The following is a 453,391-nucleotide window of genomic DNA, read 5'->3' on the forward strand; positions in this document are numbered from 1 at the left end:
TCGTACACTCGATGGCATGGCTCGTGACGTGCTCTCCATCGCCCGCGTGCTCGGCGGCGAGCTCGTCGGCGACGGCGTCGGCGCCTCGACGCCGGTCGACGCCGCCCTTCGGCTCGAGGAGTTCAGCGTCGTCGGCCACCCCGGCTTCGCGACTCTCGTCGTCGCCGGTGCCGACCGCCTCGCGACGGCGCTGACCGCCGGCGGTCCCCGCTCCGACGCGCTGCGCGGCACCGTGCTCGTCAGCCACGGCGCGACCCGCGCGCTTCGCCGGGCGGTCGAGTCGACGGGCGCCACGGCGATCGTCGGCGCCGAGGCATCCGACGCCGTGCTGCATCCGCTGCTCGTCGCCCTGCTCGCGACCGACCAGGCCGCGGAGGACCGGCTCGTGACGACGGGGACGAAGGTGCTCACCCAGGTCGCGCGGCGCGGCGGCGTCGGCGCGGTCGTCGCCGAACTCGCCCGGCGCATCGACGGCTGGGCTGTGCTGCTCGACCCGCACGGCCAGGTGATCTCGACCGCGGGCGCTGGCGGGCTGCACGTGCAGGACGCCGTCGCCGTCGCGTTCAACCGGCCGGTGCGGGTGCGGCATCCGGGCCTGCAGGTCCACCCCGTCGGCACGGGCGAAGACCTCAGCGCCTACCTCGTCATCTCATCGCGGGAGTCCTCGATGAGCCGCGGGCGCGACCTCGCGTCGCAGGCGGCGGCCCTCCTCGACCTCATCCTCCGCACGCACGACCGCACCACGACCGAGCGGCTCGGACGCGAGGTGATGATCGACACGCTCCTCGACGGCGGCCCGGCCGCCGCCGCACTGCTCCGCCGCTGGGGCGTGCACGAGAGCTCGCTGACCGGGTTCGCGATCACGGCCAGGTCGAAGTCGGTCGACCTCGAGCGCCTCGTGACCCGCTGGCTCGACGAGCTCGGCAGCGTGCACCTCATCACGGCGGAGCCGGGCCACCTGCTCGGCTTCCTCCGCGACGACCGCGTCGACGACCTCGTGCGCCGCGTCGAAGACGTCACGGCCGACGCCCGCACTCCGCTCCGCCTCGGGCTCGGCTCCCCCGCGGCATCCGACGCCCTCGCCCGCACCGCCGCCGAGGCCAGGCAGGCGCTCGACGTCGCCGTCACCGACGGACGAACGGTGTCGCGCTATCGCGCGCTGCCCACGGTCGCCCTCGTGCTCGACCGGCTCGACGCCGGCGACAACACCCGACTCGCTGAGGTGCTCGACCCGCTGCGCGGCGACAAGGGCCTGCACGGCGAGCTCACCCGCACCCTGCGCGTCTACCTCGCCGAGCACGGCTCGTGGGGCGTGGCCGCCGAGCAGCTCGGCGTGCACCGGCAGACGCTCACGAACCGCATCCACCGCGTCGAGGAGCTCACCGGCCTCTCGATGGGCAACCCCGACGATCGCACCGCCGCGTGGCTCGCGATCCGCGCGCTCGAACGCTGAGCCCGGAGGCCCGCCGGAATGACCCGGCCCGGCGCGGGGTTATCGTCGAGGAGACATCGAGGAGGATCCATGCCGTTGGAAGGCGAGTACGAGCCGGGCACGTCGGACTGGGCGCGCAAGCAGGCCGAGGCGTTCGAGGCATCGAACGGCGAGACGTCGAACACGCTCAGAGGCATGCCGATCATCGTGCTCACCACGGTCGGGGCGAAGTCGGGCAAGCTCCGCAAGACCGCCCTCATGCGCGTCGAGTACGGCGGCGAGTACGCGGTCGTCGCTTCGCTCGGCGGGGCGCCGAAGCATCCGGTCTGGTACTGGAACGTGAAGAAGCATCCGCACGTCGAGCTGCAGGACGGCGGCGAGAAGCACGACTACGAGGCGCACGAGCTCGAGGGCGAGGAGCGCGACGTCTGGTGGGCGCGGGCCGTCGAGGCCTACCCGCCCTACGCCGACTACCAGGTGAAGACCGAGCGGCTGATCCCGGTCTTCCGGCTCACCCGCGTCGTGCTCTGAGCGTCGGAGGACGCGAATCGGTTCGGAGGCAACGGATTCGCGTCCTCCGACGCGACACCCGTCCTCCGACGCGCGCGACGGCTACAGCCAGCGCATCGTGAACGCCCGGGCGAGCACCGCCCGCAGTGGCGGCACCGCGAGCGTGCGCACTGCCGCATTGCGCAGGCGCAATCGCGCACCCGCGGCCGGCGCGCCCATGCGCATGTTGAACGCCGCCTGCCGGATCGCCCGCGCGGCCGATGACCGCCGCTCGCGTTCGTAACGTTCGAACGCCTCGTACGGCGCACCCGTCTCGACGGCATGCGCGAGCTCCCGATCGAGGAGCACGGCGTCGAGCCATCCGAGGTTCATGCCCTGACCGCCGATGGGGCTGATCTCGTGCGCTGCGTCGCCGACGAGCGCGACGCGGCCCCGGTGCATCCGCTCGGCCAGGTGCTGACGGGCCTCGAACACGCTGGGTTCGGCGGCGGCCTCGACGTCGAACCGGCCGTCGACGCGCGAGGCGATGATCGTGGCGAGCTGCGCCGGCCCCGGATCCTGCAGCGGCCGACGCACCCACGCGACCCAGCGCCGCAGGCCGCCCGGCAGTGGGAACGACTCGACGACGCCCGCCGGTTCGAAGTGCAGCAGCGCCGTCGACGGCTCGCCCGTGTCGTCGCGGGTGTCGCCCATCACGTAGTGCGCGCGGCCCGGCATGGCGGCCCAGCCGATGCCGGCGAGCTCGCGGATGCCGCTGCGCACCCCGTCGGCCCCGACCACGTAGCGGGCGAGCACCGTGACGACCTCACCGCCGCGGTCGCCCGCGACCTCGACGTGCGTGCCGCGGTCGCGGAGCGCGCGCACCTCGACGCCGCGCTCGAGCGCGTCCGGCGCGAGCTCGCCGAGCCGCCGCTCGAGCATCGCCTCGGTCTCGAGCTGCGGCAGCGACCACACCGAGCCGGCCCGGACGAACGACATGGACCCGAGCACGCTGCCCTGGCAGGTGACCCGGCCGTCGCGGATCTCGACACCGCTCGCACGCACCTCGCCGTCGAGCCCGACCCGGCCGAGCGCGCGCAGGCCCGGCGGGTGGATGCCGATCGCCCGCGATCGACCCGACCGCTCCGTGCGACGCTCGAGCACGACGACGTCCAGTCCGCGCTGGGCGGCGAGGCACGCGAGCAGGAGCCCGACGGGCCCGCCGCCCACGATCGCGACGTCGTGCATCGGGCGAGCGGATGCCTCAGGCATCCGCTCCCCAGACCACCTCGAGTCGCGACGGGAACGCCCGCCGCACGGCCCAGCCCTCCGGCAGCACGCGGACGAGTTCGGCCGCAGTGTGGCTGCGCCGGATCGAGGTGAGTCCGTCGGGCCGGATGTAGGAGCCGGCGAGCAGGTTGCCCGCGAACGGCAGCGTGCCGAGCCAGAAGCCCGCGTAGCCGAGGCGGGTGCGCTCGATGTCGCCGTGCACGGAGAGTCCGCCGGGGCCGAGCAGCAGCTCGCTGTCGCGCAGCAGCGACCCGAACTCGCGGCCGTCGAGGTGGTGCAGCACGTGGTTCGAGATGACGAGGTCGAACTGCTCGCCCTCGTCGACGAGCTCGCCGCTCATGGCGCGGCGGAGGGTGAGCCCCGGCGTCGGCGGCCGGGCCGCCGCCCAGGCCATCGCCCGCGCGTCGGGGTCGATCGCGGTGATCTCGAGCCGCAGGCCGTCCTCGTCGGCCCATCGCAGCAGTCGCCGCGGCAGGTCGGCGCTGCCCGCGCCGACATCGAGCAGGCGCGTGCCCCACACCGGCGAGAGCCTCGGCCGGATCCAGCGCAGGTACACGGCGCGCTCCCCCGACACGACGGCGTTCACGAGGCGGAACCGCTCGTAGGTCTTCGCGAGCATGACGGGGTCGGCGTCGGGGCTGTCCATGAGCTCCCGCGCATCCGCATCGCGCGCACCCGTCCACCTCACCCCGGGCACCCGCCCTCACCCCTGCCCGTGCCGCGCTCCCGTCCGGTGCCCCGCACAGAACTGCGGATATACGATCCGGCGCGCCGCAGATCGCGCGACGCGGCCGGCGCGCCGGATCGTATATCCGCAGTTGTGCACGGCGACAACGAGGTACGGGCGAGCGGCCGACCTCGGGACGCCACCGGGCTCACACCCGGACGGTCAGGAGCGCCGACTCGACCGTCAGTCCCGGCCCGAACGCCATCGCTGCGACCCGGTCGCCGTCGGCGGCGGCATCCGAGTACAGGATGTTGCGCAGCACGAACAGCACCGTCGCGCTCGACATGTTGCCGTAGTCGCGCAGGGTCTCGCGCGCCGGCACGAGCTGCTCCTCGGTGAGCACGAGCCGCGACTCGACCTTGTCGAGGATGCTCCGGCCACCCGGATGGATCGCCCAGTGCTCGACGGCGTCGGAGACCCCGTCGCTCGCGAGCGCCGACGCGAGCGCGTCGTCGTGCGCGAAGAGCGGCTCGAGCGCGCCCGTGATGTGGTCGTCGATGATCGCCGGGATCGCGTTGGAGAGCACCATCTCGAAACCGTGGTCGCCGATCTTCCACGCCATGTCGCCCTCGCCGACCGGCGTGATGCGGGTCGCGAAGCGATCGAGGTCGAAGGCCCGCTCCCCGGGCGAGAGCGGCCGAGCCGTGACGATGCCCGAGCCCGCGCCGTCGGCGAAGAGCGACGACGCCACGATCGTGTCGGGGTCGTTCGACGACCGCAGGTGCAGCGTGCAGAGCTCGACGGAGACGACGAGCACGACCGCCGCCGCATCCGCCTTCGCCAGTTGCGTCGCGATGCGCAGCGCCGGGATCGACGCGTAGCAGCCCATGAATCCGAGGTGGTAGCGCTCCACCCCCGGATTCAGTCCCAGGTCGCGGGCGATCATGAAGTCGGGGCCGGGCGCGTAGAACCCGGTGCACGAGACGGTGATGACGTGCGTGACATCGGATGCCTCGATGCCCGGCGTCGCCTCGATGGCCGCGCGGCCCGCCTCGACGTAGAGGCGCGTGGCGTGCTCGGCGTAGAGCTCGTTGCGCACCTTCGTGCTCGGGAGCAGCAGCTCACCCGACTCGATGTCGAAGAACACCGGGTCGTCGGGGTGCGCGTCCCAGCGCAGCTCGTCGAGCACCGAGTGGCGCCGCTCGATGCCGGAGACGTTGAACGAGGTGGCGACGATCCGCTGGCCCAGCCGGCCGAGGCCGGGCTGGGCCGCGAACACGTCGCGCACCTCGTCCTGCACGAGCACCGTCGCCGGCACCGCGGTGGACAATCCCCTCAGGGTGACGGTCATGACTCAGCGCCGGCAACCGAGCGGATGCCGTGACAGGACTCGCATGAGGCTCGCAGTACCGGGCCGGTCAGGCGAGCAGCTTCGCCTTGGCGGCGGCGAACTCTTCAGGCGTGAGGATGCCCTGCTGCTGCAGCGCGGCGAGCTTCTGCAGCTCGGCGACGACATCGACTCCCCCGGCCGGCGCCGCGGGGGCCGCCTGAGCGGCCGCGGCCTGCTGCTGCGCGAGGGCCTGCTGGGCCGCGGCATCCATCTGCGCCTGCTGCTGCTGCGCCTCGTACTGCTGCTGCTCGTACTGGTCTTGGGCCTTCTGCTGCTGGTGTCGCTGCACCCCGCCGCTGACTGCGGTGGCGGTGCCGGCGACGACGGCGGTGCGGGCGGCCATGCCGATCAGTCCCGGGCGTCCCATTCTTCTGAGCGGCATCTTCCTACTCCTCTTCTGCTTCGGCGAGCGCGGCGTTCACGACGGGCGCTGGGATGCGTTCGGTCTGCAGCACGATGCCGCCCGACTGGGCGAACTTCGACGCGAGCCGCTTCGCCCACACGAGCTCGATCGCGAGCAGTGCGCCCGAGGTGCCCGGCGGAATGCCCTGGGCGAGCTCGTGGGCGTCTTCTTCGGCCACGAGGCCGATCGCTTCGAGCTCGACCGTGCCGAAGCCGTATTCGTCGCTCACCTCTTCGAACTCGGTGATCAGCACCGAGCCGTCGAGCTCCCGTGAGATCACCAGGAAGTCGAGCAGCCGGATCTCACCGCCCTCGACCAGTTCCCCGATCGCTTCGAGGGTGCCGGGGTCTGGGCGGTCGCCCTCGAACCCCACCAGATACAGCTCCACCGGGCCGTATTCGAACTCCGCCATGATCTCCCCAATCTCACGTGGTTGCAGACTACGCGCGCACTGCCCTCGTGCGCCAGAGTCCGACATGAATCACCGGCGAACGTCAGGTTCGCTCGGCTTGCGGGTCGCCCGACAGTCGTCGGAGCGGCACCGCCCCTCGGTCGGGCTCGAGCAGCAGCGCCCGCACGAGCAGCGTCAACGGGATGCAGAGGATCGCCCCGATCGGGCCGATCACGAGCGTCCAGAAGACGACCGAGAAGAATGTCAGCGTGAGGCTCAGGCCCACAGCATCGCTCACGAACTTCGGCTGCACGAGCACCTGCAGCACGACGTTGATGACGCAGTACGCGAGCACCACGGCGAGGGCGAGCGGCCAGCCGCCGACCACGAGCGCGAGCACCGCCGGCGGGATGAGGCCGATCACGAAGCCGATGTTCGGGATGAAGTTCGTGACGAACGCGAGGATCGCCCACACGATCGGGATCGGCACCCCGATCCACCAGAGGAACAGGCCGTCGAGCACGGCGACGACGAGGCCGAAGCTCGCGTTCACGACGTAGTAGCGGCGCACGCCCGAGAAGTACCGGGCGCCGATCACGTCGGCCGCTGCGCTGGCGAAGACGCGGCCGCTCCGGCTGAGGCCCGAGGCATCCGCCGCCATGAAGATGACGTAGGCCAGCACGAAGAAGAAAGCGGTCGCTGCACCGAGCACGGCGTCGGCGACGCCGGCGGCGAAGGCGAGCAGCGTCTTCGGGTCGATGGACTCGGCCGCCGAGGCGGCCGCTTCGCTCGTCATGCCGAGCGAGGTGAGCCAGTCGTACACGGCCTGCACGGTCGCCGCCAGCTCGTCGGCGTAGTCGGGCAGCATGCCGATGAACTGAGCGGATGCCACGACGAGCAGCGTGCCGAGGATCGCGAGGATCAGGTAGGCGACCACGATCACCGCGGTCGTCGCGAGCCAGCTCGGCCAGCCGCGACGCTCGAGCGGGCGGCGCACCGGGTGCGCGATGATCACCACGACCGCGGCGACCGCGGCGGGGGCGAGGATGTCGCGGGCGAACCATACCCCGGCGAAGACGACGGCGGCCGCGGCGAGGGTGATCAGCACTCGCGTGCCGTAGGCGAGGCCGCCCGTGGCGGGTGCCGTCTGCGTTGCCGACGGCGTCGAGACCTCCGTCATCAGAAACTCCCGATGCCCTTGCCGATCATGACCACGCCGATCACGAGGAGGAGCACGGCCATGACGGTCGCGTTGTTCTGCACGAGCCAGCCGCGGAGCGCCTCGAGCGGCGCCGCCATCTTCGTGGAGGCGAGGAGGTAGGCGATCACGGGCACCGCGACCGAGCACGCGGCGATGATCACGAAGATCACGATCACGAGCGCGATCTCGCCGCCGTTCAGGCCGCCGGTGCCGATGAGCACGCCGGCGCCGGCCGCCATCAGGAGGTTCTTCGGGTTCACCGCGGAGAGCAGGAAGCCGAGCACCGCTCCGCGCATCGTGGTCATCGAGTCGATCGCCGACATCCACTTCGGCAGCGCCGCCGCCTCGCCGTCCTTCGGTCGGCCGCGCCACTGCTTCAGCGCGAGGAACAGCAGTCCGGCGCCGAGGAGGATCTTGATGACGCCGGCGATGGGCTTCGACGCATCCGGGTCCTGCTCGGGGATGATCGAGGCGAGCAGCGTGAACACGACGACCGCGACGACGATGCCGAGCACCCAGCCGATGAGGAATCCGACGCTCGTGCCCTTCGCCTTCGGCGAGAGCAGCATGAGGATCGCGGCGATGATCGGGATCGGGCTGATCGCGATGCCGAGTGCGAGCGGCAGGATGCCGCCGATGACCTCGCCCATGTGTGTACTCCTGTCTGGCGGCATCGCCGCCGTCCTCTACCGCTGCTGCGGCGTGCTCGTGAGGGCCGCGATCGCGGCCCGGTTGGTGTCGAAGATGCGGCGGTCGCCGAGCAGCCCGAGGTCGGTGAGACGGTCCCGCGCGTCGGGGCGCACCCGGCTGAACTCGAGCTCGATGCTCCTCGCGTCGAGCCAGGCGACGAGCGCGGTGAAGCTCTCGGCACCCGTCACGTCGACGTCGGTGACGGCCTCCATGTCGATGACGACGTGCTGCACGGAGCCCTCGGGCACCGCCTTGACCGCCTTCTTCACGGCGTCGTCGAACACCGAGCCGTTGGCGAAGAAGAGCGGCGCGGCGAGGCGGACGACGATCACGCCGGGAGCCGTCATGGTGCCGATGGGCGCTTCGCCGAGGAGGCTCTCCGCCGGGGAGTCGCCGACCGCGAGCACGTCGATCGGCGGGTTCGCGGCGCGCTTGGCGAGGTTGATGAGCGCGAGCACGAAGGCGACGACGATGCCCGGGATCGAGCCGACGAACAGCGTCACGAGGAAGCAGACGGCGGCGATCCCGAACTCGAACCGGTCGACCTTCCAGAGCATGCGGAAGTCCGTGATGCCGAGGAGCGGCAGGATCGCGACGCCCACGATCGCACCGATCGCGGGCGACGGGATGTCGGCGAGCAGCGCGGTGCCGAACAGCAGGAGCAGGAGCGTGCCGACCGCGAGCACGAGCGACGGCAGCTGCGTGCGGGAGCCGGCCTGGTCCATGGCCGCGGTGCGCGAGGTGGACGAGCCCATGGCGAAGCTGCCGCTCGCTCCCGCCGCGACGTTCGCGACGCCGAACGCGAAGAGGTCGCGGTTCGGCCGCGTCGAGTAGTTGCGCTTCTCGCCGTAGGCGCGGGAGACGAGCAGGCCCTCGGCGGTCGTCACCATCGTGAGGGCGATCGCCGACGGCACGAGCATGAGCCACATCGACCAGTCGATGACCGGCCAGGTGAACGCGGGCGGCCCGGCCGGCACCTCGCCGAGCACGTCGACGCCGGCGTCGTCGAGGTCGGCGAGCACGACCGCCACCGTCGCGACCACGAGCACGATGAGCGCCCACGGCACGAGCCGCAGGAACCGCTGCCCGACGATGAGCACCGCGACCGAGAGCGCCGCGATAAGCAGCGACCACGGGTTGACGGTGTCGAGTCCGGTCACGAGCCCGACCACCTTGTCGACGAACTCGCCGCCCGAGTCGATCTTCACGCCGAGCATCTTCGCGATCTGGCTCACGAGGATGTCGAGCGCGAGCCCGCCGACGAAGCCCACGAGGATCGGCTTGGACAGGAAGTTCGCGATGAAGCCGAGCTTGAACACCGACATCAGCACGAAGAGGATGCCGCAGATGATCGCCTGCGCGAGCGCGAGCGTCGCATAGTCGGCGCTGCCGGCGGCCGCGAGCCCGCCGATGGATGAGGCGACGAGGGCGGCGGCCGCGGCATCCGGCGACACGATGAGCTGGCGCGAGGAGACGACGAGCGCGTAGACGACGGTGGGAACGATGAGCGCGTAGAGGCCCGCCGTCGGAGGCAGCCCGGCGATCTGGGCGTAGCCGATGTTCAGCGGGATCGCGATCGCCAGCAGGGTGACGCCCGCGGTCAGTTCGCGAGCGACGTTCTTCCTGCTGAGTCCTGCCAGCGGCTTCTGCACCGGTTCCCCCTCCGTTCGCCCAGCTCCGAGACTAGCGAGCGGATGCCGCGTGGCATCGCTCGTCGAGCACCGCGTCGCTTCGGGCCCTCAGTCGACGCCGGGCGGCGGCGCGGTCGTCGATGCCGAGGCCGACTCCTTCGGCGCCATGATCCGGAACTCCGGCGCACCGGTCACGAGGAGCCAGGCCGGCAGCACGATCACGCAGAGCATGGGCAGGATGGTGATGTCGCCGGCCACGGCGACGGCGACGAAGATCGCGATCCACCCGTCGCGGGTGACGACGAGCAGGACGCCGACGATGGCGCAGCCGACCGCGAGTCCGAGCGGCAGCGACGGGATGAGCGCATGGCCGAGCATGCCGAGTGCGACGCCGATGAACGTTGCCGGGAAGACGCGACCGCCGCGGAACAGCGAGCTCGCCGCGATGAGCAGCGCGAGGATCTTGATGCCCGCGATGGCGGCGAGCTGCGGCGCATCGTAGGCGGTCGGGTCCTCGAGGAGGTCGCCGATCTCCTCGAGGCCCTTGAACATCGTGATCGGACCGCCGAGCAGGCCGAGGAGCCCGAGCAGGAGCCCGCCGGCGGTCGCGATGAGCACGGGATGCCGCAACGAGTGCATGGCGCGGTAGATGATCGGGAACGCGGTGAGCATCGCGAGCCCGATGGCCGCCGCTGCGGTCGCGACGATCGCCCCGGTGAGGAGGTCGAGCGCCTGCGGCGTGCCATACGGCGGCAGGGTGAACGAGAAGATCGGGGCGCCGACGAGACGCATCGTGAACGCGCCGGCGCCGGCCGCGACGAGCGGCAGGAACAGGCGGTCCCACAGCGCGCCGCCCGATTTCAGCGCCGCGACGATGCCGGTGAAGACGAGCGCCGCGGCGACCGGGGTGCCGAAGAGCGCGCCGATCGTGGCGGAGGCCGCGAGCAGCACCGTGAGCTGCTTCGGCACTGCTGGCATGAGCCGGGCGACGGCCGCCACCATGAGCGCCGTGTTGACGGCGATGATCGGGTTCTCGGGGCCGAGGCTCACGCCGCCCGCGAGCGCCAGCACGGTGACGATGAGCACGCCGGGCAGGTTCTTGAGCGGCTGCGGTTCCTCGACGAGCTCGGTGGTCGCCGAGTCGGGGCCGCCGTGGCCGGGGACGAACCGCAGCACGAGTCCCACCGCGAGGCCCGTGAGGGTGAGCACGAGCACGATCCACCAACCCGACGGGTCGACGCCGAGCGCGTCGGGCAGGGCGTCCCAGATCGCCGACTGCATCACCGCCGCGAGCCGGTCGAGCGCGAAGAGCACGAGCGCTGAGATCACGCCGATGGCGAGCGCGGGGATCGCGAGGAGCAGCAGTCGTTTCGGCGTGACCTCCGGGTCGCGCGGGGGTATGGCGAGGCTCACGGTCAGATCCTGTCTGCAGAGGTGAGGGGCGTCGGCGGCACGTCGCTCGTCACGACGGCGTCGATCGATCGGGCCGCGAGCGCGTCGGCGACGGCGTCGACGACCGCGGATCGCACGGCGACGCCGTGCAGGGGGTGGTGCCAGAACTGGAGGTGGAGCACGGCGCGCGTCGGGCTCCGCACGATGGTCCGCAGGGCGAGTGTCTCGTGACGGTGCACCCCCATCGCGGCGGTGGCGGCGCCGATGACGACGGCGCCGAGCTCGTCAACGGCGGGTCCTCCGGTCGCGACGCGCACTTCGACGGTGCTGCGGCGGGCGCCATGCGCCGAGTTGTTCACGAGGGGGTTCTGCAGCACATCGGCGTTCGGCAGGTGCACGATCCGCCCGTCGACGGTGCGCACGATGACGGATCGGCCGTTCAGCTCCTGCACGATCCCGACGGTGCCGTCGCTCTCGATCTCATCGCCGATCCCGATCGGCCGACGGGTCTGCAGCACCACGCCGGCGGCGAAGTTGTCGGCGATGCCGCGCAGCACCAGCACGAGCACGACGCCGACGATGATGGCGACGGCGATGAGCGGCTGGATCGAGGCGCCGAAGAAGCTGAGGGCGACGCCGACGCCGAGCAGGATGATCGCGTAGTTCACGGCCCGCACGATGAGGGTCTGCAGGGCAGGAGTGAGTGCGGGAACCTTGGCGAGGAGGCTGCGGGTGCCCTTGCGGGCGAGCACGGCGAGCACCCAGGTCGCGATCGCCGTGAGCAGCGCGAGCCCGAGACTCCACCCGTCGATGTCGAGCGATGCCACCCAGTCCGCCACGTTCCCCTCCCGATGCCGAGGGTACCGGCGGGAGGGCCTCGACGTGGGAAGCTCGCCGCCGCGTGGCCCCGTCACAAGCCGCGCGGCATATGGACGCGCGACCGCGCCACGCGATAGGTTCGCCTCAGCGGCGCTCTATGGGGGGCGTTCATTCACAGTGAAAGGCTGCACACATGAGTTTTTGGGACAGTTTCTGGGACCTGATCTGGTGGTTCCTCTGGGCGTTCGCGTTCATCGCCTACCTGTTCGCTCTGTTCGCCATCATCGGCGACCTGTTCCGCGACCAGAAGCTCAACGGCTGGTGGAAGGCGGTGTGGATCATCTTCCTGATCTTCGTGCCGTTCATCACCGCCCTGGTGTACCTGATCGCGCGCGGCAACAGCATGGCCCAGCGCTCGCAGAAGGACTACCAGCAGGCGCAGGCCGCGACCGACGCGTACATCCGTCAGACCGCCGGCACCGCTGCGAGCCCCTCCGATGAGATCGCGAAGGCCAAGGGCCTCCTCGACTCCGGCAGCATCACCCAGCAGGAGTTCGACCTCCTGAAGGCCAAGGCGCTCGCGCACCCCACGCAGTCCGTCTGATCCAAGACCTGCAGCTGAGAGGGTCGGATGCTTCGCATCCGACCCTTTCAGCGTCTCCGGATGCATCGACGCGACCTCTTCGTCGATGGCGGCTCATCCGGACGAGAACTGTCCGGATCGATGCGTAGCGTCGTGGACATGACTGACGACAGCCCCCTGATCCGGCCGTTCCGCATCGATGTCCCGCAAGCCGACCTCGACGAACTGAATCGTCGTCTCGCCGAGACGCGCTGGCCCGACGAGCTGCCGGGCGTCGGCTGGTCCTACGGCACCCCCAGCGGCTACCTGCGGCGGATCACCGACTACTGGCGGACCTCGTTCGACTGGCGCGCGCAGGAGGCGAAGCTCAACGCCTTCCCCCAGTTCACGACCACGATCGACGGCCAGAACATCCATTTCCTGCACGTCCGCTCGCCCGAGCCGAACGCCCTGCCGCTGCTGCTCACGCACGGGTGGCCGGGATCCGTCGTCGAGTTCATGGACGTCATCGGCCCGCTCACCGACCCGGGCGCCCATGGCGGCGACCCCGCCGACGCCTTCCACGTCATCGCCCCGTCGATGCCCGGCTTCGGCTTCTCGGGCCCGACCCACGAGACCGGTTGGGACATGGCGCGGATCGCTCGCGCATGGGCGGAGCTCATGAACCGGCTGGGATACGAGCGATACGGCGCGCAGGGCGGCGACACGGGTGCCGTGATCTCTCCGATGCTCGGCGGCATCGCCCCCGAGCACGTCGTCGGCGTGCACGTGAACGGCAGTCTCGGCTTCCCCTCAGGCGATCCGGCCGAGTTCGCGAGCCTGACCGAAGCCGAACAGGCGAGGCTCGCCGCACTGCAACGACAGATGCAGGAGGGCACCGGCTACGCGGTCATCCAGTCGACCCGACCCCAGACGATCGGCGTCGGCCTCGCGGACTCGCCAGCCGGCCAACTCGCCTGGATCATGGATCGGTTCGAGGAGTGGACCGACCCCGCCGCCCGACTTCCGGAGGACGCCGTCGACCTCGATCACCTGCTCGCCAACGTCAGCGTGTACTGGTTCACCGGCACGGCGACGTCATCCGCGAGGCTCTATCGCGAGGGTCGCGCGAACTGGGGCCGACCGACGAAGCCGAGCGAGGTGCCGTCGGGCGTCGCGGTGTTCCCCGGCGACTTCGGGATCCGGACGATCTCCGAGCGCGAGCACAATGTCGTGCACTGGTCCGAGTTCGATCGCGGTGGCCACTTCCCGGCCATGGAGGTGCCCGACCTCCTCGTCGGCGACGTGCGCGACTTCTTCCGCGAACTCCGCTGACGTCGGGTCAGATCACGACTGGGCCGACGCGACCCGGGTCCCTTCCGCGACGCGTGCGGCCGCGGCATCCGTCGACGGCTGCGCGTGCATCGCGCCCGAGTTGCGGAGGAAGACGATGATCCAGCTGAAGATCAGCACGGCCGCGACCAGCTCGACGGCCGTGAGGTTGTAGTACCCGGTCGCGAAGAACACGGCGAGCACGACGACCACGCCGACGTAGACGTAGCCGAGCATGATGAACACCTTCGGCATCGTCGGGATGAACCAGCGCAGGCCGATGACGAGCACCGTGTAAGCGACCGCCATGCCGGTGGCGACCGTGTTGTGCAGGACGAAGAACTGGTCGACCGGGAAGACGCCGACGCAGGCGAGGAAGATCCCGATGAGGATCAGGCCGACGCGCACGACGTTGCGGCCGCGCAGCTCGGCGTGGGTCGTGGTCGGCACGGCCGCGGTCGCGTACCGGGCGATGGTCGTGACGATCACGCCCGCGATGATGAGGGTCAGGTTGAAGGCGAGCGCCGAGATGTCGTTCGTCATGCCGAGCGCGCTCAGGTTCATCTGCCACCAGAGCGGATCGCTCGAGCTCAGCATGCTCGCGAGCGCCCCCACCACGAGGAACAGTGCGAGCACGAACGAGAGCAGCATCGGCGTGAGGTGCACCGAGGAGAGGAACACCGCGTAGCCGGTGACCGCCATGCCCACGCCCGCGAGCACGGCCCCGGGGACCGTGAAGACGACCGCGCCCTGGAAGCTCTGCTCGAGCAGGTCGGCGAGGCCGATCCAGCCGAGCAGCGCGATGAAGGCGTGCGCCAGCGCGATCGCGGTGAGGTCGAACCAGTGGATGCGCGCACCGGAGGCGTCGAGCCCCGGCAGCGCGGCGTCGGCGAAGCCGGCTGCGCTGCGAGTGCGCAATGAGAGACGGCCGAGCAGGAACGCGATGAGCGTGACGATCGCCGCCCCGACTGCGACGAACTCGCCGAGCGACCCCGGCCCGGCGATCGGCAGGTCCTCGCCCATGAACACGAACCACGCGACGAGTCCGCCGACGACGAAGGTCGCCGCCCCGATGAGCAGTGCGATCGACTCGAGCGACTCGGCGTTGGCCGCCGGATGCCGCAGCACCCGCCCGATCGAGGTCGGGGCGATCGCGATCGACGCGGTCGGCGGCGATGCGATGGTCGCGGTGTTTCGGCTCACTGGCGCTCCTCGAGGTGTGCACCCCGCCCCGGTCCCGGCGTGTGCCGGCGGCGACGGTGATTCGGCATCAGCATGCCAGCGCCTCGACCCCGTGTCCAAGCGGCGGGCCGCAGCGCACGAGCCTTCGTCGGTGCGAGCTCCCGGTGCGCTCAGCCCTTGATCGGGTCGAGCACCTCGAGCATCGACCCCTGCACGAACCCGGCCCACTCGTAAGCGGCGCGCAGGTAGTCGTCGCGCGTCTCGTCGGACTCCGCTTCGTCTTCGTCGACGATGCCCACCCGCTCGGCGAGGATGAGCCGAAGATCGGTGAGGAAGGTCAGCCACCCCCAGGCCTCGGCCTGGTCGAGTTCGATCTGCACCACTCCGCCGTGCTCGTCGACCGCGGTCGCATCGCGTACGCGCTGGGCGGCCTGGCGCTTGCCGTCGACGAGGCTGTCACGGGTGTAGCGGGTGTAGTCGTGGGCGGCATCGTGGTCGTCGGGGTACGCGTTCGGCAGCAGCCGGCCGAGCGCCGGGTCGTCGGCCTCGCCGAGCAGCAGCACCGAGTCGACCTGGTCGGCGAGCTCCGAGAGCAGCATCGCCTCTTCGGTCTCGAGCACGATGCGCACGCCGTCGCCGCCGCCGAGCCCCGCGACGATCACGGCTCGACCCGCTCGACGGTGGCCTGGAGGCCGTAGCCGTGCATCGCCTGCGCGTGCCGCTCCATGGCCTCGCGGTTGCCGGTCGCCACGACGGCGCGGCCCTCGGTGTGCACGAGCAGCATGAGCCGCTCGGCCTCTGCGCGCGGGATGCCGAAGTAGCTGCGGAAGACGTAGCTCACGTAGGTCATGAGATTCACCGGATCGTCCCACACGACCGTGCGCCACGGCAGCTCGACGGCGGCGCGCACGGCGGCGTCGGTGTCGAGTTGCTCGAGCGTCAGCGTCATTCCCCAAGCCTGACACGATGTGTGCGCGCCCGCACCCCGGAGGTCGCAGCTCGTCCGCGGCACGCGGGCCGCCATCTCCGGGCACGCAGTGGTAGCTTGTGAACGCTCCGCAATATGCGCACAGCCGTTGCAACATATGCAACGGCATCGGAGGAGAAGATGCGAGACGACATCGACGTGTTCTGCGTCGGCGAGACGATGGTGATGGTGACCGCTTCCGACGGCGGTCCGCTCTCCGCCGACGGCCGGTACCTCCTCCGCCCGGGCGGCGCGGAGTCCAACGTGGCGAGCGCCCTGGCGTCGCTCGGCCACGCCACCCGGTGGGCGAGTGCGCTCGGGGACGACCCGCTCGGCGACATCGTGCTGTCGGACCTCGCGCGGAACGGAGTGGACCTCGGTCTCGTCGTCCGCGACCCGCTCCATCGCACCGGAGTGTTCTTCAAGAACCCCTCCCCCGAGGGCACGAAGGTGCACTACTACCGGGACGGGAGTGCCGCCTCGATGATGTCGGTCGAACTCCTGAAGCAGTGGTCGCCGGCGAGAGCCGGGATCGTGCACGTGAGCGGCATCACGGCGGCCCTCTCCGACGACTGCCGCGAACTGTTGCAGGCGATCGTCATCGACCGCGCGTTGGGGGACGCGGTCGTCAGCTTCGACGTGAACTACCGCCCGGCGCTCTGGCCGACGACTCGGGCGGCGCCGGAGCTCCTTCGGCTCGCCCGCGCCAGCGACATCGTGTTCGTCGGTCGCGACGAGGCGGAGACGCTGTGGGGCACCTCCACGGCGGCATCGGTCGACCGGCTCCTGCAGGGCCCCGCCCACCTGGTGGTCAAGGACGGCGCGCTCGACGCCACCGAGTTCCACGATGGCGGGGCGACGGTGTGCGCCGCCCCGGTCGTCGAGGTCGTCGAACCCGTCGGCGCCGGTGACGCATTCGCCTCCGGATGGCTCGCGGGCCGCCTCCGCGCAGCCGACGCGGATGAGCGGCTCCGGTTCGGTCATCTCATGGCCTCGCGGGTGCTCCGCAGCTCGACCGATGCCGCCCCCGCCCCTTCGCAGGCCGAGATCGCGCACGCACTCGCGCATGACCCGCGAGACTGGCGGCGATCGACGACCCTCGTGGAGGGATGACGATGTCGCAGACCGTGTCACGCGCCATGGAGATCATTCGGTTCATCGGCCCCTCGCCGCGGAGCCTCGGCGAGATCGCCGAACACATCGGGGTGCACAAGAGCACGGCGCTGCGCCTGCTCCAGACGCTCGAGCAGGACGGCTTCGCCCGGCACCTGCCGGATGGCCGGCACACCGTCGGCTTCGCCATCATCCCCCTGGCCCAGTACGCGATCGATCAGATCGACATCCGGACGCTCGCGCACCCGTTCCTCCAGCGCCTCGCCGCCCAGCAGGGGCACACGGTCCATCTGGCACAACTGATGGACGACGACGTGATCTACGTCGACAAGGTCGACGGCTCGGGCACGGTCGCGATGGGGTCGCGGATCGGCCTTCCCGCCGAGGGCCACACCGCCGGGGTCGCGAAGGTCGTCCTCGCGCACCTCCCCGAGTCCGTGCGCGAGGAGGCGATCGAGCGCCTGGGCTTCCAGCGCCACACGCCGACGACCATCGTGACGCCGGGCGCCTTCCGGCGCGAACTCGACCTCGTCCGGCAGCGCGGCTGGGCCGAGGACGACGGCGAGAAGGAGGACTACATCAACTGCGTGGCCCTCCCCGTCTTCGACGCTTCGGGGCGCGTCACGATCGGGATGTCGGTGACCGCGCTCCGAGCAGTCGCCCCGCTCGCCGAACTGCGAGAACAGATGCCCGAGTACCGACGGGTCGCACAGGCGATCTCCCGGGAACTCGGCTGGAATGGAGACGAGCATGAACGCCGCTGACTACTTCGCCGAGCACCTCACGGGAAACCCGGTGATGGCGATCTTCCGCGGGAGCGCGCCCGAGCGCACGGTCGAGCTCTGCGAATCGGCATGGAACGCCGGGGTCGGGCTCGTCGAGGTTCCCGTGCAGAGCCCCGATGCGCTCGCGTCGTTCGCGGCGGCCGTCGCCGCCGGGCGGGACCGCGGCAAGCACGTCGGCGCCGGGACCGTCCTCTCCGTGGAGCAGCTCGAGCGCGTCGTCGCCATGGGAGCGACGTTCACCGTGGCGCCGGGCTTCGATGCGGACGTCGCGCAGCGAGCAGCCGAGCTCGGGGTGGCGCACCTCCCGGGGGTCGCCACCTCGTCCGAGATCGGCTGGGCCCTGCGCAGCGGATGCAGCTGGGTCAAGGCGTTCCCGGCCGCCGAACTCGGCACCTCATGGCTGCGCGCCCAGAAGGGGCCGTTCCCGAACGTCTCCTTCGTCGCCACCGGAGGCATCACCGCGGCCAACGCCGCCGAGTACCTGGCGGCCGGTTTCAGCGCCGTCGCGGTCGGCGCCGCCTTCTCATCGCCCGAGTCCGTCGAGCTCCTCACCCGTTCCATCGCCGAGGTGGCACGCGCCTGATCATCGAGCCCGGCTGGCGGTGACGGTGAACTTCGCGTTGCGGGCGATCTGCCGGGTCGGCCCCACGACGCGTTCGAGGAGCGGCCGGTAGCGCAGGTGCGAGTTCCACACGCACCAGAGCTCGCCACCAGGGCCGAGCACCCGGGCGGCGTCGGCGAAGAGGTGCGCGGCGATGCCGGTCGAGATCGCCGCATCGCTGTGGAACGGCGGATTCAGCACGATCAACGGTTCGCTCGCGTCGACGAGCCCTTCGAGACCGTCGGCGCGAGTGACGTGCACGCGATCGGCGACGCCGTTGGCCGCGGCCGTCAGGCGAGCGGATGCCGCGGCAGCCGCCGATCGATCGGTCGCCGTCACCCGCAACCCGGGGCGCTCACGCGCGAGCCGGGCGGCCACGATGCCAGAGCCGCACGCGAGATCGACGGCGGTCGCGGCATCCGGAACCGCATCGCCCAGCTGCTCGAGCAGGAACCTGGTGCCGATGTCGACACCCGTGCCGGCGAAGACGCCGCCGTGGGCGACGACCTCGAGGCCGAGATCGTCGTGGCGGGCGCTGCGCGGCCAGTCGGCGGGGCTCGCGGCCGTCGTGGCCGGGCCGCCCGGCTCGCGCGCGATGAGCACACGGGACTTCTGCCGCGCGTGGCTCACGTCGACGCGGCCGAACCGACGACGGAGCACGTCGTTCATCGCGAGCGACATGTGCTTGATGCGGCCGCCGCCGACGATGACCACCTCGGGACGCGCGTGCGCGGCGATGAGCCCGGCCACCTCGTCGAGCCGGTCGAGCGAGCGAGGCAGGCGCAGCAGCACGAGTCGCGCACCTCCGAAGAGCTCCGGCCCGAGCGGTCGCGCGTCCACCGTGTCCGACAGCTCGATTCGGGCCGCGTTCTCGGCGAGCGCGCGTTCACCCGTCACGAGGTCCTGGTGCACGCGGATGCCCCGAGCCCCCGCGTCCGCCGCGGCGAGCGCGAGCGCCCCGTAGGAGTCGTCGACGACGACGACCTCTCCCGGCCCGGCCTCTCGGATCAGCACCGCGGCCTCGTCGAGGATCAGCCGGTCCGCGGCATCCGATGCCTCGAGCCCCGGGCCTTCGACATCGGGGTGGCGCCGCAGAGAGCCGAAGTCGAAGGGCATCCCCCAAGGGTACGGCGCAAGAACCGATGTCGGCGCCCTCTCCCGCTCGCGGCATCCGTCGGGCTAGCCTGTCGAGTGTCGACACGACGTCCGGGGGTTCGCAATGACCATCGAAACTCAGCACAGCGCACCGCAGGAGCACGCCGTCGAATGGTGGGCGCTCGCCCCCGACGACGTGATCGCGCAGGCGAAGACCGATCCGTCACGCGGGCTCGCCGCTGCCGAGGCCGGGAAGCGCCTCGCCGAGGCCGGGCCCAACGCCCTGCAGAGCGCGCCGCCGCCGAGCGTCTGGCGCATCGCGCTCAGCCAGGTGCTCGAGCTCATGACGCTGATGCTCATCGCGGTGACGATCGTGTCGCTCCTCATCGGGCAGGTCTCGACGGCGATCATCGTGGCGATCCTCGTGCTCTTCAACGTGATCACGGGCACCCAGCAGGAGGTGAAGGCCCGCCGCAGCGTCGACGCGCTCGCGAAGCTGCAGACGCCGAAGGCGCGGGTCATCCGCGATGGCGTCCTGCTCCAGATCGACGCCACGGGACTCGTCCCTGGCGACATCGTCGAGCTGGAATCCGGCGATCTCGTGCCGGCCGACGGCCGCATCCTCCGGTCGGCGAACCTCGAGACGCAGGAGTCGTCGCTCACCGGCGAGTCGCTGCCCATCCCGAAGGGCCCGGCGGAGAACACCGCAGGCACCGCACTCGCCGACCGCACGTCGATGGTGTTCCAGAACACCTCGGTCACCCGCGGCACGGCTCGCATCGTGGTGGTCGAGACCGGCATGCGCACGCAGATGGGCCGCATCGCGTCGCTGCTCACGCAGGTCGGCGACAAGAAGTCCCCGCTGCAGCTCGAGCTCGACGGGCTCACGAAGGTGCTCGGCATCATCGCCTGGAGCGCCGTACTCGTCATCGTCATCATCGGCTTCGTGCGCGGTCAGAGCCTCGACGAGCTGCTGTTCCTCGCCACGGCCGTCGCGATCTCGGCGATCCCGACCGGCCTGCCGGTGTTCGTGCAGAGCCTGCTCGCCTGGGGCGCATCGCGGCTCGCGAAGGAGCGCGCGATCGTGACGTCGCTGAACGACGTCGAGACGCTCGGCGCCACGAGCGCGATCTGCTCAGACAAGACGGGCACCCTCACCCTCAACAAGATGACCGTGCGCACGGCCTGGTTCGGCGGCAACACCTACCGGGTCACCGGTGAGGGCTACTCGTTCGACGGCACGGTGCTCGGCACCTCCGACGAACCGCTCGACGCTCCGACGCTCGGACTCGCGATCAGCCTGCCGAACGACGCGACGGTGTCCTCGGAGGGCGAGGTCGTCGGCGACCCGACGGAGGCCGCGCTCGTGGTGCTCGCCGCGAGGCTCGGCATCGACGCCGACCAGGCCCGGAAGGACTACCCGCGCCTCGCCGAGGTGCCGTTCGACTCGGACTACAAGTTCATGGCCACCCTGCAGCGCATCCCCGTGCGGGGCGAGCGGCGGCTCGTGCTCATCGTGAAGGGCGCACCCGACGTGGTGCTCGGCCGATGCACGACGATGCTCAGCGACACGCGGGAGATCGTGCCCGTGGCCTCCGACTCGGCGACGGCCGAGCTCGAGCGCATGTCGTCCACCGGACTGCGCACGCTCGCCTTCGCGGCTCGCTTCCTCGACGACGCCGACGAGGGCAAGGTCGCGGCCGACCCGATGTCGTGGGTGTCCGACCTCGCACTCCTCGGCATCGTCGGCATCGTCGACCCGCTGCGCGCCGAGGCGAAGGCGGCCGTCGAGGTGGCCCACCGCGCCGGCATCGAGGTGCGCATGATCACGGGCGACCACGCCGTCACCGCAGGGGCGATCGGCGCCGAGCTGGGGCTCGGCACGGGAGCCGTGAGCGGCGCCGACCTCAAGGAGATGAGCGACGAGGAGCTCCTGCGCCGCCTTCCCGACCTGCACGTGTTCGGCCGGGTCACCCCCGACGACAAGCTGCGACTGGTCGGGCTCCTGCAGGCCGAGGGCGCCATCGTCGCGATGACCGGCGACGCCGTGAACGACGCCGCGGCCATCAAGCAGGCGAACATCGGCGTCGCGATGGGCTCGGGATCCGAGGTGACGAAGCAGGCCGCGAAGCTCGTGCTCACCGACGACAACTTCGCGACCCTGGTGCACGCCGTCGAGCTCGGCCGCATCGTCTACTCGAAGATCACCGCGTACCTGCGATTCCAGATGACGCAGCTGCTCAGCCTGATCATGCTGTTCCTCGCCGCGAGCGCGTTCTCGATCGCCGAGGGCGTCGCGCTGTTCCCCGCCCAGGTGCTGTTCATCAACTTCTTCGTGGCCCTGTTCGCGGTGATCGCGATCGCCGCGGATGCGAACCCGCCCGGCATCATGAACCATCCGCCGCGCGATCCGAAGATCGGCGTCGTGAACCCCGTCTCGCTCGTGGAGTGGCTCGTCTACGGCGCGGTCATCTTCCTCATCGCCCTGGTGCCGCTCGTGTGGGGACCCGACGTGCCGAGTCCGTCCGAGCCGACCGCGTCGATGACGATGGCCTACGTGGTGCTCGGCCTCGCCACCGTGCTGAGCGCCCTGCTCATGCGTCGCACCCCCGAGTCGGGCCTCCTGCCGCCGATCGCGGCGGTCGCGAAGATCCTGATCTGGCCGGTCGTGCTCATCGTCGCGTCGACCGAGCTGGGACTGTTCCAGCGGATGCTCGGCACCGTGTCGCTGACGGGCTGGCAGTGGCTCACGTGCATCGGCCTGACGCTCATCCTGCTCGTGGTCGTCGAGGGCGACAAGTGGCTCAGGCGGCGCCGGCTCGCGCGCCGTCAGGCGGGCTCCCCCGTCGCCGCGACCACCGGCATCCGCTGAGTTCCGCGCCGCCGCGCTCAGTCGGCTGAGGGCACCTGCAGTGCTCGAGCCGCGATCTCGACCCAGCTCGACACGTAGGCCGAGGAGACGAGGTCTCCCGGCGTCCTCCGGATGAGCGCGTGGAGGATCGGCAGCTGGGTGAGGGCGCCCATGAGCACGGCGGCCGTCGCCTCCGGATCGGACACCGTGACCAGGCCGCGGCTCGCTTGGGCGCTGATCCAGTCCGACATCTCCACGTACACGTTCGCCAGGACGCCGTCCCAGACGCGTTCGAGAAGCGCCGGGTGCTGGTCGAGGTCTCGCAGGAGCACCCGGAGGACTGCCTCGTCTGCCGTCATCGACGCGATGAGACCCTGGGCGATGGCCTGCAGCGCGTCTCGAGGCTGCTCGGGCAGGTCGCGCACGGTGGTCCTGCTGCGCTCCGCGAGTGATTCGAGGTATGCCGCCACTCCGGCTTCGAGGACGGCGTCCTTGCTGACGAAGTGCTTGTAGAGGGCGCCCGATCCACCGGTCAGACCGGCGGCGATCTGGATGTCGGCAACCGACGTCGCGTGGAATCCACGCTCGGCGAAGAGGTCCATCGCGGCAGTCACTAGCGCGTCGCTTCTCATTCCCATATGGTGAGAGAGTAATCACTCTCAAGCCGATCGGCAACACGTGAGGACGATGCACATGCAGCAACGAGCACTCTCCGCCGTTCTGGTGGTACTCGGGTCGGTGGCAGTCGCTTCGGGGCTGTCCGGAATCATCCTCGGCCCCGCCTTCGTGCCAGGAGGAGCGCCGACGACCGCGAGTGTCGACAGCGAGTACCGATTCACCAACGTGTTCTGGCTCGCTGCGGGCTTGGCGCTCTGGTGGTCGGTGCTCCGGCTCCGCGCGAGGAGGACGGTGACGCGCATCGTCCTCGCCATCGCCTTCTTCGGCGGATTCGCCCGATTGGTGTCGGTCATCGCGGCGGGCTGGCCCCACCCGGTCTTCATCGGCGCACTCGTGCTGGAGCTCGTCGTCGTTCCGCTCGTCATCTGGTGGCACGGTCACGTCATCGACGTCCCCGAGGCGAGCGAGCCGGAGCGGATGCCGCAGCGCTGACGGGTGCATCGCCCGCAGGGCGATCGCGCCAGATCCTTCGCTGAGTGCGGCTCCCGGCGGGGTTTGCTACCCTCGGTGCCGCATGCAGGACGCACGAACCGGGGGACGGCGGGCGGCGCGACGGAAGGTCGCGACGCCCGTGACGCATCCCCGGCGCGAGACGCCCCCGAGGTCGCGCTCACCCCGCCGATCGCTCGCCGCGGCCGCCGTGCTCTCGGTCCTCGGCCTCCTCGCCGGCCTCGCCGTCGCGCCGTTGCCGCAGCCCGGTGGCACGCTCCCCCTCGCCGCGGCGGATGCCCCGCACCACGGCGACGTGCAGGAGCTCGACGTCGCGTCGGATGTCGCGGCTCCGGTCGTCTCGCACGAGTCCTATGTCGCGACGACCGGCGAGCAGACCCTCGTCGCGGGCGGCACGAACGTCGACTGGGCCAAGCTCGTACTCGTCGAGGGCGACTGGCCGATCACCGAGGAGAACATCACCTTCATGATGCGCTGGATGCGTCAGGAGAACGGTGCCGACAACTGGTGGAACCGCAACAACCCGCTGAACAACGGCCAGGGTTCGGGCGGCGGATCGGGCCTCGGCAGCTACCCGACGCTCGTCGAGGCGGCCTACTACGCGGCCGAGAACCTGCAGTCGGGCCGCTACCCGGAGGTCGACGCGGCGCTCGCGCGCGGCGATTCGGCCGATGCCACCGCCCAAGCGATCTGGGCCTCGATGTGGGCGGCGAGCCACTACGGCTACGGCACCCACTGGAGCTCACGGCCCTACGAGGTCATCGAGGCGCCGCCCTCCGCCTGGGGTCGCTGAACGCCGGAGTCGATCACTCCCGCTCCAGGGGTCGCCAGACGACGACCGCGTTCTCACGTCGCACGCGGGTGCCTGCCTTGAGCGAGATGACCTCCCCAGCCGACCCCGCCGCGAAGACGCGCCGGCCCGGTCGGTTCAGCATCTCGTCCGCGAGCGCGCCCTCGAGTTCGCGCACCCGCGCGCGCAGGGTCGCCACCTCGTCTTCGAGACCGAGCACCCGGCGGATGCCCTCGAGGCTCACGCCTTCGCTCGAGAGCTGGGCGATCTCGCGCAGCTGCACGACGTCGTGCATCGAGTAGCGACGCGACTTGCCCGCGGTGCGAGTCGGCGAGACGAGCCCGAGTCGGTCGTACTGGCGCAGCGTCTGCGGGTGCATGCCCGCGAGCTCGGCGGCGACGGAGATGACGAAGAGCGGGCTCCTCTCGTTCATCTCCACCACCTAGCCCTTCGCCTTCGCGAGCAGGTCGTCTCGGGGGTTCTCGTCGGGCAGCAAGGCGGCGAACTCCTCGAGCTTCGCCTCCGCCTCCTTCGAGAGATGCGACGGCACGGCGACCTGCACGACCGCGAGCAGGTCTCCGGTGCCTTTCGACGTCTCGACGCCGCGACCCTTCACACGCAGCACTCGGCCGCTCGGCGTGCCGGGGGCGACGCGCAGCTTCACCGGGTCGCCGCCGAGGGTCGGCACCTGGATGGTCGCACCGAGCGCGGCCTCGGTGAACGTGACGGGCACGGTGACCCGGAGGTTCAGGCCGTCACGCTCGAACACCGGGTGCTTGCGCACGGTCACCGTCAGGACGATGTCGCCCGGTTCGCCGCCGTCGGGCGAGGGCTGGCCCTTACCGCGTAGGCGGATCTTCTGCCCGTCGGCCACACCCGCAGGGATGCGCACCGTGATCGGCTTGCCCTCGGCGGTCTGCAGCGTGATCTGGTCGCCCTTGGTGGCCGTGACGAAGTCGAGCGTCGTCGATGCCGTGACATCCCGGCCCTTCGTCGGGCCGCCGGGGCCTCGATACCCGCCGGTCGGCTGGCCGAAGCGGCCGCCGCCGAAGAGGCCGCCGAGCAGGTCGTCGTAGTCGCCGCCCTGCTGGAACGTGTAGGACTGGCTGCGGCCTCCGCCGCCCTGGCCGAACATGCCGCCGAAGACGTCTTCGAAGCCGCCGGCGCCGCCGGCGCTGCCGGGCGCGGTGAAGCGGGCGCCGGAGCCCATGGCTCGCACGGCGTCGTACTCCTTGCGCTGCTCGGGATCGGCGAGCACGGAATGCGCCTCGCTGATCTCCTTGAACTTCGCCTCGGCGGCAGCGTCACCGGGGTTGGAGTCGGGGTGGTACTTGCGGGCGAGCTTGCGGTACGTCTTCTTGAGGTCCGCGTCGCTCACGTCTTTGGAGACGCCGAGCACCTTGTAGAAGTCCTTGTCGAACCAATCCTGACTGGCCACCGGCACCTCCTCTCTCGTATCTGTCTGAAGTCTGTCTCGAGTCTGTCTCGAGTCTGTCTGAAAACCGTGTCGGCCGGCCGGCGACATCCGCGAACGGATGCCGCGGGCCGGCCGAGTCGGGTTACTGCGGGGTCTTCACGACGACCTTCGCTGCGCGGAGCAGCGTGCCGCCGAGGGTGTACCCGGTCTCGACGACGTCGGCGACCGTGTCGATCTCGACGTCGGCCGAGGGCTGCTGGAAGATCGCCTCGTGCCGCTGCGGGTCGAACGGCTCGCCGACCTCGCCGAATGCGGTGAGGCCGAGCTTCCCGACCGAGCCGCGCAGCTTCGCCGCGATGGTCGCGAACGGCGCGTCGCCCTCGAGGTCGCCGTGCTTCTCGGCACGGTCGAGGTCGTCGAGCACTGGCAGCAGCACGGCCACGGCCGCGCCGACGGCGCGCTCGCGCTCGACCTCGCGGTTCGCCTCGGTGCGCTTGCGGTAGTTGGCGTACTCCGCGGTGATGCGCTTGAGGTCGGCGAGATGCTCGGCGCTCGGGTCCTGCACCTCGGCGTTCGCCGCGTTCAGGATGTCGTCGACCGTGAGCACCTCGTCGTCTTCGATCTCGACGTCGATTTCCTCAGGGGTGACGGATGCCGCGGCATCCGTCACCTCATCGGTGGAGTCGGGATCGGGGACCTCGGGGGTCTCCTTCTCGTCTGCCATGCTCAGGCCTTCTTCTCTTCCTCGTCGTCGATGACCTCGGCGTCGACCACGTCTTCGTCGGAGGACTGGTCGCCCTCGGCGCCCGACGCGTTCGCGTCTTCGCCGGCCGCGGCTGAAGCATCGGCCTGCTGGCTCTGGGCGTAGATCGCCTCGCCGAGCTTGCCCTGCGATGCGTTGAGCTTCTCGAAGGCCGACTTCACGGCCTCGTCGTCGTCGCCCGCGAGCGCGCTCTTCAGCCCGTCGACGTCGCCCTGCACCTCGGACTTGACGTCAGCGGGGAGCTTGTCGTCGTTCTCCTTGATGAGCTTCTCGATCGAGTAGACGAGCTGCTCGGCCTGGTTGCGGGTCTCGGCCGACTCGCGACGCGCCTTGTCTTCGGCGGCGTGCTCCTCGGCCTCGCGCACCATGCGCTCGATGTCGTCCTTCGGGAGGCTCGAGCCGCCCGAGATCGTCATGCGCTGCTCCTTGCCGGTGCCCTTGTCCTTCGCGGACACGTGCACGATGCCGTTGGCGTCGATGTCGAACGTGACCTCGATCTGCGGGATGCCCCGCGGCGCCGGCGCGATGCCGGTGAGCTCGAAGGTGCCGAGCGGCTTGTTGTCGCGGGTGAACTCGCGCTCGCCCTGGAAGACCTGGATCGCGACCGACGGCTGGTTGTCGTCGGCGGTCGTGAAGGTCTCGCTGCGCTTGGTCGGGATGGCCGTGTTGCGCTCGATGAGCTTCGTCATGATGCCGCCCTTGGTCTCGATGCCGAGGCTGAGGGGAGTGACGTCGATGAGGAGCACATCCTTGCGCTCGCCCTTCAGGACGCCCGCCTGGAGGGCGGCGCCGACGGCGACGACCTCATCGGGGTTGACGCCCTTGTTGGGCTCCTGGCCGGTCTCCTTCTTCACGAGCTCGCTGACCGCGGGCATGCGCGTCGATCCGCCGACGAGCACGACGTGCGCGATGTCGGAGAGCTTGACGCCCGCCTCGCGGATGACGTCTTCGAACGGCTTCTTGGTGCGGTCGAGCAGGTCGCTCGTCATGTTCTCGAACTCGGCGCGCGTGAGCGTCTCGTCGAGGTTCGCGGGGCCGTTCTCGGTGAGCGAGAGGTAGGGCAGCTGGATGGACGCCTTCAGGTTCGAGGACAGTTCCTTCTTGGCCTGCTCCGCGGCCTCCTTCAGGCGCTGCTTGGCGATCTTGTCGTTCGAGACGTCGACGCCGGTCGACTCCTTGAACTTCTTGATGAGCCAGTCGACGACGCGCTGGTCCCAGTCGTCGCCGCCGAGGCGGTTGTCGCCGGCGGTGGCGCGCACCTGGATGGTCGAGAAGTCGTCGTCCTTGCCCACCTCGAGGAGGGACACGTCGAACGTGCCGCCACCGAGGTCGAAGACCAGGATGAGCTCGTCTTCCTTGCCCTTGTCGAGGCCGTACGCGAGTGCGGCCGCGGTGGGCTCGTTGATGATGCGCAGCACGTTGAGGCCCGCGATCTCGCCGGCCTCCTTCGTGGCCTGGCGCTCTGCGTCGTTGAAGTACGCGGGAACCGTGATGACGGCGTCCGTGACGGTGTCGCCCAGGTACTGCTCCGCGTCTCGCTTCAGCTTCTGCAGGATGCGCGCCGAGATCTCCTGCGGCGTGTACTGCTTGCCATCGATCTCGTCCGTCTTCCAGTCGGTGCCGACGTGGCGCTTGACCGACGCGATGGTGCGGTCGACGTTGGTGACGGCCTGGCGCTTCGCGGTCTCGCCGACGAGCACCTCGCCGTCCTTGGTGAACGCGACGACCGACGGCGTGGTGCGCAGACCCTCCGCGTTCGCGATGACCGTGGGCTCGCCGCCCTCGAGGACCGAGACGACCGAGTTGGTGGTGCCGAGGTCGATTCCTACTGCTCGTGACATGTGTGTTTCTCCTTCTCCCCGCCCGTGGCCCCGGCCGCACGGATGCACCGCGCGGCTCGTGGGCGACGGGCCGGATACCGGTTCGACCCTTCCTGGCCCGCAACCGAAGTACCTGAGGCAAGACTTGAGCCTTACCGACTCAAGCTTCTCAACACCCCGTGAACGTGTCAAGTCGAGGTGGGGAAACTTGAGTGTACTCGACTCAACTCACAGCCGGTGCCCAGTATTCCCATGGGGGCTACCGGCGGCGTCCGGCCGCCCCTAGAGTTTCGCCCAACGCGTGAGGTGCAACGCGTGAGGCGCAACGATGAGGGGAGCAGTCGTGAACGGGAGACGCATGAAGCTGGTGGGCGGCCTCGCGGTCGCACTCGCGGTGGTCGGAGGGCTCGGGGCGACCGGAGCGGCCGCCGCACCAGGATCGCCGAACGGACCGCGGTACACGGCGGGCTCGCCAGGGGCCGGCGACACGTACTTCCCGAACGCCGGCAACGGCGGCTACGACGTGCAGCACTACGACCTCGACCTCACCTACGCGCCGCCCGAGGCCGACCCCGCGCCGCTCGTGGGGCAGCTCGACGGCACGGCCACGATCGACCTCGTCGCCACTCAAGACCTCGACCGGTTCAACCTCGACCTCCGCGGCATGGAGGTCGGTTCCCTGACCGTGAACGGCAAGCCCGCCACCGCCGTCGCGCCGCCGGCACCCGGGGCCGAGGTCGACGGGGCCGCGTACTGGCACGTGCAGAACGACGCCGACCGGATCTGGGAGCTCACCGTGCAGCCGCGTCCGAAGCTCAAGGCCGGCGAGAGCGTGCAGCTCGTCATCGAGTACGGCGGCCAGACCGCGCGGCCGCTCGACATCGAGGAGGCGCTCTACGGCTGGGTGACCACGCGCGACGGCGCCATGGTGGTCAGTGAGCCGGATGGCTCGATGACCTGGTATCCCGTCAGCGACCACCAGACCGACAAGGCGAGCTACAGCTTCGCGATCACCGTGCCCGAGGGCAAGGTCGCCGTGGCGAACGGCATGCAGCCGAAGCCCGAGGAGACGGCAGGCGGCTGGACCACCTGGTACTGGGATGCCCCCGACCAGCAGGCGAGCTACCTCACGACCGCGTCGGTCGGCGACTTCGACCTGCGCGACACGTACTACTCGGCGAGCGGCGTGCCGATCATCGACGCGGTCGACGCTGATGTGACTCCGGCGCGGCTTCTGGTGACGAACGCCAGCCTGGCGCGCCAGGTCGAGATGATCGACTTCTACGAGCAGTACTTCGGGGGATACCCGTTCGTCGCGTACGGCTCGATCGTCGACGACGACACGGTCTTCTACGCACTCGAGACGCAGACCCGCCCGGTCTACTCGCGACAGGCGAGCGAGGGCACCGTGGCGCACGAGCTCGCCCACCAGTGGTTCGGCGACGCGGTCAGCCCCGAACGCTGGCAGGACATCTGGCTCAACGAGGGCTGGGCATCGTACGCGTCCTGGATGTGGGACGAACACGACGGCGGCGCGACGGTCCAGGAGTCGTACAACGAGTGGTACGCCTCCGAGGAGCCCGACAGCGAGTACTGGGACCTCCAGATCGGCGACCCGGGTCCGCTCGGACTGTTCCAGGACCCGGTCTACGACCGCGGCGCCGGCGCGCTCCACGCCCTCCGCCTCGAGCTCGGCGACGAGACGTTCTTCGCCGGCACTCAGCTCTGGCTCGAGCGGTACAACGACTCGGCCGGCACGGCCGAGGACTTCCAGGCGGTGTTCGAGGAGGTATCGGGCGAAGACCTCGACGGCTTCTTCCAGACCTGGCTGTACGAGCAGGCGAAGCCGCCGGCCACCTGGACCACGCCGTAGGCGACCACCTCGATGACCCGCTCGTCGGAGGTCGGCGGAAGCGCGCAGGTGTTCAGCTGCGAGACGAGGAGATGCGTTCGAGTAGATTCGCATCGTGACCCGCCGCTCCCCGACGATCTTCGCCTACACGGTCGCAATGCCATGCGTCCTCACCCTCACTATCGCCCTCAGCGGATGCAGTCAGCCCGACGCTCAACCGAACGAGATCGATGCAGCACGCCTCGTCGCGCTCGAGGCGAACGAACCGTTCGATGTCGGCGCGTACGGCGCCGAGTGGATATCCCGACCCGCGCGAGCAGCACCGGCATCCGTCAATGCCCTCGCCTCGCGTGGCCGGATCGGCATGGAGTTCGAGCTGGACGATATCCAGCCCGCGGCCGAAATGGATGAGCCGTGGGCACGCACCTTTCCCCTCGGCCGCGCACTTTTCGCCGAAGTTCGTGCGAATGGATGGGAGCCCATCGCCGTCTCCTGCACGGCACCCGACCACCCCGGAGCCCGTGGCGAACTCGGCACCATCGAGATCTCGGCCACCAAACGCATCGATGACCACGACGCGATTTCAACCATCTGGGTCGGCGCCGGCGACCACGCCGGTGAGATCGTCGCGGCCCGCGGCGAGGCCGCAGTGCCGTTCCACACCGAGAGTCCCGACCCCTGGGGGGCAGTCCCTCTCGATGGGCCAACCTGCCTCGACACCGATGCACCACCTGCGAAGACCGTGAGTTCCGGAGCAGCGCCGCAGGACCTGTCCACTGTGCGCGCCGACTGAATCAGTCCGCCGGCACCGCCGCTCCGTAGATCGACTTCCACCACCCGTACGCACCCTGCGGAGCACCGCTCGCGGCCTCGTCGATCGGTACCGTCCGTACCTCGCCCTCCCACGGCTCGTAGAACTGTAGTTCGTCGCCGTTGTGGCCGACGAGCAGCACGTAGTGCCGCGGAACACCGGTGTCATCGCCCACCAGGAACGGCACCGGCGTTCCCGAGTCGACCGCCGTGATCGCCCGGCCGATGAGGGCCTGCGCGTCACTGTCCGGACCGATCAGGCTGTACTCCAAATCGACATCGGCATCGAGGATCCTGGAAACCTCATCCCCGTATCCCCACGGTGCCGAGCCGAGCCAGGTCCCGGGCCAAAGGGTGAACTTGTTCGTCTGGATCCGGATCTCCTCCTGCAAGAACCGAAGCCGCTCGGCCGAGGTCAGTCCCGCCTCGGGAAGCCGATCGATCAGTGTGACGTCCGACACATAGTCAGGAACGTACCCATCAACGAACTCGCCCTCGGCGATGAGCAGGGCGAGGAATGGGTCGCGCTGGGCGGCGAGCATCAGGAGCGACGACGACCCGCACGTCGTGTTCGTCATCTGCGTGACGACCGTGCCGTCAGGCGTCGTCAGCGAGCTCCACTCGGCGGCGTCCTCGTTCGTGATCTCGGGAAGCCCGAGCCCCGCGACTGCCTGGATCTGCTTCTGCGTCATGGTCCGCAGCTTCAGCGCCAGCGCAAGTGTGAGCGCGAGCCCCGCGCCGGTCGCGAGCGCGGCGATGATGATCTGACGCTCATCGGGCGCCTCTGCCGTGTCGAGCGCAGCATCCAGGCGCTTCCGCTCCGCCTCGCTCAGCTCGTCTCGAGCGGCGAGGTAGGCCACCCACTCGTCGTGGGAGACGACGGCTCGATCGGGGTCGCCGATGCCATCGGCCAAGGCGAGTATTCCGTCGACGATGTTCACCGTGCGCGAGGTGGGAAGCCCACACAGCCTCGCATACCCGGACGCATCCGTGAATGCGAAGCGGAGCCGCCGCTCGGCCTCGATTACCGTGCCGAGTGCATCTCGGCACGCGATCAGCGCCGCCCTCGCTTCGTCGTAGACGTTGTGAAGCGCGATCATCGTGGCGGCGCAGTGCGAATCGTCCCAGTCGGCTGGCGGCGCTGACACCGTGAACGCGTCACCGCGCGCCGACCTCATTCCCGCCGCGTGGCGATCGAAACGCGACTGACCGTCGTCGAGCTCGTCCGCGTAGGCTTTGAGCGCGTCGGCGATGACGCGGATGCCGCGGGCCTCAAGCCCGGCAAGACCGATGAACGCGCGCACGCGTGTGGCAGCAGTGCGGCCGGCCGCGGCGTCCAGCCCCGCTTCGACGTCGCTGGCACGCCCCTCGAGCGCGGTCGCCTGCGCATCGAGCTCTTCGGCGACGTCCTCGTAGGATTCGGCGCTCCGCTGCACGCTATCCGGTGAACCGCCTGGCCGCAGTAGGTGGTCGCCGGTCCACGTGCGCGCCAGGTCTTCGAGCGTGCCCAGGGCGGTCAGCACGCCGACCGCCGACGGAGATCTTGGCAGCAGACTCAAGACGTTGTCGATCGCTGCGACGCGATCGGTGCACTCGTCATATCGATCCTGCAGGTTCATGCCGCGCCTTCGGACCCCGCAGGGACGCTGATCTGTCGGAGGGTGCTGGCCACCCGCTGCAGGACTGCGGCGGGGTCCGCAACGGTGCCGAGCTCGCTGAGTACTCGGCGCACGGCCTCCCGCCCGTCGTCGGGCCCCTCGACGGCCGCGGAACCAAGGTCGATCACGGCAACGAGCCCCGCGAGTCGAACGCCGACACCGAGGCGATGTACGGTCGGCCAGGCAACCCCAGCACGCGCGAATTCCACGGCCCACCGGGCAATGTCCGCCGGTGCCGCCGGCGTCGCCATCACAAGACCGCCGCCCGACGCCCGCCGCCGGGTTCGCGGCCCGAGGACGCGAGGTCGATGTCGAGGTTCTGGAACGCCGTGAGGTCGTCCTCGATCTCCTGCGCCATCTGCATGAGGCCGTCTCCGACTGTGCGGAACTCCTCGACCCAGACGGCGGTCGCCGCCGTCGCCTCGTCCTTCAGTTCGGGACCGAGTCCGCCGATAGCGAGCACTGTTCCGTGCAACGCCCACGCCGATGCGGTGAGGCGGAGTTGTTCCACGGCGACGTCGACCTGCGACTCGTCGATCCTCACCGAATCCGTCATTTCGCCCTCCACTCGGCACGGTCAGTGCACACCCTCTCACATCGGACCACGCCACGACATGGGGACCGCTGCCCGTCCGACGAGCGGACATGGTGGGGCGGGTGACAGCTGCCCGATGTGCCGCAGCGCCCTCAGCCGAGCATCGTCCCCTCGGCGGACGCCGAGGACTTCGGATCGGGCAGCCGGCGCATCCTGAACGCATTCGCGATGCCGAGGAGACCCGCGAGGATCGGCACGAGCAGGGCCACCTGCAGCGCGATGAATCGCGAGTCGGTGTTGATGCGCAGGATCTCCTCCTGCACGGCGGGCGTCTGATCGACGAGCAGCTCCTCGAGCCCGGTGTTGGTCATGATCTCGGCGTCCTCCTCGAGCACGGTGGAGACCTGCTGCTGCTCGTCGGGGCTGAGCACCGCGCTCGCCTCCGCACTCGCGGTGAACGTGAAGGCGAGCGTCGCAAGCATGATCGCACCGGCGAAGGCGAGACCGAACGAGAGGCCGAACGAGCCGGCAGCGGAGTTCACGCCGGCCGCCTCGCTGACCCGTTCGTCGGAGATCGGCGAGAGCGTGTAGTTGTTCAGCTGCGAGACGAGCAGGCCGAGCCCGCAACCCGCGATGATGAGCGGGATCGTGAGATACCAGCCCGAGTCGGCGATCGGCACGATCGGCACGAGGATCGCGATGCCGATCACGACGAGGGCGAATCCCCACAGGATGATGCTCGCCGGGCGCCGCTTGAGGCCGCGACCGGCCAGCAGCGCGACGACGAACATGCTGAGCGACAGCGGCGCGATCGAGAGTCCCGCCTGCAGCGCGTTGTACTCGAACACCATCTGCAGGTAGATCGGAAGCACGATCATCGTGCCGCCGAGCGCGATCTGCTGCAGCAGCTGCCCACTCGCGCCGGATCTGAACATCTTCGACTCGAAGAGCGTCGGATCGAGCAGCGTCGGCTTGCCGCGACGCTTGCGGCTGCGCAGCCAGAACACGAGGAGCCCGAGCCCGAGCACCCCGATGCCGATGATCAGGCCGACGTAGCCGCCGCCCTCCTGCCAGACCAGGATGCCGGTGACGACGCCGCCCATGCCGACGATCGAGAGCAGTGCGCCGACGAGGTCGATCGATCGATCGCCGTGGTACGGCACGTCCTTCACGAGGCCGATGCCGGCGAGCACCACCGCGATGATCACCGCCTCGAGCGCGAACCCGACCCGCCAGGAGAGGAAGGTCGTGATGAACCCTCCGAGGAGCGGTCCGACGGCGGCGGCGATGGCGGCGGATGCCCCGACCAGCGCGTAGACCCGCTTCTGCTGGGCTCCCTCGAAGTTGCCGTGGATGAGCGACTGCATGGCGGGCAGCAGCAGCGAGGCGCCGATGCCGCCGATGATCGCCCAGAAGATGATGATCGCCGGGAGATCCTGCGCGAAGACCATCGCGATCGCCCCGACCGCGTAGCCGAGCAGGCCGAGGATGTAGGCGAGCTTGCGTCCGATGAGGTCGCCGGTCTTGCCGCCGATGAGGATGAATGCGGCGGAGACGAGCGCCTCCAGGGCGATCGCCCCCTGCACGCCGCTCACCGTGGTGTCGAGATCGCGCACCACCGCCGAGATCGACACGTTCATGAGCGAGGTGTCGACGACCAGCACGAACATGGCCATCGCGAGCAGGAAGGCGAGTCGTCCGTTGAACCGCCCCCCGGCGGCCGAAGTCGGGTCCATGGCTCACTGAATCACATCGCGGCCCCCACCGGAAGAGCCTGTTCACGAGCCGTTCTCCTGCAGCAGCTACCGTGCGGGCCATGTTGAAGCCGCCCTCCGACGACACCTCCGGCCGCGTCGTGCACCTGCTCGAGCGTTTCGACGCCTCCGAGAGTGCGCCGGAGTCGCTCCTGCTCCCGGTGCGGCTGGGTCCGGTCGGTCGGTCGCTGTTCGTCGTCGCGAACGTGGTCGCGACCATCGGCGCCGTCGCGGCCCTCGTGCTGCTCTGGTCCGGCCCGACGCCGGGATGGTGGTACGACGCGATCTTCACCGTCCTGGTCGGCTTCATCCCCGTCGTCCTCTGGGCGCTCCTGATCGGATCGGTCGCCGAGACGAGGAAGGACCGGGCGATGCAGGAGACCTGGTCGGAACTCCGCGACCGGGCACGTGCAGAGCACGGCGATGTGCTCGCCCGGGACATCCGCCTCGCAGAGGACGGCTCGGTCTCGTCGTTCGAACTCACGGTGTCGGGGGCTGAATCGTCGACGTTCCGCGCTCAGTGGCGACCGCGCTCGGCGACGGGCCGCGGCCTGCTGCAGCCGCAGGTGCCGGGGATCGGCGCCCCGGTTCGGATCTGGCGCGCACCGGGGAATACGGGCGGTGTCGACCTGCCGGTCGTCGTCGAGGCGGCCGACCAGAGCGTCGTCACTTCGTCGGGCCACTCCTAGCGAATCGCGAATATTAGCAGCCTCCTGAATCAAGAGACGACACCCGAACAGGGGTGAGAATCACTCATTCTTTCATTTCGGAGGCTCAAGTCGCATTTTCTTCCGATATGTGATGTGATCTCGAAGCTGGCTCATTGCTGAGGGGAAGACGCGGACCTTGATCAAATACTTGGTGCGCCGCGCCATCGGCTGGGTGATGATGATCTTCGTCGCCACGAACCTCGCGTACTTCCTCTCGTGGGCGTACCTCGATCCGAAGAGCAACTACGTCGGCCGCCGCCCCCCGCTGTCGAACGATCAGATCGAGGCGATGCTCGAGCCGCGCAACCTCAGCGACTCGGTTCCGCTCATCGAGCGGTGGTGGACCTGGCTGACCGACATCCTGCTCCACTGGAACTGGGGCGTGAGTCCCGTCGGCGACCCCGTGAACGACCAGATCGCCTACCGGATGTGGGTGAGCGCCGAACTCGTGCTCGGCGCGACGATCATCACGACCCTGCTCGGCATCGCCCTCGGCGTCTACACCGCCTCGCGGCAGTACAAGCTCGCCGACCGCATCGCCACCGGAACCTCGATCATCACACTGAACATCCCGATCGTCGTCGCGGCCCTCGGAATCGTGCTGCTCGCCATCCAGTTCAACGACGCCGTCGGCACCCGCGTCTTCTACGTCACGGGGTCATCGAGTCCGGGCGTGACCGGCTTCTTCCCGACACTCGTCGACGTCGCGCAGCACCTGATCCTGCCGACCTTCGCCCTCGTGCTCGTCGGGTACGCGGGCATCCACTTCCTGCAGCGCTCGCTCCTGCTCGACAACATCAACGCCGACTACGTGCGCACCGCCCGTGCGAAGGGCCTCACGAAGTCGCAGGCGATCCGCCGCCACGCGCTGCGGACCTCGCTCATCCCCGTGACGACGCAGGTGGCGTTCTCGATTCCCGCGATCTTCACCGGCGCGATCCTGACCGAGACGATCTTCGGCTGGAACGGCATGGGCCGTTACTTCTCCGAGACGATCAGCACCAACGACATCCACGGCGCGGTGGCCATCGCCGCGTTCGGTGCCTTGATGACCGCGATCGGCGCGATGCTGGCCGACGTCGCGGTCGTCATCCTCGATCCTCGAGTGCGGGTGAGCTGACATGACCACTGACATGACCTCCGACCAGATCGCCGAACAGATCGCCGACCCTGAGCTGGTCGACCCGATGCTGCACGACGACGAGGACTTCCGAGCGCCCGTCGGGCCGACCCCGAAGCGCACCCCGCGCAAGCGGATGTCGAAGTTCGAGTTGTACGGCCGCCGCTTCATGCGCAACAAGCCCGCCGTCGGCGGTGCGGTCATCTTCGTGTTGATCGTGCTCTTCGCGATCTGCGGAGGGTGGTTCGCCCAGTACGACTACCAGGAACTCGACTTCCTGGCGATCTCCGATCCGCCGTCGGCCGCCCACTGGTTCGGCACCAACGACGCCGGCAACGACAACTACGCCCAGGTCGTGCACGGCCTGCAGCGCTCGCTGCTCATCGCGCTGGTCGTGTCGATCGGCACGACGGTCATCTCGGCCGTCATCGGGGCATCCGCTGCCTACTTCGGCGGTCTCTACGAGCGCATCGCACTGCTCGTCATCCACTTCCTGATGGTCGTCCCGACCTTCCTCCTGCTCGCCATGGTCTCGAGCGACGCCGGTGGCGACTGGATCGTGATCGCGATCGTGCTGATCGCCGTCAACTGGTTCTTCCCGGCGCGCACCATCTGGACGCTCTCGCTCTCGCTGCGCGAGCGCGACTACATCGCGGCTGCTCGCTACATCGGGATCTCCGGCCCGAAGATCGTGCTGCGACACATGCTGCCGAACATCGGCTCGCTCCTGATCATCCAGTTCACGCTCGGCGTCGTCGGCGCGGTGCAGATGGAGACGGGCCTGTCGTTCCTCGGCTTCGGCGTCAAGGCTCCGGATGTCTCGCTCGGTTCGCTCATCGGCACGGGCGCGAGCTCGATCACGAGCTCGCCCTGGCTGTTCTTCTTCCCGGCGGCCGCCCTGACCCTGCTCACCGTCTCGATGGCACTCATCGCCGACGGCCTGCGCGATGCGCTCGATCCCACCTCTGCCGCGGGAGGACGCGCATGAACCACCCGGTGCTCTCCGTTCGCGACCTCCGGGTCAGCTTCCCCTCCGAGGCGGGCCGCGTCGATGCCGTGCGCGGTGTCTCGTTCGACCTCGAGGCGGGCCGCACGCTCGGCATCGTCGGCGAATCGGGATCCGGCAAGTCGGTCACGTCGCTCGCCATCATGGGGCTGCTCGCCGACTCGGCCAAGGTCTCCGGATCGATCAAGTTCGACGGACAGGAACTCCTCGGGCTGTCGGATGCGCAGCTCTCGACGTTCCGCGGCAACGGCATCTCGATGATCTTCCAGGACCCGCTCACGTCGCTGACCCCGGTGTACTCGGTGGGCGACCAGCTCGTCGAGGCGCTCACGACCCACAACCGCATGTCGAAGCGGGCCGCATGGGATCGCGCGGTCGAACTGCTCCGGCTCGTCGGGATCCCCAACGCCGAACGCCGCGTGAAGTCGTTCCCCCACGAGTTCTCGGGCGGCATGCGGCAACGAGTCGTGATCGCGATCGCGATGGCGAACAAGCCGAAGCTCATCATCGCCGACGAGCCGACGACCGCCCTCGACGTCACGATCCAGGCGCAGATCCTCGACCTCATCGGCACGGCGAAGGCCGAGACCGGTGCCGCCGTCGTCATGATCACCCACGACATGGGCGTGGTGGCGAGCACGGCCGACGACGTGCTCGTGATGTACGCGGGCAAGCCCGTCGAGCAGGCACCCGTCGACGAGCTCTTCGCCAGCACCCGCATGCCGTACTCGATCGGGCTCCTCGCCGCGATCCCGCGTGTCGACCAGGCGGGCGAGCAGCCGCTCGTGCCGATCACGGGCAACCCGCCGATCCTCATCGATCTGCCGAAGGGATGCCCCTTCGCCCCGCGCTGCCCGATCGCGATCGACGCCTGCCGCACTGAGGAGCCGCAGCTGCTGCCGGTGCCGGCGCTCCGCGATGGCGCACCGGACGCAGATGCGCACCTGGCGGCCTGCATCCGCGTGCCCGAGATCCGCGACGGCATGATCGACGGGCGCCCGGTCTACCCCACGCCGAAGCGGCCCGAGAACGCCCTGACGCGCCTCCCCAGGGAGGAGCGCCCGGTCACCCTCGACGTCCGCAATCTCCGCAAGGAGTTCCCGCTGCTGAAGGGCGCGTTCCTCAAGCGCCGCATCGGCACGGTGCACGCGGTCAACGGACTCACCTTCGACATCCGCCAGGGCGAGACGATGGCGATCGTCGGCGAGTCCGGCTGCGGCAAGACGACCACGCTCCTCCAGATCATGGATCTCGCCAAGCAGGAGGACGGCGACATCGTGGTCGGCGGCGTCAGCGTCGCGACGCTGTCGGGCCGCGCCGCCGAGCGGGCCGTTCGCCGCGACCTGCAGATCGTCTTCCAGGACCCGATGGGCGCGCTCGACCCGCGCATGACCGTCGCCGACGTCATCTCCGAGCCGCTCGAGGCGATCGGCATGCCGAGGGCCGAACGCGACGAGCGGGTCGACGAGCTGATGGAGCTCGTGGGGCTCGACCCCGCGCACAGCGACCGGTTCCCCGCCGCCTTCTCGGGCGGACAGCGGCAGCGCATCGGCATCGCAAGGGCGCTGTCGACGAACCCCAAGATCGTGGTGCTCGACGAGCCGGTCTCCGCGCTCGACGTGTCGATCCAGGCCGGCGTGATCAACCTGCTCGACGAGCTGAAGGTCAAGCTCGGCCTCTCGTACCTCTTCGTCGCCCACGACCTCTCGGTCGTCCGCCACATCGCCGATCGCGTCGCCGTGATGTACCTCGGTTCGTTCGTCGAGCACGGCGACGTCGATGCGGTGTTCGACGACCCGCAGCATCCGTACACGCAGGCGCTCCTGTCGGCGATCCCGGTGCCCGACCCGGTCGCGGAGCGGACCCGTGAGCGCATCGTGCTGAGCGGCGACCTCCCCAGCCCCACCGAGGCGACGAGCGGATGCAGCTTCGTGAGCCGTTGCCCGCTGTACCAGACGCTCGGCGCCGCCGAGCAGGCACGCTGCGAGGGCGAGAAGCCCGCACTGACCGGCGCCGAAGGGGTGCACACCAATGCGTGCCACCACCGGTGAGCCGGGCCGACGCTCCGAACCTCCGGCATTTTCTTCCTGACCCTTGCAACAGACCGAACCGCCCTCGAAAAGGGCGTCTGAAAGGAGCACCATGAAGTTCAAGTTCACCGGCGCGCTCGCGGCGGGCGCGATCGCCGCGCTCGCCCTGAGCGCCTGCACGGCCGGCGGCGGGGATTCGGCATCGCCCGAGCCCAGTGCCGAGATCAAGGTGGCCGACTACAACCCGCAGCCCCGCGAGAACCTCAAGGACGGCGGCACCGCCACCTTCCGGATCAACGAGATCACGCCGCAGCTGAACCCGTTCAACGGCGACGCCTCGGCGGACACGACGACGCTCTGGACCTGGTCGAACCCGCAGATCATGCTCATGAGCCCCGACGGTGTCGCGGCGAAGAACGACGCCTACCTCACCGATTGGACCACCGAGGTGAAGGACGGCAAGACCGTCGTCACCTTCACGATCAACCCCGAGGCCCACTTCAACGACGGCACGCCGTTGACGTGGAAGTCGTGGGAGACCACGTGGGTCGCCAACAACGGCACCAACGAGGAGTACGCGGCGAGCTCGACCGACGGGTACAGCCTCATCGAGTCGGTCACCCAGGGCGTCGACGAGCGCCAGGCGGTCGTCACGTTCTCGCAGGAGTACGCGTGGAGCGACGGCCTGTTCTGGAACGTGCTGCACCCCGCTGTCGACTCCGCCCAGGTGTACAACGAGGCGTACATGAACAACCCGCACCCCGAGTGGGGCGCAGGGCCGTTCGCGATCAAGGACTTCGACACGAACGGCGGCACCGTCACGTACGAGCGCAACCCCGAGTGGTGGGGCGAGACGGCGAAGCTCGAGACCGTGACCTTCCGCCAGCTCGATGACACGGCTTCGATCAACGCCTTCAAGAACGGCGAGATCGACATGGCCGAGACGCGCACGAAGGACACGCTCGCCCAGGTCGCCGACATGGAGGGCGTCGTCACCTACCGCGCCCAGCGTGCCGCGAACAACCTGTTCCAGCTCGACTCGGAGAAGCCGCAGCTGTCGGACCCGAAGGTGCGCCAGGCCATCATGATGGGCATCAACCGCGAGGCCATCACGAACGTGGTCTGGGACGGACTCGGCTACACGGAGGAGCCCGTCGGCTCGTTCACGCTGTTCCCGTTCCAGGACGGCTACGAGGACGCGCTCGGCGAGGCCGGCTGGAAGTACGACCCCGAGGCGGCCGGCAAGCTGCTCGACGAGGCCGGCTGGGCCGTCGGCGAAGACGGCATCCGTGAGAAGGACGGCGAGAAGCTCTCGCTCACCCTTCCGCTCTTCGGCGACGACCCGGTCACCGAGGCGCGCGGAAAGGTCATCAACGCGCTGATGAAGGACATCGGCGTCGAGATGAAGATCGACGTGCGCCCGTCGTCGGACTTCTCCAGCGACTACACGTCGAAGAACTGGGACGCCGTGATGCTCGCCTTCACGTCGTCCGACCCGTTCGGCTTCGCGTACTTCTGCCAGCTGTACTGCTCGGACAGCTCGCTGAACCTGTCGGCCACGGGCACGCCCGAGATCGACGAGCAGATCCACGAGCTCGAGAAGATCTCGAACCCCGACGAGCAGATCGAGGCGGGCATGAAGCTCGAATCCGAGATCCTCGGCGAGACCTGGGGCGTGTTCCCGCTGTACGCCGGACCGTGGATCGTCACGGCCAAGGAGGGGCTCGCGAACCTGACCCCCGAGACGTACACGGGCCTCGACCTCTTCGGTGTGCACCCCGTCGAGAACGTCGGCTGGGAGAAGTAACCCGATCGCAAAGTGATCGAACGGCTCGGGGCCGGCGGATTCTTCCGCCGGCCCCGTTGCCGTTCACGAACGGTTCCACCGCAGCCGCTACCATGCGGCCATGTCGAAGCCGTCTTCCGAGGTCACCGTGGGCCATGTCGTGCACCTGATCGAGCGATTCGATGCGGCAGACCGCGCGCCGGAGTCACTCCTCCTTCCGAAGCGAATGCGCACACTCGGCCGGGTGATGTTCGCACTTGCCGGTCTGGTCGCGACCGCCGGCGCCGTCGCCGCCCTCGTGATGCTCTGGACCGATGAGACGCCGGGCTGGTGGTTCAACGTGATCTTCACCGTCATGATCGGCGGCATCCCCGTCGTCCTGTGGGCGATCCTGATCGGCTCGATCCAGGACGCCGGCGCCGAGCGTGCGATGCAGGAGGTCTGGCAGGAGCACCGGCACCACGCCCGAGCCGAACGCGGCAGCGTGGCTGATCGCCGCATCGCACTCTCCGACGACGGCTCCGTCTCCTCCTTCGACCTCGTCGTGACCCTCGGCACCGGGGGCACGCTGGAGGGGAGCTGGCGGCCGCGCACCTCCTCGAGTCGCCCGTTGCTGCAGACGCAGGTGCCGGGTGTCGGCACGGCAGTGCGAGTCTGGCGCATCGCCGATGCCGGCGTCGATCCGAGTGCGAGCCCGGTCGTCATCGAGGTGACCGACCCGACGGTCGTCGTCCAGCAGCGAGGCTGACTCCCGCAGCATCGAGGTGACCGACCCGACGGTCGTCGTCCAGCAGCGAGGCTGACTCCCGGTCGACCGCGGTCCCGACGAGCTCCCGCATCGCCGCGGGGATGCGGGACTCCTCGAGGGCGTCGACCATGAGCGGCGCGAACTGCGCCTTGCGCCCGCTGTGCGTGCCGAGGAACCGGCGGAGCTGCGCATCCGTCGGCCGTTCCCGCTGTACCGGCTGGTGCTGGAACCTGCGGAACCGGGCGAGCTCGCCGTGCTCGGCGAGCAGCTCCTGCATGCGGTCGACGCCGAGGGCCCGGATCAGCTCGCCCTCGAGGTCGGGCCGGCAGGCGAAGAAGCCGAGCCGGGCGAGTCCGGCGATCGTGTCGGCCGAGCCGTATCCGCCGTCCTCCACCGCACGACGCACAGCAGGGTGACGGATGCCTCGTGCCCGGGGTCGCCTCGCATGGGCCGACCCTACTCCGCTCACGCACGCGTCGAGCAGGCCCGGGGGTCTAGACGCGATCGTCGAAACGCCCTAAGCTGCCTGAGCTGCGTCATTCGCGCGGCATCAGGCCCGGTGCATCCGGTGAGGAGAGGAGTCGATCATGGCTGTCGTTGTCGTGAACCTCCACGTTCCCTTCACTTGCGAGGCCTCCTTCCGCTAGCAGCACTGCTGCACGGCCCGGTGGCCTCCGCGATCCTCGGAGATCCACCTTGCACATCACCTCGTCTCTCGACGAATCCGCCGTCGTGCGTGCGCACGCGGCATCCCACGCGTTCACGACCCCGCGCTTCGACGCGGGCGACCTCGCCTTCCAGACCACGGAACCGGGCGAGGGCCAACGCTGGTCGACCTGGCCGGCCACCACACCGCTCGAACGCGGCCCGCAGCCGCGGCCCGATTGGCTCGTCACGGATGCCGCGGCGATCGACACCGAACTCGGCGTCGTGAAGACCGGCAAGGAGGCCGACCTGTGCCTCATCGAACGCGCCGTGCCCGATGCCGAGCCCGGCACCCCCGGCAAGCACGTGCTGCTCGCAGCCAAGCGGTACCGCGGCAGCGAGCACAGCGACTTCCACCGCTCCACGGTCTACACCGAGGGGCGCGGCACCCGGCGCAGTCGCGACGCCCGCGCCCTGGCGAAGGGCACGACGTTCGGCCGCGAGGTCGCGCGCGTGCAATGGGCCTACGCCGAGTTCGAGGCGCTGAAGCGGCTCACCGAGCTCGGGGCATCCGTGCCGTACCCGGTGCAGGTGGGCGGCACCGAAGTGCTCATGGAGTTCATCGGCGACGGCCGTGTGGCGGCGCCTCGCCTCGCGCAGGTGCGCGCGACGCCCGACGAGCTGCGCGAGCTGTTCCACCAGATCGTCGAGTTCATGCGAACGCTCGCGCACTCGGGTCTCGCCCACGGCGACCTCTCGCCGTACAACCTGCTCGTGCACGACGGCCGAATGGTCGCGATCGACCTGCCGCAGGTCGTCGATGTCGTGTCGAACCCGCAGGGCTTCGACCTGCTGCACCGCGACTGCAGGAACGTCTGCGACTGGTTCACCCGTCAGCGCCTCGAGTGCGACGCCGAGCAGCTGTTCGGCGAGCTGATCGCCGAGGTCTACAGTTGAGCGGCCGGGGTCTCGACGGGCCGGGACACTCAGGGCTACCCCTGAACGCGGGTCACGTTTCGCGAACATCCATTGCGAATAGGAAGATATCTTCCTACTCTCGATCCATGGCATTTCGAACCCAGTCCCTCGCGGCGATCGCCGCCGGTGCCCTGGTCCTCATCCTGAGCGGATGCGGCGCCGGCGCACTCGACCCGTCCGCCTCCGATTCAGTGACCAGCGCCCCGACGCCCGTCGAGACGACGGCCGGCTCGACCGACGCACCCGTCGATCCCGCGGCGGCCCCGGCGAGCTGCGACACCGTGCTCACCGAGGCGGAGAACCAGCGACTCGCCGCAGAAGGCCACGCTCTCGAAGACGACCCGTTCCTGCTCGGCCCGGTCATGGAGCGCATGGCCGCCGAGGGTGCGCTCGTCTGCGTCTGGAGCAAGCCGAACAGCGACGTCTCGGTCTGGTACGCCCGACTCGACGTGGGCGACCAGGGTGAGACCTGGCTCGCCGAGCTCCAGGCCGACGGATGGCTCGAAGACACCCACCAGGGTGACGGCAGCTACCAGGCACCGGCGGACTACGACGCGAACTACCAGCCCTCCGTGATGCTCGACTCCGGCGTGCTGCACTTCGCGAGCTACAACGCGCTGTTGCGGGAGGTGGCCGAACTGCAGTAGGCGACCCGGCTCGCGGCCGCGCAGGCCGCGAGCCGCGAGCGGTCGAGTGCACAGCAGCGGGTTTCGAACGGGGCAAGACGCGCCCGGCGCGATACAGTGCACGAGATCGCCGCGGATCGGCCATGGCCGGGCGGCGGCGTCACTCACCGTTCACCCGAAACCGGAAGACTCCCGCACATGACCGTTCCCCCCGGCCCGCCCACTGAGGCCTCCAGCTCCGGCACGCCCATTCCCCCTGCCGCTGCGAACAGCGGCGCGATCGGCGCAATGGGGCTCGACCTGCAGGAGGGGCGAGTCATCCCGCGCCGCCAGGTGATCTCGTGGGCGCTGTGGGACTGGGCGACGCAGCCGTTCAACTCGGTCATCCTCACGTTCGTCTTCACGGCCCTCTACCTCACGAGCGACACCTTCCTCGACCCCGCGGTCGCCGCGCTCGGCAAAGACGACCCCGCGTACGAACACGCCATCGCCCAGCTGGCAAGCGGGCTCGGCTGGGCGATCACCATCGCCGGCATCCTCATCGCCCTCCTCGCCCCCGTCCTCGGTCAGCGAGCGGATGTCGCGGGCCGCCGCAAGGTCTGGCTGGGTGGCGCGACCGCGGCGCTCGTGCTCTGCATGCTCGCGCTCTTCTTCGTGCAGGGCTCGCCGGCCTACTTCGTGCTCGGCGTGTCGCTCATCGCCGCCGGCACGGTGTTCAGCGAGATCGCCGGGGTGAACTACAACGCGATGCTCGTGCAGGTCTCGACCCGGCGCACGGTCGGAAAGGTCTCGGGTCTCGGGTGGGGTCTCGGCTACATCGGCGGCATCGTCGCACTCGTGCTCGTCGTGGTCGCTACCTCGTTCGACTGGTGGGGCATGCCGACCGACAACGGGCTCGCCTTCCGGGTGATCGCGGTCGGATGCGCGATCTGGACGCTGATCTTCGCCTGGCCGGTGCTCGTGTACGTGCCGGAGGCACCGCCGGCTCCCGGCCGCGAACGGGTCTCGTTCTGGCGGAGCTACGTCGTGCTCTACCAGGACATCGTCGCCTTGTGGCGCAACACCCGGCCGACGTTCTGGTTCCTGCTCGCGAGCGCCGTCTTCCGCGACGGGCTCGCCGGGGTGTTCGCATTCGGTGCGGTGATCGCGGCCGTCGCCTTCCACTTCAGCTCGAACGACGTCATGATCTTCGGCATCGCCGCGAACCTGCTCGCGGGCGTCTCGACCATCGTCGCCGGGAGGTTCGATGATCGCTTCGGCCCGCGCGCGGTGATTCTCACCGCGCTCGGGGGCCTGGTCGCTGCCGGCCTCCTGGTCTTCTTCCTCCACGACTCCGGCAAGCTCGTGTTCTGGGTGTTCGGCCTCGTGCTCACCCTCTTCGTCGGCCCCGCGCAGGCGGCCTCGCGGTCGTTCCTGGCCCGCGTCACCCCCGCCGGTCGGGAGAGCGAGATCTTCGGCCTCTATGCGACCACCGGGCGCGCCGCGAGCTTCCTCTCGCCGATGCTGTGGTCGGCGTTCATCCTGGTGTTCGGCGCTACGTACTGGGGCATCCTCGGCATCGTGATCGTCGTCGCCGCGGGGCTTGTGCTCATGCTGTTCGTGAAGGAGCCGGCAAGACAATGATGGCGGCCGCGGCCGGGCGCCGAGTCGCAGGATGATTCGGCGACACGCGGCACGACACGCCCTGCCAGGGCCGGATCGTCCTGCGACTCAGCGGACGTGTCGCTTCGAGATCGCGGCTTCTCGTCCGGATGTCCTCGTCGTCAGTCGCGAGGCCAGTCGGCGATGAAGCGGGAGAGCAGGCGGGCGAACTCGGCGGTCTCCTCGGGTGTGAATGCGGCGAGCGCCGTCTCGACGGCGCCGCGGCGCGTGTCGCGGGCGCTCTCGAGCAGCTTGCGGCCGGACGCAGTGAGCACCAGCGCGCTGCGCCGGGCATCCGAGGGATCCGCCTCGCGGCGGACGTGGCCCGCCTCGACGGCGGCCTGCACGAGCCGGCTCGCGCGCGGCTGATCGACGCCGATCGCGTCGGCGAGCTCACTGACCGAGGGCGGACGCTCGGCGCCCTCGAGGGCATCGAGCAACCGGAACCGCGCCGCGTGGGCGAGGGCGTGGCGCCCCGGACCGCCGCCCTGGCCTCGCCCGCGGCCGCGACCTCCCCAACCCTCGGGGCCGCCGCGCCCACGCCGATGATCACCGTGATCGTCGTGGTCATCATGCTCGGGATGGTCTCCGGGGACGTGCCCGCCATGGCCGTGCCCGTGCGCACGCGAGTGGCCGCCGCCGTGCCCGTCGTGGCCCTCCTCGCCGAAGTGCTCGGCCCGGCGTTGCAGCCGCCGCCGCTCCTGGTCGCGCCGCATCGTGACGAGGGCCTGCTCGATGAGCGTGATCGGGTCGTTCGAAGCGTGAGCCGCGGCATCCGACCCTGAGTGTTCTCCGGGAGGCACTTGACTCGATGCGTTCATGTATGTCATTGTACATATACATGCTACAGTGCATGCAATTGATCGGGTGCCCCACCCGGGTTCGAGCGAACGCCGACTGAGCGAACGCCGCCCGAGCGCACCCGCCCTCAGCGGGCGAGCCTCCAGCGCCGCCCGCGACACCGACGCGCACCGCGTCACGAAAGGAACACCCATGACCACCCACGACAACCACACCAACGACGACCGCGACACGACGAGCCCGCGACCCTTCGGCTTCTGGCTCCGGGTCATCGACCGCCGTCTCGACGAGGCGATGCGCGAACTCTTCGCCGAAGAGGGCATCACCCGCCGCGACTGGCGCCGACTCAACCTCGTCGCCGGCACCGTCACCGACCCCCGCATGAGCGAGAAGCTCGCAGCTCGCCCCGAGCGCGTCGAGCCCCTCGTCGAGCGCGGCTGGGTCGAAGGCGAGCCCGGCGCTTGGCGCCTGACCGAGGCCGGCAAGGCCGCGCGTGCATCACTGCACGAGCGCGTCGCAACGCTCCGCGCCACGGTCGCCGGGGCCGTCAGCCCCGAGGACTTCGCGACGACCCTGGCCTCGCTCGAGGCGATCGCCCGCGAGCTCGGCTGGGTCGAAGGCGAGCGGATGCCGCGTCGCCACGGCCGCGGCTTCGGCCGCCGTCACGGCGCGGGCTTCGGCCACCGTCATGACGGCGAGGGCGGCTTCGGCCACCGTCACGGCGGAGGCTTCGCACACGGCGACGGTCACGGCCGCGGCGGCCCGGGCCTCACCGACGTGCACGTCCACGTGCACGTGCACGGCGACGCCGGCCAGCACGGCCACCCGCATGACCACGGCGCCCACGGCCGCGGCAGCGACTGCGGCGAGCGCGGCCACCACGGCGAGCGCCACCCCGACGCTTCCTGACCGCACCGAGCAGAGGGGCCCGCACACGCAGATCCCTCTGCTCGGCTCACCGCTTGTTCGGGCAGTCGAACGAGCCGGGCTGCTCGCCCTTCACACACCCCTGATCGTCGTGGCGCCCGTTCGGCGTGCCGCCCTCGGGCGCCGCGTCGACGACGCTCGTCGTCACGGCCGTCCACGATGTGGTGGTGCCTGCTGGGAAGCCGAATCCGTCGTCGCGCGTCTGCACGCGCCGCTCGCCGATCAACTGCCCGGTGGCCGGGTCGATGATCAGGTCCTGGCGGGCGCCGTCGGCCTCCTCGAGCCGGCCGATCGCGATGCCGACGCGGCCGTCGAGGTTCGCCTGCTCCTCGGTCACCGTGACCCCGGGAATCATCGCCGCCGCCTCGTACATCGCCGCGCGCAGGTCGGCGGGCACCGCGCCCGTTCGCAGTGTGTCGGCGATCCACACGAGCGCCTCGCCGTCAGGCGACTGCCCGGCACCGGCCGTCTCCGTGTAGATCTGGTTGAGCAGTCGATGCGGATCGCGCGGGAGCGAGTCGAGTCGCGCCGGGTCGTGCAGAGCCGGGCTGCCGTAGAACTCGCCGCGCGGCGCGCGCAGGCGCTCGACGTAGTCCGCGCCCATCCCGGCGGTGACCGCTTCCATGCTCAGGCGCGCCGCCTCCTCCGACTCCGGTCCGAAGGTCTCGTACACGCTCGACAGGGGCCTGATCCAGACCCACTCGTCGTCGCGGTCGGCCGGGATGTAGAGCTCCTCCTCCACGATCGTGAGGAAGCTCGCCGACGCCCCGCCCGCGCTGCCGCCGACGGTCGTCCCGTAGACCGCGCTCGAGTCGATGCGCAGGTACTGGCCCGGGCCGACCACGGGGTCGGAGTTCGCGATCGCGGCGACGGATGCCTCGTGCAGCACCGCCGCCGCCGCGGCATCCGCCCCGCCCCGCCACCCGGCGAACCCGAGCACGTTGGTCGCAACGAGCGCGACGATGACCCCGCCCGCCGCCACGGTGCCGAGTCCGGCGAAGCCGACGCGGCGACGCCACGGGTGTTCGCGGGGCGGACGGCCGGCCGCGGACCGACCGGCGGTCGGCGCCCCTGCGCCGACGACCGACTCGGCCTCGATCCGCTCGATGAGCGCCGCCTTCGCCGCAGCCATCGCCGCATCGCTGGGCGGCTCGATCTCGTCATGCGCGTTGCGCAGCAGCGTCAACTCGTCCATGGTCTCTCTCCAAGTCGCTGGTCGGGTCTGCGCCGACGGCGCCGCGCAGGCGACGTCGGGCGCGATTGAGTCGTGAGCGCACGGTGCCGACGGGGATGCCGAGCGCCGCGGCGACCCCCTCGTAATCGAGATCGCCCCAGGCGTAGAGCAGCAGGGCGTCACGGTCTCGTGCGTGCAGCGCCCGCAGTGCCGAGGCGAGTCGCCGCGACATCCGCTCGGCGTCGATCTGCTCGTCTGAACGCTCGAGCGCGTCGGGGGTGATCTCGGCGGCGAGCGCCGCGACCATGCCCTTCCACGCCTTCGCCTCCAGCCGCGCGCGTTGCTTCATGAGCGTCGTCGCGATGCCGAAGAGCCACGGCCGCGCGTCGGCGACGCCGACGTCGAACGCCGCCCTCCGCTCGAACGCCACGAGGAAGGTCTCGGCCATGACGTCGTCGGCGGCCTGTTGCCCGAGTCGTCGCGCGGCGTAGCGATGGATGCTCGTCGCGTGACGGTCGAACAACACTCCGAAGACGGCCGGCTCGTCCGCCGACCGCCTGATCACCTCGTTGTCGTCGCTCACACCTGGTATTGCACCATCGGGGGCATCGAGTTCACGTTTGCCGCCGATGGCGTCAGGCGACGAGGTCGTCGACCTCGGCCAGCCGGGCGAGCAGCGCGTCGTCCGCCCCCGCTGAGCGCAGGCGCGTGACGAGCGCGCGACGCGCGAAGACATACGGCTGGTTCGAGCCGTCGAGCAACGAGCGCGTGTTCGCGGCGTCGAGCAGCGCGGTCGCCTCGAAGGCGAACTGCGCCGGGTCCTCATCGGGGCCGACCTCGCCCTGCGCGATGGCGAAGCCGAACGAGGCGGCGATGTAGCCGTTCCACTCGGCGAGGGCTACGGCGAGCGCGTCACGCACCGGCCCCGGCTTCGTGTCGAACTCGGAGGTGACTCCGGCGAAGAAGCATCCGCCGGCGAAGACGCGGTCTCTCGAGTACGCGATCCAACCGTCGAGCAGGGCGACGATCCGAACGATGCCTCGTGGCTCGACCCGCGCCGGCTCGATGACGCTCGCGACGAAGCGCAGGCGGGCCGCTTCGACGGCGGCGAGCTGCAGGCGCTCCTTCGTGCCGAAGAGGGTCGCGACGCCGCTCTTGCTGACGTGCGCGGCCTCGGCGAGGCGCCCGATCGACAGGCCGTCGAGCCCTTCGACGGAGGCGAGGTCGACGGCGTGGTCGAGCACGTGGCGCCGCGACGCGTCGCCCTTCAGTCGTCGCCCGTCGGTCTCGATCATGTCTTGATTGTACGCACGATCGTTCGTATAGTATGCGTACGACCGTTCGTATTGTCAGGTGACACGTTCAAGGAGTACCGATGTCAGCAGCATCCGCCATCGCCACCGGGGTACGCGCCGCTGCGCGTCTCTCCCCCGAGGCCGGCGCCGCCCTCGCCCTGCCGCTCTTCATGCGCGTCGGCCGCCGCACTCCGGTCGCCGCAAGCGATCTGGCGACGCACCGCTCGGCCCGCCGGGGCAGCGTGCGGATTCCGGGCATCGGCGGCACGGGCGTCGACATCGTCACCTACGAGTGGGGCGCCGGTGAGCGCACGGTGCTGCTCGCGCACGGGTGGCAATCGCGCGCGAGCGTGTTCGGCCCGCTCATCCGCGAGCTTCGCAGCGAGGGATTCCGCGTGCTCGCCTTCGATGCGCCCGCCAACGGCGACTCCCCCGGGCGCGGCACCTACCTCGTCGACCACCTCGACGTCATCGCCGAGCTCACCCGACGCGAGGGGCCGTGGCACGCGCTCGTCGGCCACTCGTTCGGATCGCTCGCCGCGCTCGTGTCGGTGCACGACGGCACCCCGACGACCCGGGTCGTCGGCATCGCCGGCGCGGCCGATCCCCGGGTCTTCGTCGAGGGGTTCGGCGAAATGCTCGGCCTCGACGGGGGCACCCGCGACGCCCTCGCGGCACGGTTCGCCGGCCGCGTCTTCACCGGAGAGCCCGACCCGTTCGAGCGCTACTCGGCGGTGCGGCATCCGCTGCCCGGCGGCACGCCGCTGCTGCTCGTGCACGACCGCGGCGACCGGCGGGTGCCGTTCACCGAGTCCGAGCGACTGCTCGAGGCGAACGGCGACCGGGCTCAGCTGCTCGCGACCGAGGGGCTCGGGCACAACCGCGTGCTTCGCGCCGACGTCACGCTCGACGCCGTGATGGCATTCCTGGTCGCCCCCGAGGCGACGCTCGTCGAGCCCGAGGCGACACGCCCGGGCCGCACGACACTCGACGAGCACTCCCCGGCGGCCTCCCGTTGACGGGTGCCCGCTGAGGCGAGTCAGCTCGCGATGAGGGCGAGCAGCACCGCCAGGCGGTCCTCGCCATCGCCCGGAACCCGGCGGGAGCGCTGCAGCAGCGTCAGGCCATGGAGGCTCGCCCACAGCACCTCGGCGAGCGTGTCGGGATGCTCGGTGAACGGCTGCACCACCGCGCGGATCTCGGAGAACCCCGCGACCAGTTGCGGCAGAGTGCGCGCTTCGGCGAAGGCGAGCCCCGTGCCGCGCACGAACATCGCGTCGTACATGGCGGGATGCGCCGCGGCGTAGCCCAGGTAGGCGCGACTGAGCGCCTCGAGCGCCTGCTCGGGGTCGGACGCGCTCGCGCGAGCCTGCGCGAGGGCATCGGCGATCTCACCGAAGCCCTCGACGGCGACCGCATCGATCACCGCATCCATCGACTCGAAGTGCGAGTAGATGACCGGCTGCGTGTAGTCGATCGCATCGGCCAGTCGTCGCGAGGTGACGGCCGGCCAGCCCTCGGCCTCGGCGAACTCGCGGGCGGCCGCGAGGATCGCGCCCCGCCGCTGCTCACGTCGCCGCGCCATGCGTTCGCTCGTTGCCACGAACCGAGACTATCGCTCGAACGAAAGGGATGCTAGCGTCACTATAAATCTTTCAGCGAAAGGAATCACATGGACCTCGCACAGTTCACCCCGGCGACCTGGATCGGCGCCTCGCTCGCGCTCGTGCTCGCCCTGGGCATCATCTTCGTCGGCGTCTCGTACCTCGTCGCGCCGACCTCCACAGGGCGGGGCTTCGGCTTCACCAGCGCGATCACGCCCGAAGTGACCCCGTGGCAGCACATCAAGGGTCCGCGCGACATCGTCTCGGGGCTCGTCGTCATCGCGATGCTCGTCTTCTTCGGGCCGGCGGCAGCCGCGGTCATCCTGCTCGTCGAAGCGCTCACGCCGATCGGCGACGCGCTCATGATCGTCCGCAATCACGGCCGGCTGGCGGTCGCGGTCGGCGTCCACGCCTCGACGGCGGCGGTGATGATCGTCGCTGCGGTGCTGCTCTTTCTCTGAGAGCCCGACGAGGGGTCAGTCGCCCCGCGAGCCGGCGTCGGTGACACCGACATCCGTGCGGTGGAACTGGTGGAACGAGCGCGAGGCCGTCGGCCCACGCTGGCCCTGGTAGCGGTTCGCGTACTCGGCGGAGCCGTAGGGCCGCTCGCTCGGCGACGACAGGCGGAAGAAGCACATCTGGCCGATCTTCATGCCCGGCCAGAGCTTGATCGGCAGCGTCGCGACGTTCGAGAGCTCGAGCGTGACGTGCCCGGTGAAGCCCGGGTCGATGAAGCCCGCGGTCGAGTGCGTCAGCAGACCCAGCCGGCCGAGCGAGCTCTTGCCCTCGAGTCGGGCGGCGACGTCGTCGGGCAGGGTCACGGCCTCGTAGGTCGAGGCGAGCACGAACTCGCCCGGGTGCAGGATGAACGCCTCATCGGGCCGCACCTCGATGAGGTGGGTCAGCTCGGGCTGGTCTTCGGCCGGGTCGATGAACGGGTACTTGTGGTTGTCGAAGAGACGGAAGTACCGGTCGAGGCGCACGTCGATCGACGAGGGCTGGATCATGCCCGGCTCGTACGGGTCGAGCCCGATGCGGTTCGCGTCGAGTTCGGCCCGGATGTCACGATCTGAGAGCAGCACGCTGCCAGCGTAGCAACGCGGTCCGACGCCGGTGGTCGGGCAGCGAAGCATCGCGAGCACCTCAGTGCGGCGAGGCGAACGCCTCGTCCGGCATCAGGGCCGTCTCGGCGGTGCATCCGAGCTCGCCGGGCTGCAGCAGGATGTCCGGAACGTACAGGCGCTCGGCGACCCCGTTCGCGCTGCGCACCAGCAGGCAGTCGTGGGCGTCCCGCATCGCGAGACCGACGCGGTCGCCGTCGCGCGTCACCTGCACCTCGGCGATCGGCGGGCCGTCGGCCGCCTGCGGCAGTTGGGCCGCGATGGCCGCGGCGATCTCATCGGCCGGCGCGTCGGCGGATGCCGCGAGCACGGCGATCGCGACCGACTCCGCCTGCTCGGGGATCACCGCGCGGGCGTCCGCAGGCGGGGCGACCGCGACGAGCGGTCCCGGGCAGTCGACGGTGGTCGCGCCGCCGTCGACGAACCCCCAGCGATCGAACTCGAGGCGGACGCAGTAGTCGCGCTGGGGTGCACCCTCGACGGATGCCTCGGTGAGGCGGCTGCCCAACACGAGCGCCCCCACCGGCTCCTGCCAGGACGAATCGTCGTACGGTTCGATGCCCACGAGCACGAAGGGATCGGCGTGGTCGGGCGAGCCCGGCATCCACCCGGAGCCCTGCTCAGGCTCCACGCCAGTGCCCGAGAGGTGGGATCCGATGCGGCGCGCGTACTCGGCGATGCCGTCGGCTGGCGCCTCGAGGCCAGTGGACTGCGAGATGAACCCCGCATCGCCGGCCGCGGAGACGGCCTGCTCGTCGAGTTGTTGTTCGAGGCGGCCGCGCTCCGCGGGCGGCGACGAGCACGCCGCGAACGCGACGACGGCCGCGATCGCGCCGGCCACGACGATGAGACGACTCCGATGCTCCCTCATGGGGTCGAGCCTGCCGCATGGATGATGCCGCTCACGGCACATGATCTGGGCGATTCCGACGGCCGGGTAGCGGAGTGCATCACGTCCATTGATACGATGGGGATCGCTGCACCCACGGGATGCCGCATGCGGATGTAGTTCAATGGTAGAACTTCAGCTTCCCAAGCTGATAGCGCGGGTTCGATTCCCGTCATCCGCTCCACAGCTGGAAACCACGCCTCCCGGGCCCTCGACCATTCGAGCGACTCGAGGGGCGTTTCGCTCTTTCCTCGCTGTTTTCAGCACCGAACTGCTCCAGAACGGCCGACTGATCAGCCCGGTCGATGCGCGCAGCAAGGTAGTGCTTCCGGGTCACCGCCGCTGATCCATGGCCGAGCTGTTCCTTCACCGCGGGGCGCTTTCGTCGTTCTACGGCTGCGGCTCGCCGAAATAGATGATGTCGCCGGATACCTCGTTCTGCACCGCGAACTGACCCCCAGCGAGGGCAACGGTCGGTACCTGAATCGCGAATCGACCAGTCGACTTCACTCCGGGCTTCATGGCCACCGTAGGGGTTCCGATCCAATCCTCCGTGAGGACTGCGGGGCTGTTGTCGTCATTCCAGATGTCGTAGATCTGCCCGTCGGAGCCGACGAAGACGGGCTGCACAGACGTGGGCATCCCAGCCCGTCCTTCATCGGCATCGGTGATGTTCTCGTTCATCTCGGTGTTCATCCGGCCCATCACGTACTGCCACCCGTCTTTGACCGGGTTGTATGAGTTCTCGGCGATCACGGTTTCGGTGGCGTCAGCCTGAGGTTCTGTGATGGTGGCATCCCAGTAACTTTCGGGGGTGGTCCGCGCGTAGGTGCCGAAGGCGTAGGGTCTGCTCGCTGTCCCATCGGGCGCCCTGTCTTCGACAATCTCGGGCGTGGGCGTGGGCTCCGCCGTGACTGCCGGTGTCTGCGCTTGCGGTTCAGGGCTGGCTTGGCAGCCTGTGAGTGCGAGGGCAAGTACAAGCGGCAGAAGGAGGAGACGACGGTTCATGCTGGGGAGCATATCGGCGACGCGCCGGGGCGACGGGCGGTCCGTCGGGCCGATCCCGCGCGCGACTACGCCGACGATCTCGCTGATCAGTTATCCTCGTCGGCCGCCGAGGCCGCGGGGACGGTGACGGTGACGGTGACGGCCATCATCCCGAGGCACATGCTTGCAGCGATCGTTGCAGCACCGATGCGGCGCCGAACGCTCGCTCGTGTTTCTCATTCGAATCCTCCGTGATTCGTAGCGGCGGGTTCACTGCGGCGAGAAATTCGTCCCGGCGCTCTGGACTCCTTCTACTCACTGCCGAGGCGCGAGCAGCTTCGCCTCAAGGTCGAATCCAACGGCTCGCACGTTGCGCAGCGTCCCGAACTCGTTCTCGGTCTCTCCGCTGCCCGACTCGGCGAAACCGGCACGGATGCCGAAGAGCCCGGCGAGCACCGACTCGGTCACTGCCGAGGCGGCGTTGCTGTCCCGATTCGAGACTCCGCGTTCCGCCACCCAGAATGCACCGCCGCCGCGCGCCTCGACTGCCTGGCCCCACAGCGCACCCGATCGAGCTCTGTGCACGCGGCTGAGGAACTCCGCTGCGAGATCAGGTCGACCGAGACATGCCAGCGCGTAGGAGGTCGCGCCGGGCCAAGCGGCGAATGCCCCAGCGGCGCCGTGGTCCGGTCGATCCGAGAACGGAGCGACCGGATCGCTCGGTGCGAGTGCTCGCATCCAGTCGCCGTCGATCAGCTCGCGCTCGACGAACGCCACGAGGCCGGCCCGCTGGGCTTCACTGAGTCGGTCGGCGAGATGCGCAGCCACGAGCTCGGTGTCGAGGCAGTGAGCGATGCTGTCAGAGCCGTCAGGGTGTTCGATGGACCAGCGCCCATCTCCGAGGTACTGCCCGATCACCGCGTCCGCCAGCTCCTCGGCCACCGCTGCCGCGGCCTCCGCCTCGGCGTCCAGGCCGAGCCTATGCAACAGCGCCGCGATCGATCGCGACATGCCCGCGTATCCGGCATTGAAGGAGACCACCACGTCGCGGTAGTTCGGCACACACTCGAGCAGCTCCCACGCGTCGCTGCCGAGGTCGACCAGGCGACCATCGCCGTATGCGGCACGTCCCGTGACCGCGCGGCCGGCCATCTCCCTGAGATGGTCGAGCACGCTGCGTCCAGCGGCCTCCTCGAAGAGAACGCTCTCATCACCGGTGGTCCCGACATAATGCTCGACGATGGTGAAGAGCGCGTGGTCGTTCGCAGCGTAGTGGTTGCCCACCGGTTGCAGGCCTCGCGTGTCGAACGAGTGCGAGCGGTCGTACGGTTGCGCGAGAGCGGCGACGATCCAAGCGCGGATGCCGGCGGGTTCGAGCATCGCACCCGCCCTCGCCCACTCCGACTGGTCCCAGTAGAACGTGGTGGTCGCCCCGAGTCGTGGCCCACCGGTCAGGAACACTGGTCCGATCGGGCTGACGATCGTGTTGCGCATGTAGAGCATGAGCAGCGCACCCAGGTAGTACGTCTTCGCCAGCCCGGGCGAGGTGGATTCGAACGCCGGCAGGTGGCCGGAATGCGTCGTGTTGCCCGGCGTGAACGCATGCCGCCACAACGTGCGCCAGGCTTCGGCCACCGCGGCGAACTGCTCGTCGAAGCTTCGGGCGGTCATCACCGCACGCTCCTCGACCTCATCGCCGTTTTCACCGATGGCGAGCGCGACCCCGAGCTCGACAGTCTCGCCGGGCGCGAGGTCGAGACGCCACGACGCCAGCGCACGCTGCCCTTCGACGCGCAGCTCGTGGGGGGCGACGCTGAACGCAACGGCGCTGCGAGCAGTCGACGAGGCATCCGTGACGACGACGGTCGCTTCACGACCCTCGGCACTCCAGCGCTGTCCGCCCCACCATGGGGCGGTGCGACCGACCTCGATACCGTCGAGGTTGAAAACGAGGTGGTCCTCGCCGAACGAAGCTTCGAGTTCGTAGGCGCTCAGCAGTTCGACGGACTGATCCGCCACGATGCGCTCGCCGGCGATGCGGCACACGAACCGCCCGCCCTCCACGGCGAACTGGAGCGAGTCGGGGTGGTTGCCGTGCGTGAGCAGCACACCGTCGTCGAGCGAGTCGACGACAACGCGCATCGACACCGACGTGAGCGGTTCGAACGCGACGACCGCGTCGAGGACGACTTCGTCATCCGGCTGCCGGAGTTCCCACGGCCCCGCGATCCACTCGCCCGATACCCGCACGGCTTGGACGGTCCCGCGCGCGGCAGGGGGTCGAGTGCGCGAGGGCGAGTCGGGTGTGATGTGCGCCGGCAGTGCCGTGTCGAGCAGCATGGGGGCTGCGTCCTCGTCGCGCTGGATTCCTGGAATCCGTGGTCGCCCGAGGCGGATCTGGCGCGCGCCCTCCGCAACGAGGTGCGGCTGGCCCGGTCGGTCGGACAGCACGTCGGCGCGAACGCGCTCGGTCGCATAGAAGTCGTGGTGATGCCCGGCGCTCCAGGGTGTGCCGTACAACCATCCCCAGTCCACATCCGAGTAGGCGATCGGCGCGAGCACCTCCTGCTCGAGGTCGACCCGCCGGTCCATATCGGAGGTATTGGTCACCAGGATCCGCCACAGCACCTGGGCGCCCTCGTACTCGAGGCGCGTCTCAGTCTCAACATCGACGCCATCCATGGCACTCGACCTTGCGACGCCCCACGGTGCCCAGCGGAATCGGTCCGAAGCCCGTACCCGTCCGTCCACCTTGAGGATCCCGGTTCGGTAGCCACCGCTGAACGGCGGCAGGGCCAGCCAAGAGAGTGAGGTGAGGTCGGCGTTCACATGCGCCTGACCCCATTGATTGCGCAGGGAAGGCAAGTGCGGGAGTTCCTCCGCCTCCACCCAATCGCCTGCCAACTCATCGAGTACCGGAACACCCGGTGCGAGCATTGTCATCCCTTCGAAGCTCCCGACATCAGACCGTGAATGAATTCGCGTTGCGTGACCAAGTACCCGACCACCGGGATGATCGCCGCGAGGAACATGACCCCGAACAATTGCGCGTAGTCGGTGGAGATCGTGCCCACCGACTGGTAGATGCCGGTGGTGATCGTCTGCCCTTGCAACGGGCCCAGGATGATGAGCGGATTCAGGAAGTCGTTCCAGACCCAGAGGCCGAGGAAGATCCCCACGGTCGCTGTCGCCGGACGCACGAGCGGCATGACGATCGTCCACCAGATCCGAAGCTCGCCGGCCCCGTCGACGCGTGCGGCCTCGACGACCTCTCTCGGCACTGTCCTCAGGAAGCCGACGTAGAGGAAGACGGCGAAGGACAGGTACCCGCCGCCGACATTCGACAGGATCAGGCCCGGGTAGCTGTTGGCGAGTCCGATCGACTGCAGCAGCGACACGATGGGCTGGAGCACGACCTGCGGGGGCACCATGAGCCCGAGCGCGAACGCAGCCAGGAGGACGCCACGGATGACCGGTCGCTGCTCCGAGATCCAGAAACTCGTCGCCGAGGCGAGCGGGATGATCAGCACGAGCGTTGCCACGGTCACCAGGATCGAGTTCAGCAGGCCGCTCTGGATGAGGTGATCCGGCCGCTGGAGTGCACCCACGATGTTGTCGAGCGTGAACGGCGAGGGCAGGGCGAGCGGCTCTGTGAGGATCTGCTCCTGCGTCTTGAACGCGCCGGAGACCGCGAGATAGATCGGGATGACGAAGATGAGCGTGACCACCCAGGCCGCGATGAGATGCGCCGAACGGCGGGCAATGCCTGCCCGAGCACGAGATCTGCGCGCAGCGGAGCGATTCGGGTCATCCACGGGATGAGCCCGGACGGCCTTTTCGGGTTGTGTGATGGTGCTCACAGGTGAGCCTCCCGTCGACGAAGCAGTCCTGTCGAGGAGTACGCGACCACCGCGGTCAACAGGAGCAGGAACATGGCGATCGCGGACGAGTATCCGAATCGGTTCTCGGTGAATGCGACCTCCACCAGGAAGAACGCGAGCGACTGGGTGGAATTCGCCGGGCCACCACCCGTAAGCACGGCGATGATGTCGTAGAGCTTCAACGTCGTGATGAGGCACAGCGTGACGCTGATCGTGACGCCCGGCGCGATCATCGGGAAGGTGACGTTGCGGAATCGGGACAGCGCCCCGGCGCCGTCGACGCGTGCCGCCTCGTAGAGCTCGCTCGGTACCGACTGCAGCGACGCGGTGTAGACGACCGTCGAGAAGGCGATCGTCATCCAGCTCACGACAACGCAGATCGAGAAGGTCGCGAGTTCCGGGGTCCCCAGCCAGGAGACGGCCTCATCGGTGAGGCCCATGCTCTGGAGTGTGGAGTTGAGGAGTCCGTTCTGGTTGAGCACCGATCGCCAGATGAAGGCGACGATGACCCCCGAGAGCACCTGCGGGATGAACACCAGTGTGCGCATGACGCGGTAATTCCTGCTCGGACTGTTCAGCAGCAGCGCGAACAGCAGGCCCAGTGCATTTGAGACCACGGTGACGAAGACGACGACGACGAGCGTGAAGCCCAGCGTGCGGTAGAGGCGCGGGTCCTGGAACAGCTCGACGTAGTTGTCAGCACCGACGAACGAACTCGTCGCCTTCAGCGGGCTGCTGTTCGTGAAGCTCGTGACGAAGCTGGAGACCAGCGGCCAGAGGAGGAACGCCGCGTAGAGGATGATCGCGATGCCCGCGATGGGAGCGAGTCCCCACCGTGATCTTTGACGGGTGGACATGGGGTGCCTTTCCGGGTGGATGTCGAGCGTGGTCGAGGCCGGGCGGCGACACCGCCCGGCCTCAGCGGCTACTTGCCGACGGCCGCGTCCCACTCCTTGTCGAGCTGGGCGGCCTGCGCTGCAACGTCACCGTCGGAGAAGAGAGCCTGCGACAGGGCGTAGAGCGCGTCGTTCATACCCGGCGCGAGACTGTCGTTGTTGTTCACCCAACCGAACGACGAGACCTTCGAGTTCTCATCGGTGACGTACGCGTACGTGTCGAGGTAGAGTCCGGAGACCGAGACGTCGAAGTCCTCGATCGAGCGGTCCTTGAACATCGGGTACGCCCCGTCGGTCTCGATCAGCACCGTCAGGTTCGCGGGATCGAGTGACCACGCCTTCGCGAATGACGTTGCTTCGTCCACGTGCTCCGACTGCGAACTCACCGCAGTGGTGCCCCCCACATTGAAGGGGACGACGATGGAGCCGTCGTCGGTGGGCCACGGGAACGCGCCGATGTTCTCTGCCTGCTCGGGGGTGATGTAGCTCGACCCCGTGAACCAGCTGCCCATCGGGTACATTGCGCTCTTGCCGTCGAGGAAGTTCCGGTTCGCCGTCGCGTAGTCGACGCTCAGCGCTGCCGGGTCGTAGGCCTCCATCTCGACGAGGTCGCGCGCCTTCTCGAGAGCGCCGACGTAGAGCGGGTCGGAGAAGGACACCTCACCGGCGTAGCGCTTCTGGATCCACTCCGGGTCCTGCCCGAGCACGTCCGCGCTGCTCAGGCCGACGAGGGGCATGCTCGCCGCCCACGGCTCGGATCCGGCGAGCTCGAGCGGGGTCACGTCTGCCGCGCGGAACTTCTCGATCGCCGCGACGAACTCGGCCCACGTCTCCGGAACCTCGACGCCGTGCTCGGCGAACAGGGCCTTGTTGTAGAACACCAGGGGGAGCACCTGCGAGTTCGTCGGCGGGATGTACGTGCCCCCGTCGATGTCGTTGGCCTCGGGAAGGATGAAGTTCTCGTCCAGCCAGTCCTGGTCGAAGGGCTCGAGAAGCCCTGCCTCCAGGAAGTCGCGCGGCGTGATCGACGCGAGAACGTCGGGGAACTGATCGCTCGCCTGCAGCTGCTTGGCGTATGCCGTCCGGTCCCCACCAGGGCTGACGATCTTGTTGACCGTGACGTCCGGCAGATCGGTCAGGGCGTTCTCGATCGACTGATCCCAGAACTCCGGTCCGAGTGCGGGCGTCTCGAAAACCATGAACGTCAGATCGGCATCGCCCGATCCGGTCGACGCTGTCGTCGAACATCCTGCCAGTGCGGCCGTCATGCCGAGAGCGGCGAGTGCCAGGCCAACAGTGCGGCGTGTTCGCGTCATCTCATCCTCCTTGATGATGGATCTGATGATCCAGGTGCGTTGCGGGTTGATTGCTGGGAGCGAATAAGCCAAACGTTTTGCCCTATTCGCGGCCGATGTTACGCGGGCAAAGGTCGGATGTCAAGAACGGTAGAGCCGTCTCCGGATCCGTCCGGGATCGCCGAACTGGCCACCATCACGGGCAGCACCAATGAGCATTCGTCGTCGAATTCCGACTGCGGCGATCAGGCCGGGATACCGACGATCGAGTTCAGGATTCGGCGATCATGAGCGCAGAGGGGCGCGGGGAGAGCACCGAATCCAGCACGAGCGCTGCCGCCCCGATCGCCACGACATCGTCACCGAGGCTCGAGGTCTCGACCCTGATTCGTAGGTGCGTCATCCGGTGCGGCGAGGTGTTGAGGCGCTCGCCGATCTCCTCGAGCGCCAACGGTGCGAAGCTCGTCCAGAACGGCCCGCCGAAGACGAACACGTCGAGATCGAGGAGGTTGATGACGACGACGAGCGCCTCCGCGATGTTCTCTGCGGCGCGGGCGATGATGCGCGTGGCCCCCTCGTCACGTGCAGTAGCGAGAGCCACGAGCTCGTCGAACGACGCGTCGATGTCCGCCTCCGCGCCAGCGGCGAGGACGCCCTCTTCGACCGCCTGGGTGACCAGGAACGCAGGACTGGCGATGTGACCGAGCATGTCGCTGCGACTCCGGTTCGGAATGCCCGCGGCAGGCACAACGACCGCCCCGGCATTGCCGGCGTTGCCCGAGGAGCCGCTGCGCACCTCACCGTCGATCGCCAGCCCCAGGCCGAGACCCGAGCCGTAGTAGAAGAACCCGAAGTTGTTCCTCGCCGCCCCGCCGGCCGCCCAGATCTCCGCCACGGCGGCGACGTTGACGTCCTTCTCCAACAACACGGGCAGCTTCGTGAGCGTGGCGAGCTCGTCGCGGAGCGCGACATCCCGCCACCCCTCCAGCAGGGGCGGATCGAGGATGATCCCCCGCTCCCGGTCGACGGGACCCGGCGCAGCGATGCCGATGCCGACGAGTCGCGATCGGTCGAGCCCGGATGCGTCGACGAGTGCGCGAACCTCGTCGGCCATGGCCGCCACGACCGTCGAAGGATCCATCACCGACGGTGTGCGGGTGCGACGGTGCTCGACGACGTCGCCGGCGATGTTGAGCAGCACGTAGGTGACATACGCCGGGTCCAGATGGACGCCGACGGCGAAGCGGCTGTCCGGAATCAGCTTCATGATCACGGGGGGCTTGCCCCTGCCGTTGATATGCGTGCCCGCCTCTTCGATGAGGCCATCGTCGAGCAGGCGACGCGCGACATTCGACGCCGTCTGACCCGACAAGCCCACTCGCTGTGCCAGCTCCGCCCGGCTGATCCCGTTCGGGGATCTGCGGATGAGATCGAGAATCACGGTCTGGTTGAACTGGCTCACGGCCGGCATGTTCGTTCCGCGACGCATCCTCATCCTCTCCGCAGCCCGGAATTAGCATCCACGGACATACCCATCATGACTCATCCGGCCATCTGTATCGCGGATTCTGGAGGACATATCAGCAGGGCTGCTAGCTTATTCATCCGATGAATCACTACGTCTATGATCCCTCCTCCGGCGCAGGACTCCGCCGACCCGCCCGATCCTGGGTGCAGACAGACGCGCCGACGCGCTCACTGAACGGCGAGTGGGACTTCCGCCTCCTCGCCGGCGCACCAGGCCTGCCCGGCACCTCCGAGGTCCTGGCGCTGCATGAGTCTCCCGAGAGTTTCGCTGCTCCCGACTACGACGCCTCGGAGTGGCAGCGACTCATTGTCCCAGGGCACTGGGTGCTCACCGAAGACCTGCGCCACGGACACCCGATCTACACGAACGCGCAATTCCCCTTCCCCATCGAACCTCCGTTCGTCCCCGATGCGAATCCCACCGGCGACTACCGCCGCGAGTTCGACATCCCGCGCGAGTGGGCGACGATGGCCGGCATCGTCCTCCGCTTCGACGGGGTCGAGTCCCGGTACCGCGTCTGGGTGAACGGCTCTGAGGTCGGCATCGCATCGGGCAGCAGGCTCATGCAGGAGTTCGACGTGACCGCATTGGTGCGGCCGGGGCTGAACACCATCGCCGTGCGGGTCCACCAGTGGTCCGCTGCAACGTATCTCGAAGATCAGGACCAGTGGTGGCTCCCCGGGATCTTCCGTGACGTCACGCTCATCGCACGACCCCCCGGTGCCATCGAAGACGTCTGGCTCCGCACGGGATTCGATCGCGGCGTCGGGACGATCGATCCCGAAATCGTCGCCCCTGCCGACGCGTTCCCGATGACGTTCGAGATCTCCGAGCTCGGGGTCCGTGCGACCTGGCTCGCTCCGGCCGACGTCGGACCGATCGAGGTGGATGCCGTCGAGCCGTGGAGCGCCGAATGCCCCCGCCTCTACAATGCCGTCATCCAGGCCGTTGGTGAACGAGCCGAACTGCGCATCGGATTCCGGACGATCCGCATCGACGGCGATCAGCTGCTCGTCAACGGCGAGCGCGTCGTGTTCCACGGCGTCAATCGCCACGAGACCCATCCCGACCGCGGCCGCGTCTTCGACGAGGAGTGGGTGCGGGCCGACCTGCTGATGATGAAGGCGTTCAACGTGAACGCCTTCCGCACGAGCCACTATCCCCCGCATCCTCGAGTGCTGGACCTCGCCGATGAGCTCGGGTTCTGGGTCATGCTCGAGAACGACTTCGAGACCCACGGCTTCGCCACCGGCGAATGGGCCGAGAACCCGGCCGAGCACCACCTGTGGCGCGACGCCTGCCTCGACCGCATCGTGCGCACCGTCGAGCGTGACAAGAACCACCCGTCGATCATCATGTGGTCACTCGGAAACGAGTCCGGTACCGGCCAGAATCTCGCCGAGATGTCGGCATGGGTCCATGATCGCGACCCGGAGCGACCGGTCCACTACGAAGGCGACCATGTCGGGGCGTACACCGATGTGTACTCGCTGATGTACAGCTCGCTCGTGGAGACAGAGGCCGTGGTGCGCCACGACGCCACCTCCCTGCTGATGGACTGCTCGCCGGCGGAATCCGCTCGACAGCGCAGCAAGCCCTTCCTGCTCTGCGAGTATGCGCACGCGATGGGCAACGGCCCCGGTGGTCTCGATCAGTACGAGGAGCTCGCGTGGTCCCACCCCCGGTACCACGGCGGCTTCATCTGGGAATGGCGCGATCACGGGCTGCGCCGGCGCGACGCCGACGGGCGGGAGTTCTTCGCATACGGCGGGGACTTCGGCGAGATCTATCACGATGGCAACTTCGTGCTCGACGGACTCGTGCGATCGGACGATGTGCCCTCGCCAGCGCTCCACGAGTTCGCGCAGGTGTCGGCTCCCGTGCGGGTCGAGCTCAGCAGGCACGACGACGGAGTCGCGGTATCCGTGGTGAACCGGCGTCACTCGACCGACACGTCCGATCTCGTCTTCGTCTGGCGCCTCGAACGCGATGGTGAGCTGGTCGCGGAGGGCGTCCTGGATCTTCCCGCCGTCGGTCCCGGGGAACGAACCGAAGGACGCCTGGATCTCGAAGCGGCTCGATTCTCCGGCACGGCTGGCGAGCTCTGGCTGACCGTCGAGGCGGTCACGGCGGACGACCGGGAGTGGGCACCGGCGGGACACGTCGTGATGTTCGCGCAGGTCGATGTCACGGTCACAGCCCCGCCCCTCCGCGCTCCGCGGGCTCAAGCCCCGGCCGCGATCGAACGCGGGGAGGTGCCGGCGACGACCGTCCTGGGCGACGCCGAGTTCCACTATGGGCGCCTCGTATCGATCGCCGGCCGCCGCATCGACGGCCCCACTCTTCAACTCTGGCGCGCACCCACCGACAACGACCGACGTGAGATGTTCGGCAGCTACGACATCGACGCCCCGACGTTCGGCGATCGGATGGGGGTCATGGCCGCGCCGCATGCCGATGACTGGGCCGGGGCGCGCCTGGACCATCTCTCGATGCGGGTGATCGACGCGGCGGGTATTGCGGACGGCCTCTCGGTGCTTCGACGCTGGGGTGGGCCGGATCGCCGAACCGGAGGAACGATCCGTGAGACGTGGCGGCTCCTCGACGCGGAACTGTGGCTCCGGATCGACATCGCACCGAGCGCCGGGTGGAAGATCCTCTGGCCTCGCATCGGCGTCCGTTTCGATCTCGAGCGAGACGTCGATCGAGCGACCTGGTTCGGCACGGGCCCTCGCGAGTCTTACCCCGACAGCCGCCAGGCCGCACGGGTGGGCCGATTCTCGGCCGGCATCGACGAGCTCGGCTTCGAGTACTCGCGCCCGCAGGAGAACGGACACCGCTCCGAGCTGCGCACCCTCGAACTCGGCGCCGGCGAACGACCGTGGCTGCGACTCGATGCAGCCGCTGATTCGTCGGGACGACTGCCCGGGTTCACGCTCTCGCGATACACCGCCGAGGTACTCGCTGGGGCCGCGCACCCTCACGAACTCCCGCCGAGCACTGCGAACCATCTCTACATCGATGCAGCGCAGAACGGGCTCGGCTCGCGAGCGTGCGGTCCGGATGTCTGGCCGGACGCGATGCTCCGACCCGAAGCGCGTTCGCTCGCGCTGAGGCTCTCGGCGCCCTGACGCCGAACCCGACTCGGCGTCCAACCGCCGAACACCAGTGCGGCGCGAACGAGCGGGTACGTTCATCCTGATCAGGATGAACGTACCCGCTCGTCGTGTCAGACCGGCATCGCGATCACTTCGGCAGGTTCAGGCGATGCTCCTCGCTGGAATTCCCGACACTGTCGACGGCGCGATAGGCGACCACCCGCGCAGGACCCCGCAGCTTCACGGGACCGTCGTAGACCTTCCAGTTGCCTCCGTTGACGGAGTACTCGATGTGATCGACCCCCGATCCGTCGTCGGAGGCCGAGATGGTGAGCTTGCGCCCCGGGGCGAGCTTCGCCGACACCGCGGGGGCAGTGAGGTCGACACGCACCGACTCCGTGTGCTCTGCCAGCCCGCCGTCAGAGGAAGCGCGGACCTTCACCTCATGCTCGCCTTCGCCCAGCACCAGCGGCTCGGTGTAGTCCGCCCACTCGGCATCCTCCACCGCCGTCTGGATGAAGGAGACAGTGCTCTCATCGTCTGCGGCTGTCACCGTGACCGTGGCTTCAGCCCCGACCCACCCGTCTTCGTTCTCGGTCGGTGCGACCTGCACGTCGATGACGGGCGCCGTGTCATCCGTGACGATGCGGACCTCGTAGTAGGAGCCTGCCTCGGTGGGCACGGTGAGTACGTCGCCCAACGAATTCTGCGCAATGGTGGCTTTCATCTCCTTGCCGTCCTCGAAGATCGCAGCCTTCTGCCCCGGCCAGGGATTCAGGATCGAGAGTTCCTCGCCCTGCTCGCTCAGCACGCCGACGAAGGTGGCCGTGCCCGTGGCGTCCTGCGTGGCGTCCACGAGGAAGGCGCCGTTGGCGCGGAGGCGGCTGAAGCTCGCCTCCTGGTCGTCGTACCAGTTCGCGAAGACGTTCAGGAAGCCTTCGTTGCTCTGCAGGAGCGAGTCCTGCACGACACCGAGCAGATTGGCCGCACCGATGTCGCCGATCGTGTTGTTGCCGCGCATGCCGGTCCAGTCGCTGGGCGCGGGATCGATCGACCCGATCTTGAGTTGATCCATGATCTCGTGGATGTCGTATCCGAGTCGCGTCGCACTGGTGAGGCGTCGAGCGTTGCCGATGGCGTTCTTCACGTCGAGGTAGTTGAGATATTTCTCCTTCATCTCGGGCGAAGCGCTCATGCCGACGGCGTCGTAGTAGTACACGCTCTGGATCGTCACCGGATTGCCGTCGAACGTCGGGCCCGGGTCGCCCTGGGTGCGCCCCTCGACATCACTGATCGTGGTCTTGCCGTTGTAGAGGAACGTCGGTTGGGGACTCATGTTGTCGAGGATGTGCTGCCATGCGGCGACTCGATCGGCGTCCACGCCGAGCTCGTTCGCCGCCTCGATGGCGTTGCGGAGGATGTAGTTCGCAGCGTCGATGTCGAAGATCGGATTCCGACCGGTGACGCCCTCGTGCGTGGCTCCGTAGACGACGTACTTGCCGTTCTCCAGGGTCACATAGCCCTCCCAGAACACGGCGACCGAGCGCAGCATCGGGTAGAGGTGCTCCTGCAGGAACTCATCGTCGCGGTTGTACTGCCAGAGCTTCACGAGCGGCATCAGCACCGAGCTCGCATCAGCGGGAGAGTTCCAGTAGTCCTTCCAGCCGTTGTACTGCTCGGTCGAGGCGCCCCATGGCCCGATGTGGGTCGGGAACAGCGCTCCGCCTTCGATCCCAGCAGTGAAGGGCGCCGGACGGCCAGTGCCCTGGATCACCCAGTTGAGGTCCTGCACCGATTCCGCACGCCGCTCCGCCTCAGGCCAGTAGTCCTCGAGCACATCGACGTAGTTCTGGATGCCGTCGAGCCGGTTCGCCGTGACCAGCGGGTGCACCTGCCGCTGCATGTCGGTGTTGGTCGTGTAGTCGCCCTGCCAGGCGGAATTGTCGTTCGCCGTCCATGGGAACAGGCCGGCGGACAATCCGGCGTTGTGTTCGCTGGAGACCGACGTCGCGCACCCGAGCTGGTACAGCAGGCCGTAGTACATCCGCTCCACCTTCTGGTCCTGGATGTCGATGAACGACTTCAGCCAGTACTGCTTCCAGTACTCGCGATGCGCCTGCTTCGACTCGGCGATGGCGTCGGCATCCGTCCGTGAAACCGCCTTCTCGACCGCCTCGTCCTTCGCCTGCGCCAGGCTATTGGCACTCCCGCTCTCCTTGCCGCCCTCGACGGCGGAGACGACCGTGACCGACTGGCCCGCGTCGAGGGAGAAGCTGGTCCTGTTGGTGCGAGCGTCGACGTTCGTGACGACCGTCTCGACGTCGCCGACCACGGTCGACGCCATCGCGACGTTCACGGTCCAGCCGGGCCAGGTACCGTCGGCACTCACCCGTGACGACGGCTTGCTGACGCCGGTCTTGCTCGCGACCATCACATCGTCGCGCACCTCGGCGGACGTGGTGTCGTTCGCGGTCCAATTCGAAACGTCGATCGAGAGCGGGGCGGTGGTCGTGTTCTCGATGCGCGTGACGACGAGGTTCTCCCTGGCTGAGAGCCAAGTGGAGGTGGCGAAACCGCGTTCGGATTGCGCGAACACCTCAGCGTTCTTCATGTCCTGCTCGTACCGGAACTCCGACGGCGCCGGTGCCGGGTCTGCGTAGAGCTCGAGGCCGTAGATCCGCGCGACCGACCCGGTACCCTGCTCGGCCTTGGTGATCAACAGCCGTAGGTACCGTGCGGTGAGCGGAGTCGTCAGGTTCCGGTCGGTGACATTGGCCGTGTTGCTGGCCACCGTGTCCGCATCGGTCCAATCGGCGTCCACTCCGCCTTGCGGCGCCTCAACGGTCGAGTACTGAAGGCGGAAGTCGCGGGTGATCCGGTCCGCCCCTTCCGATCCACCATGCTTCACGACCCAGCGCGAGATGTCCTGTTCCTCGCCCAGATCGATGACAGCCCAGAAGGTCGTCGATCCGCCGTTGGTCGCCACGGTGGAACACCACTTGGTGTTGTCCTTCCCGTCGACGAGATTGGCCGGCCCCTCGTTCGGAGCGCAGGAGCCGGCGACGCTGACGGGCTTCCCCCTGGCGAGGTCGACGCCCTTGGAAGTGCCGATGGTCAGCCCGCCGAAGGCCGTATGCTGCTGGCCGTCGTTGCTCGCACGGTCGCGCCACATGTCGCTCCGCGAGAGGTAGATGTTCTGGGTCTGGCGATCTCCGGCCATGAAGGCGTAGACGGTGCCGTTACCCATGAGCGGGCCATCGGGGCTGAACTTCGTGTTCCAGGGCGTGCCGAGCGGCGTGTCCTTCGTATAGACGCCCTTGTAGGCGTCGAGGAGGCCGGAGACCCGTTCCCACGCGGCATCCGTGGCCGATGCGTCGGCGGCTTCCGCGTGGGTCGGAGCGATCGCTCCTCCGAGCACGGCCACCGATAGGGCGCACACACCCGCGACGAGCCGCGCTGTCGCCCTTCTTGTGCTCATCATCGTTCGTTCGTTCCTCTCTGAATGAACCGGACGCAATATCACAAACCTTTTGCGTTAACGTCGGAGGGTATCGCCACGAACAATCCGATGTCAATGCGGAGACCTGCGTCAGGATTCGTCAATTCCGGCGGCATAACCGCCCGGCAGCGGCCGACCGGTGTGATGAATTCCGCGAGCGGCGTGGCGCTACGACTTTCACCCCCGCGCGTCTCCCCCCTAATGGGGGTGGTCTTAGTGGTAGCCTCGAGCCACCACCACGAGCGGCGGCGACTGCGATTCGGGTTCGCAGCCTCCTCACTACCGATCGTGATGGCCGGACGAAGAGCAGGAGGGGGCCAACCGCTCTTCGCCCCTGAGTGACGCGCTCGCTCAATGCGTGCGCCATTGATGGAACCGCGACCCTACCCGCGTAGGTCATCGATGGCCGGGCTGGTGAGACCCCTTCACCGGCCCGGCGGCCCCACCTCGTCCCGCCCGGATCACTCCGTCGTGCCCTGAACTGGGGCGTGACGAACGCGCATCGCCGCGAGGACAATCGATCGTGGTGGCGCGCTGCGAACCCGACACGCCGATCCTCGATGCACTGGCCCTGTCCGATGACCCGGCAGGCAGCCCCACCCGGATCGCGCCCTCCCTCGGCCGGCCAGAGGCCCGCCGAGGGAGGGCCATTCCCTGGCGTCGTGTCGGCGGCCGGGTGCAGACTGGGCGCATGTGCGGACGATTCGCGAACGACGCCAAGATCGACGAGCTGATCCAGGAGTTCGTCGCCGAGGGCGGCGACTACCGCGACTGGCGACCCCAGTTCTCCATCGCGCCGACCGAGGTCGTGCCGATCGTGCGGGAGCGCAAGAACAGCGAGACCGGCGAGGTCAGGCGTTCGGTCGACCCGGCGGTGTGGAACTTCCGGCCTTCGTTCATGAAGGAGTCGAAGCGCCCGCAGTTCAACACGCGCATCGAGACGGTCGCCACCAACGGGCTGTGGAAGGGCGCCTTCGCGTCATCCCGATGCCTCGTGCCGATGCGCGGCTACTACGAGTGGACCGGCGAGCCCGGCAGCAAGCAGGCCTGGTTCCTGCACAGCGATCAGCCGCTCCTCGCCGCCGCCGGCATCTACACGGCGCGCAAGGTCGGCGAGGAGTGGGAGGTCTCGACCTCGATCATCACGCGCGAGGCTCGGGATGCCTCGGGCGAGGTGCACGACCGCATGCCCGTCTTCCTCGACCGCGCCGCTTGGAACGACTATCTCGCGCCGGTGAAGCTCGACGACCCCGGCAAGGCCGAGATGATCGCCCTCATGACCGCCGAGTCCGAGCGCGTTGCCGCGTCGATCTCGAACTACGAGGTCGACCGGCGGGTCAACAACTCGCGCGCCGTCGACCCGGCCGATCCGACGCTGATCGACCCGCTCGGCTGACGCCGGCGACCCTCCGGGTCAGAACTTGCCGCCGAGTGCCTTGTTCTTCAACGCCTCGAACTCGCCGTCGCTGATGATGCCCTGATCGCGCAGCGACTGCGCCTTCGTGATCTCCTCCGCCGGGCTCGCGAACGACGTCGCCCGGATCTCGTCCTCGGAGTACTCCTGATACTCGACCTGCTTGCGGGAGGAGCGCTCGGCCATGCCGTTGCCGCGGGCGATCAGGTAGACCAGGGCCGTGATGAACGGCACGAAGACGAGGAAGACGACCCAGACGGCCTTCAGCCACCCGTTGAGCGAGTGGTCTCGGAAGATGTCGATCAGGATGTAGACGAGGGCGAACAGGTACGCCACGTAGGCGAAGATCCAGAAGCAGAACCAGAACCAGTCCCAGACGGAGTTGAGGAAGTACATGGCGAACGCCTTTCGACCGAGCCGGGATCACCGGCGAGCGACATCGGCGCCCTGGCAGCGCCGTGGGTCTTGCTGACGTCAACCTAGCGCAGGCCCGGTCTCATGGTGCAGAGGCACGCGAGGCCTGCGGATCACACCGTCGAGACGGGCTGGCGCGACGACATCGGCAGCGCGTACGACGGAAGCCCGCAGCGACGGATCAACCACTCCGCGACGATCAGGTTCGGGATCCAGCAGAGGAACGGCACCGCCGCATAGGCGTTCTCGAACGCGGCCCCGAAGTCGAAGTCGCCGCCGGGCATCGCCTGGACTCCGAGGAGCACGCCGATCCAGAGTCGCAGCGTGACCGCCGCGTAGGTCAGGGCGAAGTTGCGCATCATCCAGGCACGGTGGCTCGCGACATCCCCCGCCCTGATGGAGCGGTAGGCGCGCAGGCCGGTCACGATCCACAGCACGGCGAGCGCGCCGAACCCGAAGAATCCCACGAGGCCGGCCGAGTTGAACGGGGCCATCACGAGCCCGGCGACACCGGCGATCAGGACTGCGGAGAGGTACCCGCGGCCGGTCCAGCGATGCACCCGCGGATGCCTCGTGCGAAGCCCGCGCCAGAACTGCAGTGGTCCGGCGACGAGGGCGATGCCGCCGGCGACGATGTGCACGTAGAACGCGAGCTGCACGAACCAGGGCCGACCGTCGTAGTTCGGGGCGAGTCCCACGCCGTCTTCGGAGAGCGCGGCGAGCGACGCGGTGAGATAGGGCACGACGGCGTAGACGGCGATCGCCAACGACGACAGCAGCACCCACGTCCACCCGGCTCGCGTTGCGATCGAGCCGCCGGCGCCGGGGGACATCCCTCCTCCCTTCGCTCGCGACGAGTCGGGAACGGATGCTGCTGGGGTCCTGGTTCCGGTGCTCATGCGGCTCAGCATGGCGAACAGCGAGACGTGCCGGCATTGGGCCCTCCCCCGGATCCGGAGGGGTGCAAACCCCCGGGTGCGGCGCCGGAGGGATGACGCGCGGCACTCAGCCCTCGGGCGCCGCCTCGAGCCGACCCGACTCCACCGCCGCGACGAACGCCCGGTAGTCGCGTTCGTTCTGGTCGGCGTACGCCGCCGCGAAGTCGGCGATGGCCTCGTCGAACCGGTCGCTCTCGCCGAGGTAGCCGGCGATCGCGATCCGGTCGCCCGAGCGGGCGTGAGCACGAGCGAGCGTCTCGCCGCAGACCTGCGCGTACAGCCGGGCGCCGGCCGGCACCATGACCTCGGCGTCGAGGGCGCCCTTCCAGTCGTGCAGCTGGCGCAGGTAGAAGTCCCGCGCGATCCCGTCGTGCCCGATCACGCGCTGCCAGCCGAGGAAGATGTCGCTGGCCGCCTGCATCATCCGTTGGCCGCGCACGACGCGCTCGCCGTGCTCCTCGTACACGCTCGGCGCGAGGGAGCGCGCGAGCACCGACGCCTGCGCCTCCTTCGCCTGCAGCAGCAGCGGGTCCTCGCTGTCGCGGCCCCCGAGCAGCACGATCCACGCCCTGGTGCCGACGCTGCCGACGCCCACGACCTTGCGCGCCATGTGCAGGTAGGTGAACTCCTGCAGTGGATGCCGCGCGATCGGCAGCGTGGTCTGGTACGTGTGGAGCAGGTGACGCATCTCCTGCTCGTCCTCCTCGCGCGTGCGCCCGAGGGGCCTGAGGTCCTCGATCGGCACGATCAACGGCGGATCGGCGGTGATGCGCAGTTCGCCGTCGACGAGCCGCACGAGCTTCGAGAACGCGCGCATGCTGTCACGGGTCTTCGCCTTCGCGAACGTCGACTCGGCCCGCTCGACCTGCTGCTTGCCGGCATGCCCGGCGCGTCGCTCCGAGCGCACCCATTCCGCGATCTCGTCGGCGTCGAGCCGGTCGTACCAGGCTTCGAGCACACGGGAATCGGCGGCCCGCTTCATCCGCTCCCGGTAGCCGCGCACCGCCGCGACCGTGACCGCGCGCCGCTCCGAGGCATCGAAGCCCCGGTGCCTGCACGCGACCTCGAAGCTCGCCGCGAGCCGCTTGAGGTCCCACTCCCACGGTCCAGGCAGCGTCTCGTCGAAGTCGTTGATGTCGAAGACGAGCTTGCGCTCTGGGGTGCCGAAGACGCCGAAGTTCGAGAGGTGCGCGTCACCGCATATCTGCGCCGTGATACCCGAGTCGGCCGTGTGCGCGAGGTCCGCGGCCATGATCAGTGCCGCCCCGCGGTAGAACGTGAAGGGCGACACCATCATGCGCGCGTGGCGGATCGGGATGAGCTCGGAGACCCGGTTCGCCGCCTGCTCCTCGAGCAGCGCCACCGGATCGGGCCGGTCGGCGGCCGGAGCCCAGTCGGCGTGGTCGGCGCGCGGCGAGCGCCGGCGCGCGGCGCGCCCCCACTCGGCGCGGGCGGCGAAGTCGGTGGGATCGGGGAGCGGTTCGGGCGGCGCGGCGGCCCTCCGGCCCGATCCGGCGGCATCGGATGCCTCGTGGTGCGCGTTCATGGTGCTCCCCCGTTCCTCGTCGTCCCCGCCGGGCTCACGTCACCGGCGGGGCATCCGCTTTCTCTGGCTTGCGGCCCATGACCTCGGTCGGGATGCCCCGCGAGAAGAAGAGCGCGAAGAACGCGATCACGATGAGCGCGAAGAACGCGGTGTGCAGCGACGAGATCTGCGAATCGGTGTAGATGCGCGTGAGCTCGGCGCTCTCGGCCTCGTCGAGGCCGGCCTCCTGCGCGATGCCGGCGACATCTGCGGCCGGGAGGATCGCGACCCCGGACTCGGTCTGCTCGCTCACGAGCGCCTTCGTCTCGGCCGAGAGCTCGCTCGACGCGACGCCGAGCGCGAAGGTCGAGGCGAGCGCGCCGATCAGCACCGAGCCGATGAGGGCGGTGCCGAGCGAGGAGCCGAGGTTCTGGAAGACGCCCTGCAGGCCGCCGACCTCGCTCGTCTGCGACTCGGAGACGCTCGACATGTTGACGTTGCCGAGCTGCGAGGCGAGGAGGCCGAGCGCTGCGCCCGCGACGAACATGCCGAAGCCGAAGGCGAAGTTCTGCAGTTCGAGGTCGACCGAGGCGAGCAGCAGGATCGAGCTCAGCACGAGGGCGATCTGGCCGATGCGCACGATGCGGCGCGGCGACCAGAGCCGCGACAGTCGAGTGCCGACGATCGAGAAGAGGATGAGCGAGATCGAGAGGGGGAAGATCTTGAGGCCCGTCTCGAGCGCATCGAGGCCGAGCGTCATCTGCAGGTAGACCGGCACCATGAAGAACAGGCCCGCCGTGATCGCGTACTGCGCGCCGAGCACCGAGAGGCCGCTGCGGAGCCGCGCGATCCCGAACAGCGCGACGTCGACGAGCGGCTGCCGCCCGGCGGCGGAGAGATGGCGTTGGCGCCGCACGAACAGTGCCAGGAGCCCGGCGCCCGCGACGATCAGCCACGCGCACAGCGAGATGCCGAGCGGCGCGATCTCGACGCCGCCGATCTCGGGCGAGTGCAGCGGCGTGATCCAGCCCCACGTCTTGCTCTGCAGCATGCCGAGCACCACGAAGACGAGCCCGACGGCCGAGAGCAGCACGCTCCAGACGTCGATGTGCGCGGCCTGCCGCGCGGTGCGGTCGCTGATCACCCGGGTGAACAGCACGACGAAGAACATGATGACGACCTCGCCGACGAACACGTAGCGCCAGCTCGCGTAGGTCGTGAGGAAGCCGCCGATGAGCGGCCCGGCCGCGACCGCGGCGCCCGAGACCGCGCCGATGACCGCGAACGCGGTGATGCGGTCGGTGCCCTCGTAGTTGTCGGCGATGAGCGCGGCGACCGCGGGGATCACGAGCACCGCGCCGATGCCCTCGATGATCGACCAGCCGAGGAAGAGCACCTGCACGTTCGGGCTGAGCGCGGTCATGAGCGAGCCCAGCGCGTAGATGCAGGAACCGATGACGAACGCACGGCGCCGCCCCCAGACGTCGCCGAGCTTGGCACCGAGCAGCATGAGCGCCGCCATCGTGAGCGTGTAGAACGTGATCGCCGCCTGCATCGCGGTGACCGTGGTGTCGAGGTCCTCGACGACGGTCGAGATCGACACGTTCATGACGGTTCCGTCGAGCACCATCACGAACTGCGCGGCCCCGAGGATCGCGACCACCGACCACTTCTTCATCTGATCCCCGCTTCCGACGACGTGCCGTGGAACGTGCGGTCGGGCGGGCCTCGCGACCCGGCGACCTCCGGCAAGGTGCAGCCGAGGTCAGTATGGCACCGGATGCCCCGGCGCGGGCGTGTTTGCTGCTGCACGCGACGGTGCGTCGTGGTCGCCCGCCGGTCGCCCCTCAGTCGCGCGGTGTCCACTCCCCGATCGAGACCGCATCGAGGCCGGCGAGCGCCTCGCGGACCGCGGGCTTCGTCTTCATGCAGCCGTCGACGGGCGAGCGCACTGAGACGACGCTCCCGTCCGCGCCCTCGAGCCAGAGCGGTGGCACGATCTCCATCGACAGTGCGCACGCCATGTCGGGCGGCGCCACCTCATCCGGGGCGCCGAGCGCGGCGAGCAGTGGGCCGAAGTCGCCCTCGTAGCGGGTCACGAGCGCGACGACATGGAGGGCGCCGTCGCGGCTTCCGGTCTCGCGCACCTCGACGCCGCAGGCGTGGGCCGCGACGACGACGAACCCCTCGGGCACGGCGCCGGGCGGCGGGATCGGCTCGGCACCCGCCGTCGGCGAGAGCGGGCCCGAGGGTGAGCGGCAGTCGAGGGCGTCGGCCACGGCGGCCGGGGTGTCCGGCTGCGGCTCGACGACCGGGGCCGGCGAAGCCGGATCTGTGCGCAACGGGCCGGTGCGAAGATCGGGGGTGCACCCAGACATCAGCGCCACAGCGGCGATCATCGCCAGCCCGGCCGAGCCGGCCCGCAGACGAGTCATCCGTGCCTCCCGAGCACGAGCGTAGCCGGAGGGTCGGGCGCGAGCGGGACCGGTGGGGTCGAGCGTGACCGCGGCCGGTGGTCAGGCCGGCACGGCACTCGCCATGAACGGTTCGTAGTGGTACCCCTCGGCGCCGAGGATCGCGACCGTCGACTCCGGCACCTCGAGGAAGGCGCCGGGCAGGTCGTTGAGCGGCTCGGAGACCACCACGCGCGCGTTCTGGCCGAAGAGCTTCAGGCGCGGGACATCCGGGTACATCTCCTGCAGCGTCGGGATGTCGACGGAGTGGAAGAGCGTGCGCGACCGCCCCGCCGACGAATACCGGAAGGCCCAGATCGAGGCGCCGTCGGCGAGGGCGATGGTGCCCTGCATCGGGAAGTCGATGCCGTACTTGCGACCGGTCTCCTCGACGAACTGCACGGCCTTCGTCATGCCGGCGACCGGGTCGTCCTGGAGGCCGAAGGTGAGGGCGAGATGGAACAGCACCTCGGAGTCGGTCGTGCCCATGATGTGCGGATACAGCGCCGGGTCGACCGCGAAGGTGAGGTCGCGCTTCATCTCATGGAAGCCGTGGATCACCCCGTTGTGCATGAAGAGCCAGTTCTCGTACCGGTACGGATGGCAGTTGGTGCGCTGGATCGGCGGCCCGGCGGCGGCGCGGACGTGGCTGAAGAACAGCGGGCTCTCGACCGCGTCGGTGATCTCGCGCAGGTTCTCGTCGTTCCACGCCGGTTCGACGCTGTGGAAGATCGACGGCAGGCTCCCCGCCGTCGAACCGACGGGATACCAGCCGAACCCGAAGCCGTCGCCGTTCACCGTCTCGGCACCGAGCGGCGAATCGAGCGATTGCGCGACGAGCGAATGCTGCGCGTCGAGGATCACGAGCGATGGTTGGAGCGGTTCCCCCGCGTACGCAAGCCAACGGCACATACGGCTCAACTCCTTCGTCCGACATCGGAATGAGGACGCCGCCAGCCTAGTGGTGTCGCGAAGATTCCTCACCTGCCGAGTGGGAATCGCCCCGCGCGGATGCCGCGGGCCCCTGCCCGCCCGCGGCCTGCTACCGCGTGCGGTACCTGAGGAAGACGACGCCGCTCGCGAAGCGGCGCTCATCGACGAGCTCGAGATCGAGCCGCACTCCATCCGGAAGGAGCCGGGTGCCGCCTCCGACGATCACCGGGGTGACGAACAGCCCGATCTCGTCGACGAGCCCGGCCCTGATCGCCTCGGCGGCGAGCGTCGGACCCGCGATCGACAGGTCGCGAGACGCCTCGGACTTCATGCGGCGCACGGCATCGACGTCGAAGGTCCGCTCGAGTCGGGTGCGCGGCGTCGACACCTCGGCGAGCGTCGTCGAGTACACGATCTTGTCGGCCCCGCGCCAGATGGCCGCGTAGTCGCGCTCGATGGGCGAGGTCGACGGATCGTCGCCCAGCTCCTCCCAGACCCGCATCACCTCGTACATGCGCCGGCCGAACAGGTACGTGCCGATCTCGCGTTCCAGGTCGTTGATGAACGCGTGCACCTCGGCATCGGGCGCGCTCCAGTCGAACCCGCCCGAGGCATCGTTGACGTAACCGTCGAGTGAGGTGATCCCCGTGCAGCTCAGCTCCGCCATCAGCGCCTCCGTCGTCGTCAGCCCGCGGGAGCAGGCTCCGCCTCGGTCGCAGGTGCGGCGGCGGCATCCGGTTTCGGGCACTTCGCCAGTTCATGCATCCTGGTCGTCGCCTGCTCGTACGACCACGGCAGCTCGATGGCCGGCTGCTCGTGCTCGGGTGCCGCGGCCGACTTCGATGCGAGCGAGGCGAGGGCGAAGGCCGTCTCGCGAGCGAAGTCCCCGCCCGAGGTGGAGTTGTTGAGCGCGACGACGACCGTGAGCCCGCTCTTCGGGTCGGTGAAGGCCGCCGTCAGCACGCCGGTGGACTCGCCGGCGAGGCCGCGCATCGGGCCGTACTCGGCTCCGCCGAGCCCCCAGCCCTGCCAGGCCGGGGCGTCGCCGCCCGGCGGGATCGTGGTCCACTGCGTGCGGGTCGTGCCCTCGTCGAGCAGGGCGCCGGTCGCGAACGCCTCGCTGAGCCTGCGCGTGTCCTCGAGGCTCGACACGGCGCCGGCTGCTGCGCCGCCGATCGAACTCGACTGCGAGCTGTCGTCGCGGACCACGGCGCAGTCGGCCGTGCCGTCCGCCGCGAGCGCCGCGGAGTACGCACCCAGGCCGCCGTCGAGCCCGGTATCGGTCGGCGAGGGCAGGAAGGTGTGCTCGAGACCGAGCGGCCCGAAGACGTACTGCTCGGCGAGGTCGTTCCACGAGCGGCCGGTGCTGCGCTCGAGCGCCATCGACAGCAGCAGCAGCCCGGTGCGCGAGTACGCCCAGTGCTCACCGGGTTCGCCGGTGCGGGGCATCGCGAGGCCGCTCGAGAGGAGTTCGTTGGGCGGCCACACGCGCTCCGGGTTGGCGACGAAGTGCGGCCGGAGTCCCGGGTAGTAGTCGGCGATGCCCGAGGTGTGCGCGCAGAGCTGGCCGAGTGTGATGCCGTCGAGCCCCGGCACCCAGTCGACGATGGCGTCGACCTCGTCGTCGAGCCCCACCTGCCCCTCGTCGACGAGGCGCAGCAGCACGGTGCACGTCACCTCTGTGGTGAGCGTGCCCATCCGGAACTCGGAGTCCACGGTGACCCGTGCGGGCTCCTCGCCGAAATCGGCCACGCCCGTCGCGCCGGTCCACTCCCCCGACCACGGCGCCCAGGCCCCGGCGACGCCGCCGCTCGAACCGCTGAGCGCCACCGCCTCGTCGAGCACCGCCTGCAGCTGGCCGGAGAGCTCGTCGCCGAATGCCGTGTCGACGGGATCGAGCGCCGCCAGAGGGTCGACTGCTCCGCCGGTGCACCCCGACAGTCCGAGCGCTCCGACAAGTAGGACGGCGAGGAACCCCCGCCGCCGTGCGACCCTGTTCTGGCCAGCCACCTAGCTCCCCTCAGCCGTGTGTCCGGTGAAATTGTAACCCGCCGAGGAGGCAGTGCCCGTTTCCGGCGGGCCGGTGCCGTCGGATGCACGGCTGATCCACATCCGCCAGTGCGCGGAACCGGCGCGCGCTCAGCGCTTCGGAGCCGTGATCTCGCGATCGGCGCCCGACATGAAACGCTCGACGTTCCGGTCGACGATGATGTCGCTCGGGCGGAGCGGCCGGGCGAGGTAGAGCCCTTCGAGCGAGGTGAGCCTGCTCAGGGCGACGTAGGTCTGGCCTGGGCTGAAGACGCGCTGGCCGAGGTCGACGATGGCGGTGTCGTAGCTCGCGCCCTGCGACTTGTGGATCGTAACCGCCCATGCGAGTTTCAGCGGGAACTGGGTGAACTCCGCGACGATCTGCTTCTCGAGCTTCTTGCGATTCGGGTCCCACGTGTACTTGTACTTCTCCCACGTGACCTGCTCGACCTCGTGCTCCTCGCCGTCGACGTCGACCCGCACCGCCCGGTCGAGCGAGGTCACCGTGCCGATCGTGCCGTTCACCCATCGCTGGCCCTCAGGGCCGATCGCGGTGTCGTTGCGAAGGAACATCACCTGGGCGCCGATCTTCAGCTCGAGGTTCTCGTCGGCGGGGAACGCCCGGCCGCCGAAGTCGCCGTTCACCTCGGCCTCGTTGCCCTGCGACTGGCCCGGCAGTCGGTGCAACTGCGTGCGGTTGATGCGGTTGACGGTGTCGTTGCGGGTCGCGAGCGTGATCGCGCCCTGCTCGGGCAGCGGCCGTCGGGCACCGACGCTGTTGAGCACGCCCGCGATCTCGGCGGTCACCATGCCGTGCCGCACGGCGTTCAGCATGTGCTTGAACTCGTCGTCGTGCTGACGGTGGATCTCGCCGAGCTCGAAGATGCGCAGGTCTGTCTCGCGCCACACCTTGGCGTCGAAGAACCACATCGAGTCGTAGGTGTCGGCGAAGTAGGCGCGCTCGTCGGCGTCCCCCGGCACTGGCGCGAGCTGGTACGGGTCCCCGAAGAGCACGACCTGCGCGCCGCCGAACGGCTCGAGCGGGCGTTGCCTGGCCTGACGGAGCGCGCGGTCCATCGCGTCCATGAGGTCGGCGTTGACCATCGACACCTCGTCGATGACGAGGGTGTCCATCGCGTTCAGGATCTTGCGCACCGTGTCGTTCTGGTCGATGACGTGGTCGGCGATGACCCCGATCGGCAGCCGGAACAGCGAGTGGATGGTCTGGCCGCCGACGTTCAGCGCAGCCACGCCAGTGGGGGCGCAGATCACGATCTGCTTCTGCGTGTTCCAGTTCAGGTGGTTCAGCAGGGTCGACTTGCCGGTACCGGCGCGGCCGGTGACGAAGACGTGCTCACGGGTGCCTTCGATCGCCTGGAACACCGCCGCCTGTTCACGGCTGAGGGTCACGTTCTGCACTGTGGCGCTTTCGATTCGACGAGCGGATGCCGCGGGCGGGCGTCGCACGGCGCTCCCACTGTAACCGGCTCGCCGCCGCGCCCGAACGGCACTGGGGATATCCTCAGTCGCCCCGGCCGCGGGCATCGTACACTTGTGCGGGTGGGGAGCTCCGGGGTGCGCGGCAGTCGAGTTTCGCCGTTGTTCGTCGCTGGTTGGGCCGGACTCGCGGTGCTGCTCGCGGGCGCCTTCCTCGCCGCCCTCGGCGCGCTGAACCTGACGATCTACGGCTCGTCGAGCTTCATCGAGCGCTACCTCACCGCCATCGCGAACGACGACATCGCCGAGGCATCCACGACCCCGGGCGTCGCCCTCGACGAGGCCGAGCTCGCAGCGCTCGGCCTGCCCGCGAACGTCTCGACCGCCATGCTCCGCACCGGCGTCGTCGAGTCGGGCCCCGAAGACGTGCGCATCACGAACGACGTCGCGCACGACGACGGCACGCACACCGTCACCGCCACGTACCGCCTCGAAGACGCGATCATCGAGTCGTCCTTCGACGTGCGCCCCATCGAACCGCTGTACGGTGTGCTCAACCGCTGGGAGTTCGCGGTCAGCCCGCTCGCCGTCATCGACGTGACCGCCGCGCACAATCCGACATTCACGGTGGGCACGCTCACCCTCGACGCCCGTGCGACCAAGTCGGGCGAGGAGCTGACGGCGTTCACCCAGGTCACCCCGTACATCGCGATCGCACCCGCGGTCTACGAGTTCTCGTACACCTCGCCGCTGCTCGAGGCCGTGCCCGTCACGCTGCAGGCCGACGTCTCGGCGCGCGCAGGCGTCACCGTCGACGCCCAGCCGACCGCCGCGTTCGTCGAGCGCGTGCAGGTGAAGGTCGACGAGTTCCTCAACGAGTGCGCAGCGCAGCCCGTGCTGCAGCCGGCCGAGTGCCCGTTCGGCATCGAGATCGACGATCGCGTCGTCGGCGACCCGGTGTGGAGCATCGTGAGCATGCCGCTGGTCACGCTCACGCCGGGCGAGTCGTCGTTCGACATGCCGCCGACCGAGGGCGTCGCCCACATCTCCGTCGAGGTGCAGTCGCTCTTCGACGGGCACCGCTACACGCTCGAGGAGGACCGCACCTTCTCGCTCGCGCTCTCGGCAACGATCGCGCCCGACGGCAACATCGCCATCCAGCTGAGGTAGCGCTCGCTACTGCGGGCGGTCGTGCTCGGCGATCGCCGCGAGCTGCGCGTTGTACGCGTCGAGCTCGGCATCACCGGTGCGGTCGGCGTGCCGGTCGCGGCGCTTCGACTCCTTCTCGTCGCTGCGCGCCCACTGCACGGCGACGGTGATCGCGAGCGCCACCGTCGGGATCTCGCCGATCGACCACGCGATGCCGCCACCGAGCTGCTGGTCGATGAGCGCATCGGCGCCCCAGCCCATCGCTCCGTACCAGTCGGCGAGCAGCAGGCCCGTGCTCGACATGATCGCGAGGCCGAAGAACGCGTGGAACGCCATGGTGCCGAGCAACAGGAGCAGGCGGAACGGGTACGGCAGGCGATACGGCACGGGGTCGATGCCGATGAGCGACTGCACGAACAAGTACCCCGTGATGAGGAAGTGCACGATCATCCACTCGTGCCCGATGTGATCGAGCATCGTCCAGCGGAAGAGCGGCGAGTAGTAGAAGACCCAGAGCGAACCGACGAAGAGCACGGCGGCGACGATCGGGTTCGCGATGAACCCGGCGAACCTCGAGTGCACGCCGAGCAGGATCCACTCCCGGCCGCCGCGGCTGCCATCCTTGCGGGCACGGATGGCGCGGGCCGCGAGCGTCACCGGCGCGCCCGGAACGAGCAGCACCGGCACGGCCATCGTGAGCACCATGTGGGCGAGCATGTGCGCCGAGAAGAGGTACTGCTCGTAGACGTTCACGCCGCCGCTGGTGATGTAGACGAGCAGCAGCAGGCCGGAGACCCAGAGCACCGTGCGGTAGATCGGCCAGCGGTCTCCGCGCTTGCGAAGGCGCCGGACGCCGGCGATGTAGAAGAAGATGCCGAAGCCGCACACCAGCAGCCAGATGAGGTCGGGGTTCCACTCGGTGAAGAACCGGGTCCACTCGGGCCACGGCGGCAGGGGTTCCCCGGTGAGGATCTCAGCGGGCGTGCGGGCGAGCGAGCCCGCCTCCTCCTCGGAGACCGGCGTCGCCGTGCGCGCGAGCGCGGCCGCGGCACCCGAGGCGAGCCCCATGAACGCGAGCTCGGCGACGACGAGCCACCAGAACGATCCGTTGCGCGAACCGTCGCCCCGCGACATCCGCCCGATCAGGAACCGGCGCTGCGCCGCACCGAAGAGTCCGAGCGCGATGAGGGCGACCACCTTGACGACGACGAGCATGCCGTAGGGCGTGAACAGCTGGTCCCAGTCGCCGATGCGGAGCGCGGCACTCGCGTAGCCAGAGAGCGCCACGACGATGAAGCTGATGAGCGCCACGGTCGAGTACCGCGCGAGCACGACGGGCAGTCGCTTCTCGCCGAGCTCGCCCTTCAGCAGCACGATCGTGACGAGTCCGCCGAGCCACGCCGAGGCGAAGACGAGGTGCAGGCCGAGCCCGGTGACGGCGGCGGCGTGACCGGCGGCGCCGGCGGCGTGGCCCTGCTGGGCGAGCGGCACGAGCGAGGCGACCGCGAGCACGGTCACGAAGACGAGGGCGGTGTGGTTGCGCACGGCGAAGCACAGCACGGTGACGGCCGCGGCCACGAGCGTCGTCGTGAGCCAGGCCTGGCCGAGCGGGATCGTCGTCACGAACTGGCCGAGCTTCTGCCCGAACGAGTCGCTCAGGTCGAAGGGCACGCCCGTCACGAGCAGGAAGGTGAAGAGGCCGGTCGCGGCGCTCGCGACGGTCATGACGGCAGCGGATGCCGCGGCGACGTCGAGCGCCAGGTCGAACTCGCGTCGCTTCGGACTGAGCGCCCAGACCGCGAGCACGAGGGCGCCGATCATGCCGGCAGCGCCGAGGTTCACGAAGAGCTTCGCGACCGGCACGCCATAGCGGGCGACGGGCCCGGGATCCTGGATCAGCTGTTCAGCCGCTCCCCCGCCGTAGGCGAGGCCGGCGAACGTCGCGACGAGGGCGACGGCGATGAGTGCGGCAGGGCCGAGCACTCGCACGGAGCGGGGCACCGAACCAGCCTAGACGTCGCTGCCCGTGTACCCGCTCAGAGCGGACTCAGGATGCACGGGAACCAGCCGAGACGTCGCTGCCCGTGTACCCGCTCAGAGCGGACTCAGGATGCACGGGAACCAGCCGAGACGGCGCTGCCCGTGCGTCAGCCCAGAGCCGGTGCCGGGAACGACGAAGGGGCGCACGGCTCTCGCCGTACGCCCCTTCGGGAAGTCGCAGTTACTTCGCAGCAGCCTTGAGCTTCGAGCCGGCCGAGACCTTGACCGAGTAGCCGGCCGGGATCTGGATCTCGGCACCGGTCTGCGGGTTGCGGCCGGTGCGCGCAGCGCGGTGCGTGCGCTCGACGGCGAGCCAGCCCGGGATGGAGACCTTGGTGCCCGAGCCCACGGACTCGGCGAGCGCCTCGAAGAGGCCGCCGAGAACGGCGTCGACGGTGGCCTGGCTCTGTCCGGTCGACGCAGCGACCTTCGCGACGAGCTCGGTCTTGTTGAGCGACTTGTCAGCCATTGAATGTCCTCCTCGGACCTTCGCTGTTCGGTACAGCATTTGTGAGTTCTCGGGAACGATCGTTCAACCGCCCCCGTGGCCGATCGGGCCGCCTTGAATGTAGCAGAGTTCCCCGGAATCTCGCGGATTTCCGGCCGTTTCGAGCACCTTCGCCTCGGCGTGTCGCGCCATCCTCGATCGATTTCGGTCACGCCCGACGGTGCCGGGTACGCGAAAGGGGCGCCGGGGAAACCCCGGACGCCCCTCTCGGTGAAGCGTGAAGCTACTGCTGTTACCAGCTCGACTTGGTGATGCCGGGCAGCTCGCCACGGTGCGCCATGTCGCGGAAGCGAACACGCGAGACACCGAACTTGGTGAGCACGCCACGGGGGCGGCCGTCGATGGCGTCACGCGAACGCAGGCGGACCGGCGACGCGTTGCGGGGAAGCTTCTGCAGGCCCTTGCGAGCGGCCTCGCGGCTCTCGTCGGTGCCGTTGGGGTCGACGAGCGCCTTCTTCAGCTCGAGGCGCTTCGCGGCGTACCGCTCGACGATCACCTTGCGCTGCTCGTTGCGCGCGATCTTGCTCTTCTTCGCCATTCTTAGCGCTCCTCTCGGAAGTCGACGTGCTTGCGCACTACAGGGTCGTACTTCTTGAGCACGAGGCGGTCGGGGTTGTTGCGGCGGTTCTTGCGGGTCACGTAGGTGTACCCGGTGCCGGCGGTCGACCGAAGCTTGATGATCGGCCGGATGTCCTGTGCCTTCGCCATTAGAGCTTCACCCCACGTGCCTGCATGTCCTTGACCACTGCCTCAATACCACGAGCGTCGATCACCTTGATGCCCTTGGCGGACACGTTGATGGTGATGCTGCGACGCAGCGACGGCACGAAATAGGTCTTCTTCTGCACGTTCGGGTCGAAGCGGCGCTTCGTCCGGCGGTGCGAGTGCGAGATGTTGTGCCCGAAGCCGGGAACGGCTCCAGTCACCTGGCACACTGCTGCCATTGGTTTCCTCCAATACCGAGGGGCGGATGCCCCTCCCAAGGTCTCTTGTCTGCTGACCTTCCCCATGCGAAGATCCGCGATCTCTCGCGTAGTTTCGATGGACGCTGCCGATGGGGAGTGTCGCGGCATGGGCAGTGGAAGTGCCCAGCCAACGAGCCAGCTTACCAGACCGGGCGCGAGCGACCGAACCGAGCGGATGCCGCCGCCCGCCGCCGATGGGCAGTCCTCCCCATTCTCGCGGTCGCGTGGGCCGTCATAGGCTCGTGAACGATGTCCGATCGCCGCGTGGCGAGGGGGGAGGAGCAGACGTGCCCGACGTGTACCTGAACATGCAGGCGCTCGACGAGGTGCTCAGCGGCCTGTCGAGCGCGATCACCGAATTCGACGAGGCGAGCGAGGTCTCATCCGGCCTGCAGGACGCGGTCGGTCGCCCCGACGAGCGAGGGTCCCTGCGCTCCCGCGTCGACGACTTCGAGTCGGACTGGAACAACACGAGGAACGAGCTCTCGAGCAGCCTCGACGAGATCCGCACCCATCTGCAGGACGTCATCGACGGCTGGAGGGACTGGGACTCCGAGGCGGCTGCCGCCATGCAGTCGAACGGTCCCGACAACGATCCCGCCGCGCACGAGCCCGCCTAAGGAGCAGCAGCACATGAGCCTCGTCTCCCCCGAGCGCAACCTCTTGCGCCGCCTCGACGGTCACGCCGACGACATCCAGCAGCGCGGCCGCGACCTGGTCTCGGCCGCGACGATCATGAGCCGCACGGCATCGCAGCTGAAGAAGATCAGCGAGGGGACGCGCGACATCGCCATCGCGGTCTCGGTCGACAAGATCCGCGAGAAGGCCGCCGACACCTACCCCGACCTCGAGAAGGCCGCGATCCGCTACGACGAGACCGGTGCCGTGCTGAAGACCTACGGGGTCGCACTCGGGGCGGCGCAGCGCACGATACATCCGCTGATCGAGGAGATCGAGACCGCACACCAGGACCTCGCCGAGGCCCGGGAGGCGGAGTCCGATGCACGTCGCACGGTGCGCGACCACGGCACGCAGATGCCATGGGAGGCCGACGTCTCCGACGCGCAGAAGCTCGAGGCGCGAAGCGAGCTCGACGCCGCCGAAGGCGCGGCCGGACGGGCCGAGTCGTCACTCGACGGCCTCTGGGGTCGCTTCGACCGCGCGTTCTCCACGTGGTCCGACGCCTACGACGATGCCGTCGACGGCATCGAGGACGCATTCGACGCTGCCGACAACAGCGACGCATGGGGTGAGGACCTCCTTCCGATCCTGGGCTGGATCGCCGTCGGACTCGCGGTGGTCGCGCTCTTCGTGACCGGCCCGATCGCTCTCGCGATCGCCGCGATCGGCGCCGTCGTGGCCGCGGTCATGCTCACGATCAACCTGCTCAAGTTCGCGAAGGGCCGGGGCAACTGGCTCGATCTCACGATGTCGATCATCGGGCTCATCCCGTTCGCGAGGCCGTTGATCCAGGGGGCTCGCGGCGGTCTCGCCGGGCTCCGAGGCACCTCCGCCCTGTTCTCGACCGGGCGCGGCATCCTGCGCACCTCGCTCCGCACGGGCATGCCGCGATGGGCGTACACACCGCTGTCGGGCGGCCCCCTCCGCATGCTGGCGACCGGCACCGGCAACGTGTTCAAGTCCATCGGCAACGGTGCCATGAACGTCGCCGCGAACCTGAAGTACGGTGGCCTGATGACCGAGTTCCGCCTGAAGGACCTGTTCCTCGCCCGGCCGAGGATGAACCTGCTGCGCGGGGGGCACAACAGCGTGTCGAGCTTCGCGGAGTTCATCCTCGGCGGTGGCGGCCGAGGCACCGCAGCGGCTCAGGCGTGGGCAGCGTCCGACAACGTCGCCGCTGAGGCGCCGTCAGCGTTCTCGGCGATCGCGAACAAGTTCGAGTCCGGCATGACGTGGGCAGCGAACCTCGACTTCATGGGCTCGGCCAAGCTCCCGGACTACGCCGACCTCCGCGGGGTCTTCGCCCAGTGAAACCACGCTCAGGCTGGGTCACCGACTACGACGTCGGGGACAAGGCCGACCAACGCCGCGAGGGCCGGGTGACGCGCGCATGGCTGCCCGTCAGCCTCGGGCTGATCGCATCGGGCGTGTTCATCGCGATCACCATCGTCAACATGCTCGCGTCTGGGATTCCCAACGAGGTCACCGGCACCTCGGCGTGGGACTCGGACCAACCGTTCCCCATGATCCCGCTGCCGTCATGGATCACGATCCTCGTCGGGTGCCTGCCGCTCCTCACGACGGTGCTGATCTGGCGCAACGTCGATGAACGGCACGGCCCCCTCCTCTCGAACACGCTCACCCACTTCTGCACCGTGTTCCTCCTGCTGCCGCTCGTGTTCGCCGGCACCTACCCCGAGCCGAGCCCGTTCGCGAACGGCGACCGCACATGGGGCTGGCACTGGATCGGCTCGGTCATCGTGCTCGTCGCGATCCTCGCCATGATCATCCGAAGAGTCACCCTCCGCCGCACGGACGTGCCGCAACGCGAACCCGATCCGTTCACCGTCGAGCGCGTCGACCTCATTCGCAAGGCGAAGACCAACCGCAAGATCCGCGAGACCCTCGACGAACGCCTCCTCGAGGTCCATGCCCGCGAGGCCGCGAGCAAGGCCCGAACGACCAACGCCACAGAGACCGATGCCTGACACGACGGCTCCCGCCCAGCGCGGCATCGCCTTCTCGATGCTCTTCCCGCCCGGCTGGCGCGAATTCCGAGCGGATGCCTCGGGCGAGGCCGAACTCACCGAACTCGCCACGGCGGGTGCCCGCCAGGCCGGGCGTGCCGACGTCGTGCTCGTCATCCGCCAGCACGTGCATCGTATGTTCGACGGACTGCGCCGACGCCGCGCGATCGGTGTGCACCTGCCCGTCGAGACGCTCGCCGGGGGCGCGCTTCCCGTTTCGCTCACCGTCGTGCCGGTGCGGGTCGCGACCGGTTCGACGCTCGCGCGCACCGTGCACACGATCGCCGGCGTCGCCGGCGTCGAGGAACTCCCGGTCGATGGGGCGACGTGGTACCGGTGGGAGGAGCACGCCGACGAGCTCGACGGCGACCGTTCCGGCGCGTCCACGTCACTGCACTACGTGGTCCCCCGCCCCGGTGGCGACGGCGAGGCCGGGCTGCAGCTGATCTACGCGCTCGTCGCTCTCGCCGAGGACCGTGGCGGCGAAGAGGCCCGGGCGCTCGAACGCCTCGGGCACGGCATCATCGGCACGTTCCAATGGGGGCCTCCGCAGTGATCGACTACGTGATCGACCTCGACGACGACCTCTGGATCGGCGTTCCGCCCGGCTTCCCGTACCTCGCATGGGAGGACGCAGCCGGCTGGGCCGCCGAGATCTCGGTGGCTGCCGTTCCCGACGACCTCGAACGTCGGGGGCGCTTCGAGGAGGCGGCGATGGGGGTCGCGAGCGTGCACCCGCCCGGCGTCGATCACGTGCTCTGGTACGCCCCCGCCGACGGCAGCACCATGGGAGTCGCCTTCCTCACCGTCGTCGATGCCGCGGGCGAGACCGTCGACCTCGCCGCGGTCGCGGAGTCGGGCATCGATTCGGCGACGCCGGTGCAGACGGCTTCGCACCCCTCGGCGCGTTTCGGCACAGTGGTGCAGTCGGCCGCGACCATCAGGCTCGCCGATGTCGGGGATGAGGGGGGTGCGGCGGCCGGCGTCGCCGGAAGCATCCGTACCGTCGCGGCTGCCGATGAGACCGTCTTCATGCTCAACTCGGTCGATGAGGACCTCGCGACCCTCGCGCTCATGCAACCGGCGATGCTCGAGCTGTTCGAACGCATCGAGCTGCTGCCGACCAGGGCGGACGTCGAGCGGGCCGTCACAGCGCTCGGTTCACCCGTCGACTGATCGACCGACTGCCTCCTCGTCGATCACGCGTCGCGAGAGCAGCGCCGCGACGAGGAAGCAGAGCGCGCCGAGCAGCGTGCCGAGGTTCGCCCAGAACATGCTCACGAGCGTGCCGGTCTCGGGGTCGACGTACGCGCCGACCGCCGAGACGGCGAACGCGATCGAACCGAGCATGTTGAGCCACGTGCCGTGCCACGTGCGGGCGTCGCGGTCCCAGAGCTCTCCGCGATCCTTCGTGGCGACGATGGCGAAGGCGCTCGCGGCGAGGAAGGCGACCGAGCCGAACGCGTCGGGGCGCCAGCCCGCGCCGAGCTTCGTCGGGTCGGCGACGGCGGCAGCCAGCGCGACCGCGGTGCTCACGTTGAAGCAGAGCGTGCCCACGAACTGCACTGACGCCGCCCACCAGTCCCAGAAATCGGCGTGGCTGGTGCCCCGTCTCGGAACACGGCGACCGCTGAGGCTCAACTGGACGAACGCGGCGAGCGTGAAGAAGATGGAGCCGACGAAGAACGTGATGCCGACGCCGACGGCACCCGCCCATCCCGCGTAGAACGGGATGGCGCCGACGAGGAAGCAGAGCGAGCCCACCGCGAAGCCCCAGGCCTCCCGGCGGAGCCGCCGGCGCCGGGGTACCCGGGCGCCGATGCGATGCTCGGGAGCGGCCATGCTGCAACTCTAGCCATCCGTCGGGCCCGGCTGGGGCGGGCGCGGCGTGCGCCGGTCCGGGGGGCTCGCACCGTCCCGGTCTCACACGATCTGCACTATTGACGGCCCCCGTCGACGGGGCCACACTCGGAGCTTGGGCCGTCTTCTGGGGGTCGACACCCACCCTGCCGTCTCAGACGCGCCCATGTTCATGCACGACGAAGCAGAACGCGGGGGGACAACCATGACCGATCTCAAGCCACGATCCCATTCAGGCAGCGGCAGCAACGACCCGATCACTCCGGATCGTTCGCGGCACGCGTTCGCCGGCATCGGGGATCGCAACCAGCTGAACCCGATCTTCGCGCGAGAGGGCGAGGCGACGGACTTCCCGCTGGACCGGATTCCCGACGGCGAGTCCCTGCCCGAGACCGCGTACCAGATCGTCCACGACGAGGCCATGCTCGACGGGAACGCCCGCCTGAACCTCGCGACGTTCGTCGGCACGTGGATGGATCCGTTCGCGACGAAGCTGTACGCCGAGTCCGCCGACAAGAACATGGTCGACAAGGACGAGTACCCCCAGACCGCCGCGATCGAGACGCGCTGCTGGAAGATGATCGCCAGCCTCTGGAATGCACCGAGCGCGGAAGGCGCCATCGGAACCTCCACCATCGGCTCGTCCGAGGCGTGCATGCTCGGCGGCCTCGCGCTGAAGCGACGCTGGCAGCTCGCGCGACGCGCCGAGGGCAAGTCGACCGAGAAGCCGAACCTCATCCTCTCGAGCGCGGTGCAGGTGTGCTGGGAGAAGTTCTGCAACTACTTCGACGTCGAAGCGCGGTACGTCCCGATCAGCGATGAGCACAAGGTGCTCGACGGGCACGACCTCGAGAAGTACGTCGACGAGAACACGATCGGCGTCGTCGCGATCATGGGCGTGACCTACACCGGCATGTACGAGCCGGTCGCGAAGATCGCGGCTGCCCTCGACCGGATCCAGCAGGAGACCGGCCTCGACGTGAAGATCCACGTCGACGGCGCATCCGGCGGCATGATCGCCCCCTTCCTGCAGCCCGACCTCGAGTGGGACTTCCGCGTCGATCGCGTCGTGTCGATCAGCACCTCGGCCCACAAGTACGGGCTCGTCTACCCGGGGCTCGGCTGGGTGGTCTGGCGCACGATCGACGACCTGCCGGCGGAACTCGTCTTCGACGTCACCTACCTCGGCGGCCACATGCCGAGCTTCGCCCTGAACTTCTCGCGGCCGGGCGCGCAGGTGCTGCTGCAGTACTACCTCTTCCTCCGCCTCGGATGGGACGGCTTCCGCAAGGTGCAGCAGGCATCGCAGGACGTCGCGGTGTACCTCTCGGGCGAGATCGCGAAGATGGACGCGTTCGAACTCTGGAACGACGGCACCGACATCCCGGTCTTCGCGTGGCAGCTCAAGAAGGGCCACACCGAGAACTGGAACCTGTACCACCTCTCGGAGCGCCTGCGCCTGAAGGGCTGGCTCATCCCCGCGTACCCGATGCCCGATGACATCTCCGACCTCATCGTGCAGCGCATCGTGGTGCGGAACGGCTTGAGCCGGAACCTCGCCGAGTCGCTGCTCCTCGACATCCAGGAGGCCACCGAGTTCCTCGACGCCCTCGAGTCGCCCATGCCGATCGAGGGCCAGGTGTCCTCCTTCACGCACTGAGAGGTGAGCCATGACGGACATCAGGGAGCCGTCGAACACGGCGGCGGCGTCGGCGCCCAGACGCGCTGACGCGCTGACGGCACCGTCGCGCCGTCTCCAGAGCATGTGAAGGCGCATCCGTTCGACACGGTCCCGCACAAACCGGCGATCGGCGCACCAGGCGTGACCTCGCAGAAGTTCATGTCGCTCATGCAGCTCGCGATCCTCACCGTCGTCGCGGTCGCCTCCCTGCGGAGTCTGCCGGCCATGGCCGGTTACGGCCTCGGGTCGATCACGCTGTTCATCATCCCCGCGATCTTCTTCCTCGTCCCGACGGCGCTCGTCGCCGCCGAACTCGCGACCGGATGGAAGGGCGGCGTGTTCACGTTCATCCTGCTCGTCGACATGGCGGCGGCGCTCTACCTCATCATGTACATGATGATGTTCGCCGCGGCCATGCGGCTGCGGACGAAGCAGCCGCACGTCGTGCGCAGCTACCGGGCCGCTCATCTTCTACGCGGTGCGGAAGCCGTCATGGGACCAGCGCACCGCCGACCCCAGAGGCCGCGGGCGGTGGGGCACCGCCGCCTGCGGGCTAGCTCCACGGTCACCGACGACGAAGGCGGGTGAAAGAAGGGCGGATGCTGCGGCATCCGCCCCACGTTTCACCCGCCTGTTCGCGTTGCGCCGTGAGCTACTTCGTCAGGGTGTCGACGTAGTCGCGGTTGTCGGCGATCCACTGCTCGACGATGGGCGCGTAGTCGTCGGAACCGTCCGCGTTGAACATCGCGTTCTCGAGCGAGAAGAGCAGCTCGGAGTCCATCGTGAAGTCCTGCAGCCACCCCGCGAAGGTGGGGTGGGTCTGCTCGAAGCTCGTGCCGCCGAAGGAGTGGATGCCCTCGGCGTCGCCGAGCGCGCCCTCGGGGTCCTCGAGGTCCTTGAGGGGGAACGCGTCGTAGGCCCAGTGCGGGCGCCAGAGCGTCACGGCCACGTTCTCGCCCTGGTCCGTGGCGGCCGTCAGTTCGGCGAGCATGGCCGGCGTCGAGCTCGTCAGGTAGTCCATCTTCTCGAGCCCGTACGTCGGGATGACCTCGTCGGTCGTGACCCGGTTCAGGCCCGAGCCCGGCTCGATGCCGACGAGGCGGTTGTCGAACAACTCGGCGTTCGCTGCGAGGTCGGCCAGCGAGTCGACCGGGGCGTCCTCGTTCACGGCGATCGTGAGCTTGGCGTCCTCGTTCCAGGCGCCGAGGTCGACGAGGTCGTCGCCGTACTGCTCGATGTAGTCGGCGTGCGTGATCGGCAGCCACGTGTCGAGGGTGACGTCGTAGTCGTCGGTCGTGAGCCCGGAGTAGACCGGGGCGGGGTCGGCGTACTCGAGGGTGACGTCGTAGCCCTGCTCGGTGAGCACGGCCTTCCAGAGCTCGCTCGCGGCGATCCCCTCGTCCCAGCCGTTGAACACGGCGATCGTGACGTTCTTCTGGTCGCCGTTCTCGAGCGTCTCGGCCTCAGCGCCGGCGGCGCAGCCGCCGAGTGCCAGGGCGGAGACCGCTCCGAGTGCGAGTGCTCCGGTGAGCGTGCGCTTCTTCATGTGTTCCTTTCCTCCCGCGTGCTGTGTCACGGGTGTTGGGGATGGCCGCTTCAGCGACCTTCGGGCGAGCGGATGTCGCGCGCCCATGATTCGGGATGGGCGGACGTCAGGCGACGGGAACGCGGGCAGGGCTCGCGATTCGGGTTCCGATCTCATCGATGGCGTCGGCCGGCACCGAGGCATCCGTCGACGATGCCTGCTCGCGCCGCCTGCCGGGCTTCCGCGGGGTGCCGAGCGCCCCGGTGACCCGGTCGAGGATGATCGCGAGGATCACGACGGAGAGTCCGGCCTCGAAGCCGAGCCCGACGTCGATCCGGGTGAGCGACTGCACGACCTCGCCGCCGAGTCCGCCCGCGCCGACCATGCCGGCGATGACGACCATCGAGAGCGAGAGCATGATGACCTGGTTGACGCCGGCCATGATGCTCGGCATCGCGAGCGGCAGCTGGATCTGGCGGAGGATGCGCCACGGCGACGAGCCGAAGGCCTGGCCGGCCTCGACGACCTCTTTGTCGACTCCGCGGATGCCGAGCTCGGTGAGCCGGACGCCAGGGGCCATCGCGAAGATGATCGTCGCGACGATGCCCGGAACCACGCCGACGCGGAAGAGGATGAGTGCGGGGATCAGGTAGACCATGGCCGGCATCGTCTGCATGAAGTCGAGGATCGGGCGGATGATCTTCGACGCCGTGTCGGAGCTGGCGGCGAGCACGCCGAGCGGCACCGAGATGGCGACGGCGATGAGCGAGGCGACGAGCACGAGGGCGAGGGTCGACATGGCGTTGTCCCACTGGTCGACGCCGACGATCACGACCAGGCCGACGGCGGTGCCGACGGCGAGCTTCCAACCCTTCGCAAGCCAGGCGATGGCCGCGAACGCGACGATGACGACCCAGAAGGGCGGGGTCTGCAGGGCGAAGTCGACGAGGTCGTAGAAGCCCGCGAAGATGCCGCGGACGACGGCGAAGAATCCGCCGAAGACCTCGGTGATGAAGTCGATGAAGGAGTCGGCCCAGTCGCCGAGCGGGAGTCGGAAGTCGTTCATGCCGGGCTCCTCTCCCCCGCGGCATCCGCTTCGGCGCGGATCACGGCGGCCTCCGCGGCTGCTGCCGCAACGGCACTGGCGTCGGCCGCGTCGGCGATCGCCGTGTCGGGTCGGGCCGTGCGGTGCAGCGTCGCGGTGATCACGTCGATGGGGATGGTCGCCGGGGTCTCGATGACAGCGTGCTCGCCGGTGTTCGACGAGACGTTGCCGAGCGCGGCGAGCAGCGTCACCCTCGGCACGGCGCCGAGCAGCCGCCCCTGCTCGTCGACGACGGCGAGCGGGAGCTGGCTCTCGACGGCGCTCTCGAAGAGCTCGGAGAGGTGCTCGTCGACGCCGACGACAGGATGGTCGTCGCTGATCGCGGGTTCGAGGGATCGCTCGCCGCGCTGCACGAGCCGGAGCACGTCGCGGTCGTGCACGACGCCGAGCAGCCGCCGGCCGCCGCCCACCACGAAGACCATGGAGGTCTGCAGGTCGCGCATCGAGCGCAGGGCGGCTCGCGGGCCTGCCGAGGCGGTGACGACGGCGCGCGGCGCCTCCATCACGTTGCCGGCGGTGAGCACGCGCGAACGGTCGACGTCCTGCACGAACTGGGCGACGTAGTCGTCGGCGGGGTCGGTGAGGATCTCCTCCGCGGTGCCGAGCTGCACGATGCGGCCGTCGCGCATGACCGCGATGCGGTCGCCGAGGAACATCGCCTCGTTGAGGTCGTGGGTGATGAAGACGATCGTCTTGCCGAGCTCCTGCTGCAGCTCGACGAGCTGCTCCTGCATCTCCTTGCGGATCAGCGGATCGAGCGCCGAGAAGGCCTCGTCCATGAGCAGGATGTCGGTGTCGGACGCGAGCGCCCTCGCCAGACCGACCCGCTGCTGCATGCCGCCTGAGAGCTCCGCGGGCATCTTGTCGCCCCAGCCGCCGAGGCCGACGCGCTCGAGGATGTGCTCGGCGCGCTCGCGCCGTTCGGCGGCGGGCACGCCCTGGATCTCGAGGCCGTAGGCCGCGTTCTCGAGCACGCTGCGGTGCGGGAGCAGTGCGAAGTGCTGGAAGACCATGGAGACGTGACGGCGGCGCACCTCGCGGAGTCGCTTCGGCGACATCCCCGTGATCGTCTCCCCCATCACCGTGACGGTGCCGTCGGTCGGCTCGAGCAGGCCGTTCAGGGTGCGGATGAGCGTCGACTTGCCGGAGCCCGACAATCCCATGACGACGAAGATCTCGCCGCGCCGCACGTCGAAGTCGGCGTCGATCACCGCGGCGGTGCCGAGTGGCGCGAGCTCGGCTCGGCCGGCGCCGGAGCGGAGTCGCTCGAGCGCCTCTCGCGGCTTCCTGCCGAAGAACTTCGTGAGGCGACGAACCTCGAGTGCTGGTGTTTCGGACATGGACGGGCTCCCGGAGCGCACGCCGATCACCGCGCACGTCAGACGGGCGCGGTCGCGAATCGGGTAGGGCTGACTCGTGGGTCACGGCCGGGTTGACGGCGATTCGGATGCCTGGACTCAAGCCCCGGTCTCGGTGCTGCGACCTCGGGCGAAACAGGACTTCCACGCATCCGGCCATCGGGGCCGGATGCCACGCCGCCGAACCATACGATCTTCCATTCCTGTTTCGGAATGGAGGAGCGCGGACTGGGCGATTCGGTCTTGCAGGACCGTGTCCACCGTATCGAGGTGTTCGAGGCAACCCAAATCGATTCGAGTGAATGCCCATACGATCAGGGAATTCGATCGTGACGGCGGAGCGCTACTCCCCCGCCGCCTGCAGGCGGGTGCAGTTCGCGCAGAGCCCGAACACGTCGACGACGTGGGCCGCGCCGGTGAACCCGTGCTCGGCCGCGACTGCCTTCGCCCACGCCTCGACCTCGTCGGCGGCGATCTCGACGGTCAGCCCGCAATTGCGGCAGATGAGGTGGTGGTGGTGGCCGGTCGTGCTGCAGGCGCGGTACAGCGCCTCGCCGTCGGGTGACTGCAGCGAATCGGCCTCACCGCTCGAGGCGAGGTCGCCGAGCGCGCGGTACACCGTCGCAAGTCCGATCGGCGAGCCCGTCGAATGGAGGGTCGAATGCAGCGCCTGTGCGCTGATGAAGCCCTCGGTGCCGTCGAGAGCTTCCCGAACGGCCTCTCGCTGCCAGGTGTTGCGCTTCATGCGATCCGTGCGTCCTCCGCGGTCTCCACCGGTATGGAGACTCGGTTCAACGGTAGCGCGCGCAGCTTGGAGATACCCAGTGCGAGGAGGAAGAAGGCCGTGGCGGCGAGAGCGATGGCCGGACCGGCCGCGACCTCGAACATCCGCGAGGAGGTCACGCCCAGCACGCCCGCCGCGGCACCGATCACCGGAGCTGCGAACAGCAGGCCGCGGAACGAGCGGACCATGAGCCTGGCGGCCGCTGCAGGAGCCGCGATGAGGGCGATCGCGAGGATCGCGCCGACCGCCGGCAGCGAGCTGACGACCGAGGCCGCGGTGAGGCCGAGCACGAGCAGCTCGAGCGGCCATTCGCGGTAGCCCGCTGCTCGGAATCCGTGGGGATCGAAGGTCGAGAACGCGATCTCCTTGCCGAACAGCGCGATGCAGACGACCGCGACCAGGCCGACGCATGCCGCGAGCAGTATGTCTCCGTCGCTCACCGTGAGGATGGACCCCATGAGCAGGGATTCGGCGTGCACCGGCAACCCGGGGATGAGTGCCTGGAGCAGCGCGCCGGCGGCGAAGCCGCCCGTCAGCACGATGCCGGCCGCGACCTGCGCACCCTGGCGACGCACGCGCGCGATGCCGGCCATGACCGCGACGAGCACGACGGATGCCACGGCCGCACCGGCCGGCACGCTCACGCCGAGTGCGGCCGCCGCCACCGCGCCGGGGTAGGTACCGTGGGTGAGCGCCTGCGCGAAGAAGGTGCGGCGCCGCACGACGACGAGGCTGCCGACGAGGCCGGCACCGGCGCCGATGATGATCGCGGCGATGAGCGCCCGCTCGAAGTACCCCATCAGCGCCCCTCCCCCGTGGATCGAGCCTCGGCCGCCCCGACCGCTGGTCGAGTGGCGACCGACGAAGGAGGCCGGGTATCGAGGCCCGCCGCCCGTCTCGCCGGGCCGCGCCGACCGAACACCGAGCTCACGAGCAGCACGAGCGCGTAGCCGATGACGAAGACGGCCACGACCGTGCTGCCTGCCGGCACGTCGACGCCCGCGCCGACGGAGATCGCGAAGCCGAGCGCCAGTCCGAGCCACGCGGCGACGGCCGCGAAGCCGGCCGCTGCGGGGAAGAGCCACCACAGGCGCGCGGTCGTCAGCCGCGCCACCGCCCCAGGGACGATGAGCAGCGCGAGCACGAGCAGCGTGCCGATCGTGCTCGCGGCCGCCACGACGACCAGCGCGATCGCCGAGTTCAGCACGAGGTCGAGCACGAGCGCCGAGTCACCTGCAGCGCGGCTCCCCTTCGCGTCGAACGCCCGGTACAGCTGCTGCTTCAGTGCGACCAGCACCATGACGAGCGCGATCAGGCTCACCACGACGAGCGGCAGGACCTCGTCGGGCGGGATCGTCAGCACGCGGCCGAAGAGCAGCGCCTCGAGCTCGCCCGCGTAGTCGTCGCTGCGGGAGACCACGATGACGCCGACGCTGAAGGTCGCCGTCAGCACGATCGCGATGGCCGCGTCGGAGGTGACGCCGGCGCGGTCGAGCCAGGTCAGCGCGAGTGCGCCGGCGAGGGCGGCGATCGCCGCGCCGGGCAGGAGTCCGGCGCTGCCCCCGATCGCGAGGCCGATCGCGAGGCCTGGGAAGACGGCGTGGGTCAGTCCGTCGCTGATGAACTCGAGCCCCCTGAGGTTCACGAGCACGCCGACGAACCCCGCGACGACCGCGAGCACGAGCATGACGAGGAGGGCCCGCCCCATGAACGGGATGGCGAAGGCGCCGAAGAGCGCATCGGTCAGCGACATCCGTCACCGCCCGCCCGACTCGATCTCGTATATGTCGATTTCGGCATTCAGTGACCCTCGTGCCCGGGTACGACGAGCGTGTGCTCGTCGATCTCGACCTCGACGCCTTCGAAGCACTCCTGCACGTTGCTGAGCGTGAGCACCTCGTCGACCGGACCGCTCGCGAGCTGCGTGCCGTTCACGAGCACGACCGAATCGCACACTCGACGCGCGAGATCGAGGTCGTGCGTCGAGACCAGCACGGCGACACCACGCGTCTTGAGGGTGCGGACCGTCTCGACGAGTGCGTCGCGATTGGGCTGGTCGAGGCCGTTGAACGGCTCGTCGAGCAGCAGCAGTCGGGGATCGGAGGCCAGTGCCCGGGCGAGGAGCCCGCGCTGCCGCTGGCCGCCGGAGAGCTCGCCGAACGGGCGTTTCGCGAGTTCCGCGAGGCCGACCGTCTCGAGCGCACCGCGCACGGCGGCGCGATCGGCCCGGCCCGGCCAGCGGAGGAGCCCGAGTCCGCGATAGCGGCCCTGCATGACGACCTGCTCCACGCTGATCGGGAAGTCGGGGTCGAGGTCGGCGGATTGCGGGAGGAATCCGACCATGCCGGTAGCGGCATGCGTTGCGTTCGACGCGCCACCGGTGTCACGAACCCCGAACTCGAGCGTGCCGGCCGTGCGCGGCACGAGACCGAGGATGCCCTTCAGCAGCGTCGACTTGCCCGCCCCGTTCGGCCCGATGAGCGCGACGGCCTCGCCCGGCATGATGTCGAGCTCGAGGCCGCTGACTCCCGTGCCGCCGGGGTGGGTGAACGCGGCGCCGCGGAGGCGCAGCACGGGAGAGTCGTCCATGGGTGTCATCCTTGCAGTGCCTCGGGCAGGGCGGTAGGCGTGACGCCCCACGACTCGAGGATCAGTCGCGCGTTGTGCAGCTGGCTGCCGAGGTACGTGGCGCCGTCGCTGCCCTCGACGCCGAGCGAGTCGCCGTAGAGCGCATCGGGACCGGAGGAGACCGTGACGCCGGCCTCGGCGGCGATCGTCTCGGCGGCCTTCGGCGAGATGGACGCCTCGGAGAACACCGCCGTCGCGCCGGTCGCGCGGATGCGCTCGACGAGCGCGTCGATCTCGGCGGCGCTCGGCTCGGCGTTGTCGTCGAAGCTCGGGATGACGCTGCCGACGAAGGTGACGTCGTAGGCGTCGATGAAGTAGGTGAATGCGTCGTGGTTCGTCACGAGCAGGCGCTCGACCACCGGCACCGTCTCGACGTTCTCGGTGATCCACTGGTCGAGGGCGTCGAGCTTCGCCAGGTAGTCGGCCTCGTTCGTCGCGATGACGGCGGCGTCGACGCCCGGCACTTCGGCCAGCCCATCGGCGATGTTCTCGACCATGTGCTCGGCGAGCTCGGGGTCGGTCCAGATGTGGGGGTTGCCTGCGCCGTGGTCGTGACCCTCGTGCGAGTCCTCCGCGTGGTCGTCTGCCGCATCGGTCTCGGTGTCGTCGGCTTCGTCGTGCTCGTGCTCGTGCTCGGCGTCGGGAGCGTCGGCATCCGTGTCCGCGTCGTCCTCGTGTTCGTGGTCGTCCGTGCCGAAGAGCTCGATGCCGGTGCTCGCGTCGATCAGCACGCCGTCGAAGCCGGAGGCCTGCACGGCGTCGTCGAGCCAGCTCTCGAGCCCGCCGCCGTTGACGACGAGCGCGTCGGCCTGCGAGAGCGCGAGCAGCTGTGCGGCCGAGGGGTCGAAGCTGTGGGCGCTCTGGCCGGGGGAGAGGAGCTGCGTGACCGCGGCGCCGTCGCCGACGAGCTCGCGCGTGAAGTCGCCGACCTGGGTCGTCGTCGCGACGATCTTCGGGCCGTCGCTCGAGGCATCGGATGCCGCGGGGGCCGAGCACCCCGCGAGCGCCAGCGCCGCCGTGGCGAGCACCGCACCGCCGGCGAGGGTCGCGGGCAGTCGACGGATGGCGCGGGTTCGAGCAGTCATGACTCCACCGTATGTCTTATTGATAATGATTGTCAAAACCATCAAGCGTCCGATTCGGACGCACTGCGTGAACATCGATGGGCGTTTCCGGCATTCCCGCAAATCCTGTGGACAGCTCTGGCGAGTGTCGCACCGACGTGCGAGAGTGAAGCACGTGGATACGACGACAGCTCCTCTCACGTTGCATCCGTTCACCGTCGCCGATGCCGAGCGAGTGCTCTCCGGCGAGGTGGACCCGCATGACGGATGGGAAGGCGCCTACGCCTTCACCGACGAGCCCGAGCTGCTCGCCGAGTACCTCCGCACGGTGCAGCAGAACGGCGATCCGACTCCTTTCGGCCCCTATCTCGTTCGTCGAGGTGAAGACGGCCCGGCCATCGGGGGAGTGAACCTCTTCGGTCCGCCCGGCGACGACGGAGCCGTCGAGTTCGCATTCGGGCTCGTGCCGGCGGTTCGCGGCCAGGGGCTCTCCGTGCACGCCGTCTCGGCCGTCGTCGAGCTCGCTCGCAGCGCGGGCGTGGTCATCCTCCGCGCCGAGGCCGAGGTGCCGAACCTGCCCGCTCGACGGGCGCTCGAGAGCGTCGGCTTCGCCCAGTCGTCGCGTACGGCCGAGGCGATCGTCTACGACCTGCACCTGTAGAGGCTTCCCGTCCGCGCCAGTTCGGCGCCCTGCGCGCCATCGCTACTGGCGCAAAGGGCGCGGAAGTGGCGCCGAGCAGGTGCGCGCGACAGGAAACCCGTACCGGCGACTACTCGAGCAGCAGCGCGGGCTCTTCGATGATCGACGCGACGTCGGCGAGGAACCGCGACGCCACGTCGCCGTCCACCACGCGGTGGTCGAACGAGGCGCCGATCGTCGTGACGAAGCGCGGCCGCACCTCGCCGTCGACGACCCACGGCTTCTGCTTGATCGTGCCGAGCGCGACGATCGCGACCTCGCCGGGGTTCAGGATCGGCGTACCGGTGTCCATGCCGAAGACGCCGATGTTCGTGATCGTGATCGTGCCGCCCTGCATCTCGGCCGGCTGCGTCTTGCCCTCGCGGGCCGTGAGCGTGAGCTGCTCGAGCGCCGTCGCGAGCTCGACCATCGTCATCGCCTGCGCCTCCTTGACGTTCGGCACGATGAGACCGCGCGGGGTCGCCGCGGCGATGCCGAGGTTCACGTAGTGCTTGACGACGATCTCGGAGTCGGTCCACTGGGCGTTCACGGTCGGGTTGCGACGCACTGCCCAGATCATCGCCTTGGCCATGATCAGGAGCGGCGAGATGCGCACGCCCGCGTAGTCGGGGGAGGCCTTCAGCCGCTTCAGGTACTCCATCGTGCGGCTGGCATCGACGTCGACGAAGACGCTGACGTGCGGGGCCTGGAAAGCGCTCTGCACCATGGCGCTCGCGATCGCCTTGCGCACGCCCTTGACGGGGATGCGCTCTTCACGGCCTTCGGGCCACTCGGGCGTCTGGATGTTGCGGAAGACGCTGGCCTGGCTCGCCTCGCGGATCACGTCGTCGCGCGTGATGTCGCCCATCGGGCCCGTGGGCGACACGCGCGACAGGTCGACGCCGAGGTCCTTCGCGAGCTTGCGGATCGGCGGCTTCGCGATGACGGGCACGCGCGGCGCAGGGCGCGTCGAGGCAGTGGATGCCGCGGCGCCCGTCGTCGCCCCGGCGCCGGGTGCCGCCGTGGCTGGCGGGGCCGGGGGAGCAGTGACCGGGGGAGCGAGGTGTCCGTGCGCACCGTCGGGCGTGTGGTGGCGGCGACGACGCGTCGCTGCCGGGCCCGAGCTGCCGTGCCCGACGAGCACGGCTCCGCTCTCTTCAGGGGCCTCGGATGCAGGTGCCGCCGGGGCGGCAGCGGGTGCAGCCGACGTCGCAACGGGCGCGGCCGCCGCGGTGGTCGGAGCACCCGGCGCGTCGGAGGCGAGCCCCGAGGCATCCGTCTGGATGACCAGGATCGGCGTGCCGACGTCGACGGTGCTGCCCTCTTCGACGAGCAGCTCGGAGACGACGCCCTCGAACGCGCTCGGCAGCTCGACGAGCGACTTCGCCGTCTCGATCTCGACGAAGACCTGGTCGAGGCTGATGCGATCGCCGGGCGCGACCCGCCACTGCACGATCTCGGCCTCGGTGAGGCCCTCGCCGACATCGGGGAGGGGGAATCGGATCTCGCTCATGCTCTTTACCCTCGCAGTCGATCTATGCCGTCATCGTCATGTCAGCGCGGCGCGCCGCCGCGTCAGTACGCCAGGGCGCGATCGACGGCCTCGAGCACCCGGTCGGGGCTCGGCAGGTATTCGGTCTCGAGCGCGGCCGGCGGGAAGGGCGTGTCGAAGCCCGACACGCGCAGCACGGGCGCCTCGAGGGAGTAGAACGCGCGTTCGGCCACCGTCGCCGCGATCTCGGAGCCGACGGAGACGTTGCCGTACGCCTCTTGGGCCACGACGAGCCGCCCGGTGCGGTGCACCGACTCGAGCAGGGGCCCGTAGTCGATGGGGGAGAGCGAGCGGAGGTCGACGACCTCGATGCTCCGGCCCTCGGTGGCCGCGATGTCGGCGGCCTGCAGCAGCGTCGCGATCATGGCGCCGTGACCGACGACCGTGACATCGGTGCCCTGGCGCATGACGCGGCTCGCGTGCAACGGCAGGCCGGCGTGGTCGAGATCGACCGGGCCCTTCGGCCAGTAGCGGCTCTTCGGCTCGAAGAACAGCACTGGATCGTCGGAGCTGATCGCCTCCTGGATCATCCAGTACGCGTCGTGCGGGTTCGACGGGCTCACCACGCGCAGGCCCGGGGTGTGCGCGAAGTACGCCTCGGGGCTCTCCTGGTGGTGCTCGATCGAGCCGATGTGGCCGCCGTAGGGCACGCGGATCACGACGGGCATCGAGAGCGTGCCGTCGTGGCGCACGGTCTGGCGCGCGAGCTGCGTCGTGATCTGGTCGAACGCGGGGAAGATGAAGCCGTCGAACTGGATCTCGATGACCGGGCGGTAGCCGCGCATCGCGAGGCCGATCGCGGTGCCGACGATGGCCGACTCCGCGAGGGGCGTGTCGAGGATGCGCCGCTCGCCGAACTCCGCCGTGAGGCCCTCGGTCACGCGGAAGACGCCGCCGAGCGGGCCGATGTCCTCGCCCATGAGCAGCACCTTCTCGTCGGCGCGGAGCGCCTCGCGAAGGCCGGCGTTGATGGCCTTCGCCATCGACAGCGTCTGCACGCCGCGCACGGCGGGGGCAGCGCCCGTCGAGTTCGTGTCGCTCGCGACATCCGTCACGTGGTTCTCCTCTTCGGTGCGCGCGCTCATGCCGCGCCTCCGGCCGGGTTCTCGAACGAGGTCTCGAAGTTCTCGAGCCACGCGGCCTGCTCGACCATGAGCGGGTGCGGCTCGCTGTAGACGTGCTCGAAGATCGCCTCGCGCGTCGGCGCCGGCAGCTCGAGCGCGCGTCGGCGCAGGTCGGCGGCGATGTCGTTCGCCTCGGCCTCGACGTCGGTGAAGAACGAAGCGGATGCCCCGCGCCCCTCGAGCCACGTGCGGTACCGCGTGATCGGGTCGCGCGCCTCCCAGTACGCCACCTCGTCGTCGGTGCGGTACTTCGTGGGGTCGTCGGCGGTGGTGTGGGCGCCCATGCGGTAGGTCACGGCCTCGATGAGGCTGGGGCCGTCGCCGGCGCGAGCCTCCTCGAGCGACTGACGGGTCACCGCGTAGCTCGCGAGCACGTCGTTGCCGTCGACGCGCACGCCCGGCATGCCGAAGCCGCCTCCGCGGAGCGACAACGGGCTCCGCGACTGCCGCGCGACCGGCACCGAGATCGCCCACTGGTTGTTCTGGATGAAGAAGACCTGCGGCGTCTGGTAGCTCGACGCGAAGACGAGCGCCTCGCTGGCGTCGCCCTGCGACGTGGAGCCGTCGCCGTAGTACACGAGCACCGCGGCATCCGTCTCGGGGTCGCCCGTCGCGGTCGCGCCGTCGAACTGGAGGCCCATCGCGTAGCCGGTCGCGTGCAGCGTCTGCGACGCGAGCACGAGCGTGTAGAGGTGGAAGTTGCCGTTCTCCTCGGGGTTCCAGCCGCCGAGGGTGGCGCCGCGGAGCAGTGCCATGACGCGCACGAGGTCGAGCCCGCGGATCATGCCGACGATGTGCTCGCGGTACGACGGGAACAGGTGGTCCTGCGGGCGGGCGGCGTGCGCCGAGCCGACCTGCGCGGCCTCCTGGCCGTGGCTCGGCACCCAGAGGGCGAGCTGGCCCTGCCGCTGCAGGTTCGCACCGGCGACGTCGATGCGGCGCGAGACCGCCATGTCGCGGTAGAAACGCTGCAACTCGACGTCGGTCAACGCCTCGACGAGCGGAAGGTAGGCCTCAGCCTCGGGGGAGGGACGAAGATCGCCCTCGGGGGTCAGGAGCTGGACCGTCGGCGCGGTGAACTCTCTTTCGCGGGCTGCCACCGTTCCACGCTACCCGCTACTGCGGGTGCCCTTCTTGTGAGCTCGGTACAAGCTCACCCAGAATCGTGAGGAGGATCTCCACAGATTCCTCCTCGCCGATCGAGATGCGGATTCCGTCGGGCGCGAAGGCGCGCGTCACGAGTCCGGCGTCGAACAGGCGCTCGGCGACAGCGGTCGTCGCCTCGCCGGCCGGCAGCCAGACGAAGTTGCTGCGCGCGGGCGGCACCGGCCAGCCCTGCTCCACGAGCGCCGCGCGCACGCGGTCGCGTCGCTCGGCGATCACCGCGACGCGCTCGAGCAGCTCGGCCTCGGCCGCCGGCTCGAGCGAGGCGACGGCAGCGGATGCCGCGGCCGCCGTGACCCCGAGCGGGATCGCCGTGGCGCGCGCCGCGTCGAGCAGCTCGACGGGACCGATCGCGTAGCCCACGCGGAGGCCGGCGAGGCCGTAGGCCTTCGAGAAGGTGCGGAGCACCACGAGGTTCGGGTGGCGGCCGATGAGCGTACGGCCGTCGACGGCGTCGTCGGCGGCGCCGGTGCCCTGCACGAACTCGATGTACGCCTCGTCGAGCAGCACCAGGCGGTCGGCGGGGACCTTCGCCATGAACGCTTCGAACTCGGCGGCGGTCACGACCACGCCCGTGGGGTTGTTCGGCGAGCAGACGATGACGACGCGGGTGCGATCGGTGATCGCGGCGGCCATCGCGTCGAGGTCGTGACCGTGGTCCGCGCGGTTGGGCACCGCCACGCTCGTGGCGCCTGCCACCGTGACGAGGCCGGGGTAGGCCTCGAACGAACGCCAGGAGTAGACGACCTCGTCGCCGGGGGCCGCGGCCGCGAGGATGAACTGGGCGAGGAGGGCGACCGACCCCGCCCCGATGAGGACCTCGTCGGCGGTCACGCCGAAGCGCTCGGCGAGCCGCTCACGAAGGACGAGCGCCGTGGCATCCGGATACCGGTTGATGTCGTGTGCGGCCGCCGCGACGGTCTCCACGACCGAGGGCAGCGGCGCGAACGGATTCTCGTTGCTCGAGAGCTTGAAGCCGTCGGCGGGCGCGGGGCGACCCTGTCGGTACGGCGGAAGGGCGGCGATCTCGGGGCGCAGGCGTACGCGCGCCCCCGTGGGCTCCGGTGCGGTCACGAATTCCACCGTACCCCTTCGCCAGTCAGGCACCGTCTGCCAGAGTGGTGGGATGCGCTTCATCGTCAAGGTCATCGTCATCGCGCTCGCCCTCTGGCTCACGACGCTCATCGTTTCGGGCGTCAGCGTGGTGCCCTACGAGGACACCCAGCTCGCGACGGTGCTCACCTACCTGCTCGTCGCACTGATCTTCGGGCTCGTGAACGCGTTCATCGGCACCTTCATCAGGATCGTCGCGTTCCCGCTGTACGTGCTGACCCTCGGCCTCATCTCGTTCATCGTCAACGGCCTCCTGCTGCTGCTCGTCGACTGGATCAGCGATCTCATGGGCTTCGGACTCGTCGTCGAGAGCTTCTGGTGGGGCGTGCTCGGCGCCCTGGTGCTCGGCCTCATCAGCTGGCTCATCGGCCTGGTGCTGCGTCCGGTGTCGAAGGACTGAGCTCCCGCCTCGCGACCCACTGGGTCATCTCTCCCGTGCCTCCGCCGGTGAACTCCGCGAGCTGCTCGCGGAACTCGACGAGTCGCTGCTCCTCGGAGGCGTCGATGAGCTCCGCGGTCTCGCGGTAGCGCACGAGCTGGTGAGCGGGCAGCACATCGTCGTACTCGACCCCCGGCTCGAGCACGCTCCGCGAGACGGTGAGCCGGTCGGGCGACGGATGCCCCCACCCGCCGGTCGCCGGGACGAGATCCTCCTCGTGCTCGACCGAGAGCAGGGGCACTCCCTCGCGGAGCTCCGCTGAGGCCACCGGGCCGCCGGCGCTCACCGCGGCGACGACGTTCAGTTCGGGGTCGCCCGCGAGCGTCGCCGCCACGGTGCCTCCGCCCGAGTGCCCGATGGGGATGAGCGGGTCGCCCGGCTTCGCCCCGGCCTCGGTGAGCGCCAGACGGACCGCGCGCTCGACCGCCCCCGAGTCCGCACCGGCGACGCGCAGCGCATCGAGCGCCGAATCGTCGGCGATGCCGTGCAGGTTGTTCGTCATGTCGTTGGTCTGGGCCCCGGCCGTCGTGGTGAAGTCGACGGTGCCGCCGATGTAGACGACCCACCTCGGATCGTCCGCCGCCCCGTATCGCTCCACCCTGATCTGCGCGGCGGCGTCGGAGGTCGGAATGCGGTCGAGGAGATCGGCGATGCCGGCGGGGGCGGTGACCGACCCGTCGAACGGCCGCGCTTCGGCGCGAGCCGTCTGGTGGCCCGCCCTCCGATCGGCACGCCCGTCGGGGAGCAGGGGGCTCACTCGCACGGGCCCGTCGACGAGCACACGACTGCCGTAGGCGACGCCGAGCAGCCCCGCGACGCCGAGGAGGAGCGACGCGGACTCCGGCGCGCGGATCTCCGAACCGATCGCCATCGCGCCGGGCAGACGGAACACGCCGCCGATGAACTCGTCGGCCGAGTCCATGGCGGTGCGGACGGCGCGAACGAAGTCCGGGTCGGAGAGCACGTGCCTCTGCCCGGCGAGCCAGGTCTCGAGCGGTGTGCGCCACCCGAGCGCATGCGCGCCGATGGCCGCGCCGCCGCCGATCACGATCGCTGGAACCGCAGTCACGGCCGCGCTGCCCACGAGCCACGCGAGCGGGCCGCCGCTCATGCGCCAGAGCGCCTCGATGACCCCTTCGGCCGCGCCGTACCGCTCGGCGCTCTCGACCAGCGCCTTGCGAAGACGCCCGGCGTACTCCATCGCCTCGTAGAGGTGCGTCCGCGCCATCGCGATTCCCCACGTCGGCGAGGTCGTGTCCCACGGCCCTGCCGCCGGTTCCGACAGATCGAGTTCGGCGAGGCCGACGTGGATGACCCGGGCTCGTTCGCGCCAGTCGGACGCCACCGACACGGTGCCGCCCAGCCTGACGGCGTCCGCGAACAGCTCGTCGGTCGCGACGGCGGTCGAGCCGCCGCCGCTGAGGGTCAGCGAATCGTCCATGACGCCTCGCCTCGCGTGATCGGCGCGGACTGCTCGCCTGCCGCCGCGCGTTGCAGTTCGAGATGGTCCTCCATGCGGCGGATGCGGTCGACGAGTGCCGCCTCGGCGTCGACGAGCCCGTCGCGCGCCGCGAACACTCGTGCGCGGAGGTTCACGAGACCCTGTGCGTATCCGTCGGCCGCCGCCGAGCGCCAGACGCCGTTCGACGCCGGGACGAGCCGGTGCACGGACTCGTCCACCTCGGCAAGCAGCGACCGGAGCATGAGGAGATGTGCAGCGGCATCGTCGATGCGCTGCTGCGTGATGACGCCGCCCTTCAGGGGAGGCGCGAACGGATCGGAGTCGAGCATGCTCCGAGTGTCGCGGCCGAGCCGGGCGGAGCGGGCCGACGACGGCTCCGCCGTGCGCCGACGACGCATGACGCGCCTGTGGAGGGGGAGTGACGCCTCAGTCGGCGAGCACCTCGTCGAGCGCGTGCACCCCGACTCGGCCGAGACGCCCTCCGGTGCCGATCGTGTCGACGATCGCGCTGCCGAGCACGAGCGCCCAGCCACGGGCGCGATCCCACATCGCGTCATCCGTCTCTCGTCGCCGCTCGACCTCTGCGCGGAACGCGGCGCGCGCCGGCGCGCCGAAGGTGAGCCAGGCCGTCGCGAGGTCGCACGCCGGGTCGCCGGCGCAGACGTCGCCGAAGTCGACGACGGCGGCGAGGTCGCCGGATGCCGCGAGCACGAGGTTCGCCGGGTGCAGGTCGCCGTGCTGCCAAATCGGCGGCCCCGACCATGGATTCGCGGCCAGAGACCGGTCCCAGACGGCGCGGAGCGCCTCGATTTTTTCGGATTCCGGCGCGACCGCGAGGCCGGCCCCGAACCCTCGCTCGAGCCGGCCGCGGACGACCTCGTCGCGCTCGGCGAGTGGCACGCCGCGGTACGCGTTGACCGGTGCGTCGGCCGGCGCGGGCACCCCGAGCTCGGCGACGAACGCCGCGAGCGACGCCGCAGCAGCCGCTCGGGCGGAGGGCTCCACGTCGGCCGCGCTCGCGCCGTCGAACCACGGCAGGATGCTCCACGGGAAGTCGAACCCGAGCTCGGGCGCCGGCCGGCCGATCCGCACGGGAGCAGGCACCGGCACCGAGACGCGGCGGGCGATCCCGGGCAGCCAGCGCTGCTCGTGCAGCACGAGGCCGGCCGCGATCGTGCGGCGCGGCAACCGCACGAGGTGGTGTTCGCCGAGTCGGAACATCGCGTTGTCCCAGCCGTTCGCGAGTCGCACGATCGGGCCGGCGAGGTCGGGGTGCTGCGCCGCGACGAGCGCCGCCGCGAGCCCCGCGTCGACGGGGATGTCGGGCTCGGGGGCATCCGTCATCGTCATCGCCCCCGTCCGCCGCGTCGTTCGACCGCCCAGCGTATCGCCCCCGAATTGGTGCTGTGCGATCGGCCGAGGTCGGCCACAATGGAACCCATGACGCGAGCGGAACCCGCGGGGGACGTCGCGCAGCCCTTCCGGGTGTCATTCGTGTGCACGGGCAACATCTGCCGCTCGCCGATGGCCGAGGTCGTGTTGCGCGCCCACGCCGAACGGGCCGGGCTCAGCGGTCGGCTGGCCATCGAGTCGGCCGCGACCGGGGACTGGCACGTCGGCGAGCCCGCCGACCAGCGCACCATCGACGCGCTGGACCGCGCCGGGTACGACGGCCGGCATCATCGCGCGCGCCAGTTCGATGCCGCCGACTTCCCTCGTCTCGACCTCGTCGTCGCCTTCGACCGCGGTCAGGCCAGGATCCTGCGCAACTGGGCGCCCGCGCCGGTCGAGCAGGAGAAGGTCCGGATGCTGCTCGAATTCGAGCCCGATGCGACCGCCCTGTACGACGTACCCGACCCCTACTACTCCGACGAGGCGATGTTCGACCGAGTCCTTGAGATGATTGAACGGTCGACGTCGGCGCTCTTCCGGCAACTCGCACCAGCACTCAGACAAGGAACCCGATGACTTCGCTGCCTCCCCAGCCGCTCAGCCCCCTCGACGGTCGGTACCGCTCAGCGGTCGGCGAGCTCGGGGAGCACCTCTCGGAGGCCGGCCTCAACCGGGCGCGCGTGCACGTCGAGGTCGAGTGGCTGATCGCCCAGACCGACCGCGGCTTCTTCGGCTCCACGCCGCTCACCGACCACGAGAAGGCGAGCCTGCGCCAGGTCGTCGCCGACTTCGGCCAGCCCGACATCGACGAGCTCGCGGGCCTCGAGGCCACCACTCGGCACGACGTCAAGGCCGTCGAGTACTACGTGCGCCGCCGCCTCTCCGACCTCGGGCTCGACGCCATCTCCGAGCTCACGCACTTCGCCTGCACCAGTGAAGACATCAACAACCTCTCCTACGCGATCACCGTGCGCGACGCCGTGCGCGACGTCTGGCTGCCGAAGTACCGCGGCGTGATCGAGACGCTCGAGTCGCTCGCCCGCGAGCACCGCGACGCCTCGATGCTCTCTCGCACCCATGGCCAGCCGGCGACGCCGTCGACCATGGGCAAGGAACTCGCGGTCTTCGCGTACCGCCTGCGGCGCATCGAGCGCCAGATCGAGGCGACCGAGTACCTCGGCAAGTTCTCGGGCGCGACCGGCACGTTCTCGGCGCACGTCGTCGCTGCGCCGGATGTCGCGTGGCCCGAGGTCTCCCGCGAGTTCGTCGAGTCGCTCGGCCTCACCTGGAACCCGCTGACCACCCAGATCGAGTCGCACGACTGGCAGGCCGAGCTCTACGGCAAGGTCTCGCACGCCAACCGCGTGCTGCACAACCTCGCGACCGACATCTGGACCTACATCTCGCTCGGCATCTTCCGCCAGATCCCCGCGCCCGGCGCGACCGGCTCGTCGACGATGCCGCACAAGGTCAACCCGATCCGCTTCGAGAACGCCGAGGCGAACCTCGAGCTCTCGAGCGCGGTGCTCGACTCGCTCGCGGCGACCCTCGTGACGAGCCGCATGCAGCGCGACCTCACCGACTCGAGCGCGCAGCGCAACATCGGCCTCGGCTTCGGGCACTCGATGCTCGCCCTCGACAACATCACGCGCGGCCTCGGCGAGATCGACCTCGACCTGGCCGTGCTCGCCGCCGATCTCGACGGCAACTGGGAGGTGCTCGGCGAGGCCATCCAGACGGTGATCCGCGCCGAAGTCGTCGCCGGCCGCTCGACGATCGCCGACCCCTACGCCATGCTCAAGGAGCTCACCCGCGGCAAGCGGGTCGGCGCCGCCGAGCTCGCCGCCTTCGTCGAGGGCCTCGAGATCGGCGATGCCGCGAAGCAGCGCCTGCTGGCCCTCACGCCCCAGACGTACACGGGCATCGCCTCGGAGCTCGTCGACCGCCTCGGCTGAGTCGAAGCCTTCGCTTGGTCCTGCATGACGGGACGCGCAGTCGGGACGGCCATGCGCTTGAACCCGCGCGCGAGCATGCCCGAAGCCTGGTGGCGAATGTCCGGATGGCTCGGTGAGCATCGCAACTGACATCGGAGGTTTCTCGGGGTTTCATCGCCGAAAGGTTGACTCTGACCCGGATCGTTCATAGCGTGGCCGCTAGAGATCGGATGTTTCCACCCGATTCTGAGCTCGGCACACCATGAACAAGGGAGTTCCCGTGTCTGATCATCCTGCCCTCGAGGCGAACGCCGCACCGTTACGACGTGACCTTCGTCGGACGATCGCCGGCGCCGGCCTCGCGGCACTCGTCCTCTCCGCGCTCCCCGCCCTCCCGGCGTACGGCGCCGAAGCGGCCACGATCTTCGTCGCGACGACCGGCGACGACGCCAATGCCGGAGCGTCAGCTGCGGCCCCGGTGCAGTCGCTGGCCAGAGCACAGGAGCTCGTCCGCGAAGTCCTCCCCGACGGCGCTCCGGTCACGGTCGAGCTCGCCGAAGGCGACTACTACCTCGATTCGACCCTCGCCCTCACCAACGCCGACTCGGGCACTGCTGCAGCACCCGTGCGCTGGGTCGGCGCCGGCGCCGGCGCGACACTCAACGGCGGCCGGCAACTGATCGGCGGCTGGACCCCGACCGAGGGCGACCCGAGTGTCATGATGACCGATGTCCCCGCTGGGATCGACTTCGACGAGCTCTTCGTCGACGACGTGCGGCAGGTCATGGCCCGGTACCCGAACTGGGACGACGACGCTCCGCGCCTCGAAGGCACGACGACGCTGGCCACGCTGAACTCGCGCTCCGCCGACTGGGCCGAGCCGACGACGGGCTACGTCCGCGCGATGCACTGCCACGACTGGGGCAGTGTCTCCTTCACGATCGCCGGACGGACGAGCGACGCGCTCGACCTGAGCTTCGTCGGCGACAACAACCGCCCGCAGGACTGCAACGCGACCCTGCCGTTGAAGTCCGATGCGGTCATGGTCGAGAACATCCGCGAAGAGCTCGATGCCACGAACGAGTGGTTCCTCGACCGCGCGGCCAACAAGCTCTACCTCAAGCCCGCCGAGGGCATGGACCTCTCCACTGCGACCGTCGAGGTCGGCGAACTCGACGAACTCGTCACGCTGACGGGCGCCTCCCCGGCCGACCCGATCCACGACATCGCGTTCGAGAACCTGAAGTTCGAACGGACCCACCGGACGCTGTTCGACAACGAGTTCGTGAACCTCTCGCGCGGCGACTGGTCCGTGGTGCGCAAGGGTGCGGCCACGGTGAGGAACAGCCGGGGCGTGACGTTCACGGGGTCGTCCTTCACCGGCCTCGGCGGCAACGGCATCTTCCTCGACGGCTACAACAGCGGCACGGCGATCACCGCGAACCGGTTCGAGAACAATGGAGCGACCGACGTCCACGTCGTCGGCTCACCGGATGCCGTGCGCGACTACGCCGACAACTACTTCACGACCCCGCGGATCAGCGACCTCGAAAGCGGCCCGAAGACCGACGACTACCCGCGCGACGTCCTCATCGAAGGCAACGTCATGCGCAACAACGGCCGCTACGAGAAGCAGACCTCCTCCGTCAACATCGCGATGGCCCTCGACATCACCGTCCGGGGCAACTCGCTGTCCGACAGCCCTCGTGCGTGCCTGAACTTCTCCGACAACACGTGGGGCGGGCACCTCATCCAGGACAACGACATCTTCGACTGCGTCCGCGAGACCGGCGACAACGGCTCGATCAACTCCTGGGGCCGCAGCCGATTCTGGAAGACCGGAGCCGCGAACAACGCCTTCGCGAGCCTCGCCGACGGCGTGACCTTCATGGGCAACACCGGTGGACCCCTGACTGCCGAGCAGGCCCGGGCCATGATGAAGCTCGACGTCGTCGAGCCGATCACGATCGACCACAACCGGTTCTGGCACGACGGCGACTGGGCGATCGACCTCGACGACGGATCGTCCAACTTCATCATGACGAACAACGTCCTCCTCAAGGGCGGCGTCAAGCTCCGCGACGGATTCGACCGGACGCTGCGCAACAACCTCATCCTCGACGGGTCGACCTTCGAGCAGGTGAGCTACATGCCCGGCGGCGACGTCATCGAGCAGAACGTCACGCTCGGCGCCCTCCCCTACAACAACGTCCTGAACGACCCAGCCAGCGCGAAGTACACGATCGGCAAGAACCTCTTCTGGAACGCCGGCGCGGCGATCGACATCAGGCCGAAGGGCGGTGCCACCGAGAAGCTGTCCACCGACGGGGCGACGATCAACACCGCCTCGACGTGGCACGCAGCGGGGATGGATCGCGATTCGGCCGTCGGCGACCCGGGGTTCGTCGACGCCAACCCGACCGGGAACTACGACTTCACCGTCGCAGACACCTCGCCGGCGCTGTCCCTCGGATACCAGAACATCCCGATGACGGGCTTCGGCGCCGCCGGTGGCGCGCTGCCGCCGGAGGCCGTGCTTCCGACCGGAACGAACGGCCCGGATCCGATCGAACTCGCCCGACGCAAGTACGTCGAGAAGATCTGGGGCTCCGACATCGCCAACATCACGACCAAGGCGGAGCAGTCGTCGTACGCGATCAGTGACTACAAGGGCGTGAAGTTCACCTCCATTCCGGCCGACAGCCTCGCCGCGGCGGCCGGCCTGCAGACGGACGACCTCGTCCGAACGATCAACGGCATTGAGGTCACCGAGGAGCGCAACTCGTTCTGGCAGGCGTACAACGCCCTGCCCGCCGGCGCATCGATCGAGCTCGACGTGCGCCGTGCGTCGACGAACGTCAGCGTCGAACTGACCAAGCCCGTCGAACCCGAGATCCTCAACAACAGCTCGGGCGTCGTCTACCGGAGCGCGGCGGCACCGACCCGGGAATCGTGGATCTGGCGCGACGCGTCGCGCGGCGGTGCGAGCGCATGGCTCGACGACATCGACGCGACGCAGAACCTCGGCGACTCATGGGAGCTGACGTTCAACGGAACGGGAATCGACATCATCTCCCAGGTCAACACCGACCTCGGCGATGTCGACATCGCGATCGACGGGAAGCACTTCACCACGCAGTCCTTCCACAACGCCAGCCGACTGCACCAGCAGACCGTGCTCTCGATCGGCGACCTCGCTCCCGGCATCCACACGATCACGGGAACGATGACGTCGGGCGACTACATGATCGTCGATGCGTTCAAGACCCACCCTGCGGCCGAGCCGACCGACACCGAGCTCGAGACCTTCGTGCTCGGCCTACCGAGCAAGCTCGCCGTGAAGTCCGGCTCCACGGTGAAGTACACGGGTCAGGTGTTCGCGCCCGACGGCTCCGTCCCGGTGGGCACCCTGACCATCACCGACGGTTCCGCCGTCGTCGCCACGGTCGAGATCGCCGCCACGGACGAGGGCAGGTTCAGTGCCAAGCTGCCGAAGCTCGAGCGTGGCGTGCACGTGATCGGTGCGACGTTCACCGGCACGGCACCATTCGCCGACTCGTCAGCGGCTCCGGTACCGATCCTGGTCTGGTAGGCCAGGGAGATGCGGCAAGGGCCCGGATCCGGTATCGCACCGGGTCCGGGCCCTCGCTCGGTCGTGGGGCCGGGAGCGAGCCGCGTCAGCGGCCGGGCGTGCCCGGCTCGGCGGGGCCGTCGGCCTCATCGGGCTTCGAGGCATCCGGCGCAGTCGGGGCGTCGGGGGCAGAGGCATCCGGCGCCCCGCCCTCGATCTCGGCCGACTCCTCGGCGTTGGGCTTCATCGCCATCGAGAGCAGTGCGAGCGTCATGAGCACGGCGATGAACGCGATGCCGGCGACGATCAGGCCGAGCATGAGGTCGCGGGTCGTGACGAGCACGACGACCCCCGTGAAGATCGCGGCGATGGCGGCGCCGCCGACGTACTCGATGGGGCGGAGCATGTCGCGCCGGCTCGGCTTGTACTCACCGGGGGTGTTGGTCACGAGTGCTGCTCCGTTCCAGGGGCGTCGGGCGCGGCATCCGCTGGGCTGGTGGCCCACTTCAGCGAGAACCCGCCGATCACGAGGTACACGCCGAGGATGACGAGGTAGCCGCCGAGCAGGCCGACCGCGGTGACGGCGTCGAGCGGGAGGACGAGGAAGACGATCGCGAGGATCGCGGTGAACGCGCCGACGGCGATCCAGTCGCGGGCGGCGGGCGTACGACCGCGGGCGCGGAGGCCGGCGAAGAGCTCGAGGATGCCGGTGATGGCCGCCCAGACGCTCACGAGGTAGAGCAGGAACGGCAGTCCGCCGGGCACGGTGAGCGCGAGGAGGCCCGCCGCGACGGTCACGACGGCGGCGATCACGAAGAACGAGCGGATGCCGCGCTCCTCCGTGAATCGCAGCGACAGCGCCCCGGTGATGAGCCCCGACGCGACGGCCCACCCGCCGAAGACGAGCAGCCCGAACTCGGGGGAGTGGTTCTGCGAGAACGTGATGACGGCGGCGGGCACGAGTGCCAGGATTCCGCGGACGACCGGGACGACCCAGTACCGGGCGCGCTCGGGAGCGGCGGCGATGGCCACGACGACCTCTTTCACATCGATTGGGGTACCGATCCATCCTACGTTGGAGGCGCGGGTGCCGAGTCCGGGGCCGCTGCCGCATCGACGACGGGTGCGTTCCGGGCGACGAGGGCGGCCCCGATGCGGTGCAACTCGCGGCGGAGCGACTCCGGCTCGACCACCTCGAGGTACTCGGCCCACCCGGCGAGGCCGCGCGCGATGATGACCTCGGTCGGGGCGGTGACGACGACGCGGGAGCGCCCGGGGTCGAGTTCGGTCGCGTCGACGGCCCGCTGCCCGAAGTGCGTGTGCAGCAGCGGCACGATGCCCGAATCGACGACGATCGTCGCGGTCGCCGCTGCGCGCTGCTCGTCGACCGCGGCGGTGACGCGCTCCCAGACCTCGGCCAGGTCGAGGCCCTCCGGCCGCACGGCCGCTTCTTCGGTGGGCACGGCATCGAGCATGCGGTCGACGCGGTAGGTGCGCTCGGCGCCGTCGACCGCCCCGAGCAGGTACCAGTGCTCCTGCTTCTGCACGAGGCCCCACGGGTCGACGACGCGATCGGCGGGCTCGCGGTTCCACGCGGCATAGCGGATGCGGAGTCGCACCCGGTCGACGATCGCCGCTTCGAGCACGGGCAGCAGCGCGGGTCGCTCGCGCGGCGGCCGACCCCACTCGCCCGGGTCGATGACGACGGCTTCGGCCGCCGCCTCGGCGTCGGTGCGGAAGGTCTCCGGCAACGCGCGCACGAGCTTGCGCAGGGCGGCCTTCGCTTCGGGAGCGAGGGATGCCGCGGGGCCGACCAGGAGGAAGAGCGCCCGGGCCTCACCGGCGGAGAGTCCGCTGAGGTCGGTTCGGGCGCCTCCGAGGAGCTGCCAACCGCCGCCTCGACCGGCCTGCGGGTACACCGGAATGCCCGCGGCGGACAGCGCCTCGAGGTCTCGCCGGGCCGTCGCGACCGACACCTCGAGCTCGTCGGCGAGCTGGGCCGCGGTCACGCGACCGCGTGCCTGCATGGTCAGGAGGACAGCGACGAGGCGGTCTGCGCGCATGTCTTCATTCTCGCCGCAAAAGTAGTCAGAGGATGAGCACTTCTGTGTTCGAGACTGGTCTCACCAGTTCGAATCCGGATGTCGCACCCGAAAGGAACCGCTCATGCTCAGGGGATTCTCCACCGTCAGCTACTACGCCGCAGACCTCGAGGCGGCCACCGCCTGGTACACCGAGGTGCTCGGCATGGAGCCCTACTTTCGGCGGCCGGGCTACGTCGAGTTCCGCGTCGGCGACTACCGGCACGAACTCGGCATCATCGACGCCCGGTACCGCCCGACCTCGTCCGACGTGCCGGCGGGAGAGATCATCTACTGGGCCGTCGACGACGTCGCGGCCGCGCACGACCGCCTCATCGCACTCGGCGCGACGGGCTACCAGCCGCCGATGGAGCGCGGCCCGGGCTTCACCACCGCGTCGGTCGTCGACCCGTTCGGCAACATCCTCGGCGTGATGTTCAACCAGCACTACCTCGACGTGCTCGCCGGGCGGTGAGCCGTCGTGCGCCGGGCGGTGAGCGCAGGCTCACCGCCCGGCGAGGCTAGAGCGTCCGCAGGATGTCCTCCACGCGCTGCTTGGCGTCGCCGAAGAGCATCTGCGCGTTCTCGCGGTGGAAGAGCGGGTTCGCCACTCCGGCGTAGCCGGCCGACATCGAGCGCTTGAACACGATGACGTTCGACGCCTCCCACACCCGCAGCACCGGCATGCCGGCGATCGGGCTGCCCGGGTCCTCCGCGGCAGACGGGTTGACCGTGTCGTTCGCGCCGATCACGAGCACGACCGACGTCGCGGCGAAGTCGTCGTTGATCTCGTCCATCTCCTCGACGATGTCGTAGGGCACCTTCGCCTCGGCGAGCAGCACGTTCATGTGCCCCGGCAGCCGGCCCGCGACGGGGTGGATGCCGAAGCGCACCTCGACGCCGCGTTCGCGCAGTCGGCTCGTGAGCTCGGCCACGGGATACTGCGCCTGTGCGACGGCCATGCCGTAGCCCGGCGTGATGATGACGGACGCGGCCTCGCGCAGCATGTCCGCGGCATCCTCTGCGTTGACCTCGCGGATCTCGCCCTCGGCCTCGCCGTCGCCCGACGACGTCGGCGCCGCGATGCCGAACCCGCCCGCGATCACCGAGATGAACGACCGGTTCATGGCCTTGCACATGATGTACGAGAGGTAGGCACCCGAGGAGCCGACGAGGGCGCCGGTGACGATGAGCAGGTCGTTGTTCAGCAGGAAGCCCGCCGCGGCCGCCGCCCAGCCCGAGTAGCTGTTGAGCATCGAGATGACGACCGGCATGTCGCCGCCGCCGATGGATGCCACGAGGTGCCAGCCGAGCGCGAGGGCGAGGGCCGTCACGACCACGAGGAGCCACAGCTCGGGGGTGATGACGTACCAGACGGTGAGCACGACGAAGGCGACGAGCGCCCCGAGGTTGAGCACGTTCTTGCCGGGCAGCATGAGCGGCGCCGACGACATGCGGGCGGAGAGCTTCAGGAACGCGACGATCGAGCCCGTGAAGGTGACACCGCCGATGAAGACGCCGATGAAGACCTCCGCATGGTGGATGTCGAGCAGGGCTCCACTCATGCCCGTGACCTCGAGGGCGCCGTTCCAGCCGACGAGGACCGCGGCGAGGCCGACGAAGCTGTGCAGCAGGGCGATGAGCTCTGGCATGCCCGTCATCGCGACGATGCGAGCCCGCCAGAGGCCGATCGCTCCGCCGACGAGCACCGCGACGACGAGCAGGATGAGCCCGGTCGTCGCCTGCGGCGAGCCCCAGGCGCCGGCGAACGTCGCGTACACGGTCGCGACGAGGGCGATCGTCATTCCGGCGATGCCGTAGTTGACACCGGCTCTGGCGGTGTCGTGCCGACTGAGCCCCGCGAGGCTCATGATGAACAGCAGCGCCGCGACGATGTAGGCGGCTCCGGCGATCGATGCCGGGGTCAGCAGGGTCGTCGCCTCTGCGGCGTTCACGAGATCAGCCACGGTCGGCTCCAGTCCTGCCTGCCGCGAACATCGCGAGCATGCGTCGGGTCACGGCGAAACCGCCGAAGACGTTGATGCTGGCCAGCAGCACGGCGACGGCCGAGATGATCTGCACGACGAGCACGTCGCTCGTGATCTGCACCATCGCGCCGACCACGATGATGCCCGAGATCGCGTTCGTCACGCTCATGAGCGGCGTGTGCAGCGCGTGCGCCACCTTGCCGATCACGTAGAAGCCGACGACGATCGCGAGCACGAGCACCGTGAAGTGCTGCGGCAACGGCGGCGGGGCGATCGCGTTCACGGCGAAGAGCGCCGCGATGCCGATCGCGACGAGCACGACCTTCTTCACGGGCGACATCGGCTGCTGGGGTTCCGGCCGCGCCGCGACATCCTTGGCACCGACAGCCGAAGCGGATGTCGCGGCTCCCGGTGCCGCTGAAACCTGCACAGGTGGTGGCGGCCAGGTGACGGCGCCGTCTCTCGCGACGGTCACCGATCGCTGCACGACGTCGTCGAAATCGAGCACGGGCTCGCCGTCCTTGCCCGGGGTGAGGAGCTTGACGAGGTTCACGACGTTGGTGCCGTAGAGCTGCGAGGCCTGCGTGGGCAGGCGCGAGGCGAGGTCGGTGTAGCCGAGGATCACGACGCCGTTCGGCGTGACGATGCGTTCGCCCGCGACGGAACCCTCGACGTTGCCGCCCATGCCGGCGGCCATGTCGACGATGACGCTGCCCGACTTCATGCTCGCGACGTCGGCCGCGGTGAAGAGCCGCGGCGCCGCACGGCCCGGGATGAGCGCGGTCGTGATGACGATGTCGACGTCGGCGGCCTGCTCGGAGTAGATCTCGGCCGCGCGCCGGTCGTAGTCCTCGCTCGTCGCCTTGGCGTAGCCGTCGGTCGACTGCTCGACCTCGACCTCGACCTTCAGGTACTCGCCGCCGATCGACTTCACCTGGTCGGCGACCTCCGGCCGCGGATCGGTGGCCCGCACGATGGCACCGAGGCTCGACGCAGCGCCGATGGCCGCGAGACCCGCGACGCCGGCACCGGCGACGAGCACCTTGGCCGGCGGTACCTTGCCGGCCGCGGTCACCTGGCCCGTGAAGAACCGGCCGAACTCATGCGCCGCCTCGACGACTGCGCGGTATCCCGCGATGTTCGCCATCGAGCTGAGCACGTCCATCGACTGCGCGCGCGAGATGCGCGGAACCGCGTCCATCGCGAGCGCGGTGACCCCGCGGGCCGCGAGCGCCGAGAGCAGCTCGGGCTTGAAGGCGGGAGCCAGCAGGGCGATGAGGGTGGCGCCGGGAGCCAGCAGCCCGATCTCGGCCTCGGTCGGCGCGTTCACCTTCAGCACGAGATCGCTCGCGAACGCGGCGACGCCGTCGACGAGGTCGGCGCCCGCCGCGATGTACGCGTCGTCGGGGAAGGCCGACCGCGCTCCGGCCCCGGCCTCGACCACGACCTCGTAGCCGAGGGCGATCAACTGCTTCACGGTCGCCGGCGTGGCGGCGACGCGGGTCTCGGGTCTCTGCTCGGTGACGACCCCGATGCGCGTCATGCGGTACTCCTCATTCGTCTTCTCCATCGAAGCGCTCTGCTTCACCATCGAAGCGGCCGCCCGGTCGCGACGCGCTCGCTCAGCGTAGAACGCCCACAACGAGATCTGGTCGGATTTCTCCGGAATCCGATACGAAGGAACTGCGGTTCTTTCGCGTGGCGGAACTCCGCACTGTCCGATGATCGATCGAGGCGTTCTAGTATCGGACGAGCACCGAGGGTGCCGAACACATCAGGAGGGCGGGCCGATGGTCGCAGACGACGCCACCCGGGCCGGGTCGCAGACGCTCAGTCGCGGCATCCGGATTCTCGAGATCCTGGCCGATGCCGACAGCGCCCTCTCCATCGACGAGGTCGCTGCAGCGCTCGGCGTGCACCGTTCGGTCGCCTACCGCCTCGTGCGCACGCTCGAGCACCACGGCCTCGTCACCCGCGACGCGGCCGGGCGCCTCACGCTCGGCACGGGGCTCGCGGCCCTCGCCTCGGGGGTCGCCCGCGACCTGCAGCACCTCGCGCTGCCCGAACTCAACGCGGTCGCGAACGAGCTCGGCATGACCTGCCTGCTCGCCGTGCTCGTCGACGCCGAAGAGGCGGTGACGCTCGTGAGCGCCTCGCCGCGCCAGTCCGTGGCCGTGGTGTCGTACCGGCCGGGCCACCGGCATCCGATCACGCGCGGCGGGCCGGGCAAGGCGATCCTGCTGAGCCTGCCCGAGAGCGCGTGGCCGGCCGAGGTGCCGGGCGGCCTGAGCGACGAGATCGCCGAGAGCCGCCGCCGCGGCTACGCCCTCAGCCACGACGAGGTCGTGCCGTCGCTCGGGTCGGTCGCGGTCCCGCTCATGCTGCCCGGGCAGCCGCCGGCGTCGATCGCGGTGATCCACGTCTCGTTCTCGCGGCCTGAGGCCGAGATCGCCGAGCGGCTGCAGGTCGCCGCGGAAGCGGTCGCGCGCGCCTACGGAGCCTGACCGCTCGTCGCGCGCGACCCGCTGCCGTCGCTCAGCGGGGGAGCATGGCTCCCGCGAAGAACTCGCCGAGTTCGGCGGTCGCCGACAGCGGCAGCACATGCGCGACGTACCCGTCGGGTCTCACCACGACGACCGCGCCGTCGCGCGAGATGCCGCGCTCCTCGAAGATGTCGGTCGGGCACCAGAAACTCGGTCCGGCGGCGAAGACCTTCTCCCAGTCCATCAGGCCGAGCGGCCCGGTGTTCGGACGGAACATCTCGGGGGCGCGGGTGATGTCGATCGCCTCATGCGGCTGCTGGTAGATCACCTTGACGTCGAACACGGCGTCGACGTCGGCGCCCTCCGGGGTGAACCGCGCGAGCGGCGCGTCGGGCGACGACATCCATTCAGCCCATTCGTTCAGAGCGGATGCCTCGCCCGCACCGGGCGCGTCGGCGAAGGCGTACACGCGCCAGCGGCCGTCGGCCTTCGCGTGGTGCCCGAGATGCACGACGTTGCCGTCGCAGACGAACGACACCTGCGACGACTTGAATCGCTTGCCGATCGGGAACCCGGTCGCGAGCTCCTGGTGGTCGGCGTCGCCCGTGATCATCGACGGCCCGTACTGCGTCATGAAGCCCGACGGGAACTCGGCGGTGCCGAGATAGAAGGTCGCGAGCTCCTGCGGGTCGGAGATCTCCTCGGGCTTGCGCGCCATGAGCGATGACCACTCGCGGTCGAAGTCGATGAGCTGCTGGGCGACGGGCTGCCGCTCGGCCGAGTAGGTCGAGAGCAGCGACTCGGGCGCGAGCCCCGACACCACCGAGCCGAGCTTCCAGCCGAGGTTGAAGCCGTCCTGCATCGACACGTTCATGCCCTGACCGGCTTTGGCGCTGTGCGTGTGGCACGCGTCACCAGTGAGGAACACACGGGGCGAGGCATCCGCCTCATCGCTCGAACGATCGTCGAAGTGGTCGGTGACCCGGTGCCCGACCTCGTACACGCTGAACCAGGCGACGTCGCGCACGTCGAGCGTGTACGGGTGCAGGATGTCGTTGGCCTTCGCGATGATCGCCTCGATGGGGGTCTTCCGCACCTCGTGGTTGTCGTCTTGAGCGACCTCGCCGAGGTCGATGTACATCCGGCTGAGGTACCCGCCTTCGCGGGGGATGTGCAGGATGTTGCCCGCGACCGAGTTGATCGCGCACTTGGTGCGCCAGTCCGGGAAGTCGGTGTTGACCACCACGTCCATCACGCCCCAGGCGTGCGCCGAGATGCCGCCGAGGTGCTTGCGCCCGATGGCCTCGCGCACGCCGCTGCGGGCGCCGTCGCACCCGGCGACGTACTTGGCGCGCACGGTGCGCTCTTCGCCGGCGCGCTCGCCCGCGACGTAGCGGAGCCGCACCTCGACGGGGTAGTCGCCCGCCTCGGGCGTGCCGGACTCGTGCACGGTGAGCCCCGTGAACTCGACGCCGTAGTCGGGTGCGATGCGCCCGGGGCCGTGGACGGCGGCTTCGGCGAAGTAGTCGAGCACGCGCGCCTGGTTCACGATCAGGTGCGGGAACTCGCTGATCTTGTAGCCGTAGTCTTCAGTGCGCGACGTGCGGATGATGTTCTGCGGCGCCTCGGGGTCGGGCCCCCAGAAGTTCATGTAGCCGATGTTGTAGGCCTCGGCGATGATGCGCTCGGCGAAGCCGAACGCCTGGAACGTCTCGACGCTGCGCGGCTGGATGCCGTCGGCCTGGCCGAGCACGAGTCGGCCGTCTCGGCGCTCGATCACGCGGGTGACGACGTCGGGGTACTGCGAGAGCTGTGCCGACAGCAGCATGCCCGCCGGACCCGAGCCGACGATGAGCACGTCGACCTCGTCGGGAAGCGCTTCGGGTCGATCGATGCCGACGCCGGCCGCGGGCTGCACCCGCGGGTCACCGGACACGTAGCCGTAGTGGTGGAACTGCACAGCTTCTCCTCACTGCTCTGTGGGCACGTCTCGGTGAGCGGGATGCCTTCACCACCGTGTTCGATAATAGAATGTTGCATTCTCATATCGCGCACTCATCATAAGCCTGCCGTCGAGGGCAGGCAAACGCCGTGATCAGCGCGCCCGTGGGCGACCGGTTGCAGCACCGTGGGCGATGTTGCATGCTGGCCGGAGGGGGCCGACGTGGACTCCAGCGAGGACCGCATCCGTGCATTGCAGCGCGTCGCGTTCGGTGTGGACGCGACGGCGGACCAACGCGCGCAGGCCCTCGCCGAGCTCGCTGCGCTTGACTCCGACCCGGAGCGTCAGGGCAGTGCTGAGACGGATGCCGCGGCTGCAGCGGGTGCCACGGCCGCACCGGCGCCGCCGGGCTCTGGATCGACCGGCGCGGAATCGACCGGCGCGGGATCGACCGGCGCAGACGATGCCGGGCGCAGACGCCTCATCCGCTGGACGGTCGCCGCAGCTGCCGCCGGCATCGCCCTCGGAGGCCTCCTCGGATGGATCGTCGCAAGCGTCCTGGCCGAATCCGAGGCCCCGTCGGCGGGTCCGCCCGCCGCAACGGCGGATCCTGGGCTGCCACTCGAGGACACCGAGCTCCTCGCCATGTTCGACCGACTCCCGCCGGCCGCCGAGTCGGCGCGGGTCGCCGCCGTCGAGGATGCGATCGATCCCGAATCCGTTCGACTGCTCGCCACACGGGTCGACGGGCCGACCGCGTTCCTGGCGAGAACCGCCGAGGGCGGCGATGTGTGCCTGGTGATCCTGCTGCCGAACGGCACCGCCCGCAGCGAGTGCACCGTCGAGGGTCGCCTCCCCTCCGACGGATTGACGATCTCGTACGGCGCCTACGGCTACGGGTTGGCGGCGGCGCAGCTCGACCCGACCGGAAGCGTCTCGCTCGGGCTCGTCATCTCATACTGAGCCGCGACTCAACTCGCGCCGACGGAGCCGGCCGGGGAGACCCCGGTGACGCGCGGCCACCAGCACCGCACGGTCAGGCGATAGCGCCGGAACTCGTCGCCGAAACGCGCCTCCAGGTCGGATTCCTCGTGCGGCCGCACCGCGTAGTTCCACACGAGCGATCCGAGGATCGCGTAGACGACGACCATCCATGAGGAGAGGATGAGGCCGACAGCCACCCCTTGAACGATGCCTGAGACCGCCATCGGATTGCGGACGTAGAGGTACGGGCCCGCGATGACGAGACGATTCGGCATCGCGGCCGGCAGCGGCGTCCCGTCGCCCCTCGTCGACATCGCGGCGGCCGACCAGATTCCCAGCGCACTCGCGAGCAGGAGCATCACGAGCCCGACGACCCAGATGAACGAGGGGAACACGATCGCGAGCCCCCAACGCTGCTCGAGGACGTCGATGACGAGCGGGAGCACCCCGAGGAACAGACCCCAGAAGACGAGTATCTGAGCCGCGGTGCGGGTCGCGTGCACCGACACCGCGGCCCGGGCATCGGCGGGAGCGAAGGCGAAGGGCCACACGAGGATCCACTCGGTCGGCACCCGCCCGAGGATCAGGAGGCACAGGGCGAACACCGACCCGGCGGCGGCAGCGGCCATCAGCAGCACGCCCCAGCCTGCTTCGGACGTCATGGTCGCGTACACCGCGAGGGCGACCGTGACGGCGACCGTCCATCCGGTGGCCACGACGGCAGCCGGCCGCAGGGCCGAACGCGGCGCCCGCCGAGGCGCCGACGAACAGCGGCACATCGAGGACGGCGATGAGAACGGGGTCGAGGCCGCCGAGCGTCGCCTCGCGCACGGCGGGCGACAGGAACACTGCGACCCACCATGCGGCGCCGGCGATCGCCTGCACGGCGAAGTACCTCGGACCCCAGCGCATGGGCATACGGTAACACCGTCCGATCGGCTCGGGATCGAGCCGGAATCGGCACGGTGTGTGAACAGCCGAAGCTAGGCTTCGAGCGTGACTCCGCCGAATGAACGACCGAAGATCGTCATCACCAGCGTCGACTCGGCCCCGGCCGATCTCGTGGCGCAACTGCCCGTGCACGCCGAGCTGGTGCGGATCCTGCCGGGTTCGGACCGACCCGACTACAGCCTGGCCGTCGCCAAGAAGCCGATCCACTTCCGCACCACCGTGGTGGCCCTCGAGCAGGCCGGCGTCGACCCGAGCTCGGCGGATCCGCAGATGATCAGGGTGCATGAGGACGGCTCGGTCGACCTCCTCGTGTTCGGGCTCGTGCTGTGCGCCCGGATCGCCGGCGAGACGATCCACCTCGGCATGCAGGACTTCCCGGTCAACATCGCCTACATCATCGACAACACGCAGCTGGGCGACGCTGCGGTGGACTTCTCCAAGAGCTACTTCGCCGCGATCGGGTTGATCAGCATGGATGCATCCGACTCGCCGGTGTCACACGCGTAGAGCCGAGGCTCGGCTTCCCGTCGCCAGCACATCCGTGGAATCGCCCCCAGCCGCCTCGCCGCGTCGCCGCCGGGCCGCGGCGACTCGGTCGATCACCAGTCCGATCATGAGGGCGAAGGCGACGCCGATCACAGCACTGAGCAGCGGCCGGCCCTCGAGCCATCGGCCGGCCACGATTCCGATGCCCGCACTGTACATCGCCCACGTGACGCCGGCGACGGCGCTGACGGGCACGAAGCGACGGAGCGGATAGCGCACTGCACCGGCGGTCATGTTGACGACCACACGGCCGACCGGGATGTAGCGGGCGCCGAGGAGGACCGTCGTCCCTCGGTACGCAAGGGTGCGCTGCGCGCGAGCGAACGCCGCGGAGACCCGCTGGCCTCGCATCCAGCGGAACCGCGTCGTGCCGACGGCGCGTCCGATCGCGTACGCGATGTTGTCGCCGATCATCGCGCCGATCGCCGCGACGAGGCACAGCAGCAGCACGGTGGGGAAGTCCCCGGCTGACGCCGCCACGGCTGCGGCGGCGACCAGCACCGTCTCACTGGGTATGGGCGGGAAGAAGCCGTCGATGACGGCCGTTGAGAACATGACGAGGAGCAGCCACGGCGAAGCCGTGGCCTGCAGGATGAAGTCGTTGAGAACGTCCACCTCTCGACGCTACGAACGGCACTGTCGGCGGCGCATCACTCCGAGGTACCGCCCGCGTGATACCAGGGAGTGATCTCACGGCACGCGAGTCGGACGCCGGTACCCGCGGATCTGCTGCGCCGGCTGACGCTCAGCCCAGCGGGATCGCGGTGAGCGGTGATCCCGTATCCACGTAGAGCGTGCCGTTCGGAACGAGTGCCGCGCGGATGCAGGCCAGAGCCGGGGCGTACAGCTGCGGGTGGCGGCCATCGAGAGCACCGACGCGGCACGCGACCGCGAGGTCGAACAGCGGAGTGCCGGATTCCAACTCGAACTCCTCCACTGATGCGCACATCGTCGAGAGCCGGCCGGAGTCGACCTCCTCCCTGCAGTTCGCACGGGTGCGCCTGATGCCGGTCTCGGAGCGGTCCAGCACGAGCACATGCCCGTGCGGCCCGACACGCGCCGCGATCTCGCGCGCGGCGGCCCCCGGCGCGCCTCCGATCTCCAGGACGCGCAGACCCGGTTCGAGAGGCAATGCGTCGACCACGCGGCGCAACCTGGTGGAAAGCTCGCTCGTCATCAGATCCTCCGTCCACGCCTGCGGGCCCTCACGAGCGCGAGCACGCCGAGCGCGATGAGCACACCGAGGAGGGCGAGGGCGAGCGGCCGGAACGTCTCCGCCCACGGCCAGGCTGGGCCTTCGAGCGTCAGGTCGTCCACGGGGTATTCGAGCACTTTCGCCGTCCATTGCGCGGTGGCCACGTCGGTCGTTCGCGCGAGGTCCTGCAGCACGGCGTCGAAGGCGAAGCCCGCCCGGTGGTGGGGGTACTGCACCGGATCCATCCCCGGGACGGCCTCGTGTTCGGTCGTACCGGGGATGATGAGGCGATCGAGTCCGGCCCCAGTCTCGGTGCGCGGCACGAAGGTGAGACCGTGGCGGGACTGCACGGGCCCGACGCCCACGGCGACAGTGCCCACGGCGAGCGACTGCCCGTAGGTGTCGAAGACCGAGGCGAGCTCGATCTCCCCGACCCCGTCGGTGAGTTGGACGCCGATCCGCGGCCGGTCCCAGCCGAACGCGGTGTTGAGCGCCACGACGGCATCGGATGGCGCGAGACGCGCCTGCTTCATCGGCGCGGCGCCGTCGGGGTCGTAGTGCGGCCACTCGATCTCGCGTGCCGCTTCGGCCGCGGCATCCGCACCGATGAGTCGGTCGACGACGTGCAGGGTTCCGTCGATGCCCGACAGGATGCCGGCTGTGCTGATCACGTCGCCGTCGTCCACGTACCTCGTGCCACGCACCCAGTCGACGGCCGGGTACGTGTCGTCCCATTCATCGAGGCGCAGCCAGTGCGCGGTCGCCCGGTGGCCGTCGAGGAGCCCGGCCGAGGCGACGACGGCCGACCCGTTGCAGACGCTGAGTATCAGCGCTCCGCCGTCCGCCTGCGCCTCGAGCCAGTCGATGACGGGCTTCGTCGTGGGGCGGCCGACATCGGGCATGGCGGGGACCACGACGAGGTCCGCCGATCCGCCCAGAAGATCGTCGAGTCCCGCGAAGGTCAGGTCGGGCACGAGGTCGAGCCCGCCGGTCAGCGGCACCGGGTGCTCCCCGCTTGCCACGGTGTAGACGTTGAACCCTCCCGTGGCGGCGAGGATCTCGTAGGGCGCGAGCGTGTCGGACACGACGGCGCCCTTGTCACCGACGACGACGACCGCCGTGGGTCTGGTCGGGTCGTATTCGACCGGTGCGGGCGACGGGGAGGCGCCGTCGGTTCGCGGTTCGTTCAACGCGAGGGCACCGATGACGGCCGGGGCGCCGAGCGCTGCGGGAAGCGCCACGGCGGCGAGCACGAGCACGATGACTCGGAGCAATGCACGCATGGAGGTCACCACCCGTACTCGCTGCGGCGACGCAGCATCGCGACCAGCATGGCGGGCAGCATCAGCACGTGGCCGGCGGTCATGAGCGCCATGGCCGGCAGCACCCCCGCCCAGTGGAACGGCAGCAGCACCAGGAACGGCACGTACATCGCGGCCGACATCTCGGCGATGGCCGGCAGGCCGTGGCCACGGATCCGCATCCACACGGCCATCCCGATCGACATGTCGGTGGCCATCACCAGCACCTGCGCGGTCGTGTTCTCGCCGAGCCCCGGCCAGGCCCAAGCCCAGACCGGACCCAGCACGACCATGCCCAGCACCATGGCGATCACCATCTCGACTCCGTGCAGCACGAACCGCAACACCGACGGTCGTCGTAGGTTCGTCTCTTCGTGGTTCATCTCGACTCCTCTCGGATTTCCAGCGTTCGGATACCGGAATTCTCCGAGAGGCGGAGGCGTGCGTCAGGTGCAGAAGGTCATGCCCCGGGTCACGTTCGAAGTGTGACCCCGCTGACGCCCGTGGATGGGAAGCGTCAGAGGATGCCGAAGTCTCGCGCGCGGAGGGCCGCCTGCGTACGGTCGCGCACCTCGAGTTTCGCCAGCACGCTCGTGACGAGGTTCTTCACCGTGCCCTCGGCGAGGAACAGGGCGCCCGCGATCTCGCGGTTGCTGCGCCCCTCCGCGAGCAGCCGAACCACGTCGACCTCTCGCTCGGTGAGCGGATGCTCCGGCGGCGGCGCATCCTGCGGCATCCGTGCCACCCGTGCGACGACCTTCGCGGCCACCGACGGCTGGAGCACGGATTCGCCCCGATCTGCCGCGCCGAGCGCTTCGACGAGCTTCGCCGAGGTGACGTCCTTGAGGAGGTATCCGACTGCGCCGGCGCGCAGCGCCGCGAACACGTCCTCGTCGTCGTCGAAGGTCGTCAGGGCGAGCACCCGCACGTCCGGTTGCTCCGTGCGGAGACGTGCGGTGGCGGCGATGCCGTCGAGCACCGGCATCCGCAGGTCCATGAGCACGACGTCGGGATGCAGCCGGCTGCTGCGCAGCACCGCCTCCTCGCCGTTGCCGGCCTCGCCGACGACCTCGATCCCCTGCTGCACCTCGAGCAGCGTCGTGAGCGCCTCGCGGAAGAGCGCCTGGTCGTCGGCGACGAGCACGCGGATCGTCATCCCGGCACCTCCACAGTGAGCGTGAGTCCGGTGGCGCCGGCCGGGTCCAGCGAGATCCGGCCGCCGAGGTTCGCCATCCGCTCGCGCAACCCGGTGAGCCCGAAGCCGTGTCCGGGCGTCTCGGGAAGGCCCCGACCATCGTCGCGGACCTCGAGCCTGACGTGATCCTCAGCGGAGAAGTCGAGGACGACGGTCGTACTGCTGGCGTCCGCGTGCTTGCGGACGTTGGTGAGGCCCTCCTGAGCCGCACGGAACAGCGACTCGTCCACTTCCGCACGGATCGTCCGGGGCCGGCCGAGCACCTCGAGCTGGGTCGGCACGCCCGCCTCGGTCGCCTCGTCGGCGAGCGTCTGCAGTGCTTCCGGAAGCGCTGGGCGGTGCTCGCGCAGGGCAGCCACCGACCGCCGCACCTCGGCGAGGGCCTGGCCCGACTGATCCTGCGCCGTCGCCAGCATCGCATCGAGTCGTTCGGGCTCGGTTGTCCGGATGACCGCGCGAGCCGCCTCGAGCTGCATCTGCACGACGGTCAGGTGATGTCCGACGCCGTCGTGGATGTCGCGTGCGAGCCGGTTTCGCTCCTGGATGACCGCCAGTTGCTCGGCTTGGGCGGCATAGCCGCGCAGTCGTTCGTTGGCTTCGGCGAGCTCGGCCCGTGCCTTCTGCTCCCGCACCAGGAGCCACGTCACGACGAGCGTGAACGTCGAGGCCGCGAGGGTGCCGAGTCCCTCGCGCAGTCCGCCCTGCCAGTCCATCCCGAGATGCACGAGCGGGATGACGGCGGCGACCACGGCCGCGGCCGGCAGCGGAAGGAGCAGGACGCTCTGCGAGACGAGGACGACGAGCAGCAGGATCGATCCGACCGCAGCGCCCGAGAGTGAGAACAGCACGAAGCCGAGCGACAGCTGCACGGCCACGTAGGCCACCGCCCACCAGATCGAACGGCCCTGTACGAGACGGAACCCGAAGATCGCGAGCAGCGTGAATGCGAGCCCGACGAGCAGGGTCGGCAGCGGCTGCTGCTCGAAGCTTGCGGATCCGAGCGGCAGCGTCACGTATGCGACGACGGTGAGGATAGCCAGTGCCCACTGCACGGTTCCACTGTGAGGGGCCCGGCCTTCCAGGTCAACCCGTGTTGGGCGCCCTCGGGGGAGTCGATTAGGCTCACCCGCGTGGACGAGACGGATCCAGAGTTCGCGCGCACCGCAGGCGCTGCCACCGGCGTGGGCGCACCGTCCGACCGGTCCGACGGTCCGATCCCGCCCCGCATCCGCATCCGTTGGGGCTGGTTCTTCGGGTGCATCGTGCTCGGCCTCGCCGCCATCGTCGCCGGGTGGTTCCTCGTCTCCCCGGCGAGCCGCCTCGGCTACGTCGGCGGCGTGCTCGCGGGCGTCGGCACGACGCTCCTGCTCGTGGGGATCGTCGTGCTGCTCGAGCGGCGCATCGTCGACACCGCGGTGAGGGTGGTGCAGGATGCGAACAAGGCGGCGCGCATCCGCGCCAATGAAGAGCTCCGCGCTCAGATCAGCGACTTCGAGGACCGCGTCGCCGGAATCTGGGAGACCCGAGCCCCGCAGGACGCCGCCGAGCAGACGCGCCGCATGAGCGACGAGTTCACGAAGCGCATGGTCGACGGATACGCCGAGGACGACGAGACGCCTTCCGCCTAGGGTGCGTCGATCGCCCCGACGGGCGCGCCGAATCTCCGAGGTGGTCGGTCACTCACCTCGGATGCCACGGGGTCGGTCAGCGCCTGCCGGCATACCGGGCCGCGCCGACGATGACGGCCAGCGCTGCACCGAGCGCGGTCACCAACGGCACAGCGACCACGGCGAGGGCGACCGTGTTGGGGCGGAACCTCAGTCCGTCGGGGCCGCCGATATACGCCCCGATCGGCACGGAGTAGCCAACGCCACCGCCACCGCTTCCCTCACCCCGTCCGGCCGGGGTCTTCTCCGATGCAGGCATGTCGCCGGAGCCCTCGCCCCCGCCGAAGCCGAAGGCGACGAGGGCCACGGGCACGAATTCTTGCCCGTCCACCGTGGTCTTCTCGCCGTATGCCACCTTCGCGCCCCACGCGGGCACCGATTCCGCCAGGTTCTCGATGAGCTTCGCCATAGCTCGACGGTACGCGCGATGTCCACGCGCGGCTAGACCCGAAGAAGTTCCTCCACGCGGCTGCCCCTCGCAATGCCCGAGAGTCGCCGGCGTGCGTCGGCGTGCGTCGGCGTGCGTCGGCGTGCGTGTAGGTTCCGCGCGGAGATGTCACCCTGGCGCCGAATCCACAGTATTTGTCCAAGCCCTGAGCGAGCGGGATTCCGCGGAAGATGGCAAATTCCTACAGATGGCCGACATCGGCGAGTAGGTCGCCGCGCCCCGCAAGGGAATCCTGACCGGACGACAAGTCGACGGGTGCCGGCCGGATCCGTCTGCATTACTGCAGCTGGTCGCGGCGGCGTGTCAGGTGAGCGGTCTCGGCGGTATTGCCCGCCAGATCGATGGCTTTGTCATACGCGGCGCGGGCGTCTTGGCTTCGGCCCAGCCGGCGCAGCAGGTCAGCGCGGGTGGCGTGGAAGGCGTGATAGCCGTTCAATCGCTTTTCGAGCCGATCGACGGTCGCAAGGGCCACTTCCGGGCCGTCGAGCTCGGCGACCGCGATGGCCCTGTTGAGGGCGATGATCGGTGATGGGTCGACGTTGACGAGCTGATCGTAGAGGGCGAGGACCTGTGACCAGTCGGTGTCGCGGATGTCGCGGGCGGAGGTGTGCACGGCGCCGATCGCTGCGAGGATCTGGTAGCGGCCGGGAACCTCACCGGCAGCGGCGGCGGCCAGGCGCTCGCGCACGAGCCGATGACCCTCGGCGATGAGCATCGGGTCCCAGGCCCCACGGTCCTGCTCGTCGAGCGGAATCAGTTCGCCGGTCACCGAGATTCGGGCGGTGCGGCGGGCATCCGTGAGGAGCATCAACGCCAGCAACCCAGCCACCTCGCCATCCTCCGGCATGAGGTCACGGGCCAGGCGAGTGAGCCGGATCGCCTCGACCGTCAGATCGGCACGTACCGGGCCGGCGCTGTGACCGGTCGCCAGGTAGCCCTCGTTGAAGACCAGGAAGAGCACCGCGAGGACTCCGGAGACACGGCCGGGGAGATCCGCCGCAGACGGCATCCGGTATGGGATGCGAGCCGCCTTGATCTTGGCTTTGGCACGGGTTATTCGCTGTCCCATCGTGCTCTCGGGGACAAGGAAGGCGCGGGCGATCTCGGGCACGGTCAGACCACCGATCATCCGCAGTGTCAGCGCCACCCGGTTCTCCATCGATAATGACGGATGACAGCAGGTGAAGATCAACCGGAGCCGGTCGTCATCGATGGCACCGATCGACTCTGTCGGGGCGTTGTCGAAGACCATCTGAGCCTCCTCGTGCTTGCCGTCGCGTTGGTTCTCGCGCCGCATTCGATCGATGCCCTTACGGTTCGCGGTGGTGGTGAGCCAGGCGCCTGGATTGGGTGGCACACCGTCGCCCGGCCACCGGGCGACGGCGGTCGCGAACGCTTCGGCCGCAGCCTCCTCGGCGAGGTCGAGGTTGCCGAAGCGTCTGGTCAGGCCGGCGACCACCCGGGCCCACTCGTCACGGTAGGCCCGGGTGATCGCGTCTTCGACGTCGCTCACTGGAACGGTCGCACCTCGATCTTCCGATCGCAGATCTTCGACGCCTCGGCGGCGAGGGCGAGCGCAACATCCAGATCGGGCGCCTCCCACACCCAGACACCGGCGAGATACTCCTTCGACTCCACGAAGGGTCCGTCGCTGAACACCGGCTGCTCGCCCCGGTTGTCGATGACCGTGGCCGCGTCAGTGTCCGCGAGTCCACCCGCGAACACCCAATAGCCATCGGCGATCAGACGCTCGTTGAACTCGCTGATCGCCGGCCGCTTGTCCAAGCTGCCGGGATTGCTCTGGTCATCGATCACGGAAATGAGGTACTGCATCTGAAGATCCTCTCCTTCGGTTTCATGTCAGCGTCGAGCGCCGATCAGGTCGCTCGTCGGTATCACTGCGGGCCCGCGGGATGCGCGAGATCGTAGGCGCGGGAGACCTTCGCCGGAACGACCATGCGCCAGGCATCGACGACGAGCTCGCGGGCCTCGGCCGCCTCCAAGACCGTGAGATCGGCGTGGACCCAGTTGAAACGCAGATCTGAGTCCGAGGGCATCTGGAACTTGCGCGGATTCCCCGCGACGAGCGCTGCCCGCTCCTCCTTCGGGAAGGCGAACCCCATCACGCTCTCGTCGAGGGAGAACGCGACGTAGACCATGTGACCGACGCGGAACTTCAATCGCCCGCGCACGTAGGCATGGTAGGAGCGCTCCAGCTCTGCGCCCAGCGCTCGAACGTCGTCGATGACCGCCATGTCTACAGCCTCTCGGGTATTTTCGATGCGGAGCGATCCGCGATCGGCAATCGGAACGTTGTGCGGTCAAGTCGATCAGAAGGTTGCGTAATTGGGGCGGCCAGCGGGCCGATAGGTCTGAATCATCACTCCCTTCAAATCGGAACGCGAGTCGACCAGGTTCATCGCGATATCTCGACCGGAATCTGCGAAAAGCCGGGCACCCTGCCCCAGCACCACGGGGACGACGATGAGTTCCATTTCGTCGACGAGGTCCTTCTCCAGCAGCCACTGAATGAGACGACTGCTTCCGTGTACCTGCAGTTCGCCGTCCCCGAGCGCTTTCAGTTCCGTGACGGCGGCGAAGAGGTCGTCTCCGAGGACTGCCGTGTTTGCCCATTCCGGTTCCGTCAGCGTTCTGGATGCCACGTACTTCGGCCTCGAATTCAGGGCCACTCCAATCGGGTGCCGTTTCAGGTCCTCGATGGTGCCCCAGAATTCGTGGAGGATGTCGTATGTTCGGCGGCCGAAGAGGAACGCGTCGGCGCGCTGGAACGTCGCGGCAATGTGGTCGCGGGTCGTGTCGTCACCCGCTCCCCTCGCCCATCCGCCGCGTTCGAATCCCCCCTCGAGGTCTTCAACAGTTGGGCCGCCGTTACCCTGAGTCACTCCGTCAAGAGTGAGCTGCGTGATCGTCGTAAGTTTCATTGGTTTGGTTCTCCATGACTTCGGCACCCACGTTGGGGGCCATTCATGAAGTCAACGAACGACTTCGCGCGAATCCGACACCACTCGAAAAACCTGTTCAGACAAGAAGCCTCACCGCGGGCACTTCGGATCCCGGCATTGACGACCTCACCAGCGCGCTGGACGTGGAATGGCACCCGGGCCCGGCTGTTGTCGAACGAGAACGAGCTGCATTCGCTGCCCGGTACGCACTGCGCGGTACACGCCCGCGCTTCGTGACGTCGGGCCTCTACCCCGCGTCCACGTGGTGGAACGTTCGTCCGGCACTCGAACGGACTGGGAACAGCTCGGCCGCCCGCTCTCCTCGAGCGACGACAACCTCATCATCCTCGCGCTCCGCGCCCAAACTCCGCGGCGTGTTCATCAAGGGCGGCGACGAGCTTGCGCATCTCTTCATGCAGATGCTCGGCATCGCGATCGCTGTAGTGGAACGTGCTGAAGACCTTTGCCACGAGATCCTTCCCCCGTTCCTCAAGCTTGCGGCCTCGTGTGGTCAAGCGCACCAGCACGGATCGCTCATCGGTGGTACTGCGCTCGCGCGTCACGAAACCGGCCGCCTCGAGCCGCTTGAGCAGCGGTGACAGCGTGCCGGAGTCGAAGCGCAGCGCGGCGCCGAGTTCTTTGACCGTCTGTGGATCGCGGTCCCACAACACGAGCATGGTCATGTACTGCGGGTAGGTGAGCCCCAACTCGCGCAGCGCGGGCCGGTAAGCATTGTCGAGCTCTCGTGCAGCCACATGGACCGCAAAGCAGGCTAGATCGTCGGGCAAGACTCCCATGGGAGCATCCTACGTCAATTTGACGGCACACATTTTAGTTGTGTACAACTAAGTTGCTGCCAATATAGCTTGAGGAGCTTTCCCATGAACGCGATGTACACCGCCGTGGCCACGTCTTCGGGACGGGACAGCCGTGCCGTCACATCGGACGGCCGTCTCGACGTCATCCTCGCCATGCCGAAGGAGATGGGCGGTACTGGTGAGGGGACGAATCCAGAACAGCTGTTCGCTGCGGGGTACGCAGCCTGCTTCTCGACGTCGCTCGGGATAGTGGCGAAGCGCATGGCGATCGACGCCGGCGACGTCGCAGTCACAGCGGAAGTGAGTCTGGTTCCGAGGGCAAGTGGCTCGGGCTTCGCGCTTGCAACTGTCCTTCGGGTCGAGTTGCCCGAGCACATCGCAGATGAGACTGCTCGAGCGTTGGTCGACGCAACGCATCAGGTCTGCCCCTATTCGAACGCGACCCAGGGCAACATGCCCGTCGAGATCGTGATCGAATGACTCAGCCCCCAAAGGGACCGCAAGCCGGTCGAGCAGCGGGCGTGAGTCGACCGCCCGAGTGAACACGATGCGCTTGGCGAACGAGGTGCCCGTTTACCCTGCCCGGTGAGGACGCCCGCAGGGGTGCGCCTACTGCAACGTCACGGCCGGCTCATCTTGGGATTCCACGGAAGATGGCAGAAATGCCATCGGCATGCCAACTGACGTGGAAAATGCCATCTTCGCCTGGAACCTACAGTCTGCACCTGCAACTCCGCCACGTAGATTGTCCGAGAGGTCGAATCGGACAATCTAAGCGGCGGCAAGACAATCTAGACAGTCGACCGACAGGACGCCGCTACCCCTGCACCATGTCCGCGAAGCGCGAGAAGTGGCCGTGGAACGCCACGGTGATCGTGCGGGTGGGGCCGTTACGGTGCTTGGCCACGATGAGGTCCGCCTCGCCGGCACGCGGGCTGTCGCGCTCGTAGGCGCTCTCGCGGTGCAGGAGGATCACCATGTCGGCGTCCTGCTCGATCGAGCCCGACTCGCGGAGGTCGCTGATGGCGGGCATCTTGTCGGCGCGCTGCTCTGGGCCACGGTTCAGCTGCGACAGTGCGATGACAGGCACCTGCAGCTCCTTCGCGAGCAGTTTCAGCGCACGCGAGAACTCCGAGACCTCCTGCTGGCGGCTCTCGACGCGCTTGCCGCTCGTCATGAGCTGGAGGTAGTCGATGACGACCATCTTCAGCCCGACCTTCTGCTTGAGGCGGCGGCACTTCGCGCGGATCTCGACGAGCGTCATGTTGGGGGAGTCGTCGATGTAGAGCGGTGCGTCGTTGATGCGGCCGCGGGTCGCCGCGATCGTCGTCCAGTCGCGCGAGTCGACGGTGCCCTTTCGCATCATCTGCAGCGGCACGGATGCCTCGGCGCTGAGCAGACGCATCGCGATCTCGCTCTTGCCCATCTCGAGTGAGAAGAAGACCGACGGCTGGCCGTTCGTGATCGACGCGGCCCGCGCGAAGTCGAGCGCGAGCGTCGACTTTCCCATGGCGGGTCGCGCCGCGACGATGATCATCTGGCCGGGGTGGAACCCGTTGGTCAGGTCGTCGAGGTCGGCGAAGCCGGTGGGAACGCCGGTGAACTTGCCGTCGGTGTGCTTGGCCGCCTCGATCTCGTCGATGGCGACGGTCACTGCTTCGGAGAGCGGCACGTAGTCTTCGGTCTCGACCGAGCCGGTCACGGCGTAGATCTCGGCCTGGGCGTTGTTGACGAGGTCGGTGACCTCGCCCTCGCCCTGGTAGCCCATCTGCACGATGCGCGTGCCGGCCTCGACGAGGCGGCGGAGCATCGCGCGCTCGGCGACGATCGAGGAGTAGAAGCCGGCGTTCGCCGCGGTCGGCACGATGCTCGTGAGCGTGTGCAGGTATTCCACGCCGCCGGCGCGCTGGAGGTCGCCGGTCTTCGTCAACTCGTCGGTGACGGCGATGACGTCGGTGGGCTCGCCGTGCGAGTAGAGGGTGAGGATCGCGTTGAAGACGACCTCGTGCTTCGGCACGTAGAAGTCGACGCCGCGCACGGTCTCGATGACGTCGGCGACCGCGTCCTTCGAGAGCATCATGCCGCCGAGCGCGCTCTGCTCGGCGAGGAGGTCGTGGGGAGGAACGCGTTCGCCCCGTCGGGCGTCACCGTCGTCGACCGGTTCAGCGAGCCCGATGTGCGCGATCGACAACTTCATGACCTCCGGTTCGGCTCGGACGGGCGAGCGACCCGCGCCCACCACCCAGTGTCTCGGAGGCCGCCGACATGGCTGGCCGACCGGGATTTCACATGGGTGGGAATGGACGCTGCTTCACGATAGGGAAGCCGGTGTGCACAACACAACCCGGCCTGTGGATAACTCTGGGGACAATCTGGGCGAAACGCCGTGGAATGTGTGCACTTCGCCTGTGGATAACTGTGGAAACTCGGTGAATTACACGGGCTGAATTTCAACTTGACCAGCGATTTCATCTATACACACCTGTGGGGGAAAACTTCTTTTGAAGTGCACTCCACATGTGGGTCGACCTGTGTACAACGGTCACAGCGAACACTGATCCCGACTTGCGCGAACCCCCGCCGCGGGTGTACGCGAAGACGCGAAAACGGCGGCCGGGCCGAAGCCCGAACCGCCGCTCTCGTCGTGCGTCGCGAGTTACTTCGCGGCGACCACCTGCAGGGTGATCGTCGCCGAGAGCTCGTCGTGCAGACGAACCGTCGCCTCGTGCTCGCCGACCGCCTTGATGGGGGCCGTGATCTCGATCTTGCGCTTGTCGAGGTCGCCGAGGCCGGCGGTCGCAACCGCAGCCGCGACATCCGCGGTCTTGACGGAGCCGAAGAGGCGTCCGCCCTGACCGGCCTTGACGGCCAGCCGGACCTTGGTCGACTCGAGCTTGGCCTTGACGGCCTGCGCGTCTTCGAGCGAGTGCAGGGCGCGAGCGGCGCGAGCCGCCTTGATCTGCTCGACCTGCTTCTCGCCACCGCGCGACCACGCCACAGCGAAGCCCTGGGGGACGAGGTAGTTGCGAGCGTAACCGCTCTTGACCTCGACGACGTCGCCGGCCGTGCCGAGGCCGGTGACCTCGTGGGTGAGAATTACCTTAGCCATTGTCGTGCTCCTTAGCGGCCGGAGCCCGAGTAGGGCAGGAGGGCCATCTCGCGTGCGTTCTTGACGGCACGGGCGATCAGGCGCTGCTCCTGCACGGAGACACCGGTGATTCGGCGGGCGCGGATCTTTCCACGCTCGGAGATGAACTTGCGGAGGGTCGCGACGTCCTTGTAGTCGATGACACCGACCTTGATGGACTTCGCCGGGGCGGCGTTCTTCGCGCCCTTCCCGCGGGTCGGCTTGCGGCGATCGCCGCTCGACTTTCCAGCCATTGTCTTTCCTGTCTATTGAAAACGATTCGAGCGAGCGGATGCCTGGGGCATCCGTTCACCGGCCGCTGCGCTACTGAAAGCGCCTGGGCCTAGAAGGGGGTCTCGTCGCCGTAGCTCGTGCCGGGGGTGTTCCAGACGTCGCCACCGCCGCCGCCCTGAGGGGCTGCTGCGGGAGCGCTGGGTGCCCACGGCTCATCGGCACCGGCGCCGCCCCCGAAGGAGCTGTTGCCGCCGCCGACACCACGGTTGGACTGTGCGCGCGTCACGGACGCGGTGGCGTAGCGCAGGCTCGGGCCGATTTCATCGACCTCGAGCTCGATGGTGGTGCGCTTCTCGCCTTCCTTCGTCTCGTAGGAACGCTGCTTGAGACGCCCGGAAGCGATGACCCGGGATCCCTTGGTGAGTGAACCGGCCACGTGCTCGGCGAATTCACGCCAGACGCTCGCGCGCAGGAACAGCGCTTCGCCGTCCTTCCACTCGTTCGCCTGACGGTCGAACGTACGAGGAGTGGAAGCGATGGTGAAGTTGGCAACCGCGAGGCCGTTCTGCGTGTAACGCAGCTCGGGATCTGCAGTGAGGTTGCCCACCACGGTGATGATGGTCTCGCCGGCCATGAGGACTAGTCGTCCTTCTTGGCCGAGGCGGGAGCTGCGGCGACCGCGGCAGCGGGGGCGGCGGCCTTCGCGCCGGCCTTCGCCTGAGCGGCGGCCTTCTTCGCGGCCTTCGCCTCCTGGGCCTTCGCGTGAGCGGCGACCTGAGCGATCGCCTCTTCGGCGCGGAGGACCTTGGTGCGCATGACGGCCTCGCTGAGGTTCAGCTGGCGGTCGAGCTCATCGGTGGTCTTGGACTCGGCGGTGAAGTCGACGACGGCGTAGATGCCCTCGTTCTTCTTGTTGATCTCGTACGCCAGACGACGACGTCCCCAGATGTCGACCTTGTCGACGGTGCCGCCATCATTACGGATGACGTTGAGGAACTTGTCAAGGCTGGGAGCAACGGTGCGCTCATCGATCTCGGGATCGAGGATAACCATCAGCTCGTATTGGTGCATGACTAACCCACCTCCTTCGGACTCAAACGGCTACAGGATCTCTGCAGCAGGAGGGTTGTGCATACGTCACAAGTGGAGGCCGCACATTCGCGGCACACGGGCAACCTAGACAGCATAGCGGATGCCCCGCACCCGCGCCATTCGCCGGGCTCGCGTCCGGGTCAGGGGGTCAGCGGCAGGGTCAGGCGTCGGCCGAGGCGCCGCGGGCGGCCCACCAGGAGAGCAGGCGCTCGGTCGCGGCATCCGGGCCGATGGGGCCCTCGTCGAGGCGCACCTCGAGCAGGTACCGGTAGGCCTCGCCGACGACGGGGCCCGGCGTGATGTCGAGCAGGCGCATGATGTCGGCGCCGTCGAGCTCGGGCCGCACGGCGGCGAGCTCCTCCTCCTCGGCGAGCACGGCGATGCGCTCCTCGAGGTCGTCGTAGGCGAAGGCGAGCTGGTCGGCCTTCCGGCGATTGCGGGTGGTGACGTCGGCGCGGGCGAGGATGTGGAGCCGCTCGAGCTGGTCGCCGGCATCGCGCACGTAGCGGCGCACGGCCGAGTCGCTCCACGCGCCGTCCGTGTACCCGAAGAACCGCAGGTGCAGCTCGATGAGCCGGGAGACCGCGGCGATCGTGTCGTTGTCGAAGCGCAGTGCGCGCAGTCGCTTGCGGGCGAGCTTGGCGCCGACCACGTCGTGGTGGTGGAAGCTGACCGCGCCGCCGCTCTCGAAGCGCCGGGTCGCGGGCTTGCCGATGTCGTGGAGCAGTGCGGCGAGCCGCACGATGAGGTCGGGGGAGTCGAGCACGCCGCGCTCGATCTCGTACTCGATGGCCTGGTCGAGCACGGTCAGGCTGTGCTCGTAGACGTCCTTGTGACGGTGATGCTCGTCGCGTTCGAGCGAGAGCGCCGGCAGTTCGGGCAGCACCCGGGCCGCGAGGCCCGACTCGACGAGCAGGCGGATGCCTCCGCGCGGCGTCCTCGTCAGCAGCAGCTTGCTCAGCTCGTCGCGCACGCGCTCGGCCGAGATGCGGTCGATCTCGGGAGCGAGGTCGGTCATCGCCTGAGCGGTCGCCGGCTCGACGGCGAAGCCGAGCTGGGCCGAGAAGCGCGCGCCGCGCAGCATCCGCAGCGGGTCGTCGCCGAACGACTGCTCAGGGGCCGCCGGGGTGCGCAGCACCTGCGCCACGAGGTCCTCGACGCCGCCCGACGGGTCGACGAGCTCGAGCTTCGGCAGGCGCAGCGCGAGGGCGTTGACCGTGAAGTCGCGCCGGGTGAGGTCGTCCTCGAGGCTCGTGCCGAACACGACCTCGGGCTTGCGGGATGCTCCGTCGTAGGCGTCGGCGCGGTACGTCGTGATCTCGACGGTCTCGCCGGCGATCTTCGCGCCGATCGTGCCGAATGCGCGGCCGATGTCCCAGTGCGCCTCGGCGATGGGTTTCACGATCGCGAGGATCTGGTCGGGCGTGGCGTCCGTCGTGAAGTCGAGGTCGTTCACGGGCCGACCGAGGAAGGCGTCTCGAACCGGGCCGCCGACGAGGGCGAGCTCGTGGCCGGCCCCCTCGAACGCCGACGCCAGTCGCGAAACCGTCGGCGAAGCCGCCAGCTCGCCCAGCCGGTCGAGGGCCGTCGCGACACTCTGCATGCCCCTATGTTAAGCGTCCGGCGAGGGATGCCTCGGTCCGCTCGGATCCCGCAGCGCCACCGGATGCCGAGCGAACACGCGGGCGCCACGCCGTAGAATCGCCAGCATGGTGCCCGAGTCGAACCCTGCGCGCCGCCGGTGCTCACGGGTCGAATCGACGAACGGCGCCCGGCGGCCGAGGCGCGGTCTCACGATGGCCGGCGCAGCGGTTGCGGCGTTCGCGGTGCTGACATCGGCTCCGCTCGCCGCGAACGCGACCGTCTCCGCCGCGGCCGAGCCAACCGCGCAGACCGTCGCAAGCACGGTCGACGGCGTCGCCCTCCGGGTGGCACCCACGGCCGCCACGACCATCGCCCCCGAGGCGCCCGTCACGCTCGAGGTCGAGGTCGTCAACGCGACCACCGAACCCATCCCGGCCGGCACGCTCCGCCTCGTGCGCTCCGACGACACCATCGACGACCCGGCCGAGATCGACACGTGGCTCACGCAGGCCTCCGGGCCCGACGGCGCCGACGCGATCGACGGCACGATCGTCGCAGAGATCGACTCGGCGACGCTCGCTCCCGGGGCGGTCGACGTCGTGTCGGTCACCCTGCCGCCCGAGACCGTCGACGACATCGACGATTCACCGGTGCTCGGCTTCGGTGCGGAGCTGCTCGTCGACGGCGCGCTCGTCGCGACGAGCGCGGAGGTGTTCGCCAACTCCGCCCTGCCGGTCGCGAGCCCGACCGCCCTGGCGATCACCTACCCCTTGACCGTTCCCGCCTCCTCGACCGGCCGGCTCAGCGCCGATGACCTGGCCACGTGGACCTCGCCCTTCGGACTGCTCTCCCGCCAGCTCGACGCGGTGGCGGGGCGATCGGTGACGGTCGCCATCGATCCCCGGATCATCGCGTCGATCCGCGCACTCGGGAGTTCGGCGCCGGCGACCGCGGTGGCGTGGCTCGAACGGCTCGCCGGCATCCCGAACGAGATATTCCCTCTCGCGTATGCAGACGCGGATGTCGCTGCGCAGGCGCAGCTGGGAATCCCCGCCCTGCTCGCACCGACCGGCTTCTCCGACGTGCTCGATGCCGCGAACTTCGCCGCCCCGACCGAAGGCGACGACACCGCGACCGAAGGCGACGACGCCGGAGGGGACGGCGGCGCGACGGCGAGTCCCACGCCGACTCCCACCGCACCCGCCCCGGACGCGCTGCCGACCACCGAAGAACTGCTCGCGTGGCCGTACACGCGCACCGACATCGCGTGGCCGGCCGACGACACGATCGCGACCGGAGATCTCGCCTACCTCGGCGCTGCAGGCCTGACGACCTCGATCCTCAGCCCCGGCAACGTGGCCCCCGGCTCGCAGTGGGCCAACGCCGCCTCGACGGTCGACGGCGCGAGCGCGGTCGTGGCCGACTCGCGGCTCACCGCGCCGCTCCGCGAGGCGACCAGCGCCCTCAGCGATACCGAGTGGCGTGCCGCGGTCGGGCAACTGAGCGCCGAGCTCGCCCTCATCGACGCGGCCGATGTGCGACCGACCGCGCTGCTCGCGACCATCGCGCGTGGCACAGGTACGCAGTCGGAACGGCTCGAGGCCACGCTCGACGAGCTCGCCGCGAACCCATGGGCCACGTCGGCCTCGTTCACCGATGTCGTCGGGGCGCCGCCGGTCAGCCGCACGCTCATCGACGAGCCCGAGACCCAGCAGCGCATCGCCAACGTCGAACGCATCATCCGGACTGGAGAGAACATCACCGCGTTCGCGACCGTGCTCGAGGACCCGACGATCCTCTCCGACCCGACGCGACGCGACGCGCTCGCCCTGCTCGATGTCGCCTGGATCGCCGACCGCACCGCGTGGGACGCAGCCGTCGGCGAATGGCTCGTCGCGCAGCGCCGCACGCTCGGCGCCGTCTCGGTCGTTCCCAGCAGCCCCATCAACGTCGTCTCGTCGGAGACCGGTGTGCCGACGACGATCCTCAACGCGCTGCCCTACCCCGTCACGGTCGTCGTTGACGTCGCTCCCTCGAACGGTCGCCTGATCGTCGAAGACCAGGCGACGGTGACGATCGCGCCCGAATCGCGAACCACCACGACGGTGCCGGTCGCCGCGGGCATCGGCAGCGGTTCGGTCACCCTCACCGTCTCGCTCACCTCGGTCGACGGCGTGCCGATCGGCAGCCCCGTCTCCATCCCCGCGAACGTGCAGGCCGACTGGGAGGGCCTCGGCGCCGCCATCATCGGGATCATCGTCGTCGTGTTCTTCGGCGTCGGGGTCTGGCGCAACATCCGTCGCCTCCGCCGGAAGCGCGCCGAAGCCGCGGCGAACGGCGAAGCCGTCGAACCTGCCGCCGCCGCCGAAGTTGAGAGTGGGGCCGAGACGGATGCCGCGACCTCGACCGGGCCCGATGTCGTCGACGCCGATCCGGCCATTGAGGAGCAGTCAGCTGAAACCGACGAACCCCGCGCCGAGCGCCGCGATGACTGAGGATCGCATCGGCCGCGCGAGCGCATTCCTCGCCTCGGGAACGATCGTCTCCCGCATCCTCGGATTCGTGAAGACGATCGTGCTCACGGCGACGATCGGTATGGTCGGTTCCGGGGCCAACGCCTTCGCCATCGCGACGCAGTTGCCGAATTCGATCTACGCGATCGTCGGCGGCGGCGTGCTCTCCGCGGTGCTCGTCCCCCAGATCGCCCGAGCGAGCCGGTCGGCCGACGGCGGCGAGAGGTACATCAACAAGCTCGTCACCGTTGCGCTCGTCATGCTCGCAGCGGTGGCGCTCATCGCCACGTTCGCCGCCCCCCTGCTGACACTGCTGTACGGGCCCAAGCTCGACGACGAGACCCGACAGCTGGCAACGCTCTTCGCATTCTGGTCGCTCCCGCAGATCTTCTTCTACGGGCTCTACTCCGTGCTCGGCGAGGTGCTGAACGCGCGGCGCTCGTTCGGCCCGTTCACCTGGGTGCCGGTGCTGAACAACCTCGTCGGCATCGCCGGCATGCTCGTCTTCGCGTTCATCTTCGGCGCCGACCCGAACGGCACGCGATCACCGTCCGAGTGGACGGCCGGGATGATCGCGCTCCTCGCAGGCGCGACGACTCTCGGCGTCGCCCTGCAATCGCTCACGCTCTTCTGGTTCTGGAAGCGCATCGGGCTGCGGTTCCGACCCGACTTCGGCTGGCGCGGGGTCGGACTCGGCGCCGCAGGCAAGATCGCCGGTTGGACGTTCGGCATGCTGCTGCTGACGACCTTCGCCGGCATCGTGGAGACCGGGATCAGTGGTGGTGCCGCCGACACCAGCGATCCATCCGTCGCCGCGCTCAACAACGCCTGGCTGATCTTCATGCTGCCGCACTCGGTGATCACCGTCTCGATCGCGACCGCCTACTTCACACGAATGAGCGAGCACGCTGCCGCGGCCGACGTCGATCGGGTTCGGGCGGATTTCTCGAGCGCGCTTCGCGGCATCGGTTCGATCATCGTCATCGCGACCGCGGTCATCATGGTGGTCGCCTACCCGTTCGGCGCGGTCTACGGTCTCGGTGACCTCGCGGACATCACCGCATTCGGCAACATCGTCATCGCGTACCTGATCGGCCTGATCGGCTTCTCCGCACTGTTCGTCGTGCAACGGACGTTCTACTCGCTGAACGACACGAGAACCCCCTTCTTCTTCACCATGTTCCAGGTCGTGCTGTTCACCGTCGGCGCCCTGTACGCGGGCACGCTTCCGACCTCGCAGGTCGCCGTCGCGATCGCCCTGACCACTACCATCGCGGGAACGGCACAGCTGATCCTCGCCGCACTGCTCCTGCAGCGGAAGCTGGGAGGCATCGACCTGCGACACGTGCTCGCCTCCTACCTGCGGTTCATCGCCGCGGCGATCGTCCCGGCCGCCGCCGGCGTCGGCCTCCTCGTGCTCCTCGGCGGCACCACCGAAGGCGGTTTCGCCCTCGAGACCCGTGTCGGCGCGATCATCTCGATGATCGTGATCGGCGGAGTGATGGCGGTCCTCTACTTCGCCACCCTCTGGTTCGCCCGTGTGCCGGAGTTCCGAGGCTTCGCGGAGGCCGTCATCATGAAGCTCCGCCGCCGCTGAGTCGTCCGCGCCATCCGCGTCGTCGCGGCATCCGTCACACCCTGTCGGGCGAAGCTCGGGCGGAATACTCGCCGCTTAGACTGTGTTGAGCATCTCGTGGCATCCGATTCGTTGAATGCTGCGAATCACCAGCAACGACGGGAGCGGGTTTGCGCGACATCATCATCATCGGTTCGGGACCGGCCGGATTCACGGCCGCGATCTACGCCGCCCGCGCGCAGCTGAAACCTCTGCTCATCGCGAGTTCGGTCGAGATCGGCGGCGAGCTGATGAACACGACCGAGGTCGAGAACTTCCCCGGCTTCCCCGAGGGCATCATGGGCCCCGACCTGATGACCAAGCTCCAGGAGCAGGCCGAGCGCTTCGGCACCGAGGTCGTCTACGACGACGTCGTCGAGCTCGAGCTCGACGGCCCGGTCAAGCGGGTCAAGCTGGGCAACGGCGAGGTGCACGAGGCAGCCGCGATCATCTACGCGACCGGTTCGGCCTACCGCAAGCTCGGCCTTCCCGAAGAAGAGGTCCTCTCCGGCCACGGCCTGTCGTGGTGCGCCACGTGCGACGGGTTCTTCTTCCGTCAGAAGACCATCGCCGTCGTCGGCGGCGGCGACTCGGCCATGGAGGAGGCGACCTTCCTCACCCGCTTCGCCGACAAGGTCTACGTCATCCACCGTCGCGACACCCTCAAGGCCTCGAAGATCATGCAGCAGCGTGCCTTCGACAACGAGAAGATCGAATTCATCTGGAACGCCGAGGTGGCCCGCCTCCTCGGCGAGACCGCGGTGACCGGCGTGACCCTGCGCGACACCGTGACAGGTGACGAGCGCGACCTCGCCCTCGACGGCCTCTTCGTCGCGATCGGCAACGACCCGCGCACGCACCTCGTGCACGGCAAGCTCGATCTCACGAGCGAGGGCACCATCGCCGTCGACGGTCGCACGTCGAAGACCAACATCCCCGGCGTGTTCGCCGCGGGTGACGTCATCGACCCCCACTACCGCCAGGCGGTCACCGCCGCGGGGTCGGGCACGGTCGCGGCACTGGACGCCGAGCACTACCTGGCTGCGCTCCCGAAAGCGCCTGAGACCGAGGGTGAGACGTCGGTCGCCGAGGCCGAGTTCGTCGCGGTGAACTGACGCACGCGGCATCCGTGCTCTGATCCGCCCTGCTCTTCCCTGATCTTCTGACTTCCACCAAAAGGAGAACGCAATGACTGCACGTGCAGTGACCGAGGCCACCTTCGAGCAGGAGGTCCTCAACAACGAGAAGGCCGTGCTCGTGGACTTCTGGGCCGAGTGGTGCGGGCCGTGCCGCGCCGTCAGCCCGATCCTCGACCAGATCGCGACGGAGCACGCCGACAAGCTCGACATCGTCAAGCTCAACGTCGACGAGAACCCGGGTCTTGCGATGAAGTACCAGATCACCGCGATTCCCGCGTTCAAGGTCTTCGAGAAGGGCGAGGTCGTCAAGACCGTCATCGGCGCCAAGCCGAAGCCCGCGCTCGAGGCCGACCTCGCCGCCTACATCTCGTAGTCGGCGGTCGCTTCTCAGACCCGTCCGGCGAAAGCCGGGCGGGTCTTTTGCGTCTCCGGACCCCGAGCGACTCACTGCAACCCAGCAACTAGCATTGAAACCCTGAACAGAACGGAAGCAGCGCGTGGCATCTGACGGCGTCCCCCAGCGGACCGGCAACAATCTCGACCCCTGGTACGCGAATTACGCCGAGCGAGCCGCCGGGCTGGCCGCCTCCGAAGTCCGAGCCCTCTTCGCCGTCGCCTCACGACCCGAGGTCGTCTCGCTCGCCGGCGGCATGCCGTACGTGTCCGCCCTGCCACACGACCTCATCACCTCCGCGATGGAGAAGGTCATGCGCGAGCACGGCGCGACAGCGCTGCAATACGGCTCTGGTCAGGGGATTCCTGCGCTGCGCGAACAGATCCTCGACGTCATGGCGCTCGAGGGCATCAACGGCAGCGTCGACAACGTCGTGACCGCGACGGGCTCGCAGCAGGCGCTCGACCTCGTCGCGAAGCTCTTCATCGATCCCGGAGACGTGATCCTCGCCGAGTCGCCCAGCTATGTCGGGGCACTCGGTATCTTCCGCTCGTACCAGGCGAACGTCGCGCACGTGGCAACCGACGAGCACGGACTGATCCCCGAGGCACTGCGCCAGACGATCGCGGCGCTCCGCGGCCAGGGCCGTCGCATCAAGTTCCTCTACACGATTCCGAACTTCCACAACCCCGCCGGCGTCACGCTCTCGGCCGAGCGCCGACCCGAGATCCTCGAGATCTGCCGCTCGAACGAGATCCTCGTGCTCGAGGACAACCCCTACGGCCTGCTGCACTTCGACGAGCCTGCACCGAACGCCCTTCGCTCGCTCGACCCCGAGGGCGTCATCTACCTCGGGTCGTTCTCGAAGACGCTCGCTCCAGGCTTCCGCGTCGGATGGGCGCTCGCGCCGCACGCGATCCGCGAGAAGCTCATCCTGGCGACCGAGTCGGCGATCCTCTCGCCGAGCTCGTTCAGCCAGATGGTGGTCTCGGAGTATCTGGCCACCGCCGACTGGCGGGCTCAGATCGACACCTTCCGCGGCGTCTACCGTGAGCGCAAAGACGCGATGATCGAGGCGCTGGGGGAGTACCTTCCGCAGCTCAACTGGACCAACCCCAACGGCGGGTTCTACGTCTGGGTGACGATGCCCGACGTGCTCGACTCCAAGCAGATGCTGCCGCGAGCGGTGAAAGAACTCGTGGCGTATACGCCCGGCACGGCATTCTTCGCAGATGGGCGGGGCCGACATGCCATGCGCCTGTCGTTCTGCTATCCCACACCCGAGGCGATCCGGCTCGGGATCCGCCGTCTCGCGACGGTGGTCAACGGCGAGCTCGACCTGCTCGACACCTTCGCGGGCACCGGTCCGCTGCAGCTGCCACCGAGTGCGGGGTACGATTCCGCACCGCCATCCGACCTGAAATAGTGGAGAAACACCTGATCATGAGCGATTCTTCCGGTCTCTATGTCGTCGTGCTCGCCGGCGGAATCTCGCACGAGCGAGATGTCTCCCTCCGTTCAGGGCGCCGGGTGGCCGACGCACTCATCGCCGCGGGTCATCGCGTGGTGCTCCGCGATCCCGACGCCGGACTGCTGCCGTTCCTGGCGAACGAACGACCCGACGTCGTATTCCCCGCGCTGCATGGATCGAGCGGTGAGGATGGATCCCTTCTCGACCTGCTCGCCGCCATCGAGGTCCCGACGGTCGGCTCGTCAGGAGCAGCCGCACGCCGAGCGTGGTCGAAGCCGGTCGCAAGCTCCCTGCTCAGCGGCGTCGGCGTCGCGGTTCCGGAATCCATCGTGCTCTCGCACGAGTCGTTCCGGGAGCTCGGCGCATCGAGCGTCTTGAAGGTGGTGCGCTCGACGCTCGAGGGAGACCTCGTGGTGAAGCCCGCATCCGGTGGTTCAGCTCAGGGTGTCACGATCGTCGAAGACACGAACGACCTGCCCCGCGCGATGGTCGAAGCCTTCACCTACGCCGACGTCGCGGTCGTCGAACGACGTATCTTCGGAACGGAGATCGCGGTCACCGTCGTCGACACCGGAGATGGCCCGCGCGCGCTGACGGCGGTCGAGATAGAACCGACCACCGGTGTCTACAGTTTCCAGGCGAGGTACAACGCGGGGGAGACGACGTTCTATGCGCCGTCCCGTCTTGACGAGGCGACCGCGGCAGCCGTGTCGACTGCCGCCGTCCTCGCGCATCGCACCCTCGGTCTTCGGGATCTCTCTCGGGTCGACTTCATCGTGGATGGCGAAGGCACCCCCTGGTTCCTCGAGGCGAACGTCATCCCCGGACTCACTGAGACATCTCTCGTACCGCTCGCGATCGAAGCGTCGGGCACGACCGCAGCCGCGCTCTATGGATCCCTCGTCGAAGTGGCGCGCGCCCGTTCGAACTGAGGAGTCTCGAAACAGAAGAGGGTCGGCCCGTTCGGGCCGACCCTCTTCTCCATTCACCGGCGGAACGGAACACTCAAATCGCTCCGCCCAGCGCGGCCGAAACCGTCTGATTTCAGTTCGTCAGGAACGATTCTGAGCTCGTTCCGCGGTTAGACGCCGTCGAGATTCTCGCCCAGATCGGTGAGGATCCGACGAAGGTCTTGAACCGTCGCGAAATCAACAGTGATCTGGCCTTTTCTTGCACCGAGCGCGATCTTGACCCGCGTGTTCAGGCGGTCGCCCAACCGAGTGGCCAGGTCCTCGAGAAAGTCCTGTCGCTTGCCTGCCGAAGGCTTCGGACGCGAGGAGGCCTTCGGCTCCTTGGTCGCCACCGCCTCGGCGGCACGAACCGAGAGCTCCTCGTTGACGATCTTGTCGGCGAAGCGCTGCATCTCAGCAGCATCGTCACCGATCGACAGGATGGCCCGGGCGTGCCCGGCGCTCAACACGCCCGCCGCGACACGGAGCTGCACCGGCTCAGGGAGGCGCAGGAGTCGAAGCGTGTTCGAGATCTGCGGGCGCGACCGACCGATGCGAGAGGCCAGTTCCTCCTGCGTGATGCCGAAATCGGCGAGCAGCTGCTGGTAGGCCGAGGCCTCTTCCAACGGGTTCAGCTGCGAGCGGTGCAGGTTCTCGAGCAGCGCGTCACGGAGCATGTCCTCGTTCGCCGTGTCCTTGACGACCGCTGGGATCGTGTCGAGACCGGCTGCCTTGGTGGCACGGAGGCGGCGCTCGCCCATGACCAGCTCGTACTTGCCGGGCAGGTCGGGGTGACGTCGCACGACGATCGGCTGCAGCACACCGAACTCGCGAACGCTGTGTACGAGTTCGGCGAGGTCATCGGGGTCGAAGACACTGCGCGGCTGGGCCGCATTCGGAAGGATGTCGTTCGGGTCGAGGCGCGCGAGGTGAGCGCCAGGCACCGTGATGAGGCCTTCCGCCGCAGCTGCCTGCTCGACCACCGCGACCGCGGTCGTCTGCTGCGCATCCGCGTCAGGGAAGAACACGTCGACCGGTCGGGCTCGCGTGCTGTCTTCTCCACTCGGGATCAGCGCGCCGATTCCGCGTCCGAGTCCGGTTCGTTTCGTTGCCATCAGTTCGACTCCTCGGGTTTCGCAGCCCCACGACGAGCGATCTCGGCGGCCGCCTCTCTATACGACAGCGATCCGCTCGAACCGAAGTCGTAGCTGATCACGCTCTGTCCGTAACTCGGTGCTTCGGAGACTCGAACTGAACGCGGAATGATCGTCGCGAGAGTCTGAGCGGGGAAGTGGTCGCGAACCTCTTGCGCGACCTGCTGTGCGAGATTTGTGCGCGAGTCGTACATCGTCAGGAGGATCGTCGAGAGACGGAGCTCGGGGTTGAGGTGCTTCTCGATCAGCTCGATGTTGCTGAGGAGCTGCGAGAGACCCTCGAGCGCGTAGTACTCGCATTGGATCGGGATCAGCACCTCGCGGGCGGCGACGAACGCGTTGATCGTCAGCAGCCCGAGCGACGGCGGGCAGTCGATGAAGACGTAGTCGTACGGACGCTCCATCGAGGCGAGGTGGGAGTCGAGTGCCCTGCGAAGACGCTGCTCCCGAGCCACGAGGGAGACGAGTTCGATCTCCGCGCCGGCGAGGTGGATGGTCGCGGGCACGCAGTCGAGCAACTCGTGCTCCGTGGAGGGCTGGACGACCTCGGCCAATGAGGCATCGGCGACGAGTACCTCGTAGACGCTCTTGCGTTCCGACCGGTGATCGACGCCGAGCGCTGTCGACGCATTCCCCTGCGGATCCAGGTCGATCACGAGCACGCGGGCCCCCGCGCGTGCGAGGCCCGCGGCGAGGTTCACGGCGGTCGTCGTCTTACCGACGCCGCCCTTCTGGTTGGAGATCGTGAGCACGCGTGTCGAGGGCGGCAGTGGAAGGACTGCTTCATCGAGTGCGATGCGCCGACGGGTCTCGTCGGCGAGTTCGTAAGCCAGGGGAGTTCCTCCGTGATCAGACGATGTTTCACGTGAAACATCAGGGGCTTCGGTTGGTACTTGGGGTGCCGGCGGCACCGACGATGTCGGCGGGGTCGTCGGAACGTAGATCGGCCCCGGCGCCCTGCGCTCAGGTGCGGCAGTCGGCGCCGAAAGATCCGTCTCAACCTCGGTGAAATCCGCCTGTTCGGGCGTGCGGTCGGTGTTCATTTCGTTCGGTTGAACCGCAGGGGTTGCCGGCGGAGGAACGGGTGGAGCCTGGATCGACGCGGATGGGTCGGTGGTCTCGACCTCGACCGCGCTGACGGTCGGTGCAGGAAGGGTTCGTTCAGGGGTGATCCGTGTGGGGTGCAGAGCTGAAGCGGTGTCAGCGGTGGCGTCGCCGACGATCTCGCGAATCAGATCCTCGAGCAGTCGATCCGGCGCGGCTGGATGGTGCTCGGTGACTGCGGCGCTCGTGTGTGCGTCAGCATCGAGTGCAGCCGCTGTCGCCGCATCCCAGTCGATTCCACGAGCGGGTGCGAGCTCGTGCGAGGGGCGAGTGCCGTCGGAGGTCGACCCGGGATGGCCGGGCTCGGCCTCACCGGAGTCGGGGATGACAGGTGTCTCGACGAGCGGTTCCTGTGCCGCCGGCGCCTCACCCTGTGAATTGAGGTCGTGCGGCAGTGAGTCCGTAGCGGAGTGAACTGGGCCAGTGGCAGCCACCGTCGCGCGGGATTCCGGACTCCACTGGACGAAGTCGGCGCTCTGCGCGACCGCGGCATCTCCGGGCTGCGGGTCGGTCGACACCGGCGCGGGAAGCAAGGGGGGCGTTGCCTTCGAGTGCGTCGTGCCGCCGGTCAACTCGTCAGAGGTTGGCTGAGGGCGCTTGCGGTGAAACCATCCACGTCCCCCGCCCTGTGCCATGCCGACTGCTCCAAATCGTTGGTGTTCGATCAATTCGACGTACCCGTACGACTGCTTCGATCCGAGTGTCAAGCCTAACCGGCGGGACCGTCTCTCAAGTTGACGACGAGCGAACTTGATGAGATCCGGACCGATTGTCCGCTGTGGAGAAGGTCTCGGAGTGGGGATTCACTCGGTGGGCGTGCTCGTGCCGGGTCATTGCACCGACGGCTGCCCGATCCAGTGGGGACGCGGGCATGTGTCCGGAGAGCCTCACTGGCGTTGGCCGGGCTTTCGCAAGGCCGGGCGTGGTGGCGGCCAATTGCTACCCTCCTGGTGTCACTGACCGCAGCCACACTCCGCGAAGGTGTCACTCGTTGAGCGCGCGGGCTCTCTCGTGCCGACGAGATGCCCGCGGGCCAGAGGTGGATTATGACCTGCTCGTGCGCACTGACGGACTCTGGATCGACCTCCACTGGCAATGTTTCACGTGAAACGGAAGGAGCGAGCCGGTCGTGGAGCGGCAGGGGCAAGGTGGGGACGACTGCGACTCGGTTCGCGCGTCAGCCTCGGTTCCGATCGAGGAGGCCCTGCGGACGCGCTCACCCACCCTGAAGCGGCGCGCCACCTGAAGTGGCGCGAACACCTCCCTGCCGCTTGAACGGAACGGGGTGATCATCCAGGGCTGAGCCGTTTCACGTGAAACGTCGGTTCTGCGAACCGTGATGATCCCGGGGGTGAGCCGTTTCACGTGAAACGGTCCCTCGCGCGGTCCAGCTTCGTCGGAGGGCGGCAGCAAAAGGCTCGAGGGTGGTCTGGAGGCGGAACCAATCGAGGTGCGCGCTGGGGTGGAAGAGGTGGGGGAGCGAGGGGGAGTGGGCACAGCAGGAGGAGCAGAGAAGGACAAGGACAAGGACAAGGACAAGGACAAGGAGAAGGAGAAGGAGAAGGAGAAGGAGAAGGAGAAGGAGAAGGAGAAGGAGAAGGAGAAGGAGAAGGAGAAGGAGAAGGAGAAGGAGAAGGAGAGAAGGAGAAGGAGAAGGAGAAGGAGAAGGAGAAGGACAAGGACAACGGCAACGGCAACGACAACGACAACGACAACGACAACGACGTACACGAGGAGACGGACGAGGAGACGGACGAGGAGACGGACGAGGAGACGGACGAGGAGACGGACGAGGAGCCAGAGAAGGGGATGGAGAAGGAGACAACGGAAGGAGTGGGGCGACTGGAGGAAGGAGACGGTCGACCGAGACGGGTGAACGAGATGGAGACACAGAAGGAGGGCGACAGAGAAGAAGGGGATGAGCAGAGGCAACGAGGGAGGGGTCGAGAGCGGAGGCAGATGGGCGGGGTGATACGAACGCAGGGACTCGGGCCGGACAACGCCATGTGCTCAGCGCTCGGATTCCTCACGCATGTTCGCGGATGCCGAGCAGCAACCGGCGCGAGGCACGTCACGATGCCTGAGCCGGCGTTGGCACCGAGCCGCTCTGACCGCGCGCGAACACTGACGGCTCGATGCGGAACACGGGGGGGGCGATCCTGCAACGCCTCCAGCAGTGCGCCGACAGGGACGTGCGGCCAGCCGACGCGAGTCTGGTGCGCACCGAGAGCGAGATCGACACGCTCGGGCCACTCCCGGTGGCGTGAACCCTCACGCTCTCCGCTCCTCGTGCGCCGCAGCCAAGGGACGGGAGCATGATCGTGAATCGGGGCGCGTTCGCGCGAGGCGCCGCTCAGGCAGACAGCGAGCCGTCTCCACCGTGATTCCCACTCCACGCCGCCCAGGCCACGAGTCTCACTTCGACGAAGCCTGCGATGCATCGCCTGAACCCTCAGCCGCGTCCACTGCGAGACACGAACCACGACTGCCGATCGGCGACCCGATCCGACCACGGCCAGGCTCCCAGCTCAGTGATTCTCACGCGCAAACGCCTCACCATCCACCGACCCCGGCGTGCACGGCACCACCCAGCCCGACAACACACGGTGCTCAACGCTCACGAACGACGCAGGACGAAGGATGAATGACCCAGGAGCCAGGACGCAGGACAAGGACGCTTGAGAGTGCGCCTGCTGCCGCACAAGGAGCACAGTCCCCAGCTCGCCGGATCTCGAGCGGCGATGCACTGATTCCGGCTGAACGCAGTCAGCCGCGACTCCGGGGTGGCTCCGACGCCGGCCCTCCCCTGGGGCACCGACCACCCGATCGGCTGACAACACGACGCCAGCCCGGCCGCTGACAACAGGACGCCAGCCCGGCGGCTGGCTCGGTGAGCCAAGCGCCTGCGACTCTCGACCAGATCCCCAGCGAGCGGTCGACCCGGCCCGGATCAGTCCCGATTGCACTGCGCTCTCCGTGTTCCGATCACGGAATCTGATCATCCTGCCCGACCGACTCGATCCAACGGTCGGCTCAGAGCTCCCCTCCCGGCACGGCCGCAGACCTCTGCGAGGAGAGCCCGAGTGGTCGACTCATCGGCCCGCACCCGCTCCGCGATCCAGGGATTCAGGACGCTGATGCGCCGAACTGAAACCGTGCGGCGTTTGAGGCAGCAATGCAAGCGCGGGCACCCCTTGTGAAGGCATGGCACGAGCCCTCAGGGCGACCCGAGATCGTGCGGCTCCTGCCGGCTGCCCCGCAACAGCCACATCGTGCGAGCGCCAGATTGCGAATGGGCTGCAACCGCAGCCGGCAGAGCGCAGCGAAAGGCTCCGAGCCGATGTTTCACGTGAAACGCCCGACCCCCCATCAACGGGCGCCGAGTGCAATCCTCCTCACAAGCGCAAAGCCGAGTGGCTGCAGAAGCCTGGTCCGCACGGACAGCGTGACTGCTCGGCATCCGACTGAGCGGTGCGGGAACCGTGGGGGATCGGGCAGGTGGAGCGCGCCGATCCAGCACCTCCGCAGCCGGGTACTGAGGGCCGGCCAGCGACCGGGCTTCATTGCAGGGGAACGACACGCCGCCTTCGGGTGGGGGAGGGGCACGCCGCTCGGCCGAGAGCCCGAGCTCGCGTTGCCGATGAGGAGAGTGCCGCTGAAGTACTCGCGTTGCGCTGCGACTCCACGCAGAGCCGAACACGCGTCGAGATGGGCACCATCGTCGATCCGCGGCGAAGCACGGTTGAAAGAGCGCACTCAGTTCAAACGGTGGTGATGGCACGACGAAGCAGCGACCGCGGCATGCTCTCAGCGCGCCATGACTTCACCGAGTTCGAGCGCGACAGGCGGTGACGGCGTGCAGTGGGTGAGCGCGCATTCGAAGCACGGGGGAGACGATGAGAGCGGAGTGCACCCCGCGACGCACCTGCCATGGCGGAGGACAGCCGGATGGCATTGACCGCCGACCGACAAGTCCAAGGCGCCTCCCTCTCCCGGCGTCTCAGTGGAACCTCACGATGCGAACTTGAGAACCACCGGCCCGCGGTTCAGCGAATCCACCGCGACGAGCATCGGCAGGGCAGCCCGTCACATCCGCCATCCGGCAGACACTCGCCAGGTCTCCGCGTCCCCGACGGCACGCGGAACCCCCGCACATCCGCGTGAGGAGCGTGCCGCCCGCACCGGTTGCGCTCGCGAGTCGCAACAGGGAAACACGGAGCAACAGCAGAATGACCGACAGGCAGGAACCACACCGATGGCGGAACTGCTCGGTGCAGATCCAGATTCAACACGGGAGCGTCACTGGCCGACGGCTCTCGCCGGTCGGGAGACCGAGCAGCACCAGTGACCTGCGCACAGTGCCGAGCCCCGAGCACGAAGCATGCTGACCTGCGGCCCGACGCTCGCGCTTCCGACGTCACCTCGGTCGTGAGCAGCCACACCGCGCTCGCGCGCGAAGCGCGGGAATCAGCCGGCTGTGGCGCGGAACACCCTGGTCACTTCGGAGACGACGCCTTCGCCGAGCACCAGGACCTCGACGTCGTGCAGGTGGTACTTGCGAATGACCTTCTCCGCCGCGCCGATCTCACCGTCGACGCCCGCGCCCTTCATGAGCACGAGTTCGCCGCCCGGTCGCAGCAGGGGAGCGGTCACGGGAATGAGCGTGCGCAGAGCACTCACGGCGCGAGCCGTCACCTGGTCGAGGGAATCGAAGAGCTTCGACTCCTCGGCGCGGGCACGAACGACGGTCACGTTCGTCAGACCGATTTCATCGGCCTGACGCTCGAGCCAGGCGACACGTCGCTCCATCGGCTCGATCAGGGTGAACGACACATCCGGCCGCATGATCGCCAGCACGATGCCGGGCAAACCTGCGCCGGAACCGACGTCGCCAACCCGACCGGGCCGCAGCAGAGGTGCGACGAGCGCACTGTTCAGGATGTGCCGGGTCCACAGCCGCGGGAGCTCGAGCGGACCGATGAGTCCGAGTTCTTCACCATGCCGCGCAAGAGCGGTCGTGAAAGCCCGGCCCGCTTCGATGTGTTCACCGAAGAGCTCGACGGCCGCGGCCGGCTCCGGTTCGAGTCCGTCGATCATCGTTCCACGTGAAACGTCAGCCAACGCGCGTGATGACCGTGTGACGGTCCGAGCCTTCGCCGCGCGACTCCGAGTGCAGACCGCGCTCCGCCACCAGGTCGTGCACGAGCTTGCGCTCGTACGACGACATGGGAGGAAGCGAAGCCTCAGCGGCTCCGCCATCGATACGCTCGGCGGCGCGCTCCACGAGACCCGCGAGCTCGTCGCGGCGTGCGTCACGCGAGCCGCCGATGTCGAGGATCAGGCGCGAGAACGCACCGGTCTTGGTCTGCACTGCGAGACGAGTCAGCTCCTGGAAGGCGCTCACCGTCTCGGGCTTCGCGAGCAGGTTGAGGTTGGCACCTTCACCGGCGTTCACCGAGACATAGGCTCGACCGTTTCGAGCATCGATGTCGATGTCGCCATCGAGATCCATGATGTCGAGGAGTTCCTCGATGTAGTCCGCTGCGATGTCGCCCTCTTCCTCGAGTTGCGAGCTGGAGCGGTCGGCGGTGTCGTTCTGTACGTCGGTCATGGGTCTACTTCCCCTGCTTCTTGGCGCGAGCCTTGCTCACGGGCTGCTGGCGCTGCGTCTTCTTGGCTTCCTGCGACTCGATCTCGGTCTTCTCCTCGACGACGAGCTTGCCCTTGCGGGCGAGTCGCTCCTCGCGGGCCTTCGCAGCCTCGCTGCCGGGCGTCGGCATGTTGCGGATGACCACGAACTGCTGACCCATGGTCCAGAAGTTCGAGACGAGCCAGTAGAACATGACGCCGATCGGGAAGGCGACGCCCGAGAACGCGAACACGAGGGGGAGCAGGTAGAGGAGGATGCGCTGCTGACGGAACATCGGGCTCGCCTTGGTCTCAGGCGACATGTTCTTCGAGACGATCTGGAGCTGCGTGATGAACTGCGACGCGGTCATCAGCACGATCATCGTCGCGGCGATGACCATGACCTGCCACGGGTACTCGCCGTTCATCGCGCCGATGAACGTGCCCTTCAGGGGAGCGCCGAGGATCTCGGAGTTCGCGAACGAGTTGGCGAGGTCCTGCGTGAAGACGCCGACACCGGCCTTGTCGTGCTGGGCGTCATTGAGCACCGAGAAGAGACCGAAGAAGATCGGCATCTGCAGCAGCAGCGGCAGGCACGAGGAGAGCGGGTTGGTGCCCGTCTTCTTGTAGAGGTCCATGGTCTCGCGCGACATCGCTTCGCGCGAGAACTGGTCCTTCTTGCCCTTGTACTTGTCCTGGATCTTCTTCAGCTGCGGCGCGACCTCGAGCATGCGCCGCTGGCTCTTGATCTGCTTGACGAAGATCGGGATGAGCGCGGCCCGCACGACGATGACCAGGCCGACGATCGACAGCACCCAGGTCACACCCGCATTGGGGTCGAGACCGAAGAACGTCCACATCGAGTGGAACGCGACGAGGATCAGCTCGATGACCCATTTGATGGGCCAGAGGATCAGGCTGATGAAATCCATTGGGTGAGTCAGTCCTTTCGGAACATGGTCGGGGAGGAAAGTGCGAGCTCCGCATCGGCACCGACGGCGTCGACCGCCGCGGGCTGAAGCGAGTCGGCTGCGGGCGCGTCTGCGTCGACGGATGCCGCGTGGCCGGCGGAGCCGGAAGAGTGAGGGTGTTCGTGCCCGACCGCGCCGAGCGCAACGGATGTCTCGGTGCGAGCCCACCCGGCGGGGAGAACCCACCCGAACCGGGTGATGCGATACCGGGAGTGACGCGCCGCCTTGACGTCGTCGATGCCACCGGCCGACCAGGGGTTGCACCGGAGGATGCGCCAGGCGGTGAGTGCCGAGCCGACGAGGAGGCCGCGTTGCTGCACCGAACCGAGGCCGTAGGCCGAGCAGGACGGGTAATAGCGGCAGACGTCGCCGTACAACGGCGAAATCGCGGCTCGATAGCCGCGAATGAGAAGGACCCCGGCGTTGCGGGGGATGAGCGCGGCGAACAGGGCGGCGTTCTTCACGCTAGTCGCCCTTCTCCTGCGCTGCAGCGGCCGACGCTCGTGCGCGTCGGCGTTGGAGTGCGCCGAGTACCTCGGCGCGGATCTCGGTCCAGTCGGCGTCCGACGCCGACGGCAGTGCACGCACAACGACGTCGACATCGGCGATGCCGTCGCCGAGTGCCTCGTGGCAGACGGCCTTCAACCGGCGGCGCACGAGATTGCGGCGAACGGCGCCGCCGACCTTCTTCGAGACGATGAAGCCGAAGCGTGCGTCGGTGCCCGACTCCCGTGAGCGCATGTAGCTCACGGTGTGGGCACCGGCGACCTTCGCACCGCGGCGCACGATGACTCGATAGTCGTCGGCGCTCGTGATGCGATTGGCTTTGGCGAGCACCGAAGAACTACGCGGAGAGCTCGGTGCGACCCTTTGCGCGCCGTGCCGACAGGATGGCACGGCCGGCGCGGGTGCGCATGCGAAGGCGGAAGCCGTGCTTCTTGGCGCGACGACGGTTGTTCGGCTGGAAAGTACGCTTGCTCATTCTTCTTCTCCGGCGTTCGGATCTCCTCGCCGAAATTCGCTGGTTGCGTGATGGCGGGAAAACTGGGTGCCCTTGACGGGCTGGGGTCAACTGATTAAAACTACGGCCTCGAGGCCTCAGGGTCAAACCGAACAGAGTCCGACCAGGCGCAGTTCAAAAGGGACAGTATCGCGCGAACCTCAGGATCGCCTGTGGAACGACACGCCCGCACTGTCGAATCCCTCAATCGGCATTTGTCGGGAGCCTGTTCCTCGGATAGCGTTTGACACCAGTTATCCCCAGCCTGCTGCGCGGATTCTCGGGCTTCTTCCGAAATCTCCCCACAGGGCGTGGAGAACGTAGTGAACACTCGCCCCGCGCCGCTTGCTCCGTCGATCGGGGGATCGATGAGCGGCCAGACGACGGCACCGAATGATTGTGGGGAACGATGACAGAACAGCCCATCACGGATACGTGGGCGACGATCCTCGATCGGCTGTCAGACGATGACGCGATCACCCCGATGCTCCAGGGCTTCCTGAACCTGGTCGAACCCAAGGGCATCGCAGCGGGCACCTTCTATCTGGAGGTGCCGAACGACTTCACCGCGAGCATGCTGAACCAGCGCATGCGGGTCTCATTGCTGTCAGCGATGAGCGTCGTCGAGGCACCGTCCCCCGTGACCTCGTTCTACGTCGTGGTGAATCCCGAGCTCGAGGAGGCGAGAGCGCCCGAGCCGCAGTCGCCCTTCGTCGACGAGCTCGTGGATCCGGTCGAGATGCCGGCCGCCCCGCAGTCGGTCTTCGAGAACACCAGCCCCGTCGCATCGCGCGACACGAGGCTGAACCCGAAGTACGCATTCGAGAGCTTCGTCATCGGCCAGTCGAACCGCTTCGCACACGCTGCGGCGGTCGCCGTGGCGGAAGCGCCGGCGAAGGCCTACAACCCGCTCTTCATCTACGGAGACTCCGGCCTCGGCAAGACGCACCTCCTGCACGCCATCGGCCACTACGCGATGAGCCTGTATCCGGGCATCCGCGTGCGGTACGTGAGTTCCGAGGAGTTCACGAACGACTTCATCAACTCGATCGCCAACAACCGCGGCTCCCTCTTCCAGCAGCGGTACCGCAACATCGACATCCTCCTGATCGACGACATCCAGTTCCTGCAGGGCAAGGCGGAGACGCAGGAGGCGTTCTTCCACACCTTCAACACCCTGCACGATCACAACAAGCAGGTCGTGATCACGAGCGACGTGCCGCCGAAGCACCTCACCGGCTTCGAGGACCGCATGCGGAGCCGCTTCGAGTGGGGCCTCATCACCGACGTGCAGGCGCCCGACCTCGAGACGCGCATCGCGATCCTCCGCAAGAAGGCGCAGTCCGAGCGGCTCCAGGTGCCCGACGACATCCTCGAGTACATGGCATCGAAGGTGTCGAGCAACATCCGCGAGCTCGAGGGCACGTTGATCCGCGTCACGGCGTTCGCGAGCCTCAATCGCACACCGGTCGACATGCCGCTCGTGCAAACGGTGCTGAAAGACCTCATCACGGATGACTCGGACAACGTCGTGTCGCCGGTGGACATCATCACGGCGACCGCCGACTACTTCAAGCTGACCGTCGACGACCTCTACGGTTCGAGCCGCTCGCAGGCTGTGGCGACCGCGCGCCAGATCGCGATGTACCTGTGCCGCGAGCTCACGAGCCTGTCGCTGCCGAAGATCGGCCAGTTGTTCGGCAACCGCGACCACACCACGGTCATGTACGCGAACAAGAAGATCTCGGAGCTCATGAAGGAACGACGCTCCATCTACAACCAGGTCACCGAGCTCACGGCCCGCATCAAGCAGGTCAGCCGCTACCGCTGAGCACGGCGGTAGCCGGCAGAACGCCGACGAACGACACGATCGCGACGATCGACCCGCCAGACGGGGCGGTGTTCGTCGACTTCGACGCGCCCGGAATCGGGCCGGATTCGGGGTCTGCAGGGCCTGTGCAGGCCTCTCGAACCCGAATCCCACAGTTGTGGAGAACCTGTGGATTGTTAACGAGCAACCGCCCAGTGCCTGTTGAGACAGCGTGCTCGCCTGTGCAGAACAGTGTCATGCGTTCGGCATCGGCTCGAGGCATCCGCTCACGAACCCACACACTGTGCACAGATCGGATAGCCCGAATTCACCGCCGTTCCGCGGGTCTCCGAACACCATCCACAGTTTCCACAGCGGTTAACACTGTTAAGAGTTAAGGGTTTAAGTGGGGATTCCCACAACCTTGAGAATCGACGCGCCTCGGCGGATGGTTCGAGCAGTGCTGTGTCGTGATCGATTCGCCCCACGTCTGGGCGATCTCTGCGGATAGCATGGGAGCCACCCAGCGACATCCACGACGGGAGTACCGTGAAGTTCCAGGTCAACCGCGACGTCTTCAGTGAGGCCGTTTCATTCGCCGTCAAACTGCTGCCTCAGCGCACCACGCTGCCGATCCTCTCGGGCGTGCTGATCCAGGCGAACGCCGACGGCCTCGTGCTCTCCTCGTTCGACTACGAGGTCTCATCGCAGACGGAGATCCAGGCCGACGTCGAAGAGCCGGGCACCGTCCTCGTCTCGGGCCGACTCCTCGCGGAGATCGCCGGCCGCCTGCCGAACGCGCCCGTGCGCGTTTCGACCGAAGAGAGCCGCATCTCCGTCAGCTGCGGTTCGGCGAGCTTCACCCTGTTGTCGATGCCGGTCGAGGAGTACCCCTCCATTCCCGAGATCGGCGAGCAGTCCGGTGTCGTCCCGGCCGAGGAGTTCGCTGCCGCGGTCGCACAGGTGGCGGTCGCCGCTTCGCGCGATGACGTCACCCCCGTGATCACCGGCGTGCAGCTCGAGGTTCGCGAGAACAACCTCAGCCTCGTCGCCACCGACCGGTACCGGGTCGCCGTGCGCGAGCTCGACTGGGACGGCGGCACGGTCGCGAGCGAGGAATCGGTCACCGCACTGGTGCCGGCCCGCACCCTGCAGGAGGTCGGCAAGACCTTCGGACACTCCGGCACCATCTCGGTCTCGATCACGAGCCGCGACGATCGCGAGCTCATCGCTTTCAGCGCCGAGAAGAAGACGGTCACGTCTCTGCTCATCAAGGGCAACTTCCCGCCCGTGCGCCGACTCTTCCCCGAGACGGTCGACAACTACGCGGTGGTCAACACGGCCGAGCTCATCGAGGCGACCCGTCGTGTTGCGCTCGTGCTCGAGCGCGAGGCGGCCCTGCGCTACAGCTTCACCGCCGACGGCCTCACCCTCGAAGCGATCGGCAGCGAGCAGGCCCAGGCCTCCGAATCGATCGACGCGATCCTCACGGGCGACGACACGGTGGTCTCACTGAAGCCGCAGTTCCTGCTCGACGGACTCGGCGCCGTGCACTCGGAGTTCGTGCGCGTCTCGTTCACGAAGACCGAGAACCCGAACAAGCCGGGTCCGGTGCTCATCACGAGCCAGTCGTCGCGCGAGCAGGCCGGCGCCGACAGCTACCGCTACCTGCTGCAGCCGAACCTGCTGCTGCGCTAGTCCGTCGCTGCGGGCCGAGCCCGTCGTCGGCGGTGCGGGGTAGCGTGGTCAATTGCGAATCCGTCGGCTCCGGGGCATCCGGATGCCCCGTCGTCGAAGGGATCCCAGCGTGCACGTCGCCCGGCTCTCGTTGACCGACTACCGCAACTACGCGCGGGCCGAACTCGAGCTCGGCCCGGGCGCGACCGTGCTCGTCGGCCGAAACGGACAGGGCAAGACCAACCTCGTCGAGGCGATCGGCTACCTCGCCACGCTGGGTTCGCACCGCGTCTCGGGCGACCAGGCGCTGATCAGGGCCGGAGCCGACGCCGCGATCGTGCGGGCACTGCTCTCGCACGGCGATCGCGAACTGCTCGTCGAGCTGCAACTCAACCGGCAGGGCGCCAACCGGGCCCAGCTGAACCGCTCGCCGGTGAAGACCCGCGAGCTGCCGCGCTATGCGCACAGCGTGCTCTTCGCACCCGAAGACCTCGCGATCGTGCGCGGCGAGCCGTCGGTGCGCCGGCGCCTGCTCGACGAGCTGCTCGTGCAGCGGACCCCTCGGCTCGCCGGGGTCATGGCCGACTACGAGCGCGTGCTGAAGCAGCGCAACTCGCTCCTCAAGAGCGCGAGGGCCCGCGGACTCGCGGTCGACAAGCTGACCACGCTCGACATCTGGGACGAACGCCTCGTCGTGCTCGGCTCGGAACTCATCGATCAGCGGCTGGCACTCATCGAGGAGTTGCGCGAGCCGTTGGCCGCGGCCTACCGGGCGATCGTCGACGCCGATCACGGGCCGGGCATGACTCCGTCGCTCTCGATCGACGGCGCGGATCCCGACGCCGAGCCCGAGGCATCCGTCGGTGCGCTCGAGTCGACCATCGGCACGCGCGAGCGGTTCTCCGAAGCGTTGCGGGTGCTGCGCCCGAAGGAGCTCGAACGCGGCGTCACCCTCGTCGGCCCGCACCGCGATGATGTCGTGCTGCTGCTCAACGGACTGCCGGCCAAGGGCTACGCCAGTCACGGCGAATCCTGGTCGTTCGCTCTCGCCCTCCGGCTCGCATCGGCCGAGCTGCTGCGCCGCGACTCGATGACCGGCGACCCGGTGCTCGTGCTCGACGACGTCTTCGCCGAGCTCGACCGCTTGCGGCGGGAGCGCCTGGCGCAGGCGATCTCGGGGTTCGAGCAGGTGCTCGTGACCGCGGCGGTGCTCGAAGACGTGCCGGCTCCGCTCGTCGCACGCATCGTGCACATCGAGGCCGGGCACATCGTCGAGTCGGAGTCCTCGCCGGAGTCCCCGGCCGAACATGCCACTGCAGTGACGACCGAGGGCGAGGCAGCCGATGTCTGAGGCCTCCCGCGTCTACCAGCACTTCCGCGAGATCTTCGGCGGCGAACCGCGCACGCGCACGGGTCGTCCCGGCCGTGTCCGCACTCGCGAGGCCACCGGCAGCGAGCCGTTCTCCCCGGGCCGCGACCCGAAGCCCCTCGCCGACACGATCGACTCGCTGAGCACGCAGCTCGGTTGGAGCGGCCCGCTCTCGCAGCACGACGTGCTCGCATCGTGGGCCGACATCGCCGGTGAGGAGACGGCCCGTCACTCCGAGCCCATCGCCATCGAGGGCGGCGTGCTGCAGGTGCGCTGCGAGTCGACGGCCTGGGCGACGCAGCTGCGGATGATGCGCACTCAACTCGTCACCGAGATCACGACGAGATTCCCGGGAGCGGGCGTCGACACGATCCGCTTTCAGGGGCCGGATGCCCCCACCTGGAAAAAGGGTCCCAGATCGGTTCCAGGGCGCGGTCCGCGCGATACCTACGGGTAGGCAGGCAAATTCGGTCACTTCCGACCTGATATCGCCCCAGATCGGCGCTTCGAGGCCCCCGTCGACCCTCGATTTGATAGGATCGAGAGTCGCCAGAATGACGGTCAGGAGCCCGATTCACACATGACAGCGGAACCGACGAAGGCCCAGCAGACACCGGCTTACGGTGCCGATGAGATCCAAGTACTCGAGGGCCTCGAAGCGGTTCGCAAGCGGCCGGGTATGTACATCGGCTCGACGGGCCCCCGAGGCCTGCACCATCTCGTCTCCGAGATCGTCGACAACTCGGTCGATGAAGCGCTTGCGGGCCATGCCACGACGATCGACGTGACGATCCTTCCCGATGGCGGTGTGCGTGTCATCGACGACGGCCGCGGCATCCCGGTCGGCATCCACAAGACCGAAGGCCGTTCGACGGTCGAGGTCGTGCTGACCGTGCTGCACGCCGGCGGCAAGTTCGGTGGCGGCGGCTACGCCGTCTCCGGCGGGTTGCACGGTGTCGGGTCATCCGTCGTCAATGCGCTCTCGACCCGGCTCGACGTCGAGGTCAAGCGCGAGGGACACGTCTGGCGTCAGTCGTTCACGGTCGGCGTGCCCGACGCGCCGCTCTCGCAGGACGAGGCGAGCGACGAGACCGGCACGACCATCACGTTCTGGCCGAGCCCCGACATCTTCGAGACCGTCGAGTTCGACTACGAGACGCTCCGCAGCCGGTTCCAGCAGATGGCCTTCCTCAACAAGGGCCTGCGCATCACCCTCACCGATGAGCGCAGCGGCCACGTCGAGATCGACCCCGATGACACGGCGGCCAGCGAAGCGGATGCCGCGGCTCCCGGTCCTCGCACCGACACGTTCCTCTACGAGCGCGGTCTCGTCGACTACGTCGAGTACCTCAACCGCTCGAAGAAGTCCGACCTCGTCAACGAGGAGATCATCTCCTTCGAGTCCGAGGACACCGATCGAAAGATCGCGCTCGAGGTCGCGATGCAGTGGACGACGTCGTACACCGAATCGGTGCACACCTACGCGAACACGATCAACACCCACGAGGGCGGCACCCACGAAGAGGGCTTCCGTGCTGCGCTCACGACCCTCGTGAACAAGTACGCGCGCGAGAAGGGCATCATCAAGGAGAAGGACGACAACCTCTCCGGTGACGACGTGCGCGAGGGCCTGACCGCGGTCATCTCGGTGAAGCTCTCCGAGCCGCAGTTCGAGGGCCAGACGAAGACGAAGCTCGGCAACACCGAGGCGAAGTCGTTCGTGCAGAAGGTCACGGCCGACCAGCTCGGCGACTGGTTCGAGCGCAACCCCACGGTGGCACGTGACATCATCCGCAAGGCGATCCAGGCCGCCACCGCCCGCATCGCGGCGCGCAAGGCGCGTGAGGCGACCCGACGCAAGGGCCTCCTCGAGTCGGGCGGCATGCCCGGCAAGCTCAAGGACTGCTCGTCGAAGGACCCGTCGGTCTCCGAGATCTTCATCGTCGAGGGCGACTCGGCCGGCGGCTCCGCCGTGCAGGGTCGCAACCCCGAGACGCAGGCGATCCTGCCGCTGCGCGGCAAGATCCTCAACGTCGAGAAGGCTCGCCTCGACCGCGCCCTCGCCAACAACGAGGTGCAGGCCATGATCACGGCGTTCGGCGCCGGCATCGGCGAGGACTTCAACACGGAGAAGGCCAGGTACCACAAGATCGTGCTCATGGCCGACGCCGATGTCGACGGCCAGCACATCACGACCCTGCTGCTCACGCTGCTGTTCCGGTACATGCGCCCGCTCATCGAGCTCGGCTACGTGTACCTCGCGCAGCCGCCGCTGTATCGCCTCAAGTGGACGAACGCCGAGCACGAGTACGTCTACTCCGACAAGGAGCGCGACGCCCTGCTCACGGCCGGTGTCGCGGCGGGCAAGCGCATCCCGAAGGACAACGGCGTGCAGCGCTACAAGGGTCTCGGCGAGATGAACCACCAGGAGCTGTGGGAGACCACGATGAACCCCGAGACCCGCACGCTGCTGCAGGTCACCATGGACGACGCGGCCGCCGCCGACGAGATCTTCTCCACCCTGATGGGCGAAGACGTCGAGAGCCGCCGCAACTTCATCCAGAAGAACGCGAAGGACGTGCGTTTCCTTGACATCTGATGTGATCAACCCCGGCGGCGACGAGGCTCGAGCCGACGGAGAGGGCCCCGGCATCCACGGCAGGATCGACCAGGTCGATCTGCAGCTCGAGATGCAGCGCTCGTACCTCGACTACGCGATGAGCGTCATCGTCGGGCGCGCGCTGCCCGACGTGCGTGACGGCCTGAAGCCGGTGCACCGCCGCGTCATCTACGCGATGTACGACGGCGGCTACCGTCCCGATCGCGCGTTCTCGAAGTGCGCCCGCGTCGTCGGCGACGTGATGGGCCAGTTCCACCCGCACGGCGACACGGCGATCTACGACGCCCTCGTTCGTCTCGTGCAGCCGTGGAGCCTGCGCTACCCGCTGGCGCTCGGCCAGGGCAACTTCGGTTCGCCCGGCAACGACGGCGCGGCCGCCCCGCGATACACCGAGACGAAGATGGCTCCGCTCGCACTCGAGATGGTGCGGGACATCGAGAAGGAGACCGTCGACTTCCAGGACAACTACGACGGTCGCACCCAGGAACCGTCGATCCTGCCGGCACGGTTCCCGAACCTGCTCGTCAACGGCTCGGTCGGCATCGCGGTCGGCATGGCGACGAACATCCCGCCGCACAACCTGCGCGAAGTCGCCTCCGGCGCCCAGTGGTACCTCGAGCATCCCGAAGCCTCGCGCGAAGAGCTGCAGGAGGCGCTGATCCAGCGCATCAAGGGCCCCGACTTCCCGACGGGCGCGCAGATCCTCGGCGTCAAGGGCATCAACGACGCCTACCGCACGGGGCGCGGCTCGATCACGATGCGCGCGGTCGTCTCGGTCGAGGAGCTCCAGGGTCGCACCTGCCTCGTCGTCACCGAGCTGCCGTATCAGGTCAACCCCGACAACCTCGCGATCAAGATCGCCGACCTCGTGAAGGACGGCAAGGTCGGCGGCATCGCCGATATCCGCGACGAGACCTCGGGTCGCACGGGTCAGCGCCTCGTGATCGTGCTGAAGCGCGACGCGGTCGCCAAGGTCGTGCTGAACAACCTGTACAAGCACACCTCGCTGCAGGAGAACTTCGGCGCGAACATGCTCGCGATCGTCGACGGGGTGCCGCGCACGCTGTCGATCGACGGGTTCATCGCGCACTGGGTCGACCACCAGATCGAAGTGATCGTGCGTCGCACGCAGTACCTGCTGCGCGAGGCCGAAGCCCGCATGCACATCCTGCGCGCGTACCTCAAGGCGCTCGACGCCCTCGACGAGGTCATCGCACTCATCCGTCGTTCGCCCACGGTCGAGGAGGCCCGCGACGGGCTCATCGAACTGCTCGTCATCGACGAGCTGCAGGCGCGTGCGATCCTCGAACTCCAGCTCCGCCGTCTCGCAGCGCTCGAGCGCCAGAAGATCATGGACGAGGCCGAAGAACTGGCCCTGCTGATCGCCGATTACGAGTCGATCCTCGCCTCGCCCGAGCGGCAGCGCACGATCGTCTCCGAGGAGCTCGCCGAGATCGTCGCGAAGTACGGCGACGATCGTCGCACGCACATCATGCCGGGCTTCGACGGCGACATGTCGGTCGAAGACCTCATCCCCGAAGAGGAGATGGTGGTCACCGTCACCCGCGGCGGCTACGTGAAGCGCACGCGCAGCGACAACTACCGCTCGCAGCACCGCGGCGGCAAGGGCGTGAAGGGCGCGCAGCTGCGCGCCGACGACGTCGTCGAGCACTTCTTCGTCACCACGACGCATCACTGGCTCCTGTTCTTCACGAACATGGGCCGCGTCTACCGGGCGAAGGCGTACGAGATCCAGGAGGCCGGCCGCGACGCGAAGGGCCAGCACGTCGCGAACCTGCTCGAGATGCAGCCCGACGAGCAGATCGCCGAGATCCTCGACATCCGCGACTACGGCGTGGCGCAGTACCTCGTGCTCGCCACTCGCGAGGGCCTCGTCAAGAAGACCGAGCTGACGGCGTACGACACGAACCGCTCGCGCGGCGTCATCGCGATCAACCTGCGTGACGGCGACGAGCTCGTTTCGGCGATGCTCGCCGACGAGCACGACGAGATCCTCCTCGTCTCGAAGAAGGGCATGTCCCTGCGCTTCGAGGCGACGGATGCCGCGCTCCGGCCCATGGGTCGCTCGACCTCGGGTGTGAAGGGCATGTCGTTCCGTCCGGGCGACCAGCTGCTCGAGGCATCCGTCGTCGCAGCTTCGCTGACGGATGCCGCCGACACCGCCGACATCGACACCGCCGATGACGACGCACGATTCGTGTTCGTCGTCACCGAGGGCGGGTACGCCAAGCGCACCGCGGTCGACCAGTACCGCCTGCAGAACCGAGGCGGTCTCGGTATCAAGGTCGCCAAACTGAGCGAAGATCGAGGCGACCTCGCGGGCGCCCTGATCGTCGGCCGCGACGACGAGGTGCTTGTGGTTCTTGCCAGCGGCAAGGTGGTACGCTCTGACGTCGCCGAGGTTCCCGCCAAGGGCAGGGACACGATGGGCGTCGTGTTCGCGAAGTTCGCGAACGACGACCGGATCATCGCCATCGCGAAGAATTCCGAACGGAATCTCGTGGAGGAGGCCGCAGAGTCCGAAGCGGCCGAGCCCGCGCGAGAGGAGTAACCGTACATGAGTAGCGTCGCCGAGAAGTTGGCCCGCAAGTCCAACCGGAAGACCCCTGCCAAGCAGGTGCGCCTCCGACTGGTCTACATCGATTTCTGGTCGGCGGTGAAGCTGTCGTTCCTCGTCGCCGTGTGCCTCGCGGTCGTCAGCATCGTCGCCACGTTCCTCATCTACACGGTGCTGAACTCGACCGGCATCTTCCAGAAGATCAACGAGCTCGTGCAGGATGTCGCCGGCGCCGGAGGCGACCTGACGTCGATCCTGTCGCTCGGCAACGTCATGGGCTTCGCCGTCGTCGCAGCGCTCCTGAACCTCGTGGTCACCACGGCGCTCGGTGCGATCATCGCGGTGCTGTACAACCTGAGCGTCAAGATCACGGGCGGAATCCTCGTCGGTTTCACCAACAATTGACGCCGTTTTCGGCCCGATTCGGAGATTCCTGCCGCGTCCGGTAGTCTTTCCTTCGGCCGAAATTCGGGGATATAGCTCAGGCGGTTAGAGCGCTTCGCTGATAACGAAGAGGTCCGAGGTTCAAGTCCTCGTATCCCCACTCCGAACAATTCCATAAGAACGGGATGCCCACGTGGCATCCACCCGGGGCCTTAGCTCAGTTGGTAGAGCGCCTGCTTTGCAAGCAGGATGTCAGGAGTTCGAATCTCCTAGGCTCCACAGTCACCAGAACGCCGGAATCTCGCGCACAACCGCGGAGTTCCGGCGTTTTTCATCTCTCAAGACCACATTGTCATCGGTCAAGTGAGAGTAATTCTGTAGAAACTCGGTAGTAATTCGTGTTGACTCGCGCGCGCCCGGGCGTGCCCCATGTCCCGCGGAATCACGCGGAGCGCTGACAGCCCTATGTGCAACGTGCGCCCCAGATGCGCCCCCGGTCACACGACCGGGGGCTTCATCATTGGGTCTCGGCTAACGGATGCCGAGATCGTCGAGCATCACACCGCCGCGTTCGGACGAGGCGGCCGAGGTCGCGACCCGTTGGACGAGACCGTCGAGGGGAGGGGCGACGGAGCCGGCGCAGACGGCGGCTCGATCTGGGGCGCCGCCGGCCAATTGACCTCGTTGAACGCGATGGCGGACTGGTAAACCCCGTCGTGCTCGTGCATCGCGCCCGGCAGGTCCGGGTCGAGGCCGAACGACCCGAGGATGTCGTTCAGACGGCGACTCAATCCTCCGCTCGCCACTTCCCTCTCCACCAGGTCCTCGAGGGAGTACCAGACGCCATTCGCGCTCGAGCGGTCGTACGCGATGGCGAGGCTCGCCCCTCCGTCGAAGCTGAGGTTGAATCCCTCCACTCGACGTCCGACGTGCACGGCCAGCAGTGCAGTGATCAGACGGGTCGCCGATTCTTCCAGCGCCTTGTATTTCTGGCTCGCTTCGGCGGCTGGGATGTTCGAGTCTTTGAGCGCGGCGACGTCTTCGAGGCAGCCGGTGTAGCTCTCCTCGCAGCTGGCGAGCTCGTCGCGTGCTTCCTCCAGCCAGGCCGGGTAGAAGTCGCGGATGCGGCCAAACACCCGGAACTCCTCGATGTGGTCGAGGTCGAGCTCGCAGTTGCGGAGCGTCTTGTCGGGGTTGTTCTCCGCGATGTCGTCGAGGAGCTCGTTCATTCGTCCGACGGGGACCTCCCACACATCGAGAATCTGCGAAGTCGCAACTCCTGACGCCGTACCCGTGTCTAGGTCGATCGCGAACGCGGTCTCCGTCTCGCCCATGTGCACGAGGGTGAGGACGTCCACCTTCGCAGGGTTGAATCGTTTGGCGTCGCGTTGAGCCAGGATCGCCCAATCACCCCGGTCGTTCGACATCAGTCGGATCGACTTCGCGTTGCGGCGGACGGTCTCCTTTATGTACAGATCCGCGTCCGGGCTCTCGTCCGGGTTGAAGCGTTCCGCAACACTGATGACGTCGAAGCCGGGGTTCTGTTCGCCGAACCAGCGGGCAGACCCTTCCTCCGACAAGGCCTCCGCGATCTCCGCGGTGACAGCTTCAGCGAGAACCGCTCGAAGCGTGGGGACGGCGTTGTTCTTCCAGTCCGTGGGCATGGTTGTGATGTTCATGTGACTTCCGTTCAATAGGTGTTGATGACCGACGGTGTTGCTCATCGTTGAGCGCTCCGAACGCTACCGAGCCCCACCGACATCCCACCTGTGGGTGCGAGTACGGTGGTCGGATCGAATGGTCGGGAGGTTCGAGATGACGGTCGCGGCATGGACGATCACGGCGGTGCGGGTGTCTCCGAGACGGACGTGTCCGCGCTGGAATCTGGGTCCGGACAGGTGTCGACGAGGACCCTGGACGCGATCAACAACGCCCTCGGCATCAGACCCGTTGCTCTACCCCGCTACCTGTCCACGACCGTCGAAGTAGCGCTCGACATTCGGGACCAGCTGCGAGACGGGTCACCGGATGTGCTGCGCGTGCTCATTCAGTTCTCGGACGACCTCGCCCGAGCCTCATTCATCGAGACTTGCGTCGCGACCATCACGCCGCCGATGACCACCGGTGACAGCCACTTCGACGCAGCACTCGCCGCGCTCGTGCACCGGCACTTCGCCGGGCTGGGGATCGACCCACCCCAGTGGGCCCTCGCGACCCGAGCTCCCGCCGTTTTCTCCTCACTCGGCTACGACTGGGATGAGCATGACCGGGATGACACCGACCCGATCATCCTCGAGCACGGCGTCATTCTCCCTAATCAGACACTTCGAAGCTCCTGACGGCTCCCTAGCTGGGCGAAGGAGCCTCGTTCGCCTCTCGAAGGGCTGCGAGCAAAGTCGAGTCCTCGACCTGGAATACAAACTCGCCACGGGGCGTCAGGTTCTCGACGGTCTGCCCGAGTCGATGATCGGGGTTGGCGCGCCAGTAAGCGCCGAGCTGCTCGAGAACCTCTGGGATTCGTGCTGGATCGCGCATGCGTCCATTCTCCGGAACCCGCCCCACAGATCAACCACTCGTGGTCCCAAAGGTCCGTTTCAATCGCACGGAGACGCCCACCGATAGCATGCACCCATGGCCCAGACCGAAGAGATCGAGCACGCTGGATCGAAATTCACCCAGGTGCTGGACACAGCGGCAAAGCTGCCCGGTGTCCGGATCAACCGTGCGGCCTACCTTCGCGTGGCGCTCAAGCGCCACTGCACCGATGAACAGATCGAACGAGCCATCGCAGAGAGCCCGGCAGCTGCAGGCATACCGCTCGAGGTCCTCACAGTGGTAGCGAACACATCTATCTCCTACGAGACGACCAAGGCAACAGGTATCTCCACTCTTGCGGGAATCCCGGGCGGCTTCGCGATGCTCGGGACAATACCCGCGGACATGGCGCAGTACATCGGTCACATGCTCCGTATCGCGCAGAAGCTTGCCTATGTCTACAGCTGGCCCGATCTCTTCGCCGAAGGCGAAGAGATGGACGAGGCCACCGAGAGCATCCTCACCCTCTTCGTCGGGGTCATGGTCGGAGTCCAGATCGCGCAGAGCGGGGTGACGAAGGTTTCCGCCATGATCGCCGCGCAGGTGGTGAAGAAGCTGCCCCAGAAGGCGCTCACCCACGGTTTGATCTATCCGATCGTCAAGAAGGTCGCCGGCTACCTCGGGGTGTCGATGACCAAGAACCTCTTCGCCAGCGGAATCGCGAAAGCTATCCCTGTTCTCGGTGCCGCGCTCTCGGGCAGCCTCACACTGGCCACGTTCCTCCCCATGTCGAAGCGGCTGCAGAGGCACCTGGCCAGCTTGGAACTCACCAAGCCCGGACACCGAGCTGACCAGCCGGAGACTGGCGACGAGGACTTCACGCTGGTTATGGAGGAACGCCCGGATGACGAGGTCGAGCGGTCAGCGTTGACCGATCCCGATCCCGATGTCGCAGAGCTGAACGCAGCGAAAGACGCTGAGGACGCCGCACGCGTCTCGATCGACAGGCTGCGTGCTGAGCTGGAAACGACAGAGCGGAGCTGAGCAGGCGTCGTTGCCCGATCGCCGCCCCTCGTCCCGTGCTCGTTGGGCATGTCCCACCCGCAGCCACGCACTCACGCGTCTGCTTGCCATGCAGCGACACCCCATTGCCGTCGCCGGTGAAGCCCCGGCTGATCGCCCAGGCCGTCGCGAAATCCTCGATCGCGTCCTGGGATGCAGGGTCGTAGAGCGTTGAGCACATCGGTCCCACCGCGTGGCGACCTCGTGAGCGATCAGGTTCTTGGATAGAGGCGACGGCCACTGTTCGGCGACGCTGTTGCTCAGCGTAATGATGGCCGTCCCCGCCTCCCCGCTGCTCCACTGAGTGCGTCCACCCACACTGCCGCCCCACCCGAAATCGCTGACCACCGGTGCCCAGCTGAACTGCAGCAGCATGTCTCCAGCCAGTGACCGGGCGAATGCTAACTAACGTGCGCTGCCTCGAACGCACTGTCCGCGGTCTCGACCGATTCGTACCGCGGGTGCTCGCTCGTCAGTCGCTGTCTGTCGAAAACGGCAGGCTCCTGGGGATCTTGGTCTCGTCCAGGGGGATGTTCTCGGCGATCTGGATAGGTTGCTGGCCGACGACCGTGGTGCCGTCGGATTCGTAGACGTTGATGAACCCTTCCTGTTCCATGGCCATGACATCTTCGCTGAACACGTAGCCCCATTCGCCGTTGGAGGCGATCGCGGGAGTGAGGTCGGGGACACCGTTGACGTTGGGGACGCCGTAGCTCTGTCCGTTGGCGTTGACGCCCCACTCTGTCGTCGTCGAGGTCGCGTACTGTGCCGTGGCTTTCCAGGTTGTGCCAGGGTCGGCCGCGATCGTGATCGAGGTCGTGCCCGCGAGTGGAGGTAGGCCGTTCTCGATGTGGGTGGTCCGCTCAACGACCGCGCAGTCCATCCCAACCGTGTCCGGTCCTTCGTATCCCGCGCCGGGAACGGTCTGCAGGAAGACCATCCCGTCGTCGCTGACGCAGGTGAGGTCGACGATCACAACGGTCGCATTCGCTGGGGCGAAGCCGAGGTCGATACTCGCGGTGCCGGTGTTCGTCGCACTGACGATGTCCCCAAGCGGGGCGACGGTCGTCGTCCCGGGGAGGCTGTTGACGATGACGGCTGCACCAGTGGTGGCGCCGGCTACGACGACCGCGCTGAGACTCCATGCAACAGTGCGGACGCGGCGTTGGCGTCGCTGCAACCGGCTGTTGTTGGTGCCGATCGCCGTGAGTTCCGCCCGAACGCCTCGGGCGAAGGCGGCATCCATCTCGGTCGTGCTCATGGGAGGTTCCCTTCTACAGCGGGTTGGAACGTGGGGTTGAGGTCGTGCAAGTCGACGCGCAGCCGTTGTCGAGCACGGTGGAGTCGCATGCGCGCGGTGGACGGCTTGAGCCCGACGGCTTCGGCGGCCTCGGCCAGCGGCAGATCCTCGAGAGCCGTCAGTACGAAGAGGGCGCCGTCGACAGGGGAAAGGGCCTGCAGCGAGTCCCTGAGCCGTTGCCGCGTCTCCACCGACTCCCCGCTGGGCGCTGGGACTGTTGCCTCCCGCGGCATCGTGCGAAGGATTCGCTGATATCGCGAGCTCGACCGCTGAGCGTTACGCGACAGGTTGACGGTCGTGACCAGCAGCCAAGGCAGGACCGACCCCTGGACCGGGCGCACCGCACGACGCTTCCGCCACAGTTCGAAGAACGCGGCGGCCGCGACATCCTCGGCATCGTGCGTGTTCGCCATGAGACCGAGCGCCCGCCGGTAGACCCGATCGCGGTGTCTGTCGAACAGGAGCCCGAACGCGTCACCATCGTCGCGACGTGCGCGGTCCCACAATGCGCCCTCGGCGTCTTCGGAAAGTTCCATCACATTAGAGGATGTCCGTACGGACGAGATTCTTCCCAGATTCGTGGACCACGAATGTGGGCGTCGCTGAGGGGCCAGAAGGGAATCCGTACGCTACAGCCTCGAGGGTCCGGTCAGGAACCGAGCGACATCAAGCAGTGCTGAAGGGCTAGGTCGGACGCGGTCAGCGAATACCAGCGGTCTGCCTGGGCCGATCGGTCTCGTGGCGCGACCTCGTCCGGTCTCGCGAGCGTGGAGTTCTCGTGGTTCTCCGTCGGGGCCGCACGTGCCGCTTCGGCCTCGGCCTTCACGCTTGGGTCTGAGCAGGCGTCGCTGGGAACATCCCACGGCCCGGGCTCAGAATCGGTTGTCGCCGCTACCACATCGAGGTTCGACGGGATCGCTGAGGAGATGACGAACGTCGCGGCAAGTGCCACCAGGCCGGCACCCATGAAAAGCAGGAAGCCCTTGGTACCCGTTGCTCTCATGCCTCCTCCTTCGCTGCATCGCTGGTGGCGTACTGGATCTCGACCCTATCCCGTCGTACCGTCCCCCTCGGTCGCGACTATGAGTGAAGGTGCTCCTCGGAGGCTACGAGGTGCGTCGCGGCGACGACAAGGTACCTACGTACCTCTTCCGTGGACCCGACCTCGTTGTAGTCCCTCTCGGTCAGTCGCCGCCGAGGGCCTTCGATGCGATCTGGACGAGGCGATGGTCGTGGGTCTCCTCGTGCGCGGTGATAGTGACGACTGCATCGCGCTTCGCGTCGACGTAGACGTACTGGCCGTAGAGTCCGTCAAGTCGCCAGCCGTCGCCCGGCCCCGCCCACGCAGCGATGCCGTAGCGCGACGAGTCTCCGTTCCACCCCGTCGGTACCCACTCTGTGTGCATTGCGTCGATCCACGCAGCATCCACGATCCGATGCCCTCGCCACTCGCCGCGGTCACGGAGCACACGGCCGATGCGGGCGAGCTCCTCGGTCCGCAGCTCGAGGCCGGTACCGCCCACGATCCAGCCCAGCGGGCAGCGATGCCATTGCGGATTGTGGATGCCGAGTGGCTCGAACAGTCGCGGCAGGAGCCAGTCCCGCACGTCGCCGACAATCGTCCCCAACATCCGCATCGCAACGTAAGTGCTCGCGTCGGAGTACTGGTAGACCTCACCTGGTCCGCGTGTGGGGCGGCGCAGCATCTCCTGCGCAAGATCCGGCCACGGCACCTCCTGATTGCCCCACCACTCGAAGTCGATCCCGCTCGTCATCCTGAGCAGGTGGCGCAGCGTCACTGCATCGACGCCATCACCGAGCTGCATGGTTGGCAGAACCTCCGCGACGCGAGTGTTGAGAGAGAGCATTCCGGCGTCCACCGCGATCCCGGCTGCAAGCGCGCTCACTCCCTTCGATACGGAGTAGAGGTGCACTCGATCGTCACTGCGCCAGCGATGCTGCGCCTCATCATCGCCGATGAGCACATGCACGCCGTACGCGCCCAACTCCTCGTCGTCGATGGCAGTCACGATTCGGTCGAGGATGGATGCGGCTGACGTCACCCCTCGAGGCTAGCCATGTTGTTGAACGTGGCGCGGTTCGTGTCGGCCACCGTGCGGATCAGGCGCCCTGCCGTCGCCTCGACCCCACCACGCCGCCCTTCGCGAGGTTCATGTACCAGTTGTAGAGGTCCGACTGCTCGGCCTGGAGCTCGACGTACAGCTTCCGGGCTTCTGCCCGCTCCGAGAGCAGTAGATATCGCTCGTCGCCGAGGACGGCGCCGACGGTCCTCGAGAACACCTCGTAGTAGTCCTGATCCGCGGCATCGACCACTGCGCGCGCATCGTCGAGGTAGGACTGCATGATGGGGAGGTACCGGCCACCAGCAAGGCGTGCTTCGGCCATGCGCCGGGATCGGCCCGCGAAGACAGCGAGCCATCGGGTGAACTCGCGGGCGAACTCCTGAGCCACAGCCGCCGTGTTCGCAGCGTGACTCGACCCAGCATCCGAGCCGACGAAGGCAAGTGCGAATCCTTGTTCGAGCGCGGCCGGCGTGTAGTCAGCGCGACGGATCTCACGGTCGCTGCCAGGCAGGCTCACGAGGTACCCCTCGCGATACCTGTCCGCGAACGGGTCCCGCAATGAGCGCGGCACGGCCTCCCAACGGTCGACCGCCGCCCATCCGATCAGGATGTCCGTCGTCCGCTCGACCTCGTCCACACGTGACTCGGCGACGGCGAGGATCGTGTACCAGTCGGCGCGGAGCTCGAGCAGAACACGTCCGTCATGAAGCACGGTCGCATGGATGGACTTCGGCTGTCGGCGGGGTTGCATCACAACAGGGTAGGGCGCTGCGCTGACGAGGGTGACCTGGCCGGCAAAGCCGCCGCTATCGACTTCCGTCCCGGTCGGCGCCAACGCTGAGCACTGGGTGCAAACACCTACTGCCGTTTGCCCTAACCTGCCTCAGTCGGGGGCATGCGGAGCATCTCGAGTTCGCGGATTTGATCACGCACTGACTCGATAACTGACGCATCGTTGTCCCAGAGCTCCAAGAACTCCTCGCCTTCGTCTGTGTCGGGATCGATCATCGCAGTGAGAAGCCCGATGCCCTCAGCGAGGAACCCGTCGAGCGTGTCGAGATCTCCGGGCCAGATCATGGGACGGCCCAACTTCTGCAGTACCCAACATGCTGCCCGGATTGCGTCATAGTCATCGGTATAGGCGAATGCGGCAGTGATCTTCGCGTCCGCGTTGATCCCTTCGAAGAATCCCGCGAACCAATCGGCCGCACCATCGGAGCTCCAAGGCTCCGTGCCCCATGCGCCCATTGCACCCTCCAAACGAATCGCGTATTCAGCTCCTGAAACGATACCGGCAGCCCCGAGAGCGTGATCACGATCCCGTCCCCGACGAGGCTGACGCCCGCGATCGCGCGCTGCTGGTTGGCGCCGCGGGTCTTTCACCCCGAACCGCGGCACAAGCTCGTCCCCGGGCGACGAAACCCTGTAGCCAGGGGTGCTGAGCCTAGATCAGGGTGGCCGATCGGCGAGCTTCGACCAGCGCAGGAATACCGTCGCTGAAGAACACGAGGCCGTCCTCGTCGCCGTTCTCCACTCGTCCGACGATCTTTCTCATGGCCAGCACCTCGAGCTGGAAGTCTGGCTCGCCGATGACGAGGATCCACGGATTCTCGCCATCCCTGCGGCGGTACTCGCCGCCGAACTCTCGGCGCAGCGTCTCGAAGACGTACGCGGAAACGAGCAGCTGCTCATCCGCCGGCAGCGTATCTCCGCGACGGTGGAGCTCGCCGAGTATGTCGTCGACGGTGCGGAGCGAAGCCCGCGAGTAGTCCAAGCCGGCGCGCGCCTCGGGATCAGCAGTGTCCAGCACGAAGGAAGCGGCGTACGCGGCCATCGCCTCCCGCTGAACTCCGTCTTCCCGTGTCACCGAGCGAGCAAGCGACTCAAGAGACTTGCCCGCGTCGTTTCCAAACTTCGCGAGCAGTCCGGTCAGGAGCAACAGCCACGAGATGGCCTGCTGCCCGGGCTCGCCCGCGAACGTCGGCGCGAACACGATCCGCTCCTGGAGCTCGGTGCGTACGCCGTCGATCGGCGTCAGCGTGTACTCGACGGTCTGTTTGATGCCGCGCTGCTTCGTGCTCAGGCGAAGTCGCCGAAGTCGATCGACGGTGACGAGCTTGCACAGGACGCGGTCATCGTCGCACTCGGGTCCGTGCGTCTCGGTCCAGGTCTCTCCGGCGACGCCTTGCAGCGAACCCCCTGGTTCAACAGTCACAGGATGCTCAGCGAACACAGACATCGCGCTGGGATCCAGCAGGATCGGCCAGAGCTGATCCGGCGTTGCCTCGATGCTTCGACTGTTCGTGAACGAGCGATATCCCATGGGCAACATGGTCACATGTCTCGTGTCGTGCTCGGCGGCGACTTCTTGTCGGGCTGCGTGGATTCACCGGCCGTCGGACTCCGGTCGCGGCGATGCTGAGGCCCGACGAACGGGTCCGTCGGGCCTCAGTGACTCGTTGAGCGATTCCCTGCAGGATCCCTGCCGGTTGACCTGACAGAATTCCGCGACTCAGCGGTCGAGGAACCACACGAGCGCATGGGGGAACGCAAGCATGAGCGCGCACACACTCGCGAAGGCGAGCGTGATCCAGATGGTGGAACGGAGGCGGAGTCTCGTTCCCGCGGTGGCGATCTGCGTTCGCGGGTTCGCGGCTCGTGGGTCCGTGTAGGACTTCGCCTGATGGCCGAGTTCGCGCCCGATAAGCTCCGAGAAGTAGAGCATCGCGGTGTATTCGGCCCGATCGGAGCTCTTTCGGAAACGACGTGACGCGACCACGAGGCGGGCGTCGACGATTTCGATGTCCCAGCGGCGCCCGTGGTCGATGAGGCACACCATCACGTCGGGCGTCAGTAGCTGCAGGGCATCCCGCTCGTACCCGACCGGCACGTACACCGAGAATTGACGGTCGAAGTCGCCCTCGAGTGAGAGATGCTGCGTGCCCGGCAGCAGCGCGCGCAGGCTGCCGTTGCCGCGGGCATCGATCATGAGGTGCGGGAGCCGACGGGGCAGTGTCATCTCCATGTAGCGGAACGCGCCGCGCGGCCCCCTCGGGTCGTTCTTCCCGCCGGTATAGCTCGCCACAGCGATCTGCAGGGGCGGGAACCGTGTCTCCGTGCTCTGCCACAGCGCGAAGCCGGCGCGGAACAGCGAGGGCCGAGTTGGGTCGGAATCCTCACGGCGGCGGCCCTGCGGGCTCGCAGCGTCTCGTCCCCCGCCGAACAGGATCCCCAGGCGTTCCGGCGCGAAGCCGAATCGCGAGTACATGAGTCCGCGTTGCCGCGCGAAGCGGGCGATGGCGATGCCACGACGCGTGTCTCCCGGCATCGAAAGGAGCGCCCACGCCCAGATCAGCAGTCCCACGCAGAGCAAGCCGGCCGCGACGATCAACAGACCCTGGATCCAGGCGATCCAATCAGGCAGGGCGATCCGCCATGGGAACTCCATTCCCAGACTCGACCAGAGCACGGATACGGCGACCGCGAGGAACAGCAGCAGCACGCCCTTGGCCGCCGACCGGAAGACGTCTGGCGCTTCGGCCCGCACATCGGCCCAGCTCACGTGCCGGGGCCATTCCTCGCGGAACTGTGCAAGGCGCCCGTCCTCCTCAGTGTCTCCGGTCACCGCCAAACGGTATCAGGACGGGCGCGCAGGTCACCGAAGCACTCCGGGATCGAGGTTTGGCCGTGTACGCGACGCTCAACCGAGCTGCCCTGCTACGAGATGCGAAGTGACTTGTTGACGCGGAGGTCGGACGCGGTCAGCGAATACCAGCGGTCTGCCTGGGCCGATCGGTCTCGTGGCGCGACCTCGTCCGGTCTCGCGAGCGTGGAGTTCTCGTGATTCTCCGTCGGGGCCGCACGTGCCGGCGATGTGATCGCGGCGGAAACCGATTCTGAGCCCGGGCCGTGGGATGTTCGACCTTATCCCGTCGTACCGTCCCCCTCGGGTTCATGTGCTGTTCGTGAACGAGCGATACCCCATGCACACATCGTCACTCGTCTCGTGTGATCGCCAGCAACCCCTGTGATACGCCGAACAGCGAACTCCGCAAAGCGGAGCCGACCGTAGGCTGAAATGATGTGGGAATCTCTCGGGACGGTGAAAGACGGATACCGGTTGACCATCCGCGCAACCCGAGTGTCGATGCGCCAGCTGGTTGCGATCATCGTGGGTTGCGTGGCCGTGGGAGGGGTTGCAGCCGCGGCGATCATGATCGCATTCTCGACGGGAACCGGGATCACGCTCGGCACGTCGGCCATCGTCGCAGTTGCCGGTGGGCTGGGGATCGTGCTTGTGCTCGCGTTGTTGCGAGTCTTCGTGTGGCGCAGGAAGCGCTACACCGTCGACTGGAGTGATGCTGGTCTTCGGATCCGCAGCGTCGGGCCAGAACTGATTCTCCCGTGGGCATCCATCGCGCGAATACTGGTCCGGACGGATACGGACTACGCCCGCGTTGAAATACGACGCACCGACAACACATCCGTATCGCTCCTGGCCGGGTTCGGTTCCCAAGATGTCAAGAAAGCCAATGCCATCGATCACATCCCCGCTGGGGTTGCCGAGCTCCTTCGGCGCCAGCAGTTCGTCGAGCGCCCGTCTTGCAAGCGCAACGCGCTTGGCCTGCACATCTTCATCCCGAGGCAGCCGTCGTTGCCGCGTTAGCCGCGATTCCGTCTGGGGCCGAAGATCAAGACCGGAAGAAGCGCGAGGGCGAGGAGCGGGAGGAGCACGGCCCCGATCGCGAGTACGGCGCTCAACGCGTAGTCATTGGCGCCCGATCGTCCTAGCCCGATGGTGCCGCCTATGAAGGTGTCATCCGCGATGAGGTAGTCACCTTCGGGATCCGCGGCGCCGGACCAGCACCGGACGCTGATCGGTCCGTCGGTTTGCGCGGCGATCTTGAATTGTTGCGTGAAGCCGTCTCCTGGCGTCACCCACCAGAGCGTCGTGTCCCATCCCGTCGTCGGGCCGTGAGAGAAGCCGACCTCCTCCCCGTTGCCCTGCGTTGCTGCACATTGCACGAGTCCAGGGACCGGCGCCGACGTCCAGATGCCGAGCTGGTCTCCGGCGCGCAACTGGACATCCTGTGCGGCGCCGAGCGGGATGGGGGTGGCGTTGGCAACTGATGCGGCGATCGGCAGTACCCACAGCACCCAAAGCAACGCGGCTCCGAGAATCGAACCGCCGAACATCGCCCACAGCATCGGGCGACGCTCAATCGCAACGGCCCTTCCGTCGTACGGCTTGTTGGTCATGCCTGGTCTCCGATCCACACCCTCAACATCGAAGCCCCCGGAAGCCCCCTCGGCCACACCTAGCCTGTCGCCTGACGATGGCGCTGCAGGACGGAGCGCGGGTCGTCGGGGTTGCTGCCGAGGAAGCCTCTGTCTGGCGAAGCCGCGCCGGCGCCTGCCCGCCTCGCCTTCGCGACATGTCGATCGTGCTGGCGCTTGAGCGTGCGTCGATTCTCCGCTCCGCTCCGCTGCGCCACGCACCGCACGAGCAGGTACCGAACGTCTCCTGAGAGCTGCTCGGTCGCGATCCACCACGGAAGCCCGCCGGCGAGGCATCCATCACATGGACCTCCAGGACGTGCTGTGTCTCGCCGTCCTCTGCGTCGTCGTCGGGTGCTGCGTCGCTGGTTGGTTCCTGTGCAGCGCTCGGAGGGTCGTGGCTCATACATGCATCATCGCGCGCAAGGCCGAACTTCGCACGAGGGCTGCTCTGACGGTGACGGTGACGTATGTCGGCTCAGAAGTCGAGGTTCGCGGATCCTGCGTTCGTCGAGTTGACCGTGCAGCGCTGATCCCTGCCCGCCGCTTTGAAGGAGACTCGCGGCTGTGATCGGATAGATGGCATGCAGCTCATCGTCGGATGGATCGTCGCGATCGCGGGAGCATCGATGTTCTGGTGGTCGACCAGGATGCTCCTTCGCGCCAATCGAGGACGACGTGTCCCGTACCTGAGCAACCCGGCGCACGTCCCGTCGCGATCGATCATGCTGCGCTCGATCGGCGCAGGCGCAGTGGTGCTCGGCGCGGCGCTCCTGGCGCCGGAGATCGGCATATCCGTCATGCTGCTCGTGGCGCTCGCCTTCGCACCCTCGCTGCTCTGGATCCCCGTGCACAACCGACGAGCCGCCAAGTAGCTCAGTCGCGAAGCGAAGGCTGTCGACATCGATGCCGTGCAGATCCTGGTCGGCAAGCTCAGCCGGAGGTTCGTCGGCGGGCACTGCCTCACTGTCGAAGATCGGGTAGCCGTCGAATTCACCGATCGTGCATCCGCTGTGCAGCACCAGTAGCGCGATCGACGTCGTGTGTTGACGAGCCTCGATGTGCGCCCACGGCGCGTGTCCCGCTGCTCATGATCGCTACGGCATGCGGTCGATCATCGGGTGGGCCAGCCGGGCTCAGTATGTTGAGCACGTGACTATTCGTGCTGTCCTCTTCGATTGGCGCGGCACCTTGGTCGTCTCGCCGACTCCCGAAGAGTGGGTGGCCGATGGGTTGCGCCGGGCGGGACGTCCCCATGACGCGGCCATCGTCTCTGAGATCGCGACGCGCATTCGCGAGAGCAACGGCGATGAGGACCGCATGGATGCGCCAGGCCTCGACGCAGACGTTGCTCTGCACCGAGCCGCGTTCATGGAGGTCTTCTCGGACGCCGGCCTCGACGAAGAGCTCGCAGAAGCTCTCTACGGCTCAGAGCTCGACTACGCCAGCAATCGATTCGCCAACGACGCAGTCCTGACGATTCGTGCGCTCGTGCGCGCTGGCATCCTGATCGGTGTTGTCAGCGACATCCACTTCGACATCCGCCCGGCGTTCGCGAGCGTCGGCCTCGCGGACGCAATCAGCTCGTACTCGTTGTCCTTCGAGGTCGGCGCGCAGAAGCCGCACCCAGACATCTACGACCACGCGCTGACTTCACTGGGTGTGGCCCCGCAGGAAGCGATCATGGTCGGCGATCGTGCCCGCCCCGACGGCACCGCCGTGGAGCACGGCATCGTGAGCCTGCTCCTGCCGCCGCTTCGTTCCACCGATGACGAGCGCCTGGAACTCGTGCTGAAGCTCGCACTGTAGAAGGCGTGGCGCGGTGGCGCCCGCTCAGAAGTCGAAGCGCATCCCTCGAGGACGGCATGAAGGCCGGACCAAGAGGGCGCCCGACGGCGAAGCCGTCATCAGGCCGTTCCGACGGTCAAACCTGCGAAGAGCAACACTCCCACGGCAACCGCGAACCCGCCGCCGAAGTAGAGCACAGTCCGAACGATGGACCACCTGGCCGTAGCTGCGATCGTCGCTGCGACACTCGTGACAAAGAAGATCGCGACCAGGCCACCGGTCGATCCCTGCCGTGGCTTGTCGGTTTGCCGCGTGTCCAGTTCAGTCACGGCGCGAGCCTATCCGGCGCGAGTACCGCGAGTACCGCGAGCTCGTCGGGCCGTGCGCGAGGTCTGCTCGAAGTTCCCCTCGAGCTCCCCGATCGAGGAGACTTGGGCTGTGGAAGATCGCTGGGTTGCGCATGCCTTGGTCACTCGAGACGACAAGGCGCTGATCATTCGCCGCAATGAGGGACGGTACATGGGTGGCCTGTGGGATATCCCCGGGGGCTCAGTTGAGGCAGGAGAATCCACTTCTCATGCTGCCCGGCGCGAGGTTGCTGAGGAATCCGGATTGAATGTTCGCGTCGGCGATGCAATCTCGCATGCTGTCAATGTCGATACCGAGGGCCGAGAGATTCGCTTCCATACGGTGACATTTCGCACCGAAGAGGATGGGGCATCGCCTGTGGTGCTCGCGGCGTCGGAGCACTCGGATTTCGCCTGGGTGACCTACGCCGAAGCCGCGAGCTACCAATTGGTCTGGCATGTGAAGGACACTCTCGATGAAGCGCATCGGCTCGGAATCATCGGCTGACGAACCGATGTGATCTACGACGAAGACACGAGCGGTGAGTCTCCGCCGTGAAGGTTGCTCGACCGCCTGGTGCGCTAGGGTTTCGCGTGCTGCAGGCTGTCTTTGCACCCTGCCCAAACGAGTTTGAGGATTCCGTGACGTTGAAAACCATGTCTTACAAGCCCGCTTTCTCTGTCCTGGAATTCGTATTCGGTCTCATCGGCCCAGCAATCATTGCGATCACCATCCTCTTTCCGCTCGACGAAATGAAGGTCGGTACGCTGCGACTTGACCTGCCTCCAGGTGTCGCCAATGGGATCCTGGCCGCGATCGGAATCCTTGCGACTTTCCTGACGGTGAGTACCCTCGTGAAGAAACGGGCCGCGCGCAGCAACGGTGGTCAGATCGTGCTGACCGAGACCTCACTGACCTTTACCCGCGTCAGAGGTTTCAAGGGAGTACTCACGACCGTCAACTTCGACGACATCAGCAAAGTTGCGATCACCACAGGTGAGGAAAACACCGTGACGCTCTGGGCGTCGACTCTCAATCCCGCCAAAGTGAGCTTCGACGCCGACAACATGCATTCGACCGAAGAGTTCTCGATGCTCGTCGACACCGTGAAACGCCACGCGGACAACGCGGCCTTCTCCTTGAAAGAAGTAAGCGCCTGATGGCAGCTCAATGGTTGCGAACCGCACTTCGAGCGATATCCGGAAAGAAGTATCGTCAAGGACCGCGGGAGCAAGGGCTCTCACTCACTGAACAGCGCGCGTTGGGTGCGGGGCTGATCAATTCGGAGCAGATCATGGCGTATGCCGATACTCCCGAAACGGGTCTCCCTCAGGATCGAATCGCGTACGGGCTCAGCTCTGCGTGGGACATTCGCTCACCAGAGGACGCCGCTGAACGGCTGAGCTGGCTGATCGAGACCGGCGATCGATTTGTGTTCGAGTTGGCATATCAGGCTTACGACGAAGCACCCGCTGAGAGCCGTGAGGACGATCTCTTCCGCGCTCTCGCTCACAGCGGGCGATACCCGAGCGAGAGCGCGCTTGCCGCCGCATACGCCAGGGCCAGACTGATGCTGACGAACGTGGCAGACACTTATCGTCTTCTCAAGGACCCCGTCAACGGCCCCTACGTGCCCAACCACTACAAGCAAGGAATTCTTGCCTGGGATCTCGGGCGCCTCGTCACTTTGGCTCGCATGTGCAGTGACCTCGGCCACATAGACGAGAGGGAACGTGATCGAATCATTCAGTTTGTGGGGGCAGAGGTGACCACAAACTTCACGTCTTGGCCGATCTTCGCGCGAGGCTACATTCTGGGGCGCGCAGCAATCGGCGGCCAGGGGGTGATGCTCGAGGGCATCATCGGCATCGCATCCGATGCGATGACCGACAAGAAGAGCCCGTGGGTGCTCTCCCCGTTGTAGGAAAATCACCTTCACGCCGAGCATGTGCGAATGTCGCGGGCCGTATTCGCTTCGAACCGTCAGAGCCGCAGCCAGCGAGCGATGAGCGCGACGATCTCGTCGAGGTGCTCATCGATCTCGACCGGGTCGAGGGCGATCACCCCTCGGTCGACGGCCGCCCAGCGCACCAGGCCGGTGTCGTCGTCGAAGCTGAACCCGTCGGCATCGACGATCTTCACGCCCCGGTGCATCACGATGCGCACCTTGCCACGTGGATCGACGCCGACGGTCACCCGATCGGTGCCGTCGATCGCGTAGTTCGGCCCGTTCCATTTGATGCTCTCGACGGCGCCGGCCGGCGCCACGCCGCGGATGCCGTCGCGCAGTCGCGAGAGCAGATCCGCCTGCTCGGATGCCAGGCCGTCGAGGTACCGATCGACCTCGGGCGACGCAGCGATCATGTTCGACGCACCGGTCATCGTGCCGCTCCGTTCACTTCTCGGGTGCCTCGACCATAGCGGTGGCGGGCGCGCACGTCGATGCCCCCGCTACAGTGTCCGAATGGACATCCGCATCGCTGCGTACGGGGTCATCATCCGCGAGGGCCGGATCCTGCTCTCGCACTGGAACGAGCACGGTCGCTCGGGATGGACGCTGCCAGGCGGCGGCATCGAGGGCTCCGAGCACCCCGTCGCGGCGGCACGGCGCGAGATCTTCGAGGAGACCGGCTACGAGGCATCCGTCGACCGCCTGCTCGGCATCGACACCATGGTGGTGCCGTCGTCGAAGCGCCACACGGGCGCCGTACCGCTGTACGCGATGCGCGTCGTCTACCGGGCCAGCGTGACCGGCGGAGAACTCCGCAACGAGGTCGACGGGTCGAGCGACGAGGCCCGCTGGTTCGCGCTCGACGAGGTGCCGCACCTCAAGCGTGTGAGCCTGCTCGACATCGCCCTGCGGTTGAATGCGGCCGAACCGGCCGACGGCGTGCCTCCGCTGCCTCGGGAGTAGCAGGGGCCGGGCACGGTGCCGGGCGCGGCTCCTGGCAGCTTCAGGATGTCTCTGCGTGCGCCCGCGCCCGCGGCCGCGTCGCCGACGTTCCGACCGTCATGGCCGAACCGCTCGCGACACGACCGCGGGCCGCCGAGCGCCCCGCAGGCCGATGCCGTCGCGTGTGCGACGACCTCGACCCGCGGGGGCCGGGCTGGTGTGGTGTCGATGTTCTGCATGATGAGCTCAGATCAACGGCTGGGTCATCAGGGCGATGCGCTGGAACTCCGCGGCCTGCACGCGTGCGGCGATCAGCTCGTTCCTGCGGCGCTCGACGGTCGCCGAGTGCGTGCGCTGCGCGTCGCGTCGTCGATCCCAGGCGAGGAGTGCGAGGCCGACTCGACGGGCGAGTCGTTCGCCCCCCAGTCGTGCATCGGCACGGAGGGTGACGGCCTGACCCTGTGCGGATCGGCCGGCGGTGATGGTACTCGTATTCACGGTGATTCCTTCTTGTGTGTTGGGTGTTGTGGTGCTGGTTGTTGTGGTGCTGGTTGTTGTGGTGCTGGTTGGTGTGGAGCGGCGCCCGATCCGGCCGATGATCGAGGGATCGTGCCGCGGTGCTGAGGATCGCTGCGCAGGGTCGCCGCATGGGCGGGCTCCACGGTGTGATCCGGGCGTGCGGGCGCACTGGAGCACTCGAGGGCGGAGTGCCGGTTCGCACCGCCGGGCATGAGGTGAGTCCGGGGCATCCGCTCGCTCCGTGAGGAGGCGGCCGGCGACGAGGTCGCTGACGGGAAGCGCGGCTGATGCCGCAGGAGTCACGCCCGAGGGGCGGAGATGACGGTCAGTCGCGAATGCGTGTGCCGTCGGGGCGAACTGCTAGCAGGCTCGAGACCCGAGGAGGACTCCCGTGCGTGTCGCAGCGAATGCTGGCGTGAAGATGTGCTTCATCATGGGTATCAACTCCTCTCTGCTCGGCGTGTTGGACGCCGGTTCAAGACACTAGCGGGATTCTCACGCCGTGCGCAAGGCGTTTTCACAGATTCGTCGAGAATCAGGGTCAGCACTGACCGTGAAGCGGTGAGACGACGATGGCCCCGCCTGAAAACAGGCGGGGCCATCGGAAGTGCCGGGCGGTCAGGCCGCTGCGGACGGACCGGGGTTCGGCTCGTCGTCGGCGACCCAGAGCTCGTCGTCGGCCCGGAACGTCTGCCACACGGCATAGGCGACGCCGGCCGCGGCGATGATGCCGGCGCCGATCGCGAGGTAGGTGCCCACGCCGGGGCCGCTCTTCTCCTTGACGACGACGGCCGCGCGCGGCGACACGCGCTCGAGGGCACGCCGCACCCGTGCGTCGTTGGCGATGTCGCCGATCGACAGCACCGAGCCGAGCGCGTTGCCCACGGTGCGCTCCATCGTGTCGCCGGCCGTGCGTGCGACGTTGCTCGCGCGCTGGACGTTGGGGCGGACATAACTGTCGTACCCGGTGCGGACGCGTGGCACGACCTCTTCGCGCGTGAGGTGACCGAGTTGACGGCTGGCCTCGCGGGCGACGGCGTTGGCGTGCTCGAGCACGTGCTGCTGGTTCTCCCAGAGTTCCCCAGCGTTGCTCTGCAGTCGCTTGAGTTCCTTCCGGCGCTTGCGTGACAGGCTCATCTCGACCTCCATCGATGTGCAGCGAACCACTCCATCTTGCCACCGAAACAGCTGGAAGCGAGGTGGGAGTCCGAATACGGCATGCCGTTCGACGAATCCGCCCGTGACAGAATATGAAGATGCCGATTCCCACCGCAGTCGCGACGCTCAACACCAACCACGGACCGATCAAGGTCGACCTCTACGGCGACCACGCCCCGAAGACGGTCAAGAACTTCGTCGGCCTCGCCACGGGCGAGATCGAGTGGACCCACCCCGCCACCGGTGAGAAGTCCACCGCGCCCCTCTACGACGGCGTCATCTTCCACCGCATCATCCCCGGATTCATGATCCAGGGCGGCGACCCGCTCGGTCAGGGCGTCGGCGGACCCGGCTACCAGTTCGACGACGAGATCAACTCCGAGCTCGACTTCACCGAGCCGTACGTGCTCGCGATGGCCAACGCCGGCATCCAGATGGGTCGCGGCACCAACGGCTCGCAGTTCTTCATCACGGTCGGCCCCACCACGTGGCTGCAGGGCAAGCACTCCATCTTCGGCAAGGTGACCGACGCGGCGAGCCAGGCCGTCGTCGACAAGCTCGCCGCCGTGGCGACCGACGGTCGCGACAAGCCGCTCGAGGACATCGTCATCGAGAGCATCTCCGTCGAGCAGCTCTGACCCGCAGGTGAGCGACTCGGGGCCTGATCGGGCGAACTTCTGCTATCGGCATCCCGATCGGCAGAGCTACATCCTGTGCCAACGGTGCGGGCGCACGATCTGCCCCGAGTGTCAGACCCAGGCCGCGGTCGGCGTGATCTGCCCGGAGTGCATGCGAGAGCAGCGCGCCAGCGCTCCGCGCACGAAGCCGGCTGTGCTGACGCGCATGCGCTCGGCCGCCGGCCGCGGCGCGCCCGTCGTGACGTATACCCTCATCGGAATCTCCGTCGCGGTGTACCTGCTGCAGCTGATTCCGGGCCTCGGGGTCACCGGCGGCATCCGGTACGCGGGCTTCTACTCGCACCCGGGCGCACTCGAGCCCTGGCGCATGATCACCTCGGTGTTCGCGCACGGGAGCATCCTCCACCTGCTGCTGAACATGTACACCCTGTGGATCTTCGGGCAACTGCTCGAAGGCCTGCTCGGCCGGTGGCGCTTCCTCGCGCTCTACCTGCTGGCCGGGTTCGGAGGCTCGGTCGGCGTGCTCTGGCTCGCCGCTCCGAACGTGCCCGTGGTCGGGGCATCCGGTGCCATCTTCGGCCTGATGGGCGCCTTCCTCGTGATCCAGCGCCGCATGGGCGGGCAGGCGACGCAGTTGTTCGTGCTGCTCGGCATCAACCTGGTCATCGGGTTCATTCCCGGCTTCAACGTGGCGTGGCAGGCGCACCTCGGCGGCCTCGTCACCGGCGCACTCATCGGCTTCATCCTCGTCGAGACGCGCAAGCGGTCGCAGCAGCGCCTGCAGGTCTGGCTCCTGGTCGCCGTGGGCGCCGTGCTGGTGCTGCTGAGCCTGCGCTACCTCTTCTTCGCGATCCTCTGACGTCGTTCGAAGTTATCCACAGCTCTCTCCACAGCTGGGGAGAGTTACACCCGTGTAATTGTCGTCATTACGGGGGACACGGGCCCGTCGGGTTGTCCACAGCCTGTGGAGAACTCTGCATCGGCGGCGGCAGGAAACAGACGTGAAAAGAGGGGCGGATGCCGCAGCATCCGCCCCTCTTCCGCGCGTTGGAGCGCCGGCTAACGCCAGCGGGTGGTCATGAGGAAGCCGATGAAGGCGATGCCGAAGCCGATCAGGATGTTCCACGAGCCGAGGTCGGCGATGGGGAACGCACCCTGGCTCACGTAGAACACGATGATCCAGGCGAGCCCGACGAGCATGAAGCCGAACATGACGGGCTTGAACCACACCGGGTTCGGAGCCTCTTCGCCGCTCGCCTGTTCTGCGCGGGCGGGCTTCGATGATTTCGTACGTGCCATGCGGGTGATTCTAGTCGAGGGTGGGGCCGCAGACACATTCGGTTCACGGCCGCTCGGGCTAGAATCGCCCTCATGTCCGAGTCTCAGCCCGAAGCGCGGCGCGATCGCCGCTCCTCGGGCGGCCGACGCCCCCGTGTGAGCGTCGTCGGCGTGCTCGGCGAGCTGCTGCTCACCGCCGGCGCCCTGATCCTGCTGTTCCTCGGCTGGCAGCTCTGGTGGAACGACGCGATCATGGCCGGGCAGCAGTCCTCCGCGGCATCCGAACGCAGCAGCGAGTGGCAGCAGGAGGCCCTTGCGGCGCAGGGCGAGACCCCGCCGCCCGCACCGGCCGACTACGGCCCCCCGGTCGTCGATGCGACGGAGTACGACAACGGAGACGCCTTCGCGGTGATGTACGTGCCGCGGTTCGGTGAAGACTCGCAGCGCAACATCGCCGAGGGCTACGGACTCGACGTGCTCAACAGCTTCGACCTCGGCGTCGGGCACTACCCGCAGACGCAGAAGCCGGGAGAGGTCGGCAACTTCGCGATCGCCGCGCACCGGAGCGCGTACGGCGGCGGCATGCACGAGATCGAGCAGCTGCAGCTCGGCGACGCGATCTACATCCAGACGAAAGACGGCTGGTACACCTACCGGTTCCGCGACTTCGAATACGTGACGCCCGAGACCAGCGCAGTGCTCGCTCCGGTGCCGCACCGCCCCGACCTCGCGCCGACCGACCGGATCGTCACGCTCACGAGCTGCAACCCGTTGCTGTCGACGGCGGAGCGCATCATCGCCTACGGCGTGCTCGAGTCGTGGCAGCCGAGCGCTGCCGGGGCTCCGGCCGAGATCGCGCCCGTCGTGGCGACCTGGGGGAGCTGAAGCATGTACGGTGCACTCTGGCGGGTTCTTCCCGGGCCTGTGTGGCTGCGCATCATCCTGGTGCTGCTGCTCGTCGCGGCCGTCGTGTTCGCCCTCTTCACGTGGGTGTTCCCGTGGGTCGACGGCATCCTGAATCCGATCAACGTCACGGTGGAATGAATGACCCGCGTCCTCGTCATCGACAACTACGACAGCTTCGTCTACACGCTGAACGGCTACCTGCAGGAGCTCGGGGCTGAGACCGAGGTCGTTCGCAACGACTCGTTCGACGTCGCCGACGTGCCCTCGCGCATCGCCGCGTACGACGCCGTGCTCATCTCACCCGGGCCCGGCAAGCCGTCGGACGCCGGCGTCTCGATCCCGGTCGTCGAAGCCGCCCTCGTATCGGGCCAGCCGATCCTCGGCGTCTGCCTCGGTCACCAGGCGATCGCCGAGGCCTTCGGCGCGGTCGTGACCAATGCCGAAGAGCTCATGCACGGCAAGACCTCGCGCATCACCCACGATGGCAGCGACTTCTACGACGGTGTGCCGCAGCCGTTCACCGCGACTCGGTACCACTCCCTCGCCGTCGTCGACGACACGGTTCCCGCCGAGCTCGTCGTGACGAGTCGAACCCAGGGCGGCGTGATCATGGGCCTGCGTCACGAGAGCGCCCCGATCTTCGGCGTGCAGTTCCACCCCGAGTCGGTGCTGACCGAGGGGGGCTACCGCATGCTCGGCAACTGGCTCGCGGTCGCGGGGCTCCCCGAGGCTCGCGAACGGTCGGTCGGTCTCAGCCCGCTCGTGCGCGCGACGGCGACGACCGCGGCCTGAACCGGCGTTCGCGGCGAGTCCGCCGAGTGACCGGCGGAACCCGCTGCGTCAGCCTGCGCAATAGGTGAGCTCGACCTTGGAGTGCTGGGGCACGTCTCCGGGCGCGAGCGATTGCTGCGTGACCGGTGATCCCGGTGCGGCCTTGCACGAGCCGTCGGGCTTGGGAACGGCAGTGAGCTGCAGGTTCTCGGCCGCGAGGAAGGAGGTCGCTGCAGCGAGGGTCTGCCCGGTGACGTCGGTGAGGGTCACCATGCCGCTGGAGACGCGGAAGTCGACCGTGGAGCCCACCGGGGCGGATGCCCCGGATTCGGGAGTCGTGCCGAGCACGGTGTCGGCGGGGACCGTCGGTGACGATTCCCGTGTCTCGGCTCCGGGTACCAGTCCGATCGCGGTGAGGTCGGCCTTCGCCTGCTCGAGCGTCTTGTTCCGCAGATCGGGGACCGCCACCGCCTGCTTCCCGGTCGAGACGTAGACGGTGACCGCCGTGCCGCTGTCGACCTTCTCGTGGGCGGGAGGGTCCGTGCCGATCACCTGGCCAGACGGCACCGTGTCATCGGGTTGCTCGACAGGGGTCGCCGGCAGCCCGAGCTCTTGCAGCTGCTCGACGGCCTCCTCGTAGGTGCTGCCGGTGAGGACGGGGATCTCCTTGACATTCGAGGGCAGCTCGGACGTGGGCTGGAGGTTGAATGCCCAGTACATGACGGCGATGACGATCACGATGACGCCGATGATCCCCGACCAGATCCAGATCGCCGGCGGGCGGCGCTGGGTTCTCGTCATCGTCTCGTCTTCGGCGAGCTGGCGCAGCGCCAGCTCCGAGCTCGAGAGCGAGGCGGTGGGCGCACCGAAGAGCATGGTGGCCTGGTCGGGTTCGCGATGTACCGGAACGACACCGGATGCCGCGGTGTCGACGTCGGCCCGGAACTCGGCAGCCGTCTGGTAGCGCTCGTCGCGGCTCTTCGCGAGGGCGTGCAGCACGACGGAGTCGAGTGCAGGGGAGATCTTCGGGTTGATGACGCTCGGCTTGACCGGCCGCTCGCTGACGTGCTGGTACGCGACTGCGACCGGGGTGTCGCCGCGGAACGGCGGGCGACCGGTGAGCATCTCGAAGAGCACGACGCCGGTGGAGTACAGGTCGCTGCGTGCGTCGACGACCTCGCCCTTGGCCTGCTCGGGCGAGAAATAGGATGCGGTTCCGAGGATCGCGGTGGTCTGCGCCACCGTGGTCGACGAGTCGGAGACGGCGCGCGCGATGCCGAAGTCCATGACCTTCACCTGGCCGCTGGTGGTGATCATGATGTTGCCGGGCTTGATGTCGCGGTGCACGACGCCGGCGCGATGCGAGTACTCGAGTGCCGTGAGCACGCCGTCGATGACGCGCACCGCGGCGGAGGCCTCGAGCGGACCGTCGTGGATGATGTCCTTCAGGAGGCGGCCCTCGACGAACTCCATCACGATGAAGGGCAGCTGCACCTCCTGGCCCGACGCGTCGATGACGGTCTCTTCGCCCGCGTCGAAGACGCGCACGATCGTCGGGTGCGCCATGCGCGCAGCCGACTGGGCCTCCTGGCGGAACCGCATGCGGAAGGCAGGGTCGGTCGCGAGCTGCGGCTTCAGCAGCTTGATCGCGACCTGACGCCCGAGCCGGGTATCGGATCCGACGTGCACATCGGACATGCCACCGCGCCCGATGAGGGCGCCGACGCGGTATCGACCCGCGAGCACTCGTCCTTCATCGTTCACCGTGCAGTCCTCTTCCTTCCGTTCCGATCAGCGTGGTCGTTCTCGCGCCCGCTGCTACGGAGCGATCGTAACCGAGGCCGCCGGTGAATAGGGCGAATCGATCTGCCCGCAGAAGTAGCGGAACGTGACATCGAACGGCTGCGTGCCCGCCTGGACGTTGACGCTCGTCGTCGTCGCACCCACGGGACTCGGCGGCGTCGCATCGCCGGTGACGGCGACTTCGTAGCCGCTCAGCGTCTGGCCGGCCGGGCAGGACTGGGCCGGCCACGAGACCTTCACGAGTCCGCCGGACTCGACCTCGTCGGGGGTGACGGTCGGCGCCGAGCTCGGCGCACTCGGGGCCGCGGGGTTCGCGTAGTACGTGATCGTCACCTCGGAGCCGATGTTCATGTTGCCCGTCGGGTTCACGTCGTAGACGCGGCCGGCTTCGTCGGGCGTCGTGGCCGGGTTCCCCTCGACCGCGTTGACCACCATGCCGAGCCCCTCGAGCTTCGCGCGAGCCTCGTCGGTCGTGAGGCCGAGGTAGTCCTCGCGGAGGACCTGGGCGGTCGTCGGCGCGCTCGGTTTCGGCGTGGGTGTCGCGGACGGAGAGCTCGTCGTCGACGAGGGAGGCGGCGGCGGGGTCGAGGGAGAATCCTTGCCGCCGCCGTTGATCGCGAGCGCGATGATCGTGCCGATGAGCACGATCGCGAGCAGGGCGATCAGCACGATGAGCGGCCACGTCCAGGGGCTGCGCTTCTTCTTCTCCTCGACGGGCTCCTCGCCGTCGAGCGGCGCGCCCGCGGCCGACGGCAGCACCGTCGTCGCGGCGGTGGCGCCGGCAGCCGGCATGAGCATCGTCGCGGCCGTCGCGCCGGCAGCGCCGAGCACGGCCGGCACCGCAGCGGCAGCCGCCTGCACGTCGCCGCGGCGGAGGGCCGTGGCCGCGCGGGCGAGGTGCGCGGCGGACTGCGGCCGATCGGCCGGGTTCTTCGCGATGCATCCGTAGACCAGGTTGCGCACCGGCTCGGAGACCGTGACCGGCAGGTCGGGCGGCGTCTCGTTGATCTGCGCCATCGCGATCGCGACCTGCGACTCGCCCGTGAACGGGCGGCGGCCGGCGAGGGCCTCGTAGGCGACGATGCCGAGCGAGTAGATGTCGGTGGTCGGCGAGGCCGGGTGCCCCGACGCCTGCTCGGGCGAGAGGTACTGGACCGTGCCCATGACCTGGCCCGTGGCCGTCAGCGGCACCTGGTCGGCGATGCGTGCGATGCCGAAGTCGGTGATCTTGACGCGGCCGTCGGGCGTGATCAGCAGGTTGCCGGGCTTGATGTCGCGGTGCACGAGGCCCGCGGCGTGCGCGGCCTGGAGTGCGGCAGCGGTCTGCGCGACGATGTCGAGCACCTTGTCGGTGGAGAGCACGTGCTCGCGCTCGAGGATCGTCGACAACGCCTCGCCGGGCACGAGCTCCATGACGAGGTAGGCGCTGCCGTCCTCCTCGCCGTAGTCGAACACGTTGGCGATGCCCTCGTGATTGACGAGTGCGGCGTGGCGGGCCTCGGCGCGGAAGCGCTCGAGGAAGCCCGGGTCGCCCAGGTACTCGTCTTTCAGGATCTTGATCGCGACCTGGCGACCGATGACGAGGTCAGTGGCCTGCCACACCTCGCCCATCCCGCCGATCGCGATGCGGGATTGCAGTTCGTAGCGCCCTCCGAAGGTGAGCCCTGCGCTCGGTCTCATTTGTTCAGCACCGCCTCTAGTACCTGCTTTGCGACGGGTGCGGCGATGAGATTGCCGTACCCCTCCTGACCAAGTCCCCCGCCATCCTCAACGAGTACCGTGATTGCGTACTGAGGATTGTCGGCGGGGGCAAAACCGGTGAACCAGAGAGTGTAGGGGTCACTCTCGCCGTTCTCCGCTGTACCCGTTTTACCGGCCACGCTGACGCCGTCTATTCTTGCATTACTCGCGGCCCCGTTCTCGACGCCGTTGACCATCATCTGCACCATCGTGTTCGCCGTCTCCTCGCTGATCGCCCGGCCGAACTCCTTGGCCTCGAACTCCTGGAGCGGAGTGAAGTCGGGTGCCGTGATCTGATCGACCAGATTCGGGTTCATCACAATGCCGCCGTTGGCGATCGCGGCCGACACCATCGCCATCTGCATCGGCGTGGCGCGCACCTCGTACTGGCCGAACGCCGACAGCGCCGTCTGGGCGTCGTCGAGCACCCGCGGGTACACGCTCGGCTCCGTGATCGTCGGGATCAGGAACTCGTTGTTGAACCCGAACTTCTCCGCCTGCTCGCGGATCGCCGCGTCGCCGAGCTCGATGCCGAGTTCGGCGAACGGGATGTTGCAGGAGAGTCGCAGTGCGGTCGCGAGGCTGACGGTCTCGCCGCCGCCGCAATTGCCGCCCTCGGTGTTGCGCACGACGGAATCGGTGCCGGGAAGGGTGAACGTGGCGGGATTCGGCAGCTGGCTCTCTGGCGTGTAGTTGCCCGATTCGAGGGCGGCCGCCGTGACGACGAGCTTGAACACCGAGCCGGGCGGGTTCATGTCGCCGCCCGTGGCACGGTTGAAGAGCGGGTCCGCCGGGTCGGCCAGGAGCCCGTCGTACGTCGCGGTGACCGCTTCAGTGTCGTGCCCCGCGAGGGCGTTCGGGTCGAACGTGGGCTTCGTGACCATGGCGAGGATGCGCCCGGTCGACGGCTCGGTGACGATGACCGCACCCGTGTAGTCGCCGAGGGCGTCCCACGCGGCCTGCTGCGCGACAGGGTCGATCGCGACCTCGACGGACGCGCCCATCGGGTCCTGCCCGGAGATCAGGCGGTTGAGCGAGTCGAAGAACTGGCTCGAGGCCTGCCCGCTCAGGTACTGGTTGAGCGATCGCTCGAGGCCGGTGGCTTCGCCGTTGACCGGGAGGTATCCGGTGACCGGTGCGTACAGGGGGCCGTTCGAGTAGACCCGCTGGAACTTGTAGTCGTCGTCGGAGGGCTGCGAGTAGGCGATCGGTTCCCCGCCGACGAGGATCGGGCCGCGCTCGATCGAGTAGCTCTCGTAGAGGGTGCGCGAGTTGCGGGGGTCGGCCGCCAGGTTCTCGGCCTGAACGTACTGGATGACCGTCGACGAGACGAGCAGCGTCAGGAACATGAGGAACGCGACGATGGAGACGCGCTTGAGTTCGCGGTTCATCCGTCGATCACCAGCCTCGGATGGTTGCGGACCGTGTCGGACAGCCGCAGCAGCAGCGCGACGATGATCCAGTTGGCCACGAGCGACGAACCACCCGCCGCGAGGAACGGGGTCGTGAGGCCGGTCAGCGGGATGACCCGGGTGACGCCGCCGACGACGATGAAGACCTGCAGCGCCACGACGAACGCGAGACCCACGCCGAGCAGCTTGCCGAAGTCGTCCTGACCCGCGAAACCGATGCGGAAGCCGCGGGCCACGAAGAGCAGGTAGAGCGCGAGGATCGCGAAGACGCCGGCGAGACCCAGCTCCTCGCCGAGGCTCGCGATGATGTAGTCGCTCTGCGGCACCGGGGTGAGGTCTGGCCGGCCCTGGCCCCAGCCGGTGCCGATGAGGCCGCCGTTCGCGAGGCCGAAGAGCCCTTGCACGAGCTGGTAGCTGCCGCCGATCTCGGCATCGAAGCGATCGGCGCTGAACGGGTCGAGCCAGTTCGCGAAGCGATTGCCGACGTAGTCGAGCGTCTGGCTCGCGATGATCGCGCCGCCGATGAAGAGGCTCAGCCCGAGCACGACCCACGAGAGCCGGCTCGTCGCGACGTAGAGCATCACGAGGAAGAGCCCGAAGTAGAGGAGCGCGGTGCCGAGGTCGCGCTGGAAGACGATGACGGCCATCGACAGGGCCCACACGATGAGGAGCGGGCCGAGGTCGCGCGCACGCGGGAACTGCATGCCGAGGAACTTCGTGCCGACCATCGACAGCGAGTCGCGGTTGCGCACGAGGTAGCCGGCGAAGAAGACGGCCAGTGCGATCTTCGCGATCTCACCGGGCTGGAAGGTCGCGATGTCGCCGATGCCGATCCACACCTGCGCGCCGCCGCGCTCCTGCCCGATGCCCGGCACGAGCGGCAGGATGAGCAGCACGATGGCGACGAGCCCGGCGAGGTAGGTGTAGCGGAAGAGCACGCGATGGTTTCGGATGACGAGGATCGTCGCGATCGCGCAGATGATCGCGATCGCGCTCCACGCGATCTGGCGCACCGCGGCGCTCTCCCAACCGGCGTCGCCGTACGCGATGTCGATGCGGTAGATCATCGCGATGCCGAGGCCGTTCAGCACGGTCGCGATGGGCAGCAGGAACGGGTCGGCGTCACGGGCCACGAAGCGCATCGCGATGTGCAGTCCGAACACGAGCAGCGACAGCCCTGCGCCGAGCAGCACGAGCTGCGTGTCGACGTGGCCGAGCGCCCCGAGTTGCACGAGCACGATCGCCGAGGCGTTGATGAGGCACGCCACGAGCAGCAGCCAGAACTCGAGGTTCCGCAGCTTCTGCGGCATCCGGATGCGTCGGATGCCCTCTGGCGGCGTGGCGGTGCGCGCCGCGCCCTGTGCGTCACTCAACGGAATCCTCCAGACGCTGCACGATGCGATACGCCTCGGAGAAGGAGCCCGCACTGATCGTCTGCTCGACCCGCTGCTGGTCGTAGGTGCGGAGCTCGGCGACGTCGATCTGGGTCTCGGTGTGCAGCTCGTGCAGCGAGATCGGCCCGAGGTTCTGCTGGATGCCCTGGTAGATCGCGACCCTGCCGTTCGACTCGCCCACGTAGTAGCGGGTCTGCGTCCACTGGTACCCGAGGGCGAAGGCCGCGACGATCGCGCCGATCAGCAGCACGATCCAGAAGCCCCACATCCAGCGGCGCCGCCGGCGGCGTCGTGCGTCCTCCTCGATGATCTCGTCGAAGAAGTCCTCGGAGTCGGGCTCGAAGTGCGTCTCCTGCACCGGATGCGGACGGAACGGAGTGAGCCGGATACCGCGTGGCCGCATCGGCTCGGCCGCCTGGCCGAATGCGGGCGGAGCCGCCGCCGACCCGACGATGAGCGGCGGGGTGGCCGGCGCCGGCGGTTCGCCGATGTCGAGGATCACGACGGTCACGTTGTCGGGCGCACCGCCGTCGAGGGACGCCTTCACGAGACGATCGGCGACCTGCTTCGCTCCTGCCTCGGCCGACATGAGCTCGTGGATCTCGTCGAAGGAGACGACGCCCGACAAGCCGTCGGAGCAGAGCATCCAGCGGTCGCCGTCGCGGGTGTCGAGCACCATCGAGTCGATCTCGGGCGACGCCTCGACATCGCCGAGCACGCGCATGAGCACCGAGCGCCTCGGGTGCACCATCGCCTCCTCGGCGGTGATGCGGCCGGCGTCGACGAGGCGCTGCACGAAGGTGTGGTCGGTGGAGATCTGGCTGAGTTCGCCCGACCGCAGCAGGTAGATGCGGGAGTCGCCGATGTGCGAGATGACGACGCGGTCGCCGACGAGCAGCACGGCGCTCACCGTCGTTCCCATGCCGGTGAGCTCCGAGTGGTCGGCCACGGTCGCGGCGAGCTGCCGGTTGGCCGCGATCAGGGCGCCTTCGAGGGATGCCCCGGCCTCGGTGGTGCTCTCGTAGTCGACGTCGGCCTCGGCGATGCGCCGCGTGGCGATCGCACTCGCGACGTCACCGCCGGCGTGCCCGCCCATGCCGTCGGCCACCACGAACAGCCGGCGTCCGGCGTAACCGGAGTCCTGGTTGTTCGAGCGGATCCGCCCGACGTGCGAGACCGCAGCGCTCGCCTTGATGGTCGCCATCGGCTACCGCCGCAGCTCGAACGTCGTCGCTCCGACCTTCACGGCGGCTCCGAGCGGGATCGGGGTGGGCACGGTCACCCGGGAGCCGTTGAGGAAGGTGCCGTTGGTCGAATCGAGGTCCTGCAGCATCCACCGGCCGTTCCACTGCATGATGCGCGCGTGGTGGGTCGAGGTGTAGTCGTCGCGGATGATGATCGCCGAGTCGCTGGAGCGGCCGATCGTGATCTCGTCGTGGCCGAGCGGGAACTCGGAGCCGCTCTTCGCGCCGCTCGTGATGACGAGTCGTGTCGCGTTCTCGCTCGAGGCGAGCTCGCCCGTGCCGCCGCCCGTCGCCGCAGCCGGGAAGGCGACGGGGGAGGTCGCTGCTGCGGGAGCGGCGGGGGCCGCCGCCGGGAAGGCGGATGCCGCCGCCGGTGCAGCCGCGGCCGTCTCGGGCTGCAGCTTGCGGACGCGCTGGCCGAACAGGTCGCTGCGCAGCGCGTAGACGATCGCGAAGATGAACACCCAGAGCAGCACGAGGAAGCCGAGCTGGAGCACGAGGAGGGTCAGTTCGCTCATTCGCCGGGCCCCCAGAACCCACCCATGTCGCGGCGTTCGGTGGCAGGGTCGGTGCGATCGCGAGCGCTCCCGCCCGAGGCCTGCGCGAGCACCCGGAAGGTGATGCGGGAGCGGCCGATGCCGATGACCGAGTCGGGTTCGAGGATGGCGTCTTTCACGGGGGCGCCGTTGAGCTGGGTGCCGTTCGTGGAGCCGAGGTCGCGCACGCGCGCGCGGCTGCCGTCCCACTGCACCTCGGCGTGCCGACGCGAAGCGCCGGAGTCGTCGAGGGTGACGTCGGCCTCGCTGCCGCGGCCGATGACCGTGCGGCCCTTCATGATCGGGTAGCGCTTGCCGTTGACGTCGAGCACCGGGGTCCAGGCGACCTGGCCCTTCACATTCTGGGAGTCGACCTGCACCATGCCGACGGCGAGACCCTCGTCGGCCTGCAGCGAGAGCGTGATGCCGCCCGCGAACTGGAAGCGCTGGCTCGCCGCGTGCTTCTGCACGAGGTCGACGAGCTCGTCGATGAGCGCCGGACCGAGGCCGGTCATGCGGGCATAGTCGTCGGGCGACATGCGCACGATGAAACTGTTCGGCACGAGCACGCGGTCGCGAGAGACGACTGCAGCCTTCGTGTCGATCTCCCGCTTCAGGGCAGAGGTGATCTCGACGGGTTGCAGCCCCGAGCGAAAGGTCTTCGCAAACGCGCCGTTGACGGCTCGCTCGAGACCTTTCTCGAAGTTGTCCAGTAGGCCCACAGGTCTCCCGCTCCAGATTCGCACCGACGCTGTCGTGACTGTGACATGGTAGCCCGAAGGGCTGGGAACACTCGTGATCAGTCGATCTGGATCGCCGAGTCGGATTCGTCGACATCGAGCGACAGCGTCGGGATCGACGCCGTGAGCAGGGTTCCGTCGGCGCGGCGCGAGCCGGTGACGTCCTGCATCGTCGGTGCCCCGAGCAGGCGCGGACCCTGGCCGTCGAGCGGCACCGAGACATCCGACTCGGCGCTCACGACCACCTCGACGCCGCGCACCCTGACCCGCGCCTCGACGCCCGCCTCGACGGCGAAGGAGATCGATTCGGGGTCGAGGCTCACGCGGAGCCGCGTGCCGCGGAGCGAGATGCGGAACGTCAGTCGCTGCCATCCGTCGGGCAGTCGCGGGTCGAACGTGAAGACGCCGTTGTGGTCGCGGAACCCGCCGAAGCCCGAGACGAGCGCACTCCACACGCCGCCCGTCGAGGCGACGTGCACGCCGTCGGCCGCGTTGTGGTGCAGGTCGGCCAGGTCGACGAAGAGCGCAGCGCGGAAGTACCGCACCGCGAGCTCGTGGTAGCCGACCTCGGCCGCGATGATCGACTGCACGACGGCCGACAGCGTCGAGTCGCCCGTGGTCAGCGGGTCGTAGTACTCGAAGTTCGCCCGCTTCGCCTCGGTCGAGAAGCGGTCGCCCTGAAGGTAGAGGGCGAGCACGACATCGGCCTGCTTCAGCACCTGGAAGCGGTAGATGACGAGCGGGTGGTAGTGCAGCAGCAGCGGCCGACGGTCTTCGGGTGTGTTCTCGAGGTCCCACAGCTCCTTCTGCAGGAACGCACTGTCCTGCGGGTGGATGCCGAGCTGCTCGTCGAACGGGATGTGCATGTGCGCGGCCGCGCGGCGCCAGCGGGCGACCTCGGCCGGCGTCACCATGAGCCGCTCGACGAGGCGGTCGTAGGCCGCAGGGTCGAGCACCTGCAGGTTGTCGACGGCGGATGCCGCGGCGGCGAGGTTCGCCCGCGCCATGACGTTCGTGTACAGGTTGTCGTTGACGACCGTCGTGTACTCGTCGGGGCCGGTGACGCCGTGGATGTGGAACACGTCGTCCGTGTTCGACCGCCAGAAGCCCAGGTCCTCCCACATGCGCGCCGTCTCGACGAGGATGTCGATCGCACCGCGGGCGAGGAAGTCCTGGTCGCCTGTCGCCGCGACGTACTGGTTGAGGGCGAAGGAGATGTCGGCGTCGATGTGGTACTGCGCGGTACCGGCCGCGTAGTAGGCGCTCGACTCCTGCCCGTTGATCGTGCGCCACGGGAACAGGGCCCCGAGCTGGTTCAGCTCCAGTGCCCGGGCGCGGGCGGCCGGAAGCATCCGCTGCCTGAAGCGCAGCACGTTGCGCGCCACGACCGGTGCCGTGTAGCTGAGGAACGGCATCACGTACACCTCGGTGTCCCAGAAGTAGTGACCGCCGTAGCCCGAGCCCGAGACGCCCTTCGCGGCGACGCCGTCGCCGTCGGTGCGAGCCGTCGCCTGGGCGAGCTGGAAGAGGTTCCACCGGGTCGCCTGCTGAATCGAGGCCTGACCCTCGATCTCGACGTCGGAGCGCGCCCAGTAGTCGTCGAGCCAGGAGCGCTGCTGCGCGAACAGCTCGGCGACGCCGAGTTCGGCGGCGCGGTCGAGGGTGCGGTCGCACCGGTCGACGAGCTCGCGCGTGGGCACGGTGCGGGCCGTGTGGTAGCTGATGGCCTTCGTCACGCGGATCGGCTGACCCTGCTTGGCGTTCACCCGGTAGATGTGCTTCGCGAGATCGTCGCCGATCGAGCTCGACTCGCTGAACTGGTTCTCGGTCGCGATGTGGTGCTCGGCGCCCACCGCGATCGTCATGCCGGAGTTCGTCGTCTGGTAGCCGAGCATGTAGCGCCCGCCCTCCGCCCGCTTCACCCGTGGCTGCAGCACGCGCTCATTGAACATCTCGGCCTTGCGCGGGTCGAAGCTGCCGACCGCCTCCGGCACGCCCGAACGGTACTCGTCGCGGCCGTCCTGACGGTTCAGGATCTGGCTCGAGATCGTCACCGCGGCATCCGCGTCGAGCATCTCGACCTCGTAGTCGAGCACCGCGAGGTGGCGGTCGGTGAAGCTCACCATGCGTCGGCTCGTGATGAGCACGCGCTTGCCCGACGGGGTGCGCCAGACGATCGAACGGCTGAGCGCGCCGAGCCGGAAGTCGAGGCGGCGCTCGTAGGAGAGGATCTCGGCGACGGTGAGCACGAGCGGTTCGTCGTCGACGTAGAGGCGGATGACCTTCGCGTCGGGCGCGTTCACGATCGTCTGCCCGACCCGTGCGAAGCCGAACGCCTCCTCGGCGTGCCGGATCGGCCACGTCTCGTGGAACCCGTTCACGAACGTGCCGTGCATGTGGCCGTCGCGGCCCTCCTCGACGTTGCCGCGGAGGCCCAGGTACCCGTTGCCGACGGCGAAGATCGTCTCGGTGCGGCCCATGTCGGCGTCGCCGAACTCGGTCTCCACGAGCGCCCATTCGTCGATGGGGAAGCGCGTGCGGTTCAGCGGGTCGTGGTCGGCGAACCTCATTCGCGGTCCTCTCGTGGGGTGGCGTTCGCGGGCGCGTCGGCGGTCGTCGGGGCGGCCGCGGGGAGCAGGGGGATCAGTTCGTCGAGCTCGTCGACCACGATGTCGGCGCCGAGCTCTTCGAGCGCGGCCCGGCCGACGCCGCGATCGACGCCGATGACGATGCCGAACTCGCCCGTTGCGCCGGCCGTCACGCCCGATTCGGCGTCTTCGACGACGGCGCACGCGCCGGTGGGCACGCCGAGCAACTCCGCCGCGCGCTCGAAGGTGTCGGGGGCCGGCTTGCCGGGGATGCCGTCGCGCGCGGCGACCGCACCGTCGACGACGACCTCGAATCGATCGGCGAGCCCTGCCGCCGCGAGCACCGAGGGGGCGTTCTTCGAGCTCGAGACGACGGCCACGAGGCATCCGCTCGCCTGTACCGCGTCGAGGAAGGCGACGCTCGCCGGGTACGCCGCGACGCCCTCGTCGGCGAGGGTCTGGTTGAAGGCCTCGTTCTTGCGGTTGCCGAGCCCGTGCACGGTGTCGGCTTCGGGCGGGTCGGTCACCTCGCCCTCGGGCACGCGGATGCCGCGGCTCTCGAGGAGGCTGCGGACCCCGTCGTAGCGGGGCTTGCCATCGATGTACGAGAAGTAGTCGGCCTCGGTGTACGGCGCCGCGCCGTGCTGTTCGAGGAACGGAGCGAACAGGCGCGCCCACGCGTGCATGTGCACGGTCGCGGTGGGCGTCAGCACGCCGTCGAGGTCGAAGAGATAGGCACGGATGCCGCGGAGGCCTTGCGTGGACTCGCTGGGGGAGGTCAAACGGCGGTCCTTTCGTCGCGTCGGTCGGGGCAACGGAACCCGCAGATCGATGCTATTCCCGGGCGGCGGCGCAGCGCGAGGTGTGAGCCGGACTCGGAGGAATCGTGGAGGCGCGGGGCCCGGGGTCGTGGGTCGTCACAGCTGCGGAGATACGATCCGCCACGCCGCGGCCCGGGTCTCTCGCTCGGCGCTCCGGATCGTATATCCGCAGGCGGTCGCGCGCGAGGCATCCGATGGGCTCGAATCGCGGTGAAGGTGCGGGCGAGGTGAGGGCGGGTGCGGCTCGAATGGCTTTGCGGGGCGCGAGATGTTAGTCTCTCGTGGTTGGACGCACTGAGGTGCGACCACACGTGCGCGAGTGGCGGAATTGGCAGACGCGCTGGCTTCAGGTGCCAGTACTCGCAAGGGTGTGGGGGTTCAAGTCCCCCCTCGCGCACCACGAGGAGTTTATGAATCTCATTGATTCTGTTCACGAAACTCTGATCAACAGAAAAGCCCCCGCGGTTGCGGGGGCTTTTCTGCGTTTGCCGGAGCCTAAGTCGCGCTGGGAGCACGCTGCGGGGCGGAGTTTCGGGCCCGAATCACGGGTTCGGGCAGCCTGACGCCGTCGTTGCGCGTGGGTGTTCGGCCTTCTCGGACGGGTGTCGCTGGGAGCGCGGACGCTATTCGCGTTGGTATCGCTCGTGCTGGTGCGGCGGCTCGTAGGGAATCGTTCCGGCGTCCGCCCACTTCTTCAGCGAGTGTTTCGTGCGTGGGGGCCGGGTCTTCCGGACTGGCCCGAGGCCGCTGGGTACCTGGTGCTTCTGGTACTTCTCGTGAAGGAAGTTGGTGATGCGGCGGAGGTTCGTCGCTGCGGTGAGGACGGCGGTGATGAGGTAGGTCGCGGCGTACCCGCGAAAGCGCCTCCGGAGCTTGGAGCCGAGGCCGCCTCTCGCGTCGTCTTTGACGTCGCCGTTGAACGCTTCGACGACGTTGCGGTGTGCGTACCAGCGGGCCCATTCCTCGCTCTTGTGCGGGATGGGTTGCCAGTATTTTGCCCCGGCTTCGGCGGGGAAGCTGATCGAGGACTTGTTCGTGCAGACCTTCGGCGGGTCGGTGGGGGCCTTTCGAATCGTGATGGTGACGGGCACCTTCGTGCTCGCCGCGTCGTTACGGGGCTTCAACGGACAGTTGACAGTGGGGTTCGGACCGGCGGCCGGGCACATCATCGGGGTGTTGCCGTGCTTGTCGGGCTTTTCCTTGGGGCGGAACTGGAAGGTTCTGCGGCGTTCGATGTAGTTCTGGTGCGTCTCGTCGTCAATGCGCGCGGGGTCGTCGGCACGGCGGACGTTGTTCCTCGTGGCGTTGCGGAGTGCTTCGGACATCTGAGGGCAGTAGAAGGTGCCATCGACGAGTTGCGCGCCTGCGAAGCCTCCCTGCAGGCCGAGGTCGCTGTCCTTGTAGTCGTGGACGGGGAGGTAGCCGAGTTCGCGGACGGGGAGTTGGAATCGTTCGGCGTTCGCATCCGGGAAGTAGAGCCGGTCGGTGATGATGTAGCCGGCGGGGTGGCCGCGGCCGGCGACGGAGCGGAGGGCGCTGAGCCCTTCCTGCGCGGCCTTCTTGCCGGGGCGGTGGAAGGCCATGCCGATGGCGAGCTGGGGGAAGTCGGCGGGCCTGGTCGGGTCGTTGGTTGCCTGGACGACGTAGGTGGCCTCAAATCCCCAAATGGCGGTCTTCAGTGGCGGGGCCTTTCTGCTTGTGCTGGTGAGTTTGGAGTACGCCTTGCGGCGGTCGGGGTTGCGTGCATACCAGCCCGCATCGGGGTCGGCGGAGATGCCGCCTTTCGAGTGGGGTGAGTGGTACCGCCCGAACGCTTCGACGGGTGTGGCGTCGACGGCCACGTTGCCTTCCCATTTCCGGTGCTCGGTGGGGAGGACGTGCAGGGTTGCTTCGAGCATCTGGTTGCACCAAGAGCGTCGCGAACGGCGTCACCCTGCTCGACTCCGTGCTGCAGAGCACCGTCGGCTTCGACATCAAGAGCCTCCTCGGCGGTGTCGTCGGTAGCCGCGCCGCAGGTGCCGCGTTCGGCGCTGCCGCCGCAGAGAGCTCCGACGTGGTCGCAACGGCAACAGCCAGTGTCGCCAGCGCCGGCGCAGCCGTGCGCGACGGTGTGGCCGCCGCCATCGGTGCCGGGACGTCGCCCGAGTAGCAGTCGATACACAGAAGGGGCGGACCAAGCTTGGTCCGCCCCTTCTGTCGCGCTCGCCGTGTCCTCATTAAGGGGGACAGCTCGCGAAACGGAGTACTGGTACCTTTTCGCAGAACGATATAGCTCGCTCAGCCGCATCTGGTGTGCGGCTAGCGAGCTTCAGCAATCCAGGTACGTGCCGTTGACGTGAGTGCTAGAGGAGTGATCGTGCGAAAACTACGGGGCCGGCGCACTGGGGCGAGGCATCAGGAGCGAGCATTGATCGGGGCCCTCGCGGTCGTGCTCCTACTCGGTGTCGGTGCTGCGCCAGCACAGGCGCTCGGGAACCGCATTGTTGGGTGCCCGCCGACCGCGGGCTACTACAAGGGCGTGTCATGGTCAGGCGGCGCCCAGACCTTCCCAATTGATGGATGCAACGGGTACTCGACCGGGTCGCAGGTACGGTACAACGCCTACCCGGGCTCACCGAGCTACCTCACGGGCGTCAACTACGGGTACCCGAGTTCGGTGATATATCAGAGCGGCACCTACCAGGGCATCCACCACCCCGGCGGTGTGGCCAACTTCACGACCTGAGGAATGAGATCAAATGTCTAAGCGAGTTGCCACTGCCCTTGCATCTCTTGCCCTCCTGCTCGCAACAGCAGGATGCGCCTCCTCTGCCGCTACGGCAGGGGACACCCCCGTCATGCGCGAAGATCTGCCAGTGGTCCAAGCGTCCGCTGAACAGCAGAGCGAGCTCAAAGGCGGCGTCGAAGCCGCGGAGTACCAGTCCGCTTTCGGACGATTCCAGTCCTGCATGGCGAAGGCAGGTGCTGCGCTTTCCGGCGTGAAGGAAGCCGGACCGCTCATGAACTACCGACTGCCGGCCGAGGCCTACGACACCGGCGACTTCGACAGGTGCTACCTGTCGGAGTTCCAGCAGGTCGACGAGCGCTGGCAGTACCAGAACAAGGACGTCTCACCTGCCAACATCGCCTACAAGGCGTGTCTCGAGGCGGCAGGAATCGCGCCGAAGCAGGCTTCGGAAGACGTCTGGGCGCAGCTGCTCGAGGCAGGTTTGGACCCCGAGAAGTGCGCGACGGAGCACGCCCCAGAGTAGGCGACACGAAAGCCCCTCGCGCTCATTCCTACGCGAGGGGCTTACGTGGTGCAACGGTAGTCGTGAACTCAGGCGGCGACACCAGCCGTGAACTGTTTCGCCCAGTCGAGCCCTGAGGCGTCGAGGTGGCGCTGCGCACGGGTGACGGCGACGTAGGAGAGGCGGGCCTCCTCGCGGATGATCGGCTTCTGGTTGCCGTCCTCGTCCTTGCCGGGCTCACGGAAGTCGTTCGCGATGCGGACATGAAACCACTCGAGACCCTTTGCGACGTGCGCGGTCGAGATGGTCTGCTCGGCCTGCTCGGTCGGCACGCACGCGTCGATTGCGTCGATGACCCGCTCAGCGGTGTACTCCTCTACGACGTTGACGAGCGCGGCGATCTCCGTACCGTCGTCCATCTGGGAGAAGGTGACGACGTCGTCCCACGAGTTGAAGATGTCGAGGTCGGGGTGGCTCGTGGAACCTCTCTGCTGAAGGTCCAGCGCCGCCTTCGCGAGGGCGTGCATCTCCCTCGCCTTGTTCGCCCCAGCGATGCCGACTCGGGTACCGCGGCGCTGCGACTCGAGCACCTCGCGGATGGCTCCGACGTTCGAGCGGGTGAGGATGGCTTCCGGCTGACGCCCTGACTTCCAGACGCTCGAGGCCGCGCCAGGCATCCCGGACAGGCGGAGGTCGGAGTCGAGGAGTTCGAGCCAGAAGTTCGCCTCGTCGGCGATGGCCTGGCCGAACCGGAACGACTGCGTCAGCTGGGTGCGGATGCCTCCGAACGCGTTCATCGCGTCGATGGCGCCGCGCCAGGAGTAGATCGCCTGGTTCGGGTCGCCGACGACGGCCAGCTGGGTGTTCTGCTGCGCGCTGATGACCGCGGTCATGATCGGGTCGGCGTCCTGCGCCTCGTCGAACATAATGAGGTCAGCGTCGATGCTCGGGCGGGAGAGCTGCCACAGCTTGAGGTAGTAGTCGTGCTTGAAGGGCAGGGTGCCGTCGACGAAGGTGACGTTCTGCCAGTACGCGCGGGCGAGGCGGGTGACGTACTTCCGCAGGTGCGTCTCCGCGTCATCGGCGAGCGTCAGGTTCTCCGGCAGGACCATCATGTCCTCTGTGAGCTCGTCGGCTGCCGAACGGGCGAATGCATCAACCGTCTCCGTGGTCAGGCGCACGAGCGTCTTCGGAGCAAGGAAACGCTGGCTCGCGGACGGGCCGAGGTCAAAGCGTTCGCGGACGCCGAGGACCTTCGCCTTGTCGTGCCAGAACATGTACTTCGCGCCGAGCCGCGGACCGAACGGGCGGCCGACGGCGTTGAACGCGAGCGAGTGCACGGTCTTCGCGGTGATGCCGGTGCCGGCGAACTTCCGCTGCGCCTCAGTGGCGATGGCCTTGTTGAACGCGACATAGAGGCCGCGGCGGCGGGGGTTATCGCGTGCGATGAGCTGCAACGTACTGGTCTTCCCAGTGCCGGCGCCCGCCTCGATGACGAGGTTGCCCCCTGTGCGGTACGCGTCAAGGGCTGCCTGCTGCTCAGCGGTGGGTGTGAAGGTCACGAGGGCTCTCCTGGTCGAAGAGGCGCGGGAGTGCGCCTGCCCTGTCTATGCGCAGTCCCGCGAGGTGGTGGTCGCGGTGCCTCTGAACACCCGTCGGCAGCACCGCGCATAGACAGGGCAGGCCAAGAGCTGGCCGCAACCCCAGAACGGAGCCACCCATGACCTCGCTCGCCAAGCTCGAGATGTACCAGTCCCTGCGTCCTGCCCAGCGTCTCGCGGCGCTGAGCGCGCTCAAGTCCGCCCTCGACGAGCAGATCAAGGTCGAGAAGGACCGCAGCCTCGAAGTCGCCGCAGAAGTTGGCGTGAAGTCGTTCTCCACCGAGTTCGGCGGCGTGACCGTCGTCGAGAAGGACGCGCCCATCGCGTTCAACGAGTTCGAGCTGTTCGACTTCGTGAAGGAGACCGCGCCGGAGGTCATCGAGACCGTCGAGCAGGTCCCCGACTGGTACGTGGCACAGCTGACGAACACGAAGAACATCCAGATCATCGACGGCGTCGTCTACGACCTCAAGGGCGGGCTTTTCTGCGTTCGCCGGAGCCTAAGTCGGGCCGGGAGCACACTGCGGGGCGGAGTTTCGGGGCTCGCTCAGCTCGGCGGTCGCCGCGGGGTCGATACGCGAATGCGAAGGTGAGGGAATTCTCCGTTTCTCACGTCATGATTCGAGCATTCGCCGATCTCTTCCTCTGAGGGCAGTTTTCTCAGTCGAGTCTTTGGGGGTGTCGAACAAGGAACTCGAGGCTGGGTACACGACGTTGGCAAGTGGCCACCTCGAGGTTGCGCGCGTGCACTATCCGACAGGGCTCGTAATGCGGGAACCGACTTCGCAGAGACAGCGATGACGGCACCCCTGCCGCGCCTGGCGCATGACAGGAGAACCTACCCGTGACCGACGAACACGCCAGCGCCGCGCCGCCGCGGCACGTCGTCGTGCTCCCGTTCGGGCTCCGTCGGGTCGCCCCGCGTGACCTGAAGGCGATGGGCGGTGCGTGGATCTCAGCCCACCATGAGTGGTCGATGCCCTGGGAAGAAAAGCGCACCAGCAGCTACCTCGTCGCGCTCGATCCAGACGACGTGGATGACGACTTCTGGGACCGGCGCCGCGGTCGGCCTCAGCGGATGTACCGCGGCCGGTTCGCCGCGCCCACCGACCCCGGGTACAAGATGAGCTACTCGCACGACGCTTCCGTCCGGCTCGCGAGCCAGGAGCAGATCGACACACGGATCGGTCAGGTGGAGGCAAATATCTCGGCCGGCTACGCGCCGCTGCAGTTCAACCCGAAGCCATCGATTCGTTCCGCGTTCTGGATGGGCCTCGTCGCCTTCGGTGTGATGGCCTGGACCGGCTACCTCGTCAAGGGCGGGTGGCTCGTCGCACTCGGCCTCGCCGCCGCCACACTCCTCGGCGTGATGCTCAGCGACTACATCCCGCACCGACGGGGGCGCGCAGCTCGCGCACGCGAAGCCGAGAAGCTCGCTCGGCAGCTGAACGAGCTCCCGCGGACCCCGCAAGTCTCGGCGCGCGCGATCCGCTGGCGCGGGAAGTTCGGCAAGTCACGCGCCTCGTACACGTCAGCGACGGACCCAGCGCTTGCAGGCGACTCGTGATCCGCCCGGTGATGGCGCGGCCGCGCTTCCCGTTGCGGGTGCGGTCCGTGGCCGGCAAGGCACTGTTCATCGGCGTCGGGGTTGTGGCGGTGATCGCGTGGTACCTGGTGCTCTTCCTCGTGGATCGTGCGGTCGGGGTGAGCGTGTCGGACGGGCCGTACCGGATCTCGGTCCTCGTGCTGTGGGTGCTGTGCGGTCGGTGTTTCCGCGGTCCGGGTGAGTCGTTGGATGTACCGCGGCCGTGGTGGCGGATGACGAACCGGTTTCCTGCGAGTGCCGTGTTCGCCGTCCTGCACGGCGTCTCGCTCGCGGTGAATGTCTTCTGGGTCGGCGTTTTCATTGTCAACAGTGAGCTCCGCGATGTGACGGACGGGCTCTGGTGGGCACTGATCAGTTCCGTGGTGCTCGCTACGTTGTTCATCAGTTCTGCGGTCAACTTGTGGCCGCGACGACAGGCAGGAGCCGCCAGTGCGGTCGATGCATCACAGCGATCAGAGCGCTGAGGAAGGTTTCGCGGGATCTGTTCTGGATTCGGGCCTGGCTGGGCGTGTTCATCATCAGTGGCTGAGCCGCGCAGAGAATTGAGCCGTGTGGGAGCGGCGCGGTGTAAATTCGATGTTCCTATCGTTACGAACCTCACGGCCCGGCTGGTAGTCCGGGCGGTCGGTCTTCGGGTCGGCTCGTTGTCCATGCAATGGAAACCGGTATTGCATAGGCGTCTTTTGTGATGCCTGATTACCGAGGAGTACTCATGGAAACCGAATCGACCTTCACGGTCTACTTCGACGGCACGTTCTGGGTCGGCGTCCTGGACATTGTCGAACACGGGACGGTCCGCGCCGCCAAGGTCGTCTTCGGGTCGGAGCCGACGCCTGCAGAGCTGTGGGAGTTCACCCGAACCGGCGGCAACCGGCTCATCGACGACGCAGCTGGTGCGCCCGCCGTCCGAATGGAAGAGCGCTCCCGCACGCGTTCTGCTGCGAATCCGAAGCGGTTGGCTCGCGACGCCGCCCGTCAGCAGAGGGATCTTCGTGCAACGCGAAGCGAGGCGGCGCTTGCGGCGGCGCAGGAGGCGTTCGCGAAGACGCGGAGGATGACTCGGAGGGAACGACGAGACGCCGACGCGGAGCATCGCCGCGCGGCTCTGGTCGCGAAACGCAAAGCGAAGCACCGCGGGCGTTGAGGAAGCGGGCAGCGCCGCGTACATCCAAGACACCGAGAGGATCCGCCGCTCGTTAGCGGAGGATCCGCCAAAACAAGCCGATCCAACCGCCCCGGAACGACGGGGCAGAAGGAGTTTCGTGAATCCGTCACCACGAGGAGTTTACGAATCTCATCGATTCAGTTCATGAAACTCCGATCAAGAGAAAAGCCCCCGCGGGTGCGGTGGCTTTTCTGGGTTCGCGGGAGCTTGAGACCTCCTGGTGCACGCGCCAGAGCGGAGTTTCAGGCCCGAACCACGATTCGGGATGCGGCCGCGAGTTCTCACTCGAGGGCGTCCGCGTTCTGCTACCTGAAGACGGTCTGGATCGCGTGGACCGCGAGCGGTCCAGCTAGACGGTCTCTCCAACCGGGCCATCATCGAAAGCTCCGATGGCGTCGGTCAAGGCGGCGATACTCGTGACGAGTGCTTCGTACGCGGTGTCACCGAGGACACCGCGATAGCGGGTTTCGATGGCGTTTCGGATGTCGCGGGCGGCGACCCGTTGCGCGTCCCCCTTCGGAGTCGGCTTGACGAGCTTTGCTCGCCGATCTCTCGGATCCGGGACGCGGCAGACGTAGCCAAGGTTTTCGAGTTCGTCGATGAGGGTTCCGATGATCTGCCTGTGGACGCCAGATCGGCGCGACAGCACGCTCGCGCGGGTTCCGTCTGCATCAAGGTAGGCGAAGATCGATCCGTGGCGCGGTGTGATGTCGGTGAAGCCTTGCGCGTGGAGCGCTTCATACAGCTCACGCTGGAACTCGCGCATCAAGTGCGCGACGAGTATTCCAATGTCGGTATCAGTGCTGTTCATGTTCGGCTGTGCGCTCTCGGTCGAGCTTCAAAGCTAGCAGCCGCCGATGCCAGCGTTGAGGTGCCTCCGATGAGGGGGCCGAACGGGCCGGTCGAGCGCGAACGGGGCGGACTCGCCCCATTCGCCCGTGGCGGCGAACGCGCCCGTTGGTGACGCGCTCGTGCTCGCTCGGCGTGCGCCCCGTCGTCGTCCTGAGTGATGTCGCTGACGGTGACATTCCGAACTGCATCATGCCCTCCTGAGCTCTTCCTGGTGCTTCGAGAGAACCCGCCTATTTATGCACGAATCTTGACAATCAAGAAACATTCGTAATATGGTTCTGGACGCCCACGTCGGGCAACTTGGTCACACAGAGGAGAACGTCGTTGGTAGATGCGCAGTTGTTCGGCGGCAAGGTCGTGCTGATTACGGGCGCCGGATCGGGGATCGGTCGGGGGAGTGCGCTCGGGTTCGCCGAGCGAGGTGCCACCGTCGTGTGCGTCGGGCGGTCGCAGAGCGCGCTGGACGAGACGGTCGCCCTGATCGCCGAAAGTGGCGGCACGGCTGAAGCGTTCGTCGCCGATGTGACGGAGTCGAGCGCGATTGCCGCTGCCGTAGCATTCACGGTCGAACGCTTCGGCGGGCTGCACATCGCGCACAACAACGCCGGAGTGTTTCCGAAGCCCGCCCCGCTCGCTGATCTCGACGCCGCCGATTGGCTGCGCACCCTGAACACGAACGTGACGGGAATCATGTACGCGATGCAGCACGAGATCCGGCACATGCGTGCCAACGGCGGTGGTGTCGTTGTGAACACCTCATCGAACATCGGTGCGCGCGGTCACCGGCCGGGGATGGCTGCGTACGCAGCTTCGAAGGCGGCCGTGTCGACGCTGTCGTCGATTGCAGCTCTCGATCACATCGCTGACAACATTCGCATCAACGCGGTGAGCCCCGGGGCGACCGCGACCGAAATGTCGCGACGCCCCGGTGAAACCGATGAAGATCGCAGTGCCCGTCTGAAGAACGCTGTTCCGATTGGACGCGCCGGGACCGTGGACGAAGTCGTCGAGGCGGCCATCTGGCTTGCGTCCCCGGCTTCGTCGTTCGTCGTCGGCGCCGACCTCGTCATCGACGGCGGGGTCACCGCATAATCTCCTTCGGGGTTCGTTGCGGCGGGCGGGCGCTACTCGTGCAGCAGCCCGAGGCGGTCGGCCTGGAACAGCGCCTCTCGACGGGTCGTCGCGTTCAGCTTGCGGTAGACGCTCTTGACGTGGGTGCGCACGGTGTTCACGGACACGCTGGAGGTGTCGGCGATCTGCTGGGTGGTGACGCCGCCGGCGAGGGCCCGGAGCACCTCGAGTTCTCGCCTCGTCAGCGTCACGAGCTGCAGCTGCCGCGCCTTCCATGCCGGTGGCGGTGGAATGGCTTCGATGTGCCCGGCCATCTCGAACAGCGAGGAGAGCTCGTCGTGCGGTATGCGCGCGTAGGTCGCAGGACGAGCTGCCGGCGTCTTCAGACGCAGCGCGGCGCCGAACGCCTCAACGGCCTCCCGCGGACGCTCGAGGCGAAGATATGCCACGGCGAGCATCAGACGGAGCTCGAGCGCATCCCGTGTGGTGAGTGCCGTTCGCCGGAGCGCGCGTGATGCCACACCGACGACGGCGGCATCGCGACCGGCCAGCAGGTTCGTCCGAGCGATCGGCACGTTGGTCACGTCCGGGCGCCCGGCGCGCTCAGCGAGGGCGAGCACCACGGTGCCTTCGCCGACGTCCACCAAGAGATCGAGGTAGGCGCGGAAGACCCAGTGCCCCGCGAGCTCCGAGCTCTCCAGCCTGTGGTTGTGCGCGAACGCGGCGGCCTTGAGCGTCTCAAGGCCCGCCGACGGCTGGTCGAACGCCGCATCGAAGGCCGCATGGACGGCCGCGACGAATGGCCAGAGTTCGACCGGGTCGGTTCCCGGGCCGACGTCCGAGAGCGCGGCTTCGGCGCATTCGCGGTCGAGTCGGTCGATGGCGAGATGGGCGCGGGCGATCTTCGCGCCGAGATTCGTGAGGTGCTCGATCTGGGGCGGAACGGGGCCGAACTCCACCAGCCGCGCGAGCCAGGCGTGGGCTTGCTGCTGGTGGTCCTGCAGAGCGGCCAGCATCGCGAGGTTGGCGGCCGCGTTGGCGCCGGCCGGGTGTTGATACGGAGCCGGACCGGCCTCGGCGACCGACCGCTGGTAGAGCTGCATCGCGCCGCCGAAGTCGCCGAGGAGGGTGAGCGTGAGCCCGCGCTGCATGCTGAGCTGCCCGGGTCGCATCGCGACGAACGACGGTTCCCATGGGAAGGCGGCCGGAGCAGATCGATCGAGACGGGCCTGCAGCGCGTCGCCGATCCTGCGGGAAGCGGTCAGATCGCCGTGCAGTCGGGCGGCGGTGAGCGAGGTCAGACCGATCGACAGTTGATCATGCGGATGCTCCGGCGCGGTCGGGTTCAGCCCGGCACGCCTGCGGCTGCTCGCCACGAACGAGTACTGCATCACGGCGAGATTCAGGTCGCTCCGCCCTGATCGGAACTGGTGGGCCAGAACCCCCGCGTAGACGACTCGCGGTCTGACGGCGATCTCCTCCGCAGGTGAACCGTCGAGCATCGCGATGAACTCCTCGGCGAATCTCGCGGGAAGCTCGTACCACATGCGATCGATGAGCTCCTCGATCCGAGCCCAGTCGCCCGAGCGGAGGGTCGCCAGGACGATGTCGTCCGGTATCGCCTCATCGGCTCGACCGGTACCACCGCGGACGTCATCGGACTTCGTCATGGCGCGCCTCATCGTGATCGAACCTCCGGACAGCGGCCGACGCCGAGCCCTCGTGTTCCACCCAGGCACAACGGCGGCGTGAGCCCTACCTCACGTGAGTACGTACCAGTCGGGGGATATCTGGATCGTATCGATCCCGCGCTCCGGCGATCGGTTGCGACACTGCCGGCGAATGGGTGAGGCAGTGGGTGATCTTTCGCGAGTTCGACCGGAAGCGGCGTCACAACCTGCCCCGAGCCTGATCTCCTCAGTAGGAGTGACAATTCATGGCCGTGTCGCCGGCCTGGATTTCTGGGCCGCTTCGCCGGTCTGAACGGGGGGAACGAATGCGTCGACGCTTGGTCGCGGCTTCAGCCGTGCTGGGGTGCACGCTCGGCCTGTTCGGATGCGCATCCGGCCAGTCGGTCCCGACGGCGACGGGAGCCGCCGTCGCCGCGGTCGTCGCCGACACGGTCGAGCTCCAGGTCGACATACGCCCATCGGTCGACTGCGGTGACGAACGCGTCGGCATCACCGACGGGACGGTCGTCGACTGCACCGTCACCGACCCCACCGACGAACTCTCGTACGACGCGCGCGTCCGCATCATCAACCCCGACGGTGGTGACCGGTACTCGGTCAGCCTCGACGTCGCCAACGATCCGAAGCACTGAGAACTGGAGCCACCGGCATGAAGAACCTCCTCCGCGCGTTGTCCGGGCGCCCGCCCGCGGCACGCCACCGTCGTCGACAGCCGGTTCGTGCCGCGATGAAGGCGATCTCCACGGTCGCCGCGACGACGCTGATCCTCACCGGGCTGACGTTGCCGTCGTTCGCGGCGTCGGCCGAGGAACCGACCGGCAACCCCGTCGCCGAAGTCACTCCGATGCCGGAGGCGCCCATCGACGCGCCGCAGGCTCCCGACGCGACCGAGGGCCCCGAGCCCGCCGAGGCACCGGTCGAGGAAGCCGCTGGAGCGCCGGCCGAGGAGTCGGCTGGAGCGCCGGTCGAGGATGCCCCGGAGCCGCCGGTCGCGGATGCCGGCATCGCCGATGCGCCCGTGATCGTCGCCCCGGCGGCGGTTCCCGGCGGCACCGCCGTGCTGACGACGTCGATCGAACCGGTTGACCACATCACCACCGACCCGCAGACCACGGCCGCGTGGAACACGCACGACAACCGCGTCGGCTACCGAGTGTCGTACTCGTGCGCCGTGTCGGCGTGCGACAACGTCACCGTGAAGCTCGCCCCCTCGCAGCCGAGTCCGTACTTCACGGCTGCCCAGATCGGCACGCTCCTGCAGTACTCGAGCTGGACCTCCCCGTTCATCGGCGCGACCATCACCGGTGATGACGCGACCGGCAAGGTCGTGAACCTCGGCAACCTCACGCCTGGCTCGTCGGGCACGTTCCAAGTCGTCTACACGATCGGCTACGGCGGCAGCTACACCACCAATCGCCCGGCGAACGCATACCCGTCGGGCTTCCAGATCCAGAACTCCGCGACCATCGACGCAGCGACCGCAAGCGCGACCGCGAGTGCCAACGCAGCACCGGTCACCTGGAAGAGCGAGGTCCCGAACCCGTCGCAGTCGATCACGAACCCGGGCATCGTCAAGCCGGGCCAGACCGTCAGCTACAAGGTCTACATGGGCTCAGGTGCGTTCGTGTACTCCGGCTCCGGCGCGATCACCGGCACCTCCCGATACGTCGGCGCAGGCAGCTGGACCGTCGTCGACAAGCTCCCCGCCGAGGCGTCCTACGTCTCGAGCAACGGCGGTGGCGTGTACGACCCCGCTGCTCACACCGTGACGTGGACGCTCGGCTCGGAGAGCCAGCCCGACCCCAACGCGATCGGCGGCTGGGGCTCGTCCGCGACATCCGGCTGGACCACGCGCGGCGGCTACACGCCTCGGACGGTGTCCGTTCGCTACGAAGCCGACCGCTTCCCGGCCGCGACGAACGGCTGCGACTTCACGGCTGACGTGACGCACGAGGTCTCCTCGAGCCTGACCTACCTCGACGCCGACCGCACGACGAAGACGACGTCCGGCTCGATGAAGCACACCGTGTCCTGCGTCTCGCCGTTCGGCGACGCGCGCATCTTCAAGGACTCGACGAGCAGCGCGAGCTCGGGCAACACGCGCCTGCTGAACGTGCCGACGACCGACACGCCGAACACCTTCAACTGGATCGTCGACACCTTCAACCGCGGCAACGTCCCCGGTGTGGCCGTCGTCACGGACAACACGCTCGACCAGGCGGATGCTCCGGTGTTCCGGATCAACACGTCTCCCACGACGCCGCTGCCGACGATCAACTACTCGTATGTCTGCTCGGCGCCCGACCCGGTCACCGGTCAGACGAGCGTCACCGGTTCGGCTGTTTCGCGGGATCTCTCCTTGACCGCAGCGCAGAAGGCGGCCGGCTGCCGCTACGCGACCGCTGAGATCACGTCCGGCGAGATCGGCCACAGCCGCGTCTCGCAGACGGACCCCAATTCGGGCGTCCTGTTCCGCGTCGCGTACTACTACGACGTCTCGAAGACCGCTCCCGTGGGCCAGACGCGCATGAACACCGCGTCCGGAACGATGACCTACCCCGGCCAGCCGGGCATCGCCGACGTCGCGCTCGAGCCGGTGTCGCGCACGATCAAGTTCCGGGAGACTCCGGATCCGACGAAGCCGAAGCCGGCGTTCACCTCAGGCTTCGTGGGCGCAGCGGTGGTCGAGGGCGGCGGTGCGGCCGTTCCCGGCCGCAGCGTCACGTTCAACGTTCGCGGCGCGTCGGGGAACATCCCCGTCGACACCGAGATCACCCCTGAGTACGTGTTCCTCGCACCTGCAGGCTGGACGATCACGGCCGACTCGGCCTCGTTCCCCGCGGGCAGCGTGCCCGACGGCGTGACCTTCACCTACCGCACCGCGACGACCATCGGCGGCGTCGAGCGACAGGTCGTCGCTGCGAAGTGGCCGGACACGGTCGCCTTCGGCATGAACACCACGTGGCCGACGATGACCGTCGTCACGTCGCCGACCTTCCAGGTCGCACCGGGCACCAACAGCCAGGCGCACGCGTGGATGGGCGACGTCCGTGAGACGTACGACAACGTGACGGCGAACTTCGGCGGTGCCACGCAGAACACGGCGGATGTCGTGGGTGACGGTGCGACCTCGCAGTGGTTCGCCTCGTCGGCGCAGAACGTGCTGGTCTCATCCGCCGACGGCCTGTCCGTCCTCAAGGAGATCTGCCTGCCCGACGCTGAGGCGCCTGACGGCTGCAAGTGGATCTCGGACTCGAGCCGAACGGTCCAGGTGCCGGTCAACTCGTCGAGCATCAAGTACCGTGTCAGCCTCCAGAACACCGGCAACACGGCACTCTCGAACGTGGTCGCCTACGACGTGCTCCCGCACCTCGGCGACACTGGTCTCATCCCGGCCACCGCAGGAACGCCCCGTGGTTCGAGCTTCAACCAGACGTTGAACTCGGTCTCGGACGTGTCGGACAACCTGACGATGTCCTACTCGGCGTCGACGAACCCGTCGCGTCCCGAGGTCAGCCCTGCCGGCACGACCAACGACTGGTCGGGTTCGGAATCGGGCAAGGTCGCGATCCGCGCAGCGGTCAACGGCGCGCTCGCACCGGGCCAGGTCGCCGCATTCACGTACACCTCCGCAGTGGGGGCAGGAGCGGCAGCTGACGCGAAGGCGTGCAACTCGGTCGCGATCGCGTCGAACCGCACCCTTCCGTCCGAGCCGCAGCCCGTCTGCGCGACGACCGCGGAAGCCGACCTCGAGGTGGGCGGCGTCGACACCATCGACGCACAGCTCGGCCGCCCGACGGTCTTCCCGTTCGTGTTCGAGAACCTCGGCGGGTCGCAGTCTGCGCCCGCAGAGGTCTCCGTCAAGATCCCGGCCGGCGTGACCGTCACCGGCTTCCCGACGGGATGGACCTGCACCCCGAGCTCGCTCCCGGTGACCGGGCCTGCGACGCTCGCCTGCACTCCGCCGGCGAACCTCGAGAAGGACACCCCGGTGACCTTCGACCTGCCCGCCATCGTGACCGCTGACGGCGTGGCCGTCACCGCGAGCGTGACCGGCACGATGTACGACCCCGAGGAGGGCAACAACGAGCACACCATCACCGTGCCGAATGCCGTTGCTGCGGCATCCGGGCTGACGGTCGCCAAGACCGACGGCGTCACCGGGGTGACGGTCGGCCAGGAGTCGACCTACACGATCACGGTGACCAACCCGCTCGAGTTCGAAGCGCTCACCGGTGCGACGATCACGGACACGATCCCGGCCGGCACGGAGTTCGTCTCCGCGTCGAACGGCGGCACCTTCGCCGGCGGAGTCGTGACCTGGTCGCTCGACGTGGCAGCTGCGGCATCCGCTGATGTCACGGTCACCGTTCGCGTTCTCGACGCCGCGGCCGACTCGATCGTGAACACCGCGGCCGCCTCTGTCGCTGACCCGGCGTTCCCGACCGAGACCCTCACGGGAACCGGCTCGGACACCGACTCCGTCGACCGGCTCACGCTCACGAAGACGGGCGCGATCGCGAATGCGTCGGCTCCGAAGCCGGGCGACGTGGTGACCTACACCTTCGTCGCGACGAACAACGGCGGCGGCGTGCTCTCGGGCGTCGAGATCACCGACGCGATGCCGGGCCTCTCGGCGATCACGATCGGTTCATGGCCGGCGCTGCCCGGCTTCCTCGGCGCGGGTCAGTCCGTGACGGGCACGGCGACGTACACCCTCACGCAGGCCGACGTGGATGCAGGAACCGTGTCGAACACGGCGACTGCGACCGGCACATCGGCCGGCGGCGGCACGGTGACCGTTGACGCGACGGAGGACATCACCCTCCCGAGCGCACCGGTGGTCCTCGTCCAGAAGGACGGCGCCATCGCAGCGGGCACGCCGAAGGCCGGCGACCTCGTCACCTACACCTTCACGGTGAAGAACGCGGGCAACGTCACGCTCACGGCCGTCGGCATCGACGACCCGATGGCCGGCCTGTCGGCGATCACCTTCGGCACCTGGCCGGGCACCGCGGGTCAGCTCGCGGCCGGACAGTCGGTCACCGCCTCGGCGACGTACGCGCTCACGCAGGCGGACATCGACGCGGGCAAGGTCGACAACACGGCAACCGGCTCCGGCGTCCCGCCGACCGGCGCCCCGGTGACCAGCACCGACGGTGCAACCGTGACGCTCGTGCAGAACACCGCGATCTCGCTGGAGAAGACCGGCGCGCTCCCGGACCCCACGAACGTGGCTGCAGGTGACACCATCACCTACACGTTCACCGCCGTGAACACGGGCAACGTGACGCTCACCGGTGTCACGATCGCCGACCCGCTCGCGGGGCTCTCGCCGCTCACCTACAGCTGGCCGGACACGACCACGGGCGTCCTCGCACCGGGTCAGACGGTCACCGCGACGGCGACGTTCGTCACGGGTCAGGAGCACGTCGACGCGGGCAAGGTCGACAACACCGCCACCGCGACCGGCGACGGTCCCAGCGGCAACGTGTCGGCGACGGATGCGACGACGGTGAGCCTGCTCGCCGACGCAGAGCTGTCGCTCGTCAAGACCGCCGCGGTTGCCGCTGGTGACCCGAAGGCCGGTGACACCGTCACGTACACCTTCGAGGTCGAGAACACCGGCAACGTCACGATCGACTCCGTCGAGATCGACGACCAGCTCGCGGGTCTCTCGGCCATCGAGTACGGCGCATGGCCGGGTGCTGACGGCGTCCTGAAGCGCGGTGAGAAGGTCACCGCCACGGCGACCTACGAGCTCACGCAGGCCGACGTCGACGCGGGCACGGTGGACAACACCGCGGTCGCAGCTGGTGAGGCCCCGAACGGCGATGCCGTCTCCGCGACGGATGCCGTGACGGTCAGCCTGACCGCAGCACCGGCCATCACCCTCGTGAAGGACGGTTCGATCGCGGCAGGCGCCCCGAAGGCCGGCGACACGGTCAGCTACGACTTCGAGGTCGAGAACACCGGCAACGTGACGCTCTCGGGCGTCGGCATCACCGACCAGCTCGCCGGCATCTCCGATGTCGAGTTCGGCGCGTGGCCGGCAGCTGACGGCGTGCTCGCACCGGGTGAGAAGGCCACGGCCACGGCGACCTACACGCTCACGCAGGCCGACCTCGACGCTGGCACCGTGGTGAACGTCGCCACGGTCGACGCGGCCGGCGCACGTGGCGGCGACGTCACGGCTGAGGACGGCGTGACCGTCGACCTGCCCGCGGCCCCTGCGCTCGAGCTCGTGAAGGACGCGAAGCTCGACGCCGGCGGCACCCCGAAGGCGGGCGACACCGTCACCTTCTCCTTCGAGGTCACCAACACCGGCAACGTGACCGTGGCAGGCGTGAGCGTGCTCGACACGATGGCGGGCCTGTCGGCGCTCAGCTACGACTCATGGCCGGCCGCTGACGGCGTCCTGGCACCGGGGGAGTCGGTCACCGCGACCGCGAGCTACGTGCTGACGCAGGACGACCTCGACGGCGGCACCGTGTTCAACGACGCGACCGTCACGGGTGCACCTGCCCGCGGCGACCTCGATGACACCGGCGACTCGGCGACCGTCGAGCTGCCCGCAGCACCGGCGCTCGCGTTCACGAAGACGGGCACCGCGGCCGACCCCGAGCGTCCGCTCGCGGACCAGCTCGTGACCTTCGAGTTCGAGATCGAGAACACCGGCAACGTGACCGTCGACGGCATCGCGATCACCGACGAGCTCGACGGGCTCTCGGACGTCGCGTTCGGCACCTGGCCGGGCGCCGACGGCGTGCTGGCTCCGGGGGAGAAGGTCACCGCCACGGCGACGTACCCGCTCACCCAGGCCGACATCGACGCGAGCGAGCTGCTCAACGAGGCGACCGTCGCAGGCACTCCTGCTCGTGGCGACGCGCTCGAGGTGCCTGCTGAGGTCACGGTCGAGCTTCCTGCTCTGCCTGGGCTCGCGATCGTGAAGACGGCGGAGCTGGCCGACGCCAACGGCGACGGCTTCGCGAACCCGGGCGAGAAGATCACCTATTCGTTCGACGTCGAGAACACCGGCAACGTGACGATGCACGACGTCGTCGTGAACGACGCGAAGGTGACCGGCATCCCGGACGTCGGCGAGCTCGCTCCTGGCGAGACCGTCACGGTGCAGGCCGCCGAGTACACGGTGACCACCGCCGAGGGCGCCGCCGGCGAGGTCGTGAACACCGCGACCGCGACCGGTGAAGCCCCCGACGGGTCGACCATCGACGCCGACGAGTCCTCCACGACGACGAAGGCCGGTCTCATCCCCGGCGCGCCGGTCGTGAAGGACGGGCTGGCCCACACCGGATTCGCCGGGTCGGACATCGCTGTGCTCTCGGGCCTGATGGTGCTGGCCGGGATCGCGCTGCTCGGGTTCGTGCTGCTCCGCCGCCGACGCGACGAAGCGACCACCGACTAAGACCGGCGGGTCCGCCGCTTCTCCTCCCAGACGAGCGGCGGGCCCGTCTTCGCACTCGGTTCCTCGACGCCGGATGTCACACTTCGCGCGCCGCGGCGTCTTTCTCTGCAGGGGCCGCCAGCAGGCGGCCCCACGAAGAAAGGCGCATCCCATGGCGACTCCCGTCACCTCCCTCGACCAGCTCAACCTCGCATTCGCCGACCGGTTCAACGCACGCGACCTCGACGGCCTGATGGCGCTGAACGTCGACGACGTCGTGTTCGTGCCCGCCCCGGGCCAGCCCGTGCAGGGCGAGGCGGGCGTGCGCGGCGCGCTCGAACAGTTCCTCGGACTGAACCTCCCGATCACGATGTCGGTCCGCCACGTCTTCCAGAGCGGGGATACCGGCCTCGCGATCGCCGACTGGACGATCACGGGCACCGGCCCCGACGGCTCGGAGATCGCACTGGCGGGCACCACCGCCGATGTCGCCGTGCACGACGAGCAGCACGGATGGCGCTACGCGGTCGACAACCCCTTCGGCACCGCCTGAGCCAGCAGTACGGGGGAGGGCCGGCCGCTGGGGGAACAGGGCCGGCCTTCCTGCCGTCGGGGATCCGAACCGGAGTCCGGTCGGGGCGACCTCAGGGAGCTTCCGACATGCCGGACTCCCGGCACGCGGCGAGCGACTTCCGCGCACGGGAGATCCGCTGCCGCGCCGCAGCCGGCGTGATGTCGAGGCGTTCGGCGATCTCGGGCGCCGAGAGCTCGTCGACGACGCTCAGCAGCAGCGGTTCGCGAAGAGACTCGGGGAGGTCCCGGATCGCGCCGAGGGCGCCGTCGAGGATCACCCGCAGCTCGACGTCGCCGGCGACGCTCGCCTCATCCGGGAGATCCGAGTCGAGTGCCGCCACCGGGCGACGAGCCCGCTGGCGGGCGAGGTCGGCCGCGGCGTTCCTGGCGATGGCATCGAGCCACGAGCACATCTGCCCCGGGCCCGGCGCATGCAGGTGCTCGATCGACCGCCAGGCCCGCAGCAGCGCCGTCTGCGCGACATCCTCTGCATCATCCGCAGCCACGCCGAGCGAGATGCTCCGCCGTCGGAGACGGTCGGGCTCCGCGGCGACCATCGCGGTGAGCGAGGCGCGACGGCCGTCGTCGCGCCTGCTCGGCGCAGCCTCGGAGATCATGCCCCGAGGCTACCGGGTGGTCGACAGCGTGTAGTCGCCGTCGGCGCAACCCGTCACGATCCATCCGCCCGGCACCTCGGTCGTCTCGACCTTCGTGATGCCGGTGACCTGCACGTCGGGCTCGGCCGAGCCGGGGATCCACACCTCGAGGCCGCAGCTGCCGGCGTCGGTCGTGCCGGCGAGGTCGATGGCCGCGCCGTCGGCCTCGAGCGAGGCGAGCACGCCCGGTGCCGCCTGGGGGTAGGCGCGGCTCAGGATCTCGAGGAGGTCCGACTTGGGCGGGGCGTCGCCGCCGGTCTCGCAGTCCTGCATCATGAGGGCGTTGCCGACGGGGCCGATGCCGTTCTGCGGATCGCCGCAGGCCTGCTTCCAGACCCAGTACGCACTGCCGAGCCTGCGCTCGTCTTCAGCGTCGGCGTAGCGGTTCAGACGTGCGAGCACGTCGTCATCCTCGCCCCAGTAGCCGTACTCGCCCGACCACAGCGGGGCGTCGTAGATGTCGGCGACGCGCTGCGCGAGCGCGAACTGGCGCTCGATGCTGACGATCGGGGGAATGCCGAGATCGCGGTCCATCGTGATCGACTCGGCGTAGAGGTGCGGCGAGAAGACGATGTTGTCGTCGTCCGTGAAGCCCGGGGTCGGGCCGGTGTCGAAGCCGAGGCCCGACCAGAGGATGCTCGGCTCGAAGAACACGATCTGCTCTGCGCCGGCCCCTCGGATCTCGTCGATCGCCCGGTCGTAGAACTTCCCGAGCTGGTGCGAGGTCGTGACTGGCGCCGTCTCGCCGAAGCCGGGCTCGTTGATGAGGTCGAAGCCCGCGACCATCGGCTCGTCGCGGAACTCGGCGGCGAGCCTGCCCCACGTCTCGGCGAACGCGGTCTGCACGCCGTCGGTGTCGAAGTAGAAGTTCTGGAACGCCCGGTCTCCGGCGGGGGAGATGTCTCGGCCGGTGAACTGGCAGCGCGGCGCGTCATCCGTGATCGTCGCCCACTCGGGAGCGCCGTCGTACCCCCACATCTCCTCGGTGCCGGGGCGGCACACGGTGCCCTCTTCGGTGGGGCCGTTCCACCAGCCGTCCTGGTGCATGTCGAGCACCGTGTAGATGCCGTGCTCCGTGCCCCAGTCGACCGCATCCTCGATCTTCGAGAGGTACTCGGGGTCGAGCGTGCCGCGCTCGGGCTCGAGCGCCGACCATGAGATGTTGAGCCGTACGACGTTGAAGCCGTACTCGGCCATGTCGGCGTAGTCGTCTTCGGTGAGCGGGCGGGTCGCGGGCACGTCGGCCTGCGGCTGGTAGAAGTCGACGAGCTGGTTGACGTTGGCGCCGCGCAGCAGCACCTGATTGCCGTCGCCGTCGGTGATGATGGAGCCCTCTGCGCGGAGGAAGCCCTCGGGCGGCGAGGCCTCGGCGGCCGAATCGACCGCTGCCGCCGAGGCGACCTCGGCGCTCGGCAGGCCGAGCGTCGCGCCCAGCGCGAGCACTGCGACTGACGCGGCGACGACCTCGGGAGCGCGTGCGGCCCGTGCCGTGCGGCCGGCGCGCACCCGGTCGAGGATGACGGCGCTCACGCCGACGATCCAGCCGACGCAGGCTCCGAAGGCGAGCCCGTCGGCGACGGTCACATAGGCCGCCATCAGCGGCCAGATGTCCCCGGCGAAGCCGCCGTCGACGATGAGGGCGACGATCGCCTGCACGATGCCGACCAGGCCGCCGGCGACGAGCGCGGCGAGCCATCCGCCCAGCACGCCGGGCACCCGCGCCCGCATCCAGCGCAGGCTCAGCGCGGTCGCGCCGGCGATGAGCACCATCGCGATGATCATGGAGAGGATGCCGCGGTCGGGCCGCGCCATGGGAATGCCGTCCGCGTACACGGCGCCCGTCCACCACAGGCCCGCGAGCAGCGGTGCGACGACGGCGAAGATCACCGCGGAGGGCCAGATCGACCCGCGCTCGAGCGTCTGCCGCGTCGTCGGCCCGCCGAGCCAGCGTGCGAGCGCGGCGACGATGAGCGCCGCGGGCACGGCCTTCGCCGTCACGAAGCCGGCGGCCCACCCGGCCACCGCGAGATCCCAGGTCATGACGAAGCACGCCGCCGCCTGTGCGAGCAGCACCGCGAGCACCACACCGGCGGTGAGCGTCCAGAAGCGGTCGCCGGCGCGGACCGCGACCCACCACACGACGCCGAGCACGACGGGCACGAAGACCACGTACGGCGCGAACGGCCAGACGCCGGCGCTCGGCTGCGGGATCGCCCCCGACCAGCCGACCAGTGCGAGCAACCCGGTGGGGTCGGCGACGGCCTGGATGACGATCAGGGCGAGCATCGCGGTGATGGCCACGACGGGGCGACGGACCGAGCGATGGACGGAGGCGTCGGCCGGGGTCGAGTGATCCGTCTGATCGTTCGAGTGCGTCGTGGGGGCGTCGTGCATCGGGAACCTCGCTGTCTCCAACTGGGTCGCTTGACCCAGTTCGGCCCACCCTATCTGGCAACAGCGGCCCGCGGAAGAGAGTCTGAGTAACGATCGAGACCGCGCCGTCGTGACCGACGCTCGGCGTCCGCCCGCGAATCAGTCCACGACGTGGATGCCCACGTGGCTCGCGAGGGTCGTCGCGAGCAGCGCGACCTGCATGCCGTCCATCGTCGCGCCCCTCAGGCCCTCGAGCCCGGAGATCGCGGCGAGGTCGAGACCGCGCAGATCGACGTCGCGGAGCTTCGCTCCCGTCGCGTCGAGGGCGCGCACGTCGCACTGCTCGAATGCGACGCGCTCGGCCTTGGCGCCTCCGAGGTCGAGCTCCTCGATCGTGCAGTCCGTGAACCGGATGTCGCGGAGCTCGGCTCCCCGCAGGTTCACGAAGCCGAGCTTGCAGCCGACGAAGCGCACCGACTGCCAGTGGTTCTCGTAGAACTCGACCGACCCGATGCGGGAGCCCGAGACGAGCACGTCGCGCAGCGTGGCACGGGGTGCGCGCAGCACCGGCGCCTCGAGCCGCTCGATCACGGTCTCGGCGAGCACGGCTCCGCGCAGGAGCGCGTCGTGGGCGAAGACCCCGACGAGTTCGCACTCGCCGATGCTCACGCCCGTGAGGTCGCGCTCCGAGATGTCACCGCCCCGGTAGCGCAGCCCGTCGACCCGGTCGCCGGCGGCCAGCTCGGCGAGTTCGCCGTCCACCAGGTCGGCGAGCACGATCTCGTCGATGCGGGGCGCGGTCGGGCGCGTGTCTTTCGGCATGGCGGGTGTCCTCTGCGAGCTCGGCGGATGCGGATCTCGTCGAGGCTACTGCCCGGCTCCGACAACGCTCATCGCCCGGCGCCGCAGCAGGCGGGGTTCCGAGACGCCCCGCTGAGTACGACGGATGCCGCGCGCTCGCGTTCAGACGACGGCGGCGCTGCGTTCGCCGATGCGGCGGCGGGCCTCGTCGACGGCCGCCTGCAGTGCACCGGCGGGATCGACCGCGATGTCGGGGACGACGCCGACGCCCTCCCAGTTCGTCCCGGTATGCGGGTTGACGGCGCGGGCGAACGGGACGGTGATCTCGATCGTGTCCGAGATCGGGATGTAGCGGGTGGGGTGCGCCCCGCCGCCCGTCGTCCCGCCGATGATCGTCGCTCGGCCGATCGCCTGCAGGTCGTAACTGAAGTGCTCCGCCCCTGAGAAGGTCGTCCCGCTCGTCAGGACGAACACCTCGCCGTCGAGGTAGCGGGGCCCTGCCACGTCGGCGAGCGTCCAGTACTGGCGCGCCGATGCGCTCTCCCGTTCCTCCACGGAGCTCAACTGCGTCTCGTCGTCGGGAACGAGGTGGCTGATCCACGACTGCACGCCGTTCGGCGAGCCGCCGAGGCAGGCGCGCAGGTCGAAGACGAGCGCGTCCGTGCGGGAGACGAGCTCCATGGCCGCTGCGATCGCCGGTCCGGCCAGCGAGGCGTCCGCGATCATGCGGAGGTCGATGAGGCCGATGTTGCCGTCGAGCCGCTCGACCTTCGCGATGCCCCAGTTGTCGTCGCGGAACCGCGCGATGAGGGCGGCGGTGGCGTCCTCCCGGCTCCTCCCCGTGTTCTCGCTCGTCCGTCGCGGCCGCACCCGCAGGTGCTTGTCGTTCGTGCGCGACTGCAGTTCGGCGGTCAGTCGAGCGCAGAGCTCGGCCTCGTCGAGGCCGGCGAAGAATCCGGTCCGTTCCAGCTCGCGGATGGCGGCACTGGTGGCGACGGCGACCTCGGGGAAGACGTAGAGGCGATCGAGGTGGCCGAGCGCGGCGTCGATGAGGTCGGAGGTCGAAGTCTGCGTTGTTCCCATCCTCGGCATCGTACGGGTCGGGCCGGCGCGATGTCGCGCCGGCCCGACCCGCCCGATCGGACGGGCGACTACGCCGCGGACCAGCCGCCGTCGCTCGCGAGCACGACGCCGTTGATGTTCACGCCGTCGTCGCTCAGCAGGAAGGTGATCGACGCGGCGAGGGCCTCGGCCTCCGCGGCATCCGGCAGGATCGCCATCGCCTGGCGCACGCGCTGGGCGCCGAGCGGCGAGGCGAAGGTGGCCTCGATGTTCGTGATGGTCGCGCCGGGGGCGACCGCGTTGACGCGCAGGCCGCTCGGGCCGTACATGAACGCCGTCGACTTCGTGAGGCCGACGACCGCGTGCTTCGACGCCGTGTAGGCGACGCCCGCGGCCGAACCGCGGAGCGCGGCCTCGGAGGCGGTGTTCACGATCGAACCGGTGCCGCGGGCGAGCATGACCGGCACGACGGCGCGCATGAGCTTCATGGTGCCGTCGACGTTGACCGAGAAGACGCGCTTCCAGACGGCGTCGGTGAGCTCGCCGATCGGCGTCATGTCGTCCATGATTCCGGCGATGTTCGCGAGGCCGTCGATGCGGTCGCCCGCCGCGGCGACGATCTCGGCGACCTTCGCGTCGTCGGTGATGTCGGCCACGAGGGTCAGGATCTCGGCGCCGTCGTGCTCGGAGGCGAAGTCGTCGAGGCGTTCCTGCGAGACGTCGACCGCGATGACCCGACCGCCCTCGCGCGCGACGCGAGACGCCGTGGCGCGGCCGATGCCGGAGCCGGCGCCGGTGACGATGACGGTCTTGCCGGCGAATCGGCCCTGGTCGAGGCGCTCGACCCATTCGGGACGCTCCACCACGGGCACGGTGTCGCCGGCGTCGGCCGACTCGGTCGTGGGCTCGGGCGCGGCGGCCGGGGCATCCGCTGCTCCCACCGGCACCTCGCCGGCCGCAGCCCGTGCGACGAGCTGGTCGACCATCTCCTGGCTGAACTGGCCCTTGCTGAGCTTGACCAGGCGCTTGATGGCGAGCCGCTGCACGGGGCGCAGCACATCGGGATCCTGGCCGGACTGGGCGAGGAGATCGCGGATGATCGGGCCGCCGACGGGGTGCTCGAGCCAGGTCTTGATCGAGTCGTCGCCGGTGAGGGTCTTGGGGGTGCTCATGGTGTGGTTCCTTCTCTTCGATGTGGTGCGAAGCTCCTACCGGACATTGCTGTCCGGTAGTAAGGTAACACCCGTGCCTGAACGTAGGAAGGGAACTTCCGAGGCCCGCAAGGCCAATCGCGGCCCGAGCGCCGGCCCCGAGAATCGCCGCGCGATCATCGCCGCCGCGCGCGCGGTCTTCGCCGCCGATGGACTGCAGGTGCCGTTCAACGCGATCGCCAAGAAGGCGGGCGTCGGGCAGGGCAGCCTCTACCGCCATTTCCCCGATCGGCTCTCGCTCGCCGTGGCCGTCTTCGACGAGAACATCGACGAGCTCGAGGCATCCGTCGAGCCGGAGGACGCCACGCTCGACGACCTGCTCGAGGCGATCATCGGGCAGGCGGTCGTGTCGACCGCGCTCATCGACCTCATCTGGCAGCACCAGCACGACGAGCGGGTGGAGCACCTCGGCTCTCGGCTCGCGGCCATCGTGGGCGCGGTCGTCGCGCGCGAGCGCGCCGGCGGACGACTCGGCGCCGACGTCGAGGACGCCGACGTGCTGCTCGCCGTCACGATGCTCGCCGACCTGTTGGCGCGCACCGACGCCGAGGATCGCCGGCGGGTCGCACAGCGTGCCTGGGGGATCTTCCACGCGGCGTTCGCGCCGCGCTGACCGGGTGCCCGAGTGCCCAGGTGCCCGTGCGCGGCGTCAGTCGTTCCGGACGCGCTCGAGCGTGAGGTTCGGCCTTCCATCGGCGTCCGGCCCGATGGTGATCGTCGTGGAGAATTCGTCGCGCGCGACGGACTCCGATGGAGCGGGAATCGGTGTTCCCTCGGGCCAGCGCACGGTCGCCCACTCGCGGGCGCCTCTCGGGGACGTCGACGAACCCGAGTCGGTCACCTCGGCGCCTGGCGGGAATCGGACTCCGGCGAGACGCTCGACGTAGTCCACCTCGAGCGAGGTGCACCACTTCGGTTCGAGGAGGAAGCAGTGCCCCTTCGGCGGATTCGGACCGGGCCCGTCCATCGGCGTCGACGGGAAGAGGATCGCCGGCGCCATGGAGACCCCGACCGCGAGCAGGGCGACGGCGGCGACCGGCAGGAGCGCCAGGAACGCCGCCTTCCCGAGCCACCCGGCTCCGCCCTGGTCGGACGCCGTCGCGGTCGCCGTCGCCGACTCGTTGAAACCGAGTTCGCGCAACGACGGCGAGGTGCCGGTCGGTTCAGGGTCCACAGCAGCTCACTCTACGGATCGCCGACCGCGCCGAGCCGACCATCGTGGTGCGGCCGAGCCGACCCGGTTCAATCCTTCGTTGGATGCGCCGGGGCGCCGAGGAAGAGGAGTATCGAGGTGAGGCTCGTCCACCTCGCCAACCTTCGAAGGGAATCGCCATGCAGAAACTGTTCTACGCAGCGTTCGCGTACATGATCCTCGGTGTCGGCTCCGGCCTCTTCTACCGTGAGTTCACGAAAGCCAACGACTTCCCCGAAGGGCAGTTCAGCCAGCTCGGCTTGGCGCACACCCACCTGCTGACCCTCGGCTTCATCGTGCTGCTCATCGTGCTCGTGATCGAGAAGGTCTTCGCGATCTCGAAGAGCCACCTCTTCGAATGGTTCTTCTGGGTCTACAACGCGGGCGTCATCGTGACCTCGGGCATGCTCATCTGGCACGGCTCGCTCACCGTCATGGGCGAGGAGTCGACGTCGGCGATCGCCGGCATCGCGGGCCTCGGCCACATCGCCCTCACCGCGGGCATGGTGCTGCTCTTCCTCGCACTGCGCAGCCGCATCGTGGCGCCGAAGGACGCGCCGTCGCCCGTCGCGGCGGCTGCCGCCGAGTAGTCCGGCCTCGCCGAGCGCGGCTACAGGGCGTTCGTGGAGATGCTGAGCAGGTACAGGAATCCGGCGAACGCGGCGACGCCCAGCACGGCGCCGACGATCGAGCTGACGCGGCTGAATCGCGGCCACCGGGTGCCGGGCTGACCGCTGAGCCGGAGCCCCTGGAGGGCGAAGAGCAGTGGCACGATCGAGGCGATGACGGAGAAGGTCCATTCGCCGCCTGACCTCGCGGTCGAGATCACGATCCACAGCGCTCCCGCGCCGATGATCACGCTCAGTGCACCGCACACCCGTGCGGAGATCTCGCGGGGCTCGCGGCTTCGGGATTCAGCAGTCACAGCGACGATGGTGCCAATCGGCGGCCGAGCGTGTCAACCCGGCCGACGGGGTCACGGCGCCATGGCGGCACCGTCGCGGCTGTCAGGTGCGTGCGTCACACTGGAGCCGTGATCGCCGACCATGCCCTCAGCTGGCGGCCGCGGCATCCGACCGACCTGCGGGAGACGCTCGGCGCGCTGCGGCGCGGCGGCGGCGACCCGGCGTTCGCGCTCGACGCGAGCGGTGCGGTGTGGCGATCGGCGCGCACCGTCGAGGGCGACGCGACCCTGCGGTTGACCCAGCCCGATGCCGAGACGCTGCGCTGCGAGGCGTGGGGCCCCGGAGCAGGGGCGGCCGTCGCGCAGGCGCCCGAGCTGCTCGGCGACGCCGACGACCCGGCGGGGTTCGAACCCCAGTTGCCGCTCCTCGACGACGCCCACCGGCGCAACCCCGGCCTCCGCATCCCGCGCACGGCGCAGGTCTTCGAGGCGCTCGCGGCGACGATCCTCGAGCAGAAGGTCATCACGCTGCAGGCCCATGATTCGTGGCGCCGGCTGCTGACCCGGTTCGGCAGCCCGGCGCCCGGTCCCACTCCGCGGCCGATGCGGGTCGTGCCGTCGCCCGAGGTGTGGCGCACGATCCCGAGCTGGGAGTGGCACCGCGCCGGCGTCGACCCGAAACGGGCGCGCACCCTGCAGAACGCCGCGGGCTACGCCGACAAGCTCGAAGCCGTCGCCGCGATGAGCCCGGCGGATGCCGCGGCTCGCCTCACCCTCATGCCCGGCGTCGGCCCGTGGACCGTCGCCGAGGTCGCCCAGCGTGCACTCGGCGACGCCGACGCGCTCTCGGTCGGCGACTATCACCTCTCGAACTTCGTCGGCCATGCGCTCGCGGGGCGGGACATGACCGACGATGAGATGCTCGAGACGCTCGAGCCGTGGCGCGGCCACCGGTACCGCGTGGTGCGCCTGCTCGGTGCGGCCGGGGTGCCCGGTCGCCCGCGGCGCGGACCCCGGATGAGCTTCGTCGACCACCGGGCGATCTGAGCCGGGCCTCGATCGAGCAGTGCGCGAGGCGGCCCGAGTCGGCCCCGGGCCTCCGGGCGGATGTTCCCGTGATGCATAGGACACGCATAGGCTCAGCCAATACCGTGCCGAGAGGCCGAACCCGGCCTCTCCCGACTGCGAAGGACGTCAAACCGTGAACACAACCGCCAGCTCCAAGGTCAACGTGCCGCTGATCCTGCTCTGGGTCGCGGCAGTGGCCCTGATCGGCGGGGGCTACTGGCTCCTGAACGCCTCGACCGCGAGCCAGATCGAGTTCTACACCTCGGGCTCGCAGGACGTGGCTGGCCTCCTCACCGCGCAGTCGTCCACGACGATCGCCGGCCTGCTGATCGCCGTCGGCGCACTCGCCGCGGTCATCGCCCTCGCCGTGCACGCGCTCGGCTGGAGCGCCCGCGCCGCGTCGGCGGAAGCCGCTGCGCTGGTCGCCGCAGAGGACGCCGCCTTCGAGGCGGAGCTCGACCGTGCCGAGGCCGAGGCCGAGGCCGCAGCTGCCGCTGAGGCCGCCGTGGTCGCGCCGCTCGCCGAGGCGCCCGCCGTCGTCGAGGAGACCGTCGTCGAGGAGACCGTCATCGTCGAGGAGCCCGCCGCGGCTGCCGCTGACGAAGCCGCCGCAGCTGCTGCCGAAGCCGGCAAGGCGACCGACACCAAGTAGTCCCGACCGGGCGCGCCGCTGCGTCGCCCCACCGGCTGCCCGAGCGCGCGGCATCCGACGATCGAGTGCGTGATCACGCCCGTTTCGTCGCGATGCCGCGCGTTCGTGCGTTCCGGCGGCGACGGGAACCCGATCCGCACTGCCGGACATACCGCTGCGACGACCCCGAAGTCCGGGGTGGAGGGGCAGTGATGAGTCGAACCGCAATCGTGCTCGCCGGCGTGCTCGCAGGTGCCGTCGCCGTGTGCGTCGGTCTGGGAGCGAGCCTGTCGATCGAGGTGCTGGTGGCGTCCGGCCACGACGGAGCCGGAGCCGCAGGTCTCGACGGCGACGGCCGATGGCCGGCCCTCGCCTGTGCGCTCACGATCGTGGTCGCGAGCACAGGGCTGCTCGCCGCCCTCGCTGCGCGGGCCAACCCGCAGGCGATCGGACTCTGAGGGCGGTCAGCCTGCCTCGTGCTCGGGGGTGGCACCTCGTGCGTGACTCCATTCGACGAGCGGCTGCAGCAGCTCGATCAGCTGGAGGCCCGCCGCGCTCGGGGTGTAGGTGATCGTCACCGGGGTCGTCGCGCGTACGTGTCGTTCGAGGATGCCCTCGTCCTCGAGTTCCTTGAGCCGCGCGGCGAGCAGCCGATCGGAGATGCCGGTGACGGCGCCGCGGTACTCCGAGAACCGGCGGGCCCCACGCACCCCGGCGAGCAGGATCGCGGCGTTCCACTTGCGACCGGCGAACTCGACGGTGCTCTGGAACCGCCGGCACTCCGCCTCATCGATGTGGCCGAGGTCGTGCAGACGGGCGCGTCGCTCATCGAGCATCGCGACGGCCGCGGCATCCGTGTTCTCGCTAACCATAAGTAAGTAGCTTACTCCTGTTGTGCACGGATGTCACCGGTGCTTCAGGATGGGAGAGTGGCGCAGGATGCCGCGCGCCCACGACCGATCGGAACACGATGCACTACGGCCACGAACTGCAGTTCGGCACCTTCATCACGCCGAAGAACGACCCTCCGCAGTTCGCCGTGCGACTCGCCGAGCTCAGCGAGGCATCGGGCTACGACCTCGTCACGTTCCAGGACCACCCGTACCAGCCGGCATTCCACGACACGCAGACCCTTCTCGCCTGGGTGGCGGCGCGCACCGAGCGCATCCACCTCGCCGCCAATGTCACGAACCTGCCGCTGCGTCCGCCCGCCGTGCTCGCCCGCGCCGCCGCGAGCCTCGACCTGCTCTCGGGCGGGCGCTTCGAGCTCGGCCTCGGAGCCGGTGGATTCTGGGATGCGATCGAGGCGATGGGCGGCCGCAGGCTCACTCCGGGGCAGGCGGTCGACGCGCTCTCCGAAGGCATCGACGTGATCCGCGGCATCTGGGACCAGGGCGACCGCGCCCGCTTCCAGATCGACGGCACCTACTACCGGGTCGACGGCGCGAAGCGCGGGCCGGCGCCGGCGCACAACATCCCGATCGTCATCGGTGCGCTGAAGCCCCGCATGCTGCGGCTCATCGGTCGCAAGGGCGACGGCTGGCTGCCCTCCCTCGGCTACATGCAGCCCGGTGACTACGCGGCGGGCAACGCGCGCATCGACGAGGCCGCGATCGCGGCCGGTCGCGACCCGCGGGAGATCCGCCGACTCGTCAACATCGGCGGCCGGTTCGGGGCGGGCGCCGGCGGCGGATTCCTCAACGGGCCCGCCGCCCAGTGGGTCGAGCAGCTGCTGCCCTACGTGATCGACGACGGCGTCGGCACCTTCATCCTCGCGAGCGACGACCCCGGCACGATCGTGCAGTTCGGCGAGGAGGTCGCGCCGGCCCTGCGCGATGCGGTGGCGCGCGAGCTTCGGGCGACGGATGCCGCGGCATCCGCCGACTCGATCACCCTGAACCCGCTGGGCTCTGCCGCCGCCCCCGTGCGCAGCTCGACGGTGCGTGCGAAGCGCCGGGACGGCATCGACTACGCCGCAGTTCCCGCCTCGCTCGCGGCCGACGCGATCGAGCCGGGCGACGCCGGCTACGTGCGCGTGAAGTCGACCTACATGCGCGGCGGTGCGCCCGGTCTCGTGCTGCGACCTGCCGACGCACGGCAGGTCGCCGAGGCGGTCGACTTCGCACGGGCGAACCCCGACGTGCCGCTCGGCGTGCGCAGCGGCGGCCACGGCATCAGCGGGCGGTCCACGAACGACGGCGGCATCGTCATCGACCTCTCGCGGCTGAACGCGATGGAGGTGCTCGACGAGGCGAGCCGGCTCGTGCGCGTCGAGGCCGGCGCGCGCTGGCAGGACGTCGCGGCGTTCCTCGCGCCGCACGGCTGGGCGCTCTCCTCGGGCGACTACGGCGGGGTGGGCGTCGGCGGGCTCGCGACGGCGGGCGGCATCGGCTGGCTCGTGCGCGAGCACGGGCTCACGATCGACCACGTGCGCGCCGTCGAGATGGTGCTGGCCGACGGCAGCATCGTGCGAGCGGATGCGTCGCAGCATCCCGATCTCTTCTGGGCCGTTCGCGGCGCCGGTGCGAACCTGGGCATCGTCACCGCCTTCGAGTTCGAGGTCGACGAGGTCGGCGCACTCGGCTTCGCGCAGCTCGCGTTCGACGCGAGCGACACGGCCGGCTTCCTGCAGGCCTGGGGCGACTGGGTCGTCGACTCGCCGCGCGACGTCACGAGCTTCATGCTCATGGGCGGCGCCCGCCCGGGTGAGCCGCCGGTCGCGCAGGTCATGGCGACGATCGACTCCGACGACCCCGACACGGTCATCGCGCGACTGCAGCCGCTCGCCGAGGTCGCGCCGCTCATCGGTCAGGACGTGCGGCTCACGACGTACGAGTCGATCATGGCGAACGCCGCTGACGGCAGTCACGGGGCCGAAGGCGAGCCGACCGCACGCACCGGCCTGATCGGCCGCATCACGCCCGAGTTCGCGCGCGACGCGGCCCGGTTCGTCGCGAGCGGTGCGACGTACTTCTTCCAGCTGCGGGCCGTCGGCGGGGCCGTGCACGACGTGCCCGCCGACGCCACGGCGTTCGCCCACCGATCGGCCGAGTTCTCGGTCGTCGCGTTCGGCTCGAGTCGGCACCGGACGAGCGAGCAGTGGAACGAGCTCATGGCGCCGCACTTCTCGGGCTCCTACGTGAGCTTCGAGACCGAGCAGGGGCCGGCGGCGATCGCCGCGGCCTATCCGCCGGCGACGCTCGAGCGGCTGCGCGCGATCAAGCGGGAGGTCGACCCGGACAACGTGTTCCGCGACAACACGAACATCGAGCCCGCGTGAAGCGATTCGTCACGGCCGGAATTGAATCGTCGCGCCTGCGTTGCATCCGAGCATGACGAACATCGCACCCACCCGTATCGGAATCATCGGCGCCGGCAACATCGGCGGCACGCTCGCCCGCAAGCTCGTCGAGCTCGGCCACCACGTCACGATCGCCAACTCGCGCGGCCCCGAAAGCCTCGCCGAACTCGTGGCGGATCTCGGCCCGAACGCGACGGCCGGCACCGCGACAGAGGCCGCCGAGGCGGGGGAGTTCGTCATCGTGACGGTGCCGCTGAAGGCGTACCGCGACATCCCGGTCGAGCCGCTCGCCGGCAAGATCGTCATCGACACGAACAACTACTACTGGGAGCGCGACGGCCGTATCGCAGAGCTCGACTCCGGCGAGGCGACCGTCTCGGGCTTGCTGCAGGAGCACCTGCCCGAGTCGAAGGTCGTGAAGGGCTTCAACAACATCGCCGCCGCGGCGATCCTCACCGACGGCACGCCGGCTGGAACTCCCGGCCGCCGAGCACTGTCGACCGCGAGCGACTTCGACGACGCCGCTGCGCTGGTCACCGCACTCTTCGACGACCTCGGGTTCGACTCGGTCGTCTTCGGCACGCTCGCCGAGAGCTGGCGCGCCGAGCGCGACCAGCCGGCGTACGTCACGCCGCAGAACCGCGAGGAGCTCGTGGCGAACCTGGCACGGGCGGAGCGGTTGCTCGCGGCGTGATCACGCCGCGATAGGGGTTCGGCAGGCTCGACCCGCACACCTCGCTCTGCGGGTCGAGCCTGCCGAGGCCGCTACTCGAGCCATTCGGTGATGAAGGTCGGACTCGCGTGGATGTGCGTCGAGATCATGGCCTCTGGGCCGATGATCACGAACTTGTGCGGGGTCTGCGCCGGCACGACGAGCACCTGACCGCCGACCGCCTCGAGCTGCTCGTCGCCGACGGTGAACAGTGCCCGCCCGTGCCGGATGACGAACGTCTCGGAGTAGGGATGCCGATGCAGTCGCGGCCCTGAACCGACCTTCGAGCTGTACGTGAGGATGAGCGACACCTCGGAACCGATCGAGGAACCCTCGATCGACTCGTGCCAGTAGACATCGTCTTCGGCCACGCCGCTGCGCTGGTGCTTCAGAACCATGATGTGCTCCTCGCTCTCGCGAGGCACGGTACACCCGGCGACTTCCGGCCGCATGCGCGACTGGGTGGGAAATCGTCACCGCTGACTCTGGCGCTCTGGTGCTCTGGTGCTCTGGTGCTCTGGTGCTCTGGCGCTCTGGCGCTCATGGGCTCAGGCGACCGCGTCGGTGCCGGTGGGACCCGCGCGCCGACGGGCGAGCGCAGCGGCACGTCGCGTCGCCGACACCGTCGATGATCGCCACTGCTGCGGCCCCATGCCGGGCGGCGGCATCACCTCGGGCGCGCCCTCGACCATGCGGATGCGCCACCCGGAGCTGTCGATGCTGCGATGGTGGAACCAGCAGAGCAGCACTCCGTTGTCGGTGTGGGTGGCGCCTCCATGCCACCAGGGGATGACGTGGTGCACCTCGGTGGCCCACGCCGGGGTGTCGCACCCCGGAATGATGCAGCCGCCGTCGCGTGCGGCGAGGGCACGGCGCTGCGCGCGGTTGAAGCATTGCTCGGTCGTGCCGATGCCGACGACCCGGCCGTTGGCGGCGAGTGTGACGCGCTGGATGCCGTTCGCGCTCGCATGCTGCTCGACCGCGCGCATCGAGATCGGTTCGGCGACGCCGTCGACGTGGCCGACACCGTGGCCGGCGCGGAGGTCGTCGGCGAGCACAGTGACGACGATCGTCGGGAGGCGCCGCCGAGGGTCGGAAGCTCATCGGCCCGCGCCGCGATGTCGAAGACGGTGGCGATCGCGTCGTGCTGGCGTTGGGCGCGGGTGCGGGGGTCTCTGCGACCGGATGCCTCGGACTCCGCCTGCTCGCCGCCGGACCCGGCCTGCGTCGTCGCGGTCTGATCGGTGATGGGCATGAACCCGGTCGATTGCCGGAAGTTGGTGATCGAGTCGAACACGCGCCGCACCATGCCGGCGACTTCGGGCAGCAGCGCGCCCCGCACCGGGACGAGGCCGTCTCGGGCGGGGAGGAGCTCGAAGCCGCGGGCCGCCCACTGCCGGTGGGATGGTTCGGCGCCATCGGGGTCGAGGACCTCGGCCCACACAGCGGCCTGCATTCGCGTCTCGGTGGCCGTCGCGGGGGCCGCGACCTCGGCACCCGGCGCGGCGGCGACGCCGATCGCGGCGCAGACGAGTTCGTGCTCGGCAGCGCGCACACCGTCGAGGTCGCCGTTGGCGTGGCGGGGAAGCACCGCGTCGAGCGCCTTCGTGATGACGACGGCCGAGTCGATGCCGAGTTCACCGGTGCGAAGACCCTCGGCGACGCGCTCGAAGCGGGGCGGCATCGAATCGCCGAGCAGGGTCGAGGTGCGGCGAACCGCGGCTCCGAGCCGGAGTCGTGCCCGGGCGGTCTGCGACGAGACTCGAGTGAGGCGTTCGATGAGTTCGACGGCGCTCGTGCAGCCCTGCTTCGCCGCGAGTCCCTCGTGACCGAGTGAGGTGCGGGAGCGGTGCTCGACCTCGCCTGCCGCGTCGACGCGCAGGGCGTCGGTGAAGCGGCCCAACCGTTCGATCTCGGAGACGACCGAGATCAGTTCGCGGTCGTGCGCCGACGCCAGAGACGACTCCACGCTCGCGGCATCGAGGAGGTCGCCGACACGATCGGCGACCTCTGCGACGAGGGATGCGAGGCTGCGCTCCATGTCTTCGACACTAGGGGCAACCACTGACATTCCGCGGCCAGTGGAAACCGGACCTGATCAGGATATGTTGCTGTGCAGAAATAGGGTCGGGAGTCCCCTGTGGAGGAGGAGCGGGGAGCGTTCGGTGGGGTCTCGATACGCTCGCTTTGCTCGCTACTCGACCAGCCCGTCGAGCACCCCGTCGAGCACGGGGTGCAGGTGTCGGGTCGTGAGCACGGTGGCGGCGTGCCGGGCACCCGCCTCGAGCGCATCGCCGAGCGCGGCCCCGCCGAGATGTGCGTCGAGCACACCAGCCATGAAGGCGTCGCCGGCCCCGTTGGTGTCGAGCACCTCGACGGGGACGGCGGCGACCTCGGTCACCGACATCCGCTGCGACCCGGACCCCGACCCGGCACTCGCATCAGCCTGCGAGACCGCGATCGCGCCCCGCGCGCCGAGCGTGCACACGACGACGGATGCCCCGCTGCGCACGCACTCCTCCATGAAGGGGAGCGGATCGGCGCCGATGCGGTCGGCGTTCATGAAGATCCAGTCGGCGGCCTCGATGAACGGGCGGTGGAAGTCGGCGCTGCCGTCGTAGTCGTGGATGTCGGTCCAGATCGGCCGGCCGGTGGCGCGCGCGGCGCCGATGAGCCCGCGCGAACGCTCAGAGAGGTCGAGCACGATCGCCGAGGCATCCCGCATCGCCTGCGCCAGCTCGACCGACGGCGGCGTGCCCGGATCGGCGGGCGCGCTGAGGTAGAGCGAGACGCGCTCGCCCTGCCGGGTCATGAGGTTCAGGTGGCTCTCGGTGCGCGCGACGGCGAGGCTCGAGAGCTCGACGCCGGATGCCTCGAGCGCGCCCTGCACGCGGCGGCCCTCGTCGTCGCCGAGGAGGGTGTGCAGCAGTACGGGCCGGCCGAGGCCTGCGAGTCCGAGCGCCTTGCCCGCAGAGGTGCCGCCGATCGTCTCGTAGTCGTCGAGTGCGAACTGCATGTGCGGCACCGGCTCGGGCAGGTGGTCGAGGTACACGATGCGGTTCCAGGCGGCCGGGCCCGAGATGACGATGGGTGCGCTCATGGTTGGCCAGCGTAGCGGCGGCGCTCTCGAGTTCCGGGCGGACACTGATGCCGCCCCGAGTCGCGCAGACGACCATGATCATGAGGATCACTCACGAGAGGAGTGCGCCATGTCGGTCAGCATCGGGGGAGTGGAGCTCTACATGGGGCCGACCGCGGTCGGCGGCCCCGACGATCTCGATCAGGCGATCCGCGACTTCCTCGACGGCGCGCAGCACAGCCTCGCGATCGCCGTGCAGGAGATCGACTCGCGACCGATCGCCAAGGCGATCCTCGCGGCGAAGGTGCGCGGCGTGCGGGTCAGGGTCATCCTCGAGGGCGACTACCTCACTGAAGAGAAGGCGCTCGAGGACCCGTGGGGCGTGACCGGGGCGCACGAGGAGAACCGCGTCATCCAGGGCGCCCTCCTGAAGGCGCGCGTCGACGTGATCAGCGACCTGAACCCGAAGATCTTCCACCAGAAGTTCATCGTGCGCGACTCGGGCAAGCCGGCTGCGGCCGTGCTCACGGGCTCGACCAACTTCACCCTCACCGACACGGGCAGGAACGAGGAGCCCGGCATCGGCGCGGGCCAGAACCTCAACCACGTCGTCGTGCTGCACGGCCAGCTCGCGGCCACCGAGTACCTGCGCGAGTTCGAGCGCATGCGTTCGGGCACCTTCGGCGACCTGCACGAGCGCGTCGAACCGAAGCCCAAGGAGTTCGACCTGCCCGAGGTGCGGATCAAGCCCCTCTTCGCCCCGCGGCACGGTCCCGAGATGGAGATCATGAAGCAGATGCTGAAGGCGAAGGACTCGATCGACTTCGCGATGTTCACCTTCGCCCAGTCATCCGGCATCGACGACACCATGATCCGCCTGCGCCCGCTCGTCCCGCGCATCCGCGGCGTGCTCGATCGCGACCAGGGCGCCGCGAAGTGGGCGGCGACGAGCGGCCTCGGCCACGGCGACGTCGAGCTCTTCGCGAACCGCCGCAACACGGGCGTGCGGAAGCTCCACCACAAGCTCATGGTCATCGACGAGCGGCTCATCATCGTCGGCAGCTTCAACTACACGGCGCCCGCCAACACCCTGAACGACGAGAACATCATCGTGATCGGCGACCTCGAGGAGGAGCAGGGCAGTGCAGCGGATGTCGCGCAGCGCGCGCTCGCCCGCTATGCGCTCACCGAGATCGACCGCATCATCGACGACCTCTTGGCGCCGGTTCCCGTCTCGCCGTAGCGCCGAGTTCTCCACAGTTCTGCGCGTGCGGCCGATCGGCTGTCGATCGCCACTACGGTCGAGGGATGTTGTACGACGTGGTGAGCTTCGGCATCTCCTGGCTGTACCAGATCGTCTGGGCACTCGTCGCCCTCGCCCTCTTCGTGGCGCTCGTGTGCCTCAGCGCGCTGATGGTCGCCGGGGCGAAGGCGTTGCGGGCCACCGCTCGCTGGCGCACGGTGCAGACCGAATTGCTGCTCGCCGAGGCGTCTGCGGGCGCCGATGACCCCAGGGCACCCGAAGCGCCGGCGACCGGCCCGTCGGCGTAGCGCGGAGTCCACAGCATCAGCGGCGCCGCTCAGCTGGTAGCGTCGCAGCCGTGAATTCGACGAGCACTCTCGCGATCGACGCCGGCCAGTCGGGCATCAAGGTCAGGCACACGGATGCCTCGGGCTCCGGTGAATGGTCGGCCCCCGGCATCCGCACCGACCTGCCGCTGCTGCCGCAGCTCGCGCGCATCATCGAGCAGGCGCACGAGGGCGGCCGCACGGCAGAGCGCGTGGGGCTCGGCGTCTCGGGGCTGACCGACGACGAGTTCGACGCCGGCTACCTGCTCGCCGCCGCAGCGCCGATCGGCGCCCGCAGCGTGCACCTCGCCCACGACTCGATCACCGCCTATCTCGGTGCGCTCGGCGACGAGCGCGGCGTCGTCGTAGCGGCAGGAACCGGAGTGGTGACGCTCGCAGTGGGCGCCACCGAGACCGCCCGGGTCGACGGGTGGGGCTACATCATGGGCGACGCCGGCAGCGGGTACTGGCTCGGCCGGGCCGGGCTCGAGGCCGTCATGCGAGCGCACGACGGCCGCGGCGCCCCGACCGCGCTCACCGAGGTGGTGCGTGCCGACTTCCCCGACCTCGAGGCCGCGTACATCGAGCTGCAGGGCGACCTCGGGCGCGTGCAGCGCATCGCATCCTACGCGCGTGCGGTCGCGGACGCCGCTGCCGCCGGCGACGCGGTCGCCGAGCAGATCGTCACCGACGGAGCGCGCGAGCTCGCGGCATCCGCGTTCGCCGGTCTCCGCCGCGTCGGCGAATCGGGCGTGCCCGACCCGCACGTGCGCGGAGTCGGCGGACTGTTCCTCGGCGAGGTGCTCGGGCGCGAGTTCGTCGCCGCGATCCGCGCCGAGATCCCGGGTGCCGAGATCCGGCTCGGCGAGGCCCACCCGCTCGACGGCGCGGCGGCACTCGCCGACGTCGCGCCGACGAGCGCGCTCGCGGCGCACATCGCCGTCGCTCGCGCCTGACACGCGAGGGCGCCAGCGGCCACACAGCAACCGCTGACGCCCGCCGCCCTGCTTCAGCTGCGGGTGAGGTACGCCTCGATGCGATCGAACGCGCCGTTCCAGACCTGGGCCTGGAAGAAGTCGCGCAGCTCGGGGGTCGGGAAGCCGGTCTGCTCGACGGTCACCAGTGTGCCGCCGTCGTTCGCCTCGAACGTGACCACGACGTGCGTCGTCATGCTCGTGCCGTCGGGTTCGCTGCCGGTCGACTCGGTGACGAGCCGGTGCGGGCGATCGATCTCGAGGTAGGTCTGGACCTCGCGGAAGAGGGTCTCGCGATTCGGACCCCACACCGCGGTCTGCGTGCCTCCCACCCGCAGGTCGACCTCGATCTCGACGATCCCCGGATCCTCATCGAGGATCGAGAACCAGATCTTCTGCTTCTCTGGATCGGTGTAGGCGTCGAAGACCTGTTCCGGCGTCGCCGGCAGCTGGCGTCGGAGCCGGAGGCCGATCGTCTCGTTCGTTTCCGTGTCGCTCATGATTCCGTTCCTTTCGCGAGGGTGAAGTAGGCGTCGAGGCCGTCGAGGCGGCGAGCCCAGAGCCGTTGATAGAAGGTGATCCATGCCATGGCGTCGTCCAGTCGTTCCGTGCCGAGGGTGACCTGTCGCACGCGCCCGACCTTCTCGGTCGCGACGAGCCCCGCAGCCTCGAGCACGTCGACGTGCTTGCGGATGCCGGTGAGGGTCATGCCGCTCGGTTCGGCGAGCTCGGTGATCGTGGCGGGGCCGGCACCGAGCCTGGTGAGGATGCCGCGCCGGGTCTCATCGGCGAGGGCGCCGAAGGCACGGTCGAGCATCGACGGATCGAGTGCAGTTTGCTGAACCATGTGGTTCAGTGTAGAACACTGAACCGTAAAGTTCAATAACCGCATCGGCTGGTCGAGGAGCGAGGGCCAGCGCGGGTCTCGAGACCGGCTGCGGGTCTCGAGACCGGGTGCGGGTCTCGAGACCGGGTGCGGGTCTCGAGACCGCCGCGGGCGGCCTCCTCGACCAACGAGGGGAGCTACATCGTGTCGAGGATCGCGACGAGGTGCTCGAACGTCGTGTTGGGGTTCACGATCGCGAAGCGCGTGTTCGGCCGGCCCGCGTGCGAGCTCGGCGTCACGAACGCCCGCTGCTCGTCGAGCAGTCGCGCCGACCACGCGTCGTAGTCGGCCTTCGTCCAGCCGTCGCGCTCGAACACGACGACCGACAGCTGCGGCGACCGCACGAGGCTGAGCCCATCGCGGCGCCCGATCTCGTCGGCGATGCGCTGCGCCAGGGCGATCGAGCTCGAGATCGCCTCGCGGTACGCGGTGCCGCCGTAGGTCGCGAGCGAGAACCAGAGCGGCAGGCCGCGGGCCCGTCGCGTGAGGTGCGCGGCGTAGTCCGACGGGCTCCAGTCGCCGCCCTCGGTGAGGGTGTCGAGGTACTCGGCGTGCTGCGTGTGCGCCCGGCGGCCCTGCTCGGGGTCGCGGTAGATGAGGGCGCACGCGTCGAAGGGGGCGAAGAGCCACTTGTGCGGGTCGACGATCACCGAGTCGGCGTGCTCGACGCCCGCGAAGCGGTGCCGTGCGAGCGGCGAGAGCATGCCGGCCAGTCCGTAGGCGCCGTCGACGTGGAACCAGAAGTCGAAGTCGCGCTTCAGCTCGGAGATCGAGGCGAGGTCGTCGACGATGCCGAAGTTCGTCGAGCCGGCGGTCGCGACGACGGCGAAGACGGATGCCCCGTGCTCCTCGAGTGCGCCGCGCACGTCGTCGCCCCGCAGCATGCCGTCGCCGGCTGGGGTCACCGGCACGACGTCGACGTCCATCACGCGAGCGGCAGAGGCGATCGAGGAGTGCGCCTCGGCGCTGCATACGATCTTCCACCGGCCGCCGGGCGGTGCGGGCACCGCGGCATCCGCTGCGCCGTCGCTCAGCCGGTGACGGGCGTGCTCGCGGGCGGCGACGAGGGCCGAGAGGTTGCCGAGCGTGCCGCCCTGCACGAAGACGCCGCCCGAGTTCGCGGGCAGGCCGAACTCGCGGCCGAGCCACGACAGCACCTCGTTCTCGGCGTAGACCGCGCCGGCGCCCTCGAGCCAGGAGCCGCCGTAGAGGGCGCTGGCCGAGACCACGAGGTCGAAGGCGGTGGCGGCCTTCGTTGGCGCCGTCGGGATGAAGGAGAGGTACTGCGGGTGGTCGGTCGTGATGCACGCCGGGGCGAGCACGTGCTCGAAGAGCGCGAGTGCGCGGGCCGCGCCGATGCCCTGCTCGTCGATCGTGCGACCGGCGAGGCGACGCAGCTCGGTCTCGGTGACGGGCTTGTCGAGCGGGGTGTCGTCGCTCAGGATGCGGCGGCGCGAGTACGCGAGCACGAGGTCGACGAGGTGCGAAGTCTCGTCCGACGTGGAGTGCATGCGGGTCGCGGGGTCGCGCGGCTCGTTCGCGTCGCGGGCGGGTTCAGTGCGGTGCATCCGTGGTTCCCTTTCGGCTCGGCCGAGCCGGATCGCCGGCGGGCCACGGGAAAGTTTCACATACGTCGGCGGAACCGCATAAAAGCATCACGATTCCTGCGTCGCGCGCCGCTTTCGTGCTGAAAGCGGCGCGCGAACGCAACGGTTGCTACTGGTGACGCAACGCCGCCTGGAGGTGGTCGGCCGGGTCGACGAGGTGGTTGTGGTCGTCGACGCCGAGGGCGACCTCGGCCCAGTGCAGCGTGCCGCTGAACGCGCCGCCCCACACCTTGTAGCCCTCGTACGCCGGCATGCCGGTGTCGCAGCCCGTGTCGAGCCCCTCGTCGAACGAGAAGTAGAGCGCGTGCGTGTGCTCGACCCGTCCGGTGCCCACGGCCTTGCCGTCGATGAAGAGCGACACGTCGCCGCCCTTGCCGATGCCGCCGCCGTCGTAGGCGAACTCGACCCGCACCTGGTGCTCGCCCGCGCCGATCGGGACATCCGACCGGGTGGTCGACCGCTGCAGGCCGCAGTAGTTGTAGTGGAAGCCGAGCTTGCCGTCTTCGGCGAAGAACGACCAGCCGCCGGTGCGGCCGCCCTGGGCGACGATCGCGCCCTCGAGCGAACCGTCGTCGGGTGCGACCACCTCGGAGGTGACCGAGAACGAGCGGTTCTTCACGTTGATCGCGACGTTCTCGCCGAGGCGCACCATGCCGGGGTAGAGCCGCAGGCGGTCGCCCTTCACGAGGGTCGGCCGGCCGGCGATCTCGGGGTTCATGCGCTCGGCGGCGCGGTCGTCCATCGGGAACACGTTGTGACGTGCGGCCTCGATGAGGAAGAGCCGCTGCAGCTCGGCGAGCTTCTCGGGCTGCTCGCCTGCGAGGTTCTTCGCCTGGGTCCAGTCGGTGGTCGTGTCGTAGAGCTCCCACACGTCGAGCGAGAAGTCGGGGGCCTTCGACACGACGTCCCACGGGGTGCGGTGCTTCGTGACCGCGGTCCAGCCGCGGTGGTAGATGCCGCGGTTGCCCATGAGCTCGAAGTACTGCGTCGTGTGGCGTTCGTCGGCGGATGCGTCGTCGAAGCTGTACGCCATCGAGACGCCGTGCATCGGCTCCTGCGTGACGCCGTTCACCGTGTGCGGCTCGGCGAGGCCGGCCACGTCGAGCACGGTCGGCGCGAGGTCGATGACGTGGTGCCACTGCTCGCGCACCTCGCCCTTGGCCGCGATGCGGCTCGGCCAATGCACGATCGTGCCGTTGCGGGTGCCGCCGTAGTGCGAGGCGACCTGCTTGGTCCACTGGTACGGGGTGCACATCGCGTGCGCCCAGGCGACGGAGTAGTGGTTGTACGCCTCGGGGCCGCCGACCTTGTCGAGGTGCTCCTTCCAGAACTCGACGGTCTCGAACCGGCCGCCGCCGTTGGAGGCGGTGGTCAGCATATAGGCGCCGTTGATACCGCCCTCGGCCGAGGCGCCGTTGTCGCCGATGATGTAGTAGATCAGCGTGTCCTCGAGGATGTCGAGCTCTTCGAGGGCGTCGACGAGTCGGCCGGTGTGGTGGTCGGCGTACTCGAGGAAGGCAGCGTAGACCTCCATCTGGCGGGCCAGCACGGGCTTCTGCTCGTCGGGCACGTCGTCCCACGCCGGCAGGCCCTCGGGGCGTGCGGTCAGTTCGGAGTCGGCGGCGATGACGCCGAGCTCCTTCTGACGGGCGAACGTCTGCTCGCGCTGCGCGTCCCAGCCGTGGTCGAACCGGCCCTCGTACTTGGCGATCCAGTCCTTCGGCACGTGGTGCGGGGCATGGGTCGCGCCCGGCGCGAAGTACACGAAGAAGGGCTTGTCGGGCGTCAGGCTCTGCTGCTGGCGCACGTAGCCGATCGCCTTGTCGGCGAGGTCGGGCATCAGGTGGTAGTCGGGGTCGGTCGGCGGCTCGATGGTCGTGAGGCCGTCGATGAGCGCCGGCGTGTACTGGTTCGTCTCGCCGCCGATGAAGCCGTAGAAGCGCTCGAACCCGCTCTGCGCGGGCCAGTGGTCGAAGGGGCCGGTCGGGCCCGACTCCCACACGGGCACCTCGTGGCACTTGCCGAACTGGGCCGTGTTGTAGCCGCTCTGGCGCAGGATCTCGGGCAGCGGCACCGCGGTGTTCGGGCGCGTCGAGCGGTAGCCGGGGGCCGGCGTCGCGGTCTCGGTGATGTGGCCCATGCCGACGGCGTGGTGGTTGCGGCCCGAGAGCAGCGCGGCGCGGGTCGGCGAGCAGAGCGCCGTGGTGTGGAACCGCGAGTAGCGCAGGCCCTCGCCGGCGAGGCGCTCTGCGGTGGGCGTGTGGATCGGCCCGCCGAAGGCGCTGGATGCCCCGAAGCCGACGTCGTCGAGCAGGATCACGAGCACGTTCGGCGCCTGGGCCGGCGGCCTCGCCGGCTCGATCGGCGGGAACTTCGCGTCGAGCTTCTTCGCGTCGTACGCGACCGGGCCCTGGTCCGGGCGGTCGGGCACGGGAAGCACGGATCCCGGTCGGACGTCGTTCATGTGTTCCCCCTCATGCGCGGCGCAGGTCGTCGCGCTCTTCGAGCATGGCAGCCCGCGGCGCGCACGAGAGGAGCGCCGCTCAACGGCGCACGAACTCCCGCACGAACGCCTCGTCGACGTCGACGCCGAGGCCTGGGCCGGTCGGGACCGCGAAGTCGCCGTTCGGCTTCACCTCGAGCGGCGTCGTGAGGATCCGGTTCGCGACCGGCAGGGTGAGCGGCTGGTACTCGAACGCGAGGAGCGACGGCGAGCTCGCGGCGACGTGCACACCGGCGGCCATCGCGATGCCGAACGCGGCGGAGTGATGCGGTGCCACCTGTGCGTGGAAGGCGTCGGCGATGGCCGCGATCGCGAGCCCCTCGGTGATGCCGGTGCGACCGATGTCGGGCTGGGTGAGGCCGACGGCTCGGCGGGCCAGCCAGTCCGTGAACTCGAATCGGCTGCGCATCGCCTCGCCGACCGCGACGGGGGTCTCGATGGATGCCGCGAGGTCACGGTGGCCTTCGACGTCCTCGGGCGCGAGCGGCGCCTCGAAGAACCAGGCGTGGCGTTCGTCGAGTTCGCGCCCGAGCGCCTTCGCCTCGCCGAGGCGGTAGCTCCAGTGCGCGTCGAGCGCGACCTGGAGGTCGGGGTGCGCGCCGCGGACGGCGTCGTAGGTCGCGAGGTCGGTGCGGAGGTCGGTGCCGAGGTGCATCTTGAACCGGCGCACACCCGCCTCGACGAGCACGGCGGTCTTCTCGGCGATCTCGGCGTCGTCGGCGCCGCGGACGCCCGAGACGTACGTCGGCAGCACGTCGGCGAAGCGTCCGCCGGCGAGCTCGGATACCGAGAGGCCGGTCGCCTTGCCCCAGAGGTCCCACAACGCGATGTCGACGGCGGCCATCGCATCGGCCTGATGCCCCGTGAGGTGCCCGCGCTCGCGCATCGACTCCGACATCCGATGCCAGAGCGTGCGCACCGAACGCGGGTCCTCGCCGATGATGAGCGGCGTGAGCAGGTGGTCGACGATCGCGGCCGCGACTTCGGGTGCGACGGGGGCGAGCCCCTCGCCCCAGCCCACCAGGCCGTCATCGGTCTCGATCTTCACGATGAGCGTCTCGTAGCCGGGGGAGTAGAGGCTCCGCCACGGCGGCCTGATCATGTAGCCGCGGTGCTCGACCGCCGCCTCGCCCGCGTAGGAGTCGTCGGCATCCTCCTTCGAGATGAAGAGGGGGAACGTTTGGACGCGCGCGATTCTCACAGGGTCTCCGGTGACTTGAGGGATCGAGAAAGCCGGCGACGGATGCCGCGGCCGGGGTTCAGGCTGAGGGGGTCAGAGGGCCGCGAACGCCGTCGCGGAGTGGGGGTCAGAGGGCCGCGAACGCCGTCGCGGAGTGGGAGGCGCTGTAGCCGAGGGCGACGGAGATCTCGTCGGCGGCCTCGATCACCTGCAGCGCGAGCTCCTGGTGGGGCGCCTGCAGGTCGAGCACCGAGAGCGGACCGCTCGCGGAGAGGCCGGCGACGATCTCGCCCGCCCGGTCGCGGATGGGAGCGGCGATGCAGGCCCGCCCGAAGGCGAGCTCTTCGATCTCGGTCGCGTAGCCGCGGCTGCGGGTCTCGTCGAGGGCGATCTCCATGGCGGCGCGGTCGACGATCGTGTGCGGGGTGTACCGCTGGGGCGTGTTCGCGAAGTACTCGTCGACGAGCGCAGCGGGCATGCCCGACAGCAGCGCTTTGCCGAGACCCGTCGCGTGCAGCGGCGCGGTACGGCCGGCCATCGCGAACGACTTCGGTGCGAGCGCGCCCTCGAAGTTGCAGAGGTAGGTGAAGGTGAAGCCGCTGAGTTCGGCGACGTTCACTCCGATGCCGAGCCGGTGTGCGAGGTTCTGGGCGATCTGGCGCGAAGCGCGGAAGATCGGGGAGCCGTTGAGCGCGATGGTGCCGAGGGAGACGGCGGCCGGGCCGAGCCGGTAGAGGCCCGTGCGGTCGTCCTGGACGACGAACTTCATGCGGTCGAGCGCCGACATCATCCGCGACACGGTGGACTGGCCGAGCCCGGTGAGCGCGCAGAGCTCGGACACGCGGAGTTCGCCGACCTCCTCGGTGAAGCACGCGAGCAGGGACATAGCCCGTTCGACGGTCTGTGTGCCGCCGACCGATTCGGATGCCATCGGGACTCCTCTTTCCATGCAGTTGCCGGGCGTCGCTGCATACCCGCTCGGGCTGCGCCGTTGCCGTCAGTGTAGTGAGCGGAATCGGCTGAGGCAATCCAAATATGGGTGCGTCATGCATTTTGTGGATTTCGCATCCGCATTGTGGTTTACTGGCCGCACGTCAGCGTTGACGACTTGTGACGACGACGCACAGGGGCCCTGACGAAGGGTCGCCATCTCTCGGGAAGTGAACGCAATGCAGCAAGCCATCCTCGACCGGCCCGCGACACGCGAGACGACCGAGCCGCGATCCGGGCGGCGTACGACACTCGGTGCGAAGGATCGCACCTTCGGATTCATGATCGCACTCCCTGCGGTCCTGCTCTTCCTCGTGATCGCGATCTACCCGCTCGTCTCGAGCATCGGCACGAGTCTCTACGACCAGTCGCTGCTGCGCCCTGAGCGCACCTTCGTCGGGTTCGACAACTACACGGCGATCTTCGGCGAGTTCGTGGCGCGCCTCGGTACGACGCTCACCTTCGCGACGCTCGCGACGATCTTCCCCGTGCTCCTCGGCGTGGCCCTCGCCGTTCTCCTGAACGCGCGCATCCGCGGGCGCAACATCCTGCGCGGCACGCTCATGCTGCCGTGGCTCCTGCCCGGCGTCGTCGTCTCCTTCCTCTGGGCGTGGATCTTCAACGACAGCTACGGCGTGCTGAACCACCTGCTGACCATGGTGGGCCTCCCCGAGGTGAGCATGCTCGGCAACCCCACCGGCGCGATGGCGGCGGTGGTCATCGCGAAGACGTGGCACTCGTTCCCCTGGATCATGGTCGTCGCCCTCTCGGTGCTGCAGACCCTGCCGAGCGAGCAGCTCGAGGCCGCGACGATCGACGGGGCCACGCGGTCCCAGCGCTTCCGCTACATCTCGCTGCCGCACATCGTCGGCCCCGTCGCGCTCGTGGCGACCCTCGAGTTCATCTACAACTTCGGCAACTTCGACACGATCTTCGTGATGACGGGCGGCGGACCCGGGGATTCGACCACGACGCTCGCCGTCAGCCTCTATCAACTCGCGTTCGGCAGCTACGAGCTCGGCAAGGCATCCGCCATGGGCGTGCTCTGGCTCATCCTGCTCGCGATCATCTCGAGCGCATACCTGCTGCTCAACCGACGTCTGGAGAAGCGATGAGTCACGGCCGCGACATCGGAGAGGCGATCGTTCGCCCGAGACTGTCGATCCCGGGGCGCCTCGGACTGCTGCTGCTCGCCCTGTTCGGACTGCTGCCGGTCTACTGGCTGACGGCGACGGCGTTCATGAAGAAGGAGGCGGTCTTCGCACTCGACCGGCCGCTCTTCCCGGTCGACCCGACCCTCGACAACTTCATCGGGTTCTTCCAGAACGACCTGCTGCTGCAGAACCTCAAGAACAGCTTCATCGTCTCGACGGGCACCGCCGTGCTCGCCGTGCTCGTCGGCGCCTTCATGGCCTACTCGCTCTCGAAGTTCCGGTACTCCGGGCGCAATGCGATCATGTTCATGTTCCTCATCGGCCAGCTCATCCCCGGTGCGCTCCTGCTCATCTCGCTGTTCCTGATGCTGAGCTCGGTGAACCTGCTCTACACCTACACGGCGCTCATCATCTCGTTCACGACGTTCACGCTGCCGCTGACGGTGTTCCTCCTGAAGGGCATCATCGACGGGCTGCCCGACGACATCCTCGAAGCCGCGAAGGTCGACGGCCTCTCGCGCATCGCGACGATGTTCAAGATCGTCTTCCCGCTCATCGTGCCCGGCCTCATCACGGCGGCGATGTTCGCCTTCATGCGCGGCTGGAGCGACCTGCTCTTCGCGCTCACGCTCGCAGGGCCCGACAAGCAGACCCTGCCCGCCGGCCTCACCCAGGCGTTCATCCGTGACGGCACGGCCGATTGGCCGGCGCTCATGGCGGCATCCCTCATCACGTCGCTGCCGCTCGCCATCATCTTCATCCTCCTCCAGCGCTACTTCGTCTCCGGCCTCGCGTCGGGGGCCGTCAAGGGGTAGCGATGATCCACCGAACCGTCCCGACCCACACCACGACGAAGGAGCAGTCCCCCATGAACATCTCGTCCTCGCAGCTCAGCCGCCGCGCCTTCCTCGGCGGTGGCACTGCACTCGCCGCGTTCGGCGCCCTCGCCCTCGCCGGCTGCGCCACCCCGGCTGCACCGGGAGCCACGGCCGCCGCGAACGCCGCGACCAAGGCCAAGACGATCAACTTCTACGGCAACTCGCTCGGCGAAGAGGCCCTGAAGCCCGCCTGGCAGGCCGTGCTCGACGATTTCTCCGCCGAGGAGGGCGTCACGGTCTCGCCCGTGATCTACCCCTACGACCAGGCGGCCACGCAGCTCGCCCTCACCGGGAGCGCCGGCAAGCTCATGGGCGTGGGCCAGTCGGGCGGATGGCAGGTGCTCACGCCGATGGACGTGCTGGCCGACCTCACCGACCTCGCCAAGGGGCTCGGCATCCCGCAGGGCGTGCTCGACGCGTACACGATGGACGGCAAGCTCCTCGTGATGCCGCTCACGGCCGCCGGCATCGGCATCATCACGAACGGCGAGATCGCCAAGAGCGTCGGCATCAAGTCGGGCATGACGATCGAGCAGTTCGCGACCGCGCTCGAGAAGATCAAGTCGCAGGACTCCTCGCTGATCCCGTACGCGGCGGTCACGAAGAACCCCGACCTGAAGGATGCCGCGCACTGGATGTGGGGCTTCGGCAGCCCGGTCGTCACCGACGACTTCGAGTGCACGATCGGCGACAAGGAGAGCGTGAAGGCGATCACCTGGTACAAGTCGCTCCAGGACGAGGGGCTCACCCAGGCGAACGTGGCCCGCGCCGATGCGCGCATCCTGTTCGCGAGCGGGCGTGCGGCCCTCTACGACGACGCGCCGCTCGCCTCGACCTTCGTGAAGACGAACGGTGCCGCCCAGAACATCATCGACAACATCGGCGCGATCTCCCGGCCCACGGCCGGTGGCAACGAGTCGTACAACCGCGCCTGGGGCAGCGGCCTCTTCGCGAGCGCCGGCGAAGGCGAGCTCACGAGCCGCGACTTCATCACGTACGCGGCGACGAACGTCGAGGCCGCGACGGCTTTCTACAAGCAGTCGGCCGTCGCGCCGGCCGCGAAGTCCGTCGCCGACCAGATCCCGGAGCTGGCCGCCGACAAGTTCCAGACGGCGTTCCGCACCGAGGTCTCCGAGCACGCGCGCGGTGCCGCGTGGGACCGCGTGCCCGTGACGGCGCAGATCGACGCCGCGATCGGCGCCGGCGTCGCGAACATCCTCGCCGGCCAGGTCGACGTGCAGTCCGGCCTCAACTCCCTCCAGAAGGAAGTGCAGGGCCTGCTCGACGCGAACGCGTAGCGCCTCGACGCCGGCGGCCTGCGGAGGGACCCGCAGGTCGCCGGCGTTCGGCGTGCCCGGGGCATCCGTTCGAGCCGGATGCCTCGGGCCGCCGGGTGCGCTCAGGCCAGGCGGTCGTCGGGCAGCGCGAAGAAGTCGGCGGCATCGCGGCGCGACATCCGCTCGGAGACCTCGGCGACCGTCCCGTCGAGGTGCCCGTTCGCCCGCACGCTGAGTCGCCTCGGGCCGGTGAGCGCGTGGTAGACGGCGAACTGCCCGCGCGGGTCGACGGCAGGATCGAGCACGGCCGCCGCGACATGCACCGGGATGCGGATGCGCGACGCCGCGATCGCGGCGTCGAAGTAGTCCAGCACGGGGCGCACCTCGGGGTGCAGCTGCAGGTGCCGGCGCACGGCCTCGCCGCTGCCGCTGCACTGCCGGGTCAGGCGGATCGCATGGTGCCCGAAGCTCGGCACGTCCAGCGAGGCGCGGCGGAAGCGGGCGTCCCAAGGGAGGGCCATCGCCCCGATGCCGCCGCCGAAGCTCCCGCCGCTGAAGTCGAGCGCCCCGCCGACTGCCGGTGCGGTGTCGATCAGGACCGTCGCGGCACGCCAGACATCGGCGGCGGCGAAGCGGTGCGAGTACGTGTCGCGGTGCGCGATGCCCGCGAGCACGTGCTCGTCGGGAAGCGCAGGGAAGCGACTCGAGGCGTTCGGTGCCGTGCCCGGCGCGGCGGGGAAGATCGCGGCCGTGTCCGCGGGCACCTGATCGAGATCGGGGGCGGTGCGGCCGCCGTAGCCGTGTCCGATCACGAGGCCGCGTCGGAGGTCGGATTCGACGTGCGGCACCATCACGAAGGCCACCGTCGGCTCGTCGGCGGACGATTCGAACCGGATCTCCGTCACGCGGTGGGTCGCGGTGGCGTCGAGGTCGCGCGCGAGCTCCCAGGGGACCGATCCGGTTCCGAACTCCTCGAACGTCCCCCGCCAGAACTCCTCGAAGTCGGCGGGCTCCTCCGGCCGCGCAGCCGGCGTCAGCAGCGCGGTCAGCGAGTACTCGGTCAGTTCCTCGGGTCGGTACTGGGTCACCGCGTGTTCCTCTCAGAGATGCATGGTCGACGCTACCGGCGCCGCTGGCCGCATGGCCATTGACACTGTCGCATATCGCATGCATCATATGCATCATGGATTCAACGCAGAAGCCAGAGACCAACGACGGATCAGCGCTGTGGAGCCGGCGTTCAGCGCTCCAACTCCTGCTTGCCGCGGGCGTGCTCCCGGCCGTCCTGGGGGCCAACCCCGAAGCCGCCGCGGCGGACCCCGGGTTCAGCGGCGTGAACGGTGCGTATGCCGACGCCCTGCGCCGCTTGGACAAGCCGAACCTGTCACTGACCTGCGTTGCGCGGCTGGTGGGACGCAACCACCGGATGACCTTCTTCCAGGCCAGATGGGACGGCGGCGAGACGATCGTCCGCGATCTCGAGATCAAGCACGACGGCGGCTGGCTGTCGCTGACCGACCCCGAGCGCCGCTTCGACGAGCAATGGGTCGTGCTGGCCGGCACGCTGCCCTCCGGCAGCGCCCCGGAACTCTACGGGCCGCTGCAGCCGGCCTGGCTGGGCTTCACCTCGTATCGACGCCTCAGCGGCCAGGTGATCGAGCTGCGCACCAGCACCGATGACGTCGAGCTCGTCGTCAACTGGCGGCTCGACGGCGATCATCCCGAGGCGCACTACGTGCTGAAGGCCAAGAAGGCCGGCGACTACCTCGTCGGCTACCAGAGCCAGGACGTCAAGCAGCTCGACGACCTCGACGAGGTGCTCTGCGGGTCGTACCAGCACGCGCTCACCGTGGTCGACGGCTCGGCCCCCCTCGGCGCGTGGGAGCTGTTCGCCCCCATGGCGCTGACCCAGTACGCGGTCGCCGACGTCGCCGTCACCTCGGGGGTGTACCTGCCCGCCGAGGTCGCCGAGTTCGTCCACGAGCGGCAGCTGATGTCCGATCGGCAGCCGTACGGGATGAGCCTGCGCAACGACAGCCTCGACGTCGTGCCGTCCATCTACGCACCGCAACCGGGTCTCCGAACCGCCATGGCGGCCGGTGAACGACGCGGCTTCGCCTTCGGCCTGGCGGCTCGCGCCGGCAGCCTCTACGACACCTACACTCAGCTGTGCCGCGGTGAGTACGGCCTGAAGGCCTATCGGCACAACGTCTACGACCGATCGCTGACCGACGCCGTCCACGCCATGACGGAGCTCATCGCCATCGAGCCCGACGGCGACGACTCGGTCGACTACATCCCCTCCTACTCCGGCTGGTGGAACCGCGCGAAGGGGTTCGTCGACGTGGAGAACGAGGACGCGGTCCGCACCGCGGCCAGCGGTGTGCTGCTCTCCGCGCACTATCTGACCGACACCGCCGGTGGCACCCTCTACGATCGGCGCGCAAGGCCGGCGATCGAGTACCAGCTGTCGCGCAAGGGCATCGGCCACTCGCCGGTGATCGGCGGCTCGGTCTACAACGACAAGACGCAGTACCGGATCGGCCGGATCCCCACGGACGCCGTGAACCTGACGGCGCTCTCGCAACTCACCCACGGGCGCAATGCGGGAATCCAGCGGCTCGCGATGCAGGCCACCAAGGCGGGGGTCGTCGGGCAGAGCCGGGCGCCGTTCGCGACCGCACTGGCCACCTACCAGGTCACCGGCGATCCGGCCTACCTGGCGGAGGCGACCCTGATCGCCAAGCGCTACGTGCAGGAGGAGATCATCACGCCGTACCGCGGCAACGGGCAGCCGCCGGGTGGATTCGCCTACAGCTTCTCCAAGTACTGGGTCGACCTGCTCGTGATGTTCGAGCTGACAGGGGACGCCGAGTTCCTCGACGGGGCCTACCGGGAGGCGCAGCGGTTCATCACGCAGACCGCGGTCCGGCCGGTGCCGGACCAGACGGTCACCGTGCCGGAGGGCCACGTGATCGAGCAGCAGTACGACTGGGAGTCGCGATCCTCGCTGCCGTCCTATCCGACGACGGAGGTCGCGTCGGAGACCGTGCCCGCCTGGTACGTCTCCGCCACCGGCCTCACCTTCGAGGCCCTGTCGTCGTTCAAGCTCGGTGTCAGCTCGCTCACCGATCCGGGCGGCGGCTACGTCTTCAACCCGTGCTGGGCCGGAGCACTGCTGCGCCTGGCGCATCACACCGGCGACCCGATGCTGGCCGACATCGCGCACAACATGGTGATCGGCCGGTTCACCACCTATCCCGGCTACTACAGCCGCCAGTTCCAGGTGGCCCAGATGAAGCCCGACTTCGCCACCAGCGGTCCGGTCGGGATCACCGGGTACTACTTCCACCACGCGCCCGCCCAGCTCGGCCTCGCGATGGACTACCTGATCAGCGAGAGCTTCTACCGCAGCTCGGGCAACATCGACTTCCCGCACGTGTTCGAGGCCGACTTCGCCTACTTCAAGTACTTCGCCTACGGCCACGCTCCCGGCGCCTTCTACGGCGAGGACGGCGTGTGGCCCTACTTCCCGGCCGGCCTCGTCTCCCTCGACAATCCGTTGGTCAACTGGCTGGGCGGTGTCGGCAACGACGCCCTCTACGTCAGCCTGACGAACTCCTCGGCCGACGCCCAGTCCGTGGTCGTCGACCTCACCGGTGAGCTGACGGGACTGACGCGCGGCGATGCGCCCGCCGTCGAGGTGGTGGCCGCCGACGGCAGTCGTTCGTCCCAGGCGGCCGACGGCGGCCGGATCACGGTCCGCGTGCCCGGACACGGGCTGGTCGGGCTGGTCGTGCGCGGGGTGACGGTGGAGCGACCGGCGCAGCCGTTCGACGACATCGTCGATCACGGCCCCGACAGCTTCCACGAGGTCGACACCGATCCGGGCACCGACTACGGCCTCGCCCGAGGGGTGCTCCTCGTGCGACCCGACGGTGCAGGCTACGACGCCTACGTGCAGATCGACACGGAGGAGCCGGCCACCCTCGCCTATCGGATCGGCGACGGGTCGGAGAAGCAGGCGCCGCAGAAGGGTTACCCGTACGAGTGGACGATCGCCGTCGACTCGCTGGCCGAGACGTTCAGCTACACGATCACCGTCGGTGCGATGACGACCGAGGAGGTCACCCTGCGCCTGCCGGGCCGCATCAGCGGCGCCGATCCCGGAGTGGCCGGAGACGTGATCGCCCAGGCCACCGGCACGGCCGGCGACCGGGTGCCGCTCGTCATCGAGGTGCGCAATGCGACCGAAGAGCCGATCACCGGCGACGTGGCCCTGACCCTGCCCGACGGGTGGCAGCTCGACGGCGCCGCCCCGACCGTCTTCGTTCCCGCGAAGGGATCCGCCCGGGTGGACTCGGCGGCGATCATCGCGCCGGGCGCCGCGCTCGGCGAGGTCCGGGTCGAGGCATCGTTGGCAGCCGCCGGGAGCGATCCGGTGGCCCTGCGACCGGCGGCGATCGACGTGATCGACAGTCGCCGACTGGTGTCGCTCTCCACCGACACCGCCATCATCAGCGGACCCGGCGCGACCGCGCGACTGACCGCCCTGGTGATCAACACCGGCGTCACCCCGCTGCGGGGCACGCTGGCCCTCTTCGGCATCGCGGGGTGGAGCGTCGACCGGAAGGATGCCGTGATCGAGGTGCCGCCGCGGTCCGATCTCACCCACACGTGGACGGTGACGGCCGGATCGACCGTGACCCCTGGGTCGTCGACGCGGTTCGAGGCGCGGCTCGACGGGACGCTCCGCCGCGGCGTGCTGGTGCGGGTCGCCGACGAGGGAGTGATCGCCCACACCCAGTCGCCGTGGCCCGGCTATCTCGAGACCGGGCTGTGGTACCCGAGCGGGCTGACCGGCTGGAACGGCACTCGGACGCGCTACAGCGACGTCGACTCCGTGGGCAGCACCGTGACCTGGACGGTGACCCTGCCCGAGCCGGGCGAGTATCGGGTCTCAGTCTGGTACCCGACGAATCCGACGACCACGACCTCGGCCGCCTACATCGTCGAGCATGAGGGCGGCAGCACCGAGGTCGTCGTGAATCAGACCGAGGGGGCGGCGGCCTGGCGCTCGCTCGGCACGTTCAGGTACGCCGCCGGCGCCGCCGGCGTGGTGCGCCTGGAGGTGCGCAGCGCCGCCTTCCACCGCGTCAGCGCTGCGCAGTTCGTCCGCGTCGGGAACTGACGGCGCATGCCCGCCGGCCGAGTGCGGTGAGCACCGGCCGGCGGATGACTGCGGCTCAGAGCCAGCGTTCGCGCAGCGCGGGCTTCACCCAGGCGGCGGGGGAGGCCATCGACAGGCCGCCGTCGACGGGGATCGTCGTGCCCGTGACGAACGACGCGGCGTCCGAGCCGAGGAACGCGACGACGGAGGCGACCTCCTCGGGGCGGCCGATCCGGCCGAGGGGGTAGCCCTCGCTCTCGCCGGTCTCGGTCGCCGAGATGCTCCCGGGCGCCACGGCGTTGACCCGGATCCCGCGCGGGCCGTAGTCGAGGGCCAGCTGCCGCACGAGGCCCTCGACGCCGGCCTTCGCCGCAGCGTAGGCCGGCAGGGCCGGCGCGGCCAGGGAGGCGTTGACCGACGTGACCGCGATGATCGATGAGCCGGGTGCGAGTCGCGGCAGTGCCGCTCGCGACACGAAGAAGGCGGAGTCGAGGGTCGCCCCGAGGGCGCCGCGCCAGTCGTCGTCGCTCGTGGCCTCGGCCCGGCCGATCGGCATCCGAGCGGCGGCCAGCACCACGACGTCGAGCCGGCCGAGCGCCTGCTCGGCGTCGGCGACGGCCTGGCCCGCGGCATCCGCTCGGCTGCAGTCGGCGACGAGGTACCGCTCGAAGACGGGGTCGGCGGATGCCTCGAGCCCGACTCCGACGACGGCGTCGCCCTGCTCGGCGAAGGCCCGGGCGATCGCGAGTCCGATGTCGGAGCCGCCGCCGATCAGCAGTACGCCGCGACGGGTCACACACGCACCGCGGTCGGCAGCGGCGGGAGCTCGAGTTCCTCGATGACGAGGTCGACGGCGGCGCGGCTGCCGGCGTCGAGGCGAGCGGCCGGGTACCGCACGGTGGCGTGGTCGATGATGCCGCGCGCCACGAGCACCTCCTTGTGCACCGCCCACGCGATGCCGCCCTGCAGACCCACCAGCACGAGGGGGAGCATACGTCGGAACCCGGCCCGCGCCTCCTCGACGCGCCCGGCGACGAACTGCTCGAGCACCGGCGCGAGCAGGTCGGCGAACTCGCAGGCCGGCATCGTGCCGACGGCGCCTCGTGCGTATTCCTCCAGGCAGAACTGCGCGTTCTGGCCGCCGAGCACCGCGAAGTCGTCGTCGCCGATCGCCTCGACGACCGCGCCGACCTTCGGAGCGGTCGGCGGTGCCTCGATCTTCACCGAGTCGACGCCGTCGAGGCGGGCGAGTTCGGCGATGAGCGTCGGCGGCATGGCGACACCGGTGACGCCAGGGGCGTCCTGCACCATGACCGAGAGGGACGTGGCCGCGGCGACCTCGCCGTAGAAGTCGACGAGGCTCGCAGCGGGCGGCTTCACCATGAACGGCGGCAGCACCATGAGGGCGTCGGCGCCGCCCTCCTGGGCGATGAGCGCCTGCTCGATCGAGGTCGCCGTCGAGGTGCCGTTGACGCCCGCGATGACGGGCACGCGTCCGTCGACGAGCTCGACGACATCGGAGAGGATGGTGCGTCGTTCGGCAGCGGTGAGCGCGAAGCCCTCGCTCGCCATGCCGAAGACGGCCACGCCGTCGACGCGGGAGGCGAGCTGGAACTCGACCAGGCGTCGCAGGCCGGCGCGGTCGAGGGCGCCTGATTCGTCGAACGGGGTGGCAAGAATCGGCATCAAGCCGTGGAGCTTCGGGGCCATCGGCCAGTTCCTCTTTCAGCGTCGTTGCTTCTGCCAGTCTCGCAACTGACATTCATATTGTGAGATAGCCTGCCACATATCGGGTACCTCCACCACCGAAGGATGACACGGATGTCGCGCTCCACACCCTTACGAACCGTCGAGATCATCTCCGCTGAGCGGTACGTCCAGGCCGAGTCGCCCCGCTGGGACGGCCGCGACGGCGGCCTCGCCTGGATCGACATGGCGACCGGCTCGTTCCATCGCGGGCGGCTCGAAGGGGGAATGGTCGTGCCGGGGTCGGCCGTGACGGTCGGCAAGCAGATCGGCGCGCCCGTGCCGCTCGCCGAGCCGGGTGCGGGCTGGGCCGTGGCCGTCGATCGCGGTGTCGTTCACGTGGGCGACGACGGTGCCGTCTCCTCGATCGCCACGGACGTCGCAGCGGCCGACAGCTACATGAACGACGGCGGATGCGACCCGTCGGGCCGATTCTGGGTGGGCAACCAGTCGATGCCCCGGGCGCCGCACTGCGCGCTGTGGAGCATCGACCCCGACGGCGTGGCGACCGAGCGGCTGGGCGCCGTGACCGTCTCCAACGGCCTCGCCTTCGATCGCACGGGCGAGACGCTGTACTACATCGACACGCTTCCGCACCGCAGCATCGAGGCCTTCGATGTCGCGCCCGACGGCCGGCTCGGCAACCGGCGCACGGTGTGCAGGGTCGAGGGCGGCAACCCCGACGGCATGACGATCGACCTCGAGGGCATGCTCTGGGTCGCGGTCTGGGATGCCGCCGAGGTGCGCCGCTACTCGCCGCACGGCGTGCTCCTCGAGACGATCGAGCTCCCGTCGAAGCGGCCCACGGCCGTCGCGCTCGTCGACCGCCTGCTCGTGATCACGACGGCGAGCGTGGGGCTGGCGCATCCGGCCGACGCCGACGGCGCCCTCCTCGGTGTCGAGGTCGAGGTCGGCGGGGCGCCGTCGCTGCCATGGGGCGGGGTGCCGCCGCGGGCGCGCGACGAGGCCCCGTAGGCTCGCGCGGCGGAGGGCCCGCTGCCGGGCACTCCTCGCAGCGGGTGCCGCTGGTGCACAGGGCCGCGCCGATCTCGGGCATGCAGCGCTCGGCGTGAATAGACTGCGCCAATGGTGAGCGCATGGAACGAGCAGGCCGCACGATATCTGCTCGCCTCGACGCACTGTCCGCGGTGCGACGCGCAACTCCGCGACAGTGCGATCTGCCGGGCGTGCGGCGCCGACCTGCGCGGCGCCGGCGGAAGCGAGCTGTGGGAGGCGTCGCAGCGCGCCGCCGAGGCCGTGCGCGAGCGCACGCGACTCATCGCGGCGCTGCCGACCGCGTCGTGGGCCGATCGCACCGCGGCACCCGCCGGCCGGCAGCAGGCGCGGGCGGAAGCCTCGCCCGCCGCAGCTTCCGTCGCCCCGCCCGCCACTGACGTCGCCGCCTCGGCGCCGGTGCCAGCCGTGGAGGCCGGTGCCACGCCTTCGCCTTCGTCTTCGTCTTCGTCTTCGTCTTCGTCTTCGACCTCGACCTCGCAGGTCAGCGTGCAATCGGTGCTCGCCGTCGCCGGGGCCGGCCTCTTCGCGGTCGCCGCGATCGTCTTCACCTTCCTGAACCCCGATATCGGGTTCGCCATGCGCACGACGGTGATCGCCGTCGTGACCGCGGTCTTCCTCGCGACCGCCTGGATGCTCCGCCGGCGCGGGGTGCAGTTCTCGGCCGAGGCGATCGGCGCGCTCGGCATGGTCTTCCTGGCCCTCGACGTGTGGGCCTTCTCCGAACTCGCGCCGGCCGCAGTGAGCGGTTGGGCGTTCGCGGCCCTCGGCACCGCCATCGCGGCCACCGCGATGCTCGCGGTCGCCTGGCGCGCGCGCATCCGCACCTGGTGGTGGACCGCGCTCGTCGGCCTCGCTCTCGTGCCCGCGTTCCTCGGCTACGCCGCCGGCGGGTGGGGCACGGCGTGGGGCCATCTCGGCGTGATCGGCGTCGCCCTCGGCGCGCAGCAGCTCGTGCGCGTCGCCGTGCCGCGATTCGGCGCGGAGCTCCGCACCGATCGCGCGACGCTCACCGTCGTGCAACTGGTCGCGACGGCCGTGGTGATCGTGCAACTGGTGTTCCTCCCGGCAGCGGACCTGCAGAGTCCGATGCTCGTGCGGGCCGCGATCCTCGCGCTGCTGGCCGCCCTCGCCGCCGTGGCGACCCGCGATGGGATGCCGCGGAGCTGGAGCGGCATCGCGGGGGCCCTCGGCGCGTCGGCACTCGTCGTGCTGTCGCTCGCCCCGGTGAACCTCGACCCGGCGTGGCAGACGACGCTCATGCCGCTCGCGGGAGCTGTGGCGATCGGGGCGTCCGGTGCCATCCGGCTCGGCGGCGTCGTGCGCGCCCGCGAGGTGCAGGGCGGTGCACTGGCCGTCGGCCTCGCGGTGGCGCTGCCCGCCGTGATGTTCGCGCTCGCGACCTTCACGTCCGTGGTGCTGTCGGTCGGCGGTGACGGTCTCGCACCCGTCCGCGGGGTGGGACTCGGGCGGGGCGTCTCGTGGGCCGATGAGGTGCTCGCGGCCGTGCTCGGACTCCTCGCCGCCGCCCTCGGCACGGCCGTGCTCGCCGCACTCGCGCGGCGAGCCGAGCCCGCTGCGCACCGCACGGGCTTCTCGGTCGGCGTGCTCGTGCTCGCCCTCTGGCTCGGTGCGCTCGGCATCGCGGCGTTCGTCGGATGGCCCGCGTTCACGCCGCTCGCCGGGGCCGTCGTCGGCATCGCGGTGGCGGTGCTCGCGACCGCCGCGGTGATCGTTCCCCGGTCGAGGTTCAGCAGGACCCGCCTCAGCCTTCGCGCGCCCTTCATCGCGTTGGCGCACGTCGCGCTCCTCAGCGCCGCCCTCCTCAGCTGGGTCGACCCGAACGTCACGGTGCCGGTCGGCGTCGTCATCGTCGCCGCGGTGCTCGTCGTCGCCCGCCCGTTCACGCCGGGCGCCCGGGTGGTGCACGTCGGCGCGGCCTACGCGTACGCCCTCGTCGTCTTCGCGACGGCGCTCGATCGCCTCGGCGTCGTGACGATCGCCGTGCTCTGCCTCACGACGACCGCCGCTGCCCTCTGCGCGCTCGCGGCGACCCTCGTGCGACGCGTGGACGCCCGCTCCTGGTACGCGATCCTCGTCGTCACCGCGGTGCCGTTCCTGATCGGCGTCGCAACCGTGCTGCGGGAGCCGAACGGGTGGACGGCGCTGTCGACCGCGGTCACGTTCCTGCTCGCACTCGCGCTCGTGCTCACCCGCCGACCGGGCCTGAACCGGCTCGTGCGCTCGGCGGCCGCCGCGATGCTCGTGCCGTCGCTCGCGGTCGTCGCCGTCTGCCTCGGCTCGCAGTTCCTCGCGGTCAGCGGCTCCCCGGTCGTGCTGCCGGTCATCGCCGCGATCGTGGCCGTCGTGCTGCCCGCGACGAAGGCGATCGAAGCGGCCCTCGTGCGCCATGGCCACGACGACGGCACCGCGACATCCGTGCGCCTCTGGATCGAGATCTCCTCGCTCGTGACCGCGGCGATCGCGGTGCTGCTCGCCCTCGTGCGCGACGCAGCAGGGCTCGGCACGGCGATGGCCGTGCTCGTGGTGCTCGGCCTCGGCTTCGCGGCGACCCGGATCGTCGCCGGCCGCCGGTACGGCTGGTGGCTCGCCGCGGCGAGCTGGACCGGAGCGCTCTGGTGCGTGTGGGCGATGCTCGGCGTCGAGGTCGTCGAACCGTACACGCTGCCGCCCGCGATCGCCGCGATCGTCGTCGGCGCGATCCTCGTCGCTCGCGGGCGACGAGGGCTCGCCCTCGCGGCGACCGGGCTCGCGTGCGCGCTCGTGCCGTCGCTCGTGCTGCTCGCCGCCTGGGGGTCGGAGTCGGGGGCGTTCCCGTGGCGCACGGCGGCGCTCCTCGCGGCATCCGTCGCCCTGCTCGTCTCCGGGCGGGTGCTGACCGGATTGCCTGCCGGCTCCGACACGCGGATGCTTCGCACCCCCGTGCTCGCGGGGGCGCTCGTCGCCGCGGCCGCCGCGCCGATCCAGGCGATGCGGTGGGGACTCGAGCGTGACGTGGTCGCCATCGCCGATCCCGACCTCGTCATGCTGCCGGTGCTCGGCATCACCGTCGTCGGCGTGCTGCTCGCGATCGCCTCGGTGCGGCGACTGCACGACGGGGCGGCGAAGCCGCCGGCGGCGGTGACCCCGCTCGACGTCTGGCTGCGCGAGACGCGGTGGCTCCTCGCGCCGGCGCTCGTATTCCTGGTCGCCGGGCCGATCACGGCGGTCCGGCGCGAGTGGTTCGCGATCTGGACGCTGTGGGTGCTCATGGCGCTGCTCCTCGCGCTCGCCCTCGTCACGGTGGCGCTCGCGCGCCGCGCCCGGCCGGTGCTGCCGCCGTTCTGGTTCACCTACGGGCTCGCCTGGGTGACGGGCGTCACCGGATGGAGCGAGCGCGACCTCCGCGTCGAGGTGTTCTCGCTGCCGCTCGGGCTCGCAGTGCTGGCGGCGGGCCTCATCGCGATGCGGCGGCCAGCGGTCGCGGCTCCGACGCGTCCGTCGCTGAACTCGTGGCCGATCGGCTTCGAGGGCAGCTGGCGCCTGCTCGCGCCCGGCATCGTGCTCACCTTCCTGCCGTCGGTGCTCGCGACCGGCACGGACCCGCAGCTGTACCGGCCGATCCTCGTGATCGCGCTGGCCCTCGTCGCGATCCTCGTGGGTTCGTCGCGCAAGCTCGCGGCCCCGTTCCTGCTCGGGCTCGCGGTGCTGCCGGTCGAGAACGTCGTGGTCTTCTCCGCGCAGGTCGACCGCGCCGTCGGGGCGATGCCGTGGTGGATCACGCTCGCGACGGCGGGAGCGGTGCTGCTCGCGATCGCCGTCGGCTCCGAGCGGCGCACCAACCAGGGCGGCGGCGTGGCGGCGCGATTGCGCGAGCTCGAGTAGCCCCGGCCCCGGCCCCGGCGTCCGGGCGAAGCGCCAGGCGCGAGGCGGTCGGGGTCGCCGGCTTGCCGAATCGCATTCTTCGATCTAAACTGACTGGTCAGTACAAATCGAGAAGGATGCATCGTGTCGATCATCGTGCGGGCGCACGAACTCGCCCTCCAGTCCAAGCGCGGCCCCGTCTACGGCCCCGTGAACGTGGTCGCCGACCGCGGCCTCACCGTGCTCCACGGCCCGGCCGGCAGCGGGCGCACGTGCCTGCTGCTCACGCTCGCGGGGCGCATGAAGCCCTCGAGCGGCACCGCGGAGGTGCTCGGCCACGAGCTGCCCCGTCGCGCCCGCCCGGTGCAGCGCGCGACCGCGATCGCCGGGTTCCAGGGCATCGACACCCTCGAGGAGTCGGTGACCGTCGGTGCGGCCATCCGCGAGCGAGCCGCCTGGCTCGCGCCCTGGTGGGCCGTCGTGCGCCGCACCGACGACGCCGAGCTGCGCCGGGTGCTCGCCCCCGTCTTCGGCGAGGTGCCGCTGCCGTCGGCCGACACCGTCATCTGGGACCTCGACGAGGTGCAGACGGTGCTGCTGCGCATCGCGCTCGCGATGATGAGCGAGCCCGAGGTGCTCTTCTTCGATCAGATCGAGCAGTTGCAGGCGCCCTCGGCCCGCCTGACCCTCTGGCGGCGACTCGACGCGATCGTCCGCTCGGGCACCGCCGTCGTGGCATCCGCCGCCGCGCCCGACACCGCGCTCTGGACCGAGCTCGGCATCGCACCCCTCACCTTCGACCTCACCGCAACCGCGCCCGAGGCGCCGGCGACCGCCGACCCCGACGCCATCGACCTCATCCTGGAGCACGCCTGATGTTCGCCTTCCTCTCCTCCGGCACGGAGCTCCGCCGCTTCCGCAAGGGCGTGCTGCCCAAGATCGCGCTCGTCGTGCTGCTCTTCATCCCGCTCATCTACGGCGCCCTCTATCTCTGGGCGTTCTGGGCGCCGACCGACGAGCTCAAGAACCTGCCCGTCGCCCTCGTCAACGAGGACGCCGGGGCCAGCGTGGGCGGTGAGAAGCTCAACGCGGGCGACGACCTCGTCGCCGAGCTCACCGGCCGGAACGACCTCGACTGGCAGGTGACGGATGCCGCGGACGCCACCGCCGGCGTGACCGACGGCGACTACTACTTCGCCGTCACGATCCCGAGCGACTTCTCGGCCAGCGCCGTCTCCGTCGGCACCGACGACCCGAAGCCGGCGACGGTCGAGGTCGACTACAACGACTCCAACAGCTTCCTCGCCTCGACGCTCGGCCAGCAGGCCATGGTCCAGCTGCGCGACACCGTCGCAGAGCAGGTCGGCCAGCAGACCGCCGACGCGATGCTCGTCGGCCTGAACGACGCCGGCGACGGCATCCGTTCCGCCGCTGACGGCGCGACCACCCTCGCCGACGGCATCGCGACCGCGAACGACGGCGCGGGCCGGCTCGTCGTCGGCCTCGGCGACCTCGCGAGCGGCGCGAACGCCCTCGACGCCGGCGCCGCGCAGCTCGCCGACGGCACGGGCACCCTCGCCGGCGGCCTCGACCAGCTCGCCGCCGGCGCCGGCACGCTCTCGGGCGGCGCGACCCAGGTGGCGGATGGCGCGACCGAACTCTCCGCCAAGGTGAACGACGCCGCAGGCGGCTCGGCGGTGCTCGCGCAGAAGGCACACGGTCTCGCCGACGGTGCGGCCGGGATCGCCGCGAAGACCGGCGAGCTCACGCAGGGCACCGCGCTGCTCTCCGCGAAGATCGCGAGCCTCGAAGCCGACCTCGCGGGGGAGCAGGGCGCAACGGTCGACGTGCCCGCCCGCCTCGCCGAGATCCAGGCGATCGCCGACGGCGTCGACGGCGCGGCCCAGACGGCACTGCCGACGGTGCAGGGGTACGCAGGGCTGAGCAGCCAGTACGCCGGCGCCGTCGACCAGCTCTCCGCCGGACTCTCCGCGGGGGCGGCGCCGGCGGCCCAACTCGCCGCGGGCGCCGCCCAGGTGCGCGACGGTGCGTCGACGCTCTCGGCCAAGTCGGGCGAAGCGGCATCCGGAGCCCACACGATCGCGAGCGGCGCCGCGAGCCTGAGCGCCGGGACCGGCGATCTCGTGGACGGCACCGGTCGACTCGCCGACGGCGGTACGCAGCTCGCCTCGGGGGCGACGCAGCTCGCCGACGGCGCGGGCACGCTCGCCGAGAAGCTCGGCGAGGGGGCTGAAGCTGCACCGCAGCTCAGCGACGACGACATCGAGACGAGGTCCGGCGTGATGGCCGCGCCCGTGCAGCTCGACCAGAGCTGGCAGAACCAGTCGAAGAGCTTCGGCGAGGGCTTCGCGCCGTTCTTCATCGCCCTCGCCACCTTCGTCGGCGGCCTCATCACCTGGCTGATCCTGCGCGCACTGCCGACCCGGGCGCTCGCCGCCTCGGCAACGGGCCTGCGCGCCGTGATGACCGGCTTCCTGCCCGCGATGGCCATCGGCCTCGGCCAGGTCGTGATCATGATGCTCGTGCTGGTCTACGGCATCGGGCTCGAACCGGCCTACTGGCTCGCGACCTCGGCGTTCATCTACCTCGTGACCCTCGCGTTCCTCGCCCTGCAGCAGATGTTCATCATCGTGCTCGGCACCGCGGCGGGCCGGGTCGTGAGCCTGGTGCTGCTCATGCTGCAGCTCAGTTCCTCGGGCGGCACCTACCCCGTCGAGACCACGCCGCAGTTCTTCCAGATGCTGCATCCGTACATGCCGGCGTCCTACGTGGTGAGCGGCCTGCGCGAGCTCATCACCGGCGGCGTGGACTCTAGACTGTGGCTTTCAGTGCTCGTGATGGCCGGCATCCTCGTGGGTTCGCTCGCGATCAGCGCCTGGAGCGCCGGCAAGCAGCGCATGTGGAGCGTCAGCCGCCTGCACCCCGAACTGGCGATCTGAGCCGGGCCCCCGGCTCGAGCGATCGAAGAGGAGACACCATGGCCCGCGCGAACACCACGAAGCGCGCCATCCTCGACGCCGCGCTCGAGCTGGCGGCCACGAAGGGCATCACCGGCACGACGATGGACGAGGTCGCCGAGCTCGCCGGCGTCGCCAAGGGCAGCCTGTACTACAACTTCACCTCGAAGGACCAGCTCTTCGAGGCCCTGCTGCAGGAGGGGGTCGGCGCGCTCGCCGACTCCCTCCGCAGCGCGAAGGGCGAGCTGCGCGGATGGGACGCGGTCGACGCGCTCGTGATCCGGCTGCTCGACGTCATCGCCGAGAACGCGCCGCTCGCGAAGCTCATGGCGTCGGAGATCTTCCGCACCGACCGGGCCTGGCAGCAGACCCTGTTCGCGCTCCGGCACGATGCGCTCGCCGTGTTCGCCGAGGCGATCGACGAGACGGATGCCGCGGCCGGCCGCAGCGGCATCATGGCGTCGGGCGTCTTCGGAGCGGTGCTCATGTCGGGGCTCGAGTGGCTCGTGTTCGAGCCCGATCGCGATCGCGACGAGGTCTCGGCCGCCATCCTCGCGACACTCCGCGTGGGCTGAGCGCCGCTAACGGCGCTGCGAACGCATCTCGCGCACGCCGAGCGCGACGAACACGATCGCGACCACGAGGGCGATGCCGGCCACGCCGGAGGGCCCGATCGAGCCGAGCAGCGCGGCGAATCCGGCGCGGCGGCCAGAGGAGCCGTCGGCGACTTCGTCCCAGAGCGGGGTGAAGCACGCGACGGCGATCGCGAGGGCGATCGCGCCGCCGCCGAACCAGCCCCACGGCGTCTCGCGCTCGTCGTCATCCTCGGCGTGCGGTCCGGCCACGTCCTGCGGTTCGGTCGGCTCTACGGACGCCACACCACACCTCCGTCGAAGTTCGAGGAGCCGACGTAGACCCCGGTCACGCCGTTGTCGCCGTCGGAGGAGAGCGGGAAGCATCCCGAGACCGTCTCGCCCGACGCGAGCGCCTCGACGATCTCGGTCGGGCTGCCGCCCGCCGCGCCGCCGCACTCCTCCATGCCGATGAAGGTGGTGTCGAGGTAGTCGCCGTTCGCGAGCTCCGCGTAGATGCCGGAGAAGAGGATGTTGAGGGTCGCGGGGTCGTCGACCGCGTCGCCCGTGTAGCGGAAGTCGATGTCGGCGAACCAGACCTCGTCGCCGTCGGCGTAGGCCTCAGCGAGCTCGGCCGGCGCCTCCTCGAGCGAGGTCACCGCGACCTCGACCGGCAGCTTCGACTCGCCGACGGCGATGTCGAACGTCGCCGACTCGCCGACCTTCTTCGTCTCGGGGCCCGCGCTCGAGCATCCGCTCAGCATCATCGTCACTGCAGCACCGGCTGCGGCAAGCGCCACCAGGTTCGGCTTGGTCGCCATTCGTGTCTCTCTCCTCTGCACACTGCCGCGGTCGCGGCGGACCCATCCTGCGGCGGGCGGCGAGGTGTTCGGCAGTTTCCCGAACGACCCCGAACGGGCCGAACCGGCTCGACCGACCGTCAGCCGAGCTGGGCGACGCGTTCGCGGAGTGCTGCGACGCGCACGTGGCCGATCGACTCCACGAGGTCGAGCGAGTGCCGGGCGGCGGCATCGGCGGCTGGGCGGTCGCCGCCCGCTTCCAGCAGGATCGAGTGCACCGCGAGGGCCCGTGCCTGCTCCAGGGGGTCGCCGATGGCCGAGGCGACCGCCAGCGCGGCATCCGCCCGCTCGCCGGCGATGGTGAGGTCGCCCGCAGCCACGCCGATCTCGGCGAGCGTGTTCAGGGCGTCGGCCTCGACCAGCGGCCAGCCGACCTCCCTGGCCTCGCGGAGTGCCGCCTCGCCCTTCGCGATCGCGTCGTCGAACCGACCGCGGGCGAGCTGCACGTGGGCGTCGAGCACGTCGAGCTCGGGCTCGACCTCGATGCCCTCCGAGCCGTCGAGCATGGCGCGGCACTCCGCGATGGTCGCCGCGGCTCCGGCGATGTCGTCCGCTGCGACGAGGATGCCGGCTCGCACGACCCTGAGGTACGAGGCCGAGAACCCCGTCGTGCCGTTCCGGATGAGCTCGTCGATGTCGTCGAGGGCGTCGGCGGTGCGGCCGATCGCTCCGCGGAACATCGCGCGGTTCGAGCGGATGATCGCGAGGTTGACCTCGTCACCGGACGCTTCGCTGATGCGCCAGGCCTGCTCGTACCCGGCGGCGGCCTCGGCCGACCGACCGCGGAGGCGCGAGAGGTCGGCAAGGTTGCCGACCGCCCGCCCCTCGGTGATGCCGTTGTCGAACTCCGACGCGCGCCTGCGGGCGGTGCGATACGCCTCCTCGGCGAGGTCGTAGCGGCCGAGCATGCGCTGCACGTTGCCGATGATGTTCCAGCGTCGCCCGGGCATCGCCTCGGTGCCGGTGCGTTCGGCCCGGTGCAGTGCCGCGAGGGCGGCGTCGACGTCGCCGAGGCGCTCGGAGGCACGGGCGAGCAGCTCGGCGATGTCGCCGCGCTCACCGGGTTCGGCCGAGGCATCCGCTCGCACCAGCAGGTCGTGGGCCTCGGCCCAGTACCCGGCGTCGCCGAGCGGCTCGGCGAAGCGGTGAGCGAGGCCGACGAGTTCGCCGCGGAGTCCGAGCTCGTCGGCGAGCAGGGCCGCAGCATGGAGTTGCCCCACCCCGACCCGGTCGAGCCGCGAGTGATCGGCGACGAGGCGCACGAACGTGCGGCCGAACTCCCGGCGCACCGAGAGCGGGTCGGCGTCGAGCGCGAGACGCCGGGCGAACGCCCGCACCGTGTCGTGCATGTTGATGAGGCCCGCCTCGGACTCCACGAGGTGCAGCGAGGTGAGACGGCGGATGCCGGAGGCGGCGCCGGGTGCGAGATCGGCGACGATGGCGCGGTCGATCGGCGCCGAAAGCTGCCCGAGCGACCGGAAGAGCGACATCGCGTCGTCGTCGAGGGTGGCGACGGTCGAGCGGAGGAAGGGGCGCACGCGTTCGTCGGCGTCGCCGCTCTCGAACCGTTCGGCGACATCGTCGAGGCTCCAGCCCGGATTGTCGCGCGCGAATCGTGCGATGACGGAGAGATCGAGACGGATCCCGCCTGACGCCCGCGCCAGCCGGGAGACCGCGTCGGCGGTGTCCGGTGTGATGCGATCGCCGAGCTCCCGGCCGAGGGCGGCGATCGCCTGGTCGGCGGTGAGCGGCTCGACGACGACCCGCCGCACGCGAGGAGCCGGTGCCCGCTCCGCGGACTCCCCGCGCCCGCGATCGATCTCGGCCTCGAGGTCTTCGAGCATCGCGCGCGAGGTGACGATGATGCGCGCGCCGGGGGCCCCGATCAGGAGCGGTGCCACCGCGGCCACGGCTGCCGCGTCTTCGAAGAGCAGGAGCGTCGGGCGGCGGGCGCACGCCTCCGCGATGCGCCGCCGGAGGATCTCTGCCCCAGCACGGTGCTCGGTGCGTGCGCCGAGGGCGCGTGCGACCCCGCGCAGCGCCTCTTCGGAAGCCACCGGCGACTGCACGCTGTCATAGCCGCGCAGTTCGATTCGGAGGGCGAAGTCGACCCGGCCGGCCGTACGTTCACCCTCGGCGAGTCGCCGGGCGAGCATGCTCTTGCCGACTCCGGGCAGCCCGGTGATGAGGAGCACCGTGCCGGGGACGACGGCAGGGGTCGATGGCGACGGGGTCGAGGAGGTCGAGTGCGCCGTGCGGTCGGCGCCCAACTCCGTGACGACGACGTGGTCGCCGAGGGTGGCTCCCGTCAGCCGGAGGGCGAGGCGCCGCCAGGCCTCGGCGGGGCCGACCGGCACGCCCAGCGCGAGCACGATGTCGCCGACGAGCTCGGCGTCGATCCGTCGGCGATCGGGCCGGAAGCAGTCGTACACCGTCACGCGACCGGGAGCGGAACCCGATCCGCTCCGCTCGCGGATCTCCGCGACGCGTCGGGTCAGCTCGGCATAGCTCGGCGCGCCCTGATGGAGGCGGAGTCCCGCAAGGGCCCGGGCGAACGCGGCGTACCCGTCGACGCCGGGCGGCGGCCGGAGCAGGGGCGAGTCCGCATCGGTTCGCGAGGGTCCGTTCACAGCCGTTCGTCTGCCTTTCGAGGCGATCCGGGCATGTCGAATGGTCACGGCCCGCGCAGTTCCACCACCCTACCGAGCGGGTCGTCATCGACCTGCACTAGTGTCGGATGCCGCCACTCCCGTCACGAGAAACGGAAATCCATCCATGGCCTGGCTGTTCCTCATGCTCGCGATCGTCTTCGAGGTCGCGGCGACGAGCTTCATCGGCAAGACCGAGGGCTTCACGAAGCTCTGGTGGACGGTGGGCGTGCTCGCCGCCTACGGGGTGTCGTTCGCGATGCTCGCCCAAGCGGTGCGCGAGCTCGAGATCGGCATGGTCTACGCGATCTGGTCGGGGGTCGGCACCGCGGTGATCGCGACGATCGGCGTGCTGTTCCTCGGTGAGAGCCTCACGATGCCGAAGCTCTTCGGCATCGGGCTGATCATCGCCGGCGTGATCGTGCTCAACGTCTTCGCCGCGCCCGCCGCGCACGCCTGAGCGGTGTCGGGCACCACAGCCCGAGCGCTCGACGCCGGGGTTCCACTGGGCGCAATTCGTCGTGGGTGCCGCCCTGCTCGTCGGCGCGTGGTGCGTCAATGCGTCAGCAGGTCAGTCCCACTCGACGACGGCGTCGTCCTCGGCGAGGTTCATCGACGGCGTGCCGAGCGACGGGGCGAACAGCACCGAGCAGGTACCGGTGGAGCCGTCCTTCGTGCACTCCGCGGTGACTTCGACGGAGCCGAGGTAGCCGCCCTTCACCAGGGTGGGCACGTCGTAGTCGAGCTCGGGATCGAACGCGCCGATCTCGGCGCGCGTCTCGGCGGGCAGCGAACGGGTGATCGTGCCATCCGTGAGCTGGGTTCCGTCGCTCAGCGTCGCAGGGATCGCCAGCCCGCAGCCGGCCTCGAGGGTCGTCGTTGCGATGCAGGCGTCGACCGAGGCAGAGACGGCCTGCCGGAACGCGTCCGCGGCCTCGGTCGTGAGCGCGGCGTCCATGCCGCTCGTGTCGGGGTACTCGCTCGGCGAGGTCATCAGCACGACGGCATCGCCCTCGATGGCGAACCCGTCGACAGCGACGCCGTACTCGTAGGCGCCGGGGAGCGCATCGACGTACTCGCCGCTGACCGGGATCCCGTTGATGGTCGGCTCGAGACCGTCGAGGTGGTAGACGCTCAGCTGTCCGGTGCCGCCCGAGATCTTCCACTCGTCGGAGTGGCGGTAGACCGAGAGTTCGGTCGACACGGCGGTGTCTCCGATCGAGTACGTGACGGGCACCGTGCCCCAGTCGCCGGTGACGTCGGGTTCGCCGATCACGATGTCGGTGAGCGGGGCGAGCTTCTGCGAGACCGCGAGGGCCTCGTCCGTCAGCAACGGGCCGGACGCCGTCGCCTCGAGGAACGAGACCGCCGTCTCGGCGTCGGCGTCGGCGATGGCGGTGAGGTAGGCCTCAGCCGTCTCCTCGACGTTGCCGGCTCCGCCGCCGACCGCGCCGACCGCTGCGCCGACCGCGAACACGCCGCCGATGATCAGGGCGATGAGCAGCGCGAGGCCGCCCGCGACGATGCCGATTATGGCACCGGTGCCGAGGCCCTTCCGCGGAGGCGCGGCCGGGGCCTGCACCGCGGCCGGGGCGTACATCGGTGCGGCCGGTGCCGGCATGTCCGCCGGGACGGCCGCCGGGATGGCCGGTGCCGGCATGTCCGCCGGGATGGCCGGTGCCGGCATGTCCGCCGGGACGGCCGCCGGGACGGCCGCCGGGATGGCCGGTGCCGGCATGTCCGCCGGGATGGCCGGTGCCGCCGGGACGATCGGCGCCTCGCTCGGTGCCGTCTGCGGCGGAGCCTCCGCCGCGGCCGTCTCGGGAATGGTCTGCTGAGGCTCTTCGCCCCGGGAATCGTCAGTCAATGTTCCCCCTTCGATGGCCAAGCCTAGGTGCGCGGTGGAGGGGGCTCGGCCAGGAGGGGGTGGAGGACTCCCCATTGCGGTGTCGGTGGGTCGTGGTCGACTCCCGATGGCCGCACCAGCATCGAACATTTCGCGGATGACGCGGCGCATGTACTCCTCGAGCGGCCAGGTGCCGAGCGCTGGCCGGCCTAGGGGAACAGCTCGAGGGCGGATGCGGCGTCCCGGGCGAGAAGGAAGCCGACGATTCCGACGATCCACGCGGTGTTCTCTGCCGAGTTCTTCTCGAGCCAGGCGGCGAGCTTGGCGAGCGGCGGCTCGACGAGCCGTCGGGCGACGACTCTGGCCGTGAGCAGCACGAGTGCCGGGACGATCATGACGAGACAGTAGATGGCAAGCACCCCTGCCCACACTTGCGGTGGCAATCCGGCTGCCGTGATCATTCCCACCGCGCCGAGATAGGGGAGCATCGTCGCCAACTCCACGAGTCCCGCACCGAGGGCGAGGGCGACCACGAGGGTCGGTGCGCCGTCGCCCATCGCGCGGTCGCGAAGCAGGGCGAGCCGATTGGGCGGGCGTTCCTCGCTCTCCGGCCTCTTCCGGTCGATCCAGAAGCTCCCGATCAGGAGCCCGGCGCCGAGGACGAGCTGGGTCCAGCGAGCGGCCGGGGAGCGGAGCAGTTCGGAGAACCCGCTGAGCAGGGCATCGGCGCCCGCGGTGAGAGCCAGGCCGACGAGGAAGTAGAACACCGCGATCGTGGCCAGGTAGAGCAGGACTCGTCCGGTGCGCACGCGTCCGGGGGCGACGAGGAAGAACAGCGGGATGAGCAGGGTCCCGATGCTCAGGCTGTCGACGAGGGCGAGGGCGGCCAGTGTGAGGCCGAGGTCCGGAGTCATACCTCCACTTTCGGGGCGGGGCGGCGCGCCGTGCATCGGGCGAAGGATGACCCGCTCGTACATCCTTCGGAGGACCGCCGCCGCCGCGGCGTGTGCTGTGATGGGGGCATGGAGTGGCAGAACGCGGCGGTCGTGCGGGAAGCGCTGCGTCTCTACGCCGCCCGGCCCGATCTCGTGACTGCGCTCGCCACGGCGGCCGCAGGCATCGCGTTCATCGCGATCGGGCTGACGAATCTCTGGTCGGACGCCACGTGGGCGCCGGAGATCAGCCCGTGGTGGCATGTCATCCCGATCCTCGCCGGCTCCGCGCTCATGCTCGGCAAGCGGCGCCGCCCGATGACCATGCTGCTCGCCGGCGCCGTGGTCGCTGGCGTCGACATCTGGCTCGGCGGCAGCCTCGGCATCGTTCTCGTCTCCTTCGACCTCCTCTACTCCGCAGTTCTCTACGGGCGGGCGAGCCACGTCCGGGCACTCCTCGTCGTCATCGTCGTGCTCGTGGTCGCGTCCCTCGTCGGGCCGCTGCTCACCGGCGCGAACCTGCAGGCCGCTGTGCTCCTCGCGCTCCAGGCGTTCTTCCTCCTCGGTACCCCGTACTGGTGGGGCATGTCCGTGCGCCGGAGTCGCGAGGTGGCGGCCCTGTCCGAGGCACGGGCACGTGACGCGGAACGCTTCGCCGGCAGCGTCAAGGCCGACACCGTGCGTGAGGAGCGCGGCCGGATGGCGCGCGACCTCCACGACGTCATCGCGGGCAACCTCTCGGCGATCGCGATCCATGCTGAAGCGGCGCTGTCTTCCGCGAGCCCGGCGCATGATCGGTCTGCACTGCGCGCGATTCGGGAGGCGAGCATCGATGGCCTCGACGAGATGCGCTCGATGATCCTCGTGCTGCGATCCGGAACCGATCCGCTCATCGTCCCACCGCGCCTGGCGGAACTGGCCGATCTCGTGGCGCGGAACTCCGCGGTGGCGGTCACCATCGTCGGCGACACGCCGCAGGTCCCCACTGCGATCGACCAGGCGCTCGCCCGCATCGTCGGCGAAGGTCTCAGCAATGCGGAGCGCCACACGCCAGGAGCGGATGTGGAGATCCGATTCCGTGCGACCGAGGCCGAGGCCGAGGTGAGCATCCTCTCTCGAGGCGGCACCCCGTCGGCGCCGACGATCGGGACCGGCCAGGGCCTCAGCCTGCTCCGGGAGCGCGCCGAACTCCTCGGCGGCACCCTGGTCGCGGCTCCGGTCGACGATGGGTGGCGGCTTCACGCACGCATACCGCGGAGCGCCCAATGACCGTGCGCGTCCTCGTCGCCGACGATCACGCCGCCATCCGGGCGGGTCTGCGCGCGCTCCTCGAGTCCGCGGACATCGAGGTGGTGGGTGAAGCCGCCGACGGCGCTACGGCGGTGCGCAATGCGCGCGCCCTTCGACCCGATGTCGTGCTCATGGATGTCCGCATGCCCGGCACCGACGGCATCGACGCGACACGGACGATCGTGGCAGAGGCGCTCGCCGAGGTCCTCGTGCTCACCACGTTCGACCTCGATGAGTACGTCTTCGGTGCCGTGCGAGCGGGCGCGGCGGGATTTCTCTTGAAGTCCGCGAGCGCTGGAGCCCTGCACGCCGCGGTGCACGCGGTCGCCCGCGGCGAGGGGGCGCTCGCGCCCGAGGTCACTCGCCGGATGCTCGACGCATTCCGGACGGCTGCGGCACCGGCCGAGCCGGATCCGGTCATCGCGGAGCTGACCGAACGTGAGCGCGAGGTACTCGCCGGGCTCGGACGCGGTCTCTCCAATGCCGATCTCGCCGGCGAGCTCGGCATCAGCGAGTCGACGGCGAAGACGCATGTCTCTCGCGTGCTCGGAAAACTCGGCGTCGCGTCGCGCATGGAGGCGGCGGTTCTCGCGCGGCGTGCGGCGCTCGACGAGATGTAGCCGGGCATCTCGCGCCGTGTCACAGGGTCGTGGTCGACTTGGCACATGGGCTTCGACGAGCGGTTCCTGGGTGTTCCTGCGGCGATGCCACGAGCCGGCGAAGCGGATGCCGCGGCGGTCGTCGAACTCGAATACCTCCACTTCTCCGTGGTGCTCGACACGGCCAGGCGACTGGCGCTGGTCACGGGGGTCAACGTCGACGGGCCATCGCTCATCGACCTCCCGCGCGGCGACGAGTGGCGACTCGACGAGCGCATCCCCGCCGACTGGCAGGCCGGCCCCGAGATCTACGCCCGCAACGACTTCGACCGGGGGCACCTCGTGCGTCGCCGCGACCCCGTGTGGGGCGCGCCCGAGGTCGCTGCGCGCGCGAACGCCGAGACGTTCCGCTACCCCAATGCGGCACCGCAGGCCTCGGGGTTCAACCAGTCGAAAGAGCTGTGGCTCGGCCTCGAAGACCACGTGCTCGGTCACGCGGAAGCGTACGGGCTGCGGCTCAGCGTCTTCACGGCGCCGGTGCTCGCCGCCGGCGACCCGCCGTACCGCGGCATCCGGGTGCCACTCCGGTTCTGGAAGGTCGTCGCGTGGAACTCGGGCGGCCGGCTCGCGACGACGGCCTTCGTCGTCGACCAGGCGCCGCTCGTCGGCGCGGCTGAGCTCGTGGCGCCCGCACCGGGGGAGGCCCCGCCGCTCGGCCCGTTCCGCACCTTCCAGGTGCCCGTCGGCGACGTCGCCGGCCTCACCGGTCTCGTGATGCCCGAGCTCGTGGCCGCCGACGTGCTGCCCCAGACGCTCGCGGCCGCCGGATGGCGCCGGCTCGAGGCATCCGACGACATCGTGCTCTGACGCTCAGCCCGTGGCGGCCGGGCTCTCGGCCGAGGTGTCGTTCGGGCCTCCCGCATCGCCCGCGTGCCTCGCCTTGCGGGCGGCCTTCGCCGCAGCATCCGACTCGGCCATGATGCTCTTCGTCTCGTCGAGCTCGCCGAGCATCGGACGCATCCAGAAGGAGTTCGGATTCGAGTCGACGAGCAGCATGCGGACGAGCAGCGTGAGCGGAATGGCGAGGATCGCGCCGATCGGGCCGATGACGACGGCCCAGAAGAGCACCGAGAAGAACGTGATCGTCTGGCTGAGCGCCACGGCGTTGCCGACGACCCGCGGCTGGATGACCGACTGGATCACGGCGTTGACGACTCCGTACACGACGATCACCGCGATCACCATCGGCCAGCCGCCGACGAGGGCCGCGAAGACGATCGGCGGGATGATCGCGATGAAGTAGCCGATGTTGGGGATGAAGCTGCAGAGGAACGCGAGCAGACCCCAGATGAACGCGCCGGGCACCCCGATGATCGTGAGCGCGACCCAGTTCACGAGGCCCTGGGCGAGGCCCAGCACGGTCGTCACGATCATGTAGCGGCGCACGTTGTGCGCGTAGTTCACGAGCGAGACCACGACGAGCGGGCGGTGCGGCTTCAGCTGGCGGAGCAGGGTCGGCAGATAGCCGGCGTCCATCGCCATGAGCAGCAGCATCGTGAAGAGCACGACGAGGGTCGTGGTCCACCCGGCGAGGCCGCCGACGACGCCGCCCACGAAGCCGATGAGGGTGCCCGGGTCGAAGTCCGCGAACAGGGAGGACACCTCGTCGGCGCCGATGCCGATCGAGACGAGCCACTGCGCGACACCGGCGCCCCAGGCCTTGATCTCGTCGGCGTACTCCGTCAGCAGGGTCGCGAACTGGCCGAACGCGACCATCACGGCGTAGCCGAAGGTGATGAGCAGCAGGACGACGGCCGTGATGACCGATCCGGTGGCGATGCCGCGTGGCACGCCGCGCTCCTCGAGCCACATGCGCAACGGGTGCGCGCAGATCGTCAGCACGAGCGCGAAGAAGACCGGGGCGACGATGCCGGCGATGCCGGCGATGCCGAACGCGGCGAGAGCCGCGCCGCCGAGACCCATCAGGATGAAGGCGTTGCGGTGCTCACCGCCCGGAGCCTCGAGCTTCGCGGCCGCGTCCTCGGCCTCGTGCGCGCCGGCCTTCGGCTCGGATCGCTTCCTGTTCCACCACATGGTGACTCCACTCAGCGAGCGGGCCCGCTCGCGCCTGTGCTCACGATAGCGAGCGGGACGCGCCGTGCCGCGGATCGCCTCGCCACGCAGTGCGGGTGGCATCCCGATCGGAGCGGTGCGACAGTTGAGGCATGGGCAGGGCCGCCGAGCGTCTCGACACCGACGTACTCGTCGTCGGCGCAGGCCCGAGCGGACTGATGCTCGCGGTGTGCCTCGCGAAGCTCGGGGTCGACGCGGTCATCGTCGACGGCAAGCAGGGGCCGACGCGCGAGTCGCGCGCGCTCGCCGTGCAGGCGCGCTCGATGGAGCTCTACGACCAGCTCGGACTCGTCGACCGCGTGCTCGCTGAGCGTTCGTCGGCGACGACCGTGGTGCCCGGCGCGGGCCGAGGGGGGCGCCCGTTCGGGCGCATCCGGCTGCGCGCCCTCGGCGCGGGGGTCACGCCCTACCCCGAGATCACGGTGTTCGAGCAGAGTCGCAACGAGCAGTTGCTCGTCGACGCGCTCGGCGAGCTCCGGCGGGAGGTCCTGTGGGGGCACCGGCTCGAGCGGCTCGAGGTCGAGACGGGCGCGGCGGGTGCGGGCGACGGCGCCGGCGGGGCAGGGCGCGCAGCGGGTGCCGCGGCATCCGTCACCGCCGTGCTCGCCGGGCCCGACGGACCGGTCACCGTGCACGCCCGCTACTGCGTCGGCGCCGACGGCGCGCACTCGGTCGTGCGGGAGTCGCTGGGCATCCCGTTCGAGGGCGTGACCAACGAGCACACCTTCTACGTCGCGGATGCCTCGGGCGTCATGGGACTCGTCGGCGACGCGATCAACGTGCGCGTCACGGCCGAGCACTTCCTGCTCGCCTTTCCCATGGGCCCCGGACGGGCGCGCCTGCTCGGGGTCGTCCGCGACCGCGATCGCGACGAGCACGGCGAGCTGCCCGAGTCGTTCGTGCAGGGCATGCTCGATCGCGAGTTCGGCGTGCGGTACGCGGCATCCGCGTGGTTCACGACGTATCGGCTGCACCACCGCCTCGCCGCGCGATTCCGCGACGGGCCGTGCTTCCTCGTCGGCGATGCCGCGCACATCCACTCGCCGGTCGGGGCGCAGGGCATGAACACCGGGCTGCAGGAGGCGCACGATCTCGCGTGCACGCTCGCCGACGTCCTGGTCGGCGGCATGCCCGACGCCCGGCTCGACCGGTACGAGGCCGAGCGGCGCCCGGTCGGCCGGGTGCTCGTCGCGACGACCGACCGCGCCTTCGCCGTCGTGACCTCCGATGCGCCGCTCGCCCGATTCATCAGGGGTCGCGTCGTGCCGGTGATCGGCCCGCTCGTCGTCCGGGTGATGCCGCGGCTCGTCGGCGGCCGTCGCGTGTTCGGATACCTCTCGCAGACCCGTATCCGCTATCGGGTGCCGGATGCCTCGGGCACGCGTCGCGACTCGGCGGTCGGCGTGCGGCTGCGGTGGACGGGCGAGAACTACGCCGCCCTGCGGTCGATGCAGTGGCAGCTGCACGGCTACGGCGTGCCCGAGCGGGCGGTGCGCCGCATCGCCGCCGAACTCGGGGTCGAGGCGCACGCGTTCCCGCGCGACGACGGGCGGCCGCGTCATGCGCGGCTCCGGCGCGATCGGGTGTACCTCGTGCGCCGCGACGGCTTCGTCGTCGCCGAGGTGCCGGCACCCGGCACCGGTGCCGACCTCGACGCGGCGCGGGCCCGCCTCGCCGGATTCTGAGGCGCGCTCGACGACGCGTATCGTCGTATGGTGACCGACCAGACGACGCCCGGGCCGGCGACCACGCCGGCTCCCACGCATGGCGCGGCGAACCGCCGGAGCCTCGCCGGAGCTGCGACCCAGCTCGGCACCGAGGTGTCCATCAACTTCGGCTCATCGCTCGCGGGCCTCGTGATCCCCGTCGTCGGCTCCTTCGTCGTCGTCGCCGTGCGACAGCTCGTGATGGTCGTCGCCGTGCTCCCGTTCTACCGTCCGAAGCGCGGCGAGCTCACGTGGCGCCGGCTGTGGCCGGCGGTCGCGCTCGGCGTCGTGCTCGCCGTCATGAACCTCGCCTTCTACGAGTCCGTGCACCTGCTGGGCCTCGGCGTCGCCGCGACGATCGAGTTCCTCGGGCCGCTCGCGATCGCACTCGCGAGCTCGCGCCGTGCGCTCGACGCGGTCTGCGCGCTCGCCGCCGGCGCCGGCGTCGTGCTGCTGGTCGGCCCCGGGGCCTCGGATGCCGCGGCCATCGACCCGTGGGGCCTGGCCCTCGCCCTCACCGCGGCGGCGGCCTGGGCCGGGTACATCCTGCTCACCCGCCGGGTCGCCGTGGGGCTGCCCGGGCTCGAGGGGCTGACCGTCGCGAGCATCGTCAGCCTCGTGCTGCTGGTGCCGTTCGCGGTGGCGACCTTCGACCCTGCGGTCATCGACTGGGCGATCGTCGGCCTGTTGCTCGGGGTCGGCGTGCTGTCATCGGCGCTGCCCTACAGCCTCGACACCTGGATCCTGCGCCGCATCTCGCCGCGCATCTACGCGATCGTCACGAGCTTCGGCCCCGTGATCGCGGCCGTCTTCGGCTGGCTCGTGCTCTCCGAGACGTTCTCGCCCACCGAGGTGATCGCCATCGTCATCGTGTGCGGCGCCGCGGGCACTGCGCTCGCCACGCAGCGGTCGCGGCCGAAGTCGCAGCTCGAGCAGACCGCCGAGGGCATGGCCTGACGCGCGATCGGCGGCGGCGGTAGCCGCAGCGGGACGCACCGTCGTATCGTGGGAGCGGGCGGACCCGTGGGGATACCGCCGAGTGCTTCACGTCGACGACGTCGGGAGGGACCATGGCCACCATCGCATGGATCGGTCTGGGACACATGGGCGGCCCGATGGCGGGCAACCTCGTCGCGGCCGGGCACATCGTTCGGGGCGTCGACCCCGTGCCGGCGGCGCGCACCGCGGCCGCCGAGCGCGGCGTGCGCATCGTCGCGACCGTCGAGGAGGCGGCAGAGGGGGTCGACGCGGTCTTCACGTCGCTGCCGCGCAGCGAGCACGTGCGCGAGGTCTACGGCGGCGAGGACGGCGTGTGGTCGGCGGCACCCGCCTCGGCGCTGCTGCTCGACACCTCGACCGTCGACGTCGCGACGTCGAGGTTCTGCCACGAGGCATCCGTCGAACGCGGCTTCCGCTTCGTCGACTCGCCCGTCTCCGGCGGCATCGCGGGCGCCGAGGCGGCCACGCTCACCTTCATGCTCGGCGGCGATCCTGCGGATGTCGCCGAGGCCACGAGCCTCGTCGAGCCGCTCGCCGCGCACGTCTTCGACCTCGGTGGCCCCACGATGGGCATCGCCGCGAAGCTCGCGAACAACCTCATGCTCTTCGTCTCGCTGCTCGGCGTCTCCGAGGGGGCGCAACTCGCCGCCGAGCTCGGGCTCGACCCGGCGAAGTTCTTCGAGGTGGCCTCGGTCTCGTCGGGGGAGTCGTGGCCACTGCGCACTTGGTACCCGACGCCGGGCGTCGTGCCGACGAGCCCGGCGAACCGCGGGTTCGACGCCACGTTCTCGGCCGTGCTCGCCGAGAAGGACCTCTCGTTCGCGGTCGCGGCGGGCGAGGCGGCCGGACTGCACATGCCGGCGTCGCGCATCGCCCTCGAGCAGTTCGAGCGGCTGATCGAGGAGGGCTTCGGCGGCAAGGACGCGAGCCTCATCGTCAAGTACGCCTCGGCCGACGGCCGGGTCGCCGGGTTCGACCCCGAGGCCTGAGCCGGATCAGTCGTGCTGCACGGCCTCGATGACCTCGGTGAGGCGGTCGCGCAGGCTGCCGAGCTCGTCGAGGCTCATGCCGAGCCGGTCGACGACCTGCGGCGGGATGGTGAGGGCCTGCTCGCGCAGGGCCTGCCCGGCGGGGGTGAGTGCGACGTCGAGGGCGCGCTCGTCGCGGGCGCTGCGCTCCCGGGTGAGGTAGCCCTGGGCCTCGAGCCGCTTGAGCAGCGGTGACAGGGTCGCCGGCTCGAGCTGCAGCGCCTCGCCGAGGTCGCGCACGGTGCGCGGGCTCCGCTGCCAGAGCGCGAGCATGACGAGGTACTGCGGGTGGGTGAGCCCGAGCGGTTCGAGGATCGGTCGGTAGATGCCGATCACGCCGCGCGCGGCGACGGCGAGGGCGAAGCAGACCTGGTTCTCGAGGGCGAGCAGGTCGTCGGATGCCGCTGCAGCCGTCGTATCGGCGGTGTCGGGGAGTGCGCTTCGGGCGTTCATGGGCTTCCAGTATGACGTGGCGGCAAATAATTAGTACACTAATGATTGTGACACGAAGAAAGCGGGACACGCCACCCGGAGCCCAACGCGGCTACGCCGGCTTCATCGACTGGCTGAACGCGAAGCTGCTGCCCTACATCGGGCCTCCGCCGCTCGGCCCGTACGACGAGGAGCCGGTGCAGGCGACACCTCCCGCCTGCCCGCTCTGCGGTGCTCCGATGTCGAGCCACACGATCGATCGTTCGTTCGAGCGCACGCAGCTGCACTGCCCCTGACGTCGGACGCGTGTACTCACGCTCGTCCGGCGTCGAGATGACGCATGTGGTCGGAACGACCGCGAGCATTCCGACAACACGCGCCATCTCGATGTGCGGTGGAGCGCGCGGGGGTACGTCCCGTGTCGGCACCGCCCGTTACAGTGACGACGTGAGCGACTACGAAGTGTTGGAGATGGGCGGACTCGACGCGTGGCGGGAGCATTTCGGCGGCTTCCGCCCCGACAGCTCCCGCGACGGGCGACGGGTCGTCGACCACGACCTGGCCATGCAGTACATCGGCATGACGGCGAACGCCTTCGAGCCCGCTGAAGAGGCGGGCTACTGGCACACGCACTCGCACATCGAGGAGGTCTACGTCTTCCTCGCCGGCCGGGGGCAGATGGGCCTCGACGACGCGGTCGTCGACGTCGGCCCCGGCAGCGTCGTGCGCGTCGGCCAGGGCGTCTGGCGCACCTGGCGCTGCTCGCCCGACAGCCCCGAGCAGCTGCGCTGGCTGTGCATCCGCGCGGGCGGCAACGAACTGCCGCATCTTCCGGATGACGGCCGGCGCGACCCCGACCGCCCGTCGCCCTGGTAGCCGGCGACGGCATGGCGACCGAGCCGGCGGCCGACACCTCGACGGCCGAGGTGCGGGATGCCTACGCCGGGCGAGCCGAGGAGTACATCTCGTTGTTCGGCTCGGTCGACGACGCGCACGAACTCGACCGCGCACTCGTCTCCCGGTGGGCCGAGCGCGTCGACGGGCCGGTGCTCGACGCCGGGTGCGGGCCGGGCCAGTGGACCGACCACCTCATGCGGCTCGGCCACGACGTCGAGGGCGTCGACCTCGTGCCCGCGTTCGTCGCGCGGGCGCGTGACCGATTCCCCGAGGTCCCGTTCCGGGTGGCGTCGTTCGACGACCTCGGCGTGCCCGATGCCTCGCTCGACGGAATCCTCGCGTGGTACTCGCTGATCCACCTCGCGCCGGCACGGGTGCCGGCGGCCCTCGACGAGTTCGCGCGCTGCATCCGCCCGGGCGGAAGCCTGCTGCTCGGCTTCTTCGACGGCGCGCGTGTCGAGCCGTTCCCGCACAAGGTCGTGACCGCCTACTTCTGGCCGCCGTCCGCGATGGCGGAGCGCCTCGAGGCCGCGGGGTTCACGGTCGAGGAGGTGCACACCCGCACCGATCCGGGCGTCCGACCGCACGCTGCGATGATCGCGCGCCGCACCGACGCCGAGACGGCATCGGTCCTCGGGTAGCGGAGCGCGCGCAGCGCCGAGCCGCGGCCCCCGGCCGCTCGCCTGCTACCCCTGAGTGGCCAACCGTCGGCTCACCCAGCGGTCGTACTGCGCCCAGGGATCCGCGACGCCGAGCCGCAGCTCGGCGATGTGCGCGAGCAGCTCGTCGTGCACCCCGAACCATTCGGTGCCCGCGAAGCGGTGCACCGCGAACTGCGCATGGCGGCGCTGCTCGACCGTGCGATCGCCGAGCTCGAACGCGAGCACCTCGTCGTGCGGCAGGCTCGCGACGCGCACGCGCGGGTTGCCCGAGGTGCCGATCTTGATCTGGTCGCGGTAGCCGAGGTAGTAGACGACGTCGACCCTGGGGTCGGCCACCGCGACATCGGGCACGTCGCCGACCCGCCACTCGCAGACCGCGCAGATTCGGCCCGAGGGGTACTCGACACCGACACGGGACCCGCAGACGAGACAGGGGCCGGGCAGCAGGTCGGTCACACCGACGCCGCGTGCGATCCAGTCGTAGGCCGCGAGCAGGTGCCCGGTGCAGAGGTCGAGGGGTGCGCCCGCCTCGACGGTCGCCTGGCACGGCCCTTCGTCGAGGCGGATGCTGCACGCCCGCACCGGGGCATCCGCTCGGTTCATGTCGGCAGGCTACCTGCGACCACCGACGCGGATGCTGGACGCCTGCTCCGCGACATCCGCTCGGTTCATGTCGGCAGGGCTGATCGAGACCACCGACGCGACTGGGGGCCGCGATAGGCTCGATCTCCGACCGCTGAATGGCGGGCGGACACCGACGTTCGGAGGTCGATCGGCATGCCCATGTGGCGCAAGCGGCAGCGACGACGGTTCAGGCCGTTCGATCGCACCGCCCTGCCCGAGGCGCCGACGCCCACCTTCGACGAGATGCTCGCGGAAGGCGTGCTCGTCGCCGAGTCGGCCGGGCGCATGGCGCTGAAGAACCGGATGATCGTCGAGGCGCTCCGCGGTGAGGAGCCGTTCGCTCCCGAGCGCGCCGCCGCCGCCGCGCGCGAGGTGCTCTACGAGCTCGTGCAGGAGGCCGATGAGGTCGCCGAGCGCACCGGCGAGGCCCGCTCCACCGCAGCGAGCCGCGAGGGCCGCTCGTCGCACGAGCACGACTACCGGCGAGCGGATGCCGCGAACCTCCGCCGCCGCGAACAGGTCTACGCCGCCGTGGCGAAGGAACTGTGGGTGCGCCGCAACGATCCCGAGTTCCTCAGGGCCTTCGCCGAGCGTGCACGGGAAGAGGCGTGGGAGGAGGTCTCGGGCGCGATCGAGACCCGCCTCGATCGCGAGTGGGGCGAGTGGCCCGCGATCGAGGTCGACGAGACCTACGAAGCCGAGCGCGACGACCGCGTGCGCGACTTGCTGGCCGACCTCGACAAGGGCGTCGCCGCCGCAGCGGCCGAACGCGCCCGGCGCGAAGAGGCGAACGACCCGTTCCGCGGGTTCGCGGGCTGAGCGAGGGCGGCCGCTGAGGGCGGCCGGCCGAGGGTTCATCGAGGGTTCACGGCTCGCGCCACGGGGCATCCGCGCTCCGCGATAGCGTGGGGGAGATGAGCCGCGCCGACCGCATCGACGACGTCGAGGCGCCGCCCCTGCCAGCGGGTCGGCCGGGTCTGCGGCTCGCGGCGCTGTCGATCGGGCAGATCGTCAGCTGGGGCATCCTCTACTACGCGATGATCGTCGCCGCGCCCGAGGTCGCCCGTGAGACGGGCTGGTCGCTCGTCGCCATCACCGCCGCGTTCTCGGGTGGGCTCGTGGTGTCGGCGATCGTCGGCGTGCTCGTCGGTCGGCTGCTCGACGAGCGCGGCCCGCGCCGCGTGATGAGCATCGGGTCGATGATCGGGGCGGCTGGCCTCGTCGGCGTGGCGCTCGCGCCCGACCTCATCGTCTTCGCCGCAGCATGGCTCGTGTGCGGCATCGCGCAGGCGGCCGTCCTCTACCAGGCCGCATTCACGGTGATCACCCGGCGGTACGGCGATCGGCGCCAGGTGCCGATGACGATCCTGACGCTCGCCGGAGGGCTCGCATCGACGATCTTCGCCCCGATCGTCGCCGGCCTGCTCTCGGTGCTGGACTGGCGGGCGACGTTCCTCGTGCTCGCCGCGGTGCTCGCCCTCGTCACGGTGCCGGTGCACCTGCTCTCGCTCGAGCGGCGCTGGCCGCATCGACCCGTCGAGCACCATGAGACCCATCACACCGTGGGGTCGGTGCTCCGTACCCGGCGCTTCTGGATGCTCGAGATCTCGATGGTCGCCCTCGCCGTGGCGATGCTCAGCGCGACGCTCGCGGCGGTGCCGCTGTACATGGAGAAGGGGCTGACGTTCGAGATGGCGGCGCTCGCACTCGGCCTCATCGGCGCGGGTCAGGTGATCGGGCGCCTGCTGTTCCTCGTGCTGCCGCGCGGGGTCCGCCCGTGGGTTCCCGTCTCCGTCGTGTGCGCGCTCGCCGCGGCGTCGCTCGCAGCGCTCGCGTTCGTGCCCGGCCCGACCTGGCTGCTCATCGTGATCGGCATCGTCGCCGGCGCGGTGCGGGGCGCGCAGACGCTCGTGCAGGCGTCGGCCGTCGCCGATCGGTGGGGCACGCGCAACTACGGCGCGATCAACGGCGCGTTCGCCGCGCCGATCACGATCGCGGCCGCGCTCACCCCGGCGATCGGTCCGGCGGTCGCCGCCGGGGCGGGGTCGTATGCCGCGATGACGGCGATCATGGCCGGGCTCGCGCTCGTCGCGGCGTTCACCGCGCGGGCGAGCTAGGCAGGCGCAGGCGCAGGCGCAGGCGCGGCGCCGGCGCGCGCGGCGCCGGCGCGGACTCGCTCAGCCGCAGCAGCTGCCGGAGTCGGCACCCGGCTCGGCGCTCGCGCCGGTCGAGCACACGCCCGTGGCCGGCAGCACGAGAGCGACGTCGCGAGCGGCGGCGGCATCGCCGGCCAGCCAGGCCGTCACCGAGCGCACCTGCTCGTAGCCGGTCGCGAGCAGGAACGTCGGCGCCCGGCCGTAGCTCTTCATGCCGACGATGAAGAAGTCGCGCTCCGGCTGCTGGAGCTCGCCGAATCCGTGCGGCTCGACCGTGCCGCACGAGTGCACGTTCGGGTCGATGAGCGGGGCGAGCCGGCGCGGGGCCTCGACGATGTCGTCGAGCTCGAGCCGGATCTCGCGGAGCATCTCGAGGTTCGGCCGGAACCCGGTGGCGTTCACGATGCGGTCGGCCGAGATCGTCTCGAGCCCATCGCCGCGGCGGCCGGTGATGCGGGCGGCGGATGCCTCGTCGCCGGCGCCGCGCGCGAGGCGCACGATCTCGAAGCGATCGACGAGCTCGATGCGCCCGGCAGCGACGAGCGCGTCGACGCGGGCGCCGATCGAGGCCCGAGCCTGCAGTTCGTCGTCGGGCGCGGTCGAGACGCGGGCCGCGGTGGCGTTGCGGATGACCCAGGTGATGCGGGTGCCGGGCTCCTGCTCGGCGAGTGCCGCGAGGTTCAGCAGGGTATTGGCGGCCGAGTGACCGGCGCCGACGACGACGGTGTGCTGTCCGGCGAACAGCGCCCGGTCGCGCCCGAGCACGTCGGGCAGCGGGTGGCTCACCAGATCTTCCACCTCGGAGAGACCGAGCGGGTCGATGCCCGAGGAGCCGAGGCTGTTGGGGGTGCGGTACGTGCCCGAGGCGTCGATGACGGCTCGTGCGGTGAGCTCCTCGACGCCGTCGGCCGTGCGGATGCGGAGCAGGAACGGCGTCTGCGCGCGACCGGCGGTGCGCGTGCGGTCCATGCCCTCGCGGGTGACGTCGGTGACCTCGACGCCGAGGCGGGTGCGCTCCGCGATCGCGGGCAGTGCGGCGAGGGGGGCGAGGAACCGCTCGACGAGCTCGGTGCCCGAGGGCAGCGAGTCCGCCGGAGGCGCCTGCCAGCCGGTCGCGGCGAGGAGCCGCTGCGATGCCGGGTCGACGAGGTGCCGCCACGGCGAGAAGAGCCGGGTGTGCCCCCACTGGGCGACGCTCGCGCCGATGCGGTCGCCGGCCTCGAGCAGCACGAAGTCGAGCCCGCGCTCGACGAGGTTCGCTGCGGTGGCGAGTCCGATCGGACCGGCGCCGATGATCGCGACGGGCAGGGCCTGCAGCCGCGAGGGGAGGGTCCTCGGTGCGGTGAGGTCGATGAGGGTCATCCGGGTGCTCCATTCATCGGAGGTCGTCATTCATTGAAGTTCGTCGATACAGAAGTGTGGTCGCTATATCGATGGATGTCAATATATGAGAGACTGCTGTTCATGACGATCGTCGAGCTCCCCGTGGTGGACGTCGCAGCCGCGCCCGAAGCGTGCTGCGCACCGCTCACCCGCGCGACGATCACCGCCGACGACGCCGAGGTCTTCGCCCGAACGCTCAAGGCCATCGCCGACCCCGTGCGGCTGCGTCTCGTCTCGATCGTCGCGGCATCCGAAGGTCAGGAGGCGTGCGTGTGCGACCTCACCGAGCCGGTCGGCCTCAGCCAGCCGACCGTGTCGCACCACCTGAAGATCCTCACCGAGGCCGGCATCCTCTCGCGCTCGAAGCGCGGCACGTGGGCGTACTACCGCCTGGTGCCGGGCGCGCTCGAGGCGATCGCCTCGCCGCTCGTCAGCGTCTGAGTCGGCACCCCGACGACGGGCGGGCGAGCGGATGCCGCGGGCATGCCGCCGCGACATCCGCTCGCCGTTGCTCAGCCCGCCGGCGTGATGTTGTGGTTGCGCCGGAACGCGTTGCCCGGGTCGAGCCGCGCCTTCACCCGGCGCAGCCGCTCGAGGGTGGCCGGCGGGTACATCGCCGCCGTGATCTCGTCACTGTACTCGGCCGCGAAGTTGCCGTAGACGCCGCTCGTGAACGCGAGGGCGGCATCGCTGCCGGCCTTCACCGCCGCGACCTGCTCGGGCGCGGCGTCGGGCGCGACCACGCCGTTGACGATCAGGAGCGTCTCGGCGTCACGGAAGGCGATCGCCGTGGCGTCGGGCGCGACGCGTGAGAACGCCCCGCCGAGGGCGCGGAGCAGCACCATCGTCGGCACCTCGCGGGCGTAGGCGGCCGCGACGGCGTCGAGCGCCGCGTCGGAGAGCTCGGGCACGAAGCCGTTGCCGCCGACGAACCGGAACGGCGGTCGCCCGGGTGGAGCATCCTCGAGCAGCTCGCCGTACGTGCTCGGCGCGATCTTCGCCTCGGTGACCGACGGCAGCTCGAGCAGCGGCGCGAGCAGCTCGCGGAGCTGCGCCTCGCTGCCCTGCAACGCCACGCCGAGCTGCGGACCGCCGGGCATCTCGGGCCCGAACGGTGGCACGAGCATGAGCGACGAGTTCAGCTCGTCGGGACCCGTGCGCATGACGTCGCGCCAGGCGCGCAGCAGCGCGGGAACGTCGGACCGGTCGAAGGTCACGTGACCGGCGACGAGTCCGTCGGCAGGCACGGCCTGGAAGACGAAGCGGGTGACCACGCCGAAGTTGCCGCCGCCGCCGCGCAGCGCCCAGAACACCTCGGGGTGGGCCGTCTCGTTCACGGTCAGCACCTCGCCCGCCGCGGTCACGAGCTCGACCTCGCGCAGCGCGTCGATGGCGAGCCCCTGCCCGCGCACGAGCCAGCCGATGCCACCGCCGAGGGCGAGGCCGCCGACGCCGACGTCTCGGGTGTCGCCCGAGCTGATGCCCAGGCCATGCGGAGCCAGTGCCGCAGCGACGTCGCCCCAGCGGGCGCCGCCGCCGACGCTGACGAGGCCCGCGGCGTCGACCTCGATCGCGGTGAACTCGGCGAGGTCGACGACGAGGCCGCCGTCGACGGGGAGGAGGCCGTGTCCGCCGCTGCGCACGGCGATGGGAAGACCGGCGGCTGCGGCGAGGCCGACGGCGGCCGCGACCTCTTCCGCGGTATGCGGCCGCACGACCGCTTCGGGTTCGCCGACGCCGGCGAAGACAGTGCGGCCGGCGTCGTATTCGGATGCGCCGGGACCATGGGCCCGGCCTGGAACTCGCTCACTCAGTTCGGAGAGAAGAGACATTTCTGCAGTCTTGCAGCGGCCCGCGACATCCGGAACGGTGCTCGCTCAGCGCTGAATCGGTGCGTTCGCATGCACCGGTGCGGGTGTCGGCGGGGCGGCGTACGGTGTCGCGCATGACGTTCAACGACGGCCTCGTCACGGCCAACCTCTCGATCTCGCTCGACGGCTTCGTCGCCGGGCCGAACCAGACGCGCACCGACCCGCTGGGCGAGGGCGGTGAAGACCTGCACCGGTGGATGTTCGAGCAACCCGACGAGAACGCCTCGATCGTCGAGCAGATCCTCGCGCCGCGCGCCTACATCATGGGTCGGAACATGTTCGGGCCAATTCGCGGCGAGTGGACCGACGAGGAGTGGAAGGGCTGGTGGGGCGACGAACCGCCGTACCACGGGCCGGTCTACGTGCTCACGCACCACCCGCACGACCCGATCCCGATGGAGGGCGGCACCACGTTCCACTTCGTCACGACCGGCATCGAGGACGCGCTCGCGCAGGCGAGAGCTGCGGTCGGCGACGGGCGCATCTCGATCGCGGGCGGCGCGAGCACCGTGCGCCAGTACCTCGCCGCCGGCCTCATCGACCGCATCATCGTCACGATCTCGCCGATCATGCTGGGCAGCGGCGAACGGCTCTTCGAGGGGTTCGCCGGCCCGTCGCTCACTCCCGTCGATGTGCTGAACACCCCGCTCGCGACGCACATCACCTACGAGCGGCTGCGCTGACGTCACCGACGGCCGACCGGCTCCGGTCGAAGGTGTCACGTGGTGTCACGTGTCAAAGCATTTGACACGAAGCGAGAACGTGTAAAAAAACCGCCGAATCTTTATATATGCGCACGGCGTCGCGGTAGCGTGCCGCACATAACGTCGCCTTCCTCAAGCTGCTCACTCGGGATGAGGATGTATCCCAGCCCGGGGTCGCGAGAACCCACGTTGTTCTGAGCGGCTCGTCATGCAGGGGCATCCTCTGTCCATGTGAGATCTGCCTCGTTTGAGAAGAGCGCGTTCGGTCACTCGCCGCTGGGGTGCGCCCCGGCCGCGTCGACGACCCACGCGTAGGCGAACGCGCGCTCGCGCCACGCCGCGTACCGGCCCGAGACGCCGCCGTGCCCGGCGGCCATCTCGATCTTCAGCAGCGGGTCGGCGCCGACGTCGCGCAGCTTCGCAACCCATTTCGCCGGCTCGACGTAGAGCACGCGGGTGTCGTTCAGCGACGTCACGGCGAGGATCGGCGGGTAGTGGTTGACGTGCACGTTCTCGATGGGGGAGTACGACTTCATGTAGGAGTAGACCTCGTCGTCGTCGAGCGGGTTGCCCCACTCGTCCCACTCGATGACCGTGAGCGGCAGCGACGGATCGAGGATCGAGGTCAGCGGGTCGACGAACGGCACCTCGGCGAGGAAGCCCGAGAAGTACTTCGGAGCGAGGTTCGCGACGGCCCCGATCAGGAGGCCGCCGGCGCTGCCGCCCTGCGCGACGAGTCGGTCGGGCGCCGTGATGTCCTCGTCGATGAGGTGTCGGGCGACCGCCGCGAAGTCGGTGAAGGTGTTGCGCTTCTCGAGCTTCTTGCCATGCTCGTACCAGAGCCGCCCCATCTCGCCGCCGCCGCGCACGTGCGCCACAGCGAAGACCATGCCGCGGTCGAGCAGCGACAGGCGCGGGATGCCGAAGCCGGGGTCGATCGAGTGCTCGTAGGAGCCGTAGCCGTAGAGCAGCGTCGGTGCGGGCGTGCCGAGGTCGACGAGGTCGTGCCGGTAGACGAGTGACACCGGGATGCGCGTGCCGTCGTCGGCCGTCGCCCACTCGCGGCGCTGGGAGTAGCGGGTCGCGTCGTAGTCGCCGAGCACGGCCTGGCGCTTGCGCAGCCGGCGCTCGCCGGTCGCGACGACGACGTCGTAGACGGTCGAGGGGGTGACGAAGCTCGTGTACCCGATGCGCAGCGTCGGCTGGGCCCAGTCGGGGTTGCCCGAAAGGCCCACCGAGAAGAGCGCCTCGTCGAAGGCGAGCTCGTGCAGGGTGTCGTCGGGCGTCGCCGAGGCGGGCAGGCCGGCGGCCGGCACCTTCGCGACGGCGACGCGCGGCAGCCCCTCGCGGCGGTACTCGACGGCGACGAAGTCGCGGAACGCATCGACGCCCTCGAGGCGCACGGCCGGGTCGTGCGGCAGCAGCACGCGACGGTCGCCCTGCGGGTCGGATGCCGCGACGCTCACGAGCTCGAAGTTCACGGCCTCGTCGTTGTGCACGATGAGCAGGCGGTCCGTGCCGCCGGCGACGACGTGCTCGACGTCGTACTCCACCCCGTCCTTGCGGGGCCAGACGACGGAGAACTCGCCGGTCGGATCGGCGGCGTCGAGCAGCCAGGTCTCGCTCGTGACGTTGGAGCCCGCCTCGATGACGAGGAACCTGCGGCTGCGGGTCACGCCGACGCCGAGCCAGAAGCGCTCGTCGGGCTCGGTGAAGACCGAGACGTCGTCGGATGCCGGGGTGCCGATCTCGTGCCGCCAGATGGTGTCGGGCCGCCACGACTCGTCGACGGTCGCGTAGAACACGTGGCGCCCGCTGGGGTCGAAGGTCGTGCCGCTCGAGGTGCCCTCGATGACGTCGGCGTACTCGCGGCCGGAGCCGTCGAGCGAACGCAGCCGGATCGTGTACCGCTCGTCGCCCTCGAGGTCGATCGCGTAGAGCAGGGTCGCTCCATCGGCGGTGACGTCGAAGCTGCCGAGCGAGTAGAAGTCGTGACCCTTCGCTTCGGCGTTGTCGTCGAGCAGCACCTGCTCGCCGGGCAAGGGGGCGCCCGAGTCATCCGTCACCGGGGGTTCCCAGTCGTCGGGGCCGGCGGCGGGCACCCGGCAGTGGATGCCGTACTCCCGGCCCTCGACCGTGCGGGTGTAGTACCACCAGTCGCCCTCGCGGGTGGGCACGCTGAGGTCGGTCTCCTTGGTGCGGGTGGTGATCTCCTCGAAGATCTGCTCCTGCAGGATCGCGAGGTGCTCGGTCCTCGCCTTCGTGTAGGCGTTCTCCTCGTGCAGGTGCGCGAGCACCTCGGGGTCGTCCTTGGCGCGTAGCCACTCGTAGTCGTCGACGACGACGTCGCCGTGGTGCACGCGTTCGATGGGTCGCTTGTCGGTCTTCGGCGGAGTCAGCACGTTCCCACGCTACGCCCCGTGACGGGCCGGTGTCGCCCGCCCTCGAAAACCGTGCGCAGCGTGGGAATCCGGCGTCGCGTCCAGGGTTCGCCCGATCGCGATACTTAGGTTAGCCTTAGCTCAATCCACTCCGTTCGTACCCGGGAGACGCGCGTGCTCGCCAACTACCTGATCGGCCTCCGCGAAGGCCTCGAAGCAGGGCTCATCGTCGGCATCCTCATCGCCTACCTCGGCAAGATCGATCGCCGCGACCTCTTCGGCCGCCTCTGGTTCGGCATCGGCATCGCGGTCGCCGTCTCGCTCGGCGTCGGTGCACTGCTCACCTGGGGCCCGTACGCGATGACCTTCCAGGCGCAGGAGGTGCTCGGCGGCGTGCTCTCCCTCGTCGCGGTCGCGCTCGTGACGTGGATGATCTTCTGGATGGGCACGCACGGCGCGGGCCTCTCGAAGGAGCTGCGCGGCCAGGTGGATGCCGCGGTCGACCGTTCGTGGTTCGCGATCGTGCTGCTCGGCGCGCTCGCCGTCGGCCGCGAGGGCATCGAGACCGCCCTCTTCGTCTGGGCCAACGTATCGGGCGGCAACGACCCCGTGCTCGGCACCACGGGCGCCCTGCTCGGCATCGTCACCGCGATCGTCATCTCGTGGGGCATCTCGCGCGGGCTCGTGCGCATCAACCTCTCGGTGTTCTTCACCTGGACCGGCCTCTTCCTCATCCTCGTCGCGGCCGGCGTGCTCGTGTACGGCATCGGCGACCTGCAGGAGGCGTCGGTCATCCCCGGTTGGGGCACCCACGCGTTCAGCCTCGTCGAGCTCGTGCCCCCCGGCAGCTGGTACGGCACGCTGCTCGGCGGCATCTTCAACTTCACGCCCGAGCCGACCTGGGCGCAGGTCGTCGCCTGGATCCTCTACGTCGTCATCACGACGACGCTCTACCTCGGCATGCTGCACCGGCGACGCCGTCCCGCGTCAGCGCCTGCGCCCGCTGCCGCTGCCGCTTCCGCGCCGGCCGTGACGCCCGCTGCGGCGAGCTGACCCGACCGGCACCACGTCTCACCCACCCCGACTCCAGGAGCATCCATGACCCGACGCGCCCTCGCGGCATCCGCCGCCGTGACCGCACTCGCGCTCGCCCTCACCGGCTGCGTCGCGAAATCCGACCTCGCCTCGGCGATCGCGGTCGACATCACCGACGACGGATGCGCCGTGGCCACCGCCACCGCACCCGCCGGCGCCGTGACGTTCACGCTCGCCAACACCGGCTCCGACGTCAACGAGTTCGAGATCCTCGCCGACGACCAGCTGCGCATCGTGGGCGAGAAGGAGAACGTCACCCCGGGTCAGACCGTCGACTTCACCGCGCAGCTCGAACCGGGCACCTACTACACGGCGTGCAAGTTCCAGCAGGTGGGCGCCCCGATCGGGCTGGCGGAGTTCAACGTCACGGGCGAGGCCTCCGAGGTCTCCGCCGACGACCAGGCGCTCACCGACCAGGCCGTCACCGAGTACCTCGGGTACGTGCGCTCGCAGTCGGCCGAGCTGCTGCCGCTCGTCGAGACGTTCGCCGCCGCGTACGCCGCCGGCGACGACGAGACCGCCCGCTCGCTCTTCGCCGCGACCCGCGTGCCCTACGAGCGCATCGAGCCCACGGCAGAGGCGTTCGGCGACCTCGACCCGAAGATCGACTTCCGCGAGGTCGACGCCGTCGCCGACGGCCTCGAGTGGACCGGCTTCCACCGCATCGAGAAGGACCTCTGGCCGCCGGCGGCCGGCGACCTGAACTCCGACGGTCAGGACGCGCTGAAGGACTGGGCGCCGTCGACCCCTGAGGAGCGCCAGGCGTATGCCGACGGCCTCGTCGCGGATGTCGCGGAGCTGCACGAGCTCGTGACCGCGAAGGACTTCACCGTCTCGCTCGCCGACATCTCGAACGGCGCGATCGCCCTCCTCGATGAGGTCGCAGCGGGCAAGATCACCGGTGAGGAGGACTGGTGGTCGGGCACCGACCTCTCCGACTTCGCCGCCAACGTGCAGGGCGCAGGCGTCGCGTTCGGCGCGGTCCGGGCGCTCGCCGAGTCGAAGGGCGACGAGGGCGCCGAGCTCGCGACCGAGATCGACGAGCAGTTCACCGCGCTCGAGGCGGCGCTCGCCGAGTACGGCTCGCTCGAGTCGGGCTTCGTCGACTACGCGACGCTGACCGACGCCGACACGAAGGCGCTCAGCGACCAGGTCAACGCACTCGCCGAGCCGCTCTCGCAGCTGACCGCAACGGTGCTCGGGGTCTGATGAGCGACGAAGCGCAGGGTGAGAAGCAGCCGACGCAGGAGGGCGCGTCTCGAACCCCGGCTCTCGCCGGCGAGGGTTTCGAGTCGCCTTCTCCGTCGGCTCCTCACCCCGCGAGTGGCGTGAGCCGCCGCGGTCTGTTCGGGCTGCTCGGCGCGGGCGCGGCCGGCGCGGTGGTCGGTGCTGCCGCCGGGGCCGGCGTCGCGGTCGCGGCGACCGGCGGTGCCGGGGCGGCGAGCCCCGCGGCATCCGTCTACCCGTTCTTCGGCGCGCACCAGGCCGGCATCGTCACCCCCGCGCAGGACCGCCTGCACTTCGCCGCCTTCGACGTCGTCGACACCCTCGACCGCGACGGGCTGATCGCGCTGCTGAGGGAGTGGACGGATGCCGCGGCTCGGCTGAGCCAGGGCCTCGAGGTCGCCGAGGGCGGGGCCGTCGGCGGCTCCGACTACGCGCCGCCGGTCGACACGGGCGAAGCGCTCGGCCTGCCCGCGAGCGGGCTCACGATCACCTTCGGGTTCGGTCCGGGTCTCTTCACCGACGCATCGGGGGCCGACCGGTTCGGCCTCGCGGCCCGGCGTCCGGCGATGCTCGAACCGCTGCCGCGGTTCCAGGGCGACGCGCTCGTGCCCGAGATCTCGGGCGGCGACCTCTGCATCCAGGCCTGCGCCGACGACCCGCAGGTCGCCGTGCACGCGATCCGCAACCTCAGCCGCATCGCGTTCGGGCGGGCGAGCCTGCGCTGGTCGCAGCTCGGCTTCGGCCGCACCTCGTCGACGTCGACGACGCAGGCGACCCCGCGCAACCTCTTCGGGTTCAAGGACGGCACCGCGAACGTCAAGGCCGAGGAGCAGGCCACCGTCGACGACCAGATCTGGGTGCACGCAGCCGACGAGCCCGCCTGGCTCGCGGGCGGTTCGTACCTCGTCGCCCGGCGCATCCGCATGATCATCGAGAACTGGGACCGCGTGCAGCTCGGCGAGCAGGAGATGCTCGTCGGTCGCTCGAAGGGCGAGGGGGCGCCGCTCTCCGGCGGCACCGAGTTCACCGAGCCCGACTTCGAGAAGACCGGCGCGACCGATGCGCCGCTCATCGACACCAACGCGCACGTGCGGCTCGCGCACCCCACGACGAACGGCGGAGCTCGTATGCTCCGCAGGGGATACAACTTCGTCGACGGCAACGACTCGCTCGGCCGGCTCGACGCCGGACTCTTCTTCCTGTCGTTCCAGCGCTCGCCGCAGCAGTTCATCGACGTGCAGACGAGTCTCGCGCGCGACGGACTGAACGAGTACCTGAAGCACGTCGGCTCGGCGATCTTCGCGGTGCCCGGCGGGGTCTCCGAGGGCGAGTTCGTGGGTCAGTCGCTCTTCGCCTGAGCACGCAGGGCGACCCGATGCAGGGCGCGCCGCGTAGGCCTCAGTCGTCGACCTTCACCAGCCAGCGCCCGCCGCCCTGGTCGACGAGCACCCCGTTGACCCGCGTGCCGTCGTCGAGTTCCGCCGTGAAGTCGATGGGCGCCAGGCCGCGCTCGGAGACGCCCATCCCGCCACTGAACGTCGGCGAGATGTAGCCGAGCTCCTCGAGGGCCTGCTCGCGCGCCCGCGTGTCCCAGATGCCCGAGAGCACCCAGGCCATGCCGCCGGCGGTGAGCGCCGAGACGATGAAGAGGACGTACCCGAGCTCGCGAATCGGCTTCGAGCGGCGCCGAGTGCCGACGATCGAGACCACGACGGCCACGACGAGCACCACCAGGGGGATCGCGACCGGCCACGGGTTCCAGGGGGTGATCGTGACGATCACGTCGACCGCGGCGGCCAGGGTCATCCGGTCTTGGTCCAGTCGAGGTTGATGACGTCGCCGATGTAGACGTTCTCGCCGAAGTCGTGCACCTGCGGATTCATGCGCAGCATCTGCTGCTGCGGCAGGTCGAAGCGCTGGGCGATGTCGAAGAAGCTGTCGCCCGAGACCACGACGTAGCTGATCGGCATGCCGGAGCCGTCGAGCGATGGGGTGCCGTTGGCGCCGTCGCGCGCGCCGAGGTCGACTGCGGGGCCGGGTTCGTAGACGGGCGCCGGCGCGTTCGGCACGGGCTCGGGGGCCGGCGCGGGGGCGGGCTCGACGGGCGGCGCGGCGGTCGGAGTCGGAGTCGGCTTGGGCTTCGGGGTGGCCGTGACGGTCGCGACGACCGTGACCGGTGGCGGGGTCGGGGCTGCGACGCATCCGCTCAGCAGCAGCGCGCCCGACATCGCGAGCACTCCCACGGCGACGGATGCCGCGATTCTGCCGACTGCTCGCCTCACCGGGCCTCCAACCGTGGGGTGGCACGCCACCCTCGGCGCGCCGGTCGGTTCACCCTATCTGCTGCGGCAGGTTCGCGACAGCGAGCCGAAGGTGACATTCGGGCCGGGAATCCGGCCCGTTCACGTCGTCGAGCCGGGCGGGTGGAGTGGGGAGGAGGGCCAGGGGCCGGCGAGGCCGTCGAGGATGGCGCTGCGAATGCGCGCGAGCCCCTCGACGAGCTGGGTGTCGCTCGGCGCCGCGTAGCCGAAGACGATGCCGGGCCGCTCGTCGCCGAGCACCGCGGAGTAGTCCGAGAGCGGTGCGACGGCGACACCCTCGCTCGCGAGCCGGGTCACGAGGGCAGCGGATGCCGCGGCATCCGGCAGCTCGACGACCGCGTGCAGCCCGCCGGCGAGTCCGGAGAGGGGAGCCCCCGGCAGGCCGTCGAGGTCAGCGAGCACGAGCCCGCGCCGATGGGCGTACTCGCGCCGCGAGACCGCGATGTGCCGCCGCACGGCGCCGCTCGCGAGCAGCTCGGCGATCGCGTGCTGCGCGACGCCGGGCACCGGGCAGGCCTCATCGTCGCGCGCCCCGGCGATCGCCGCGCGCAGTTCGCGGTTCGACGGCGGCAGCACGAGGTAGCCGAGCCGGATCCACGGCGTCAGCACCTTCGAGAAGCTGCCGACGAGCACGACCCTGCCGGCGTCGTCGAGGGAGGCCAGCGCGGGCAGGGGCGGCCCGAGGTGGCGGAACTCGCTGTCGTAGTCGTCCTCGATCACGAGCCCGCCCGTCTCCCGCGCCCAGGCGATGAGGTCGAGGCGGGTCGAGACGGGGAGGCGCCCGCCGAGGGGGTACTGGTGGCTCGGCGTGACCATGACGGCGTCGGGCCGGCCGGGCAGGCGCCGCAGGGCGCCGACGTCGAAGCCGTCGCGATCGACGGTGACGGGCGCCGTTCGGGCGCCCCGCCGCTCGAACAGGCGGCGCGCAGACGGGTAGCCGGGATGTTCGATCGCGATCAGCGGCGGCCGCCCGGCGAGGTGCGCGACGACGGATGCCACGAGCCCGAGCGCCTCGCTCGTGCCGGCGGTGACGACGATGTCGTCGGGCGAGCAGGCGAGTCCGCGCGCATGCCGCAGGTGATCGGCGATCTCGGCGCGCAGCCGCGGCACGCCGAACAGCGGCGGCGAATCCGCGGGCACCTCGAGCGCGGCGGCCTGCCGCCAGGCTGCTCGCCAGGCGCGGGTGTCGATGCGCGAGGTCGAGGGCCGGCCGGGCAGCAGGTTGATGCGCGGCTCCACAGGGCGCTCGGTCGTGGGTGCCGATGGCACCGGTGCCGTCGCCGGTGCCGTCGGCGCGGTCGCCGTGGCGCCCCCAGCCGGGTCGAGGAGCGGCTGGATCTCGGCGACGCGTGTCGCCGCACCCTGCCGGGTCTCGAGGTAGCCCTCGCCGGCGAGCTGGTCGTAGGCCGAGACGACGGCGCTCCGCGAGACGCCGAGCGCCTTCGCGAGGGCGCGGGTCGACGGCACGGGGTCGCCGGGGCGGAGGCTGCCGTCGAGCACGCCCTGCCGCAGCGCGGTCACGAGCTGGGCACCGATGGGCAGGCCGGAGGCGCGGTCGAGGGTGATGATCGGACCGTCCACGCGGCGCTCCTCACTGGACTGCTCGGAATTGCGAGAACTGGACTGTGAATGCGACCAGTGTACGGCCGAGACTCGAATCGTGACCACGATCGACCAGGCATCCCCAGCACCCGCGCCCCGACGCATCCGCCGCATGTCGGAGCGCCAGACGACCGACCGCGACGCGCTCTTCGAGCTCCTCGACACCGAACTCGTCGGCCACCTGGCCGTCGCCGCCGACGGCGTGCCGATCGTCGTGCCGATGGGCTACGCCCGCGACGGCGAGTACCTGCTCGTGCACGGCTCGACCGGCGGCGGGTTCGCTCTGCGCGCGGCATCCGAGGGCCGGACCGTGGCCTTCGCCGTGACCGCGCTCGACGGGCTCGTCTTCGCCCGTTCGCTCTTCGACAGCTCGATGAACTACCGCAGCGCCGTCGTCTACGGCGTGCTCGAGCCGGTTGAGGGCGAGGCGGCGGATGCCGCGCTGCTCGCGCTCTCGGAACGGCTCATGCCCGGCCGCCCCGCCGAGGTGCGCGCCATGACCCGCAAGGAGATCGCCGCCACCAGGGTGCTGCGACTCCGGCTGGACGACGTGGTCGTGAAGACGAGGGCGGCCGGGGCCTCGGAGGCGGAGGACGACGGCGAGGACCACTCCGTCTGGGCCGGCGTCGTGCCGCTCGTCCGCCGATGGGGCGCACCGGAGCCCTCAGTGCTGACCCCCGAAGGCACCCCGACACCGGACTCGGTGGTCGCACTGTCGACGTCGGCCGACGGCCCAGGCAGGCTGCTCTGAGGTTTCTTCGGTTTCCATCGGATTCCGCCGGTTCATGCAGAAGGGAGGTGCGCCATGTTCTCGATCCTGTTCCTCGCAGCGGTCGCGCTGATCGCCGTCGTGGCGGTCTCCGCCGCGGTCGTGCAGTTCGCCCGCGACGGCTACCGTCGCACGCCGACGATCGCACACTGATCACCGCCGCCTGCCGCCTCGTGCCTGCCGCCTCAGACGGATCTGAGGCGGCAGCCGCAGTGAAATAGGGCGATCGCCCGATGAGCCTCAGGTGCCTCAGAGCACACGCTGGAGGCATCCGGTCGCACGATCGGAGACACCCGGGGAGGGCAACATGCAGTTCTCTGCAGACTTCATCGCACTGCACGCGCACCAGAGCGACGTGCACCGTGCCGAGCGGGAGCTCGGGCTGCAGCGTGGCATCGACGAGGTCGGTTCCGACGACGCGGGGGCGTCGTCGGAACCGGTCCTTCGCCGCCGCCTGCACCGCGCGCCGCGCCTCGCCCTGCGGTGATCGCGACGGCGATCGCGGAGGCGACGGCGGCCACGACGGCGCCTGCGACCGTGTCGGCGATTCCGCCGAGCGCGATCACGGATGCCGCGGAGGCTGCCGCTGTCGGAGGGACGTGGCACGATGAGATCGTGACCACGTCAGCGGCGGCCATGGTCGGCCGTGACGCCGACCTCGCGAGGCTCGATGAGCACCTCGACGAGGTGCGCGCCGGCGCGCCGTTCACGGTCATCATCGGCGGCGAGGCGGGCATCGGCAAGACCCGGCTCGTGCGCGAGTTCCAGCGCTCGCTGCCGTCCGATGTGCGCCTGCTCGCCGGGCAGTGCGTCGACCTCGGCAGTGTCGCGGCGCCGTACGCGCCGGTGAAGGCGGCGCTGCGCACGCTCATCGCCGACATCGGGCCCGAGCGGGTGCTCGAGGCGGCCGGTCCCGGCCGAGCGGCGCTCGCGGCGCTCCTGCCCGAGCTCGCGGCATCCGACCCCGACGCCGCAGCCACCGCTGCAGCGGCTCCGGCGGGCATCGGCGCCGCAACCGGACAGTTGCACGAGGGCATCGCGGTGCTCCTCGAGACCGTCTCCCGCGAGCGGCCGGTCGTGTTCGTCATCGAAGACCTGCACTGGGTCGACGCTGCGACGCTCGCACTGCTGCGGTTCCTGCTGCGTGCGCTCGGGTCGAGCCGGGTGCTCACCGTGCTCACCTACCGCAGCGAAGACGTGACGCGCGGGCATCCGCTGCGCGCCTTCCTCTCCGAGGCCGAGCGCGACCGCTGGGTCGATCGCCGCGAGCTCTCGCGGCTCACCCGCGCGCAGGTGCGCAAGCTCACGAAGTCGCTCGTGGGCGAGCCGCCGACGGACGCGGTCATCGACACGGTGTTCCGGCGCAGCGACGGCGTGCCGTTCTTCATCGAAGAGCTCGTCGGGCTCGACGGCTGCCGCGACGAGGGCGAGCTGCCCGACACGCTGCGCGAGCTGCTCCTCGCGCGCTACGAGCGCCTCAGCGATTCGGCGCAGGCGCTGCTGCGCGTCGTGAGCGTCGGGGGAGTGCGCATCTCGCACGCGCTGCTCGAGGCCGTGTTCCCCGGCACGGCCGGCGACCTCGAACTCGCGGCCCGCGAGAGCGTGCTGGCCGGCGTGCTCACGATCGACGGCGACGACTACGCGTTCCGGCACGCTCTCGTGCGCGAGGCGATCCTCGCCGACCTGCTGCCCGGCGAACGGGCCCGATTCCACTCGCGGTACGCCGAGGCCTACGAGGCGGCGGCCACGACCGGCACCCGGCGCCTCGCGGCCGAGATCTCGTTCCACTGGCTCGGCGCGCACGATGCCGCGCGCGCCTTCCCCGCCACGATCCAGGCGATGCGCGAGGCCCGCTCCGCAGCCGCGTACGGCACCGCCGCGCAGCTCGGCGAACGAGCGATCGGCCTGTGGGACGTGGTTCCCGAGCCCGAGCACTCGGCGGGCATGACGAAGCTCGAGCTCATGGGGCGCACCGCCTCGCACCTCCGAAACGCCGGCGAGGGCGAGCGGAGCCTCGCCCTCGTCAAGGCCGCGCTCGCCGAGTGCCCCCGCGATGAGCCGCAGTACCCCCGATTCCTGCGCGACAAGGCGATGGACCTCGCCAGCGTGGGGCGGCCGGGGTCGATCCCGGTGCTCGAAGAAGCGCTCGAGGTGCTCGGCGATCGGCCGAGCGAACTCCGCATGACGGTGCTCATCGTGCTCGCCGGCCGGTTCATGATCGAAGGGCAGCTCGACGAAGCCGTCGACACGGCCGAGCGCGCGCTCGAGGTCGCGCTCGAGGTCGAATCGCCGCGTTACGCCTCGCTCGCCGCCAATGTGGCCGCCGTCAGCCGCGCGAGCCGCGGCGAGGTCGAGGCGGGCTTCGCCGGCCTCGAACGTGCGAAGGAACTCGCGCACGGCGACGGTGCGGCGATGCTGCGCTACTGGGTCAACGCCTCCGACCTGCACTTCCTGGTCGGCAACTACGCCGAAGCTGTGCGCCTCGCCGAACAGGGGCTCGAACAGGCACGGGCCCAGGGCGTCGAGCGCAGCTCCGGCCTCATCCTCGCCTCCAACGCGGTCGACCCGCTCTTCGCGCTCGGCGAGTGGGATCGTGCCGCGGCGCTCATCGAACGCGCACTCGCCCTCGACCCGCCAGGGCCGTTCGGGGTGTACCTGCAGCGGGCGCGCATCTGGTCGATCCTGTGGCTCGGCGACCCGGTGCGTGCGGCCGAGGAGTTCCGCAGGGTCCGCTCGACCATGACCGACATCATGGAGGTCGAGGAGCAGACCCGACTCAGCGTCAGTCGGGTCGCCGCCGAGGTCGCGCTCGCCGGAGGCGATGTCGCCGGCGCCTGGCGCGAGGCGAAGCGGGTGCTCGACGAGCGCGGGCTGCCGCTGCCCGGCTACGGCCTTCCGCTCGTCTGGGTCGCGGCTCGTGTCGTGGGCGCTGCCCGTTCCGGCGACGGTGCCGGCCGCGAGCGTGCCGGCGGCATTCCCGATGCCCTCGCCGCAGAGATCGGCGCGGCCGAACCGGCGCTCCGCGAGGTGCTCGCCGCCATGCACAACTGGCCGACGCAGGAGATCTGGGCGGCGTTCTTCGAGGCCGAACTCGCCGAGGCGCCCAGCGGCACCGCCGGGTCCGACGCCGAGGCCTGGCAGGCCGCCGCGAAGGCCGCGGCCGCGCCCACCGCACCCGGCTACCTCGCTCCCTACGCCCTCACCCGCCAGGGCGAGGCCGAGCTCGCACTCGGCGACCGGGCCGCAGCCAAGGTCACCCTGCAGAGCGCCTTCGACCTCGCACTCAGCGGCGGGGTCGGCGCGGTGCGCGATCGCGTCGAACAGGTCGCCGCGGCGGCCGGGCTCGCCCTCGACGGCGGCATGGGCTCGGGCCGCAGCAGGGCGGCGAGCGGCAGCGGCGCTCCGGGCATCGCGGGTGCCGGGGCATCCGACGATGTCATCGCCGAACTCACCGCCCGCGAGCGTCAGGTGCTCGAACTCATCGCCGAGGGGCTCAGCAACCGCCAGATCGGTGAACGGCTCTTCATCAGCGGCAAGACCGCGAGCGTGCACGTCTCGGCGATCCTGCGCAAGCTCGGCGCATCGACCCGCACCGAGGCGGCCTACCGCGCCGGAGTCCTCCGCTGACACAGCGGACGCAGGGTCGCATTGCGTGAGAGGCAACGCGTCGGGTGGGAGGTACCCGATACCCGTCCTCCGGCGTGCCTCGTTGCCTCCGATGTGCACCGCGGCATTTGAGCCGCATCGCGGGCCGAGACTACAGTGAGCGTCATGTCAGCCGGGGGGCGGGTGCGGATCGTCATCGCGGTCGGAGCGATCGCCGCCGCCGGCTGGTGCGGCATCGGATGTCTCATCACCTCGCCGACCGTGGCGTGGGCGGCGGTATCGGCCGAGGAGCCGCCGGCCTCGGACCAGCCCGTGGAGTCGCCGACCCCGACCCCGACGACGGAACCCGAGCCGGAGCCGACCGACGAGCCGGTGCCGACCGAGGAACCTGCCCCGACCACACCGCCCGCCACCGAGGCGCCCGCGACCGAGACGCCGCCCGCTCCGACGGAGACCCCGTCGGAGGCGCCCGTGCTCGAGCCCGTGCCGCCCGCGGTGCTCGACGACGACGAGTCGCCGTGGTCGTGGATCATCGCCGCGCTCGTGCTGCTCGCGAGCGCCGCCGTCCTCTTCGCGATCCGCCGGCCGGGAACGACTGACGAGACGACGGAGACCGGCCCGGTCACCGCGGGAGTGCTCACGCCCGGCGGCCTCCCGGCGGGAAACGCCCCGCCGCCCGCCGTCACGCTCGCCGCGATGGAAACGGCGGGCGAGGCGATGATCGACGCGGGATACTCCGTGACCACCGTGCACGCTGCGCTGCACGACATCGCCACGGTCAACGGGGCGCCGGCGACGGAGATCATCGTCTTCCCGACCGCCCTGATCGTGTCGTCTCGCGGTGTCGAGGAGCTCAGCACCGGCGCCGTCTCGAGCGGGCACAGCAAGCTGACGCTGTCCCAGATCGATGCGCTGAACCGCACGATCGAGGCGGCTCGCAGCGGTGCCATCGACCCGGCGACGACGAAGCGCCGCATCCGGAAGCTCCGCGGGCAGCCGCTGCCGTTCTCGCCGGTGCAGCGGGTCGTCGCGTACGCGCTGCTCTCCGCCGGGCTCTCGGTGCTGCTCGGCGCGTCGTGGACCGGTGCCGCGGTCGCCACCGTGCTCGGCCTGTTCGCGGGCACCGCCCAGCTCCTCTCCGCCCGCGCCTCGCGCGACTACCAGGCGCTCGTGACGGTGGCCATCGCGTTCGTCGTCTCGATCGCGGTGTTCCTGCTCATCAGGGTCGGGCTCGACCCGGGGGTGCTGCCGGCTCTGATCGCACCGCTCGTGACGCTGCTGCCCGGTTCGCTCCTCACGACCGGGGTCATCGAGCTCACGACGGGCCAGATGATGGCGGGCGGCGGCCGCCTCGCGGCCGGCACCATGCAGCTCGTGCTGCTCGCGGTCGGCATCATCGGGGCCGCCGCGCTCGTCGGGGTGCCGCGCATCGACTTCACGACGGCGTCCCAGCCGATCGGCCCGATCGCGCCCTGGATCGCCGTCGCCGTGTTCGGCGTGGGCATCGTCGTCTACAACTGCGGTCGCCGCGACTCGATCCTGTGGATCCTGCTCGTGCTCTACTCGGCGTACGGCGCGCAGGTCATCGGCGACGTCTTCTTCGGCGGCGTGCTCTCGGCGTTCGTCGGCGCCCTCGTGATGACGCCGGTCGCCGTGCTCGTGGCTCGGCAACGCACCGGCCCGCCCGCCGTCGTGAGCTTCCTCCCGGCGTTCTGGCTGCTCGTGCCCGGGGCGATCGGGCTCGTCGGCGTCGCCACACTGCTCGGCGGCGACCAGGCCGGGACCTCCACCCTCGTGACGACGGCCTCGACGATGGTCGCGATCGCGCTCGGAATCCTTGCCGGTTCGGCCATCACGGGCCGGTTGCGGTCGTCACCCGGCCCGCTCCTGTAGCGGATGCCTCGCAGCTCGTCTGTGTCCCATGATCGAGCCGTACGTCGTCCGCCGCGCCGACATCGCCGATGCGCCCGGGATCGCCAGCGTGCACTGGGACAGCCACACGAGCTCCGGTCGCGACTCCGACAGGCCCCGCGACCTCGAGCTCGAGGGCCTGTACGTGCTCGACGGTGGCAGGTGCTCGAGGTGCGATTCGTGCGCTGAGCCCTCAGCCAATCTCGGAGATCTGCACTGGATCGGACAACATCGAAACTGAACGCCCGAGTCGCTGCAGACCTCCGAAGTTGCGCCTGCGGTCGCTCAGCTCGCCCGCGCGGCATCCGTGACCGGAAACTCAACCACGCGGCCGTCGGCGGGCGAGCGGTAGACGCGGACATCGCAAGCGGGCGGTCTCTCGCAGCGGCATCAGCTCGGGTCGACCGCCTCGCGCCGCGGGATCCGCAGCAGCGCGCCCTCGTGGCGCACCGTGGCGGCGGCGACCGTCATCGCCTCGCCGAGCGCGGCGGCCCAGTCACCGGCGGTGCGCGGCACGCCGTGCACTGCGAGGTGGTGCACGACCGCAGAGAGCGTGGCGTCACCGGCGCCCATGGTGTCGACGACGGCGCCGGGCAGCTCGACGATCGCGGCGTGCACCTCGTGCTCGCCGTCGTACACGGTCGCGCCGTCGCGCCCGGCGGTCGCGAGCACTGCGGGGGCACCGTGCGCAGCGGCATCCGCCGGCGCAGTGCGCAGCCGTTCGACGAACTCCGACAGGGGAGCGCCGAGCAGCAGCTCGCCGTCCTCGTCGCCGACCTTCACCAGCAGTGAGCCGGCCGCCGCCCGCGTGAAGTTCGCGAGGAACGCCTCGCGATCGTGCAGCATGCCCGCGCGCGGGTTGCCGTCGATCGCGAGCCGGTCGCGGGGCCGTTCGATCGCCGCGAGCAGCTCAGCGGTCTGCTCGTCGTCGTCGAAGGGGAAGCAGCTGACGACGACGAGGTCGGCCTCGTCGATCGCCGCTCGTGTGGCGTCGTCGAAGCGGATGCGCCGCCGCTGCGCGGCCTCGTTGAACTCGTACCGCGGTTCGCCGTCGGTGCGGTCGGAGACGGCCCGCGAGGTGCCGAGCGCCGAGGGGCTCTCGACGAGGCGCACGCCGTAGTCCCGCAGGTAGGAGCGGATGCGCATGGCCGCCTCGTCGTCGCCGAGCATCGCGACGAGGGTCACGTGCTCGCCGAGGAGGGCGAGGCCGACCGCGACGTTGAGGGCGGCGCCTCCGACGAACTCGCGTGCGCCGCGCGGGTCGCGCAGCTCATCGATGAGCGCGTCGCCGATGACGGTCACGGTGCGGGGTGCTTCGGTCGACATCGGCGGATCCTCTCCGGCGCGCCGACGGGGCGCGGGACTCCAGCGTGCCACAGGGCGGCGCGCGCGGCACGTGCCGGCATCGGCGACGGCCGGGCCCAGCCGAGGCCGGGAGCGGGCCGGCCAGCGGGTACGGTGGTGAGGACCCACGAGGAGCACCATGAAACCCGGACCGAGGCGCAGCGTCAGCCAGGTCGACATCGTCGATGCGGCGTTCGAGATCCTCGAGCAGAAGGGCTTCGCCGCCGTCTCCGTGCGCGGGGTCGCCGCGGCGCTCGGCCTCACGCCCACGGCGATCTACACCTACTTCCCGTCCAAGAACGCGCTGCTGCGCGCGATGGTCGAGGAGCTCCTCTCCGACCTCGACCTCGACGCGGCAGCCGACCCGGCCGGCGCCTGGCGCGACCGGGTGCACGCGCTCGCCGCGGCCCTGCGCGCGCGGCTCGCCGAGCACACGGGCGCCATGGTGCTCGTCACGAGCGGCCCGCTCGACGGCCGGCACGCGATGAGCCTGAACGAGACGCTCGTCGCGGGGTTCCAGGGCGAGGGGATGTCGCTCGACGACGCCGCGCGCGCGGCCCACGCCGTGCGCGCCCACGTGCTCGGGGTCGCTGCCCTCGACGCCGCCGAGCGTGCCGTCGAGGCTGATACCGCCGCCCTCAGCACGGCAGGCGCGCTCTGGTCGGATGCCGCGAGCCACCCGCTCACCGAGGCGACCGCGCACCTCGTTGCAGCAGACGGCGCCGAACCCTCCGCGTTCGCGTGGGGGCTCGACCGCCTGCTCGACGGCCTCCTCGCCGGCGCAGCCGGCCGAACGCCCGCCACGGCCTGACGACGCTCCTCGCGCCACGGCCTGAGGCCCGCCCTCCGCGCGGCGCGACCGCCGCGCCATCCGATCGCGCCAGACTGGCACGGTGCTGCACGTGAGGATGATCGTTCCGCCGACGCTCCGCGCCGAGGTCGACGGGGTGCTCCGCTCGCCGGACGCGCCCGTCTCCAACCTGATCGCGCTACCCGGCGCCGGTCTCGACCCCGCGGGCGACGTGCTCCTCTGCGACGTCGACCGCGACGCCGCGAGCGGGCTGCTCGCCCAGCTGCACGCCGTCGGCCTCGACGAGCAGGGATCGATCGCGATCGAGTCGGTCGACCTCGCCCTCGGCCGCAAGCGCCGCCGCAGCGCCGCAGCCGTCTTCGGCAACGACGACGATGCGGTCGTGTGGGAGGAGGTCGAGGCGCGCACCGACGACGAGGTGCGGCTCTCGGCGACCTTCCTCGTGTTCATGACCGTCGCGACGCTCATCGCCGCGGTCGGCGTCGTGACCGACCAGCCGATCCTCATCGTCGGCGCGATGGTCGTCGGCCCGGACTTCGGGCCGCTCGCCGCGATCGCGGTCGGCATCGTGCGGCGGCGGCCTCGGGTCGTGTGGCGCTCGACGGCGACCCTGCTCATCGGCTACGCCGGCGCCATCGTCGTGACGATCGGCTTCGCGCTCCTGCAGCAGGCGATCGGCGTGTTCCCGGTGGATCCGCTCGAGGCGAACCATCCGCTCACCCGGTTCATCTGGGAGCCGAACGTGCTCAGCTGGGTCGTCGGCTTCCTCGCGGGCATCGCGGGCGTGCTCTCGCTCACCTCGGCGAAGTCGGGCGCGCTCATCGGCGTGCTCATCTCGGTGACGACGATTCCCGCGGCCGGGGCGATCGCGGTCGGCATTGCGGCGGGGGAGTGGGCGCAGGCCGGCAGTGCCGCCGTGCAGCTCGGCATCAACCTCGTCGCCATCATCACGGGCGGCGTGCTGACGCTCTCGGTGCAGCTCGCGGTGCAGCGGCGCGCATACCGGCGACGGGCGCAGCAGCTGTTCACGCCGTCGCCCCGCCGCTGAGGCGCGAGCGCGAGAGCTGGAACGGCCGACCCGAACGGATGCCGCGACCAGCGGTTCGAATCGGGCTTGACGCACGCCAACGGGGTCGGCTACGGTCGTGACCAATAGGGTAAGAATGGAGACCTCCTGTTGGAGGTTTTCGTCTGCCCTTTTTTCGGTTGTGCGCGTCTCTGACAGGGTTTCCCGACAGAGAGGTCGGACACGTGGCACAACATGTTCTGAGAGGCGTCGGCGACGTCATCTCCTTTATCGATGCACGTTCGCGCATCGGCGGTCGAGCTGGCCTGATCTGGTGGCTCGCCCTCAGCGGGCTGTTCCTCGACGCGTTCTCGAACTCGGCGCTCTCCGCCGGTCTCGGGCCGATGACCAGGGACATGGAGCTCAGCGCCACGCAGGTCGCGATCCTCACTTCGATGGCGTCGTGGGTCGCCATCGCCTTCAACCCGATCGGCGGATGGCTCGCCGACAAGTGGGGCCGCATCCCTCCGCTCCTCATCGCCAAGGTGCTCGCGCTCGTCGGAGCCATGCTCGCCGCGTTCGCCCCGAGCTTCGAGATGGTGCTCGCCGGCCGCTTCTTCGTCGGCGCCGCCTACGGCATCGACTTCGCGATCGCGATGGCGCTGCTCGCGGAGTTCACCCCGGCCCGCTTCAAGGCACGCCTGAACACCTGGCAGGGCATCTGGTACGTCGCGGTCTGCTCGAACCTCGTGCTCGCGATCATGTTCTACAACATGAACGTCGGCGACTCGATCTGGCGCTACTCGGTCGGCACCGCCGGTCTCGTCGCCCTCGTGCTCTTCGTGCTGCAGGCGATCTTCATGGTCGAGAGCCCCACCTGGCTCGCCCGCAAGGAGAAGCTCGGCCGTGCCGCCGCCTCGATGACGAAGATCTACGGTGAGACCTTCACCGCGGCGCCCGTCGAGGACCGCATCCCCGTCACGAACCAGGCGACCAAGGGCTTCGCGAACGTCGCCCTGATCTTCCGCGGCATCTACCTGCCGCGCACGGTGCTCGCCGCGACCGTGCAGATGGCCCAGTCGATCCAGTACTTCGCCGTCGGCTGGTACCTGCCGATCATCAGCATCGCGCTGTTCGGCGAGGACTTCGTCGTCGCGACGCTCGGTGCCCTCGTGTTCAACGTCTTCGGCATCGTCGGCGGGTTCATGTCGCCCGTCATCGGCAAGCGCTTCGGCCTGCGCCGGGCCTCGGCGATGGGCTTCGGCGCGGTCTTCCTGATGCTCGTCGTGCTCGGCTTCTTCTACGAGTCGATGCCCCTGTGGCTCGCATTCGTGGTGCCGTCGCTGTTCATCCTGTTCCACTCGGGCGGCCCGGGCGCCAATGGCAAGAGCCTCTCGACGCTCTCGTTCCGCAGCGAGCTGCGAGCGGGCGCCAACGGCATCATCGGTGCCATCGGCAGCGCGGGCGCGGCCCTCGGCCTGCTCGTCTTCCCGCTGCTCAAGGAGGGCATCGGCCTCGGTCCGACGTTCCTCATCCTCTCGGTCGTGCCGCTCGTCGCGTTCATCATCTGCTCGATCATCAAGTGGGACCCGACGCGCACCGCGATCAGCCCCGACGAGGAGCAGAACGCCCCGCAGTTCAAGAGCGACGCCGCGGCGCAGGTGGCCGCCGAGGCATCCGTCCTGGCCGCCAAGTAGCGAAGCGGCATCCGACATGACGACACCCGCGATCCTGGCGATCGATGAAGGAACCACCGGCACGCGTGCGGCGTGGGTCACGGCCGACGGACTCGTGCACGCGCTCGAGTACCGCCCGCTCCGTGTCAGCACTCCCGTCGCGGGCGTGGTCGAACAGGATGCGAACGCGATCCTCGACAAGACCATCGACGCCTGCCGCGCGGTCATCGCCCGCGCGGCAGGCGACGGGGTCGCCCTCGTCGGCCTCGCCATCGCCGCCCAGCGCGCGACCACCGTGCTCTGGGACACGTCCACCGGGCGGGCCCTCGTGCCCGCCATGGTGTGGCAGGACAGCCGCTACGCCGACGAGCTCGCGGCCCTCGGGCCCGACTGGAACGAGCGCCTGATCCGCACCGTCGGCCGTCCCACGGGGGTGCGCTCGCCCTACCTCTGGGCGGCGCACCACCTGCGGGAGACCCCGGAGGTGGCCGCCGCGCACCGGGCCGGCCGGCTCGGCTTCGGCACGATCGAGACGTGGCTGCTCTGGAGCCTGTCCCGTGACCGCACCTACGCGGCCACCTCGACGAACGCGACCTCGGCGGGCGCCTACGTGCTCGGGCGTCACGACTACGAACGCGAGTGGATCGACGCCCTCGGCTTCCCGGGCGAGCTCCTGCCCGAACTGCGGCAGGACGCCGACGACTTCGGCGTGACGGATGCCTCGGTGCTCGGCATCGAGGTACCGATCCTCGCCGCGGCGGGCGACCAGCACGCCGGCACCGTGGGGCTCGGCTGCCTCCGCAAGGGGCAGGCGATGTGCGTGCACGGCACCGGCAGCTTCGTCGACCTCGTCATCGGCAGCGGTGCGCCGGCGAACCCCGGGCTGTACGACGGGGCGCTCACCCTCACGGCCTGGCGGCGGCACGGGACATCCGTCTTCGCCATCGAGACGTTCACCGCCACGACCGGTTCGGCCCTCGACTGGGTGTGCGACACCCTCGGCTGGTTCGAGTCGTCCAAGCGCATCAGCGAGCTCGCCGCGACCGTCTCGTCGGCGAAGGGCGTCATGTTCGTGCCCGCGCTCACCGGCCTGCGGATGCCCGTCATGGAGCCCAGGGCGAAGGCCTCGCTCACGGGCTTCTCGATGTCGACGACGCTGCCCGAGATCGCCTACGCCGTGCTCGAGGGCATCGCGCACTCGGTCGCCTCGAGCGCCGAGGCCGACGAGCAGGTCGCCGGCACGGCGATCACCGAGATCGTCGTCGGCGGCGGGATGTCGGCGAGCGACCCGCTCATCCAGATGCAGGCCGACCTCGTCGGTGTGCCGATGCGGCGCCTGCCGGCCTCCGAGGGCGCGAGCCTCCGCGGTGCCGCGTTCCTCGCCGGCTCCGACGGGCTGCTCTGGAACTCGCTCGACGAGGCCGCGGCATCGATGGGCGCCGGTGAGGTCTTCGAGCCGCTGATCAGCGGCGACGAGCGCGCAGAACGCCGCGCGGCGTGGAACGAACGCATCGACAACGAACTCCGGCTCACCACGAGCCGTGCAACACGGAAGTAGAGAGAACCACACGATGGTAGGACTGCCAGCCCGCAAGACCGACACCGCGCGCGAGCGCATGACCCGAGTCGAACCCCTGCAGCTCAGCCGAGCCGAGCAGGTGGCGAACGTCGAGGGCGGTCGCTTCGACATGATCATCGTCGGCGGCGGTGTCACCGGCGCGTACGCCGCGATGGACGCCGCGCTCCGGGGGTACCGAGTCGCGCTCCTCGAGAAGGACGACTTCGCGTCGGGCACCTCCTCGAAGTCGTCGAAGATGATCCACGGCGGGCTCCGCTACATCGAGCAGGGCAACCTGCCGCTCGTGCGGCACTCGCTGCTCGAACGCCAGCGGCTGCGGAAGAACGCCAGGCACCTCGTGCAGCGCCTGCCGTTCCTCTTCCCGGTGCTCTCGCACGACGGGGTCTTCGACCGCCGGCTCGCCGCCGGCTTCGAGAGCCTGCTCTGGACCTACGACCTCGCGGGCGGCTGGCGCGAGGGCGTGCTGCACCAGAAGCTCTCGAAGAACGAGGTGCTCGCGCACTGCTCGACCTTCAAGGCCGAGAACCTCGACGGCGGCTTCATGTACTACGACGCGCGTGCCGACGACGCACGGCTCACGCTCACCCTCGCCCGCACCGCCGCCCACCACGGCGCCACGATCCTGAACGGCGCGAAGGTGACCGAGGTCACCCGCAGCCGCGGGAAGGTCAACGGCGTGGTCGCCGAGGTCGACGGGCGCGAGATCGCCGCGCTCGCGGGCGTCGTCGTCATCGCGACGGGCGCGTGGCTGCGCGACTGGAACGGCGCGGGCGCCGAGGCGGATGCCCCGAACATCCGCCCCGCCAAGGGCGTGCACATCGCCGTGCCGTGGACCAAGATCCGCAACGACTGCACGGTCACGATCCCGATCCCCGGTCGCAACCGCCGCGCGACGATCACCCGCTGGGGCGACACCGCCTACCTCGGCACGACCGACGAGGACTACACGGGCGACCTCGACGACGTGAACTGCACGCGCGAGGAGATGGACTTCCTCATCTCGGGCGCGCGCACCGCGCTGAACACCGACCTCGAGCCCTCCGACGTCGTCGGCAGCATCGGCGGCTGCCGCCCGCTCGTCGCCCCGCCCGGCGGCAAGACCATCGACGTCAAGCGCAAGCACGAGATCCGCACCGACCGCGACGGCCTCGTGACGGTCGTCGGCGGCAAGCTCACCACCTCGCGCCACATGGCCCAGCAGACGATCGACGCCGCGCAGAAGGTGCTCGGCGAACGCCGTCGCTGCGTCACGAAGGACGCCTACCTGCTCGGCGCGGCCGGCTACGACCCCGAGGCCGTCACCGCCTCCGGCGGCCTCGCCGCCCACCTCGGGGAGCGCTACGGCAACGAGGCGCCGTTCATCACCGACATCCTCGGCAACGACCCGTCGCTCGCCGCGCCCATCGTCGACGGACTGCCCTACCTCGAGGCCGAGGTCGTCTACTCGGCCCGCCACGAGATGGCCCGGAGCGTCGACGACGTGCTGAGCCGTCGCACTCGCGCACGCCTCATGGCCCGCGACGCCTCCGCGGCCGCCGCGCCGCGCGTGGGGCAACTGCTGCAGGCCGAGCTCGGCCTCAGCGACGCCGCGGTCACCGCGCAGGTGACCGCCTACCAGACCGCCACGGCGCACGAACGCGCCATCCTGATGGGAGAGTCCGAATGATCAGCAAGGAAGCCGTCAAGCGCGGTTACAACCGCGGCAACTACGTGGTGGGCGCGCCCACCCAGCCGCACTACGCCGCGAGCATCGAGACGATCGGCGAGGAGGCGTCCTTCCAGGAGGACGTCGTCGCCGTTCCGGTGGCCGTCGTCGCCGAGCTCGGAGCTGCCGCCGACCAGGTGGTCACCGACGCGGCATCCGTCGTCGAGGGCACCCGCGACTGGTGGGCCGGCACGATGATCGGCGAGACCGCGGGGAAGCCCGCGACGCCGGACGCCGTGATCGTGAAGGTCTCGACGACCGAGCAGGTGCAGGCCGTCATGCGCATCGCCGACGCCAACGACCTGCCCGTGACCGTCTCGGCCGGCCGCAGCAACGTGACGGGCGCCGCGCTGCCCGTGCGCGGCGGCATCGTGCTCGACGTGTGCGAGCTCAACCGCTTCGTGAGCTTCGACGTGGAGAGCCAGATCGTCGAGGTCGAGGCCGGGATGTTCGGCGACGTCTTCGAGGAGCTCATCCAGTCGGAGTACGGCATGACGATGGGCCACTGGCCCTCCTCGTACGGCATCTCGACGGTCGGCGGCTGGGTCGCCTGCCGCGGTGCCGGCCAGCTGTCGACGCGCTACGGCAAGATCGAGGACATGGTCTACGGCATGGATGTCGTGCTGGCCGACGGTTCGCTCATCACGGTGGGAGAGAGCGCCCGCGCCGCCGTCGGACCCGACCTGCTGCAGCTCGTCATCGGCTCGGAGGGCACGCTCGGCGTCATCACCACGATCCGCTTCAAGCTGCACCGGCTGCCGTCGTACGGCCGCGCGATCGCCTACGGCTTCCCGACGTTCGCCGCCGGCCTCGAGGCCTGCCGACAGATCATGCAGCAGGGTGCGAACCCCGCGGCGCTGCGCCTCTACGACAACCTCGAGAGCGGCGTGCAGTTCGACCTGCCGGAGCAGAACGTGCTGCTCGTCGCCGACGAGGGCACGCAGGAGCTCGTCGACGCCGGCCTCGTGATCAGCGAGCGCATCTGCGCCGAGACGGGGGTGAAGCTCGACGACGCAGCGATCTTCGAGCGCTGGCTCGACACCCGCTACCTCACCGGCAAGAGCGCAGAGGGCTTCAAGCGCAGCCCCGGCTTCGTCGCCGACACCCTGGAGATGATCGGCCGCTGGCGCGACCTGCCTGCCATCTACGACGAGGTCGTCGCCGCGATCGACGCCGTGCCCGGCACCCTCGCCGGCTCCGCCCACCAGTCGCACGCCTACGTCGACGGCGCCTGCCTCTACTTCTCGCTTCGCGGCGACGTCGAGGTCGACCGGCGCGCCGAGTGGTACCGCGCGGCCTGGGATGCCGCGAACGCCGTGATCCTGAAGCACGACGCGACCCTCAGCCACCACCACGGCGTGGGCCTGCTGCGCGCGCCGTACCTGGCAGAATCGCTCGGCGCGGGCTTCGAGGTGCTGCGCGCCGTGAAGGCGGCGCTCGACCCGAAGAACCTGCTGAACCCCGGTAAACTCGGGCTCGTCGCCTGATGCTGCCGTGAACGAGTCCGCAGATGAGGGCAGGAATGCGGTGAACGTGCTGGAGTTCCCCCGATCGCTCGAGGAGCGGCTCTACCGCAACCCGGTCGTCGCATCGCTCTACGGCACCGAGTCGGTCGAGGCGTTCCTCGCCGGCCCGTGCCAGGTCGCGATCGCCGCGAACGTGGCGCTCCCCGACCTCGAGGGCCTCGTCTCGACGCTCTCATCTGCGGGCAAGTTCGTCTTCGTCAACATCGACAACAGCGACGGTCTCGCCCAGGACCGAGGCGGCGTCGAGTACCTGCGCAAGATCGGCACGCCAGGACTCATCACGACCCGCACCATGCTCATCCAGAAGGCCAACCAGCTCGGCATGGTCACCATGCAGAAGGTCTTCATCACCGACCGGTCGACGCTGCCGCGCAGCACCAACGCGGTGCGGCAGAACCGCCCGCACCTCGTGCAGCTCATGCCGTGGCCGGTCATCCCCTACATCAAGCAGCAGGAGCTCGCCGAGCTCACGCCCTACGTCGCGGCCGGCTTCGTGCAGAGCCGGGACGACGTGATCGCCGCCCTCAAGGGCGGGGCCACGGCCGTCTCGACGAGCGACGTCGAGCTCTGGTCGATCACCCGGCGCTGAGCGGATGCCCCGTGGCCGGTCCCCGGCCGGGCGGCCCCGCCGTTCTCACTCGCCCTGCTGCTCCCATTCGACAGGAGACCCACGTGCCAGCACCCCAGTTCCAGGTCATCGCCCGCTACTTCCCGCTTCCCGGTGAGGCCGAGACCGTGCTCGAGCTGCTCGGCGAGCTCGCCGCCGCGAGCCGCGCCGAGCCGGCGAACCGCGCCTACGACTTCTACCGCGGGGTGGCGAACCCCGACGAGATCGTCATCCTCGAGCGCTACGTCGACGAGGCCGGCTTCGCCGCGCACCGCGAGACCGAGCACTTCCAGCGCATCGGCGTCGGCCGCATCATCCCGCTGCTCGCGGACCGCGTCATCGAGCGCTACCTCGAGGCGACGGATGCGTAGCGCCGTCCTCCGTGCGCAGGGCGCCGCCCGCCCCTACGCCGAGAGCCGCCCGCTCGCGATCGAGCCCCTCGACGTCGCCGCGCCCCGCCCCGGCGAGGTCGGTGTGCGCATCGAGCGGGCGAGCCTCTGCCACTCCGACCTCTCGGTCGTCAACGGCTCCCGGCCGCGTCCGCTGCCGATGGCCCTCGGCCACGAGGCCGCCGGCATCGTCGAGGCGGTCGGCGACGGGGTCGACGGCATCGCGGTCGGCGACCACGTCGTGCTCGTCTTCGTGCCGAGCTGCGGCGACTGCCGGGAGTGCCGATCGGGCCGGCCCGCGCTCTGCTCGCGCGCCGCTGAGGCGAATGGTTCGGGTGAACTGCTGCACGGGGCATCCGTGCTGACCGATGCCGCCGGCGCCCCGGTGAACCACCACCTCGGGGTCTCGGCGTTCGCCGAGTACGCCGTCGTCGCCGCCGAGTCGCTCGTCGTCATCGACCGCGACGTGCCGTTCGACATCGCCGCGATGTTCGGCTGCGCCGCGCTCACCGGCATGGGGGCCGTGTTCAACACCGCAGACGTGCGGCCGGGGCAGTCGGTCATCGTGTTCGGCCTCGGCGCCGTCGGTCTCGCCGCGGTCATGGCCGCGGCGCAGATCGAGGACGTCACCGTCATCGCCGTCGACCCCAACACCGACAAGCACGAGCTCGCCCTGCGAGCCGGTGCGAACGCGGTGGCCGCCCCCGACGGGGCTGCCGCCCTCGTCGCCGAGCTCACCGGCGGCGGCATCGACGTCGCGATCGAGGCCGTCGGCAGTGCACGGGTCATGGGCGCGTGCCTCGAGCTGCTCGCCCGCGGCGGCGCCCTCGTCTCGGTCGGACTGCCGCACCCCGAGCAGGAGCTCGCGGTGCCCGCACTGCAGTTCGCCGGTGCCGGCAAGCGCCTGCTCGGCTCCTACATGGGCGACGCCGTGCCCGCGCGCGACATCGCGCGCTACGTCGAGCTCTGGCGCGCCGGGCGCCTGCCGATGGAGCTGCTGCACACCGACACCGTGCCGCTCGCCGAGATCAACGAGAGCCTCGACGCGCTCGCCGACGGCCGGGTCATCCGACGGCTGTTCGTGCCGAACGCGGCCTGACGGTCCGGCTGCGACCACCCGCGATCTCTGGTCGTGACCCCGGCATGCGGCGAGGCGCCGACTCCCCGAAGGGAGCCGACGCCTCGTCGGGAGTGCGAAGGTGCTGCTGTTCAGCCGGCCGCGGGCGGCGTGATGCTGATCAGTGCGGCCGTGTTGCCCTTGAAGGCCTTCTTCACCTTGATCACGGTGCCGTAGCCCACGCCGTCATCGGCGGGGTTTCCGGTGCCGAGCACCGTGTTCAGCGACCCGATGGGGGTGCCGAACAGGTCGGTGATCAGGTTGCCCTCGGGGTCGACGATGCGCGTCGAGTACGGCGCGTTGCCGACCGACGGCACGACCGCCGAACCGTCGCGGAAGCGGCGGTACAGGTTGCCCTGGTCGTCCATTTCGAGCCCCGAGGTCCAGCCCAGGTCGTCGGTGAAGGTGCTCACCGCGTCGCGGGCGGGGATGTCGGTGCACAGCTCTTCGGTCAGCTCGGCGCCGGTGATGCACTCCGTGAAGGGGTACGTCGACTGGAGGCCGAACGCGACGTCGGAGGACTGGGCGCGCCCCGGCAGGTTGTTCTTGTCGGCCCGGTCGCCGACCGCAGCATCGCCCGTGCGGCGCAGCGGGTCGAAGTGGCTGTCGACGAGCAGCAGCCCGCCCTTGGCGCCGTAGCTCGGCAGCGCGGCCTCGTTCGTGCGAACGTGGTTGGTGCTGCCGAAGGTCGTGTCGCGGTACCACACGAGCGCGCCAGGGGCGTTGTACTTGATCTTGTCGACCTTCCACGCGCCGGCGCTGTAGACGGTGTCGTAACCGTACTTCAGGCCCTCGTCGAAGCCGTCGAAGTTGCGCCACTCGACGAGGTAGTACTGCGCGTTGTTCGCGGTGCCGGTGTCGATGCGCCAGCCGGGGCCGGTGGTGTCGGCGAACGTCTCGACCTCGGCGGTCCAGCCGTTGTCGCCGCCCTCGACGTCATCGCTCCAGACCGTCTCGGCTCCGCTCGTGAGGGCGAAGTCGTCGGCGAACCAGCCGCGCTCCTCGAAGGCGGCATCGGTGGCCATGCGCAGGCGCAGGCCGACCGTCTGGCCGGAGAAGGCCGCGAGGTCGACGTACTGGTGCTTCCAGCCGCCCGACGTGCCGGTGAGACCGTACTTGCGGTCGCCGAACGTCGCGAGGTTGCCGTTCGGGTCGGAGTAGCCGTCGGGCGTGGTCGCCTCGGTGCCGTCCTCGTTGTACACCTTCTGGTCGGTCCACGTGGTGCCGCCGTCGGTCGAGACCTCGACGAAGCCGAAGTCCCAGTCGCCCTCGATGACGAAGTTGTTCTGCATCCAGAACTTCGCGTCGGCGGGCACCTCGAGGTCGCGGACGATGCGGATGTCGCCCCAGCTCTGGTCGGCCCCGGTGTACCACATGTTCTCGCCGCTGGTCGGCTCGGCGAGCGTGATGACCTTCGCCGGCAGGTTGATCTTCACGCCGTCCTGCGAGCCCTTGAGCGGGCGCGAGGTCTGGCCGACCTTGATGTCGACCGGCTCGTCACCGGGGTTCACGACCACAGGGTCGGCCCAGCCGAGCACCCACTTGTCCCAGATGCCCATGTGCGTCGGCATCGACTGGAAGATCGGGCCCGAGTGCGAGCCGGAGCTCATGAGGTCCCAGAAATCGACGTCGGAGTTGCCCTGGTTCGAGGTGTCGTAGAGGTCGGGCAGGCCGAGGTCGTGGCCGTACTCGTGCGCGAACACGCCGACGCCCGAGTCCTCGGGCTGCACGATGTAGTTCGAGAGCTTGAGGTCGGTGCCGGGGATGTCGGCGCCGCCGGCGACCGCCGACGAGTGCGCCCAGATGGCGTACGTGCCCTGCTCGCCGCCGCCGCCCGACTTGTCTTCACCGGCGTGCACGAGCACGACGTGGTCGATCACGCCGTCGGGCTCGTCGATGACGCCGTCGCCGTCGCGGTCGCCCTGGTCCTCGATGTCGTAGTCGGACCACGGGAAGTCGGGCTGCGCCTCGGCGAGTGCCGTGACCGCGTCGATCGGCAGCTGTGCCGAGCCGGCCGGGTTGTCGGGGTGGCCCTGCTGGTCCTGGACCTCGCCGGCCTCGTACTCGCCCGTCTCCTCGTTGAGGAAGCAGCGGCTCGCGCCGTACCAGGCCTCGGAGTGGGGCACGGTGATCCACGGCGTGGCCTCGCCGGTCACGGTGTAGGCGCCGCGCGACATCTCCTCGTACATCGACTTCATCGTGTAGCCCGAGATGTCGAAGCCGGGCTGGCCGTCGGGGCCCGTGAGGTCGGTGCGCACCCGGTCGGTGATGCCTTCATCGGTGAAGAGCATCTTGTTGAAGTGCTCCGACGAGAAGTCGGGCACCCACATCGAGTTGTTGTCGTCGAGCTCGTAGTCGGCGGGGTCGGGGATGTTGTTGTGCACCGGGCCGTTCTGCACGTCGCCCGGCTTGCAGGTCTTCGAGCCGAACTCGGTCGGCACCATGGAGCCGGTGAAGTCGTCGTCGGCGTTCTCATCGAACTCGACGAGGATCGTGAGCAGCTTCGCCTCTTGCGTGGTCTTGCTGTGCTTGAGCTGCTGCTGACGCAGCGACTTGGTGCTCGTGCCGCTCTCGTTCGACTTGGCCTCGCGCTTGGCGAGTTCGCGTGCCGCCACAGGGTTGCCCTGTGCGAACTTGCGGTCGATCTCCGCCGCGCCTGCGGCGATCGCGCCGGCGTCGCGGGGAGCGGCGTCGGGGTCGACGAGCGCAGTGTCGACATCATCGTCGAACGCCTCCTCGACGCGCGGTGCGACGTAGTTCATGTAGTACTCGGAATCGCTGATCACCGGTGGCGACACCGGCGGTTCAGCAGCGGCCGCTCCCGTTGCGCCGAATGTCACCAGACCGGTGGCAGCGAGCGCGAACACCGGGATGACCGCAACCGCGCGCCTCCGCGCGCGGCCCGTGAATCCAGACATGCTTCTCCCTTCGAACGCCCCGTGGAGGTGACCACAGGGCGCGTACGACGTTCGTCGGTGGGCGAACGTAATCGGAATCCTGCCGTGGATCGCGGCGCCTATGGAAGAGCTGTGAGAGCTTTCGCCGAGCACGACGCGCGTCTGTTGCGTGAGCCTCGGGATTCACGTCGATCCTGCGCGCCCGTCACCCGGATGGGGGTGAATCTTGCGTCGCCGGAGCTCTGAGTATTCGTCATGATATGAATTCGCCCTGAGCGACCGGGGTCTACGCTGAGCGGGAGGGGCGGCGCTCTGTGCGCGGCGTCGAGGGGTGATGATGATCGATCGGTCGACCGGGGTGACGCGCGAGAACGGCGCGACCGGCGGCTGACCGGGCTCAACGCGGCGCAGCGCGCCTCGGGGTGCTTCGGCGCGGACTCAGCCGAGGAGGAGGGTCCGCAGCTGGTCGGCCGAGTGCACGACCGCCATGGCGTCCGCCGCCTCGGCGGGGGAGCCGTAGCCCCACTCGACGAGGATCGTCGGCACGCCGTTCGCGAGCGCGCCGAGCGTATCGTAGCCGCGGTCGCCGACCATCACCGAGTGCTCGGTGCTGATGCCGAGCGCGTTCAAGCGGCGCAGGGCCTCGGCCACGACATCGGCCTTGGTGCTGCGCTCCTCGTCGTCGCTCGCGCCCGCGATGACGGTGAAGTACTGGCTGAGGCCCTGGTGGTCGAGCACCTTGCGGGCCATCGACTCGGGCTTGGACGTCGCGAGAGCCACGGGGATGCCTGCGGTGTGCAGGCGCTCGAGCACTCCGGCGACGCCCGGGAAGACGGGGGAGCGCAGCACGTGCTCGCCGTAGTGATCGCGGTAGATGTTGAGCGCCTCCCACGCCTCGGCGTCGTCGAAGCCGGCGCTCAGGCGGAGGCTGTCGAGCAGGGGCGGGCCCACGTAGGCGCGCAGCACCTCGTCGCTCGGCACGGGCAGGCCGAGTTCGGTGAACATGTGCGCGAGCGAGGCGGTGATGTCGGACGCCGAGTCGACGATCGTGCCGTCGAGGTCGAACAGTACGGCCGACCAGGTGCGGGTCGTGGTGGCCGTCGTCGCGGTCGTCAGAGTCTCGGAGGTCATCGTGTCATCCTAGGCCGACAATATCCGAGTCCTGCTCAATTTCGCGTGAAGTCGAGGGAAAGCGGCCGTGAACAGGGATTCCACTCAGAAGAGGCGGGAGTGCCCGTCGTCGACGCCGCGCATCGCGTCGTAGTCGAGTACGAGGCAGCGGATGCCCCGGTCCTCCGCGAGGGTGCGGGCCTGGGGCTTGATCTCCTGCGCCGCGAAGACGCCGGTCACGGGCGCGAGGTGCGGGTCGCGGTTCATGAGCTCGAGGTAGCGGGTCAGCTGCTCGACGCCGTCGATGTCGCCGCGGCGCTTGAGCTCGACGGCGACCGAGGCGCCCGAGGCATCCGTCGCCAGGATGTCGACCGGGCCGATCGCCGTCATGTACTCGCGGCGCACGAGCCGGTGGCCGTCGCCGAGGAGCTCGATCTGCTCGGCGAGCAGCTTCTGCAGGTGCGCCTCCACGCCGTCCTTCTGCAGGCCGGGGTCGATGCCGAGCTCGTGGGACGAGTCGTGCAGCACCTCGTGGATCGAGACGATGAGCTGGTCGGCGGTCTTCTGGTGCACGACCTTCCAGAGCTCGACGATGCCCGCGGCGCGCTGGTCGTCGTCGGGCTCGAGCGTCGTGAGGGTGCACGGCGGGCTCATCCAGTTGAGCGGCTTGTAGCTGCCGCCGTCGGAGTGCACGAGGAGGCTTCCGTCGCCCTTCACCATCAGCAGGCGGGTGGCGAGCGGGAGATGAGCCGCGAGGCGTCCGGCGTAGTCGACGGAGCAGCGGGCGATGACGAGACGCACCTGTCGAGTGTACGGCGACCGACGGTGTTCGACGGTCTGGCGCGGGCGTCAGGCCTCGGCGGTGGGGCCGTCGGATTCGCCGCCCGTGGCACCGGGCATGCGCGAGCGCTCGCGGGCCGCGGGAGCCGCGAGCCCGGCCATGACCATGAGCACCAGGATCACGAGCAGGGCGTTCAGCAGCCCGAACTGCTCGCCGAGGAAGCCGATGAACGGCGGGCCGACGAGGAAGGCGCAGTAGCCGATGATCGCCACGGCGCTCACACGGGCGGCGGCCTGGGCGCGGTCGGGCACGTCGGCTGCTGCGGACATGCCGACCGGGAAGCCCATCGACGCGCCGATGCCCCACAGGATCGTGCCGATGACGATCACCCACACCTCGGTGCCGAAGATGAAGAGGCTGAGTCCCGCCACGCCGGTCGCCGCGAGCACGCGGAGCGTCGTGACGCGGCCGAACCGGTCGACGAGCGGTCCGCCGAGTACACGTGCCGTCGTCATCGACACGGCGAAGACCGTGAAGATCGCGGCACCCACGGCGGGGTCGAAGCCGTGGCCGTCGACCGCCGCGAGTGTGAGCCAGTCGTTCGCCGATCCCTCGGCGAACGACATGCCGAGCATGATGACGCCGATGAGGAGCAGTCGCACGTCGCCCCAGACCTTGAGGCCGTCGAGGAATCGCTCCGTCCACGGGCGTGCGGATGCGGCATCCGCACGCTCATCGGCGACAGCCGGGTCGCCGAGCTCGCTGCGCTTGGGCACGAACCGCACCGACACGATCGCGCCGATCGCGACGACGGCGGCGATCGTGGAGAGGTGCGCGACGACCGGGATCGCGAGTGCGGCCGCTGCGGCCGCCAGGCCCGCGCCCGCGACCGTGCCGAACGAGAAGAACGCGTGCATGAGCGGCATCACGGTCCTGGCGAGCTCGCGCTCGGCCTCTGCGCCCTCGACGTTCATCATGACGTCGACCGCGCCGTTGCCGAAACCGGCGAACGCGAGCCCGATCACGATGAGCGGGATGGACGGCAGCAGTGAGCCGCCGACACCGATGAACACGAGCCCGAGCGAGACGGCGATGAGTGAGCCCGCCATGCCGACGCGTGCACCGAAGCGGGCCATGAGCGGGGGAGCGGCGATGAGGCCGAGGACCGCGGCGATGGACCCCGCGAGGATGACGAGGCCGACGCCCTGGGTGCTGAGCCCGGTCTCGTCGCGCACTTCGGGGAGGCGGGCGACCCAGCTCGCGAGGCTGAGCCCCGAGAGGAAGAAGATCGCGAAGACGGCGTTGCGCCAGGCGAGGAGTTCGCGGCGTGCGCGGTTCGTGGTGGAGGTCGCGCGGAGGTGGTCGGTCATCGTTCGGCTTCTGTCGTCGTGTCGTTCTGTCGTCGTGTCGGTGTCGGTGTCGTGTCGGTGTCGTCGAGTCGGTCTCGCCGGGCCGCTCGAGCGGCGATCGAATCGATTCGATTCGGTGATCAGTGAACGATATCCGTCGCGAGGTCGAACCGCAACCGGCACGGCGACGGCCGTGCGGTCCGGGAACCCCCGAGCCGCACGGCCGCCCTGTCGCAGGATCAGTAGCTGGCGGTGACCGTCACCCCCGCGAAGTCCTCGACCCCGGTCAGGCCGACGTAGTTCCACCCGGCTGCGGGCCAGGCCACCACGACGCTCTCCTCGTTGCTGCCGGGGGTCGTCGAGCGCGCGACGTGCGCGTTCGCGTCGGCCCAGCCGTAGCAGTCGTAATAGAGGTCGGCGTCTCCGGTGCCGCCGGTCGTCGTGACGGTCACCTGTGCGGTGTCCGCCGGAATCCAGATGAACAGCGAGTCGGTGTCGCCGCGCTTGGCGGAGCGCCGGGAGCGGCTGCAGTCATCGTCGAGCTGGCGGACATCGGATCCCGTGCACTCCGGGAGTGCCGGGGTGCCGTCGTCCGCGACCGTGACGGGGAGGGTGACCGTGCCGGTCGCACCGTCGTCGTCGGTCACCGTGAGCGTGACCGAGTACGTGCCGGCCGCGGCGAAGGCGATCGAGGGGTTCGCCTCGGTCGACTCCTGTCCGTCGCCGAACTGCCACTTGCGTGAGGCGATCGTGCCGTCCTCGTCGGTCGACGAGTCGGTGAAGCCGACGTTCAGGCCGTCGATCGAAATGGCGAACGACGCCACCGGCACGCGGTTGACCGGGTCGGTGCCGCCACCGAGATCGGCGCTGCAGTCGCCCGCCGCGCACCGCGTCAGGTACGCCGCGAACTCGGCGTCGTACCGCGTGCCGATCGTGTCGGTGATGTAGGTGCGCGCCGCGTCCCAGTCGCCGGCGCGGTACGAGCCGAGGATGGTCTGCAGCTCGCTCGGGCGCTCGTTGAGCATGAACGCCGCGGCGAGGTACCCCCAGCGGTAGACCCGCTCCTGGCCGTGGTCGTAGTTCGTGTCGAAGAGCTGGCTGAGCGTGTAGGTGCCCTGCGCGGCCGCCGCCTGCGCGGCCGTGTTGTCCTCACCCCGGTAGTGGTACGAGATGAACTCGGCGAAGCCCTCGACCCACCAGATCGTGGGCGTCTGCATGCCCTCCTCGAAGTCGCCGTGCATGTTGAAGCGGCCGTCGAGGTAGTGCGTGTACTCGTGGTTGAGGTTCCACACCGCGAACGCCGGGCGAAGCCACTCGGCCTCGTAGGCGATGAACCGCGCGACGTTGTCGGCGGCCGAGGGGTCGCCCTCGAGGTACATGCCGCCGTTGTTGGTGTCGATGCCGAAGATCGCACCCGCGTAGCTCTGGTAGTCGCTGCTCGAGTCGAACACGACCACCTCGATGCTGGAGTTCACATCGTTCGGCACCGCCCCCGGGTCCTTCGCGACCGCGTGGAAGTACTGGTCCTGCGCGAGCAGGCTCGAGCAGGACGCGGCGAGCTGCTCGGCGCTGATCTCCTGGGCGCGGATCGTGATGCCCCCGGAGCAGTCGTGCTCGGTGACGAGGACGGCGTCGGCGACCCGCTCGCCGAGGTTGCAGGTGCCGTAGTCGGCGCACGCCTCGGGGTCGTAGTAGTTCGCCATCTGGCCGAGTGCGACCCACAACTGCGCGGTCGGTCCGTCGAGCGAGGTCCGCGTGAGCAGGTCGGCGACGAGCGGCTTCGCCGTTGCGCGCACCGAGTCGTCGCCGAGGAAGCGGGCGAGCTCGCGACCCGCGTTCGTCGGCAGGAAGGCCGAGTCGCCGCCGAGCCGGTCGAGGTGGGCGACGGCGAAGTCGTGCAGCGTCGTGAGGAGCGACGGATCCGCGGCCACGGCAGCGACGAACTCGGGCACCTGGTGGCCGCGGAACAGCACCGTGAACACGTTGTTCACGGCGTTGCGCATCCACCACAGCGCCTCGTACTCGGCGTCGTACTCGGTGAGCAGCCGCTCGACGACATCGAGGTAGCGGTCGTTGAGCACGGCGCTGTCGATGAGGATGACGGCCTCGCCGAGCACCTCGCCGTTGGCGTCGGTGACGTCGCGCGAGCGCGGGTTGCCGAAGAAGGCGTCGAGCGCACCGGCCGCCGCGTTCGACAGCGACGATCCGTACTCGCCCACGTTCTCGGCGTCGTAGAACTGCACGAAGTACCCCGCCCGGAGGAACAGCACGAGCTGGCCCGCCGACGTGGAGTTGTCGCCGGGGTAGGCGCCCGCGACGCTGCTGAGCGCGTTCGCGACGGTGATCATCTGCGCTTCCGCGAAGATCGCCTTGGCGTCGGCGCCCTTCACCAGGAACAGCGAGTTGATGCAGTCCATCGGGCTCGCGGTGACGAGGTCGACGAGCGACTGGCCGCTCGCCGCAGCGAAGTCCGCGGTCGAGCAGGTGTCGGCGGCCGCCTGTCGGGCCGATGCAGCGCCGGGGCTGCCGGCCGACGGTCGCTCGGGAACGGCGACATCTTCACCGGCCTCGGTGCGGTGCACCTCGGTGTTCGCCGTCAGTGGTGCCGCCGGCTCGGGGTCGAGCTCGGGCGCGAGCGCATCGCTGGAGCCCGTGGCTGCGGCGCCTCCGGTATCGGCCGCCGGGCCGGAGCCCGACGGCACCGGATCGGGCGGTGCTGTCGGGCCGGAGCCCGACGGCACCGGATCCGGTGGTGGTGCGGCGTTGGCCCCGAGCGGGGCGCCGAGGCTGAATGCGAGTACGAGCGACAGCGCGATGGCTGTGCCGGTTCCGCGTCGTCGGATGGGTTGGGTCATCGTCGACTCCTGAATCGTGTGCTGCGGATCGAAGAACCGGCACTGCCGGTTCCCGACCCTGTGCGATCTCCGACCCCCCGGCCGGAGTGGTGCATCTTCTTCGATGCACCGCGGACATAGTGTCATATATCACACGTCACGCGCTACATTATGTTCGGCCGGTCGCTGTCGCGCATCGCGTCCAGCGCCCGCTTCCGGCTGACGGATGCCGCGGCATCCGTGGCACCATGAACTGACTGGCGCTCGGGCGTCCGGACACGATCCGGCCCCGACCCAGAGCCGAACACCCCCGGCTCGCGACCTGAGAACAATGAGGTAATCGATGAAGGCCCTCTATAAACCCGCCCCCGGCGCCGGCCTGGAGTACGTCGATCGGCCCGAGCCCGAGACGGGCCCCGCCGACGTGAAGATCCGGGTGCTGCGCACCGGTATCTGCGGCACCGACCTGCACATCGAGAAGTGGGACGACTGGGCCGCGTCGACGATCGCCGTACCCCTCATCCCCGGCCACGAGTTCTACGGCGAGGTCGTCGAGGTCGGGCCGCTCGTGCACGACGTCGCCGTCGGCGACCGGGTCTCGGGCGAGGGGCACATCGTCTGCGGCATGTGCCGCAACTGCCGTGCCGGTCGCCGCCAGATGTGCATCCGCACGAAGGGCGTGGGCCTCCACCGCGACGGCGCGTTCGCGGAGTACGTCGTGCTGCCCGGCGAGAACGTCTGGGTGCACCACGCCGACATCGAGCCCGAGGTGGGTGCGATCTTCGACCCGTTCGGCAACGCCGTGCACACCGCGCTCGCCTTCTCCGTCGTGGGCGAAGACGTGCTCGTCACGGGCTGCGGCCCGATCGGCCTGATGTCGATCGCCGTCGCCCGCCACGTCGGCGCCCGGTTCATCGTCGCGACCGACGTCTCGCCGGCCCGCCTCGAGCTCGCGCTCTCGATGGGCGCCGACGCCGTCGTCGACGTCTCGAAGGAGCGGGTGCGTTCCGCGCAGGAGCGGCTCGGCATGCGCGAGGGCTTCGACGTCGGCTTCGAGATGTCGGGCTCGCCGAAGGCGCTGCCCGAGATGATCGAGAACATGAACCACGGCGGCCGGATGGCGCTGCTCGGCCTGCCCGCCGAGCCCTTCGCGATCGACTGGGGCAAGGTCGTCACGCACATGCTCACCATGAAGGGCATCTACGGGCGCGAGATGTTCGAGACCTGGAACTCGATGAGCGCGATGCTGCAGACGAGCTCGGAGCTACGCTCGCGGGTCGCCTCGATCATCAGCGACCGCTACCCGGCGCGCGAGTGGCGCACGGCGTTCGACGCGGCCGCCTCGGGCGGCGTCGGCAAGGTCATCCTCGACTGGACGGAGCTGTAGACATGTACGGAACGGTGAAGGAGCAGCTGCGCGCCGAGCTCGACGAGATCGAGGCCGCCGGCCTCACGAAGCGCGAGCGCGGCATCCACGGTCCGCAGTCCTCGGAGATCGAGGTCGCGGGGCGCGAGGTGCTGAACTTCTGTGCGAACAACTACCTGGGGCTCGCGAACGACCCGCGCATCGTCGCGGCGGCGCACGCCGGCCTCGACGACTGGGGCTACGGGCTCGCGAGCGTGCGGTTCATCTGCGGCACGCAGGAGCTGCACCTCGAACTCGAGCGCCGTGTCTCCGACTTCCTCGGCTACGACGACACGATCCTCTTCTCCTCGTGCTTCGACGCGAACGGCGGCGTCTTCGAGGTGCTCTTCGGGCCCGACGACGCGATCATCTCCGACGAGCTGAACCACGCCTCGATCATCGACGGCATCCGTCTCTCGAAGGCCCGCCGGTACCGGTACAAGAACCGCGACCTCGCCGACCTCGAGGCGCAGCTGATCGCGGCATCCGATGCCCGTCGCCGCGTGATCGTGACCGACGGCGTCTTCTCGATGGACGGCTACATCGCGCCCCTCGCCGAGATCTGCGACCTCGCCGACCAGTACGACGCGCTCGTCTTCGTCGACGACTCGCACGCCGTGGGCTTCGTCGGCGAGCACGGCCGGGGCACGCCGGAGCACTGCGGCGTCGAGGGCCGGGTCGACATCACGACCGGCACGTTCGGCAAGGCGCTCGGCGGGGCATCCGGCGGGTACGTCGCCGCCCGCCAGGAGATCGTCGACCTGCTGCGCCAGCGCGCGCGGCCCTACCTCTTCTCGAACACGCTCGCCCCGGCGATCGTGGCGGGAACGATCCAGGCGCTCGAACTGCTCGCCTCCTCGGGTGAGCTTCGGTCGCGGCTGCGCGCGAACTCGGCCTTGTTCCGCTCCCTCATGACGGATGCCTCGTTCGAGCTGCTGCCCGGCGAGCACCCGATCGTGCCGGTGATGTTCGGCGACGCCGCGCTCACCGCGCGCATGGCCGACGCGCTGCAGCGGCACGGGGTGTACGTCACGGCGTTCAGCTTCCCGGTCGTGCCGCGCGGGGCCGCGCGCATCCGCGTGCAGCTGTCGGCGGCGCACTCCGACGAGGAGATCCGCCGCTGCGTCGCCGCCTTCGTGGCCGCCCGCGACGAGGTGGCCGCGCCGGCCTGAGCCCGGTTCCCGGTGTCGCCCGCGGGTAGGCCGCGGGCGGCTCGGAATCGCACCACCCGCCAGCTGATCATTCCCGCGGATATACGATCCGCCGCGCCGCAGGAGACGTCCGGTCGGCGGCGTGTCCGATCGTATATCCGCAGATCGGTTGGGGCGCCGGCGGCGTCGACGCCGCGGTCCGTGCCGCTCGAATCGATTCGGCCTAGAATCGGGCGCATGCAGCCCGACGCCGCTCCCCGTCCGACGCTCGCCGATGTCGCGGCCCGCGCCGGCGTCTCGCCGTCGACGGCCTCGCTCGCCTTCAGCGGATCCGGCCCCGTGTCGGATGCCACGAAGGAACGTGTGCTCGCCGCGGCGTCCGAACTCGGCTACGCCGGCCCCGACCCCCGCGCCCGGTCGCTGCGTCGCGGACGCTCGGGCATCGTCGGCGTGGTGCTCGAGGAGCGCGTGCGCGCGGCGTTCCTCGACCCCGTGAAGATCCAGATGCTCGACGGCATCTCCGAGGGCATCGCCCCGCTCGGCGCCGGCCTCCTGCTCCTCACCGACACCGGCGAACCCGGCGAGCACGCCGTCAGCATCGAGAGCGCGCCGGTCGACGCCGTCGTGCTCATCGGCTGCAGCCCGCGCCTCGCCGACTCGATCGAGGCGCTGCGACGCCGCGGCATCCCGGCCGTCGCGATCGAGGGGGAGACCGGCGAGGACATCCCCGAGATCTCGATCGACAACCTCCAGGCGACCCGGCGCGGCGCCGAGTACCTGCGGCAGTTGGGGCACACGGATGTCGCGATCGTGACGCTGCCGTTCGACGCCGCCCGCACCCGGGGTCCGATCACCGAGGAGCTGCTGCGGTCGAGCACGGCCGCGACGGCGAGCCAGCGGCTCGCGGGCGCCCGCGAGATCTTCCCCGAGGCGACGGGCCGGGTCGCCGGCGCGAGCTCGATCGAGGAAGGCCTCGAGGCCGCGCGGGCCCTGCTCGCCGATCCCGCCCGACGCCCGACGGCCGTCATCGCGCAGAGCGACCTGCTCGCCGCCGGCGTCATCCAGGCGGCCGAGGAGCTGGGGCTGCAGGTGCCGGCCGACCTCAGTGTGCTCGGCTTCGACGGCATCCGCGTCGACGGCCTGCAGCACGACCTCACGACGCTCGCCCAGCCCTCGGTCGCGAAGGGCCGGGCGGCGGGCGAGGCGGTCGTGCAGATGCTCTCGGGCGAGCCGCCCGCCTCGCGGTGCTTCACGAGCACGCTGCACGTGGGCGACACGACGGCGGCGCCGCGGGCCTCGGCGGACTGACGCACCTCGCCAGGCGCACCCTCGCCAGGCGCACCCCCGCCTGACGCACCCCAGCCCCTCGCCGTACCCAGCCACCCGTCGCGCCCTCGCCTGCGAGCGAGATGACGCATGTTGTCGGTACGGGCCGCGTCATTGCGACAACTTCTGGCATCTCGACCCACTCGGCGCCCCGCCGCATCCGTCTCGCACCTGCCGTTAGCGTTCCGTTAGGAAGATTCACAAATTTGTGAATCAAGCGTAGTGTCGGCCTCATGAACACCGTCATCGAAACGCGCGGCCTCGAGAAGCGCTTCGGCCGCGTTCGTGCACTCGACGGGCTCGACCTCAGCGTCGAGGCCGGCGAGGTGCACGGATTCCTCGGCCCGAACGGCGCGGGGAAGTCCACCACCATTCGCGTGCTGCTCGGCCTCATCCGGTCGAGCGGCGGCGAAGCGACCCTCTTCGGTCGCGACCCCTGGCGCGATGCCGTCGCACTGCACCGCCGCATCGCCTACGTGCCCGGCGACGTGAACCTCTGGTCGAACCTCTCGGGCGGCGAGTCGATCGACCTGCTCACGCGCCTGCGCGGCGGCACGACTGACAAGCGCGCCTATGCGGCCCGGCGCGAGCACCTCGCCGAGGTCTTCCAGTTCGACCCGTCGAAGAAGGGCCGCACGTACTCGAAGGGCAACCGGCAGAAGGTCGCGCTCATCGCGGCGCTCGCCACGCCCGCCGACCTCTACATCCTCGACGAGCCCACCTCGGGCCTCGACCCGCTCATGGAGGCGGTCTTCAGGCAGGAGATCGCCGCCCTCCTCGGCGACGGCGCGACGGTGCTGCTGTCGAGCCACATCCTCTCCGAGGTCGAGCACCTGTGCGACCGGGTGAGCATCATCCGCGCCGGGCGCACCGTCGAGACGGGCACGCTCGCCGAGCTCCGCCACCTCACCCGCACTGAGATCTCGTTCGCCGGCGACGGGCTCGACCCGGCCGGCTTCGCGACGATCCCCGGGGCGCACGACCTCGCCGTCGACGGCGCCCGCGTGCGGTTCACCGCCGACTCCGACGCCATGCCCGAGGTGCTCGCGGCACTCGGCCGCCTGCGCGCCACGGGCGTCACCGTGAACCCGCCCTCGCTCGAGGAGCTCTTCATGCGGCACTACCACGACGAGCTCGACGAGCCCGCCCGATCGAGCCTCGAGGGCGTGCGATGAACACCCTGCCGACCCTGCTGCTCGCGCGGTTCCGCCGCGATCGGCTGCAGATCATCGTCTGGCTCGCGCTCTTCGCCCTGCTCGAGGTCGTCGGCCACGCCGCCGTCACCGAGACCTACGGCGACGAGGCCGAGCGCACGAGCGTCATCAAGCTCGTCATCATGAGCCCCGCCATCCTGATGCTCCGCGGCACCCCACAGGGCACCGACCCCGACGCGTTCCAGTTCTTCCTGCTCTTCGGATTCCTCGGGCTCATGATCGGCCTGATGATGACCTTCCTCGCCGTGCGCCACACGCGCGGCGACGAGGAGGCGGGACGCGCCGAGCTCGTCGGGTCGACGCCCGCCGGCCGCATCGCGCCGCTCCTCGCGACGGCGCTCGAAGGCGTCATCCTGAGCGTCGCGGTCGGCGCGATCATGGGCGGCGTGGCCTGGGCCTACGGGGCGGATGCCTCGGGCGCCCTGCTCTACGGAGCGGCCATGTCGGCCGTGGGCATCGCCTACCTGGGCGTCGGGCTCGCGTGCGCCCAGCTCATGCGCACCTCGCGCGGTGCGAACGGACTCGCGGCCGCGATCGTCACCCTCGGCTACGCCCTGCGCGCGATGGGCGACGCCACGGGCACCGTGCAGCCCGACGGGCTCAGCATGGAGCCCGGCTGGTGGAGCTGGCTGAGTCCGATCGGCTGGGGCCAGGCGGTCGCGCCGTACACGCACCAGCTCGCCTGGCCGCTCCTGCTGTGCCTCGGCCTCGGCGTCGTGCTCTTCGGACTCTCGGCGTGGCTGCAGTCGAGCCGCGACCTCGACTCGAGCATCATCCCCGATCGGCCGGGCCGGGTGCACGCGCCGCTCAGCCTCTCGGGCCCGATCGGCCTCGTCTGGCGCACGCTCCGCAACCCCGTCATCGGCTGGGTGATCGGCGGCGTACTGTTCGGGCTCGTGCTCGGCGCGGTCGGGCAGACGGTCGTCGACCTCGTGAACACCCCCGACGGCGAGGAGGCCGGGGCGGCGATCAGCGACACGCTCGCCTCGCTCGCCGGTCCGAACGCGGAGGGCGGCCTGATCGACCTCTTCACGACGGGCCTGTTCGGCCTCGTCGGCGCGCTCGCCGCGGTCGGCGGGGTGCAGGCCGTCATGCGCGCCAGGCAGGACGAGGCGGGCGGCACCGCCGAGCTCGTGCTCGCCGCGCCAGTGTCGCGCTTCCGCTGGTTCTCGGCGTACCTCCTGATCGGGGCCGTCTCGGTCGCCGCCGTGCTCGCCTTCGCGGTGCTCGGCGCGTTCGTCGGGCTCATCGGTTCACCGGATGCCGGTGCGCGCATGTCGACCGTCGCCGAGGCGGGGCTCGCCCAGCTGCCGGCCGGGCTCGTGATCGTCGCCGTCGCCGCGCTCGTCTTCGCACTGGTGCCGAGGGCGTCGATCGCCCTCGGCTGGGCGGTGCTGCTCGTCGCGATCGTGCTCGGCCAGTTCGGCGGGCTCTTCGGATTCCCCGAGTGGCTCCGCGACGTCTCGCCGTTCAGCCACACCCCGATCGTCACGGCCGAGACGATCGACTGGACCGCGGCGTGGGTGATGGCGGGCATCGCCGTCGTCGTGGCGGCGGGGGCCACGGCCCTCGTGCGGCGACGGGACCTGGCGCTCGGCGGGTGAACGCGGGCGCGGGGCATCCGCTCGTCGCCCGCTCGTTCTGTGAGGATGGGGAGTATGGCTCGAGACGAACAGGCGATGAACGAGTTCGTCGAGCAGTCCGCCGCGGCGATGGCCGAGGCGGGCTTCCCGCGCATGCCGGCGCGGGTGCTGATGGCGCTCATCGCCGCCGAGTCGACCGGCCTCACTGCACGGGAGCTCGGTGATCAGCTCGTCGCGAGCGCCGCCGCGATCTCGGGTGCGGTGCGCTACCTGCAGACGCTGCGGATGGTGCGCCGGGTCTCGCAGCCCGGGTCGCGCCGGGTGCTCTACGAGCTGCCCGAGCACGCCTGGTACACGGTGACGATGGGCAAGAACCCGCTCTACGACCACCTCGAGGTGCTCGCGTCGAAGGCCGTCGCAGCGATCGACGACCCCGACTCGCTCGCGTCGCAGCGCATCGCCGAGATGAGCGACTTCTTCCTGTTCATCCAGCGCCGCATGCCCGAGCTGCTCGTCGAGTGGCGCGCAGAGCGCGGGGCGTGAGGGCGCCGGAGGCGACGAGTCGCGTCCGAGGCAACGAGTCGCGTCCGAGGGATCGAACCCGCGTCCTCCGGCGCGACCCGCGTCCTCCGGCGTGGCCCAGCGCTCAGCGCCCCGCGCCGACCACCATCCACGTCGCGCCGCGGGCCCGCAGCCCGAGCGTGACCCCGCGCGCGCCGAGGTAACCGATCGCGAACGCGGCCATGAGCCAGGCCGGTCCTGCGGCGCCGGCCGGGGCGACGGCGACCACCCAGAGGGCGAGCGGCACGAACACGACGAGGTTCACGATGCCGGTCCAAGCCAGGTAGCGGGCGTCGCCTGCGCCGATGAGCACGCCGTCGAGCACGAAGACGACGCCGCCGAGCGGGGCCGAGAGCGCGAGCACGACGAGCGTCGGGGGCAGGAGCGCCGCGACCTCCGCCGAACTCGTGAACAGCGCCGGCAGCACCCAGGCCGTCGCGAACAGCAGCCCGCCGATCACGACGCCGCTGCCGACCCCCCACTGCAGGCAGCGTCGCAGCACCGCGCGCACACCGACGACGTCGCCGGCGCCGAGGTCGCGGCCGATGAGCGCCTGGGCAGCGATGGCAAGCGCGTCGAGGGCGAAGCCGATCGTGAAGTAGAGGGTCATCGCGACCTGGAAGGCGGCCAGTTCGTTCGAGCCGAGCGAGGTCGCCGCCCACGTCGCGAGCAGCAGGGCGAGCCGCAGGCTCAGTGTGCGCAGGAACAGCCAGCCGCCCGATGCCGCCCCGCGCAGCACTCCGGCGTGGTGCGGCCAGGGGCTCGCGCCGGCGCGGGCGGCGTGCCGGCCGACGACGACGAGGTAGACCGCGACCATGCCCCACTGTGCGACGACCGTGCCGACGGCCGACCCCGCGATGCCCCAGCCGGCGACGTAGATGAAGAGGTAGTTCAGGCCGATGTTCACAGCGAAGCCGATGCCGGCGACCCAGAGCGGGGTGCGCGTGTCCTGCAGGCCGCGCAGCAGGCCAGTGGCCGCGAACACGATGAGCATGGCGGGCAGCCCCGCCATCGAGATCGACAGGTAGACGGATGCCTCGGCCGTCACCGCCGCGGAGGCGCCGAAGAGCCCGACGAGCGCAGGTGCTGCGAACCACCCGGCGACGGCGAGCACGACGCCGATGCCGAGTGCCAGCCACAGCCCGTCGATGCCCGAGGCCACCGCGCCGCGCACATCGCCGAGTCCCACCCGGCGAGCGACCGCCGGGGTCGTGGCGTAGGCGAGGAAGACCATGAGGCCGATGATCGTCTGCAGCACCGCACTCGCGAGGCCGAGGCCGGCCAGCGGCGTGGCGCCGAGGTGGCCGATCATCGCGGTGTCGGCGAGGAGGAAGAGCGGCTCGGCGATGAGCGCTCCGAGCGCGGGCACCGCGAGGCGCAGGATGTCGCGATCGACGCCGCGGTCGGCGCGTCGCGCACCTGCTCGGGTACCGGAAGCCTCGGAGTCCTTCATGTGCCAGACGAGCCTACGTCGCGCCTCCGACGGCACCCGACCGGGGTCTAGAGTACGGAGGTGACCACACGCGATGCGACGAGGGCGCGTCGGCGGATGCTCCGCCTTCGCGAGTTCCGGTTGCACCCCGCGCAGGTCGTGGTCGTCGGATTCGCCGCCGCCGTGCTCGTCGGCACGTTCCTGCTCATGCTGCCGATCTCGAAGGCGGGACCAGGTGGCGCGGGGTTCATCGAGGCGCTCTTCACCGCGACCTCCGCGGTCTGCGTGACGGGGCTGACGGTGGTCGACACCGTCGTGTACTGGACCCCGTTCGGGCAGGTGGTCATCCTGCTGCTGATCCAGCTGGGCGGCCTCGGCATCATGATCTTCGCCTCGCTCATCGGCCTGGTGCTCGCGCGCAAGCTCTCGGTGCGCTCGCGGATGAACACCGCCGCCGAGGCGAAGGCCGTCGGCCTCGACGACGTGCGCGGTCTCGTACGCGGCATCGTGCTGATCTCGCTCGCGATCGAGGCGGGCACCTTCGTGCTGCTGTTCCTGCGGTTCCTGTTCGGCTACGGCTACGACGTCGGCCAGGCGGCCTGGTACGGCGCCTTCCACGCCGTCTCGGCGTTCAACAACGCCGGCTTCGCGCTCTACAGCGACAACCTGATGGGCTTCGTGAGCGACCCGTTCATCTGCCTGCCGATCGCCGCCGCCATCATCCTCGGCGGCCTCGGCTTCCCGGTGATCATGCAGTTGCGCAAGGAGTTCACGAAGCCCCTGCACTGGTCGATGAACACGAAGCTCGTGCTGTGGGGCAGCGCCGTGCTGCTCATCGCCGGCACGGCCTACATCACGATCATCGAGTGGAACAACCCCGCGACGCTCGGCGCCCTCGACCCCGCGGCGCGCGTGCTCACCGGGTTCTTCCACTCGGTGCAGACGCGAACCGCGGGCTTCAACGCACTCGACATCGGTGCGATGCGCGACGAGACGTGGCTCGGCATGGACGTGCTGATGTTCATCGGCGGCGGGCCGGCCGGCACGGCGGGCGGCATCAAGGTCACGACCTTCGCGGTGCTGTACTTCATCATGCTCACCGAACTCCGCGGCGAGGGGGCGGTGAACATCTTCGGCAAGCGCCTGTCGCGCGCGGTGCACCGGCAGGCGATCACCGTCGTGCTGCTCGCGGTCGCGGTGGTCGTGGTGGCGACGGTGGCGCTCATGCTCATCTCCGGCGAAGACCTCGACCGCATGCTCTTCGAGGCGATCTCGGCATTCGGCACGGTGGGACTCTCGACCGGGGTCACGTCGGGGCTTCCCGATCCGGCCAAGCTCGTGCTCGTGCTGCTGATGTTCATCGGCCGACTCGGGCCGCTCACCCTCGGCAGCGCCATCGCGCTGCGCGAGCGACCCCTGCTCTTCGAGTACCCCAAGGAAAGGCCGGCCATTGGCTAGATTCCCGTTCTTCGGCGGCGACACCTCACGCCGCATCGCCGAGGCCGACTCGGTCGCCGTCATCGGTCTCGGCCGCTTCGGCAGCGCCCTGGCGCTCGAGCTCATGGCCGGCGGCACCGAGGTGCTCGGCATCGACGTCGACGAGACGCTCGTGCAGTCGCTCAACGGCCGCCTCACCCAGGTGGTGCGTGCCGACTCCACGAAGGAGGAGGCGCTGCGCCAGCTCGCCGTCGACGAGTTCGACCGGGTCGTGGTCGCGATCGGCGACGACATCTCGGCTTCGATCCTCACCTCCTCCGTGCTGCTCAGCATGGGCATTCCGGTGATCTGGGCCAAGGTGGTCGACGACCGTCACGGACTCATCCTCGAGCAGCTCGGCGTGCACCACGTGATCTACCCCGAGAAGGACATGGGTCGCCGGGTCGCGCACCTGGTGCGGGGCGCTGCACTCGACTACATCGAGGTGGATCCGGGCTACGCCCTCGTGAAGGCCGCCGCCCCGGTCATGCTCATCGGCAAGCGGCTCGGCGACAGCGGACTTCGCACCGAGCACGACGTCACGGTCGCGGCGTTCAAGCGAGCCGGCGAGCAGTGGCGCAACGCGGACGCGGACACCGTGCTGCACGCCGGGGACACCATCCTCGTCGTCGGGCCGACGGCGAGTGCCGAGAGCTTCGCCCAGCTGCGCTGAACCACGGCTGGGCTCAGGATCGATCTCCCCCGGCTCGGCGCGAGACGCCCGCCGCCCCGAGATCCGATCCGAAAGTGATGTACTCGGGTGCGAGCAGTGCCGTATGCTTCTGGAAATCCGCTGAGGATACGTTTCGTATGTTCGCGCCGGTACGGCGTGGAGAGAGGATGACCGGTGTCGACTCCGTGCCCGAACGTGCTCACGCACCCCAACCTGCTCACGCACCCCAACCTGCTCACGCACCCGGGCTCGACGGCCGGCGAGCGATGACGACGGAGATCCCGGTCGGGCTGGAACCCGGCCCCGTCGACATCCGCGGCGCCGACCCGAGGCTCGGCGCGGCGCGCATCCACGTGATCGACATCGCCGACGGGCGGGTCGTCTTCGACCGTGATGGAGACCTCCCCGGTCCGACCGCGAGCGTCCTGAAACTCCTCACCTCGGCGGCGGCGCTCGCGGCGCTGGGCCCCGATCACCGCATCGCGACGAGGGTGGTCTCCGGTGCCGAGCCGGGCGAGATCGTGCTCGTGGGCGGTGGCGACGTCACCCTGACCCGGCTTCCCGTCGGAACGGCCTCGTTCTACCGATCGTCGGCGCACCTCGAGACGCTCGCCGGCGCGGTGCTCGCGGCCGTCGGCGAGGGCGTCGTCGACCGACTCGTCCTCGACGACACGCTGTTCACGGGCGAGCCGTGGCTGCCCGAGTGGGACGTCGAGGGCCGGAGCCCCGAGGGGTACATCCCGTTCATCACCGCGCTCCAGGTCGACGGCGACCGCGACGACCCGACCATCGACGACACCCCGCGGAGCGAGGACCCGGTCGGCCGGGTCGGTGCGGCGTTCGCCGCACTGATCGGCCGGGGCCGGGAGATCCGCGTCACCCGCGGTCGCGCCCTCCCGACGGCGCAGGTCCTCGCCGAGGTCTTCTCGCCGCCGCTGTCCGAGCTCATCCGCTTCGGCCTCGAGACCTCGGACAACGCGCTCATGGAGTCGCTCGCACGACTCTCGGCGATCGCGATCGGCGAGTCGGCCGACTTCGACGGGGTCTCGAGGGCCGTTCCCGCCCTGCTCTCCCGGTACGGCCTGCCGGTCGGGCAGTTGACCGTCCGCGACGGCTCTGGCCTCAGCGATCGCAACGCCGTGCCTGCACGCTTCGTCGCCGAACTGCTCGTGCGCGCCCGTCGTGGTGAGCACGGGCTCGGTGTGATCGACGAGATGCTGCCGGCCACCGGCCCGAACGGCACATTCAACCGCCGGCGCTTCACGGGCGACGAGGCGGTCGTCGGCGATGCGGTGCGCGCCAAGACGGGCTTCATCAACATCGTGTGCTCACTCGGCGGCATCGTGCGGGCCGCCGACGGCACCGAGCTGGCCTTCACGGTGTACGCGATCGGCGAGATGATGGGCGACCCCGCCCGCGCCGCGATCGACGCCTTCGTCGCGGGCCTGTACCTCGACGGCGGCGGGACCGCCTGAGGTCGAGCGCACCGCACGGCACGACGTCGCCGATGCGTGCGAGATCGCCTGCGATCTCCACGACCGCTGGGAGTTTCACGCGGCTTCGACGACTCGCGTGCCCCCTCGCGGGGCCGCGGCCTAGGCTGGGGGAATGACCGATGTCGCGCTGCCCTCCGGAATCAAGCAGGACGAACTCGATGCGGGCATCCGCCCGCAAGACGACCTCTTCCGCCACGTCAACGGCAACTGGATCGAGCGCACCGAGATCCCGGCTGACAAGGCCAGGTACGGTTCGTTCCTCGTGCTGCACGAGGAGGCCGAGCAGGCCGTGCGCGAGATCATCGAGGAGTCGCAGGACGCCGAGCCGGGCACCGAGGCGCGCAAGGTCGGCGACCTGTACGCGAGCTTCATGAACGAGGAGCGTGCGAACCTCCTCGGCGCCACCCCGATCGCGGGCCAGCTCGTCGAGGTGGACCTCATCGACACGGTCGACGCCTTCCTCGCGACCCTCGGCCGGCTCGAGCGCCAGGGTGTGCCGGGCTTCCTGCAGCTCTACGTCGACAACGACCCCGGCGACCCCGAGCGCTACCTCGTCTTCGTCGAGCAGGGCGGCATCGGCCTGCCCGACGAGAGCTACTTCCGCGAGGAGCGGTTCGAGTCGGTGCGCGAGGCGTACCGTTCGCACCTCGAGCGGATGCTGCGGCTCGCGCAGCTCGAGGCGCCCGAGGAGCGCGCAGCCCGCGTCTTCGAACTCGAGACCGCGATCGCCGCGACGCACTGGAGCAACGTCGAGACCCGCGACAGCGAGAAGACGTACAACCTGTTCTCGTGGGCGGACGCGGCGGCCGAGGCATCCCTTCGACAGGCTCAGGACGGCGCCGTCGACCTGAACGTCTGGCGCGACGCGATGGGCGTGCCCGCCGGCGCCTTCGACGAGATCGTGCTGCGCGAGCCCTCCTTCGTGCAGGGCCTCGGCGCGCTGCTGACCGAGGACCGCCTCTCGGCCTGGAAGGACTGGCTCGCCTGGCAGGTCGTGCGCGGCAGCGCCGCGTACCTCTCGAACGACTTCGTCGAGGCGAACTTCGACTTCTACGGCCGCACGCTCACCGGCACCCCGCAGATGCGCGAGCGCTGGAAGCGCGGCGTCTCGCTGGTCGAGGGCGCCATGGGCGAGGCCGTCGGCCGCATCTACGTCGAGCGCCACTTCCCGCCCGCGGCGAAGGAGTCGATGGACGACCTCGTCGCGAACCTCGTCGAGGCCTACCGCCGGTCGATCGACGCGCTCGAGTGGATGGGCGAGGAGACGCGGGCGAAGGCGCTCGACAAGCTCGAGAAGTTCACGCCGAAGATCGGCTTCCCGGTGAAGTGGCGCGACTACTCGGCGCTCGAGATCACCGACGACCTCATCGGCAACGTGCGCGCCACGGCCGAGTTCGAGTTCAACCGGGAGCTCGGCAAGATCGGCACGCCGCTCGATCGCGACGAGTGGTTCATGACGCCGCAGACGATCAACGCCTACTACAACCCCGGGTTCAACGAGATCGTGTTCCCGGCCGCGATCCTGCAGTACCCGTTCTTCGACGCCGAGCGCGACGCGGCCGCGAACTACGGCGCGATCGGCGCGGTCATCGGGCACGAGATCGGCCACGGCTTCGACGACCAGGGCTCGAAGTACGACGGCGACGGCCGGCTCACCGACTGGTGGACCGAGGCCGACCGGGCCGCGTTCGAGGAGCGCACAAAGGCGCTCATCGACCAGTACGACGCGCTCGTGCCGGCCCAGCTCGCATCGGGCGACGAGGGTGCGGATGCCTCGGGCGAGGCGCCGCGCGTGAACGGCGCGCTCACCATCGGCGAGAACATCGGCGACCTGGGCGGGCTCGCGATCGCATGGAAGGCGTACGTGCTCTCGCTCGGCGGCGCGGAGGCGCCCGTGATCGACGGACTGACCGCCGCGCAGCGCTTCTTCCTGTCGTGGGCGCAGGCCTGGCAGATGAAGGGCCGCGACGAGGAGGTCGTGCGACTGCTCGCGATCGACCCGCACTCGCCGAACGAGTTCCGGTGCAACCAGATCGTCAGGAACATCGACGCGTTCTACGCTAGCTTCGAAGTGACTCCCGATGACGCCCTCTGGCTCGCACCAGCCGAGCGGGTGACGATCTGGTAGTCGCAGATCCGCATCCGCAAGTACAAGAATTCTCGAGCGCGCCGCTGACCGCGGTGGGGGAGCGCCGACTGCCAGAAAGTGGAATCACCGTGGTGACGTCGTCTCAGGGTTCGGAGCGGCGCGCACGGCATAGCGACTTCCGGCGCGGCAAGCATCGCACCGAGGAGCCCAACGAGAACTTCGCCCGCGGGTTCGACGCGCTCGGCGAGCTCGCGCTCGCCGGCGTGCAGGTCTCGGCTCGTGCCACCGACCTCGCGACCGGCAAGGTGCTCTTCTCCGTCGACGACCACGTCGTGATGCCGACGGCGTCGATCGGCAAGGTGCTGCTGCTCGTCGAGGTCGCCTCGCGGCTCGCGGGCGACAGCAGCGAGTCGTTCACGGTGCTCGACCGGGCTCCGCGCGACGCGGTCGGCGACTCGGGCATCTGGCAGCACATGCAGTCGCCGTCGCTGCCGCTCGCCGACCTCGCCGCCCTCATCGGGGCGACGAGCGACAACCTCGCCACGAACGTGCTCATCCGCTACGTCGGCCTCGAGGCGGTGCGCGCCCGCACCGAGGCGCTCGGCCTCACCCGCACGGCACTCCTCGACCTCGTGCGCGACCACCGCGGTCCCGACGACGCCCCGCAGCTCTCGATCGGCTCGGCCAAGGAACTGACGTGGCTGTTCGCCTCGCTCGCCCGTGGCGAGATCGTCTCACCCGAGGTGTCGCAGCGCGTCGTCGGATGGCTCTCGCTGAACGCCGACCTGTCGATGGTCGCGAGCGCGTTCGGCCTCGACCCGCTCGCGCACCGCACCCCCGACCACAACGTGCTGCTCATGAACAAGACCGGCACCGACGGCGGCGTGCGCAGCGAGGTCGGCGTGCTTCGCGGTCCGCGTGCGAGCGTCTCGTACGCGGTGTCGATGTACTACGCCGACACGATGATCTCCTCGCGTCTCGCGGTGCTCGACGGCATGCGCCAGGTCGGCCTCGACTTGCTGGAGTTCGTGCACTGACATGCTGATCCGCCCGTTCCGGCCCGCCGATCGCGCCGTCGTCGAGCACCTGCTGACCGCGGCGTTCGGCACACCGGCGACGACCGCCGACTCGCCGCCGATCGAGGTCGGGCTGAACACGGCGCTGCTCGGGTCCGATGCGCTGCTCCCGCACCTCGCGCTCGTGGCCGAGCTCGACGGCGTGGTCGTCGGCTACTGCATCAGCACTCGCGCCGCGATCGGCGAGGCGGAGGCCCTCGGCCTCGGCCCGATCGGCGTGCTGCCCGGGCACCAGGGGCACGGCATCGGCACGGCGCTCATCGCCGAGACCGTGCGCGTGGCCGAAGAGCACGGTGAGGGGGTCGTCGTCCTGCTGGGGGATCCCGCCTACTACGGCAGGTTCGGCTTCGTCGCCGGGTCCGAGCTCGGCATCGCTTCGCCGGATGCCACGTGGGGCGAGTACTTCCAGGCGCTCCGCCTCGCGGCGGCGACCGACGCCCACCGCGGCGGGTTCCGCTACGCCCGCCCCTTCGACGAGCTCTGAACGATCCTCGCCTCGACGTCGTCAGCGTCAGCCGCCGCGGCCACGGTCGCTGCTGCCGCGTCGGCGACCGCCTCCGGTGTCGCCGAGAGCGACTCGACCGCGGCGACGACGGCCACCGCCGTCTCGGGCGCCGAGAGGATGCGGAAGTGGCCGGCCACGGGCAGCACCCGGTTCGTGGCGCCCGCGAGTGAGCTGCCTTCCGGCAGGTGCGGGTCGAAGATGCCGAAGATCGACACGATGCGCGAGTTGACGGACGCCGCGCTCGCGAGCTCGACGATCGTGGCGCTGTCGGGGTCGAACTCGCGCATGCTCGGATCGAGCAGGTAGCGCGCGAGCCGTGCGCCGCCGAACGGGGTGGCGATCGCCACGAGGCCGCGGATATCGAGGCCGTGATCGGGGTCGCCGAGCAGCAGTCGCTTGCCGACGAGGCCGCCCTTCGAGTGCGCCACGACGACCCGTCCCGCGGGCGGCACCGGATTCCGCCCGAGTGCGCGTCCGAGACGTTCGGCCGTCTCCGGGATCGCGAGCAGGTTCGCGCCGAGCCCGTGGGCGACCTGCACGCGGTAGCCGTGGGCGCTCAGCGCATCGCCGAGCGGTTCCATGAACGACCAGTGCTCGTAGACCCCGGGCAGCAGCAGGATCGTCGGCTTGCCGGCGTCGCCCAGCGCCCAGCGCTTCGGCGGCTTCGGCACGGTGAGCACCCGCAGTTGCTGTTTCGCCGCGTCGAGGTAGTCGAGCGCCCACCAGCCCGCGGCCGCAAGCGGCGAGAGTCGTGCGGGAGACCACATGCCCGCAGTCTACGAGTGCGGGGTCGAAGCGGTGCCGTCGGATCCGGTCAGTCGATGAGGCCGGCGGCGGCGAGCCGTTCGAGCACCTCGGCGCCGGCGGGCGGGCAGCGATCGAGGTCGTCGGTCGTCACCCAGTGCAGGCTGCCCACCTCGGCCGATGCGAAGGGCGCGGCATCCGTCTCGGCTCGGAAGACCTGCATGCGCACGAGGCGGCCGTCGGGTTCGCCGTGCGCCTGCACGACGACCTCGAAGAGCTCGACGAGCTCGGCCGGGTCGAGCACGAGGGCGACCTCTTCGAGCGCTTCGCGGGCGGCGGCCTCGGCCGCGGTCTCGCCGTCGTCGATCTTGCCGCCCGGCATGTAGTACACGTCGCGGTCGCGCGCCGTGACCATGAGCACGCGGCGGTCGCGCACGAGGGCGATGGCGGCGACGCGGAGGTCGGTGAGCTGGTGCATCCGTTCCAGCCTAGGGCCCCTGTCGCGAGGCGACGGGCCGCGGCTACGCTGGCTCGCACCAGCGCGAAGGAGCGAACCGATGGCCAGCGAGTCAGTTTCCAGCGAGTCAGTGACCAGCCCACGAGGGTTCGCGCGGGACGTGCAGTCGGAGGTGTACCGGGCCGGGCTCTCGGGCATCCGCCCGGCGGTGCCGGTCGACTTCGGTGCGCTCGAGCGCGCCGCGCGCAAGGCCGTCTCGGCCGAGTCCTTCGCCTACCTCGCCGGCGGCGCGGGCGCCGAGGCGACGATGGCCGCGAACCGCGCCGCCTTCGCGCGCTGGCAGATCTGGCCCCGGGTGCTCCGCGACGTCGCCGAACGCGACCTCTCGATCGAACTGCTCGGCCGTCGGCGGGCGACGCCGTTCGTGCTGTCGCCGATCGGCGTCGCCGAGATGGCCCACGCCGAGGCGGACGTCGCGGTGGGCCGGGCCGCCGCGGCGCTCGACGTGCCCTACATCCTGTCGAACCAGGCCTCGCGCCCGATGGAGGAGGTCGCCGCGGCCATGGGTGCGCGATCGCGCTGGTTCCAGCTGTACTGGAGCGCCTCCGACGAGCTCAACGCCTCGTTCGTGCGTCGTGCGGAGGCGGCGGGCTGCGAGGCGATCGTCGTCACGCTCGACACGCACCTGCTCGGCTGGCGCACGCGCGACCTCGATGCCGCCTCCCTGCCGTTCACGCGCGGGCAGGGCATCGCCCAGTACACGAGCGACCCCGTCTTCGCCGAGCTCGTGCGGCAGCGGGTCGTCCGGGGCGCCGGCGGGGGAGCGCGCCCCAAGGTCACCCCGAAGCTGCTCGCCTCGGCGTTCTCGATCGCCCGCGCCGGCGCCCGCACGCCGCTCGTCGACGGCGGGGTCAGGGCCGCGCTGCGCTCGCCGGTGCCGCGGACGGCGATCGAGATCTTCCTCGACGTGTTCTCGAACCCGGCGCTCACCTGGGGCGACCTCGCGAAGCTGCGGGAGTGGACGAAGCTGCCGGTGCTGCTGAAGGGAGTGCTGCATCCGGATGACGCGGCGCAGGCCCTCGACCACGGCGTCGACGGCCTCGTCGTCTCGAACCACGGGGGTCGCCAGGTCGACGACTCCGTCGCGAGCCTCGACGCCCTGCCCGGCGTCGTCGAGCGCGTGGGAGGGCGCGTGCCCGTGCTCCTCGACAGCGGGGTGCGCGGCGGCGCCGATGCGTTCATCGCGCTCGCGCTCGGCGCCACGGCCGTCGGCATCGGGCGGCCATACGCCTACGGACTCGCGGTCGCCGGTGCCTCCGGGGTGCGCGAGGTCGTGCGCAACCACATCGCCGAGTTCGACCTCACCCTCGGGCTCGCCGGGCACCGCTCGGTCGCCGAGATCGGGCCGGGTTCGCTGCGCGCGGCGTGAGCCGGGGCATCCGCTCGCCTGGAGGTGCTACCTCGTGAGCGTCTTCACGAGCGCGACGGCCTCCTTCGGCGAGACGTCGGGCAGGTAGGCCTTGCCGATCGCGAGGCCGATCGTCGGCAGCGCGAGCGGGTCGGGGTAGGCCATCGAGATCGTCTCGTACTCGGGGTTGAACTTCGCCTTGAACCTGAAGAGCGACGAGAACCCGTAGGCCGGTTCGAGCGTCGTGGCGAGGAAGTCGAGAAGGCGGGTCATGACGGTCGGCTCGGGCGGCGCCTCGCCGGGTGCGAGCGGCTTCGTCGCGAGCGGGGCGCCGGAGAGGCTCAGCACCTCGGCACCCGTCTCCTTCATGTGCAGCGCCGCCGAGGCGATCAGGAACTCCATGATGCCGTTCATGCTGCCGTCGGCACGGCGCATGAAGTCGATGGTCCAGCCGATCACGGCGCCGTCGCGGTGGACGGGCAGCCAGCTCGTGACGGCCTGCAGTCGGCCGTCGGGCCCGACCGCGAGCATGAGCCGTACCTCGGGGTCCTTCAGCTCCTCCATGCCGCCGAGCGTGAAGCCCATCTCGGGCAGCTCCTTCTCGGCCACCCACTCCTCGGAGATCGCGTTGATCTCGGCCACGGTCGCGAGCGGCAGTTCGCTCCAGCTGGTCCAGACCGTCGTCATGCCCTCCTTGATGCCGCGGTTCAGCGCCTGCCGCACCTTCTGCCACGGCTTGCCCGCCAGCTCGAGGCCCGTCGTGCGCACGAGCGTCTCCTCGCCCACCGACATGTGCTCCCACTCGAGCTCGTCGAACACGGGCAGGTACTGCGGGTGCACGCTGTAGAAGACGGGCACCCAGCTGTTGGCGTCGCAGAACGCGGCGAACTCGCGGATGACGCGGCCGCCGTGCTCTGGTGCGCAGATCGGGTCGGACATCGTGATCGCGACGCCGTTGATCACCCGGTACGCGACGGCGGAGACGCCGTCGTCGCTGAACCACGCGACGTTGCCCGGCCAGGTCGCCATGAACCCGAGCGTGCCGCCGCCGTTGCGGTGCAGCAGCTCGCGGAGCCTCGCATCGTCGGCGGTCTTCGCTGCGCTGCCGCTGCGCGTCATGAGCCGGATCGCCGCGGCGATGAACACCGCCCAGAACACCGGGCCGACGGCCTGCGCGAGGAAGCTCGTGAGGTCGTGGCCCGGCAGCACGATGGGGTCGACCGCGGCGAGGAAGTGCGGCGGCACGAACCGCTTGAGCGTGTCGAGCAGCAGGTCCCACCCGGTCGCGGCCGGCCAGTACTCGCCGATGGTCGCGAGGCCCGCGGCCAGGTACAGGCCCGCGAGCACGACGAAGGCGCCGGTCACGATCGCGGCGAATCGGGCGAACGCACGCCGTGGCGCCCGGATCTGGAAGTGCCGCCTCGTGACGATGAGCATGACGATGATGCCGATCGGCAGCGCGAGCACGGCGAGGAGCCACACGAGCAGCTCGCCGAGGTCGAAGACCGACCAGGTGCCGTCGTCGACGTCGGCCGTCGTCACCGTGACGTCGAAGGCCGTGCGGGCGAACAGCAGGATCGCGGCGTTCACCGCGATCGCGAGCCACCGCGCGAAGCGGCGCCCGTGCCTGAGGCCCCACGCCGCGAGGAGCAGCAGCAGCACCGGCGCGAACGAGAGCAGGAACATGCCGAACCCCTGGGCGCTCAGCAGGGCGAGCTGGGCGGTGCAGGCGTCGGAGACCGCGGCACCCGTGGTGGTGGCCGCCTCGCCGCCGCAGCTCGCCATCGCTGCGGCGCGCTCGAGCGGCTCATCGCGGTAGAGATACGAGCCGAAGGCGAACGGCGTGAGCTCCGACCGGTTCACGAGGGCGACGACGGGGCCGACGGCGGTCACCGCCACGACGGCGGCGACGAGGGTGCGGGTCTCACGGTGCGAGCTGCGCCTGGCCGACAGGGTCGAGGCGTCGCCGGTGAACACGGCGCCGAGCAGGTAGCCGACGATCGCCGCGACCAGTCGGTAGACGTTCGAGGAGTCGCCGTCGTAGAGCACGAACACGAGGATGAGGGCCGCCGCGCCGACCCGGATGCGTCGCCGCCAGAGCCTGCCCATGAACGCGGTCGCCGTGATGAGCGCGCCCACGATGCCGGCGAGCGGGTCGAGCGTGAGGTCGGCGGCCGTGCCCGTCGCCCACCACTCGCCGGCGAGCGACCCGACCCACTGCAGCCCCGTGCCGATCGCGACGCCGAGCACACCCGTGACGACGAACGCGACGATCGTGCGCCAGGTGCCCATGCGCCGCTCGGCGACCCCGAGCAGCAGCAGCGCCGCGAGCACGCCGAACACCAGCTGGAACGGATCGAACGGGATGACGAGCGCTGTCGCCACGGTCCACCACTGACGGCCGTCGACCGTCGTGATCACCCCGGCCGCCCAGGTCGAGGCGGTCGCGTCAGAACCGAGGAGCGTGCCCGTCGCGATCGCCGTGACGACGAGCAGCACCGCAAGGGCGATGCTGAAGGGAACGCGACGGATGAATCCGCCGAACGCCTCCGCCGTGGAGCGCAGCCGGCCGCTCGGCTCGGTGTCCTCGACGCCGGCGACGTGTCCGCTCGTCTCGGTCACGGCGCCGACAACCCGAGTCGGGGGGAGAGCACCGCGAAGCCCTCCTCGAGGCCGCCCGTCAGGGCCGCCACGTCGTGGTCGGCGCCGGGCACGAGGAAGAGCGTCGTCTGCATGGCGGCGACGGTCGCGGCATCCGCCAGCCGTTCGGTGCCGCCGACGAAGGCGAGGTCGTGCTCGCCGACCGTGAAGATCGCGACCGAGTCTGCGTAGGGGGCCTTCGCCGCCATGATGTTCGCGGGCTTGACGAGGTCGTAGGCGAACTGGTCGCCCATGAAGATCTCGGCCAGCACCTCGTCGGGGTGCTCGGCGCCCGCGTACTCGACCGGTGAGACGGCGAGCAGGTTGCCGAACACCTCGGGGTACTTCGCGCCGAAGAACGCCGCGCAGCCGCCGCCGTTCGAGTACCCGGCGACGGTCGTGTACTGCGGCCCCTGCAGCACGCCGAGCCGCTGCTTCGCCCACGGCACGACGTCCTGCATGACGTAGCTCTCGACCTCGCCGAGCTCGCTGTCGAGGCAGAGCGGGTCGGCGGCGGGGTCGCCCAGCTGGTCGATCACGAGGGCGATCGGCGCGAGCCCGGCGTGCTTCGCCGCGAACTCGTCGAGCACGCCGCCGATGAAGCTCGCATCGGGGTCGCCGGGCTGGCCCATCATCATGACGACGAGGGGGAGCCGCGGGGGATCCGCCACGAGCGCCGCCGGCGGGAGGTAGATCTGCGCGGGCCGGGCCTCGAAGCCCGACACCGTGTTCGGCACCCCGCCCTGCACGATGCCGATCTCGCCGGTAACCGGCATGTCCGGTGGCGGGCTCCACGTCAGGGAGAGCGGTTCGGCCGGGTCGGCGATCGTCGCCGGGTCGGGGACGGGCGGGTCGATCGTGTCGGCCGTCGAGACGTGGAACATCGAGCCGAGCGTGGGGTTCAGCCCGTAGGCGGCGTTCACGCCGAAGGCGGCGGTCGCCGAGAACAGCGGGATCGCGAGCAGGGCGATGAGCTTGCGCCACCACCTCGAATGCCAGAGGTTCCAGATCGCGAGGGTGATGCCGGCGAATGCCGCGGGAACCCAGAGCCAGGCCGAATCATCGACGGGGCCGCCGAACGCATCGAACAGATTGACCGCGAGCCAGAGCACCGCGACGCCGATGAGCGCGCCCACGATGAGCAGCACGACGACCGTCAGCACCCACGCCCACCCCGGACCCCTGAAGAGCAGGTAGACGAAGACCAGCGCCGCGAGCGCGTACACCGCGACCACGAACGGCCCGTCGATCACGTTCAGTTCCCAGATGAGATCCCACACCGTCGCCCCCTCGGCCATGGTCGTGATGGGCACAGCGTACCGACCGCGCGCTCGTTCGGGGTCGCACCCGCCCGTAGGATGGTGACACCGTGTCGTTTTCCGGCCTCTGCCCGATTTCGGCCTTCGCCCGATCCCCAAGGACCATTGGAGCCACCGTGGCCGCACCCAGCCGTCTCGAATCCGTCATCGCCCTCGCCCAGCACCGGGGCTTCGTCTTCCAGGCCGGCGAGATCTACGGCGGATCCCGCTCCGCATGGGACTACGGGCCCCTCGGCGTCGAGCTGAAGGAGAACATCAAGCGGCAGTGGTGGCGGTACATGGTCACCGGCCGCGACGACGTCGTCGGTCTCGACTCGAGCGTCATCCTGCCGAAGCAGGTGTGGGTCGCCTCCGGTCACGTCGGCGTCTTCACCGACCCGCTCGTCGAGTGTCTGCACTGCCACAAGCGCTTCCGTGAAGACCACCTGCTCGAGGCCTTCGAGGAGAAGAAGGGCCGCGCCCCCGAGAACGGCATGGGCGACATCGCCTGCCCGAACTGCGGCACCCGCGGCCAGTGGACTCCGCCCCGCGACTTCAACATGATGCTGCAGACCTACCTGGGTCCGGTTCAGGACGAGTCGGGGCTGCACTACCTCCGCCCCGAGACCGCGCAGGGCATCTTCACGAACTTCGCCAACGTGCTGCAGGCCGCTCGCATGAAGCCGCCGTTCGGCATCGGCCAGATCGGCAAGTCGTTCCGCAACGAGATCACGCCCGGAAACTTCATCTTCCGCACGCGCGAGTTCGAGCAGATGGAGCTCGAGTTCTTCGTCGAGCCCGGCACCGACGACCAGTGGTTCGAGTACTGGCTCGACTACCGCTGGGACTGGTACGTCGACCTCGGCGTCGACCCCGAGAACCTGCGTCGCTTCGAGCACCCCGCAGACAAGCTGTCGCACTACTCGAAGCGCACCGTCGACATCGAGTACCGCTTCGGCTTCACCGGTGGTGAGTGGGGCGAGCTCGAGGGCGTCGCGAATCGCACCGACTTCGACCTCACGACCCACTCGGAGCACTCGGGCAAGGAGCTCTCGTACTTCGACCAGTCGAAGAACGAGCGCTGGATCCCCTACGTGATCGAGCCCGCGGCCGGCCTCACCCGCTCGCTGATGGCCTTTCTCGTCGATGCGTACCACGTCGAAGAGGTGCCGAACGCGAAGGGCGGCGTCGACACCCGCACCGTGCTGCGCCTCGACCCGCGTCTCGCGCCGGTGAAGGCCGCCGTGCTGCCGCTCAGCCGCAACGAGCGGCTCTCGCCGCTCGCGCGCGAGGTCGCGGCGTCGCTCCGCAAGCACTGGAACGTCGACTTCGACGACGCCGGTGCCATCGGTCGTCGGTACCGTCGTCAGGACGAGATCGGCACCCCGTTCTGCATCACGGTCGACTTCGACTCGCTCGATGACAACGCCGTGACCGTGCGTGAGCGCGACAGCATGGAGCAGGTGCGCGTGCCGCTCGCCGAGCTCGAGGGCTTCCTGGCCGCGCGCCTCATCGGGGCGTAGAGCAGGCGCGTGCAGCGCTGTTTCGTGCAGCACTGACCCCTTGACCCTGCCCGCCTCGATCACCGTCTCGCGCGGTGAGAGCGGTGCGGTTGCGGTGCGCTGAGGCAGAGCTCTACCCCGTCGCCGAGACCACTCGTTCGGGCTCGGCGGCGTGCAGTAGTGTCGCGCGCAACAGCGCCGGATCGACCGGGTTGAGGATGTCGGCGGGCGTCTTCGGCCGCATCGGTCTCGGCGTCTGATCGGGATCGACGGCGGCCGGCGGGATGAGCCAGTAGTCCGGGCCTGTGCGCCGCACCTCCCACCCTTGATTGTGATAGCGCAGATGATCGCGCCGGCAGAGGAGGATGCCGTCGGCGAGATCGGTGCGCCCGTCGTCGCGTTGCCAGTGGTTGATGTGGTGCGCCTCGGTCCATGAGGGCGGCCGGGTGCAATCGGGGTCGAGGCAGCCGCCGTCGCGGACCGCGAGCACGGCCTTCTGTTTGCCGGTGAACAGGCGCTCGTCGCGTCCGAGGTCGAGGCAGGCGCCGCCGTCGTCGAAGCGGATCGGCAGGTACCCCTCGCAGAGCCCGGTGCGGATGTCGGCGAGCGGGATGCGATCGGGGTGACCTTCGATGGCGCCGGAGCCCTCGCCCGTGCTGAGCGACCCGGCATTCACCACGAGCCGGACGGACGGCTTCTTCTCGTCGAGCAGCCGCGCCGGGTCGACGCTCGCTCCGGCACGCAGGAGCTGCACGAGCCCTTCGGCGGCATCACGCTCACGAGTCGCACGTGCATTTGCGAATGACGCGTCGCCGCGGACCGGATCTCCGAAGCTCCGGCGCACCGGTGCGGCCGTATGCCGCGGATGGGTGAGCTGATCGAACACGGCCATGACCAGCATGCCGCTCTCGGCGTCGAGTTCGAACTCGCCGCGCACCATGCCGTCGGGCTTGACCCAGACGCGCCAGAACTGCTGTTCGCGTTGCCGCTCGGTGCGGGCGGCGACCCCCGCGGCGTCGATGCGATCGCGCACCTGCCGCGCGACTCGACGAGCGGCGTCGGCGTGCAGGTCGCGGCACTCGACGATCACGGAGTCGAGCGCGGCGGAGAGTGTGGCTTCGTCGGCGTCGCCGCCCGGCTCGCCGATTCCCGACCGGATCGCGTCGGCGACCGCCACGGTGAGCGAACCGCGCGCGACGGCGACCCCCAGCGCGGCGAACCACGGTGTCAGGGGCTCGGGAACGAGCGCCGCGAGCTCGGGGTCGACACGCCGGGAATGCTCGAGCTCGGCCGCAGCCTCGGTCTCTGCGACCATCCGCCCCACGCCGACCAGCGCGTTCGTCTCGCGCTTCGACGCGTGGGTGATCGATTGCAGCAACTCGCCGGCGTTCGCGTGGCCGGCTCGCTGCGCGAGCCCGTGGATGCCGAACGCGACCCTCGAGCGACGGACGACCTCGGCGGCCGCGAGCGCCTGCGCGCGTTCGACCGCGTGCTTGAGCGCGGTGATCGCCTCGACGGCATCGACGAGCGCCGGGTCGTCGAGTGCGCTGAAGGTGCCGGGAGAGGTGGCACTCGCCGACAGCGCGGCGGCGAGGCTGCTGTAGTCGGGGAGTGGTTCGGGCATACCTGATTGTCTCGCGGGCTGCCGACATTCGAACGTATGTTCCACAGATTGTGGATAACTCTGTGGAGAAACACGGACCCGAGCGCCCCGAGCGTCCCCGCCCTACCCCCGAGCGGCCGCCCACTCGCGCCGCAGCACGCCGTACAGCGCGGTGTCCTGCCACTCGCCGTCGTTGAACTGCTCCTCGAGGATCGTCGCCTCGCGCCGCATGCCGAGGCGCTCGCAGAGGGCGGCGGATGCGTCGTTGCGTGCGTCGAGGAACGCCTGGATCCGGTGCGGATGCAGCGTCGCGAACACGAAGTCGCGGATCGCCGAGGCCGCCTCGCGGGCATACCCCTTGCCCTGGAAGTCGGGGTGCACGATCCAGCCGAGTTCGAACTGCGCGTGCTTGGCGCTCGAGACGCGCACCATGATGTCGCCGATCACGCGGTCGCGCGCGCCGTCTTCGACCGAAGGTGTGCCGGGCAGCGTCATGGCGAGCACGAAGTAGTCGCCGTCACCTGCGAGCACGCGCGCGGCCGCACGCTTCGCCGTGTGCGCGTAGGCGTCGGCCCGTTCACGCAGGGGCCACGGCACGTACGTGAGCACTTCTGGGATGCGTTGATACTCGAAGACATCGGGGGCATCGGATGCCTCGAGCGGACGCAGCACGAGACGTTCCGTGCTGATCGGCGTCTCGGTCAGCCCGGTCGCGTCGAAGGGCAGCCGCAGCGCCGGCGGCCCATCGGCCGCTGCCGCGGCAGCGCGATAGAGCGTGGTCGTGGTGGTGTCGTCGGGCGTGCTGTTCTCGTGCATCGAAACGAAGCGTATCGTGCGCCTCCGACAGGCGGATCGGCAGCCCGCACCGGGATTCGGGACGCGGCGACTACGCCCGCCCGCCGGCCGCACGGCCGGCACGAGCATCGCTCGCATCGGGAACCGCGCGCGCCGAGGCATCCGCTTCGGGAGCCACGCCGAAGATGGCGGCGATGCCGTCGATCCAAGCCTGCTGCTCGCCGGCCCGCGCGAGCTCGCGCGAGCGCACCATGGGCGTGTGCAGCAGCACGCCGGCCATGTGGCGCAAGGCCTCCTCGGTGCGTCCGTCGGCGTCGCCGCGAGTGCGGGCGCGTTCGATCTCGCCGTCGAGGAGGTCGAAGACGTGGCGCCGCAGGGCGACGACGGCTGGGGCGAGATCCTGCTCCTCGCGGGCTTCGCCGAAGGCCCGGGCCGCGCCGCCGACGATGGCGCGTGCGGCATCCGTCGCTCCGAATTCCTCGAGCGGCGCGTGGATGCGGATGGTCTCGAGGTCGAGCAGCTCGACGCCGTGCACCTCGACGACGTCGGGCGCGACGTTGCGGGGGAGCCCGAGGTCGATCACGAGCTGGCGTTCGACCGGGGCCTCGGCGGGCTCCGCGACGAGGCTGAGCGGGCAGCCCGCACCGGCCGGCTCGGCGGCGGCAGCGGCACCACCGGCGGCAGCGGACCCACCGGCAGCGAATGCCGCGACGCCGGCCCTGCCCGCTTCGAGCAGTGCGCGGTCGACGACGTGGTGCTCGGCGGTCGTGCAGGTCACGATGACGTCGGCGCTCGCTGCTGCGGCGGCGACCGTGGTGCTGGTGACCGCCTCGATGCCGTGTCCGGCGGCGAACTTCGCCGCGCGGCCCGAGGGGGAGAAGACCTGCACGTCGGTGACGCCGCGGTCGCGGAGCGCGGCGAGCGAGGCGCCGGCGAACCGGCCGGTGCCGACGAGCAGCACGCGCGTCTCCGCCCAGTCGGTGATGCGGCTCTCTGCGAGTTCGAGGGCGAGGCGCACGACCGAGCGGCCCTCGTTGCCGATGCCGGTCTCGTTCTTCACGCGGCGCGAGATCTGCGAGGCGCGCTGGAAGAGGCGTTCGAGGTCGGGGGTCGTCGTGCCCTCTGCGCGGGCGCGCTCGAGCGAGCGTCGCACCTGCCCGGCGATCTCGCCCTCGCCGACGACGACGGATTCGAGGCCCGATGCAACGGAGAAGAGGTGGCCGGCGACGGCGTTGCCGTGCACGAAGCCGAAGGTCGTGCGCAGTTCCTCGGGCTCGAGGCCCGCGACGGCGCCCACTGAACGGATCGCCTCGTGCACCGCGGGAACGGGCGATTCGCCCTCGGCGGCGTCGAGGTCGAGGTACGCCTCGAAGCGGTTGCAGGTGGCGACGACGACGGCACCCTGCACGGCTGAGTGGCCGTTGCGGATTCGGGGACCGGCGGAGTCCGCGGTCGCTGAAAGACGTTCGAGCATGTCGAAGTCGGCGTTCTTGTGACTCGCGGTGAGGCAGATGAGCACGAAGGGATTCTACTCGCCGTCGAATCAAGGTTCGCCCGGAGCGACTTCGCGCGAAATTCAGCGTGTGGTGAGCAACGGGCCCTGCGGGATGATCTGGATCGGCGCGGTCAGCGGCGGCAGCTCGAGCCCTTCGGCCGCGAGCGCCTCGCGGTGCTTGGCCTTCCAGCTGCGCACGACGGCGAAGAACGGCGCATCGGACAGCGCGTACCGACCGAGGCGTTCGTCGGCGAGCACGATCGGCAGCTCGACGCTCGCACCGCCGCGGCGCACGCGCAGCACGAGCACGGAGAGCACCGAGCCGCCGGCCACCAGCGAGTCGCTGCGGATGCCGCGGACCTCGCGCCACGGGAAGTACGCCGCGCGCCGGGGGCGGCGTCCGCCGTTCCAGAACGCGACGCCGAGCTCGTCGGCCACGATCGAGTAGCGCGCGGCGAGCGAGACCTGCTGCGCGTCATCCGCCGCCGTTTCGTTGAGGTTCGCGACGATCTCACGGCGACGGATGCCGCAACTCACCTCGCCCCGAACGCTCGCCTCGAGTGCACGACGGCGGGTGCGGGCGCGGGCGAGCTCGCCGAGTCGGACGAACATCCAGATGACGGCGACGAGCACCGCGACCGCCGAGACGGCGACGGCGATGCCCTCGACACCGGGGATCTCGGGCAGGCGCAGCATGATGCGCTCGAGGTATCCGGACCCGGCGATGAGTCCGCCGATGACGATCGCGGCGGCGGCGGCGACCAGGACGGTGATGCCGGTGCGATGCGGCGCAGCCGCGTTCATCGCGCGACTCGCGCGGTTCGGGCGGACGGGGTGCAGCACGACATTGGGGGCATGAGGTTCTCCGTGGGTGCGGAGGCGCACGGGCTCGGGGACTCGCGCGTCGTCGTGCTCGGGGGCGCACAACGTCTCGACCATAGCGCTGATCGGAGCCTGAATGTAAGGCCTCTGAACGAATCGGTTCTGCGGACATCGATACCTCCGACGAAGCGACGCCGCGTGCGTGAAATACCGCAGTACCGTGATCCTCGATGCACGATGCGGCGCACTCGGCGACGCCCTGACGCGAGAGGCGCGTGAATCGGATGCGGCGCTGGTGGTTCATCGTCATCACGGCGCTGGCGCTGGTCGCCGTTGCAGCGCGCGTCATCGTGGTGGTCGCAGGGCTCGACGCTGCGTCGAGCCGGATCCCGTTCAACGGGCTCGACGTCCTCGCGATCTGTCTCGTGGCCGCAGTCGGCGGAGTCGTGCTGATGCTGGTGCTGTTCAGAGCCCACCGGCGGATGGGTGTCGGCAGAGTCCGGCGGATGTTCCCTGATGCGGTGGTCGTGGCGGTCAGTCTGCGAGGGGAGGACGCGCGAGTGTTGATCGATCTCTCATCACCGGGACTTCCGGAGAAGGCCCGGCCCGCATGGGTCGTCCTCGGTGCTGACGAGATCGAGTGGTGGGTCGGCCTCTCGCCGAAGCGTATCGCTCGGGTCGATTCAGAGCTCCCGATCCGCTACTCGCGGGGTCGCTACCAGCACCTCAGCCATCAGGAGACGAACGTGATCGCCGACGTGACCGTCTCAGGCCGCGCAGTCGAGCTGCCGATCATCGTCGTCGACGAATCGAGCGTCTGGCCGAGACGTCCGACCGACGAAGCCCTCGACGAGTTGATCGGACGGCTCGCGGTCGACTCGACGAAACGGTGAACCCTGTCCGTCGCCGCAATCGCCGTGCGACTACCCCTCCGCCGCCGCCTTGATCGTCTGCAGGCGGCGCTCCCAGCCCTGGGCGATGGTGTCGAGATCGCGGGCGAGCGCGCTGAGGCGCGACCCGATCGCGCGGTAGCGCACCTCCCTGCCGTGGACTTCGGTCTCGACGAGACCCGCCTCGCGGAGCACCTCGAGGTGCCTCGCGACGGCCTGCCGACTGATCGGCTGCTCGGCGGCGAGCGTCGTCGCCGAGGCGGGCGCGGTGCCGAGGCGCTGCAGGAGCTCCCACCGCGTGTCGTCGCCCAGGGCGGCGAACGCGGCGGGGAGGCTCTCGGTGCCGATCGTCATCGGCCGGCAGCGTGCCCGGCTGCGACCTCGGCCGCGACGTGATCGCGCGCGAATCCGAGCTCGATGGCCCAGCCCTCGGTGTTGCCGTCGAACATCCGGCGGCGCTCCTCGGCGCTGCGGTCGAGGCCCTCGAAGCCGCTCTCGGCGACGCGCAGCACGACTCCGTCACCGCGCTCCTCGATCCAGAACTCGACGAGCGTCGAGACGAGCGGGTCGCGCTCGGGGTCGGGCTCGGCGGATGCCGGCTGGGCGTTGAACCAGCGGAAGGCGGCGTAGCGCGGCGCCTCCAGCGACTCGATCGCGAGCGTGAACGCGCCGTGCTTCTCGTCGTGCACGACGACGCGCGAGCCCTGCTGCTCGATGCGGTGCTCGACGACACGGTCGTCGTTGATCCACCAGCCCGCGGTGGAGACGAGCTCCCACACGCGCGCCGCGCTGGCGTCGATGTCGATCTGCTGTTCGATCCGGTCGAGTGATCCGGTGGTGCCGTTCATGCGTCCTCCTTGATTGCCGTGCCGGTTGATGTGCAACACAATCGTTGCACTAGAAGACCGGAAGCGCAACCGTTGTGTTGCACTGTCATCGCGGAGCTTCGGGCGGTCTCAGGCGCGCGATGCGCGAAAGCCGGGGTGCACCCCGGGCTCGAGGTCGTGGGCCGCCGCGATCCGCGCGAGCAGGTGGCCGAGCGTCTGCCGCTCCTCCTCGCTGAGTTCGGCGACGAGATCGTTCTCGTGTTCGCGGCCGATGTGGCGCATCTGCGCCATCACCTCGCGACCGCGGTCGGCGAGATGCAGTTCGTGCGTGCGCCGATCCTTCGTGCTGCGGGTGCGGGTGACGAGCTCCTTGCGCTCGAGCGCGTCGACGAGGGCGACGACGCGACTCGGAACCACGCCGAGCTTGCCGGCGAGCGCCTGCTGACTGAGGCCCGGCTCGACCGCGATCATCCGCAGGATTCCGACGTCGCTCGGTTGCACGTCGAGCTCGGCGAGGCGCTCCGCGAAGCGCGCCGAGGCGTAGGCGCCGACTTGGGAGAGCAGGAATCCGACGCGCTCGGCGGGCTGCCTGAACGGTGCCTCGTGCGCGTTCGTCTCCATGTCGAGGACTCTACCAGTTGCGGATGAATCATTCTGTGCTATGAATGATTACATGAACAGAACGAATGATGCGGCGGTCGGAACCGCCGCGGCCGAGTCCCAGCACTCCGCCTCGTCCACCGGCTCACGGCGCGCGCCCGCCGGACCGCCGTTGCCGCCCCTCGCGATCGTCGTCGTGGCGCTCTCGATGGCCTCCATCGTGCTGCCGGCCGTGCTCGCGGGCGGCGCGACCTACCCGTCGCCGTTCGGTGACGGCGACGCGATCGTCGCCTACTTCCGCGATCACGAGCTCTCGGTGCTGATCACCGCACTGCTGCAGTTCGCGGCGTCCATTCCGCTCGTGATCTTCGCGGCCGCCGCGACGACGCGACTCACCCAGCTCGGCGTGCGCGCGCCGGGGGTGTCGATCGGCTTCGCCGGCGGCATCCTCGCCTCGGTCTCGATGGCGATGTCGGCCGGCTTCAGCTGGGCGCTCACGCGACCCGAACTGCTCGAGGAGCCCGGCATCGTGCGACTGCTGCACGACCTGGCGTTCTTCACCGGCGGCCCCGGGTTCGTCGTGCCGCTCGGCCTGCTCATCGCGGGGCTCGCAGTGCCCGGCCTGCTGGCCGGCCTGCTGCCGCGCTGGCACGCGTGGGCGGGCCTCGTGCTCGCCGGCCTCGCCATGGTCGCGACGCTCGTGGTCGCGATCCCCGAGCTCGCCGTGCTGCTGCCGATCGTGCGCTTCCCGTCGTTCGCGTGGATCGTGCTCTGCGCGTTCCTGCTGCCGCTGCGGCGAACGGATGTCGCGCGGCCCGTGCGCACCCGTTCCGGCGCCGCTGCGGAGCCCCGCTCGTGAGCGACGCGATGCTCGACAAGCTCGTGCGCCGACCGGGCTTCCAGCCCGATACGCGACGATGTCAGTTGTCGTTGGTGCTGCATCCGATCGCCGATCTTCACTCAGCCTGATACGCGACAATGTCAGTTGTCGTTGGTGCTGCATCCGATCGCCGATCTTCACTCAGCCTGATACGCGACAATGTCAGGCGTGATCCTCTCCCCGCAGCACCCGCTCTCCGCCGGCCTGACCTCCGACTCGCGACTCGTGCGCGCATACCGGGGAGAGCGTTCCGACGCCACGCCCGTGTGGTTCATGCGCCAGGCCGGACGCTCGCTGCCCGAGTACCGCGACCTCCGCGTCGGCACCCGTATGCTCGACGCGTGCCTCGACCCCGCGATGGCGAGCGAGATCACGCTGCAGCCCGTGCGGCGCCACCGGGTCGACGCCGGCATCTTCTTCAGCGACATCGTCGTGCCGCTGAAGCTCGTGGGCGTCGACGTCGAGATCCAGCCGGGTCGCGGCCCGGTCTTCGGCCGGGCGTACGCGGATGCCGCCGGCGTCGCCGAGCTCACGGCGATCGACCCTGCCCGGCTCGATGAGGCATCCGCCCCCATCACCGAGGCCGTCGCCCGCACCGTCGCCGAGCTGAACACGACCGCCCCTTCGACGGGCTCAGGGCAGGTTCCCTCGGGCACCGCGACCCCGCTCATCGGCTTCGCCGGCGCGCCGTTCACCCTCGCGGCCTACCTCGCCGAGGGCGGCCCCTCGAAAGACCACCTCGCCGCCCGCACCCTCATGCACGCCGATCCGGGCGCCTGGCGCGCGCTCATGGACTGGACCGCCGAGCTGACGGGCCGCTTCCTGCGCACGCAGGTGCTCGCCGGGGCATCCGCCGCCCAGCTCTTCGACTCGTGGGCCGGCGCCATCTCGCTCGCCGACTACGAGACGCACGTCGCCCCCGCCTCGGCGGCGGCGCTCGCGCACGTGCACGACCTCGCCTACGAGACCACGGATGCATCGGGCGCCTCGTCCACCCGCAGCGTGCCGGTCGTGCACTTCGGCGTCGGCACCGGCGAGCTGCTCGGGGCGATGCACGCCATCGGCGTCGACACGGTCGGCGTCGACTACCGCATCCCGCTCGACGTCGCCGTCGAGCGCGTCGGCGAGGGCGTGCCCCTGCAGGGCAACCTCGATCCGGCCCTGCTCGCCGCGCCCTGGCCGGTGCTCGAGGCCGCGGCCCGCGAGGTGCTGCGCCGCGGCGAGGCGGCCCCCGCCCACGTCTTCAACCTCGGCCACGGCGTGCCGCCCGAGACCGACCCGACCGTGCTGACGCGGGTCGCCGAGCTCGTGCACGAGGCCTCGGCGTGAGCGAGGCGACGACGCCCGCGCCCGACCCGGCCGCCGAGCCCGTCGTCGAACGGGCGACCGCCGACGTCGTCGTGGTCGGCGGCGGCGTCGCCGGCCTCGTCGCGGCACTCGAGTGCGCGAAGGTCGGGCTGCGCGTCACCGTGCTCGAGCGCCGCGACGAACTGGGCGGATGCGTCGGCCGCATCGAGCTCGACGGCCTCACCCTCGACAGCGGCGCCGAGTCGTTCGCCACCCGCGGCGGCGCCGTCGCCGAACTGCTCGGCTCGCTCGGCCTCGAGGCCGACATCGAGAATCCGAACCCGGCGGGCGCCTGGCTCGTGATGCCCGGCAAGCAGGGCGGCCTCGACGCCGCCCCGCTGCCGAAGACGGGCATGCTCGGCATCCCGGCGAACCCGCTCGGCGACGACGTGCGGCGCATCATCGGCTGGAGCGGCGCGACCCGCGCCTACCTCGATCGCGTGAAGCCGATCCTCCGCATCGGCCGCGCCCACAGCCTCGGCAAGCTCGTGCGCGAGCGCATGGGCCAGGCCGTGCTCGACCGGCTCGTCACGCCGATCTCCGCGGGCGTCTACTCGACCGATCCCGACGACCTCGACCTCGACGTCGTGGCCCCCGGGCTCAACGAGGCGATGACCCGCATGGGCTCGCTCTCGGGCGGCGTCGGGCAGCTCGTCGAAGAGCGCAGGGCCGGGGGAGCCGTGCGCGGCATCCGCGGCGGCATGCACCGCCTCGTCGACGCCCTCGAGCGCGAACTCCTCCGCTTCGACGTCACGGTCGTGCGCGGCGCGGAGGTCACGGGGCTCGAGCGCGATTCGTCCGGGGGAGCGGGTTTCGAGACGCGCGCTTCGCTCGCTCCTCAACCCGCGGAGTCATGGCTCGTCACCGCGACGACCGAGACCGGCGAGCTCGTCGTGAGCGCCCCCGACGTCGTGCTCGCCGCCTCGGGTCACGCGGCCCTCGCGCTCGTCGACGACGCCCTCGACGGCTGGGCGCAGACGAGCGGCACCGGCAGTGCGGAGTGGCCGGCCGCGGCATCCGTCGAACTCGTCACGCTCGTGCTCGACGCGCCCGCCCTCGATGCCGCACCGCGCGGCACCGGCGTGCTCGTCGCCGCCGATGCGCCCGACGTGCAGGCGAAGGCCCTCACCCACTCGACGGCGAAGTGGTCGTGGCTCACCGAGGCGGCCGGTGGCCGCCACGTCGTGCGCCTCTCGTACGGTCGCGCCGGTGCAGCCAACCCGCTCGACGGGCGCTCCGACGCCGAGGTCTCCGAGCTCGCGCTCGCCGACGCCTCGCTGCTCCTCGGCGTGCCCCTCGACGAGCGGATGCTGCGCGCCTCGGGCCGCACCGCCTGGCGCGACGCCCTCTCGCAGGCGGCCATCGGCCAGCGCGACCGGGTGCGTGCGCTCGAGGACGCGCTCGCCGCCGAGCCCGGCATCGAGGCGACCGGTTCCTGGGTCGCCGGCACCGGCCTCGCCTCGGTCGTGCCGCACGCCCTCGAGGCCGCACGCCGCGTCAGGCACCGCAGGGTGCAGCCCGACGCCGGGGCCTGATCCTTCGGCATGCCGTCGGGGGCCGGCGTCGGGCTTCGTCGCGGGCGGCGCTGCGAATACCGTCCGACCGGATGGTAGCGTTGCGGATCCATTCAGCGCAGTCGAAGGGAAGATCCATGGCGAAGTACGACCTGTCCTCCACCCCGCTCAAGGTGCTGCTCGAGGCACCCGATTCCCGAGCGGTCATCGACGAGCTCCTGCCCGAGTTGCCGACCCACCCGATGATCGGGTTCGCCCAGAACATGAATGCCGACCAGGTGCTGAAGCTCGCGGGCGGGACGGATGCCGCACGGGTCGAGGCGCTCCGCGCCGCGCTCGAGGCGCTCTGACCAGCACGAGCTGAGAGTTCGGAGTCCACGGAGGGCTCTTCGCGGTCATCGACGCTCCCCATTGCATAGCCGAAACGGAATATTTCGACGCAACCCCCTTGCGCGGCTTCGTGCTGGGTCTACGCTTGAACCGTCGCTGTGGTGGACCACAGGGGGAGATGGGGTGCACATGAAAGGCAAGATCCTCTTCGTCGTGGGGCTCGGAATCGGGTACGTGCTCGGTACGCGCGCCGGTCGTGAGCGCTACGAGCAGATCCGCAGGGCGGCGGAGGGCGTGTGGAACACGCCGGCCGTGCAGCAGGGCGTCGACACCGTGAAGGGATTCGCGGCCGAGAAGGTCGGCGACCTCTCCGACACCGTGCTCGACGGCGTCAAGTCGTTCATCGGCAACGCGACCCGCGGCACCGGCGCCACCAAGAGCGACGTCAGCAGCGCAGCGAAGAGCGCGAAGCAGAACGTCTCGAAGACCGCGACCGCAGCCAAGTCGGCCGTCGACAGTGCGGCCTCCGCCCTCGACGACGTGATCGACGACGCCGCCGGGGTCGCTTCATCCGCTGCGGCAGATGCGAAGAGCACCGCGAAGCGCAGTACGGCGAAGCGCAGCACGACGGGCAAGGCCAAGCCCGCCGCATCCGACTCCTGACCGCGGAGGTGACCACGCGATGACCGCGCCCTCGAACGACGACCGCTCACTCTTCACGCTGATCGGCGACCTGCCCGACACGATCTCGTCGCTCGTGCGCGCCGAGATCGACCAGATCAAGGCCGAGGTCTCCTACAAGGTCAAGCACTTCGGCATCGGCTCGGGGCTCGTGGCCGGCGCTGGAGTGGTCGGCGTCTTCCTGCTGTTCACGCTCATCACCACCGCGATCTTCGCGCTCGCGCTCGTGATGCCGGCGTGGGCCGCCGCGCTCACCGTCTCGGGCGTGCTGCTGCTGATCATCGCGGTCCTGCTGTGGATCGCCTACATCAACTTCAAGCGGGGTTCGGAGCCCCTCGAGTCGGTCGAGAGCCTGAAGGCCGACCTCGACGCCCTGAAGGGAACGGGTGACTATGACCGCCGCTACTGACGCCACCGGCCCCCGCCCCTCGAAGCGCGACACCGCCGCCCGCGAGCGCAATCTCACGCGCGTGCAGGCGAAGGTCGCCTCGCAGCAGGCCCGCGCCGAGTTCGCCGAGACGCTGAACGCCCTCGAAGACAAGCTCAACGTGCCCAAGCAGGTCGGCATCCGCACGGAGCGGGCCAAGCGCAAGCTGCGCCGATTCGCCGACGAGCAGCCCGTCGCGGCGCTCGTCGCGGCGGTCGGCGTCGTCGCGGCGGTCGGCGTCACGGTGTGGCTCGTCGTGCGCTCGAACCTCGACTGATCGCGTCGGCGATCCAGCACGACCGAGAGCGAGCGGATGCCGCGATGCCGACGCCAGCGGATGATCAGGTCTCCTCGGCCTCGACCGGCACGGCCGTCGACCGCGTCGCCGGCCTCGTCCGGGCGGAGATTCTGAGCGGAGTGCGGGGCCCCGACACGCCACTGCGCGAAGAGGCCGCGGCCGAACAGTTCGGGGTGTCGCGCCACACGGTGCGCGCCGCGTTCCAGCGGCTCGTCGCCGAGCGTCTGGCCGTCGCCGAGGCGTACCGGGGAGTGCGAGTGGCGAGCTTCGATCGCGCCCACGTGATCGCCTTGCAGCAGTTGCGCGCGGCACTCGAGGTCGAGGCCGTGCGCATCCTGGGCGAGCGTCACGGCGAGGTGTGGCCCGAGGGTGCGCTCGCGCCGGCAGGCGGGGTGCTCGCCGAGCTCGACCGGGTCGCCGAGCTCGCCGCTGAAGCTCGGGACGACGGCGAGGAGGGAGCCGGCGCCGACGAGCACGTCGACTGGCTCGAGGTCGAGCGCCTGCACGCCGACTTCCATCATGCGATCGTCGTGGCCTCGGCGAGCCCCCGCATCATCGAGGCGCACGCCGCCCTCGGCAGCGAGCTGCTGCTCTTCCTGCTGCACGTGCGCCCGCACTACACGCTCGAGAGCCTCATCGACGAGCACCGGGCGCTGCTCGAGCAGCTGCCCGCGCGCGGCCCGGCGGCCCTGCGCGAGCACCTCGAGCACTCGACACGCCTGCTGCTCGGCGGGCGCTGAGCCGAGACGCCGACGGTTGTGCCCATGCCCGCGCGGGCGGATGATGGCGGCATGGACGCGACCGAACTGCGGGCACGGCAGGCGCCGCTCAAGCAGCGGTACCGCGACGACCCCGACGCGGCGATCACTCCCGCCGCGGCGCACGGCTCATTCGCCGATCCGGGCATCACGGCGACGGTCGACGGGTGGGCGGGGTCCGTGCGTGCGGGACTCCATCCCGCGACGGGCGGCGACGGCGGCGACGCGTGCTCCACCGACCTCCTGCTCCAGGCGCTGCTCGCCTGCGCGGGCGTCACGCTGCGGTCGGTGGCGACCTCGATGGGGCTCGAGATCCGGTCCGCCGAGCTGCGCGCGGAGGGCGTGTGGGACGCCCGCGGCACGCTGGGCGTCGATCGCTCGGTTCCGGTCGGCGTGCTCGACGTGGTCGTCACCGCCGTGCTCGACGTCGACGCCGACGAAGCCGAGCTCCACCGGCTCGCCACCGGCGTCGAACGATTCTGCGTCGTCGCGCAGTCGCTCGCCGAGCCGCCCGAGTTCGTGATCGTCCGCGCCACGTCCTGATCGCTCCGCGGCGCCCGATGCCGATGTCCACCCGAGCTCAGTCGGAGAGTGCGGCGTACCAGATGAGCAGCATCGTCACGAGGAATCCGACGACGTAGTTGATGGCGAGGAATCGCCGCCACCCGGCGTTCGCGCGACCCGACGACGCATCGGTGATGCTCACGAATGGCGCGGCCACGGCGATGTACGGCGTCACGAGCACCGCCGCGAGCGGGCCGGGCCATGACGTGGCGAGCATGAGCACTCCCGCCGCGACCCACATGGCGATCGCGAACCGAACGGTGCGGCGCGCCCCGAGCGCCGTCGCGATCGAAGCGATGCCGGCGGCGCGATCCGGCCCGACGTCCTGCACGGCGCCGAAGGCGTGGCTCGCGATGCCCCAGGCCAGGAAGGCGAGGAGCAGTGCGAGCAGCGGCGGTGTGAACGCGGCGCCCGCGAGCACCAGCCCGTAGACCGCCGGGCTCACGAAATGGACGCTCGAGGTCAGCGAGTCGAGGAACGGCACCTCCTTGAAGCGCAGCCCTGGCACCGAGTAGGCCGCGACCGCGAAGAGACTCACCGCGAGCACCACCCACGATGCCGGCCCGCCGAGTGCGAGCAGCACGACGACGAACGGCACGCAGCTCGTGATCGCCGCGACGATGGTGAGCCGGTGCCGATCCGGCACGAGGAGCGCGCCTTCGACGCCGCCCTTGCGCGGGTTCGCGGCATCCGAGGCGTAGTCGAAGACATCGTTCACGCCGTACATCGCGAGGTTGTACGGCACCAGGAAGAAGAGCGTGCCGACGATGAACGCGACGTCGATCTCGCGTGTCGTGAGCAGGTACGCGGCTGCGAACGGGAACGCGGTGTTCACCCAGCTCAGCGGCCGGGATGCGGTGAGGAGGTCGGCGATCACGCTCCGGCGGGTCTCAGTCGGCATCGGCTCGTGCCCCCGTGAGGTTCCACAGCCCGCTGAGCAGCAGCACGCCGGCGATCGGGTAGGCGAGGTCCTCGACGGGGGCGAGGCCGAGGCGGACCCCCGAGATGTGCGCCTCGGCGTAGCCGAACAGCCCGCTCGCGATCATGATCGAGTCGAACGCGATCGTGAGCACGACGAGCACGAGCACGGAGACGAGCACGGCGCGCCCGTGACCGCGCGGAGCCCGACGCCATCCGAGGGCGGCGACGACGGCCGCCGCTGCGAGGAACACGGCCGAGAGCAGCAGGTAGGTCACGGGCGCACCTCCCTCGACGCGATCAGGCGCAGCACGCCGGTGGAGAGCACGAGCGTCAGATAGCAGAGGAACCCGAGGAACACGAGTTCCTCGATCGGCAGTTCGGGGGCGAGCAGGATGTCGGTGCTCACCGCGTTCTCGGCACGGTGGAAGATCCCGAGCGCGATGCCGGCGAGATCCCACGCCAGGAAGAACACGAGTCCGGCGCCGAGCACGACGATCGCCGGCACGCGACGACCCGGTGCTCCGAACACCAGGCGGAATCGGGCGTCGAGCAGTGCCATGCATGCGATTCCCGCGAGCAGGATGCCGAGGTAGACGAGGCTCATGCCGGCACGCTCCGCACCTCGGGCTCGGCGAGCGGACCCGCCCCGCGCTCGCCGCGCGCCGCCTTCGCCACGAGTTCGGCGCTGATCAAGCACATGGGCAGTCCGATGCCGGGCACCGTGGTCGCCCCGGCGAAGTACAGCTCCCGCACCGTGCTCGATGCGGTGCGCCCCCGCAGGAAGGCGCTCTGGCGCAGCACGTGCGCCGGGCCGAGCGCCGAGCCCCGCCACGAGTTGAAGTCCGCTTCGAAGTCGCCGGGGCCGATCGTGCGGCGCACGACGACGCGATCGGCGAGGTCGGGCACGCCAGCCCACTCCGAGATCTGGGCGATCGCGGCGTCGGCGATGCGCTCGACCGAAGCGTCGCCGTGGCCGTCGACGCCGCCGCGGCCGATCGCCGGGTCGGCCGGCACCGGAACGAGCACGAACAGGTTCTCGTGGCCGGCCGGCGCCACCGTGGGGTCGGTGGCGCTCGGTCGGCACACGTAGAGCGACGCCGGGTCGGGCACCGATGGTGTGGCCCCGAAGATGCGGTCGAAGTTCGCCGCCCAGTCCTCGGTGAAGAGCAACGTGTGGTGCAGCAGTTGCGGGAGCTCACCGCGCACGCCGAGCATCACGAGCACCGCGCTGGGCCCGGGGTCGGCTCGGCGCCATGCGGCATCCGATCGGCTTCGCGACGCGGGCGGCAGCAGGGCCGTCTCGGTGTGGTGCACGTCGGCTGCCGAGACGACGAGGTCGGCCTCGACCTCGTGCGCCGACCCGCCCTGATCGACGTGGACGATGCCGCGAGCCACACCCGACTCGACCGTGATGCTCGTGACCCGGGCATTCGTCACGACGCGCGCACCGGCCTGCTGCGCCAGGCGGGCCACGCTGTCGATGACCTCGCGGAAGCCGCCCTGCGGGTAGAAGACCCCGTCGTCGAGGTCGAAGTGGCTCATCAGGTGGTACAGGCTGGGCGCGGCCGACGGCGAGGTGCCGAGGAACACGGCGGGGTAGCCGAGCACCTGGCGCAGTCGCTCGTCGCGGAAGCGGCCGGCGATGAAGCGGTCGAGGGGCTGCAGCAGCAGCCGGCCGAGGCGTCCGAGGCGCCGCAGCACCGGCGGGACCAGCAGCGTTCCGGGTGCGGAGAAGTCGTTGTAGAGGAAGTGGTCGAGCGCGAGACGCGTCGTCTCGTCGGCGGAGTCGAGGTACTGCTCAAGGCGGCGCCCGGCGCCGGGTTCGATCGCCTCGAACGTCGCCGCGGACCGCGCCCGGTCGGCCACGAGGTCGAGCGACTCTGCCCGATGCTCGAAGAACACCCGGTAGCCGGGGTCGAGTCGTACGAGGTCGAGTTCTGCCTGGGCGCTCGTGCCCATCAGCCGGTAGAAGTGCTCGAACACCTCGGGCATGAGATACCACGACGGGCCGGTGTCGAATCGGAAACCCCGGGAGTCCCACCGTCCGGCGCGACCCCCGATGGCGTCGCGCGCCTCGTAGACCGTGACCGCATGCCCGTCGCGGGCGAGCAGCGCCGCCGTCGCGAGGCCGGCGATGCCGCCGCCGACGACGGCGACCCGGCTCATGCCGGTGCTCCGGGCAGCCGGGCCCGATCGGCCGCGGGCGTCGGCACGGCGGACGGGCGTCGGGGCCGCGAACCGGCGGCTCGGGCGAGCAGCATGAGCTTCTGCGGCGTCGGCACCCGGACCCTGGTCGTGAGCAGTTCGCCGGCGGGCGTGCAGCGGAGCCGCGACGACAGTGCGGAGAACAGCGCGTGCGCGGCGGCGACGGCCCTGCGGCATCCGCTCGGCAGTTCGGCGATCACCTCGCCGGCGATCGCGAGATCGCGATCGACGTCGTCGAGCAGTCGCAGCTTGTCGGCCTCGCTCAGGAGCGCCGGGTCGATTCCGGGGAAGTACCGGCGGCCGAGCGAGCCGTAGTCGTCGGCGAGATCGCGCAGGAAGTTCACCTTCTGGAACGCGGCGCCGAGATGCCGGGCGCCGTGCTGCCAACGGGCATCGCGCTCGCCGTCGACGGGGAGCCCCTCGCCGAATGCGCGCAGGCACATCAGCCCGACGACCTCGGCCGAGCCGTGGATGTACTCGCGCAGCTCGATCTCGTCGAAGTCCACCGGGTCGAGGTCGCGCCGCATCGAGCTGAAGAACGGCCGCGTCAGCTCGCGCCCGAACCCCGTGCTGCGCGCCGTGCGGGCGAAGGCGTGCACGACGAGGTTCGAGCTGTACCCGCGGGCGATCGCCCGCTCGGTCTCGACCTCGAGGGCGTCGAGCATCGCGCGCCGCTCGCCGGGCTCGAGCCCCGCCTCCTCGGCCGGGCCGTCGACGATCTCGTCGGCGATGCGCACGAGCGCGTAGATGTCGGCAAGGTGATCGCGCACCGGCCGCGAGCACAGTCGGCTCGCGAGCCCGAAGGACGTCGAGTAGTGCGAGATCACCTGGGCGGAGCCGAGGTGCGCCGTGCGGTCGTAGAGCGCCAGCCCGGTCGGTGCCGCGGTCACCGCGCACGCTCCACGCAGGTGCGGGCCGTGCCGGTCAGCGCCTCCTGCAGGCTGCGCGGCAGTTCCGCCGCCGCGATCGCCTCGATGGCGGCGCTGCAGCGCGCATCGATGAGTCGCTCGACGCGGTCTCGGGCCCCGCTCGACTCGATCGCCCGTCGGAGTCGCGCCGCCCCGGCTTCGTCGAGCTCAGGGCTCCCGAACCCCTGGCAGGCGCGCGTCCAGTCCGGGTGCGCACGGGCGTAGGCGACGAGCAGGGTCTCCTTGCCCTCGCGCAGGTCGGAGAGCGCCGACTTGCCGGTGACCTCCGCCGAGCCGAAGACGCCGAGCACGTCATCGCGGAGCTGGAACGCGACGCCGAGGTGGCGGCCGATCGCGCCGAGTCGCGCAACCGAGGCGGCGGATGCCCCGCCGAGCACGGCCCCCGCCTGGAGGGGCGCGCTGAACGAGTACGACGCGGTCTTGTTCTCGATCATGGCGAGGACGTCGCGCTCGCCGGGGGCCGCGCCCGCATGGCGCACGTCGGCGTGCTCGCCCGCCGCCGCGAGGAAGACGCATTCGTCGACGATCTCGAGCAGCCCGGCCCGCACCGAATGCGGTGCCTCGAGTTCGGCGACCATTCGCAGCGCGCCGGCGATGAGCAGGTCGCCGGCGAGGATCGCCGACGCCTCGCCGTAGTCGTTCGCCCGGTCGGCCGGCATCCCGCGGCCGATGCCGTCGAGCGCGAAGCGACCGGCGACGTTCGGCGCCCCTCGGCGCACGAGGTCGTGGTCGATCACATCGTCGTGCACGAGGAACGCGGTGTGCAGGAGCTCGAACGCCGAGGCGAGTCGTACCGAATCCATGGTGCTCGAACCCGCGAAGGCGGCGTGGGCGGCGAGCACGAGCCGGGGCCGGATGCGCTTGCCTCCGGCGGCACCGTCGCGGGCGGCGTCCCAGAGCCGCACGTAGTCCTCGCCGTGCCCGGCGGCCCGTTCGAGGCGTCGGGCGAAGAAGTCGTCGAGGAACTCCGAGACGGCGGCGCCGTCGCGGTCGATCCGCCGGTCGAGGGTCGCGCCGATCATGAGGCGATGGCCTCGCGTCGATCGAGTGAGCCGCCGAGGAACGGCAGGAGCTGGGCCTGCAGCACGAACCACGGGCTGAACGCCCATGGTGCGTGCTCGATCGCCGAGGCGAGTCGCCGCGGCGGCACCCAGGCGAAGTCCATGACCTCGCCGGGATGCGGCTCGAGTTCGGAGGCCGCATACGCCGTGTAGACGGGGCAGAGTTCGTTCTCGACGAGCCCTGAGGCATCCGTCGCCCGGTAGTGGAAGAACGGGAGCACCGGCTCGATGCCGTCGAGCGAGAGCCCGAGTTCGAACTCGCCGCGTCGGCGGATCGCATGGACCAGGGTCTCCGCGGGTGCGGGGTGGCCGCAGAACGAGTTGGTCCAGACGCCGGGCCAGGTCTGCTTCGCGAGGGCGCGACGGGTCACGAGGACTTCGTCGCGCTCGTTGAAGACGTGGCAGGAGAAGGCGAGGTGCCGAGCGGTGTCGGCGCCGTGCACGCTCGATTTCGGCGCCCGGCCGATGGCCTGGTCGTCGGCGTCGAGCAGCACGACCTCTTCGATGTCGCTGAGGGTCATGGCGACTCCAGTCCTTTGCTGCTTTGGCTAGTAGTTAGCTTAGCGAGAAATATACACGACTGGCTAGAATCACTCCATGGCAACTGAGCGGGAGGCGCGGCACGACATCGCGGCCGCGATGCACGACCCCCGTATCTCCGATCACGACCAGGAACTCGTGCACCGCGCAGGACTCGACGACGAACAGGTCGACCAGATCGTCCGCGTCATGCAGAGCCTGCGCGGCTGGCACGAGGCCGAGCGCCGGATGAGCGAGGCGTCGCGACGGTACATGAAGCTCAACGCCACCGACATGCGCGCCCTGCGCTTCCTCATCGCCGCACGCAACCAGGGCGAGATCGCCACCCCCGGCGCGATCAGCGACTACCTCGGCATCTCGAGCGCGTCGACGACCAAGCTCCTCGACCGCCTCGAACACGGTGGCCACATCGTGCGCGCACCGCACCCGAGCGATCGGCGCGCGCTCGCCATCTCGGTGACCGACGCCACCCGCATCGTCGCGCGCGAGTCCGTGGGTCGCCTGCACGCCCGGCGCTTCGACGCGGCGGCGGCGCTCACCCCCGACGAGCGCGAGGTCGTGATCCGCTTCCTCGACGCGCTCAGCGCGACCGAGCACGATCAGAACTGATTCGAGATCAGGGCTGACGCGGCACGCCGACGACCGTTGATGGAGCCGCGCGCTCCCATGATGCGACGGGACCGTCGACGACCGCGAAGAGCGGATGCGAGTCGGGGAGCTCGACGTCGCCCCACTGCAGGGCCAGCTCGGGGCTCCTGATCGAGAGCTTCCGCAACAGGTGCTCCCACTCGAGCGCGAGCTGCCCGTTGGTGACCTCGAGGTGCACTGCGGGGTCGCTCCGCCGGTGCACCTTGCCCAGGTCGAAGCGGTAGCCGCGAGCCGTCGCCTCCTCGGCGATCCCCGCGAGGTGGTCGCCGATCGCACCGAGCGGATCGGACGCCGCGCGGAACCGCTCGAGCTGCGGATGCCGCCTGTACCCGCGCGTGGCACCCTCGAGCACCGCCTGCCCGAGGAGCGTCTCGCGCCAGCAGGCGGTGAGCCCCTGCCGATCGAGGTAGCGCGGATGCAGCGACCAGATCCTCATCCGCTGAGCGTACGTCGCGGTTCGATCCGACGCGCCGCGCCCTCGGAGCATTCCGAGGCCGGGTCTCCCTTTTGGCCGATCACGTCGAAAGGGGGAGACTGGTGGCATGTCTTCCCCCGCTGCCGAAGCGGCAGCCGACGCGCTCCGTTCCGAATCCGAAGCCGGCGATTCTCCCGAGGGGTTCACGGTTTTCGCCGTGTTCCGCCGGGATCCGGCGAGGCCCGATGACTACGACGGCCACGACGTGCGCCGCGTCGTCGAAGAACTCGACGGCGTCATCGCGCTCGTCGAGAACGAAGGGGTCACCCTTCGCGGCATCTACGACGTCTCCGGCCTCCGCGCCGACGCCGACGTCATGCTGTGGCTGCACGGCCCCACCGCGGAGGGACTCCAGTGGGCGCTCCGCGAACTCCGCCGCGCCCGCATCCTGAAGCACCTCCTGCCGACGTGGAACGCCATGGGCGTGCACCGCGACGCCGAGTTCAACAAGTCGCACGTCCCCGGGTTCCTCCGCGGCATCGAGCCCAAGTCGTGGCTCACGATCTATCCCTTCGTGCGCAGCTACGAGTGGTACCTCCTGCCCGCTGAGGAGCGCAGCCGCATGCTCGCCGACCACGGCCGCAAGGGCGCCGCGTTCCGCGGTGCGATCGCCAACACCGTCAGCGCCTTCGCGCTCGGCGACTACGAGTGGCTGCTGCCCATCGAGTCCGATGAGCTCACCGAGCTCGTCGACCTCATGCGCGAGCTCCGCGACACCGACGCCCGCCGTCACGTGCGTGAAGAGGTGCCCTTCTACACGGGCCGCCGCATCACGACCGCCGAGCTCGTGGAGGTGCTGCAGTAATGGCGCACTACGACGCGATCCTGCTGTCCTCGTTCGGCGGCCCCGAGGGTCAAGACGACGTCATCCCCTTCCTCCGCAACGTCACCGCCGGCCGGGGCATCCCCGACGAGCGGCTCGAGGAGGTCGCCCACCACTACCGCCACTTCGGCGGTGTGAGCCCGATCAACGAGCAGAACCGCCAGCTGAAAGCCGCGCTCGAGGCCGAGCTCGATGCACGCGGCATCGAGTTGCCCGTGTACTGGGGCAACCGCAACTGGGCGCCGTACTTCGGAGATGTCGTGCGCGAGGCGGAGGTGAACGGCCACACCGAGCTGCTCGGACTCGTCACGAGCGCTTACACGAGCTACTCGGGCGTCGGCCAGTACCGTGAGGACTTCGAGAAGGCCACCGCCGGCACCGGCGTCGCGATCGACCGGGTGCGCGAGTACTTCGACCACCCCGGCTTCGTGCGGCCATTCATCGAGGGCGTCTCGGAGGCCGCGGACGAGCTCGTCGCCGAGGGCGTCGCGCCCGAGCACATCCACGTGCTCTTCGTCACCCACTCCATCCCCGACAGTGCAGCGGATGCCTCCGGCCCCGAGTTCGGCCCCGGCGGCGCGTACGTCGCGCAGCACCTGGCCGTGGCATCCGTCGTCAGCGAAGCTGCGGCCCCGGCGTCGCCGTGGTCGCTCGTGTACCAGTCCCGTTCGGGCGACCCGCGCACGCCGTGGCTCGAGCCCGACATCAACGACGCGATCGGCGAGCTCGCCGCCGGCGGCCTCACCGAGGCGATCGTCATCGTGCCCTTCGGGTTCGTCAGCGACCACATGGAGGTCATGTGGGACCTCGACAACGAGGCCGTCGAGACCGCGGGCGAGCACGGGCTGAAGGTGCGTCGCTCGCCGACCCCCGGCGTGCACCCCGCGTACGTGTCGGGACTCGTCGACCTCGTGCTCGAACGCGTGAACGACGTGCCCGACTCCGAGCGGCCGCACCTCACCGCGCTCGGCCCGTGGCCCGACCACGCCCGCATCGCCGGGGGAGGGGTCGTCGACCCGGCCCTCGGGTCGCAGGAGGCGACGTCGCGATGACCGGCGTCATCCGTGTCGGCACCCGGGGCAGCGCACTCGCGATGGCCCAGACCCGTCAGATCTCCGAGCGGCTCGCCGCGGCCGCCAAGGCCGAGATCGAGCTCGTGCCGATCACGACGCAGGGCGACACCTCGCGGGCGTCGCTCGCCTCGATCGGCGGCACCGGGGTGTTCGCCGCGGCGCTTCGCGAGGCGCTCCTCGCCGGCGAGTGCGACGTCGTGGTGCACTCCTTGAAAGACCTGCCGACCGCCGAGCACGAGGGGCTGCGCCTCGGCGCGGTGCCCAAGCGCGCCGACGCCCGCGACGCGCTCTGCGCGCGTGACGGGTTCACGCTCGCGACGCTGCCCGAGGGCGCCCGTGTCGGCACCGGTTCTCCGCGGCGCATCGCCCAGCTCGGCGCCGCCCGCCCCGACGTGGTCGCCGTCGACCTGCGCGGCAACGTCGACACCCGGCTCGGCATGGTCGAGTCCGGCGAGCTCGACGCCGTGCTGCTCGCCGCCGCCGGGCTCGGCCGCCTCGGCCGCTCCGATGCGGTGACCGACCTGCTGCCGCTCGGCGACTGGCCGACCGCGCCCGGGCAGGGCGCGCTCGCGATCGAGGTGCGCCGCGAGATCGGCGACCGCTCGCTCGAGCGCGCGCTCGAGGCGGTCGACCACAAGACGACCCGCGCGACGGTGCTCGCCGAGCGGCTCGTGCTCGCGGGTCTCGAGGCCGGTTGCTCGGCTCCCATCGGCGCCACGGCGTTCATGGAGGACGAACTTCTCTTCCTGACTGCGACGGTGTACAGTGCCGACGGGGCCCGGCGACTCGTGAGTTCGCACGCGGCAACCCCCGAGAGCCGCTCGGCCGCCGACCTGGCGGATGCGGCACGCGACGTCGCCGACCGCGCCGTCTCGGAACTCCTCGGCAACGGCGCCGCTGAACTTGCACCACCTGAGGGGTCGCAGTGAGCGAATTCGAACCGTTGACAGGCGCCATCAACCTGCCCGCTTCTGCCGGCAAGCCGCTCGCCGGTTGGCGAGTGCTCGTGCCGCGCGGCGGGCCATGGGGCGATGGCGTCGCCGCGGCACTGCGCGCCCGCGGCGCCTCGCCGGTGATCGCCCCGCTGATCAACTTCGCGCCGACCGACGACCAGCCTGCGCTCGAGGCGGCGCTTGCCAAGCTCGCCGCGGGCGGCTTCGACTGGCTCACCGTCACGAGCGCGACGACCGTCGACGTGCTCTCGACGTACGACGCGGTGATCCCCGAGACGACGAAAATCGCAGCGGTGGGAGAGACCACCGCTGCCGCTCTCGTTGCCGCCGGGTACCACGCCGACATCGTGCCGTCCGAGGAGAACTCGGCCCGCGGCCTGCTCGAGGAGTGGGAGGCCGCCACCGAAGGGGCATCCGGCCTTCGCGTGCTGGCATTGCGCTCGGCGATCGCCAAGCAGGTGCTCTCGATCGGCCTCGCCCGCATCGGGCACCACGTCGAGGCCGTCGTCGCCTACCGGACGATCGGCGTCCCGGTCTCCGCGAAGGTCGCCGACGACGTCCGTTCCGGCCGGGTGAACGCGGTGCTCGTGACCTCCGGCAGCGTCGCCGAACAGGTGCAGGAGCAGCTCGGACCGATTCCCGAGTCGATCCTCGTGGCCGCGATCGGCCCGCAGACGAAGAAGGACGCCGCCCAGGTCGGTCTCCGGGTCGACGTCGTCGCGCGCGAGCGCACGGCCGAGTCGCTCATCGACGCCGTGGTCGACGCGGCGACCGCGAAGGCCTGACCCACTGGCTCGAGGCCTCGAGAAGGTACCCTGGTACGATCCGAGTCCGTCTAGCGTGCGATGCGCGACGCCGGCGCTCCTGCCTATCATCGGCAGATGACGACCGCAACACAGCCAGATTCGCCGCGCACACGCACGGCTCGATCTCTCGCAGATCGTGTGATCGGCCTCGATTTGGCTCGATTTCTTGCCCTGATCGGGATGATGGCCACTCATCTCTGGGTGGGAGGGGATGAAGCACCTGCTCTGACCGCGGCGCTGGAGGGAAAGGCCGCCGCCCTGTTCGCCCTCCTGGCGGGGGTCGGCATCGTGCTCACCACTCGAACCGCGCTTGCCGAGGGCCGAGTGGGCGCGGCGAGTCTCGCCGTCTTCGGCCGGGGGCTGGCGCTCATCTTTGTCGGTCTGACACTCGGGCTGCTGCCGAACTTCCTCCTCGTCATCCTCGTCTACTACGGCGTCACCTTCTGGCTCGTCATTCCGATGCTTCGCTGGTCGAGTTCGGCGCTCATCGCTCTGGCAGCCGCATGGGCCGTGCTGTGGCCCTTCCTGTCCTCGATTCTGCGCGCGCCGCTTCGCGATCCGATCGAACTCGAAAGCGCGAACTGGGCGAATCTCGCCGATCCGATCACGTTTGTTCGCGGGCTCTTCGTCAGTGGCGCGTATCCAGCCTTCACCTGGGTGGTGTACACGATGATCGGAATGGTTGTCGGCCGCCTCATCGTCGCTGCCTGGAAGCGCGGAGCCATCCGATCGGTTGGGCTGCGGTTGGCGGCCGTCGGTGTGGTCGTTGCGGTGGCAGCATCGGGGCTCAGCGCACTTCTCGCTGGTCCGCTCGGCGGCCTTGCAGCGCTTGCGCATGAAACGCCCGCCGACGGCGCTCCTGTGCGCCAAGTCTTCTATGCACAATCGATGGGCGCACCAGTTCCGGGCAATCTGTGGTGGCTCACATCGCCTGCGCCGCACAGCGGTACGTTCTTTGATCTTGCCATCACCACTGGTACCGCCCTTTTCACCATCGGGCTGTGCCTGGCAATCGGTTCCGCGATGAATTCGCTCGCCAAGAGGATCCTTGCACCCGTGACGGGTGCAGGTGGTGCACCACTCACCATCTACGCAGCGCATATTGTGGCAGCATCAGTGGCCCTGATTCTGACCTCTCTCGCGGGAGCGGATTCGGCTGGGCGCCCCCCGTGGCAGATCGACAGCCCGCAGCTCTGGGCCCTGCACATCGCGGGAGCGCTGCTCATCGGGTGGGTGCTCACATTGATCAAACGCCGAGGTCCTCTCGAGACATTCGTCAGTTGGTCGGGCCGCTGCTTCGCGAAGCTTTCGCACGACAGGCGGGGGACGCCGCGACGTAGGCTTGACGGGTGAGCTCCACCCCCGTTCCCCGTGTCCGCCCGCGCCGCCTGCGTGAGACCCCGGCGCTGCGCCGCCTCGTCTCCGAGACCCGGCTGCACCCCGCCGAGCTCGTGCTCCCGATCTTCGTGCGCGAGGGCGTCTCCGCCCCGGTGCCGATCGGCTCGATGCCGGGCGTCGTGCAGCACTCGCTCGCGAGCCTGCCCGATGCCGTCGAGCAGGCCGTGGTCGCGGGCGTCGGCGGCGTGATGCTGTTCGGCGTGCCGGAGGTGCGCGACGCGCGCGGCTCGGGTGCCACCGATCCCGACGGCATCCTCAACGTCGCGACCAGGGTCGCCGCCGAGGCATCCGCCGGCCGGCTCGTCGTGCAGACCGACCTGTGCCTCGACGAGTTCACCGACCACGGCCACTGCGGCGTGCTCGACGAGCGCGGCCGCGTCGACAATGACGCCACCCTCGAGCGGTACACGGCGATGGCGCTCGAACAGTCGCGGGCCGGCTCCGAGCTGCTCGGCCTCTCGGGCATGATGGACGGCCAGGTCGCCGCCGTGCGCGACGCGCTCGACGACGCCGGGCACAGCGACACGGCGATCCTCGCCTACTCGGCGAAGTACGCGAGCGCCTACTACGGCCCGTTCCGCGAGGCCGTCGAGTCGACCCTCGAGGGCGACCGCCGCACCTACCAGCTCGACCCGGGCAACCGTCGCGAGGGCCTACGCGAGGCGATGATCGACATCGACGAGGGCGCCGACGTCGTCATGGTCAAGCCCGCCGGCAGCTATCTCGACGTGCTCGCCGACGTGGCCGCGGCCTCCGAGGTGCCCGTGTGGGCGTACCAGGTGTCGGGGGAGTACTCGATGATCGAGGCCGCCGCGGCCCATGGCTGGATCGACCGCAAGCGCGCCGTGATCGAATCGGTGCGCGGTATCCGCCGCGCCGGTGCCGACGCCGTGCTCACCTACTGGGCCGTCGAACTGGCCGAGTGGATCCGGAACGGAGACGCCGCATGACGAACTCGACGACGAACCCGAACGGTGAGGGTTTCGAGACGCTCGCTTCGCTCGCTCCTCAACCCGCGGGCGCTACCAACGACGAACTCTTCGCCCGCGCGCAGGCCGCGATCCCCGGCGGGGTGAACTCGCCCGTGCGGGCGTTCCGCTCGGTCGGCGGCACCCCCCGGTTCCTCGTGAGCGCCCGCGGCCCGTACGTCACCGACGCCGAGGGTCGCGAGTACGTCGACCTCGTCGCCGGCTGGGGCCCGGCGATCCTCGGCCACGCCGATCCCCGGGTCATCGAGGCGGTGACGGAGGCCGCGGCGCGCGGCCTCTCGTTCGGCGCTTCGACTCCGGCCGAGACCGAGCTCGCCGAGCTCGTCGAGCAGCGCGTCGGCCCGATCGAGAAACTGCGCCTCGTCTCCACCGGCACCGAGGCGACGATGAGCGCCATCCGGCTCGCCCGCGGGTTCACGGGCCGCGACCTGCTCGTGAAGTTCGCCGGCCACTACCACGGGCACTCCGACGGCCTCCTCGCCGAGGCCGGCTCCGGCCTCGCGACCTTCGCCCTGCCCGGCTCCGCCGGGGTGCCGGCCGACATCGCTGCGCTCACGCTCGTGGTGCCCTACAACGACCTCGATGCCCTCCGTGCCGTGTTCGCCGAGCACGGCGACCGCATCGCGGCGGTCATCACCGAGGCGGCGGCGGCCAACATGGGCGTCGTGCCCCCGGTCGCCGGGTTCAACCGCGCCGTCGTCGAACTCGCCCACGCGCACGGCTCGCTCGTCATCTCCGACGAGGTGCTCACGGGCTTCCGGGTCTCGGCCGCCGGCTGGTGGGGCCTCGAAGACGGGTCGAACACGGCGTACACGCCCGACCTCATGACCTTCGGCAAGGTCATCGGCGGCGGTATGCCGGTCGCCGCACTCGGCGGTCGCGCCGAGATCATGGAGCAGCTGGCCCCGCTCGGCCCCGTCTACCAGGCGGGCACGCTCTCGGGCAACCCCGTCGCCGTCGCAGCCGGCGTCGCCACCCTGAGGGCAGCGGATGCCTCGGTGTACCGCAAGCTCGACGCCACGGCCGAGGCCATCAGCGACGCGGTCGCTGCCGCACTCGACGCCGAAGGCGTCGCGCACCGCGTGCAGCACGCGGGCAACCTCTTCAGCTTCGTGTTCGGCGAGGAGGCGGCGGCCGCCCCCGTGCGCGACTACGCGACCGTGCAGCGGCAGGAGTCGTGGCGCTACGCCCCGTTCTTCCATGCCATGCTCGACGCCGGGGTCTCGCTGCCGCCGAGCGTGTTCGAGGCGTGGTTCGTCACCGCGGCGCACGACGACACGGCGATCGCCCGGGTGTTCGAAGCCCTTCCGGCAGCGGCGCGCGCCGCGGCATCCGCAACTGCGGGTTGAACTAACCGATGGTCGCTGAGTGTTCCATCACCGGCGAATGGAACATTGTTGTTCCATAGTGGCTTCGATCGGATAGAATGTAACACGCGTGTTCCATTGGCCATCGGTGGAACGTCAGCGTCCCATCGGAGGTGGATGTGCTGATAAACGATCTCGTCGAGCTCGGCGAACTCATCCGGAAACGCCGCACCGAACTGGACCTATCGCAGACCGAACTCGCCGAAAAGGTTGGCGCGACCAGACAGTGGGTGTCCCGCCTCGAGAAGGGCAAGAACGACGTCACTGCGTTGCGGCTGCTTGCAGTCATCGACGCTCTCGAATTGAATCTCGACGTCCGTGCGCCGCTCCGCGGCCCGGTGACGGACTACCCGACATCCCTGGTTCCACGCTCGACGCTTGACGCGATCACCAAGCCCGCCTCCATGTATCAGGTCAGCGGCGTCGGGGCCCACGTCGTCAAATCGATGTTGCCGGATATGCCCAGCTTCTCCGCACAGGCACGGTTGGCCGACTCGCTGTCTCCGCTTCAGAAGCGTCTCGTGGAAGTGGTAGGGCTCAACAACTTGGGCCCGACGATCCTTGAAATGATCGGTACGTCGAAGACGGACACGATTCAGAAGGCACTCAAAGATGCTGCCGCCCCTGCCGCCGAGCGGAAGCAGATCGCCCCGAAGCCGGAAGATGTCGATGGCTGAACAGTTGGACGTCTACCTGTACGGGGTGAACGTTGCGGCCTTGGAACTGCTCGGCCCGCAGCAGTACCGGCTCGCGTACCGCACCGAATGGCTCGACGATCCCAATCGCATGCCGGTCAGTGCGTCGTTGCCGTTGACCCCAAAACCCGCGACCGGCGCCGTTCTCGCCGCGTACCTCGACAACCTGCTCCCGGACAACGCGGACGTCCGCGACCGGTGGGCGGTCGACGCCGGGCTTGCCACACCCGAACCGTTCCACCTGCTCCGGGTGTACGGCGCGGATGTCGCCGGCGCGATTCAGTTTGCTGAACCGGGAACAGACCCGAACGCCAACGGGGAACGCACACCGGTTAACGACCAGGGGATCGCTTCGAGGATCCGAGCGATCCGCGAGGACGACACGAGCTGGCAGGACCCGGACCGGGACACTGGCTACTTCTCCTTAGGCGGCGCCCAGGGGAAGTTCTCACTCGGTAACACCGGTGACGGATGGTACGAACCGACCGGGAACCATCCGACCACCCACATCCTGAAACCCCGGGTCCGACAGCAAGTGGACGGTGAACTCATCGAGTACATCGCGATGACCGCAGCCACCGTCGCGGGGATCAACACAGCCCCGGTCGCGATCCAAGAGTTCGACGGTGAACGCGCCCTGGTCGTCGACCGGTTCGACCGTATCGTCAATGACGATGGGACCATCATCCGCGTCCACCAGGAAGACATGGCGCAAGCCCTCGGGGTCCCGCGGTTGCGGAAGTACGAATCGAAAGGCGGGCCCGGGTACCGGGACATCATCCGCCTCCTGGACACGTATGTGCCGGAGGAACGGAGGGCCGTCTCAATGCTCACATTCACCCAAGCGTTGGTGTTCTCGTGGATGGTGCTGAACACCGACGCGCATGCGAAGAACTACTCGGTGTTCATTCGTCCGGACGGGCTGGACCTCACCCCGCTGTACGACGTCAGCAGCTTCATCCCGTACGCGGGTCACATCGACGATGACCGACGGGCAACCGGGATCGCCTTCCGAAAATCGAAGCTGTCGATGCGGATCGCTGCGGACTATGAAGCAGGAGAGCAGTCGTGGTTTGAATGGTTGGCGGTCGCGCGTGAAACGGGGCTTGACCGGGCGGCGCTCTCTCGGTGGGGTGGGCTGCTCGCGGAACGCCTCCCGGAGTTGATCAACGCGATTGCAGGCACGCTCCCCGGCCACCTGCAGACCGACGTCGTCGCACGTTTCGTCGACCGCATTGAGATCCGGTCGAGACAGGTGAGTCAAGCGATCGCGAAGTAGACGCCACATGGAGTCCACGGCAGGAGGAGACCACCGCCCACCAAACCGTTATCGCTTTGTGGGGCGTCGACTCGCCGCCCGGCGCGCGACTCGGGCAGGATGGAAGCATGGCGAAACTGCGCGTGCACACCGACCGGATCGAGGTGCACCTGACCGCGGCCGAGAAGTCGCTCGCGCTCCGCTCCGACGACCTCGTGGTGCAGCGCGACGACATCCGCTCGGCGACCATCACCGACGACCCGTGGATCTGGATCCGCGGCATCCGCCGTCGCGGCACCGAGATCCCGCTCGTCGTCGCCGTCGGCGTGTGGAAGTACCACGGCGGTTCCGACTTCGTGATCGTCAAGGGCAAGCGGCCGGCGGTCGTGCTCGAGCTCGCCGCCGGCGAGTTCACCCGCATCATCCTGAGCACGAACCACGCGGGCGAGCTCATCGACCGGTTGAAGATCACCGCGACGCCCGACGTCGCCGACTGATCATCCCCGTGCGCGGCCGATGAGCCGCGGCATCCGCTCGCTCAGGCGAAGGCGAAGAGCACGAATCCGATGAGCGGCAGCGTGCCCTGCACGAGTGCGGGCTTCAGGTAGCCGCGTCCGGTGGTCGTCAGCACGGCCGCCGCGAGGAACATGCACGCGGTCGCGAAGAGCACGAGGGTCTTGCCGACCGGCATCGCGCCCGCCCAGTAGAGGGCGAGTCCGAGCGCGGCGCCGATGCCGAGGAAGAGGTTGTAGAAGCCCTGGTTGTAGGCCATGGGCTTCGTGACGTCGGCCGCGGCCTGGTCGGCCACGCCGAAGCGCTTCCAGGTCGAGGGCCGGGTCCACCAGACGCTCTCCATGAGGAAGATGTAGCCGTGCAGCAGCGCGGCGAGGGCGACGAACACGCTTCCGATGACGGCCATGCCGCGATCGTAGCGGGCAAGCCCTCGGGCGTCGTCAGCTCACGCCGCGAACCGCTCAGCCGTCGCGAACCGCTGCGCCGCCGCGAGCGTGGCAGCGAGCGCCGCCCGGTGCGTGCCCTCGACATCGGCATTGACGACGGTCGGCGCGAAATGCACCTCCTCGACGTCGGAGATGCCGATGAAGCCCAGCCAGTCGCGGAAGAACGTGGTCGTGAAGTCGGCTCCGAACGACGGCGGCAGCCCCTCGGCGTAGACCCCGCTCGTGTACACGACGAAGGCCCGCTTGCCCTCCAGCAGGCCGCGGTACCCGGTCTCGGGCGAGAACGCGAACGCCCAGCCCGGCTGGGTGATGACGTCGACGAGCTGCTTCAGGGGATACGGCACTCCGGCGTTCCAGAAGGGCACGTTGAAGACGTAGGCGTCGGCGGCGGCGAAGCGGTCGAACACGACGCGTGCCTCCGACCAGGCCCGCTCCTCTGCGGCGCTGTGGCCTCGGCCGGCGAACGTGGCCATCTTCGCCCCGGCCGCGACCGTGCCGAACTCGGGCAGCGAGCCGTCGAAGACGTCGAGGCGATCGACGGTGAGTCCGTCGTCGATCGTCTCGAGCTCGCCGATGAAGCGGGTCGCCAGTTCGAGCGAGCGGCTGGCGTCGCCCCTGGCGGAGGCGTTGACGTGCAGGAGGTGAGTCATCAGGGTTCCTTCACTGGTGTTCGGCGGGGGATCCGGGAATGGATCGCCTCGCGTTGCGGTTTCGATCGTCACATCGCCCTGAGCGCCGGCACCAGCAGGCACTTCAGAGTGCCGTGGGATGCCGCAGGTGCCCATCCATCCGTCGTCGACCGAGAGCTTGGAGACCCAGTGACCCTGACCGCCGACCAGCAGCGCGCCGCCGCGAAGGACGCCTTCGCGTCGTACCTCGCCGAATGTCCGTCTCGCCAGGTGCTCGACATCCTCGGCGCGAAATGGACGACGCTCGTGCTCCTGCCGCTCTCGGAGGGGCCGCAGCGGCACTCGCAGCTGCGCGCCCGAGTCGCGGGCGCCAGCCAGAAGATGCTCACCGAGACGCTGCGGCTGCTCGAACGCGACGGGCTCGTCGCCCGAGAGGTGAAGCAGGTCTACCCGGCGCACGTCGAGTACTCGCTCACCGCACTGGGCGAGAGCCTGATGCCGATCGTGCACCACATGAAGGACTGGGCCGACGCGAACATGGCGGAGGTCGAGTGGCATCGTCGCGCCGCCGAGTCGTGACCTCGCGCGGCACGGCGCGGGTCAGTCGGCCGCGGGCTCGCGCTCGACGGTCACCGGCGTGCCGAGGAACCGCTCGACCTCGGCGACGGATGCCTCGAGCGCGCGCTCCTCGCGCGCCGGGAACGCACGCCACGGCACGAGCCTGACGACGGCGCTCCGCCCGGAGGTGACGGGGGCCCAGCGGCCGGCCATCACGCCGTCGATCATGAGCGCGTGCAGCGGGAACTCGGGGTGCACGGGGTCGCTGCGCCCGGGCGGCTGCAGGAACGTGCGGGGCGCGGCGTAGCCCATGATGTACTCGTCGTAGGCCTGCAGCAGGTCGACGATCCCGGCCGGCGGTCGCGGGGCATCCGTCGCAGCCGCCGTGGCCTCGGCGTCGTGCCAGTGGGTCGCGCCGTCGACCTCGAGGGTCTCGATGAGCCCGCCGCCCTCGTCCACCGCCGTCGCGAACGCCCGGCGGGTGTCGCCGAGCGTGAACCCCGACCATGCGGCGAAGTCGCGGTCGGTCACCGGTCCGCGCGAGCGGATGAATCGAGCGGCCAGTTCGACGAGCGCGGCCTCGCGCGACTTCGGGGCCGAGGCGGGCACCCGCTCGTCGAACGCCGCGTAGGTGCGCTGCTTCCCGTCGTTCGCGCCGCTGATCGCGACCCGTTCGAGCTCGGCGAGCATGAGCAGGTAGGTGAAGCCGAGCCCGGCCGACGGGTGGCCGGCGGCATCGAGGGCGGCGGCGAGCTCGGCGCGCGTGCGGTGCCCGCCCGCGAGCGACGCGGCGATCACGTCGAGGGCGCGTGCCCCGACGTCGCCGTCGACGCCCGTGCGCCGGTAGTAGGTGGCGTTCGCCCGGTGCACCCGCTCGGTCGAGAGCTCCATCAGCCACCGGGCATCCGACGGGTCGACGAAGTGCCACGTCGGTCGCAGCACGTGCGTGCGCAGGATCTCGCCACGGTCGAGCGCGGCGCTGACGGCGGCGAGATCGGGGCGGCGCTCGGCCGGCACCCGCATCGCGAGGCCCCACTGCGCCGGCAGGAACTCCTGGGACTGCACCGCGACGAAGCCGCGCACGACGTCCACCGCAGACGCGGCGCGCACCTCGCGCAGCCCCTGCACGTGCAGGCGGATGCGGCGGAGCTCGGCGAGCTCCACCCTTACGACACGTCCCGGCGCCAGGTCGTCGCCCCGCCGATCACGGTCGCGACGACGGCGATGCCGAACAGCACGAGCCCGCCTTGCCACCACTCGAGGGTCTCGGTCGAACCGAGCGAGGCGAGGTTGTAGAAGGATGCACCGACGAGCGCGTCGCTCGCGGCGCCCGGCAGGAACTTGCCGATCGAGGCCGTGACGTCGCTCAGCGAGGCCACGACCCGCAGGATCGGCTCGACGAACTGGGTGAAGGCGATCACGATGACGATCGCCGCGACCTGGTTGACGACGAGCACACCGAGTCCGACGCCGATCGCTCCCCACAGTGCCATGGCGAGCACGCCGCGGCCGATGAGCGCCCACGTGTCGCTCGAGTCGAGCCCGGTGTCGAGGCCGAAGCCGGCCAGCGCCGCGGCGCCCGCCCCGACCGAGACGGCGAAGGCGACGACCCCGAGGCCGGCGCCGACGACGAGCTGCGAGACGAACTTCGCCGCGAGCACGACGGTGCGGTGCGGCTCGGCGAGGAAGGTCGGGGTGAGCGTCTTGTGGCGGAACTCGCCGGTGACCGCGAGTGCGCCGAGCAGCACCGGGAACACGTAGCCGACCGACGACGCGAAGCTGTAGAGGAGCGGCGCGAGGTCCGTGCCGGGCGGCACCGGGGTCGCGCCGCCGGCGGAGGCAGCGGCATCCGGATTCTCGGTCGCCCAGCCCAGGAACGCGCCGAACCCGCCCGACATGAGGGCGACGTAGGCGGCGAGCAGGATGGCGAGGAGCCACCACATGCGCGTCGTGAAGACCTTCTGGAATTCGGAGCCGATCGCGCGCAGGAGGCTCACGACTCGTCACCTCCGCCGACGAGCGAGAGGAACGACTCCTCGAGCCCCGATCTCAGGCGATGGAGGGCGGCCAGCTCGACGCCGCCGACGAAGGCGGCGTGGCCGACCTTGGCGGGGTCGGGCTCGTCGACGATGAATCCGCTGCGCCCCTCGGTGTACTCGAGGCCCGCGGCGTCGAGCGCGGCGGCGAGGGCCGGCCGGTCGGGGGAGTCGGCGATCGTGCGGGGCGCGGAGTCGAGCTCGAGGCTCGCGAGGGTGCCGCTCTTCATGAGCCGGCCCTTCGCGATGATCACGACCTCGTCGACGCTCTGCTGCACCTCGCTGAGCAGGTGGGAGGAGACGAGCACCGTGCGCCCCTCGCGGGCGAGGCTCTGCAGGAATCCGCGGATCCACTTGATGCCCTCGGGGTCGAGGCCGTTGATCGGTTCGTCGAGCACGAAGACGCCGGGGTCGCCGAGCAGCGTGTAGGCCAGTGCGAGCCGCTGCCGCATGCCGAGCGAGTACCCGCCGACGCGTCGGTCGGCGTACTCGTCGATGCCGACCTGCTCGAGCACGGCCTGCACGCGGGCCTTCGGCAGGCCCGCCGCCGTCGCGTACACCGTGAGGTGGTTGCGTGCCGTGCGCCCCGGGTGGAAGTTCGCGTCGAGCGCGGCGCCCACCGTCTCGAGCGGCCTCGGCAGCGCCGCGTACGGCGTGCCGCCGAAGGTCGCGGTGCCGGCGCTCGCGTGCTCGAGGCCGAGCAGCACCCGCAGCGTTGTCGTCTTGCCGGCCCCGTTCGGGCCGAGGAACCCGGTGACCTTGCCCGGTTGCACTGTGAAGCTCAGGTCGTCGACCGCGGTCACCGGGCCGAAGTGCTTGCTGAGCCCCGAGATCTCGATGGGGATGCCGCTCGCCATGCGCTCTCCTCACGTGGGGGCGAGCTCGGTCGCACAGGTCGCACCCCGCACGACCCGGGCAGCCAGGCCGCCTCACGCTCACCCTAGCGAGCAAGCGGGGCGGGATGCATCCGTCACGCGGGGGATTCGCGGAATCGGGCTGCCGGGCATACATCATGCGAAATGCACTACGTACGGACCGGGGGCGGTAGGCCATGATGCGGGAGGACCAATTGTTGTCGGGGGGACACAATGCCGGTAGCCATGAATGCTGTGTCGGGACGATCGCGGTGGGTGCGTACTTGGGCAGCGATGTTGACGGTTCCGTTGATGCTGCTCTCGCTGCTCTTCGGTGTGGGTGCTCCAAGCGCGCAGGCGGCTGGAGACGCGCAGCTGCTGGTGACGGTGCAGGCGGTGGATGCGTCGACCGGTGCCCCGATCATCTCCGTCACCTCGTCTCAGGCTCCACGTCGGATCGCGTTCAAGGTCGACTTCTCGTGTGTGTCGGCCGCGTGCGACAACGCGACGGTGAAGTTCGATCCGACACAAATGGACCCGAACTACAACTTCTACCGCCTGCTGAGGCAAACGGGGTTCACGCCTCCGCTGAGCGGCGGATCCGTCGCCGGGTCGGAGGCGGCGGGGTATACCGTCTCGCTCGGCAACCTGCCTGCGGGTTCGTCGGGTCAGTTCACCCTCGAGTACGGGTGGCAGGACCTGGGTCAGTCGGGTGCGACACCTGAGCGGCAGGACTCCGCGTACGCGATCTTCCCGGACGGCTTCGAGATCACACAGACGGTGCGCGGAAACGCCACAACGGCGGTGGGTGAGCTGACGGCGGCGATTACGCCGGTGATCTGGCATATCGCCGTCCCGGATCCGACGATCTCGACGGCCAACCTGACCACGCCGTCGTCGGGTTTCTTCTCGACCGACACCAACATCGGCTACCAGCTGCGCATGGCGACCGGATGCAAGAACGAGAGCAACCGGTTCACCTACGACTTCCAATGCTCCTCCGCCTACACGGTCACGCATCAGCTTCCGGTTGGTGCCGTGTTCGTCTCGGCCGACGGGAATCCGACGGTCTCCGGCGACCCGTCCACGGGACTCGTGTTGACGTGGGTCGGCCCGCCGTGGGCGGCGACCGGCAATACCTCGCTCGTAGGGTGGGCGGCGAACCCGCACAACGTCACGATCAAGTTCCCCCGCGCGAATGTCGCCCCGCCAGGTCAGACCTGCAACTTCACGACGTCGTTCAACGGGCCGACGGGTCGCGTGGACGCCACGTACATCAGCCTGCCGGGGACGCCTGGCGTGCAGAAGACGGCAGCCCTGGCCGCGAGTGGCCCGTTCCCGCTGAAGTGCGCGGATCCGTTCCCGCGTGCCGCGATGGATCCGAAGCAGTCGACGTATGACGGCTCGGCGCGTCCGTTGACGGCGGATGCCACGGTGGTGGTGCCTGCGACCGGGGTGAATCTGAAGGAGTGGCGCGTCACGGTCTACAACACGGCGAACATTCCCGGCGTTGCGGTGGTCACCGACGACACTCTGGATCAGCCCGACCTGCCGGTGTACCAGATCGTGGCTCCCGCGGGGTCGACGATCGCGTGGACCGCGTCGGATGGATCCACGGGTACGTCGACCGGGACCGCGGATGCGCCGACAGGGACCCGGTTCAAGGCGGCGACGGTGACGTCGCCGGAGCTGGCTCCGCCGAACACCATCCCGGAGCAGAACTTCCGCACCGCGTTCACGGTGCGGTACCTGTACAAGGTGACGCCGGATGCGCCCGGAGGTGCGGAGCGCGAGAACACGGCGTCCGCGGTGATGCAGTGGCCGGGTCATCCGGAGTTCCCGGACACGGTTTTCGGGCCGACGACAGGCACGGTCGTGCTGATCGCCCCGTTCGGGCGGATCGACGCCTGGAAGGGCGGATACAAGTCCACTGGCCCGGGTGCGGCCGTCGGCGGGAACAACAACGATCACCCGACGGGCGTGGTCGACATCCCGATCCCGACCTCGTCAACGAGCTTCTGGTGGAACGCGTGGGTCGCGAACTCGGGGAACGCGCCGGCGATCGCGACGATCACTGACACCACACTGAACGACCCGGAACTTCCGATCACCCGGCTGCAGCCGCTGACCTGGTCCAGCGCCGGCGGATGCTGCGGGAGCGTGCCGGCGAACATCCAGTACACCCTGGATGACGGGACCACGGGCACGGCGTTGAACGTCACCAACTTCAACGCCCCGGCCGGGCGGCGAATCGCCTCCTTCACCGCGACGACCGTGAACCCCATCACCGGCGGTTCGACGACGCCCGCCAACAACGGCTGGAACGCGTTCGTGATGAACATGAGCGGCTCGATCGGGCCGAACGCGACGCCGGATTCCGTGCATGAGAACACGTTCACGGGCTCGCTCGACTATCAGAACCCGAGCGTGCCGAACCTGACGGACGGGAACACGTTCAGCGTTCATCTGGTGGGCCCGAACCCGACGATCACGGCGATGTTCGGCGCCACGACGATCGCGGGCGGTGCGTCCACGGCGACGACGACGACGGACGTGACCTTCAGGGTGGGCGGTACGATCTCGCAGGTGCCGCTGACCCGTGACATCACTCCCGAGTACGTGTTCATGGCGCCCGCGGCGTGGAACATCACGCCGGGTTCGGCGTCCTTCCCGGCGGGTTCGGTGCCGGCGGGGGTGCAGTTCACGTACCGGACGGTCACCGTCGCCGGGCTGCCGCGTCAGGTGGTGGTCGCGTCGTGGCCGCCGGGGACGGTGTTCGGTGAGAACACGGGGTTGCCGGTGATGTCGGTGATCGCCCGCCCGACGGCGGCGGCTCCGGCGGGGGCTCCAGGTGTGGCGCGCGCATTCATCACGAACACGAATGATCCGCAGCCGGGCGATATCTTCACGAGTCAGTTCACGGATGTTCCGGATATCGATGGGAATCCGGCGACGGTGCGATTCTCTGAGGCGAATCCTCCTGCGAGTGTCCCGGTGGGTTCGGTGGCGGCGATGCAGGTGCTGAAGGAGATCTGCCTGCCGGATGCGTCGCAGCCGGATGGGTGCAAGTGGTATTCGGATCCGAGCATCTCGGTCGGGGTGCCGCCGAATTCGACGAGTATCAAGTACCGGATCTCGGTGACGAACACCGGCAACACCGCGCTCAGTGATGTGGTCGGGTACGACGTGCTGCCGTATGTGGGCGATACGGGAACGAGTGATCCGACTGGTTCGTCGCCGCGTGGGTCGACGTTCCAAGAGACGGTGGCGTCGGTGACGGGGCCCACGAATGGTGCGACGGCGACGTACTCGGATGCCACGCAGCCGTGTCGTCCTGAGGTGGATCCGACGGTGCCGGGGTGTGTGAGCGATTGGGATTCGTCGCCGGCGGGTGCCCAGTCGATCCGGGTCGAGCGGCCGGGAACCCTGGCTGCTGGCGACTCGTTCTCGTTGCAGTACACGGCGGCGGTGGTCGACGCGCCGGGGTTCGGGGCGAAGGCGTGCAACTCGTTCGCGGTGAAGGCGACGGGGTTGAGCAACGTGTCGGAGCCGGCGCCGGTGTGCGCGTCGATCGAGGAAACGGATCTGCAGATCGTTGCAGGCACGCCGCAGTTGCAGGACGGCAGGCCTGGGGTGTTGCCGTGGACGGTGACCAACAACGGTGGTGCGGACAAGACGCAAGGTGAGGTGAAGGTTGCGATCCCAGCGGGCTTGGAGGTGACGTCCTTCACTCCGGCCGGCTGGGTCTGCACTGCGGTCGATGGCGACGGTGCTCCGGTGTTCGGGACCGCGATCGGTCCGGCGACGCTGACGTGCACGCCCAACAGCCCGTTGCTGCTCGGAGTGTCGCAGGCGTTGGACATTCCGGTGCGGCCGACGACGTCGAGCGCCCTCACGATCACGGCTGACGTGTCGGGCCGGATGTTCGACGGGGTCATGGCGAACAACGAGGCTCAGATGTCGGTGGATCCGACGGCTGCGGCCGGCGATGTCGGGGTGACGAAGACCGACGGAGTGACGACTGCACGGCCGGGCGACACGCTGACGTACACGATCACGGTCGACAACCCGCTCGACTTCGAGACGCTCACGGGGGGCACGCTGACGGACACGCTGCCGCCCAGGGTGTCGTTCGTGTCGGCTTCCGATGGCGGCACCGAGTCGGGGGGCGTGGTGACGTGGGCGCTGCCGGACATGCCGGGGCAGGGTTCGCTGACGCGGACGGTGACGGTGACGGTGTCCTCCACGATCAACACCGCGGAGCTGGTGAACACGGCGCGGGTGTCGGTGCCGGATCCGGCGAACCCGGGTGGTGTACCGCTCACCGGTACCGCGGACGACCGGGACGCGGTGGTCACGAACCCGGCGATCACGATCGTGAAGGGGTCGGTGCTGCCGACGTTCGCGGCGGTGGGTGAGGTCGTGGACTACACGTTCGCGATCCACAACACCGGGGATGTGACGCTCACGGGCGCTGCGATCACCGACCCGCTGCCGGGCCTGTCGGGGATCACGTATACGTGGGGGCCGAGCGGGGCGAACGTATTGGCGCCGGACGAGGAAGCGACCGCGACCGCGCAATACACGATCACGCAGGCCGATATCGACGCGGGCAGGGTGGCGAACACGGCGACCGTTGCGGGCAGCCCACCGGCCGGTGACCCGGTCGAGGCCACGTCCTCGCACACCGTGACGAGTACCGCGGTGCCGCATGTGACGTTGACGAAGACCGGGCAGGGTGTACCCGCGCGGGCCGGTGACGAGATCACGTACACGTTCGTCCTTGCCAACGATGGGGCGGTCACGTTGCAGGGCGTGGCGATCACCGATCCGTTGCCGGGACTGACGGGTTGGCAGTTCACTTGGCCGACGGCGACGGCGGGAACGCTGGCGCCGGGGCAGTCGGTGACCGCGACCGCGACGTATGGGGTCACGCAGGCCGATGTCGATGCCGGCCAGGTCGTGAACACCGCGACCGGTGCGGGCCAGACCCCGGCCGGGCTCCCGGTCACTGACGACGACACGTTCACGGTCCCCATCGTGCGGACCCCTGGGATCGTGTTCGACAAGGACGGCGCGTACACACCGGGTCAGCGTGGCAAGGCCGGCGACACGATCGTCTACACCTTCACCGCGACGAACTCGGGCAACGTGACCCTCACGAACGTGGTGGTGGCGGATCCGCTGCCGGGCCTGACCGACCTGGTCTACACCTGGCCGGGCGCAGCGGGGGTGCTCGCGCCGGGACAGTCGGTGGTGGCGCACGCGTCGTACACCGTCACCCAGGCGGACGTCGACGGGACCGGTTCGGTGACGAACACGGCGACCATCGACGGCACCGGTCCCGGAGACAGTCCGGTGCACGGTGACGACACCGTCACCTTGCAGACCCCCGTGGATGCAGGCATCCAACTCGTGAAGTCGGGGCGGATCGACGGTGATGCGACGGTCCAGGCCGGCGATGTCGTGCGCTACCGGTTCGACGTCACCAACCTGGGTGTCGTCACCCTCCACGACGTCGAGCTCGACGACGTGATGGCGGGTCTGTCGGACATCCAACTGACATGGCCGGGCGAGGACGGTGTGCTCGCGCCGAGTGCCACGCTCGTGGGTACCGCGTCGTACACGCTGACGCAGGCGGATGTCGATGCGGGACAGGTGGTGAACACGGCCACGACCCGGGGCACCCCGCCGCGCGACGGAGACCCGGTCACCGATGACGACACGCACACCCTGGTGATCCCCGTCACATCGGCGGTCACGCTCGACAAGACCGCGACGATCGATCAGGGGGTGTGGCAGGAGGGCGATGCCGTCAGCTACGGGTTCACGATCACGAACGCCGGGAACGTGACACTGCGGAACGTGGTCGTGACCGACCCGTTGCCGGGACTGTCCGCACTGGTGTACACGTGGCCCGGCGATGACGGCGTGCTCGCCCCCGGGCAGACCGCGACCGCGACCGCGAGGTACACCCTGACCCGGCACGATGCCGGGATCAGATCCCTGACCAATACGGCAACGGTCACCACCGATCGCGGCGCGACCGCTGAGGACACCGTCACCTTGACCGGGCCGCCGCCTGCGCCGTCAGGGCTCCCGTACACGGGTGCGGATCTCGTCCCGACCGCATCGCTCGCGCTCCTGCTGTTCGCCGGCGGGTTGATGATCGTGATGATCCGTCGCCGCAAGCGGGAACCGACCACGCGGGAGTGAGATCGGGTGCGGTGGCGCACCGGCCACCGCACCCGACCCCCCAAGTCGCGGACCGATCGGTGATCAGTTGAGCGGGCGGATGCCCTCGGGCAGGACGCCGCCGCTGTAGAGGCTCGTCGCGAGATCCTGCAGGGCGCCGAGCGCGACGCGCTGCGTCGTAGGCCCGTACGAGACGCGGGCGACGCCGAGGTCCTGGAGGCGCGCAGGCGCCGGCACGCCGGGCAGGCCGATGAGCGTCACCTTCAGCTCGCCGATGCCGGCCACGAGCTCCGCCACGACCTCCTCGCCGAACATGCCGGGCACGAACACGCTCGTCGCGCCGGCGTCGAGATAGGCGCGGCCGCGCTCGATCGCGTCGGCGATGTTCACGTCGAGCGAGCGCTCGCGCCCGCGGAGGAACGCGTCGGTGCGCGCGTTCAGCGCGAACGGCACGCCCTCGGCCTCCGCGGCGGCCACGGCTGCGGCGACGGCGGCGACCGAGTCCGCGAGGGGCTTCAGCTGATCCTCGAGGTTCGCCCCGGCGATGCCCTCGCCGATCGCGCGGCGGACGGTCTCGCCGGGGTCGCCGTAGCCGGCTTCGAGGTCGGCGCTGACCGGCACCTCGACGGCGCGCGCGATGCGCCCGCACATGTCGAGCATGAGGTCGACGGGGATCTGCTCGCCGTCGGCGTAGCCGAACGACGCGGCGATCGAGTGGCTCGCGGTGGCGATCGCGCGGGTCTGCGGCAGGGCGGCGATCGCCGTGGCGCTCACGACATCCCAGACGTTCACCACCTGGAGCAGTTCGGCGTCGGCGTGCAGGCGGCGGAGTTCGGCGGCGGTATCGGCGAGGGTCATGGAATCAGCGTAGGGCGACGGGATCGGCCACGACGATCGATCGGCCGGCTGGAGTCCGATTCCCGCCGGGTCAGCGCAGCGCCGCGGCGAGCCCGTCGAGCAGTCGCTCCACCTCGCTCGCATCGGTGTACGGCGCGAGGCCCACTCGCAGCCCGCCGGCATCGCCGAGCCCGAGATGCCGCGACGCCTCGAGGGCGTAGAAGTTGCTGCTCGGCGCGAGCACCCGGCCCTCGGCGAGGCGCTTCGTGACCTCGGATGCCTCGTGGCCCGCGAACGTCATCAGCAACGTGGGCGTGCGGCGAACCGCACGCGACCAGACGGTGACCCCTGACAGCTCGGCGAGCCCGGCCTCGATGCGGGCGCGGAGCACCTCCTCGTGCTCGTGCAGTGCCGCGTACGAGGCGACGAGCCGCACGCGGCGCGAGCTCGCGGCATCCGCTTCGGCGAGGTCGGCGAGGCCCGCCAACGCGTCGACCGCCGCGGTGCCGCCCGCGAGCAGCTCGTAGGGCAGCGTGCCGAACTCGAACCGCTCGGGCACGACGTTCGTCGACGGCGCCAGCTTGTCTGGCGCGAGGGTCTCGAGGAGTTCGGGGGCTGCCGCGAGGACGCCGAAGTGCGGGCCGAGGAACTTGTACGGCGAGCACGTGAAGAAGTCGGCACCGAGCGCCCCGACGTCGGGCAGCTCGTGCGCCGTGAAGTGCACGCCGTCGACGTAGAAGAGCGCGCCGACCGCGTGCGCGGCCGCGGCGATCGCCGGGATGTCGGGCATCGTGCCGATGAGGTTCGAGGCCGCCGTGACGGCGACGAGTCGAGTCCGCTCCGAGAGCACGGCGGCGACGGCCTCGAGGGGCAGTTCACCGGTGGCCGGGTCGAAGTCCGCCCAGCGCACCGTGGCGCCGACCCGCTCCGCGGCCTGTACCCACGGGCGCACGTTCGAGTCGTGGTCGAGCCGGGTCACGACGACCTCGTCGCCCTCGGCCCACTGCTTCGAGAGGTGCCGCGAGAAGTCGTAGGCGAGCTGCGTGGCGCTGCGACCCTGCACGATGCCGCGCGGGTGCCCGTTGACGAGGTCGGCCATCGCGAGCCGGAACCCGTGCACCGCCGCCTCGGCGCGTTCCTCGGAGACGCCGGTGGTGCCGCGGTTCGAGAGCGGGCCGGTGAGCACGGATGCCACGGCGTCGCCGACCGACCGCGGCGTCTGCGTACCGCCGGGCCCGTCGAACTGGGCCCAGCCGCTCTCGAGTGACGGGAACTCCGAACGGATGCGCACGACGTCGTAGGCCATGGAGCGAGGATATCCGCGGATTCGTGAGTCGTGTTCCCTGCCCTCCCGGGACATCGATCGGCGAGGCTGCAGGCATCCGCACCACTTCATCTCGGAGGGAACACGCTCATGACCCGCACCGACCGGAGCGCCGCGGCGCTCGACGCATCACCGGCATCCGACCCGAGGCGCCGGCTCCTCCGCACCGCGGGGTTCGGCGGCATCGGCGCCGCGGTCGCGTGGTTCCTCCAGCCCGTGCTGGTCTCGATCGCGTCGGCCGACCTCGTCGACGGCGTCGACTTCGCGTTCGTCTCCTCGCACCCCTTCAACGGCATCGCAGAGGCGGCGATCTTCGTGGCGGTGGGGGTCGGACTGCTGTACTTCGTCACGGCGGTCGGCCGACTCGCCCGACTCTCCGACGCCCCGACCTCGACGACCGCCGCGGTGTCGCAGACGCTCGGCGTCACCGCCGCGCTCGGCTGGATCCTCGTCGCCGGACTCAGCGTCGCGCCGTACACCTCGGTCGGGCTCTTCCTCGGCGAGGTCGCCCCCGACCGGGCGACGCAGCTCGGCCTCTACCAGCTGCTCAGCGTCGTGCTCGCGAGCGCGATCATGATCTACGTGGTGGGCTTCGCGTGGTGGCTGGTCGCGCTCGCGACCATCGGCCGCCGTCGCGGAGTGGTCGGCGTGCCGCTCGCGATCGTGGCGTTCCTGGCGGCGGCCGCGATGGTGGCGCAGCTGCTCGTGCCGTTCGCTCCGCCGTGGGGCACGCTCGCCGGGCTGGGGTTCGCGCTCACCGCCGGCATCGCCTTCCTCGTGAAGGCGAAGCGGGCGGCCTGAGCCGTGCTGGCGCCGCCGGCGCTCGGGATGCGAGGATCGGAGCACCATGGACGGCACCGCGTTCCTCGTGGCCAGCCGGGTGATCGTCGTCGTGGTCGCCTGGTCGCTCGTGGTGCTCCTCGTCGTCCGCTCGGTGCGTGCGCCCGCGGGCGCACGGGCACTCATCCCGACCGCCGCGCTCGCCGTGATCCTCGTCTCGATCGGTTCGAGCTTCCTGCTGGCGGACGAGCGGCTCGCGCAGCTCTGGTTCGTGGCCTTCCCCGTGCTGCTCGCGACGTACCCCGACGGGCGGTTCGTGCCGCGCTGGATCGTCTGGCCGGTGGCCGTCGCCGCGCTCTGGTACCTCGCCGAGCTCGTCAGCGGCCACCGGCTGTCGGCCCAGCCGTGGTGGTGGATCGTGCCGGCGGGCGAGCTGCTCATCGTGGGCGCGCAGGTCTACCGGTACCTCCGGCGCTCGACGACGTCGGAGCGGGAGTCGGTGCGCTGGGCGCTGCTGGGCATCGTGCTGGGCGTCGAGCTCTACCTCGTGCTCGCGCTCACGGGCGGAGGCGGGGTGGGCGCCGGCGGGCCGGTCTCCGAAGGCCTCGCGAACCTCGCGATCGTGCCCCTCCTGCTCGGCCCGGCGATCGGACTGCTGAGGCCGGGGCTGTGGAACGTGGATGCCGCGTTCCGCTCGGTGCTCGTCGCCACGATCGCGGTTCCCGTGCTGGCGACCGCGTACTGGGCGACCACCACGGCAGCCGCGGCCATCGGAGCGAGCGCAGCGGCCGGCGGGTGGTGGGGCGCCGGGGTCGTCGGCGTGCTCGCGTACCCGGTGCTCCGCGTCTCGGCCCGGCTCGCAACTCGGATCGTCTACCGCGGGCGGGTCGATGCCGCGCTCGCCGTGGCCACGCTCGGCGAGCGTCTCGACGACCGCTCGGACCAGGACGCGGTCGCGGTCGTCATCGTGAGGACCGTCGTCGACGCACTGTTCCTCGACGGCGCCGAACTCCACGGCGACGGCGTCTTCGCGGCGCGCGTGGGCGAGGTGCACGACGCCCCCGGCGTCGAGCGGTTCCCGATCGTGTTCCACGGCGAGGAGCTCGCGGTGCTGTCGGTGCCGCCGCGGCCCGGCGAGTCCGCGCTGACCGCTCGCGACCGCGAGGTCGTCACCCGCATCGCCGTGCACTCCGCCCCGGCGCTGCACGGAGCTCGGGCCCTCGCCGAACTCGGCGAGGCGCACACCCGGCTCCTCCTCGCGAGGGAGGAGGAGCGTCGGCGGCTCCGCCGCGACCTCCACGACGACCTGTCGCCCACGCTGTCGGGGCTGAGCCTCGGCGCCGCAGCGGTCGCCCGACGAGCTGCCTCGATCGATGCCGAGCTCGCCCGGCAGGCGACCGAGCTGCACGAGGACATCCAGGCGGCCGTCGTGCAGTCCCGGGAGATCGCCTACGGGCTGCGGCCCCCGATCCTCGACGACCGCGGGCTCGTGGCGGCGATCCGCGACCGCGTGCACGGGCAGAGCGCCGACGCGCTGCTCGTCGAGGTGGTCGCCCCCGACGCCGACCTCGAGCTTCCCGCCGCAGTCGATCTCGCGGCGCTCCGCATCGTGCAGGAGGCGGTCGCGAACGTGCGGCGCCACGCGCGGGCCGCCCGGTGCCGGGTCACCATCGAGCGGCGCGCCGACGAACTGCACGTGCAGGTCGACGACGACGGCATCGGGATGCCGCAACGGGTCGGCAGCGGACTCGGGCTCGCATCGATCCGCGAACGGGCGCTCGAGCTCGGCGGCACCGCGCGATTCGGCAACGGACCGGGAGGCGGGGCGCGTATCACGGTGCGACTGCCGGTGCCGAGGGAGGTGGCGGCATGAGCCGCATCGTCGTGGTCGACGACCATCCGGTCTTCCGCAAGGGGCTCGTGGCGCTCCTGCGTGCGAGCGACTTCGAGGTCGTCGGCGAGGCGTCGAGCGGCACCGAGGCGATCGCCGTCGTCCTCGACACCCGCCCCGACCTCGTGCTGATGGACCTCGGGCTGCCGGAGCTCGGCGGCGTCGCCGCGACCGAACGCATCGTCGCCGAGCTCCCCGAGGTGCCGGTCGTCGTGATCACCCTGTACGACGACGAGCAGTCGGTGCGTGCCGCGCTGCAGGCCGGCGCCTCCGGCTACGTCGTGAAGCAGGCCCCGCCCGAGCAGATCATCGCCGCGATCGAGGCGGCGCTCGCCGGGGCGCTCTGGATCGGGGCCGGGGTGCCGCGGCCGGGCTTCGGCGGCTCGGCGCCCGAGCCGCACGCGATGCTCGGGCTGACCCCGCGGGAGACGGCCATCGCCGAGCTGATGAGCCGCGGCCTCGCGAACCCGGTCATCGCCGAACGCCTGCACCTCTCCACGAAGACCGTCGCGAACTACGTCTCGCTGATCCTCGTCAAGCTCGGCGCCGATGACCGCAGGGCCGCGTCCCGCATCGTGCGGGAGAGCCGCGACGCTCGCGAGTGACCGCGATGCAGGCGAACGTGTACGGAACGTCCGGCGGCGTCGAGACGTCCGCCACGGCTAGCATGCAGGCATGGGGCAGGTGGGGGCCGGGGCATCCGGTGACGTGATCGAGCAGGCGCCGGGCGAACCGGCCCCGCGTCGTCGCTTCTCGGCGAACGCGCTGCTCGACGGCTTCTTCTTCGTGTTCGCAGGGCTGGCCGCGATCTGGCTGGCGTGGCTCCTGTTCAGCGAGTCCTTCTCGTTCGGCTGGTGGGCCGTGCTGGGGTTCGTCGTCTTCTGGGCGCTGCTCGCCTATCTCGTGCTTCCGCGCCTGCACCGCATCCTGACGACCATCTACGTGCCCGACTACTTCATCGGTCGCGCCCGCACGAGTGACGGGCTGCTCGGCGACCCCGTCAACCTCGCGGTGCTCGGCGAGGCGGAGCAACTGCATGCGGCGATGAGCGCTGCGGGCTGGACCCGGGCCGACGAGATCACCGGCGCATCGAGCCTGCGCATCATCTCCTCGACCCTCACGCGTCGCAGCTACGACGAGGCGCCCGTCAGCCCGCTGTTCCTGTTCGGCCGCCAGCAGGACGCCGCGTACCAGCAGGAGGTCGCAGGCAACCCGGCCAAGCGCCACCACGTGCGGTTCTGGCGGTGCCCGGACGGCTGGCTGCTGCCTGGCGGATCGCGCGTCGACTGGCTCGCGGCAGGCACCTTCGACCGTGCCGTGGGGTTCTCGCTGTTCACGCTGCAGATCACCCACAAGATCGACGCCGAGACCGACATCGAGCGCGACCACATCGTCTCGACGCTGCGTGCGGCCGACCCGGCGGTGCGGGTCGAGGTCCTGCGGGACTTCGCCACCGGCTACCACTCACGCAACGGCGGCGGCGACACCATCGTCACCGACGGCGACCTGCCGGTGATCGACGTGCGCGGCGTCGTGCCGGGCGCGGCATCCGTCCCGCCGCCGGCGACGGACGGGAGCGCGCGATGAACGCGGGCGAGAAGCGCGCCGCCTTCGAGCCGCCGGCTGCGCTCGCGCTGCCGGTGAGTCCGCCCGCGGACATGCCGCGACCCATCGCGACCACCGCGGGCGCCGGGCTCGTCGTGCTTCGCGTGCTCGCGGGCGTGGTCTGGCTCATCAGCCTGGCGCTGGAGTGGGGCGACCTCGTCTCCGAGGCGACCGACGACGCCGGCGTGCAGCTCTCGAACGACCAGCTCGATGCCGCCCTCGCGGTCGTGCTCGTGTTCGGCGGCGCGGTGCTGCTCGTCGAACTCGTGCTCGCCGTGCTCATCTACCTCGGGCTGAACTGGCCGCGCATCCTCGTGATGGTGTTCGCGACGTTCAGCATCAGCGGCTCGTTCGCCGCGTGGTGGGCGGGCGACCAGGACATCACGCTGGAGACCACCCTGCTGACGCTGTCGCTCGACATCCTCGTGATGCTCGCCCTGTCGAGCCGCGCCGCGCGGGCCTACGCGCGCCGGCCGCGGCGGCGCGCCTGAGCGACGGGGTCAGCCGGCCCGCAGCCAGCGGTCGGCCACGAGCTCGCCCACGAGCACCTCGGTGAGTGCGGCGACCTCGTCGCGCTCGTCGCCGGGGAACCGGAGCGTGAGCTCGGCGCCGGGCAGCTCGCGGCCGATCGACGCGAACCGCGAACCGCGCTGCTCCATCCAGTCGAGCGCCTGGGTGTCCCACACCGAGCCGGCGAACACGAGAGCGCGGTAGTCCTGGGTCTTCGTGAGGTACACGTCGACGTGCGACCAGTCGCCCGTCTCGGAGGCGTAGGCCGAGCGGCGCGGCACCTCGCGCAGCATGAGCGCCGACTGCTGTGCGCTCGATGCGCGCTCGGCGGGCGCGAGCGCCCACGTGCCCATCGGTGCGGCGAGGAGCTCCGCGATGGGCGGAAGCCAGTCGCCCGAGGTCGCGAACAGCTCCCGGGTCGCGGCGGCGGCGTCGCGCACGGATGCCCCGTCGAATCGAGCGGCCGGCGCGGTGCCGAGCAGGGCCTCGAGCACTGCGTCGAGCACCGGGAAGGTCGCGCGGAACGTGCGGCAGGCCACGCCCGACGCCTCGACCCCCGCGAGGAGCGGCACGACGATGTCGGCGAGCCGGCCGAGTTCGGACTCCGGCCGGTTCGTGACCGCCACGAGGCGCCCGGTGCCGCGGTAGCGCTCGACGGCGCGAAGCACCTCCGCGCTGCCGCCGGTCGCCGAGACGGCGACGACGACGAGATCGGGTGCAGCCGGCGGGAGCAACTCGGCGCTCGCGAGCTCGACGACGACGTTCGCGCCGAGCGCGCGGTAGCGACGCGCGACGACGTCGGCGGCGTAACGGCTCGAGCCCATGCCGAGCACGAGCACGCGCGCGGCGCCGAGCACGGGAAGGCGGTCGAGGCCGGGCAGGCCGGCGTCGAGGGCGTCGGCGAGGGCGTCGAGCGTCTCGGGGATCAGCTCGAGATCGGCTCGGAAAGCGGCGGTGTCCACGGTTCCTCCGGGTGTTCGTTCGTCGACGGGTGGCGGTGCGTGATCGCGGCATCGGGCGCGTAGATCCAGGCGGGCAGGAAGCGGTCGGCGTAGCGGAGCTCGGCGACGAGCTGCTCGGCCTCGAAGCCGGGCAGCAGCGTCTCGTCGAGCAGCTCTCCGCTCGGCACGTGCGCGCGATAGGCGTCGAGGAAGTCGCGCCGCGCGCGGTCGGCCAACTCGAAGGTGCGGGCGTCGGCGCGCTGCAGTCGCTTCTGGGCGACGGCCGCGACGAGGTCGAAGGAGACGAGCATGTGCGCGATGTCGCGCGCCGCGGCATCCGGCGCCTCGCGCTCCTCCGCGGCAAGCTGCGGGTCGCCGTCGAAGTCGATCACCGTGTAGCGGGGCGCGTCGGCGCCGGGGGAGCGCAGCACCTGCCCGACGTGCAGGTCGCCGTGGATCGGGAACTCGACGCCGGGGGCGGTCGCACCGAGCGAGCGGATGTCGCGGGCGAGCGACTCGTGGCGATTGCGCAGGCGCGCCCCGGCGTCGCCGCTCGAGAGGCGCAGCGCCGACCTGAGCGCGGTGGACGCGCGATCGGCCCTGGCCGTCGGGGCATCCGTCTCGGAGCGTTGCGCGCCCTCGCCGAGCACCCCGTGGATGCGCGCGACGCGTTCGCCGAGGAGTGCCGGCCACTCCGGCTCGGGCCCGCCGTCGAGTGCCGCCACGACGTCGTCGACGGCCCAGGTCCATCCGTCGACCGCGCCGGGCAGGTACTCGGTGACGACCGCGAGCGTCGAGGTGCCGAGCGAGGGATGCCGCCACTCGACGCGCCCGACGAAGCGGTCGACGTCCTCGGACCCGGCGGCGGCGAGCTGCTCGAGCAGCGCGGCCGCCCGGTCGGCGGCGCTCCAGCGGCCGACGAGCTTGACGATGAGGCGTTCGTCGATGATCACGGAGGTGTTCGTCTGGTCGACGGTGATGCCGCGCTCGGGGGCATCCGTCGCCACGGTGTCGTCGACGAGTCGTGCGATGGCCCGCGCGACGCCGTCGCCCGCCGCCGGCCGGTCGGTTCCGGCGAGCACGCGGCCGTCGGCGTCGACGACGAGCGCATGGTCGCCGACGACGATGCGTTCACCCTGCAGGATCGAGTTCATTGAATTCGGATTGTAACTATTCGGCAACCGTCACTCCAGTCCTTTCAGAGAACCATTGCGGTTTCTTGACCCGTGGTGCAACAATCGCTCAACCTTTCCGACTGCCAATGGAGGTACCACATGACCACGACGCGACGCATCGCGGCGGCCGCGGCTGGCACGATCGCCCTCGCCTTCGCCGTCTCATCCTGCTCCTCCGGCGGCGGCGCCGCCGAGACGCTCGATCCGAATGCCGACCTCAGCGAGCAGACGCTCACCGTCTCGATCTGGGCCGACTACTCGCCCGAGGACCTCGCCGAGAAGTTCGAGGCCGAGACGGGTGTGAAGACGACCATCGTCAACCACACCACGAACGAGGACATCGTGGCCAAGCTCACCGCGAGCGCCGACTCCGGCATCGACGTCGCCTTCGTCTCGGGGCAGTACGCCCAGGCGCTCGGCGAGCAGGGCCTGCTGGCCGAGCTCGACAAGTCGCTCATCCCGAACGAGAAGAACCTCTACCCCGAGGCGATGGAGCTGGCCTACGACCCGGGCAACGTCTACTCCGAGCCCTACGCCTGGGGCACGACGGGTCTCTGCTATCGGCCCGACCTCACCGGCTACGACCCCACGTCGTGGAACGACCTGCTGAACCCGAAGCCCGAGCTCGTCGGCAAGACCACGATGCTCTCGACCGACCGCTGGCTCGCCGAGCCCGCGCTCAAGGCCGCCGGCGCCTCCATCAACACGACCGACGACGACGAGCTCGCGGCGGCGAAGGAGCAGCTGCTGAAGACCAAGCCGACGCTGCTCGCCTATGACGACACGACCTTCTACTCGAAGCTCGTCTCGGGTGAGGCCGCGATGGTGCAGGCCTGGGACGGCTGGTGCAACTACGGCATCGCCGAAGACCCGTCGATCAAGTTCGTCGTGCCCGAAGAGGGCTCCGACCTCTGGACCGACACCATGACGGTGCTCGAGTCGTCGAAGAACAAGGAGGCCGCGATGGCCTTCATCAACTACATCCTCGACCCCGAGGTGCAGACCTGGGTGGCCGAGAACATCCTCTACAAGGTGCCCAACAAGGCGGCCATGGAGGCCCTCGACCCGGCACTCATCGAGCAGTACCCGACGCTCGGCATCACCGTCGACGAGCTCATGGAGCAGGAGGGCATCATCGACCTCGGCGAGGACTCGCTGAAGTACGTGGACCTGAACGCCGAAGTGCTCGCCACGAACTAGCACCGTGACCTCGACGAACCACCCGGCCGCCCCCGTTCCGTTCCTCGCGCCGGGCATGATCTACCTGATCCTGTTCATGGCGCTGCCCGTTGGCCTCCTCGCCTTCTACACCTTCTTCAAGCGCGGGCGCTTCGGCGGGATCGTGTTCGAGTTCACCCTCGACAACTGGGTGAAGCTCCTCGAACCCCTCTATGTCAGCGTCATCCTGCAGTCGATCGTGCTCGCCGGCATCGTGACGCTGCTCGCGCTCCTCATCGGCTACCCGATGGCCTACGCGATCGCGGGGCTCTCGCCGAAGTGGCGCACCGTCGCGCTCGTCGCCGTGGTGCTCCCGTTCTGGACGAACTTCCTCATCCGCACCTACGCGTGGATCCTGCTGCTCAACAACGCCGGATGGGTCAACCAGTGGCTGCAGGGCCTCGGCATCACGGATGCCCCGATCAGCATGCTGTACACGCCGCAGGCCATCGTCGTCGGGCTGCTGTACATGTACCTGCCGCTCATGGTGCTGCCCCTCTACGCCTCGCTGCAGCAGCTCGACCCCTCGCTCCGCGAGGCGGCCACGAACCTCGGGGCGACGCCGTGGCGGGCGTTCCGCACGATCACCCTGCCGCTCTCGATCCCGGGCGCGCTGACGGGATGCATCTTCGTGTTCGTGCCCGCGATGTCGAACTTCGTCATCCCCGAGCTCATCGGCGGCGGCAAGACGATCATGGTCGGCAACCTCGTGCGCGACCAGTTCTTCGAGGCCCGCGACTGGCCGTTCGGCGCGACGCTCGCGCTGCTCCTCACGATCCTGCTCGTCATCGTCATCGTCGTGCAGACCGCGGTGTCACGCCGCCTCACGGAAGGACCGCGCCGTGGTTGACCAGGCCGCGCCGACGACGACGGCGATGCGGGAGCTCGAACCCGCCGCCCGCCCGCGGGCGATCCGCAAGCCCCGGGGCATCCTGGTGCCGCTCTGGCTCGGCTACGTGTTCCTGTACCTGCCGATCCTCATCGTCGTGATCATGAGCTTCAACGCCTCGGAGAACCTCTTCGTCTGGAAGGGCTTCTCGCTGCGCTGGTACCCCGAGCTCTTCGCCGACGAGAAGATCATGCAGGGCCTCGGCAACACGCTGATCGTCGCGACGGGCGCCACCGCCATCGCGACGGTGCTCGGCACGCTGCTCGCCTACGGCATCCAGCACTACACCCGCGGCGGGCTCATCAGGGCGTTCGCGATCGCCCCGGCGATCCTGCCCGACCTGCTGCTCGGCATCGGACTGCTCACGCTGTTCTCGCTCGCGACCGTGACGCTCGGACTGCACTCGGTGATCCTCGCGCACGGCGTCTTCGCGACGGCGTTCGTGACCGCCATCGTGCTCGCCCGCATGGCGAACCTCGACCCGAGCCTCGAAGAGGCGTCGCGCGACCTCGGCGCCGGGGCGGTGCGCACGTTCATGCGCGTGACGCTGCCGCAGCTCGCGCCGGGCATCGTCGCAGGCGCCCTGCTCGCGTTCACCCTCTCGATCGACGAGTTCGTGATCGCGTTCTTCACGACGGCGCCGACGCAGCCCACCCTGCCGATCGTCATCTACTCGATGGTGCGATTCGGCGTGACCCCCGAGGTCAACGCCCTCGCCACCATCCTCCTCCTCGTGAGCGTCGTGACGGTGATCGCGGCGCAACGACTGACCCGACTGACAGGAACCACACGATGAGCTCCGCCCCACTGCTCCGCGTCGACGGCGTTCGCGCCGTGTACGGCGACACCGTCGCACTGCACGGCGTCTCGCTCGACATCGCCCACAACGAGTTCTTCGCCCTGCTCGGCCCGTCGGGTTGCGGCAAGACCACGCTGCTGCGCTCGATCGCCGGATTCGAGACGCCGGCCGAGGGCCGCATCGAGGTCGACGGCGAAGACCTGCTGCGACTGCCCGCGCACAAGCGGCCGGTCAACATGATGTTCCAGAGCTACGCCCTCTTCCCGCACATGAGCGTGGAGAAGAACGTCGCCTACGGCCTCGAGGCCGACGGCGTCGGTGCGGCCGAAGTGCGCTCGCGCGTCGCCGACGTGATGGACGTCGTCGGGCTCGGCCCGCTCGCCAAGCGCCGGCCGACGCAGCTCTCGGGCGGCCAGCGCCAGCGCGTCGCGCTCGCCCGCGCGATCGTGAAGCGGCCGAAGCTGCTGCTGCTCGACGAGCCGCTCTCGGCGCTCGACCGCCAGGTGCGCGCGTCGATGCAGCTCGAGCTGAAGCGCCTGCAGCACGAGGTGGGCCTCACCTTCGTGGTCGTCACGCACGACCAGGAGGAGGCCATGTCGATGGCCGACCGCATCGCGGTGCTCCGCGACGGGCGGCTCGAGCAGCTCGCCTCGCCGCAGGAGCTCTACGCGCACCCGGCCTCCCGCTTCGTCGCCTCGTTCATCGGCACGGCGAACCTGCTCGACGGCACGGCCGCCTCCGACGGCGTCGAGGTGCCCGGCTTCGGCTCCGTCGTCGCCAGGCACGCCCTCACGGCCGGCGCGCCTGCCACGGCGGTCGTGCGCCCCGAAGACGTGGAGCTGACGGCGGATGCCGGGGCCGCTCTCTCCGGCACGGTCGTCGACACGTACTTCCTCGGCGGCGCGACGACCATCTCGGTCGAGGTGCCCGGTCACGCCGATCCGCTCCTCGCGACGGTGCACGGCGCGACCCGGCTCGAGCGCGGCGCGCGCGTCGGGGTGCGGTTCGGGCGGGCGACCGCAGTCGCCCGCGAGGCGAGCCCGGCCTCCGAGGCATCCGACAGCACGGAGGTGCCGCCCGCCGCCCCCGAGGCCCCTGCGCCTCAGGACGTGAGCGCGTGACCCGTCGCAAGTCGTGCATAGGCGAGCAGGAGCTCGCGCGCCGCGGCGTGGTCGAGCGTCGGGTGCTTGGCGATGATGCGGTAGCCGTAGGCGTCTTCGAGTGCGACCAGGTTGCGGGCGATCACGAGCGAGGGCTGGGCGAGGGCGAAGTGGCCGCGCGCCGCGCCTTGCTCGAGCACGACCTGGTACATGCCGACCTGACGGTCGTAGAGCGTGGTGAGCAGGGACGCCATGAGCGGGTTGCGGCCGGCGGAACCGCCGAGCTCGCAGAGCAGTCGCACCTCGGTGTCGTCGGACCCGCTCGGCAGGCCCCAGTCGAGCAGGGCGGTGAGGCGCAGCACCGGGTCGTCGTCGAGGGCCTCGAGCATGCGCACGCGCTCCTCGTAGAACCGCTCCATGCCGGCGCGGTTCGCCTCGAACATGAGCTCGTCGATGTCGGGGTAGTAGTAGAGCACGGCGCCCGAGGTCAGGCCCGCCTCCTCGGCGACGCGGTTGAGTCGCGCCCCGTCGGGGCCGTGCGCTGCGATGGCGCGCTGCGCGGCAGCCACCAATTGGCTGCGCCGTTCCTCCTGGCGCTTCGGCCTGGCCATCGTGCTCCCTCCAGATCAGACAGATTGTCTGCATCGATGGTCAATATTAGGCCGAATTGACTTGAAAACACATGGGTCCAGCCCGGAAGAATTCTCTCTATCCACCTGCAAGGAATTGTCGAATGGAGTCACCGATGACTGAAGAGCGCCGCACGTTCCTGTTCATGCCCGAAAGTGCCTACGGGCCCACGAACAACTGCGTCGGCATCGGCAACGAGCTGCTCCGCCGCGGTCACCGGGTCGTGTTCGCCGCCGAGCGCTCATGGGAGGGCAAGCTCACCGCCCTCGGCTTCGAGGAGGACCTCGTCGACCTCGCCCCGGCCCCGGAGGACGCCGTCGAGCAGGACGCCGGGCAGTTCTGGAAGGACTACATCAAGGAGATCTCGCCCGAGTTCCGCAAGACGACGGCCGAGCAGCTCGAGACCGTGATCCTGCCGATCTGGGAGGCCCTCGTCGACGGCGCGAAGTACTGCGAACCGCAGCTGAAGGCGATCATCGAGCGGGTGCAGCCCGACGTCATCATCGAGGACAACGTGCTCAGCTTCCCGGCCCTCGAGACCGCCGGCCGTCCGTTCGTGCGCATCGTGTCGTGCAACCCGCTCGAGGTGCCGGGCGAGGCCGTCGCGCCCGCCTTCTCGGGTCTCGCCGACGACGACCGCGCCGGCTGGGCGGAGTTCCGCGCAGAGTACGACCGCACGCACCGTGCGCTCTGGGAGGCCTACGACGCCTGGGTGCAGGAGCAGGGCGCTGCGCCGCTGCCGGAGCTCGAGTTCATCCACCACGGCGACGCCAACGTCTACGTCTTCCCCGAGGCCCTCGACTACGACGCCGAGCGTCCGCTGCCCGACGGGTGGCACCGCGTCGACTCCTCGGTGCGCGAGACCGAGACCGAGGTGCCCGAGCTGCCCGCCTCGTTCACCGACGGCTCCCGGCCGCTCGTGTACTTCAGCCTCGGCTCGCTCGGCTCCGCCGACGTCGACCTCATGCGCCGCGTCATCGCCGCGCTCGCCGACCAGCCCGTCAACGTCATCGTCTCGAAGGGGCCGCTGCACGACGAGTTCGAGCTCGCCGACAACATGTGGGGTGCCGAGTTCCTGCCGCAGACGAAGCTGCTGCCGCTCGCCGACCTCGTGATCACGCACGGCGGCAACAACACGACCACCGAGGCGCTGCACTTCGGCAAGCCCATGATCGTGCTGCCCCTCTTCTGGGACCAGTACGACAACGCCCAGCGCGTGCACGAGCGGGGCTTCGGCCTCCGCATCGACCCGTACCGCTTCACGCCCGAGGAGCTCGCGACCGCCGTGCAGACCCTGCTCGGCGACGCGGAGCTCCGCGAGCGCACGGCCGCCGTCGGCGCCGACATCCGCTCGCGAAGCGGGCTCGCGAGCGCCGCCGACGTGATCGAGCGCGTCGCGGTGTCGGAGCACGTGTGAGCCGGTCGCAGCAGGTGACGGATGCCGCGGCGGCCGCCCTCGCCGACGCCGCTCCCACGCCGTACTGGATGGACCGGACGGATGCGCCCGCCCCCGGCAGGCCGCTCAGTGACCGGATCGAGGCCGACCTCGTCGTCATCGGCGCGGGCTTCACCGGGCTGTGGACGGCGTGGCGGGCGCTCGAACGCGACCCCGGCGCATCCGTCGTCATCCTCGAGGCCGATCGGGTCGCCCACGGCGCCACGGGGCGCAACGGCGGGTTCGTGTCGAGCTCGCTCACGCACGGCCTCACCCACGGCACGGCCATCTGGCCCGACCAGGTCGGCGCCCTCGCCGAGGAGGGCGACCGCAACCTCGCCGAGCTCATCGCCACGATCGAGGCCGCCGGCATCGACTGCGACCTGCGTCGCTCGGGCAAGACCACCATCGCCGTCGAGGAGTGGCAGCTCGCCGGTCTCCGCGAGGCGCAGGAGCTCGGCGCCCGGCACGGCGTCGACCTCGAGCTGCAGTCGCGCGACGAGGTGCAGGCCGACGTGCACTCGGCGAGCTACCTCGGCGGGCTTCGCGACCGCACGGGCACGGTGCTCATCGACCCGGCGCGACTCGCGTGGGGCATGGCCGCCGAACTCCAGCGTCGCGGGGTGCGGATCTTCGAGGCATCCGCCGCCACCGGAATCGAGAACAACGGTGCCGGCGTGCGCGTGCGCACGGCGCTCGGCCACGTCGACGCCCGCCATGCGGTCATCGCGACGGCCGCCTACCCGGCGCCGCTCAAGCGCCTCGGCTCGTACATCATGCCGCTCTACGACCACGTGCTCATGACCGAGCCGCTCACCGAGGCGCAGCGCGCGTCGATCGGCTGGGCGGAGGGGCAGGGGCTCACCGATGCCGGCAACCAGTTCCACTACTACCGGCCCACCGCCGACGGGCGGATCCTCTTCGGCGGCTGGGACGCCGTGTACTACTTCGGCGGCAAGGTCGACGCGAGCCTCGAGCAGCGCGACTCCTCGCACGAACTCCTCGCGCGGCACTTCTTCGAGACGTACCCGCAGCTCGGCGGGCTGAAGTTCACGCACCGCTGGGCGGGCCCGATCGACTCGACGACGCGCTTCACGGCGGCCTACGGCACCGCCCGCGGCGGGCGGATCGCCTACGCCGTCGGGCACACCGGCCTCGGCGTGGGCGCCTCGCGGTTCTCGGCGGATGTCGCGCTCGACCTGCTCTCGGGCGAGGCGACGTCGCGGCTGCGCTACGACATCGTGCGCCGCCGTCCGTTCCCGATCCCGCCCGAGCCGTTCCGCAATCCCATCATCCAGTTCACCCGGCACTCGATCCTCGCCGCCGACGCGCACGAGGGGCGGCGCAACCTCTGGCTCCGCACTCTCGACCGCTTCGGCCTCGGCTTCAACTCCTGAGCAGCACCTCCCGAGCAGCACCGGCACGCGGCGTCCGTCGCGGCCCGAAAGGAACACCATGACCACCGGCACCTTCATCGGCGAGTACCGCAGCGGATCGGGCGGCGACACCGTCATCACGAATCCGGCGACCGAGCAGGAGGTCGCGGCGTTCACCGCCTCGGGCGTCGCCGACGTCGACGAGGCCGCGGCCGCCGCGCGCGCCGCGCAGCCCGAGTGGGCCGCGAAGACCCCGGGGGAGCGCTCGCTCGCGCTGCTCCGCCTCGCCGATGCGCTCGAGGCCGACGCCGAGCACCTCGCCAAGCTCGAGGTCGAGGACTCGGGCAAGCCGTGGACGACCGCCTTCGACGGCGAGCTGCCGTTCGGCATCGACAACCTGCGCTTCTTCGCGGGCGCCGCCCGATCGCTCGACGGCACCGGCGCAGGCACGCTCTCGAACGGGTACACCTCGATCATGACGCGCCGCCCGGTGGGCGTCGTCGCCGGGATCACCCCCTGGAACTTCCCGCTCATCATGGCGATCTGGAAGGCCGGCCCCGCGCTCGCCGCGGGCAACGCCGTGATCGTCAAGCCCGCGCCGGCCACGCCGCGCACGACCCTGCGGTTCGCCGAGCTCGCCGTGCAGGCCGGGCTGCCCGCCGGCATCTTCAGCGTCGTCACCGGCGACGCCGAGGTCGGCCAGGCCCTCGTCACCCACCGCGAGGTCGACATGGTGAGCGTCACCGGTTCGACCCAGACCGGCAAGGCCGTCATGCGCGGCGCCGTCGAAGGTGTCAAGCGCGTGCACCTCGAGCTCGGCGGCAAGGCGCCCGTCATCGTCTTCACGGACGCCGACCTCGGCGCCATGGCGCACGCCGTCGCACTCGGCGCGACCTACAACACGGGCCAGGACTGCACCGCGGCCACCCGCGTCTACCTCGAGCGCTCGGTCTACGACGACGGCGTCGCGGCGCTCCGCGCCGCCATCTCGGGCATCGTCGCCGGCGACCCGATGGACGCCGACACCCACATCGGCCCGCTCATCTCGAAGACGCACCTCGAGCGCGTGTCGGGCTTCGTCTCCCGTGCCGTCGCCGGGGGCGCCGAGGCGCTCGCCGGCGGCCACGCCATCGACCGCGTCGGCTCGTACTTCGCGCCGACCCTGCTCGTCGGCGCCGCGCAGTCGTCCGAGATCGTGCAGGGCGAGGTGTTCGGCCCCGTGCTCGTCGTGCTCCCGTTCGACGGCGAGGCCGAGGGCATCGCACTCGCGAACGACAGCGCCTACGGGCTCGCCTCGTCGGTCTGGACCTCGGATGTCTCGCGCGCCCTGCGCGTGAGCCAGTCGCTCGACGTCGGCGTGACCTGGGTCAACGACCACCTGCCGATCGCGTCGGAGGCGCCGCACGGCGGCGTGAAGGGCTCGGGCTTCGGCAAGGACATGTCGATCGAGCCGATGCTCGACTACTCGGTCACGCGCCACCTCATGATCCGGCACGCGCCGCCGCCCGAGACGACGGGCTTCCGCCCGGCCTGACGGCCGGTCGGTCGGTGGAGTAGCGAAGCGTATCGAGACCAGCCCGACGGGGTCTCGATACGCTCCTTCGTCGCTACTCGACCGGCGAGGTGCGCACCCGGTCGGTCGCCGCGACCGGGAGGGGCAGCTCGGTCTGGTTCGCGGCGAACATCCGCTTCACGAGGGGGCGGGCGAGCTTCGAGAGCATGAGGCCCGTCATGGCGCGCGACATCAGCGCCTCGAAGCGGTTCGCCGGCACCATGCGCTCGATGCCGCCGCCCATGAGCTTCGTGCCGGCTTCGGCGAAGGGCACGATGTCGCTCGCGTACTGCTTCGCGGCGGCAGCCGGGTCGCCCGGCGTCTCGGCGATGCGGGCGGCGAGCAGGTAGGCGCCGATGAGCGCGGTCGCGGTGCCCATGCCCGACATCGGCGAGCCGCACGCTGCGGCGTCGCCGATGAGCACGACCCGGCCGTTCGCGGCTTCGGGAACGTCGATGCGCGCGAGCTCGTCGAAGTAGAAGTCGGATGCCCCGGGCATGGCGGCGAGCACCGTGGGGGCGTGCCATCCGGCGCCCTCGAGGGCCCGGCGGATGAGCGCCTCCTGCGCGGCCCGGTCGCCGCGCAGCGCCGGGTCGCGCGGGACGCGCAGCGTGAGGATCGCCTTGGAGGTCGACGGGTCGAAGTCGGGGCGGATGCCGAAGGTCGCGCCCGGCACGAACCGCATCGAGAACCAGCCCGGCTCGACGTCGGCGGGCGTCGGCAGCGTGAAGAACGCCATGTAGCCGCCGAGGTACGTCGAGTAGGCCTCCTCGGGCCCGAAGGCGACGCGGCGGGTCGCCGAGTGCACGCCGTCGGCGCCGACGACGAGGTCGAACCGCTCGGCGGGGGCGTGCTCGAAGGCGACGTCGACGCCGTCGGCGTCCTGCGTGATGGCGGTGATGCGGTCGCCGTAGCGCAGTGCGAGCAGTCCCGGCGCGGCCTCGCCCGACGCGGTGAGCGACTCGAGCAGCACCTCGTCGAGGTCGCCGCGGGCGATCTCGATCTCGGCGACCGCGCCCTTGCCGTCGAAGTCCTCCATCGACATGCGGCCGAACACCCGGCCGGCGCCGTCGACGTAGGAGAGGCCGAGTTCGTGCAGCAGTCGCGCCCGGATGCCGGGCATGAGCCCCATGCGCTCGGCGACCTCGCGGCTGGCTCCGCGGAGATCGACGGCCTGGCCGCCGGGGCGGGGTGCGTCGGCGCGCTCGACGACGGTGGCCCGGATGCCGCCGCGGACGAGCTGCAGGGCGAGTGCGTGGCCGGCGATGCCGCCGCCGGAGATCAGGATGTGCGGAGTGGTGTCGGTGGTGGTCATCGCCGTGCCCTTCGGTGTGTTGGACGTTTGTCTTATACATATGTCTAACGCTGGTTGAGACAGATGTCTAGTACGAATGTCTGAATCGTTCGCGTACGATCGGTGCATGGGCAATCGTGAAGACCTGCTGGCCGGGGCGCGCCGGGTGATCGTCGAGCGGGGGGTCGCGAAGGCCACCGCACGTGACATCGCGAGTGCTGCCGGCGTGAGCCTCGCTGCGATCGGCTATCACTTCGGCTCGAAGGAGCAGCTGATCACCGAGGCGCTCATGGAGTCGCTCGGCGACGGCATCGGCGACGGCATGGAGGCGGTGGTCGGCGAGACTGCCGGGCTCCCGCTGCTCGACGGCTTCGCCGAGCTCTGGAACCGCATGCCCGAGGTGTTCGCGGCGAACCGCGAGCCCCTGCTCGCGAGCCTCGACAACACCGTGCGCGTGCTGCGGGACCCCGAGGCCAGCCGGCACCTCGCCGAGGCCGCGGGGGAGGGCTACCTGGGCATCGCCGAGCAGCTGCGCGCTGCGCGCCCCGAGCTCTCCGACGCGCAGGTCGATGCCGTCGCCAAACTCGACTTCGCGCTCGTGCAGAGTCTCGGCATCCTCTGGCTGCTGTCCCCAGAAAGCCTGCCGAGCGGCGACGAACTCGCCCGCGCGGTCGCCGTCATCGCCGGCACCGAGCCGCCGGCCGGGCCCGCGCCGGTCGAGTAGCTACGCGAGCAGCGCCGTCGTCGTGTGCTTCGCGCACGTCGTGGCGTCGCACGACTCGCACACGACGAATTGCGCGCGGCACGCGGCATCCGTGCAGTTGGCGGTGCGCTTCGTCGGCGCGCCGCACGCGACGCAGGTGCCGATCACGGCGGTGTGGTCGCTGAAGTCGACCGAGCCGCGCCCGTCGAAGACGTAGAGCGAACCCTGCCAGAGGCCGCCGTCGCCGAACCGCTCGCCGTAGCGCACGATGCCGCCCTCGAGCTGGTAGACCTCGCCGAAGCCGCGGCTCGTCATGAGGCTCGAGAGCACCTCGCAGCGGATGCCGCCGGTGCAGTAGGTGACGACCGGGCGGCCCTTCAGTTCGTCGTACTTTCCGGAGTCGAGCTCGTCGACGAAATCGCGGGTCGTCTCGACGTCGGGCACGACGGCGCCGGCGAAGCGGCCGATCGCCGCCTCGAGCGCGTTGCGGCCGTCGAAGAACACGACGTCGTCGCCGCGCTCGGCCATGAGCTCGTGCAGCGCGTCGGGGCTCAGCTTCGCACCGCCGCCGACGACGCCCTGCTCGTCGACGCGCAGCTCGCCGGGTGCGCCGAACGAGACGATCTCGTCGCGCACCTTGACGCTGAGCTTCGGGAAGTCGAGGCTCGCGCCCTGCTCGTCGAGGCCGGTGCCCTCGCTCCACTTGAAGTCGATGTGCTTGAACGCCGGGTACTCGCGGGTCTTGCGCACGTAGCGCTTGAGCGCGCCCATCTCGCCGCCGAGCGTGCCGTTGATGCCGTCCTTCGAGAGCAGGATGCGCCCGCGCAGCCCGAGGGACTCGGCGAGGTCGCGCTGCCACAGCCGCACGGCGTCGGGGTCGGCGATCGGCGCGAAGGCGTAGTAGAGGAGGATCTTGGCGAGGGCCACCCCGAGATCATACGGGCGCTCGCTCCGGGTCGCGTGTGAGGTCGCTGCAGTCGGCGCCGAGAGTCGGACGAGGGTGGGGTTGCTTAACTGGTGCATTCATATACTGTTTACGTCAGTACTAGTAATTCACACGACCCTCGAGGAGCACGACGATGACCGAGATCGCTTCAGGCCGCTTCGGCGGCCGCACCGCCATCATCACGGGAGCGGGCTCCGGTATCGGCCGAGCGGCCGCCCGGATCCTCGCCGCCGAGGGGGCGACGGTGATCGCCTCGGACATCGCGGCCGATCGGCTGCAGGAGCTCGCGGGGGAGCTGGGCGACTTCGACGTGCGCACCGTCGCCGGCGACGTGACCAGGGAGCAGACCGTGCGCGAGCTCGTCGAGGCAGCGGAGGGCAGGGTCGACATCCTCGCCAACATCGCCGGCATCATGGACGGCGTCCTGCCCGCCGACGAGGTCGACGACGCCACGTGGCAGCGCGTGTTCGACATCAACGTCACCGCCGTGCTCCGCACGACGCGCGCCGTCGTCCCGCTCATGCGCGAGCGGGGAGCGGGGGCGATCGTCAACATCGCCTCCGAGGCCTCCTTCCGCGGGTCGGTGGGCGGTGCCGCGTACACCGCGTCGAAGCACGCCGTGGCCGGACTGACGAAGAGCAGCGCATTCATGTACGGACCGCAGGGCATCCGCACGAACGCGGTGGCGCCGGGGGCCGTCGTCACCGGGCTCGACGTGTCGTGGCGCTCCGAATACGGCGCAGCCCGCACCGGCCCGGTGCTGCAGGCGACGATGTCGGCTCCCGCCTCCGCCGAGCAGATCGCCGGCACGGTGGCCTGGCTCGCCAGCGACGAGGCCGCGAACATCAACGGCGTGATCCTCGCCTCCGACGGCGGCTGGTCGGCGGTCTGATCGAGGCCGCCCCTAGGCTGGCTGGAGCAGAGCGGAAGGGGCGGCAGTGGCCGACGACACGGCGGGTCCGGAAATGCCGAGGGCGATCGCGCTGGCCTGGGGTACGGTGCCGTCGCCGCAGCGCGGACCGAAGCGGGAGTTCAGCCTCGACCAGGTGCTCGACGCCGCCGTGATGCTCGCCGACGCCGACGGCATCGACGCCGTGACCATGCCCGCGGTCGCCCAAGCGCTCGGGCTCACGGCGATGTCGCTCTACCGGTACGTGTCCTCGAAGGAGACCCTCCTCCTCCTCCTCCAGGAGACGGGCATGGGGGTCCCGCCCGAATCGATCGGCCAGGCGAAGGGGTGGCGGGCGGGGCTCGAGGCGTACGCCGAGGCATCCGGCGCCGTCTACCGACGCCACCCGTGGATGCTGGACATCACGATCTCGGGCATCGCGAGCACGCCGAACAACCTCGCCTGGTTCGAAGCCGGACTCGCTGCGCTCGCCGACACCACGCTGTCGCGGGAGGAACGGGTCGCCGTCGTCCTCCAGGTCAGCGGTCATGCCAGGTTCCGTGCGCTCGTCGAGCGCGGCTACGCCGACCGCGCCGACGAGGCGGGTGAGCAGCTCTCGGGCATCGTGCTCTCCGAGGCGCGACTGCTCGGCCGGCTCGTCACCGAGGATCGGTTCCCCGAACTGCACGCCACGCTCGGCAGCGGTGCGCTGGTCGACGCCCGGTTCGACAACTTCGACTTCGGCCTCGCGCGGCTGCTCGACGGCGTCGCTCACTACATCGGCCCGACGGTCGGCTCCCACGCCTCACCCGTGAGGTGAGGCGGACGTCGGGTTGCCACCCCTCGTCGAACGAATCGATCAGGCGCGCGCCGCCCACTCGGGGCGCAGGATCGACATCGTGGTCGCATCGATGTACGCGTCGTCGAAGCGCAGTGCGGAGCGTCGCACGCCCTCGACGACGAATCCCGCCTTCTCGTAGACACGCTGCGCGCGCGGGTTGAATGCGAACACCTCGAGCTCCAGACGGTGCAGCGGAGTCGCGGCGAACGCATGATCGACGATGAGGCGTGTCGCCGCCGAGCCGATGCCCCGGTCGCGCCCGGCCGGTCCGATGAGGATGCGGAAGCCGGCCGACCGGTTCCCGTCGTTCCAGTCGTTGATGACGGCCTCGCCGACGCAGGCGCCGGTCACGACGTCGATGATCGCCAGGTCGAGGCGATCGACCTGCTCGTTCCGTGTCTCGTACCAGGTGAGCGTGCGCTCGTCGAGGACGGGGCGCTCACCGGCGATCGCTGCGGTGCTGTGCACGCTGCCGGTCAGGCGGAGCACCTCGGCGTCGGCGAGGATCGGCCCCATCGCCTCGATGTCCGCCGGTTCGAACGGGCGGAGCAACGCCCGATCGGAGCGCAGCGTCGGCTTGTCGGCGAACGGTCGCTCGGGGTCGAACGTCATCTCGGAACCGTCCTCGGCATGCGGTGCGTCGAAGCGCACGGTGCTCAGTGCTTGTTGCCGCTGAGCGCGAGCACGCCGCCGAGGCCGATCATCATCACGCCGCCCGTCGCCGAGAGGTGCTCGAGTCGCTTCGGGGAGCGCGCGAACCATCCGCGCGCTGCGCTCGCGGCCAGCGCCCACACCGAGTCGCACAGCAGGGCGAGCACGATGAAGACGACGCCGAGCTCGAAGAGCTGCAGCGGGATCGATCCCGCCGAGAACGAGACGAACTGCGGCAGCACCGCCACGAAGAAGGCGATCGTCTTGGGATTCGTGACCCCGACGATGAACCCCTCGGTCAGCTGGCGCCAGTGCGAACGCGGAGGCGTCTTGCGATCGACGGATGCCGCGGCATCCGCTCGGTGCCTGATGGCCTGCACGCCGAGGTAGACGAGGTAGGCCGCACCCGCGAACTTGATGATCGTGAAGAGCACGACCGACTGGGCGACGATCGCGCCGACGCCGAGCGCGACGGCGGCGACGAGCGGCACCATGCCGAGCGCGTTGCCGACCACGCTGAGCAGACCGCCGATCCGCCCGAGCGCGAGCGAACGCCCGATCACGAACAGCACGCTCGGGCCGGGGATCACGATGAGCACGATCGACGCGACGACGAACGCCCAGAGATTCTCCATGGGGACCATTCCCGCATGCTACCCGCACCCGTCGGCGGATACGGCTACGGTGGCACTCGTGAGCGACCACATCTCCGCGAGCGTCGCCGACGGTGTCGGCCACGTCACGCTCGACCGTCCGCAGGCGCTGAACGCCCTGAGCTACGAGATGATCGGCGAGCTCGCCGCGGTCTTCGAGCTCTGGCGACACGACTCCGAGGTCGGGGTCGTCGTGCTCGACGGCGCGGGGGAGCGCGGCTTCTGCGCGGGCGGCGACATCCGCGAGCTCTACACGTACGCCTCGAACGACGACCACGCTGAGGCCAGGCAGTTCTTCCGCGAGGAGTACCGGCTCGACGCGATGATCGCGCGCTACCCGAAGCCCGTCGTCGCGATCATGGACGGCATCACGATGGGCGGCGGCATCGGCCTCGCCGGGCACGCCTCGATCCGCGTCGTCACCGAACGCTCGCGCATCGCGATGCCCGAGACCCGCATCGGCTTCACCCCGGATGTCGGCGGCTCCTGGCTGCTCGCGAAGGCGCCCGGCGAGCTCGGCGTGCACCTCGCCCTCAACTCCCGCACGATGGACGCCGCCGACGCCATGCACGCGGGCTTCGCCGACTTCTTCGTGCCCTCCGAGCGCCTGCCGCACCTCCTGCAGGCGCTCGCCGAGCGCGCCGACCCGGGCAGCCCCGCCGAGATCGTCATGCTCTTCGACGAGACGCCCGGCCCGTCGGCGCTGGCCCTCGCCCGCGACTGGGTCGACGCCTGCTACTCGGCGCCGACCGTCGCCGAGATCATCGAGCGTCTCCGCGCCTTCGCCGGCGACCGTGGGTCGAGGAGCGAGCGCAGCGAGGGTCTCGAGACCTCGGATGCATCGTCGAGCGCGTTCCCGCTGCATCCGCTCGACCCTGGGGCGACCGCCTACGCGGCCGCAGCCGCCGACGAGCTCGAGACCCTCTCGCCGACCGCGCTCACCGTGACGCTCGAATCCGTGCGGCGCGCGCGCACGCTGCGCAGCCTCGAAGACGCCCTCGAGCAGGAGTTCCGTCTCGTCTCGTGGTTCATCGAGCAGCACGACCTGCGGGAGGGCATCCGCGCCCAGGTCATCGACAAGGACCGCAACCCGCGATGGAATCCGTCGACGCTCGACGCCGTCGAACCCGGCCTCGCAGCGCGCGTGCTCGACGACGCCCGGTTCGATCCGGTCTGGCCGGCGTAGCGTTTGTATACATCAAGCGCGAGCTGAGCGACGGTTTGCGCGATCCTCCATCGCAGCGTATACATAAGTGGGGAGGATTGAGCATGAGAGCCAGCGAACGCGCGTACCGGGAACTCCGCGAGGAGATCCTCGACGGCGTGCTCGCCCCCGGCGCCGCACTCGCAGAGGTCGAGCAGGCGAACCGCCTCGGGGTCTCGCGCACGCCGGTTCGCGAAGCGCTCGCCCGACTCGAGGCCGACGGCCTCGCGACCGCCGCCTCCGCCCGGGTGCTGCAGGTCAGCGAGCTGTCGCCCGCGAGCATCACCGCGCTCTACGAGCTGCGCGAGGCGCTCGAGGAGCAGGCGGCCCGGCTCGCGGCCACGCGCCGCGACCCGGCTCGGTTCACCGAACTCCACGATCGTCTCGCCGAAGCCCCTGCGCTGCTCGATGCCGGTGAAGCGGGCCTCCGCACCTACTACGACGTCGTCGACGCGCTCGACGAGGAGATCGACGCCGCGACCGCCAATCCGATGCTCGTCGCGGCCCTCCGCAGCGCGCGCCTGCACTCCGCACGGGTGCGGCGGCTGGCCCGCCACAATCCCGAGCGGCTGCGCGCCGCGGCATCCGAGCACCTCCTGATCGTCGAGGCGATCATCGCCGGCGACGCCTCGCTCGCCGCCCACGCCAGCCACGTGCACCTGCACATGAGCCTTCGCCACGCACTCGCATCGATCGAGTCTCGTCAGCCAGACGGGCACCGCGTAGCCTGACCGATGGAACAGTTCTGAAAGGGCCGCCACCATGCACCTCCACCACCTTCGCACGCACCGCAGCGACGAGAACCTCGCCCGCGAGGGCCAGCTCGCCTGGAAGCTCGCCGGCGTCGCGACCGACCCGGTCGAGCTCGACGACGACGTCGTCGACATGGTGGTGAACCGCGTCATCGACAACGCGGCCGTCGCGGCCGCCTCGATCGCGCGGCACCCGGTCGTCTCGGCCCGCAGCCAGGCGCTCGCCCACCCCGTCTCGATCGGCGGCGACGGCGCAACGGTCTTCGGCGCGGACGCCGCCCGCCGCACGAGCCCCGAGTGGGCCGCGTGGGCCAACGGGGTGGCCGTCCGCGAACTCGACTTCCACGACACCTTCCTGGCCGCCGAGTACTCGCACCCCGGCGACAACATCCCGCCGATCGTCGCCGTCGCCCAGCACCTCGCGGCGAACCGCGGCCTCACCGGGCGCGACCTCGTGCGCGGCATCGCGACGGGGTACGAGATCCAGATCGACCTCGTGAAGGCGATCTCGTTGCACAAGCACAAGATCGACCACGTCGCCCACCTCGGCCCGTCGGCCGCTGCCGGCATCGGCACCCTGCTGGGCCTCGACCAGGAGACGATCTTCCAGGCCATCGGCCAGGCGCTGCACACGACGACGGCGACCCGCCAGTCCCGCAAGGGCGAGATCTCGACGTGGAAGGCGCACGCCCCCGCGTTCGCCGGCAAGATGGCCGTCGAGGCGGTCGACCGCGCGATGCGCGGCCAGACGAGCCCCGTGCCGATCTACGAGGGCGAGGACGGCGTCATCGCGTGGCTCCTCGACGGGCCGGATGCCTCCTACGAGGTGCCGCTGCCCGAGGTGGGGGAGGCCAAGCGCGCCATCCTCGACTCGTACACGAAGGAGCACTCGGCCGAGTACCAGGCGCAGGCGTGGATCGACCTCGCCCGCAAGCTCCACGACGAGTACCCGCTGATCCTCGACGACCCGTCGCGCATCGAGTCGGTCACCCTGCACACCTCGCACCACACGCACTACGTGATCGGCTCCGGGGCGAACGACCCGCAGAAGTACGATCCGGATGCCTCGCGCGAGACGCTCGACCACTCGATCCCGTACATCTTCACCGTCGCCCTGCAGGACGGCACGTGGGATCACGCCGAGTCGTACTCGCCCGAGCGCGCCCACCGCACCGACACCGTCGAGCTGTGGAAGAAGGTCACGACCGTCGAAGACGAGGAGTGGACCCGCCGCTACCACTCGAACGACATCGCCGAGAAGGCGTTCGGCGGCCGTGTGGTCATCAAGCTCGCCGACGGCGGCGAGATCGTCGACGAGATCGCCGTGGCCGACGCGCACCCGCTCGGCGCCCGGCCGTTCGCCCGCGAGCAGTACGTGCAGAAGTTCCGCACGCTCGCCGAGTGGGCGCTCACGCCCGACGAGATCGAGCGATTCCTCGACGTCGCGCAGCGCCTGCCCGAGCTCGGGCCCGACGAGCTCGGCGGCCTCACCTTCACGGTGGCGCCGGGCGCACTCGTCGGCGTCGAGATCCCGGAGGGGCTGTTCTGATGCTGTACGCGACGACGACGCCCGCCGAGAAGCGCCGGCTCTTCCGCGAGCGGCTCGCCACCGGCGAGATCATGCGCTTCCCCGGTGCGTTCAACCCGCTCTCGGCGCGGCTCATCGAGCAGAAGGGCTTCGAGGGCGTCTACATCTCGGGCGCCGTGCTCTCCGCCGACCTCGGCCTGCCCGACATCGGCCTGACGACCCTCACCGAGGTTGCAGGCCGCGGCAAGCAGATCGCACGCATGACCGAGCTCCCCGCGATCATCGACGCCGACACCGGCTTCGGCGAGCCGATGAACGTCGCCCGCACGGTGCAGGAGATGGAGGACGCGGGACTCGCGGGCCTCCACATCGAGGACCAGATCAACCCGAAGCGGTGCGGCCACCTCGACGGCAAGCAGGTGGTCGACGAGTCGACCGCGCTGCAGCGCATCCGCGCGGCGGTCGACGCCCGCCGCGACCCGAACTTCCTCGTCATGGCGCGCACCGACATCGCCGCGGTCGACGGGCTCGCCGCGGCGGTCGACCGGGCGAAGGCCCTCGTCGATGCCGGCGCCGACGCGATCTTCCCCGAGGCGATGCGATCGCTCGCCGAGTTCGAGGCGGTTCGCGCCGCGGTCGACGTGCCCCTGCTCGCGAACATGACCGAGTTCGGCAAGAGCGAGCTCTTCACCGTGCAGCAGCTCGCCGACGTCGGCATGAACATCGTCATCTGGCCGGTGTCCTTGCTGCGCCTGGCGATGGGCTCGGCCGTTCGCGGTCTCGACGAGATCGAGGCGACGGGCTCGCTCGTCGGCAAGCTCGACGAGATGCAGCACCGCGCCGATCTCTACGAGCTCATCGACTACGAGGGCTACAACCACTTCGATACGAGTATCTTCAACTTCACCGTCGCACGCTGAGCCCGACGCCCAGCGATCATGAGGAACGAGCAAGGGAGCATCCCATGGCAGAGCAGCCAGAGATCTACAAGGGTCTGGCCGGAGTGCCGGTCGATTACACCGCCATCTCGAAGGTGAATCCCGAGTCGAACTCGCTGCTCTACCGCGGCTACCCGGTGCAGGAGCTCGCGGCCTCCGCGACGTTCGAGGAGGTCGCGTACCTGCTCTGGTACGGCGAGCTGCCGGATGACGCGCAGCTGGCCGAGTTCGAGGAGCGCGAGCGCTCGCTCCGCGGCCTCGACCACGAGGTCAAGCGCATCATCGACGAGCTGCCCCTCACCGCGCACCCGATGGACGTCGTGCGCACCGCCGTCTCGGTCATCGGCGCGAGCGACCCGGAGACGCCCGACAGCAGCCTCGAGGCGAACCTCGACAAGTCGATCCGCCTGCTCGCGAAGCTGCCCTCGATCGTCTCCTACGACCAGCGCCGCCGCCACGAGCTCGAGTTCGTCGAGCCGCGCGGCGACCTCGGCTTCTCGGCGAACTTCCTCTGGCAGACCTTCGGCGAGCTGCCCGAGCTGCCGGTCGTGAGCGCGTTCGACGTGTCGATGATCCTCTACGCCGAGCACTCGTTCAACGCGTCGACCTTCACCGCGCGCGTGATCACCTCGACGCTCGCCGACCTCTACTCGGCGGTGACCGGTGCGATCGGCGCCCTCAAGGGCGCGCTGCACGGCGGCGCCAACGAGGCCGTCATGCACACGTTCGAAGAGATCGGCACGGGCCCGGGCGGCGCGGAGCGCGCCGCGGCCTGGCTCGACACCGCCCTCGCCGAGAAGCGCAAGATCATGGGCTTCGGGCATCGGGTCTACAAGAACGGCGACTCCCGCGTGCCGACGATGCGCGACGCGATGGAGCGCATGGTCGAGTACTACGAGCGGCCCGACCTGCTCGAGCTCTACGTCGCCCTCGAGGCGGCGATGGCCGAGCGCAAGGGCATCAAGCCGAACCTCGACTACCCGGCCGGCCCCGCCTACCACCTGATGGGCTTCGACACCCTCACGTTCACGCCGCTGTTCGTGGCGAGCCGCATCACCGGCTGGACGGCGCACATCATGGAGCAGGCGGCGTCGAACGCCCTCATCCGACCGCTGTCGGTCTACAACGGCGTCGACGAGCGGCACGTGCCCGAGAAGCGCTGACCGATGACCCACGTCTTCCTCGAGATGACGATGACCGTCGATGGATTCACCGCGGCGGTGGGCGTGAGTCTCGAGCATCCGTTCGGGCTCGAGGGGGAGCGCGTGCACGCGTGGATGCGCGACTCGGTGTTCACCGGTGCGCCGCCCGGCACCGGCGACACCGGCGAAGAGGTCGATCGCGATGCCGTCGCGAAGCTCTACGAGTCGACCGGCGCATTCGTACTCGGCCGCCGCACGCTCGATGTCCGGGAGGCCGTCTGGGGCGACGACCCGGTGTTCCAGGGGCGCCCGTGCTTCGTCGTCACGAGTCGACCTCACGAGCCGTACGTGCGCGGCGGCTCGCGCTACGAGTTCGTCACCGGTGGTGTGGCCGAAGCGATCGCCCGGGCCAGCGCGGCCGCGAGTGCGGCATCCGTCTGCGTCATCGGCGGTGCGGATGTCGCGCGGCAGGCGCTCGCCCTCGGACTCGTCGACGAGGCACTGCTCCACATCGTGCCGGTGCTCCTCGGCGGCGGCGACCGGCTCTTTCCCGACTCGGCTCCGAATCGAGTGGAGCTCGAGCCGGTCTCCGCGATTCAGGGTGCACGGGCGACGCACCTGCGCTACCGGCTGCCGACCACCCTCGGGTAGTCATCGCGGGCTCGCACAACGAGAGCCGCGGCATCCGTTCCGGTGACTGTGGCTTCCGCCAATGTCGGATGATCCACCACGAATCCGTCATACAGTCGTGGATCATGCACATGTTCTTCCGCACCCTGCTCCACGTGCTGTTCCTCTCGCGCCGCAAGCCCGACCTCGGACACTGGGACGTTGCCCGCACGAACTTCATCACGCTGCCGACCGACCTCGACATCAACCGCCACATGAACAACGGCGTCTACTTCTCGATCATGGATGTCGCGCGCTTCGACATGCTCGTGCGCAACGGCGTCTGGGCGATGATGCGGGAGAAGAACTGGTACCCCGTCGTCGCGAGCGAGACGGTCACCTTCCGCAAGTCGCTGCAGCTCTGGGACCGCTTCACGATCGAGTCGCGCCTCGTCGGCCACGACGACAAGGCCGTCTACGTGGAGCATCGCTACGTGCGGCCCGGGCCCGACGGCGAGCCCGAGATCTACGCGCAGGGCTTCATCCGCGCCCGGTTCCTCAAGAAGGCGGGCGGCACGGTGCCGATGTCCGAGATCGTCGAGGCGCTCGGCGTCTCGGACGCGGACGAGATCCCCGACTGGATGGAACGCTGGGGTCAGGATGTCGCGCTGCCGGCGACGCGCGCGGCGGCGCCGTCGCTCTGGAACTGACGAGGCGCTAGCTCAGCGCCTTCTTCGGCACGACGACCTCTTTGATGATGAGCAGGATGCCGGCGGCGACGGGGATCGCGACGAGCGCGCCCGGGAGTCCGCCGAGCGTGCCTCCGGCGAGGGCCGCGATGAGCACGATCGAGCCGGGCACCTGCACGGCCTTGCTCATCACGCGGGGTGTGAGGATGTAGGCCTCGACCTGCATGTAGACGAGCATCGCGATGAGCACGATGAGCGCAGCCACCGGGGAGACGAACAACGAGATCACCGTCATGACCGCCGTGGTGAGCACCGTGCCGATGAGCGGGATGAGCGTGATGAAGAACGCGGCGACGGCGATGACGAGTGCGAACGGCACCCCCACGAGCAGCAGCAGGATGAAGCTGTAGACGGCGTTGAAGAAGGCGAGCACCACCATTCCGCTGAGGTAGCGGCCGACGTTCTGCATGATGCGCTCGGCGTAGCCGACGACGCGCTCACGGTGTGACGCGGAGATGAGCGTGTAGATCGCCCGCTTCGAGGAGTCGAGGGTCGCGGTGAAGTAGATCGTCAGGATGAAGATGAAGAACGCGCTCGAGAGGCCGCCTAGGATCGCGAATCCGACGTTCAGGGCGCCGCCGCCGATGGTCGCCCAGAAGTTCGGGTCGCTGATGGTGTCGACGACCCACTTGTAGACCGCGCCGAGCACGCCGCCCGAACCGGACTGCACATCCTGGAACCAGTCCTGCGTCTGCAGGTTCTGGTACATCGTGGGAAGGCTGTTGATGAATGCCGTCGCCTGGCTGATGACGATGGGGAGCACGAGCCAGAGCATCCCGGCGATCACGAGGATGAACAGGATGATGACCGTGACGATGGCCGCGCCGCGCTTCAGGCCGCGGCGCTCGAACCAGCGCACGAGCGGGTCGAGCCCGAGCGTGATGAACGCGGCGGCGAGCACCGAGAAGACGACGCTCGAGATGCTCGCGAAGGCGGTGGCGATGCCGAGCGCGACCACGACGCCGAGGGTCGCGATGAACGCCCACTGGAACGGCTTGTTCGTCATCAGGTTCGACTGGCGCTCTCGCCAGCCGGGGGCGGCCTCGGTCTCGCGGGCTCGCCGCTCGATGCTCTTCACGGCGCAAGTCTAGGGTTGCGGAGGTCCCGGGCACGGGACATCCTCCGCTCGTCGTCGCGAGGGTCAGCGCACCCCGCCGGGGACCGCCAGTTCGCGGTAGTGCGGCGAGAACGCCGGGTAGTAGGTCTCCCAGACCGGCTGCGGCGTTCCGGCGCGTGCCGCCGCGAGTCGATCGAGGTAGTAGTCCCAGCCGGGCCCCATGTCTGCGGCCTCCGACGGGTCGTGCAGTCGCTGGCCGAGCGTGAGCGTCGTCATGCCGCCGGCCTCGAGGAGGTGGCAGAAGAGTCGGATGCCGGTCGGCCCCGAGCCCGAGTCGGCCGTGAACCGGTACGGCGGCGCGCACTCGAGGATCGCGACGTTCTGCCACTCGCCCTCGCCTTCGGCCTCCATGCGGAACCGGACTCCGCCGGTGGCGGGGCTGCCCGTGTAGGTGCCGATCCAGGCGCGCATGGCGTTCGGGTTCGTGAGGCTGAACCAGACGTCTTCGATGGGGGCGTAGAAGAGGCGGTCGAACTGCAGGTACAGGCCGTCGTCCTTCAGCACGTAGTGCCCGGTCGGTCTCGCGGTCATCTTCGGCCCCCGCTCGTTCGTCGTGGCTTCAGGCTAATCCCGCTGCGCGTCAAAGGCCAGAGCGGCCCCGCCGCCCACTAGAGTGTGGCCATGGGATCGAGCGGTGGACGCAAGCGCGCGTCGAATGGGCAGGCGTCATCGGGCGCGAAGTCGTCATCGGGCGGGCAGCCGGCGAGTAGCGAACACGCGCTCGACATCGACCCCGAACACAACAAGTCCGGACTCTGGGGTGCCCTCGCGGGCCTGATCGTGTTCGCGCTCATCGCGATTCCGCTGTCGGCCGCGTTCTCGTTCGCGACGACCCCGCACTCGCAGCAGCTCTTCGCCGGTCGGCTCTCCGAGGCGACGCAGGGCGGGTACCAGGCGTTCTGGTGGCTCGTGACGATCTTCCTGTTCTCCCTGCCGTTCCTCGTCGGCTACGGCGTCGCGAAGCTCTCGGTGAAGTCGCTCACGATCGTCGGTTCGATCATCGTGCTGTTCGTGATCGCCATCATGGTGCTCGGGCAGGTCTTCGTCTTCTAAGGCACGGCCTCCGTCGTCTCCCGTTACGCACCTCGAGGTGCGTGACGCACGGTGAAGTGCGCGGCATCCGTGGATTAGAGTCACCGGTCGTACGTTACGCACTGATCGTAACCGACGACTTGGAGAACTCTTGATCATCGCACTGTGGATCGCCACCGGACTGCTCGCCCTCGTCTTCCTCGCCGCCGGCGTCACGAAGTCGACCACTCCGCGAGAGAAGCTCGTGCCCAAGATGGCCTACATGGCCGATCTCTCCGACGGCCAGGCGCGCACCGTCGGCATCCTCGAGTTCCTCGGGGCACTCGGGCTCGTGCTGCCGGCGGCCACCGGCATCCTGCCCTGGCTCACCCCGGTCGCCGCCTTCGCCCTCGCACTCACGATGGCCGGCGGCGCCGCGCTGCACATCAAGCGCAAGGAGTCGTTCGTACCCGCGCTCGTGCTCGGGATCCTCGCGCTCGTCGTCGGTGTCGGCTGGGTGCTGCTCGGCTGAGGCGCGATTCGGTCGAGCGAGTACGGCTCGGTTTCATCACGAAGTCGGCAGTCTGGTTGATGCTCGGGTGATCGCTCTGGCACGCTCGCGCGTATGACGCTTCGTCCTCCGAGAGCACTGCTCCTGTTCGCTGCTCTCGCGGTCGCGGTGGGTCTGACCGGCTGCGACTACTTCCCACCCGACCCGGTCTCACTGACGCTTCGGGACGGAGCCGTGGTTGCACGGCTCTGCGTCGAGGTGACGGCGGACCATGTCGCCATCAAGCGAGTGGACGGCAAACCGGAGGAGACGTTTGTCGATTCGGTCGTGGCCGGTGGGCAGCCGGTGACGTTCCCTGCGGGCACCGAACTCGTGCTCGGTGCTGCACCCGATGGGCTCGAGCTCAGCCTCGATCGGGGCACGTTCGAGCCCACGCGGGGGGAATACAACTTCGAGATGTACTACGAGAACGCGCCGACCGACGCGCTGCGCTGGCCGATCGACGCCTTCTACGACGGTGCCGATCTTCGGGCGGGTGAATGGCTCGACGCGTATGGAGAGCCTCAGGAGGAGCCCTGCACTCCGGCACCCTGCATCAGCGGTGCCGCCTGCATCGGGCAATGGACGAGCGAGCCGACGGCGACGCCAGCTGGCTTCTCCCGGGCGCCGGCAGAACCCTAGGTCAGGCGACGGATGCCTCGAGCACGGCCATCGCCGCATTGTGGCCGCCGATGCCGCTGACGGCGCCGCCGCGCACCGCGCCCGAACCGCACAGCAGGATGCCCGGGTACGCCGTCGCGACGCCCCATCGCTCGGCGGGCGTCGAGAGCGCGGCGCCGGGCTCGGCCCACGGCCACGAGAGCGGCCCGTGGAAGATGTTGCCGCCCGGCATCGCGAGCGCCTCCTCGAGGTCGAGGGTCGTCTTCGTCTCGATGCAGGGGCGGCCGGCGGCATCCGTCGCGATGACGCCCTCGATCGGTTCGGCGAGCACCGAGTCCAGCGAGGCGAGCACGGCGGCCTGCAGCTGCTCTCGCAACTCCTCGTTGCCGAAGCGCTCGAGCAGCCGGTGCGGCACGTGCAGGCCGAAGACGGTCAGCGTGTGAGCGCCGGACGCCGCGAGCTCCGGGGAGAGGATCGACGGGTCGCTCAGGGTGTGGCAGTAGATCTCGCACGGCAGCGGTGAGGCGATGCGCCCACGGGCCGCATCGCCGTAAGCCGTCGCGAGCTGCGACTCGAGCTCGTTGATGTGGAAGGTGCCCGCGAACGCGGCCTCGGGCGCCACGTCGGCGTCGCGGAGCTTCGGCAGCCGGGTGAGCAGCAGGTTCACCTTCACCTGTGCGCCCTCGGGCGCGTTGAGGTGCCGCAGGCGCTCCCGCACGACCGAGGGCACGCCGCCGCTCGCCGTGCTCGCCGCCGGCGCACCCGCCGCGAGCAGCCGGTCCAGCACCGCGGGGGCGACGTTCGCGAGCACGACACCGGCCTGCGACATCCGCTCGCCCTGCTCGTCGGCTCGCTGCCAGCGCACCTCGCCGGAGAGGTCGACCGAGGTGACCTCCGCACCCGTCACGAGTTCGGCGCCGGCCTCGCGGGCGGCCCGTGCGAGCTCGCCGGTGACGGCGCCCATGCCGCCGACCGGCACGTCCCAATCGCCGGTGCCGCCGCCGATGACGTGGTACAGGAAGCAGCGGTTCGCGTCGAGCGACGGGTCGTCGAGGTCGGTGAAGGTGCCGATGAGCCCGTCGGTCGCGACGACGCCGCGCACGAGGTCGCTCGCGAATCGGGCGTCGATCGTCTCGCCGAGCGGCTGCTCGACGAACTCGCTCCAGACCCGATCGTCGCCGATCAGCTCGCGCGCCTCTTCACGTGTCGGGAGCGGTTCGGTCAGCGTCGGGAAGAGGCGTTCGGCCAGGCGTGCAGTGTCCGCGTAGAACGCCTCCCACGCCGCGGCGTCGGGCTCGGCGTCGACGCGGGCGAAGGCGGCGACTGAGGCTGCGGCGGCGGCCTCGTTGTCGACGAGGAAGCCGCGCCGGGGGTCGGCGGGGTCGGGCGTGTACGACGAGAAGCGGCGCCGCACGAGGCGCACGTCGAGGCCGAGGTCGTCGATGATGCGCTGCGGCAGGAGGCTCACGAGGTACGAGTAGCGCGAGAGGCGCGCCTCGACGCCGTCGAACGCGTCGGCCGAGACCGCGGCGCCGCCGAGGTGGTCGCTGCGCTCGAGCAGCAGTACCCGCTTGCCGGCGCGGGCGAGGTAGGCGGCTGCGGTGAGACCGTTGTGGCCACCGCCGATGATCACGACGTCGTGGGGCATCCCACGAGCGTAGACGAGCGAGGGCGAGCGGATGAGGCATCCGCTCGCCCTCGCTCGGCGATCTCAGCGTGCGCGCTTCATCGCCCGGACACCGACGACGATGCCGATCGCGCAGGTCACGGCGGCGGCGATGATGCCGCCGACGACGGCCGGTGCGCCGAAGTCGCCGGCGAGCAGCGCCCGCTCGGCGCCGACGAGGTAGCTCAGCGGGTTGATCGCCGCGGCGACCTGCATCCAGGCGGGGCCGTCTTCGAGCGGCAGCAGCATGCCCGAGAGGATCATGAGCGGGAACAGCAGCGTCTGGTGCACCATCCAGAACATCCAGTCGCGGTTGCGGCAGGCGAGGGCCAGCGTGTAGCTCAGCGCGCCGAAGCCGATGCCGAAGACGGCGAGCACCGCGAGGCCGGCGATGAGCCCCGGCACGTCGAGCGAGAAGCCGAACGGCACGGCCACGAGCACGACGATCGTGCCCTGGATGACGAGCGGCACGACCTCCTTGAGGGCGCGGCCGACCAGCAGGGCGCTGCGCGAGAGCGGCGCGACGAGCGTGCGCTCGTGCGAGCCGGTCTGCATCTCGAAGAGCAGATTGGCGCCCGTCGAGGCCGTGCCGAACAGCGCGACCATCACGAGGATGCCGGGCACGAACCACTGGAGCGTGCTCGCCGCGTCGCCGCCCGCTGCGCCGATCAGCAGCGGGCCGAACAGGCCGAGGAAGACGAGCGGCTGCACGAGCGAGAAGATCACGCTGAACGGGTCGCGCACGAGCGGGCGCGACTCGCGGACGAACACCGAGGCGGTGTCGCGGAGGAAGCCCGTGGGTCGGGCGGTGGTGTCGATGGTGGTCATGAGGGTGCTCCTTGCTGTCGTCGAGTGGGTGGTGGGTTGAGGAGGCCCGCCGGGGCCGTCCTTCTCGTTGGTTGAGGAGGCCCGCCAGGGCCGTCTCGAAACCCCGGGTTGCTCGGGCGGGTTTCGGGACGCGTCCTCCTTCGTCGGGCGCTCCTCAACCCGCGAGGGCCGGCTCGTCGACGGCTTCCGCGTGCGCCGCCTCCTCGCGGAGGGTGCGCCCGGTGAGGGCGAGGAACACGTCGTCGAGGGTCGGCTGCCGGTGGGTCGCCGCGACGACGTCGAGTCCGGCATCGCCGAGCGAGCGGATGTACCGGGGCAGCGCCCGATCGCCGCCGGGAGCGGTCACCGTGACGAGCTGCCCCGACGCCTCGCCGCCGATGCGGGCTGCAGCGGCCGCGGCATCCGACGCCGAATCGAAGGTGAGGCTCACGCGGTCGCCCGCGAGCGATTCCTTGAGCGCCCAGGCCGTGTCGTCGGCGATGACCTGTCCGTGATCCATCACCATGACGCGCTCGGCGAGCTGGTCGGCCTCGTCGAGGTAGTGCGTCGTGAGGAAGATCGTCGTGCCGGTCTCACGGCGGAGCTCGACGATGTGCTCCCACAGGTTCGCGCGGCTGTGCGGGTCGAGGCCCGTCGACGGCTCGTCGAGGAAGAGCAGTTCGGGCCGGTGGATGAGGCCGAGCGCGATGTCGAGCCGGCGCTTCTGGCCGCCCGAGAGCGACTGCACCTGCCGGCCGGCGACCTGGCCGAGCTCGAGCGAGTCGATCAGCTCGGCGGCGCGCGCCCGGGTCTCGCGGCGGCCCATGCCGTAGAAGGCGCCCTGAGCGTGCAGCTCGTCGCGCACGCGCTGGGTGTGCCCGCCCGAATTGCCCTGCCCGACGTAGCCGATGCGACGGCGCACGCCGGCGGGGTCGCGGCGGATGTCGGATCCGGCGACGATCGCCTCGCCGCTCGTCGGCGGCAGCAGCGTGGTGAGCATGCGAAGCGTCGTCGACTTGCCGGCGCCGTTCGGGCCGAGGAAGGCGACGAGCTCGCCGGCGTCGACCTCGAGGTCGACGGAACGGACGGCCTCGACGACCTTCCCCTTGGCGGGGAACGTCTGCGTGAGGCCCTGAGCGGAGATCATCTGGTTGGTCATATCTGCAGTCTTCCGAGGCATCCGGTCAGTTTCCGTCCGCATGGATGGGAAACTTGGAGCATGGCCGCAACGACCTCGCGAACCCTCGAACTGCTCTCCCTGCTGCAGAGCCACCGGCACTGGTCGGCGCGCGAACTCGTCGATCGGCTCGGCGTCTCCGACCGTACGCTGCGCCGCGACGTCGACCGCCTGCGCGAGCTCGGCTACGGCATCGAGTCGGCACGCGGCTCGACCGGCGGCTACCGCCTCGAGGCCGGCACCGGGCTGCCGCCGCTGCTGCTCAGCGACGACGAGGGGGTGGCGATCGCGGTCGGCCTCCGTTCCCAGGCGACCGCCGGGCTGCGGGGCGCCGAGCACACGACGCTCAGCGCCCTCGCGAAGATCGAGCAGGTGCTGCCGCCGGCCCTGCGCCGGCGCATCGAGGCGCTGCAGTCCCATGCCGCAACGGGCCCGGGCTGGCCCGGCTCGTCACGCTCCGGCCGACCGGCCCCCGAGGTCGACTCCGAACTGCTCGGCCTCCTCGCCCTCGGCTGCCGGGACTCGGAGCGGCTGCGCTTCACCTACACGGATGCCGCGGGCGAGGCCTCCGCCCGAGTGGTCGAGCCGTACCGGCTCGTGCCCGTCGCCCGTCGCTGGTACCTGCTCGCATGGGACCGCCAGCGCGAGGACTGGCGCACGTTCCGGCTCGATCGCATGAGCGAGGTGTTCCCGACGCGGGTGCGGTTCGAGCCGCGGCCGATGAGCGACGACGACGCACGGGCGCGGGTCGAGGCCGCAGTGCGCTGGCGCGACCGGAGCGTGAAGGCCCGCGTCGTCGCCGAGCTGCCGCAGGCCGCGCTCGTCGAGCACCTCGGCTGGTACGGGCGCGACGTCGTCGCGATCGACGCCGAGCACTGCGCCTGGCCGCTCGAGGCCGATTCGGTCGAGAACCTCTCGATGGCGCTCATGTGGCTGCCGCGCGGCGTGCGCTACCGGGTCGATGGGCCGCCCGAGCTGCTCGACTTCCTCGCGATGCAGGCGCAGCGCTTCGCGGAGGCATCCGCTCGACCGTGACGTGCTCGGCGCGACCCGGGCTTGCCCGCGCCGCTACTCGGAGCGCTCGAGCGTGCCGATCTTCTCACCCGACTCGTCGAAGACGGTGAGAGTCTCGTCGGCGATCGTGCCGGTCGCGAGCCCGGAGAGCCACGTGTCGACGCCCTCGCAGGCCATGCGCGTCGAGGCGACGTCGACGAAGGCGATCGTGTCGGCATCGGCGGTCCACGTGCCGACGAGGCGGTTGCACCCGTCGGTGCCGGTCAGCGCGCCGTCGTCGGCGAGGACGAGCGAGGGTTCGCTCGTCGTGGCGATATCGCCCCAGGTGCCCACCGGGTCGACGGTCCCGGTCGGTTCCGTTCCCGTGTTGCCGGCGCAGGCGCTCAGCGCCGCCGCGGCGAGCAGGATGGTGCCGGACAGGGCGAGGCGCTGCATCGTTCGCGACATGGGCACAGCGTAGCGACCGGCGGCCTCACCGGCCGGAAGGCGTCGCCGTGGCGTGTGCGGCGCGGGCGAGGGCGTCGCGGCAGGCGACCACCGCCGGGCGGGCGGCCGCGGCCAGGCGGGTCGACGTGAAGACCTCGCGCTCCGGATGCCCCGGTAGGTCGACGAGCGTCACGCTCGGCGCCTCGCCCGCCCACACGAGGTCGGGCAGGAGCCCGACGGCGTTGCCCGAGCGGATGAGGCGGATGTGCGCCATCAGGTCGGCGGTCTCGAACCGCACGTCGGGCTCGAACCCCGCGTCGCGGCAGAGCTGCTCGGCCCAGTCGCGCGAGGCCGTGCCCTCGGGCTCGAGCACCCAGGGCATCGTCGCCGCGGCGGCGAGTGAGTGCTCGCGCGAGGCATCCCTGCCGCCCCGCCTGGCGTGCACATCTGCGGATATACGATCCGCCACCCCGGCCGATGCGCCCGATTCGTCGGCGCGGCGGATCGTATATCCGCTGGAATGAGCGGGATGCGGCGGCAGCGCGAGCCGGATCGCGTCGGCGACGAGGTGCACGCGGTCGAGCTCCTCGCGGTGCGCCCGCGTGTGCCCCGGGTACTGCTCGGCGATCACGAGGTCGAAGTCGCGCGCCGACACCTCGAAGAGCCCCACGTCGGGCTCACGCTCGGTGACCTCGACCCGCAGGGCGGGGTGCTCGGCGCGCAGCAGCGTGAGCGCCTGCGGCACCACGGCGTGCGCCGCCGACTGGAACACGGCGATGCGCACGGTGCCGCCGACCGCGGTGAGCGAGCGGGCCACCTCCGACTCGGCCTCCTCGAGCCGGTCGAGCACGGCGCGGGCGTGCCCGACGAGCACCTCGGCCTGCGGCGTCAGCTGCACGCGGCGCCCGACCTGCACGAGCAACGGCACGCCGGCCTCGCGCTCGAGCTGGCTGAGCTGCTGCGACACCGACGAGGGGCTGTACGAGAGGGCCTCTGCGACCGCCGAGAGCGTGCCGCGATCGCTCAGCTCCACGAGCAGCCGCAGTCGTCGCACGTCGAGCACGGGCACCTCCGGGACATCCGCTGATCATTCGGTTCTTCCGAACAGTATCGTTCAGATTCATTCGCTTTACCGAACGGATGTCGCAGCGCATACTGATCCCGACAGGCGCGCGACCCCCGGCGGGCCCGAAGCAAAGGACAGTACCCTCGTGACCATGTCGAACGCCGCCACGGACGCCCGGCCGAACACCGATCACGTCGTCGCCCTCGTGCGCCGCTGGCTCGCCGAGAGCGCGGAGCACCCCGTCGATCCCGCCGCCGAGCGCCTCGCCGGCGTGCTGAAGGACCCGCGCGGACTCGACTTCACCGTCGGCTTCGTCGACGGCGTCATGCGCCCCGAAGACCTCGGCGTCGCCGGTCGCAACCTCGAGCAGGTCGCGAGGCTCACGCCGAAGTTCCTGCCCTGGTACCTCAAGGCCGCGATCCGCGTCGGCGGCGTCGTCGCCCCGGTGCTGCCGTGGATCGTCATCCCGATCGCCCGCCGCGTGCTGCGCGCCATGGTCGGCCACCTCGTGCTCGACGCGACTCCCGAGAAGCTCGGCCCGGCCATCGCCACCCTGCGCGAGTCGGGCAACCGACTGAACCTCAACCTCCTCGGCGAGGCCGTGCTCGGCGAGGAGGAGGCCGATCGCCGTCTCTCCGGCACCTACGAGTTCCTCGCCCGCGACGACGTCGACTACGTGTCGATCAAGGTCTCGAGCGTCGTCAGCCAGCTCTCGATGTGGTCGTTCGACGAGGCCGTCGCCAAGGTCGTCGCGAAGCTCACCCCGCTCTACGAGCTCGCCGCCAAGAGCCGCACGCCGAAGTTCATCAACCTCGACATGGAGGAGTACCGCGACCTCGACCTGACGATCGCGGTCTTCACGACCCTGCTCGACCAGCCGCAGCTGCGCGGCCTCGAGGCCGGCATCGTGCTGCAGACCTACCTGCCCGACGCGCTCGGCGCGATGCAGGAGCTCACGGCGTGGGCGCAGAAGCGTCGCGCCGAGGGCGGTGCGCCGATCAAGGTGCGCGTCGTCAAGGGCGCGAACCTCGCGATGGAGCACGTCGACGCCGCCGTGCACGGCTGGCCGCTCGCGACCTACGACTCCAAGCAGGACTCCGACACGAACTACAAGCGCGTGCTCGACTGGTCGATGACCCCCGAGCGCACCGATGCGGTGGGGCTCGGCGTCGCCGGCCACAACCTCTTCGACGTCGCCCACGCGTGGCTCACCGCGCGCGAGCGGGGCGTCGACTCGCGCGTCGAGTTCGAGATGCTGCTCGGCATGGCGACCGGCCAGGCCGAGGCCGTGCGCCGCGACGTCGGCAACCTGCTGCTGTACACGCCCGTCGTCAACCCGAGCGAGTTCGACGTCGCCATCGCGTACCTGATCCGCCGCCTCGAAGAGAACGCGAGCCAGGACAACTTCATGTCGGCCGTCTTCGAGCTGACCTCGAGCGAGCCGCTGTTCCAGCGCGAGCAGGCGCGCTACCTCGCCTCGCTCGCCGCGCTCGAGCCGACGGTCGTGGCGGCGCCCGCGCCGAACCGCACCCAGAACCGCCACACCGAGTGGACCGAGGAGACCTTCGCGGCCGCGATGACGGTTCCGGATGCCCCGGCGCCCGGCACCGAGCACGAGCACGACCCGTCGCTGACGGGCGTCGTGCTCGGCATCACCCGCGGGTCCGACGGCACCGACGGTTCCGAGCTGACGGATGCCGCGGCATCCGCTGCGCCCGTCGGCTCAGGCGTCACGCCGGGCTTCCGCAACGAGCCCGACACCGACCCGGCGCTCGCACCGAACCGCGAGTGGGGACGCCGGATCCTCGAGCGGGTGCCGGGCACCCGCCTCGGTCTCGACACGATCGCCGCCGCCCGCGTCGACGACGCCGCGACCCTCGAGCGCATCATCCAGACCGTCGCCGCCCGCGGTCGGGCCTGGGGCGAGCTGCCCGGCGCCGAGCGCGCCGCCGTGCTGCACCGCGCCGGCTACGCGCTCGCCGCGAACCGCGACCGCCTCATCGAGATCATGGCCGCCGAGACCGGCAAGACCATCGCGGAGGCCGACCCCGAGATCAGCGAGGCGATCGACTTCGCGCACTACTACGCCGAGCGCGCCCGCGAGCTCGACCACGTGCAGGGCGCCGTCTTCGTGCCGTCGAAGCTCACCGTCATCACGCCGCCGTGGAACTTCCCGGTCGCGATCCCCGCCGGCGGCGTGCTCTCCGCGCTCGCCGCGGGCTCCGGCGTCATCATCAAGCCGGCCAAGCTCGCGCAGCGCTCGGGCGCGGTCATGGTCGAGGCGCTGTGGGAGGCCGGTATCCCGCGCGAGCTCCTCACCCTCGTCGACATCGGCGAGCGGGAGCTCGGCAAGGAGCTCGTCTCGCACCCCGCGGTCGACCGGGTCATCCTCACGGGCGCCTACGAGACGGCGCAGCTCTTCCGCTCGTTCCGCAAGGACCTGCCGCTGCTCGCCGAGACGAGCGGCAAGAACGCGATCATCGTCACGCCGTCGGCCGACCTCGACCTCGCGGCATCCGACGTCGTGAAGAGCGCCTTCGGCCACGCGGGCCAGAAGTGCTCCGCCGCCTCGCTCGTGATCCTCGTCGGCTCGGTCGCGAAGTCCGAGCGCTTCCACCGCCAGCTCGTCGATGCGACGCGCTCGCTGCGCGTCGGATGGCCCGAGCAGGCGACGAGCCAGATGGGCCCGATCGTCGAGCCCGCGGGCGGCAAGCTGCTGCACGCGCTCACCCAGCTCGGCATCGGCGAGGAGTGGCTCGTCGAACCGCAGCAGCTCGACGACACCGGCCGGCTCTGGTCGCCCGGCATCCGCACGGGCGTCGCGGGCGGCTCGTACTTCCACCTCACCGAGTTCTTCGGCCCCGTGCTCGGCATCATGCACGCGAAGGACCTCGATGAGGCGATCCGCCTGCAGAACGCCGTCGACTACGGCCTGACCGCCGGCCTGCACTCGCTCGACGCGAACGAGCTCGGCACGTGGTTCGACCGTGTCGAGGCCGGCAACCTCTACGTCAACCGCGGCATCACCGGCGCGATCGTGCAGCGCCAGCCGTTCGGCGGCTGGAAGCGCTCCGCCGTCGGCGCAGGTGCGAAGGCCGGCGGCCCGAACTACCTGTTCGGCCTCGGCGAGTGGCTGCCGCAGCACGGCACCTCCTCGAGCACCCTGCACCTGCGCGGTCTCGAGAAGCGCGTGGCCGAGTTCATCGAGACGTCGCAGCCGGCGCTCGACTACGACTCCTTCGACGTGCTGCGCCGCTCGGCGCTCTCCGACGAGCTCGCCTGGGCCGAGGAGTACGGCGTGGTGAAGGACGTCTCGGGCGTCGGCGCCGAGCGCAACCTCTTCCGCTACCGGCCGCTGCCCGTGACGGTGCGCATCGGCGAGCAGGCAACGCTCGCCGAGGGGCTCCGCGTCATCGCGGCAGGCCTGCTCGCGAAGTCGGCGCTGGCGGTCTCGACCGCGGTCGAGCTGCCGAAGGGCGTGCGCACGCTCCTCGCCGCGCGCGACATCCGCATCGTGCGCGAGGGCGATGCGGCCTGGCTCGGCCGCGCAGCCAAGGGCGGCATCACGACGTCGCGCGTGCGACTCGTCGGCGGCGGGGCATCCGCGCTCGCCGACGCGCTCGGCGGCACTCCGGATGTCGCGGTGTGGTCGCACCCCGTCACGCCCTCGGGCCGCGTCGAGCTGCTGCCATTCCTGCACGAGCAGGCGATCTCGATCACGAACCATCGCTTCGGCAACCCGACGACCCTGTCGCAGGGCGTGATCTGAGGCCGTGATCCGGCGCGTCGGCTCAGCCGGCGCGCCGGAACGTCAGCACCTCGCCGCGTCGTGCGCGCTCGAGCACGAACCCCTCGTCCTGCAGGCGTCCGAGCACGCGCCGCGGCAACGCGGGGAGTTCGGCGGTGGCGCCGGGCGGCGGCGGGGCGATTCCCGTGACGAGTGAGACGTCGACGCCCGTGCCGAGCACCTCGATGCGGGCGTAGTCGCTCCTGCATCGCCAGACGAGCCGCTCGAGGTCGCGGAACAGGACGACGGTCGTCGTCGACCCCGTGCCGATCCACAGACGGTCGTTCCCGAAGCCGACGGTGCAGGCGAGCGTGTGTCGCCGTGCCACCGCCCGGCCGGCCGAGTACGCGGGCAGTGCGAAGACGACACCGACGATGATGATCGTGAGTCGGGCGCCGAGCGCGAAGACGATGTCGCCGACGAAGATGAGCGCCACGGCCACGATGGCGCTCAGGACGACGGCGATCACGACGATGACGGTGGTGAGGGTGCGCATGGGCACCGGCACCGCGGCGAAACGCACCTCCGAGCCGTGGCCGTGCTCGGCGCGCACCCACTCCGGCGTGGTCGGTGCCGGCTTCCTCGACGTGCCCACGGCGGCGGAGACGCGCCCGATCAGGGCGAGCCAGATCCAGCCCGCCGCGGGGATCGCGGCGAACTGCACGATCACGAGCGCGATCCGCACCGGCTCGGGCGCGTCGGCGAGCAGCGATCCGCCGAGTTCGGCCGCCGTCACGACGAGCGCCGCCGACGCGATCGCGCCGATCACGTGGACGATGACGGCGCGGCGCTCGGGCGTTATGCGGAACGTCGCGTTGACGAACGAGAAGCCGCACAGCCAGCCGCCGACGAGCATGAACAGGTACGGGATCAGCTCGGTCACCTGCCCGGCGATGGCCCATGGCACGGCGAGTGCCAGGCAGGCCGCCGCCCAGAAGAGCGGACTGCCGACGAGTCGCCGCCGCCGTGGGGCGCGGGCGGTCGTCGCCACGTCGGGAGCGGCCTTCCGGGCGGCTGTCGGCCGGGTGCGGCTCAAGCGCGTGCCGCGTCGCGGCCGCGGTTGCGACGACGGATGCCTCGTGGCGCGCGACCTCCCACGAAGGAGCGCGCCGAGTCGACGATGAAGCCCTGTCGCAGCGCCTCACGGCCGATGAGCATGCGGAAACCCATCTCGTCGCGGTTCGTGAGCGTCACCTCGGCCGTCATCGTCCGACCCATGAGCACGACGTCCATGAGCACGACGATGCGCTCCTCGGTGTGACCCGATGAGCTCCGCACCGCGCGGCGGTCGTGCACGGGGCACTCGACGATGACGGCGTCCTCGTCGGAGTTCTGCCACGGGTGCACGCCGAACCGCACGATCGACGCCTCGCCATGCTGCACCTCTTCGAGGTCGAAGGCGTGCAGCGACGAGGTGCGCGCACCCGTGTCGAGCTTCGCCTTGATCCACGGAACACCGGCTCCCGGCAGGCTCACCCACTCGCGCCATCCCGCGATGGTGTTTGAATAGACGGGCTCGATCACTCCACCATCTTCGCAGGGGCACACGATGAAACTGGCGATCCTCTCGCGCGCCCCGCAGGCGTACTCCACCCAACGGCTCCGCACTGCCGCACAGCAGCGCGGTCACGAGGTCAAGGTGCTCGACACCCTGCGCTTCGCGATCGACCTCTCGGGGCCCGAGCCCGACCTGCAGTACCGGGGTCGACGCCTCTCCGACTACGACGCCGTGCTGCCCCGCATCGGCAACTCGGTGACGTACTTCGGCACCGCCGTGGTGCGCCAGTTCGAGCAGATGGACGTCTACACCCCCAACACAGCGAACGGCATCACGAACTCCCGCGACAAGCTGCGGGCGAACCAGATCCTCTCGCGCCACAACATCGGCATGCCGGCGACGGCGTTCGTGCGCAACCGTGCCGACGTGCGGCCGGCGATCGAGCGCGTCGGGGGAGCACCCGTCGTCATCAAGCTGCTCGAGGGCACGCAGGGCATCGGCGTCATCCTCGCTCCCGAGGTCAAGGTCGCCGAGGCGATCATCGAGACCTTGCACTCGACGAAGCAGAACGTGCTGATCCAGCGCTTCATCAAGGAGAGCCGGGGCCGCGACATCCGCGCCCTCGTCGTCGGCGACCGCGTGGTCGCGGCGATGCGGCGCAGCGCGAGCGGCGACGAGTTCCGGTCGAACGTGCATCGAGGCGGCACCGTGGAGCCCGTCGAGCTGACGCCCGAGTACGAGCAGGCGGCCGTGCGCTCGGCGCAGATCATGGGCCTGCGGGTCGCGGGCGTCGACATGCTCGAGGGCGACGACGGCCCGCTCGTGATGGAGGTCAACTCCTCGCCCGGGCTCGAGGGCATCGAGACCGCGACGAAGCTCGATGTCGCGGGCGCCATCATCGACCACATCGCGAACCAGGTCGCGTTCCCCGAGATCGACGTGCGCCAGCGCCTCACCGTCTCGACCGGGTACGGCGTGGCCGAGCTCATGGTGCACGGCGGCGCCGACCTCGTCGGCACGACGCTCGGCGAATCGGGCCTCTGGGAGCGGGACATCACTGTGCTCACGCTGCACCGCGGCACGACCGTCATCCCGAACCCGCGCAAGGGCGTGGTGCTCGAGGGCGAAGACCGCCTGCTCTGCTTCGGCAAGCTCGAGGAGATGCGCTCGATGATCCCCGAGCGGCGGCGCCGCCGGTCGAAGGTGCGCAAGCTCCCGAAGCAGCCGATCCCCGAGGAGTGAGCCGCGCCGGCCTCGGTCAGGCCGAGCCGCCGCGAAGCGCGGCGCGCACGATCTCGAGCGCCTGCTCCGCGTCGAGGCCCAGCTGCGCGATGCGGTCGGCATAGGCGGTTGCCGCGAGCTGCGCCTGCTGCTCGGTCGGGTCGCCGGTCGCAGAGATGAAGGAGCCGTTGCGACCGCGCGTCTCGATGACGCCGTCGCGCTCGAGCTCGCGGTAGGCGCGTGCCACCGTGTTGGCCGCGAGCCCGAGCTCGGCGGCGAGGGTGCGCACGGGCGGCAGCCGGGTTCCCGGTACGAGCCCGCCGTCGCGCACGCCGTCGATGACCGCCCGTCGCAGTTGCTCGTACGGCGGAACGGAGGACTCGGGATCGAGTTCGAGCAGCATCATGCGCCTTCGGGTGTCGGCGGCGCGGGAGCCGCGGAGCCGTAGGCCGGCGGTTGCGTCTCCGCGAACTGCGTCGGCCAGAGCCGCTGGAGGTAGTACCGGGCGGGCTTGAGTGCGATCGAGAACGCGAGCACGACGATCAGTCCGAGGAGCGTGAGGTTCGTGGTCACGTTGGCGGCGGTCATGGCGGGGTCGCCGAGCATGTTCGCCCACGAGACCGCGGCCGAGAGCGAGACCACGACGGTCAGGCCGCCGAACATGAGCGGCACCGAGACGAGGTCGCGGAACGTCTGCGCGCGCAGCGCGTCATCCCAGCGGAGCATCTGCTCGCTCACGGCGGGTTGCGCACGTGCCACGAGTGCCGAGGAGACCCACTCGACGGCGATGAGCGCCGCGATCGCGACGAGCGCTGCCGCTCCGGTGAGGATCCGCGACTCGACGGCGATCGGCATCACGCCGACGGCGACCGCCATGAGGGCGCCGACCGCGACGAGGATGCGTGCACCGACCCGCTCGATCGGGGCGACGTAGTCGGCGACGGTGGGCCGGGGGAGGCGCGCGAGGCGCGGCCCCGAGCGCCGCACCTCGGGCGGCGCGGGGAGGATCGAGATCGCGACGCCGATGCCGCGTCCGGTGAGGAGCACGCCGAGCAGCACGACCCACGCGAACGGGGCGATGTTCGTGCCCCACTCGTCGTGGGTGGTCAGTGCGCCGCTCAGCACGATCGGCACACCGGCGGCGATGCCGACGAGTGAGCCGAGGGATCCCCACCTCGCCCGCAGCCGGAGTCGCTCGCCGACGGCCTGCTCGAGCTCCACGTCGCCGTCGAGCGGAAGCCCGACCGAGCGCGCGAACCGGCCGATCGAGCGAGGCCGCGGCATCCATGCCGGCGTCAGGACCGAGATGAGCGCCATCAGCGCCAGCCAGCCGAGCATGAACCATTCCGGCCATTCGAGAGACATGGAGTTAATGTATTACTACAAACTTCTCCAGTCAACCCTCTGCGGAGGGCTTCGCTCGATGCATCTTCTCGTCGCGCAGCGAGCCGTCGGGGTGGTACCGGCGCCAGAGGCCGACCTTCGTGCCGTGATCGTACACGCCCTCGTCCATGAGTTCGCCGCTCGCGTGCCAGCGCTGCCACGGGCCCTGCTGCACGTTGCGCACGAACGCGCCCTGCTGCATGGGCAGGCCGTTCTCGCGCCACCACCGCCAGAACCCGTCGAGGGTGTCGTCGAGTCGATCGCCGATCGCCTTCAGCTGTCCGTTGCGGTACCAGTACCGCCAGCGCCCCTGCTGCACCCCGTGGTCGTAGACGCCCTCCTCGGACACGCCGCCGCTTGCGAAGTGCTCCTGCCACAGGCCGTGCTTGCGCCCCGCGTCGTCGAGTGCGTTCGGCGCCGGCATCTCGCTCGGCGTTCGGCTCGCGGCATCCGTCATCATCAGTCCCTGTTGCGGTTCACCAATCGCGACAGCACGATCGCACTGCGGGTGTGATCGACGTTCGGCGCGATGCGCACTCGTTCGAGCGCGTCTTCGAGTGAGGCGATGTCCCTGGCGCGCATGTGCACGATCGCGTCGGCGCTGCCGGTGACGGTGCCCGCGTAGACGACCTCGGGAACTCCCTGCAGGATGCGCTGCAGCTCGTCGGGTGCGACGGTGCCGCGGCAGAAGAGCTCGACGTACGCCTCGGTCGACATGCCGTCGACGGTCGGGTCGACCTGGATCGTGAACGAGCGGATGACTCCGTCGGCGACGAGGCGGTCGACGCGTCGCTTGACGGCCGACGCCGAGAGGCCGACCGACGATCCGATGTCGCCGTACCCCGCCCGGGAGTTCTGCCGGAGCAGGTCGAGGATGGCGCGATCGAGGTTGTCCATTCTCGGATTGTATGTCGATCCATTGCGTTCGCACAGGACTTGGCGCACATTTCCTGCGCCTCGCGCGGGTTCCCGCTCTAGGCTGGTGGGATGCCTCTGGATTCCCCCGTTCGTCTCGCGGTGCAGGTGCAGCCGCAGCACGCCGAGTACCCCGCGATCCGCGACACCGTGATGCGCCTCGAGGAGCTCGGCGTCGACGTCGTCTTCAACTGGGATCACTTCTTCCCCCTGACGGGCGACCCCGACGGCCTGCACTTCGAGGCGTGGACCATGCTCGGGGCATGGGCGGAGCAGACCGAGCGCATCGAGTTCGGCACGCTCGTGAACTGCAACTCGTACCGGGGCGCCGACCTGCAGGCCGACATGGCCCGTACGCTCGACCACATCAGTGCGAAGGGCGGCACGGGCCGGTTCATCTTCGGCACGGGCGCCGGCTGGTTCGAGCGCGACTACGACGAATACGGCTACGAGTTCGGCACCCGGGGATCGCGGCTGAACGCGCTCGCAGGCGCCCTGCCGCGCATCGAGGCCCGGTGGGCGAAGCTGAACCCGGCACCGACGCGCGAGATCCCCGTCATGATCGGCGGCAAGGGCGAGCAGAAGACCCTGCGCATCGTCGCCCGGCACGCCGACATCTGGCACTCCTTCGTCGCCCCCGACGAGTTGCGGCACAAGCTCGACGTGCTCGCCCACTGGGGCGACGAGGTCGGGAGGGATGTCTCGGAGATCACGGTCTCGAACGAGCTGGACCGCTCGGGGCAGGACGTCGAGCACGCCGAGGCGCTGTACGCCGGCGGCGTGCGGCTGTTCACGATCGGCATCGGCGGGCCGGGCTACGACCTCGACCCGGTGCGGCGCTGGCTGGCCTGGCGCGACGCGAAGAACGGCTGAGGAGCGCCGCCCGGGCTATCCGGCGAGCATGTTCATCGTGAGCGAGCCGTCGGGGCGCCAGGTCACGACGATGCTCGGACTCGACGTGGCGTACATGGATGCGTCGAGGCGGAGGCCCTCGGCAGGGAATCGGCCGTCGTCCGTGCAGGTCGCCACCCCGCCGTCCGTCCCGAACTCGATGAAGAGACACAACTCGGAATCATCCCGCGCGGCGTAGATCGGGAGGCCGTCGGCCCTGGTTCCGAGGAGTCGGTACTCGAGCTGCCCGTTGCCGAAGTTCATCTCAGGGCCCGCGGCCGGAGCGTCTGCGGCCGTGGCGGGCCGCAGGAACACGTCGAAGGCGGGAGACTCCGCGGCGACCGGCAGCGACTCGAGGTACTCGGCCTGGGTGCGCGGCCCGGGGAACGCGGACGCGGACGCGGCGGCGAGATCGGCGTCGTGCTCGGCCTGCAGCCCGGCCTCACGCGCCCCGGCCTGCCAGCCGGCGAGCACGCCGACGACGAGCGCCGCGGTCGCCGCGATGATCAGGCGGCGCACCCGGCGCACCCGGCGTCGCGGGTCGGCGACCGCGTCGGCCCGCCCATCAGGTGTTTCAGCGACGGACGCCTCGGTGCCGGCGCCCTCGGCGGCGGATGCTCGGCCGGAGCGCCTTCGGGATCGGTCGCGGGGCTCTCGGGCGCAGAGCGCAGCACGTGCAGCTCGCGCGCGGCGTTCGCACGCTCCTCGTCGCTCGCACCGGCACCGTAGGCCAGCCGCTCGAGCTGTGCGAGGCGATCGTCCGTCATTCCGCTTCCTCCGGTTCGGCATCGGCGGGCATGACCGGGGGCACCGGAATCAGCTCGACGGCGCCATCGGTGCGCCACCGCACCGTCGTCGCGATCGCATTCCCCATGACGATCGTGCTGAGCCCGTCGCCGTCCACGGTTCGCGAGGTGGAGCAGGTCACCCCGCCATCGCTGGAACCGGCGGAGTAGCTCGCGATCACGCAGACCTCGGACTCACGATTCGCCGCGTAGACCACGAGCCCGTCGGGCCGGCTGACCAACCGTCTCGCGCTCCCGGCGACGAGTGAGTACGACTGCATGAAGGCGGCGTCGAGGGCGTCGGTCTCGGCCGGCGGGCGGGCCAGCACATCGGGCATCGACGTCTCGTCGAGTGCGACCGTCGCGGGTCCGGTCGGTGTCGGCATCGGCGCGCCCGGTGCCGGGCTCGCCGTCGGCGTCGGCGTCGGCTCGGCGAACGGAGCCACCGAGCGACCGCCGAGCTGCCACCCGATGCCGAGGCCGAGCGCGAGTGCGACGGCACCCGCGACGATCGCCCAGCGGATGCCGCGGGCATCCGTCTCGCGCGACGGAGCGAGCGGCTCGAATGCGGTCGACGACGCCTCGTCGTCGGGCAGCCCGTCGGGCGGATGCCCTGCGTGGCCGTGGTGCTCGAGTGCCGCGCGGGCGGCACTCGCCGCCGCGGCATCCGCTTCGGTGCGTCGCAACTCCTCGAGCTCGACGGCCGCGTCATGCTGCTCGGCCGCCGATGCCGCGCCGCCGAAGGCGATGCGCTGCAGCCGTGCGACGTGCTCGGCGACCTCGGCCGCGCGAGCGGATTCCGTTTCGGAGCCGTCGTCCGTGTCAGCCATGCCGTCTCCGTCGCTCCGTCCCGGTGGAAGGCGCGTCGGGCAGCGCGGACCGGGTCGCTTTCAGCATGCCTCAGGGTTGCGCCGGCAGCAACCAGGGGCGGCTGCGCGGCGGACGCGCCATCCGCCCGGTCATTCATGCACGGATGCCGCGTGGCGCCGCCGAACGAGCATGAAAGTTGCGCAGCACGCCGCCAACCGCGCCGTGATTGCCAGCACACTGGAGAGAGGCGACTCGGCGGCGGCGGAACCCGAACGTCGTCGCCGAGGCTCGCGATCGCGAGCCGCCCGGCCGGTAGGTCGGAGTTGTGCACCGAGCGGATGTCGCGGGCCCCCAGCGGCATCCGCTCCTCCCGCGAAGGAGCGAGATGTCGACGATGATCGCCACCGGCGGCCAGCCCGCCGAACGGCCGGCCGAGCTCGCCGAGCAGCCGGCCGTCCGTCCGGAGCGCCGGCCCACGGCACGAACCGTGCTCATGTGCCGGCCCGAGCACTTCACGGTCGTCTACCGCATCAACCCGTGGATGAATCCGGCCGAGCCCACCGACACGGGACTCGCGCTCGCGCAGTGGCAGGTGCTCCACGACACCTTCGTGGGCCTCGGGTACGACGTGCAGCTCATCGACCCGATCGCAGTCCTGCCCGACATGGTCTACGCCGCGAACGGCGGATTCGTCATCGACGGCATCGCGTACGGCGCGAAGTTCACCTACCCCGAGCGTCAGCCCGAGGGGCCGGCGTACATGGAGTGGTTCCGCCGGGCGGGATTCGACGTGCGCGAGCCTGTGGAGATCAACGAGGGCGAGGGCGACTTCCTGCTCGTCGGCGACGCCATCCTCGCGGGTACGGGGTTCCGCAGCGACTCGCGTTCGCACGAGGAGCTCGCCGCGATCTTCGGCCGCGAGGTCGTGACCCTGCGGCTCGTGAACCCGAGCTTCTACCACCTCGACACCGCGGTCGCCGTGCTCGACCCGACCCCCAGGCAGGAGCACATCGCCTACCTGCCGAGCGCGTTCGACGAGGCATCCGTCGCCCTGCTGCAGGCGCGCTTCCCCGACGCGATCATCGTGAACGAGACGGATGCCGCGGTGCTCGGCCTCAACTCGTTCAGCGACGGTTACCACGTGGTCATCGCCTCGCGCGCGACCGACTTCGAACGACAACTCCGCGAACACGGGTACCACCCGATCGGCGTCGACCTCTCCGAGCTGCTGCTCGGCGGGGGCGGCGTCAAGTGCTGCACCCTGGAGCTGCGCCGATGACCGCCACCGACCTCACCTCTGCATCTGCGGCGACCGCCGAGGCGATCGCCCTCGAAGACGAACACGCGGCACACAACTATCATCCGCTGCCGGTGGTCGTCGCCTCGGGCGAGGGCGCCTGGGTGACGGATGTCGAGGGGCGGCGCTACCTCGACTGCCTCGCCGCCTACTCGGCGGTGAACTTCGGGCACGGCAACCCGCGGCTCGTCGAGGCGGCGCGCGAGCAGCTGGGGCGCATCACGCTCACGAGCCGTGCGTTCCACAACGACCGCCTCGGCCCGTTCGTGACCGAACTCGCGGCGCTCTGCGGCAAGGACATGGTGCTGCCGATGAACACCGGCGCCGAGGCTGTCGAGTCGGGCGTCAAGGTGGCGCGCGCCTGGGGCTACCGGGTGAAGGGCGTGGCAGCGGATGCCGCGAACATCGTCGTGATGGCCGGCAACTTCCACGGGCGCACGACGACGATCATCTCGTTCAGCGACGACCCCGATGCGCGCGACGACTTCGGGCCCTACACGCCGGGCTTCCGCACGGTGCCGTACGGCGACGCCGCCGCGGTGGCGTCCGCGATCGACGAGAACACCGTCGCCGTGCTCGTCGAGCCGATCCAGGGGGAGGCCGGCGTCGTCGTGCCTCCGGCGGACTTCCTGCCTGCGCTCCGCGCGCTCTGCACCGAGCACCGCGTGCTGCTCATCGCCGACGAGATCCAGTCGGGGCTCGGCCGGGTGGGTGCGACGTTCGCGTGCGACCTCGTCGGGGTCGTGCCCGACCTGTACCTGCTCGGCAAGGCGCTCGGCGGCGGCATCGTGCCGGTCTCCGCGGTGGTCGGCGACCGCGACGTGCTCGGCGTGCTGCACCCGGGCGAGCACGGGTCGACCTTCGGGGGCAATCCGCTCGCGGCATCCGTCGGCCTCGAGGTCGTTCGCATGCTCGCGAGCGGTGAGCCGCAGGAACGTGCGCGAGTGCTCGGCGAACACCTGCAGTCGCGACTGCGCTCGCTCGTCGGGCACGGCGTCGTCGAGGTGCGTGGTGCAGGGCTCTGGGCGGGCATCGACATCGACCCCGCGCTCGCGACCGGCCGCGAGGCCTGCGAGGCGCTCATGCGCCGCGGCGTGCTCGCGAAGGACACGCACGGCTCGACCATCCGCCTGGCGCCGCCGATCGTGGTCGAGCAGGCCGACCTCGACTGGGCGGTCGACCGGCTCGCCGCGGTGCTCGAGGAGTTCGCCGTCAGCGACCGGTGACCCGGATCGCGCCGTTCGAGGTGACGAGGTCGAGCGTGAACTCGCCGTCGGAGTCCTCGTCGATGTCGATATCGACGTCGCCGTTCGACGTGTCGGCCGTCACCCGGTAGCCCGCTCCCTCGGTCGGCACCGCGAGGTCGATCGCGCCGTTGGAGGTGCGCGCATCGACGTCCTGCGGGGTGTCGAGCCGCAGCTCGATCGCGCCGTTCGAGGTGGAGGCCCGGACACCGGTCCCGGCGAGGCCCCGGCCCTCGATGCGCCCGTTGCTCGTCTCGGCCTCGACCGTGCCGGCGACGTCGTCGAGTTCGATGCGCCCGTTGTTGGTCGACACATCGACCTCGCCGACCTTCGTGAGTTCGATCGTGCCGTTCGAGGTCGCGCCGCGCACGTCGACGCCGGCGGGGAGGGCGATCGTGTAGTCGACCGTGCAGTTCCGGCCGCATCCGCTGAGCACGAGCACGTCGCCGTCGATCTCGAACGTCGTCCCGACCTCGCGGTCGCCGCGGTACGAGACCGTGCGCGCGACCTCGACCTCCGTGGCGTCCGCGTCGCCGCGGACCGTGACGCTGCCCGCGGGCTGGTCGATCTCGATCGTGTGCACCTGCTCGCCGAGGGTGGCCTCGTCGCTGAATCGCTCGGGTGGGGCGAGGAACGCGCACCCGCTCAAGGCCAGTGCCGCCGCCGCGACGGCGCCGATCGCGATCATGCGTGGTGCTGTGTGAATCATCTTTCTCCTTCGGGTCGCGCCGTGCGGCCCTGTTCTCGACCCTAACGAGGCCGCTGCGGCGCCCGCACGGGGGCTTGCCCCCGGTTCGCAGCCGCCGCGAAGCGCCCTACTTCGCGAGGAACGCGAGGAGCGCCTCGTTGACCTCCTCGCCGTTGGTCCAGAGCAGTCCGTGCGGCGCGCCCTCGATCTCGACGTAGTCGGCGCCCGGCAGGCGCTTCACGAACTCCCGCGCGGTCGCATCGATCGGCAGGATCCGGTCGGCCGTGCCGTGCAGGATGAGGGCGGGCACGTCGATCTTCTCGATGTCGGCACGGAAGTCGGTGAGCCAGGTCTCGACGACGGCCGAGGAGGCGAACCACGAGGAGCCGGCCGCGACGTTCCAGCTGGCGCGGAGCGCCGCCTCGCTGATTCGGGACCCGAGCGTCTCGTCGAGGTTGTAGAAGTTCTGGAAGAAGTCGTCGAACCACTGGTAACGATCACTCGTGGCCGCCTGCTCGATGCCGTCGAACACCTCGCGCGGCACGCCCGTCGGGTTGTCGTCGGTCTGCAGCAGGAACGGCTCGAGCGAGGCGAGGAACGCGGCCTTCGCGATGCGCCCGCTGCCGTAGGTGCCGAGGTACCGGCCCAGCTCGCCGGTGCCCATCGAGAACCCGACGAGCACGACGTCGCTGAGGTCGAGGGTCTCGAGCACGACGTTCAGGTCGGCGGCGAAGGTGTCGTAGTCGTAGCCCGTCGTCGGCCGGCTCGATCGCCCGAACCCGCGGCGGTCGTAGGTGATGACGCGGCACCCGGCGCCGAGCAGCGCCCGCGACTGCTTCTCCCACGAGTGCCCGTCGAGCGGGTAGCCGTGGATCAGCACGACGGGCTGCCCCGAACCGTGGTCCTCGTAGAACAGCTCGATGGGTGCCGAGTTCTCGGCTCCGACGGTGATGAACGGCATGGTGCCTCCCGGGTTCGGCTGACGGATGTCGCGGGCGTCGCGCGCGGTGCGCCCGCCCGCCCAGTCCACCACCGCCGCCCGGGCGCGGCAACCCGTTCCGGTAGGGTTAACCGCCATGGGTAGTGTCACCGAACCGGTCTCGGAACCGCGCGAAACCAAGGGCGACCGAGGGTTCTTCGGTCAGCCGCGGTCGCTCGCGAACATCTTCGGCGTCGAGATGTGGGAGCGGTTCAGCTTCTACGGCATGCAGGGGATCCTCCTCATCTACCTGTACTACTCGGTGGCCGAGGGCGGCCTCGGCATGGAGGAGACCGCAGCAGCCGGCATCGTCGGCGCCTACGGCGGCGGGGTCTACCTCTCGACGATCCTCGGCGCCTGGCTCGCCGACCGCGTGCTCGGCAGCGAGCGGGTGCTGTTCTACAGCGCCATCGTCATCATGGCCGGCCACATCGCGCTCGCCCTCCTTCCCGGGTTCGTCGGGGTCGGGGTCGGCCTGATCCTCGTGGCCTTCGGCTCGGGCGGTCTCAAGGCGAACGCGACGAGCGTCGTCGGCACCCTCTACTCCGAGCATGATCCGCGCCGCGACGCCGGATTCTCGATCTTCTACCTCGGCATCAACCTCGGCGCCTTCTTCGGCCCGATCCTCACGGGGCTGCTCGCGTCGACGCTCGGGTTCCACTGGGGCTTCGCGCTCGCCGCGGTGGGCATGGCGATCGGCCTCACGCAGTACTCGTTCGGGCGCAAGCGCCTGCCGGCGGAGGCATCCGTGGTGCCGAACCCGCTGCCGCGTGACCGGATCGGCCTCGTGATCGGCATCGCGGTCGCCGCCGTCGCCGCCGTCGTCGTGCTCGTCGCCACCGGCCTCGTCACCGCGACGAACCTCGTCACCTGGGTCATCGCCTCCGTGATCGTGGCCGCGGTGTCGTACTTCGCGGTGATCCTCTCGAGCCGCCGCATCTCGACCGTCGAGCGCAGCCGCGTAGTCGGCTTCATCCCGCTCTTCATCGCGAGCGTCGCCTTCTGGTCGCTGTACCAGCAGCAGTTCACGGTGCTCACGATCTACTCCGACAAGCAGCTGAACCGCGACCTCTTCGGCTGGGAGATGCCCGTGTCGTGGGTGCAGTCGATCAACCCGATCTTCATCATCATCCTGTCGGGCGTGTTCGCGGCGATCTGGACGAAGCTCGGCGACCGGCAGCCGTCGACGCCGATCAAGTTCGCGCTCGGCACGGTGATCATGGGTGTCGCGTTCCTGCTGTTCATCCCGTTCGCCGGCGGTGCGCCGAACTCGACGCCGCTGCTCGCGATCATCGGCATCCTGTTCATCTTCACCGTGGCCGAGCTGCTGCTCTCGCCGGTCGGACTCTCGGTGACGACGAAGCTCGCGCCGAAGGTGTTCCACACGCAGATGGTGGCCCTGTTCTTCCTGTCGGTCTCGCTCGGCACGGCGATCTCGGGCCAGCTCGCGACGTTCTACTCGGCCGACACCGAGGTCGTCTACTTCGGCGTGCTCGGCGGCATCGCCATCGTGCTCGGCATCGCGCTCGCGGTCGGCAGCCGCGGTGTGCTGAAGCTGATGTCGGGCGTGCGCTGACCCTCGCCGGGCCATCGGTGGCGGCCTGACACGAGCACGGCCTCCGGGCGACTACGATTCGAGTGATGACCCGAGCCCTGGTGGTGATTCCCACCTACAACGAGCGCGAGAACATCGCCGCGATCGTGGCCCGCGTGCGTGCGGCCGTGCCCGCGGCATCCGTGCTCGTCGTCGACGACTCCTCGCCCGACGGCACCGGTGTGCTGGCCGATGAGATCGCGGCGGCGGATGCCTCGGTGCAGGTGCTGCACCGCACCGAGAAGAACGGCCTCGGGGCGGCGTACCTCGATGCGTTCGAGTGGGCGCTCGCCGAGGGCTTCGACCCGATCGTGCAGATGGACGCCGACGGCTCCCACCAGCCCGAGCAGCTCGCGCGGCTGCTCGACGCGCTTGCGGGTGCGGGAACCGGAGCGGGCGCCGGCGCCGGCACCCCGGTCGACCTCGTCATCGGATCCCGCTGGATCGACGGCGGCTCGATCGAGAACTGGCCGCGCCGCCGCCAGTGGCTCTCCCGCGGCGGCAGCGCCTACGCGCGATGGGTGCTGCGCCTGCCCACTCGCGACGCGACGGCGGGTTACCGGGCGTTCCGCGCCGATGCGCTGCGACGCATCCGCCTCGACGACGTGCACACGCGCGGCTACGGATTCCAGGTCGACATGCTGTGGCACGCGCGCGAGGCCGGCCTCGTCGTGGTCGAGGTGCCCGTCACCTTCGTCGAGCGCGAGCGGGGTCGGTCGAAGATGAGTATCGGCATCGTGATGGAGGCGATGGTGCGCGTGACCGGCTGGGGCATCCGCAGCAGGGTCGGCCGGGGGCTGCCTCAGCCCGCGAGCAGCAACGGCTCGGAGACCAGGCGGTCGCGAGCCTGACGACGGGCGCCGGCGACGGCGGCTTCGCCGCCGTGCCGTGAGGCCACGATCGCGGGGATCGACTCCAGGGCGCCTCCGCCGACGGTCGGTCGGTTGTCGCGGAACGAGGTCTCGATGTCGCCGATCAGGGCCGCCCAGTATCCGCCGACGACGATGGTCGCGGGATCGAGCGTCGGGGCGACCAGTTGCAGCGAACGGCCGATCCACAGCGCCGCGTCGAGCCACGACCAGCGCGCCCGGTCGTCGGCGGCGTCCACGCGCACGACGAGCTCGTCGAGGGCGGCGAGACGGCCGTGGGCGGCCGCGAACTCGGCGAGGCCGGCCCGCTCGAGCACGACCTCGGGGGAGGCGACGGTGACGAGGCATCCGCGCTGTCCGCAGCTGCAGCGCACGCCGCCCGGCACGATCGGCAGGTGCGCGAAGGTCGCGGCGAGGCCGTGGGCGCCGCGCATCGGCAGGCCGTCGATGACGGCGGCGCCGACGATGCCCGTGTCGCCGGCGATGTAGAGCAGGTCGCGGGAGGCCGGGCCGTTCAGTTCGACGGATGCCGCGGCCACCGCCGTCGGCACAAGCACGATCGGCACGGGCAGGGCCGCCTCGACCTCGGCGAGCCCGGGCGTGCGCGCTCTGAGCTCACCGAGCACATCGACCGGCTCGATGCCGAGCCGCTCGTCGGTGAGCACGACCGACGGGCTCCCGGCGACCGCCCCGTCGACGAGCACGGTGACATCGGCGATCGGCCGCGCGGCGCGTTCGGCCCTGGCGATGGCCCGGCCCAGCACGACGGCGAGGAGTTCGAGCGGGCTCGGCGCGGCGGCCGCCTCGCCGTCGGGCGCGGTCTCCTGCCGGAGCGGAGCGGTGAAGCGGGCGAGCTCCTCGCCGCCGAGCGCGGCGATCGTCGCGATCGCATCGTCGGGGCCGAGGTGGGCGGTGACGAGCACGTGGTCGGCCGCGGCGAGCGTCAACGGCGCGGTGCGGTGATCGCCCGTGACCTCTGCCGACCCTTGCCGCAGCACGCCGGCGTCGAGCAGCCGAGCGGTGAGTCCGGCGATCGCGCCGCGTCCGAGGCCGGTGGCCGCGGCGAGCTCGCTCCGGGTCGCCGGTCCGTGGTCGACCAGATGGTCGACCAGGCGCGCGGACTGCTCGCGATGCACCTCGTCGAGCGGGCCGGTGGTGGTGGGAACTGAGGTCTCGCCGGCCGTTGTCATGTGAGAAGCATGCGCGCAACGGAGCCTCCGGTCACGTACCCCATTCGGGGTACGCGACCCGGAGGCCCCGTTTCGGCGTCCGACTCAGATGTCGAGGATCGGACGCACGCTCGCGTAGCCGTCGGACGCGACGATCGACGGGGTGTCGTACACGCGGGTCTCGCGCGCGGGCTCCGTGTAGCGCGGCCAGCCCGGGTCGCCGGTCGTGATGAAGGACACGGCGCCGCCGTGTACCTCGTCGGCGAGGTGCTGCGGCGGGTTTGGCCCGGCGAGCTCGGTGATCTTGATCGAGTCGAGGCAGTCGAAGAAGAACGGCACGTCGATGCAGTGCTCGGCGATGCCGAACGTGCCCGACGGCCACGAGAACCGGTACACCCAGGTGGGGGCATCGCCGCGCAGGGCGACGATCTTGATGAGGGCGGTGCGGAACATGCGGTCGGTGAGGAACCGGCCGGCGATGAAGGCGGTGCCCTTGCCGGCGACCTCGGCGTTCGCGGCGAGGTAGGGCTTCAACGTGGCCTTCGGCATGCCGAGCTTCTTCAGCATCATCCCCTTCGGGATCCAGCGCAGCTTCTTCGCCTCCATGGTGAAGGCCATCGTGAACTCGTCGTCGGTGGCGCCGATGACGAGCGGCTTGTCGGCGCCGACTCCGGCCGCGAGCGATTCCTTCGTCGAACGGGTGAGCAGCTCGCCGTCGATCGCCGGGCCGAGGGCCAGGCCCTTCTCGATCATGTCCCCGAGCGATTCGGGGCCGAGCTCGGTCGCCTTCTTCTGCAGTTCGAGGATGCGCTCCTCGGTCAGGCTGGAGAATCCGGCGACCGTGGGCTCGACGCCCGCCGCCGCCGCGATCTCACGGCCGAGCTTCTCGCCCCGCTCGGGCGTGACGTCGGCGAGGGCGCCCGAGATCGCGTAGACCCCCTGGAAGAGGTGGTGCGCCGACTCCATGCCGAGCAGGGTGAGCACGGCGCCGCCGCCGGCCGACTGGCCGGCGATGGTCACGCGCGACGGGTCGCCGCCGAACGACGCGATGTTCTCCTGCACCCACTGGAGGGCGAGGAGCCAGTCGCGGACGCCGCGGTTCGACGGCGCGTCCGAGATCCAGCCGAAGCCGTCGAAGCCGAGGCGGTACGAGATCGTCACGGTCACGACGCCGTCGCGGTTGAAGCGCCCGCCGTCGTACCAGAGGCTTGCCGGCGAACCGGCGAAGAAGCCGCCGCCGTGGATCCAGACCAGCACCGGGAGCGCCGCGTCGGTCGTGGGCGCCGGGGTGAAGACGTTGACGTTCAGCGTCGAGTCGCCGGGCACGCTCGGCTCGGGGATGAGCGTCACGCCGGGGTCGCCGCGCTGCGCGGTCGCGCCGAACTCGAGCGCGTCGCGCACGCCCTCCCACGGTGCCTTCGGCACGGGTGCGGCGAAGCGCAGCTCGCCGACGGGCGCCTCGGCGAAGGGGATGCCGAGGAAGGCGGCCGAAGCGGATGCCTCGCCGGGCTCGCCGCGCCAGGCGCCGCGAACGCGGCCCGCGGTGGTGTCGACCTCGACGAAGGTGCCGATGCTGGTCTGGGTCATGGGTGGTGCTCCTATCGAACGCTCTTGATGGGGATGACTGCCAGGGCCGCGATGATGACGAAGACGCCGCCGAAGACGAACAGCATCGGGTACCCGCCGAGCGTACCGATGATGATGCCGGCGATCGCGGCGCTCATGGCCTGGGGGATGTTGGTGGCGATGTTCAGGATGCCGAGGTCCTTGGCGGCCGCGGAGCCTCCGCCCGGC

430 protein-coding genes, 4 tRNA genes and 1 pseudogene (1 of these 435 running past the window's edge) are annotated in these 453,391 nt (G+C 69.8%); 210 read left to right on the plus strand and 225 right to left on the minus strand.

The genetic code is table 11. The features are described 5' to 3' along the window. The first annotated feature begins 16 nt into the window (after positions 1-16). Positions 17-1,453, plus strand: a complete 1,437-nt coding sequence (locus tag ASE14_RS11100) for a CdaR family transcriptional regulator (RefSeq protein WP_056654636.1) — start codon at positions 17-19, stop codon at positions 1,451-1,453. Between the two features lie 69 nt (positions 1,454-1,522). Beyond that, a complete protein-coding gene (locus ASE14_RS11105; protein ID WP_056654637.1) occupies positions 1,523-1,963 on the plus strand; it encodes a nitroreductase family deazaflavin-dependent oxidoreductase in 441 nt (146 codons plus the stop codon). An 81-nt stretch (positions 1,964-2,044) separates the two neighbouring features. Here the strand turns inward: ASE14_RS11105 and ASE14_RS11110 are convergent, their stop codons facing one another. From ASE14_RS11110 to ASE14_RS11155, 10 genes are all read right to left on the minus strand, one after another. Then, positions 2,045-3,169: an NAD(P)/FAD-dependent oxidoreductase gene (locus ASE14_RS11110; RefSeq protein WP_056656232.1), complete on the minus strand. Its 1,125-nt coding sequence runs from the start codon at positions 3,167-3,169 to the stop codon at positions 2,045-2,047. Positions 3,170-3,185: 16 nt separating this feature from the next. Continuing rightward, on the minus strand, positions 3,186-3,899 hold the full coding sequence (locus ASE14_RS11115) for a methyltransferase (protein WP_235511249.1): 714 nt from the start codon (positions 3,897-3,899) through the stop codon (positions 3,186-3,188). Between the two features lie 187 nt (positions 3,900-4,086). Continuing rightward, entirely contained in the window at positions 4,087-5,229 is a 1,143-nt protein-coding gene (locus ASE14_RS11120) for a type III polyketide synthase (RefSeq protein WP_056654639.1), read from the minus strand. 67 nt (positions 5,230-5,296) lie between these two features. Further along, positions 5,297-5,650, minus strand: coding sequence for an SHOCT domain-containing protein (locus tag ASE14_RS11125; protein WP_056654640.1), 354 nt, complete (start codon positions 5,648-5,650; stop codon positions 5,297-5,299). Positions 5,651-5,654: 4 nt separating this feature from the next. After that, positions 5,655-6,083 carry a DUF6325 family protein gene (locus ASE14_RS11130; RefSeq protein ID WP_056654641.1) on the minus strand — a complete coding sequence of 143 codons (429 nt, stop codon included), beginning with the start codon at positions 6,081-6,083 and terminating at the stop codon, positions 5,655-5,657. An 82-nt stretch (positions 6,084-6,165) separates the two neighbouring features. Further along, a complete protein-coding gene (locus tag ASE14_RS11135) occupies positions 6,166-7,242 on the minus strand; it encodes an AI-2E family transporter (protein ID WP_056654642.1) in 1,077 nt (358 codons plus the stop codon). After that, a complete protein-coding gene (locus tag ASE14_RS11140; protein ID WP_056654643.1) occupies positions 7,242-7,913 on the minus strand; it encodes a GAP family protein in 672 nt (223 codons plus the stop codon). Before ASE14_RS11140 ends, ASE14_RS11135 begins: the two co-directional genes overlap by 1 nt. Positions 7,914-7,949: 36 nt before the next feature. Then, positions 7,950-9,605: a SulP family inorganic anion transporter gene (locus ASE14_RS11145; protein ID WP_056654644.1), complete on the minus strand. Its 1,656-nt coding sequence runs from the start codon at positions 9,603-9,605 to the stop codon at positions 7,950-7,952. Between the two features lie 87 nt (positions 9,606-9,692). Then, positions 9,693-10,997 carry an ion channel protein gene (locus tag ASE14_RS11150; RefSeq protein ID WP_082600563.1) on the minus strand — a complete coding sequence of 435 codons (1,305 nt, stop codon included), beginning with the start codon at positions 10,995-10,997 and terminating at the stop codon, positions 9,693-9,695. Positions 10,998-10,999: 2 nt separating this feature from the next. After that, complete coding sequence (locus tag ASE14_RS11155) at positions 11,000-11,815, minus strand: mechanosensitive ion channel family protein (protein WP_056654645.1); 816 nt, start codon at positions 11,813-11,815, stop codon at positions 11,000-11,002. A gap of 173 nt (positions 11,816-11,988) precedes the next feature. On the opposite strand from ASE14_RS11155, the gene ASE14_RS11160 reads away from it, so the two are divergent. Together ASE14_RS11160 and ASE14_RS11165 are read left to right on the plus strand one after the other, a co-directional pair. After that, the gene (locus tag ASE14_RS11160; protein ID WP_056654646.1) at positions 11,989-12,399 is read left to right on the plus strand and encodes an SHOCT domain-containing protein; all 411 of its coding nucleotides are present in this window, start codon (positions 11,989-11,991) and stop codon (positions 12,397-12,399) included. Positions 12,400-12,537: 138 nt separating this feature from the next. Then, entirely contained in the window at positions 12,538-13,692 is a 1,155-nt protein-coding gene (locus tag ASE14_RS11165) for an epoxide hydrolase family protein (RefSeq protein ID WP_056656238.1), read from the plus strand. 12 nt (positions 13,693-13,704) lie between these two features. On the opposite strand, the gene ASE14_RS11170 is transcribed toward ASE14_RS11165, so the two are convergent. From ASE14_RS11170 to clpS, 3 genes are all read right to left on the minus strand, one after another. Beyond that, entirely contained in the window at positions 13,705-14,892 is a 1,188-nt protein-coding gene (locus tag ASE14_RS11170; RefSeq protein ID WP_235511253.1) for a DUF998 domain-containing protein, read from the minus strand. A 149-nt stretch (positions 14,893-15,041) separates the two neighbouring features. Further along, positions 15,042-15,533: a DUF2017 family protein gene (locus tag ASE14_RS11175; RefSeq protein WP_056654647.1), complete on the minus strand. Its 492-nt coding sequence runs from the start codon at positions 15,531-15,533 to the stop codon at positions 15,042-15,044. Further along, positions 15,530-15,820: an ATP-dependent Clp protease adapter ClpS gene (gene clpS, locus ASE14_RS11180; RefSeq protein ID WP_056654648.1), complete on the minus strand. Its 291-nt coding sequence runs from the start codon at positions 15,818-15,820 to the stop codon at positions 15,530-15,532. Before clpS ends, ASE14_RS11175 begins: the two co-directional genes overlap by 4 nt. 159 nt (positions 15,821-15,979) lie before the next feature. Here clpS and ASE14_RS11185 point away from each other — a divergent pair, with 159 nt between their 5' ends. The 3 genes from ASE14_RS11185 to ASE14_RS11195 are packed head-to-tail and all read left to right on the plus strand — an operon-like array spanning position 15,980 to position 18,319. Beyond that, positions 15,980-16,951: a sugar kinase gene (locus ASE14_RS11185; protein ID WP_056654649.1), complete on the plus strand. Its 972-nt coding sequence runs from the start codon at positions 15,980-15,982 to the stop codon at positions 16,949-16,951. A gap of 2 nt (positions 16,952-16,953) precedes the next feature. Further along, positions 16,954-17,715, plus strand: coding sequence for an IclR family transcriptional regulator (locus ASE14_RS11190; RefSeq protein ID WP_056656241.1), 762 nt, complete (start codon positions 16,954-16,956; stop codon positions 17,713-17,715). Continuing rightward, positions 17,702-18,319, plus strand: coding sequence for a bifunctional 4-hydroxy-2-oxoglutarate aldolase/2-dehydro-3-deoxy-phosphogluconate aldolase (locus ASE14_RS11195; protein WP_200953309.1), 618 nt, complete (start codon positions 17,702-17,704; stop codon positions 18,317-18,319). Before ASE14_RS11190 ends, ASE14_RS11195 begins: the two co-directional genes overlap by 14 nt. On the opposite strand, the gene ASE14_RS11200 is transcribed toward ASE14_RS11195, so the two are convergent. Continuing rightward, positions 18,320-19,453, minus strand: a complete 1,134-nt coding sequence (locus ASE14_RS11200) for a class I SAM-dependent methyltransferase (RefSeq protein ID WP_056654650.1) — start codon at positions 19,451-19,453, stop codon at positions 18,320-18,322. Positions 19,454-19,556: 103 nt separating this feature from the next. Here ASE14_RS11200 and ASE14_RS11205 point away from each other — a divergent pair, with 103 nt between their 5' ends. After that, positions 19,557-22,304, plus strand: a complete 2,748-nt coding sequence (locus ASE14_RS11205) for a cation-translocating P-type ATPase (RefSeq protein ID WP_056654651.1) — start codon at positions 19,557-19,559, stop codon at positions 22,302-22,304. A gap of 17 nt (positions 22,305-22,321) precedes the next feature. On the opposite strand, the gene ASE14_RS11210 is transcribed toward ASE14_RS11205, so the two are convergent. After that, complete coding sequence (locus ASE14_RS11210; RefSeq protein ID WP_162257730.1) at positions 22,322-22,915, minus strand: TetR/AcrR family transcriptional regulator; 594 nt, start codon at positions 22,913-22,915, stop codon at positions 22,322-22,324. 61 nt (positions 22,916-22,976) lie between these two features. On the opposite strand from ASE14_RS11210, the gene ASE14_RS11215 reads away from it, so the two are divergent. Continuing rightward, positions 22,977-23,393, plus strand: coding sequence for a DUF4345 domain-containing protein (locus ASE14_RS11215; RefSeq protein ID WP_162257731.1), 417 nt, complete (start codon positions 22,977-22,979; stop codon positions 23,391-23,393). 82 nt (positions 23,394-23,475) lie between these two features. Further along, complete coding sequence (locus tag ASE14_RS11220; protein WP_235511254.1) at positions 23,476-24,204, plus strand: hypothetical protein; 729 nt, start codon at positions 23,476-23,478, stop codon at positions 24,202-24,204. A 13-nt stretch (positions 24,205-24,217) separates the two neighbouring features. On the opposite strand, the gene ASE14_RS11225 is transcribed toward ASE14_RS11220, so the two are convergent. The 4 genes from ASE14_RS11225 to dnaK form a co-directional block, all read right to left on the minus strand. Further along, positions 24,218-24,634: a heat shock protein transcriptional repressor HspR gene (locus ASE14_RS11225; protein WP_056656247.1), complete on the minus strand. Its 417-nt coding sequence runs from the start codon at positions 24,632-24,634 to the stop codon at positions 24,218-24,220. Positions 24,635-24,643: 9 nt separating this feature from the next. Continuing rightward, entirely contained in the window at positions 24,644-25,639 is a 996-nt protein-coding gene (locus ASE14_RS11230) for a DnaJ C-terminal domain-containing protein (RefSeq protein ID WP_056656251.1), read from the minus strand. Between the two features lie 121 nt (positions 25,640-25,760). After that, positions 25,761-26,342, minus strand: coding sequence for a nucleotide exchange factor GrpE (locus ASE14_RS11235; protein WP_056654655.1), 582 nt, complete (start codon positions 26,340-26,342; stop codon positions 25,761-25,763). A gap of 2 nt (positions 26,343-26,344) precedes the next feature. Next, a complete protein-coding gene (gene dnaK, locus ASE14_RS11240; RefSeq protein ID WP_056654656.1) occupies positions 26,345-28,222 on the minus strand; it encodes a molecular chaperone DnaK in 1,878 nt (625 codons plus the stop codon). Between the two features lie 322 nt (positions 28,223-28,544). Between dnaK and ASE14_RS11245 the strand changes: the two genes are divergently transcribed. Both ASE14_RS11245 and ASE14_RS20575 read left to right on the plus strand, forming a co-directional pair. Next, positions 28,545-30,074: a M1 family metallopeptidase gene (locus tag ASE14_RS11245; protein WP_235511256.1), complete on the plus strand. Its 1,530-nt coding sequence runs from the start codon at positions 28,545-28,547 to the stop codon at positions 30,072-30,074. Between the two features lie 343 nt (positions 30,075-30,417). After that, complete coding sequence (locus tag ASE14_RS20575) at positions 30,418-30,846, plus strand: hypothetical protein (protein WP_157372942.1); 429 nt, start codon at positions 30,418-30,420, stop codon at positions 30,844-30,846. 1 nt (position 30,847) lies between these two features. On the opposite strand, the gene ASE14_RS11255 is transcribed toward ASE14_RS20575, so the two are convergent. The 3 genes from ASE14_RS11255 to ASE14_RS11270 all read right to left on the minus strand — a co-directional run bounded on the left by ASE14_RS11255 (position 30,848) and on the right by ASE14_RS11270 (position 34,792). Continuing rightward, entirely contained in the window at positions 30,848-32,737 is a 1,890-nt protein-coding gene (locus ASE14_RS11255; RefSeq protein WP_157372943.1) for a hypothetical protein, read from the minus strand. Between the two features lie 34 nt (positions 32,738-32,771). Then, positions 32,772-33,077 carry a hypothetical protein gene (locus tag ASE14_RS11265; protein WP_056654661.1) on the minus strand — a complete coding sequence of 102 codons (306 nt, stop codon included), beginning with the start codon at positions 33,075-33,077 and terminating at the stop codon, positions 32,772-32,774. Between the two features lie 131 nt (positions 33,078-33,208). Beyond that, the gene (locus ASE14_RS11270) at positions 33,209-34,792 is read right to left on the minus strand and encodes an MFS transporter (RefSeq protein ID WP_056654662.1); all 1,584 of its coding nucleotides are present in this window, start codon (positions 34,790-34,792) and stop codon (positions 33,209-33,211) included. Between the two features lie 80 nt (positions 34,793-34,872). Between ASE14_RS11270 and ASE14_RS11275 the strand changes: the two genes are divergently transcribed. The 6 genes from ASE14_RS11275 (at position 34,873) to ASE14_RS11300 (ending at position 42,210) form a co-directional block, all read left to right on the plus strand. Continuing rightward, a complete protein-coding gene (locus ASE14_RS11275; RefSeq protein ID WP_056654663.1) occupies positions 34,873-35,499 on the plus strand; it encodes a hypothetical protein in 627 nt (208 codons plus the stop codon). Between the two features lie 157 nt (positions 35,500-35,656). Continuing rightward, the gene (locus ASE14_RS11280) at positions 35,657-36,640 is read left to right on the plus strand and encodes an ABC transporter permease (RefSeq protein ID WP_056654664.1); all 984 of its coding nucleotides are present in this window, start codon (positions 35,657-35,659) and stop codon (positions 36,638-36,640) included. A 1-nt stretch (position 36,641) separates the two neighbouring features. Next, complete coding sequence (locus ASE14_RS11285) at positions 36,642-37,628, plus strand: ABC transporter permease (protein ID WP_235511257.1); 987 nt, start codon at positions 36,642-36,644, stop codon at positions 37,626-37,628. Further along, positions 37,625-39,697: an ABC transporter ATP-binding protein gene (locus ASE14_RS11290; RefSeq protein ID WP_056654665.1), complete on the plus strand. Its 2,073-nt coding sequence runs from the start codon at positions 37,625-37,627 to the stop codon at positions 39,695-39,697. Before ASE14_RS11285 ends, ASE14_RS11290 begins: the two co-directional genes overlap by 4 nt. A gap of 91 nt (positions 39,698-39,788) precedes the next feature. Continuing rightward, entirely contained in the window at positions 39,789-41,483 is a 1,695-nt protein-coding gene (locus ASE14_RS11295; RefSeq protein WP_056654666.1) for an ABC transporter family substrate-binding protein, read from the plus strand. A 100-nt stretch (positions 41,484-41,583) separates the two neighbouring features. Continuing rightward, positions 41,584-42,210 (plus strand): hypothetical protein, encoded by a 627-nt coding sequence (locus ASE14_RS11300; protein WP_056654667.1) that lies wholly within the window; start codon positions 41,584-41,586, stop codon positions 42,208-42,210. Here ASE14_RS11300 and ASE14_RS11305 read toward each other — a convergent pair. Next, entirely contained in the window at positions 42,164-42,604 is a 441-nt protein-coding gene (locus ASE14_RS11305; RefSeq protein WP_056654668.1) for a hypothetical protein, read from the minus strand. The genes ASE14_RS11300 and ASE14_RS11305 overlap by 47 nt on opposite strands. A gap of 302 nt (positions 42,605-42,906) precedes the next feature. Here ASE14_RS11305 and ASE14_RS11310 point away from each other — a divergent pair, with 302 nt between their 5' ends. The 3 genes from ASE14_RS11310 (at position 42,907) to ASE14_RS11320 (ending at position 46,082) form a co-directional block, all read left to right on the plus strand. Beyond that, a complete protein-coding gene (locus ASE14_RS11310) occupies positions 42,907-43,812 on the plus strand; it encodes a serine protein kinase RIO (RefSeq protein ID WP_235511258.1) in 906 nt (301 codons plus the stop codon). Positions 43,813-43,919: 107 nt separating this feature from the next. Continuing rightward, positions 43,920-44,480: a hypothetical protein gene (locus ASE14_RS11315; protein WP_056654669.1), complete on the plus strand. Its 561-nt coding sequence runs from the start codon at positions 43,920-43,922 to the stop codon at positions 44,478-44,480. Positions 44,481-44,657: 177 nt separating this feature from the next. Then, a complete protein-coding gene (locus ASE14_RS11320; RefSeq protein WP_056654670.1) occupies positions 44,658-46,082 on the plus strand; it encodes an MFS transporter in 1,425 nt (474 codons plus the stop codon). A gap of 140 nt (positions 46,083-46,222) precedes the next feature. Here ASE14_RS11320 and ASE14_RS21220 read toward each other — a convergent pair whose 3' ends face one another. Continuing rightward, on the minus strand, positions 46,223-46,540 hold the full coding sequence (locus ASE14_RS21220; RefSeq protein ID WP_056654671.1) for a MarR family winged helix-turn-helix transcriptional regulator: 318 nt from the start codon (positions 46,538-46,540) through the stop codon (positions 46,223-46,225). A gap of 27 nt (positions 46,541-46,567) precedes the next feature. On the opposite strand from ASE14_RS21220, the gene ASE14_RS21225 reads away from it, so the two are divergent. Next, a complete protein-coding gene (locus ASE14_RS21225; protein WP_235511259.1) occupies positions 46,568-46,885 on the plus strand; it encodes a hypothetical protein in 318 nt (105 codons plus the stop codon). Positions 46,886-47,093: 208 nt separating this feature from the next. Then, positions 47,094-47,810: a MarR family winged helix-turn-helix transcriptional regulator gene (locus ASE14_RS11335; protein ID WP_056654673.1), complete on the plus strand. Its 717-nt coding sequence runs from the start codon at positions 47,094-47,096 to the stop codon at positions 47,808-47,810. Between the two features lie 46 nt (positions 47,811-47,856). On the opposite strand, the gene ASE14_RS11340 is transcribed toward ASE14_RS11335, so the two are convergent. Genes ASE14_RS11340 through ASE14_RS11350 form a run of 3 tightly spaced genes read right to left on the minus strand, consistent with a single transcriptional unit; the run spans position 47,857 to position 50,297 of the window. Beyond that, positions 47,857-49,023, minus strand: coding sequence for a CU044_5270 family protein (locus ASE14_RS11340; protein WP_056654674.1), 1,167 nt, complete (start codon positions 49,021-49,023; stop codon positions 47,857-47,859). Beyond that, positions 48,989-49,585 carry an RNA polymerase sigma factor gene (locus ASE14_RS11345; RefSeq protein WP_235511262.1) on the minus strand — a complete coding sequence of 199 codons (597 nt, stop codon included), beginning with the start codon at positions 49,583-49,585 and terminating at the stop codon, positions 48,989-48,991. The genes ASE14_RS11340 and ASE14_RS11345 overlap by 35 nt, the downstream gene beginning before the upstream one ends. A gap of 52 nt (positions 49,586-49,637) precedes the next feature. Next, positions 49,638-50,297 carry a TetR/AcrR family transcriptional regulator gene (locus tag ASE14_RS11350; protein ID WP_056654675.1) on the minus strand — a complete coding sequence of 220 codons (660 nt, stop codon included), beginning with the start codon at positions 50,295-50,297 and terminating at the stop codon, positions 49,638-49,640. 80 nt (positions 50,298-50,377) lie between these two features. Here ASE14_RS11350 and ASE14_RS11355 point away from each other — a divergent pair, with 80 nt between their 5' ends. Next, positions 50,378-51,316, plus strand: coding sequence for a S9 family peptidase (locus ASE14_RS11355; protein WP_056654676.1), 939 nt, complete (start codon positions 50,378-50,380; stop codon positions 51,314-51,316). A gap of 20 nt (positions 51,317-51,336) precedes the next feature. Here the strand turns inward: ASE14_RS11355 and ASE14_RS11360 are convergent, their stop codons facing one another. Next, on the minus strand, positions 51,337-51,900 hold the full coding sequence (locus tag ASE14_RS11360; protein ID WP_200953310.1) for a TetR/AcrR family transcriptional regulator: 564 nt from the start codon (positions 51,898-51,900) through the stop codon (positions 51,337-51,339). 69 nt (positions 51,901-51,969) lie between these two features. On the opposite strand from ASE14_RS11360, the gene ASE14_RS11365 reads away from it, so the two are divergent. Beyond that, positions 51,970-52,362: a DUF4267 domain-containing protein gene (locus ASE14_RS11365; protein WP_056654678.1), complete on the plus strand. Its 393-nt coding sequence runs from the start codon at positions 51,970-51,972 to the stop codon at positions 52,360-52,362. A gap of 15 nt (positions 52,363-52,377) precedes the next feature. Here ASE14_RS11365 and dcd read toward each other — a convergent pair whose 3' ends face one another. After that, positions 52,378-52,983: a dCTP deaminase gene (gene dcd, locus ASE14_RS11370; protein ID WP_056007332.1), complete on the minus strand. Its 606-nt coding sequence runs from the start codon at positions 52,981-52,983 to the stop codon at positions 52,378-52,380. 61 nt (positions 52,984-53,044) lie between these two features. After that, a complete protein-coding gene (locus ASE14_RS11375; protein WP_056654679.1) occupies positions 53,045-53,893 on the minus strand; it encodes a hypothetical protein in 849 nt (282 codons plus the stop codon). A 128-nt stretch (positions 53,894-54,021) separates the two neighbouring features. Between ASE14_RS11375 and ASE14_RS11380 the strand changes: the two genes are divergently transcribed. Next, positions 54,022-54,095 (plus strand) — tRNA-Gly (locus ASE14_RS11380). Positions 54,096-54,301: 206 nt separating this feature from the next. Here the strand turns inward: ASE14_RS11380 and ASE14_RS20580 are convergent. The 6 genes from ASE14_RS20580 to ASE14_RS11410 all read right to left on the minus strand — a co-directional run bounded on the left by ASE14_RS20580 (position 54,302) and on the right by ASE14_RS11410 (position 62,459). Further along, the gene (locus tag ASE14_RS20580) at positions 54,302-54,919 is read right to left on the minus strand and encodes a hypothetical protein (protein ID WP_157372944.1); all 618 of its coding nucleotides are present in this window, start codon (positions 54,917-54,919) and stop codon (positions 54,302-54,304) included. A gap of 294 nt (positions 54,920-55,213) precedes the next feature. Beyond that, entirely contained in the window at positions 55,214-57,580 is a 2,367-nt protein-coding gene (locus ASE14_RS11390) for a hypothetical protein (RefSeq protein WP_056654681.1), read from the minus strand. Positions 57,581-57,837: 257 nt separating this feature from the next. After that, positions 57,838-58,626 carry a carbohydrate ABC transporter permease gene (locus ASE14_RS11395; protein ID WP_200953311.1) on the minus strand — a complete coding sequence of 263 codons (789 nt, stop codon included), beginning with the start codon at positions 58,624-58,626 and terminating at the stop codon, positions 57,838-57,840. 128 nt (positions 58,627-58,754) lie between these two features. Further along, complete coding sequence (locus ASE14_RS11400) at positions 58,755-59,636, minus strand: carbohydrate ABC transporter permease (protein ID WP_056654682.1); 882 nt, start codon at positions 59,634-59,636, stop codon at positions 58,755-58,757. A 68-nt stretch (positions 59,637-59,704) separates the two neighbouring features. Next, entirely contained in the window at positions 59,705-60,991 is a 1,287-nt protein-coding gene (locus ASE14_RS11405) for an ABC transporter substrate-binding protein (RefSeq protein ID WP_056654683.1), read from the minus strand. 250 nt (positions 60,992-61,241) lie between these two features. Then, positions 61,242-62,459, minus strand: coding sequence for an ROK family transcriptional regulator (locus ASE14_RS11410; protein WP_056654684.1), 1,218 nt, complete (start codon positions 62,457-62,459; stop codon positions 61,242-61,244). 119 nt (positions 62,460-62,578) lie between these two features. Between ASE14_RS11410 and ASE14_RS11415 the strand changes: the two genes are divergently transcribed. Continuing rightward, positions 62,579-65,629, plus strand: a complete 3,051-nt coding sequence (locus ASE14_RS11415) for a glycoside hydrolase family 2 TIM barrel-domain containing protein (RefSeq protein ID WP_056654685.1) — start codon at positions 62,579-62,581, stop codon at positions 65,627-65,629. A gap of 115 nt (positions 65,630-65,744) precedes the next feature. Here the strand turns inward: ASE14_RS11415 and ASE14_RS11420 are convergent, their stop codons facing one another. Then, positions 65,745-69,077, minus strand: coding sequence for a discoidin domain-containing protein (locus ASE14_RS11420; RefSeq protein WP_082600580.1), 3,333 nt, complete (start codon positions 69,075-69,077; stop codon positions 65,745-65,747). A 709-nt stretch (positions 69,078-69,786) separates the two neighbouring features. Between ASE14_RS11420 and ASE14_RS11425 the strand changes: the two genes are divergently transcribed. After that, positions 69,787-70,491: an SOS response-associated peptidase gene (locus ASE14_RS11425; protein WP_056654687.1), complete on the plus strand. Its 705-nt coding sequence runs from the start codon at positions 69,787-69,789 to the stop codon at positions 70,489-70,491. A gap of 18 nt (positions 70,492-70,509) precedes the next feature. Here ASE14_RS11425 and ASE14_RS11430 read toward each other — a convergent pair whose 3' ends face one another. The 9 genes from ASE14_RS11430 to ASE14_RS11470 all read right to left on the minus strand — a co-directional run bounded on the left by ASE14_RS11430 (position 70,510) and on the right by ASE14_RS11470 (position 80,219). Continuing rightward, the gene (locus tag ASE14_RS11430; RefSeq protein WP_056654688.1) at positions 70,510-70,905 is read right to left on the minus strand and encodes an SHOCT domain-containing protein; all 396 of its coding nucleotides are present in this window, start codon (positions 70,903-70,905) and stop codon (positions 70,510-70,512) included. A gap of 131 nt (positions 70,906-71,036) precedes the next feature. Next, positions 71,037-71,756, minus strand: coding sequence for a DUF2306 domain-containing protein (locus tag ASE14_RS11435; protein ID WP_056654689.1), 720 nt, complete (start codon positions 71,754-71,756; stop codon positions 71,037-71,039). 172 nt (positions 71,757-71,928) lie between these two features. Further along, complete coding sequence (locus ASE14_RS11440) at positions 71,929-73,407, minus strand: DUF2252 domain-containing protein (RefSeq protein WP_056654690.1); 1,479 nt, start codon at positions 73,405-73,407, stop codon at positions 71,929-71,931. 34 nt (positions 73,408-73,441) lie between these two features. Beyond that, on the minus strand, positions 73,442-75,064 hold the full coding sequence (locus tag ASE14_RS11445; RefSeq protein WP_056654691.1) for an MFS transporter: 1,623 nt from the start codon (positions 75,062-75,064) through the stop codon (positions 73,442-73,444). A gap of 169 nt (positions 75,065-75,233) precedes the next feature. After that, on the minus strand, positions 75,234-75,821 hold the full coding sequence (locus ASE14_RS11450) for a hypothetical protein (protein ID WP_056654692.1): 588 nt from the start codon (positions 75,819-75,821) through the stop codon (positions 75,234-75,236). Between the two features lie 81 nt (positions 75,822-75,902). Next, positions 75,903-76,751, minus strand: coding sequence for a class II glutamine amidotransferase (locus tag ASE14_RS11455; RefSeq protein ID WP_056654693.1), 849 nt, complete (start codon positions 76,749-76,751; stop codon positions 75,903-75,905). A gap of 130 nt (positions 76,752-76,881) precedes the next feature. Then, positions 76,882-77,439, minus strand: a complete 558-nt coding sequence (locus tag ASE14_RS11460) for a dihydrofolate reductase family protein (RefSeq protein WP_056654694.1) — start codon at positions 77,437-77,439, stop codon at positions 76,882-76,884. Between the two features lie 17 nt (positions 77,440-77,456). Next, positions 77,457-78,782 (minus strand): serine hydrolase, encoded by a 1,326-nt coding sequence (locus tag ASE14_RS11465; protein ID WP_056654695.1) that lies wholly within the window; start codon positions 78,780-78,782, stop codon positions 77,457-77,459. 129 nt (positions 78,783-78,911) lie between these two features. Continuing rightward, positions 78,912-80,219 (minus strand): ATP-dependent RecD-like DNA helicase, encoded by a 1,308-nt coding sequence (locus ASE14_RS11470; protein WP_056654696.1) that lies wholly within the window; start codon positions 80,217-80,219, stop codon positions 78,912-78,914. A 180-nt stretch (positions 80,220-80,399) separates the two neighbouring features. Between ASE14_RS11470 and ASE14_RS11475 the strand changes: the two genes are divergently transcribed. Next, positions 80,400-81,407 carry a hypothetical protein gene (locus tag ASE14_RS11475; protein WP_056654697.1) on the plus strand — a complete coding sequence of 336 codons (1,008 nt, stop codon included), beginning with the start codon at positions 80,400-80,402 and terminating at the stop codon, positions 81,405-81,407. 6 nt (positions 81,408-81,413) lie between these two features. On the opposite strand, the gene ASE14_RS11480 is transcribed toward ASE14_RS11475, so the two are convergent. The 5 genes from ASE14_RS11480 to rpmB form a co-directional block, all read right to left on the minus strand. Next, positions 81,414-83,387: a cytochrome c oxidase assembly protein gene (locus ASE14_RS11480; protein WP_200953312.1), complete on the minus strand. Its 1,974-nt coding sequence runs from the start codon at positions 83,385-83,387 to the stop codon at positions 81,414-81,416. Positions 83,388-83,607: 220 nt separating this feature from the next. Next, positions 83,608-83,895 carry an HU family DNA-binding protein gene (locus ASE14_RS11485; RefSeq protein ID WP_056007305.1) on the minus strand — a complete coding sequence of 96 codons (288 nt, stop codon included), beginning with the start codon at positions 83,893-83,895 and terminating at the stop codon, positions 83,608-83,610. A gap of 271 nt (positions 83,896-84,166) precedes the next feature. Next, positions 84,167-84,472 (minus strand): 30S ribosomal protein S14, encoded by a 306-nt coding sequence (gene rpsN / locus ASE14_RS11490; protein ID WP_056654699.1) that lies wholly within the window; start codon positions 84,470-84,472, stop codon positions 84,167-84,169. A gap of 2 nt (positions 84,473-84,474) precedes the next feature. Further along, positions 84,475-84,642, minus strand: coding sequence for a 50S ribosomal protein L33 (gene rpmG, locus ASE14_RS11495; protein WP_022892462.1), 168 nt, complete (start codon positions 84,640-84,642; stop codon positions 84,475-84,477). After that, a complete protein-coding gene (gene rpmB / locus ASE14_RS11500) occupies positions 84,642-84,878 on the minus strand; it encodes a 50S ribosomal protein L28 (protein WP_056654700.1) in 237 nt (78 codons plus the stop codon). The genes rpmG and rpmB overlap by 1 nt, the downstream gene beginning before the upstream one ends. A gap of 308 nt (positions 84,879-85,186) precedes the next feature. Between rpmB and ASE14_RS11505 the strand changes: the two genes are divergently transcribed. Genes ASE14_RS11505 through ASE14_RS11525 form a run of 5 tightly spaced genes read left to right on the plus strand, consistent with a single transcriptional unit; the run spans position 85,187 to position 88,783 of the window. After that, positions 85,187-85,519: a hypothetical protein gene (locus ASE14_RS11505; protein WP_056654701.1), complete on the plus strand. Its 333-nt coding sequence runs from the start codon at positions 85,187-85,189 to the stop codon at positions 85,517-85,519. 13 nt (positions 85,520-85,532) lie between these two features. Next, positions 85,533-86,891: a hypothetical protein gene (locus tag ASE14_RS11510; RefSeq protein ID WP_056654702.1), complete on the plus strand. Its 1,359-nt coding sequence runs from the start codon at positions 85,533-85,535 to the stop codon at positions 86,889-86,891. Next, positions 86,888-87,568, plus strand: coding sequence for a hypothetical protein (locus ASE14_RS11515; RefSeq protein ID WP_056654703.1), 681 nt, complete (start codon positions 86,888-86,890; stop codon positions 87,566-87,568). The genes ASE14_RS11510 and ASE14_RS11515 overlap by 4 nt, the downstream gene beginning before the upstream one ends. Further along, entirely contained in the window at positions 87,561-88,163 is a 603-nt protein-coding gene (locus ASE14_RS11520; RefSeq protein ID WP_056654704.1) for a hypothetical protein, read from the plus strand. Before ASE14_RS11515 ends, ASE14_RS11520 begins: the two co-directional genes overlap by 8 nt. After that, positions 88,145-88,783, plus strand: a complete 639-nt coding sequence (locus ASE14_RS11525) for a hypothetical protein (protein WP_056654705.1) — start codon at positions 88,145-88,147, stop codon at positions 88,781-88,783. The genes ASE14_RS11520 and ASE14_RS11525 overlap by 19 nt, the downstream gene beginning before the upstream one ends. Here ASE14_RS11525 and ASE14_RS11530 read toward each other — a convergent pair. Then, positions 88,769-89,449 carry a YrhK family protein gene (locus tag ASE14_RS11530; protein WP_056654706.1) on the minus strand — a complete coding sequence of 227 codons (681 nt, stop codon included), beginning with the start codon at positions 89,447-89,449 and terminating at the stop codon, positions 88,769-88,771. The genes ASE14_RS11525 and ASE14_RS11530 overlap by 15 nt on opposite strands. A gap of 223 nt (positions 89,450-89,672) precedes the next feature. Between ASE14_RS11530 and ASE14_RS11535 the strand changes: the two genes are divergently transcribed. Next, the gene (locus ASE14_RS11535) at positions 89,673-91,127 is read left to right on the plus strand and encodes a glutamate decarboxylase (protein ID WP_082600587.1); all 1,455 of its coding nucleotides are present in this window, start codon (positions 89,673-89,675) and stop codon (positions 91,125-91,127) included. A gap of 162 nt (positions 91,128-91,289) precedes the next feature. After that, positions 91,290-91,736, plus strand: a complete 447-nt coding sequence (locus tag ASE14_RS21230) for a hypothetical protein (RefSeq protein ID WP_235511263.1) — start codon at positions 91,290-91,292, stop codon at positions 91,734-91,736. 64 nt (positions 91,737-91,800) lie between these two features. Here the strand turns inward: ASE14_RS21230 and ASE14_RS11545 are convergent, their stop codons facing one another. The 8 genes from ASE14_RS11545 to ASE14_RS11580 all read right to left on the minus strand — a co-directional run bounded on the left by ASE14_RS11545 (position 91,801) and on the right by ASE14_RS11580 (position 99,633). After that, positions 91,801-92,694 carry a glycine betaine ABC transporter substrate-binding protein gene (locus ASE14_RS11545; RefSeq protein ID WP_082600589.1) on the minus strand — a complete coding sequence of 298 codons (894 nt, stop codon included), beginning with the start codon at positions 92,692-92,694 and terminating at the stop codon, positions 91,801-91,803. 106 nt (positions 92,695-92,800) lie between these two features. After that, the gene (locus ASE14_RS11550; protein ID WP_056654709.1) at positions 92,801-93,739 is read right to left on the minus strand and encodes a proline/glycine betaine ABC transporter permease; all 939 of its coding nucleotides are present in this window, start codon (positions 93,737-93,739) and stop codon (positions 92,801-92,803) included. Beyond that, the gene (locus ASE14_RS11555; RefSeq protein ID WP_082600867.1) at positions 93,736-95,118 is read right to left on the minus strand and encodes a glycine betaine/L-proline ABC transporter ATP-binding protein; all 1,383 of its coding nucleotides are present in this window, start codon (positions 95,116-95,118) and stop codon (positions 93,736-93,738) included. The genes ASE14_RS11550 and ASE14_RS11555 overlap by 4 nt, the downstream gene beginning before the upstream one ends. 361 nt (positions 95,119-95,479) lie before the next feature. Next, complete coding sequence (locus ASE14_RS11560) at positions 95,480-95,881, minus strand: Fur family transcriptional regulator (protein ID WP_056654710.1); 402 nt, start codon at positions 95,879-95,881, stop codon at positions 95,480-95,482. Beyond that, entirely contained in the window at positions 95,878-96,720 is an 843-nt protein-coding gene (locus tag ASE14_RS11565) for a metal ABC transporter permease (RefSeq protein ID WP_056654711.1), read from the minus strand. The genes ASE14_RS11560 and ASE14_RS11565 overlap by 4 nt, the downstream gene beginning before the upstream one ends. Further along, positions 96,720-97,673 (minus strand): metal ABC transporter permease, encoded by a 954-nt coding sequence (locus ASE14_RS11570; protein ID WP_056654712.1) that lies wholly within the window; start codon positions 97,671-97,673, stop codon positions 96,720-96,722. The genes ASE14_RS11565 and ASE14_RS11570 overlap by 1 nt, the downstream gene beginning before the upstream one ends. 47 nt (positions 97,674-97,720) lie before the next feature. Further along, positions 97,721-98,509: a metal ABC transporter ATP-binding protein gene (locus ASE14_RS11575; protein WP_157372945.1), complete on the minus strand. Its 789-nt coding sequence runs from the start codon at positions 98,507-98,509 to the stop codon at positions 97,721-97,723. Between the two features lie 5 nt (positions 98,510-98,514). Beyond that, the gene (locus tag ASE14_RS11580; RefSeq protein WP_056654714.1) at positions 98,515-99,633 is read right to left on the minus strand and encodes a metal ABC transporter substrate-binding protein; all 1,119 of its coding nucleotides are present in this window, start codon (positions 99,631-99,633) and stop codon (positions 98,515-98,517) included. A gap of 154 nt (positions 99,634-99,787) precedes the next feature. Between ASE14_RS11580 and ASE14_RS11585 the strand changes: the two genes are divergently transcribed. Continuing rightward, positions 99,788-100,273, plus strand: a complete 486-nt coding sequence (locus ASE14_RS11585) for a GNAT family N-acetyltransferase (RefSeq protein WP_162257732.1) — start codon at positions 99,788-99,790, stop codon at positions 100,271-100,273. A gap of 109 nt (positions 100,274-100,382) precedes the next feature. Here ASE14_RS11585 and ASE14_RS11590 read toward each other — a convergent pair whose 3' ends face one another. From ASE14_RS11590 to ASE14_RS11605, 4 genes are all read right to left on the minus strand, one after another. Beyond that, entirely contained in the window at positions 100,383-101,804 is a 1,422-nt protein-coding gene (locus ASE14_RS11590; RefSeq protein ID WP_056654716.1) for a dihydrolipoamide acetyltransferase family protein, read from the minus strand. A 62-nt stretch (positions 101,805-101,866) separates the two neighbouring features. Further along, entirely contained in the window at positions 101,867-102,826 is a 960-nt protein-coding gene (locus ASE14_RS11595; protein ID WP_056656267.1) for an alpha-ketoacid dehydrogenase subunit beta, read from the minus strand. Positions 102,827-102,924: 98 nt separating this feature from the next. Beyond that, positions 102,925-104,067, minus strand: a complete 1,143-nt coding sequence (locus ASE14_RS11600) for a thiamine pyrophosphate-dependent dehydrogenase E1 component subunit alpha (RefSeq protein ID WP_056654717.1) — start codon at positions 104,065-104,067, stop codon at positions 102,925-102,927. A gap of 16 nt (positions 104,068-104,083) precedes the next feature. After that, positions 104,084-105,205, minus strand: coding sequence for a histidinol-phosphate transaminase (locus ASE14_RS11605; RefSeq protein WP_056656271.1), 1,122 nt, complete (start codon positions 105,203-105,205; stop codon positions 104,084-104,086). 52 nt (positions 105,206-105,257) lie between these two features. On the opposite strand from ASE14_RS11605, the gene ASE14_RS11610 reads away from it, so the two are divergent. After that, complete coding sequence (locus ASE14_RS11610; RefSeq protein WP_056654718.1) at positions 105,258-105,644, plus strand: phage holin family protein; 387 nt, start codon at positions 105,258-105,260, stop codon at positions 105,642-105,644. Here the strand turns inward: ASE14_RS11610 and ASE14_RS11615 are convergent. The 3 genes from ASE14_RS11615 to ASE14_RS11625 all read right to left on the minus strand — a co-directional run bounded on the left by ASE14_RS11615 (position 105,607) and on the right by ASE14_RS11625 (position 108,489). After that, positions 105,607-107,124, minus strand: coding sequence for a hypothetical protein (locus ASE14_RS11615; protein ID WP_056654719.1), 1,518 nt, complete (start codon positions 107,122-107,124; stop codon positions 105,607-105,609). The two genes, ASE14_RS11610 and ASE14_RS11615, sit on opposite strands and share 38 nt — an antisense overlap. Next, positions 107,109-107,474, minus strand: coding sequence for a hypothetical protein (locus ASE14_RS11620; RefSeq protein ID WP_157372946.1), 366 nt, complete (start codon positions 107,472-107,474; stop codon positions 107,109-107,111). Before ASE14_RS11620 ends, ASE14_RS11615 begins: the two co-directional genes overlap by 16 nt. Positions 107,475-107,571: 97 nt before the next feature. Continuing rightward, the gene (locus ASE14_RS11625) at positions 107,572-108,489 is read right to left on the minus strand and encodes an aminoglycoside phosphotransferase family protein (protein ID WP_056656275.1); all 918 of its coding nucleotides are present in this window, start codon (positions 108,487-108,489) and stop codon (positions 107,572-107,574) included. A 96-nt stretch (positions 108,490-108,585) separates the two neighbouring features. Here ASE14_RS11625 and ASE14_RS11630 point away from each other — a divergent pair, with 96 nt between their 5' ends. From ASE14_RS11630 to ASE14_RS11640, 3 genes are all read left to right on the plus strand, one after another. Next, on the plus strand, positions 108,586-109,113 hold the full coding sequence (locus ASE14_RS11630) for a low molecular weight protein-tyrosine-phosphatase (protein ID WP_056656277.1): 528 nt from the start codon (positions 108,586-108,588) through the stop codon (positions 109,111-109,113). Beyond that, entirely contained in the window at positions 109,110-110,492 is a 1,383-nt protein-coding gene (gene purB, locus ASE14_RS11635; protein WP_056654721.1) for an adenylosuccinate lyase, read from the plus strand. Before ASE14_RS11630 ends, purB begins: the two co-directional genes overlap by 4 nt. A gap of 259 nt (positions 110,493-110,751) precedes the next feature. Next, positions 110,752-114,063, plus strand: coding sequence for a right-handed parallel beta-helix repeat-containing protein (locus ASE14_RS11640; RefSeq protein WP_157372948.1), 3,312 nt, complete (start codon positions 110,752-110,754; stop codon positions 114,061-114,063). A gap of 85 nt (positions 114,064-114,148) precedes the next feature. Here the strand turns inward: ASE14_RS11640 and ASE14_RS20115 are convergent, their stop codons facing one another. The 3 genes from ASE14_RS20115 to ASE14_RS11655 are packed head-to-tail and all read right to left on the minus strand — an operon-like array spanning position 114,149 to position 116,105. Continuing rightward, a complete protein-coding gene (locus tag ASE14_RS20115; protein ID WP_235511265.1) occupies positions 114,149-114,490 on the minus strand; it encodes a hypothetical protein in 342 nt (113 codons plus the stop codon). Further along, a complete protein-coding gene (locus ASE14_RS11650) occupies positions 114,487-115,074 on the minus strand; it encodes an HdeD family acid-resistance protein (RefSeq protein WP_082600596.1) in 588 nt (195 codons plus the stop codon). The genes ASE14_RS20115 and ASE14_RS11650 overlap by 4 nt, the downstream gene beginning before the upstream one ends. Positions 115,075-115,112: 38 nt before the next feature. Beyond that, a complete protein-coding gene (locus ASE14_RS11655; protein WP_056654724.1) occupies positions 115,113-116,105 on the minus strand; it encodes a YafY family protein in 993 nt (330 codons plus the stop codon). Between the two features lie 103 nt (positions 116,106-116,208). Here ASE14_RS11655 and ASE14_RS11660 point away from each other — a divergent pair, with 103 nt between their 5' ends. Further along, complete coding sequence (locus ASE14_RS11660) at positions 116,209-116,598, plus strand: VOC family protein (RefSeq protein ID WP_056654725.1); 390 nt, start codon at positions 116,209-116,211, stop codon at positions 116,596-116,598. Between the two features lie 46 nt (positions 116,599-116,644). On the opposite strand, the gene pntB is transcribed toward ASE14_RS11660, so the two are convergent. Further along, a complete protein-coding gene (gene pntB / locus ASE14_RS11665; protein WP_369816481.1) occupies positions 116,645-118,090 on the minus strand; it encodes a Re/Si-specific NAD(P)(+) transhydrogenase subunit beta in 1,446 nt (481 codons plus the stop codon). Then, a complete protein-coding gene (locus ASE14_RS11670; RefSeq protein WP_056656285.1) occupies positions 118,083-119,654 on the minus strand; it encodes a Re/Si-specific NAD(P)(+) transhydrogenase subunit alpha in 1,572 nt (523 codons plus the stop codon). Before ASE14_RS11670 ends, pntB begins: the two co-directional genes overlap by 8 nt. A gap of 247 nt (positions 119,655-119,901) precedes the next feature. Between ASE14_RS11670 and ASE14_RS11675 the strand changes: the two genes are divergently transcribed. After that, positions 119,902-120,615 carry an IclR family transcriptional regulator gene (locus ASE14_RS11675; RefSeq protein ID WP_056654726.1) on the plus strand — a complete coding sequence of 238 codons (714 nt, stop codon included), beginning with the start codon at positions 119,902-119,904 and terminating at the stop codon, positions 120,613-120,615. Between the two features lie 31 nt (positions 120,616-120,646). Here the strand turns inward: ASE14_RS11675 and ASE14_RS11680 are convergent, their stop codons facing one another. Then, positions 120,647-122,554, minus strand: coding sequence for an FAD-dependent monooxygenase (locus tag ASE14_RS11680; RefSeq protein ID WP_056654727.1), 1,908 nt, complete (start codon positions 122,552-122,554; stop codon positions 120,647-120,649). Between the two features lie 204 nt (positions 122,555-122,758). Between ASE14_RS11680 and ASE14_RS11685 the strand changes: the two genes are divergently transcribed. Continuing rightward, entirely contained in the window at positions 122,759-123,499 is a 741-nt protein-coding gene (locus ASE14_RS11685) for a hypothetical protein (RefSeq protein ID WP_056654728.1), read from the plus strand. Positions 123,500-123,507: 8 nt separating this feature from the next. Here ASE14_RS11685 and ASE14_RS11690 read toward each other — a convergent pair whose 3' ends face one another. After that, the gene (locus ASE14_RS11690; RefSeq protein ID WP_369816482.1) at positions 123,508-124,236 is read right to left on the minus strand and encodes an isoprenylcysteine carboxylmethyltransferase family protein; all 729 of its coding nucleotides are present in this window, start codon (positions 124,234-124,236) and stop codon (positions 123,508-123,510) included. 280 nt (positions 124,237-124,516) lie between these two features. Between ASE14_RS11690 and ASE14_RS11695 the strand changes: the two genes are divergently transcribed. Continuing rightward, the gene (locus ASE14_RS11695; protein ID WP_056654729.1) at positions 124,517-124,978 is read left to right on the plus strand and encodes a hypothetical protein; all 462 of its coding nucleotides are present in this window, start codon (positions 124,517-124,519) and stop codon (positions 124,976-124,978) included. Here the strand turns inward: ASE14_RS11695 and ASE14_RS11700 are convergent. The 6 genes from ASE14_RS11700 to ASE14_RS11725 all read right to left on the minus strand — a co-directional run bounded on the left by ASE14_RS11700 (position 124,967) and on the right by ASE14_RS11725 (position 129,760). Further along, positions 124,967-125,632: a DedA family protein gene (locus tag ASE14_RS11700; protein WP_056654730.1), complete on the minus strand. Its 666-nt coding sequence runs from the start codon at positions 125,630-125,632 to the stop codon at positions 124,967-124,969. The genes ASE14_RS11695 and ASE14_RS11700 overlap by 12 nt on opposite strands. Positions 125,633-125,762: 130 nt before the next feature. Continuing rightward, entirely contained in the window at positions 125,763-126,194 is a 432-nt protein-coding gene (locus ASE14_RS11705) for a cyclopropane-fatty-acyl-phospholipid synthase family protein (protein WP_056654731.1), read from the minus strand. Continuing rightward, positions 126,194-127,495: a DJ-1/PfpI family protein gene (locus ASE14_RS11710; RefSeq protein ID WP_056656288.1), complete on the minus strand. Its 1,302-nt coding sequence runs from the start codon at positions 127,493-127,495 to the stop codon at positions 126,194-126,196. Before ASE14_RS11710 ends, ASE14_RS11705 begins: the two co-directional genes overlap by 1 nt. 5 nt (positions 127,496-127,500) lie before the next feature. Beyond that, the gene (locus ASE14_RS11715; RefSeq protein WP_056654732.1) at positions 127,501-127,896 is read right to left on the minus strand and encodes a hypothetical protein; all 396 of its coding nucleotides are present in this window, start codon (positions 127,894-127,896) and stop codon (positions 127,501-127,503) included. Between the two features lie 134 nt (positions 127,897-128,030). After that, positions 128,031-128,669: a response regulator transcription factor gene (locus tag ASE14_RS11720; protein ID WP_056654733.1), complete on the minus strand. Its 639-nt coding sequence runs from the start codon at positions 128,667-128,669 to the stop codon at positions 128,031-128,033. Next, positions 128,666-129,760 carry a sensor histidine kinase gene (locus ASE14_RS11725; RefSeq protein ID WP_056654734.1) on the minus strand — a complete coding sequence of 365 codons (1,095 nt, stop codon included), beginning with the start codon at positions 129,758-129,760 and terminating at the stop codon, positions 128,666-128,668. The genes ASE14_RS11720 and ASE14_RS11725 overlap by 4 nt, the downstream gene beginning before the upstream one ends. A gap of 78 nt (positions 129,761-129,838) precedes the next feature. Between ASE14_RS11725 and ASE14_RS11730 the strand changes: the two genes are divergently transcribed. Continuing rightward, positions 129,839-130,336 carry a hypothetical protein gene (locus ASE14_RS11730; protein WP_056654735.1) on the plus strand — a complete coding sequence of 166 codons (498 nt, stop codon included), beginning with the start codon at positions 129,839-129,841 and terminating at the stop codon, positions 130,334-130,336. A gap of 76 nt (positions 130,337-130,412) precedes the next feature. On the opposite strand, the gene ASE14_RS11735 is transcribed toward ASE14_RS11730, so the two are convergent. The 6 genes from ASE14_RS11735 to ASE14_RS11760 all read right to left on the minus strand — a co-directional run bounded on the left by ASE14_RS11735 (position 130,413) and on the right by ASE14_RS11760 (position 134,583). Further along, entirely contained in the window at positions 130,413-130,784 is a 372-nt protein-coding gene (locus ASE14_RS11735; RefSeq protein WP_056654736.1) for a hypothetical protein, read from the minus strand. Between the two features lie 316 nt (positions 130,785-131,100). Beyond that, the gene (locus ASE14_RS11740) at positions 131,101-132,336 is read right to left on the minus strand and encodes an RNA polymerase sigma factor (RefSeq protein ID WP_056654737.1); all 1,236 of its coding nucleotides are present in this window, start codon (positions 132,334-132,336) and stop codon (positions 131,101-131,103) included. Then, complete coding sequence (locus tag ASE14_RS11745; protein WP_056654738.1) at positions 132,333-132,656, minus strand: YciI family protein; 324 nt, start codon at positions 132,654-132,656, stop codon at positions 132,333-132,335. Before ASE14_RS11745 ends, ASE14_RS11740 begins: the two co-directional genes overlap by 4 nt. 62 nt (positions 132,657-132,718) lie before the next feature. Then, complete coding sequence (locus ASE14_RS11750; RefSeq protein WP_056654739.1) at positions 132,719-133,078, minus strand: MmcQ/YjbR family DNA-binding protein; 360 nt, start codon at positions 133,076-133,078, stop codon at positions 132,719-132,721. Positions 133,079-133,153: 75 nt separating this feature from the next. Further along, positions 133,154-133,765: a dihydrofolate reductase family protein gene (locus tag ASE14_RS11755; RefSeq protein WP_056654740.1), complete on the minus strand. Its 612-nt coding sequence runs from the start codon at positions 133,763-133,765 to the stop codon at positions 133,154-133,156. A 362-nt stretch (positions 133,766-134,127) separates the two neighbouring features. Beyond that, on the minus strand, positions 134,128-134,583 hold the full coding sequence (locus ASE14_RS11760; RefSeq protein ID WP_056654741.1) for a MarR family winged helix-turn-helix transcriptional regulator: 456 nt from the start codon (positions 134,581-134,583) through the stop codon (positions 134,128-134,130). Positions 134,584-134,667: 84 nt separating this feature from the next. Here ASE14_RS11760 and ASE14_RS11765 point away from each other — a divergent pair, with 84 nt between their 5' ends. Next, on the plus strand, positions 134,668-135,084 hold the full coding sequence (locus ASE14_RS11765) for an organic hydroperoxide resistance protein (RefSeq protein WP_056654742.1): 417 nt from the start codon (positions 134,668-134,670) through the stop codon (positions 135,082-135,084). 337 nt (positions 135,085-135,421) lie between these two features. Here ASE14_RS11765 and dnaB read toward each other — a convergent pair whose 3' ends face one another. The 6 genes from dnaB to ASE14_RS11795 all read right to left on the minus strand — a co-directional run bounded on the left by dnaB (position 135,422) and on the right by ASE14_RS11795 (position 140,660). After that, positions 135,422-136,795, minus strand: a complete 1,374-nt coding sequence (gene dnaB, locus ASE14_RS11770) for a replicative DNA helicase (protein ID WP_056007924.1) — start codon at positions 136,793-136,795, stop codon at positions 135,422-135,424. A 465-nt stretch (positions 136,796-137,260) separates the two neighbouring features. Then, complete coding sequence (gene rplI / locus ASE14_RS11775) at positions 137,261-137,713, minus strand: 50S ribosomal protein L9 (protein WP_056654743.1); 453 nt, start codon at positions 137,711-137,713, stop codon at positions 137,261-137,263. A gap of 11 nt (positions 137,714-137,724) precedes the next feature. Further along, complete coding sequence (gene rpsR / locus ASE14_RS11780) at positions 137,725-137,985, minus strand: 30S ribosomal protein S18 (protein ID WP_022892391.1); 261 nt, start codon at positions 137,983-137,985, stop codon at positions 137,725-137,727. Positions 137,986-138,074: 89 nt separating this feature from the next. After that, the gene (locus ASE14_RS11785; RefSeq protein WP_056007138.1) at positions 138,075-138,599 is read right to left on the minus strand and encodes a single-stranded DNA-binding protein; all 525 of its coding nucleotides are present in this window, start codon (positions 138,597-138,599) and stop codon (positions 138,075-138,077) included. A gap of 5 nt (positions 138,600-138,604) precedes the next feature. After that, positions 138,605-139,036, minus strand: a complete 432-nt coding sequence (gene rpsF / locus ASE14_RS11790; RefSeq protein WP_056654744.1) for a 30S ribosomal protein S6 — start codon at positions 139,034-139,036, stop codon at positions 138,605-138,607. 181 nt (positions 139,037-139,217) lie between these two features. Further along, entirely contained in the window at positions 139,218-140,660 is a 1,443-nt protein-coding gene (locus tag ASE14_RS11795) for a CCA tRNA nucleotidyltransferase (protein ID WP_056654745.1), read from the minus strand. A 106-nt stretch (positions 140,661-140,766) separates the two neighbouring features. Here ASE14_RS11795 and ASE14_RS11800 point away from each other — a divergent pair, with 106 nt between their 5' ends. The 6 genes from ASE14_RS11800 to ASE14_RS11825 all read left to right on the plus strand — a co-directional run bounded on the left by ASE14_RS11800 (position 140,767) and on the right by ASE14_RS11825 (position 148,705). Next, positions 140,767-143,136 carry a DUF6049 family protein gene (locus ASE14_RS11800; protein ID WP_157372949.1) on the plus strand — a complete coding sequence of 790 codons (2,370 nt, stop codon included), beginning with the start codon at positions 140,767-140,769 and terminating at the stop codon, positions 143,134-143,136. After that, positions 143,129-144,751: a murein biosynthesis integral membrane protein MurJ gene (murJ, locus tag ASE14_RS11805; RefSeq protein ID WP_056654747.1), complete on the plus strand. Its 1,623-nt coding sequence runs from the start codon at positions 143,129-143,131 to the stop codon at positions 144,749-144,751. Before ASE14_RS11800 ends, murJ begins: the two co-directional genes overlap by 8 nt. A 149-nt stretch (positions 144,752-144,900) precedes the next feature. Next, on the plus strand, positions 144,901-145,884 hold the full coding sequence (trxB, locus tag ASE14_RS11810; protein ID WP_056654748.1) for a thioredoxin-disulfide reductase: 984 nt from the start codon (positions 144,901-144,903) through the stop codon (positions 145,882-145,884). Between the two features lie 73 nt (positions 145,885-145,957). Further along, on the plus strand, positions 145,958-146,281 hold the full coding sequence (gene trxA / locus ASE14_RS11815; RefSeq protein WP_056007113.1) for a thioredoxin: 324 nt from the start codon (positions 145,958-145,960) through the stop codon (positions 146,279-146,281). A 124-nt stretch (positions 146,282-146,405) separates the two neighbouring features. Further along, a complete protein-coding gene (locus ASE14_RS11820; RefSeq protein WP_056654749.1) occupies positions 146,406-147,728 on the plus strand; it encodes a PLP-dependent aminotransferase family protein in 1,323 nt (440 codons plus the stop codon). A 17-nt stretch (positions 147,729-147,745) separates the two neighbouring features. Further along, positions 147,746-148,705 carry an ATP-grasp domain-containing protein gene (locus ASE14_RS11825; protein WP_056656291.1) on the plus strand — a complete coding sequence of 320 codons (960 nt, stop codon included), beginning with the start codon at positions 147,746-147,748 and terminating at the stop codon, positions 148,703-148,705. A gap of 149 nt (positions 148,706-148,854) precedes the next feature. Here ASE14_RS11825 and ASE14_RS11830 read toward each other — a convergent pair whose 3' ends face one another. Continuing rightward, positions 148,855-149,838, minus strand: a complete 984-nt coding sequence (locus ASE14_RS11830) for a ParB/RepB/Spo0J family partition protein (protein WP_056654750.1) — start codon at positions 149,836-149,838, stop codon at positions 148,855-148,857. After that, positions 149,838-150,710, minus strand: a complete 873-nt coding sequence (locus ASE14_RS11835; RefSeq protein ID WP_304439339.1) for a ParA family protein — start codon at positions 150,708-150,710, stop codon at positions 149,838-149,840. The genes ASE14_RS11830 and ASE14_RS11835 overlap by 1 nt, the downstream gene beginning before the upstream one ends. 1,733 nt (positions 150,711-152,443) lie before the next feature. Here ASE14_RS11835 and ASE14_RS20590 point away from each other — a divergent pair. Beyond that, entirely contained in the window at positions 152,444-152,857 is a 414-nt protein-coding gene (locus ASE14_RS20590; protein ID WP_157372951.1) for a hypothetical protein, read from the plus strand. 2,591 nt (positions 152,858-155,448) lie between these two features. On the opposite strand, the gene rsmG is transcribed toward ASE14_RS20590, so the two are convergent. Genes rsmG through rpmH form a run of 6 tightly spaced genes read right to left on the minus strand, consistent with a single transcriptional unit; the run spans position 155,449 to position 158,562 of the window. Beyond that, positions 155,449-156,078, minus strand: coding sequence for a 16S rRNA (guanine(527)-N(7))-methyltransferase RsmG (gene rsmG / locus ASE14_RS11845; RefSeq protein ID WP_056654751.1), 630 nt, complete (start codon positions 156,076-156,078; stop codon positions 155,449-155,451). Between the two features lie 16 nt (positions 156,079-156,094). Next, complete coding sequence (locus ASE14_RS11850; RefSeq protein WP_056654752.1) at positions 156,095-156,592, minus strand: R3H domain-containing nucleic acid-binding protein; 498 nt, start codon at positions 156,590-156,592, stop codon at positions 156,095-156,097. A 4-nt stretch (positions 156,593-156,596) separates the two neighbouring features. Then, a complete protein-coding gene (yidC, locus tag ASE14_RS11855; protein ID WP_056654753.1) occupies positions 156,597-157,541 on the minus strand; it encodes a membrane protein insertase YidC in 945 nt (314 codons plus the stop codon). Positions 157,542-157,549: 8 nt separating this feature from the next. After that, the gene (yidD, locus tag ASE14_RS21435; RefSeq protein ID WP_200953360.1) at positions 157,550-158,044 is read right to left on the minus strand and encodes a membrane protein insertion efficiency factor YidD; all 495 of its coding nucleotides are present in this window, start codon (positions 158,042-158,044) and stop codon (positions 157,550-157,552) included. Position 158,045: 1 nt separating this feature from the next. After that, the gene (rnpA, locus tag ASE14_RS11865) at positions 158,046-158,417 is read right to left on the minus strand and encodes a ribonuclease P protein component (protein ID WP_056654754.1); all 372 of its coding nucleotides are present in this window, start codon (positions 158,415-158,417) and stop codon (positions 158,046-158,048) included. Between the two features lie 7 nt (positions 158,418-158,424). Next, positions 158,425-158,562, minus strand: coding sequence for a 50S ribosomal protein L34 (gene rpmH, locus ASE14_RS11870; RefSeq protein ID WP_022889115.1), 138 nt, complete (start codon positions 158,560-158,562; stop codon positions 158,425-158,427). A 427-nt stretch (positions 158,563-158,989) separates the two neighbouring features. Between rpmH and dnaA the strand changes: the two genes are divergently transcribed. The 9 genes from dnaA to ASE14_RS11915 all read left to right on the plus strand — a co-directional run bounded on the left by dnaA (position 158,990) and on the right by ASE14_RS11915 (position 169,297). Further along, positions 158,990-160,411 (plus strand): chromosomal replication initiator protein DnaA, encoded by a 1,422-nt coding sequence (gene dnaA / locus ASE14_RS11875; RefSeq protein ID WP_056654755.1) that lies wholly within the window; start codon positions 158,990-158,992, stop codon positions 160,409-160,411. 528 nt (positions 160,412-160,939) lie between these two features. Then, complete coding sequence (gene dnaN / locus ASE14_RS11880; RefSeq protein ID WP_056654756.1) at positions 160,940-162,088, plus strand: DNA polymerase III subunit beta; 1,149 nt, start codon at positions 160,940-160,942, stop codon at positions 162,086-162,088. Positions 162,089-162,197: 109 nt separating this feature from the next. Beyond that, positions 162,198-163,418, plus strand: a complete 1,221-nt coding sequence (recF, locus tag ASE14_RS11885) for a DNA replication/repair protein RecF (protein WP_056654757.1) — start codon at positions 162,198-162,200, stop codon at positions 163,416-163,418. Next, positions 163,411-163,893: a DUF721 domain-containing protein gene (locus tag ASE14_RS11890; protein WP_056654758.1), complete on the plus strand. Its 483-nt coding sequence runs from the start codon at positions 163,411-163,413 to the stop codon at positions 163,891-163,893. The genes recF and ASE14_RS11890 overlap by 8 nt, the downstream gene beginning before the upstream one ends. 123 nt (positions 163,894-164,016) lie before the next feature. After that, positions 164,017-166,035, plus strand: coding sequence for a DNA topoisomerase (ATP-hydrolyzing) subunit B (gyrB, locus tag ASE14_RS11895; RefSeq protein ID WP_056654759.1), 2,019 nt, complete (start codon positions 164,017-164,019; stop codon positions 166,033-166,035). A 91-nt stretch (positions 166,036-166,126) separates the two neighbouring features. Then, a complete protein-coding gene (gyrA, locus tag ASE14_RS11900) occupies positions 166,127-168,628 on the plus strand; it encodes a DNA gyrase subunit A (protein WP_369816498.1) in 2,502 nt (833 codons plus the stop codon). A 6-nt stretch (positions 168,629-168,634) separates the two neighbouring features. Next, complete coding sequence (locus ASE14_RS11905) at positions 168,635-169,039, plus strand: DUF3566 domain-containing protein (protein ID WP_056654760.1); 405 nt, start codon at positions 168,635-168,637, stop codon at positions 169,037-169,039. Positions 169,040-169,104: 65 nt separating this feature from the next. Beyond that, a tRNA-Ile gene (locus ASE14_RS11910) sits at positions 169,105-169,178 on the plus strand. 46 nt (positions 169,179-169,224) lie between these two features. After that, positions 169,225-169,297, plus strand: a tRNA-Ala gene (locus ASE14_RS11915). 278 nt (positions 169,298-169,575) lie between these two features. On the opposite strand, the gene ASE14_RS11920 is transcribed toward ASE14_RS11915, so the two are convergent. Continuing rightward, a complete protein-coding gene (locus ASE14_RS11920; RefSeq protein WP_056654761.1) occupies positions 169,576-170,697 on the minus strand; it encodes a hypothetical protein in 1,122 nt (373 codons plus the stop codon). 150 nt (positions 170,698-170,847) lie between these two features. On the opposite strand from ASE14_RS11920, the gene ASE14_RS11925 reads away from it, so the two are divergent. Beyond that, on the plus strand, positions 170,848-171,357 hold the full coding sequence (locus tag ASE14_RS11925) for a hypothetical protein (RefSeq protein ID WP_056654762.1): 510 nt from the start codon (positions 170,848-170,850) through the stop codon (positions 171,355-171,357). 7 nt (positions 171,358-171,364) lie between these two features. Here ASE14_RS11925 and ASE14_RS20595 read toward each other — a convergent pair whose 3' ends face one another. Then, positions 171,365-171,553 (minus strand): hypothetical protein, encoded by a 189-nt coding sequence (locus ASE14_RS20595; protein WP_157372952.1) that lies wholly within the window; start codon positions 171,551-171,553, stop codon positions 171,365-171,367. A 96-nt stretch (positions 171,554-171,649) separates the two neighbouring features. On the opposite strand from ASE14_RS20595, the gene ASE14_RS11930 reads away from it, so the two are divergent. Continuing rightward, positions 171,650-172,597, plus strand: a complete 948-nt coding sequence (locus tag ASE14_RS11930; RefSeq protein ID WP_200953313.1) for a hypothetical protein — start codon at positions 171,650-171,652, stop codon at positions 172,595-172,597. Between the two features lie 490 nt (positions 172,598-173,087). On the opposite strand, the gene ASE14_RS11935 is transcribed toward ASE14_RS11930, so the two are convergent. The 8 genes from ASE14_RS11935 to ASE14_RS11970 all read right to left on the minus strand — a co-directional run bounded on the left by ASE14_RS11935 (position 173,088) and on the right by ASE14_RS11970 (position 179,624). Further along, a complete protein-coding gene (locus ASE14_RS11935; protein WP_056654763.1) occupies positions 173,088-173,876 on the minus strand; it encodes a hypothetical protein in 789 nt (262 codons plus the stop codon). After that, positions 173,873-174,451 (minus strand): RNA polymerase sigma factor, encoded by a 579-nt coding sequence (locus tag ASE14_RS11940; RefSeq protein ID WP_056654764.1) that lies wholly within the window; start codon positions 174,449-174,451, stop codon positions 173,873-173,875. Before ASE14_RS11940 ends, ASE14_RS11935 begins: the two co-directional genes overlap by 4 nt. Before the next feature lie 113 nt (positions 174,452-174,564). Beyond that, a complete protein-coding gene (locus tag ASE14_RS11945; RefSeq protein ID WP_056654765.1) occupies positions 174,565-174,918 on the minus strand; it encodes a hypothetical protein in 354 nt (117 codons plus the stop codon). Between the two features lie 181 nt (positions 174,919-175,099). Beyond that, complete coding sequence (locus ASE14_RS11950) at positions 175,100-175,978, minus strand: serine hydrolase (protein ID WP_056654766.1); 879 nt, start codon at positions 175,976-175,978, stop codon at positions 175,100-175,102. A gap of 58 nt (positions 175,979-176,036) precedes the next feature. After that, positions 176,037-176,750 carry a hypothetical protein gene (locus ASE14_RS11955; protein ID WP_157372953.1) on the minus strand — a complete coding sequence of 238 codons (714 nt, stop codon included), beginning with the start codon at positions 176,748-176,750 and terminating at the stop codon, positions 176,037-176,039. 122 nt (positions 176,751-176,872) lie between these two features. Beyond that, a complete protein-coding gene (locus ASE14_RS11960) occupies positions 176,873-177,247 on the minus strand; it encodes a hypothetical protein (protein WP_056654768.1) in 375 nt (124 codons plus the stop codon). A 196-nt stretch (positions 177,248-177,443) separates the two neighbouring features. Further along, the gene (locus ASE14_RS11965) at positions 177,444-178,331 is read right to left on the minus strand and encodes an SRPBCC family protein (protein WP_082600606.1); all 888 of its coding nucleotides are present in this window, start codon (positions 178,329-178,331) and stop codon (positions 177,444-177,446) included. Between the two features lie 180 nt (positions 178,332-178,511). Continuing rightward, positions 178,512-179,624 carry a hypothetical protein gene (locus ASE14_RS11970; RefSeq protein ID WP_157372955.1) on the minus strand — a complete coding sequence of 371 codons (1,113 nt, stop codon included), beginning with the start codon at positions 179,622-179,624 and terminating at the stop codon, positions 178,512-178,514. Between the two features lie 453 nt (positions 179,625-180,077). Between ASE14_RS11970 and ASE14_RS11975 the strand changes: the two genes are divergently transcribed. Next, on the plus strand, positions 180,078-180,665 hold the full coding sequence (locus ASE14_RS11975) for a hypothetical protein (RefSeq protein ID WP_056654771.1): 588 nt from the start codon (positions 180,078-180,080) through the stop codon (positions 180,663-180,665). On the opposite strand, the gene ASE14_RS11980 is transcribed toward ASE14_RS11975, so the two are convergent. Beyond that, on the minus strand, positions 180,662-181,258 hold the full coding sequence (locus ASE14_RS11980) for a hypothetical protein (protein WP_056654772.1): 597 nt from the start codon (positions 181,256-181,258) through the stop codon (positions 180,662-180,664). The genes ASE14_RS11975 and ASE14_RS11980 overlap by 4 nt on opposite strands. 77 nt (positions 181,259-181,335) lie before the next feature. Between ASE14_RS11980 and ASE14_RS21240 the strand changes: the two genes are divergently transcribed. From ASE14_RS21240 to ASE14_RS11990, 3 genes are all read left to right on the plus strand, one after another. Continuing rightward, positions 181,336-181,527, plus strand: coding sequence for a hypothetical protein (locus tag ASE14_RS21240; protein ID WP_157372956.1), 192 nt, complete (start codon positions 181,336-181,338; stop codon positions 181,525-181,527). 333 nt (positions 181,528-181,860) lie between these two features. Further along, complete coding sequence (locus ASE14_RS11985; protein WP_056654773.1) at positions 181,861-182,151, plus strand: hypothetical protein; 291 nt, start codon at positions 181,861-181,863, stop codon at positions 182,149-182,151. A gap of 229 nt (positions 182,152-182,380) precedes the next feature. Further along, positions 182,381-183,085 carry an HAD family hydrolase gene (locus tag ASE14_RS11990; protein ID WP_200953314.1) on the plus strand — a complete coding sequence of 235 codons (705 nt, stop codon included), beginning with the start codon at positions 182,381-182,383 and terminating at the stop codon, positions 183,083-183,085. 98 nt (positions 183,086-183,183) lie between these two features. Here the strand turns inward: ASE14_RS11990 and ASE14_RS20810 are convergent, their stop codons facing one another. Beyond that, on the minus strand, positions 183,184-183,393 hold the full coding sequence (locus ASE14_RS20810) for a hypothetical protein (RefSeq protein ID WP_162257734.1): 210 nt from the start codon (positions 183,391-183,393) through the stop codon (positions 183,184-183,186). A gap of 109 nt (positions 183,394-183,502) precedes the next feature. Here ASE14_RS20810 and ASE14_RS20815 point away from each other — a divergent pair, with 109 nt between their 5' ends. The 3 genes from ASE14_RS20815 to ASE14_RS12000 all read left to right on the plus strand — a co-directional run bounded on the left by ASE14_RS20815 (position 183,503) and on the right by ASE14_RS12000 (position 185,336). Next, positions 183,503-183,919, plus strand: a complete 417-nt coding sequence (locus ASE14_RS20815; RefSeq protein WP_162257735.1) for an NUDIX domain-containing protein — start codon at positions 183,503-183,505, stop codon at positions 183,917-183,919. 86 nt (positions 183,920-184,005) lie between these two features. Further along, positions 184,006-184,572 (plus strand): hypothetical protein, encoded by a 567-nt coding sequence (locus tag ASE14_RS11995; protein ID WP_056654774.1) that lies wholly within the window; start codon positions 184,006-184,008, stop codon positions 184,570-184,572. Continuing rightward, positions 184,572-185,336 carry a DUF1266 domain-containing protein gene (locus ASE14_RS12000; protein WP_082600611.1) on the plus strand — a complete coding sequence of 255 codons (765 nt, stop codon included), beginning with the start codon at positions 184,572-184,574 and terminating at the stop codon, positions 185,334-185,336. Before ASE14_RS11995 ends, ASE14_RS12000 begins: the two co-directional genes overlap by 1 nt. 59 nt (positions 185,337-185,395) lie before the next feature. Here ASE14_RS12000 and ASE14_RS12005 read toward each other — a convergent pair whose 3' ends face one another. Beyond that, complete coding sequence (locus ASE14_RS12005) at positions 185,396-185,794, minus strand: DUF1801 domain-containing protein (RefSeq protein ID WP_056654776.1); 399 nt, start codon at positions 185,792-185,794, stop codon at positions 185,396-185,398. Positions 185,795-185,876: 82 nt separating this feature from the next. Here ASE14_RS12005 and ASE14_RS12010 point away from each other — a divergent pair, with 82 nt between their 5' ends. Beyond that, complete coding sequence (locus ASE14_RS12010) at positions 185,877-186,326, plus strand: NUDIX hydrolase (RefSeq protein WP_056654777.1); 450 nt, start codon at positions 185,877-185,879, stop codon at positions 186,324-186,326. 225 nt (positions 186,327-186,551) lie between these two features. On the opposite strand, the gene ASE14_RS12015 is transcribed toward ASE14_RS12010, so the two are convergent. Then, positions 186,552-186,803: a hypothetical protein gene (locus ASE14_RS12015; RefSeq protein WP_056654778.1), complete on the minus strand. Its 252-nt coding sequence runs from the start codon at positions 186,801-186,803 to the stop codon at positions 186,552-186,554. 639 nt (positions 186,804-187,442) lie between these two features. Then, positions 187,443-187,961 carry a hypothetical protein gene (locus ASE14_RS12020; protein WP_056656303.1) on the minus strand — a complete coding sequence of 173 codons (519 nt, stop codon included), beginning with the start codon at positions 187,959-187,961 and terminating at the stop codon, positions 187,443-187,445. A gap of 119 nt (positions 187,962-188,080) precedes the next feature. On the opposite strand from ASE14_RS12020, the gene ASE14_RS12025 reads away from it, so the two are divergent. Both ASE14_RS12025 and ASE14_RS12030 read left to right on the plus strand, forming a co-directional pair. Beyond that, a complete protein-coding gene (locus ASE14_RS12025; RefSeq protein ID WP_056656306.1) occupies positions 188,081-188,620 on the plus strand; it encodes a peptidylprolyl isomerase in 540 nt (179 codons plus the stop codon). 193 nt (positions 188,621-188,813) lie between these two features. Further along, positions 188,814-189,479: a rhomboid family intramembrane serine protease gene (locus ASE14_RS12030; RefSeq protein WP_369816485.1), complete on the plus strand. Its 666-nt coding sequence runs from the start codon at positions 188,814-188,816 to the stop codon at positions 189,477-189,479. A 200-nt stretch (positions 189,480-189,679) separates the two neighbouring features. Here the strand turns inward: ASE14_RS12030 and ASE14_RS12035 are convergent, their stop codons facing one another. Continuing rightward, positions 189,680-189,919: a cell division protein CrgA gene (locus ASE14_RS12035; RefSeq protein ID WP_056654780.1), complete on the minus strand. Its 240-nt coding sequence runs from the start codon at positions 189,917-189,919 to the stop codon at positions 189,680-189,682. Between the two features lie 72 nt (positions 189,920-189,991). Here ASE14_RS12035 and ASE14_RS12040 point away from each other — a divergent pair, with 72 nt between their 5' ends. The 3 genes from ASE14_RS12040 to ASE14_RS12045 are packed head-to-tail and all read left to right on the plus strand — an operon-like array spanning position 189,992 to position 191,596. Continuing rightward, a complete protein-coding gene (locus tag ASE14_RS12040) occupies positions 189,992-190,783 on the plus strand; it encodes a class E sortase (RefSeq protein WP_056654781.1) in 792 nt (263 codons plus the stop codon). 3 nt (positions 190,784-190,786) lie between these two features. Then, the gene (locus ASE14_RS21000; RefSeq protein WP_200953315.1) at positions 190,787-190,942 is read left to right on the plus strand and encodes a hypothetical protein; all 156 of its coding nucleotides are present in this window, start codon (positions 190,787-190,789) and stop codon (positions 190,940-190,942) included. After that, positions 190,943-191,596: an aminodeoxychorismate/anthranilate synthase component II gene (locus ASE14_RS12045; RefSeq protein WP_056654782.1), complete on the plus strand. Its 654-nt coding sequence runs from the start codon at positions 190,943-190,945 to the stop codon at positions 191,594-191,596. Between the two features lie 48 nt (positions 191,597-191,644). Here the strand turns inward: ASE14_RS12045 and pknB are convergent, their stop codons facing one another. The 9 genes from pknB to ASE14_RS12090 form a co-directional block, all read right to left on the minus strand. Next, a complete protein-coding gene (pknB, locus tag ASE14_RS12050) occupies positions 191,645-193,339 on the minus strand; it encodes a Stk1 family PASTA domain-containing Ser/Thr kinase (RefSeq protein WP_082600614.1) in 1,695 nt (564 codons plus the stop codon). Positions 193,340-193,393: 54 nt separating this feature from the next. After that, entirely contained in the window at positions 193,394-195,058 is a 1,665-nt protein-coding gene (locus ASE14_RS12055) for a protein kinase (protein ID WP_056654783.1), read from the minus strand. Then, the gene (locus tag ASE14_RS12060) at positions 195,055-196,509 is read right to left on the minus strand and encodes a penicillin-binding protein 2 (protein WP_056654784.1); all 1,455 of its coding nucleotides are present in this window, start codon (positions 196,507-196,509) and stop codon (positions 195,055-195,057) included. Before ASE14_RS12060 ends, ASE14_RS12055 begins: the two co-directional genes overlap by 4 nt. Beyond that, positions 196,506-197,840 carry an FtsW/RodA/SpoVE family cell cycle protein gene (locus ASE14_RS12065; RefSeq protein WP_082600616.1) on the minus strand — a complete coding sequence of 445 codons (1,335 nt, stop codon included), beginning with the start codon at positions 197,838-197,840 and terminating at the stop codon, positions 196,506-196,508. Before ASE14_RS12065 ends, ASE14_RS12060 begins: the two co-directional genes overlap by 4 nt. 55 nt (positions 197,841-197,895) lie before the next feature. Next, the gene (locus ASE14_RS12070; RefSeq protein WP_056654786.1) at positions 197,896-199,128 is read right to left on the minus strand and encodes a PP2C family serine/threonine-protein phosphatase; all 1,233 of its coding nucleotides are present in this window, start codon (positions 199,126-199,128) and stop codon (positions 197,896-197,898) included. A gap of 3 nt (positions 199,129-199,131) precedes the next feature. Continuing rightward, positions 199,132-199,686, minus strand: a complete 555-nt coding sequence (locus tag ASE14_RS12075) for an FHA domain-containing protein (RefSeq protein ID WP_056654787.1) — start codon at positions 199,684-199,686, stop codon at positions 199,132-199,134. After that, positions 199,683-200,426, minus strand: coding sequence for a DUF3662 and FHA domain-containing protein (locus tag ASE14_RS12080; RefSeq protein ID WP_056654788.1), 744 nt, complete (start codon positions 200,424-200,426; stop codon positions 199,683-199,685). Before ASE14_RS12080 ends, ASE14_RS12075 begins: the two co-directional genes overlap by 4 nt. 77 nt (positions 200,427-200,503) lie before the next feature. Then, complete coding sequence (locus ASE14_RS12085; protein WP_056654789.1) at positions 200,504-203,014, minus strand: glycoside hydrolase family 65 protein; 2,511 nt, start codon at positions 203,012-203,014, stop codon at positions 200,504-200,506. Further along, the gene (locus tag ASE14_RS12090; RefSeq protein ID WP_056654790.1) at positions 203,011-203,814 is read right to left on the minus strand and encodes an HAD family phosphatase; all 804 of its coding nucleotides are present in this window, start codon (positions 203,812-203,814) and stop codon (positions 203,011-203,013) included. The genes ASE14_RS12085 and ASE14_RS12090 overlap by 4 nt, the downstream gene beginning before the upstream one ends. A gap of 352 nt (positions 203,815-204,166) precedes the next feature. Between ASE14_RS12090 and ASE14_RS12095 the strand changes: the two genes are divergently transcribed. Then, positions 204,167-204,253: transfer RNA gene (locus tag ASE14_RS12095), tRNA-Leu, on the plus strand. A gap of 223 nt (positions 204,254-204,476) precedes the next feature. On the opposite strand, the gene ASE14_RS12100 is transcribed toward ASE14_RS12095, so the two are convergent. Continuing rightward, positions 204,477-205,751, minus strand: a complete 1,275-nt coding sequence (locus tag ASE14_RS12100) for a hypothetical protein (RefSeq protein ID WP_056654792.1) — start codon at positions 205,749-205,751, stop codon at positions 204,477-204,479. Here ASE14_RS12100 and ASE14_RS12105 point away from each other — a divergent pair. From ASE14_RS12105 to ASE14_RS12110, 3 genes are all read left to right on the plus strand, one after another. Then, positions 205,739-206,002, plus strand: a complete 264-nt coding sequence (locus ASE14_RS12105) for a hypothetical protein (RefSeq protein WP_157372957.1) — start codon at positions 205,739-205,741, stop codon at positions 206,000-206,002. The genes ASE14_RS12100 and ASE14_RS12105 overlap by 13 nt on opposite strands. A gap of 258 nt (positions 206,003-206,260) precedes the next feature. Further along, positions 206,261-206,578: a hypothetical protein gene (locus ASE14_RS20605; RefSeq protein ID WP_157372958.1), complete on the plus strand. Its 318-nt coding sequence runs from the start codon at positions 206,261-206,263 to the stop codon at positions 206,576-206,578. A gap of 112 nt (positions 206,579-206,690) precedes the next feature. Beyond that, positions 206,691-207,104 (plus strand): hypothetical protein, encoded by a 414-nt coding sequence (locus ASE14_RS12110; RefSeq protein ID WP_157372959.1) that lies wholly within the window; start codon positions 206,691-206,693, stop codon positions 207,102-207,104. A gap of 68 nt (positions 207,105-207,172) precedes the next feature. Here the strand turns inward: ASE14_RS12110 and ASE14_RS12115 are convergent, their stop codons facing one another. Next, positions 207,173-208,645 (minus strand): UvrD-helicase domain-containing protein, encoded by a 1,473-nt coding sequence (locus tag ASE14_RS12115; protein ID WP_056654797.1) that lies wholly within the window; start codon positions 208,643-208,645, stop codon positions 207,173-207,175. 158 nt (positions 208,646-208,803) lie between these two features. On the opposite strand from ASE14_RS12115, the gene ASE14_RS12120 reads away from it, so the two are divergent. The 4 genes from ASE14_RS12120 (at position 208,804) to ASE14_RS12135 (ending at position 211,434) form a co-directional block, all read left to right on the plus strand. Continuing rightward, positions 208,804-209,277 carry a hypothetical protein gene (locus ASE14_RS12120; RefSeq protein WP_056654799.1) on the plus strand — a complete coding sequence of 158 codons (474 nt, stop codon included), beginning with the start codon at positions 208,804-208,806 and terminating at the stop codon, positions 209,275-209,277. A gap of 251 nt (positions 209,278-209,528) precedes the next feature. Continuing rightward, positions 209,529-210,251, plus strand: coding sequence for a hypothetical protein (locus tag ASE14_RS12125; protein ID WP_056654801.1), 723 nt, complete (start codon positions 209,529-209,531; stop codon positions 210,249-210,251). After that, positions 210,248-210,754 (plus strand): hypothetical protein, encoded by a 507-nt coding sequence (locus ASE14_RS12130; protein ID WP_056654803.1) that lies wholly within the window; start codon positions 210,248-210,250, stop codon positions 210,752-210,754. Before ASE14_RS12125 ends, ASE14_RS12130 begins: the two co-directional genes overlap by 4 nt. Before the next feature lie 248 nt (positions 210,755-211,002). Further along, entirely contained in the window at positions 211,003-211,434 is a 432-nt protein-coding gene (locus tag ASE14_RS12135; RefSeq protein ID WP_056654804.1) for a YjdF family protein, read from the plus strand. Positions 211,435-211,804: 370 nt separating this feature from the next. Here the strand turns inward: ASE14_RS12135 and ASE14_RS12140 are convergent, their stop codons facing one another. Next, complete coding sequence (locus ASE14_RS12140) at positions 211,805-212,266, minus strand: MarR family winged helix-turn-helix transcriptional regulator (RefSeq protein WP_056654806.1); 462 nt, start codon at positions 212,264-212,266, stop codon at positions 211,805-211,807. A gap of 365 nt (positions 212,267-212,631) precedes the next feature. Between ASE14_RS12140 and ASE14_RS12145 the strand changes: the two genes are divergently transcribed. Then, complete coding sequence (locus ASE14_RS12145; RefSeq protein WP_200953316.1) at positions 212,632-213,399, plus strand: SDR family NAD(P)-dependent oxidoreductase; 768 nt, start codon at positions 212,632-212,634, stop codon at positions 213,397-213,399. A 32-nt stretch (positions 213,400-213,431) separates the two neighbouring features. Here ASE14_RS12145 and ASE14_RS12150 read toward each other — a convergent pair whose 3' ends face one another. Continuing rightward, entirely contained in the window at positions 213,432-215,048 is a 1,617-nt protein-coding gene (locus ASE14_RS12150; protein WP_056654810.1) for a LuxR family transcriptional regulator, read from the minus strand. A gap of 338 nt (positions 215,049-215,386) precedes the next feature. On the opposite strand from ASE14_RS12150, the gene ASE14_RS12155 reads away from it, so the two are divergent. The 3 genes from ASE14_RS12155 to ASE14_RS12165 all read left to right on the plus strand — a co-directional run bounded on the left by ASE14_RS12155 (position 215,387) and on the right by ASE14_RS12165 (position 223,027). After that, positions 215,387-215,701 carry a DUF4333 domain-containing protein gene (locus tag ASE14_RS12155; RefSeq protein ID WP_157372960.1) on the plus strand — a complete coding sequence of 105 codons (315 nt, stop codon included), beginning with the start codon at positions 215,387-215,389 and terminating at the stop codon, positions 215,699-215,701. A 17-nt stretch (positions 215,702-215,718) separates the two neighbouring features. Next, positions 215,719-222,495, plus strand: coding sequence for a DUF11 domain-containing protein (locus tag ASE14_RS12160; RefSeq protein WP_082600622.1), 6,777 nt, complete (start codon positions 215,719-215,721; stop codon positions 222,493-222,495). A gap of 151 nt (positions 222,496-222,646) precedes the next feature. Then, the gene (locus ASE14_RS12165; protein WP_056654816.1) at positions 222,647-223,027 is read left to right on the plus strand and encodes a nuclear transport factor 2 family protein; all 381 of its coding nucleotides are present in this window, start codon (positions 222,647-222,649) and stop codon (positions 223,025-223,027) included. Between the two features lie 91 nt (positions 223,028-223,118). Here the strand turns inward: ASE14_RS12165 and ASE14_RS12170 are convergent, their stop codons facing one another. From ASE14_RS12170 to ASE14_RS12190, 5 genes are all read right to left on the minus strand, one after another. Then, positions 223,119-223,664, minus strand: coding sequence for an RNA polymerase sigma factor (locus tag ASE14_RS12170; RefSeq protein ID WP_056654818.1), 546 nt, complete (start codon positions 223,662-223,664; stop codon positions 223,119-223,121). Positions 223,665-223,673: 9 nt separating this feature from the next. Further along, positions 223,674-226,097: a cellulase family glycosylhydrolase gene (locus tag ASE14_RS12175; protein WP_056654819.1), complete on the minus strand. Its 2,424-nt coding sequence runs from the start codon at positions 226,095-226,097 to the stop codon at positions 223,674-223,676. 138 nt (positions 226,098-226,235) lie between these two features. Next, positions 226,236-226,898: a pentapeptide repeat-containing protein gene (locus ASE14_RS12180; protein ID WP_056654821.1), complete on the minus strand. Its 663-nt coding sequence runs from the start codon at positions 226,896-226,898 to the stop codon at positions 226,236-226,238. Between the two features lie 141 nt (positions 226,899-227,039). Next, complete coding sequence (locus ASE14_RS12185) at positions 227,040-227,960, minus strand: S41 family peptidase (protein WP_056654824.1); 921 nt, start codon at positions 227,958-227,960, stop codon at positions 227,040-227,042. Positions 227,961-228,028: 68 nt separating this feature from the next. Then, a complete protein-coding gene (locus ASE14_RS12190; protein WP_056654826.1) occupies positions 228,029-229,111 on the minus strand; it encodes an SDR family NAD(P)-dependent oxidoreductase in 1,083 nt (360 codons plus the stop codon). 73 nt (positions 229,112-229,184) lie between these two features. Here ASE14_RS12190 and ASE14_RS12195 point away from each other — a divergent pair, with 73 nt between their 5' ends. Beyond that, positions 229,185-229,763 carry a TetR/AcrR family transcriptional regulator gene (locus ASE14_RS12195; protein ID WP_056654829.1) on the plus strand — a complete coding sequence of 193 codons (579 nt, stop codon included), beginning with the start codon at positions 229,185-229,187 and terminating at the stop codon, positions 229,761-229,763. A gap of 36 nt (positions 229,764-229,799) precedes the next feature. Here the strand turns inward: ASE14_RS12195 and ASE14_RS12200 are convergent, their stop codons facing one another. After that, the gene (locus ASE14_RS12200; protein ID WP_056654830.1) at positions 229,800-230,324 is read right to left on the minus strand and encodes a hypothetical protein; all 525 of its coding nucleotides are present in this window, start codon (positions 230,322-230,324) and stop codon (positions 229,800-229,802) included. A 158-nt stretch (positions 230,325-230,482) separates the two neighbouring features. On the opposite strand from ASE14_RS12200, the gene ASE14_RS12205 reads away from it, so the two are divergent. Beyond that, positions 230,483-230,932: a DUF2871 domain-containing protein gene (locus ASE14_RS12205; protein WP_056654833.1), complete on the plus strand. Its 450-nt coding sequence runs from the start codon at positions 230,483-230,485 to the stop codon at positions 230,930-230,932. 20 nt (positions 230,933-230,952) lie between these two features. Here the strand turns inward: ASE14_RS12205 and ASE14_RS12210 are convergent, their stop codons facing one another. Continuing rightward, entirely contained in the window at positions 230,953-231,267 is a 315-nt protein-coding gene (locus tag ASE14_RS12210) for a hypothetical protein (RefSeq protein ID WP_157372961.1), read from the minus strand. Positions 231,268-231,375: 108 nt separating this feature from the next. Here ASE14_RS12210 and ASE14_RS12215 point away from each other — a divergent pair, with 108 nt between their 5' ends. The 3 genes from ASE14_RS12215 to ASE14_RS12225 all read left to right on the plus strand — a co-directional run bounded on the left by ASE14_RS12215 (position 231,376) and on the right by ASE14_RS12225 (position 233,403). Then, positions 231,376-232,293 (plus strand): DNA-3-methyladenine glycosylase, encoded by a 918-nt coding sequence (locus ASE14_RS12215; RefSeq protein WP_200953317.1) that lies wholly within the window; start codon positions 231,376-231,378, stop codon positions 232,291-232,293. A gap of 154 nt (positions 232,294-232,447) precedes the next feature. Further along, positions 232,448-232,966: a hypothetical protein gene (locus tag ASE14_RS12220; RefSeq protein WP_056654839.1), complete on the plus strand. Its 519-nt coding sequence runs from the start codon at positions 232,448-232,450 to the stop codon at positions 232,964-232,966. 191 nt (positions 232,967-233,157) lie between these two features. Continuing rightward, positions 233,158-233,403: a hypothetical protein gene (locus tag ASE14_RS12225; protein WP_056654840.1), complete on the plus strand. Its 246-nt coding sequence runs from the start codon at positions 233,158-233,160 to the stop codon at positions 233,401-233,403. A gap of 6 nt (positions 233,404-233,409) precedes the next feature. On the opposite strand, the gene ASE14_RS12230 is transcribed toward ASE14_RS12225, so the two are convergent. Next, entirely contained in the window at positions 233,410-233,817 is a 408-nt protein-coding gene (locus tag ASE14_RS12230) for a helix-turn-helix domain-containing protein (protein ID WP_235511267.1), read from the minus strand. A gap of 98 nt (positions 233,818-233,915) precedes the next feature. Here ASE14_RS12230 and ASE14_RS12235 point away from each other — a divergent pair, with 98 nt between their 5' ends. Together ASE14_RS12235 and ASE14_RS12240 are read left to right on the plus strand one after the other, a co-directional pair. Next, positions 233,916-236,225 (plus strand): LLM class flavin-dependent oxidoreductase, encoded by a 2,310-nt coding sequence (locus ASE14_RS12235; RefSeq protein ID WP_056654843.1) that lies wholly within the window; start codon positions 233,916-233,918, stop codon positions 236,223-236,225. A gap of 52 nt (positions 236,226-236,277) precedes the next feature. Next, positions 236,278-236,940, plus strand: a complete 663-nt coding sequence (locus tag ASE14_RS12240; RefSeq protein WP_056654845.1) for an NADPH-dependent F420 reductase — start codon at positions 236,278-236,280, stop codon at positions 236,938-236,940. A gap of 71 nt (positions 236,941-237,011) precedes the next feature. Here ASE14_RS12240 and ASE14_RS12245 read toward each other — a convergent pair whose 3' ends face one another. The 3 genes and pseudogenes from ASE14_RS12245 to ASE14_RS21440 all read right to left on the minus strand — a co-directional run. Beyond that, positions 237,012-237,356, minus strand: coding sequence for a cupin domain-containing protein (locus ASE14_RS12245; RefSeq protein ID WP_056656314.1), 345 nt, complete (start codon positions 237,354-237,356; stop codon positions 237,012-237,014). 150 nt (positions 237,357-237,506) lie between these two features. Next, positions 237,507-238,016 (minus strand): HNH endonuclease signature motif containing protein, encoded by a 510-nt coding sequence (locus ASE14_RS12250; protein ID WP_056654847.1) that lies wholly within the window; start codon positions 238,014-238,016, stop codon positions 237,507-237,509. A 59-nt stretch (positions 238,017-238,075) separates the two neighbouring features. After that, positions 238,076-238,861: pseudogene (locus tag ASE14_RS21440) on the minus strand (DUF222 domain-containing protein); the annotation flags it as partial. Here ASE14_RS21440 and ASE14_RS21250 point away from each other — a divergent pair. Then, positions 238,808-239,026, plus strand: a complete 219-nt coding sequence (locus ASE14_RS21250) for a hypothetical protein (protein WP_056654853.1) — start codon at positions 238,808-238,810, stop codon at positions 239,024-239,026. The pseudogene ASE14_RS21440 and the gene ASE14_RS21250 sit on opposite strands and share 54 nt — an antisense overlap. Before the next feature lie 126 nt (positions 239,027-239,152). Here the strand turns inward: ASE14_RS21250 and ASE14_RS12270 are convergent, their stop codons facing one another. Further along, positions 239,153-240,058: a carbohydrate kinase family protein gene (locus ASE14_RS12270; RefSeq protein WP_056654855.1), complete on the minus strand. Its 906-nt coding sequence runs from the start codon at positions 240,056-240,058 to the stop codon at positions 239,153-239,155. Positions 240,059-240,167: 109 nt separating this feature from the next. Here ASE14_RS12270 and ASE14_RS12275 point away from each other — a divergent pair, with 109 nt between their 5' ends. The 3 genes from ASE14_RS12275 to ASE14_RS12285 all read left to right on the plus strand — a co-directional run bounded on the left by ASE14_RS12275 (position 240,168) and on the right by ASE14_RS12285 (position 242,562). Then, a complete protein-coding gene (locus tag ASE14_RS12275; RefSeq protein ID WP_056654857.1) occupies positions 240,168-241,280 on the plus strand; it encodes a phosphatidylserine/phosphatidylglycerophosphate/cardiolipin synthase family protein in 1,113 nt (370 codons plus the stop codon). Positions 241,281-241,345: 65 nt separating this feature from the next. Continuing rightward, entirely contained in the window at positions 241,346-241,588 is a 243-nt protein-coding gene (locus tag ASE14_RS12280; RefSeq protein ID WP_056654858.1) for a hypothetical protein, read from the plus strand. 50 nt (positions 241,589-241,638) lie between these two features. Further along, the gene (locus ASE14_RS12285) at positions 241,639-242,562 is read left to right on the plus strand and encodes a BadF/BadG/BcrA/BcrD ATPase family protein (protein WP_056654860.1); all 924 of its coding nucleotides are present in this window, start codon (positions 241,639-241,641) and stop codon (positions 242,560-242,562) included. A gap of 53 nt (positions 242,563-242,615) precedes the next feature. Here ASE14_RS12285 and ASE14_RS12290 read toward each other — a convergent pair whose 3' ends face one another. From ASE14_RS12290 to ASE14_RS12315, 6 genes are all read right to left on the minus strand, one after another. Further along, complete coding sequence (locus tag ASE14_RS12290) at positions 242,616-243,080, minus strand: SRPBCC domain-containing protein (protein WP_056654861.1); 465 nt, start codon at positions 243,078-243,080, stop codon at positions 242,616-242,618. Beyond that, a complete protein-coding gene (locus tag ASE14_RS12295; protein WP_056654864.1) occupies positions 243,077-243,427 on the minus strand; it encodes a metalloregulator ArsR/SmtB family transcription factor in 351 nt (116 codons plus the stop codon). Before ASE14_RS12295 ends, ASE14_RS12290 begins: the two co-directional genes overlap by 4 nt. A 176-nt stretch (positions 243,428-243,603) precedes the next feature. Next, positions 243,604-245,034, minus strand: coding sequence for a pyridoxal-dependent decarboxylase (locus tag ASE14_RS12300; protein ID WP_056654866.1), 1,431 nt, complete (start codon positions 245,032-245,034; stop codon positions 243,604-243,606). Between the two features lie 148 nt (positions 245,035-245,182). Continuing rightward, entirely contained in the window at positions 245,183-247,537 is a 2,355-nt protein-coding gene (locus ASE14_RS12305; protein WP_056654868.1) for an arylsulfatase, read from the minus strand. A gap of 79 nt (positions 247,538-247,616) precedes the next feature. Beyond that, positions 247,617-248,777, minus strand: coding sequence for a mandelate racemase/muconate lactonizing enzyme family protein (locus ASE14_RS12310; RefSeq protein WP_056654869.1), 1,161 nt, complete (start codon positions 248,775-248,777; stop codon positions 247,617-247,619). Between the two features lie 106 nt (positions 248,778-248,883). Beyond that, positions 248,884-249,687 carry an IclR family transcriptional regulator gene (locus tag ASE14_RS12315; RefSeq protein ID WP_056654871.1) on the minus strand — a complete coding sequence of 268 codons (804 nt, stop codon included), beginning with the start codon at positions 249,685-249,687 and terminating at the stop codon, positions 248,884-248,886. A 340-nt stretch (positions 249,688-250,027) separates the two neighbouring features. On the opposite strand from ASE14_RS12315, the gene ASE14_RS12320 reads away from it, so the two are divergent. From ASE14_RS12320 to ASE14_RS12330, 3 genes are read left to right on the plus strand one after another with little or no spacing between them, the layout of a single operon-like run. Further along, positions 250,028-250,861 carry a carbohydrate ABC transporter permease gene (locus ASE14_RS12320; RefSeq protein ID WP_235511284.1) on the plus strand — a complete coding sequence of 278 codons (834 nt, stop codon included), beginning with the start codon at positions 250,028-250,030 and terminating at the stop codon, positions 250,859-250,861. Further along, a complete protein-coding gene (locus ASE14_RS12325) occupies positions 250,858-251,715 on the plus strand; it encodes a carbohydrate ABC transporter permease (RefSeq protein WP_056654875.1) in 858 nt (285 codons plus the stop codon). Before ASE14_RS12320 ends, ASE14_RS12325 begins: the two co-directional genes overlap by 4 nt. A 2-nt stretch (positions 251,716-251,717) precedes the next feature. Then, entirely contained in the window at positions 251,718-253,076 is a 1,359-nt protein-coding gene (locus tag ASE14_RS12330) for an extracellular solute-binding protein (RefSeq protein ID WP_056654877.1), read from the plus strand. A 101-nt stretch (positions 253,077-253,177) separates the two neighbouring features. Here ASE14_RS12330 and ASE14_RS12335 read toward each other — a convergent pair whose 3' ends face one another. Further along, a complete protein-coding gene (locus ASE14_RS12335) occupies positions 253,178-254,143 on the minus strand; it encodes an acetylxylan esterase (protein ID WP_056654879.1) in 966 nt (321 codons plus the stop codon). 95 nt (positions 254,144-254,238) lie between these two features. Between ASE14_RS12335 and ASE14_RS12340 the strand changes: the two genes are divergently transcribed. Next, positions 254,239-258,246, plus strand: a complete 4,008-nt coding sequence (locus ASE14_RS12340) for a hypothetical protein (RefSeq protein ID WP_056654881.1) — start codon at positions 254,239-254,241, stop codon at positions 258,244-258,246. A 55-nt stretch (positions 258,247-258,301) separates the two neighbouring features. Here ASE14_RS12340 and ASE14_RS12345 read toward each other — a convergent pair whose 3' ends face one another. Together ASE14_RS12345 and ASE14_RS12350 are read right to left on the minus strand one after the other, a co-directional pair. Further along, entirely contained in the window at positions 258,302-259,021 is a 720-nt protein-coding gene (locus ASE14_RS12345; RefSeq protein ID WP_056654882.1) for an SDR family NAD(P)-dependent oxidoreductase, read from the minus strand. Continuing rightward, on the minus strand, positions 259,018-259,935 hold the full coding sequence (locus ASE14_RS12350) for a dihydrodipicolinate synthase family protein (protein ID WP_056654884.1): 918 nt from the start codon (positions 259,933-259,935) through the stop codon (positions 259,018-259,020). Before ASE14_RS12350 ends, ASE14_RS12345 begins: the two co-directional genes overlap by 4 nt. A 111-nt stretch (positions 259,936-260,046) precedes the next feature. On the opposite strand from ASE14_RS12350, the gene ASE14_RS12355 reads away from it, so the two are divergent. From ASE14_RS12355 to ASE14_RS12375, 5 genes are all read left to right on the plus strand, one after another. Then, entirely contained in the window at positions 260,047-260,946 is a 900-nt protein-coding gene (locus tag ASE14_RS12355; RefSeq protein ID WP_056654886.1) for an SMP-30/gluconolactonase/LRE family protein, read from the plus strand. 111 nt (positions 260,947-261,057) lie between these two features. Further along, a complete protein-coding gene (locus ASE14_RS12360) occupies positions 261,058-264,870 on the plus strand; it encodes an SCO7613 C-terminal domain-containing membrane protein (RefSeq protein WP_056654888.1) in 3,813 nt (1,270 codons plus the stop codon). Between the two features lie 123 nt (positions 264,871-264,993). Beyond that, complete coding sequence (locus ASE14_RS12365; protein WP_056654890.1) at positions 264,994-265,725, plus strand: ATP-binding cassette domain-containing protein; 732 nt, start codon at positions 264,994-264,996, stop codon at positions 265,723-265,725. After that, positions 265,725-267,809, plus strand: coding sequence for a YhgE/Pip family protein (locus tag ASE14_RS12370; protein WP_056654892.1), 2,085 nt, complete (start codon positions 265,725-265,727; stop codon positions 267,807-267,809). The genes ASE14_RS12365 and ASE14_RS12370 overlap by 1 nt, the downstream gene beginning before the upstream one ends. A 38-nt stretch (positions 267,810-267,847) precedes the next feature. Continuing rightward, positions 267,848-268,402, plus strand: coding sequence for a TetR/AcrR family transcriptional regulator (locus tag ASE14_RS12375; protein ID WP_056654894.1), 555 nt, complete (start codon positions 267,848-267,850; stop codon positions 268,400-268,402). A gap of 6 nt (positions 268,403-268,408) precedes the next feature. On the opposite strand, the gene ASE14_RS12380 is transcribed toward ASE14_RS12375, so the two are convergent. The 3 genes from ASE14_RS12380 to ASE14_RS12390 form a co-directional block, all read right to left on the minus strand. Continuing rightward, the gene (locus ASE14_RS12380; RefSeq protein ID WP_056654896.1) at positions 268,409-268,705 is read right to left on the minus strand and encodes a hypothetical protein; all 297 of its coding nucleotides are present in this window, start codon (positions 268,703-268,705) and stop codon (positions 268,409-268,411) included. Beyond that, positions 268,693-269,220 (minus strand): hypothetical protein, encoded by a 528-nt coding sequence (locus tag ASE14_RS12385; protein WP_056654898.1) that lies wholly within the window; start codon positions 269,218-269,220, stop codon positions 268,693-268,695. The genes ASE14_RS12380 and ASE14_RS12385 overlap by 13 nt, the downstream gene beginning before the upstream one ends. Positions 269,221-269,339: 119 nt before the next feature. Further along, complete coding sequence (locus ASE14_RS12390) at positions 269,340-271,889, minus strand: AAA family ATPase (protein WP_056654900.1); 2,550 nt, start codon at positions 271,887-271,889, stop codon at positions 269,340-269,342. A 145-nt stretch (positions 271,890-272,034) separates the two neighbouring features. Between ASE14_RS12390 and ASE14_RS12395 the strand changes: the two genes are divergently transcribed. Continuing rightward, positions 272,035-272,367, plus strand: a complete 333-nt coding sequence (locus ASE14_RS12395) for a multidrug efflux SMR transporter (RefSeq protein ID WP_056654902.1) — start codon at positions 272,035-272,037, stop codon at positions 272,365-272,367. A gap of 111 nt (positions 272,368-272,478) precedes the next feature. On the opposite strand, the gene ASE14_RS12400 is transcribed toward ASE14_RS12395, so the two are convergent. Together ASE14_RS12400 and ASE14_RS12410 are read right to left on the minus strand one after the other, a co-directional pair. Further along, a complete protein-coding gene (locus tag ASE14_RS12400) occupies positions 272,479-273,774 on the minus strand; it encodes a hypothetical protein (protein WP_157372964.1) in 1,296 nt (431 codons plus the stop codon). A gap of 188 nt (positions 273,775-273,962) precedes the next feature. Further along, positions 273,963-274,667, minus strand: a complete 705-nt coding sequence (locus ASE14_RS12410; RefSeq protein ID WP_056654908.1) for a GAP family protein — start codon at positions 274,665-274,667, stop codon at positions 273,963-273,965. Positions 274,668-274,775: 108 nt separating this feature from the next. Here ASE14_RS12410 and ASE14_RS12415 point away from each other — a divergent pair, with 108 nt between their 5' ends. The 3 genes from ASE14_RS12415 to ASE14_RS12425 are packed head-to-tail and all read left to right on the plus strand — an operon-like array spanning position 274,776 to position 277,441. Next, a complete protein-coding gene (locus ASE14_RS12415; protein WP_056654910.1) occupies positions 274,776-275,954 on the plus strand; it encodes a sensor histidine kinase in 1,179 nt (392 codons plus the stop codon). Beyond that, entirely contained in the window at positions 275,951-276,595 is a 645-nt protein-coding gene (locus ASE14_RS12420; protein ID WP_056654912.1) for a response regulator transcription factor, read from the plus strand. The genes ASE14_RS12415 and ASE14_RS12420 overlap by 4 nt, the downstream gene beginning before the upstream one ends. Positions 276,596-276,640: 45 nt before the next feature. Beyond that, positions 276,641-277,441: a DNA/RNA non-specific endonuclease gene (locus tag ASE14_RS12425; protein WP_056654914.1), complete on the plus strand. Its 801-nt coding sequence runs from the start codon at positions 276,641-276,643 to the stop codon at positions 277,439-277,441. A gap of 3 nt (positions 277,442-277,444) precedes the next feature. Here ASE14_RS12425 and ASE14_RS12430 read toward each other — a convergent pair whose 3' ends face one another. Further along, positions 277,445-278,668, minus strand: a complete 1,224-nt coding sequence (locus ASE14_RS12430; protein WP_082600632.1) for an AI-2E family transporter — start codon at positions 278,666-278,668, stop codon at positions 277,445-277,447. 131 nt (positions 278,669-278,799) lie between these two features. Between ASE14_RS12430 and ASE14_RS12435 the strand changes: the two genes are divergently transcribed. From ASE14_RS12435 to ASE14_RS12445, 3 genes are all read left to right on the plus strand, one after another. Next, entirely contained in the window at positions 278,800-280,392 is a 1,593-nt protein-coding gene (locus tag ASE14_RS12435; RefSeq protein WP_056654916.1) for an FAD-dependent monooxygenase, read from the plus strand. 27 nt (positions 280,393-280,419) lie between these two features. Next, positions 280,420-281,370 carry an EamA family transporter gene (locus ASE14_RS12440; RefSeq protein WP_082600635.1) on the plus strand — a complete coding sequence of 317 codons (951 nt, stop codon included), beginning with the start codon at positions 280,420-280,422 and terminating at the stop codon, positions 281,368-281,370. 113 nt (positions 281,371-281,483) lie between these two features. After that, positions 281,484-282,401 carry an NAD(P)-dependent oxidoreductase gene (locus ASE14_RS12445; RefSeq protein WP_056654918.1) on the plus strand — a complete coding sequence of 306 codons (918 nt, stop codon included), beginning with the start codon at positions 281,484-281,486 and terminating at the stop codon, positions 282,399-282,401. A 6-nt stretch (positions 282,402-282,407) separates the two neighbouring features. Here the strand turns inward: ASE14_RS12445 and ASE14_RS12450 are convergent, their stop codons facing one another. Continuing rightward, the gene (locus ASE14_RS12450; protein ID WP_056654920.1) at positions 282,408-282,893 is read right to left on the minus strand and encodes a MarR family winged helix-turn-helix transcriptional regulator; all 486 of its coding nucleotides are present in this window, start codon (positions 282,891-282,893) and stop codon (positions 282,408-282,410) included. 47 nt (positions 282,894-282,940) lie between these two features. On the opposite strand from ASE14_RS12450, the gene ASE14_RS12455 reads away from it, so the two are divergent. From ASE14_RS12455 to ASE14_RS12465, 3 genes are all read left to right on the plus strand, one after another. Next, a complete protein-coding gene (locus ASE14_RS12455; RefSeq protein WP_235511301.1) occupies positions 282,941-283,168 on the plus strand; it encodes a hypothetical protein in 228 nt (75 codons plus the stop codon). A gap of 151 nt (positions 283,169-283,319) precedes the next feature. Then, positions 283,320-283,748 carry a cupin domain-containing protein gene (locus tag ASE14_RS12460; protein ID WP_056656323.1) on the plus strand — a complete coding sequence of 143 codons (429 nt, stop codon included), beginning with the start codon at positions 283,320-283,322 and terminating at the stop codon, positions 283,746-283,748. Between the two features lie 11 nt (positions 283,749-283,759). Beyond that, a complete protein-coding gene (locus tag ASE14_RS12465; protein ID WP_056654924.1) occupies positions 283,760-284,410 on the plus strand; it encodes a class I SAM-dependent methyltransferase in 651 nt (216 codons plus the stop codon). Positions 284,411-284,455: 45 nt separating this feature from the next. On the opposite strand, the gene ASE14_RS12470 is transcribed toward ASE14_RS12465, so the two are convergent. Further along, the gene (locus tag ASE14_RS12470; protein ID WP_056654926.1) at positions 284,456-285,034 is read right to left on the minus strand and encodes a GIY-YIG nuclease family protein; all 579 of its coding nucleotides are present in this window, start codon (positions 285,032-285,034) and stop codon (positions 284,456-284,458) included. 174 nt (positions 285,035-285,208) lie between these two features. On the opposite strand from ASE14_RS12470, the gene ASE14_RS12475 reads away from it, so the two are divergent. After that, on the plus strand, positions 285,209-285,874 hold the full coding sequence (locus ASE14_RS12475; protein ID WP_157372965.1) for a hypothetical protein: 666 nt from the start codon (positions 285,209-285,211) through the stop codon (positions 285,872-285,874). A 95-nt stretch (positions 285,875-285,969) separates the two neighbouring features. Continuing rightward, complete coding sequence (locus ASE14_RS12480; RefSeq protein ID WP_056654929.1) at positions 285,970-287,172, plus strand: MFS transporter; 1,203 nt, start codon at positions 285,970-285,972, stop codon at positions 287,170-287,172. Positions 287,173-287,232: 60 nt separating this feature from the next. Here ASE14_RS12480 and ASE14_RS12485 read toward each other — a convergent pair whose 3' ends face one another. After that, the gene (locus ASE14_RS12485; protein ID WP_056656327.1) at positions 287,233-288,573 is read right to left on the minus strand and encodes an FAD-dependent oxidoreductase; all 1,341 of its coding nucleotides are present in this window, start codon (positions 288,571-288,573) and stop codon (positions 287,233-287,235) included. A gap of 102 nt (positions 288,574-288,675) precedes the next feature. On the opposite strand from ASE14_RS12485, the gene ASE14_RS12490 reads away from it, so the two are divergent. Continuing rightward, positions 288,676-289,035, plus strand: a complete 360-nt coding sequence (locus tag ASE14_RS12490) for a metalloregulator ArsR/SmtB family transcription factor (RefSeq protein WP_056654931.1) — start codon at positions 288,676-288,678, stop codon at positions 289,033-289,035. A gap of 71 nt (positions 289,036-289,106) precedes the next feature. Here ASE14_RS12490 and ASE14_RS12495 read toward each other — a convergent pair whose 3' ends face one another. After that, positions 289,107-290,426, minus strand: a complete 1,320-nt coding sequence (locus ASE14_RS12495) for an FAD-binding oxidoreductase (protein ID WP_056654933.1) — start codon at positions 290,424-290,426, stop codon at positions 289,107-289,109. A 113-nt stretch (positions 290,427-290,539) separates the two neighbouring features. Between ASE14_RS12495 and ASE14_RS12500 the strand changes: the two genes are divergently transcribed. Beyond that, positions 290,540-291,148, plus strand: a complete 609-nt coding sequence (locus ASE14_RS12500) for a dihydrofolate reductase family protein (protein WP_056656330.1) — start codon at positions 290,540-290,542, stop codon at positions 291,146-291,148. 287 nt (positions 291,149-291,435) lie between these two features. Here the strand turns inward: ASE14_RS12500 and ASE14_RS12505 are convergent, their stop codons facing one another. Further along, positions 291,436-293,571 (minus strand): S9 family peptidase, encoded by a 2,136-nt coding sequence (locus tag ASE14_RS12505; protein WP_056654935.1) that lies wholly within the window; start codon positions 293,569-293,571, stop codon positions 291,436-291,438. Positions 293,572-293,724: 153 nt separating this feature from the next. On the opposite strand from ASE14_RS12505, the gene efeU reads away from it, so the two are divergent. From efeU to efeB, 3 genes are read left to right on the plus strand one after another with little or no spacing between them, the layout of a single operon-like run. Next, positions 293,725-294,603 carry an iron uptake transporter permease EfeU gene (gene efeU / locus ASE14_RS12510; RefSeq protein WP_056654937.1) on the plus strand — a complete coding sequence of 293 codons (879 nt, stop codon included), beginning with the start codon at positions 293,725-293,727 and terminating at the stop codon, positions 294,601-294,603. Between the two features lie 45 nt (positions 294,604-294,648). Beyond that, a complete protein-coding gene (efeO, locus tag ASE14_RS12515; protein ID WP_056654939.1) occupies positions 294,649-295,854 on the plus strand; it encodes an iron uptake system protein EfeO in 1,206 nt (401 codons plus the stop codon). Next, complete coding sequence (gene efeB / locus ASE14_RS12520) at positions 295,854-297,230, plus strand: iron uptake transporter deferrochelatase/peroxidase subunit (protein ID WP_056654941.1); 1,377 nt, start codon at positions 295,854-295,856, stop codon at positions 297,228-297,230. The genes efeO and efeB overlap by 1 nt, the downstream gene beginning before the upstream one ends. A gap of 40 nt (positions 297,231-297,270) precedes the next feature. Here the strand turns inward: efeB and ASE14_RS12525 are convergent, their stop codons facing one another. From ASE14_RS12525 to ASE14_RS12535, 3 genes are all read right to left on the minus strand, one after another. Beyond that, positions 297,271-297,678: a hypothetical protein gene (locus ASE14_RS12525; RefSeq protein WP_056654943.1), complete on the minus strand. Its 408-nt coding sequence runs from the start codon at positions 297,676-297,678 to the stop codon at positions 297,271-297,273. Next, a complete protein-coding gene (locus ASE14_RS12530) occupies positions 297,675-298,154 on the minus strand; it encodes a LysM domain-containing protein (RefSeq protein WP_157372966.1) in 480 nt (159 codons plus the stop codon). The genes ASE14_RS12525 and ASE14_RS12530 overlap by 4 nt, the downstream gene beginning before the upstream one ends. A 120-nt stretch (positions 298,155-298,274) precedes the next feature. After that, positions 298,275-299,774 (minus strand): PLP-dependent aminotransferase family protein, encoded by a 1,500-nt coding sequence (locus ASE14_RS12535; protein ID WP_056654947.1) that lies wholly within the window; start codon positions 299,772-299,774, stop codon positions 298,275-298,277. A 79-nt stretch (positions 299,775-299,853) separates the two neighbouring features. Between ASE14_RS12535 and ASE14_RS12540 the strand changes: the two genes are divergently transcribed. The 4 genes from ASE14_RS12540 (at position 299,854) to ASE14_RS12555 (ending at position 306,063) form a co-directional block, all read left to right on the plus strand. After that, positions 299,854-300,546, plus strand: coding sequence for a pyridoxamine 5'-phosphate oxidase family protein (locus tag ASE14_RS12540; protein WP_200953318.1), 693 nt, complete (start codon positions 299,854-299,856; stop codon positions 300,544-300,546). Positions 300,547-300,871: 325 nt separating this feature from the next. Then, entirely contained in the window at positions 300,872-301,051 is a 180-nt protein-coding gene (locus tag ASE14_RS12545) for a hypothetical protein (protein ID WP_056654948.1), read from the plus strand. A gap of 128 nt (positions 301,052-301,179) precedes the next feature. Further along, entirely contained in the window at positions 301,180-304,191 is a 3,012-nt protein-coding gene (locus ASE14_RS12550; protein ID WP_157372967.1) for an AAA family ATPase, read from the plus strand. A 144-nt stretch (positions 304,192-304,335) separates the two neighbouring features. Beyond that, complete coding sequence (locus tag ASE14_RS12555) at positions 304,336-306,063, plus strand: threonine/serine exporter ThrE family protein (protein WP_157372968.1); 1,728 nt, start codon at positions 304,336-304,338, stop codon at positions 306,061-306,063. A gap of 408 nt (positions 306,064-306,471) precedes the next feature. Here the strand turns inward: ASE14_RS12555 and ASE14_RS12565 are convergent, their stop codons facing one another. After that, a complete protein-coding gene (locus ASE14_RS12565; RefSeq protein WP_056654956.1) occupies positions 306,472-307,407 on the minus strand; it encodes a carbohydrate kinase family protein in 936 nt (311 codons plus the stop codon). A gap of 157 nt (positions 307,408-307,564) precedes the next feature. Between ASE14_RS12565 and ASE14_RS12570 the strand changes: the two genes are divergently transcribed. From ASE14_RS12570 to ASE14_RS12610, 9 genes are all read left to right on the plus strand, one after another. Further along, positions 307,565-308,236, plus strand: coding sequence for a TetR/AcrR family transcriptional regulator (locus ASE14_RS12570; protein ID WP_056654958.1), 672 nt, complete (start codon positions 307,565-307,567; stop codon positions 308,234-308,236). 82 nt (positions 308,237-308,318) lie between these two features. Then, positions 308,319-309,284, plus strand: coding sequence for a DUF389 domain-containing protein (locus ASE14_RS12575; RefSeq protein ID WP_056654960.1), 966 nt, complete (start codon positions 308,319-308,321; stop codon positions 309,282-309,284). Between the two features lie 203 nt (positions 309,285-309,487). Then, positions 309,488-310,939 carry a nitrate/nitrite transporter gene (locus tag ASE14_RS12580; RefSeq protein WP_056654962.1) on the plus strand — a complete coding sequence of 484 codons (1,452 nt, stop codon included), beginning with the start codon at positions 309,488-309,490 and terminating at the stop codon, positions 310,937-310,939. A gap of 16 nt (positions 310,940-310,955) precedes the next feature. Next, positions 310,956-312,476, plus strand: coding sequence for an FGGY family carbohydrate kinase (locus ASE14_RS12585; protein WP_056654964.1), 1,521 nt, complete (start codon positions 310,956-310,958; stop codon positions 312,474-312,476). 13 nt (positions 312,477-312,489) lie between these two features. Further along, positions 312,490-314,163 (plus strand): glycerol-3-phosphate dehydrogenase/oxidase, encoded by a 1,674-nt coding sequence (locus ASE14_RS12590; RefSeq protein WP_056654966.1) that lies wholly within the window; start codon positions 312,490-312,492, stop codon positions 314,161-314,163. Next, positions 314,160-315,689: an FAD-binding oxidoreductase gene (locus ASE14_RS12595; RefSeq protein WP_056654968.1), complete on the plus strand. Its 1,530-nt coding sequence runs from the start codon at positions 314,160-314,162 to the stop codon at positions 315,687-315,689. Before ASE14_RS12590 ends, ASE14_RS12595 begins: the two co-directional genes overlap by 4 nt. A 7-nt stretch (positions 315,690-315,696) precedes the next feature. Beyond that, a complete protein-coding gene (locus tag ASE14_RS12600; RefSeq protein ID WP_235511316.1) occupies positions 315,697-316,317 on the plus strand; it encodes a glycerol-3-phosphate responsive antiterminator in 621 nt (206 codons plus the stop codon). An 83-nt stretch (positions 316,318-316,400) separates the two neighbouring features. Beyond that, complete coding sequence (locus ASE14_RS12605) at positions 316,401-316,706, plus strand: putative quinol monooxygenase (protein WP_056654970.1); 306 nt, start codon at positions 316,401-316,403, stop codon at positions 316,704-316,706. Further along, positions 316,699-317,823, plus strand: a complete 1,125-nt coding sequence (locus ASE14_RS12610) for an alcohol dehydrogenase catalytic domain-containing protein (RefSeq protein ID WP_056654972.1) — start codon at positions 316,699-316,701, stop codon at positions 317,821-317,823. The genes ASE14_RS12605 and ASE14_RS12610 overlap by 8 nt, the downstream gene beginning before the upstream one ends. Before the next feature lie 110 nt (positions 317,824-317,933). Here the strand turns inward: ASE14_RS12610 and ASE14_RS12615 are convergent, their stop codons facing one another. From ASE14_RS12615 to ASE14_RS12635, 5 genes are all read right to left on the minus strand, one after another. Continuing rightward, positions 317,934-320,759, minus strand: a complete 2,826-nt coding sequence (locus ASE14_RS12615; protein ID WP_056654974.1) for an immune inhibitor A domain-containing protein — start codon at positions 320,757-320,759, stop codon at positions 317,934-317,936. 417 nt (positions 320,760-321,176) lie between these two features. Next, positions 321,177-321,869: an HAD hydrolase-like protein gene (locus ASE14_RS12620; RefSeq protein ID WP_056654976.1), complete on the minus strand. Its 693-nt coding sequence runs from the start codon at positions 321,867-321,869 to the stop codon at positions 321,177-321,179. A gap of 84 nt (positions 321,870-321,953) precedes the next feature. Then, positions 321,954-322,649, minus strand: coding sequence for an endonuclease NucS (nucS, locus tag ASE14_RS12625; RefSeq protein WP_056654978.1), 696 nt, complete (start codon positions 322,647-322,649; stop codon positions 321,954-321,956). Positions 322,650-322,697: 48 nt separating this feature from the next. Further along, the gene (locus ASE14_RS12630) at positions 322,698-323,999 is read right to left on the minus strand and encodes an MFS transporter (protein WP_056654980.1); all 1,302 of its coding nucleotides are present in this window, start codon (positions 323,997-323,999) and stop codon (positions 322,698-322,700) included. Positions 324,000-324,217: 218 nt separating this feature from the next. After that, positions 324,218-326,833 (minus strand): collagenase, encoded by a 2,616-nt coding sequence (locus ASE14_RS12635; RefSeq protein WP_056654982.1) that lies wholly within the window; start codon positions 326,831-326,833, stop codon positions 324,218-324,220. A 322-nt stretch (positions 326,834-327,155) separates the two neighbouring features. Here ASE14_RS12635 and tdh point away from each other — a divergent pair, with 322 nt between their 5' ends. From tdh to ASE14_RS12665, 6 genes are all read left to right on the plus strand, one after another. Then, a complete protein-coding gene (gene tdh, locus ASE14_RS12640; RefSeq protein WP_056654985.1) occupies positions 327,156-328,199 on the plus strand; it encodes an L-threonine 3-dehydrogenase in 1,044 nt (347 codons plus the stop codon). Between the two features lie 2 nt (positions 328,200-328,201). Beyond that, the gene (locus tag ASE14_RS12645) at positions 328,202-329,389 is read left to right on the plus strand and encodes a glycine C-acetyltransferase (protein ID WP_056654986.1); all 1,188 of its coding nucleotides are present in this window, start codon (positions 328,202-328,204) and stop codon (positions 329,387-329,389) included. A 216-nt stretch (positions 329,390-329,605) separates the two neighbouring features. Further along, positions 329,606-330,676 carry a LacI family DNA-binding transcriptional regulator gene (locus ASE14_RS12650; protein ID WP_056654988.1) on the plus strand — a complete coding sequence of 357 codons (1,071 nt, stop codon included), beginning with the start codon at positions 329,606-329,608 and terminating at the stop codon, positions 330,674-330,676. Positions 330,677-330,927: 251 nt separating this feature from the next. Next, positions 330,928-331,869: an ABC transporter ATP-binding protein gene (locus tag ASE14_RS12655; protein ID WP_056654990.1), complete on the plus strand. Its 942-nt coding sequence runs from the start codon at positions 330,928-330,930 to the stop codon at positions 331,867-331,869. After that, positions 331,866-333,512, plus strand: a complete 1,647-nt coding sequence (locus ASE14_RS12660) for an ABC transporter permease (RefSeq protein WP_056654992.1) — start codon at positions 331,866-331,868, stop codon at positions 333,510-333,512. The genes ASE14_RS12655 and ASE14_RS12660 overlap by 4 nt, the downstream gene beginning before the upstream one ends. A gap of 54 nt (positions 333,513-333,566) precedes the next feature. After that, positions 333,567-334,034 carry a GbsR/MarR family transcriptional regulator gene (locus tag ASE14_RS12665; RefSeq protein WP_056654994.1) on the plus strand — a complete coding sequence of 156 codons (468 nt, stop codon included), beginning with the start codon at positions 333,567-333,569 and terminating at the stop codon, positions 334,032-334,034. Positions 334,035-334,137: 103 nt separating this feature from the next. Here the strand turns inward: ASE14_RS12665 and ASE14_RS12670 are convergent, their stop codons facing one another. Next, complete coding sequence (locus ASE14_RS12670) at positions 334,138-335,505, minus strand: MATE family efflux transporter (RefSeq protein WP_056654996.1); 1,368 nt, start codon at positions 335,503-335,505, stop codon at positions 334,138-334,140. Between the two features lie 96 nt (positions 335,506-335,601). Between ASE14_RS12670 and ASE14_RS12675 the strand changes: the two genes are divergently transcribed. The 6 genes from ASE14_RS12675 to ASE14_RS12700 all read left to right on the plus strand — a co-directional run bounded on the left by ASE14_RS12675 (position 335,602) and on the right by ASE14_RS12700 (position 342,778). After that, positions 335,602-336,942 (plus strand): TrkH family potassium uptake protein, encoded by a 1,341-nt coding sequence (locus ASE14_RS12675; RefSeq protein ID WP_056654998.1) that lies wholly within the window; start codon positions 335,602-335,604, stop codon positions 336,940-336,942. Further along, entirely contained in the window at positions 336,935-337,633 is a 699-nt protein-coding gene (locus ASE14_RS12680; protein ID WP_200953319.1) for a TrkA family potassium uptake protein, read from the plus strand. Before ASE14_RS12675 ends, ASE14_RS12680 begins: the two co-directional genes overlap by 8 nt. A 266-nt stretch (positions 337,634-337,899) precedes the next feature. Further along, positions 337,900-339,108, plus strand: coding sequence for a D-alanyl-D-alanine carboxypeptidase/D-alanyl-D-alanine-endopeptidase (locus tag ASE14_RS12685; RefSeq protein WP_056655000.1), 1,209 nt, complete (start codon positions 337,900-337,902; stop codon positions 339,106-339,108). Positions 339,109-339,241: 133 nt separating this feature from the next. Beyond that, positions 339,242-341,257 carry a M13 family metallopeptidase gene (locus ASE14_RS12690; protein WP_056655002.1) on the plus strand — a complete coding sequence of 672 codons (2,016 nt, stop codon included), beginning with the start codon at positions 339,242-339,244 and terminating at the stop codon, positions 341,255-341,257. Positions 341,258-341,349: 92 nt separating this feature from the next. Then, positions 341,350-342,255, plus strand: a complete 906-nt coding sequence (locus ASE14_RS12695; RefSeq protein ID WP_369816487.1) for a serine hydrolase — start codon at positions 341,350-341,352, stop codon at positions 342,253-342,255. Position 342,256: 1 nt separating this feature from the next. Next, positions 342,257-342,778, plus strand: coding sequence for a GNAT family N-acetyltransferase (locus ASE14_RS12700; RefSeq protein ID WP_056655006.1), 522 nt, complete (start codon positions 342,257-342,259; stop codon positions 342,776-342,778). On the opposite strand, the gene ASE14_RS12705 is transcribed toward ASE14_RS12700, so the two are convergent. Next, on the minus strand, positions 342,751-343,566 hold the full coding sequence (locus ASE14_RS12705) for a triacylglycerol lipase (RefSeq protein ID WP_200953320.1): 816 nt from the start codon (positions 343,564-343,566) through the stop codon (positions 342,751-342,753). The two genes, ASE14_RS12700 and ASE14_RS12705, sit on opposite strands and share 28 nt — an antisense overlap. A 47-nt stretch (positions 343,567-343,613) precedes the next feature. After that, positions 343,614-344,021: an NUDIX domain-containing protein gene (locus ASE14_RS12710; RefSeq protein ID WP_056655008.1), complete on the minus strand. Its 408-nt coding sequence runs from the start codon at positions 344,019-344,021 to the stop codon at positions 343,614-343,616. 79 nt (positions 344,022-344,100) lie between these two features. Here ASE14_RS12710 and ASE14_RS12715 point away from each other — a divergent pair, with 79 nt between their 5' ends. Beyond that, entirely contained in the window at positions 344,101-345,429 is a 1,329-nt protein-coding gene (locus ASE14_RS12715; RefSeq protein WP_056655011.1) for an alpha-hydroxy-acid oxidizing protein, read from the plus strand. A gap of 27 nt (positions 345,430-345,456) precedes the next feature. Here ASE14_RS12715 and ASE14_RS12720 read toward each other — a convergent pair whose 3' ends face one another. Then, on the minus strand, positions 345,457-348,030 hold the full coding sequence (locus tag ASE14_RS12720) for a rhomboid family intramembrane serine protease (protein ID WP_162257736.1): 2,574 nt from the start codon (positions 348,028-348,030) through the stop codon (positions 345,457-345,459). Beyond that, positions 348,027-349,361 (minus strand): esterase family protein, encoded by a 1,335-nt coding sequence (locus ASE14_RS12725; RefSeq protein ID WP_082600641.1) that lies wholly within the window; start codon positions 349,359-349,361, stop codon positions 348,027-348,029. Before ASE14_RS12725 ends, ASE14_RS12720 begins: the two co-directional genes overlap by 4 nt. 122 nt (positions 349,362-349,483) lie before the next feature. On the opposite strand from ASE14_RS12725, the gene ASE14_RS12730 reads away from it, so the two are divergent. Continuing rightward, positions 349,484-350,869: a glycine--tRNA ligase gene (locus ASE14_RS12730; RefSeq protein ID WP_056655015.1), complete on the plus strand. Its 1,386-nt coding sequence runs from the start codon at positions 349,484-349,486 to the stop codon at positions 350,867-350,869. A 112-nt stretch (positions 350,870-350,981) separates the two neighbouring features. Here ASE14_RS12730 and ASE14_RS12735 read toward each other — a convergent pair whose 3' ends face one another. The 4 genes from ASE14_RS12735 to ASE14_RS12750 form a co-directional block, all read right to left on the minus strand. Further along, a complete protein-coding gene (locus ASE14_RS12735; protein ID WP_056655018.1) occupies positions 350,982-352,472 on the minus strand; it encodes an HNH endonuclease in 1,491 nt (496 codons plus the stop codon). A 102-nt stretch (positions 352,473-352,574) separates the two neighbouring features. Continuing rightward, positions 352,575-353,267 (minus strand): GNAT family N-acetyltransferase, encoded by a 693-nt coding sequence (locus ASE14_RS12740; RefSeq protein WP_056655021.1) that lies wholly within the window; start codon positions 353,265-353,267, stop codon positions 352,575-352,577. A gap of 70 nt (positions 353,268-353,337) precedes the next feature. Then, entirely contained in the window at positions 353,338-354,765 is a 1,428-nt protein-coding gene (locus tag ASE14_RS12745; RefSeq protein ID WP_056655024.1) for a glutamyl-tRNA reductase, read from the minus strand. A 57-nt stretch (positions 354,766-354,822) separates the two neighbouring features. Next, positions 354,823-355,680 (minus strand): hypothetical protein, encoded by an 858-nt coding sequence (locus ASE14_RS12750; protein ID WP_056655026.1) that lies wholly within the window; start codon positions 355,678-355,680, stop codon positions 354,823-354,825. A gap of 167 nt (positions 355,681-355,847) precedes the next feature. Between ASE14_RS12750 and ASE14_RS12755 the strand changes: the two genes are divergently transcribed. After that, on the plus strand, positions 355,848-356,456 hold the full coding sequence (locus ASE14_RS12755; RefSeq protein ID WP_056655029.1) for a hypothetical protein: 609 nt from the start codon (positions 355,848-355,850) through the stop codon (positions 356,454-356,456). 30 nt (positions 356,457-356,486) lie between these two features. Here ASE14_RS12755 and ASE14_RS12760 read toward each other — a convergent pair whose 3' ends face one another. The 3 genes from ASE14_RS12760 to ASE14_RS12770 all read right to left on the minus strand — a co-directional run bounded on the left by ASE14_RS12760 (position 356,487) and on the right by ASE14_RS12770 (position 357,901). Further along, the gene (locus tag ASE14_RS12760; protein WP_056655032.1) at positions 356,487-356,807 is read right to left on the minus strand and encodes a helix-turn-helix transcriptional regulator; all 321 of its coding nucleotides are present in this window, start codon (positions 356,805-356,807) and stop codon (positions 356,487-356,489) included. Next, a complete protein-coding gene (locus ASE14_RS12765) occupies positions 356,804-357,301 on the minus strand; it encodes a hypothetical protein (RefSeq protein ID WP_056655035.1) in 498 nt (165 codons plus the stop codon). The genes ASE14_RS12760 and ASE14_RS12765 overlap by 4 nt, the downstream gene beginning before the upstream one ends. A gap of 108 nt (positions 357,302-357,409) precedes the next feature. Continuing rightward, the gene (locus ASE14_RS12770; protein WP_056655038.1) at positions 357,410-357,901 is read right to left on the minus strand and encodes a MarR family winged helix-turn-helix transcriptional regulator; all 492 of its coding nucleotides are present in this window, start codon (positions 357,899-357,901) and stop codon (positions 357,410-357,412) included. 52 nt (positions 357,902-357,953) lie between these two features. Between ASE14_RS12770 and ASE14_RS12775 the strand changes: the two genes are divergently transcribed. The 9 genes from ASE14_RS12775 to ASE14_RS12815 all read left to right on the plus strand — a co-directional run bounded on the left by ASE14_RS12775 (position 357,954) and on the right by ASE14_RS12815 (position 364,658). Beyond that, a complete protein-coding gene (locus ASE14_RS12775; protein ID WP_200953321.1) occupies positions 357,954-358,739 on the plus strand; it encodes a hypothetical protein in 786 nt (261 codons plus the stop codon). Between the two features lie 180 nt (positions 358,740-358,919). Then, complete coding sequence (gene hemE / locus ASE14_RS12780; RefSeq protein WP_056655041.1) at positions 358,920-360,089, plus strand: uroporphyrinogen decarboxylase; 1,170 nt, start codon at positions 358,920-358,922, stop codon at positions 360,087-360,089. Then, the gene (hemG, locus tag ASE14_RS12785; protein WP_056655044.1) at positions 360,086-361,642 is read left to right on the plus strand and encodes a protoporphyrinogen oxidase; all 1,557 of its coding nucleotides are present in this window, start codon (positions 360,086-360,088) and stop codon (positions 361,640-361,642) included. The genes hemE and hemG overlap by 4 nt, the downstream gene beginning before the upstream one ends. Positions 361,643-361,758: 116 nt before the next feature. After that, positions 361,759-361,971, plus strand: coding sequence for a hypothetical protein (locus ASE14_RS12790; RefSeq protein WP_056655046.1), 213 nt, complete (start codon positions 361,759-361,761; stop codon positions 361,969-361,971). A 169-nt stretch (positions 361,972-362,140) separates the two neighbouring features. Further along, positions 362,141-362,614 carry a YtxH domain-containing protein gene (locus ASE14_RS21005; protein WP_200953322.1) on the plus strand — a complete coding sequence of 158 codons (474 nt, stop codon included), beginning with the start codon at positions 362,141-362,143 and terminating at the stop codon, positions 362,612-362,614. A gap of 19 nt (positions 362,615-362,633) precedes the next feature. Continuing rightward, positions 362,634-363,041: a phage holin family protein gene (locus tag ASE14_RS12800; protein WP_056655051.1), complete on the plus strand. Its 408-nt coding sequence runs from the start codon at positions 362,634-362,636 to the stop codon at positions 363,039-363,041. Further along, positions 363,025-363,336: a DUF3618 domain-containing protein gene (locus tag ASE14_RS12805; RefSeq protein WP_157372971.1), complete on the plus strand. Its 312-nt coding sequence runs from the start codon at positions 363,025-363,027 to the stop codon at positions 363,334-363,336. The genes ASE14_RS12800 and ASE14_RS12805 overlap by 17 nt, the downstream gene beginning before the upstream one ends. Positions 363,337-363,380: 44 nt before the next feature. After that, positions 363,381-364,097, plus strand: a complete 717-nt coding sequence (locus ASE14_RS12810) for a GntR family transcriptional regulator (RefSeq protein ID WP_056656351.1) — start codon at positions 363,381-363,383, stop codon at positions 364,095-364,097. Positions 364,098-364,148: 51 nt separating this feature from the next. After that, positions 364,149-364,658, plus strand: coding sequence for an OsmC family protein (locus tag ASE14_RS12815; RefSeq protein WP_056655054.1), 510 nt, complete (start codon positions 364,149-364,151; stop codon positions 364,656-364,658). Between the two features lie 37 nt (positions 364,659-364,695). Here the strand turns inward: ASE14_RS12815 and ASE14_RS12820 are convergent, their stop codons facing one another. From ASE14_RS12820 to idi, 7 genes are read right to left on the minus strand one after another with little or no spacing between them, the layout of a single operon-like run. Then, complete coding sequence (locus ASE14_RS12820; protein WP_056655057.1) at positions 364,696-365,580, minus strand: prenyltransferase; 885 nt, start codon at positions 365,578-365,580, stop codon at positions 364,696-364,698. Next, positions 365,570-365,875: a lycopene cyclase domain-containing protein gene (locus ASE14_RS12825; protein WP_056655059.1), complete on the minus strand. Its 306-nt coding sequence runs from the start codon at positions 365,873-365,875 to the stop codon at positions 365,570-365,572. The genes ASE14_RS12820 and ASE14_RS12825 overlap by 11 nt, the downstream gene beginning before the upstream one ends. Further along, entirely contained in the window at positions 365,872-366,204 is a 333-nt protein-coding gene (locus ASE14_RS12830) for a lycopene cyclase domain-containing protein (protein WP_056655062.1), read from the minus strand. Before ASE14_RS12830 ends, ASE14_RS12825 begins: the two co-directional genes overlap by 4 nt. Beyond that, the gene (crtI, locus tag ASE14_RS12835; RefSeq protein ID WP_056655066.1) at positions 366,201-367,766 is read right to left on the minus strand and encodes a phytoene desaturase family protein; all 1,566 of its coding nucleotides are present in this window, start codon (positions 367,764-367,766) and stop codon (positions 366,201-366,203) included. Before crtI ends, ASE14_RS12830 begins: the two co-directional genes overlap by 4 nt. After that, positions 367,763-368,695, minus strand: a complete 933-nt coding sequence (locus ASE14_RS12840) for a phytoene/squalene synthase family protein (RefSeq protein ID WP_056655069.1) — start codon at positions 368,693-368,695, stop codon at positions 367,763-367,765. Before ASE14_RS12840 ends, crtI begins: the two co-directional genes overlap by 4 nt. Then, the gene (locus ASE14_RS12845) at positions 368,692-369,756 is read right to left on the minus strand and encodes a polyprenyl synthetase family protein (protein WP_056655072.1); all 1,065 of its coding nucleotides are present in this window, start codon (positions 369,754-369,756) and stop codon (positions 368,692-368,694) included. Before ASE14_RS12845 ends, ASE14_RS12840 begins: the two co-directional genes overlap by 4 nt. Beyond that, complete coding sequence (gene idi, locus ASE14_RS12850; protein ID WP_056655074.1) at positions 369,753-370,316, minus strand: isopentenyl-diphosphate Delta-isomerase; 564 nt, start codon at positions 370,314-370,316, stop codon at positions 369,753-369,755. The genes ASE14_RS12845 and idi overlap by 4 nt, the downstream gene beginning before the upstream one ends. 76 nt (positions 370,317-370,392) lie before the next feature. Between idi and ASE14_RS12855 the strand changes: the two genes are divergently transcribed. Further along, the gene (locus ASE14_RS12855) at positions 370,393-370,944 is read left to right on the plus strand and encodes a MarR family winged helix-turn-helix transcriptional regulator (RefSeq protein ID WP_056655076.1); all 552 of its coding nucleotides are present in this window, start codon (positions 370,393-370,395) and stop codon (positions 370,942-370,944) included. A 7-nt stretch (positions 370,945-370,951) separates the two neighbouring features. Here ASE14_RS12855 and ASE14_RS12860 read toward each other — a convergent pair whose 3' ends face one another. Then, entirely contained in the window at positions 370,952-371,419 is a 468-nt protein-coding gene (locus ASE14_RS12860; protein ID WP_056655080.1) for a pyrimidine dimer DNA glycosylase/endonuclease V, read from the minus strand. 106 nt (positions 371,420-371,525) lie between these two features. On the opposite strand from ASE14_RS12860, the gene hemQ reads away from it, so the two are divergent. From hemQ to ASE14_RS12910, 10 genes are all read left to right on the plus strand, one after another. After that, on the plus strand, positions 371,526-372,263 hold the full coding sequence (gene hemQ / locus ASE14_RS12865) for a hydrogen peroxide-dependent heme synthase (protein WP_056655082.1): 738 nt from the start codon (positions 371,526-371,528) through the stop codon (positions 372,261-372,263). After that, positions 372,263-373,333 carry a ferrochelatase gene (locus ASE14_RS12870; RefSeq protein ID WP_056655085.1) on the plus strand — a complete coding sequence of 357 codons (1,071 nt, stop codon included), beginning with the start codon at positions 372,263-372,265 and terminating at the stop codon, positions 373,331-373,333. Before hemQ ends, ASE14_RS12870 begins: the two co-directional genes overlap by 1 nt. Further along, a complete protein-coding gene (hemC, locus tag ASE14_RS12875) occupies positions 373,330-374,283 on the plus strand; it encodes a hydroxymethylbilane synthase (protein ID WP_056655087.1) in 954 nt (317 codons plus the stop codon). The genes ASE14_RS12870 and hemC overlap by 4 nt, the downstream gene beginning before the upstream one ends. Beyond that, entirely contained in the window at positions 374,280-375,092 is an 813-nt protein-coding gene (locus ASE14_RS12880) for a uroporphyrinogen-III synthase (protein WP_369816489.1), read from the plus strand. The genes hemC and ASE14_RS12880 overlap by 4 nt, the downstream gene beginning before the upstream one ends. 96 nt (positions 375,093-375,188) lie before the next feature. After that, positions 375,189-376,466, plus strand: coding sequence for a heparan-alpha-glucosaminide N-acetyltransferase domain-containing protein (locus ASE14_RS12885; protein WP_162257737.1), 1,278 nt, complete (start codon positions 375,189-375,191; stop codon positions 376,464-376,466). Beyond that, entirely contained in the window at positions 376,463-377,461 is a 999-nt protein-coding gene (gene hemB, locus ASE14_RS12890) for a porphobilinogen synthase (RefSeq protein ID WP_082600652.1), read from the plus strand. The genes ASE14_RS12885 and hemB overlap by 4 nt, the downstream gene beginning before the upstream one ends. Then, positions 377,458-378,849 carry a glutamate-1-semialdehyde 2,1-aminomutase gene (hemL, locus tag ASE14_RS12895; protein ID WP_082600655.1) on the plus strand — a complete coding sequence of 464 codons (1,392 nt, stop codon included), beginning with the start codon at positions 377,458-377,460 and terminating at the stop codon, positions 378,847-378,849. The genes hemB and hemL overlap by 4 nt, the downstream gene beginning before the upstream one ends. A gap of 131 nt (positions 378,850-378,980) precedes the next feature. Then, on the plus strand, positions 378,981-379,544 hold the full coding sequence (locus ASE14_RS12900; RefSeq protein ID WP_056655093.1) for a helix-turn-helix domain-containing protein: 564 nt from the start codon (positions 378,981-378,983) through the stop codon (positions 379,542-379,544). Beyond that, complete coding sequence (locus tag ASE14_RS12905; protein ID WP_056655096.1) at positions 379,537-380,841, plus strand: type II toxin-antitoxin system HipA family toxin; 1,305 nt, start codon at positions 379,537-379,539, stop codon at positions 380,839-380,841. Before ASE14_RS12900 ends, ASE14_RS12905 begins: the two co-directional genes overlap by 8 nt. A 107-nt stretch (positions 380,842-380,948) precedes the next feature. After that, the gene (locus tag ASE14_RS12910) at positions 380,949-381,317 is read left to right on the plus strand and encodes a hypothetical protein (RefSeq protein WP_056655101.1); all 369 of its coding nucleotides are present in this window, start codon (positions 380,949-380,951) and stop codon (positions 381,315-381,317) included. A 41-nt stretch (positions 381,318-381,358) separates the two neighbouring features. Here the strand turns inward: ASE14_RS12910 and ASE14_RS12915 are convergent, their stop codons facing one another. After that, on the minus strand, positions 381,359-381,739 hold the full coding sequence (locus ASE14_RS12915) for a DUF1304 domain-containing protein (RefSeq protein WP_056655103.1): 381 nt from the start codon (positions 381,737-381,739) through the stop codon (positions 381,359-381,361). 39 nt (positions 381,740-381,778) lie between these two features. Beyond that, positions 381,779-382,429, minus strand: a complete 651-nt coding sequence (locus ASE14_RS12920) for an FMN-dependent NADH-azoreductase (protein WP_056655106.1) — start codon at positions 382,427-382,429, stop codon at positions 381,779-381,781. Between the two features lie 168 nt (positions 382,430-382,597). Here ASE14_RS12920 and ASE14_RS12925 point away from each other — a divergent pair, with 168 nt between their 5' ends. Then, on the plus strand, positions 382,598-382,987 hold the full coding sequence (locus tag ASE14_RS12925) for a helix-turn-helix domain-containing protein (RefSeq protein ID WP_056655109.1): 390 nt from the start codon (positions 382,598-382,600) through the stop codon (positions 382,985-382,987). A 21-nt stretch (positions 382,988-383,008) separates the two neighbouring features. Here ASE14_RS12925 and ASE14_RS12930 read toward each other — a convergent pair whose 3' ends face one another. From ASE14_RS12930 to ASE14_RS12940, 3 genes are read right to left on the minus strand one after another with little or no spacing between them, the layout of a single operon-like run. Further along, entirely contained in the window at positions 383,009-384,130 is a 1,122-nt protein-coding gene (locus tag ASE14_RS12930; RefSeq protein WP_056655111.1) for a winged helix DNA-binding domain-containing protein, read from the minus strand. A gap of 2 nt (positions 384,131-384,132) precedes the next feature. Further along, the gene (locus ASE14_RS12935; protein ID WP_056655114.1) at positions 384,133-384,963 is read right to left on the minus strand and encodes an ABC transporter permease; all 831 of its coding nucleotides are present in this window, start codon (positions 384,961-384,963) and stop codon (positions 384,133-384,135) included. Continuing rightward, positions 384,960-385,859 carry an ATP-binding cassette domain-containing protein gene (locus tag ASE14_RS12940; RefSeq protein ID WP_056655116.1) on the minus strand — a complete coding sequence of 300 codons (900 nt, stop codon included), beginning with the start codon at positions 385,857-385,859 and terminating at the stop codon, positions 384,960-384,962. Before ASE14_RS12940 ends, ASE14_RS12935 begins: the two co-directional genes overlap by 4 nt. A gap of 309 nt (positions 385,860-386,168) precedes the next feature. Between ASE14_RS12940 and ASE14_RS12945 the strand changes: the two genes are divergently transcribed. Continuing rightward, positions 386,169-392,072, plus strand: a complete 5,904-nt coding sequence (locus tag ASE14_RS12945; RefSeq protein WP_162257738.1) for a DUF11 domain-containing protein — start codon at positions 386,169-386,171, stop codon at positions 392,070-392,072. A 63-nt stretch (positions 392,073-392,135) separates the two neighbouring features. On the opposite strand, the gene ASE14_RS12950 is transcribed toward ASE14_RS12945, so the two are convergent. Together ASE14_RS12950 and ASE14_RS12955 are read right to left on the minus strand one after the other, a co-directional pair. Beyond that, a complete protein-coding gene (locus ASE14_RS12950; protein ID WP_056655121.1) occupies positions 392,136-392,909 on the minus strand; it encodes an isocitrate lyase/phosphoenolpyruvate mutase family protein in 774 nt (257 codons plus the stop codon). A gap of 70 nt (positions 392,910-392,979) precedes the next feature. Continuing rightward, positions 392,980-394,194, minus strand: a complete 1,215-nt coding sequence (locus ASE14_RS12955; RefSeq protein WP_056655125.1) for a cysteine desulfurase-like protein — start codon at positions 394,192-394,194, stop codon at positions 392,980-392,982. A gap of 108 nt (positions 394,195-394,302) precedes the next feature. Between ASE14_RS12955 and ASE14_RS12960 the strand changes: the two genes are divergently transcribed. The 5 genes from ASE14_RS12960 (at position 394,303) to ASE14_RS12980 (ending at position 398,979) form a co-directional block, all read left to right on the plus strand. Next, positions 394,303-395,013: a hypothetical protein gene (locus tag ASE14_RS12960; RefSeq protein WP_056655128.1), complete on the plus strand. Its 711-nt coding sequence runs from the start codon at positions 394,303-394,305 to the stop codon at positions 395,011-395,013. Positions 395,014-395,059: 46 nt separating this feature from the next. Further along, positions 395,060-396,865 (plus strand): ATP-binding protein, encoded by a 1,806-nt coding sequence (locus tag ASE14_RS12965; protein ID WP_056655131.1) that lies wholly within the window; start codon positions 395,060-395,062, stop codon positions 396,863-396,865. Continuing rightward, complete coding sequence (locus ASE14_RS12970; RefSeq protein WP_056655136.1) at positions 396,862-397,488, plus strand: response regulator transcription factor; 627 nt, start codon at positions 396,862-396,864, stop codon at positions 397,486-397,488. The genes ASE14_RS12965 and ASE14_RS12970 overlap by 4 nt, the downstream gene beginning before the upstream one ends. Positions 397,489-397,558: 70 nt before the next feature. Next, complete coding sequence (locus tag ASE14_RS12975; RefSeq protein WP_082600664.1) at positions 397,559-398,470, plus strand: LssY C-terminal domain-containing protein; 912 nt, start codon at positions 397,559-397,561, stop codon at positions 398,468-398,470. Beyond that, on the plus strand, positions 398,467-398,979 hold the full coding sequence (locus ASE14_RS12980) for a hypothetical protein (protein WP_056655138.1): 513 nt from the start codon (positions 398,467-398,469) through the stop codon (positions 398,977-398,979). The genes ASE14_RS12975 and ASE14_RS12980 overlap by 4 nt, the downstream gene beginning before the upstream one ends. 9 nt (positions 398,980-398,988) lie before the next feature. Here ASE14_RS12980 and ASE14_RS12985 read toward each other — a convergent pair whose 3' ends face one another. Further along, on the minus strand, positions 398,989-399,960 hold the full coding sequence (locus ASE14_RS12985) for an SIS domain-containing protein (RefSeq protein ID WP_056655143.1): 972 nt from the start codon (positions 399,958-399,960) through the stop codon (positions 398,989-398,991). Beyond that, positions 399,924-401,093: a hypothetical protein gene (locus tag ASE14_RS12990; protein WP_056655146.1), complete on the minus strand. Its 1,170-nt coding sequence runs from the start codon at positions 401,091-401,093 to the stop codon at positions 399,924-399,926. Before ASE14_RS12990 ends, ASE14_RS12985 begins: the two co-directional genes overlap by 37 nt. 120 nt (positions 401,094-401,213) lie before the next feature. On the opposite strand from ASE14_RS12990, the gene ASE14_RS12995 reads away from it, so the two are divergent. From ASE14_RS12995 to ASE14_RS13010, 4 genes are read left to right on the plus strand one after another with little or no spacing between them, the layout of a single operon-like run. After that, positions 401,214-402,314, plus strand: coding sequence for a spermidine/putrescine ABC transporter substrate-binding protein (locus ASE14_RS12995; RefSeq protein ID WP_056655149.1), 1,101 nt, complete (start codon positions 401,214-401,216; stop codon positions 402,312-402,314). A gap of 4 nt (positions 402,315-402,318) precedes the next feature. After that, positions 402,319-403,182 carry an ABC transporter permease gene (locus tag ASE14_RS13000; RefSeq protein WP_056655151.1) on the plus strand — a complete coding sequence of 288 codons (864 nt, stop codon included), beginning with the start codon at positions 402,319-402,321 and terminating at the stop codon, positions 403,180-403,182. Then, a complete protein-coding gene (locus tag ASE14_RS13005) occupies positions 403,175-404,017 on the plus strand; it encodes an ABC transporter permease (RefSeq protein WP_200953325.1) in 843 nt (280 codons plus the stop codon). The genes ASE14_RS13000 and ASE14_RS13005 overlap by 8 nt, the downstream gene beginning before the upstream one ends. Then, positions 404,014-405,141, plus strand: a complete 1,128-nt coding sequence (locus ASE14_RS13010) for an ABC transporter ATP-binding protein (RefSeq protein WP_082600667.1) — start codon at positions 404,014-404,016, stop codon at positions 405,139-405,141. The genes ASE14_RS13005 and ASE14_RS13010 overlap by 4 nt, the downstream gene beginning before the upstream one ends. Here ASE14_RS13010 and ASE14_RS13015 read toward each other — a convergent pair. Continuing rightward, a complete protein-coding gene (locus tag ASE14_RS13015) occupies positions 405,123-405,731 on the minus strand; it encodes a TetR/AcrR family transcriptional regulator (protein WP_056655154.1) in 609 nt (202 codons plus the stop codon). The two genes, ASE14_RS13010 and ASE14_RS13015, sit on opposite strands and share 19 nt — an antisense overlap. Positions 405,732-405,865: 134 nt before the next feature. On the opposite strand from ASE14_RS13015, the gene ASE14_RS13020 reads away from it, so the two are divergent. The 3 genes from ASE14_RS13020 to ASE14_RS13030 are packed head-to-tail and all read left to right on the plus strand — an operon-like array spanning position 405,866 to position 410,095. Next, the gene (locus tag ASE14_RS13020) at positions 405,866-407,167 is read left to right on the plus strand and encodes a glycosyltransferase (protein ID WP_056655159.1); all 1,302 of its coding nucleotides are present in this window, start codon (positions 405,866-405,868) and stop codon (positions 407,165-407,167) included. After that, positions 407,164-408,582, plus strand: coding sequence for an FAD-binding oxidoreductase (locus ASE14_RS13025; protein WP_235511336.1), 1,419 nt, complete (start codon positions 407,164-407,166; stop codon positions 408,580-408,582). The genes ASE14_RS13020 and ASE14_RS13025 overlap by 4 nt, the downstream gene beginning before the upstream one ends. 58 nt (positions 408,583-408,640) lie before the next feature. Then, positions 408,641-410,095: an aminobutyraldehyde dehydrogenase gene (locus ASE14_RS13030; RefSeq protein WP_056655162.1), complete on the plus strand. Its 1,455-nt coding sequence runs from the start codon at positions 408,641-408,643 to the stop codon at positions 410,093-410,095. A 73-nt stretch (positions 410,096-410,168) separates the two neighbouring features. Here the strand turns inward: ASE14_RS13030 and ASE14_RS13035 are convergent, their stop codons facing one another. Next, positions 410,169-411,428 carry an FAD-dependent monooxygenase gene (locus tag ASE14_RS13035; RefSeq protein ID WP_056655165.1) on the minus strand — a complete coding sequence of 420 codons (1,260 nt, stop codon included), beginning with the start codon at positions 411,426-411,428 and terminating at the stop codon, positions 410,169-410,171. 106 nt (positions 411,429-411,534) lie between these two features. Here ASE14_RS13035 and ASE14_RS13040 point away from each other — a divergent pair, with 106 nt between their 5' ends. Continuing rightward, positions 411,535-412,131, plus strand: a complete 597-nt coding sequence (locus ASE14_RS13040) for a TetR/AcrR family transcriptional regulator (protein ID WP_056655167.1) — start codon at positions 411,535-411,537, stop codon at positions 412,129-412,131. On the opposite strand, the gene ASE14_RS13045 is transcribed toward ASE14_RS13040, so the two are convergent. Then, complete coding sequence (locus ASE14_RS13045; RefSeq protein WP_056655171.1) at positions 412,132-413,037, minus strand: rhodanese-related sulfurtransferase; 906 nt, start codon at positions 413,035-413,037, stop codon at positions 412,132-412,134. A 152-nt stretch (positions 413,038-413,189) separates the two neighbouring features. On the opposite strand from ASE14_RS13045, the gene ASE14_RS13050 reads away from it, so the two are divergent. Next, on the plus strand, positions 413,190-413,948 hold the full coding sequence (locus tag ASE14_RS13050) for an SDR family NAD(P)-dependent oxidoreductase (RefSeq protein WP_056655175.1): 759 nt from the start codon (positions 413,190-413,192) through the stop codon (positions 413,946-413,948). A 46-nt stretch (positions 413,949-413,994) separates the two neighbouring features. Further along, positions 413,995-414,765: a TetR/AcrR family transcriptional regulator gene (locus ASE14_RS13055; protein WP_157372975.1), complete on the plus strand. Its 771-nt coding sequence runs from the start codon at positions 413,995-413,997 to the stop codon at positions 414,763-414,765. Between the two features lie 39 nt (positions 414,766-414,804). Here ASE14_RS13055 and ASE14_RS13060 read toward each other — a convergent pair whose 3' ends face one another. Then, positions 414,805-415,398, minus strand: a complete 594-nt coding sequence (locus tag ASE14_RS13060) for a GNAT family N-acetyltransferase (RefSeq protein WP_056656372.1) — start codon at positions 415,396-415,398, stop codon at positions 414,805-414,807. A 44-nt stretch (positions 415,399-415,442) separates the two neighbouring features. Next, positions 415,443-416,081, minus strand: coding sequence for a LysE family translocator (locus tag ASE14_RS13065; protein WP_056655181.1), 639 nt, complete (start codon positions 416,079-416,081; stop codon positions 415,443-415,445). Between the two features lie 49 nt (positions 416,082-416,130). Here ASE14_RS13065 and ASE14_RS13070 point away from each other — a divergent pair, with 49 nt between their 5' ends. From ASE14_RS13070 to ASE14_RS13100, 7 genes are all read left to right on the plus strand, one after another. Beyond that, complete coding sequence (locus ASE14_RS13070) at positions 416,131-417,276, plus strand: enoyl-CoA hydratase/isomerase family protein (protein ID WP_056656376.1); 1,146 nt, start codon at positions 416,131-416,133, stop codon at positions 417,274-417,276. A gap of 83 nt (positions 417,277-417,359) precedes the next feature. After that, positions 417,360-418,025 (plus strand): GntR family transcriptional regulator, encoded by a 666-nt coding sequence (locus ASE14_RS13075; protein ID WP_056655184.1) that lies wholly within the window; start codon positions 417,360-417,362, stop codon positions 418,023-418,025. A gap of 31 nt (positions 418,026-418,056) precedes the next feature. Then, a complete protein-coding gene (locus ASE14_RS13080; protein WP_056655186.1) occupies positions 418,057-419,595 on the plus strand; it encodes an MmgE/PrpD family protein in 1,539 nt (512 codons plus the stop codon). Continuing rightward, positions 419,595-420,494, plus strand: coding sequence for a methylisocitrate lyase (prpB, locus tag ASE14_RS13085; RefSeq protein WP_056655188.1), 900 nt, complete (start codon positions 419,595-419,597; stop codon positions 420,492-420,494). Before ASE14_RS13080 ends, prpB begins: the two co-directional genes overlap by 1 nt. A gap of 44 nt (positions 420,495-420,538) precedes the next feature. Further along, on the plus strand, positions 420,539-421,675 hold the full coding sequence (locus ASE14_RS13090) for a bifunctional 2-methylcitrate synthase/citrate synthase (RefSeq protein WP_056655191.1): 1,137 nt from the start codon (positions 420,539-420,541) through the stop codon (positions 421,673-421,675). Between the two features lie 3 nt (positions 421,676-421,678). Further along, entirely contained in the window at positions 421,679-422,305 is a 627-nt protein-coding gene (locus ASE14_RS13095; protein WP_056655194.1) for a dihydrofolate reductase family protein, read from the plus strand. Positions 422,306-422,409: 104 nt separating this feature from the next. After that, complete coding sequence (locus ASE14_RS13100; RefSeq protein WP_056656380.1) at positions 422,410-422,973, plus strand: thioesterase family protein; 564 nt, start codon at positions 422,410-422,412, stop codon at positions 422,971-422,973. Between the two features lie 7 nt (positions 422,974-422,980). On the opposite strand, the gene ASE14_RS13105 is transcribed toward ASE14_RS13100, so the two are convergent. Next, positions 422,981-424,090, minus strand: a complete 1,110-nt coding sequence (locus ASE14_RS13105; RefSeq protein ID WP_056655197.1) for an AI-2E family transporter — start codon at positions 424,088-424,090, stop codon at positions 422,981-422,983. Between the two features lie 63 nt (positions 424,091-424,153). Next, positions 424,154-424,660 (minus strand): SRPBCC domain-containing protein, encoded by a 507-nt coding sequence (locus ASE14_RS13110; RefSeq protein ID WP_056655200.1) that lies wholly within the window; start codon positions 424,658-424,660, stop codon positions 424,154-424,156. A gap of 90 nt (positions 424,661-424,750) precedes the next feature. Here ASE14_RS13110 and ASE14_RS13115 point away from each other — a divergent pair, with 90 nt between their 5' ends. The 3 genes from ASE14_RS13115 to ASE14_RS13125 all read left to right on the plus strand — a co-directional run bounded on the left by ASE14_RS13115 (position 424,751) and on the right by ASE14_RS13125 (position 426,332). Further along, positions 424,751-425,182 (plus strand): hypothetical protein, encoded by a 432-nt coding sequence (locus ASE14_RS13115; RefSeq protein ID WP_235511338.1) that lies wholly within the window; start codon positions 424,751-424,753, stop codon positions 425,180-425,182. A 130-nt stretch (positions 425,183-425,312) separates the two neighbouring features. Then, entirely contained in the window at positions 425,313-425,672 is a 360-nt protein-coding gene (locus ASE14_RS13120) for a DoxX family protein (RefSeq protein WP_056655204.1), read from the plus strand. 93 nt (positions 425,673-425,765) lie between these two features. Further along, complete coding sequence (locus ASE14_RS13125) at positions 425,766-426,332, plus strand: hypothetical protein (protein WP_056655208.1); 567 nt, start codon at positions 425,766-425,768, stop codon at positions 426,330-426,332. A 1-nt stretch (position 426,333) separates the two neighbouring features. Here ASE14_RS13125 and ASE14_RS13130 read toward each other — a convergent pair whose 3' ends face one another. The 3 genes from ASE14_RS13130 to ASE14_RS13140 form a co-directional block, all read right to left on the minus strand. Then, a complete protein-coding gene (locus ASE14_RS13130) occupies positions 426,334-427,959 on the minus strand; it encodes an NAD(P)/FAD-dependent oxidoreductase (protein ID WP_056655211.1) in 1,626 nt (541 codons plus the stop codon). Positions 427,960-428,022: 63 nt separating this feature from the next. Further along, a complete protein-coding gene (locus ASE14_RS13135; protein WP_056655214.1) occupies positions 428,023-428,805 on the minus strand; it encodes an ABC transporter permease in 783 nt (260 codons plus the stop codon). A 154-nt stretch (positions 428,806-428,959) separates the two neighbouring features. Next, positions 428,960-429,943, minus strand: coding sequence for an ATP-binding cassette domain-containing protein (locus ASE14_RS13140; RefSeq protein ID WP_200953326.1), 984 nt, complete (start codon positions 429,941-429,943; stop codon positions 428,960-428,962). Between the two features lie 60 nt (positions 429,944-430,003). On the opposite strand from ASE14_RS13140, the gene ASE14_RS13145 reads away from it, so the two are divergent. Next, on the plus strand, positions 430,004-430,996 hold the full coding sequence (locus ASE14_RS13145; protein ID WP_056655217.1) for a YafY family protein: 993 nt from the start codon (positions 430,004-430,006) through the stop codon (positions 430,994-430,996). 33 nt (positions 430,997-431,029) lie between these two features. Here the strand turns inward: ASE14_RS13145 and ASE14_RS13150 are convergent, their stop codons facing one another. Both ASE14_RS13150 and ASE14_RS13155 read right to left on the minus strand, forming a co-directional pair. Further along, positions 431,030-431,422 (minus strand): META domain-containing protein, encoded by a 393-nt coding sequence (locus tag ASE14_RS13150; RefSeq protein WP_056655219.1) that lies wholly within the window; start codon positions 431,420-431,422, stop codon positions 431,030-431,032. A gap of 25 nt (positions 431,423-431,447) precedes the next feature. Further along, positions 431,448-432,464 carry a LysR substrate-binding domain-containing protein gene (locus tag ASE14_RS13155; RefSeq protein WP_056656389.1) on the minus strand — a complete coding sequence of 339 codons (1,017 nt, stop codon included), beginning with the start codon at positions 432,462-432,464 and terminating at the stop codon, positions 431,448-431,450. Positions 432,465-432,618: 154 nt separating this feature from the next. Between ASE14_RS13155 and ASE14_RS13160 the strand changes: the two genes are divergently transcribed. Further along, positions 432,619-436,236 carry a bifunctional proline dehydrogenase/L-glutamate gamma-semialdehyde dehydrogenase gene (locus ASE14_RS13160; protein ID WP_056655221.1) on the plus strand — a complete coding sequence of 1,206 codons (3,618 nt, stop codon included), beginning with the start codon at positions 432,619-432,621 and terminating at the stop codon, positions 436,234-436,236. 22 nt (positions 436,237-436,258) lie between these two features. Here ASE14_RS13160 and ASE14_RS13165 read toward each other — a convergent pair whose 3' ends face one another. Both ASE14_RS13165 and ASE14_RS13170 read right to left on the minus strand, forming a co-directional pair. After that, a complete protein-coding gene (locus tag ASE14_RS13165) occupies positions 436,259-437,245 on the minus strand; it encodes a hypothetical protein (protein ID WP_056655224.1) in 987 nt (328 codons plus the stop codon). Between the two features lie 41 nt (positions 437,246-437,286). Beyond that, entirely contained in the window at positions 437,287-437,778 is a 492-nt protein-coding gene (locus tag ASE14_RS13170) for a RimK/LysX family protein (RefSeq protein WP_056655225.1), read from the minus strand. A 25-nt stretch (positions 437,779-437,803) separates the two neighbouring features. Here ASE14_RS13170 and ASE14_RS13175 point away from each other — a divergent pair, with 25 nt between their 5' ends. Further along, a complete protein-coding gene (locus tag ASE14_RS13175) occupies positions 437,804-438,994 on the plus strand; it encodes a RimK family alpha-L-glutamate ligase (protein ID WP_056655228.1) in 1,191 nt (396 codons plus the stop codon). A 16-nt stretch (positions 438,995-439,010) separates the two neighbouring features. Here ASE14_RS13175 and ASE14_RS13180 read toward each other — a convergent pair whose 3' ends face one another. Genes ASE14_RS13180 through ASE14_RS13195 form a run of 4 tightly spaced genes read right to left on the minus strand, consistent with a single transcriptional unit; the run spans position 439,011 to position 441,253 of the window. Continuing rightward, the gene (locus tag ASE14_RS13180) at positions 439,011-439,379 is read right to left on the minus strand and encodes a GntR family transcriptional regulator (protein ID WP_056655231.1); all 369 of its coding nucleotides are present in this window, start codon (positions 439,377-439,379) and stop codon (positions 439,011-439,013) included. Next, entirely contained in the window at positions 439,376-440,338 is a 963-nt protein-coding gene (locus ASE14_RS13185; RefSeq protein ID WP_157372977.1) for a hypothetical protein, read from the minus strand. The genes ASE14_RS13180 and ASE14_RS13185 overlap by 4 nt, the downstream gene beginning before the upstream one ends. Before the next feature lie 31 nt (positions 440,339-440,369). Further along, positions 440,370-440,813 (minus strand): toxin-antitoxin system YwqK family antitoxin, encoded by a 444-nt coding sequence (locus tag ASE14_RS13190; protein ID WP_162257739.1) that lies wholly within the window; start codon positions 440,811-440,813, stop codon positions 440,370-440,372. A gap of 2 nt (positions 440,814-440,815) precedes the next feature. Next, on the minus strand, positions 440,816-441,253 hold the full coding sequence (locus ASE14_RS13195; RefSeq protein WP_056655238.1) for an Lrp/AsnC family transcriptional regulator: 438 nt from the start codon (positions 441,251-441,253) through the stop codon (positions 440,816-440,818). A gap of 90 nt (positions 441,254-441,343) precedes the next feature. Between ASE14_RS13195 and ASE14_RS13200 the strand changes: the two genes are divergently transcribed. Then, positions 441,344-442,144, plus strand: a complete 801-nt coding sequence (locus tag ASE14_RS13200) for an LLM class F420-dependent oxidoreductase (RefSeq protein WP_056655240.1) — start codon at positions 441,344-441,346, stop codon at positions 442,142-442,144. Positions 442,145-442,159: 15 nt separating this feature from the next. Here the strand turns inward: ASE14_RS13200 and ASE14_RS13205 are convergent, their stop codons facing one another. From ASE14_RS13205 to ASE14_RS13215, 3 genes are read right to left on the minus strand one after another with little or no spacing between them, the layout of a single operon-like run. Next, positions 442,160-442,681, minus strand: a complete 522-nt coding sequence (locus ASE14_RS13205; protein WP_157372978.1) for a hypothetical protein — start codon at positions 442,679-442,681, stop codon at positions 442,160-442,162. Further along, a complete protein-coding gene (locus tag ASE14_RS13210) occupies positions 442,669-442,929 on the minus strand; it encodes a hypothetical protein (protein ID WP_056655246.1) in 261 nt (86 codons plus the stop codon). The genes ASE14_RS13205 and ASE14_RS13210 overlap by 13 nt, the downstream gene beginning before the upstream one ends. Continuing rightward, entirely contained in the window at positions 442,926-443,777 is an 852-nt protein-coding gene (locus tag ASE14_RS13215; protein ID WP_056655248.1) for a hypothetical protein, read from the minus strand. The genes ASE14_RS13210 and ASE14_RS13215 overlap by 4 nt, the downstream gene beginning before the upstream one ends. Before the next feature lie 473 nt (positions 443,778-444,250). Here ASE14_RS13215 and ddaH point away from each other — a divergent pair, with 473 nt between their 5' ends. Together ddaH and rocD are read left to right on the plus strand one after the other, a co-directional pair. Continuing rightward, positions 444,251-445,036, plus strand: coding sequence for a dimethylargininase (ddaH, locus tag ASE14_RS13220; RefSeq protein WP_235511416.1), 786 nt, complete (start codon positions 444,251-444,253; stop codon positions 445,034-445,036). Beyond that, on the plus strand, positions 445,033-446,280 hold the full coding sequence (gene rocD, locus ASE14_RS13225) for an ornithine--oxo-acid transaminase (protein ID WP_056655250.1): 1,248 nt from the start codon (positions 445,033-445,035) through the stop codon (positions 446,278-446,280). Before ddaH ends, rocD begins: the two co-directional genes overlap by 4 nt. Here the strand turns inward: rocD and ASE14_RS13230 are convergent. Both ASE14_RS13230 and ASE14_RS13235 read right to left on the minus strand, forming a co-directional pair. Further along, entirely contained in the window at positions 446,267-447,007 is a 741-nt protein-coding gene (locus ASE14_RS13230; RefSeq protein ID WP_056655253.1) for a DUF4097 family beta strand repeat-containing protein, read from the minus strand. The genes rocD and ASE14_RS13230 overlap by 14 nt on opposite strands. Positions 447,008-447,113: 106 nt before the next feature. Continuing rightward, entirely contained in the window at positions 447,114-447,947 is an 834-nt protein-coding gene (locus ASE14_RS13235) for an alpha/beta fold hydrolase (RefSeq protein ID WP_056656395.1), read from the minus strand. Positions 447,948-448,062: 115 nt separating this feature from the next. Between ASE14_RS13235 and ASE14_RS13240 the strand changes: the two genes are divergently transcribed. Next, the gene (locus ASE14_RS13240) at positions 448,063-449,541 is read left to right on the plus strand and encodes a peptide MFS transporter (RefSeq protein ID WP_056655257.1); all 1,479 of its coding nucleotides are present in this window, start codon (positions 448,063-448,065) and stop codon (positions 449,539-449,541) included. A 65-nt stretch (positions 449,542-449,606) separates the two neighbouring features. After that, positions 449,607-450,410 (plus strand): glycosyltransferase, encoded by an 804-nt coding sequence (locus tag ASE14_RS13245; RefSeq protein ID WP_056655260.1) that lies wholly within the window; start codon positions 449,607-449,609, stop codon positions 450,408-450,410. Here the strand turns inward: ASE14_RS13245 and ASE14_RS13250 are convergent. The 3 genes from ASE14_RS13250 to ASE14_RS13260 all read right to left on the minus strand — a co-directional run. Further along, positions 450,362-451,618 (minus strand): ROK family protein, encoded by a 1,257-nt coding sequence (locus tag ASE14_RS13250; RefSeq protein WP_056655263.1) that lies wholly within the window; start codon positions 451,616-451,618, stop codon positions 450,362-450,364. The two genes, ASE14_RS13245 and ASE14_RS13250, sit on opposite strands and share 49 nt — an antisense overlap. 84 nt (positions 451,619-451,702) lie before the next feature. Continuing rightward, positions 451,703-453,184 carry a carboxylesterase/lipase family protein gene (locus ASE14_RS13255; RefSeq protein ID WP_056655266.1) on the minus strand — a complete coding sequence of 494 codons (1,482 nt, stop codon included), beginning with the start codon at positions 453,182-453,184 and terminating at the stop codon, positions 451,703-451,705. Between the two features lie 11 nt (positions 453,185-453,195). Next, on the minus strand, positions 453,196-453,391 hold the 3' portion of the coding sequence (locus tag ASE14_RS13260; RefSeq protein ID WP_056655269.1) for an MFS transporter. It continues 1,121 nt past the right edge of the window; the window shows 196 of its 1,317 coding nt (coding positions 1,122-1,317); its start codon lies off the right edge, out of view — the gene reads right to left on this strand; it ends in the stop codon at positions 453,196-453,198.

The organism is Agromyces sp. Root81, from assembly GCF_001429165.1.
Taxonomy (GTDB): Bacteria; Actinomycetota; Actinomycetes; order Actinomycetales; family Microbacteriaceae; genus Agromyces.

What these genes read in the sequence shown, in the direction of transcription:
- ASE14_RS11100 (WP_056654636.1), top strand. Translation starts at nt 17, where the DNA reads ATGGCTCGTGACGTGCTCTCCATCGCCCGCGTGCTCGGCGGCGAGCTC.
- ASE14_RS11105 (WP_056654637.1), top strand. Translation starts at nt 1,523, where the DNA reads ATGCCGTTGGAAGGCGAGTACGAGCCGGGCACGTCGGACTGGGCGCGC.
- ASE14_RS11110 (WP_056656232.1), bottom strand. Translation starts at nt 3,169, where the DNA reads ATGCACGACGTCGCGATCGTGGGCGGCGGGCCCGTCGGGCTCCTGCTC.
- ASE14_RS11120 (WP_056654639.1), bottom strand. Translation starts at nt 5,229, where the DNA reads ATGACCGTCACCCTGAGGGGATTGTCCACCGCGGTGCCGGCGACGGTG.
- ASE14_RS11125 (WP_056654640.1), bottom strand. Translation starts at nt 5,650, where the DNA reads ATGCCGCTCAGAAGAATGGGACGCCCGGGACTGATCGGCATGGCCGCC.
- ASE14_RS11130 (WP_056654641.1), bottom strand. Translation starts at nt 6,083, where the DNA reads ATGGCGGAGTTCGAATACGGCCCGGTGGAGCTGTATCTGGTGGGGTTC.
- ASE14_RS11135 (WP_056654642.1), bottom strand. Translation starts at nt 7,242, where the DNA reads ATGACGGAGGTCTCGACGCCGTCGGCAACGCAGACGGCACCCGCCACG.
- ASE14_RS11140 (WP_056654643.1), bottom strand. Translation starts at nt 7,913, where the DNA reads ATGGGCGAGGTCATCGGCGGCATCCTGCCGCTCGCACTCGGCATCGCG.
- ASE14_RS11160 (WP_056654646.1), top strand. Translation starts at nt 11,989, where the DNA reads ATGAGTTTTTGGGACAGTTTCTGGGACCTGATCTGGTGGTTCCTCTGG.
- ASE14_RS11165 (WP_056656238.1), top strand. Translation starts at nt 12,538, where the DNA reads ATGACTGACGACAGCCCCCTGATCCGGCCGTTCCGCATCGATGTCCCG.
- clpS (WP_056654648.1), bottom strand. Translation starts at nt 15,820, where the DNA reads ATGACGCTGACGCTCGAGCAACTCGACACCGACGCCGCCGTGCGCGCC.
- ASE14_RS11185 (WP_056654649.1), top strand. Translation starts at nt 15,980, where the DNA reads ATGCGAGACGACATCGACGTGTTCTGCGTCGGCGAGACGATGGTGATG.
- ASE14_RS11190 (WP_056656241.1), top strand. Translation starts at nt 16,954, where the DNA reads ATGTCGCAGACCGTGTCACGCGCCATGGAGATCATTCGGTTCATCGGC.
- ASE14_RS11195 (WP_200953309.1), top strand. Translation starts at nt 17,702, where the DNA reads ATGAACGCCGCTGACTACTTCGCCGAGCACCTCACGGGAAACCCGGTG.
- ASE14_RS11200 (WP_056654650.1), bottom strand. Translation starts at nt 19,453, where the DNA reads ATGCCCTTCGACTTCGGCTCTCTGCGGCGCCACCCCGATGTCGAAGGC.
- ASE14_RS11205 (WP_056654651.1), top strand. Translation starts at nt 19,557, where the DNA reads ATGACCATCGAAACTCAGCACAGCGCACCGCAGGAGCACGCCGTCGAA.
- ASE14_RS11210 (WP_162257730.1), bottom strand. Translation starts at nt 22,915, where the DNA reads ATGAGAAGCGACGCGCTAGTGACTGCCGCGATGGACCTCTTCGCCGAG.
- ASE14_RS11215 (WP_162257731.1), top strand. Translation starts at nt 22,977, where the DNA reads ATGCAGCAACGAGCACTCTCCGCCGTTCTGGTGGTACTCGGGTCGGTG.
- ASE14_RS11220 (WP_235511254.1), top strand. Translation starts at nt 23,476, where the DNA reads ATGCAGGACGCACGAACCGGGGGACGGCGGGCGGCGCGACGGAAGGTC.
- ASE14_RS11225 (WP_056656247.1), bottom strand. Translation starts at nt 24,634, where the DNA reads ATGAACGAGAGGAGCCCGCTCTTCGTCATCTCCGTCGCCGCCGAGCTC.
- ASE14_RS11235 (WP_056654655.1), bottom strand. Translation starts at nt 26,342, where the DNA reads ATGGCAGACGAGAAGGAGACCCCCGAGGTCCCCGATCCCGACTCCACC.
- dnaK (WP_056654656.1), bottom strand. Translation starts at nt 28,222, where the DNA reads ATGTCACGAGCAGTAGGAATCGACCTCGGCACCACCAACTCGGTCGTC.
- ASE14_RS20575 (WP_157372942.1), top strand. Translation starts at nt 30,418, where the DNA reads ATGGAGTTCGAGCTGGACGATATCCAGCCCGCGGCCGAAATGGATGAG.
- ASE14_RS11265 (WP_056654661.1), bottom strand. Translation starts at nt 33,077, where the DNA reads ATGACGGATTCGGTGAGGATCGACGAGTCGCAGGTCGACGTCGCCGTG.
- ASE14_RS11270 (WP_056654662.1), bottom strand. Translation starts at nt 34,792, where the DNA reads ATGGACCCGACTTCGGCCGCCGGGGGGCGGTTCAACGGACGACTCGCC.
- ASE14_RS11275 (WP_056654663.1), top strand. Translation starts at nt 34,873, where the DNA reads ATGTTGAAGCCGCCCTCCGACGACACCTCCGGCCGCGTCGTGCACCTG.
- ASE14_RS11285 (WP_235511257.1), top strand. Translation starts at nt 36,642, where the DNA reads ATGACCACTGACATGACCTCCGACCAGATCGCCGAACAGATCGCCGAC.
- ASE14_RS11290 (WP_056654665.1), top strand. Translation starts at nt 37,625, where the DNA reads ATGAACCACCCGGTGCTCTCCGTTCGCGACCTCCGGGTCAGCTTCCCC.
- ASE14_RS11295 (WP_056654666.1), top strand. Translation starts at nt 39,789, where the DNA reads ATGAAGTTCAAGTTCACCGGCGCGCTCGCGGCGGGCGCGATCGCCGCG.
- ASE14_RS11300 (WP_056654667.1), top strand. Translation starts at nt 41,584, where the DNA reads ATGTCGAAGCCGTCTTCCGAGGTCACCGTGGGCCATGTCGTGCACCTG.
- ASE14_RS11315 (WP_056654669.1), top strand. Translation starts at nt 43,920, where the DNA reads ATGGCATTTCGAACCCAGTCCCTCGCGGCGATCGCCGCCGGTGCCCTG.
- ASE14_RS11320 (WP_056654670.1), top strand. Translation starts at nt 44,658, where the DNA reads ATGACCGTTCCCCCCGGCCCGCCCACTGAGGCCTCCAGCTCCGGCACG.
- ASE14_RS11335 (WP_056654673.1), top strand. Translation starts at nt 47,094, where the DNA reads ATGACCACCCACGACAACCACACCAACGACGACCGCGACACGACGAGC.
- ASE14_RS11340 (WP_056654674.1), bottom strand. Translation starts at nt 49,023, where the DNA reads ATGGACGAGTTGACGCTGCTGCGCAACGCGCATGACGAGATCGAGCCG.
- ASE14_RS11350 (WP_056654675.1), bottom strand. Translation starts at nt 50,297, where the DNA reads ATGATCGAGACCGACGGGCGACGACTGAAGGGCGACGCGTCGCGGCGC.
- ASE14_RS11355 (WP_056654676.1), top strand. Translation starts at nt 50,378, where the DNA reads ATGTCAGCAGCATCCGCCATCGCCACCGGGGTACGCGCCGCTGCGCGT.
- ASE14_RS11365 (WP_056654678.1), top strand. Translation starts at nt 51,970, where the DNA reads ATGGACCTCGCACAGTTCACCCCGGCGACCTGGATCGGCGCCTCGCTC.
- ASE14_RS11375 (WP_056654679.1), bottom strand. Translation starts at nt 53,893, where the DNA reads ATGAGGGAGCATCGGAGTCGTCTCATCGTCGTGGCCGGCGCGATCGCG.
- ASE14_RS20580 (WP_157372944.1), bottom strand. Translation starts at nt 54,919, where the DNA reads ATGAACCGTCGTCTCCTCCTTCTGCCGCTTGTACTTGCCCTCGCACTC.
- ASE14_RS11390 (WP_056654681.1), bottom strand. Translation starts at nt 57,580, where the DNA reads ATGGATGGCGTCGATGTTGAGACTGAGACGCGCCTCGAGTACGAGGGC.
- ASE14_RS11400 (WP_056654682.1), bottom strand. Translation starts at nt 59,636, where the DNA reads ATGTCCACCCGTCAAAGATCACGGTGGGGACTCGCTCCCATCGCGGGC.
- ASE14_RS11405 (WP_056654683.1), bottom strand. Translation starts at nt 60,991, where the DNA reads ATGACGCGAACACGCCGCACTGTTGGCCTGGCACTCGCCGCTCTCGGC.
- ASE14_RS11410 (WP_056654684.1), bottom strand. Translation starts at nt 62,459, where the DNA reads ATGCGTCGCGGAACGAACATGCCGGCCGTGAGCCAGTTCAACCAGACC.
- ASE14_RS11415 (WP_056654685.1), top strand. Translation starts at nt 62,579, where the DNA reads ATGAATCACTACGTCTATGATCCCTCCTCCGGCGCAGGACTCCGCCGA.
- ASE14_RS11420 (WP_082600580.1), bottom strand. Translation starts at nt 69,077, where the DNA reads ATGATGAGCACAAGAAGGGCGACAGCGCGGCTCGTCGCGGGTGTGTGC.
- ASE14_RS11425 (WP_056654687.1), top strand. Translation starts at nt 69,787, where the DNA reads ATGTGCGGACGATTCGCGAACGACGCCAAGATCGACGAGCTGATCCAG.
- ASE14_RS11430 (WP_056654688.1), bottom strand. Translation starts at nt 70,905, where the DNA reads ATGTACTTCCTCAACTCCGTCTGGGACTGGTTCTGGTTCTGCTTCTGG.
- ASE14_RS11435 (WP_056654689.1), bottom strand. Translation starts at nt 71,756, where the DNA reads ATGTCCCCCGGCGCCGGCGGCTCGATCGCAACGCGAGCCGGGTGGACG.
- ASE14_RS11440 (WP_056654690.1), bottom strand. Translation starts at nt 73,407, where the DNA reads ATGAACGCGCACCACGAGGCATCCGATGCCGCCGGATCGGGCCGGAGG.
- ASE14_RS11445 (WP_056654691.1), bottom strand. Translation starts at nt 75,064, where the DNA reads ATGAAGAAGTGGTCGGTGGTCGCGATCCTCGGGGCCGCGCAGTTCGTG.
- ASE14_RS11450 (WP_056654692.1), bottom strand. Translation starts at nt 75,821, where the DNA reads ATGACTCGTCTGCGGGCCGGCTCGGCCGGGCTGGCGATGATCGCCGCT.
- ASE14_RS11455 (WP_056654693.1), bottom strand. Translation starts at nt 76,751, where the DNA reads ATGTGCCGTTGGCTTGCGTACGCGGGGGAACCGCTCCAACCATCGCTC.
- ASE14_RS11460 (WP_056654694.1), bottom strand. Translation starts at nt 77,439, where the DNA reads ATGGCGGAGCTGAGCTGCACGGGGATCACCTCACTCGACGGTTACGTC.
- ASE14_RS11485 (WP_056007305.1), bottom strand. Translation starts at nt 83,895, where the DNA reads ATGGCTGACAAGTCGCTCAACAAGACCGAGCTCGTCGCGAAGGTCGCT.
- rpsN (WP_056654699.1), bottom strand. Translation starts at nt 84,472, where the DNA reads ATGGCGAAGAAGAGCAAGATCGCGCGCAACGAGCAGCGCAAGGTGATC.
- rpmG (WP_022892462.1), bottom strand. Translation starts at nt 84,642, where the DNA reads ATGGCGAAGGCACAGGACATCCGGCCGATCATCAAGCTTCGGTCGACC.
- rpmB (WP_056654700.1), bottom strand. Translation starts at nt 84,878, where the DNA reads ATGGCAGCAGTGTGCCAGGTGACTGGAGCCGTTCCCGGCTTCGGGCAC.
- ASE14_RS11510 (WP_056654702.1), top strand. Translation starts at nt 85,533, where the DNA reads ATGAGCCTCGTCTCCCCCGAGCGCAACCTCTTGCGCCGCCTCGACGGT.
- ASE14_RS11520 (WP_056654704.1), top strand. Translation starts at nt 87,561, where the DNA reads ATGCCTGACACGACGGCTCCCGCCCAGCGCGGCATCGCCTTCTCGATG.
- ASE14_RS11525 (WP_056654705.1), top strand. Translation starts at nt 88,145, where the DNA reads ATGGGGGCCTCCGCAGTGATCGACTACGTGATCGACCTCGACGACGAC.
- ASE14_RS11530 (WP_056654706.1), bottom strand. Translation starts at nt 89,449, where the DNA reads ATGGCCGCTCCCGAGCATCGCATCGGCGCCCGGGTACCCCGGCGCCGG.
- ASE14_RS11535 (WP_082600587.1), top strand. Translation starts at nt 89,673, where the DNA reads ATGACCGATCTCAAGCCACGATCCCATTCAGGCAGCGGCAGCAACGAC.
- ASE14_RS11545 (WP_082600589.1), bottom strand. Translation starts at nt 92,694, where the DNA reads ATGAAGAAGCGCACGCTCACCGGAGCACTCGCACTCGGAGCGGTCTCC.
- ASE14_RS11550 (WP_056654709.1), bottom strand. Translation starts at nt 93,739, where the DNA reads ATGAACGACTTCCGACTCCCGCTCGGCGACTGGGCCGACTCCTTCATC.
- ASE14_RS11555 (WP_082600867.1), bottom strand. Translation starts at nt 95,118, where the DNA reads ATGTCCGAAACACCAGCACTCGAGGTTCGTCGCCTCACGAAGTTCTTC.
- ASE14_RS11560 (WP_056654710.1), bottom strand. Translation starts at nt 95,881, where the DNA reads ATGAAGCGCAACACCTGGCAGCGAGAGGCCGTTCGGGAAGCTCTCGAC.
- ASE14_RS11565 (WP_056654711.1), bottom strand. Translation starts at nt 96,720, where the DNA reads ATGGGGTACTTCGAGCGGGCGCTCATCGCCGCGATCATCATCGGCGCC.
- ASE14_RS11570 (WP_056654712.1), bottom strand. Translation starts at nt 97,673, where the DNA reads ATGTCGCTGACCGATGCGCTCTTCGGCGCCTTCGCCATCCCGTTCATG.
- ASE14_RS11575 (WP_157372945.1), bottom strand. Translation starts at nt 98,509, where the DNA reads ATGGACGACTCTCCCGTGCTGCGCCTCCGCGGCGCCGCGTTCACCCAC.
- ASE14_RS11580 (WP_056654714.1), bottom strand. Translation starts at nt 99,633, where the DNA reads ATGACTGCTCGAACCCGCGCCATCCGTCGACTGCCCGCGACCCTCGCC.
- ASE14_RS11590 (WP_056654716.1), bottom strand. Translation starts at nt 101,804, where the DNA reads ATGAGCGAGATCCGATTCCCCCTCCCCGATGTCGGCGAGGGCCTCACC.
- ASE14_RS11595 (WP_056656267.1), bottom strand. Translation starts at nt 102,826, where the DNA reads ATGGCGAAGGCCATCAACGCCGGCCTTCGCGAGGCGCTCCGCGCCGAC.
- ASE14_RS11610 (WP_056654718.1), top strand. Translation starts at nt 105,258, where the DNA reads ATGCGCTTCATCGTCAAGGTCATCGTCATCGCGCTCGCCCTCTGGCTC.
- ASE14_RS11615 (WP_056654719.1), bottom strand. Translation starts at nt 107,124, where the DNA reads ATGGACGATTCGCTGACCCTCAGCGGCGGCGGCTCGACCGCCGTCGCG.
- ASE14_RS11620 (WP_157372946.1), bottom strand. Translation starts at nt 107,474, where the DNA reads ATGCTCGACTCCGATCCGTTCGCGCCTCCCCTGAAGGGCGGCGTCATC.
- ASE14_RS11625 (WP_056656275.1), bottom strand. Translation starts at nt 108,489, where the DNA reads ATGACGGATGCCCCCGAGCCCGACATCCCCGTCGACGCGGGGCTCGCG.
- ASE14_RS11630 (WP_056656277.1), top strand. Translation starts at nt 108,586, where the DNA reads ATGACGCGAGCGGAACCCGCGGGGGACGTCGCGCAGCCCTTCCGGGTG.
- purB (WP_056654721.1), top strand. Translation starts at nt 109,110, where the DNA reads ATGACTTCGCTGCCTCCCCAGCCGCTCAGCCCCCTCGACGGTCGGTAC.
- ASE14_RS11655 (WP_056654724.1), bottom strand. Translation starts at nt 116,105, where the DNA reads ATGCGCGCAGACCGCCTCGTCGCTGTCCTCCTGACCATGCAGGCACGC.
- ASE14_RS11660 (WP_056654725.1), top strand. Translation starts at nt 116,209, where the DNA reads ATGCTCAGGGGATTCTCCACCGTCAGCTACTACGCCGCAGACCTCGAG.
- ASE14_RS11670 (WP_056656285.1), bottom strand. Translation starts at nt 119,654, where the DNA reads ATGACGCGCATCGGGGTCGTCACCGAGCAGAGACCCGAGACCCGCGTC.
- ASE14_RS11675 (WP_056654726.1), top strand. Translation starts at nt 119,902, where the DNA reads ATGGTCGCAGACGACGCCACCCGGGCCGGGTCGCAGACGCTCAGTCGC.
- ASE14_RS11705 (WP_056654731.1), bottom strand. Translation starts at nt 126,194, where the DNA reads ATGACGAGCGAGCTTTCCACCAGGTTGCGCCGCGTGGTCGACGCATTG.
- ASE14_RS11710 (WP_056656288.1), bottom strand. Translation starts at nt 127,495, where the DNA reads ATGCGTGCATTGCTCCGAGTCATCGTGCTCGTGCTCGCCGCCGTGGCG.
- ASE14_RS11715 (WP_056654732.1), bottom strand. Translation starts at nt 127,896, where the DNA reads ATGAACCACGAAGAGACGAACCTACGACGACCGTCGGTGTTGCGGTTC.
- ASE14_RS11720 (WP_056654733.1), bottom strand. Translation starts at nt 128,669, where the DNA reads ATGACGATCCGCGTGCTCGTCGCCGACGACCAGGCGCTCTTCCGCGAG.
- ASE14_RS11735 (WP_056654736.1), bottom strand. Translation starts at nt 130,784, where the DNA reads ATGGCGAAGCTCATCGAGAACCTGGCGGAATCGGTGCCCGCGTGGGGC.
- ASE14_RS11745 (WP_056654738.1), bottom strand. Translation starts at nt 132,656, where the DNA reads ATGCAGTACCTCATTTCCGTGATCGATGACCAGAGCAATCCCGGCAGC.
- ASE14_RS11750 (WP_056654739.1), bottom strand. Translation starts at nt 133,078, where the DNA reads ATGGCGGTCATCGACGACGTTCGAGCGCTGGGCGCAGAGCTGGAGCGC.
- ASE14_RS11755 (WP_056654740.1), bottom strand. Translation starts at nt 133,765, where the DNA reads ATGAAACTTACGACGATCACGCAGCTCACTCTTGACGGAGTGACTCAG.
- ASE14_RS11760 (WP_056654741.1), bottom strand. Translation starts at nt 134,583, where the DNA reads ATGGGAGTCTTGCCCGACGATCTAGCCTGCTTTGCGGTCCATGTGGCT.
- ASE14_RS11765 (WP_056654742.1), top strand. Translation starts at nt 134,668, where the DNA reads ATGAACGCGATGTACACCGCCGTGGCCACGTCTTCGGGACGGGACAGC.
- rplI (WP_056654743.1), bottom strand. Translation starts at nt 137,713, where the DNA reads ATGGCTAAGGTAATTCTCACCCACGAGGTCACCGGCCTCGGCACGGCC.
- rpsR (WP_022892391.1), bottom strand. Translation starts at nt 137,985, where the DNA reads ATGGCTGGAAAGTCGAGCGGCGATCGCCGCAAGCCGACCCGCGGGAAG.
- ASE14_RS11785 (WP_056007138.1), bottom strand. Translation starts at nt 138,599, where the DNA reads ATGGCCGGCGAGACCATCATCACCGTGGTGGGCAACCTCACTGCAGAT.
- rpsF (WP_056654744.1), bottom strand. Translation starts at nt 139,036, where the DNA reads ATGCACCAATACGAGCTGATGGTTATCCTCGATCCCGAGATCGATGAG.
- ASE14_RS11795 (WP_056654745.1), bottom strand. Translation starts at nt 140,660, where the DNA reads ATGCAGAGTGTCGCGACGGCCCTCGACCGGCTGGGCGAGCTGGCGGCT.
- ASE14_RS11800 (WP_157372949.1), top strand. Translation starts at nt 140,767, where the DNA reads ATGGTGCCCGAGTCGAACCCTGCGCGCCGCCGGTGCTCACGGGTCGAA.
- murJ (WP_056654747.1), top strand. Translation starts at nt 143,129, where the DNA reads ATGACTGAGGATCGCATCGGCCGCGCGAGCGCATTCCTCGCCTCGGGA.
- trxA (WP_056007113.1), top strand. Translation starts at nt 145,958, where the DNA reads ATGACTGCACGTGCAGTGACCGAGGCCACCTTCGAGCAGGAGGTCCTC.
- ASE14_RS11825 (WP_056656291.1), top strand. Translation starts at nt 147,746, where the DNA reads ATGAGCGATTCTTCCGGTCTCTATGTCGTCGTGCTCGCCGGCGGAATC.
- ASE14_RS11830 (WP_056654750.1), bottom strand. Translation starts at nt 149,838, where the DNA reads ATGGCAACGAAACGAACCGGACTCGGACGCGGAATCGGCGCGCTGATC.
- rsmG (WP_056654751.1), bottom strand. Translation starts at nt 156,078, where the DNA reads ATGATCGACGGACTCGAACCGGAGCCGGCCGCGGCCGTCGAGCTCTTC.
- ASE14_RS11850 (WP_056654752.1), bottom strand. Translation starts at nt 156,592, where the DNA reads ATGACCGACGTACAGAACGACACCGCCGACCGCTCCAGCTCGCAACTC.
- yidC (WP_056654753.1), bottom strand. Translation starts at nt 157,541, where the DNA reads ATGGATTTCATCAGCCTGATCCTCTGGCCCATCAAATGGGTCATCGAG.
- rpmH (WP_022889115.1), bottom strand. Translation starts at nt 158,562, where the DNA reads ATGAGCAAGCGTACTTTCCAGCCGAACAACCGTCGTCGCGCCAAGAAG.
- dnaA (WP_056654755.1), top strand. Translation starts at nt 158,990, where the DNA reads ATGACAGAACAGCCCATCACGGATACGTGGGCGACGATCCTCGATCGG.
- ASE14_RS11890 (WP_056654758.1), top strand. Translation starts at nt 163,411, where the DNA reads ATGTCTGAGGCCTCCCGCGTCTACCAGCACTTCCGCGAGATCTTCGGC.
- gyrB (WP_056654759.1), top strand. Translation starts at nt 164,017, where the DNA reads ATGACAGCGGAACCGACGAAGGCCCAGCAGACACCGGCTTACGGTGCC.
- gyrA (WP_369816498.1), top strand. Translation starts at nt 166,127, where the DNA reads ATGCAGCGCTCGTACCTCGACTACGCGATGAGCGTCATCGTCGGGCGC.
- ASE14_RS11905 (WP_056654760.1), top strand. Translation starts at nt 168,635, where the DNA reads ATGAGTAGCGTCGCCGAGAAGTTGGCCCGCAAGTCCAACCGGAAGACC.
- ASE14_RS11920 (WP_056654761.1), bottom strand. Translation starts at nt 170,697, where the DNA reads ATGAACATCACAACCATGCCCACGGACTGGAAGAACAACGCCGTCCCC.
- ASE14_RS11925 (WP_056654762.1), top strand. Translation starts at nt 170,848, where the DNA reads ATGGACGATCACGGCGGTGCGGGTGTCTCCGAGACGGACGTGTCCGCG.
- ASE14_RS20595 (WP_157372952.1), bottom strand. Translation starts at nt 171,553, where the DNA reads ATGCGCGATCCAGCACGAATCCCAGAGGTTCTCGAGCAGCTCGGCGCT.
- ASE14_RS11930 (WP_200953313.1), top strand. Translation starts at nt 171,650, where the DNA reads ATGGCCCAGACCGAAGAGATCGAGCACGCTGGATCGAAATTCACCCAG.
- ASE14_RS11935 (WP_056654763.1), bottom strand. Translation starts at nt 173,876, where the DNA reads ATGAGCACGACCGAGATGGATGCCGCCTTCGCCCGAGGCGTTCGGGCG.
- ASE14_RS11940 (WP_056654764.1), bottom strand. Translation starts at nt 174,451, where the DNA reads ATGGAACTTTCCGAAGACGCCGAGGGCGCATTGTGGGACCGCGCACGT.
- ASE14_RS11945 (WP_056654765.1), bottom strand. Translation starts at nt 174,918, where the DNA reads ATGAGAGCAACGGGTACCAAGGGCTTCCTGCTTTTCATGGGTGCCGGC.
- ASE14_RS11955 (WP_157372953.1), bottom strand. Translation starts at nt 176,750, where the DNA reads ATGCAACCCCGCCGACAGCCGAAGTCCATCCATGCGACCGTGCTTCAT.
- ASE14_RS11960 (WP_056654768.1), bottom strand. Translation starts at nt 177,247, where the DNA reads ATGGGCGCATGGGGCACGGAGCCTTGGAGCTCCGATGGTGCGGCCGAT.
- ASE14_RS11965 (WP_082600606.1), bottom strand. Translation starts at nt 178,331, where the DNA reads ATGTTGCCCATGGGATATCGCTCGTTCACGAACAGTCGAAGCATCGAG.
- ASE14_RS11975 (WP_056654771.1), top strand. Translation starts at nt 180,078, where the DNA reads ATGATGTGGGAATCTCTCGGGACGGTGAAAGACGGATACCGGTTGACC.
- ASE14_RS11980 (WP_056654772.1), bottom strand. Translation starts at nt 181,258, where the DNA reads ATGACCAACAAGCCGTACGACGGAAGGGCCGTTGCGATTGAGCGTCGC.
- ASE14_RS21240 (WP_157372956.1), top strand. Translation starts at nt 181,336, where the DNA reads ATGGCGCTGCAGGACGGAGCGCGGGTCGTCGGGGTTGCTGCCGAGGAA.
- ASE14_RS11985 (WP_056654773.1), top strand. Translation starts at nt 181,861, where the DNA reads ATGCAGCTCATCGTCGGATGGATCGTCGCGATCGCGGGAGCATCGATG.
- ASE14_RS11990 (WP_200953314.1), top strand. Translation starts at nt 182,381, where the DNA reads ATGCGGTCGATCATCGGGTGGGCCAGCCGGGCTCAGTATGTTGAGCAC.
- ASE14_RS12000 (WP_082600611.1), top strand. Translation starts at nt 184,572, where the DNA reads ATGGCAGCTCAATGGTTGCGAACCGCACTTCGAGCGATATCCGGAAAG.
- ASE14_RS12005 (WP_056654776.1), bottom strand. Translation starts at nt 185,794, where the DNA reads ATGACCGGTGCGTCGAACATGATCGCTGCGTCGCCCGAGGTCGATCGG.
- ASE14_RS12010 (WP_056654777.1), top strand. Translation starts at nt 185,877, where the DNA reads ATGGACATCCGCATCGCTGCGTACGGGGTCATCATCCGCGAGGGCCGG.
- ASE14_RS12020 (WP_056656303.1), bottom strand. Translation starts at nt 187,961, where the DNA reads ATGAGCCTGTCACGCAAGCGCCGGAAGGAACTCAAGCGACTGCAGAGC.
- ASE14_RS12025 (WP_056656306.1), top strand. Translation starts at nt 188,081, where the DNA reads ATGCCGATTCCCACCGCAGTCGCGACGCTCAACACCAACCACGGACCG.
- ASE14_RS12035 (WP_056654780.1), bottom strand. Translation starts at nt 189,919, where the DNA reads ATGGCACGTACGAAATCATCGAAGCCCGCCCGCGCAGAACAGGCGAGC.
- ASE14_RS12040 (WP_056654781.1), top strand. Translation starts at nt 189,992, where the DNA reads ATGTCCGAGTCTCAGCCCGAAGCGCGGCGCGATCGCCGCTCCTCGGGC.
- ASE14_RS21000 (WP_200953315.1), top strand. Translation starts at nt 190,787, where the DNA reads ATGTACGGTGCACTCTGGCGGGTTCTTCCCGGGCCTGTGTGGCTGCGC.
- ASE14_RS12045 (WP_056654782.1), top strand. Translation starts at nt 190,943, where the DNA reads ATGACCCGCGTCCTCGTCATCGACAACTACGACAGCTTCGTCTACACG.
- ASE14_RS12055 (WP_056654783.1), bottom strand. Translation starts at nt 195,058, where the DNA reads ATGAGACCGAGCGCAGGGCTCACCTTCGGAGGGCGCTACGAACTGCAA.
- ASE14_RS12060 (WP_056654784.1), bottom strand. Translation starts at nt 196,509, where the DNA reads ATGAACCGCGAACTCAAGCGCGTCTCCATCGTCGCGTTCCTCATGTTC.
- ASE14_RS12065 (WP_082600616.1), bottom strand. Translation starts at nt 197,840, where the DNA reads ATGCCGCAGAAGCTGCGGAACCTCGAGTTCTGGCTGCTGCTCGTGGCG.
- ASE14_RS12070 (WP_056654786.1), bottom strand. Translation starts at nt 199,128, where the DNA reads ATGGCGACCATCAAGGCGAGCGCTGCGGTCTCGCACGTCGGGCGGATC.
- ASE14_RS12075 (WP_056654787.1), bottom strand. Translation starts at nt 199,686, where the DNA reads ATGAGCGAACTGACCCTCCTCGTGCTCCAGCTCGGCTTCCTCGTGCTG.
- ASE14_RS12085 (WP_056654789.1), bottom strand. Translation starts at nt 203,014, where the DNA reads ATGAGGTTCGCCGACCACGACCCGCTGAACCGCACGCGCTTCCCCATC.
- ASE14_RS12100 (WP_056654792.1), bottom strand. Translation starts at nt 205,751, where the DNA reads ATGCTCGAAGCAACCCTGCACGTCCTCCCCACCGAGCACCGGAAATGG.
- ASE14_RS12110 (WP_157372959.1), top strand. Translation starts at nt 206,691, where the DNA reads ATGCGCGAAGATCTGCCAGTGGTCCAAGCGTCCGCTGAACAGCAGAGC.
- ASE14_RS12120 (WP_056654799.1), top strand. Translation starts at nt 208,804, where the DNA reads ATGACCTCGCTCGCCAAGCTCGAGATGTACCAGTCCCTGCGTCCTGCC.
- ASE14_RS12135 (WP_056654804.1), top strand. Translation starts at nt 211,003, where the DNA reads ATGGAAACCGAATCGACCTTCACGGTCTACTTCGACGGCACGTTCTGG.
- ASE14_RS12140 (WP_056654806.1), bottom strand. Translation starts at nt 212,266, where the DNA reads ATGAACAGCACTGATACCGACATTGGAATACTCGTCGCGCACTTGATG.
- ASE14_RS12150 (WP_056654810.1), bottom strand. Translation starts at nt 215,048, where the DNA reads ATGACGAAGTCCGATGACGTCCGCGGTGGTACCGGTCGAGCCGATGAG.
- ASE14_RS12160 (WP_082600622.1), top strand. Translation starts at nt 215,719, where the DNA reads ATGAAGAACCTCCTCCGCGCGTTGTCCGGGCGCCCGCCCGCGGCACGC.
- ASE14_RS12165 (WP_056654816.1), top strand. Translation starts at nt 222,647, where the DNA reads ATGGCGACTCCCGTCACCTCCCTCGACCAGCTCAACCTCGCATTCGCC.
- ASE14_RS12170 (WP_056654818.1), bottom strand. Translation starts at nt 223,664, where the DNA reads ATGATCTCCGAGGCTGCGCCGAGCAGGCGCGACGACGGCCGTCGCGCC.
- ASE14_RS12175 (WP_056654819.1), bottom strand. Translation starts at nt 226,097, where the DNA reads ATGCACGACGCCCCCACGACGCACTCGAACGATCAGACGGATCACTCG.
- ASE14_RS12180 (WP_056654821.1), bottom strand. Translation starts at nt 226,898, where the DNA reads ATGCCGAAAGACACGCGCCCGACCGCGCCCCGCATCGACGAGATCGTG.
- ASE14_RS12185 (WP_056654824.1), bottom strand. Translation starts at nt 227,960, where the DNA reads ATGGGAACAACGCAGACTTCGACCTCCGACCTCATCGACGCCGCGCTC.
- ASE14_RS12190 (WP_056654826.1), bottom strand. Translation starts at nt 229,111, where the DNA reads ATGAGCACCCCCAAGACCCTCACCGGCGACGACTCGATCAAGACCTGG.
- ASE14_RS12205 (WP_056654833.1), top strand. Translation starts at nt 230,483, where the DNA reads ATGCAGAAACTGTTCTACGCAGCGTTCGCGTACATGATCCTCGGTGTC.
- ASE14_RS12225 (WP_056654840.1), top strand. Translation starts at nt 233,158, where the DNA reads ATGAGTCGAACCGCAATCGTGCTCGCCGGCGTGCTCGCAGGTGCCGTC.
- ASE14_RS12230 (WP_235511267.1), bottom strand. Translation starts at nt 233,817, where the DNA reads ATGGTTAGCGAGAACACGGATGCCGCGGCCGTCGCGATGCTCGATGAG.
- ASE14_RS12235 (WP_056654843.1), top strand. Translation starts at nt 233,916, where the DNA reads ATGCACTACGGCCACGAACTGCAGTTCGGCACCTTCATCACGCCGAAG.
- ASE14_RS12240 (WP_056654845.1), top strand. Translation starts at nt 236,278, where the DNA reads ATGACGAACATCGCACCCACCCGTATCGGAATCATCGGCGCCGGCAAC.
- ASE14_RS12245 (WP_056656314.1), bottom strand. Translation starts at nt 237,356, where the DNA reads ATGGTTCTGAAGCACCAGCGCAGCGGCGTGGCCGAAGACGATGTCTAC.
- ASE14_RS12270 (WP_056654855.1), bottom strand. Translation starts at nt 240,058, where the DNA reads ATGAGCGCACCCATCGTCATCTCGGGCCCGGCCGCCTGGAACCGCATC.
- ASE14_RS12275 (WP_056654857.1), top strand. Translation starts at nt 240,168, where the DNA reads ATGTCGGTCAGCATCGGGGGAGTGGAGCTCTACATGGGGCCGACCGCG.
- ASE14_RS12280 (WP_056654858.1), top strand. Translation starts at nt 241,346, where the DNA reads ATGTTGTACGACGTGGTGAGCTTCGGCATCTCCTGGCTGTACCAGATC.
- ASE14_RS12290 (WP_056654861.1), bottom strand. Translation starts at nt 243,080, where the DNA reads ATGAGCGACACGGAAACGAACGAGACGATCGGCCTCCGGCTCCGACGC.
- ASE14_RS12295 (WP_056654864.1), bottom strand. Translation starts at nt 243,427, where the DNA reads ATGGTTCAGCAAACTGCACTCGATCCGTCGATGCTCGACCGTGCCTTC.
- ASE14_RS12300 (WP_056654866.1), bottom strand. Translation starts at nt 245,034, where the DNA reads ATGCACCGCACTGAACCCGCCCGCGACGCGAACGAGCCGCGCGACCCC.
- ASE14_RS12305 (WP_056654868.1), bottom strand. Translation starts at nt 247,537, where the DNA reads ATGAACGACGTCCGACCGGGATCCGTGCTTCCCGTGCCCGACCGCCCG.
- ASE14_RS12315 (WP_056654871.1), bottom strand. Translation starts at nt 249,687, where the DNA reads ATGGCATCCGAATCGGTCGGCGGCACACAGACCGTCGAACGGGCTATG.
- ASE14_RS12320 (WP_235511284.1), top strand. Translation starts at nt 250,028, where the DNA reads ATGATCGCACTCCCTGCGGTCCTGCTCTTCCTCGTGATCGCGATCTAC.
- ASE14_RS12325 (WP_056654875.1), top strand. Translation starts at nt 250,858, where the DNA reads ATGAGTCACGGCCGCGACATCGGAGAGGCGATCGTTCGCCCGAGACTG.
- ASE14_RS12330 (WP_056654877.1), top strand. Translation starts at nt 251,718, where the DNA reads ATGATCCACCGAACCGTCCCGACCCACACCACGACGAAGGAGCAGTCC.
- ASE14_RS12340 (WP_056654881.1), top strand. Translation starts at nt 254,239, where the DNA reads ATGGATTCAACGCAGAAGCCAGAGACCAACGACGGATCAGCGCTGTGG.
- ASE14_RS12350 (WP_056654884.1), bottom strand. Translation starts at nt 259,935, where the DNA reads ATGGCCCCGAAGCTCCACGGCTTGATGCCGATTCTTGCCACCCCGTTC.
- ASE14_RS12355 (WP_056654886.1), top strand. Translation starts at nt 260,047, where the DNA reads ATGTCGCGCTCCACACCCTTACGAACCGTCGAGATCATCTCCGCTGAG.
- ASE14_RS12360 (WP_056654888.1), top strand. Translation starts at nt 261,058, where the DNA reads ATGGTGAGCGCATGGAACGAGCAGGCCGCACGATATCTGCTCGCCTCG.
- ASE14_RS12370 (WP_056654892.1), top strand. Translation starts at nt 265,725, where the DNA reads ATGTTCGCCTTCCTCTCCTCCGGCACGGAGCTCCGCCGCTTCCGCAAG.
- ASE14_RS12375 (WP_056654894.1), top strand. Translation starts at nt 267,848, where the DNA reads ATGGCCCGCGCGAACACCACGAAGCGCGCCATCCTCGACGCCGCGCTC.
- ASE14_RS12385 (WP_056654898.1), bottom strand. Translation starts at nt 269,220, where the DNA reads ATGGCGACCAAGCCGAACCTGGTGGCGCTTGCCGCAGCCGGTGCTGCA.
- ASE14_RS12395 (WP_056654902.1), top strand. Translation starts at nt 272,035, where the DNA reads ATGGCCTGGCTGTTCCTCATGCTCGCGATCGTCTTCGAGGTCGCGGCG.
- ASE14_RS12410 (WP_056654908.1), bottom strand. Translation starts at nt 274,667, where the DNA reads ATGACTCCGGACCTCGGCCTCACACTGGCCGCCCTCGCCCTCGTCGAC.
- ASE14_RS12415 (WP_056654910.1), top strand. Translation starts at nt 274,776, where the DNA reads ATGGAGTGGCAGAACGCGGCGGTCGTGCGGGAAGCGCTGCGTCTCTAC.
- ASE14_RS12420 (WP_056654912.1), top strand. Translation starts at nt 275,951, where the DNA reads ATGACCGTGCGCGTCCTCGTCGCCGACGATCACGCCGCCATCCGGGCG.
- ASE14_RS12425 (WP_056654914.1), top strand. Translation starts at nt 276,641, where the DNA reads ATGGGCTTCGACGAGCGGTTCCTGGGTGTTCCTGCGGCGATGCCACGA.
- ASE14_RS12430 (WP_082600632.1), bottom strand. Translation starts at nt 278,668, where the DNA reads ATGTGGTGGAACAGGAAGCGATCCGAGCCGAAGGCCGGCGCGCACGAG.
- ASE14_RS12435 (WP_056654916.1), top strand. Translation starts at nt 278,800, where the DNA reads ATGGGCAGGGCCGCCGAGCGTCTCGACACCGACGTACTCGTCGTCGGC.
- ASE14_RS12440 (WP_082600635.1), top strand. Translation starts at nt 280,420, where the DNA reads ATGGTGACCGACCAGACGACGCCCGGGCCGGCGACCACGCCGGCTCCC.
- ASE14_RS12445 (WP_056654918.1), top strand. Translation starts at nt 281,484, where the DNA reads ATGGCCACCATCGCATGGATCGGTCTGGGACACATGGGCGGCCCGATG.
- ASE14_RS12450 (WP_056654920.1), bottom strand. Translation starts at nt 282,893, where the DNA reads ATGAACGCCCGAAGCGCACTCCCCGACACCGCCGATACGACGGCTGCA.
- ASE14_RS12465 (WP_056654924.1), top strand. Translation starts at nt 283,760, where the DNA reads ATGGCGACCGAGCCGGCGGCCGACACCTCGACGGCCGAGGTGCGGGAT.
- ASE14_RS12470 (WP_056654926.1), bottom strand. Translation starts at nt 285,034, where the DNA reads ATGAACCGAGCGGATGCCCCGGTGCGGGCGTGCAGCATCCGCCTCGAC.
- ASE14_RS12475 (WP_157372965.1), top strand. Translation starts at nt 285,209, where the DNA reads ATGCCCATGTGGCGCAAGCGGCAGCGACGACGGTTCAGGCCGTTCGAT.
- ASE14_RS12480 (WP_056654929.1), top strand. Translation starts at nt 285,970, where the DNA reads ATGAGCCGCGCCGACCGCATCGACGACGTCGAGGCGCCGCCCCTGCCA.
- ASE14_RS12485 (WP_056656327.1), bottom strand. Translation starts at nt 288,573, where the DNA reads ATGACCCTCATCGACCTCACCGCACCGAGGACCCTCCCCTCGCGGCTG.
- ASE14_RS12490 (WP_056654931.1), top strand. Translation starts at nt 288,676, where the DNA reads ATGACGATCGTCGAGCTCCCCGTGGTGGACGTCGCAGCCGCGCCCGAA.
- ASE14_RS12495 (WP_056654933.1), bottom strand. Translation starts at nt 290,426, where the DNA reads ATGTCTCTTCTCTCCGAACTGAGTGAGCGAGTTCCAGGCCGGGCCCAT.
- ASE14_RS12500 (WP_056656330.1), top strand. Translation starts at nt 290,540, where the DNA reads ATGACGTTCAACGACGGCCTCGTCACGGCCAACCTCTCGATCTCGCTC.
- efeO (WP_056654939.1), top strand. Translation starts at nt 294,649, where the DNA reads ATGACCCGACGCGCCCTCGCGGCATCCGCCGCCGTGACCGCACTCGCG.
- efeB (WP_056654941.1), top strand. Translation starts at nt 295,854, where the DNA reads ATGAGCGACGAAGCGCAGGGTGAGAAGCAGCCGACGCAGGAGGGCGCG.
- ASE14_RS12525 (WP_056654943.1), bottom strand. Translation starts at nt 297,678, where the DNA reads ATGACCCTGGCCGCCGCGGTCGACGTGATCGTCACGATCACCCCCTGG.
- ASE14_RS12545 (WP_056654948.1), top strand. Translation starts at nt 300,872, where the DNA reads ATGCAGTTCTCTGCAGACTTCATCGCACTGCACGCGCACCAGAGCGAC.
- ASE14_RS12555 (WP_157372968.1), top strand. Translation starts at nt 304,336, where the DNA reads ATGTCAGCCGGGGGGCGGGTGCGGATCGTCATCGCGGTCGGAGCGATC.
- ASE14_RS12565 (WP_056654956.1), bottom strand. Translation starts at nt 307,407, where the DNA reads ATGTCGACCGAAGCACCCCGCACCGTGACCGTCATCGGCGACGCGCTC.
- ASE14_RS12570 (WP_056654958.1), top strand. Translation starts at nt 307,565, where the DNA reads ATGAAACCCGGACCGAGGCGCAGCGTCAGCCAGGTCGACATCGTCGAT.
- ASE14_RS12585 (WP_056654964.1), top strand. Translation starts at nt 310,956, where the DNA reads ATGACGACACCCGCGATCCTGGCGATCGATGAAGGAACCACCGGCACG.
- ASE14_RS12590 (WP_056654966.1), top strand. Translation starts at nt 312,490, where the DNA reads ATGGTAGGACTGCCAGCCCGCAAGACCGACACCGCGCGCGAGCGCATG.
- ASE14_RS12595 (WP_056654968.1), top strand. Translation starts at nt 314,160, where the DNA reads ATGATCAGCAAGGAAGCCGTCAAGCGCGGTTACAACCGCGGCAACTAC.
- ASE14_RS12610 (WP_056654972.1), top strand. Translation starts at nt 316,699, where the DNA reads ATGCGTAGCGCCGTCCTCCGTGCGCAGGGCGCCGCCCGCCCCTACGCC.
- ASE14_RS12615 (WP_056654974.1), bottom strand. Translation starts at nt 320,759, where the DNA reads ATGTCTGGATTCACGGGCCGCGCGCGGAGGCGCGCGGTTGCGGTCATC.
- ASE14_RS12620 (WP_056654976.1), bottom strand. Translation starts at nt 321,869, where the DNA reads ATGACCTCCGAGACTCTGACGACCGCGACGACGGCCACCACGACCCGC.
- ASE14_RS12630 (WP_056654980.1), bottom strand. Translation starts at nt 323,999, where the DNA reads ATGACCGACCACCTCCGCGCGACCTCCACCACGAACCGCGCACGCCGC.
- ASE14_RS12635 (WP_056654982.1), bottom strand. Translation starts at nt 326,833, where the DNA reads ATGACCCAACCCATCCGACGACGCGGAACCGGCACAGCCATCGCGCTG.
- tdh (WP_056654985.1), top strand. Translation starts at nt 327,156, where the DNA reads ATGAAGGCCCTCTATAAACCCGCCCCCGGCGCCGGCCTGGAGTACGTC.
- ASE14_RS12645 (WP_056654986.1), top strand. Translation starts at nt 328,202, where the DNA reads ATGTACGGAACGGTGAAGGAGCAGCTGCGCGCCGAGCTCGACGAGATC.
- ASE14_RS12650 (WP_056654988.1), top strand. Translation starts at nt 329,606, where the DNA reads ATGCAGCCCGACGCCGCTCCCCGTCCGACGCTCGCCGATGTCGCGGCC.
- ASE14_RS12655 (WP_056654990.1), top strand. Translation starts at nt 330,928, where the DNA reads ATGAACACCGTCATCGAAACGCGCGGCCTCGAGAAGCGCTTCGGCCGC.
- ASE14_RS12660 (WP_056654992.1), top strand. Translation starts at nt 331,866, where the DNA reads ATGAACACCCTGCCGACCCTGCTGCTCGCGCGGTTCCGCCGCGATCGG.
- ASE14_RS12665 (WP_056654994.1), top strand. Translation starts at nt 333,567, where the DNA reads ATGGCTCGAGACGAACAGGCGATGAACGAGTTCGTCGAGCAGTCCGCC.
- ASE14_RS12670 (WP_056654996.1), bottom strand. Translation starts at nt 335,505, where the DNA reads ATGAAGGACTCCGAGGCTTCCGGTACCCGAGCAGGTGCGCGACGCGCC.
- ASE14_RS12675 (WP_056654998.1), top strand. Translation starts at nt 335,602, where the DNA reads ATGCTCCGCCTTCGCGAGTTCCGGTTGCACCCCGCGCAGGTCGTGGTC.
- ASE14_RS12685 (WP_056655000.1), top strand. Translation starts at nt 337,900, where the DNA reads ATGACGACGGAGATCCCGGTCGGGCTGGAACCCGGCCCCGTCGACATC.
- ASE14_RS12690 (WP_056655002.1), top strand. Translation starts at nt 339,242, where the DNA reads ATGACCGATGTCGCGCTGCCCTCCGGAATCAAGCAGGACGAACTCGAT.
- ASE14_RS12700 (WP_056655006.1), top strand. Translation starts at nt 342,257, where the DNA reads ATGCTGATCCGCCCGTTCCGGCCCGCCGATCGCGCCGTCGTCGAGCAC.
- ASE14_RS12705 (WP_200953320.1), bottom strand. Translation starts at nt 343,566, where the DNA reads ATGTGGTCTCCCGCACGACTCTCGCCGCTTGCGGCCGCGGGCTGGTGG.
- ASE14_RS12710 (WP_056655008.1), bottom strand. Translation starts at nt 344,021, where the DNA reads ATGCACCAGCTCACCGACCTCCGCGTCGCCGCCATCGCCCTCGTGCGC.
- ASE14_RS12715 (WP_056655011.1), top strand. Translation starts at nt 344,101, where the DNA reads ATGGCCAGCGAGTCAGTTTCCAGCGAGTCAGTGACCAGCCCACGAGGG.
- ASE14_RS12735 (WP_056655018.1), bottom strand. Translation starts at nt 352,472, where the DNA reads ATGCCCGAACCACTCCCCGACTACAGCAGCCTCGCCGCCGCGCTGTCG.
- ASE14_RS12740 (WP_056655021.1), bottom strand. Translation starts at nt 353,267, where the DNA reads ATGCACGAGAACAGCACGCCCGACGACACCACCACGACCACGCTCTAT.
- ASE14_RS12750 (WP_056655026.1), bottom strand. Translation starts at nt 355,680, where the DNA reads ATGGTCGAGACGTTGTGCGCCCCCGAGCACGACGACGCGCGAGTCCCC.
- ASE14_RS12755 (WP_056655029.1), top strand. Translation starts at nt 355,848, where the DNA reads ATGCGGCGCTGGTGGTTCATCGTCATCACGGCGCTGGCGCTGGTCGCC.
- ASE14_RS12760 (WP_056655032.1), bottom strand. Translation starts at nt 356,807, where the DNA reads ATGACGATCGGCACCGAGAGCCTCCCCGCCGCGTTCGCCGCCCTGGGC.
- ASE14_RS12765 (WP_056655035.1), bottom strand. Translation starts at nt 357,301, where the DNA reads ATGAACGGCACCACCGGATCACTCGACCGGATCGAACAGCAGATCGAC.
- ASE14_RS12770 (WP_056655038.1), bottom strand. Translation starts at nt 357,901, where the DNA reads ATGGAGACGAACGCGCACGAGGCACCGTTCAGGCAGCCCGCCGAGCGC.
- ASE14_RS12775 (WP_200953321.1), top strand. Translation starts at nt 357,954, where the DNA reads ATGAACAGAACGAATGATGCGGCGGTCGGAACCGCCGCGGCCGAGTCC.
- hemE (WP_056655041.1), top strand. Translation starts at nt 358,920, where the DNA reads ATGTCAGGCGTGATCCTCTCCCCGCAGCACCCGCTCTCCGCCGGCCTG.
- ASE14_RS12790 (WP_056655046.1), top strand. Translation starts at nt 361,759, where the DNA reads ATGGCGAAGTACGACCTGTCCTCCACCCCGCTCAAGGTGCTGCTCGAG.
- ASE14_RS21005 (WP_200953322.1), top strand. Translation starts at nt 362,141, where the DNA reads ATGAAAGGCAAGATCCTCTTCGTCGTGGGGCTCGGAATCGGGTACGTG.
- ASE14_RS12800 (WP_056655051.1), top strand. Translation starts at nt 362,634, where the DNA reads ATGACCGCGCCCTCGAACGACGACCGCTCACTCTTCACGCTGATCGGC.
- ASE14_RS12805 (WP_157372971.1), top strand. Translation starts at nt 363,025, where the DNA reads ATGACCGCCGCTACTGACGCCACCGGCCCCCGCCCCTCGAAGCGCGAC.
- ASE14_RS12810 (WP_056656351.1), top strand. Translation starts at nt 363,381, where the DNA reads ATGCCGACGCCAGCGGATGATCAGGTCTCCTCGGCCTCGACCGGCACG.
- ASE14_RS12815 (WP_056655054.1), top strand. Translation starts at nt 364,149, where the DNA reads ATGGACGCGACCGAACTGCGGGCACGGCAGGCGCCGCTCAAGCAGCGG.
- ASE14_RS12820 (WP_056655057.1), bottom strand. Translation starts at nt 365,580, where the DNA reads ATGCCGACTGAGACCCGCCGGAGCGTGATCGCCGACCTCCTCACCGCA.
- ASE14_RS12830 (WP_056655062.1), bottom strand. Translation starts at nt 366,204, where the DNA reads ATGAGCCTCGTCTACCTCGGCATCCTGCTCGCGGGAATCGCATGCATG.
- crtI (WP_056655066.1), bottom strand. Translation starts at nt 367,766, where the DNA reads ATGAGCCGGGTCGCCGTCGTCGGCGGCGGCATCGCCGGCCTCGCGACG.
- ASE14_RS12845 (WP_056655072.1), bottom strand. Translation starts at nt 369,756, where the DNA reads ATGATCGGCGCGACCCTCGACCGGCGGATCGACCGCGACGGCGCCGCC.
- idi (WP_056655074.1), bottom strand. Translation starts at nt 370,316, where the DNA reads ATGACCCTCAGCGACATCGAAGAGGTCGTGCTGCTCGACGCCGACGAC.
- ASE14_RS12855 (WP_056655076.1), top strand. Translation starts at nt 370,393, where the DNA reads ATGGCAACTGAGCGGGAGGCGCGGCACGACATCGCGGCCGCGATGCAC.
- ASE14_RS12860 (WP_056655080.1), bottom strand. Translation starts at nt 371,419, where the DNA reads ATGAGGATCTGGTCGCTGCATCCGCGCTACCTCGATCGGCAGGGGCTC.
- hemQ (WP_056655082.1), top strand. Translation starts at nt 371,526, where the DNA reads ATGTCTTCCCCCGCTGCCGAAGCGGCAGCCGACGCGCTCCGTTCCGAA.
- ASE14_RS12870 (WP_056655085.1), top strand. Translation starts at nt 372,263, where the DNA reads ATGGCGCACTACGACGCGATCCTGCTGTCCTCGTTCGGCGGCCCCGAG.
- hemC (WP_056655087.1), top strand. Translation starts at nt 373,330, where the DNA reads ATGACCGGCGTCATCCGTGTCGGCACCCGGGGCAGCGCACTCGCGATG.
- ASE14_RS12885 (WP_162257737.1), top strand. Translation starts at nt 375,189, where the DNA reads ATGACGACCGCAACACAGCCAGATTCGCCGCGCACACGCACGGCTCGA.
- hemL (WP_082600655.1), top strand. Translation starts at nt 377,458, where the DNA reads ATGACGAACTCGACGACGAACCCGAACGGTGAGGGTTTCGAGACGCTC.
- ASE14_RS12905 (WP_056655096.1), top strand. Translation starts at nt 379,537, where the DNA reads ATGGCTGAACAGTTGGACGTCTACCTGTACGGGGTGAACGTTGCGGCC.
- ASE14_RS12910 (WP_056655101.1), top strand. Translation starts at nt 380,949, where the DNA reads ATGGCGAAACTGCGCGTGCACACCGACCGGATCGAGGTGCACCTGACC.
- ASE14_RS12915 (WP_056655103.1), bottom strand. Translation starts at nt 381,739, where the DNA reads ATGGCCGTCATCGGAAGCGTGTTCGTCGCCCTCGCCGCGCTGCTGCAC.
- ASE14_RS12920 (WP_056655106.1), bottom strand. Translation starts at nt 382,429, where the DNA reads ATGACTCACCTCCTGCACGTCAACGCCTCCGCCAGGGGCGACGCCAGC.
- ASE14_RS12940 (WP_056655116.1), bottom strand. Translation starts at nt 385,859, where the DNA reads ATGGCGAGCGGCATCCCCATCGAGATCTCGGGGCTCAGCAAGCACTTC.
- ASE14_RS12945 (WP_162257738.1), top strand. Translation starts at nt 386,169, where the DNA reads ATGCTGCTCTCGCTGCTCTTCGGTGTGGGTGCTCCAAGCGCGCAGGCG.
- ASE14_RS12950 (WP_056655121.1), bottom strand. Translation starts at nt 392,909, where the DNA reads ATGACCCTCGCCGATACCGCCGCCGAACTCCGCCGCCTGCACGCCGAC.
- ASE14_RS12955 (WP_056655125.1), bottom strand. Translation starts at nt 394,194, where the DNA reads ATGGCCTACGACGTCGTGCGCATCCGTTCGGAGTTCCCGTCACTCGAG.
- ASE14_RS12960 (WP_056655128.1), top strand. Translation starts at nt 394,303, where the DNA reads ATGACCCGCACCGACCGGAGCGCCGCGGCGCTCGACGCATCACCGGCA.
- ASE14_RS12965 (WP_056655131.1), top strand. Translation starts at nt 395,060, where the DNA reads ATGGACGGCACCGCGTTCCTCGTGGCCAGCCGGGTGATCGTCGTCGTG.
- ASE14_RS12970 (WP_056655136.1), top strand. Translation starts at nt 396,862, where the DNA reads ATGAGCCGCATCGTCGTGGTCGACGACCATCCGGTCTTCCGCAAGGGG.
- ASE14_RS12975 (WP_082600664.1), top strand. Translation starts at nt 397,559, where the DNA reads ATGGGGCAGGTGGGGGCCGGGGCATCCGGTGACGTGATCGAGCAGGCG.
- ASE14_RS12980 (WP_056655138.1), top strand. Translation starts at nt 398,467, where the DNA reads ATGAACGCGGGCGAGAAGCGCGCCGCCTTCGAGCCGCCGGCTGCGCTC.
- ASE14_RS12990 (WP_056655146.1), bottom strand. Translation starts at nt 401,093, where the DNA reads ATGAACTCGATCCTGCAGGGTGAACGCATCGTCGTCGGCGACCATGCG.
- ASE14_RS12995 (WP_056655149.1), top strand. Translation starts at nt 401,214, where the DNA reads ATGACCACGACGCGACGCATCGCGGCGGCCGCGGCTGGCACGATCGCC.
- ASE14_RS13010 (WP_082600667.1), top strand. Translation starts at nt 404,014, where the DNA reads ATGAGCTCCGCCCCACTGCTCCGCGTCGACGGCGTTCGCGCCGTGTAC.
- ASE14_RS13015 (WP_056655154.1), bottom strand. Translation starts at nt 405,731, where the DNA reads ATGGCCAGGCCGAAGCGCCAGGAGGAACGGCGCAGCCAATTGGTGGCT.
- ASE14_RS13020 (WP_056655159.1), top strand. Translation starts at nt 405,866, where the DNA reads ATGACTGAAGAGCGCCGCACGTTCCTGTTCATGCCCGAAAGTGCCTAC.
- ASE14_RS13030 (WP_056655162.1), top strand. Translation starts at nt 408,641, where the DNA reads ATGACCACCGGCACCTTCATCGGCGAGTACCGCAGCGGATCGGGCGGC.
- ASE14_RS13035 (WP_056655165.1), bottom strand. Translation starts at nt 411,428, where the DNA reads ATGACCACCACCGACACCACTCCGCACATCCTGATCTCCGGCGGCGGC.
- ASE14_RS13040 (WP_056655167.1), top strand. Translation starts at nt 411,535, where the DNA reads ATGGGCAATCGTGAAGACCTGCTGGCCGGGGCGCGCCGGGTGATCGTC.
- ASE14_RS13050 (WP_056655175.1), top strand. Translation starts at nt 413,190, where the DNA reads ATGACCGAGATCGCTTCAGGCCGCTTCGGCGGCCGCACCGCCATCATC.
- ASE14_RS13060 (WP_056656372.1), bottom strand. Translation starts at nt 415,398, where the DNA reads ATGACGTTCGACCCCGAGCGACCGTTCGCCGACAAGCCGACGCTGCGC.
- ASE14_RS13065 (WP_056655181.1), bottom strand. Translation starts at nt 416,081, where the DNA reads ATGGTCCCCATGGAGAATCTCTGGGCGTTCGTCGTCGCGTCGATCGTG.
- ASE14_RS13075 (WP_056655184.1), top strand. Translation starts at nt 417,360, where the DNA reads ATGAGAGCCAGCGAACGCGCGTACCGGGAACTCCGCGAGGAGATCCTC.
- ASE14_RS13080 (WP_056655186.1), top strand. Translation starts at nt 418,057, where the DNA reads ATGCACCTCCACCACCTTCGCACGCACCGCAGCGACGAGAACCTCGCC.
- prpB (WP_056655188.1), top strand. Translation starts at nt 419,595, where the DNA reads ATGCTGTACGCGACGACGACGCCCGCCGAGAAGCGCCGGCTCTTCCGC.
- ASE14_RS13090 (WP_056655191.1), top strand. Translation starts at nt 420,539, where the DNA reads ATGGCAGAGCAGCCAGAGATCTACAAGGGTCTGGCCGGAGTGCCGGTC.
- ASE14_RS13095 (WP_056655194.1), top strand. Translation starts at nt 421,679, where the DNA reads ATGACCCACGTCTTCCTCGAGATGACGATGACCGTCGATGGATTCACC.
- ASE14_RS13100 (WP_056656380.1), top strand. Translation starts at nt 422,410, where the DNA reads ATGCACATGTTCTTCCGCACCCTGCTCCACGTGCTGTTCCTCTCGCGC.
- ASE14_RS13110 (WP_056655200.1), bottom strand. Translation starts at nt 424,660, where the DNA reads ATGACCGCGAGACCGACCGGGCACTACGTGCTGAAGGACGACGGCCTG.
- ASE14_RS13115 (WP_235511338.1), top strand. Translation starts at nt 424,751, where the DNA reads ATGGGATCGAGCGGTGGACGCAAGCGCGCGTCGAATGGGCAGGCGTCA.
- ASE14_RS13125 (WP_056655208.1), top strand. Translation starts at nt 425,766, where the DNA reads ATGACGCTTCGTCCTCCGAGAGCACTGCTCCTGTTCGCTGCTCTCGCG.
- ASE14_RS13130 (WP_056655211.1), bottom strand. Translation starts at nt 427,959, where the DNA reads ATGCCCCACGACGTCGTGATCATCGGCGGTGGCCACAACGGTCTCACC.
- ASE14_RS13135 (WP_056655214.1), bottom strand. Translation starts at nt 428,805, where the DNA reads ATGACCACCATCGACACCACCGCCCGACCCACGGGCTTCCTCCGCGAC.
- ASE14_RS13140 (WP_200953326.1), bottom strand. Translation starts at nt 429,943, where the DNA reads ATGACCAACCAGATGATCTCCGCTCAGGGCCTCACGCAGACGTTCCCC.
- ASE14_RS13145 (WP_056655217.1), top strand. Translation starts at nt 430,004, where the DNA reads ATGGCCGCAACGACCTCGCGAACCCTCGAACTGCTCTCCCTGCTGCAG.
- ASE14_RS13150 (WP_056655219.1), bottom strand. Translation starts at nt 431,422, where the DNA reads ATGTCGCGAACGATGCAGCGCCTCGCCCTGTCCGGCACCATCCTGCTC.
- ASE14_RS13160 (WP_056655221.1), top strand. Translation starts at nt 432,619, where the DNA reads ATGTCGAACGCCGCCACGGACGCCCGGCCGAACACCGATCACGTCGTC.
- ASE14_RS13175 (WP_056655228.1), top strand. Translation starts at nt 437,804, where the DNA reads ATGAAACTGGCGATCCTCTCGCGCGCCCCGCAGGCGTACTCCACCCAA.
- ASE14_RS13180 (WP_056655231.1), bottom strand. Translation starts at nt 439,379, where the DNA reads ATGATGCTGCTCGAACTCGATCCCGAGTCCTCCGTTCCGCCGTACGAG.
- ASE14_RS13185 (WP_157372977.1), bottom strand. Translation starts at nt 440,338, where the DNA reads ATGTCTCTCGAATGGCCGGAATGGTTCATGCTCGGCTGGCTGGCGCTG.
- ASE14_RS13190 (WP_162257739.1), bottom strand. Translation starts at nt 440,813, where the DNA reads ATGACGGATGCCGCGAGCCGAACGCCGAGCGAGATGCCGGCGCCGAAC.
- ASE14_RS13195 (WP_056655238.1), bottom strand. Translation starts at nt 441,253, where the DNA reads ATGGACAACCTCGATCGCGCCATCCTCGACCTGCTCCGGCAGAACTCC.
- ASE14_RS13200 (WP_056655240.1), top strand. Translation starts at nt 441,344, where the DNA reads ATGCCTCTGGATTCCCCCGTTCGTCTCGCGGTGCAGGTGCAGCCGCAG.
- ASE14_RS13210 (WP_056655246.1), bottom strand. Translation starts at nt 442,929, where the DNA reads ATGACGGACGATCGCCTCGCACAGCTCGAGCGGCTGGCCTACGGTGCC.
- ASE14_RS13215 (WP_056655248.1), bottom strand. Translation starts at nt 443,777, where the DNA reads ATGGCTGACACGGACGACGGCTCCGAAACGGAATCCGCTCGCGCGGCC.
- ddaH (WP_235511416.1), top strand. Translation starts at nt 444,251, where the DNA reads ATGTGCCGGCCCGAGCACTTCACGGTCGTCTACCGCATCAACCCGTGG.
- rocD (WP_056655250.1), top strand. Translation starts at nt 445,033, where the DNA reads ATGACCGCCACCGACCTCACCTCTGCATCTGCGGCGACCGCCGAGGCG.
- ASE14_RS13230 (WP_056655253.1), bottom strand. Translation starts at nt 447,007, where the DNA reads ATGATTCACACAGCACCACGCATGATCGCGATCGGCGCCGTCGCGGCG.
- ASE14_RS13235 (WP_056656395.1), bottom strand. Translation starts at nt 447,947, where the DNA reads ATGCCGTTCATCACCGTCGGAGCCGAGAACTCGGCACCCATCGAGCTG.
- ASE14_RS13240 (WP_056655257.1), top strand. Translation starts at nt 448,063, where the DNA reads ATGGGTAGTGTCACCGAACCGGTCTCGGAACCGCGCGAAACCAAGGGC.
- ASE14_RS13245 (WP_056655260.1), top strand. Translation starts at nt 449,607, where the DNA reads ATGACCCGAGCCCTGGTGGTGATTCCCACCTACAACGAGCGCGAGAAC.
- ASE14_RS13250 (WP_056655263.1), bottom strand. Translation starts at nt 451,618, where the DNA reads ATGACAACGGCCGGCGAGACCTCAGTTCCCACCACCACCGGCCCGCTC.
- ASE14_RS13255 (WP_056655266.1), bottom strand. Translation starts at nt 453,184, where the DNA reads ATGACCCAGACCAGCATCGGCACCTTCGTCGAGGTCGACACCACCGCG.